Origin of the sequence: Mycolicibacterium sediminis, from assembly GCF_010731735.1 — a bacterium.
In the GTDB taxonomy this organism is placed as follows: Bacteria; Actinomycetota; Actinomycetes; order Mycobacteriales; family Mycobacteriaceae; genus Mycobacterium; species Mycobacterium sediminis.
This window is the reverse complement of the sequence record NZ_AP022588.1, coordinates 907,322-1,358,269: the sequence shown is the minus strand read 5'-3', so window position 1 is coordinate 1,358,269 and position 450,948 is coordinate 907,322. Positions and strand designations below refer to the sequence as shown.

Here is a 450,948-nt window from a genome sequence, read left to right as displayed (position 1 = left end):
CGGCCGGGTGGCGTCATCGGCCGCACCGCCGAGATGGCGCCCGCGACGCGCCGCAAGTTCATCGAGATCGCCGCGGCGCTCTCCGAGTACTTCCCCACCAGCGACGATCGGGACCGCGGCCGCGACCGCTTCTGACCCTCAGCGCCAGTCGAGTTGGGCCACGAGGGACTCGACGAGTTCGGCGTCGTCGGGGCCCACCGGCTGCTCCGCCTCGGCGGCCAGCACCGCATCCTCGGCCACTCCCGCAGCCCGCGCGGTCTCCGCGATGGTGAGGTTGGCGTTGCGACGCGCCGCATAGAGCCGCTGGCCCAGCGTGGCCGTCGGTGCGGACGACCCGAGCAGTGTCAGCTCGTCGATCTGGCGACGGACCGCGCTCAGCGACCGCAGCAGCTGCGGCGTCACCCGGCCGATCCGTGCGGCGCGCGAGGCGACGGCCTCGAGTTGACGCAGGTCGGCCAGGATCGCGGTCACCCGCGGGGTGAAGTCGGGGTGGTCGTTCGGGGGAAGGGATGCGACCGTCCCACCGAGGGTGTGGACGGCAGCGTCGACCGCCTGGGCGATCAGTGACCCCTCGTCGAGGTCCGCGACCGATGGCCGCGTGGAGTGTTCGGGTACGACGGGTTCGAGGGGCGCGGGGTCGGCGCTCGCGACGCCCTGGCGTAGCCGCGAGATCGTCCCCGGCGACCAGCGCAGGACCTCTTCGAGCTTGGCGCGTGTCTTCTCACGCGGCCAGCTCCGGCCCTTCTCGAAGGAGATCAGGGCGCCGGCGTTGATGATGCCGTCGGCGGCCAGGCTGCGCTGGCTGATGTCGAGTTCGCGGCGTCGGGCGGCGGCCGCGGCGCCTGCGCGGGCCATGCCGGGATCGACGTCGATGGTCTCGTCGGGGGCGGCGTCCGGTTCCGCGTGCTCCGGTTCGACACTCGCCACCGACGCACCTCCTCCCATACCGCTGCACTGCTACGACTCCGGTCCAGCTTAGTCGGTGGCACCGTCGAGCGGAACCGTCGCACTGAGTGGATTACAAGCGTGTCATTGCAGCGGTTCGCCAAACCGTCTTGTCCCGCCGCCTCCGAGCTGCGTCGTGCAGAACGCCCGCTACCAGCGACTATTTCGAACGGGGCTGACGAAGCGATGCATCTCAACTAAAACTGTTGCATCGCTACGGTTATTGCTATAGGTTCGCTTCATCGCGCTACGGAACCTCGAGCGCTCGACCCAAGGAGTTACGAATGAACGCAGTGGGACTGGACGGACTTCCCGTCGGCAAGTGCACGCAGGATCCGGACCGTTGGCTCTCGACCGCCGACGAGGACGCAAAGACCATCTGCCGCCTGTGCCCGCGCCGCTGGGCCTGCGCCCGCGAAGCCGTCGAGCTCCCGCGCGCCGAGGGCCTCTGGGCCGGCATCGTCATCCCCGAGGGCGGTCGCGGACGCACGTTCGCCCTGCGCCAGCTGCGTTCGCTCGCCGAGCAGAACGGCTACGCCGTCCGCGCCCGCCGCCTGTTCCTCGAATCCGCCTGACGCGCGCCCCGCTGTCGATTCGAGGGGACGGCAGCGGGGTCGCAAAATTCGTGACCGCAGTAGGAACAATCTTCGGCGCGAGGCCGTTAAGCTATTCGTACGGCCCCGGACAATGCCCCGGGTACCACCCCTTAAGTCGCCGAGAGCGACCACTTGCCGAGAGGCGCATAGGCGGGGCCGTACTTGGAAGCCGTCGACGTTCACGCGTCGGCGGCTCTCCTCGTTTCAGGGCCCTCGCAACCGCGTCCGCACTGGCTGTGGATGAATTCGCCACTGTGGATCAACCGCCGGATCTGTCGCCCTGCGCTCCTAGCGTGGCGGCATGACGTACTGGATCAACACGGTCAGCCGAGGACACGTCCTGCGCGGGGTGGCCGGCGGCTTCACACAGGCCAACCACGGCAAGCCGCACATGCTGCGCAAGATGGCAAAGGACGATTGGATCGTCTTCTACTCGCCGAAGACCGACTACCCCGACGGCGCGCCCCTGCAGGCGTTCACCGCCCTCGGCCAGGTCACCGACGACGAGGTCTATCAGGCCGATCTCGACCCGGAGTTCCAACCGTGGCGGCGCGGGATGCGCTTCGAGCCGTGCGTCGAGACGCCGATCCGGCCGCTGCTCGACGACCTCGACTTCATCGTCGACACGTCGCGCTGGGGCTACCGGTTCAGGGCGGGCGCATTCGCGATCGAGGAGCACGACTTCGGGGTCATCCGAAGCGCCATGACGCCGGTGGTACCCACCCGACGGAGCTAGGGTGGGCCGGTGAGCAACACCGACGCGCGGCCCGACGAAGTCGCCTGCGGTGCATCGACATTCGCAGACGTGTCGACCGGGGTCCTGCACCCGCGCGACGTCCCCCTGGGCGGCCCCCGAGCCATCCGGGTGCGCCGCACGCTGCCGCAACGGGAGCGCTCGATGATCGGCGCCTGGTGCTTCGCCGACCACTACGGTCCGCACCGCGTCGCATCCGGCACCGGGATGGACGTGCCGCCGCACCCGCACACCGGGCTGCAGACGGTGAGCTGGCTGTTCGAGGGCGAGATCGAGCACCGCGACAGTGCGGGCGTGCACGCGATGGTGCGCCCCGGCGAACTCAACCTGATGACGGCGGGGTCGGGCATCTGCCATTCGGAGGTGTCCACGGCGACCACCGACACGCTGCACGGGGCGCAACTGTGGGTCGCGCTACCGGACGCCGATCGCGACACCGACCGCGACTTCGCCTACCACGCGCCGGTCGCCCGCACCGTCGGCGACGCGACCGTGCGCGTGTTCCTCGGCGAACTGGCAGGCGACCACTCCCCCGTGCAAACCTTCACGCCGCTGCTCGGAGCGCAGGTCGATCTCGCGCCGCGCGGCACCGTGGCGTTCGACGTGGACCGCGACTTCGAACACGGCGTCCTGCTCGACCGCGGCGACGTCGACGCCCGCGGCGACGCTCTCGGGGTCGGCGACCTGTGGTTTCAGTCCGTCGGCTGCGACCGGCTCGAACTCGTAAACCGTGGCGAGACGCCGGCGCGGGTGCTGGTGCTGGGTGGCCCACCGTTCACCGAGGAACTGGTCATGTGGTGGAACTTCGTCGGTCGGACCCACGACGAGATCGTCGAGTTCCGCGAGGAGTGGCACCATCGAGGGGAGCGGTTCGGCGAGGTGTCCGGCTACCCGGGCGGCCGCCTGCCCGCGCCGCCCCTGCCCAACGGCAGGTTGCGACCCCGTCACAATCCCGGCCACTGAGGGAGCCCCATGGATTCCGAGACCACGACCGACAAGACCGGCGCGACGGCGACCGTCACCGAGGAACCCGGCCGTTTCACCATCGCCGTCGAGGGCCGCACCGTCGGCCTTGCCGACTATCACGACCGCGACGGCCGTCGCATCTTCCCGCACACGGAGGTCGACACCGCCTACGAAGGACGCGGCCTGGGCACGATCCTCGTCGCAGAGGCGCTGAAGGCGACCAAGGCGGAGGGACTGCGCATCGTGCCGAGCTGCTCGATGGTCGCGCACTACATCGAGAAGCACCCGGAGTACGCGGACGTCACCGACGCCGGTTAGCCGTCCGCGCCTCCGCCCGATCCGGCCCGCATGATCGCCGCCGGCCCGGGTACGTGCCGCGCATGACCGTCCCCACGACCACCGCATCCCGCACGCTCGCAACTTCGCTCGGCGTCACCAGCGTCGGCCTAGGCCTATCCGAACTCGTCGCCCCCGACGGCGTCGCCCGGATGGCCGGCGTCGTACCCACCGACCGGGCCCGGAAGGTGCTCCGACTCCTGGGCGTACGCGAATGCGGGCACGGACTGGCGATCCTGCTCGGCTCGCGAAGGCTGGTGTGGACCCGGGTGGTCGGCGACGTGCTCGACGTGGCGCTGCTCGCGGCGGCGCTCACCGGACCCGGCGCCGACCGCAGACGCGGCGCAGTGGCCATGGGCGTCCTGTCGGTCATCGGCGCCGCAGACGTATGGGCGGCGAAGCAGGCGCTGAACGGCGACCTCTGAACGGGCGCCGGCGACGCTAACCGCCCTCGGTCGAGAACACCACCGTGCGACGGCCGTCGGCCTTGGCCGCGTACATCGCGCGGTCGGCGACGCGCAGCAGCGTCTCACCGTCGCGGTCGTCGTCGGGACCCGTCTCGACTACCCCCATGCTGGCGCCCATCTGTACCGCGACCCCGGCGAGGACCACCGGTTCGGACAACAGGTCGCGGATCCGCGCCGTCATGGAGCGCAGTCCCTCGCCGCCGTCGACGCGGCCGACCAGCAGCACCACGAATTCGTCACCCGCGAACCGGCACACCACGTCGTCGGCACGGACGGACGTCCGCAGCCGTTGCGCCGCCGTCTTGATCATCAGGTCGCCGGCGTCGTGGCCGAGTGAGTCGTTCACGCCCTTGAGGTCGTCGAGATCGATGAACAGGACGGCGGCGAGGCGCCCCTCCTCGCGCAGCTGAGCGACGCTGTCGACCAGGTGGGTCCGGTTGGGGAGTCCCGTCAGCGGATCGTGCAGGGCCTGCTGGGCCAGCCGCTGCCGCGCGAGCCGCTCGGAACTCACGTCGCGGAACGAGATCAGCACGGCGCTCTTGCGGCCCTCTTCGGGATTGAGTCGCCGCGTGCTGATGGACAGCCAATGGGCCTCGTCGCCCTCGGACACCGTCTTGCGAGCCTCCCCGTGGAACGACGTGCCGTACAGCAGTGTGTCGATGACCGGCGGGTCGTCCGGCGGCCGGATCTGATTGCCGTCGACGTCGAACACCGAGTACTCCCAGTTCTCGGCCCAGTGCCGGGTGAGTTCGCGATAGCCCACCACCAATTCGTCGCCGGCCATCCCCAGCAGCCGTCGCACCGCCGGGTTCACCGACAGGACCCGTCCGGTGTGGTCGAGCACCAGCACGCCCTCGTCGAGCGAGCTGACCACGTTCTCGAAGTGCTGCTCGGCCCGCCGCAGCGCGGTCTTGTCGGTGCACAGCAGCACGTACCCGTCGTCCATCGCGGCAGCCGACACCCGCACCGTGCGCGGCGTCCCGTCGGCGGCGTAGTGAGTGTCGGTGACGACTCCGCTCTCGAGGAGGATCTTCTGCGGATTCAGTTCGGCGCCAACGGCTTCGGTCACGGGACGGCCCAGCACCTCGGCGGCGGTCCGACCGTAGACGCTCTCCGCGGCCGGATTCCAGCTGGTGACGTCGCCGGTGGCCGTCGTCGCGATGATCGCGTCGGACGCGTGGTGCACCAGCGCCGCCTGATAGCTGAGCGACGCCTGCGCCGCCTTCTGGGCGGACAGGTCGCGGAAGATGACCTGGTAGGCGGGCTCACCACCCCAGACCGTGAGGACGCTGACCGCCTCGACGTCGAGCCGCGTGCCGTCGAGCCTCGACATCATCGCCTCGGACGACTCGGAGATGTCCCCCTGCCGGCGGAGTCCGGAGATCCGGTCCAGCATCGCCGGAATCGACTGCGGGTCGACGAAGGTCGTGATGAAGCTGCCCACCAACTGATCGGCGGACTCGGCCCGCATCCACCGGATGCCCGCCCTGTTGACGTAGACGACGCGACCCGCCTGGTGCACGCAGATCGCGTCCGGACTGTGTTCGAGCAGCCGCCGGTACCGCTCGTCGGCGGACTCCCTGTTGGCCTCGGACAGCTCCGCTGGGGAGTCGTCGGTCTGGCTGACGTCCGCCGCGGCCCTGTCCCCCTCAGCCCCCAGTGTCACACGGTCCTCAGCGAGTCGGTTCGGCGTTCAAGCCATCAAGATACACCGAATTGCCTGGTCATCGAGGCGGTCGATCAGCGTTACCGCTCGATATGACGACGCCGCGGTTGAACAATGGTGGTGGAGTCCGATCCGGGCTCGACCACGCGAAGGTAGGACAAGACATGGGTGCACCAGTCAATGCGCACGACTCGACCAACATCGTCGGCATCGGTGCCGTTACCGGGTACGGGTGGGGTGTCGCTCCGCTCTGGGACGGACTGTTGAGCAGCAAGCCCGCCGCCGAACTGGTGTCCGGGTACGGAGCGGACGGCGACGCCGCCTGGCTGGCGCGGGTGCCGGCGGGTGGCGACCCGCGCGACGGCGCCAGCAGATCGGCGCAGGCCATGCGCTTCGCCGCACGCGAGGCCCTCACCGACGCCATGGGCCGCGGCTGGACGCCCGGCCGCCGCGTCGGCCTGCTGCACGCCGTCGTCATCCCCGAGATCGAGGGGTGGCGCGAGTTCTACCTGGCCGACGGCGGCAGCCGCAACGTCCGCGGCTACCTCGGCCTCATGCCCTCGACACCGGTGTCGATGCTGATGCAGGAGTACGGCTTTCACGGACCCGCGATGAACGTGTCGGCGATGTGCGCCTCCGGCAACGCCGGTCTAATCACGGCCAAGTCGTGGCTCGACACCGGCATGGTCGACGACGTGGTGTTCGTCGCGACGGACCTCTCCCTGACCCCGGAGAACGTGGAGCACTTCGTGGCGCTCGGGGTGGCCGTCGTCGACACCGAACCGCTCGACGCGTGCCGGCCCTTCCAGGACGGCAGCCGCGGCTTCGCCGTCGGGGAGGCCTCGGTGAGCTTCGTGCTGTCCGCAGGAGGCGACGTCCCCTACGCCTCGCTGCTCGGCGGCGCGATGACGCACGACGCCTTCCACGTGACGTCCGTCGACCCGGCTCGCACCCACGTCGACGACTGCGTCCGGGAGGCGCTGCGCATGTCCGGCGTCCACCCCGGGGACGTTCGGTACCTCAACGCCCACGGTCCCGGCACCCGGCAGTGCGACACCGCCGAGGCCGGGGTGCTCGACGAGATCTTCGACGCGCGTCCGCAGATCTTCTCGGTCAAGCCGCTGGCCGGCCACTGCCAGGGAGCAGCGGCGGCGGTCGAGGTCGCCGCGTCCGCGCTGGGATACGAACACGGGGTCATCCCCGCGCCGCCGACCGTGGCACCGGGCCACCCGCGCCTGCTGGACGGGCCGACTCCGATCACCGGCGGGGTGACGCTGAAGACGTCGCTCGGCATGGGTGGTCAGAACTCGGCGGTGGTGCTGGCACCGCCGGGGACGCGCGCGGCGTAGTGACGGGCCGGCGTTATCGTCGGATGCGATGACGACACCTCCCGCCCAGGCGTACTTCGTTCCCGACGGCGCAGGCTTCGTGCCGACCGCGATGGCGAAGGGGCCGTGGGGATCGTCGATCAGCGGCAACTTCGTCGGCGGCATGCTCGGCCGTGCCGCCGAACGCGCCGCCGACCCGCAGCTGCACCCCGCCCGACTGACCGTCGACCTACTGCGGCCCGTGGCCATGGCGCCGATCATTTTGCGTACGAACGTCGTTCGGCAGGGCCGCAGGCTCGCGCTGCTCGACGTCGCGCTCCTGCAGGACGACGTGCTGGTCGCCCGCGCGAGTGCGCTGTTCCTGCGTGGAGGCGAACGCCCGCCCGGTGACGTGTGGACCGGCCCGCTCGCGACGCCACCCCTCCCGCCCGAGACCGTCGAGGCACCGGCCGGGACGTCGATGCTGGTGTGGGCGTACGGCAGGGACCCCGCCGCCGCCGGACGGAGCTTCGACCTGACGCAGTGGCAGCACGACGGCCCGAAGTCGGTGTGGCTGCGCGATCTCGGTCCGCTGGTCGAGGGCGAGCCGACGACGCCGTTCGTGCGCGCGGCCATGGCGGGGGACGTCGCGAGTTCCCTGACCCACTACGGCACCGACGGGCTGCACTACATCAATGCCGACTACACCCTGACGCTCAGCCGGCTGCCGCGGGGATCCGACGTCTGCCTCGTCGCGCTCTCCCACGCCGGCCACGCAGGCGTAGGCACCGGGACGGCGGCGATGTTCGACCGCGAGGGGCTCATCGGCTCGGCGACGGCCACGGCACTGGCGAACCCCGGCTTCACACCGAGGACCGCGGGCTAGCCCAGGTACTGCGCGGTGGTGCCGCCGACGGGCATCTCGGGCATGCCCAGCTTGCGGTGGTCCCAGCTGCGCAGCCGGGACGGCACCACGCGAACGGCGATGCGGTTGTGCATCATCTGGTCGACGAACGGCTTCATCTCGTCGGTGTAGGGGCCGGTGTAGCGCTCCCACACGCTAACGCCGACACGGTGCAGCAGATCCGGGTCGTCGTCGACGATCTCGGCGGTGCCGTCGATCGAGACGCCGCGGAGCGTGTCGTAGGTCAGGCCGTCCTCGATCATCACGGTGACCGTCGGATCGCGTCGGAGGTTCACCGCCTTCTGCGACTTCGCCTTCGTCTCGAACCAGACCTCGCCGTCGAGGACGGCGTACCACATGGCGACCAGGTGCGGCCGCCCTCCGGGCGACACCGTCGCCATGGTCGCGGTGCGGCTGTGATCGATGAACTCGACGATCTCGTCGTCGGACATGACGATCTTCGAGCGTTCGTTTCTACCCACGGTCCATCCTTACCAGGCCGACGCGGCGACGACCGTCACCGGGATGCCGTTGAGCGCACCGTTGCCCGAGGGCTCGTCCAGGAAGTCCGGCGGCGACAGGACATTGGTGTTCACCCCCGGCGAGGCGTTGGCGACGCCGAGCCGGGTGCCCGGCTTGCCGTGGCCCCAGCCGTGCGGCATCGAGACGACGCCCCGCTTGATGGCGTCGGTGACCTTGACCGGCACGTCGATGCGACCGCCCGTCGACGTGACGCTGACCAGGTCGCCGTCCGACAGTCCCCGACGGCGGGCGTCGTCGGCGTGCATCAGCAGCGTGCAGCGGTCGCGGCCCTTCATCAGCGGGCCGACGTTGTGCAGCCAGGAGTTGTTGGAGCGCAGGTGCCGTCGGCTGACCAGCACCAGGTCGTCGGGTTCCCGGGTGAGCCGCCCGGCGAGACGCGGGACGTCGGCGAGCAGGTACGGCGGCGCCAGCCGGATCTTCTGGTCGGCGGTGCCCAGCACCTCGGGGACGCGCGGCACCATGGGACCGAAGTCGATGCCGTCGGGTTCGCCCTTGAGCGTGGCCAGCGTCAGCCCGTCCGGCTTCTCGCCGTACCGGTCGCCGAACGGGCCGGTGCGCAACGTCAGGTCGAGCATGCGTTCGGGGCCGCCGTGGTCGTAGTGCGCACGTACGGCGGCGCCGTCGAGACCCTGGGTGAAGCACATGTAGTCGAAGAAGCCGTCGTCGATGGCGGCGACGTCGACGTCCTCGGCGGGCGTCCCGGTGAGCAGACCGGTGAGCCGGATCAGGATCTCCCACTCGTCGGGCGCATCCGGGTCGGCCTTGGCGAAGACGGGCGCCGAGTAGTTGGCGAAGCTGTGGACCGCGAAGTTGAGGATGAGGTCGTCGTGGTGCGGCTGCTCCAGCGGCGACGACCCGGGCAGGATGACGTCGGCGTGGCGCGTGGTCTCGTTGAGCCACAGGTCGATCGAGATCATCGCGTCGAGGCCGGGCAGCGCCTCGTCGAGGGCGTGGCCCGCCGGCGTGGACAGCACGGGGTTGCCGGCCACGGTGATGAGCGCCTTCAGCTGCCCCTCCCCCGGCGTCGCGATCTCCTCGGCCATGCACGACACCGGCACCTGGCCGAGCACCTCCTTCGCACCGCGCACGCGCGTGCGGTACCGGCCGAACTCGGGGGCACCGTCCTCGAGGCCGGGGATGGGTTGCACGGTCACCGACCACGCGGCGGGCGTCGGGAACATACTGCCGCCGGGAACGTCGAAGTGGCCGGTGAGGATGTTGACCACGTCGACGAGCCAGCTCGCCAGACTGCCGAACTCCTGGTTGCACGTTCCGATCCGGCCGTAGACGACCGCGCGCGGCGTGGCGGCGAGTTCCCGTGCGAGGGAACGGATCCGATCGGCGGTGATCCCGGTGGCGTCCGCGACGCGATCCGGGGACCACTCGGCGGCGACGTCGTGCACGGCGTCCACGCCGTCGAGGTGGGGCGCCATGGCGCCGAGATTCACCAGGTCCTCGTCGAACAGCACGTGCACGATCGCCAGCAGCAGCGCGGCATCCGTGCCCGGCGTGATGGGCAGCCACTCGTCGGCGCGGTCGGCGGTGGCGGTGCGCACGGGGTCGATGACGATGACCTTGCCTCGCCTGCGAATCGCGCCGAGGATGCCCATCACGTCCGGTGCGGCGAGCAGCGAACCCTGCGACGCCGCCGGGTTCGCCCCCATCACCACCAGCAGATCGGTGCGTTCGATGTCGGGCACCGGGAAGCTCCACCAGCCGCCGTACATCAGGTGCGACGACAGGTTCTTGGGCCACTGGTCGACGGTGCCGGGGCTGTAGGTGATGGGCATCCCCGACATCCCCAGCAGGATGCCCGCGTACCGGGCGAGTGAGAACGAATGTGCCAGAGGGTTTCCCGTGTACGCAGTGACCGCGCCGATGCCGTACTGCTCGATGACGGGGGTCAGCAGCTCGGTGCAGCGGCGAAACGCGGTCGGCCAGTCGACCTCCTGCCACTGGCCGTCGACCTTGATCATCGGCGTCCGGATGCGGTCGGGATCCTCGTGCAGGGCACCGAGCGATGCACCCTTGGGACAGATGTGCCCGCGGCTCCAGACGTCCGACCGGTTGGGCCGGACGCCGGCGACGTGGCCGTCCGCCACCTGAATCTCCAACCCGCACATGGCTTCACACAGCGGGCAGGTGTACAGGTGCAGGCCGTCCTCGCCGACGGCGGCCAGAGTTCGCGTGGGTACGTTCGTCATGGGAGTACCTCCTCGACCGTGTCGTCGTGACAGACTGTATCGACAACGCGCGGCGGGAGGAGGACGAATGGCCGAGGTCGATGCACCGTCCCGACACCGCAGGAAGGGCTCGCGCCGGGATCCCGCGATCGACGAGGCCGTGCTGGCCACCACCCGTGAGCTGCTCGTGACCCGCGGCTACGCGGCGACCACCATCGACCTCGTCGCTACGACGGCCGGCGTGAGCAGGCCGGCGATCTACCGCCGGTGGGCCTCCAAGGCGCAACTCGTCCACGAGGCGGCGTTCCCCGACCTCGGCTCCGAACCCGCGGAGGACGACCTGGCCGCCGAGATCGTCCGGCTGTGCCGGGGGGCGATTCGCATGTACCGCGATCCGGTCGTGCGCGAGGCCATTCCCGGCGTACTGGTCGACCTCCGGGCCGACCCGCGGATGCGTCGCCTCCTCGGCGACCGCCTCGAATCCGCCGCACGCAAGGATCTGGCACGTCGGGTGAACGACGCGGTCGCGGGCGGCACGGCACGGGCGATCGACGCGAACGCACTGATGGACGTCATCGCCGGGGGCGCCTGGTACGCGGTATGCGTGCGACGGGTCAAGAACGCCGACGGAGCGGCGCGCGATCTGGCCGAGCTGATTCTGCGCGGGGTGTTGGCGAGCTAGGCGATGCGGCCGAGCAGCGGCAGCAGCACGCGCTGCCGGGCGCAGGACACGTCCGCGAAGTAGCGCAGCGCCTCGGGGACCGACCGCGCGACGGCGCAGGCGCCGTCGTCCACGTTCAGGGCATCGGCGACCTCGTCGGTGGCCACCAGGGCGAACTCGACGCCGACCGCCTCGCATGCCGTCCGCACCTCGTCGACGAGGGCGCCGCACCGGGTGTCCAGGCCGTCGATGCCGCCGAGGTCGAGGACCACGCTGTCGTCCAATACGTGCCGGAGCACCCGGGCGGTCACCCTGTCGAGGTTGTCGACGGTGACCGAACCACCGATGGTGACGACGGTCGCCAGTCGACGGCTGTAGGCGCGGATGAGCGCGCCGTCGAACTCCTGGGCGAGGTTGCCGTCGCGGAAGGAGCGGATCGTCGTCACGGTCTGAGTGGTCGTGTCGGCCATCTCGGTTCCCTCCGTCGTACGTGGCTGTTGCCACCAACGTATGGCGCAAATCTAAGGCGACGGAGGCGAGGCTCTAATGGATTGTTGAGAAACGGTTTTCGCCCGATCTCGATCTCGCGGGCAATGTGCGGCGCGATGTTTGCGCTTCGTCGGGCTGGGTATAGATCTCGGCTCCCTCACGCGGGTGTGGAACCGTTTCCCCACGTCGGGCCCCTCGATCGTCGTCGGCCGGGGATATTCTCTGCTCAGTCTCACTTCCGACTCACCGAAACGCCAGGACATGATTCGACTTCGCAGAGTGGTTGCCACGTGTTCCGTCTTGCTGATCGCGGGATGCTCGTCGATCACCGAGGGACGCGCGGTGTCCACCCTGTACGACCCGTTCCGCGCCGGCGGCCTCCCCGCCCAGGACGGTCCCAGCGGCATCCGCGACGACTCCCCCGCACCCACCGGCGAGGTCGAGGACAGCGACGGCGGAGACGTCGACAAGCTCGCGCTGCTGTCCATCAACGACATCACCGACTTCTGGCAGCAGTACTACTCGGAGACCTTCGACGGCGACTTCGTGCCCGTCGAGACCCTGCGCTCCTACGACTCCGATGATCCGTCGAGCCCCACCGTGTGCGGCGCCAGCACCTACGACGAACCCAACGCCTTCTACTGCCCGCGCCGCAACACCATGGCGTGGGACCGCGGCGTCCTGGTGCCGAACGGGCGCGAGTTCTTCGGCGACGTGTCCATCGCGGCGCTCATGGCGCACGAGTACGGGCACGCCATCCAGCACATGGCGGGACTGGCCGACGACGACACTCCGGTACTCGTCATGGAGCAGCAGGCCGACTGCCTGGCGGGCACCTACATCCGCTGGGTCGCCGAGGGCAACTCGCCGCGCTTCGACCTCAGCACCGGTGATGGATTGAATCACGTTCTGGCAGCAGGGATCACGCTACGTGACCCGCTCCTCGGTCCGGACGACGACGAGATGCTCGAGGAAGGGCACGGCACCGCGCTCGACCGGGTCAGCGCCTTTCAGATCGGCTTCGTGTCGGGGGCGTCGGAGTGCGCGAAGATCGACCTCGACGAGATCGAGCAGCGCCGCGGCGACCTTCCGATGACGCTGCCGGTCGACGAGTACGGCGACGTCGGCGTCGGCGAGGTGCCGCTCGACGAGGACACCCTGAGCCTGCTCATGGACGTCCTCGGCGAGGTCTATCAGCCCGAGGAGGCACCGACGCTCTCCTTCGACCAGACCGCCTGTCCCGACGCTCAACCCAGCCCACCCGCGTCGTACTGCCCGTCAAGCAACACCATCTCCGTCGACCTCGGCTCGATGCAGCAGCTGGGCGAACCCGCCGACGAATCCAGCTACGTGCTGCTGCAGGGCGACAACACGGCGCTGTCGGTGCTGACCTCCCGCTACGCCCTCGCCGTGCAGCACGAGAACGGCGACGCCCTCGACACACCCGTCGCCGCGCTGCGGACCGCCTGCCTCACCGGTGTCGCACAGGCCGCCATGGCCGACTCCGTCACCGCCCCCGGCGGAGGGAGCCTCACCCTGACGGCGGGCGACCTCGACGAGGCCGTCGCCGGTCTGCTCACCAACGGATTGGCGGCGAGCAACGTCGACGGGCAGACCGTCCCCGCGGGGTTCACCCGCACCGTGGCGTACCGCTCGGGCCTCTCGGGTGACCGGGATCTCTGCTACGCCCGCTTCAAGTAGTCCATTACTGCCACCCGCCGCTCAATCACTGCCACCGGAAATTCTTTCGCTGACCTGCCGGTTATGCCCATCAGAACGCTCAGGAAGAGTGATTGAAGGGAAGAGGAAGATCATGAATAAGCTCGGATTCGCCGGCACCATCGCCGCAGGTTTCGCCGCCGCCACGTTCGCTCTGGCAGCCCCGGCCTCCGCCGGCATCGACCACCACACCTGGGTGCACGACATCCAGCAGCAGGCCAGCGTCGGCTCGTCGCAGTCAACGGTGGGCAACGGCCGCTAGGTCTCGACTCCGGAGGGGCATCCGCTACGGCGGGTGCCCCTTCTTCGTGTGTGGGGGTTGTCGCGCCAGCTCCGTCGAAAGAGCATCCATGGCTGCTACGGGATGCCCTTGGCGACAGTCAGCGCTATCTCGGCGGGCGCCGGCCACGCGTCGACGAGAGTCGCATTTCGTAGACGTCCACTCGCACTTTCCCGCCATTACGCAACGCTCGCGCGCGGGCACGCCGTCGAAACTGCGCCTAGGGCTGCGATCCGGCACCCGGCACGACCATCGGCGCAGTCTCGACGCCGCGCTCGCACGTCAATCCCATCGATTCCGCGACGGAAGCGCCGCCCGTACGGCAGCGTTGACCCCGAAAGTGCCGGTCCCAGTACGCGGACCGGACGCAGTGGAGCGGCGCGGCTTCACGCGCCGCGGACCCCAACGAGTCCCGCAGCGCGTCGCCGTGGGACGAGGGGGTGGTTGCCGATGTCGGGCATCGGGGCGGAAGACGCACCTCAGTGGTTCCTGCGGCGCGGCATGCCGACCGCCGTCCCGTGGCGGCTGCGGTGGCACCACCTGCTCGCGCGGTCGGCGCCCGCGCTGGTCGGGTGGGCGGTGCTGATGTGTCTGAGCCTGCTCGTCGTCGTGGCGTCCGGCGACCAGGACATCGACCTCGCCGCGGATGCGACCCCGCTGCAGTGGATCACGTTGGCCATCTTCTTCCTGATCCCGCCCGCGATGCTGCTGTCGGGCTGGGCGATCACCCGGGTGCGCACGAAACGCGTGCGGACGGGTGTCGCCATCGCCGCGATCGCCGTCGGCGTCGTCTCCGACTGGTACGGCGACGAGACCTCGGATGCAGTGCGAGACACGACGATCGACCTCGTCGTCGTCGCAGTCATCCTGATCGGTACCGGACTCGGCGTCGGCGCCGTCCTGGGATGGGCGCTCAGGACGTCGTCGACCCACCTGCGTGCCGCCGGTCGACTGTTCGCCCGCGCGCTGCCGGTGGTCCTGCTCACGGTGCTGGTGTTCTTCAACGCCTCGGTGTGGAGCATCGCCACCAATCTCGACAGCGGGCGGGTCTGGCTGCTGCTCGGGTTCATGGCGTCCATCGCCGTCGCATTCCTGATCGCCGGACTGCTCGACGTGCTCGACTTCCAGACGCTCGTCATCGACCCGGAACGACTGGCGGACACCCCGTTCGGCGGCATTCCGGATCCGGTGGATCCGGCGCCGTTGCGGCTCTCGGAGCGACTCAACCTGGTCGTCATCGCGGTGACGACGCAGACCGTGCAGATCGCGATCATCGCCACGACCGCCGGCGTCCTCTTCTTCGTGCTCGGGATGATCGTGTTGACGCCGACCAATCTCGGCAAGCTGACCGGCGGAGCCACGCCGCAGAGCGTCTGGTTCGACGTGGTGCTGCCGGTCTCCACGGCGCAGGTGCACATGACGGCGGTCCTGACCGGCTTGACCTTCATGTACCTGAGCGCCCGCGCCTTCGCCGACGACGGCCATCGCCGCGACTACATCGATCCGCTGCTCGCCGACCTCGGGACGACGATCACCGCGCGCAACCGCTATCGCGGCTGACTCCCCCGGGCCCGCGAATTACCGCCCGGAAGGCCTCCGCGCGCGTGCGAGGATTGAGACGCAGACGCGAGGGGGGCGGACTTGTCGGTGACCGTGTCGACGGTGGAGGCGTCGCGACCCGATCGACTGGTCGCCGCCGCCTCTGACCTCGGGGGCAAGATCTCCGCTTTGGACGCCGAGATCGCCTCGCAGCGTCAGGCCCTCGCGGCGCTGCGGGCGTCGTGGCAGGGCCAGGCCGCCACCGCCGCGATCGCCAAGGCCGAGCAGACCCTCAACCAGCAGGAGGACCTGCGCGCCCGCCTCTCGGCACTCCAGCAGGTGCTCCGGTCCGGCGGCACCCAGATGTCGGAGACGCGGACGGCACTCCTCGTCGTCGTCGAGATGCTGCGCCACACCGGATGGCAGGTCGCCGACGACGGCACCGCCACCCCGCCGCCCTTCCCCGCACTGCTCCGGTTGATGGCTCCCGCATGGACGGCGCTGGTCAAGAAACTGCTCGCCGTCTTCGCCGCGATCGACGGCCAGACGGCAGGAGCGATAACGGCGGCGCTGGGCGGGCCCGTGCCCGCGACGCCACCCGGCACCCTCGGCGATCCCCGTCAGCTGCCGCCTGCCGGCACCAAGCCCGAAGACGTCAAGAAGTGGTGGGACTCGCTCAGCCAGGACGAGAAGAACCAGCTGACCGCGGAGCATCCCCCAGAACTCGGCAACCTCAACGGGATTCCCGCCGAGGTGCGCGATGACGTGAATCAGGCCGTCATGCAGGACGATCTGGCCCGCGTCCGTGACGCGGCCGCCCAGCACGGGGTGTCGACGGACGAGGTGCTGGCCCACCCCGACGCCTACGGGCTGACGTCGGCGGACGCCACCCGCTACGGCAACGCGGTGCAGACCCAGAAGGGCCTGGAGAAGATGGCCGCCGAGGGGACGAAGGACCGCCCGGTGATGCTGTGGGCCTACGACCCGCTGGCGTTCAACGGTCAGGGCAAGGCGGCCGTGGCGATCGGCAACCCCGACAAGGCCCAGAACACCGCCGTCGTGGTGCCCGGCACCGGCAGCAGCGTCGAACAGGGCTGGCTCGAGGGCGAGAACGCCACCAACCTCTACGACCAGATGCGCCGCGGTGACCCCGACGAGTCGACGTCGGTGATCGCGTGGATGGGCTACGACGCACCCGACAGTCCGACCGACCCGCGCATCGCCACCCCGTGGCTCGCCCGCGAGGGCGGCGACATGCTGGCCGCGGACGTCAACGGACTGAGTGCGACGCACGAGGGGGTGCCCTCCGAACTGACCGTCATCGGGCACTCATACGGCGCGACTACGGTGGCCGACGCGTTTGCCGGCAGTGGCATGCACGCCGACAACGCCGTGCTGATCGGCAGTCCCGGAACCGATCTGGCCCGCAACGCCGGTGACTTCCACCTGCCCGAGGGTGGCCAGGTCTACGTCGGCGCCGCGTCCAGCGACCCGGTGTCCTGGCTGGGGCAGGCCGGCGCGGTTCCCGACATCATCAACCGCGGGTTGAACAGTCCACTCGGCCTGGAGGCAGGGCTCGGCAACGACCCCGCCGGCGACAGTTTCGGCTCGACGCGCTTCGACGCCGAGGTTCCCGGCCGCAGCGGGCTGCCCGACTTCGGCGATCACTCGCGCTACTACGACGTGGGCAGCGAGTCGCTCCGGGCCATGACCGACATCGCCAATGGCAACGGCGACACGTTGGACGACAACGGCCTGACCGCCGAAGGACGCAAACAGCTGCACATCGGGCTGCCCGACAAGGTCAACGTCCCGTTCCTGGGCGAGGTCGACCTACCGAACTGGGATACTCGGATCCCTGGCACCCCCGCCATCAACGACCCGGAAGGCGACCGTGGCACCGTCACGAAGGATCACCAGTACTGACCGCGCACGCCGCGGCAGCGTGCTGGGCACTGCCGCCGTCACCGTCGCGCTGCTGCTAGGAGGATGCGGAATGTTTTCCGACGATTCGGCCGACCTGGACGGGCCGGAGATGAGCGACGCGCAGACCCGCGCCCAGGTGGTGGAGCCGGCTCAGCGGCTCGTCCAATCGGTCGGGCTGCAGTTGCGCGGCGCGACATTCCGCTTCTCGGCGTGCACCGACCAGGGCGTGGCTCCGTTCCGCGGACTCGTCGAGATGGGCTTCACCTTCCCGCCCGGAACCGTGAAGGAGGCCTACGTCGACGAAATCGTTAAGGCGATGGCCGACGACGGCTGGAGCGACGGAGCGCCCGCCGGAAAGAAGCCGTACGGCCGCGCGATGCACCAGGGCGAGGTGATGGCCCTCGTGTCGCCGAACCCCGACCACCCCGATCGCGGCATCGTCGAGATCTACGGCGAGTGCCGCAACGCCGCCGACCACAGCGGCGACAACGAGGACATCCGCTCCGAACTCACCGGGTGATACTCAACGACCCTCTGGCCCAACGGCTTTGATGGCGGACGACGCGGCCTGATCCTGCGCCTCGTACCTACCCGCGGCGACGCCGAGGTTGCCGCCAAGGGTGGTCACCGCGTCGGCTGCGGACGTGGTCGCCGACGCGATCGCCGACTGCGCGGCGTGACAGGCGCCGGCGGTGGCCAACTGCGGGACTCCCGCGGCGGCGTCGGCCAGCGGTCCGTCGGCACCGAGGCCCGCCAAAGCCGAGCCCGACTGTTGGAAGGCAACGCCTGCGGTCGTCAACGCACCAGGGTCGACTCTCAACGTCTCACCGCCACTCACCCCTCGATCCTAAGCCGAGCGTCGCGGACGCTCGCGCACCAAATGGGTGGCGGTACGCACCGGTGATCGCGATACGGTCGCCGAGTGACGTACTCCTCGCCGCGCCGCCGTCGCCGGTGGCCCCTCGCGGTGGGCGCCGGGGTGTTGGCGGTCATCGCGATCGGTGCGGCCATCGCCGTGTCCACCGATCTGCTCGATGACGTCGAGTCCGGTCGTGCCGTGGGCTCGGCCGATGGCGGGGTGTCCGGTGACCGCGAAGCGTGGACGGCAGCCGTCTGCGCCCCCGATACCGACCTGGCGACCAGTGCGAACTTCCTCTACACGGACGCTGAGAACATCGCGTACTGCGGCACCAGGACGACGGGCTCGTCTCGGCCGCAGTCCATCGTGATCGGTGAGTGGCCCCGTGGTGCCGATCTCGAGAAGGACCTGGCGCGGCTGCCGTCGGTCACGTGGTTCGCCACGGCCACCACCGGGGACCGGATGACCGTGTTCGTCCTCCAGGACAGTCCGGACCGGGCACTCCTCGAACCGTTGACACCGTTCGGTTTCACCATCGAATCGCTTGGTTGACAGGCGCTTTGCGGTGGTCTCGGCGCGGATGTCGGACGTCAGACCACCGGGGTGATCAGCTCACCGAGTCCGCTGATCGCGATCGTCACCGTGCGCCCGGGTCGAAGCACTGCTCCTGATTCGTCGCCGGACGGCAGGTAGTCCGGCGTGCCGAGGAGGAAGACGTCTCCGGGATGAAGCGTGAACTGCTGGGACGCCCACAGGACGAGATCCTCCGGACCGACGTATGCCGAAGACACCAGTTCCCGTTGAACGAGCCGGGTGTCGACGTGCGTCGTGATCACCACCTCGTCCCACGGGGGCATGTCCTCAGGTGCGACCAACTCGGTGCTCAGCGGACAGAACCCATCCAGCCCCTTGGCCCGGGACCAGTGGTCGTCGGTCTCCTGCAGATCGCGCGCAGTGACGTCGTTGGCGATGCAGTACCCCGCAATGTGCGCGCGCGCCTGCTCCGTTGTCTCCAAGGCTCGGCACCTCCGTCCGACGACGATCGCCAGTTCGCCTTCGGCGACCACGCGCTGCGCGACGCTTCCCGTCAGCTCGAGGGGTTCGCCCGGGCCGATCACGGCGTGGGTGTTCTTGACGAAGAGTTGGGGCGTGCGCGGAGGGTCGTCGACCCCCACCGGGAAGTTCCTGGCCGTACCCCAGATGGTCCGCACGTCGTAGTGCCGGTTCACGCATCCTCCAGCCGTAGGTCGCAGTATTCACGAGCTGGTTACACCCAGGGGTTGTGGTCCTCGTCCAGCCATCTTAGTTTGTTTGGAATACCAATTCGGTATACCAAGCATAGGAGCATCTGATGTCCAACACCCGTTGGCGCATGTTCGCCCTGCTACTCCTCCTGGTGACGGTCAACTACGTTGACCGCGGATCCCTGTCCGTGGCACTGCCCGCGATCAAAGAGGAATTCCACATCAGCGCCGAGGTCACCGGCCTGCTGCTGTCGGCGTTCTTCTGGGCGTATGCGGCGATGCAGATCCCGGCGGGTTGGCTGATCGACCGCTTCGGCCCACGCAAGCTCATCACCGCGGCGTGCACCGGATGGGGAGCGGCGACCGCCGTATCCGGTCTGGCCCCCAACATCGCCACGCTGGCCATCGCGCGGGGGGCCATCGGGATCACCGAGGCACCCATCATGCCCGCCGGCGGAAAGCTCAACGCGGTCTTCCTCACCGAGAAGGAACGCGGCCGCGGTGCCACCATCCTCGACGCCGGAGCCCCGCTGGGTTCCGCGGTGGGCGGCATCGCCATCGCCACCCTGATCGCCTCGACCGGAAGTTGGCGGTGGGCGTTCATCGTCGCCGGCGCAGTCACCATGCTCTTGGGCATCTGGGCGTGGCGGGCGATCCGCGACACCCCAGAAGAACACCCGAAGGTCAACGAGGCCGAGCGGGAGTACCTGATGAGCGCGCAGCGCGAGGAGAACGCCCGTCATCAGTCGACCGGGAAGCGCGCCGGACTCGTCTACTACATGAAGTACCGCAGCTTTTGGGCGATGTGCTTCGGCTGGCTGGGATTCAACGGGGTGTTCTATGGCCTACTCACCTGGGGTCCGCTGTTCCTCTCGGAAAGCAAGGGCTTCAACCTCAACGCCATCGGCTGGTCCACGTTCGCGATATTCGGCGCCGGCTTCGTCGGTGAGATCATCGGCGGCCAGCTGGCCGACCGCCTCAAGGAACGGGGCCACGACACCAACCTGGTGATGCGCTCGCTGCTGGGTTTCGCGGGCACCTGCGTGGTCGCGGGACTCGTCGGCGTGGTGCTCGTGCCGAACCCGCTCGTCGCGATCCTGCTGTTGTCCACCGTGCTGTTCTTTCTCCGCTGGGTCGGCCTGTTCTGGTCGGTGCCCTCCATCCTGGGCGGACGCGAAGATGCCGGTGTACTCGGCGGGGCGATGAACCTGGCCGGCAACATCTCCGGCTTCGTCACCCCCGTGGCCGTCGGCTTCATCGTCGGCGCAACGGGTGCCTACACCTGGGCCCTGCTCTACTTCGTGGGCGCGGGAGTGATCATGACTGTCGCCGTTCTCGTTCTGGACTACTCGAAACGTCTGGCTCCCAAGGCCGCACCCGTCACTGCTTCTGAGGAGACTTCGGTATGACCCGCATCGGCATGATCGTTCCCTCGTCGAACACGGCGCTCGAGCCTGCGACGATGCGGCTGATCGCGGACCGTCCGGACATCACGGTCCACTTCACTCGAATCCCGGTGCGTGCGATCACGCTGACGGCCGGCGGGGCCGCATTCGACGTCGAGACCATGCTCGCCGCCGCTCGGCTCCTCGCCGACGCCAACGTGGACTGCATCGCATGGAACGGCACTGCGGGATCATGGCTCGGCGTCGAGTACGACCGTCAAGTCTGCGCCGCCATCACCCAGGAGACCGGTATCGCGGCCACCACCTCGACGTTCGCAATCCTGCAGGCCTGTCACGACTTCGGCGTCGAGGCTCTCGCCTGTGCGACGCCGTACACGGGTGACGTCGTCGAGGCGATCAGCCAGGAGTATGCGCACCACGGCCTCGACTTCGTCGGGCACACCGAATGGGAACTCACCGACAATGCCAGCTTCGCCGCGCAGCCGGACAGCGCGATCGCCGACCTCTTGGTGAGCGCGGTGGAGAGTGGGTCCGGCTCCAGCGCGGCGCAGGCGGTGGCACTCATCTGCACCAACGTCGACGGCACCACGGTCCTCAACGAGGTCGAGGACAGGCTCGGCATTCCCGTGATCGACAGCATCGCGGCCACGCTGTGGTGGGCGCTGGAACTCACCGGCACCGATGCGCGCATTCCCGGCGCAGGCCTGCTGCTGGAGCAGGGTCCCCTGCGCCACCGCGCCAAGGCCCTCGTGACCGAGCTACGGGAGCGAACGGGATGCGATCGGACGACCGTGCGGATCGACGAGCCGACTCTCGGCCTGCGCGTGGATCTGTGCGCCGCCGAATCCCGTGCTCAGGGGGTGCGATCGATCCAGCACGACCCCTCGCTCGATCAACGTGCCCTCGAGACGGTGCGCTGGCTGGAGGAGCATCGGCAGACGCTGGTGCAGCCGACGTTCGCCGAACCACCGCACCCGCCGCAGGCCTTGCGTGACGTGTACGGAGTGAGCGCCCAGGTCCTCGGCCCGGTCGAACGGGACGGTGAACTGACCGCGTGGTTCTCCGCCCACAGCATCGCCGAACGCCCCTGGACGGATGACGATGTCGCGGCCATGACTCATGCGCAGCAGGCGATGACCGCGCTGCTGAAAGACCAGTGAGGAAGGACGTTTTCGTGACGAAGAAGCTTCAGATCAGCGTCGGCATCGACGTCGACTCCTGCGCGGGGTGGCTTGGATCCTACGGCGGGCAGGATTCGCCCAACGACATGCAGCGCGGCGTCTTCGCCGGAGAAGTCGGGGTACCCCGCATGTTGAAGTTGCTCGAGCGACGCAACATCGTCTCGACCTGGTTCTGGCCCGGCCACTCGATCGAGACGTTCCCGCGACAAGCCCAGATGTGTGTCGACGCCGGACACGAGATCGGCGCGCACGGCTACAGCCACGAGAATCCTCGCTCGCTGACCCAGGAGCAGGAGCGCGACGTGATGGCCAAGAGCGTCGAGCTGGTCGAGCAGCTCACCGGCGCGCGACCGAAGGGCTATGTCGCACCATGGTGGGAGATGAGCGAACACACCGCGACGATTCTCAAGGAGTACGAGTTCTCCTACGACCACTCGCAGAACTACAACGACTTCGTCCCGTTCTATGCGCGGGTCGGTGACGAGTGGACGCCCATCGACACCACGAAGCCGGCCGCCCACTGGATGAAGCCGCTCGAGCACGGCGAAGAGATCGATCTCGTCGAGTTCTGCGGCAACTGGTACGTCGACGACCTGCCACCCATGATGTTCATCAAGGGCCATCCGAACTCGCATGGCTTCGTCAACCCGCGCGACATCGAGCAGATGTGGAATGACCAATTCGACTGGGTTTACCGGGAACTCGACTATGCCGTCATTCCGATGACACTGCACCCCGATGTGTCTGGGCGCCCCCAGGTGCTGCTCATGCTCGAACGCCTGCTCGACCGGTGGGCGAGCTTCGACGGCGTCGAGTTCGTCACCATGGCCGACGCCGCCGACGAGTTCCGTGCGCGCTACCCGTTCGGGCAACCGACGCGCCCGGATTGCGTGGGACGCTGACGCTCGCACCGACGTCGGAGCGCTCTCGGCATTGGCTACGCTAGGGACACCATGCCCTCGACGCCTTCCGATGAAGACACCGCGGCCAGCAACGTCCTGCTGCGCGGTCGACTCGTCGACGCTTTGCGCTCCGACGTCATCCGGGGGCGGTATCCGGCCGGGTACCGGCTGGTGGAGAGAGACGTCGCCGAAACATACGGCGTGTCACGGCTTCCCGCCCGCGAGGCCCTGCAGGCACTCAAGTCCGAGGGCTTCCTCGAGGTGCGCAAGACCCGCGGACTGGTCGTGCGCGAGTGGACCGAGCGCGACGTCGTCGAAGTCTTCGGCATCCGCGAGTCGCTCGAAGCACTGGCCTGCCGCGAGGCCGCCGAGAATCGGACCGACGACGACATCGCTGCACTGCGTAGCGCGGCCGATGCGGCCGATCGAGCCGTCGACCAGGGTGACCCGTCCGCCGCACACGATGCGAACGCCCTGTTCCACCAGCTGCTCGTGACCGCATCGCACAACCGGACCCTGGGTGAGATCATGGCGCCGATCCTCTACCGGGTGCAGTGGCTGGTGCGGCAGATCCCCGATCCGCACGCCGTCTCCCACGATCACCACCTGTTGGTGGACGCGATCGCCGCGCGGGATGCGCGCGGGGCCGAGAAGCTCGCCAGGGACCACGCCGAGCGCAACCGCACGACGACGCTGCGGACGCTGTTCGGCGACACGCCCCGCTGGTCACGGCTGGGCTGAGCCACGCGGTGCGCTGCCCACGCCCGGCCTAACTCGACTGAGCCGCTGCGAGCACCCGCGCCGCCTCACGCACCGCGGCCACGTTGGCCTTGCCCTGCCGAGAACCCGCCAGCTTGGCGGCGATGTGCGTACCGACGGTGATCGGTTCATACGCCATCCCGGCGTCGGCATCCAGATAGCCGGGAGCAGTGGAGATCACCGCATCGACGTTGCCGTCATGGAAGAACGCGGCCGATCGCCGCCGCTTGATGGTGCCGTCGACGATCGGCGGTTTCACCCGGTGCAGCGTCGACATCCACTGGTCGTTGGTGATCCGTGCCGTGAGATCGCCCAGGTTCACCAGCAGCGCGCCGTCGACGGGCGCCACGTCGTGCCAGTGCCCATCGGTGTCCAGCACCTGGAGGCCCGCCACCTGGTCGGCCCACAGGACGGTGACGATGCCGAAGTCGGTGTGCTCACCCATCCCGGTGAGGTCGCCGTCGAGGGTGACGGTGCCCTCGGGAAGGGCGTAGTTGTTCATCCGAAGCACGTCGACGGAATGATCGGTGATGCGTTCGAAGTACCCGGGTTCCAGACCCAGTGCGACGCAGAAGATCTGCGTCAGGGTCCGGGCGACCCGCCCCGCGTCGGCGAAGTATTCGAGGACGGCCGGCTGGAAGGACGGCACCTGGTCGGGCCAGACGTTGATGCCGTAGTCGGCCTCGTCGAGAGCGAGACCCGTGTAGGACCGCGCTTCGACGCCGACGTTGAACGCCTCGAAGAAGTCGTTCATCCGGGTGGCGGACTCGACGCCGAGCGACAGGCTCAACGATTCGCTCTTCGGCGGGCTGTACCCCCGGTTGGCGGGCACCCGGTACTCGTTCTTGGTCTCGGCACTCAACCCGAAGAACTGGTCCATGGCCGTCGCAAGGCCGTCGAGCGTCCGTGCGGGAATGCCGTGGCCGAGGATCTGCATGAAACCGACCCTGCGGCAGGCGTCGTCCACGGCCGTGGCCACCGCGTATTTGGCGGAATCGTCACCGCCGACGACCCACGGGGTGATGTCGATCGCCGGTACGTCGAACGAGGTCATCGCGTCATCTCCATCCACGGTCGGTCCAGGATGCCAGCCGTGTCCGATCCGTTTCCAGATCGAGAGCAAGCCGCGTCGGGGAGGGCTCTTCCGCACCGCCGCGTCCGAGGACCACTGCTGCAGTGATTGCTTCCATTGTTGCGTCTGGCGATGTGGCGTGTGCGGTCACGAGAATTGTTCCATCCCCTGGGCTAGGGGCTGACCCTGGTGATCGGTTAGCGGTGGAGACCGCGATTCGTTCAAGGGGTGGAATGAGACACGGCATGACCAGCGTGGTGACGTCGCCGCCAGCAGCTGATCGGACGGTGGCTGGTTGGTTGACCCCACGAACGTCGAGCGCCAAGTCGTTGCCCAATGCGTGGCTCACCACCGAGCGGGATGTTGGCCGGCCCAGCAAGCAGCCTGGACCACGCCAAGCGATTTGCACGCGAGGGTCTTTCGTCGCGTTGAGCCGGGCGAGCTGAAGCTTCGCGATGTGGCGGCTGCCATGTTCGTCGCCGTCTAGAGTCGGAACGCCTTGGTCACATCTGCGTCGAGAGCACGTTATCGACGAATCCGTGCACCTTGCGCCGCAGCTCGTGGATCTGCTGTTCGCGGATGCGTTCAAGGTCGGTGTCCTCGTGATAGGCGGGCGGCAGGCGCCGGACATTGCGGGAGCATCCGAAGCTGGCGCAGATCATGGTGCCGATGGTGTCTCCCTTGCGGCCTGCGGCGCCGGCCCGGCGAACGGTGTACAGCACCGCTTCGTCGGTGAGGTTCACGTCGTTGCACCACGTGCACATGGCTCGTCCCCGCGGCTTGACCGCGGCCCGATTGAGCAGCAGCGCTACCGGTCCGTCAGGCCTGTCGACCAGCAGATAGGCCCGGCGCGGGATCTTGGTGTCGGCCCAGCCGTAGTAATCCAGTTTGCCGAACTCGACGGCGTCGAAGTCGGCGGCGAAGGTCACTCTTTTGACCTCGCTGCGGGTGGCGCCCCGGAAGGCGCCGAGAATTTGGTCACGGGTGAAGACGTCCATTGGTGAAACCATCCTGAAGAGGGCCGCGCACGTATGCGCGCGCCAGTGAGGTGAGGGCATGACTGCATCGCCGACCTAGACGGGTCGGCGACAGGGCGCGGTCATCTGATGTCGGCGCGAGCGCCGACGACCTCCTCGACACGGATGTTCACGTAACAGACGATACCGAGCGGCGCCATTCTCGGCCAGGCAATTTCACGTTGCGCTAACGTCGGGTTGACTGACGATCTCGTTCATTGGGAAGTCAGGCCTGGTTGGCCGTCGATCTGGCGATCAACAACGTCGTCGCGTCAGAGGGTGCACCCGGACGAGCCTGCCGCCCGAAAGAATCCAGGACAACTTCGTACGTTAGGCAGCACGGCCGGGTCTTCGCGCCATGAACGGCCGTGTCCTGTCTCATTCCTGGAGAAACGAGACAGGCCTCGGCGCGCCACTTCCCTGTCTTATATCCGCTGGTCGAGCTGTCTGATTTCCTGTCTCACACGGCGCGTCTCTCAGATCCTCGTTGTCGAAGGCCAATGAGACGGTAGCGATGTGACAACGATTCTCAGGTACGTCCGCGTGAGCACCGCGGGGCGGGACCTCCATGCGCAGCTTGCCGCACTCGCTGGAGGGCGTCGGACCGGATGCAGTCTGTCCGGACGGACTCTCGCGAGCTGAGCACGACCCGCCTGCGTTGACGGCAAGGCTGCAATACACCCGCGAGGATGGCACCTTAGTGGTCACCGCCATCGATCGACTCGGCCGCTCCGTCGCGGAAGTGACACGCACATCACCGACCTTGGCGAGCGACGAATTTTGTTGCGCGCCTTCAGTGAAGGCGAAGACACGGAACGCTTACCCGAGGCCCACAGGCCGACGGGAGTTCTCGCACGGGATAGCGTCGAGCTGATGGCTTGCGCACCACCAACCCGGTCGCTTGGCCCAGATCACACACAGCCAATCCATTTCCAGATCGTGAGCAAGCCGCGTCGAGCGGACCCTTCCTCACCCACGCGGCCGAGGACCCCTGCTGATGTCAACCACGACGCGAGCCGTCCACGCCACCGACGACTCCCGATCGATGGGCGACGAAGGAGTTAAAGCGCTCGTGAAACCCCGTGGTGCAGCGATCGTGAGATAGCCCGCACACGCCGTAGTCAGCGAGGCACGTCAGTGCAATGTCGCGCTTCACAATCTCGCGGTCGACTTGAGCTGGAGTCGGTCGGCGCGGTGTCGCTCAACGAGCAGTGGAGTGTGTTTCCTGCTTCGGTTTGCGCCAGGTGATGGCGTATCGCCATAGCGGGAGCCGACGCCATGCCATCCCGGGCAGCACCGTCGTTGCGATCTGTTTGACCTCGGTGTAGGTGTGCGGAAACTGCATCCTCACGGGGGCGTTGTGCTGCCAGTAGCCGCGGGTGCGTGACAGGACCTGGTGCTCCACGACCCCCACGGCATCGCAGGTGTAATCGGGCAGAGTTGAACTTCGGGCACAGCCGATCACCACCAGTGCGCCGCCGGGGGCAGTGAGGTCAGCGAGGCGCTGTAAGCCGGCCACGAGATCGGGGAAGTGATGGACCGTGGCTACTGCGGCAACCAGGTCGTGGTGCGCCTCGGGCAAGGCGAAGGTGAGGGCGTCACCGGTGATCCAGGTGACGCTATCCGAGGTGCTCGATCGAGCGAGGTTGATGACGTCGGCGTCGGAGTCAATGCCGGTGACCTCGGGGATCTCCTCGCCAGACGGACGGCCAGCAGGCCGTCACCGGTACCGACGTCAAGAGCGGTCCGCGCAGCTGACGGGGCGGCATCGAGCACGATGTCGTAGTAGTGGGTGTTGTGGTTCCACCGATGTCGTTCGTCGCTCACCACACCTCCGTCAGGCCGGTTGTCCGTAGGAGACCAGGGCCAGCAGCACGCGGTCGATGAAATCGCCGGCCTTGTCTGAACGCTGGTCTGGCGCTTCGGTCGATTGCAGCGTCCAGTCCCTCTTGCCGCTGAAGGTAAACGTGGCGCGGCGCGTCCACTGCGTCACCCGACGCGACTCCTCGTCGTAGCGCTGATCTTCGATGGCAATGTCGATCTTCTTAAGCTCCGACAGTGGTATCACCGCACCGCTGATGCTGACATCGGAGTCGTCGTTGCTTCCCTCGCAGCTCAGCAATCCAAATTGAGACCCGTAGAGCCAGGCGATGTGATGGATCCCATGGTCGGGATGAGATGCGCCGATCACGAAGGCGCTCGGGTGAACGTGGCGTCGAGCGACGTGCAGAAAGACGCGGGGGATGACAGCCGTGCTGTCGTCGAATATCTTGCGCTTCCATTCACGCAGGGTTTGGTCAGGATCGTTGTCAGCCATGTGGTGCATCGCCTTCCGATTGTCGGTGTCATGTGTCAACATAGACGATAGACATCACGCACGATTAGGACAAGGGATTCGGATGACGACCCAGGCGACGCTGGCGGATCTGCTGCGCAAAGCCATCGACGACCGCACCGGAGCCCCGCTACGCGACATCCAGGCACTCGTCGAGGCAGAGGAAGCGGCGCGGCCACGGGGCATGTCCCTGAACCGCAGCACCGCATCACAGATTTTGCGCGGCGCTTACCGCGGCACCCCTTCGCCGGCTACCGTCCGCGCGATTGGCTGGCTCGCCGGCGTTACCGACGAGGTGGCGTTCGCGGCAGCCGGCCAACCGACACCCGGACGCCCTTTAGCGGACGAACTTCCCGCCGCCACGGACACACTCAACGACCGCGAGCGAGCCGTCGTGATCGACGTCGTCCGAGCGCTGCTCGCACAGCGCCAAAGCATCGACGGGTGGAAAGCCACGACCGCCGAAGCTCTCGATCACATCGTCAGCGACCTGTTACGTATAAAGCAGACCCTCGACGACGTCGCTGGCGGGAACGACGCAACCGAAATCATCAGTGCTGCAGCCAATGATCTGACGGACGTCATCACTCGAACACGCCGCCTCACTGAACAAAGCGCGACCGAGGACGCGTAAGCCAACGCCACCACTTGAGCGGTCGCGGCATTGCCCCGAGGCCTATGTCGTTTGTAGAGATCTGATTTCGGTTACATCCGGCCTCACGCAAGACATGTTTCGCGGAATTTCAGCGGGTCGTAGGAGTGCTCCATGATGCGTGGGCGGCGGCCTCGCGGGCAGCCGAGTCGATGCGCTCATACGTCCGAGGCCAGAAGTCAGGATCGTTTGCGTCCGGCGGTTGTAGGCCGCCCGGTGTTACTCCGGTTGTGTTGTCGATTAGTTCGCGCAGGATGTCAGCGTGTCCGGCGTGACGTGTGGTCTCCGCGAGCATGTGAACCAGAACGTCGTGCAGAGTTACTGACCGGCGGTGCTCTGGCCAGGCCGGAATCTGCCCGCGGTCGTCGAGGCTGAGAGCCTCGATGGTGTGATCGGAGTGCTGGCAGGCACGTCCGTAGAGGACGACGATGTCGCTGCGGCTCTCGTCGGCGGTTGCCCACATGTCTCTGATGGGGTCGGGCTTGCTGTCGGTAGTGGTCAGCCAGGCCGGCGGGTCGGCGAAGGGGCGATCGAAGACAAGCCCGAAGTAGCCAATTTCGCGGCCGGATAAGTGTTTCACCAGTCCGAGCAAATTGGTCCCATGGGGTGTTAGTGGCCGCCGAATGTCGTACTCGGAGAAGCCCTCAAGCTTCCACAGCATCGCTTGTCGCGCATCGGCGAGATAGCGGTGCAACGCAGCTTTGTAGTCACTGGACATAACGGAAAGGTACTTGGCGACGGTCACAGACGAATCGGACGAGGATCCCGGAGATACGGCCTCAGACCAACGACGGATCAGCCCTTGGCACCAGTTTCGTTGCGGATCGTTGTCTACGGCCGATTCCAAACCAACGATGGGTTTGTACTTGCCGCGATTGCCAATCATTCGACTTCCGAGCCGGACTCGTGCACCTCGCCGGGACATCACACCACTGCCTGAACTTCGGCGATAGGTTGACCGGGACACCGCTCGGCCGTGGGGGGTCAGGTCGGGTTAGGTGCGTAGAACTCTGTGGTGGCCTCGACCGCGGCCGCGACCTGCTCCGGTTCGCCACCTGCGGCCAGGTGAGCCTCGCCCCAGGCCGCGGCGCTGCGCCGACTGAATTCGAGCCCTTCGGGCGAGGTCTTGAACTCCTCGTGATCAAGGGTCTCGCCATCCGCCAAGAACCCGGCCAGGGCGAGGAGATGCAGATCCCAACCGACGCCGCCGGCACCGGGGCCATAGATCGGGAACATGGGCTCTCCCACGGCCGCTGCGTGGACCAGCTCGAACTCGGTGCCCCCGGTCGGGCCGGGTGCCAGGCGGACTTCCACCTCACTCGTGCCGGGCCAGGCGTCGGCGTCCGGACCGAAGAGCCAGGACACCCTCAGCAGACGCGGCGGCTCGCATCGGAGGATCTCGCCGTGCTCGCCACCGTCGAGTTCGAACATCCCGCCGAGCCGCAGATCCCGCTGACCGGCTTCAACCAGCGACTCAGCCGCTCAGGGCTGGTGATGGCGTCCCAGACGTCGTCGACGTGCGCGTCGTAGCGACGTCGGAGCTCGACGGTATATGCATCGCCCGCGGGCAGCCTGCCTGTGCCCATCGCCCGGCGCGCGGCCGCAAGCTCGTCCAGTACGTCCTTCATGTCATTTTTCCCTTCGTAGTCGATCGGTTCTTCCCGAATCGGTGCCGGCCCCGGCGCGGAAGGTCGGCTCCTCGTCGCCCGAGGTTCGGGATGCGTGCCTTCCGCGGGCCAGCTCAGTTCCCAGAGCATCGAGCCGCTGATCCCAGAACCCGCGAAACCGGTCCAACCACACGTCAATCTCGCTCAGCGGCGTTGGGGCGACGGCGTAGTACCTTCGAGCACCGTCTGCCCGCACCAGCGCGAAACCGTTCTCACGCAGAACGCGCAGATGCTGGGAGACAGCCGGTTGGGAAAGCGCGAACTCGGCTCGGATCACGTCCGTGATTGCGCCAGAACTCTGCTCTCCGTCGACAAGCAGCTCAATAATCCGCCGGCGCACCGGGTCACCGAGGATGGCGAACGCGTGCACGTAGCGGATCGTACCAGCCGAGACTTATATAAGTCATAGCTGATATTCAGTTCTCGCCGCGGCGTTGACGCTTCGAGGACCGGCGGCCTGCGTGTTGCTCATGCCATGAGAATGCGGGCGGCTCAGTTCCCGACTCGGGTCGGTGGCGCCTATCGGGCGGCGGGATTGGCACCTCAATAGGGGTTGTTCCTGACGTCGCGTGAGGTCCTAGCGTGGGTGCGGTGAGTGCATTCAAGTCAGCCGACCGAAACGAAGTCGTTTGGAAGGTCGGTGAGTTGGCCAGGCTGACCGGGTTGACGGTGCGGGCGTTGCATCATTACGACGAGATCGGTCTGCTGGTGCCGGCGCGGCGATCCTCGTCCGGGCACCGGCTCTACGACGGTGCTGATGCGGCACGGCTGTATCGAATCTGTGCGCTGCGGCGGCTGGGATTTCCACTTGATCGCATCGCCGAGGTACTCGACCAGCCGCAGTGGCAACTCCAAGACGTGGTGAGTAGCCATCTCGTCGATACCCGTCGCACCGCGGCCGTCGCATCACGACTGGCCAGCCGACTGAGCGCACTCGAAACGGCTCTCGATGACGTCGACAAGCTATCTGCTGAACAGTTGTTTTCCACGATTGAGGAGATGAACATGCTGGATTCGCCCTTGCGCACCACCACATCGATGCTGGTCTACAACGATGTGGCCGCCGCGCGAGACTATTTAGTGAGGGTCCTGGGGTTGACCGCCGGGCCGCTGCACACCGACGATGCCGGGACCGCCCTGCACGGGGAGGTCAGCGCCGGGCACCACACGATCTGGCTGCACCCGGCGGCGGAGGGCTATCAGTCCCCCGCCCAACTGGGGGCAGCCACGGGGATGACGGTGATCGTCGTCGATGACCTCGACGAGCATTTCCGCCGCGCCACCGCCGCGGGCGCCCAGGTCATCGAAGAACCCATTGATCAGCCCTACGGGGTCAGAGAGTGGGGTGCCCGCGACTGCGAAGGCCAGCTCTGGTACTTCCATTCACCCCAACAGTGAGCACGATGAACAGGGCGCGGGCCATCGCGCTGGGACTGCCCGAGGCGACCGAGGCTGACCATCACGGCATCGCGTCGTTCCGCGTCCGGGGAAAGATCTTCGCCACCGTCCCCGATGATCGCCACTTACGGATCATGCTCGACGAGAACGGGATTCGATCAGTGACAGCGGAGTTTCCGTCGGTGTGTCACGAGTACTACTGGGGCGAGAAGCTGGCCTGTGTGGTGGTGGCGATCGAGGCCGCCTCCACCGGCCTGCTTCGCGAGTTGCTCGAAGACGCCTACCGACGCAAAGCGCCAGTCTCCCTGGCACGGCAGATCAATATCGCCGAACACGAACACTGAGGTACGTCTGGTTCCTCACGCTGTGAGTGTGATCAGTTCTGGTCGCCGCTTTAGGCGGGGCCAGTGAGCGCTGTTGTCTCGTGCCTAGAGAACTGGGATGGTTCACATCCTGTCTCGCATGCGATGTGTTGACGTCGCCAGTTAGGGCACTACGCGTCAAATGCGTTGTGCAAGATGACCTTTTCCCGGTCCGTCGAGTTGTCGAAGTGCGTGGGGTCGGCCGGCCAATGCCATCAGTAGCGCTTCGCCGGGAGCCTGGACTGTCAGTCCTTTTCCGTGTGACCATTCCAGGTCAGTGGCGACAAGCCGAACTCCACGCGCACGCCCGGCTCCACGGATAAGCGGTACGTTAGGAGCGAAGTTGAGCACAGCATCGAGGCGCTCGGCCGGAATGGTGCGCGGCAGGTTCAACGGTCGACGAATGTCTTGCCGGTGAACCATGCCGTCGACCTGAGCGATCATGCCGCCGAATCCCGCCGTCACACCACGCGGATGAATGTGATCGCGGACCAGTCGAATCAGGTCTTCGGGCGCACGGGCAGCCAGATCGCCCGTTCCGATCGCGTTGCTGCGATTGACTACGAACGCACCGCGTACGAACCGGGCAGCCAGATCGGCGGTGCTCAGCTGGTCGTACCCGATGACATGAGCGACGACATCGCGCACCCGCCATTGGCTGCATGAGTTGTTTTCATCCCACTGCTCCGGGGCCAAGCCCGCGAGGAAATCCGCGAACTCCTGGCGCTCATCACACGCCATCTCCATGGTCGTTGCCAAGGCGCCTCCCGCTCCAACGGAACCGACGCTACCTCCAAGCCCGGTAAGCGACGTTGATGGCGCCGTTTGCACGCCCGCATGTTCCCTCTCGCGGCCCGCATCGCTCCTAGAAAAGTTGGACGGCTCAGCTCTTGTCTCGCGTAGACGACAACCGGTGCGGAGACGACCGGTACGAAGTGAGTGCTTACTGGGAAACGGTTACTGGCGCAGTTCAGTCGAGCACCTCGCGGAGCCTGCGCGCGAAGGCCTCTGGCTGGCCGGCATATCCGAACTCGCCACCACTGAACCCACCGTGGTGGCTCGGGAACACCGTGGCCCGCTGGCCGAGCAGCTCGGCGGTGGCCACCGCGGTCCGCCCGGTGAACGTTTCGGCAGACTCCTCGCCGACGGCGATCACGACCCGGGTCGGCGCCGCGGCCAGTGCATCGACGTCGGGATGGTAGGAGAGGAATGTGACGGACCGGTCGGAGAGCAGCGGATCGTCCCGAGAGCCGTCGTCCTCGTCGGGCATGCCGAACGCGCCGGGATCAGGTGCGGGCTGGTCGAAGTACGCATCGGTGAACTCGCCTTGCCACGACGTCATCGCGATGAAGGTCGCCATGCCGGCGCCCCAGCCCTTGTCCAAGTAGGTGTCTCGGAAACCGTTCCTGGCGCGCCATGCGGCCTCGGCGTCGGGGAGCACGTCTATGAGGGGCGGTTCGTGGGCCACCAGGGTCACCAGATCCCCGGGATAACCGATGACGAGCGCGAGACCGGTGATCGCGCCGCCACTGCTCGCAAACATGTCGACCGGACCTCCGCCGAGAGCTTCGATCAGCGCGTGGAGGTCGGATGCCTGGACCTCAGGCCTGTTCTCCACCTGGCCGTCCTTGCGAGTGCTGCGCCCGAGACCGCGCGGGTCGTAAGTGATTGTCGTGCGGTCAGGAAAGAGTGGCACCAACGCGCTGAAGCCGCTGGCGTCCATGGGTTGGCCGATCATCAATAGAGGCGGACGTCCGCCAGCGGTCGGCAGCGGTCCGTGTACGTCGTAGGCAAGGCCCACTTCGGGAAGCTCGAGAATGTGCGTCATCACGGTGGTACCGACCGCCTCTAGATCTCGAACTCATCGCAGAGCCTTCGCGCGCAAAGCCTCCAACCATCCACTCTGTCTCGCGTGTAGAGAAACAAGACAGGTCCCGCTTGTGAGCCTCTGACACGACAGCCCTAGGTCGCTGTGTCTCGGACCTTGTCTCAGATCACGTGCTTCAGATCTATCAGGTCGATGGCCAATGAGACGGTGTTGGCATGACCGCTGTCTTCGGCAACGCACGTGTAGGCACCAGCGGCCAAGATATGGACGCACAGCTCACCCGCCATCTGCAGCCGGCGTCGCTGCGGACCGCAGTATTCACCGACAACCAACTGGCCGAGCGGTGGCCACCATGATGGCTACCTCGCCGAGCTCGAACTTGAGCTTGGGCGGGTCGTCGTTTTGGGGCCCAGCACCACCGGAGGACCGATAACCTCTCGTCTAGACCGACACGAGGCGGGCTGGCGCACTTCGGCACCTCCATGGCCACCGCGGTGCTCCACTGCAGAGTGGTCGTAAGAGAGAGATCTCGGGCCTTCCTCATCAACGCGGCGACGGTCGGTGACCGCTTCGGCACTTTAAGAACAGCCCGCCGCCGAGAAGCGCTAGACCGCCTACCGATACCGCCGTTACTGCAGATAGCAGACCGCTGATCAGCCCGAGCGAAGGCGGGACCAGACGACGGAAGTCCCCGGACCTGTCGAAACGGGATCTCCCGATGACCGACCCCACCAAGCACTAAGGTCACGACCTCTTTCGAGATCGTGACCTAAGCGCCTGGAGTTCGTTGAACTCCTCATTGTGGGCGAAGGGGGACTTGAACCCCCACGTCCCGAAGGACACTGGCACCTGAAGCCAGCGCGTCTGCCATTCCGCCACTCGCCCCAACAACCGGGAAAGGCTATCACGCACCGGCGCTCCCGCCCCAACCGCGCCGATCAGCCCGAGCGCAAGCCGCTGACCAGGCGCGATCGGATTCTCAGAGTTCCGGTGGTCACGCCGGGGCCGGGTCGGCCGATACCATGCCCTGAAGGGATCTGCTCCGCGACACGCGGGGCGGGTCGAACGACGGCGACGACGGATCGAGGTGTGCACGGCCATGGGTCTGGTGGACCGCTTCGAACGCAAGCTGGAGTCGAGCGTCGGCGACGCCTTCGCCCGCGTCTTCGGGGGCTCGATCGTCCCTCAGGAGGTCGAGGTGATGCTTCAGCGCGAAGCCGACGCCAAGACCCGTGAACTCGGCGGCGGCTACATTTTGGCCCCGAACGACTACGTCATTACCCTCAGTGTGCCCGACCATCAGAAGGTGAGCGCCGACCCCGACCTCACGTCGACCAGTTTTGCCAGACACCTGGAGGGATACATCCATGACCAAGGGTGGCAAACGTATGGTGAGGTGGTCGTCAGATTCGAACCATCACCGACCCTGCACACAGGCCAGTTTCGCGTCCGCGGAGCGGTCAACCCCGATACTCGTTCTGACTCGGCGGGCGCACCCGCCCCTGCCACACCAGACCGCGAGCACACCGCAGAACCAGGAGTTGCATCGATGACCGACAACCCGACGTACCGCGGCGGCGGCCAGGGCCAGGGCGGCCAGGGTCCGCAGCCCGGCGACGAGTACTACGACTACAACCGGCCCGGCGAGGATCCCCGTCGCCCGCAGCCGCCGGAAGGCGGCTACCCGCCTCCTCCCCCCGGCGCGCCCGGCTACCCGCCGGCGCAGGGCGGCTACGACCGCGGCGGCTACGGCGACCAGGGCGGCTACCAGGATCAGGGCGGCTACTCCGACGGTGGCTACGCGCCGCCGTCGTACGAGCAGCGTCCCCCGGCCGGCGGCTACGACCAGCCCCAGGGCGGCTACCCCGGCGGTCAGGGCTACCCGGCCGCGCAGGGCGGCTACAACCAGGGCGGCTACGCGCCTCCGAGCGCCCCTCCCGGCCCTCCCGCCGGTGACTACGACTACGGCCGCCAGGGCGCCCAGCCCCGGCACGAGGACTACGGCCGCCCCTCCTACCCGGATCAGGGCGGCGGCTACCCCGAGCAGGGTGGGTACGGCGATCAGGGTGGCTACGCGGACCAGGGCGGCTACGGCGACCAGGGTGGCTACAACCCCGGCGGCCAGAACTACGGCGGCCAGCAGGGCGGCTACGGCGCTCCCGCTGGATACGACTACGGCCAGCCCCCCGCCCAGCAGGGCTACGGCGACCAGGGCTACGGCTCGCAGGGTGGTTACGGCGACGCCGGCTACGGCCAGCAGGCCGGGTACGGCGGCGGCTACGGCGCCGGCGCCGGCGTGGCGGGTGCGAACGTCACGCTGCAGCTCGACGACGGCAGCGGCCGCACCTACCAGCTGCGCGAGGGTGCCAACGTGATCGGACGCGGCCAGGACGCCCAGTTCCGGCTGCCCGACACCGGTGTCTCCCGTCGTCACCTCGAGATCCGCTGGGATGGTCAGGTGGCTCTGCTGTCCGACCTGAACTCCACCAACGGCACCACGGTGAACAACGCCCCGGTGCAGGAGTGGCAGCTGGCCGACGGCGACGTGATCCGACTCGGCCACTCCGAGATCATCGTTCGCGTCCACTAGGCAGCCGAGGACGTCGAGGGCAACGCAGGACTCGAACGGATCACGGCACCGGCGAAGCTCCTCGCTTCCTCGTCACGCCGAACGACGTCCAAGTATCGTGACGTTGCCGGCGGGTTGGCCGGCGGGTCGAGGGCTACATCGGGACGGTGACGGAGAGGACGTCGGATGCAGGGGTTGGTTCTGCAGCTGACGCGTGTCGGTTTCCTGTTGCTCCTGTGGCTGTTCATCTGGTCGGTTCTGCGCGTGCTGCGCACCGACATCTACGCGCCGACCGGCGCGGTGATGGTCAAGCGGGGTCTCGCGCTGCGGGGGACGCTCCTGCCGAACCGGCAGCGCAACGTCGTCCGCCAGCTGGTCGTCACCGAGGGCGCGCTGGTGGGCACGCGCATCACCCTCGGTACCCAGCCGGTGCTGATCGGCCGCGCGGACGACTCGACGCTGGTGCTCACCGACGACTACGCCTCGACACGGCACGCCAGGCTGTCTCAGCGGGGGTCGGAATGGTACGTGGAGGACCTAGGATCGACCAACGGCACATACCTTGACAGGGCGAAGGTGACTACGGCGGTAAGGGTTCCGATGGGGACGCCGGTACGAGTCGGCAAGACGGTAATCGAGCTGCGCCCGTGACACTCGTTCTCCGCTACGCGGCGCGCAGCGACCGCGGTCTGGTGCGCGCCAACAACGAGGACTCCGTGTATGCGGGGGCCCGGCTGCTGGCGCTCGCCGACGGCATGGGTGGCCACGCCGCGGGCGAGGTCGCCTCGCAGTTGGTGATCGCCGCGCTCGCCCACCTCGACGACGACGAGCCCGGCGGCGACCTGCTGAGCAAGCTCAACGACGCGGTGCACGAGGGCAACTCGGCGATCGCCGCGCACGTGGAGTCCGACCCCGAACTCGAGGGCATGGGCACCACGCTGACCGCGATCCTGTTCGCGGGCAACAGGCTTGGGCTGTGCCACATCGGTGACTCGCGGGGCTACCTGCTCCGCGACGGCGAACTGAACCAGATCACCAAGGACGACACGTTCGTCCAGACCCTGGTGGACGAGGGCCGGATCACCGCCGAGGAGGCGCACAGTCATCCGCAGCGCTCGCTCATCATGCGCGCGCTCACCGGCCACGAGGTCGAGCCGACCCTGACGGTGCGCGAGGCCAAGCCCGGCGACCGCTACCTGCTGTGCTCGGACGGCCTGTCCGATCCGGTCAGCAAGGACACCATCGCCGAGGCGCTCCAGATGGAGGACGTCGCCGAAAGCGCGGACCGGCTCATCGAATTGGCGCTGCGCGGCGGCGGGCCCGACAACGTGACCGTGGTCGTCGCCGACGTCGTCGACTACGACTACGGCCAGACCCAGCCGATCCTCGCGGGCGCGGTCTCCGGTGACGACGACCAGACCGCCCCGCCCAACACCGCGGCGGGACGCGCGTCGGCGTTCAACCCCAAGCGCGCGGCACCGGCGAAGCGGCCGGCGATCGAACCGGAGCCGGCGCCCAAGAAGCGGTCCCGCCGGATGATCGTCATCGCGATCGTCGTCCTGCTCCTGCTGATCGGCGCGGGACTTGCCTTGGGCCGCACACTCATTCGCAACAACTACTACGTCGCCGAACACGACGGCGCCGTGTACGTCATGCGCGGCGTGCAGGGGTCGCTGCTGGGCATGCCGCTACAGGAGACGTTCCTGGTGGGCTGCCTCGACAACCGCGACGACCTGAAGATCATCGGCGCGGGCGACGACCGCAGCGAGTGCCAGACCCTCAAGATCGGCGACCTGCGCGAGTCCGAACGTGCGCAGGTGAGTGCCGGACTGCCCACCGGCTCCGTCGACGACGCGATCCGCCAGCTGCGCGACCTCGGATCGGATTCACTGCTTCCGATTTGCGCGGCCGCGGCGCCGGTCACCACGACCTCGCCGGCGCCGCCCCCGAGCGGGACCCCGACGACGACTCCCTCGCGCGGCCCGCTGCCCGGACCGGCACCCGAGTCGCCGACGACCCTCACCTCGCCCTCCCCCGCGCCCAACCCCTCCGAGTCCCCCGAACCGTCCTCGCCCGCACCGTCGCCCACCGTGACGGCCCTGCCTCCACCACCGCAGGAGCCGGGCACCACCTGCCGGGCTGCGTCATGACGACCGCACCGCAGTCCGCCGTCACCGTCGCTCCGCCCATGCCCACCCGGCGCAACGCCGAACTGCTGCTGCTCGGCTTCGCCGGCGTCATCACGATGCTGGCGCTGCTGATCGTCGAGGCCAACCAGGAGCAGGGCCTCAGCTGGGACCTGCTTCAGTACCTGGGCGGCTACGTCGCGCTCTTCGCGGGCGCGCACCTGGCGGTCCGGCGGTTCGCGCCGTACGCCGATCCGCTGCTGCTGCCCGTCGTCGCACTGCTCAACGGGCTCGGCCTGGTGATGATCCACCGCCTCGACCTCGCGGTCGCCCCCGGCGCCGACCGCGGCCCGAGCGCCAACCAGCAGATGCTGTGGACGCTCGTCGGCGTCATCGCCTTCTCGCTCGTCGTCGCCTTCCTCAGCGACCACCGGATGCTCACCCGCTACGGCTACGTCTGCGGGCTGACGGGCCTGGTCCTGCTGATCATCCCCGCGGTCCTGCCGAGGTCGATGTCCGAGCAGAACGGCGCCAAGATCTGGATTCGGTTGCCGGGCTTCTCGATTCAGCCCGCCGAGTTCTCCAAGATCCTGCTGCTGATCTTCTTCGCGTCCGTGCTGGTGTCCAAGCGCAGCCTGTTCACCAGCGCGGGCAAGCACGTCCTGGGCATGAACCTTCCCCGCCCCCGCGACCTCGCACCGCTGCTGGTCGCGTGGATCGCCTCGGTCGGGGTGATGGTCTTCGAGAAGGACCTCGGCACGTCGCTCCTGCTCTACGCCTCTTTCCTGGTGCTGGTGTACATCGCCACCGAGAAGATCAGCTGGGTGCTGCTGGGGCTCGCGCTGTTCGCGGCGGGCAGCGTCGTCGCCTACCACCTGTTCGGTCACGTGCAGGTGCGCGTGCAGAACTGGCTCGACCCGTTCGCCGATCCCGACGGCGCGGGCTACCAGATGGTGCAGTCGCTGTTCAGCTTCGCCACCGGCGGCATCTTCGGCACGGGCCTGGGCAACGGCCAGCCCGGCACGGTGCCTGCCGCCTCGACGGACTTCATCATCGCCGCGATCGGCGAGGAACTCGGCCTCGTCGGGTTCGCCGGCGTCCTGATGCTCTACACGATCATCGTCATCCGCGGCCTGCGCACCGCGATCGCCGTGCGGGACAGCTTCGGCAAGCTGCTGGCCGCGGGCCTCGCCTCGACGCTGGCGATCCAGCTCTTCATCGTCGTCGGCGGTGTCACGAAGTTGATCCCGCTGACCGGTCTCACCACCCCGTGGATGTCGTACGGCGGGTCGTCGCTACTGGCCAACTACGTGCTGCTGGCGATCCTGATGCGGATCTCGCACTCCGCGCGGCGACCGATCGACACCAAGGCTGCCGCCGCGACGCCCATCGCGTCCGCGGGCACGGAGGTGATCTCGAAGGTATGAACACCTCCCTGCGACGCGTCTCCGTCACGATCATGGTGCTGATCGTGCTGCTGCTCGGCAACGCCACCCTCACCCAGGTGTTCACCGCCGACGGCCTGCGCTCCGACCCGCGCAACCAGCGCGTGCTGCTCGACGAGTACTCCCGGCAGCGCGGCCAGATCACCGCGGGCGGCCAACTGCTCGCCTACTCGGTCGCCACCGACGGCCGGCTCCGCTTCCTCCGCGTCTACCCGAACCCGTTCGCCTACGCGCCGGTCACCGGCTTCTACTCGCTGCAGTACTCGAGCACCGGCCTCGAGCGCGCCGAGGGCAGCGTGCTCAACGGCTCCGACGAGCGGCTGTTCGGCCGCCGGCTCGCCGACTTCTTCACCGGCCGCGACCCGCGGGGCGGCAACGTGGGGACCACGCTGGTCCCCGAGGTACAGGAAGCCGCGTGGGACGCCATGGCCCAGGGCTGCAACGGCCCGTGCAAGGGTTCGGTGGTGGCGCTCGAACCGTCGACCGGCAAGATCCTCGCGATGGTCTCGGCACCGTCGTACGACCCCAACCTCCTGGCGAGCCACGACGGCGACGAGCAGTCCGCGGCGTGGGAGCGCCTCCGCGACGATCCCGACCAGCCCCTGGTCAACCGCGCGATCTCCGAGACCTACCCGCCCGGATCGACGTTCAAGGTGATCACCACCGCCGCGGCGCTGCAGGCCGGCGCCAACCCGAACACCCAGCTGACCGCGGCGTCGCGAATCCCGTTGCCGGACAGCACCGCAACGCTGGAGAACTACGGCGGCACGTCGTGCGGCAGCGGTCCCACCACGACCCTGCGCGAGGCGTTCGCCCGGTCCTGCAACACGTCGTTCGTCCAGCTGGGCATCGACACCGGCGCCGATCAGCTACGGGAGACCGCCAAGTCATTCGGGATCGACTCGGCACCCGAGCCGATCCCGCTCCAGGTGGTGCCGTCGACCGTCGGCGCCATAAGCGACGGCGCCGCTCTGGGCATGTCCAGCATCGGGCAGAAGGACGTCGCACTCACTCCGCTGCAGAACGCGATGGTGGCCGCCACCATCGCCAACGGCGGCGTCGAGATGAACCCCCATCTGGTAGCTGATCTCAAGGGCCCCGACCTGGCCAACATCAGCACCACCGCCCCGAGCGAGGCACGCCGAGCCGTGTCTGCGCAGGTCGCTACTACACTTACGGGACTGATGATCGACGCCGAACAGGTGACTCAGCAGAAGGGAGCCATCCCCGGCGTGCAGATCGCTTCCAAGACGGGCACCGCGGAACACGGCTCCGATCCGCGAAACACACCGCCGCATGCCTGGTACATCGCGTTTGCGCCCGCCAAGTCGCCGAAGGTGGCCGTGGCCGTCCTCGTGGAGAATGGTGGCGACCGACTGTCCGCCACCGGCGGGTCGCTGGCCGCTCCGATCGGCCGGGCGACCATAGCCGCCGCTTTGCGGGAGGCCTCGTGAGTGCACGCGTCGGAGTGACGCTGTCCGACCGCTACAGGTTGCAGCGACTCATCGCCACCGGCGGCATGGGCCAGGTGTGGGAGGGGCTCGACAGCCGTCTCGGCCGCCAGGTCGCCATCAAGGTGCTCAAGGCCGAGTACTCGACCGACCCCGAGTTCGTCGAGCGCTTCCGCGCCGAGGCCCGGACCGTCGCCATGCTCAACCACCCCGGCATCGCCAGCGTGTACGACTACGGCGAGACCGAACTCGACGGCGACGGGCGCACGGCCTACCTGGTGATGGAGCTCGTCAACGGCGAGCCGCTCAACGCCGTGATCAAGCGTGCGGGCCGGCTCTCGCTGCGCCACTCGCTGGACATGCTGGAGCAGACCGGGCGCGCACTACAGGTCGCGCACACCGCGGGTCTGGTGCACCGCGACGTCAAGCCCGGCAACATCCTGATCACCCCGACCGGCCAGGTGAAGCTCACCGACTTCGGCATCGCTAAGGCCGTCGACGCCGCGCCGGTCACCCAGACCGGCATGGTGATGGGCACCGCCCAGTACATCGCACCGGAGCAGGCGCTCGGCCACGACGCGACCGCGGCGAGTGACGTCTACTCGCTGGGAGTCGTTGGCTACGAATCGGTTTCGGGCCGGAGGCCGTTCACCGGCGACGGTGCGCTGACGGTCGCGATGAAGCACATCAAGGAGCAGCCGGCACCGCTGCCCGCCGACCTGCCGCCCAACGTCCGCGAGCTCATCGAGATCACGCTGGCCAAGGAACCCGGGCTGCGGTACCGCACCGGTGGTGCGTTCGCCGACGCCGTCGCCGCCGTCCGTGCCGGCCGCCGGCCACCCCGTCCCAACCAGGCGCCGGTGATCGGTCGGGCCGCCCCGGCCGCCATCCCGTCGGTGACCCAGGCACGGTCGGCCGCGGACTTCGCGAGCCGGCCCGTCACCCAGGCCCGGCCCCGCCCCGCGGTCGGCAGCCACCGGCCGCCGGTCGCCCCCCGCCGAACGTTCTCGTCGGGTCAGCGGGCCCTGCTGTGGGCCGCCGGCGTGCTCGGCGCGCTCGCGATCGTCATCGCGATCCTGATCGTGCTCAACGCCCAGGACCGCAAGGACACGCAGCTGCCGCCGCCCACGATCACCAACACGACGATCGTGACGCCCCCGCCGTCGCCGTCCGCGATGCCCGGGCCGGTGGGCCTGGATCCGGGCGAGCCGGGTGAGGTGGGCGGCGTCGGGGTAGTGGACACGGTGTCCTACACCGGCGACCCACGCGAGCAGACGTACCGATGACCACGCCCCAGCACCTGTCCGACCGCTACGAACTCGGTGAGATCCTCGGGTTCGGCGGCATGTCGGAGGTCCACATCGCCCGCGACGTCCGTCTGCACCGGGACGTCGCGGTCAAGGTGCTGCGCGCCGACCTCGCCCGAGACCCGAGCTTCTACCTCCGGTTCCGCCGGGAGGCGCAGAACGCGGCGGCGCTGAACCATCCCGCGATCGTCGCGGTGTACGACACGGGGGAGGCGGAGACCTCGACCGGCCCGCTGCCCTACATCGTGATGGAGTACGTCGACGGCGTGACGCTGCGCGACATCGTGCACGCCGACGGCCCCATGGAGCCGCGTCGGGCGATCGAGATCATCGCCGATGCCTGCCAGGCGCTGAACTTCAGCCACCAGCACGGCATCGTCCACCGCGACGTGAAGCCCGCCAACATCATGATCAGCAAGACCGGCGCGGTGAAGGTCATGGACTTCGGCATCGCCCGCGCGCTCGCCGACGCCGGCAACAGCGTCACGCAGACCGCGGCCGTCATCGGCACCGCCCAGTACCTGTCACCCGAGCAGGCCCGCGGCGAGAAGGTCGACGCCCGGTCGGACGTCTACTCGCTGGGCTGCGTCCTCTACGAACTCTTGACCGGCGAACCGCCCTTCATCGGCGACTCCCCGGTGGCGGTGGCCTACCAGCACGTCCGCGAGGATCCGATCGCGCCGTCGCAGCGGCATGCGGGCATCAGCCCCGAACTCGACGCCGTCGTCCTCAAGGCACTGACCAAGAACCCCGACAACCGCTACCAGACCGCCGCCGAGATGCGGGCGGACCTGATCCGCGTGCACAGCGGCGAGGCGCCCGAGGCTCCGAAGGTCTTCACCGACGCCGAGCGCACCTCACTGCTGTCGGCCGGCCCGCCCAACGGCCGCAACGCGGTCACCGAGCACATCCCCGCCCACCGGCCCAGCTACCGCGACTCCGAGCGCAAGAAGTCGGTCCGTCGCTGGCTCGCGGCCGTCGCCGTGCTGGCCGTCCTCACCGTGGTGGTGACCGTCGCGATCAACATGGTCGGTGGCAGCCCGCGCGACCAGCAGGTGCCGGACGTGAAGGGGCAGTCCGCCGAGGACGCCACGGCCGCACTGCAGAACCGCGGCTTCGAGACGCGCGTGGAGAACAACGCCGACTCCCAGGTGCCGCCGAACCGCGTCATCGACACCGCGCCCGAGGCCGGCACCGCCGTCGCCGCGGGCGACCTCATCACGATCAACGTGTCGTCCGGACCGCGCCAGCAGCAGGTCCCCGACGTCACCACCATGACGCCGCAACAGGCGGTCGAGGCCCTGCGCGCGGCCGGTTTCGACAAGGTCCGCCAGTCCAGTTCGGCGTCGCTGCCGGAGCAGAAGGACCGCGTAATCCTGACCAACCCGCCGGCCAACTCGACATCGGCGATCACCAACGAGATCACCGTCGTGGTCGGCACCGGACCGGGCACCAAGCTCGTACCCGATTGCGCCGCACTGGCATTCGAGGACTGCGACGGCCTGATCAAGCAGACCGGCTTCGCGCAGACCTTCCGGGTCGACGTCGACAGCACCCGGCCGGTGAACCAGGTTCTGGGCACCAATCCGCCCGCCGGCCAGGACATCCCGCTGGACACGCTGATCCAGATCCAGGTGTCGCGCGGCAACCAGTTCGTGATGCCGAACCTGCGCGGTCAGTTCTGGGTCGACGCCGAACCGCTGCTGCGCGGTTCGTTCAACTGGACCGGTGAGCTGATCAAGTTGCCCAACGCGCAGAACAGCGGCGTGCCGAGCAACGGCATCGTCGATCAGTCACCGACGGCCGGGACCCCGCTCAAGTACGGCGACCCGATCACGCTGAGCTTCGCGCAGTAGCCGCCCGGACGGTGTCCGCGACCTCCTGCTCGAGCTGAGCCACCAGCGCCTCCGCCGGCGGCTGCCCGCACATCGTCAGCCAGTTCGCCAGCATCCGATGCCCGCCCTCGGTGAGGATCGACTCGGGGTGGAACTGCACGCCGTGAATCGGCAGCGACTCGTGCTGGACGCCCATGATGACGCCGCCGTCGGTGCGCGCCGTGACCACCAGGTCGCCGGGCAACGTCTCCGGAAGGATCGTCAGTGAGTGATAGCGCGTCGCGGTGAACGGATCGGGCAGACCGTGCAGCACGCCGACGTCGTCGTGGTGCACCGTGCTGGTCTTGCCGTGTAGCAACTCCGGCGCTCGGTCGACCGTGCCTCCGAAGGCGACTCCGATCGCCTGGTGGCCGAGGCAGACGCCCAGCAGCGGTGTCGACGTCGCCGCGCAGGCCTGGACGAGTCCGATCGACGCGCCCGCCCGCTCCGGGGTGCCCGGGCCGGGGCTCAGCAGGATGCCGTCGAAGCCCGCCGCGATCGCGTCCGCGTCACCGAGGCGCTCGTCGTCGTTGCGCCACACCTCGGCGTCCACCCCGAGTTGCCCGAGGTACTGGACGAGGTTGAACACGAAGCTGTCGTAATTGTCGACGACGAGAACCTGCATCAGCCCAGGTTACCGACTCTCGCGCGGTCAGTATCCGAGCGGACCCGCCGGCTTCGCGAAGCGCAGACGCACCGGCGGCTCGTACCCGACGACGTCGACCTCGTCGCGCACCTCCTCGGTGTAGCCCAGGCCGAACCGCGCCACGTAACGCCGGTACAGCGTCACCAGGGGAGCGGCCGCGAGCGCGGACTGCATCGCGGAGACGTCGCCGACGGCGGTGATGACGTAGGGCGGGCTGTAGGTCCGCCCGTTGAGCAGCAGCGTGTTCCCCACGCACCGGGGTGCCGACGTACCGATGATCCGTTGATCCTGCATCTGGATGCCCTCGGCACCGGCACTCCACAACGCGTTGAGGACGGCCTGGACGTCCTGCTGGTGGACGACGAGGTCGTCGGGGGAGGCGTCGCGGGGGAAGCGTCCGTCGGAGTCGCGCTGCGCGTCGTTGAGGGTGATGACGAGCCCCGGCCCCTTCAGCGGCGCGACGCCGGCGTCCACCGCGAGCGCGTCGGCCCGCTCGGTCAGCGCCGTCAGCGCTGCGTCGGCGCCGGGGGAGCCGCCGCCGTGGTGGTTGTCCACGTCCGTGGCCAGCGCATCGCGCTGCGCGGCCAGCCGGTCCACGGACTGCTGCGACTCCCGCACCAGGTCGACCAGCCGGGGTGCGTCGCTGCGGCGGATCTCGTCACCGCCGGACACGGTGTGGGTGGTGGCCAGCAGGAGGCCCGCGCACAGGCAGACGACGGGGACGCCGAAGCGCCAGGGCGACCGGCGCGGCGGGTGGCTGACCGACGCCGACGAGGACCGTGCCATCGGTTCCTCCTCCCGGCGGTCGTCCCGCGACGGTGCGCTGCTGAGCTAGGCTGCTCTGAATGCGTCGATTCCATCGTCGCACCACATTGTCGTGCAGTCAGACCCAACCGCCCGAAGGTTCGCATGCCCAAGTCGAAGGTCCGCAAGAAGAACGACTTCACCGCCAACCCGGTGAGCCGTACCCCGGTGAAGGTGAAGGCCGGTCCGTCACCCATGTGGTTCGTCGCGCTCTTCATCGGCCTCATGCTGATCGGACTGCTGTGGCTGCTCGTCTTCCAGCTCGCCGCCACCAACCCGGTGGACGCGCCCAGCTTCCTCACCTGGATGGCGAATCTCGCGCAGTGGAACTACGCGATCGCCTTCGCATTCATGATCACCGGTCTGTTGCTCACCATGCGGTGGCGGTGACCGCACCCGGCACATAGATGAATTCATCTTGGCCTCGCTGCGTTACCCCGCTGGCAACCCTCGCGACACCCAATCACATCGATGTGATTCATCCCCATTGTGCATAGCGCTTGTGGATAACCCGATCGGCCATGCATAGAGGGTGTGAATAGTCAATGCAGCAAACTCAGTGGGCTCCGTCGTCCGGAGGCATCGCGGCGTGCGGGATCGCCGGTCTCGCGATGGGTTTGGCCGCTGTGACCGTAGTCACAGACGTTCCCGGACGGTTCCTTGCCGGCGTTGCGGGCGTCGGCTTGTTGCTGTTCGCCATCATGTCGTGGCGGGCCAGGCCGAAACTGGCAATCACCGACGAGGGCCTCGTCGTCCGCGGGTGGTGGCACACCCACGTCGTCCAGCCCGACGACGTCGCCGCCATCCGCATCACCGAGTTCCGGCGCATCGGGCGCAAGGTCAAACTGCTGGAGATCGACACCAAGGCCGACGACCGCCTCCTGGTGTTCACCCGGTGGGATCTGGGCACAGACCCACTCGACGTGCTCGACGCCCTCACCGGCGCCGGCTACGTCCCCTGACACGACACTGCGCGCCCACCGTCGAGGGTGAGCGCGCAGGTCAGTGCGTTCAGTCGGCTCTGATCAGGAGATGGTGATCGACTCGATGACCACGGGGTCGTTCGGACGATCGCTGCGGTCGACCGGGGTGCCGGCGATCGCGTCGACGACCTTGATCGACTCGGGGTCGACGACCTCGCCGAAGATGGTGTGCTTGCGGTTCAGGTGCGGCGTCTTGCCGACGGTGATGAAGAACTGCGACCCGTTGGTGCCGGGTCCCGCGTTGGCCATGGCCAGCAGGTAGGGCTTGTCGAACTGCAGTTCCGGGTGGAACTCGTCGTCGAACTGGTATCCCGGGCCACCGCGGCCGGTGCCCGTGGGGTCACCGCCCTGGATCATGAAGCCCGAGATGATGCGGTGGAAGACGGCTCCGTCGTAGAAGGGGCCGGAGGCGCCGCCGGTGGCGTTCTCGGTGCTGTAGTCCTTGGTGCCCTGAGCCAGGCCGACGAAGTTTCCGACGGTCTTCGGGGCGTGGTTGCCGAAGAGTGCGATCTTGATGTCGCCGCGGTTCGTGTGAAGCGTCGCGGTCGCGGTCTGAATTGGGCTCGTCACGGAAAGCCAGTCTGCCATTCTCGGATCCGCGGCAGTCGCCGCCCCCGCACCAATAGGGTCGGGGCAGGAAGCGTCACCCGTCCGAAGAGGAGTTCCACCATGAGTGTCCTGTCCACCGCCGACCGGTTGACCTCCCGCGAGCGGCTGGCCCGAGGGCTGAAGTACTCGGCCGTCGGCCCGGTCGACGTCACCAGGGGAGCGGTCGGCGTCGGCGTGCACTCGGTGGGGTCGTCCGCCGGCTGGCTGCGCGACCAGTACCGCAGCGGGCGGCTGCGCCGGGAGCTGCACGCTGCCCAGGACGCGATCGCGCGGGAACTCGCCGACGCCCAGGAGGTGGTGGCCGCGCTGCCGCAGACGTTCGGACGCGCGCGGCGCCGTCCCCGTCCGCTGGTGCTCGCGGGCGCGGGTCTCGTGGTGCTTGCACTGGGCGCGGTGTCGTTCTCGATCATCCGGCGGTCCACGCAGCCCGATCCGTCGCCGCTGCCGCCGAGCGTGGACGTGACGCCCAAGCCGTAAGGGATCCGGGCGACGCTGGTGCAGATCTCGCGCGTCGTGCGCCGACATCTGCGCCAGCGTCGTGCTGTGCGGGGGACGACGACGCTCGTGCGGATCTCGCGGCCGACACGGCGGCGCTTGGGAGAAGTGTGGAGCCTAGGAGATTCGAACTCCTGACATCTGCCTTGCAAAGGCAGCGCTCTACCAACTGAGCTAAGGCCCCTCGGGACGGATCAGGCGGGCTGGTCCGCGGCGACGTGCCAGACCTCGACACGGGTGCGCGCTCGGTACACCACCACGGCCGCGGCCGCCACGGTCACCGCTACGAGCAGTCTCACGTCACACCTTCCTCGAAAGGAACACCGTGGGCCTAGGAGGACTCGAACCTCCGACCTCTTCGTTATCAGCGAAGCGCTCTAACCACCTGAGCTATAGGCCCGTAATCGCATGCGACCGAGCGCCGAGATTACCCCAACGGCGGCCATGCTCCCAAACCGCGCACCCGCGGACGGTCAGTCCCGGTCGGCGAGCGTGACCTCGATGCCACCCACGAGGTCGGTGGTGAGGTTGTAGATGAACGCCCCGCAGGTCGCCATCGCGGTCAGCAGGATGATGTTCATCAGCCCGACCAGTGCCGCGCCGCCGAAGATCGTCCCGCTGGACACCAGCTCGCCGCCGCTGCCGCTGGCGCTCGTCAACAGGTCGCCGACGTTGCTGTTCAGCTTGGTCCAGACGCCCATCCCGCCGAGGACGAGGTACAGGAACGCCACGGCGATCATCCACACGAAGAACAGCGCCACGGAGAGCACCAGCGAGACCTTCAGCACGCTCCACGGGTCGAACCGCCGGATCTGCATGCTCGCCCGCACCGGGCCCTGCGGCCGGTTGGCCATGTGCACCCGGGTCGCGGGCCGGGCCGCCTGGTCGGAACTCGGCGGCTTGCGGGGGCCCGACCGCGGTGCGCCACCGGACAGGTCGGGCAGCTCGCTCGCGTAGCTCTCCGAGCGCGTCTGCTCCGGCCGGGCCGTGTCGGGACGCGGCTGGTCCGTACGAGCCTGGTCCGTGCGGGCCTGATCGGGACGCGCCGTTTCGGGCCGCGGCTGGTCGGTGCGGTCACCTCGTGACGCGTCGCCCTCCCGCGGGGGTGTCACCTCGCGGGTCGTGGCGGCGTCCCGGCCCGACGGCGGGGGAGTCGCCGGACCGCCGGAGACGAAGCGGTTGAGACGGGCGTCGACGCCGGGCGCATGCCCTGCGGCCGACCCGACCCGGCCACCCTCGGGCTGAGGTCCCTCGGCGGTGCGCTGACCCTGCCGGGACCGCACCCCACCGCGCTGCCACGGTGGGACTTCGCCGCCGCCCTCGCCGGACGGGCCGCTGCGCGCGGGTCCGCCCGTCGAGCCGCCGTCCGACGAGCCGTTGCCGTTGGCTGGCCCGTCACCCGCACGCGGATAACCCGGGTCATTCGGTGAGCTCACGCTCGGCTCCTCATCTCAGGCCGGCCGCCGGTACGAGCGGCGTGGCGTCTACTCGGGCGCCTCGTCCTCAACGACGTCCTCCGCTGCATCTTCGTCGGCATTGCGTGCAACGGCAATCAGTGTGTCGCCCTCGCCGAGGTTCATCAAGCGGACGCCCTTGGTTTGCCGTCCGGCCTTACGGACCTGTCGGGCCCTCGTCCGGATGACGCCGCCACCCGAGGTGATGGCGTACAACTCGGTGTCGTCGTCCACGATCAACGCCCCGACCAGAGTGCCACGCTTGGGGTCGTACTGGATCGTGAGGATCCCCTTGCCGCCGCGACCCTGCGCCGAGTACTCCTCGATCGCCGTGCGCTTGGCGTAGCCACCGGACGTCGCGACCAGCAGATACGTGCCCTCGCGGACCACGTTCAGCGACAGCAGCTGGTCCTCCTCGTTGAACCGCATGCCCTGCACACCCGAGGTCGCGCGGCCCATCGGACGCAACGCCTCGTCGGTCGCCGAGAAGCGGATCGACTGACCCTTCGCCGACACCAGCAGCAGGTCCTCGGTGGCCGAGCACAGCACGGCGCCGACCAGTTCGTCGTCGTCGCGCAGGTTGACCGCGACGATGCCGCCCGAGCGGTTCGAGTCGAAGTCGGTCAGCTTGGACTTCTTGACCAGACCCTTGCGCGTCGCCAGCACCAGGTACGGCGCGTCCTCGTAGGACTTGAGCTGGATGACCTGGGCGATGCGCTCCTCCGGCTGGAACGCCAGCAGGTTCGCGACGTGCTGACCGCGTGCGGTCCGCGACGCCTCGGGGAGCTCGTAGGCCTTCGCGCGGTACACCCGGCCCTGCGTGGTGAAGAACAAGATCCAGTCGTGGGTGGAGCAGACGAAGAAGTGGTTGACGATGTCGTCCTGCTTCAGCCCCGCACCCTGCACGCCCTTGCCGCCGCGCTTCTGGCTGCGGTAGAGGTCGGACTTGGTGCGCTTGGCGTAGCCGGTCTCGGTGATCGTGACGACCACCTCCTCGCGCGCGATCAGATCCTCGTCGGCGACGTCGCCGTCGGCGGGGATGATCCGCGTGCGGCGGTCGTCGCCGTACTTCTCGACCAGTTCGGCGAGCTCGTCGTGCACGATCGCGCGCTGACGCTCGGGCTTGGCGAGGATGTCCTCGAGGTCGGCGATCTCCGCCTCGATCTTCGCGAGGTCGTCGACGATGCGCTGACGCTCCAGTGCGGCGAGGCGCCGCAACTGCATGTCGAGGATCGCCTGCGCCTGGATCTCGTCGACGTCGAGCAGCTCGATCAGGCCGGCCCGCGCGACGTCCACGTTCGCCGACGCACGGATGAGCGCGATGACCTCGTCGAGGGCGTCGAGCGCCTTGACCAGACCGCGCAGGATGTGGGCCCGCTCATTGGCCTTGCGCAGCCGGTACCGGGTGCGCCGGACGATGACCTCGAGCTGATGGACCACGTACAGGCGGATCAGCTGGTCGAGGCGCAGCGTGCGCGGGACGCCGTCGACGATCGACAGCATGTTGGCGCCGAAGCTGGTCTGCAGCTGGGTGTGCTTGTAGAGGTTGTTCAGCACCACCTTCGCGACGGCGTCGCGCTTGACCTCGACGACGATGCGCAGGCCGACGCGGTCGCTGCTCTGGTCCTCGATGTTCGAGATGCCGGCGAGCTTGCCGTCGCGCACCTGGTCGGCGATCGAGGTGATGAAGTTGTCGTGGTTCACCTGATAGGGCAGTTCGGTGATGACGAGCAGCGTGCGCCCGCGACTGTCCTCCTCGACCTCCACGACGCCGCGCATGCGGATCGAGCCGCGACCGGTCGTGTACGCGTCGTGGATGCCCTGGGACCCGACGATCAGGCCGTAGGTCGGGAAGTCCGGGCCCTTGACCCGCTCGGTGACCGCCGCGAGCGTGGTCTCCTCGTCGGCCTCGTAGTTGTCGAGGCACCAGAACACCGCCTCGGAGAGTTCGCGGAGGTTGTGCGGCGGCATGTTCGTCGCCATGCCGACCGCGATGCCGCCGGACCCGTTGGCCAGCAGGTTCGGGAACCGGCTCGGCAGAACCGTCGGCTCCTGCACTCGGCCGTCGTAGTTCGGGATGAAATCGACTGTCTCCTCGTCGATCTCACGAAGCATCTCCATCGCCAACGGCGTCAGACGAGCCTCTGTGTAGCGCATCGCAGCCGGGGGATCGTTGCCCGGCGAGCCGAAGTTCCCCTGGCCGTCGACCAGCGGGTAGCGCAGCGACCACGGCTGCGCCATGCGGACGAGGGTGTCGTAGATCGACGAGTCACCGTGCGGGTGGTAGTTGCCCATCGTCTCGGCAACGGAGCGTGCGGATTTCGCGTGTCCGCGGTCGGGCCGGAAGCCGGAGTCGTACATGGCGTACAGCACGCGGCGGTGCACGGGCTTGAGGCCGTCACGGACCTCGGGCAGCGCGCGCCCGACGATGACGCTCATCGCGTAGTCGATGTAGCTGCGCTGCATCTCCTGCTGGATGTCGACCGGTTCGATCCGGTCGGTCGTCGCGCCGTCGTCGCCCGGGGGCAGGGTGGTGTCTGTCATGTGCTCCTCGCTCGTCTATGAGCAGCTCGAAAGGTGGTGGGGGACCTAGACGTCCAGGAAGCGGACGTCTCTCGCGTTGCGGGTGATGAAGCTGCGGCGCGCCTCGACGTCCTCGCCCATCAGAATCGAGAACAGTTCGTCGGCCGCCGCGGCGTCGTCGAGCGTGATCCGGCGCAGCACGCGGGCGCTCGGGTCCATGGTGGTCTCCCACAGTTCCTTGGCGTCCATCTCGCCGAGGCCCTTGTACCGCTGGATGCCGTCCTCGGTGTTGATTCGCCGGCCCGCAGCGCGACCCGCCTCGAGCAGCCCGTCGCGCTCGCGGTCGGAGTACGCGAACTCGGGCTCGCTGCGCTGCCACTTCAACTTGTACAGCGGCGGCTGCGCGAGGAAGACGTGCCCATTCTCGATGAGCGGCTTCATGAATCGGAACAGCAGCGTCAGCAGCAGCGTCGAGATGTGCTGGCCGTCGACGTCGGCGTCGGCCATCAGGACGATCTTGTGATAGCGCAGCTTCGTGATGTCGAACTCGTCGTGGATGCCGGTGCCCAGCGCGGTGATGATCGCCTGGACTTCGGTGTTCTTCAGGACGCGGTCGATGCGTGCCTTCTCGACGTTGATGATCTTTCCGCGCAGCGGCAGGATCGCCTGGTACATCGAGTCGCGGCCGCTCTTCGCGGAGCCGCCGGCCGAGTCACCCTCCACCACATAGACTTCCGACAGCGTCGGATCGGTCGAGCGGCAGTCGGCGAGCTTGCCGGGCAGGCCGCCGATGTCGGTGGCACTCTTGCGGCGCACCAACTCTCGCGCCTTGCGAGCGGCCAGCCGGGCCTGTGCGGACTGCACGGCCTTGTTGAGCACGGTCTTGGCTTCCGCCGGGTTGGACTCGAACCAGTGGCTGAGCTGCTCGTTGCAGATCTTCTGCACGAACGACTTCACCTCGGTGTTGCCGAGCTTGGTCTTCGTCTGACCCTCGAACTGCGGATCGCTGACCTTGACCGAGATGACGGCGGCCAGACCCTCGCGGATGTCGTCGCCGGTGAGGTTCGGGTCCTTGTCCTTGAGCAGCTTCTTGTCCCTGGCCCACTTGTTGACCACGGTCGTCAGCGCGCTGCGGAAGCCCTCTTCGTGGGTGCCACCCTCATGGGTGTTGATGGTGTTGGCGAAGGTGTGCACCGACTCCGAGTAGCCGGCGTTCCACTGCATCGCGATCTCGACCTCGTGGCCGGGTCCCTTGCCCTCGAAGTCGATGATGCTCTGCTGGATCGCGGTCTTGGTGCGGTTGATGTGCTTGACGTAGTCGACCAGTCCGCCGGGGTAGTGGAACGTGCGGTGCTTGACCTTGCCGACGCCCTTGGCCTCGGTTTCCTTCTCCGCCGCCTCCTCGTCGGCGGACTTCGGCGCCTCGGCGGTGTCACTGACCACCTCGTCGACGACGTCCTCGGCGCTGACCCGCTCGTCGGTCAGCTCGATGGTGAGCCCCTTGTTGAGGAAGGCCATCTCCTGCAGGCGGCGGGCCACGGTCTCGAAGTCGTAGACGGTGGTCTCGAAGATGTCGGGATCCGCCCAGAAGCGGATGGTGGTGCCGGTCTCGTTCGACGGACCGCCCTGGGCGAGGGTGCCGGGCACCGACCGGTCGTAGTACTGGAACCACTCGTGTCCGTCGCGGCGGATCGTCGCCTCCAATCGCGTGGACAGCGCGTTGACCACGGAGACGCCGACGCCGTGCAGACCGCCGGAGACGTTGTAACCGCTGTTCTCGCCGCCGAACTTGCCGCCGGCGTGGAGCTGGGTCATCACGACGTCGACGGTGGGTGCACCGCTGGCGTGCATCTCGACGGGGATGCCGCGGCCGTCGTCGGTGACCTGAACGCTGCCATCGGCGCAGATCGTGACGTCGACACGGCTCGCGTACCCGGCCATGGCCTCGTCGATCGCGTTGTCGACGACCTCCCACACGAGGTGGTGCAGGCCGCGCTCACCGGTCGAGCCGATGTACATGCCCGGACGTTTGCGAACGGCCTCCAAACCCTCCAGAATCGTGATGGCGGACGCGCCATATTCCTTCGGTTCGGTCTTCTTCTGGGCAGCCACGTGGAACGCGTCTCCTTGGTCTTTTCGGGGGATCGGCGACTAAGGGGTTGAAGCCCCTCGCGGATCTCCCCGCCAGTCTACCGTCAACAGCCGTCAGGACTGACTCTCAGGCGACGTTTTCCGATACCTATTCACGCCCTGCGCGGAATTTCTCGACCAGATTCGCGTCCCGACGCCCGAGGGGCCGTCTTTCGAGGATCTCGCGGCGCTGAGGCGCTGACCGCCGAGGCGCTCTACCCGTACGTGTCGCGGGGTCCGCGGCCGGCGATGTGGTACTTCCCGTGTCGCCAGGAGGGGGCGGTCGGGCCGACGATCTTCAACGTCGTCACCACGCCGTCGCCGACGGCCGCCGCGATCTTCGCGAGCAGCTGGGACTGCACCATGCGCAGCTGGGTCGCCCACGCCGTCGACTCCGCCTCCACGACCAGGACCCCGTCCTGCAGGGACTTCGGTGCGGCATGTGCGGCGATCTGGTCACCGACCACCGACGGCCACTGACCCAGCACGGACCCCTCAGCCACCCGGGTGGTCCAACCGCGCCGGCGCGCGAGGTCCGACGTCGCCGAACCGAGGGTCTGCGGATCGCGGCTGTCCGGACCCGGTCCCGACCACGACCGGCGCCCACCGCGACCGGCCACCCGGCGCGGGGAAGCACTGCGTCCGACACCGCCGCGACCGACGTCCTTGCCCTGGCTCTTCGCCGCGCCGCGCGCCTCCTCCAGGGTGCGACGCACCAGGTCCATCCCGGACAGGTGCGCGAGATGGGCCGGCGGCCCCGACCGATCCTCGGCCGCGTCCTCGTCGGTCATGACGTCACCGCCGACATCCGGCCCTCCTCGTCGTCCCGCATCCCGATCTGGATGCGGCGGGCATCCCAGTCCGCCGGGATGTCGTCGTGCACCGCAGCGGTGACGAGCACCTGTTCTGCGGACGACGCGACACCGACCAGCGCGCGGCGCCTCGCCTCGTCGAGTTCGGCGAACACGTCGTCGAGCAGTAGCACCGGATCACTTCCCTCGTTGCGCAGCAGTTCGTAGGCGGCCAGCCGCAGCGACAGTGCCATCGACCACGACTCCCCATGGCTCGCGAAGCCCTTCGCCGGCTGGTCGCCGAGCCGCAACTCCAGATCATCGCGGTGTGGTCCGACGAGGCACACCCCGCGCTCCAATTCCGCAGAGCGCCTTCGGGACAACTCCGCGAGCAGGGCAGCCTCGTAGAGGTCGACGTCGACGGTGCCCGCGGCCGCCTCGGCCTCGACCATCTCCACGCCGCTGCGATAGCGCACCGACGCCGGCCGTGACGCCGGCGCCAGGAGCTGGTACGCCTTGGCCACCTCGGGTCCGAGCTGGGTCACCAGGTTGACCCGCGCGGCGATCAGTTGTGCGCCGTAGACGGCGAGGTGACCGTCCCACACGTCAAGGGTCTCCAACGCGCTGGTGTCACCGCGGTAGCGCGCGCCCGACGACGACTTCAACAGCGCCGTGCGCTGCCGGACCACCTTGTCGTAGTCCGCGCGGACCCCCGCGATCGACGGGCGTCGCGTGGTCGCGAGTTCGTCGAGGTAGCGCCGTCTCTCGCTCGGATCGCCACGCACGAGCGCGAGGTCCTCGGGGGCGAACAGCACGGCGCGCAGCGCCCCGAGGATCTCCCGGGCGCTGCGCACGGGGGAGCGGTTCAGCCGCGCCTTGTTCGCACGACCCGCGGTGATCTCCAGGTCGATCGCGAGCTCGCGACCCTCGTTGACGACGATCGTCGACACGACGGCGCGCTCGGCGCCCTCGCGGATCAGCGGTGCGTCGGATCCCACCCGGTGGGAACCCAGGGTGGCCGAATACCACAGCGCCTCAACGATGTTGGTCTTGCCGAACCCGTTCGGCCCGACGAACACGGTCCGACCCGGCTCGAGATCCAAATCGACCCGCTGCCAGGACCTGAAGTCGTTCAAGACGACGCGCCGGACGTACAACTAGTACCGAACCCACGGACGTCGCGCTGCGGGCGTGCAGGTCACCCCGACTCGCTGATCCTCTTGACGGCGTGTCCACCGAACTGATTACGAAGAGCCGCAACGGCTTTCATCGTCGGCGAATCGTCCTGACGCGACAGGAAGCGCGCGAAGAGCGAGGCGGCGATGCTCGGCACCGGCACCTTGAGCCGGATGGCCTCCTCGACGGTCCAGCGGCCCTCGCCGGAGTCGTCGGTGTAGCCGCTGATCTCGGCCAGCTTCGGATCCTCCTTGAGCGCCTTGGCCAGCAGCTGCTGCAGCCACGAGCGGACGACCGTGCCGTTGGTCCACGCCTGGTACACCTGCTGGGGACTCTTCACCAGCGGCTCGGCGGAGAGCATCTCGTAGCCCTCGGCATAGGCCGTCATCAACGCGTACTCGACGCCGTTGTGCACCATCTTCGTGAAGTGCCCCGCACCCACCTCGCCGGCGTGGACGAAGCCGTCCTCCTTCGGACCGGGCGGCCGCAAGGTGTCGAAGATGGGCATCGCGCGCTCGATGTTCTCGTCCGAGCCGCCCACCATCAGGCCGTACCCCTCGGCGAGGCCCCAGATGCCACCGGACACACCGGCATCGATGAAGCCGATCCCCTTCTCGTCCAACAACTTCGCGTGCGGACCGTCCTCGGTGTAGCGCGAGTTCCCGCCGTCGATCACCAGATCGCCGGGGGACAGGACCTCCGACAGCGAGACGATCGTGGTGCGCGTGATCTCGCCCGACGGCACCATGACCCACACGATGCGTGGTGCCTCGAGAGCCTCGGCGAGGGCGTCCAGCGTCGGGACGTCGGTGACCTCCGGACGTGGGTCGAAGCCGATCACCTCGTGCCCGCCCTCGCGCAGGCGCTCGCGCATGTTGAAGCCCATCTTGCCGAGCCCGACCAACCCCAGTTGCATATGCGCTCTCCTGAACTCCGGCCGGTCAGCCTGGTAGGCGCACCGGCATCAACAGATAGACGTAATCGGTCTGGCCAGCGGGGAACGGTCCGCTGGAGCCCGCGTGCCCTCCATCATCTCCCGCGGGCCGCAATACCGCGGGGCGACTGGGTGTCGTGAAGCCGAACGTCACCTTCTCCGAATGCAACGACCCCAGTCCATCGGTGAGGTAGGTCGGGTTGAAGGCGATGGTCAGCGGGTCGCCGGAGAACTCGACGGGCAGATCCTCCTCGGCGCGACCGACGTCCTCCGCACCGGCCGACAGACGCAGCACGTCGCTGTCGAACTCCATGCGCACCTGGGCACCACGGTCGGCGACCAGCGCGACGCGCTTGATGGCCTCGGTGAGTTCGGCGACGGCGATGGTCGCGATCGCGGTGTGCTCGGACGGCAGCAGCTGGCGGAACTTGGGGAACTCCGCGTCGAGCAGGCGACTGGTGGTCCGCTTGCCGTTGCTGCGGATGCCGAGCAGTCCCTCCTTGCCGACGGACTCGCCGGATCCCAGGGACAGCCGCACGTCGGCGCCGTCGGAACCGGCCTTCGCCGCCTCCGACAGTGTCTTCGCCGGCACCAGGACGGCCGCCTCGATGTCGGCGGACGGCGTCGACCAGGTCAGTTCGCGGACGGCGAGGCGGAATCGGTCCGTGGCGGCCAAAACGACCTTGTCACCGGAGATCTCGACCCGGATGCCGGTCAACATCGGCAGCGTGTCGTCGCGGCCGGCGGCGATCGCGACCTGGCTGATGGCCTGGGAGAACACGTCGGACGGGACGACGCCGGTCTCCTCGGGCAGCGACGGCAGCGTCGGGTAGTCCTCCACGGCCATCGTCGGCAGCGAGAAGCGGGCACTGCCGCAGCTCAACGCCACCCGGGTGCCTTCGACGCTGACGTCGACCGGCTTGGCCGGCAGCGACCGGGTGATGTCGGACAGCAGGCGCCCGGACACCAGAACGCTCCCGGGAGAGGCGATCTCGGCGGCGACGCGCACCTCGGCGGACACCTCGTAGTCGTACCCGGAGATGGTCAGACCCTCGTCGGTTCCGGTCAGCAGCACGCCGGACAGCACCGGGACCGTCGGCCGCGTCGGCAGGATCCGTGCGACCCACGCCACGGCATCGGCGAAGTCCTCGCGCACCAGGCGGAACTTCAAGTCCGTTAGACCCGCAGTCGTCGTCGCCACGTCCATAGCGTCCCTTCGCTGAAACCCACACAACAAGCGCTGAGCAGCGAATTCGGCGATGCTCTCGCGATCCATCCTGACGCTGCGGTGTGTTGAGCCTACCGACCGTCGAAGACTCACCGTAGAGGCTTCCACCCGAACTTGAAAGCCAATCCGCGCGGTCGGTCGGACCCCCGGATCGGGGGGTGCGTGGGGCGGTGTGAACGCGATGTCCCCAAGCCCTTTGTTCTAGAAGAGAACTAGGAAGATAAATGAGTAACAGTAATAGGGCCTGTGCACTCTGTGGATGACGCCGCCTATCGGCAGGTCGGACGCGGTGCGTGGGTGTGCACTGCTCGTGCAGGGATTTCGGGCGGTGTCGAGTGGTTTGTGGATGACGGGCGCTGGGTACACCGCGCCGACGTTCGGGGGGTGGGTTACCCCACGGCTGTGCACAGGTCGGTCCACGAGGTCGACCTGTGACGGCTGGTGCCGACGGTGCGGAAGTTGTTCTACGCGTGACGGCGCCACGTCGCGAATGATGGCGTGTCGCCGAAACGACACGCCGACGGTGGATCCCGCCGAGTGGCCAGTCGTGGCATGGGTTTCAGCCTGGTGGCGCGCACGGGTCGACAATTGGGACGACGACCGGTGCTCGAGGCGGGCGCGACGAAGTCCGGACGGTGGTTCTGGGGACGGTCAGCGCTTGGAGCGCTGGCGGATCCGCGTGGTCAGCTCCGAGACGTGGTCGAACACCTCACGACGCTCGGCCATCTCACCGCGAATCTTCTTCTCGGCGTACATGACAGTGGTGTGGTCGCGTCCGAACGCCTGCCCGATCTTCGGCAGGGACAGGTCGGTGAGCTCGCGGCAGAGGTACATCGCGATCTGGCGGGACTGCGCCAGGGCGCGGGTCTTGCCGGGGCCGCGGAGCTCCTCGACCGTGATCTGGAAGTAGTCCGCAGTGGTCGCCATGATCGTCGCGGTACTGATCTGCATGGTGCTGGAGTCGGAGATCAGATCACGCAGGACGATCTCGGCGAGCGACTTGTCGATCGTGGTCTTGTTGAGCGACGCGAAGGCGGTGACGCGGATCAGGGCGCCCTCGAGTTCGCGGATGTTGCGCTCGATGCTGCTGGCGATGAGCTCCAGCACGTCGCCCGGCACGTCAAGGCGGTCCATCTGCGCCTTCTTGCGCAGGATCGCGATACGGGTCTCGAGTTCGGGAGGCTGCACGTCGGTGATAAGGCCCCACTCGAAGCGGGTCCGCAGTCGGTCCTCCAGGGTCGCCAGCTGCTTCGGCGGCCGGTCGGACGAGATCACGATCTGCTTGTTCGCGTTGTGCAGTGTGTTGAAGGTGTGGAAGAACTCCTCCTGGATGCCTTCCTTGCCTTCGATGAACTGGATGTCGTCGACCAGCAGGACGTCGATGTCGCGGTAACTCCGCTTGAACGACGCCTTCCGGTCGTCACGCAGCGAGTTGATGAAGTCGTTGGTGAACTCCTCGGTGCTCACGTACTTCACCCGCATGCCGGGGAACAGCCGCTGGGCGTAGTTGCCCGCCGCGTGGAGGAGGTGGGTCTTCCCCAGTCCGGACTCGCCCCAGATGAACAGCGGGTTGTACGCGCGCGCCGGCGCCTCGGCGATCGCGAGCGTGGCGGCGTGGGCGAAGCGATTGGATGCGCCGATAACGAACGTCTCGAAGGTGTAGCGCCGGTTGAGGCTCACGTCGGCGCTGGGGTCGGCCGGCTTGCGGTTGAAGTAGCTCGGCCAACTGGCTTCGGCGCTGGCCAACGCCTCGCCGTCCTCGTCGACCTCGTCGGAGTCGGGTGCCGGCATCGACGGGTGATCGTCGGAGTCGGACTCGGAGATCGGCTCCGGATCGGCGATGCGCACGCCGAGTTCCACCCGCTGACCCAGCCGGCGACTCAGGCTCGTGACGATGTGCTCGCGGAGGTGCCGTTCGATCTCGTTCTGCACGAAGGGGGTGGGAACGGACAGCAGGGCAAATCCCTCGGTGATGACCAGGGGCTTGACCATCTTGAGCCAGGCTCTTTGCTGGGGGGTGAGCACCGACAGTGCGGCCACCCCGTTGCCGGTGTCTCCCGGGGAGGCGTCACCGTTCAGCTCGGCGACGACCTCGTCCCAGACGGCGACGAACGGTGGATCGGGGTCCGTGGTCAACGAGACGTTCCCCCTCGGGGCCAGTCAGCGCACCTGGCCGAATATGACGATGCCAAAACTGTCCACAATGTTATCCACAGTCTGTGGAGAACTGACAGCGGTGTCGTGTCGATGTCTATCTGGTGGGACGGACGTGGTCTGCGAGCTCGTCACAGTGGTCGACGGGCCGTGGGCTCGCGGGTGGTGGGCCATCCTCGGGTCGTACTTTCAGTGTCCTTCGCCGATCGTCTCCGAAACGGCACTGCCAGAAGCTAACAGTTTTCCTCGCGGGTGCCAACCGTTCTGCAACATTGTCCGAGGCATTCTGCGGCACCTCCGGAAGGGGGTGAAGCAGGGGTGAACAATGTGACTCACGAGGTGCCGCGCACACCGGACGACAGTGGTTTGACCTAGGGAAATCTCGTCAGTACCCTCGAACAGTCGCCCGAACGCGGCGACACGGCTGCGACCCGGAACCTCGGGGTTTCACGCGCCGGGGCTAGCAAGCGGTCCGTACCAGCAAGGGTATGGCTCCGTAACACGTATTGAGGAGTGACAGCCGTGGCCAAGGGCAAGCGGACGTTCCAGCCGAACAACCGGCGTCGTGCACGCGTGCACGGCTTCCGGCTGCGGATGCGCACCCGTGCCGGCCGGGCCATCGTGTCCGCGCGGCGCGGCAAGGGTCGTCGTTCCCTCACTGCGTGATCTGACGCAGGTCTACACGCGGTGCTTCCGGCTCAGTTCCGGATGACGCGGTCCGTGGACTTCGGGACGACCGTCAGTCGTGGCGTCCGCGCCGCGCAGTCCACCCTCGTGGTGCACGACCTTCGAATCCACGACGACGTCTCCACGTCGCCCAAGATCGGTCTGGTCGTGTCCAAGTCCGTCGGCAACGCCGTCGTGAGGCACCGGGTGTCCCGGCGACTCCGCCACGTCGCCCGCGACGTCATCCCGGATCTCGAGCCCGGGGAGCAGCTCGTCATTCGTGCCCTGCCCAGGAGCGCGTCCGCGCCCTCGGCGCAGCTCGGCACTGAACTCAAGAACGCGCTGCGGAAAGCCCGGCGATGAGTCGTCCGTCCGGGGCGCCGGCCCGAGCGGTGATCTACGCCATCGAGCTGTACCGCAACATGATCTCGCCGTACCGCCCGCCGTCCTGCCGATTCACCCCGACCTGCAGCGCCTACGCGGTAGACGCCCTGCGCGGCCACGGTCTGATGCGCGGAACCTGGTTGGCGATCGTCCGCCTGGCGAAGTGCGGCCCGTGGCATCGGGGAGGATGGGATCCGATACCCGAACCGCGGCACCATCACGGCATACCCGCGGCTGATGGAGCCGCGACGTTGAGGAGCGATTCACGTGTTTAACTGGGCCAGCCTGGACTACATCTACTACCCGGTCTCGGCGATCATGTGGCTCTGGTACAAGTTGTTCGCCTTCGTACTGGGGCCCGCCAACTTCTTCGCCTGGGCGCTGTCGGTCGTGTTCCTGGTCTTCACCCTGCGCGCGATTCTCTACAAGCCGTTCGTCCGGCAGATCGAGACGACCCGGCAGATGCAGGAACTGCAGCCCCAGATCAAGGCGCTGCAGAAGAAGTACGGCAAGGACCGCCAGCGGATGGCGCTCGAGATGCAGAAGCTCCAGAAGGACCACGGGTTCAACCCGATCCTCGGCTGCCTCCCGATGCTCGCCCAGGTGCCGGTGTTCCTCGGCCTCTACCACGTGCTGATGTCCTTCAACCGGACGCAGACCGGCTTCGGCCGACTGGGGTTGAGCGTCGAGGAGAACAGCTCGATCGGCAACTACGTCTTCAGCGCGACCGACGTCGGGCACTTCCTGGACGCCAACCTGTTCGGGGCCCCGCTGGGTGCGTCGATGATCCAGACCGTGGGGCTCGGCGCGTTCACGGAGTTCGACCGTGTGGCGGTCATCATCGTCGGCGTCCCGCTGATGATCCTCGCCGGCATCGCCACCTACTTCAACAGCCGTGCATCGGTCGCCCGCCAGAGTCCCGAGGCGTCGGCCAACCCGCAGACCGCGATGATGAACAAGCTCGCGCTGTACGTCTTCCCGCTCGGCGTGGTCGTCGGCGGACCGTTCCTGCCGATCGCGATCATCCTTTACTGGGTGTCCAACAACGTGTGGACCTTCGGCCAGCAGCACTACGTCTTCGGCAAGATCGAGAAGCGCGAGGAGGCCGCGAAGCTCGAGGCCAAGGAGCGCGCCGCCTCCAACGCACCCACGCCCGGTGCGCGCCCGAAGCGCAAGGCGAAGCCGGCTCCCGGCGCCAAGCCCGTCGTCGGCGCCAAGCCGCAGCCGAACGGCGACGACGCCACCGTCGACGGTGACGCCGAGTCGACGGCCGTGTTCGAGGACCAGGCGACGCCCGACGGAGACGCTGCGGAGACGGCCTCGCCGCCACCCACCAAGTCGGTACCGGCCAAGGGCACGCGCAACGGAACCGCGAAGAAGGCTGGGGCCAAGCAGACCCAGCCGAACCGAAACCCCAACCGGCCGCGCAAGCGCCGGCCCTGATCGACCTTCCCGTGGGCAGACACCCACGGGTGGGCCGGTGAACGAGGAAGGACGACAACATGACAGATGCAGAGACGACCGAGCGTCCCGCGGAAGCCGACGCCGGCACGGCCGAGGCCAAGACCGGGAACCTGGAGGACCAGCTCGTCGCGGAGGGTGAGATCGCCGGGGACTACCTGGAGGAGCTGCTCGACCTCCTCGACTTCGACGGCGACATCGATCTGGACGTCGAGGGTGACCGTGCGGTGGTGAGCATCGACGGCGGGGGAGACCTCAACAAGCTCGTCGGCCGCAAGGGTGAGGTGCTCGACGCGCTGCAGGAGTTGACCCGCCTCGCCGTTCACCAGAAGACCGGCGAGCGCAGCCGCCTGATGCTGGACATCGCCCGGTGGCGCCGTCGCCGTCGTGACGAGCTCGCGGCCCTCGGTGACAAGATCGCCCACCGGGTCCTAGAGAGCGGACAGCGCGAGGAACTCGAGCCGATGACTCCGTTCGAGCGCAAGATCGTCCACGACGCGGTGTCGGCGGTCGACGGGGTGCGCAGCGAGAGCGAGGGCGCCGAGCCGTCGCGTCGTGTGGTCGTCCTGCCCGGCTGAGTCGCATCCCGCGGGACACGCACCAGAGTTACATCCCTGTAGTTCCCTCGAGTCGGTGGCGGAGGAATGTTTCACGTGAAACATGGCGAAGCGCCACAGGCACCGCCAGAGGCGGCTGAGGTGTTCGGCGCACGGCTCGAGGACGCGGAGAAGTATGTCCGCGTCCTCGCCGGCGCCGGTATCGAGCGTGGCCTGATAGGCCCCAAGGAGATCGACCGGCTGTGGGAACGGCACGTGCTCAACAGCGCGGCGGTCGCCGAACTGATCGAGGACGACGAGACGGTCGTCGACGTCGGTAGCGGCGCCGGCCTCCCCGGAATCCCGATGGCGCTGGCGAAGCCCGCCGCCCGCATCGTTCTCGTCGAGCCGCTACTCCGCCGCGCAGAATTCCTGACCGAGGTTGTCGGGGAGCTGGGCCTCGACGTCACCGTGGTCCGCGGCCGCGCGGAGGAGAAGTCCGTCCGTCAACAGATCGGCGAGATCGACGCGGTCACCTCCCGTGCAGTCGCGTCGCTCGACAAGCTGGCCCGCTGGTGCCTGCCGATGGTTCGAGACGGCGGACGGATGCTGGCGATGAAGGGCGAGCGCGCAGAAGAAGAAGTAGTCGAGCACCGCCGGGTCCTGAACTCGTTGGGTGTCGTCGACCTAAGGGTGGTGAAATGTGGCGTGAACTATTTGACTCCACCCGCAACCGTGGTCGTGGCGCGACGCGGAACGCGGTCATCGCGGACGAGCCGATCGGCGCGCCCGAACAGGAGCGAACAATGACACGCAGTGACCGTCCCGCGGGACGGCGCCCCGCGGCGGACCGACCCGGCAATGCCGCCAATGTTTCACGTGAAACATGGTTGCCGCCCATCGAGCCCGATTGGCAGGATCCCTCCATCGGAACTCCGATCGGAGAGGAAGCCGAACGCGCGGTCAAGATTCTGCATCGGGCCAAGGGCCAGGGACTCCCGCGACCGAAACGGCAGCGGGTCTTCACGATCGCCAACCAGAAGGGTGGCGTCGGCAAGACGACGACCGCCGTGAACGTCGCCGCGGCACTTGCGCTGCAAGGTCTCAACACGCTGGTGATCGATCTCGACCCGCAGGGCAACGCGAGCACCGCGCTGGGCATCGAGCACCGGCCGGGCACACCCTCGTCGTACGAGGTCCTCATCGGGGAGATCACCCTCGAGGAGGCGCTGCATCAGAGTCCGCACAACGAGCGGCTCTACTGCGTGCCGGCGACCATCGACCTCGCCGGCGCCGAGATCGAGTTGGTCAGCATGGTCGCCCGCGAGACCCGACTGCGGAACGCACTGGCCAGCCTCAAGCAACACGACTTCGACTACGTGTTCATCGACTGCCCGCCATCCCTCGGCCTCCTGACGATCAACGCCCTCGTCGCCGCACCCGAGGTCCTGATCCCGATCCAGTGCGAGTACTACGCACTGGAGGGCGTGGGCCAGCTGCTGCGCAACATCGAGATGGTCAAGGCGCACCTCAATCAGAGCCTCGAGGTCACCACGGTGATCCTGACGATGTACGACGGACGGACCCGGCTGGCCGATCAGGTCGCAGAGGACGTCCGCGCCCACTTCGGCGCCAAGGTCCTGCGCACCGTCATCCCGCGCAGCGTGAAGGTGTCCGAGGCACCGGGATACGGAATGACGATCCTCGACTACGATCCCGGTTCGCGTGGTGCGATGAGCTACCTGGATGCCAGTCGCGAGATCGCGGAGCGCAGCGACTCGCACACGACCACGGAGGAGCGCCAATGACACAGCCGCAGCGCAAGCGGAGCGGACTCGGCCGCGGCCTGGCATCGCTCATCCCGACGGGTCCGGCCGACGGGTCCGAGGGTGATCTGCGCATGGGCTCCGCGGCAGCCGACGTGGTGATCGGCGGCGCACCCGGCGCCCCGGTCGTCGACCCCGGCAAGGACGTCGGCGCCGTCTACCGGGAGATCGATCCGGCCGCGATCGAACCGAACCCCAAGCAGCCGCGCACCGTGTTCGACGGCGAGGCGCTCGCCGAACTGGTGCACTCCATCCGCGAGTTCGGCCTCATGCAGCCCGTCGTCGTCCGATCCATCGAGTCGTCCGGTGGCTCACCGCGCTACCAGTTGGTGATGGGGGAGCGGCGGTGGCGGGCTGCCCAGGAGGCGGGGCTCGCCACGCTGCCGGCGATCGTCCGTGAGACCGCCGACGACAACATGCTGCGCGACGCGCTGCTCGAGAACATCCACCGCGCGCAGCTGAACCCGCTGGAGGAGGCGGCGGCCTATCAGCAGCTGCTCGACGAGTTCGGCGTCACCCACGAGGAACTGGCGGCACGGATCGGCCGATCGCGGCCGGTGATCAGCAACATGATCCGGCTCATGCGTCTCCCGGTCGCGGTGCAGCGACGGGTGGCGGCGGGAGTCCTGTCCGCAGGCCACGCCCGCGCCCTGCTGTCGCTCGACGCCGGTGCCGAGAAGCAGGAGGAGCTGGCAGCCCGCATCGTCGCCGAGGGTCTGTCGGTCCGCGCCACCGAGGAAGCGGTCACGCTTGCCAATCGGGACGACGACAAGGCACCGGCGAATCCGCGCCGCAAGCCCATCCAGATGCCCGGCCTGCAAGAGGTTGCTGAACGGCTGTCGTCGGCCTTCGATACCCGGGTCACGGTGAGCCTCGGCAAACGCAAGGGCAAGATCGTGGTCGAGTTCGGGTCGGTCGACGACCTACAGCGAATAGTGGACCTGATGAACGATGCGAAGGCATGACCAACCACACGGCCTAATTACGTCACTGTGACACTCGCGCGGCGCGAACCGCCGCTCGGAACCCGTTGTAGGAGGAAACCCCTTGTCCGCCAGAAGGATTGGTCTGTGGACGGTGTCGCGATGACCTCGGTATCACGCACCGGTCCGCACGCGCCGACGTCACCCGCCGTCCGCGGGTACCGGCGGCCGTCATCCGAGCCCAGGGTTGCCTAATGGCCGCGCGCATCACCCAGTTGCGGTTGCAAGGATTCGAACAACTCCCGAAGCATGCCCGACGGTGCGTCTTCTGGGAGGTCGACCCGTCTACGCTGCCCGGCGACGACCACCTCGCGGACCCCGAGTTCGAGAAGGAGGCATGGCTGTCGATGGTCATGCTCGAGTGGGGGTCGTGCGGACAGGTGGCGATACCGTGCGGACCCGAGAAGGACGCCGACCCCGACACGGAGGCGCCGTGCCTGGGGTACGCGTTCTACGCGCCGCCGCGAGCGGTCCCGCGAGCCGGCTTGTTCCCGACCGGACCGGTCAGTGCGGACGCCGTTCTGCTGACCACCATCGGTGTCGAGTCCGGTGACGACACCGAGACGCTGCCCCGCGGACTGGTCGCGGCAGTCGTCGCCGACCTGGTCCGCCGTGGAGTGCGCGCGCTCGAGGCGTTCGGGCGCACCGCCGAGGCAGCCCAACTCACCGACCCCCGGCACGTCACCCCCGAATTGCGGGCGGTGGTCCGGGCATTGGGGGATTGCTCGGCCGAGCAGTGCATCGTCGACGCCGACTTCCTTACCGACGTGGGGTTCGTCGTGGTCGCCGACCACCCGTACTTCCCGCGCCTGCGGCTGGAACTCGAGCAGGGTCTGGGCTGGAAGGCCGGCGTTGAGGCCGCACTCGAACGACTCTTGGAGACAGCGCAATTGCGGGAGCCGGTGGGCGCCGGCGCGAGCCCCTGCTCCTGACGGAGCAGCCCGTGCTGCTGACGGAGCAGCTCAGCCGTTGGCGGCTTGCTGCTCCACGGACAGTTCGTGGGCCAGCAGCTCGGCGAAGGTGAACGTGCCCGTGGGCCGGTCGTTCTTGCCCAGTAGGTAGAGCCGCTTCACCGAGGCGAGGATGCCCTCGGCGATCGAGTCGCGGACCTCCGGCGAGGCCAGACGGTCCCGGTCGTGCGCATTGCTGATGTACCCGACGTCGACCTGGACGGTGGGCATCCGCGTCAGCCGCAGCAGATCCCAGGTCCGGCCGTGGGTCCGGCAGTCGCGCAATCCGGTGCGCGCCACCACTTCCCGCTGGACGAAGTCGGCGAGGTTGCGCCCGATGGTCGACACCGACCCGTGCGCGTTGCCGAAGTAGAAGGACGCGACGCCGTTGGCCGCCGAGCCGGGGAGCGTGGCGCAGCGCAGGCTGATCATCAGGTCGGCACCCACCGTGTTGGCGGTGTTGGCGCGCTCCGCGTCGAGCGGACTGCGAGCCACCGGACGCGACAGGAACGTCTCCATGCCGATGGCGGTCATCCGGCCCTCGAGGCGGCTGCCGAGGTCCCACAGGATGTCCGCTTCGCTGATCGGGCCCGACGGTCCGTTGATGATCAGTCCGTGGTCGTCGCCGCCGCGGCCCGGATCGATGATGACCCGCTTGCCGGACAGCCGGGGGCCGGACCGTCGCACCAGCTCCTCCTCGCGGATGGCGTGCGGCGAGCCGCCCGTCACCCGGGAGCCCAGGAAGTACAGGGAACGCAGTGTCTCGGGCCCGCAGATGCCGTCGGGGTACAGGCCGTACTCCCGCTGGTAGGACATCAGGCTGTTGTGCGTCTGCAGACCGAAGTGGCCGTCGACCAGGTTGGTGTAGAAGCCGAGGTCCTGCAGCCGCGCCTGCAGCGTGGCGACGTCGTCGCCGTACATCGGGGCACCGAACTGGTGGGCGAGGGTGCGCGCGCCGAGGCGGTAGGACGCCTCCCGCAGCGCGCGGTACGTGGCCTCACCGACGACGCCGTCGACCAGCAGCCCGCGGTGCTGCTGGAAGGCGCGGACCGCCTGGTCGAGGTCGTCGTCGAACACGTCGAGCGCGACGTGCTTGCCGGTGGTGAGGTCGGCGTCGGGGCTGTCGACCAGGCCGAGTGCCGAGAGTGCGGCCCGGATGTCGGTGACCGCGCCTCCTCGGTCGCCGCGGCGCAGATTCGACATAAACCAGGCCCTTCGGTCTCGGATGGCGAACGAAGCCACGCCGGTTGGCGCAGATCAGCTAGCCAGCATTGTCGCAGACGCTCGCGAGGATTCGGAAACCAAGAGGCCGGCCCAAGTGCGTGGCGGCCGCGACACCGGCCTAGTCGGCGAGTTCGCGCAGCAGCGCGGCCTTGCCCTTGGCGCCGACGATGCGCTTCACCGGCTGACCGTCCTTGAACAGGATCATCGTCGGGATCGACACCACCTGGAAGTCCCGTGCCGTGGCGGGGTTGGCGTCCACGTCGATCTTCGCGACCGTGAGTTCGCCCACCTTCTCGTTGGCGATCTCCTCGAGGACGGGGGCGACCATCTTGCACGGCCCGCACCAGGACGCCCAGAAGTCCACCAGTACCGGGGTGCTGCTGGACAGCACGTCGGTCGAGAAGGAATCGTCGGTCACCTTCACCGTATTGGTGTTGTCACTCATGGGATCTCCTTTGTTAGACGGGGGCGGACGTTTCTTGGTCGGTGGCGATGACCTCGTGGTCGGCGAGCCACCGCTCGGTGTCGATCGCGGCCGAACACCCGCTGCCCGCGGCGGTGATCGCCTGGCGGTAGGTGTGATCGACGAGGTCACCGCAGGCGAAGACGCCGTCGAGCGACGTGGCCGTGGTGCGGCCCTGGACGCTGACGTAGCCTTCGTCGTCCAGCTCGACCTGACCGCGGACGAGGTCCGAACGGGGGTCGTGGCCGATCGCCACGAACACGCCCGTCACGGCGAGCTTGGACTCCTCACCGGTGACGGTGTCCTGCAGCCGCAGGCCGGTGACCTTGGGCTCACCCTCGACCTGGGTGACCGCGGTGTTGGTCAGCACGGTGATCTTCTCGTTCGCGCGGACGCGGTCGAGCATGATCCGGCTGGCGCGGAACTCGTCGCGGCGGTGGATCAGCGTCACGTGGTTGGCGAACCGGGTCAGGAAGAGGGCCTCCTCCATCGCGGAGTCGCCGCCGCCGACCACGGCGATGTCCTGGTCGCGGAAGAAGAAGCCGTCACACGTCGCACAGGTGCTCACGCCGGTGCCGATGCGCTCCTGCTCGCCGGGGATGCCGAGGTGCCGGGCCGCCGCGCCCATCGCCAGGATCACCGAGTGCGCCGAGAACGTCTCGTCGCCGACGGTGACGGTCTTGATCGGGCCGTCAAGGGAGACCTCGTCGACGTCCTCCATGCGGAGGTCCGCGCCGAAGCGCTCGGCCTGCTCGCGCATCTGCGCCATCAGTTCGGGGCCGGTGATGCCGTCCTTGAAGCCGGGGAAGTTCTCCACCTCGGTGGTGGTCATGAGTGCGCCGCCGAACTGCACGCCCTCGAATACGAGGGGCTTGAGCTGGGCGCGCGCCGCGTACACCGCTGCGGTGTAGCCGGCGGGTCCGGAGCCGATGATGATCACGTCGTGGACCGTGGAAGCTGAAGTCATAACCGTCCTCGTCATAGCTGGCCGTCACGTGTTACCGGGATCGGCACGCGTATAACACCAGCGTAGGGTGCGGTGTTCCCCGCCCGCAGGCGGCGTGGGCGTGTCGGCTAGCCCGTGCCGGCGCTGCGACGCACACCGTTGGTGCGCCCTCGGGCCGCCACCGTCGCGATGGACGCCCCTACGACGAGCGCCGCCAGCCCCAGCACCCGTCGTCCCCGCGATGGGCGGGTCGGGCGCGGGGCGGAGATCAGGGCCGCGGCGATGCGGTCCGTGACGTGCGGCGGCACCTCGGAGGCGGTGTCCGGGTCGTCCAGGCGCGCCAGTTCACGGCGCACGCGGTAGACGGCGCTGTGGTCGGTCAACGGGTCCTCCTGAACGTCGACTGTGCGTCAGCCGGGAGAAATCCGTGGAAATCGGAATCCTTGGCCCTCGGCAGGCGTTCACTGAAGAGTAGGCGGGCCAGCGTGGGCCGCCGGGAGAGGTCGTCACCGTCATGTTGAGCCGCAGGATCGCCACGATCGGTTCGGCGGGTCTGATGGGGATCGGGGCCCTCGTCGCATCGGTGGGGGTCGCGACGTCGCCCGTCGCCACCGCCGCTCCGTGCGCTCAGTTCATCCAGCCACTGAACCCGTTCCTGCAGACCTGCGGCATCCCGAACGATCCGCCCAAGGTGCGCGGCGCCTCGCCCGGTGCCGGCGCCATCATCGCCTGCCGCAACGAGCCGGGTTGCCTGTCGTACGTCGTGAACGGGCCGTAGTCCCGGTCATCGCCCCACCGGTGCCTCGCGACTCAGCGAGGCCAGCGAGTCCGCCAGCTTCGTCCGGGCCCGCGCGCAGCGGCTCTTGACCGTCCCCTCGGGGACCCCGAGCAGCCGTGCGGTCTCGGCGATGGAGTAGCCGCGCATGTCGACCGCGACGATCGCCGCGCGCTGCTCGACGGGTAGCCGGAGCAGTGCGCGCTCGATCTCGAGTGCGGTGTCGACCACCGACGTGGGGTCCACCGCCGGATGGTTGTCGTCGAGCAGGGGCACGGTCGAGTGAGTCTTGTTGCGACGCAGCCGGTCCAGGCAGGCGTTCACGACGATGCGGTACAGCCAGCTGCTCACGGAGGCGTCGTGCCGGAACGTCGGTGCGCTCCGATGTGCCTTCAGCAGCGCGTCCTGCAGTGCGTCGGCGGCGTCGTCGTGGTTGCGGCTGGTGAGGTGTGCGAGCCGGTACAGCTGACGCCGGTGGCGATGGAACAGCGCCGCGAAGGCGTGGCGGTCACCCGCGACGTGCGCGGCCAGCAGCTCGGCGTCCGACCGCTCACCGTCGGCAAGATCTTCGAAGCTGCTCACAGCCAAACCCTAAGCAGCCCGGACGGCCACTCCAGACACTTCTTTCGCCGGACCGCCCCGAGGTGCCGTGACCAGGCCGGATGGGGGTTGCCCCCTGGGGATGACGGTCAGGACGTCGACTTGAGCGTGATGTCCGACAGCGCGGTCTCGCTCTTGCCGTTCACCGATCCCAGCGTCGTGATCCACACCAGCACGTTCGACGTCGGCGACGCATTGCTGATCTCGATGGTGTTGGACCCGGTCTTCATCGGCGTCGGCGGAGTGAGTTCCGTCGTGTCCTCCAGCGTCGCCGGGGTGGCGGTCTGCGCCGAACGGATCTGGATGGAGGTGCCGGTGCTGTTGAGCGTCAGGGACACCGAGGCGAGCGTCGTGGGCTGCGGCAGCTGCAGCAGCAGGCCGACGCCGTTCTTGAACGACGGGAAGGGCGCCGAGTCGCTGTAGGTGTCGGTCGGCCAGGCGGTCGCGGGGTTGCCGTCGATCGCCAGGCTGGCGTCGGCGGGGTTGTCGGCTTCGCCGCCGGGTGAGAACACCGTCGCGCGAACGGGTTTCACGACACCGGTGTTGGCCGGCGCGGTCTCGCTGCCCGGTGCGTTCAGGCCGAGCTCCTGACGGTCGAGGGGGCCGCCGACGTCGTCGAACAGGCCGCGCAGGCCCATGGCGAGCCCGGCCAGCACCAGGACGACGATCACTGCGCCGACGCTGATCCCGATCACCAGGCCCTTGCGCCGCCGGTCCACGGCCGTCGGCTCACCGTCGGGCCGGCGCGACCCGCCGCCGCCGTCGGCCTCGGGCGCGTCGACGGGCGCGATCAGGTCGGTGCGGTCGGCCACGGCCGTCGCCTGCTGCAGCAGGTTGAGCAGCGTGCCGGCGGTCCGGATGCCACCGTTCTCCTGGACCGCGCGTGCCGCCGCGGCAGAGATCTGGAACGGGATGTCGCGGTCCACCGACCGCGGCTCCACCGGGAAGCCGGCCGAATCCTGTTCTGCTGAAGCCATTCCGCTCTTGACGCCCGTTTCGGGCAGCGGCCAGCGGTCGACGAGCAGCGCGTACAGCGCGGCCCCGATGCCGCGGATGTCGTCCTCGGGGGTCGCGTCGGGCATGGTGGCCGGGAAGGCCAGCGCGACGTCGCCGTCGATGCTCACCCGCACCCGGCCGGGATGGTCGATCGACAGCGCGACGCCCTCGCGATGTGCGGCCTCGGCCGCCGCGGCCAGGGACTGGATCGCCCGCGCGCCACCGATCGCCGACGGCGCGGTCTCGGCGACCTCGGCCAGTGAGCCACCGCGAATCCACTCGGCGACCACCAGCCCGCCCGAGCCGGTGTGTACGACGTCGAGAACCCGTGCGACGCCGGGCATCTCGAGGCGACTCAGCTTGAGCGTGCGGGCCAGGATCTCCTGGAGCTCCGCGTCGGGGAGGGTGGCCTCCGGGTCGACGAACGTCAGGGCGACCTGGCGGTCCAGCGCGGTGTCCAGCGCGTGCCAGAACTGGAGGTGGGGCGGTCCGCCGTGGAAGACCAGCAGCCGGTAGCGGCCCGAGGCGATGGTGGCGCCGGGGATCAGGTGCACTTCCTCGTCGTCGGTCGCGGCCTCGATCGGCGGCTCGTTGAGCATGCCGAAGGACAGCGCCTCGCGGGTGGGATCGCCGCCGTAGTCGGCCGGTGGCCGTCCGGACGAGGGCGGGCCCAACTCGCTGGGGACGTCGGGTTCGAAGTCGTCGGCGGACGGGCGCGGAATGCGGGTGGTCGCGCCGGCCTCGGCGTCGGCCGCGGAACCACGGCCGGATTCGTCGGTCACCGCTGGTCCTTTCCGGTGTCCCTCCCAGGGCCTGCCTGCGGCAACCCCCACCGGAGGTAAGCCTCGCGGCACCGGCCCGGGTGGGCGCGGAGGTGAACTTCTGTGCTCAGAGTACGTGACGGGGGCGTCGAATCGCGGTCGGACGGCCTGTTGCTGGGGGCTCGCGGGCCGGGCCGCGGGCACCGTTCCCCGGCCGAGGCGACGTCGCACGAACGCCACTGCGGATTGCGCCTCGGGCACCTTCGCCGCGAGCAGCACGGCCGCGATGATCGGGAGCATGATCAGTCCCAGCACCAGGAGTCGCAGCAGTGAGCCTGCGCCGCCGTGCTCCTCCGTCAGCGACTCCAACCCGAACACCTGATCGACGACGTGCGCGATCAGGCCGGCACCCATCGACGAGGCGATCGTGACCAGGATGGTGCGGATCACCGGCAGCCCGATGAGGCGGCCGTCCGCCGGGTTGAGCTTGTTGCGCAGCAGTACGTGCCCGACCGTGGCACCGGCGATGAAGCCCAGGCCGTTGGCCAGGCCCAGGTATCCGGCGACGAGGTCGGGATCGTCGGTCAGGTGCGGGGCGGCCACCGACGCCGCGACCTTCACCGACGTGATGACGAGGATGAGGATGATCGGCGTCCACGCCTGCTCGCGGGCGTAGAACACCCGCAGCTGCAGCAGCACCAGCGAGTAGGGGATCAGCGTGAAGGCCGACAGCGTGATCGCCATGCCGAGGTAGCCGGCGTCGGCGGATCCGAAGTTGCCGTACGAGAACAGCGCGCTGCCGATCGCCGGCCCGCCGACCGTCATGAGGGCGACCACCGGGATCATCGTCACCATCGTCAGACGCGTGGCCAGCGCCAGGTCGGCGAGCACGGCCGGGGTGTCGTCCGCGGCGGCGTTGCGGGACAGTCGCGGCATGACGACGGTGAGCACCGTGACGCCGATCATGCCGAAGGGCAGCATCAGGACGAGCCAGGTGTAGTTGTAGATGGCGGGGCCGGATGCCGCTGCCTCCGCGGCGATCTGGTTCCCGACGATCAGGCCGATCTGGCTGATCAGGACGTAGAGCACCATCGCCGACGCCATCGTCCCGAACTGCTTGAGCCGGTCGTCGACGCCCCAGAGCGGGCGCAGGCTGATCCGCTCCTTGCGAATGGCGACGAGCAGGACCGCCGTCTGTGCGAACACTCCGAGCGTGGTGCCGACGCCCAGCACCAGTAGCTTCGCGTTGCCCATCTCGACCGGGTTCAGCGAGAGTTCGCCGGGCACGATGACGTAGAGGCCGAGCGTGGCGATCGCAACGAGGTTGTTGACGACCGGGGCCCACGCCGGTGGCCCGAACACGTTGCGGGTGTTGAGGATCGCCATGAAGACCGACGACAGGCCGTAGAAGATCACCTGCGGCAGAAGCAGATACGCGAACGCCGTGGTGAGCGACCGGTTGACCAGCGGGTCGTCGCCCAGCATCAACCGGACGAGCACGGGCGCGGCCACCACCGAGATCAGGGTGGCGATCAGTAGCAGCGCGGTGGCGAGGGTGACGAGTCGGCGCACGAACGACGTCCCGCCGTCGGCGTCGTCGCGTTCGGCGCGCGCCAGCACGGGCACGAAGATCGCGGTGAAGGTCGCCTCCAGCACCAGGGCGGCGATCATGTTCGGCAACTGGTTGGCGATGGTGAACGAACTCGACAGCGCCGCACCGAGTATCGCTGCGAGTAGGACGATCCGGATGAACCCCGTGATGCGGCTGACGAGCGTGGCGACCGCCATGCCCCACGACCGCGACACCACCGCGGAGTCGGAGAGCTCCTCGCGCACGGTCGTCGGCGACTCCCGTCCCGCACGTCTGCGCGGAGCGGGGCCGCGCGGGATCCGTTGGCGGGGCGGCGAGGGTGGTTGCCGCGGAGGTGGACTCACTCGTCGTCCGGGGCGTGCGCGATCGCCACGTCGAGCGGATCGGATCGGGCGCCCGCGGGCGTGAAGTCGGGATCGGCGTCCCTGCGCTTGGGCCGGTCGAGATCGGCGTTGTCGGGCTCGCCACGGAACCGGTGCCAGAGGCGACGTCCGACCAGCAGGAACAGGACCGCTCCCGCCGACAGCGTGATGACGAACAGGACCTTGCCGTAGGCGTTGGAGTGCACCGACAGGCGGACCGGCTCGCCGAGCTGCAGCCCGTCGACCGTGCGCAGCGCGACGTCCACGGCGACGCGCTGGGTGAAGTGCACCTCGATGGGCACCCGCAGCGGCAGGTAGCCGGGTGGCAGTTCGATCTGACCCATGTCGGTCACGGTCATCCCGGGTGGCGCGTCGACGTCGAGCCGGACGCGGATGGGGACGGGCAGGTCGTTGCGCAGCGCCAGCGGCAGCGGGCTGCGTTCGGTCGCCAGGGTGTAGGACCCGCCGGGGTTGACGATGCTGACCGCACCGAACAGGTCGTCGATGGTGGTGGCCGCTCGGCGGACGCGCTGCTCGCCGAGCCCGTTGCGGGCATCGGGCGGCACCGACTGGCTCAGTGCCCGCAGCATGTCCTCGCGCAGCGGAGCGGTGTACTGCGTGCCGGTCAGCCCCGTCCGCTCGTCGGTGGTCAGGGCCGACGTCAGGCCCCACAGCCGGGAGTTCGCCGACGCGATGTCCCCGGTGACCGCGCCGCTGATCTGGGCACGCGGGTTGCCGAGCGCGTCCGGGGGGAGCGGATCGTCGACGGCCGGGGCGGTGGCGAGGCTCTCGGCGATCACCGCGGTGAGCGGGCGCGGCGCGGTGAGGCCCGCGCGGATCGACGTGCCGAGCGCGGACAGCAGGGCCGCGGCGTCGTCGGGCTGCAGGTCCCACGTCACCGGCGGCATCAGGATCTCGGTCCGCGGCTCCGACGCCGGGCGCAGGCCCCGCCAGAGCATCGCGGCGAGCGCGTCCTGACGACGGGCCACCTGCGAGTCGTGCTGAAGCGGCACCTCCAGGGAGGAGTCGAGGTACGACGGCGAGGCCGGCTTGGGTCCGAGGCCCGCGAGCGCCGCGCCGACCGTCGGGTCGAACGGCGCGGTGACCACCTGGGGGCCGTACCGTCGCGGCGCCAGGTCGGCGTCCGGTTGGTCGTCGGCCGTCGAGTCCTGCGCGACGTACTGCGGCGCGGCCACCGCGACCGTCGGCTCCCGCTGGGAGAGAAGCCGGACGGCGGGACCGGTCAGCGGGCCGTCGCCGAGCAGCGTGGCCCCGCGCACCGACGCGACGCCCAGGATCTGGTCGACGACGTCGGCGGTCTCGGTGGTGGCGATCGAGGCGAGGCCGGGATCGCCGACCCGCTGCAGCGCGGTCAGGTCGGCCTGGGCGTACACCGTCGGCGTCACGCACATCCGCTGCGCCAGGGTCTTCAGCCGGCCCAGCCAGTTGACCGCGGCCTCCTGCCCGGTGCCGGGGACCGTGGCGCCGGCGAGACCGGCGTCGGGGGCGTCGACCACGACGTAGCCGGTGGTCATCGCGTTGACGGTGATCAGGAGGTCGGGGTCGACGGCCAGGCACGTCGCGGCGCGCACCCGCCCGTCCGGGTCGACCGGGGGACTGGTCGCGAAGTCGGCGGCCGAGAGCAGGGTGTCGAGCCGCCCGCCGGGCGCGAGCGACGTCGCGAGTTCGTCGTCGACGAGGCGGACGGGGGTGGTTCCGCCGGGCACGCCCGCGGCCAGCCGCGGTCTGTCGGCCAGCGGCCACAGCATCGTCACCTGCACGGGCCGCGACGTGTCGGGCGGCACGACGGCGGACACCGGGTCGGTGGGTTCCACGGACGGGTCGGGGGGCACGCCGAGCACCGGCAGCAGGAAGCGGGCGTCGTCCAGACGGGCCGGCGCACCGTAGTCGGGGGTGCCGTTGACGTTGACGAGCAGGGGGTACACGCCCGGCTCGGCGATGCGCAGCGACGGTCCGGCGTTCGAGCGCAGCGGGTAGGCGAGCGTGAACGGCACGCTCTCGCCCTGGTTGAGTTCCGGTGCGACGGTGATGAAGTCGGCCACCGGCTGGTACTGGTCGCCCGCGCCCGCGAGGCTGGTGCGCAGGCCCGCCGACGCCGCCACGGCGTCGGCGTGCTCGAGCCGGACGACGACGTCGCGCACCGAACGGTCACCGACGTTGGCCACCCGGCCGGTCACCGTGACGAGCGGGCCGCCGGCCGTGTCGACGATCTCAGGCGTGACGCCGTCGATGCTGATCTTCAGGAACTGGGTGGTGCCCGGTTCGCCCGCGGCGGCCCGCGGCAGCAGCGCGGGCGCGCCGACGAGGGTCAGGAGGATCAGCGCGGCCACGAGGCGGGCGGCGACGTCGCGTACCGCGCGGGCCGTCGTGGTCGCCGCCCGGGACGCCGGGAACGCCGGCGTCATGGCCCCTGGCCGCAACCGTTCGCGCGCCGGCCCGGCCGGACCTCGCCCCGGTCGCTGCGCTCCGCACCCCGGGACGTCTCACCGCGGTCGGTGCGTTCCGCGCCCCGGGACGGTTGCGCGGTGTCGTCCGAACGACGGCGGGTGTGGGAGTGGGTCTGCGGCCGGCGGCGCGGTGCGGTGCGCGGCAGCGGCGGCAGGGACTCCGGCCCGTCGGTGTGCAGCTTGTCGATGAGTTCGCCCGCCACCTTGGCGAGCTTGCGTTCGTCGGCGTAGGCGAGGCGCGAGGGCAGGTCCCGCAGCGGCACCCACGCGACCTCGGTGACCTCGACGTCCTCGTCGGACAGCTCGCCGCCGAGGAACCGCATCAGGTAGTGGTGCACCGTCTTGTGCACCCGGCGGCCCTCGGTGACGAACCAGTAGTCGATGCTGCCGAGTGCGGCGAGCACGCTGCCCTCGATGCCCGTCTCCTCCGCGACCTCGCGGATCGCGGTCTGCTCGGCGGTCTCACCCATCTCGATGTGGCCCTTCGGCAGCGACCACAGCATCCGGCCGCGGCGGTCGATGCGACCGATCAGAGCGGCGACCTGCCGGTCCTTGGGGCCGTCGATGCCGTCGATGACGAGGCCGCCCGCAGACGTCTCGTGCACGGTGCGGAGCCGTTCGACCGGGCGACGGGCGGCGGCGTTGCGGTGGCCGTTCGGCGACGGGATCGGCGTCGGCACCGACGCGGGAGTGGGGGAGGGTGCGGCGCGGATGGGTTCGTGAGGTGCGGGCGCCTGGGCCGTGGGGGCGGCGTCGGCGGCGGTGGCTGCCTCGGGCGGGCCTGCCGAGCGTCGGCCGCGGCGCCTCCCCCGGCGCCGTCGCGGTTTGGCCCGTTCGCCGTCCGACACCCAAGCGATAGTAGTTGCCACCCGTCCTACACCCGGCCGCCACTCACCGTTGGTGCCGTGCTGATGCCCAGTCGTTACGCTGCGCGCGCATTCGGATGGCCGCTCACGAGGCATTAAGCTCACCGCACGTGCCGAACGACACCACCGCCGATGCCGCGCTGCTGGCCGCCGCGATGCGCGCGTTGGCGCCCCACGCCTCCCTGCTCGCCGAGCTGGGTGCGCTGTTCGCCGAGGCGGGCCACGAGCTGTACCTGGTGGGCGGCAGCGTCCGTGACGCCGTGCTGGACCGGTTCGGAACACCGGACCTCGACTTCACCACCAGCGCCCGCCCGGCGGACATCCAGCGGATCGTCCGGCGCTGGTCCGACGGGCTCTGGGACACCGGCATCGACTTCGGCACGATCGGCGCCACCAAGGGCGACCACCGTCTCGAGATCACGACGTTCCGCGCGGACAGCTACGACCAGGTGTCGCGCAATCCGACGGTCGAGTTCGGCGACAGCCTCGACGACGACCTGGTCCGCCGGGACTTCACGGTCAACGCGATGGCGATCGAGATCACCGCGGCGGGCATCGGCGCCTTCCACGATCCGCTGAACGGCCTCGCCGCGGCGCGCGACCGGGTGCTCGACACGCCTTCGGCACCCGAGGTGTCGTTCGGCGACGACCCGCTGCGCATGTTGCGGGCGGCCCGCTTCGTCTCCCAACTCGAGTTCACCGTCGCGCCGCGGGTGCGCGATGCGATGGAGCGGATGGCCGATCAACTCGGCCGGATCACCGCCGAGCGGGTGGCGGCGGAACTCGACAAGCTGCTGCTCGGCAAGGACCCGATCGCCGGGCTCGACCTGATGGTGGAGACCGGCCTCGGTGCGGTCGTGCTGCCCGAGGTCGGGGACATGCGGATGGCGATCGACGAGCACCACCAGCACAAGGACGTCTACCAGCACTCGTTGACGGTGCTGCGCCAGGCCATCGACCTCGAGGGGCCGACGGGCGCGCCGGACCTCGTCCTGCGCTGGGCCGCACTGCTGCACGACATCGGCAAGCCCGGCACCCGGCGGCACGAGCCCGACGGCGGGGTCAGCTTCCACCACCACGAGGTCGTCGGCGCCAAGATGGCGCGCAAGCGGATGCGGGCGCTCAAGTACAGCAAGCAGATGGTCGACGACGTCTCGCAGCTGGTCTACCTGCACCTGCGGTTCCACGGCTACGCCGACGCCGGCGGGTCGGGCAAGTGGACCGACTCGGCGGTGCGCCGCTACGTCACCGACGCCGGTCCGCTGCTCGACCGGCTGCACAAGCTGGTCCGCGCCGACTGCACCACCCGCAACCGGCGCCGGGCGGCACGGCTGCAGGCCAACTACGACGACCTGGAACGCCGCATCGCCGACCTCGCCGAACGAGAGGACCTGGCCAGGGTGCGTCCCGACCTGGACGGCAACGAGATCATGCGGATCCTCGACATCCCGGCGGGCCCGCTGGTCGGTCAGGCGTGGAACTTCCTCAAGGAGCTGCGGCTGGACCGTGGGCCCCTCGACCACGACGACGCGGTGGCCGAACTGCACGAGTGGTGGAACGCCAGAAGCTGACGGCACGTCCTACTCAATGTGGACTACTGCCTGGGTGACGGGGACGGATCGGCGACGACGTGGACGGCGGAGCCCGGCCTCGACCTCGACGGGGACGGTGCCGAGGACGCGTTCGGCCTCGACTTCGACGGTGACGGCCTGCTCGACGACGCCCTGGCGGACCTCGACGGCGACGGCGTGGTGGATCACGCGGTGCTCGACGTCGGCGGTGACACCGAGCAGCGCTTCACCGACGACGGGTCGGGGACCTGGTCGGTGAGCGTCGACCGGGGTGCGCAGCTGCGCTGGTTCGGGCTCGACGGCGCGGAGTCGGTCGGTGGTCCGCTGGTCGACTTCGACGGCGACGGGGAGGCCGACGATCGCGTGCTCGACGCCGATCGCGACGGGCTGGCCGACCGCGCGCTGGCCGGCACGAACACCTACGTGGACACCGACCGCGACGGCGCGTGGGACGTCTGGCTGTCGGACTCCGACTCCGACGGCGCGGCGGACTCGGCGGGCGTGCCCTAGCCCCGCCCAGGTCCCGGCGGTCCCGCGAACGCCTGCGCGATGGTCAGCCACCGCGCGGCGTCGTCCCCGACCGCGGTCACGTCGAGGTCGGCCGGCGGACGGCGCTGGGTGACCAGCATGCAGAAGTCCTCGGCCGATCCCGTCACCCGCTGAGATGCGTCGGCGGGACCCCACGTCCAGGCGTCGCCGTCGGGCGCGTTCAGTTCCACGTGAAACGGTTCCGCCGGCGGGGTCAGTCCGTGCACGGTGAACGCGAAGTCGCGGGTGCGAACGCCGATGTGTGCGATCGACCTCAGCCGCGCGGTCGCCGGCCGCCGGACGTGCAGCGCGTCGGCGACGTCGAGACCGTGGGCCCACGTCTCCATAAGCCGTGCCGTCGCCATCGACGTCGCGCTCATCGGCGGCCCGAACCAGGGCAGCTTGCGACCGCCCTCGACGAGTGGCAGCGCGTCGTACAGCCGGGTGCGCGTCGCGCGCCAGTCGGCGAGGAGGTCGGCGGGCGGTAGCGCCGCCAGTTCCTCGGCGCCCGCGTCGACGAAGCCGGTCGGGTTCTGGGCGGCCTCGGTCAGCAGGTCGGTGAAACCCGCCTCGTCGGTCACGGAGACCACCGCGACGCGATCGGTCCACAGCAGGTGGGCGATCTGATGGGCGACGGTCCAGCCCGGCGCGGGAGTCGGTGTGCGCCAGCCGTCGTCGGGGAGTCCGGCCACGATCGCGTCGAGTTCGTCGCTCTCCGCGCGCAGGTCGGCAACGGTGCTCGTCAGCGCATCGGCGGCCATGGCGTCACCCTAGACGGGCGGTGTCGCGGGACGCGCACGCCTGCCGATGGTCACGTGGCCGGCGAGCCCGAGCAGGTAGACGACCGACCCGGCGACGGCCAGCCCGGTCGAGTGCCCGTCGTCGGGGATCACGCTGGCCGCGGCGCTGATGGCGCCGATGAAGGACACCCAGAACAGGGAGTCCTGCACGGTGAACACGTGCCCGCGCAGGGCGTCGTCGACGTCCATCTGCATCGCGGTGTCCGCGCACAGCTTGACCACCTGGCCGAGCGCGCCGAGCAGGAAGCCGCAGACGGTCATCACCGGCAGGTGCAGGCCGGCACCGCACAGCTGGACCACGGCGGCCAGCCCGAGCGCCCAGCTCGCCGTCGCGTACCGCCCCCAGCGCAGCACGACGGCCGGCGTCACCAGCGTCGCCAGGAACGAACCGAGGCCGGTCGCCGCAACGAAGAGCACGACGGTGCCGAACCCGCCGACGTCGGTCGTGCCGCTGTGCCGCACCAGGATCAGGACCAGCAGGGTGTTGATGCCGAAGACCACCCGGTGCGACGCGAGGCCGGTCAGGGTGGCGGCCACGGTCGGCACCGAGGCGACCGTCCGCAACCCGTAGCCCCAGCCCGTCGCGACGACGTAGGCCACCGACCCGTGTACCGCGCGGCGGCTGTCGTCGGGTCCCAGCGCGCGCGGCTTGAACCGGATCGAGAACCACAGCGCCAGGATCACCGGGACGGCGGCGCTGAAGATGATGACCGAGGCTCCGGTGTCACCCGACCCGAACAGCCACCGCGGCAGCAGCATGAAGTTGGCGCCGGCGAACGTGGCCACCGCGCCGGCGGCGGTCGCGACCGAGTTCATCGTCACCACCTGCTCGCGCGGCACGACGTGCGGCAGCGCGGCGGACAGGCCCGACGACACGAACCGGGTGAAGCCGTTGACGATCAGCGCGCCGCACAGGATCGCGAGGTCGCCCGCGCCGAACGCCAGCAGCGTGGCGACCACCAGCATCAGCAGCAGCCGCACCGAGTTGGCGCCCACCATGACGAGCCGTCGATCCCACCGGTCGAGCAGCGCGCCGGCGAACGGGCCGAGCAGCGAGTACGGCAGGAACAGGACCGCGAAGGCACCGGCGATGGCCCATGCGCTCGCCGCACGCTCGGGGTTGAACAGCAGCGCCCCGGCCAGTGCGGCCTGGAAGAGGCCGTCGCCGAACTGGCTCACCACGCGGAGTTCGAGGAGACGCTTGAACTCCGGGAGGCCGCGGAGGGCCCGCAGGAGGGCCACTCGCCTCCTCTGCATTCCTGACACTTCCGGTTCCGATCCATGGGACGCGACTGTTTCGACCTGGCGATCGGCGACTCGATCCACCCTACAAACGTCGGAGACACTCGGTGACGAGGCCGCGGTTGTTCTTCTCGCCTGACGGCCCCTGATGACATGATGGGCGGGTGGCGCAGTCAGACGACCCGGAGGACCACCTCGCGCCTGCGGCGCATCGGGTTCGGGCGGGGACGTTGTTGCTGGCCAACACCGACCTGCTCGAGCCGACGTTCCGCCGCAGCGTCATCTACATCGTGGAGCACAACGACGGCGGCACCCTCGGCGTGGTCCTGAACCGGCCGAGTGAGACGCCGGTGTACAACGTGCTGCCGCAGTGGACGAAGCTCGCGTCCAAGCCGAAGACGATGTTCGTCGGCGGCCCGGTCAAGCGCGATGCCGCGCTCTGCCTGGCGACGTTGCGCGTCGGCATGGACGCCGCCACGGTGCCCGGCCTGCGGCCCGTGCAGGGTCGCATCGCGATGGTCGACCTGGACGTCGATCCGGACTCGATCGCCCCGGTGGTCGAAGGATTGCGCATCTACGCCGGCTACTCGGGGTGGACCATCGGCCAACTGGACGGAGAGATCGAGCGCGACGACTGGATCGTGTTGTCGGCCCTGCCCACCGACGTGCAGGTCGAGCCGCGCGTCGACCTGTGGTCGCGGGTGCTGCGCCGTCAGCCCCTCCCGCTGTCGATGCTGGCGACCCACCCGATCGACGTCAGCAGGAACTAGAGCGTCACTTGCAGGACAGCGTGCACGACGCGCACGCGGTGCCGCAGCCGCCGACCGCGGACTCGGCGGCCTCGCGGCGGGCGACCGACTTGGCCGCCTGGTAGCAGCCCGCACCGACCGTCCCGATGGCACCGACCACGCAAACCACCAGCAGCAGCGGCGAGGCCCCGGCGAGCCCGGCGGCACCGCCCGCGGCGAGCATGACCGCTCCGGCCAACTGCGTCGGCGCGACCGCGCGCAACACCTGGAAGACCTGATCACCCGGACGCGGGCGGGCCAGCAGATACAGGCCGAGTCCGGCGACGACGACGGCGGCGCACAGGCACAGCACCGCGGCGATCAGCATGGAACCGAGGATACGAGCCTCCCCGGCCGATCGTCACATCCGGGCCGCCCGAGAGCGCCTAGCTCGGTACCGCCGCCACGGCGGGCAGGGCCGGCAGACCGGGTGCGGCCACCGGTGCCGCGGGCGCCGGCGGCGGTGCGGCCGGCGCGTCGGGCGAGGTGACGCGGAAGCCGTTGACGATGGCGTCCGTCGCATTGCCCGCGGCCACCGAGACCTGCGCACTGGTCGTCACCGCGAGCGACACCAGGAAGCGGTCGGGCCCGGACTGGGCGATGACGTTGCGGCGCGACGTGTTCAGCGTCATGTTGTTCTGCCGGTACGTGCCCTCGATGACCGACGACGGCATCCCGCCGAAGTCCGCCATCGACCCGTCGGTGGACCGCCAGGCGGGCAGCTGCTGGTTGTCGATGAAACCGTGGCTGATCGCTTCCTTGGGGTCGAAGTCGCCGACCAGCTTGTAGACGGTCAGCGCGGCGTTCGAGGTGTACAGGCCGTCGCCGCCGAGGCGGTCGGCGATCACGGCGAAGGCGTCCGGCACGTTGGGGTCGGGTACGTGGCTCCAGCCCTGCGGCAGCGGCAGCACGATGTTGAGCGCGGTGAAGCCGTTGCTCACCTGCGGCTCCATGGCCACGTTCTTCGACCGGAGGAAGTCGGCGACCGTGCCCGACGTGGCGGGGGTGATCGTCGGCACCGGCGGGACGACGGGTGCACCCGGGAGAGCGCCGGCGAGGCCCGTCGCTGCGGGACCCTGCGCGGCCCCGACGGGGGTGATGCCCGCGGTGGCGGGAGCGGCGGGCACACCCGCCTGCACGGTGACGGTCTGGGTGATGGTGGCGGGTGCGGGTTGCGGCGGGATCGGGAGGCTGGGCTCGGCCGAGGCGGTGGTGCCTGCGAAGCCGAGCACGCCGGCGACGCCGACGGCCACGCCTCCCGTGACGAGGCCCCATCGGCGGGCAGTGGAGAACATCTCCTGGCGTTCCTTCCAAATCACGTGCGGTGCGTCGACCTCGCTGGTCGCGTGCGGTCTGATGCAGGTCAGGCGCCGACCATAACCGCGGCCGGGCACCCCGCTCTACGACCGGAACCGACCTGCAACCGACCTCTCACCGGTCTGCAACGGAACCGATACCAAGCCGGGCGCGCCGGTGCCCCGGACCGGACCGTGCGGGGTACTCGTGGGCCCTCGGCGGCCGGCGATGACTACCCTGTTCACGTGACTGACCTGCCCGTCGACGCCTCCGACACCCCCAAGCACCGCTACAACGCGGACCTCGCCGGGGTGATCGAGCAGCAGTGGCAGGAGGCGTGGGCCCAGCGCGGCACGTTCCACGTGCCCAACCCGGTCGGCTCGCTGGCGCCGACCGACGGCACGCCCGTGCCCGCCGACAAGATGTTCGTGCAGGACATGTTCCCGTACCCGTCGGGCGAGGGCCTGCACGTCGGCCACCCGCTGGGCTACATCGCCACCGACGTCTACGCCCGCTACTTCCGGATGACCGGTCGCAACGTGCTGCACGCGCTGGGCTTCGACGCGTTCGGCCTGCCCGCCGAGCAGTACGCCGTGCAGACGGGCACGCACCCCCGCACGCGTACCGAGGCGAACATCGTCAACTTCCGCCGCCAGCTCGGACGGCTCGGGCTCGGCCACGATGCCCGTCGCAGCTTCTCGACCACCGACGTCGACTTCTACGAGTGGACGCAGTGGATCTTCCTGCAGATCTTCAACGCGTGGTTCGACCCGGTGGTCGACAAGGCCCGTCCGATCGGCGAGCTGATCGCCGAGTTCGACTCCGGCGCACGGTCGCTGGACGACCGCCGGTCCTGGGCCGAGCTGTCCGAGGGCGAGCGCCGCGACGTCGTCGACTCCTACCGCCTCGTGTACCGCGCCGACTCGATGGTCAACTGGTGCCCCGGACTGGGCACCGTGCTCGCCAACGAGGAGGTCACCTCCGAGGGGCGCAGCGACCGCGGCAACTTCCCGGTGTTCCGGAAGCGCCTGCGGCAGTGGATGATGCGGATCACCGCCTACTCCGACCGGCTGCTCGAGGACCTCGACGTGCTGGACTGGCCGGACAAGGTCAAGGCCATGCAGCGCAACTGGATCGGTCGGTCCACGGGTGCCGAGGTCCGCTTCGCCACCGACGCCGGCGACGTCGAGGTGTTCACCACCCGCCCCGACACGCTGTTCGGTGCGACGTACATGGTGCTGGCGCCGGAACACGAACTGGTCGACGCGCTGGTGGGAAGTCAATGGCCCGACGGCACCGACGAGCGATGGACCTTCGGCGCGGCGACGCCCGCGGAAGCGGTGTCGACCTACCGGGCGGCGATCGCGGCCAAGTCCGACCTCGAGCGCCAGGAGAACAAGTCGAAGACCGGTGCGTTCACCGGCGCGTATGCCACCAATCCGGTGAACGGACAACGAGTTCCGGTGTTCATCGCCGACTACGTGCTGGCAGGCTACGGGACCGGCGCGATCATGGCGGTGCCGGGGCACGACCAGCGGGACTGGGAGTTCGCGCGCGAGTTCGGCCTGCCCGTGGTCGAGGTCATCGCCGGTGGCGACGTCACCGAGGCGGCCTACGGCGGTGACGGGACCATGGTCAACTCTGGCGACCTCGACGGGCTGAGCATCGCGTCGGCCAAGGAGGCCGTCATCAACCGCCTGGAGGCGGAGGGCCGCGCCCGCGCCCGCGTCGAGTACAAGCTGCGGGACTGGCTGTTCGCGCGCCAGCGGTACTGGGGTGAGCCGTTCCCGATCGTCTACGACGCCGACGGCCGGGCCCACCCGCTACCGGATTCGGCGCTGCCGGTGCAGCTTCCGGACATCCCCGACTACGCGCCCGTACAGTTCGATCCGGACGACGCAGACAGCGAGCCGTCGCCGCCGCTGGGCAAGGCGACCGACTGGGTGAACGTCGAACTCGACCTGGGTGACGGCTTGCAGCCCTACACCCGCGACACCAACGTGATGCCGCAGTGGGCGGGGAGTTCCTGGTACGAGCTGCGTTACGCCGATCCGCACAACTCGGAGACGTTCTGCGACAAGGAGAACGAGGCCTACTGGATGGGCCCGCGGCCCGCCGAGCACGGCGCTTCCGATCCCGGCGGCGTCGACCTGTACGTCGGCGGCGTCGAGCACGCGGTGCTGCACCTGCTGTACTCCCGGTTCTGGCACAAGGTGCTCCACGACCTCGGTCACGTCAGTTCCCGCGAGCCGTACCGCCGCCTGGTCAACCAGGGCTACATCCAGGCGTTCGCCTACACCGACTCGCGGGGCTCGTACGTCGAGGCGTCGAAGGTCGTCGAACGCGACGGGAAGTTCTACTACCCGGCCGACGAAGGCGAGATCGAGGTCGCGCAGGAGTTCGGCAAGATCGGCAAGAGCCTGAAGAACTCGGTGTCGCCCGACGAGATCTGCGACGACTACGGCGCGGACACCCTGCGCGTGTACGAGATGTCGATGGGACCGCTCGAGGCGTCCCGGCCGTGGGCCACCAAGGACGTCGTCGGCGCGTACCGCTTCCTCCAGCGCGTGTGGCGCGTCGTGGTGGACGAGGAGACCGGGGTCGAGAAGGTCGCCGACCACGAGGCCGTCGACGACGAGACCCTGCGACTGCTGCACCGCACCATCACCGGCGTCGCGGAAGACTATGCGGCCCTGCGCAACAACACCGCGGCCGCCAAGCTGATCGAATACACCAACCACCTGACCAAGGCGGGGGTGACGGCGCGGGCCGCCGTGGAGCCGCTCGTGCTGATGGTCGCGCCGCTGGCGCCACACCTGGCCGAGGAGCTGTGGCAGCGCCTGGGTCACGACACGTCGCTGGCGCACGGGCCGTTCCCCGTCGCCGATCCGGCCTACCTGGTCGACGACACCGTCGAGTACCCGGTGCAGGTCAACGGCAAGGTGCGCGGCCGCATCACGGTGGCCGCCGACGCCGACGCCGACGCGGTGGAGGCCGCCGCGCTCGCCGACGAGAAGGTGTCGGCGTTCCTCGCGGGCGCCACGCCGAAGAAGCTGATCGTCGTCGCCGGCCGACTGGTCAACATCGTCGTCTGACTTGCGATTTGTGCACCCGCAGCCGCGCTCACCGCGGTCGCGCGTGCACGAATCGCTACAGCGGAGGGGTGCGCGGCGGGGGAGTGCGGCGCGCACCGAGCGCCTCGAACGCCGCGGCGTAGCCGAGCAGGGCGACGTCGTCGTACGCGCGGCCCGCGAACGTCAACCCGACGGGCATCCCGATGTCGGCCATCGTGCCCATCGGCACGGTCACCGTCGGGATGCCGAGGTGCCGGATCGCGAGGTTGCCGTTCGCCACCCACACGCCGTTGCGCCAGCCGAGGTCGGCCGACGCCGGGTTCACGTCCATGTCGGCCGGACCGACGTCCGCAACCGCGGGAAACATGACGGCGTCCAATCCCGTTGCGGCCAGCCACTCCTCGAGATCGATCCGGCGGGTCTCCTCCAGTCCGCGGAGTCCGTCGGCGAGACCGGGGATGGCCGGGAACGAGTCGATCGGGTGCTCGCGCAGGAACGCGGGGTACTCGTTGATGTCGTCGTCGAAGCCGGTGTACCGGTCGGGCAGTGCGCCGTCCGGGTGCGGGAAGATGCGGCTGCCGTCGACGTCGGCGAGGCGGGACAGCGCGGGATCGCCGTTGGCGCGCAGGAAGTCGTCCCACGCCCAGGCCGACAGGTCCCAGATCTCGTGCCGGAGGAACTCGGGTTCGACCAGTCCGCGGGTGGTGAGCGTCGGGGCGCCCGCACGGTCACCCTCGTAGTTGGTGACGACCGGGAAGTCGACCTCGACCACGGTCGCACCGGCCGCCTCGAGGTCGCGGCGGGCCGCGTCGAACAGCTCCAGAATCGTTGGGCGCGTGTCGATCCGCTGGCCCGTGGGACCACCGATGCCCGTCGCTTCCACCCCGGCGTCGGGATCGGCGTTGACGTACATCCGCGGGACGCCGAATCGCAGGCTGCGCAGATCCCGTGCGGGGAGGTCGCGGAAGGAGGACGGCCGGACGTCCTCGACACGCGGGATCGGCACCCACGGCTGGGCGCGCCAGAAGTCGCCGCGGGTGTCGGGGTCGTGGGCGACGACGACGTCGAGCACCTCGAGGAGGTCGGCCATCGACCGGGTCTGCGGCACCACGACGTCCATGGTGGGCACCAGCGGCCAGCCGCCGCGGGTCGAGATCATGCCACGCGACGGGGTGTAGGCGCACAGTGCGTTGTTCGACGCGGGGCCGCGGCCCGACGACCACGTCTCCTCGCCGATACCGAACGCGCACATCGACGCCGCGGTCGCGGTACCCGACCCGTTCGAGGAGCCGGATCCGAAGGGTGCGGTCAGATAATCGACGCTGTAGGGACTCTCGGCCCGTCCGTATAGTCCGCGCTGCATTCCGCCGTTCGCCATCGGCGGCATGTTCGTCAGCCCGATCAGCACCGCGCCGGCGGACCGGAGCCGTTCAATCACGAACGAATCCTGCTGCGCGACGAGGTCGGCGAACGCCGGACTGCCCGCGGCCACCGTCAGCCCGCTCGCGAGGTAGCTGTCCTTGGCCGTGTACGGGATGCCGTCGAGCGGACCGAGCGTGCGGCCTGCGGCGCGGCGGGCGTCGGAGGCCGCTGCGGCGGTGCGGGCACCGGGGTCGCGCACCACCACCGCATTCAGGTCGTAGGCGTCGATGCGCGCGAGGTAGGCGTCGAGCAGCCCGACCGCGGTGACCCGGCCGGTGTCCAGCGCGTCGCGCAGGTCGGCGATCGATGCCTCGTGGACGTCCATGGCTATCGCGGCCGGATGATGACTTCGTGGACGTGCGCGTCCGGCGGCGTCGCGATCGCCTGCGCGACCGACAGCGCGACGGTCTCGGCGGCGAGGAACTGCTCGGGCACGTAGTCGCGCTCCTCGTAGGCGATCAGGTCGCGCTGCATGTCGGTGTCGATGCGGCCCGGGTGGATCGAGGTCACCCGCAGATCCTTCTCGTCGGCGCGCAGCGAGTCGGCGAAGGACCGCAGCGCGAACTTGCTCGCCGAGTACGACGCGAGGCCGGGGGAGGCGTTGATGCCCGACCCGGAGTTGATGAAGACGACGTGCCCGCGGGCGGCGCGCAGCGCGGGCAGCAGCGCCAGCGTCAGCGCGACGGGTCCGACGACGTTGACCTCCATGGTCGCCCGCCACTGCTCGGGGATGGTCTCGGCCACTCGGCCCGGATAGGCGACGCCCGCGTTGTGGACCAGCACGTCGAGTTCGGTGATCGCCTCGACGACCGTCTCGACGTCCTCGGTGTCGGCGAGGTCCACCGGCCACGTGGTGGCGCCGTACAGCTCGGCGACCTCGTCGAGGCGCCGTGACGGGCGACCGGCCATGAATAGCGTGTGGGTGGGCGCCAGGGCTGCGGCGATGGCCCTGCCAAGGCCCGCCGAGGCGCCGGTGATCATCGCCGATGGAGTCTGTTCTTCGCGCAAGCGCTCATCCGAAGGCACGCCCAAGAGGTTACCGACCTGCGAAGCGGGCGGCTTCGTCGCATGATTGACCCGATGCCACCCGACCCGACCTTCGCGTCCACCCAGCTCGCAGCCCGCGCCGCGTACCTGCTGCGGGGCAACGACCTGGGCACGATGACCACCGCCGCACCCCTGCTGTACCCGCACATGTGGAGCTGGGACGCCGCGTTCGTGTCGATCGGGCTGGCCCCGCTGAGCGTCGAACGGGCGGTCGTGGAGCTCGACACGCTGCTGTCGGCGCAGTGGCGCAACGGGATGATCCCGCACATCGTGTTCGCCAACGGCGTCGACGGCTACTTCCCCGGCCCCGCCCGCTGGGCGTGCTCTGCGCTGACCCCCAACGCGCCGGCAGGCCGCCACACGTCGGGCATCACGCAGCCGCCGGTGCACGCGATCGCCGTGCAGCGCATCCTCGACAACGCCCGCACCCGCGGCCGGTCGACCCGGGCCGTCGCCGAGGCGTTCCTGGACCGCCGGTGGCCGGATCTGGTGCGCTGGCACCGCTGGCTGGCCGAGGCCCGCGACCCACACTCCCGCGGCCGGGTCACGCTGTACCACGGCTGGGAGTCCGGCATGGACAACTCACCGCGCTGGGATGGTGCGTACGCCAACGTGATTCCGGGTGAGGTGCCTCCGTATCAGCGCGAGGACAACAAGATCAACACCGATGCAAGCCAGCGCCCGTCCGACCTCGAGTACGACCGCTACCTGTGGCTGGTCGAGGAGATGAAGTCCGCCCGGTACGACGACGAGCTGCTGCAGAAGGTGATGAGCTTCGCCGTCGAGGACGTCTTCGTCTCGGCGATCCTGTCGGTGGCGTGCACGGTGCTGGCCGAGATCGGCGAGGACTACAAGCGGCCGCTCGCCGACGTGCGTGACCTCTACGCCTGGGCCGACCGGTTCCGCGGCGGAGTGGTCGAGGCCGCCGATGAACGAACCGGTGCGGCAAGGGATTACGACACCCGCACGGAGAGCTGGATCTCGACCGAGACCGTCGCGCAGTTTGCCCCGCTGCTGTGCGGCGGACTCCCGCACGAGCGGGAGCGGGCAGTGCTGCGGCTGCTGGAGGGTCCGCGGTTCTGCGGCCATCCCGACCTGAAGTACAGCGTCATCCCGTCGACGTCACCGGTGTCGCGGGACTTCCGCGCCCGTGAATACTGGCGCGGTCCGGTGTGGCCGGTGATGACGTGGCTGTTCTCGTGGTGCTTCGCTCGGCGGGGGTGGGCCGAGCGGTCGGCGATGCTGCGCCGAGAAGGGTTGCGCCAAGCCAGCGACGGGACGTTCGCGGAGTACTACGAACCGTTCACGGGCGAGCCGCTGGGCAGCATGCAGCAGTCGTGGACCGCTGCGGCCGTGCTGGATTGGCTGGGCTGACACGCCGAGTAGGGATGGAACCACCCCCGCGTGTCGCGCTCCTGAGGTTGCCCGGATCGTGGACACGGGCTGACGACACCAGCTCCGCAGCGCGACGCGCCCGCACGGCCGGCCGGCCAGAAACCGGCAGTCGTCAACCGGTGATTTCACGCCCGAGGATCTGGCGGGCGATCACCCATCGTTGGATTTCATTGGTGCCCTCGTAGATTTCGCCGATCTTGCTATCTCGGTAGATCGCCTCGACTGGGCCTGCAGCACCGTCGCCGCCGCGCTCGATCGTGAAGCCGAACCCACCGAAGGCCTGCACGGCGTCGCGGGCGATGTCCACGGCGAGACGTGACCCGACCATCTTGGCCATCGCCGCCTCGGGCTCGGGGAACCGAACGCCGGCGTCGAGGCGAAGCGCCGCCTTGAGGTAGAGGGACCGCGCCATCTCTAGTTCAGTGGCGCGTTCCGCCATCAGGAATTGCCAATGCTGCATCGAACCGAGCCGCCGACCGAAGGCTTCCCGCGTGGTGAGGTGGTGAGCCATGTGATCGAAGGCGGCCTGAGCCATCCCGACACCCGCCGCAGCGATGCCGATGCGACCGTACGTCAAGGTTTGCAGGGCGATCTTGAGGCCGTTCCCCACCTCGCCGAGCACGTGATCGTCGGAGAGTTCGACATCGTCGAGAATGACGTCGGACGTGATCTGGCCGCGATTTCCGAGCTTGCGGTCCGCCGGCCCGATCGTCACCCCTTCGGCACGGGTGGGGACGATGAAAGTGGTGAGACGGTCAGCCGTGCTGGCCAGGACAATGATCACGCCTGCGGCAACGGCGTTCGTGATCCATCGCTTTCGCCCCCTCAGCTTCCAGCCCGTTGCGGTGCGTACGGCAGTGGTCTGGACCGCCGCCGGCGTCAGATCGCTGGACGCCGCCGGCTCGCTGGTCGCGAACGCCGCGACGACGTCGCCCGAGATTACCGGCAACAGCCAGTCGTCCTGCTGAGCGGTCGACCCCTGTGCGAGCGCGTTGCCGGCCAGAATGCAGTGCACGTCGAACATAGCGGCGATCGAGTTCGAGTGATAGGCAAGCTCTTCGACCGCTACGGCCGTGCACGCTGCTGGGTGGTCACGCCCGTCGCCGCCCACCGCAGTCGGGAACGGCACGCGGTACAGTCCGCGCTCGGCCAAGGCCCCGAACACGTCGCGCGCGAATCCGTCGATCCGCTCGTCTCCGTTGGCGATACGTGCCGCCACGGGCGCCACCACGTCGCGAGCCATGGACCTGACCAACTCGCGGACCTCGAGCACATCCGTCGGGCTGTCGTCGTGATATAGCCGGTCGGCAATGCGTTCGGGAGTGGGAACGGATGTGGCTTCGGGCGTCTCTCGCATCATGGTCATGCGATGGTGAGTTCCTGCACTCGGTCGTAGTACCGGGCGACGTTCTTGAGCTTGACTTCTTCGTAACCTCGGATGAGGTCCGGCGCCTCGGCGAGCGCCACCGCGCGGTCGTAGGAACGCGCCGAGAGGCACGCGACGCTGTTGCGAAGTTGGCCCCGGTATTCTGCGACCAGGGTGCGCTCTAGGCGCCTTACCTTGGCCGAACCGAACGGATCGAGCGGCGTCCCGCGCAGGAAGCGCCCGCGGGCGAGCAGCCTGAGAATAGGGCGAGTCCACGGCCTCAACGAGATCTTCCGGTGCATTCCGAGCGCGCGCAGGATGGGCGGATGGAGCTGAAAACTCAACCGACCGCTGGGGACCACGGACTGGGCCTCGGTGAGGAACTCCGGGTCGGTCAGCAACCGGGCGACCTCGTATTCGTCCTTGTATGCCATCAGCTTGTAGAGGTAGCGGGCGGCGGCCTCACTGAGTCCCGTCGACGACCCGAGTGCGCGTTCGGCATGCCAGACGGCCCGGAGGTCGTCGACGTAGGTGAGCGCTAAGCGCTCGCTCTGGTAGCCGACCAAGTTCTGGGCGCGGATCTTCGCCAACCGCAACGTCGCTCCGGCGAAGCCGGCCTTCATGACAGCGGCTTCCACCCGCTGGTTCACCTGGCGCAGTGTGGGCTGTCGAATCGGCACGCAGTCGGGATCGACGGCGATCGCACGTCCCCACCGGAAGGCGGCGATGTTCGCCTGCACGGCAACGCCGTTGGCGCGCATGGCGTTCTCCAGATGCACCTCTGGGATAGGTAGACTCCCGTTCTGATACGCCATGCCGACCAGTAGCAGGTTGGCCGCGGTGGTAGACCCCAGCACCTCCTTGGCCACCGCCAGGGCATCGATTGTGCAGACCTGTCTTGAGCGGCTGCGCATCCGCTCGATCAGCATCCGATCGTCGGGATAGGCCGTGCTGCCGTCGAAGACCATGTCGCCGGTCGGCGTCTTGCTGGTGGACGCGATCGTCGTCGTACGCTCGGGGTCTGCGTATCCCGCGGATTTGGCGTCCGCGGCAACGAGGAGATCGAAGGCAAGGAGGAGGTCGGCTCCGCCTTCTCCCACTCGGTTGGTGGCCGCCACCTCATCGGATGTAATCCGCAGATGGGACACCACGGGGCCGGCCTTCTGACTTAGACCCGTCTGATCCAGACCCGAGGCGCGATAGCCGGCATCGGCGGCCGCTGCGGCGAGGATCCGGTTCACGGTGAGAATGCCCGTGCCCCCGATTCCCGCGAGGAAGATGTCGGTGTTGCGCATGCGGGGCGGCACGACGTCGGCGACCACCGGCGGTACGGGTCGGCTCGGCGGTGCCGCCGATCGCCTGATGTCCTCATCAGGACTGACCTCGATGGTGACGAAGCTCGGGCAGTCGCCCTCCAGGCACGAGTAGTCCGTATTGCAGGAAGACTGGTCGATCCGGGTCTTCCGACCGAACTCCGTCTCGACGGGCTGCACCGAAAGGCAGTTGCTCTTGACGCCGCAATCGCCGCAGCCTTCGCACACCGCCTCGTTGATCACGACGCGAGTGGTGCGGGCAGGCAGCTTGCCGCGCTTGCGCAACCTTCTGGCGTTGGCCGCGCACTGCTGGTCGTAGATGAGAACGGTTACTCCGGTGACCTCGCGGAGCAGTCGCTGCGCCTCGTCGAGGCGCTCGCGTGGCCATAGCGTCGTGCCCTTCGCCAATTTGACGCGTCGGTAGCGTTCGGGTTCGTCGGCGCAGACGATGATCCGCCTGACGCCCTCGGCCATCAGCTTTCTCGTCAGTGCCGGAACGGCCATACCGCCTTGCGGACTCTGGGCTCCGGTCATGGCGACCGCGCTGTTGTAGAGCACCTTGTAGGTCACGTTCACCCCCGCTGCGATCGCCGCCTGAAGGGCTAGTTGTCCCGAGTGGAAGTACGTTCCGTCGCCGACGTTTTGGAAGATGTGCTGGACGTCGGTGAACGCCGCCTGGCCGATCCACTGGGCACCTTCACCACCCATCTGAGTCCAACCGGTGATGGCGGCGTCCTCCCGCGCAGATACCGAGGCCAGGGTGTGACAGCCGATCCCGCCCGCCGCCAGTGAGCCGTCGGGGACCGCCGTTGAGCGGTTGTGCGGGCATCCGGAGCAGAAGTACGGAGTCCGCTGCGTCGGCAGAAGGGGTAGCGCTAGCCGCGTCGACGGAGCGCGTCGAATGTGTACGTATGGTGTGAGAACTCGGCGCAGCGGGCCGTGCAGTCGATTCGCGACGAGTTCGCCATCCGGCGGCACCAGTACTTGGCCGTTCTCATCGCGTTTACCCACCACGGTGGGCCGTCGATCAGCATGGTAGAGAATATCTTTGACCTGTGATTCGAGGAGAGAGGACTTCTCCTCGACGACCACGACGACGTCCAGGCCGGTCGCGAAGTCGAGCACCCGTGGAGCGCTCAGCGGGTAGGGCGCCGCGACCAGCATCGTACGAATGCCGTCCTCGGCGAGCTGGCCGTCGTCGAACCCAAGGTCTTGGAGAGCCTGACGCGTCGCGTCATAGGGTGCGCCCGCGGCGATGATGCCCACTCGCGCCGACTCCAAGTCCCCGCCGACGGAGTCGACGTCGTTGGCGTTGACCATCGCCTCGACCATCTTCCAGCGGGGTCCGACCAAGTCCGCTTCAGCCAAGACGCTGTCGGCGGGGGTCGCGATCCGACGTTGGACGTAGGTCCACGGTCGACCATCCCAGTTGATCTCTGGGCGGGTGATTTCGAGACCGGCCACGTCTCGCTCAAGCATCCAGAGGCCGTCCGCGACGTCTGCCACGATCTTGACCGCGACCCAGCATCCGGAAGCCCGCGACAGCTCGACTGCCCGCACCGTGTGCTCGACGATCTCGTCCGCGTTGCGGGGGTAGAAGAAGGGAATCTTGAGTGCTGCCAGTGTCGCATCGCTCACGAACGGCAGCGTCGAGGACTTGCAGGCGGGATCGTCCCCGACGTAGGCGACGACCCCGCCTCGGGGGTCCGTTCCGTAGAGGTTGGCGTGGCGGATGGCGTCGGAAGCTCGGTCGAGGCCGGGACCCTTGCCGTACCACACCCCGAGGACGCCGTCGACGCGCCGCGCGCCGCTCGGTAGCGTCTGCTGGCTGCCCCAGACGGCTGTCGCGGCGAGCTCTTCGTTGACACCCTGGGATAGCTTGATTGAATGCTGCTCGTCGAGCCCAGCGGTGTCGGCGAGGAGCGTGTCAAGGCCCCCCAGTGGCGAGCCCTGATAGCCGGACACGAACGTCGCAGAGTTGATTCCATTGCGACGATCGCGGGCACGCTGGGCGATGAGTGCGTGCACGATGGTCTGCACGCCGGTGTGAACACCAGTCTCGACCATCCCGTTTTCGGTGGCTTCGCCAGCGGATCGCTTGCTGGTTACATCGAGGGCGAGCGGCGTTGCGGAGGTGGTGAGAGTATTCATGATTCCTCAAAAAGACTGGGCGAATTATCGTCGGCTACGTTCCTGAAGCGTCCGATCAATTGACTCGTGCGCCGGCAGCTTCCCGGCCCGGTTCGTCGTCCGGTGCGCCGAACACTTCGTGCGGAGACCGCTTGCTCGCCGGCCACGTCTCGCGTGTGGACATCGCCGAGACGAGTCCGATAAGTCCCACCACCGCCATCAGTCCCGCCACTCCGACCCACCCCACGCTGGCGGCCAGAGCGGAGGCGATCAGCGGGATGAAGCCGCTGATGGACGCCGAGAGTTGGTACCCCAGCGATGCGCCTGATTGGCGAGTGCGGGTGTTGAACAACTCTGAGAAGTACGCGCCTTGGACGCCGGCCAGGCAATCGTGGGCAATGGCCTGAGCGAGAACGACTCCGAGGACGATCAGCCAGACGGATCCGGAGTTGACCATCCAGAACAGGGGAAATGCGATCGCGGTGGTGACGAGACATCCGGCGATGTAGACCGGCCGACGGCCAAAACGGTCGGACAGAGCGCCGAAGAACGGGGTCGTGAACAGGCCGATCGCGGAGGCCACGATGATAGCGGTCAAGCCAACACGTTTGTCCGCCACACCGCTCTGGGCAAGGTAGCTCAACAAGAAGGTCACCGTGATATAGAAAGCGCATGTCTCGGCCATCCGGAGCCCGATGACGCGGAGCACGGTGGCGGAGTCATGACGGAGGACGTGTAGCACCGGGAATCGGATCGTTTCCGAGTTTTCGGTCACGTCTTCGAACTCAGGGGATTCCGACAGCCGCAACCGGATGAAGATCCCGATGCCGACGAGGATGGCGCTGAGCATGAACGGGATACGCCAGGCGAGTGAGCTCTCGACGTTCGCGGTGGCGAAGAACGCGAGGTTGGCCAACAGAAGACCTAGCGGCACTCCCGCTTGCGGGATGGCCGCAAACACACCCTTCCTTCGACGGGGGGCGTGCTCGAATGCCATCAGGATCGCGCCTCCCCACTCGGCGCCAAGCGCAATGCCTTGGACCAAGCGAACCGCCACGAGCAGAATGGGAGCGAGGATTCCCACCTGATCGAAGGTTGGCAGAAATCCGATCGCGACGGTCGCCAGCCCCATGACGAGAAGCGAGACGACGAGCACGGGTTTACGACCAACTCGATCCCCGAAGTGGCCACCGATGATGCCGCCTACGGGGCGCATGACGAACCCGACTGCCAATGTCGCAAAGGCGAGCAGGGTGCCAGTCAGTGGGTGGTCCGACGGAAAGAACGCGGGACCGAGGTATAGCGCCGCGGCGGTTCCGAAGATGAGAAAGTCGTAGTTCTCGACCGTCGCGCCGATACTGCTGGCGATGGTGACCCGAACGCGGTCGGGTGATCCGCTCTCGACTTCCTGCGGGCTGCGTGAAGCGTCCGTCCTGGACATGGGGGCTCCTTTGCTCGGTGCCGGGGGAGTGATAGAGGATCAGTTGAGGAAGTCGGGCTGCTCTTTGGCGATGGATTCGTAGATCGGTTGAAAGTTCAACCAGCCCATGTACGGCGATCCGATGTGACGACGGGTATGTCGCGCCGCTTCCGGGGACACCGGCCTCGGCGGGTTGCCCGATGCTTCGACGAGCAGCTGCACCCGGCATGCGTGCTCGAGTGCGATGAACCACCAGGCGGCCTCGTCGATGCTGTGTGTTCCGGCCGAGAACAGGCCGTGATTCTGATGGATGACCGCCTTGTTGGCACCAAACTGGGCACCCACCTTCTTGCCCGCGTCGACCTCGACCACGACGGCGCCGGCTTCCTCGCTGATCACGGCGTGATGCTCGTAGAAGATGCACACGTCTTGTGAATTGGGCGGGAGAGGGCGGCCCATGGCTGCCCAGGCGGCTCCGTGGACGGTGTGGGCGTGGCAGGACGCGATGATGTCCGGATTCGCTTCGTGAATGGCGGAATGCAGGACGAAGCCTGCACGGTTGACTGCGTACTCGCCTTCGACCACGTTGCCCGCATGGTCTGCGAGGACGAGGGAAGAGACTGTGACCTGTGAGAATGCGACCGCGAACGGGTTCGTCCAGTAAAGAGAGGGATTCTCGGGGTCTCGGACGGTGAGATGGCCGCCAACGCCGTAATTGAAGCCGAACTTCCCGAAAGCGCGGCATGCGGCTGCCAGTCGTTCCTTGCGATGCTGGCGTTCCTTCGCAACCGTCTCCAAGGGCGGTGTCGACGGGAACTTAAGGCCTTGCTGCTCCGGCTGGTAGATCGACTGGCGATTGAGCGTGTCCGTCATGCGGTGGGTTCCTTTGCCTATCCGGGTGACTGTTTGGGGTACTCAACCCATGGTTTCCGGATGTGACTCGCACCACAACCGCACCTTGTCTCAAGTCGGTGCGGGCACTTTGCACGGTTTGTAGGAAGCCTCAGGACGCGGTCGGCGCGGACCCACGTGTCCGGTATGCGTCGACCAGTTCCATCGTTTGAAGCCCGAGGTGGATGCGCTGGCGTGCCTCGCCGTCGCGGAGCTTCATCTCCAGCTTGTCCTCAATCTGGTTCAGCCGGTAGTAGAGCGAAGTCCGATGCAACGACATCTGATTGGCCGTCTCGGGAATCGACCCGGCCTTGCTCAGATAGCAGGCCAGGGTAGGGATGAGTATGCCGTGTGTGTCGTGATCCACAAGTCGATGCAGCCCGGTTGGGACCAGATCGTGGAGCCGCTCGAAGGGGATCTGAAGAAGCGCGGCGAACGCGCCGAGGTCGGCGAACGCCGTCACTGGCGGAAAACGTGGCAAGAGCCACGCCGCACGCGCAGCCAGCGACGACTGGTGACGGCGCCGAGCCATTTCGGCCGGAGGCGCCGAGTCCGCGGGCAGCCCCAGCACGCAGGACGCGTCGGGGCCGAGTAGGGCGGCCACTGATCCCAGGACCGTTCGACCCATTGACGAAACCTGCGTGTCGGTGATCGACGGTTCACTGATCAGCGCGACCGTCGCCGCGCGACCGTCGTACGAATGCAGCAAGCCCATGCCAATTCTCGACTCGGCAGTCGCGAGACCCGCGTCGATGGTCGACGCGACGTCGTCGGTGGAGGCGTCCTCGGAGTCGATCAGCATTGTCATGACGAGGACACCAGGTATCGGACCGTTCATGACCTGCGGTGCGGTGGCAACTGCCGCAAGGCGGACGTTCTCGTCGTCGCTCAGCAGGTCTACCAGGAGGGCGGCACGCGAAGCGCGGCGCTCTTGATCGTCATGCCGCCCGGGATCTAGGACGCTGGCGAGCGATCGCGCCGTCTCCAGCGTCGAGTGCATGTGGTCATCGGCGAGGCCCTCCCCAGACTCGTCGATGATCATGAGCAACGCGAGCAGGTTGGACCCGCGGCGTACGGGGATGATCAAGCGCTCCTTGAAGCCCAGCGACGGCTCGGCCGGTATCCTGCCCGGGGCGGTCCATCCTCGAAGGCCAAACGAGTGCATGTAGCGGTACACCTCGGGAACGGCCGCGCGCGCGAGGATTGCGCGAATGCGGGCTTGGTCCTCGTCGCTGTAGTGCGAGCTGATCGCGCGCATTCTCAGTTCGGGGTCTGTGACGGTGATCGACCGTTGCAGTTGCGTCGCGAGCCGGTCTACGAGCTCCTGCACACCAAGACTCGACAAACCCGTGGACTCCTCGACCTGCCGCGACTGCGGTACTCCCTTTCGACAACGTAGTCTCGCCAACGCCTGGGTGTTCTCGAGTTGGGCGAAATACTCGGGCCGGCATGTGGTGGACGGCCCGATACGCACGGCGGTGGCAGCGCTTGTGCGGCCGTCCCGCCGATGTCGACCTCGCCGGCACGTCGATCAGCCCAATCTCGCTCGCCACAAACTAAATCGGACTGAATTCGGGTTGCGCGGCTGAGAACTCAGGTCACGGCTTGTTCGGTGAGCCGGGTCAGCGGGGCCAGTGCGGCGGCGAGCGCGTCACGCTCCTCGGGGGTGAGCTTGGTCAGCATCGCCGCCAGCGCCGCCCGCCGGGTCGCGAGCGCCTCGCGGTGCTGCACGAGACCGCGCGGGGTGACGTCGACGAGGACGGCGCGCAGGTCCGACGGATCCCGCGACCGCTTCACCAGACCGAGCTTCTCCAGCCGGCGGATCGCGACGGTGGTGGTCGGCGTGCGGACGCGTTCGTGGGCGGCGAGCTCCGTCATGCGGATCGGCCCGAGGTCGAGCAGCGTCAACAGGATCGACAATTGCGCGAGCGTGAGGTCCGCACCGGGTTGGTCGTCGTTCCTATGGGTGTCGCCGGTGCGCCGGAGCACGGAGAACAGCTTGGAGAGCACCTGCTGCAGCTCCCCGGCCAGTTCAGTGACCTGCGGTTCGGTTTCCACCATAATTCGCTAGTCTAACCTGTCAGCTGCTGTCAGCAGCCGAAGATGCCGCTTTACAGCACCTGGGACAGGAACTGGCGCAACCTGTCGGTTTCCGCGGACTCGAACAACTGCTCCGGCGGCCCGGTCTCGACGACCCGGCCGTGGTCCATGAACACCAGCGAGTCGGCCGTCGACCGGGCGAACCCCATCTCGTGCGTCACCACGACCATGGTCATGCCGTCGCCCGCGAGGTCGGCGATGAGCGCGAGGATCCCCTTGACCAATTCCGGGTCGAGCGCCGAGGTGGCCTCGTCGAAGAACATCACCTGCGGTGACATGGCGAGTGCCCGCGCTATCGCGACCCGCTGCTGCTGGCCGCCCGACAGCGTGCCCGGCCGCACCTCGGCCTTGTGCCGCAGGCCAACTCGCTCGAGGTGCTCCATCCCGAGATCGCGCGCAGCGTCGGCGCCGAGCTTCTTGAGCTTGCGCGGACCCAGGGTCACGTTGTCGATGACGGTGCGGTGCGGGAACAGGTTGAACTGCTGGAACACCATGCCGATCCGCTGCCGCAGCTGATCCGGGTTGTCGCCCAGCACGGACTTGCCGTCGAGCAGGATGTCTCCTCTGTCCGGTTCGTAGAGCCGGTTCAGTGTGCGCAACAGCGTCGACTTGCCCGAGCCGGAGGGGCCGATCACCGCGGCGGTGGTGCCCGCGGGGACGTCCACGTCCACGCCGCGGAGGACGGCATTCGGACCGAAGGCGAGGTGAATATCGGTGGCGGACAACGACACCGGCTCGAAGGCCGTCGTCTTGGTAGTGGGGGTACTCACACCATCTCCTGGGTCCGGATCGGATCCGCCGGGCCGAGCGGGTCGTCCGGTTCGGTCTGGGCGCGGCCGCTGCGCAACCGGTTGTCGATGAAGTTGACGAGGTGCGTCAGCGGGATGGTCAGGGCGAGGTAGAAGATGCCCGCGGCGACCAGTGGCGAGAGGTTGCCGGTCTGCGCGTTGAGGTCACGGCCCACCTGGAACAGTTCGCGCTGGCTGGCGATGAGGCCGAGGAAGTACACCAGCGACGACGCCTTCAGCAGCGAGATGAACTGATTGACCAACGCGGGCAACACCCGTCGGATACCTTGCGGGATCACGACCAGCTGCATCGAACTCGAGTAGCTGAAACCCAGTGCGCGCGAGGCCTCCAGCTGGCCGGCCTCCACGCTCTGGATGCCGGAGCGGAAGATCTCGCCGATGTACGCTCCGGCCATCAGGCCGAGTGCGGCGATGCCGAGCGGGTAGGGGTTGTTGCCCGTGAGCCCGCCGACGATCGGCCCGATGCCGAGTCCGATCAGCAAAATGATGACGACCTCGGGCAGGCCGCGGAAGATGTCGGTGTAGATCCGGGCGGGCCACCTCAGCCAGCGGGACCGCGAGATTCCGGCGACGGCGAGTCCCATGCCGAGCACCAGCCCGATGATGCTGGCGCAGAACGTCAGGATGAGCGTGTTCGGCAGGCCGGTCTTGAACAGGTCGGGGATGGCCTGCCGGTAGAGATCCCAGTCGAGGAACGTGTCCTTGAGTTGCGCGAGTGTCGACTTCGGCGCCGGTGGTGCCGCCCGCGGGCCCGCCTCGGCGGCGCCGGCGGCCGCGATCGCGGTGAAGTCGGGCAGCTGCGGTACCGGCGCGGCCTTGGATCCGGGCTTCCATCCGTTCGGCAGCGCGCGGGGCACCCAGTCGGTGTAGAGCCGCGCCCAGGTGCCGTCGGCGATCACGGCGTCCAGACCCGAGTTGAGCGCGTCGATGAGCGGCTGGTTCTCCTTGGCAACCGCGTAGGCGACGAAGTTGTCCAGGCTGAACGTGTTCTCGATGATCTCGGTCGGATCGCCCGCCTGGATGGTGCCCTGCGCCTGCTGCGACGGGGCCACCCACGCGTCGATCTGCCGCGTCTTGAGGCTGGCGTACAGGGTGTTGTAGTCCGGGAACTTCACGGGGTCCAGGCCGAGGGTGTCGACGACGTAGGCCTCCTGCACCGTGCCCTGCACGACGCCGATCCGCTGCCCGGCCGCCAGGTCGCCGAACCCCTTGATCGGAGAGCCGCCCGGCACCACCAGGGAGAAGTAGCCGAAGTCGTAGCCGTTGGTGAATCCGACGGTCTGCCGACGGGCGTCGGTGGTGGTGATCGACGACGACCCCACGTCGAAGCGCCGCGACGCCACCTGCGCGAGCAGGCCGGAGAAGTCGGTACCGACGAAGTTGACCCGCAACCCCAGCTTCTCGGCGACGGCGCGCAGTAGCTCGTTGTCGAAGCCGGTGAACTGGCCGCTCGAATCGATGCAGATGCTCGGCGGTGCATCCGACAGGGTTCCCACGGTGAGGACGCCCGGGGTGCCGAGGCCCAGCCGGTTGACGTCGATGCTCGCGAGCGGTTCGACGGTGGGGGTCGTGTACTTGTCCGCGCCCGGTCCCTGCGCGGCCTCCGCGAGGTTGGTCGGCAGCGCGCTCGCGCTCTGCTCGCCCGGCGGCGCGCACTGGTCGGCACGTGCGCTCGGCGCCGCCATGCCCAGGCCGAACATCGTCGCGAGGACGAGGAACAGGACGGTGGTCTTGAGCAACCCGTCGCGCGTCATCAGGAGAACGTAACGGTCGCCGCCCGATGGCCGCCCACTTACCCGCGTTCAGAATGAAACGGTCGGGAAGTGCGACGGCGGGATGACGCGCCGCCGAACCAGTTCGGCCACCATGGTCTGGCCCATGATGGCGGCACGCCGCACGCAGGCGGCGCGGGCGGCCTCGGGGGCGTGTCCCGAGATCGCGGCCAGCTCCGCCTCGTAGAGGTCCACCAGCTCGCCGTGACCGTCGAAGTAGACCGGCCAGAACGTGCTCGGCATCAGCGTCGTGGCGGCGATGATGGCGGCCTGCAGGCGGGGCCCGGCGTAGCGGTCGACGACGGCGCGCCGGAACCGGACGGCGCCCTCCTGCAGGCCCTTCGGCTCCGGACCGCTGCGTAGCCCGTCGAGCACGCCGCCGAGTTCGTCGGTCAGCTCGGCGGTCGGGTGCTCGGCCGCGCGCGCCGACGCGATGCCGTTGAGTACGCCGTACAGCTCGTGGTGCTCGCGCACGGCGTTCTCGTCGAAGCGTTCGACGAAGGCGCCGCGGTGGTAGCGGGTGGACACCACGCCGTCGCGCTCGAGCTGAACGAGCGCCTCCTGCACGGGAACTCGGCTCAGCCCCAGCTCGTCGGCGATCTCGGTGCGGTCCAGCCGGTCACCGGAGCGCAGCTTGCCCGTCAGGATCAGGTTCACGACGTGCGTGACCACCAGATCCTTCTCTTTGACCCCGTACTTCTTGGGCATGGCGTGGTGAAGTGTCTCACGCTGCCACGCCCGGGGGAATGGCCTCGGCGCTACCCCTTGGCGCGGTCGTCGCGCCAGCGGACCAGAGCCTCGGCGGGCGCGAGGTCGTAGTCCGGTCCGTTGACGCCCATGGTCAGCAGGGTGACGCCCAGGCCGACGAGCGACTCTGCGCCGGCGATCATCGTGTCGACGTCCTTCTCCGGCACGCCCGAGGACCGCTCGATGGCCGCCGGGTCGCGGCCGACGTCGGCGCAGTGCCGGTCGAGCACCTCGGCCTTGGCGGGGTAGGTGCTGGCGTCGGTGAAGCCGTGCCAGATGTGCGCGTACTCGGCGACCATCCGCAGCGTCTTCTTCTCGCCCTGGCCGCCGATCAGGATCGGGATCTCGCGAACGGGCTGCGGGTTGAGCTTGCCCAGCCGCGAGACGATGCGGGGGAACGCACCGGCGAGGTCGTCGAGACGGCTCCCCGCGGTGCCGAACTCGTAGCCGTACTCGTCGTAGTCCTTCTCCTTCCAGCCCGAGCCGATGCCGAGGATCAGCCTGCCGTCGGAGATGTTGTCGACGGTGCGGGCCATGTCGGCGAGCAGCTCGGGGTTGCGGTAGGAGTTGCACGTCACCAGGGCGCCGATCTCGATGCGCGACGTCTGCTCCGCCCACGCGCCGAGCATGGTCCAGCACTCGTAGTGGGCACCGTCGGGATCGCCGTACAGCGGGAAGAAGTGGTCCCAGTTGAAGGCGACGTCCACGCCGATGTCCTCGGCGCGCTTCACGGCGTCGCGCATGAGGCCGTAATTCGAGGAGTGCTGGGGCTGCAGTTGGACCGCGACGCGGACGGGAAGCTCGGGAGAAGTCATGTCTCTACCCATACCCCTTCTCCCGCGAGCAGACGCGGACTCCCCTCATCCGGGCACATTCAGGGGAGTTCACGACTGCTCGCCGGGGTGGCTCGCCGGAAGAACTAGACCCCGATGTTCCCGCCGTTGCGCCACACCGCGACCACCGACGGACGCGCCGTGCCGTTGCCGCCCTCGGGCCAGCGGGACAACGGGTCGTCGATGCTGTTGTCGTCGTTCTCGCCCGGGTGCTGCACGGACACGGTGACGAAGTCGTCGGTGATGACCGGACCGCAGGTCTCCGCACCCAGTGGGACGGTGAGGAACTGCTTGGTCTCGCCCCGGTTGGGCCCGTCGAGCGCGACCGCGAACAGGCCGTCGTTGGAGTCCAGCGCGTTGCCGTCGGTGGAGATCCAGAGGTTGCCGTGGCTGTCGAAGGCGAGGTTGTCGGGGCAGGAGATCGGGCTGACCTTGGTCTTGTCGAAGCCGGCGAAGTAGGTGTCGGCTGCGGCCGGGTCGCCGCAGACCAGCAGCAGGTCCCAGGTGAACTCGGTGCCGGTGTGGTCGTCGGTGATCTCGAGGACCTGTCCGCTCTTGTTGTCGTTGCGGGGGTTGACCGCGTCGACGGCTGCCTCACCGGGAGCGCCACGTTCGTCGTTGTTGGTCAGTGCGACGTACACCTTGCCGGTCTTCGGATTGGCCTCGAAGTCCTCCGGGCGGTCCATCTTGGTGGCGCCCGCCTTGTCGGCGGCCAGGCGGGTGAACACCGCGACCTCCTGCGGGCTCATGCCGGGCACCAGCGACTCGGCCTGCCCGCCTGCACCGGACCTGAGCAGCGGCAGCCACGTGCCGCTGCCGGCGAACGAGCCCTTGGCGGGCAGCGTGCCCGAGCCGTCGATCTCGGACGCGGGGATGTCGCTGGTCAGCTTCGCGACGTACAGCGTGCCCTCGTCGAGGATGGCCATGTTGTTGGCCATCGCGGCGGCATCGCGTCCGGGCTGGATCTTCCTGGCCGAGACGAACTTGTACATGTAGTCGAAGCGCTCGTCGTCGCCGGTGTAGGCGACCACGCTGCCGTCGCCGGTGACGTAGACATTGGCGCCCTCGTGCTTGAGGCGGCCCATCGCGGAGTGCTTGACCGGCGTCGAGTTGGGGTCCCACGGGTTGACCTCGACGACGTAGCCGAAGCGGTTCATCTCGTTCGGTGACTTCGCTGCGTCGAAGCGAGGATCGAATGTCTCCCAGAGTAATTCGGAGGGTTCGAGCTTGACGCCGTAGCGGTCGTGTCGTTCCGTGTCCACGGGGTTCACCGGGGGTGCGCCCTCGGCCGCGCCGAAGTAGGTGTGGAAGTTCTCCTCGCCGGACAGGACGGTGCCCCACGGGGTGACCCCGCCGGAGCAGTTGGCGAAGGTGCCCGCGACGGTGCGGCCGGTAGGGTCGGCGGCGGTCTTGACGAAGTCCGCACCCGCGGCGGGGCCGGTCAGCGTGAACGGGGTGTCTGCGGTGATGCGCCGGTTGTAGCGGCCCATCACGGGGCGCAGGCCACCCTGGGGTGTGCGCTCGACCTCCACGACGCCCATGCCGACTGCAGCGATCTCGATGTCGAACTGCTCGCGCGTCGGAGCGTCGGCCTGGTAGCCGGGGAACATGAATTGCGGCGTGACGTACTCGAAGTTGGTCACGAGCAGGAACCGGCCGGCTTGTCCCTCGATCGGCAGCATGGCTGCGAAGTCGTTGTTGAACCCGAATTGCTGACGCTGCCCGGCGGCGGTCTGCTTGGCGACGTCGAACCCCGGTGCGCCGGGGAGAACGGGGTCGCCCCAGCTGATGACGACGCCCTGCTGGTATCCGCTGGGGATGACGACGGCGTCCGAGCTGTTGGGCGCAATGGCGTCGAACTTCATGCCGGGCAGCGTTTGAGGCACTGCGGGCGCTGCGGACGACGTTGCGGGCGTGCTGGATTCACCCGGCGAGCACGCGGCCAGCACTGAGCCTGCGCCGACGGCGAGCACGGCGACGCCACTGGCCTGCAGCACCGACCGTCGAGACAACGCCTTGACGATGTCCCCGAAGTACTCGTTTTCGCTGGTGTTGGGGACGGGCTTCGAGCACGCGTCACCGCACTTGTACCGGCAGAGGATGTGCTGCCGCTTCGACTTCCCGTCGTGCGACACGAGCAGATTGAGTGGGACGAGCGCCATCGCCGATGGTCCTTTCGCAAAGCGACGCGGTCAGGGCTGTGACCGCGTCGCTCGCGAACCTATCGACGCCAGGAGGCCAGGTGTGAACGAACGGGTGAACGCCCGGGGCGAGCGGAGCGACGGGTGATGAACGCAGTCTTACGCGGGCGCGGGTTCCGTGTCCGGCGCGGGCTCGGGCGGGTCGACCGGGACGAGGCGCTCGGGCGTCTCCTCCGGGGTGAGGCGCTCCGGGGTCTCGGCGGGCGTCAACGGCTCTACGGGTTCTGCTGGTGCAGTCATTCCGGAGGGCTACCCGAATCGCCGAGCAGTCAAGCGCTCACCGGCCCAGCACGCCGCGCAGGATGTCGACCAGCGCGCGCGGTTGGTCGCCCTGCACGGAGTGACCGGAATCGGCGACGACGTGGGTCGTGCGGAAGCCGGGCGCGCCGGCGGCGAACGACTCGGCGTCCTCGTCGTTGACGAAGAACGAATTCGCGCCGCGGACCAGGGTCGTGGGCATCGTGATCGCGGGGACGTCGTCCCAAAGCCCCTCGAAGCCGTCGCCCTTGCGGAAGGAGTCGTACCGCCACGTCCAGGTGCCGTCGTCGAGGTGCTTGCTGTTGTGGAACACGCCGCGCCGCAGAGACTTCCGATCCCGGTGCGGGGAGGCGGCCACGGTGACGTCGAGCATCGCCTCGAAGCTGGGGAACTCGCGGTCGCCGCGCACCAGGGCCACGGCGCCGAGCTGGGCCTTGGTCATCTCCTCGTGACGTTCGGGAGCCGAGGGCGTGACGTCGACGAGGACGAGTTCGGGAACCAGGTCGGGGGCTGTCGCGGCGATCCGGAGCGCGGTCAGCCCGCCCAGGGACATGCCGACCACCAGTCGCGGCGACGGCGCCCACTCCCGCAGCATGGGGATGAGCGTCTCGGCGTTGAGTCGTGGCCCGTAGTCGCCGTCCTCGCGCCACGCGGAACGGCCGTGTCCGGGGAGGTCGATCGCGAGCGCGGGCACGCCCAGGCCGAGGATGACGGTGTCCCAGGTGTGCGCGTTCTGCCCGCCGCCGTGCAGGAACACGACGTCCGGTGCCGCGTCTCCCCACGACAGCCCACTGATCGGGCCGGACTCGACGCGCGTGACGGCGGGAATCGAATCAACGCCGATCTGTTCGGCGTTCTCGGGCAGGAGCGCGAACTCGTCGAGGCCCAGCAGTTCGTCGTCCGAAATCTCCGCCATCGCTCGACACTACAAACCGGGCGAAAATGAGGTGCGACCGCGGGTGCGCTGTGCCACCGTCGGAGCAATGTCTTCCACAGCGGGCCTCGCCATTCGCAGCGCCGAGGACGGCGACTGGACCGCCATGTCGCTTCTGGCCGCCACCTGTTTCGGGTCGTTCCGGCCGACCGAGGCCAACGACATGTGGCGGACGCTGATTCCCGCCGACGGCGCGGTCGTGGCCTGCGACGGCGGCGACGTCGTCGGGATGGCGTTCTACCTCGACCTCCGGCTGACGGTGCCGGGCGGCGCGGTGCTGCCGATGGCCGGGGTGTCCTGGGTCTGTGTGTCCCCGACGCACCGCAGGCGCGGGGTGCTGCGGACCCTGCTGGCCGAACTCCACGAGCGGATGGGGTCGTACCCGATCGCCGGACTGCAGGCGTCCGAGGCCGGCATCTACGACAGGTTCGGCTACGGCTCCGCGACCATCGACGAGTCGTTGAGCGTGGACAGCCGTTCGGCCGACTTCCGCGCCAACGCAGTGGATCCGGGCGGCGTCAGGATCGTCCGGCCGCTCGACGAGCGCGCCCGGCTCGAGGAGATCTACGAACGGTGGCGGCTGCGAACGCCGGGCGGATTGTCGACGCCGCCGCAGCTGTGGGACGAGGTGTTCAGCGACCGCGAGGTGTCGCGGCACGGTGGCAGCTCGTTCTTCGTCCTGCTGCACGACGACGGCTTCGTCTTCTACCGCGTGCACGGCGAGGGCGAGCGGAAGTCGTTGGGCGTCACCAAGTTCGCGGCCGTGACCGTCGACGCTCGTGTCGCGCTCTGGCGGACGCTGCTCGGCATGGACCTGTTCGACGAGGTCACCGTCACGGCGCCGCCGGGCGAGCTGCTGCCGTACCTGCTGACCGACCCGCGGCTGGTGCGCATCACCGGTCGTGAGGACGGACTGTGGCTCCGGATCGTCGACGTCCCGACGGTGCTGGAGGCGCGCACGTACCTCGCCGACGTGTCGATGGTCCTCGACGTGTCCGGTGGTGGCCGGTTCGCCCTCGACGTCCGCGACGGCCGGGCGCGGTGCGCGGTCACCGATGCCGAGCCGGACGTGTCGATGGACCTCGCGGTGCTGGGCAGCCTGTATCTGGGTGCGCACCGTGCGTCCACGTTCGCCGCGGCGAATCGGCTGCGCTGCGACGATCCCGCGGTCGTCGCGAGGCTCGATGCCGCCTTCGCCTGCGAGGTACCCGCGCAGCTCGGCTTCGGCTTCTAGAACCGCGAGACCCCTCGAACGCCGAAACCGCGGGGAGATCACGCTTTCGGGTGAAAGTGCGATCTCCCCGCAGCCTCGGTGACGGGAAGCGGAGACCTACTCGTCGGCGATGAAGTTCTCGAGCTGCACGCGGGCGACGTCGTCGGCCAGCTGCTTGGGCGGGCTCTTCATGAGGTACGCCGAGGCGGCCTCGATGGGTCCGCCGATGCCGCGGTCCAGGGCGATCTTCGCCGCACGCACGGCGTCGATGATGATGCCCGCAGAGTTGGGCGAGTCCCAGACCTCGAGCTTGTACTCGAGGTTCAGCGGCACGTCGCCGAAGGCGCGACCCTCGAGGCGGACGTAGGCCCACTTGCGGTCGTCGAGCCACGCGACGTGGTCGGACGGGCCGATGTGGACGTTGCGGTCCTCGATCTTGTCGGCCAGCGAGCCGGTGAGGTTGGACGTCACGGCCTGGGTCTTGGAGACCTTCTTGGACTGCAGGCGCTCGCGCTCGAGCATGTTCTTGAAGTCCATGTTGCCGCCGACGTTGAGCTGGTAGGTGCGGTCGAGCGTGACGCCGCGGTCCTCGAACAGCTTCGCCATCACGCGGTGGGTGATGGTGGCGCCGACCTGGCTCTTGATGTCGTCGCCGACGATCGGGACGCCGGCGTCGGCGAACTTCTTGGCCCACTCGGGGTCCGAGGCGATGAAGACGGGCAGCGCGTTGACGAACGCGACCTTGGCGTCGATGGCGCACTGCGCGTAGAACTTGTCGGCCTCGTCGGAACCGACGGGCAGGTAGGACACCAGCACGTCGACCTTCGCGTCCTTGAGGACCTTGACGACGTCGACGGCGCTGGCGTCGGAGATCTCGATGGTCTCGGCGTAGTACTTGCCGATGCCGTCGAGGGTCGGGCCGCGCTGCACCGTCACGTCGGTCGGCGGCACGTCCGCGATCTTGATCGTGTTGTTCTCGGAGGCGAAGATGGCCTCGGACAGGTCGAAGCCGACCTTCTTGGCGTCCACGTCGAACGCGGCGACGAACTTCACGTCGCGCACGTGGTACTGCCCGAGCTTGACGTGCATCAAGCCTGGGACGGTGGCGTTCTCGTCTGCGTCCTGGTAGTACTGCACACCTTGGACCAGCGAGGACGCGCAGTTTCCGACGCCGACAATTGCGACGCGAACCTCGTTCGACATGGACTTCTCCTTCTTCCTACGGACCTTCGGTTCCGATTCGGGCTATTGCTCAGGGACTGGTGTCGGGGCGCTGTGCCCCGCGTTCTGCGGCGATCAGGTCGTTGAGCCACTTCACCTCGCGCTCGCTGGACTCGAGGCCCAGCTGGTGGAGCTGCTTGGTGTAGCGGTCGAACGAGCTGCTCGCCCGCGCGATGGCTTCACGCAGACTTTCGCGGCGCTCCTCGACCTGTCTGCGGCGGCCTTCGAGGATGCGCATGCGGGCTTCGGCGGGCGTTCGGTTGAAGAACGCCAGGTGCACGCCGAAACCGTCATCGGTGTAGTTCTGCGGGCCGGTGTCGGCGACCAGCTCGGCGAATCGCGCCTTGCCCGTTTCGGACAGCTGGTAGACCCGGCGTGCCCGGCGGACCTTCACGGTCCCGACGGGTGCGACGTCCTCGACGATCAGCCCGTCGGCCTGCATGCGGCGCAGGGCGGGGTAGAGCGAGCCGTAGGAGAACGCGCGGAACGCCCCGAGGAGGCCGGTGAGCCGCTTGCGCAGCTCGTATCCGTGCATCGGTGATTCGAGCAGCAGCCCGAGAATGGCCAGTTCGAGCACCCGAATCACCTCCTCCGTCGACGGCGGCGCTGTCGCTACAGCGGCTCAACACCTCGGCCAACTGTATCGCGCCGATATATGCGTGGCTATAGCGGGAGCCGCATGGGGTTCAGATCGGGTTCACCCGGTGGTCATCTCGCGGGCATTCGAGCCCATCCCGGCCAGCCCATCTCGCCGAGCCCATCTCGCCGAGCCCATCCCGCCGAGCGTGAACCGGCTGTCGTGGAGAACCCGCGTTCGCGACAGGGAATGCCGTTTCGGCGCAAAGGAGGGCGCAGGGATCAGTCGGTCGCGGGATCGATCCGCTTGATGGTGCCGTCGCCGGCGAGGGTGATGTAGCCGCTGCCGAAGTCGCTGTTGACGCCGATGCGCAGCGTGATCTCGCCGGGCGCCAGGGGGTCGCGGGTCGGGTCGATGCTGAGGTTGACGTCGCCGGGCTCGACGTCCTTGGCGTTGAGCCCGACGGTCTCTGGCGCCCCGCGCAGCAGCGCGACGACGGCCTTGACGTCGAACGCGCCGAGGTCCACCAGCACGTCGTCGTCGGACTTGGTGTTCGCGTTCGGGTCGTCGAACCCGCCCTTGTAGTAGTAGCTGAGGTAGCGGCGGTCGTCGGTCGGGTCGGGCCGGTCCAGCACCGCGTAGTCGGGGTAGATGGTCAGCCCGTAGCCCATGGTGTCGCCGAACCGCTGCCGCATCTGCTCGAGCAGGCCGTTCAGTCCGCCGAGCGACTGCAACTGCGTGGGCGGGGTGATCACCTTCGCCGGGATGCCGTCGGACTTCGCGCCCGGGTCGGAGGTGAAGCTCAGCGGTGAGGTGGTGTTGCCGTAGAGCCCCCAGCCGATCGCGATGCCCAGCACCACGAGGACACCGGCGACGGCGACGCGCAGCCCGATGCCGGGTCCCGGCCCACCGGCCTTGAACGGCGACGGCTTCTTCAGCTCCGCCATCTGGACGGGCGCGTTGGCCAGTTGGAGGTCCGACAGCAGCGACTGCAGGTCACCGAGCGTCTCGGCCGTGGTGGCCAGCGCGACGCGGGTCCGGTGCTCCTCCATGGACAGCTGACCGTCGGCCAGCGCGCTGTCGAGGATCTGGCACGCGTCGTTGCGGTCCGAGTCCTTCGCTCGGGTTCCTGCCGTCTGCCGGGTCGCCACGCGATGATCGTAGGAGGTGGGGGTGTCGTTCGTTCGGTTTAGCCGCCGAAACGGGTCACGTCGCCGACGGAGTCGCCCCTCGGGGTTTCGGAGGCCGACGTACTCTGGTCCTCGTGCGATTGCAGCGACAGGTGGTGGACTACGCGCTCAAGCGACGGTCCCTGCTGGCAGAGGTCTACTCGGGGCGCACCGGCGTCACCGAGGTCTGTGATGCCAATCCGTACCTGCTGAGGGCCGCGAAGTATCACGGCAAGCAGAGTTCGGTGTCCTGCCCGATCTGCCGCAAGGAACAGTTGACGTTGGTGTCCTGGGTCTTCGGCGACCATCTCGGAGCCGTATCCGGTTCCGCCCGCACCACCGAGGAGTTGGTTCTACTTGCCGCGCGGTTCGACGAGTTCGCCGTCCACGTCGTCGAGGTCTGCCGCACGTGCAGCTGGAACCACCTGGTGAAGTCCTACGTACTCGGTGCGCCGAAGTCTCCCAAGGCGGCGCCCAAGAGCAGGGGAACCCGGACCAGGACGGCGCGCTCGTCGAGCGCGCACGGCCAGTGACCGGCGAAGGGCGCCACGAGAGGTCAGCCGACGACGTGCCGAAGAGGCCCGCGGCTGACGGTGGCGGCGCGCCTCCTCGACGACCCGGCGGTCCGCCGCGCAACCCGGCCCCCGCCGCGCAGTCGGGCAAGGGTGGTCCGCCCACCCCGGACGACCGACGCACGATGATCCTGCCGCCGGTGCGCGACGCCAACGACCCACGACTGCGTGATCAGGTCGACGTCGTCAAGGCGGCGCTCGACGGCAAGAAGCCGCCGCGACAGGCCTCGTTCGGCCAGCCGCCCCCCGGCGGTCGCGGCCCCGGCCCGGGCGGACCGCGGGGTCCCGAGGGACCGCGCGATCCCGGCAAGGGATCGGGCGACAAGCGCCAGGTCAACTGGAAGTGGGTCCGGCGCGGGCTGATCGTCGCTGCGATCGCGGCAGTGCTGCTGCCGATCGTCACGTTCGCGATGGCGTACCTGATCGTCGAGGTGCCCAAGCCCGGCGACATCCGCACCGCGCAGGTGTCGACGATCCTCGCGGCCGACGGCAGTGAACTCGCGCGGATCGTGCCGCCCGAGGGCAACCGGGTCGACGTCGACATCGACAAGATCCCGGTACACGTCCGCGATGCGGCGATGGCCGCCGAGGATCGCGACTTCTACACCAACCCTGGCTTCTCGTTCACCGGCTTCCTGCGGGCGTTCAAGAACAACATCTTCGGCGGCGACCTGCAGGGCGGGTCGACGATCACCCAGCAGTACGTGAAGAACGCCCTCGTCGGCGACGCGCGGTCCGGCGTCGGCGGCCTGGTCCGCAAGGCGAAGGAACTCGTCATCTCGACGAAGATGTCGAAGGAGTGGTCTAAGGACGCCGTGCTGCAGTCCTACCTCAACATCATCTACTTCGGCCGCGGCTCGTACGGCGTCGCCGCCGCGGCGCAGGCGTACTTCGGCAAGCCGGTCGAGCAGCTGTCCGTGTCCGAGGGCGCCCTGCTGGCCGCGCTGATCCAGCGGCCGTCGACGCTCGACCCTGCCGTCGACCCCGAGGGTGCGCTCGAGCGCTGGAACTGGGTGCTCGACGGCATGGTCACCATGGGCGCGCTCTCCGAGAGCGACCGCGCCGCGCAGGTCTTCCCGGTGACGGTCCCCCCGGAGCAGGCCCGCCAGGAGGGGCAGACGACGGGCCCGAACGGCCTCATCGAGCGTCAGGTCTCCAAGGAACTGCTCGACCTCTTCGACATCGACGAGCAGACCCTCAACACCGAGGGCCTGCAGATCACGACGACCATCGATCCGAAGGCACAGACCGCGGCCCAGGACGCGGTGACCGAGACCCTCGACGGCCAGGAGCCGGACATGCGGTCGGCGGTCGTGTCGATCGACCCGAAGACGGGCGGGGTGAAGGCCTACTTCGGCGGCACCGACGCCAACGGCTTCGACTTCGCCCAGGCCGGCCTGCCGACGGGTTCGTCGTTCAAGGTGTTCGCACTCGTCGCCGCGCTGCAGCAGGGCATCGGCCTCGGCTCGCAGATCGACAGCTCGCCGGTGACCGTGAACGGCATCACCATCAACAACGTCGAGGGTGGCGGCTGCGGCACCTGCAGCATCGCCGAGGCGCTCAAGCGGTCGCTGAACACCAGCTACTACCGGCTGATGCTCAAGCTGAAGAACGGCCCGCAGGACGTGGCCGACGCCGCGCACGCCGCCGGCGTCGCCGAGAGCATCCCCGGCATCGAGCACACGCTGAGCGAGGACGGCCAGGGCGGCCCGCCCAACAACGGCGTCGTCCTGGGCCAGTACCAGTCACGCGTCATCGACATGGCGTCCGCCTACGCGACCATCGCGAACTCCGGTGTCTACCACCGGCCGCACTTCGTCCAAAAGGTGGTGAACTCCGACGGCAAGGTGCTGTTCGACGCCGCCGATCAGGCCGACCCCGGCGAGCAGCGCATCGACAAGGCGGTCGCCGACAACGTGACCGCGGCGATGCAGCCGATCGCCGGCTACTCCAACGGCCACAACCTCGCGGGCGGACGGCCGTCGGCGGCGAAGACGGGCACCAATCAGCTAGGCGACACCGGCGCCAACCGCGACGCCTGGATGGTCGGCTTCACGCCGTCGCTGTCCACCGCGGTGTGGGTCGGCACCACCGACGGCACGCAGCCCCTGGTCAACTCCTACGGGTCGCCGGTCTACGGCTCGGGTCTGCCGTCGGACATCTGGAAGGAGACGATGGACGGCGCCCTCGAGGGCACCGATCAGGAGTCCTTCCCCAAGCCCACCGAGATCGGCGGGTACGCGGGTGTGCCGCAGGCCCCGCCGCCTCCGCCGTCGACCACGGTGGCGCCGCCCCCGCCGTCCGAGACGGTCATCCAGCCGACGCTGGAGATCGCGCCGGGTATCACGATCCCGTTCGGGCCGCCGACGACGGTGCCCGCGGCGCCGCCGCCCCCGCCGCCCGGTGGTGACCCGAACGCACCGCTCGTCCCTGCCGGCGTGACGCCGACCGCGACAGCCCCGCCCCCGCCGCCGTGACCGAGGCGGACGAGTCGACGTCGTCCGCTCGGCCGCCGGCGGACACCGTCTCACCCGCGCCGCTCGCCGATGACCTGAGGGCGGCCGACGACCGCGACCTGCCCGCTCGCACCGACGTGACGGTCCGCGCGCTGTCCTCGCTCGTCGGCGGTCCGATCGGCAGGCACGCGCTCGTCGGCCGGACGCGCTTCCTGACGCCGCTGCGCGTGATGATCGCGATCGCGTTGCTGTTCCTCGCCTTCGGCTACTCGACCAAGGCGGCGTGCCTGCAGTCGACCGGGACCGGCTCGGCCGACCAGCGCGTCGCCGTGTGGGAGAACCAGCGCGCCTACTACGAACTCTGCTACTCCGACACCGTGCCGCTGTACACGGCGGAGTTGTTGAACCAGGGCAAGTTTCCCTACAAGTCCAGCTGGATCGAGAAGGACGCGCAGGGCCAGCCGCGGACGCAGTACGACGGGTCGCCCGCCATCCGGTACATGGAGTATCCGGTCCTGACCGGGCTGTACCAGTACGTGACGATGACCCTGGCCAAGACCTACACCGCGGTGACGAAGCTGGTGTCGCTGCCGGTCACCGCCGAAGTCGTGATGTTCTTCAACATTTCGGCGTTCGGGCTCGCGCTGGCGTGGCTCGCCACCGTGTGGGCGACGTCGCTGCTCGCGGGCCGACGGGTGTGGGACGCGGCGGTCGTGGCGGCGTCCCCGCTGCTGATCTTCCAGATCTTCACCAACTTCGACGCGCTCGCCACCGCTGCGGCGATGGCCGCGCTGCTGGCGTGGTCGCGGCGAAGACCGGTGCTGGCGGGCGTGCTGATCGGCGTGGGCGTGGCGCTGAAGCTCTATCCGCTGCTGCTCCTGCTGCCGCTGCTGCTGCTCGGCGTGCGCACCGGACGGCTGAAGGAGTTCGGCAGGACGGCTCTCGCGACGGTCGTGACGTGGGTGGTGGTCAACCTCCCGATCCTGGTGATGTTCCCCCGCGGATGGTCGGAGTTCTTCCGGCTCAACACCCGTCGCGGCGACGACATGGACTCGATCTACAACGTCGTCAAGGTGTTCACGGGGTGGCGTGGGTTCGATCGGAACCTCGGCTTCTGGGAGCCGCCTACCGTGCTGAACGGCGTGACGGCGGTGCTGTTCGTGCTGTGCTGCGTCGGCATCGCCTACGTCGCGCTCACCGCGAAGCAGCGTCCGCGGCTGGCCCAGCTGGCGTTCCTGGTTGTGGCGGCGTTCCTGCTGACCAACAAGGTGTGGAGTCCGCAGTACTCGCTGTGGCTGGTGCCGCTGGCCGCCCTGGCGTTGCCGCATCGACGAATCCTGTTGACCTGGATGACCATCGACGCGCTGGTGTGGATTCCGCGGATGCTCTTTTTGTTCGGCGTGCAGAACATGGGGCTGCCGCAGGAGGTGTTCACCACCACGGTGCTGCTGCGCGACATCGCGGTGGCAGGCCTGTGCGTGCTGGTGATCCGGCAGATCTACCGCCCCGACACCGACCTGGTGCGCTGGCACGGCCGAGTCGACGACCCGGCCGGCGGCGTCTTCGACCGGGCGCCGGACGCGTTCCCGTCGTGGTGGCCGCCGCGCCTACAGCCCGGCGGGGCGAGGCCCTGGCGGCGGCCCGTGCGCGACGACGTTCCGGCTCCGGAGCCCGCGTCCGTCGGCGGCCCGCACCCCTGACCGCACCCCCATGCCGCGAGCAGTCCACTTCGTGGCTCCAGCGAACTCCCCTCATTGCCCGCGAAGCAGGGAAGTTCACGTCTGCTCGCGGCGAAAGCGAGCGCACCGATTTGGCTGGTCAGCGCCGCTGCCGGTAGTCTGGGCCGGTTGCCGACGCAGGCGACCCTCCTGCCACGGACTGTCCGTGGCCGCACACGACCATAGGAGGTGATGGGTTACTCATGCGTCCATACGAAATCATGATCATCCTCGATCCCACGCTCGACGAGCGGACTGTTTCCCCGTCGTTGGAGACGTTCTTGAACGTCATCCGTAAGGACGGCGGCTCGGTCGACAAGGTCGACATCTGGGGCCGCCGCCGGCTGGCCTACGAGATCCGCAAGCACGCCGAGGGCATCTACGCCATCGTCGACGTGAAGGCCGAACCGGCCACGGTGTCCGAGTTGGACCGTCAGCTCAACCTCAACGAGTCCGTTCTGCGGACCAAGGTGATGCGGACCGACAAGCACTGAGAACTTCGACGGCCTGTGCGCGTCGGGGCACTTCCGTAGGCTCACCCGAGACTGCTTCCCCCACCGCACGTACGCCGGCGACGAGCGCTCCGTGCGACTAGCCGACAAGACATCTTCAGGAGGACATCGTGGCTGGTGACACCGTCATCACGGTCATCGGAAACCTGACCGCCGATCCCGAACTGCGGTTCACGCCGTCGGGCGCGGCCGTCGCGAACTTCACGGTCGCATCGACCCCGCGGACGTTCGATCGCCAGACGAGCGAGTGGAAGGACGGCGAAGCGCTGTTCCTCCGCTGCAACATCTGGCGTGAGGCGGCCGAGAACGTGGCCGAGAGCCTCACCCGCGGATCGCGCGTGATCGTCAGCGGCCGGCTCAAGCAGCGGTCGTTCGAGACCCGCGAGGGTGAGAAGCGCACCGTCGTGGAACTCGAGGTCGACGAGATCGGTCCGTCCCTGAAGTACGCCACCGCGAAGGTCAACAAGGCCAGTCGCGGAGGCGGTGGTGGCGGCGGCGGCTTCGGTTCGGGTTCCGGCGGGGGCGGCGGCAATTCGCGCCCGTCCGAGCCGCCCAAGGACGATCCGTGGGGCAGCGCGCCTGCCTCGGGTTCGTTCAACGGTGCGGACGACGAACCGCCCTTCTGATCAATTCCCGGCGTCTGACGACGCCTACTGAGTACGACGAAAGAGAACGAGATGGCCAAGACGACGAGCAAGCGTCGGCCGGCTCCTGAGAAGCCGGTCAAGACTCGCAAGTGCGTGTTCTGCAGCAAGAAGGGCAAGCTGCAGAACATCGATTACAAGGACACGGCACTGCTGAGGACCTACATCAGCGAGCGCGGCAAGATCCGTGCCCGCCGTGTCACCGGCAACTGCGTGCAGCACCAGCGTGACATCGCCATCGCGGTGAAGAACTCGCGCGAGGTTGCGTTGCTGCCGTTCAGTTCTGCGACGCGATAGGGAGGCATGCGATGAAACTCATTCTCACCGCAGAGGTCGACCATCTGGGTACGGCGGGCGACACCGTCGAGGTGAAGGACGGCTACGGCCGGAACTTCCTGCTGCCCCGCGGGCTCGCGATCCTGGCGTCGCGTGGCGCCGAGCGCCAGGCCGCCGAGATCCGCCGTGCCCGCGAGACCAAGACGGTCCGCGACCACGAGCACGCCGCCGAGTTGAAGACCGCCATCGAGGCGCTCGAGTCGGTGTCGCTCCCGGTGCGGACGTCGGGCAAGGGCGACAAGCTGTTCGGTTCGGTCACCAACACCGACGTCGTCGGTGCGATCAAGAAGGCCGGCGGCCCGAACCTGGACAAGCGCACCGTCCAGCTGCCCAAGGCGCACATCAAGTCGACCGGGTCCTACCCGATCACGGTCCGTCTGCACCCCGAGGTTAACGCGACGCTGTCGCTCAGCGTCGTCGCCGAGTAATAACACCAGCGTCAATACGCCCGGGTGGAGATTTGATTGATCTTCACCCGGGCGTTGCTGTGTTTGTGGCGAACTACGGCGTCCGAACCGGCGTCAGCGAAGCAATCTGCTGTTAACCTCGACGGCTCGTCCCGGCAACGCAACACGCCCGGCATCGCTACCTGAGGGCGACACGCCGACGACTTTGCATCCACAGTTGTACTGACCTCTCGCACAGCCCTGAACTGCGATGACTCCGCGACCCGCGTGAGTTGTGCACAGGTTCTCCCCAATGCCCCAACATGGCTGTCCTCGTCTATCCACACGCCATCCCCAGGTCCATCCACAGGGCTGCCTTGCGGTGGGTTCAGCAACGTCTAACGTTGTGCCCCGGCGCCGCCTCGGTGGCGTCGGTGGGGGCCCTCGGGGTCGGCCATCCTCCGATCGCGACGACGCGGTTGTCGGTGGGTCGTCCTATCGTCGCGGGCGAGTGACGTCGAATGCGTGTTCGATGCCGGCAGTGTTCGACTTTGGCAAGGGGAGGTGGGACGCCTAGTGGCCGTCGTTGATGACCTGGGTCGTTCGAATGCCGATGCACCGCCGACGGGGGAGGACTACGGGCGGCAGCCGCCCCAGGACATGGCCGCCGAGCAGTCCGTCCTCGGCGGCATGCTGCTGTCGAAGGACGCGATCGCCGACGTGCTGGAGAAGCTCCGGCCCGGCGACTTCTACCGCCCCGCCCACCAGAACGTCTACGACGTCATCCTCGACCTCTACAGCCGGGGCGAGCCCGCCGACGCGGTCACCGTCGCCGCCGAACTCGAGCGGCGCAGTCTGCTCAAGCGGATCGGCGGATACCCCTACCTGCACACGCTGATCTCGACCGTGCCGACCGCGGCCAACGCCGGGTTCTATGCGGGCATCGTCGCGGAGAAGTCACTGCTGCGGCGCCTCGTGGAGGCCGGCACGCGCGTGGTGCAGTACGGCTACGCGGGCGCTGACGGCGCGGACGTGGCCGACGTGGTCGACCGGGCCCAGTCCGAGATCTACAACGTCACCGAGGGACGTACGTCCGAGGACTTCGTGCCGCTCGAGGCGATGCTGCAGCCGACGATGGACGAGATCGACGCGATCGCCTCGCAGGGCGGCGTCGCCCGTGGTGTGCCGACGGGATTCACCGATCTCGACGAGTGCACGAACGGTCTGCAGCCCGGACAGATGATCGTCATCGCCGCGCGTCCCGGCATGGGCAAGGCACTCGAACTCGGCACGCCGCTGCCGACGCCCACGGGCTGGACCACGATGGGCGAGGTCCGGGTCGACGACTACGTGGTCGGCGCGGACGGCCAGCCCACGCGGGTGGTCGCGGCGACCGAGGTCATGTACGGGCGGCCCTGCTACGAGGTCGAGTTCTCCGACGGCACGTTCATCGTCGCCGACGCGGAGCACCAGTGGCCCACCGAGTCGGGGATCAGGACGACGGTCGAGCTGCGTGGCGGTGCCGACCGGATGATCCCGGCGACGCCGCCCGGCGGGTCCGGTCGTCGGACGGCGCTGCTGGCGCCCCCGGTGTACGTCGCGTGGGTGCGGCAGGTCGACAGCGTGCCGGTGCGGTGCATCCAGGTCGACAACGAGTCGCACCTGTACCTCGCCGGCGAGGGCATGATCCCGACGCACAACTCGACGCTGGGCCTGGACTTCCTGCGGTCGTGCTCGATCAAGAACCGGCAGACGAGCATCCTGTTCTCGCTCGAGATGAGCAAGACCGAGATCGTCATGCGCCTGCTCTCGGCGGAGGCGAAGATCAAGCTGGCCGACATGCGGTCGGGCCGGATGAGCGACGACGACTGGACCAAGCTCGCGCGCCGCATGAGTGAGATCAGCGAGGCGCCGCTCTACATCGACGATTCGCCGAACCTGACGATGATGGAGATCCGCGCGAAGGCGCGCCGGCTGGCGCAGAAGACCGACCTACGGCTCGTCGTCATCGACTACCTGCAGCTGATGACGTCGGGCAAGAAGGTCGAGTCCCGCCAGCAGGAAGTGTCCGAGTTCTCCAGGCAGATCAAGCTTTTGGCCAAGGAACTCGAGGTCCCGGTGATCGCGATGAGCCAGCTGAACCGTGGTCCCGAGCAGCGCACCGACAAGAAGCCGATGCTCGCCGACCTCCGCGAGTCGGGATCGATCGAGCAGGACTCGGACATGGTGATCCTGCTGCACCGCCCCGACGCGTTCGAGCGCGACGACCCGCGTGGCGGCGAGGCCGACCTCATCATCGCGAAACACCGTGCGGGGCCGACGAAGACGATCACCGTCGCTCACCAGCTGCACCTGTCGCGGTTCACGAACATGGCGCACGGCGGGTAATTGATGTGGCTTCTCAAACTTTATGTCCAATTCTCATTCCAAATGTCCACACGATGTCCAATTGGACATTGAAGTGGGAATCCACCGCTTTGCAGGGTGGCCTCTAGTGCGCCAACACGACCTTTTGGCCGAGAGAGCAAGTACAGATGACAGGACAGCTGAGCTGTTCGCTTGACCCGTCAGCGGGGTGACGAGCCTCGTCACCAGCGCGCGTTCGAGCAACTGGCCGTGACGATCGCGGTCTCGTTTGGCTAGTTAGAGAGTCGAACCCCGGGCAATGACCATGGATGGACCCCGCGAGCAAGCGGTTCTTGATTCCGGACAACCTGATCACTGTCGCCAGTATCAGACGGCTCTGCTGCTCTGTGCGATATGAACGCGACCTATTCGCATAGCTTCTAGAATTTCTCATTCGGCGTTCGACGAATTGTCATCAGTAGCACCGCCGTGGCTACGTCATAACGTGGATCCGCACACATCAGAGGGCGAAGGAGAATCCGCCGTTTACTGGCAGGGTTTGCCCGGTGATCCACGAACCGTGCTCGCTCGCCAGCAAGACGGCGAGATGGGTTACGTCGTCTGCGATTCCGGGGCGCCGGATGGCGTAGTTGCGCAGAATTGCTTTCGCTTGTGGGGCATCCGGCTGACTCCACAACGGCTCGGTCAGCGGTGTCCGCATCGTTCCGAGGGCGATGTTGTTGGCCGTGATGCCATAACGCCCCATCTCCACCGCGATCGAGCGCGTGAATCCGGCGGCTCCGGCCTTGGCCGTCGCGTACGCAGCCGAGTTCGGATCTCCGGTGCGGCCCGCATCCGAGACGATCGTGATGATGCGCCCCCAGCCCCGATCGACCATCGCGGGAAGTGCGGCACGGGAGCAGTGGAGGACGCCATACAGATTCACGCGGAGGAAGGGCTCCCAATCGACCGGTTCGGTTGCAGCGAATCTGCGCCCAGTGAGGAAGCCATCGGCGCCTGCGTTTCCGGCATTATTGACCAGAACATCCACGGTGCCGGCCGTGGCGAAAGCATCAGTGACGGCCTGGTAGTCCGTAACGTCGAACGGCAGCGCGCTCGCCGTTCCTCCCGCCGCCAGTACCTCCTCGACGACACTGTCTGCACGCTCGCCCCGCAGATCGTTGATCAGAACCTCGGCACCCGCCGCGGCAAAAGCGAGGGCAAGGCCGCGCCCGACGCCCTGCCCGGCGCCGGTGATCGCGACGCGACGTCCGGAAACGTTCAGTTGCAGTGTCACCGGATCTTCCCGCTGGCTTTCGAGGCGGGCTGAACCTCGCTGAGCGACCTAGAGGTCATCGCATTCCCTTCGATCTACACCCCGCGTCGACACTACGAAAGTAGTGTAAGGGTCCGTGGCGGTGTTCAGTAGTCTCTGCGTTTTCTGCGATCGCTTTCGAATGGCCGTCCCACCCCTGGAATGCGCGGCAACTCCCAGCCATACGTGCTGACAGCACTAGACTTCGGACACCAATGCGACGAAAACCCGATCCGGAACAGCGTCGACTCGAACTATGCGACGCAGCAATAACGCTGTTGGCCGAAGACGGCATCAAGGGGCTCAGTCATCGGAAGGTCGATCGGGCAGCGGGAGTGCCCGACGGCACCACATCCTTCAACTTCCGCACCCTCGCGGCTCTGGTCCACGCCGTCGCAGCGCGAGTCGCGGCACTCGACCTGGAGGAACTCACCATCGCCACGGCCGCTTCTCCTGCCGCTGGCGATGGCGAGACGTCGGGGGTGTCCGGACTCGCAAGGCTCATCATGCGTTCCTCGACAGGACCGCCGCTGATCAGGAGTAGGGCCCGATTGGAACTCGTGCTGCAGTCACATCGCGATGTCACCCTCGCGGAGGCGTTCCGTCACAGCGGCGAGTTGTTCCTCGCGCTGCATCGTGACGTCGTGCTCCGACTGCAACCTTCCGGAGCGGAGATCGAACCCGCCCACATCGACGAGCAGGCATACGTCCTGCAAACCTTCATTGGAGGACTCATGACCGCGATCGCTCATGGAGACAACACCATTGAGAGTGCTGAGCAGCTGGATGGCATCATGTCGGCTATTGTCAGCGGCCTTTCCGCCCGCCGGTGATCGACCCGCGATACAGGCGTGGAGATCGGGCAGCCGCCACAACACGGTGAAGAGGCGAAAATTCGAACCTTCCCGTCGCGACACTACGATAGTAGTGTGCAGAGGGCGCACTTCGTTGGGGTTTGTCGGCGGCCCATGACGGACTACACAGCGCCGCGCGAAGAAGGGGTTTCCAGTGACGAACGTGCAGACTGGCGCGGGGGTGCTGGCCGGTGACGAGCGGATGCTCATCGATGGCGAACTTCGACACACCGCCAGCGGAGCCAAATTCGACGTAATTGATCCGGCCAATGAGCAAGTGGCCGGGCAGGCCACCGACGGCACGGTCGACGACATGGCGCGGGCAGTTGGCGCAGCGCGGCGCGCGTTCGATGAGTCGGACTGGTCGCGTGACCTGGAATTCCGCTATCACTGCCTGACGCAACTGCACGACGCGCTGGAGCGCAACCAGGATCGACTGCGGCGGGTGCTCGTCACCGAGGTGGGCTGTCCGGTCTCGGTGTCGGGCAGCCAGATCGACAGCCCGATCGATGAGGTAAAGCATTGGGCCGAGCACGGTAAGGCCTTCGAGTACCTCGTCGACACCGGGATGCACGACACTCCGATGGGGCCGGCACGGCGCAAGATTCACTACGAGCCCGTCGGTGTCGTTGGCGCGATCACGCCCTGGAACGTGCCGTTTTACCTGAATATCGCCGAAACGGTGCCCGCGTTGATGGCAGGCAACACGGTCGTGCTGAAGCCCGCGCAGCTGACGCCGTGGTCGGGCAGCGAATACGGCCGCATCGTGGCCGAGGAGACCGACATCCCTCCGGGGGTGTTCAACGTCGTGGTGTCCAGTGCCAACGAAGTAGGCGGCGCGCTGTCGGCAGACCCTCGGGTGGACATGATCACCTTCACCGGATCCACGGCCACGGGGCGGGCCATCCTGGCGGCCGGCGCGGCGACCGTCAAGAAGACGCTCCTGGAGCTTGGCGGCAAGTCCGCGCACATCGTCCTCGACGACGCCGATTTCAACTCCGCCCTGCCGCTGGCCGCGATGATGGCGTGCGTCATGTCCGGCCAGTCCTGCATCCTGCCCAGCCGGATCCTGCTGCCCCGCAGAAGATATGACGAGGGCATCGAGATCCTCAAGACCAGCATGGAGAACTTTCCCTACGGCGACCCGTGGGATCCGGGAAACATGCAGGGCCCGCAGATCAGCGACGGGCAGCGGCGGAAGGTGTTGGGGCTCATCGCCTCGGGCATCGAGTCCGGCGCGCGGCTGGTCACCGGCGGCGGCATCCCCGAGCACCTGCCGGTCGGGTACTACGTGCAGCCGACCCTGCTCGCCGACGTCGACCCCGATTCGCGGGTGGCGCAGGAGGAAATCTTTGGTCCAGTGCTGACGGTCACGGCGTACGACTCGGACGACGAGGCCGTCGCAATCGCCAACAACTCCATTTACGGGTTGTCTGGGGAGGTCAGCGGCGAGGACGTCGAACGCGCGTTCGCGGTGGCAACCCGCATGCGTACCGGCAACGTCAGCATCAACGGCAAGAGCCACTTCGGCATCACCAGCCCGTTCGGCGGTACCAAGCAGAGCGGGTTGGGTCGCCGCAACGGCGCCGAGGGTTACCAGGAGTACCTGGAAGGCAAGACGATCGGCATGCCGGCGTGAGCCAGCTTGCCCGCCACCCGTGGACAATGAGCGGCCCTACAACCGCGGTGAGCCTCATCCCGATCCTGCAAGCCACGAGCCGTCGGCGATGAAACTCGGATTTGCCCTGCCGCACATGCTCCGGCTGCCGGCGATGACGATGCCGTGGGAGGCCGCGGTGACAGGCGCCGACCAGACGCGCCTTGCACAATATGCTGATGATCTCGGCTTCGCGATGATCGCAGTCCCCGAGCACCAAGTCATACCGCGTTCTCACGTCGACCTTTCCGGCCCGCACTACTTCAACGCCTTTAGTGCCATGGCCTATCTCGCCGGTGCGACACAATCGATCAGGGTGAACAGCTGCGTCGCCATGCTGCCCGTCCAGAACCCCATCATCACCGCCAAGGCACTCTCGACGATGGACTGGCTGTCCAGTGGCAGGGTGACCGTCACCTTCGGTGTCGGCTGGCTCAAGGAGGAATTCGACCTCTTGGGCGTGCCGTTCACCGACAGAGGAGTTATGGCAGAGGAATACACGCAAGCGATCATCGAACTCTGGACCAGCGACAACCCCGAGTTCGACGGCAGGTACGTCTCCTTCCGCGAGGTAGCCTTCGAACCGAAATGCGTGCAGCGACCACACCTTCCGATCTGGTTCGGTGGTGACGCCGACGCCGTCCTCAGGCGCACCGCGCGGTACGGCACCGGATGGTGGCCCTTCCTGACAAAGCCGCACGAGATTCCCGCCCGCATCGACTTCATCAAGTCACAACCTGACTACAACGGCACTCTGACGGACGTCTTCTACGGCCTGTCCACTGGCCGGGTCGGTGAGGGCCACGTCGCCGTCGACGATCCCAATGTGCAGCCTGGCCGGAGCCGAGAGCAGATCATCGACAACCTGGGGCAACTCAACGAGCTTGGCGTGACGATGAGCGCGGTGTCCATTCCGCCGCTCAACCATGTCGATGAGTACTTCGACTACACGCAGTGGATCGCCGAGGAAATCATGCCAGTCGTCGCCTAGCAGCAACCTCGTCAGCGAACAGCATTGGGAAGAAGACCGATTCGACACCCGATGGACTTGTCCGGAGCGCCACGTTTCCACGCGCGACTGTGGGCTTGCCGAGGACGACCAAGACGCCGTCATCGCTTCGAGCCGGCGCCAGAGGCACACCACGGCGTGGACTGCCGTGGTGTCAGGCGGCCGGTCCACCCACCGTCACCACCAGTCAACTGAACTGGGGGCAGTCCCGTCGGCTCGCTCGCCCGACTGGGCCGGTTCAGCACCGTCAATCACACCTGGCACGACCCATGCGCAAACTTTGCCGGAACGACGAACGCGCCCAGTCCCACACGCCTCCAGCAGTACTCGGTCATCAGTTCCTGACGTGGCTGGGTGAAATCCTCGCCGCTGGCGAGCGCGGAGTCGACACAGGCGTGGAACTCGCTTGTGTCGCGCGTCGTGACATACCGGGGCCGCAACGACAATTCTGCATCCGCAGAACTACTTGAGCATGCTGCCGGCGTCAACGGTCATGGGGAGCCCGGTGATGTAACGCGACTCGTCGGAAGCCAGGAACAACACGGCATTACTGACATCAACGGGTTCGACCCAACCGATCGGCAACACGTGCATGAACTGAGCGGCCACGGCAAGATCCTCCGGACCGGGGCTCTCCAGGTCGGGACGGAACAGCTTCATCGTGCCTTCGTTCATGAACAGGGGCGTGTTCACGTTGGTGGGACATACCGCGTTGACTCGGATCGAATGTTGGCCCAGCTCCACCGCGAAGGTCCTCATCAGTCCAATCACACCGTGTTTGGCGGCGATGTAGTGGCCGGTATGGGCGTAGGGCTTCAGGCCGCCCACCGAGCTGGTGAGGATGATGGAACCGCCGTTGCCGCCGGAAAGCATGTGCGGGACGGCCGCCTTCACCGTCTTCCAGACACCCGAGAGGTTGACGGCGATCATGTCGTCCCAGTCGGTCTCACTGGTCTTGTCCAAAGTCTGACCGCCGTTGCCGATTCCGGCGTTGGCCACGATGACGTCCAAGCGTCCGAGTTGCTCCACACCGCTGTCGACGGCGGCTTTCAGCACGTCGTAGTCGCGGACATCCACCTCGGCGGTCACGATGCGGCGGTTGAGACCCTTCACCAGATCGGCGGTCTCGGCCAGGTCCTCGGGCGAAGCCGACGAGATCTGGCTCTCCGAACTGATCTGCTTGCACACGTCGACGGCAATGATGTCGGCGCCTTCCTCAGCCAGGCGCACCGCGTGGCTGCGGCCCTGACCTCGCGCCGCGCCGGTAATGAACGCCACTTTGCCTTCGAGTCGCCCGCCCATGTCTACACCTCGTTGTCTCTGGCGCTCGGACGGTCATTCCCGGCCGGCGCCGCCGCGTGGCTAATACTTATCGATCGATCAGGAATGCTTGCACTGATGACGATCACTGTCAACCACGTGGCGGTGTCGGAAGCGGACGCCCCGGATCACGCCGGCGGCTGAGCACGGCCGACGACTACGGCTGCGGTGTCGCAGATGGGGTTGACGAAACGGCGTCCACCAGCAGGCTTATCTGGCGCTCCACTAGGCCGCGCAGTTCGTCGTGGCCGAGTGTGACGCCGACCGCGCTCTCGTTGCACAAGCTGCGGGCGGTCTGAGCGATCAGCATGGAAATCGCCACTGCGGGATACGCGTCGAGGTCGACTCCACGGCCGCGCAGCGCCACCGCGACGGCGGCTGTCTCGATGTCGCGGACCCGCTCGGCGTAGACCTTGAGTTCAGCTCCAATTGCCTTGCGATGGTTCGCCAACGCCATGAATTCGGTATTCAGGCCGGTCAGTCGAAGGTCGCTGTTGATCAACCACAACGCGCGTATCGGGTCGGCGTCGGTGAGCGAGGCGCGCATGTTGTGCAGCGAGGCTTCGGCTCCGGTGCGCAAGACCTCGACGAACAGATCGTCCATCGTCGGAAAGTAGTAGTAGACCAGTGCCTGCTTGACGCCCGCCGACGCTGCAACGCGTCGTGAGGTCGCCGCCGCGTAGCCCTCGTCGCGCATGATCTTGGCTGTCGCCTCGATCAGACGCTGCCGGGCCCCGGCGTCGGCGGGCTTCGCCTTACGTGCCGTCGCCATCAGCTCAGCCCGACGTGACACATGCTTGACCACCTCGCGCGCGTTCTGGTAAGCATGGCGCATTCTAACAGCTGATCGATCGACCAGAACGCGGCCCTTCCTGCCAGGCCGACCCGAATGCAACTGGAGGCATGGCCGGTGTGGAGAACTCGATCAAACCCACTCACTTCCTCGCCTCGTCCGAACCAAGGACGATGACGGTCCGCCGCAAGGTGCTGGTTGACCCGCACATGTGCGAGGGCCACGCACTCTGTGTCCACTCCGCACCCGACGTGTTCGACGTGACCGACGGCGACGTCGCCACCTGTTCGGAACGGCCGTCCGAGAAGCTCTGGGATCAAGTCGCGGCCGCCGTGGACGCGTGCCCGCGCGGGGCGATCACCGTGGTCGAAGACCAGTAACCATCCTCACCGATCACATCAGCCGATCTCTTGACCGAAAGGCCAGCCCTCCATGACGGACCTCGCAGCAGTCGATTTCTTCTCCGATCCGGCAGTCAGTCAGAGCCCATACGAGTATTGGGATTATCTGCGTGAGCAGGGCCCGGTCGTCAGGGAACCGCACCACGACGTCGTGGCGGTGACGGGTTACCAGGAAGTCATGGCGGCGTTCAAAGACCACGACTCGTTCTCGGCGGTCAACGCCATCGGCGGACCATTCCCGCCACTGCCGTTCGTGCCCGAGGGCGACGACATCACCAATCAGATCGAGGCACACCGCCACCTGTTCCCGATTTACGAGCACATGGTCGTCATGGACCCGCCGGCCCACGAGAAGGCGCGGTCGTTGCTCAGTAAGTTGCTCACGCCTCGACGCCTCAAGGAGAACGAGGAGTACATGTGGCGGCTGGTCGATCGTCAGATCGACCAGTTCATCGAACGCGGCCGTTGCGAATTCTTGAGCGAGTACGCAAAACCATTCGCCACCTCGGCCATCATCGACCTGCTGGGCGTTCCCGAGGCCGACCGTCCCGAGTTCCTGGCGGCGCTGGGAGCTGAGCGTCCGGATGGCAACCGCGTCGGTGCCCTCGACGGGGAGCCGGTGGGTCTGGACCCGCTGAAGTACCTGGACGACAGGTTCGTGGGTTACCTCGCGGAACGACGCCGCGAACCGCAGGACGATGTCCTTTCCGGGATGGCCGCTGCGGTCTATCCCGATGGCTCGACACCGGAGTTGATCGAAGTCGCCAAACCGGCCACGTTTCTGTTCGCGGCGGGGCAGGAGACGGTCACGAAGCTCCTCAGTGCCGCGGTACAGACCTTGGGTGACCGGCCTGAGTATCAGCAGATGTTGCGCGAGAAGCCGGATCGAATTCCGACCTTCATCGAGGAAGCCTTGCGGATGCACTCGCCGACGAAGATCGACTTTCGGCTGGTCCGCAAGACCACCACGCTCGGGGGCATGCACCTCGCCGCCGGTACCATCGTCATGCTGTGCCTGGGTGCTGCGAACCGCGATCCGCGCAAGTTCGAGAACCCTCACGAGTTCCGGCCGGATCGCAAGAACGTCCGCGAGCACATTGCCTTTGGCCGTGGTATCCATACGTGCGCCGGTGCGCCGTTGGCTCGGGTGGAAGGCCAGATCACCGTTCGCCGACTTCTGGATCGCATGCGCGACATCAGGATCGACGAGACGAACCACGGTCCTGCAGACGACCGTCGCTATGCCTACGAGCCGACGTTCCTGCTGCGCGGTCTCACCGAACTGCACATCGAGTTCGAGCCCTCGGCGTAGCTGCACGCCATGCTCTGAATCTGCTGCGACACTGCTCGGGGAGAACCGCGCCGGCTGACGTCACGAAGCATCGCTCCGTAGGAGACCGTGATCGAAGTGAGAACGAGATGGCGCGGTCCGGGCTAAGGCCGGCCGTCATCGCAACAGTAAATCGGCCAGCTCGTCGAGCATCGCCATCACATTCGTCGGGGATGCATCATCACCGAGCGCATCGGAGAGAACTTCGGACAGCGGCGGTGTCCGACTCTGGGAGGCGGTCACGAGCATCGTGCTGGGTTCGATAACGGTGCGCCGTCGGTCTTTGGGGTCTACCCCGGTGGTCAGAAGGCCCTGCGCGGACAGAGCGGCCACACATTTCGACACATAGCCTTGAGTAAAGCCGGTGCGGGTGACAACGTCCGTCACCGCGCTCCCCGGATAGAGCATGACGTCGCCCAAGATGAGTTCTTCTGCGGGACTGGGTGTGACGTCCTGTGGCTCGAGGTGAACCTGTCGCGAGAGTTCGACCAGGCGGCGACCGAGTCGGTGCATCCGCTGCCGGTCCATGTGTACAGGTTACATCACTGCTAATGTATTCCTAGGAATTTAAATGATGGTTCGGTGGCCGAGGGAAGGTGTTCCACTGGTGAGGCTGGTGAAGTGTTGTCGCGCATTCGCGCTCGGCACCGTGTTGCTGGTGGCTGCCTGCGCCGGCCCTGCCCCAGTGCCCGCCGGCGACTCCCCGTCGCCGTCAACCAATCCGGCTGCTGCCGAGAACGTTTCGATCAGCCGACTCCCGCTGCCCCCGACGGCGCCAAACCTCCGCGCGGGTTCCTGTAAGAACAGGACCGGCTGTCTGGATCCGGGGACCGCCGGTCTGGCAGAAGGGCCCGGCTACATGAAGGACGGGGCACACGTGTTGCTGCCGGTCCGATTCGCGGGCGCCCCGGATGCGCCCAATCCGGCGCACGTGTACTCCGGTGACCAGGTCATCGTTATCAAGACCGACGCCACGTCGTTCTCTAACGGGGACGCGTGGAAGTGCATCACCTGCGGAGTGCCGGATACATTCGGCGCCAACAGAAATGCTGAAGCACCGCAGGACGCGGGCGGTCTCATCGTTGATCATCCGCAAGCGTTCCGGGATGGTAAACGCGTTCTGCTCGGTACGAACGTCCTCGACTGTGGACCACACAGGATCGTCGACGACGCCTGCACTGCAGGGACAGCCAAGATCTATCCCATTGCGGCGTATCGCGCTGGCGGGCCGATGCGCGAGCTACGACTGCACCCTGACGACGCTCACCTGGGCTTCAGTGAACCCGTGATGGCCGGTGACGTCTACCTGGACCAATTGCCCGTCTTCTGCCGCATGCGCTTCGACGCCGCGGGCGACCGATACGTCCTAGAAGAAGTTCGCTACCTCGTCGACACCGACCCGCGGAAGCAGATGCTCAGCGTCGACCCGGAGAATTCGACGGAACTGCTACGCAACGAACCCACCGCGGTGATCGGCGAACTCCGCGGTTTCACCGATGATGGCAACTCCGCCCTGGGCATCGGGACCATGGATTCGGGCAACTTCGACCTCTTCACCACAGATCTGGCGAGCGCCGCGTCGCACCGATGGACACAGAACCCGGCCTATACCGACCCCGCCGACATGTCCCCTGACGGCAGATGGGTGGTCTACATGGACGGTCGGGTCAATGACCGAATGAACTTCGCCGGCGCACTCCCCGGAATTCCGCCGTTGATCGACATCGTGAACGTCGGCGCGGTGCAATTTCTGTACAACAACGGCAACCGGCGCTTCTTTCAGCCCTACCTCGCGAATAACGGTGGCGCCAGTGCCGTTGCGGACCGGCAACTGAATGCGTGCGACGACCCCACCCCGGGCAGCGGCAGCATCTGCGATCCGCTGTGGAATGGGCGCGCCGACCCGACGTGGTCTCCAGACGGCACGCGCATCGTGTACTGGCAGGCGATGGTGGAACCGCCAGCGTGCGGTCGTGGACAGCGAACAGCGTCCACATGCCCGCAATCGACGGAACCGGGCGGCCGCAAGACGCGATTGATGATGGCCGAACTGACCGACCGCCGACCGCAGGTGCATCAGGGGCCGACTTCATTCCGAAGTGAGATTCCGTGGGCGGTCCGCTACGAACCCGGCTTGCCGTTACCGACGCGGCCGAGCGTGCGGCCGGGTGCCTACACCTTGAAGGGAAGAATGTCTGGCGCCGCCCGAGTCGTGCTCGCCGAATCCGCCGACGGCAGGAGCATCGCGCAGATCGACGTCACGTATACCAACTTCAGCGACGATGGTGTCAACGTCATCGATGGCACCGAATCGGCGACGTCGGCCCCCTACATTCGGCACGCCGACCTGAGACTTTCAGGGCGGCACTCCGGGTTCAGGAAGAGCAGCGAGCCGTCAGGCTTCGTCATCACCCCGCCGTCGTCCCGAGGTGGCAGGGCGACGGTCACCGGCACACTCACCACGGTCCTCGACGGCGCGACCTACACCTCGCCGGGAACAGGCGAATGACAAGCAGGGTCAACGGCTGGCAAGCGCGCGATGCAGGAATTCCCGCTGACTTCGCAGAAAGTCAGCCGTTACAGCTGTTTTGGGTGCGACCGCGTCGAAGCCATGGAAGCCACCTGACACAACCTCCAGTTCGCAGTTCACCTCGGCGGCTCGCAAGCGGTGCGCGTAGGCCATGGATTCTGCGTAGAGCACGTCGAGCGTCCCCACGCCGACCCACGTTGCTGGCAGCCCACGCAAGTCGACCCTCCGGGCCGGCACAGCAGTACTCGGATCGGCGCCACCGAGGTACGCACTCCAGCCCAGCCGGTTACTCGAGTTGTTCCACAGCCGCCGGTGCGCGGCATCGGCGTCGTGTCGGTCGGCGGTGCGGTCGTCGAGCATTGGATACACCAGAACCTGTGCCGCCAAGACTATTTCGCCTCGATCACGGGCCAGCAACGCCAGCGCGGCAGCCAAGCCGCCGCCTGCACTGGCTCCGGCGACCGCGATTCGCGCCGAGTCGATGGCCGGCTGGGTGGCGGTCCAGCGCAATGCGTCGTAACAGTCATCAAGAGGTGCCGGGAAGGGGTGCGAAGGGGCCAATCTATAGTCCACGGCCACCACGGTCGTCTCGAGTTCGCGGGTCAGCCGACGACACCAACCGTCGTCCATGGCCGCGTTTCCGAGTACATAGCCGCCGCCGTGCACCCACAACAAGCCGCTGCCGTCACCACCCTGGGGTGGGCGGTGCACCCGGAGACTGATGCCCGACGGCAGCGTCACGATCTCAACGTCCCGCGACGGACGTCGTCGTCGCGCGGGGACGGCGCGGAACGCTCGTACCGTCAGGGGGGTGACCAAAGTTCGTGGCAGAAGCCGGGCGTGACGGCGAAGCTCGGGGTGAAACACCGAGGTGCCTCCGCGCCTGATCACAAGGCCCTCACTGAGGTTGGCGCCTCGGCTCCGAAGGTGGGATGCCAGCTTGGGCGGGCACCGGGGCTGTTCGGGCGGTAGGGACTACCTCGACGGCCGCGATGGCTTCGACGGGCTGACCCACCGCGGCCAGTGCCCGTGCCTTGTAGGCCCGCGCCGCGCCGCTGAGCCGATACTCGACGGTCTCTACTTGCTCGATCGAATCGGGCTCCGCGGCCCAACTACGGTCCGCCGTCGTGACGTCGTTGCGCCCGCAGTCCATTGCGACTCGCAGTTCTTCCTCAACGCGGGTCCCTCGACGCAGACGATCGACTGCTATTGCCAGCGCACCCGGGCTGCAGCGGTACCACTCCCGCTGATCCGCGGCTTCGAGAGCGACGACCTCACCACCGAGAATGCGGATGGGCAGTGGGTCTTCTCCCTTGCCCGTCAGCAGCACGGTCACCTCCCATCCGGCCATCGCACGATCGCACAGCCAGCCGCCCACGGATTCGACGACGTTCACGACGTGCGGAGTAATGACGTGGACTACGTATCTTCGGCCGTAAGGCAACGAAAGTTCTCCCGCGACCACCCGGACAGGCGAAGCAGCGGACCGGGCAGTCATGACATCCTTGGTGTGGTTGTGCGGAGCATCAGGCAAGTCAAGGGTCAGCGCATGCCGATGCGAATGTTCTTGACTTGCTGAAATTCATGCAGTCCGTCGATGCCGCCGGTTCTGCCGAAGCCGCTCTGCTTGTATCCGCCATACGGGCCTTGGGGTGAGATCCGGCTGTTCTGATTGATCCACACCGAGCCGGCATCGAGCTGCCGCGCCACCCGGTGGGCCTGGGTGAGATCGTTCGTGTGCATGAAGGCATTCAGACCGTACGGTGTGTCGTTGGCGATGCGCACCGCGTCGTCGTCCGCGCTGAAGCGCATGAGGGACACGACCGGACCGAATGTCTCGGTCTGCGCCAGTTCTGAGTTGTTGTCGACGTCGCCGAACACCGTGGGCTCGACGTAGTAGCCCTTCGTCAGCTCGCCTCCCATCCTGGAGCCGCCGGTGAGTAGTTCGCCGGCGCCGTCCCTGGTGGCCTTCTCGACCACGGCGACGATCCTGGTTGCGGATGCTTCGCTGATCACCGGGCCGACACTCACCATCGGATCGAAGGGGTCGCCGACCTTGGCGCCGCCGATCGCCTCGAGGAACTTGTCGACGAATTCGTCGTACACCGATTCGTGAATCAGCAGGCGGCTGGCGCACGCGCAGCTCTGGCCGGCTTGCATCAACGGGCCCTGGTGAGCCGAAAGCGCGGCAGCAGAACCGATATCGGCATCGGCGAAGACGATGTTGGCCGACTTGCCACCGAGTTCGGCCACGACCGGGGTGAGGTTCGTAGCTGCGGCTTGGATCACTGCGCGTGCGGTCTGTCCGCCGCCGGTGAACCAAATCTTCCCGATACCCGGGTGGCGCACCAAGGCGTCTCCGCCTTCAGCGGCCGCGGGAACTACGTTGACCAAGCCAGCGGGTAGTCCGGCCTGGATGCAGAGTTCACCGAAGCGCAGCGCCGCTAGCGGGGCCAGCTCAGACGGCTTGAGGATCACGGCGTTTCCCGCCGCCAACGCCGGTGCCACACAGGAGGCCGTTACGGCCAGCGACCCGTTCCACGGCGCCAGGACGGCGACCACGCCGTACGGTTCGCGCTCGACGAAGTTGAGATCGAACGATCCGCTGACGGGGGTGCTCGATCCGTGCGGCTTGTCCGCATATCCGGCGAAGTGGCGCAGGAACTGCTCGAGCATCACCGCGGTGCCGGCGTAGGAGACCGGGACTGCATAGTCATGGACGTTGAGTTCGGCAAGTTGGCCGAGGTGTTCGTGAACGGAGTCGGCCAGGTCGATCAGGAGGTCGCGCCGGCGATCGGCGGTCAAGGAGCGCCATTCTCGCTGCGCTTGGCGCGCCGATTCGACGGCGAGGTCGACGTCGGCGCCCCCGGCGAGGGCAATGGTCGCGTTGGGAAGACCGGTTGCGGGAAAGATGTGCCGGTGGTGCCCACCCGAGGTCGACGTAATGCGATCGCCGCCGACCAGCAGACCCACCGGATTGTCTGAGGTCGCGGGCATGAGCGCTGCGGAGGCGGTCACGATGGTGCACCCGCCTCCGCTGACCACTCTTGCGATACGCGCAGTTTCTGTTCGCCGATCACCTGGTTCAAGTGTGACGCTTTGGGCCATCCGTAATAGGCCGCGAAATGCAACGCCAGTTCGTCCATTTCGTCGAAGGAGACGTCGCGACTCTTGAGCGCGGCATAGACGTGGCTCAGGATCGGATAGGGGGCGTCCTGGAAGGCGACACATGCCACGGTGACCAGTCGGCGTTCCTTCATGCCGAGACCTGGACGGAGCCACATCTCGCCGAAGACGAAGTTCAGGATTCCGGCACCCTGAAAGGGATTGTCGCGTAGCGGGGCGTACGGCAGGCAGTTGATGTCCTTGAACGATTGCTCACCCACCGCCAGTCGCGCTTCGGGATCGCTGGGTGTGGGCAACGGCAGTAACGCCGGGGCGGGGGGCGGGGCTACTCCTCGCTCTCGGTGGATCCGTTCCCACTGTTCATCGACCACCATGTTGAACCGTGACGCCTTTGGCCAGCCGGCATACACCGCGAAATGCAGGACCGTCTCTTGCATTTCGACGATGGTCACGTCTTCGCTGTGCAGTGCAGCATAAACGTGGTCACGCAACGGACCTTCGGCGTCGGCGGCGGCCACACAAGGGAGCGTGATGAACCGGCGCGCGCGACGGCTCAGCATGGGTCGCTGCCACACCTCGGCGAAGACGAAGTCCAGCATGTTGATGGTGGCTGGCGTCGAATCCTCCGGCGCAGCGAAGGTCATCACGTCTTCGAACGCGCGTCTGCCGCGCTCGAGTCGGTCGATGTCGACGGTGGTCATAGCGCTTCCTTCTGCTGGGCCGTGCTCACCGCAGGGTCACCCCGGCGTCGACTTTGAACTCCAGACCGGTCACGTGACGGGCCTCGTCGGAGACGAGGAACAGCACCGCGTTGCTGATGTCGATCGCTTCGGTCATGACGATCGGCAGGGCATTCCCGAAGAGCGGTGCCAGATCTGGCCTCACCTCGGCGAGCAGGGTGTGCAGCGAGTCCGGCCGCATCCCGGTTGCAACTCCCGTCGGATGCACGGTGTTCACTCGGACGTTCTGCGCAGCGAGTTCATTGGCTAGTGCGCGACTGAGTCCCACCACGCCGTGTTTGGAGGCCGTGTAGGGCGTGTGGAGCGGTGTGCCCTTCAGGCCCGCTGCCGAACTGATGTTGACCAGGCTGCCCCCGCGCTCCACCAAATGGGGCAGCGCCGCGGCGCAGGTGTTCCAGGTCCCAATCAGATTGACGTCCACTACCGTCCGCCATTGCTCGGATGTGGTGGTGTCCCACGTCCCCGCGGTCAGTACACCGGCGTTGGCGACGGATGCATCCAAGCCACCCAACTGTGCGACTCCGTCGTCGACGGCCGCGGCCAGGGCGGCAGCGTCGCGCACGTCGACGGCGTAAGCGACTGCCCGGCGCCCATGCTCGACCACCAAACGCGCAGTCTCGTCGAGATCGTCGCGTGTCGACAGGGGGTACTCGATCTCGGCCATAGACTCGCAAATGTCGATCAAGATCAGGTCTGCGCCCTCCTGAGCCAGCCGCAAGGCGTGGCTGCGGCCCATTCCCCGCCCGGCACCCGTTATGAGGACGCGCTTGCCGGCGACGCGCCCGTGGCCGGCGCTCATAGCTTGTTGCAGAAGCCGGCGTCAACCGGGAAGGCGACCCCGGTAACGTACTTCGCGGCGTCAGAGACCAGGTACAACACGGCTGCGCTGATGTCCTCGGGCTCCAGAAGCCCGACCGGCATGGGATTCTGCAAGTGCGGCCCGCCGTCGGGATACGCTTCCAGGAAGGCAGTCATCGAGGGGTTGGTCGCCATCATCGTGTTGACCGCCGTCGGATGCACCGTGTTGACGCGAATACTGTGCGGGGCAAGAGCGTTCGACAACGTACGCATCAGTCCGACGATGCCGTGCTTGGAAGCCGCATAGCCGAGTCCACCACCCTGCATTCCACCGAAACCCACCAGACCCGCGGTTGAACTGGTGAACACGATGGATCCGCCGTGTTCCCCGGCGATCAGGTGCGGCATCGCCGCCTTGGCTGTATGGAACGCACCATTCAGATTGACCGCCACCACGTCGGTCCACATCTCGAGCTCTTCGTCGATCGTCAACGGGCGGAAACCCATCGCGGCGATCCCGGCGTTGGCCAATACGATGTCGAGTCGGCCGAAGTGTTCCACCCCCGCATCCAATGCCGCCCTCACGGCGTGGAAGTCGCGAACGTCTGCTACCGAACCGAGCATCTTGCCGCCCTGCGCTTCGACAAGGGCAATCGTCTCGTCGAGTTCGTCGAGCGAGGCCATCGGGTAGCCGTTCGAGGCGATGTCGGCGCAGATGTCGATGCCGATGATGTCAGCACCTTCGGCGGCAAGCCGCACGGCATGGCTGCGGCCTTGCCCCCGGGCAACGCCCGTGATGAAGGCGACTTTGCCGTCCAATGAACCCATTAGTCCTCGCTTCGTTGCGCTCGCCACAGTGTGATTGCGGTGTGACCTGCATAACCTCGTTACTCGCGGTAGGGTAACCCTGTTACAGCAGATCGGCAAGGGGGCCACCCGGTGGACAAGGTCGACCAGGCGCGAGTCGACATGGGTCGCGGAGACAGTCGGATACTCGGCATCGTCATAGACATACTCGAGACAGACGGGTACGACGCAGTACAACTGCGCGCAGTCGCTCGCCAAGCACGCATGTCGCTTGCGACCATCTACAAGCACTACCCGAACCGGGATGAACTCATCTTGGCGGCGTTGCAGACGTGGATGGTTGAACGCCGATACTCCGGTCTGGTCCGGACAGCGCGAGCGCCCGAAGAATCGTTGTACGTGGCCATGATGCGCTTGCTGCGTTCGATCTTCGAGCCCTGGGAGCAACATCCGGCGATGCTGACCGCGTTCTATCGCGCACGGTCATCGCCGAACGGTCACATACTGTTCCGTAAAGGACTGGACATCGTCGTGCCCGCCGGGTTGGACGTACTCGCCGGCGTCGACGAAGCCTTCATCCGCGACCTCGACACGGTCCTGTCCAGCGTGATCTACGGGCTGTTGGGCCGGTTTACCCTCGGCGAGATCGCCATCACCGACATCGTCCCTGCCTTGGACCGCACCGTGTACTGGCTGACGACGGGATATGACGCCGCCAAGGTGTCGCCGCTTGCCGCGGAAGGGTCGGCAACAGCAGGGAGTTCCAGTGGGTGAGATGCGAGCCTCGACGAGACGGGGCTCCGAACGCACGGACCGTCTTGAACGCCGGAATTGGGTCACTCGACGCTCGCCGACATGACTGAGTTCTCGGGAATTGGGCTTGAAGCCGTCGAGGAGAGATCGAAGACGGTGCCGCTGTCGAACGCGGATGCCGCGGAACCACGGTCGCCGTCGCGCTGCCTCCGAGGTTTGGTCCGCATCCGACGTTGGCGACTACCTTGCCACGAGTCGGACCACGACCGACGGCGCGCGAGGGCCTTGGGCCTCGGTGATTTGTTCAGTCGATCAGTATCGAACGTGAACTGACCGTATCGCGATCGATGTGCCATGGAGACTTCCAACGGAGATCTAGGCAACCCGATCCATTGGCTCTCCCGGTGTGCCTTCACCGGACCGTGCAACGCTAGGTCTTAGAAGCGTTGGAGGGCGAAAGCGTAAGTGTCGGTGCTCCCAGGCATCCCGTAGCAGCCCGACTGGTAGGACGAGGCGACGGACCCTACCAGCGACGCCGCATCCCAGTTGTAGACGTCGTGTGAGGGCAGGTTGTATCCGACGCAGCGCACTCCGTCGGGCACGTCGACGATCAAGGTGTACCGGCCGTCGGCGTAGAACGCTGATTGTTGGAAAGCCTGGCTCTTCAGGGGCCGGGGAATGGCGCGCACGTTCAGCGTGTCGGTGGCCGGCGCAATCACTGGGTCCTCCATGTAGGTACCGCAGTCCGGGGCGCCGCATGAATGCATCACCGACCAGATGAAAGAGTGGTCATTCCATCGGTCGGTCATGACCTCGTAGTTTCCGATGCGCATCGGGGCGGCGCCGGCCTGTGGAGCCAGCGCTGTCGCTGTGAGGCCGAACACGGTTCCAGCTAGCGCGATTACGGTGCGGATCGATCTCGTCATGTCATGTTCTCCTCGTCGGGGGTTGGAAGTTCCAAGGCGTACAGGTATTGAGAGCCGCCGCAGCGCCCGGTGACGTTCAGCGTGCTGCCGGGGCATGCCGCTCGCCCGACTGGAGACGCCAGTTCAAGTTCGACGGAGACTCAATCGTTCACCGTTCGCAACGGTCATGGACCACACGCCACACTGCTACCGGCGTGTAAGTCGGTGAGCCCAGTCGGAAGGACGTCGCCGCGTCGGCATGGGTTCGCTGATGGGCAGGCCAGTCGGTTCATTCGCTGATGGCCGGATCGCGCGTACAGTCCATTGGCCGGCGTGCGGCGAGACGCCCCTCTACAAAGACCATTGGCGTGCTGCGGCGCAGCTGCCACGGATTGCCCTGAGCAGTGCCGTGTTTGGAGTTCGACAGCGCGTCGCAGGTGTCCCCGTGGTTCCGGTGCGTCAGTCCACGATCAGTCTGCCTCGGTTTCCGAAGGTGTTGCGATGACGGCACGGCCCACCTCTCGTAATTGATCGATCGATCAGAACTGGCGTGCTGGTATGGATACCAGGTCGAGTTTGCGTGGTCAAGAATGTTTAGGAGCCAATCGCATACGTTTGCAGCCCGGAGCAACGATGGCGTGCTCGACGGCTAGGGTTCTCGGGTGTCCACCTCGGTGGGCATGCTCACGGGGTGGGTTGCGCTACCGGTCGGCGCTCGCGGGCACTCGCTCGTTCGTGCGCTCCCAGCCGCGGGTTACGGCGCGTGAAGGTATCCGGCTGAACCGGGGGCGCGGCTCGGCGGACTGTTTCAAGCACTACCGCATCTGTCGTTCACGTAATCGAAGGATGCTGGTGTCGTCGGTCCGCGTCTCGGCCTCAACGGCCATGTCGATAGAGGTGAGACGTCGACACCGAGACGGAGGCGGCCGACCTCGTCGTCGAGATCCTCGCCCCAAGCGTCGCGGCGCGATAAACGCGAATCTGAAACCCAAGCAAACGCAACCGATCGAGGGCACCCGGTGCACTACGAAGCGCGTCCGTCACGGTGACGATATGCAATGAGTCCAGTAGATCCGATGCAGTCCGGCGGATTGGGGCTGCTGATGAGCGAGAAGATGATGCCGACACGTGTGGACATGAAAGTGAGAATTCACGGGGTGGACATCTTGTGAGAATGCTTCGATCGCGGCACTTCAGGGCGCCGACTGTGGACACGTAACGTGAGAAGCCACAATTGATCTTGGTGCGCCTTAATCCAGCAGGCGCCACAATGGGTACGCTTCCCGCAGCGCAGGGTGGTTGCGTGTGCCCGTGGGCAACTTCTGAGCAGTAGGCGAGCTTGCGTTGGCCAAGGTTCTCGGAATCCCCCTGGGTGGCAACCTGATCTCGTACCGAATAGCCACACACCAACTCGGGGCTGAAATTCCCGGCCGACGCTACTTCGCCTAAAACAGGGGTCGGCAAGGCGGCTACGTCCGACGTGAACGCCCACCAGTGACGCTGACAGCTCTCGCGCGGATGCGATTACACGCGCCCCGCGGTAGTAGCTGGCGGATACCGTAGGTGCGTGACTAATCTGCTACCACCAGACCCTTGGCCGGGCGGTGAAAATCGACCACCAGCCCGTCCGCAGCCTGCCAAGAGTAACGGGCGACGAGCTTTATGGGTGGTCATCGCGTTAGCTGTCGTCATGGTGATCGTTGCCGTGCTCGTCGGATTGTTGGGAAGTCGCACGGTTCGTGGTGCTGGTGAACGGGCTAAGAGTCCCGTCTCGGGTGATCGCACAGCGTGGACGTCCGTGGTGTGTTCGGATTACTCGGTTGTGGCGCCCAGCACAGCCTTTCCCTTGGTTAAACACGCCACCAACGTCAATTACTGCATGACACCCCCGTCGGCAAACAGCGGCCCCCAGTCTGTCGTTATCGGCGAATGGCCCGTCGCTGCTGCCGTCGTCGACGATCTGGCGAAGCTTCCCCGGGTTCGGTGGTACGCCACTGCCGATCTCAGTGACCGCACGACCGCGTTCATCCTACAAAACAGCGCCGACCGATCGCTGCTCGAACCGTTGGCACGATTTGGGTTTGTGATTGCCTCGCGGTAGTCACCCGCCGGCGCGCAGACACCTTGTGTCCGACGGTGCGCCGAGATTTCGCGCCTGCGCCTATGTTGATGGTGCAGGCCAGAGCCTTCGGGTGTCGGCGGCGGCGGTGAGCGCGTCGGTCGAGACGGTAATGCCGGCGGGCGTGCTTCTGTACGGCACCAAGATGTCGATCGAGGGTCCCTCTTGATGTTCTAACCGGACGTTGATGGCGTCGCCAGCGAAGGGCTCCCGGACGCTTACGTCTAGGACGGTAGCGCGGGCGCGCAAGTCTTCTGAGTCGCGATCGCCTTGGAGTGCCGCAATGGCAGAGTCCACCGCGGCGTTCGGCAGCCGAGCCGCCAGGCTGCGGACTGCCCGCTCGCCCGAGTGGGTGATGACCAGCATGAAGGGAACCAAACTCTGGTCCCCTAACCCCTGCACGGCAACTTGTATGCTGTCCTTCAAGAGGTCATCAAGGTCGGCTTGGGCTGTTTGACTCGTCGTCGTGCGCCAGTCCATGGCTGCCTCGGTTTCGTGGAGGGTGTGTTGGCAGACAACAGCTTACGGGTCGACCCCGTCGCGTTGACAGACGGCGCGCAGCAGTTCCGCCAGACGCATGAGGCACTGCACGCTTTGTTGGCGCGCCTTCCTGGTGCCGAGGATGCGCTGCGTGGCAAGTGGACTGGAAGTGCTGCCACGCGGGGAACGGCTATGTGGTCGGATTTGCACGACGTCTTCAGTGCCCATATCGACCAGCTCGCTGGAGACGCTGACACACTGCAGACAGCTGCGAGAATCTATCGCAACCGCGATGAGCAGCAACGAGCCGACATCGATCGGCAGGTGTAGCCGCGATGCCTACATTCCGCTACGACATCGCCGAGATGAGCGATTTCGTCGACATGATCGACCAATCGCTCGCTGAGGCCACGACCCATCTCGAATCAGCCCAGGACACGGCATCGACGGTACTTGAGCACTATTCGGGGATAGCCGCGACCGCGTTCACCGAGTCGCACCAGCGCTGGCAGGAACAAGCCGAACAGCACCTCACGGCACTGCGCGAGTATCGGACATACGTGGCGACCGCCCGCGACAACTATGCGGACGCCCTGCGCGCCAACCTCGAAATGTTCGGATAGTTTCGCGATGGTCAACGTGACGCCCGAGGATTTCTACAAGGTGGCCACCACGCTGTGCGAGGCGTCGAAAACGATCGAGTCCAAGCTTCGCGATCTCGACAACACGCTCGACGTCAGCCGGTCCGCTGGCGCTTACACCACCGGGGGACCTGTGTGGGCGACGAGCTTCGATCAGTCAGCCTCCGACGTATTCGAACTCGGCTCGACGACGTCGATGTCAGCACGCGAACTGGGATACCAGGTGCATCAGGCAGGCTTGAACTGGGCGCATGCCGAGAACGAGTCCGGTGGTGGCGATCAGCCCACACCGGCAGCGCCGCAAGGTTCGACTCTGAGTACCAACCTGCACCCCGCCGACCACGCTGTTGGCGGTACGCATGAGAAGCCTGACCACTGGGACTTGATCGCCGATCATGTCACAAAGGAATGGGCCGACTGCAAGGAAGGCCAGATAGGCACGGCAGGTACAAGTTTCACCTCCTTCGGCGGCGCGCGAAAGACCGACGCGGTCAGCCTCTGGACCGATGTCACGACGGTATTCACGCAGGCTGCACAGGATCAAAGCCCCGAGGTCAGCGGGATCATCGATGAAGTGGGTCACGTATGCCGTGCGCTGGATGCCACAGGCGACGGGGCAAACGCCCTTGGGGCAGCCTGCGCGGAGGTGCATCGCGTCGCCGACGCGGACAAGAGCACCGGCCGCACGTCGTTGACAATCCTCAACGCGATCCTCATCTCCTACGAGATCGACAAAGTCGCCACCTACGGGATACCCATCTACGGGGGTCTGCTGCGGGCTGGCATCGACAAGATGATCGAACTCAACAAAGTGCTATACGCCCAAGCCATGGACAGTCTGATGGAAGGCATCAGCGGCGCTGTCGACATGGCCGCCAAATCCAACACCGCCATTTACACGCTTGCCACAACGAGCGCTGAACCACTGTCCTCGATCCTGGACCGCACACCACGGCAGACCAACCCCGTGCGAAATCGCGACGAGACACAGAACAAGCAAGCTGGCGACGAAGGCGAACGCCGGGCGGGGATACCCGAAGGCGCGCCCAAGCAGGAGGTGGAAGTCAAGCTCGACGGCAAGCCCGTGGCTGTCGTCCCCGACTTGATCGACACCGAGAATCAGAATGTCGTTGAAGTAAAGAACACCAACGAGATTCGTCCGTATACGCAGCAGATCCGCGCTGAGGCCGAGTATGCCCAGCAGCAGGGCTATACGATGACGCTAGTGGTCGACCACCGGACGCAGATCAACGATCCACAGATCCAACAGATGATCGACTCGGGCCAGATTCAGTTGGTACGCAAAGAACTTGACGATAACAATGACCTTTAGCAGCGATGCCGGAACGTATGTCGACGATGAGTGATCAGCAGCCCCTAACCGGCGCCGAGCGCCTCGCGCAGCTGCGTCAGGCGATAGGTGCGATCGAATCGGCTAGCGCCGACCTCGTGCGTCAGCCGCGCCCGCCCGCAGAAGACTACGGGGGCGCGCAGGCTTCAAGATCCGACACGCCAGAATCAATCACCTACGTCGGGATGCCCGAGGGCGACGATTGGATGCGGCGGATTCCGGCCCGGTACCACGACGGCCAGGATGGTTTCGACCGGCGCATCATGGAAGAACTGGCCGCGGTCGGCGCGCCCTGCTACACGCTCAATGACCTGACCAAGGCGCGTACTGTGCCGCAAGGTATTCCGATTTTCGTCGACTGGCTGAATCATCTAGAGGAGCGCATCCCCGGGCCGGAGGACCACCACCGACAAGCGATTCGGTCCAACCTGATCCGAAACCTCAATGACCCTGCCGCGCGGGGAAACCGCGACGCCATCGACGCCCTCATCAACCAACTTGAGCGTCGGCCGCCACTTCCCGGAGGTGCCACCGGGTTCGCCGGGTTCGCACTCAAGCGGATCGCAACCAAGAGGGACTTCCCCCGCGTCGCGCAACTGATTGAGGATTTGCCGCCCGAGATGTCGAAAGGGCCTTTGATCGAATACCTGGGCAAGGTGAAGACGCCCGAAGCGCTCGATATCGCCTTGCGGTACCTCGACACCGAGTGGACGTACTACTCGCTCAAGGCATTGATCGCCATGAAACCAGCCGGTATCCGGTCCCGCGTTGAACCCCATCTGCAGGACCCGAACGCAATGATCCGGCGGCTTGCTAGGCGAGCGCTAGAGAAGCTTCCCGAATGACCGACGACGCCTTCATTGACTTGGAAACCGTCCAAGGTCAGGCAGCGTTGATGGCGCAGACGCGCGAGGCCATCGAAGCCATCGGCTCGGTTGCGGCGTCCTCGCCTGACGATCTCGTCCGTGTGTGGGTCTCTGTTTCTGGCAGCGTCGTCGACATCGAACTCGATGAAGTTACCCATCGGCTCGACCGGGACGAACTGGCCCGCCTCATCACCGCGACCGCGCAGCGAGCTGCCCAGAACGCTGCCATGCAGGTGGCCGGCGTCCTCGCCGAGGTCGAACACCGCAGGGATCTATTGCTTGAGCAGCTGACCGATATCGATCCCGATACTGCTGCGGCGCTTCGGCAGGCTGCCAAAGCGACCCGGTCACCAGCGCCGCCTCCGGGGGACCCCTTCAGCTCCTATCATCCGCTGAATGATAGTAATGCGAGCGATGATTGGTGACGACATTCGTCGGATTTAAGTCGCCGTCTGCCACATCTGGGGCGGGGTTTGAAATCGGATGGTGCCGACGAGTGTCAACAACTTCCCAAAGTTGACCCCGTAATATTTTCTGAACTTTGACCCCTGTGGGGTGACGATGCTGGCTGTCGATGCGGGTTGACCCCGAATTCGTACTACGTGTCGATCCGCCGCGGTGGTCGAGCGGCCCGATATTCAGAGCGCAGTCGGTTGCCATGCTTGTTGGGCGACTCGATGGAAGTTTTGCCATGTGACGGCCTGTATCTCGGCCTCAGTCCAACCCCGGTTGCCGAGGTGTTCGCCCACGGCGAGGAGGTTCTCCAGGGGCATCCATTGGATAGGCCCTCAGCGGGTGTAGCTCTCGTCGAACAGGTGTGGGCTGCGGGTGAGTTCGTCGAGGAAGTCGGCGTAGTCGAAGGAGAAGTCACTGCTGAGGCCGACGTGGTCGATGCCGATCAGTTCGACTGCGTACTCAAGGTGGCGAGTGAGCGCCGACCGCGGGTGATGTGCTGGTCAGTCGGCGTAGAGAATCGGTCATGGGTCCCTATTGTCGAGACTCAACAGCATGGAACCGATGACTCCGCGGCCCCCGGACCTATGCCTGCGGCAAGGCAATCGATGCACGAACCGAACATGACTCGTGTGGAACAGGAGTTCGGTGGACCTTGTCGAAGTAGCTGCCAAGTATGGGAGACAGATCCATAGGTTCAAGGCAGCATCCGCCCAGCACGACTCCAACGCTGGCAACGAATGCTGATAAAACACCTGCCCAAGATGACAGTTGCTTGTCTAGTGGGAGCGTGGGTAAAAGCACTCCGGCAATTCTCGATCACTCTTATTGGACGTGCGGTCAGGAGTCACGTCGCCACTCAGTGATCTTGCGGCCCACCGCGTCCACGGCACTGGTCGCGGCCTGTCCGACCCCGTCGACGATGCCACCGAGACCGTCCCGGATGCCCTTGATCAGTGGATCGTCGGATTGGTCGAAGCCGTCGCGGTAATGACCGGCCGCGGCGCTCACATCATCGACGAAGCGGGTGGAGTCCTCGCCTCGCGTGGGATAGTCACCGCGCATGACGGCGCCGTACCCGCCGGAATCCACCCACGAGGTCAATGCCGCCGCGCGCAGCACCGAGAACGGATGGGTACGCATCTCCAGGTTCAGCAGCTTGAGCACACCGTCGCGCATGTCGCCGGTCCGTTCGTACTCGCGGGCCTGGGCCAGGAACGCCTGAGAATCCAGCTTGTCCAGATGCTTGCCGCCGGCCAGTTTCATCTCCACGCGGATCGCCGTGTCGAGATCCTGAGCGCAGAGCAACCCGGCGCGGTCACCGGACAGCTCGGACTTGCGCTGCCACTCCATCAGTGCCGCGACGATCGCGCGCAACGCCCACCCACCCAACGGGATGAATCCGAACGAATCCGCCAGCCGCAGAAGGTGCATAAGCATGGTGCGGTACACGGCGTGCCCGCTGAGCGCATGCCCGAGTTCGTGGCCGATGACGAACCTCAGCTCGTCGTGATCCATCAGTTCGTACATGGCGGAAGTGATGACGATGAACGGGGTATCCATGCCGATGCAGAACGCATTGACTTCTGGGGACTGGTACACGAACAGATCTGGGCGATCGGGGACGTTGAGCACGTCACTGCACTGGTCCAGCAGCGCGTCGAGGTCGCCGAACTGCCGCGGCCCTACCTTCGCGCCGCTGGCCAAGTACAACAGCCGGTGCTGGCGCTCGCGCAACATCGCCGATAGCACCTTGAGGACCTGGTCGAAGCCCTTGAGACGACGCAGCGCGCTGAGTGCGACACGGTCGGAGGGGTGCTCCCAGGCGCGTGAACTGATGCCGGGAAGGGTGATCCGCGTGCTAGCGGGCTGGGTCATCGCGGTTGCTCCTTGGCCACCTACCCGAGCCTAGGGGGCATTGCGGGCATCGGCGTGCACCAGTTCGCCCGCACGTCAGCCCGCGAGGCGTGCCCCCTTGATGCCGCGCGGCTCATCGAGCACCCCGCAGGAGTGCGATTCGTTGCTTGTCTACGTCCTCGGATGAAATGTCATCTGATGTCCCATTGGACATCTGGACGAGATTCCACCCATCGAGCCAGCGGTAGCACTGGTGGCCGGCCGCTGGTCATCGCCCGGGGACCACTCCCGCGGAAGCTGCGACCGGGCTTTCGGACCCCCGACGATCTGAGTGGCCGCCGACGACACCGACCGAGCGATCCACCGCAGCAGGGTGCGCCTATGCCTCATCCAAACTCGGCCGGTAGTCCGCCACTTCGGCCTCAGCAGCGAGCAACGCAGCCAACTCGCCCTCCTGCTGGGCGACGAATACACCGATGACCTGCCGACACACCTCCGGCACGCTGACCCCGCGCATATCAGCAATACGTCTCAACCCGAACAGCATTGACGTCGACACGTGAAACTGCACGGCGAACTGACCGCAAGAACCATCCTCGGGAGGTAACCCCGGACCAACGACCGCCGGATGATCCGATCCGAATACGTCGACATCAGCACGGCGAACCCTCTCAACGGCCCCACCATTAGCGCCGCCAGCAACGCCCTTGTCCGGGTCGCGGAACTCCTCGTGGCTGAACAAACCCATTGTGCCCACGCTAGACCTTGCCGAATGCCGAAGCCGCCGACTGCGTGGCCGACGCGGCGCGCGTGGCGCGATGGTCGGGCACGGTCGGCGGCGTTCTCCCGGCGATCACCCTGTCGGTGTCTCCGATCTGGTCCTACCCGGGAACCCAGACCGCGGGGACCGACGTGGCGATGTGGGCTCTCACCCATCACGATCGCCTAGTGGTGACCGAGGTACCCGATACCGTAGGCGTCACGGTGTGGTTCGTCCTCTGCGCCGCAGTGTGGACGTACCTCCATGATCGACTTCCCGCCAGATCAATGGTGCCGACCTGCTTCGTCGCCGGCTTCGTCGGTTGCGTGACACTGCTGCTCGGCGGGTTCACGGCGTTCGATCTTCTGCTCTATCGAACCCACGCTGCCGACCGCACTGAGTGGACACATCTGAGCGTCGATGAAGTGGGGGTGTCAGACACCCCGCCGCTGCCCACCCGTCTCATGAGTACTGGGGAACTCGATGAAGCCGTCGACCTCGGCACGCGGAATGCCGGTGCCGAGATCACCGTGCGCCTGATGAGGTTCCAACGAATGCGTCGATCGCCCAACCGCCGGCAATCCACCATCGGCCCGAGCAGCCGTGCAGGAATGTGGCCGCGTCTTGCGGCGTGCGGCCCTTCCACGGACTCTAGAGCCGCACCACCTCGGCAGGGTCCAGCACGGTTGCAGTATGCGTGCGCCGACATCGTCGATTTCCTCGGGGGCCAAAATCGTGATAATCCAGCGCCGATTCTATTGCGCCAAGCGGGATTTTATGGCTTCTGCGGCACGCCAATAGCGTCATAGTCATGGAGCGGAGCCTTCAGTCAGCCGTAGAACTCATGGCCGCATTGCGTGCTGGCGAGGTGTCGTCGGTGGAACTGATCGAGGAGGCCATCACTCGTATCGAGCGTGATGACAAGGTGATCAACGCGATCTGTGTCCGTGATTTCGATGGTGCGCGAGTTGCCGCGTGCGCTGCCGACCGGGCCCGCGCCCGCGGCGAAGACCTGCCACTGCTCGGGATTCCGGTGACGGTCAAAGAGTCGTACAACGTCGTCGGGCTACCGACGACCTGGGGCATGTCGCAGTACAGGAACTACCTGCCAACCGAGGACGCCGTTAAGGTGACTCGACTAAGGGCCGCTGGTGCGGTGGTTCTCGGTAAGACAAATGTGCCCTTCATGCTGCAAGACCTGCAGAGTTTCAATGAGATCTACGGCGCCACCAACAACCCGTGGGATCACGGCCGTACTGCAGGTGGATCCTCGGGCGGATCAGCAGCTGCTCTCGCGTGCGGTTTCGGGGCACTGTCGATCGGCTCGGACATCGCCGGTTCTCTGCGTACCCCCGCACATTTCTGCGGTGTGTACGCTCACAAGCCGACATTTGGGCTGCTGCCCAACCGTGGCCACCTTCCCCCGCCCATGCCGGCGCTACCCGTCGATGGTGACCTCGCCGTCGTTGGGCCGATGGCCCGCACTGCCGGTGACCTCACCTTGCTGTTAGACGTGATGGCCGGACCCGACCCATGCACATCGGGCGTTGCTTACGACCTGGACTTGCCGCCTGCCCGCCATCAACGGCTCCGCGACTACCGTGTCCTCATCCTTGACGAGCATCCACTCATCGCGACCGGGTCTGCTGTGCGAGCCGGTCTGAACCGCGTCGCCGACGCGCTCGGCACGGCCGGCGTCCGTGTCGAATGGCATAGTCCCCTGCTGCCTGATTTGATCGCTGCGGCAACGCTTTACGTTGAACTGCTCACCTCCCATGCGGCCGCCGGTTACCCCGTCCAGAGGTACGAGCAGCTCCAAATCGACGCCGCGAGTATGAATGCCGACGAGCGTGGTTACGCCACTGCGTGGTTGCGCGGCCCTGTGTTCAGCCACCGCGACTGGGTCGGGGCAAACAACCGTCGTGAACTGCACCGCCACCTCTGGCGCCAGTTCTTCGCGCGGTTCGACGCGATCGTGTGCCCGATCACGCCCACTCCTGCGTTCCCGCACGATCACCAAACCACTTTGATGAAACGGCGCATCGACATCGACGGCCGCGAGTACGAGTTCACCGACCAACTCGTCTGGGCTGGCCTCGCGACCATGCCCGGCTTGCCCGCCACCGCAATACCTGCGGGCCGCTCCCTCGAAGGGCTACCGGTAGGAGTGCAGCTCATCGGCCCGATGTTTGAGGACCGCACCGTACTGCGCCTGGCCGAACTACTCGAACAGACCATCGGCGGCTTTCACGCGGTCGGCGCGACCAAGTGCGCCAAGGGCGACAGCAACGATCGATAGGAGCATGACCTCACCCGCCGGCTGTCTCGTTTCTCAAGATGCGAGACGGGCGCGGGCGTTGTCGGAATCTGGCAAGTCAACCCCAGGGAGGTGCCCTGTCGCCCGGGGTTGTGCGTTCGGCCCATGCATTCACGATACTGTTCGGCTATTCCCGGAAGATGTCGGCATCCACCCTTCATTTCCTCGGCGTAGGTGACGAACGAGGAACCGGGCTGACGAACGACCCAATGACTCAACCTATTTGAATGCGCGGCATCCTGCAGGGCGCGCCGCGCCTGCATCAGTCATCCGACACGGCGATGATCGGGTTGAAGGCCGAATCGATGGACCAACTTCATCCCAGCCCTCCCAAGCTCGACGAGTCGCATGATCTGGTCGAGGCCACCAACGTCGACTGTCGTGCTGAGGTGAAGTTGCGGGTTCTCGCTCGCGCTCACTCTCGACTGGTATCGAAGAGTCTCAGCGGCCGAAGCCGACCGACTCAGCCACCGCGCGCTGATTTTCCAAGGCAACCAAACGGCCAGTCAGTGCCGCGTGTACGGCGTCGTAGGAGTCGTCGCCAAGGGTCAGCCGCAGCGGCGGATGGGTCTGACGGGTGGTCTGGAAGACCACGGCGGCGATCTTGTCCGGGTCACCGGTCATCGCGCTCGCGTCGGCGTCCTGAAGCTGGCGTCTGACCTGATCCACCGGAGTACCGCGATAAGCGGCCAACTCCGAAGCGAACGTCAGATTGTCCTTGAAACCCGTTCGTGTGCCGCCAGGTTCGACCAACGTCACGTGAACGTCGAATCCGGACACCTCCTGATTGACGCTCTCGCTGAACCCCTCCAGGCCCCACTTCGCGGCGTGGTAGGAGCTGTGCGTGGGAATGGCGACCTGACCGCCCATGCTGGAGATCTGAATGATCCGGCCGCCACCTTGCTCGCGCATCGGCGCCAGAAGGGCGCGTGTGATGAGCAGCGGCGCCATCAGCATGACGTCCAGCTGCCCACGGATCTGCTCCACGGTCATCTCCTCCGCAGCGCCGACTACCGCAAAACCCGCGTTGTTGACCGCCACGTCCACCGGGTCCGTCGCGACCAGCCGGTGGATCACCTCGTCGACGTCGTCGAGCCGGGCGAGATCGAGAACCTGCTCGCTGAGGCGACCGCCGTACTCCTCGGTCAGGTCGCTTAGCGCGCCGGCGCGACGCACGGTCGCGGTGACCCGATCTCCTTGCTGTAACACGTGTTCGACGAGACGGCGGCCGAGGCCACCGGACCCTCCAGTGATCAGCCAGTGGCGGACGGCCTTGTCGGCGATTCCCGGCATCGATACTCCTCGGATTTCGTTCAAACAGTGTGTGGCGGGTGAAGCGTCAGAAGAGCGCCACCTTCTCGCCGTCGACCAGGGTGTCCAGCGCCGTGAAGTCTTCCAGTCGTCACTTCATGCTGACACAGCGGAAGCTATCGAAGATGGTCGTTGCGAGCGGGGTGGTTCGGCGTTGTGTCATTGCGGTCGGGACGCCATGGTCACGGCGATGACGCTGTTGATGACGATCGCGGTCATCGTGCGCGTCACTGCCTCACGGGCCGCCGCTGGGCCGAAGTCGCCGCGTCCGAGTTTCTCCGCACGGGCGATGACGGTGGAGTTCCAGGGAATCTCCGGATGAAATTGCGTCAGTGCCCCACTTGCCCAGAGCAGGGCGGCAAGCGCGGCAACACGCGGTGTGGGCGTGGCATCTTCGACGAGAACGGCACGGACATCCTTCACGAGTTCGGCGCGTCGCTTGGTTCTGCCGCCGATCAGGGTGGTGATCGTGAACAGGCCCAGTGCCTTGCGCTTCTCCTCGCGGACATCGCCGCGAGCGATCAGACGCTCCAATACCGGTCGCCGCAGCGTCGGACCGACCGCGGCAAGGACTGCCTGAACTGCGCGCGGTCGTTCGGACACGTACCCCCAGGCCGAGTGGAACAGTTCGTCTGACGGCCGGTCCCCCCGTACCGCCGCCACGGCTACGGTGCCATGGCGTTCCGTCGTGGCCGCGATGTGATCGCCGAGTGCCATCTCCGCAAGCACCGCTGCGCCGAGTACGTAGTAGAGGGTGGTCTCCCCGGCGATGGTTCCCGACTCCGGCTGGAACAGTAGGAGAAGTAGGTCCTCGGCCAGAGTCGGCGGGGGCAATTGCGCGGTGTCGGTCACGAGCCCGGCACTCCTTTCGGCGCTCAACGTGTCAGAACTGAGTGGTGCCACCGTCGACGTAGACCTCGGACCCGGTCATGTAGGAACTTCCGTCGGAGGCCAGGAAGGCGATCACACTGCCGATCTCCTCGGCGCGCGCCCGGCGTTTCATGGGCACGGTGGAGGTCATGTCGGCTAGCGCGGCGTCGGCCCCGGCGAAGAGGTCGGCCAGGCCCGGTGTCTCGGTGAGACCCGGAGCGACGACGTTGACGCGGATCTTGCGGTCGACGAGTTCTGCGGCCCAGCTGCGCGCCAGGGACCGGATCGCAGCCTTTGACGCGGCATACACACTCGCGCCGGGTAACGCCTTGACGTCGCCGTTGGAGCCGCACAGGATGATGGACGCGCCCTCGCGCAGCAGCGGAAGGGCGGCCTGCACCGCGAAGGTCACCCCGCCGACGTTGGTGTCGAAGATCTTTCTGTGGTGCTCCCATGTGAGACCGCCCAACGTTGCAAATTCGTTGATTCCCGCATTGGCGAAGACGATGTCAAGCCGGCGTCCGGTGGCTTCGATGGTGGCCGCGACACGGTCGAGATCGACCTGCTCGGTCACGTCGGCGCGAATGGCCTGCGCCTGAGCAGCGCCGATACTGGAAGCGGCGTCGTCGAGGGCGTCTTGGCGACGTCCGACCAGGAAGACGTAGGCCCCTTGCTTCGCCAGCGCCCGTGCTGCGGCGAGGCCAATCCCGGACGTGGCTCCAGTGACGAGTGCGTTCTTTCCGGTCAGGTCCGACATGAGGTCCTCCAGTTTTGTACCAATCGGTTGCAGTGTGAACATACCAGTTTTGTACCGTTCGGTAGAAGTAGCCGACGTGCGGGGATAGACTGATCCGCATGAGCGCAGAGCAACGGCACGCGGGAGGCCGACCACGCTCGTTCGACGAGGGCCAGGCGCTCGACGGGGCCATCGACGTCTTCTGGCGTCTCGGTTACGAAGGCGCGTCCCTGGCCGAACTCACCGAGGCGATGGGCATCAACAAGCCGAGCATGTATGCCGTGTTCGGCAGTAAAAAGGAACTCTTCGTTTATGCCCTGGAGCGTTACGGCCAGCGCTACCACGAACATCTGCGTCAGGTGCTGTCGGAACCCCGCGCCTACGACATCCTCGAGTCGTATTTGCGTGACACCGCCAAGGCCGTGCGTGCCGGGAACTCGCTGGGGTGTCTGTCGATTCAGGGTGGCATTTCCTGCGGGCCGAGCAACGCGCGCATACCGCAGCTGCTCGCCGAGTATCGCCACGGGATCCAAGAAGCCATCGCCAAAGCCCTTGCGGCGGCTGACGATGCGCCGTACACCGACACTGAGGCTCTGGCGGGATTCGCGGTGACGATCGGACAGGGCCTTGCGGTCCAGGCCGCCGCAGGAGTGCCGCAGGCCAGGCTCGACACCGTCGTCGACGTGGCCCTTGCCGGCCTGGCGATGCAACTGGTCGCAGCTCTGCGAACCGACGACGCGGACGGTCGCTCACGCCGACGAACTGCGACCACGTCATGAACACGCCCACAGCGGTGGCATCGTGCCCGACGTGGAGTTTCTGCGGTGTCCTGCGCCGGTAACTCGGTTCCCGTTGTGCCACAGCGACTCACTTCTACCGTCTAGCTCCCGTAGTCGGGCAGCCCGCCGATAGACACCGCGTTCTCGGTGACCGGCCGCGGTGGTGCGAGACGGGCTGGGGTGCGCCTTGGCACCATCACCATCGACATCAGGAACAAGCCGACGAGAACAACGGCCGTCGCGCGATCGCCGACCCGCTGAGTGGTCGATCAGGTCCGCAGGGAGGCGAACCCCGCGAACTCCGGCTGCCACAGCCGTGGTTGGTGGGTGAACGCCTGTGTCGTGCCCGAGTTACCAGCCGCACCACGAGGCGCTGCGTTAGCGTGGGGCGCGTGAGCGTCGCGAAACCGCCCATCGTCACCGCGAGCGAGTGGGAGGACCGTCTGGCCGACCTCGGCCGACGCGAGGAAGCGGTGGCCGCCGAGATCGACAAGCTCGTCGCGGCGCGTAAGCGGATGCCGATGGTGCGCGTCGAGCGCGACTACCGCTTCGATGGGCCCGACGGGGTGGTCTCCCTCCTGGAGTTGTTCGAGGGCCGCAGCCAACTGATCCTCTACCGTTTCTTCTTCGAGGAGGGAGTCAGCGGCTGGCCCGATGCGGGCTGTGTCGGATGCTCGTCCTGGGCCGACGGTGTCGCGGATTTGCGCCTCCTGCACGCTCGCGACATCACCTTCTCGATGGTCTCGCCCGCGCCGCAGCCGAACCTGCAGGCGTATGCCGAGCGGATGGGCTGGACCGACCTGCCCTGGTACACGATCGGGTCGGACTCCTTCACTTCCGACTTCGGTGCGACGGAGTGGTTCGCGCTCAACGTGTTCCTGCGCGACGGCGACGACGTCTACCGCACCTACTTCCTCCAGCACGGCACGATGGTGAGCCACATCGGCAGCGTGACCAGCCTGGCCTCGCTCACGCCCTACGGTGGTCAGATTGAGGGAGAGGAGGTGCCGGAGGGTTGGCCCCAGGCGCCGATGTCTTTCTGGATGCGCCGCCACGACGAGTTCGACGAACCGGCGCCGTCGGCCCGCCGCTGACAGCACTCCGAAGAAGGTTGCGTCGAGACAGCGGATCGTGGGGATTTGGCACGTGCCAGCTCATTGCGTCGGAAATCCGTTGCACGGTTTGGCGCCGCCCGATTACCGTCGCCGTCGACTCCGCCCAAGTCGTATCTACCCGGTAAGGGTGCGACCTACCGCGCACGGTGAGGGTGGCTGCCCGTTCGAGCCGGGCCGGAGCCGGAGGACTCACCGCGGCGCGGAGCGATCGGGGTCCTCACCCACAGCCGCGCCCGGAGCGAATGTCGCTGGCCCCGGCGCAGCCGCTTTCGCATCGCCTTCGTGGACCAATCTTGCAGTGCTACATCGAGGCCGACCTCTCCTCGCCCTGCTCGCTACCATGCGACGCATGCCCATCAAGCTAGAGAATGTCGGCATCGCGGTTCGCGACCTCGACGCAGCGATCGCATTCTTCACCGACCTCGGTCTCACCGTCATCGGCCGTGACACCGTCTCGGGTGAGTGGACCGAGACCGCCGTCGGACTGGATGGCAACCACGCCAACATCGCAATGCTTCAGACACCAGATGGCCACGGCCGTCTCGAACTCTTCGAGTACATCCATCCTTCCGCGATCGAGACGACGCCCACCGCTCCCAACGAGATTGGCATGCACCGCGTCGCCTTCTCGGTCGATGACATCGACTCAGCACTGGAGACGGCCGCGAGGCACGGCTGCCATCCGCTCCGCGGCGTCGCGACCTACGGGGACGCGTACAAGCTCACCTACGTGCGCGGTCCCAGCGGAATCATCGTGATGCTCGCCGAGGAATTGACGAAGAACTGACCTCGGCCCGGCGACGAGGTTGACGCGCCGTAGCGGGTGTTCAGCGCCAGCGCAGCTCGGTCACGTCCGTGATGTAGAGCATCAAGAAGGGATCCGTGGCCCGAAGCAGCAGTGGCGCGGACACTGCCGTGTGCACGGAGTAGCCCTCGACGTGATGCCAGTCGACGACGTCGCCGTCCTTGGCCGCTTCCAGCAGTCTCATGCAGTCAGCAGGCGTCGCCTCCGCGTGACCAGCCAGCAGCGCCGAGAGGTCGAGGCCGATCATCGCGCCGTCCGCATATCCGAAAAGCGAAACCAAGGCTGGGTTGGCGTATGCCACCACCGCATCGGGGGCGATCCCCATCACCGCACCGGGCATGCGATCGAGCAGCACCCGCGCTGGGAGGTGATCGAGCAGTCCTTCGAGGTCGGTGGGTTGGTCCAGTTGGCGGCGATCGTGCACGTGCCCCACCCCAGCTTCCTCGATCGTTGCTTCGTGCGAGTGATGCGACGGTTATCGAGCCATTCGTTAATTGGCTATGTTCACCGTACCGCGCTTACTGGTTTACCGGGATGGTCGGAGACCCTCCGGGCCGTGCAGGCAACGGGCGGCGAGGCACCCTGCGCGAGCGCGCCGCGTTCGTATCTCTGGCATCTGCGGAGTGCGGAGAGAAGCGGCGGCTTCCGTGGAGGCGACCCGCTCGACAGTCGATGCCCGCGGAGCGACCATCGTGGAGCTGACACCTGCGTGACGTCCCGACCGGCTTCGGCCAAGGGTTGGGCGACGTGAAAGAGGCGAACATTCGTGCGCAGTGGCCGAGGAAGGCGTGGGTGCCCTACGACCGAGCGCTGGTGCTCGAGTGAGCCGTACGCCGCAGATCGACCCGAGGGCACGCAGGGGGGCGCTGCAGTCAACGCACTTCCGCTGTCCTGCAATGCCATAGGCTGCACCGGTGGCGATTCGGGACTGGTCGAGGGCGAAGATCACGTTTCTCATCGGACTGCCCGTGTTTCTTGTCATCGCCGTCCCGATGGTCGTATTGGCGTACCGCAGCGAGCCGCCACGGGTCAGCGGAGACTGCGTACACGTCGACCAGGCGTTGCGGCACTGGATGGCTGTGCTGCCTCGTATACAGCTCGGCATGGCCGAGGCAGGTGACACCAACCTGCTTCCCGACGTCGTCGCCGCGGCCCGATCAGTCCGAGGCGAAGCGGAGGCAATCCAGGACCCGGCATTGCGGTCGACGGTCACGACACTCGCAGATGACCTCGATCGAGTCAGCAGCGGAAGCTCTAGCAGTCCACCGAAGAGCTTCCCGGACCAAGACTTCGTCGGTGGGTTGCAGAACTCGATGTCGACAGGCCACGCCTTGAAGCTTGCGTGCCCGGCTGCCGTCAACGACCCGTTGCCCACGCAGTAGCACCGATCAGGCGCACGACAGTCACGGCCTCGGCTGGCTGCCTTCAACCCCGTTGATGCCCAGTTTGTCGACGAATCGGGGCCTGCTTCGGGACAGCTCGCCACGATATGTGTCGGCCCAGTCGCCGAACGGGTGATGGGCCAGATGCTCGTTGCGCGGCCACTACTCGAGTCAGGTCGTCGTCGGCGCACCGATGAACTCGACACCGGCAGTGATCGCGGGTCGGTGGCGGAGGATCCGATAGTGAGCCAACCGCCCGAGTCCCTTCGTCGTCAGCAGTCGCGCGCCCGGCCACGCCGCTGCGAGTCGCTGGCTGGCCGCGTACGGCGCATCGGGGTCGTCCGGATCGTGAATGACGAGCAGCGGCGGGTAGCCGGCGAGGCGGCCGACGTGCTCCATGTTCGTCTCGTGGAGCGGCATACCGATCCGCTTCTCGAGGCGGCGCTGCAGCCCGGCCCGAATACGGCGTCCGAAGCCGTGCCGCGCCGCGAACAAGTCCAGATATAGCGGGAAGTCGCCCATCGGCGAGAGCAGAACCAATCGGCCGACAGCGGCGCCTTCGGCCGCCGCGCACACCGTGGCATTTCCGCCGAGCGAATGGGCCACCACCGCATGGGCCGACCCGTGTGCCTCGATGACGGCTGTGATCGCCGCAGCGCACTCGACCGACGTGGTCCGCCCCGGCGCGAGCGCGCCGTGGTCGGATTCGTTGTGGCTGGGCAGGTCGAACGCGATTACGCGGTACCCGGCTGCGACCAGTGGCTTGATGAACATCGCAAGATGCGGACGCCGGCCGCCCCAGCCGTGGACCAGGTAGACCGGCGGTCCCTCGCCCCATTCCTCGCCGACGACCCGGTGCCCATCCCAGTACGCCTCGAGCGGCTTCCCCGGCGCGACACCTGGCGGCAGCCGCAGAGCCGATTCCATGACGGGCGGTGTGCACCACAACTCCACCGCCCATCGAGAGCCGACGCTGGGTGCGAGCCGTTCGAGAATGCGGAAACGCCTGCGGACGTCGTCGGCGACCGGAGGAAGGATCTCGGAGCCGACGACATCGAGTGGGGGTATCGCCCCCACCGGGGCCGACTCCGAGGCTCGGTCAGGCTTTCGTTCTGTCATGGCCGACGATCAGGTCAAGTGGCACGCGGCGACCCTAGCAGCGTGCAGCGGGCTCCTGATCACGTGGGAACGCGCGGATGGCTACTGCCGAAGCAGCGGAGCACTGCGGTAGCTCCACATGCCTATCGAGCTGAACGCGTCGCGGTAGATCGAGAGAAGCTCGTCGGGAGCTGCGGTGGCGAGTTCGGCGAGCGGCTTGTCTGCACTTCCGGTGCCGGCGAACACGAAATCCCTACCCAGCGTTTCTGCGGCGGCGAGTTGGAACACCGTCAACGCGCGACGGATGTGACTGGCCGAACTGATGATCAGCGCGTGTGTCGCTCGCACTCTGGCCAGGACTTCGACACCGTAGGCGGCGTTCTCGACCGTGGAGCGCGCGAAGTTCTCGTCGAGAATGCGATCGGCCGCGACGCCATTGTCGATGAGCCATTCCTTCATCGATTCACCTTCGGTTCGCCCCGATTGCTCGACGCCGCCGGTGACGACGATGGGTGCGTCCGGCCAGCGTTGTGCCGCAGCCTTCGTCAGCTGGAGGCGATCGATCAGGATGTCGTCCATCGACCCGTCTTCCCGCAGCGCGTAGCCCAGCGTGACGATGGCGAGCCCCGGCTCCGGTAGCGCCGGCAGGGCGTCGGTCAATGGGGTCGAGACCTTCTGATCGATCGTCGCGAACATGGCGTTCAACTCCTGGGCGCGTGCAGGGTCCAGCGTGCGGAGCCGATCGATGTAATTGGCGGCGTCGGCTTGGCGACCGAGATGGCGGGACCAGCCGGCCAGATACGATTGAGCGTCAACGTCATTGGGTGCCGTGGTGAGCGCGCTCTTGTAGAGCTCGACTGCGGCGCCGACGTCCTTGCGGGCGATCTGCGCGGACGCGGCACTGAAGAGGAGGTCGTTCCGGTAGGGAGCAAGCTCGTGTGCCTGCATCAAGCGGTCGGCGACGACCTGCATGTTGTCGGCCGTCTTGTCGGTGTTGCCGGCCGACGACGCTCTTGCCGGCGATTCGAACGCCTCCTCCGCCTCGTCCAGCAGTTTCTCGACCCGTTCGTACGTGCTCCCACCGCCCGCCGACATCGTCTCCGACGTCGAGGATGTCGGGGGGTCGGTGCGATCGTTGGCGCAGGCCCCACCGCCGAGAGCGAGGGCGATGGCGACGGGAATGGTGAGCGCGCGGCGCGTGCGTGAGTGGCTCATGAAGCGACGTCTCCCTGGCGATCGGCTGTGAGAACCACCGTACTGCCCGCACCTCAATCGACGACATAGGCCATGTCTTCACGCGACGCCGTTCAGGGCCCGCCTCGGCCAGGATGATCAGGTCGGGAAATCCGAGCTACGAGAGAGTGTTTCATTCCCTCGGATGTCGGCAAGAGATTGCTCCAGCGTATCGATGACGGCGTCGTAGCCTCCATTGCCCAGAACCAGCCGGCGTGGGGCCGGATCCTGGGCCATCGCCGCGATCACCGCACGGGCACCACGGTGCGGATCGCCGGGTTGCACGCCGTCCATCTCGACGAAGGCAGCGCGGACCTGCTCCAGCATGCCGTGATACTCCGAGATCGGCTCCTCGATGGGCTCGTTGGCGAAGCCGGCGTAGGCGTTCGTGCGGAACGCTCCTGGTTCGACCGTCATGACGGAGATGCCCTGTGCTGCGACCTCGTCGCGCAACGCATCGGTGATGGCTTCGATGGCGAACTTCGTCGCACTGTAGTAGCCGAAGCCGGGCGCTGATACGAGCCCGGCGACCGAGGACACATTGACGATCCACCCGTTCCCGCGGGCGCGCATCCCCGGCAGCACGGCACGCGTCACTGACAGCACTGAGAAGAAGTTCAGCTCGAACATCCCCCGCAACGAGGACTCGTCCATTCCTTCGATCGATCCGTACCAACCGCGGCCGGCGTTGTTGACCAGAACGTCGATACCGCCGAAGTGCTCCTCGGCGGCATGCACCGCACGCTGCACCTGCGCCGCGTCGGTGAGTTCCAGCTGCACGACGAGAACGCGGTCGCCGTACTGGTCGGCCCACGTCGCCAGCTCCTGCGGACGCCGGGACGTGAGTACCACCCGGTCGCCGGCCTCGAGTGCCGCCTCGGCGAACGCCATCCCGAAGTTGCCGGGGGTGCCTCCGGTGATGAACCACCTCTTGCTCATGGTTCGATCACCACCCGGCTGATCAGAGCGCCGTTCAGTGTGAAGCGGTAGTGCAGGTCGGCGACCCCGCCCGGGAAGTCGCCCTCGAGGTGCTGTCGAACGTCGACAGTCGTACCGGTCTGTCGTTCGAGCACCGTCGCACCGGTGAACTCGGCGGTGTAGGTGAACTCGGCGGCCGCGGTGGCCACCCAGGACCCGATCTCGTCGTGTCCCGTGAAGTCGTGGCCTTCATCGGTCACCACCGCGTCGGTGCTGAGTGTGGCCAGCGCCCGATCCGCCTCATGGGCATCTATAGCAGTCATGAACGTTCTTACGGTCTGTGGGAGTGCATCCCAGTCAGTGGTGTTGGTCATGACCCAACGTTGGATCTTCCCCCAAGGGGAAGGTCAACCCCCGGTCCGACTCCGTCATGATGTTGACCCTCCCCCAGGGGGAGGCTTGAGAATGACCGTGTTCCATCACGTCGGCGACGCACACGCAGAGGAGGACGCCATGGGCGCACAGGTCTCGATCGGAGACTTCGCAGTGATGACCAGTCTGAGTAGGAAGGCGCTACGCCACTACCACGACATCGGCATTCTCGAACCCGCCCACATCGATCCGTACACCGGCTACCGCTTCTACGACACCAGCCAGGTCGATCACGCCCACTTCATTCGCCGGTTCCGATCGCTGGGCATGTCCATTCCCGACATCAAGGCGCTACTGAGCACCGACGACGCCGGAGCCCGCACCGACATCATCACCACTCATCTCGAACAGATGGAGGCTCAGCTGCAGCAGACCCGTGACACCGTGGGTGCGCTGCGCGAACTGCTCTCGCCGGTGCGTAGTCCCACCGACGTCACGCCGCGCCACGAACCGGCGCTCGCCGTGTGGTCCGTCAGCGCCACCATCGACACCTCGGGGATCGACGACTGGTTTGCGGCATCACTGCGGACACTGCACGGGGCCGTCGCCAGGGCAGCGGGGGAGCCGACGGCGGTGGTGCCGGGCGGACTCTACGACCGCGCGCTGTTCCTCGAACAACGCGGCAGCGCAACGATGTTCGTCGAAGCACCACCTTCCGCAGATCCCCCCGAGGGTGTCCACGCCGAGGTCTTACCCCGGGCCGAATTCGCGGTGCTCACCCACCCGGGCGGTCACGACGGCATCGACCGCAGTTACGCGGCCCTCGGCATCTACGTGAACGAGCACCTGATCAGCAGCCAGGGGCCCATCCGGGAGCACTACCTCGGCGGCACTCCCACAGATCCGGCCCGGTTCACCGCAACGGAGATCTGCTGGCCGATCTTCAGCACGACCGCGCCGACCCGATAGACGACCCCACGCGAGAAGAGTTGGGTGTCGGGCATCGGCCCGCAGTGGTCGATACGGTCTCCATGGACTGCGGTGACAAAGGCTACCTGCGGCGACCGGCGGACGAGAGCCAGTCCGGAATCGCCAAACCGTGGATGATCCGCTGCGTCCGGAACAACTGGCGCGGAAGCGAAGCCGAGTTGTATGGCAGGTCGAACTTCTCGCACAGTTCCCGCACGCGGACGCTGATCTGCGGAAGGCGGATGCTGGGCAGATCAGGGAACAGGTGGTGCTCGATCTGGTAGCACAGGTGACCGCCTGACCTCGCGAGCAGCGGGCTGACTTCGAAGTTGGCCGTTCCCAACATCTGCCGGAGATACCACTCGCCCGGGGTCTCATCCTGGACCACCGCCGGATCGAACGTCTCGGCGCCGCCGGGGACGTGTCCACAGATGATGTTCACGTACACCCACAGGTTCCGTAACGTATTCGCCGCCACGTTGGCCGCCAAGGTCCGCCGCCACCGACTCGTGCTCAGCGCGGGCAAGACCACGTAGTCCTTGGCCAACTGACGAGTGGCCTTGCCGAAGAACTTCCGCTTCTCGACCGCAACAGAGTTCGACGAGTCCAACCGAAGACGCTCCGAGTGAAGCCCGTGCAGGGCAATGCCCCATTCGAACGTCGCTGCCAGCAGCAGGTTTCGCAGCGGAGTCACCAGGTACCACGGGCGCCACGGCTGGTCGGGGGTTACCCGCAGTAAGCGGTAACCGATGTCCTCGTCCATGCCGAGCACATTGCTGAAGACGTGATGCCGGTAATTGTGCGAGTAACGCCACTGCGCGGAATGCCCGACCATGTCCCACTCCCAGGTGCTGGAGTGAATCTCGGGGTCGTTCATCCAGTCCCACTGGCCGTGGGAGATGTTGTGACCGAGTTCCATGTTCTCGATGGACTTCGAGTACGCCAGTGCGCACGTGCCGAGGAGCCAACCCTTCTTCGACCGGCTACCGGCGATCATCAACCGCGCGGCGACGTCGAGCGCGCGCTGGAAATGGATGACCCGCCGGATGTACGCCGCGTCCTTCGTCCCGAGCGAGTCCTCGACGTCTTGGCGAATCGCGTTGAGTTCGTCAGCGATCTCGTCGACGTCCGCGGTGCTCAGATGCAGGTAGGTGGGGACATCGGCAATCGCGATCGGAGTTTCCTCTGGTGAGTGCGGGATGAAAAGCTGCGCAATCCACCATGAACGTCAGGTCGAGCGTAGAGGCTGAGTCTGAACGGCGAGTGATCGAGGCTCTTCGGGCAAGCGAGATGGCGAGGGCCGACGCGCCTTGCTGGTCCTCGAGCTGGACTCAAAGTCGGCAACGACCAGCATCAACACCGGTCGGTCACCCGGAGCTGCCGCCCTCGGGACATGCTGAGAAGTCGTTCAGAATCAGGCGCCACGGCCCGTGCTGGTTACGGACTACTCACGTCGACTGGTGCACGTCGGCAACGCTGCCACCTGGACACTGCAGCACTGCGTCGCCTCCGATCAGGCACGCCAGATTCGGTTGAGGGCACTTGCGGTCAGTGAGCATCACGACCTCTTCTCGGAGCCCTCCACTTCGTTACGGCCGAGGGTCTCGACGAACCGTGGCCCAACCTCCTGCATCTCGTCGCGGTAGCCATCGGCCCACTCGCCGAACGGGTGGTGGGCCAAGTACTCGTTGCGGAAGCGGTCATCCTCGGACACCTCGGTGGCGCAGAAGTCGGGAATGGTGAGATCGACCACCGGGGAATTGCGCTCGACCTCGGCCAGTAGCAGCGGCGCATTGCGGCCCAGGAACCTATCGACGATCCAGCCGTCCTCACCCAGCCACGCCGAGTACCTGATCTTGACGACGACATGCTCGGCGCGGGAGACGATCTGGCCGGCAACCATCGGGTCGAGTTCACGTTCGGCTTCGTAGCGTGTGCCGCCGACGGCGGGCCCCTTGGCGGTCATGGTGCCAATCGCGTCGCCGTCCACCCGGCCCAGTGCGTCGACGAGATCCGCTAGTGCAGCATCGAGTTCGAGGGGAGCGGGTCCCTGCAAGCGGACGCGAACCGCATAGCCGTCTGCGGCGAACAGATAGGCCTGCACGATCAGCGCGGGCCGCGGATCGAGCGCGGTGACGGCGGGCATCTCGCGGACGTAGAACTTTCGCTCGAACTCGAAATCACCGGAGTTGGACTCAGACACCTTTCGACGTTAGCCCCCGTATACATCAATGGCCGGCAGGTCGAGCGGTTTGCGCCGTCATGACGGCAAACAGCGGCGGCGAACCCGGTCCTGGCTCAACAGGTCGAACGCCACGCCTTCGCGGGAGAACGTGGCAGGTCATCGGCCGAGGCCAACGCCCCGATGCCCCACCGATTACAGTCATCGACCTCGCGGGGCCGGGTTCACCTCGAGCTGGCCGATGGTCAAGTGATGGTCGAGGAGTATGGCGAGTTGTGATTCGACGTCGTCCAGTGGGGTGAGGGACTTTCGGGCGATGCACACGAGGACGGCTCCCTCGACGGCGGCGAGCACCATGTTCGCGAGCACCGGCGCTACCGCGTCGTCGGCGCCATGGCGCCGTAGCGAGTCGGCGAGTGTGTGCTGCCACTGAGCGAAGGCGTCTCCGGCGACATCGGCAACCGCCGGTTCCGTGCTGCGCGACAACCCCGCCGCGGCGATGGGACAGCCTGCGGCGTAGTCGCTGTCGCCGACGACCTTCTTCCACTCGACGACGAATGCCGCGAGCGCTTCTCGGGCCGTGGGGAGGGCGACGAACGATGCGATCTGGTGGTCGATGAAACTGCCCGCCACGTGCGTAGCCTCCGCCATCAACTGCGCCTTGCCGCCGGGAAAGTTCAGGTACAGCGAGCGGCGTGCGGTGTGTCCGCGCTCGACGATCTCCGCCACCCCCGTTCCCGCCACGCCCTGGCGCCGTAACAGCTCTATTGCCGTGCCCAACAGCCTGTCTCGCGCGCCCACCGAACACTCCCTTGCCTACGCCGACCACGTCGGTCCAGACCGCCCTTGCGACTAGACCAATTGGGATAGTACCGTGGCCGCATCGTTAGATCGATCGGTCTAGTCGACGTCGTGCATGCACTCACCGAACGTGGAGGAACGTCAATGGACGCACGGAAGACATGGGACGCGATCGTCATCGGCTCCGGCCTCGGCGGACTGGCCGCCGCGGCCTACCTTGCCGCCGCGGGTCGCAGCGTCCTGCTTCTGGAGAGGTACACGACGCTCGGCGGCTCGTCGCACGTCTTCGCACGTCGCGGGCAATGGGGGTTCGACTGCGGGGTGCACTACGTCGGCGACTGCGGACCCGATGGCATCGTCACCGCGATGATGCACGGGGTCGGTATCGACGACCGGATCACCTGGCTGCCCATGGATCACGACGGTTTCGACCGCATCATCGGCCCCGGACTCGAACTCGCGACTCCGTTCGGGTGGGACGCCTATCTCGCCAATCTGCTCGAGACCTTTGCCGACGAGAAGCGGGCAGTGCGCCGGTTCCACGGCATCATGCGCCGCATCGGTGAAGCACACGACCGCACGGACATGGACACAGCCCTTGGCATGGCGCGGTGGGCCGCGCGGGCGGGCAGGGCGGCACCCTTCATGGCGTTGCCGTACGCGGCAACCCTGGCGGCATGCGGACTCTCGGCGCGGGCGGCGTACGTCCTCTCTGCGCAGACCGGCGCGCTGGCGTGCAGTCCCATGGTCCTGCCCACCGCCGCCATGGGCGCGTTCTTCCAGGACTACGTGGGGCGGGGCTCCTACTACCCGAAGGGTGGCGGACAGATGCTGGCAGCCGGGTTCGCCGCGGTGGTGACCGCTCACGGCGGGTCCATCCGCACCAACGCCGAGGTGCTGAAGATCGTCCTCGAGGACGGCAAGGTGACGGGAGTGCTATTGGCCGACGGTGAGACTCTGACCTCGAGCACGGTGGTCTCCGACGCTGACATCATCAAGACCTATACCGAACTCGTTGGGCTGCAGCATCTTCCGAAATGCTTCCAGAAGCGCGTGCAGAAGTGGACGATGTCCCAACCGCTCATCAACGGCTTCTTCGGCGTCGAGATCGACCTCGCCGATCGGCCGAACAGCAACTACTTCGCCATCCCCGACTGGAGCGCCGCGCATTCCTACCGCTCGTTGGCGGGCTTCGGCAAGACGGTGATGGGCGGCAGCGGGTACGACTCCGGTGAGGCGTGGGCGCGCGAGATGGCCCAACGACAGCCCATGTTCGTGCAGTCGTCCTCGCGGCGCGACCCGTCCAATCATCGTGCGGCCCCGGCAGGACACGCCACGATCGAGGTTCAGACCATCACCCCGGCCGATCCGCGGCTGTGGGGGTTCGAGGGCTATGACGTCGCCTCGGGCGAGTACAGCGGCGACCAGCGCTACCGGGACGTCAAGAAGATCATCGTCGACGGCATGCTCGAGCGGATGGAACAGGCGTTCCCCGGGTCGTCGTCCAAGGTCAAGCTCGGTGAATTGGGCACGCCTGCAACACAAACCCGTTTCGTCAACAACACCGGAGGCGCTCCGTTCGGGCTTCAGACCAAGCTGTCGCAGAGCGGACCCCGACGGCCGGGCGACACGACTCCGATACCCGGGCTGTTCACCGTCGGCACCAGTACCGCATGGGGTCCCGGCACGGTCGGATCGATGATCAGCGGTGTGCATGCGGCCGGCACGATCGTGGGACGCGACCTGCTCGCCGAGATCCGAGGCGGTCGGCAGATCGCGGACGGTTCGGCGCTTCCCATCTGGGACGCCGACTTCGATCCGTTCAGCACTACGCGGGCGCTGCACGACGTCTGATGCAGGGCTGTGTCGCTCACCTACTGGGCATGCACGGCGGCACCGTGGTGCCCGCGCACCATGGCGATCAACTCGTGAAGCCGCTCGGCCTCGGGATGAACCGGATAGAACCGGGCCCATTCGTCGAGACGCGTGCGCACGTCGATGGTCATGGCAGCGCCCGACTCGACGGCTGCAGTAAGGAGGAGTTCAAGGACCGTGGGATAGTCCCGGTTGACGAGCGTGATCGACACACGATGCATGGTCGTGGCGTCGATGCCCGTTCGCACGACGTCGAGCAGATCCCACGCCAAGTCGTCCTGATCGGGAACCTTCACCGAACCATCCTCCGGCGCATCCGCTGTGCTCGGAAGTGACGGTCGTCGGCGCCGGCGGTGACGCAGACTCGTTCATCCGTCATCGGCACGTCTCAGAACGGAAGGTCGACGTGCCCGTTGGTGGTGTTGGTCTCGTCCTGATTGTCGACGTGAATGCCAATCGAGGTGGGCACCTGCGGATCGGGACCGTAGGGCAGCAGCGGATCGGGGCTCGCGCCGGCGATGGGTGCGAATGCGACGGCTCCGGCGAGTGCTGCGGCAGCGGCCAGTGGGGCGAGGATCTTGACTGACATCATGGGGGGCTCCTTGAAACGGTCCGCCTCGGTTGGGGCGTAACAAGAGTCTTGCGAGCCGACGCTTCGAAGTCGTCAGTGTTGCCACCCACATCCTGATGCCTGCTAGCCGGTATCAGCCCTGCGCGATCATCGGATGGCGCCATCGCAGTCGCATGGGTTCAGAGGCGTGGCGTGCTCAGCAGAGCGCGTGCTCGCCGCTCGACGAGTAGGGGCACGAAGTCACGGATCGGTCTGCCGTCGAACGCCGCTCGCGCGTCGTGCACCGCGTCCTCGACAGTGCTGCGCGGCAACGCGGCATAGATACTCACCAGGCGTTCTTCCACCTGCGCCAGTGCCGTCTGTTCGCTCAAATCAGCCATGAAGACCACCTTCCGCTTGAAACGTTCAAACGGCAACTGAGCGGTGCGTCCGCGGTGGTCGAATCTGCAGGTGGATGGCGATCATTGGGCTTTGGTGAGGCCATTCCCACATGGCCGACGACTCCGGCGTACTCTAGGCGCGCGTTCTCCTGGAAGCCCTTCACGAGCAAGTCGACACCATCAGCCACAAGCTCGAACTCTTCGAGCGGCGCTACCCGCGGGCGTCCACGCACGGCCAGACCCGGGACCAGAGGAACGTGTCAGGTCTGCGCCGCGAACTGTATGAAGTGCACCGCCTGATCGACGGCATTCATCGACGCTTCCCCGAGACCCTGCCCGAGCGTCGCCCAGCGCGAAGCGGCTGCTGAGTCGCCGGCACCACCGAGGGTGTGCCGCCGGCGTTCGGCGGCCAGGTGTGGGGACCGGTCTTCGCAACCGCGCGGACGAGTCGGTGATCTTCACCAATCGTTCACGGTCAGGCCGGCGACGCGTCGTGGTTCGCACACGCCGGGCGACTCTGATTTCCAGATGCGGGTCGTTCAGGTCGCCAACTTCTACGGCCCACGGTCCGGTGGCTTGCGTACCGCGGTCGACAGGCTCGGTGCGGAGTATTGCGCGGCCGGGCACGAGGTGTTCCTGATCGTCCCCGGACGAACCGCCACGCGCCGGCGCCTCGAGTCCGGTGTCGTGCGTATGACGACCCCGGCGCTCGCCATCCCGCTGACGGGCGGCTATCGGCTCGCCCGGCCGAAGCCGGTGGTCGCCCTCCTCGACGACCTCGCCCCCGACGCACTGGAGGTCTCCGACCGGTTGACGTTGCGGTCGCTGGGGACGTGGGGGAGAGAGCGCGGGGTCGCCACCGTGATGATCTCCCACGAGCGCCTCGACCGACTGATCGGACAGGTGCTTCCACGGCCGCTGGCCCGGGCGGTCGCCGATGTCGCCAACCGCCGCACCGCATCTCAATACGACGCCGTGGTGTGCACTACGGCATTCGCGCGCCGGGAGTTCGACCGGATCGGTGCAGAGAACGCGGTGACGGTGCCACTGGGCGTCGACCTCGAGATGTTCCATCCCGGTCGACGCTCGGCGTCGATGCGGCGGCGGTGGGCTCAACCCGGCCAGACCTTGCTGGTGCACTGCGGTCGACTCTCGGTCGAGAAGTCTCCCGAGCGCAGCGTCGCCGCGGTGGCCGAGTTACATCACGCTGGTCGAGACGTCCGCTTGGTGATCGTCGGAGACGGACCCTTGCGGGCACGGCTCCAGCGGCAGGCCGCGCGCCTGCCGGTCGACTTCACCGGCTTCATCGGCGACCGCGTCACCGTGGCGGCCATCCTCGCCTCGGCCGATGTGGCACTCGCCCCGGGGCCTCACGAAACCTTCGGTCTGGCTGCCTTGGAGGCGTTGGCTTGCGGGACCCCCGCGGTAGTGTCTCGCACCTCGGCCTTGCGAGAGATCCTCACCACGGACAGCGGACTGAGCACCGACAACGACCCAGTGGCCGTCGCCGCTGCCGTCGACGCCATCGTCTCTCGCCCCGAACGTCAACGTCGCCGCGACGCCCGCGATCGGGCAGAGCAATTCACCTGGCCGCGATCGGCCGACGGGATGCTGGCCGCCCTCGGCGCCACGTGATGAGGACGACGACCGCGACCCGGCGAGCCTTGAGACGGCCTTCGGCGGGGTTGCCAGAGTCTTCGCGATGACCACGATGACGTCCGGTCGGGGCACGACGGGTGAGGTCAGCGACGGCACACCGGAATCCCGCACTTCGAGAGCAAGCGTCGAGTCGAGGAGTGCATCGAAATCCTACTAATGTCAGTCACTTTCGTACGTCCGTCGTTCTTCTACGACGACCTGCGCGCGATGTTCACGTGGTTGGCCTCCCCACCCTGGAGGCCGACCGAATCGACGCCTATTCGCTAGAGGCAGCAGGCCACCGTCAGTCGTCGCCTGCCGTCTCCACGAAGTCCTGGATCGTGACGTCGAGCGCATCGAGACGGGCTGGCGAGTTGGGTCCCAGCAGTGTGGCCAGGTGTGCGGCGAAGCCGTTGCACGCGGACGTCAGTGGCGTTGCGAGCCGACGCAGTGCGTCCTCGGTCAATCTGTCGTCGGGTCCGGCGACGGCGATTGACCCGAGCGGGTAGCCGTCGTCAGGATCGAGCAGCGCGGCACCAATCCCGTTGAACTGCGGATGGTTCTCGCTGAACGAGAACGCGTAACCGTCGATGCGAATCGCTTCGAGTTCGCGCTCGAGCGCCGCGCGCATCCCGCCGCGGGTATGGCTGGCGAGCACCTTGGCGGCGTCTCGAGCCGGGAGGTGAGCCAGGATGGCGCGGCCGCTGCACCCGGACGTGAGGGGTGCCCGTTCGCCGACGTGGACGCGACGCCGTTGCGGCTCGAGATTCTGCTCGGCGCCAAGCACGAGTACCCGATGCTCGCCGCTACGCAGATGCAACGTCGCGGTTGCCTGAGCGGCGACGGCCAGTCTGGTCAGCACCGGTCGCGCGCGTTGCAGCAGTGCGGGACGCGGGCCGATCATCGAGGCAAGCGCGATGGACCGGCTGCCGACGCGGTATCCGCGACGACCGGCATGGTCGACGTAACCCTCGTCCTGGAGACTGCGCAGCACCCGGTACGCGCTGGCCTTGGACAGGCCGACAGCCGTCGCCACCGCGAGGAGGCTCGCCGGCTGCTGCATACCGGCCAGCGCCTCGAGCACCCGCAGCGGCCGGTGCAGAAGACCCGGCTGGGGGCGCTCTTCTGCCTGTCGAGAGCCAGTCACCACACCCCCGTCGCCGCGTTCGACAAGTTTCACCGTGCGCAACCAACCTTGCGCCGTCCGATGGGCCCTGTCCACTGTGGACGTCGACACAGCGAGCGGACGAGCGGAACCAATGAGCAGACACGACATCCCCGGCGATGCCGATCACATCTATCGCACCGTGGCGGCCGGCGGCGCTGTCATCATGCCGGCCGACATCGGCTACGGAGTCATCGCCAGCTCTCCCGACGCGCTGACGCGACTATTCCGGGCCAAGCGACGAGCACCGCACAAGCGGCATGCAATGGCGGGAAACTACGAGTTGCACCGCGAGGTCCACCGACTCGGGCGGCGCGAGCGGGACATGGTCGACGCGGTGGTGCTCGACGCCCGTCTGCCGCTGGCCGTCGTCGGGCCCTTCGACCGGTCCCACCCGGTCGTGGCGGCCATCGAGCCCGAGACGCTAGCGGCCAGTACCGTCGGCGACACCATGGCGATGCTGGTCAACGGCGGTGGGCTTCAGGACGCGGTGGTCCGCATCGCACATCGCAACGGTGTGCCGCTCCTCGGCTCGTCAGCCAATCTGAGCGGGACCGGCACCAAGTTCCGCGTGCAGGACATCGAGCAGCCCATCATCGACGCGGTCGACGCGGTGGTCGACTACGGCCTGCGCAAGTACCACCTGTACCGGCGCTCGTCGACGATGATCGACTTCTCGAGGATGGAGGTCGTCCGCATCGGCGCTTGCTACGAGTTGATCGTCGACGTCTTCGCCGGCCAGTTCGGCATCACCCTGCCTGCCGATCCCGGCCGCGACGTCCTGCCATCCGGTCACCTCCGCGAGGCAAGGGAACTGACATGACCACGGCGCGCGATGCCGCTGTCCACCACGGCCGGGCCTGGGTCGACCCGGATGAGACGGTGCGAATCGGCTACACGGTCGTCACTCCACCTGAACCCACCATGACCGTCGTGCTCCTCCATGGCGCTCCCCAAACGCGATACGAGTGGCGCAAGGTCATGATGCCGCTGGCTGCCGCCGGCTATCGGGTGATCATGCCCGACTATCGCGGCGCCGGCGCGTCCGACAAACCTCGCGACGGGTACGACAAGTGGACCATGGCCGGTGACGTCCACAGCCTGGTGCGCGAGACCTTGGGCGTGGCGGAGCCCGTCTCGCTCGTCGGCCACGATCTCGGGTCGACACTGGCCCTGAGTTTCGCGCTGCGGTACCCCGACGACGTCACGAGCGCCACCTTCATGGAGGCTCCGCTGCCGGGCACCGCCTACTACGAATGGCGCGTGGCGCAGAAGTCAGCGTGGCAGTTCTCCTTTCACGCCAACCCGGACATCGCGGTGTACCTCGTGCACGGACGTGAACGGTGGTACGTCAACCGATTCTTCGACGACTTGACCTACCAGCCGGATGCGATCTCCCATGACGACCTCGACGTCTACGCCCGCGCGTACGAGGCCCCAGGAGCCATCCGCGCGATGTGCGAGGTCTACCGGGAACTCGACCGCGACGCCGACGACAATCGCGCCGCGCTTCGACAGCACGGCAGGCTCACCATTCCGGTGTTGGCGTCGGGAGGTGCTTCCGGACCGCTCGCCAGGAACTTCCGGGCGATGTGCGAAGAGGTCGCCGAATCGGTGACGGAACACCTCGTCCCGGACTGCGGTCACTGGGTGGCCGAGGAGCAGCCAGAGTATTTCACCAGGATGTTCTGTGAATTCGACGCGGCCGTCCGCGCGTGACAACGCAGCGGTAACTGATCGCTCGCCGTAAGGCGGCCCGTCCTCGAACCGGGTGAAGTCACTGCCCGTAAGCCCACCGGGCGCCCACTGAACGTGGTCGCGGTGGCACGAGTCGGCCCGATGAGAAGGGCCACGACCACATTGGAAACGCAGAGAAGTGGAGGTAAACGACATGGTGAACGTGGAGCCGCAGACGATCGGAATTGCGGGCAAGACGGTGTCGCGGTTGGGTTTCGGATCGATGAGATTCACGGGCCGCGGGATCTGGGGTGAGCCCGACGACCGAGACGAATGCATCGCCGTGGCCCGTCGAGCCGTCGACCTCGGCGTGCAGTTCATCGACACCGCCGACTCCTACGGCCCACACGTCGCGGAACAGATCCTGTACGAGGCGCTGCATCCCTACCCCGACGACGTCGTCATCGCGACGAAGGCGGGCTTGACCCGAAACGGGCCCGACGTGATCGACACCGACTCCGGACCGCAACGCCTCGGCCCGGCAGCGTGGCCACCGGTCGGCCGACCCGAATACCTGCGGCAGCAGGTACTGATGAGCATGCGCCGCTTGGGGGTCGATCAGATCGACTTACTGCAACTGCACCGGGTGGATCCCAAGGTGCCGTTGGCAGACCAGATCGGTGAGCTCAAGGCGCTGCAGGACGAAGGCAAGATTCGCGCGATCGGAATGTCGCAATGCACGGTGGCGCAGCTCGACGAGGCGCGGCAGATCGCCGACATCGTCAGTGTCCAAAGTCGGTTCAACGTCATCGACCGGGGCTCCAATGACATGTTGGAGGTGTGCGAACGCGATGGCCTCGCGTTCATTCCGTGGGCACCGGTGGCGCAGGGCGGGCTCGCCGCGGCCCACCAAGCGCTTGCCGACGTCGCCCACGCGCACCAGTGCACCGTGGGCCAGGTGGCGATCGCGTGGTTGTTGCATCTCTCACCGGCGATGCTTCCCATCCCCGGCACATCGCGTCGCACGCATCTGGAGGAGAACATGACCGCCGCTGACGTGCAGTTGACGGCGGAGCAGATCGACGAGCTGAGCGCGGCTACCGGTTAGTCGACGACGGACTTCGTCAGAGTCATGGCACGACATCGCCGGTTGCGGGATTCTCCAGCACGTAGGTGCCCAGGCTCCCCAGGAACCCGGCGCAGTGTTCGACCAGTTCGTCGGTCGTGAAGACCAGTTCACCGTCAAGCCAGCGGCGGAAGACTTCGAAGAGTCCGCCGACGCCCATCGTTGCGGCGAGGAGTCCCACTCGAGATGCCGCCTCAGGGATCTTTAGGTGGAGCCGGCTCAGCTGCGTGGTGAGGTCGGCGAGACTGACCATGAATTCGCCGCGTAGCAGTCGCAGCGTCGGTTCAGTCCCGGATTCGATGAAGAGTATGCGAGCCAGTCGACGGTCGTCGTTGATCATCGCCACCAACGCCCGCACCGGCGCCTTCGCCAATTCATCTGGCGTCGCGAAGGTCTTGGGAACGGCCGCCACCAACGTGTCCCGCATGGTCGCTTCGAGTTTCTCGAATACCGCGCGCAGCAGACCATCGCGATCGGAGAAGTATTGATAGAAGTATCGCGTCGTCACTCTGGACTTCGCACACACCGCGGTGACCGTGGTGTTCGAGGCACCTCGCTCACCCATGAGTTCGATCGCGGCGTCGATGAGCCGGGTGCGTCGGTCCTGGTGGCGCTGCTCAGCAGTCATCCCGCTGTAGACACGCTCTTTCCCCACGCCGAAGAGTGTGTCACCATCATCTGACAAGGCATGAAGTCAGATGATGGGATGTGAGCATGACCGTTTCCTCCACCGAACAACCAGGATCGCCGTCGCCGCTCAAGGCTCGGCGAATACGCTTCTCGTATCCCGATGGCGCCCAGCGCCAGCACTTCGCCGACGGACAACTGGTCGCAAGCCACATGTTCGCCGTGCTGTCGGGGCTGTTCCCCGAAGGTGAGGACTTCTTCATCCGTTCCGTGCGCGCCCATCGCGGCGAGATCACGGACCCGGCAATGATGCAGGCCGTCAAGGGATTCATCGCCCAGGAAGCCACACACCGCCAGCAACACAAGATCCTCAACGAGCGCTTGCAGGAGATGGGGTATCCCACCGCCCGCCTGGATCGCCACCTCAAGCATCTGTTCGGTCTTTGGGAGAAGGTGCTTCCAGAGAAGATGTGCTTGGCAGCCACGGCGGCGGCCGAGCACTACACGGGCATGCTCGCCGAGATCGTGCTCAACAGCGACGAGATGCAGGACATGTTGGGGGACTCCGACATCCGTTCGCTTCTGCTGTGGCACGCGTTTGAGGAGTGCGAGCACAAGGCCGTCGCTTTCGACGTGTTCCGAGCGATCGGAGGCACCGAGCGAATGCGGAAGGCCGGCATGGTGCTCATCCAGGCAACATTCCTGCCCGAGGTCATAATCCAGACTGCGCGGTCGCTGGCATTCGACCGCGCGGCGTACAACCCGGTTAGGCTGGTGCGCAGCGTGAGGGCACTGCGCCGGTCGCCGCTGTTCGACCGCGCCGCCATGTACCGCTATGGCTCTTACTACCGCAACGACTTCCACCCCGACGACTGGGACACCACTGACCTCCTCGCCGAATGGAGCAAGAAACTCTTCGACGCCGACGGTGCGCAACGCGCCTGACCGTCGGGCAAGGAAAAGTTCGAGCATTGCTTCAAGCCGCAAAGTGGTGGACTCGGCGAGGAGGGAAAGTGGCCGCCGCCCGGATCACCCCTCATTGCCGCTGGGCGTCGGGCGACCTAGTTATCGGCGAGGGCGAGGGCGTCACCGGTAGTAGATCTCGAGTGACTCGAACAGGTTGCCCTTGACGATGAAGACATCCACTGCGTGGCGTATCTCGCCCGTAGGACTGACTGCCTTGAACTGGACGATGACCGCGTTGCCGTCGACGAATTGTCTTTCGACCTCGTGGGCCGAGGGACCGGGCAGCCACAGTTCTCGGTAGAAGTCTGCGATTTGATCGGTGCCTTCGTAGAGCCGACCCTTCTGTGACAGCGTCGCCGTCGGTTCGAACAAGGCGATGAGGCCGGCGAGGTCGGCATTGTTCACTGCGTCGATGTACTTCTCCGTGAGAGTTTCCATGCCGCCATCCAACATCGCCCGCCGCTCTCGTGGGTCGCGTATCGCTGAGTGAGATCGCGGCCGTCGTGCCGTGGTCCCTACAATCGAGCTGCTCCCGCAGCGAGAGGATTGCCGGTGAAGATGCGTGGATGTCTACTCGTCGTGATCATGTGCGTGGGCGCGCTGCTGAGTCCGGCCACCGCTACGGCACAGAGCGTGACGACCCTGAGCGTGCTGCGCGGGTTGACGCCCGTCGCCACGCTGATCGACACCGACGCGGGCCGGGCCGCACTCGCGGCCAACTTCAGGGTCACGGGGTCGATTCAGAACGGGACGGCGGGTCAGCCGACCCTGCTGCCGTTCGCCGATCAGCAGCAGCAGGCGCTGCGCGACGCCTTCATCACCGACGGCAACGCCTACCAGCTCGCCGACGGCCTGGGAACGAAGCTCGGCGGCGCGTACCAGAGCTTGACGTCCTACACCCGCGACGCCGACGGCAACGAGGACTTCACCAACGTCTCGCCGGCCGTCGCCGACCTGATCGCCTTCGCGTCGAACACCACCGAGGCCGACTCCAATGCGGGGAAGTACTTCTTCGCCAACGCGACGACCGATGGAAAGCAGCCGGTTTCGGCCGAGGCGCTGGCGATCCTGCAGAACGCGGGCGGAGTCACCGACGTCTTCGGCAAGGCCTACGACCTCCCGGCGGGCAGTGAGGGCGCTGACGCCTACGGCGACTCCCGCCCGTTCCAGACCGAACCGAACCTGCTGACCTACGGCGGTACCGACTTCTTCGGGGTCCCATCCGACAGTTCGTCGTGGTTGCGGGGGCCGGAGCAGAACCTCGTCAACAGCCCGTCCTACCCCAGCGGCCACACGACGTACGGGTACACCGAGTCACTGGTGCTTGCCCTCCTGGTCCCCGACCGCTACCCGGAGATGGTGGCCCGCGCCGCCGAATACGGCAACAATCGCGTCATCATCGGCGCGCACTACGCCATGGACGTGCTCGGCGGACGGACGCTGGCCACCTACGACATCGCGCATCTGCTGGCGAACACGCCGGAATACGTCGGCGTCGAACGGGAGGGGGTGCGCATCGACGACTTCCGCCAGGCGCTGACTGCGGCGCGGACCGAGCTGACCGGCGCGCTCGCCAGTGCGTGCGGGAGCACCGTGGCGGTGTGCGCCAGGGACGATCAGAGCCGTTTCGCGCGGCCCGCAGACAATGCCCGGTTCTACGACAGCACCCAAACCTACGGCCTGCCAACAGTATTCGGCGGTGCGGCAACCGCCGCCGTGGACGTCGGCAAGGTGGCGCCCGAGGCCGGATACCTGCTCACCTCCGCCTATCCCTACCTCTCGCTCGACCAGGCCAACGCCATCCTGACGGCGACCCTGGGCCCGGGCGGCGGCTTCCTCGACGACGGCAGCGCCTTCGGCGTGTACTCACGCCTCGACCTCCATCGCGCGGCGCAAGAAGCCATCGCGGCGGCGCCGAGGTAGGTGGCAGCGCCGTCCGCCTCGGTGGAGGCTCGTGTGTGATCCGGTCAGGCGTCGGCGATGGAGCGTTCGCGGACCGCCTCGATGTGCGCTCGCATCGCAGCCTCGGCGGCCGGCGGATCGCCGGCTTCGATCGCGGCGAGCACCCGGGCGTGCTCGGCGACTGCCAATTCCGTGTCGAGCGGACCGCGTCGCACGTTTTGTCGCATCCGTTGCACCGATGCTCCGAGCCCGCCGACCATCCTGCGCAGATATCCGTTGCCGCAGTGGTCGAGGATCGTCTGGTGAAAGCCCCAGTCCGCGTTGAAGTAGGGCATCAGCGTGACGGGCAGCTGGTTGCGGTCCCGCGTCACGCCGTCCCATTCGCGTACGGCCCAGGCCGCGTCTTCATGGGTGCGGTGCGCTGCGCGCAGCTGGGGAAGCAGGTCCGGTTCCTTCAGCCGCGCCGCCCACCTGGCCGCAACGGTCTCGACGATGAGGCGGGCATCGGCCAGCTCGGCGGCCTGCTGGGCGTTCATCGGCGGTGCCACCTGGTAGCCGCGGCGCGCCACTCGCTGCACCAGCCCGGTCGCTTCGATCTCGACCAAGGCCTCCCGAACTGGCGTTTGCGACACATTGAGATCGCGGGCGAGCTGGTCGATGCTGACCGATGTCCCGGCGGCGAGCCGCCCGTCCATGAGCATGGCGAGTACCGCGTCACGCACGTCGTCGCGCATGGCGCGGCGCAGGGCGCCGGTCGTCGGACTCAAGGGCACCTCCATGTGTCGAATCCTCGCATGCGGCCGGGCAACTCGTTGGTGCCGCGTCGCGGTTGTCTTCAGACATCGAGCAGCGCATGGGCGGTGAGTTCATCGAGCACCAGATCCGTGACGGCTCCGGCACGAAGCGCCGCCGCAACGGCAATGCTCTTGGTCCGGCCGCTGACGACCAGCATGCGGGTGCGTATGCGGCGAAACTCCGCCAGGGGCATTCCGGTGCTTCGCTCGTTGACCGCCAGGCCGTCGGAACTCCCGTCTTCGCGCATGAACACCGTGCCGATGTCACCGACCACGCCCTGCCTGCGCAGCTCTTGCAGGTCTACCGCGTCGAGGTAGCCGGTCCGGTACAGGTGGCCGGGAGCCTCGCCGTCCAGCGCTCCCACCGAGAACACCGCCACGTCGGCGCTACGACGTAGGGCCAGAACGCGCTGGATGGACCGCTCCTCCCACATGGCCTCGCGGGTGGCCGCCGAATCGAACAGGGCGGGAGCCGGGAAGTGATGGGTCGATGCCGAGAACGCTTGCGCGAACCTGTCGAGCAGCTGACTGGCGTTGAGGACGCCGGATGCGACGGTGTTTCCCGAACCGTTGAGTTGCACGACGCGGGCACCGCGGACCGGGCTGACGAGCAGGTGCCTGGATACGGCCTCGACCGTGCTGCCCCACGCCACCGCCACCGTCGTATCGGTGCCGACCACGGCGATGAGCCGCTGCGCCGCCTGTCGGGCAACCAGATCGAGTCGGGCTGCATCCCGACCGTCGTCGTCGTCGGGGACGTCGGCCACCACGGCGCGAACCCCAAAACGCTGACCGAGTCGGGCCGCCAGTAGTGACGACCGGTCCGCGCTGCGATGCATGACGAATTCGACGACGCCATGCTGGCGCGCCTTGGCGAGCATCCGCGACACCGTCGATCGGGAGAGGTGCAGTCGCTTGCCGACGTCCTCCACTTTCAAGCCCCGTAGGTAGTAGAGCTCAGCTGCGTCTGCCACTCGCAGTCGGTCGTCGTCGGCCAACCCGTTCTGGTCTTCGGCATCCTCGTCAGTGACCGAACCGGCATGTTCGTCGTGAAGCATATTCCCAAATTAGACCTACAAGACCGTTCAAACGAGCCATTTACGAGAAAAAACATCGCTCAAACGGCCTTGACGTGCACGTGGGATATAGCAATAGAGTCGACGTGAGTTGTTACCCAGGTCACTATCAGAGAGACGTCGAGCGCAATGGGGGGAGTTGTCGAAGCCCTGTCGACGCTTCACTCGGCCGCATCGAGACCCTCTAGGGGAAGGAACCACACATGACATCGCACGCCTTTCCACCTGAACGCACTGCCGTAGTCACCGGTGCCGGCTCGGCCCGTGGCATCGGCCGGACCACGGTGCGCCGACTGGCGGCGGCCGGCTGGCACGTCGCTGCGCTCGACGTCGACGAAGCAGCGGTCGTCGACTTCGCACGGGAGGTCGACGGGGAGTCGCGGACAACGGTCACCGGCTACGGCGTCGACATCGTGGACCCCGAGTCGGTGGACCGCGCGTTCACCGCGATCGAGGCCGAACTGCCACCGGTCGTCGGGCTGGCCCACGGCGCAGGCGTGGCCTCACCCACTCCGTTCCTCGAGCTGACCCTCGACGAGTGGAACCGGGTGCTCGACATCAACAGCACCGGCACCTTCGTGGTCAACCAGCGTGCGATTCGCGGCATGGTGGCGCGCGGAGTGGGGCGGGTGGTCAACCTGTCATCGGCCTCGGCCCAACTCGGCGGCGGCACGTACAGCAAGGTGCCGTATTCGGCGTCCAAGGCCTCGGTAATCGGCTTCAGTCGTGCCGTGGCGCGCGAGGTGGGCGTGTTCGGCGTCACCGTGAACGTCGTGAGCCCCGGCCCGATCGACACCGACATCATGGGCGGCGCACTCACCGACGAGCGGAAGGCCGAGATGGTCAAGGGGCTGCTCGTCGACCGCGTGGGCCGCACCGAGGACATCGCCGCAACGATCGAGTTCCTGCTGTCCGAGGACGCCGGCTTCATCACGGCGGCCGTCTACAACGTCAACGGCGGCCTCGTCGTCAACTGACCACCGTCAACCATCTGCGTTCTCGCACAAAGGAGTGTCATGGTTCCACAACCCCAGGCGCGCAGTGAAACTCGCCGCGAGCACGACGGCAAGAAGGTAAAGAACCTGCGGTACTGGATGCTCGGCTGGCTGTTGCTGGCCGGCATCCTCAACTACATGGACCGCTCGTCGGTCTCGATTGCCGCCCCCCACATGATTGCGGAACTCGGCCTGACGAAGACCGACATCGGGCTGATGGGCGCGGTCTTCTCGTGGACCTACGCGGTCTGCCAGCTGCCCGCCGGCTACCTCATCGACAAGCTGGGCGCGCGCAGGATGTACTTCGCGGCGGTCGGCATCTGGTCGCTCGCCACGGCGCTGATGTCCATCGGTCACACGATGACGCACTTCCTCCTCTTCCGGTTCCTGCTCGGCGTCGGTGAGTCGCCCAACTCGCCGAACTGCAGCAAGATCACCACCGCTTGGTTTCCGCGTGAGGAGCGGGGCCAGGCCGCGGGCATCTGGGACTCGGGATCCAAGTGGGGTTCGGCGATCGCGCCGCCCGTTCTCACGGTGCTGACCCTGGCACTGGGATGGCGCGCGATGTTCCTGATCATCGGACTCGTGGGACTCATTCTGGCCGTGGCATTCTGGGCCTGGTACCGGGCTCCGGAGGACTCCAAACGGCTGAGCGACGAGGAATATCGGCACATCGTGGCGGGACGCGATGACACCACCCAGCCCAAGGCGCACCTGCCGTGGATCAAGTTCTTCTCCTACACCCAGACCTGGGGCATGATGCTCGGGTTCTTCACCTCGATCTGGATCTGGAACATCTTCATCACCTTCCTGCCACTGTTCCTGCAGGACACCCTCGGTGTCTCGATCGCCAAGACCGGCTGGGTCGCGGCGATCCCGTACCTGGCCGCGGCGATAACGGGCATCTACGCGGGTCGGCTCACCGTCACGCTGGTGCGCCGACGGGGGATGACCGCATTCGGATCGAAGAAGGCGATCCTGATCGGTGGGTCCATCGGCGTCGGGATCCTGGTGTGCATCGTGCCTTTCGTGCACAACCTCGCGTGGGCGATCGTGGTGCTCTGTGCCGCACTGGGTCTCATCGCCGCGGTGCAGGCCCAATCCTGGGCGCTCACCAGCGACATCGTGCCCGACACCCACGCCGCCCAGTTCGGCGGCATCATGAACTTCGGCGGGTACTTCGGTGGTGCACTCGCACCGGTGCTGACCGGCGTGATCGTCGACCGGACCGGGTCGTACACGCCGTCGTTCCTGCTGGCCGGGGGGATCGCCATCCTCGGCGCCTGCTTCTACGGGTTCATGGTGCGTCGTCCCCTGTCCGTGCCGACCGCAGCCGACGCCTGACCCGCCGACTTCGCCAGAGGAGCGCCACATGCGCAGTGACAGCAGCAACGAGTACGTCGTCGGGCTCACCGCCGACGGCGCCGACGCCACCGGTGCCACGATGTTCGGTGACATCGGCCTGCACCGGCTCGAGGAGGCGGGCATCTCATGGGTCCTGCTCCCCGACATCCCCGGACACGGACCGGCGGATCCGGCCGCGCTGGCCGGTGTCGACGCGGTGATCTCGTTCGGCCACATCCCCTTCGACGCCGAACTGGTGCGGGCGGCGCCTCGGCTGCGACACGTGGCGAGGTTCGGCGCAGGTTACGACGGAATCGACCCGGTCGCTCTGGCCCGTGAGGGCGTGGTCCTCACCAATACCCCTGCAGCGGTGCGCAAGCCGCTCGCACTGTCGGGCCTGACGTTGCTCCTGGCGTGCGCGCACCGGTTGATCGCGAACCACCGCGTCACGGTCGGCGGACGGTGGGCCTCCGAACGTGGCGCCCACCGGGGCATCGGTGTCGACGGGCGGACAGTGGGTATCCTCGGCTTCGGCTCCGTCGGGTCCGAACTCGCGCAGATGCTGGCACCGTTGGGTGTCACGGTGATCGCCAACACCCGCTCGGGCCGCTCTGCACGGGCGGCGGAACTCGGCATCGAGGTCGTCGACCGCCACACGCTGGCTGCGCGGTCGGACTTCGTCGTGGTGGCCGCCGCGCTCACCCCCGAGAACCGCGGCATGCTCGACGAAGCGTTCTTCGCCGCGATGAAACCGAGCGCCTACTTCATCAACATCGCCCGTGGCGGACTGGTGAACCAGCCCGCGCTCGCCGCGGCGCTGGACGCGGGCGTCATCGCGGGCGCGGCGCTCGACGTCTACGAGCCGGAACCGCCTGCGCCGGACGACCCATTGTTCGCGATGGACAACGTGATCTGCACGCCACATGCGCTCTGCTGGACGGCAGACTTCACCAGGGACGTCTCCGCCTCGGTGATCGACGCAGTCATCACCGTGTCGCGCAATCAGATTCCCGCAACCGCACTCGGTCGCGAGGCCCTCGATGAGTCCACGTGGCGGGGCGCCGGGGGACCTGGCGGCGACTGACTGCGGTTGTGGCGACGTTTCCCGGCGGAACGTGCCGGCTCAGAGCAGCGTGTCCGCGGCGATGACTGAGGCGGAGATCGCCGCGGGGAACCCCGCGTAGAAGGCGAGGTGCGTTATCAAAGCGGATATCTCGTCGGTGGTGAGTCCGTTGTCGATCCCGCGCCGCAGGTGCGCCCGTAGTTCGTCGGGTCGGTAGAGCGCGATCAGTGCACTCAGTGTGGCGATGCTGCGGTCGCGGGCGCTGAGTCGTTCGTCGGACCAGATCTTGTCGTACAGGGGGGAATCGACGAGATCGGCCAGCTCTGGCGTGAATCGTCGTGCGGCGCCGCGCGGTGATGAGCCGATGTCGGTCACGAGTGCTCCTTCGATGACGTTGTGCGCGTACGGATACGGACCCGAGCGAATCGGCGGCGGCGGCGCGGGTCGATCAGTCGCCACCTTCGGCGTGGTGGATCTGGGCTGAGACGTCGTCGCCGACGAGATCGGCCTGCAGGAACGCCCCGGACGTCGGCAGGCGCAGATGTAGCTCGGAGGCGGTGCTGATCGCGATCTGCCCGGAGTCCAGGGTGAAGTCGAGGACGTGACCGCCACTGGTGCGTGCGGCGTCGAGGAAGTGCAGGTGGTAGCCGGCCACCGAGATGCCCTGTTCGAACTCCGGTGTGCGGAAACCGACGAGAACACCGTCGACGTGGTCGAACGTCTTCTCGGCCTGCCCGTCGCTGGCCTCGGTCAGCGGCGGATAGGGCGGTGTCTGGGCTGTGACGGTGCGGGTGCGGACGGCCGAGAGCGCACCGGTGACCCGAATCGCGTGAATCAGGTTGTGACTCTCGACCGTTCGATCGATCAGCGCGAGCACGTCAGCCCGGCTGGTGGGGACGTCGACGGAAAGGGTTGTGCTGGGAGTGAAGTGGGTGACCGCCGCGAACGGCGAGCGGTCGGTACCGTTCGCCACGGTGGCGCTGCCGTCGGCGCGCAGGTGGTAGCACACGCCGTCGAGGACGACCATCTCGCCGTCGAGGCGGTTGAAGGTGCCCAGGCCGAAGTCGCCGTGGCTCAACAATTCCTCGATGGTGATGTTGCCGTCGTACACGCCGTCCAGCAGCGCACTCATGGTCGAGGACTGGAACACCTCGGCGCTGCGCGGGTCGTCGGCGACCGTCGCGCCGTGGTGGGCGAGCATCTTGTGCGCCCACGTGGCGAACTGGTCGAGGGTGCCGTGTCGTGACGTCATGGGGTGGCCGTCACTCGAAGCTGTCGTCGTGCAGGTGCGCGGCGAGGTCGGTGTTCCTGCTGTAGTCGACGGGGACGTCGATCACCGACGGTCCGTCTTCGCCGAGGGCCTGCGCCAGCGTGGAGGTGAACTCCTCGAGGGAGTCGACGCGGTATCCGCGAGCACCGAAAGCTGCCGCGTAGTGGGTGATGTCGTAGTCGCCCAGTTGCACGCCCGACTTGCGGCCGTACTTGAGGACCTCCTGGAATCCGACCATGTCGTAGGTGTTGTCGCGCAGGATGACGTGCGTGAGGTTGAGTCCCAGTCGTGCCGCGGTCTCGAGTTCTTGCGCGGAGAAGAGGAACCCGCCGTCTCCGGAGATCGACACGATGTGCGTGCCGGGTCGCACCATCGCGGCAGCCATGGCCCAGGGCAGCGCGACGCCGAGGGTCTGCTGGCCGTTGGAGAACAGCAGCCGCCGGGGTTCGTAGACCCGGAAGTGCCGGGCCATGTAGATGTACACCGAGCCGACGTCGCAGGCGATGGTGGCGTCGTCGTCGAGGTGTTCCCGCAGCGCCAGCACGACGGCGGTGGGGTTGAGTCCCGTTGCGGTGACGGGGATCGCACGTTCGGTGGTGTCGATGTCGGCAAGCGCCTGGCGCTGGCGGGCGATGTCGTCGACGTAGGTGTCGGCGAGTTCGATCCCGGACAGCAGCCGGGTGAGTTCGACCAGCGTGTCGGCGATGTTGCCGCGCAGTTCGCTGACGGGCTGGTAGTGGTTGTCGATGCCGGCAGGCAGGGAGTCGATGTGGACGACGGTGCGGGTCGGATCGTCGTTCCACAGGCCCGGGTCGTACTCGACGGCGTCATAGCCGACCGTGATCAGGACGTCGGCCTGGGCGACGAGGACGTCACCGGGTTGATTGCGGAACAACCCGACGCGTCCCAGGTAGTGCGACTCGAGGTCCCGCGAGATGACGCCGGCGCCCTGGAACGTCTCGACGACGGGAAGTTCGGTGGCGGACACCAGGTCGCGCAACGCCTTGCAGCTGTCGGGTGCCGCACCTCGGACGCCGACCAGGAGGACGGGCCGCTTCGCCGCCGTGATGACGTCCGCCGCCGCGCGGATGGCAGCGACGGGCGCACCCGCCAATGCGGGTACCGGGTGTCGCGTGGTGATGGCCGCCGCAGTGGGGGCACTGAGCACGTCCGCGGGGAGCACCAGCGCGGCGGCGCCCTGCGGTTCGGTGAGCGCGGCGCGGAAGGCACCGACGGTGGCTTCGGCGGCGTTGTCGGCGTCGTTGACCTCGCCGGTGTGCTTGGTGACCGTCGTGAGGAACGCGGCGGCATCCATCGACTGGTGGGTGCGCTTGAGGCGGTCCGCCCGACCCACGGCACCGCACAGGGCGACGACGGGGTCTTGCTCGGTGTTGGCGGTGAGCAGCCCGGTGGCCAGGTTGGTGGTGCCAGGACCGGAGGTGACCAGCACGACACCGGGTGTACCGGTCAGTCGGCCGATGGCACCGGCCATGAACGCGGCGTTCTGTTCGTGGCGGCAGACGATCAGTTCAGGGCCGCCGTCCACCAGGGCGTCGTAGACGGCGTCGATCTTGGCACCCGGCACGCCGAACACGTAGGGCACCTCGTAGGCGGTGAGCACGTCGACGATGCGCTGGGCGCTGCGGGTGGAGCCGTCGCTGGTCATGTGTGGCCCTTCGGCGTGTGAGTTCGAGGTGTCGGATGGAGTCGGGACGTGGAGCGCGCGCTGTCACCGGACATGTCGGGTAGCCAACCCCCACAGCCTCGCGCAGGGGGTGTCGGTGGGTCCAATTGGTTCTTGGCGACGGCTCCATAGGTGCGGCCTATGAACCGTGAATACATTGCGGTGCAACGTGATCTACCATTCACCGTTCGACGGCGTGGCCGCATCAGCTGAGTGTGAGGTCTGCTGATAGTGCCTCGTCGACGTTCATCGCGGCGTTCCAGAGTGCGAGGAACGCGCGCAGTGGCGCTGACGCGGGGATGTCGTTGCGCCAGATCAGCATCTTCTCGAAGTCGATTTGGGGGGTGATCTGCCGGATGGTGAGGCCGGATCCGATGAGCGCGGGATCGCAGCGAGCACTCAGAGCCACTCCGAGTCCTTGCTGGGCGAAGCTGACCTGCAGGCGCACGTCGTTGGCCGCGCAACTGACCAGGACTTCGGTGTCCGCCGCCGATGCGACACGGTCGATACTGGCCCGCAACGCGCTGGTGCGCGGGTAGGTGATGATCGGGTGTTGGGCCAGCTGACACAGTTCGAGTGGGTCGGTGTCGCCGAGCGGATACGCGGTCGGATCGAAAGCCGCGACGATCTGGTCGACGAACAGCCGTGAGGTGCTGATGGACGCCGGCAACGGATCCGGGGGCCGGGCGATCACCGCCGCATGCAGTTGGTTCTGCAGAACCATGTCCAGCAGCGGCTTGCTGGGTGCTTCGGAGACGACGACGTCGATGCCAGGATGCTTCTGCCGAAGCTCACCGAGCAACACCGGGGTCGTGGTGTGTTCGACCCCGCCGCCGGTCCCGATCCGGAACTCGCCGCGCAGCAGGCCGGCACGTGCGGAGAACTCTGCCTTGGCGTCGTCGGCGGCCTGGATGCATCGTCGGGCGTAGGGCAGCAGGACCTGGCCGGCGTCGGTGAGCGCGGTGGTGCGCTGGGTGCGGTCGAACAGTGCTTCGCCGAGCTCGCGCTCGAGCCCCTGAATCTGCGCGCTGATCGAGGGTTGAGTGATGAAGCACCTCTGGGCGGCTCGGGTGAACGAGCCCTCGTCGGCCACCGCGACGAAGTACTCCAGGGTTCTCAACTCCATGACCGACACGATGCCCGATGTTCATGGCTAGCGGCTACTCATACGGCAAACATTCCTGGTCGTCGCCCACGCGCGATGCGTCGCGCGGTTTGCCGAGGCGTCAGCCGAGGGCGCCGACGACCTCGCGGATCACATCGACGACCACGGCAGGCTGAGACAGCATCACCAGATTGGAGGAGTCGACTTCGCGGATCGCGGCACCGGCACGCTCGTAGCCGAAGCGCTGAACCTGCGGGAGGATTCCGCGGTCGGCGGTGCACAGGACCGCCCAGGTCGGGCGAGCCCGCCAGGCCGCCGTCGTGGCCGGCTCGGCGAACGCAGCGGCGGCCACGGGCCGCTGTGACACGGCGAGCACCGATGCAACCCCGGGATCGACGTCGGCGGCCAGCACCGAGGCGAACTCCGAGGGATCCACCGACACATCCATCCCGCCGGCGGAGTGCTCGGTGGCCGGGAAGGGTGTCTGGATCAGTGCGTCGGGAAGGTCGGAGTCCGGGAACCGGCCTTGGAGCTGCGCGATGCTTTCGCCCTCGGCCAACGCGTACCCGGCGAGGTAGAGCAGCGCCACGACGTTGGGCGCGGTGCCGGCTTCGGTGATGACCGCTCCACCATATGAATGGCCGACCAACAACACCGATCCCGCGATCGTCTCCACGAAGGCACGAACCAACGCAGCGTCTCCGATCAGGCTGCGGTTCGGTACGGCGACGGCTACCACGGGGATGCCCGAGTCCAGAAGCCCCTTCGTGACCGGCTGGTAGGACGAGGCATCGGTGAAGGCTCCGTGCACGAGAACCACGGTCGGGGTGGGCATCACGGGCACGCTCCGATGAACGACGAGTGAACGCTCACAGCGTGACGGGCCAATTCGTCAGCGTCCAATCGTGTTTGGCGATGCGGTCATAGGTACAGCCGATCCAGGTCCTCATCGGCGGAGCCGATGGGAGCCGGTGACGATTCCTATTGGACGCCGATCTGGGTGAGACGTGAGACTGCGATGAATCCACCGAGCTGCCGCCGCTCGGTGGTCCGCCTGCAGCCACGCGCGCGCAGCGTCCGAGATGACTCGACGGTGGACGAGAGAAGGAAGAGTCAGATGAGCGTCACCGTGATCGAATACATCCTCGGCAGGCTCCACGACGTGGGTGTCAACGACGTCTTCGGAGTGCCAGGGGATTACGCGTTCCCCCTGCACGACGCCATCGTCGCGCATCACGACATCAGCTGGATCGGCTGCTGCAACGAACTCAACGCCGGCTATGCCGCTGACGGGTACGCCCGTGTGAAGGGCGTGGGTGCAGTCACCACCACCTACGGGGTAGGGGAACTCAGTGCGATCAGCGCGGTCGCCGGCTCCTACGCCGAGAACTTGCCGGTCTTCCACCTCGTCGGCATGCCCACCCGGGCCACCCAAGCCAACCGGTCGCTGGTGCATCACACCCTCGGCAACGGACAATTCGACCTGTTCCGGTCGATGGCCGACACCGTCACCGGCGCCAGCGCGATCATCACCCCGGCCAACGCCGTCGCCGAGACCGAACGCCTGATCGCCGAAGCCCTCTACAACCGTCGCCCCGTGTACATGGCCCTGCCCTCCGACGTCGTCGACGCCCCGATTGTCGCGCAGTCGGACCCCTTGCCCTTGCCCGTCAGTGACTCGACCGCGCTGGCAGCCGCGACCGACGCCGTGGTCGGCGCGTTGGAGGCCGCGTCGACGGCGTGCGTCCTGCCCGGAATCCTGTTGGACAGATTGGGTCTGCGCGAGGTGGCTCAGCAGTTCGTCGAGGCGGCGGATCTTCCGTTCGCGACCATGTTCGCCGACAAGTCCGTTCTCGAAGAGGACCACCCCAACTACGTCGGCATGTACGACGGCCGACTCATGGACCCGGCGGTCCGCGAGTTCGTCGAGACGTGCGACGTCGTCGTGGCGTTCGGCACCATGGCGACCGACTTCAACACCGGCGCCTTCACCTCCAAACTCGACCCCGACAAGATCGTCAAGATCGACCTCCACAGCACGCGGGTGGGGTCGACGGTTTACCAGGGCGTCGAGATGGCCGACCTCCTCCGCGCGCTCGCCGGGCGGTCGTGGAGCACCCGTCAACGAGGCGGTCCCCGGCCAGAGCAACTCGGTCCGGTATCCGGGTCCGGTGCCGATCCGATCACCGCGGAAGCGCTGTACCCGCGATGGGCTGACTTCTTGCGGCCCGACGACATCGTCATCGCCGAAACCGGCACGTGCTCCATGGGATTGGCGTTCGCGCGGCTCCCGCGCGGTGCACGGTTCCACAACCAGACCCTGTGGGGCGCCATCGGATGGGCCACCCCGGCAGCACTTGGGGCGGCCGTCGCCGCGCCGAACCGGCGGCTCGTGTTGTTCACCGGCGAAGGCTCCCACCAGCTGACGGCACAAGAGATCGGCCAGTTCCACCGCCGCGGCTTGAAGCCGATCATCTTCGTACTGAACAACAACGGGTACCTCATCGAGCGGATGCTGTGCACCGACCCCGACATCGCGTACAACGACGTCGCGCCGTGGAACTACACCGAACTTCCGCACGCACTGGGATGCGACGACTGGTTCACCCCGCGGGTGAACACGTGCGCCGAACTCGACGCCGCCCTCGCCACCGCCGCCGAGGGCACCCGCGCCGCCTACATCGAGGTGATGACGGGAACCTACGAAGTACCTCCGCTCGTCCAGAAACTGCACGAGAACCTCAAGACGCTCTACAACACGGGCTAACGCGACGCGTGTCGAGTGGAAGCCCCGGGGGCCGGTGGATCCCGTGACCTCCGACCGTCACTACCCGCTAGCCGGAAGGTACGACTGCCGCCACCGGGCTGTCGACCGGTGCGCGACCGTAGTTGGCTCTAGTCATGACGTTCGGCCCGCACAACCGAGAGGGATCGACATGACCACCCGCGTGATCGTAGGAGTAACCGGGGCCAGCGGCACGGCGTACGGCGTACGCCTTTTGGACGTGCTGCGTGACGAGCCAGATGTGGAAACGCATCTGGTGATGTCCCAATCCGCGCGTAGAACACTGCATTTCGAACTCGACATGACTGCCCGCGAGATCGAAGAACGCGCCGACGTCGTACACAAGCCGAACGACATCGGCGCCTCGATCGCATCTGGATCATTTCGCGCCCACGCCATGGTCGTCGCCCCCTGCTCGATGAAGACCGCAGCGGGCATAGCGACCTCCTACTCCGACAATCTGCTGCTGCGCGCCGCCGACGTCATGCTCAAGGAGCGACGCCGGCTGGTTCTGCTGGTCCGCGAAACACCGCTGCACCTCGGACACCTGCGCATCCTCACCCAGCTCGCCGAGATCGGCGCGATCATCATGCCCGCGGCACCGGCCTTCTATCAGCGGCCGGAGACGATCGACGACCTGATCGACCAGACCGTCAACCGCGTCCTGGACCTCGCCGACGTCGAACTGCGGCGGGACCTCTTCACCCGCTGGACCGGCGGACAGCCGGCACCCGATCCGCACCACGAGCCCGAACTCGTCCGTCCCGTCCGCTGACCGCCGACCCCACCCACGAGGAGCACACACCAATGTCTGCACACGTCGACCGCAACAAGATCCCCCGCAGCTACCGCGAGTACCTCGCCCTGATGAAGGACATGGGCGAACTCGTCGAGATCGACGACGAAGTCGACTGGAACCTGGAGATGGGGGCGATCTTCCGCCACGCCGCCGAAACCTGTGCTCCCATGCCGGTGTTCAACCACGTCAAGGACGCCGCGCCGGGTTTCCGTGCCGCCGACTGGGGCATGGGCAAGAGTGGTCACCCCACCCAACCGTGGCGCCGGCTGTCCGCCATGCTCGGACTGCCCCCCGAGACACCCCTGATGGAGATCCAAGCCGCCTACATCGAGGCCAAGGAGAACGGTCGCTCGTACCCGCCCAACGTCGTCGACGCCTCTGCGGCACCCTGCAAGCAGAACAAGTGGACCGGCGACCAGATCGACCTCAACAAGATCCCCGCGCCACTGGCCCACGACGGCGACGGCGGCCGGTACCTGCAGACCGCGGGCCTCAACATCGCCCAGACCCCCGACGGAAAGTGGACCAACTGGTCCACCAACCGCGCGATGATCCTCGACGCCCAGACCATGACGGGCCAATGGTGGCCCAAGCAGCACAACGGGATGATCTGGAAGATGTGGCGCGACGAGGGCAAGGACATGCCCTGGGCGTGCGCACTCGGTGTCAGCCCGGTCGCCTCGACACAGGCCGCGTCCCGCATCCCGGCGTGGGTCGACGAATACGACATGGCCAGTGCACTTCTGGGTGCACCGCTGGACATGGTGAAGTGCGAGACCAATGACATCCTCGTCCCCGCGGACGCCGAGATCATCATCGAGGGCGTCATCGAATACGGCACGCAGGAACCCGAGGGCCCCTTCGGCGAATACCCCGGCTACCTACCCGACGAGACCACGATCTTCCCCCGCCAGAAGGTCACGTGCGTGACGTTCCGCGACCAGCCGATACTGCCGATGTCCATCCCAGGGGTGCCGATCGACAACTGCCACGTCACCATGGGGTTCTTCATCTCCTCGGACTCGGTGATCACCCTGCAGAAGGCCGGACTGCCGATCATCGACGGCATGTACCTGTTCGAGGCCGCCATCCTGTGGTTCGTCATCCGCGTCCCCAAGGACTGGCACGACCGGACCGGCTGGACGCTCGACGACTTCATGAACCGTCTGGGCAACACGTTCTGGACCGACCACGTCGGCGACACCGTCACGAAGATCCTCGTCGTCGACGAAGACATCGACCCCTCCGACGTGAAGGAGGTGGTGTGGGCGTTCGCCTCGCGCAACCACCCAACGTTCACCACCTACCTGTTTCCCGAGTTGCGGGCCTTCGGTGACGGTATCGAGTCCTACCACACCACCCGCGAGCTGTCCGAGGACAAGGGGACCTCACTGGTCATCTACGCCTGCCTGGAGAACGCCGATCGGGTCGGACGGCCCGAGAAGCGGGTCATGTCCTTCACCGAGAACTACCCCGAACCCGTCAAGCAGAAGGTCCTCGACAACTGGGAGCGCTGGGGCTTCGGCGATGGTGCCGCTAGCCGGTAGAGCACGTGTCACGCCACCAACCATCGGAGATGGCGGCCGGCACTGCCGACAGACGTCCCGTGCTCGGCAAGAGTAAGAGTCACCCGCAGAACGCATCACCCGAAGACCAGGAGAATCGCTCATGACAACGTCCCCCGCACGCAGCCTGCACACCGCCTCCCTGCTCGACGGGGAGATCGTCGAGGAGTCCGACCTCGGCTCGATGCGCCGCGTCACCGCCGACAACCTGCCGATCCTCAACCGCCTGTCCATCAAACGCGTCCTGCTCAACCCCGGCGCCATGCGCACACCCCACTGGCACGCCAACGCCAACGAACTCACCTACTGCGTCTCGGGCACCGCACTGGTCTCCATCCTCGACAGCGGCAGCAAGTTCTCCACCTTCATCGTCACCGCCGGCCAGATGTTCCACGCCGAATCCGGCTCCCTGCACCACATCGAGAACATCGGCGACGACGTCGCCGAATTCATCATCGCCTTCCGCAACGAACGCCCCGAGGACTTCGGCTTCGGCGCCACCCTCGGCGCCTTCTCCGACGCCGTCCTGGGCAACACCTACGACCTCCCCTCGGCCGACTTCGCCAAGATTCGTCGTAGCACCCGCGACCACAAGCTCGCCGCCCGCATCGGCGACCCCGTCGTGCCCGCCGCCGCGCACTTCAACGACCCGCACAAGTTCGACGTCGAAGCCCAATCCCGGGACTGAACTACGTGTCCGGTAACGCCCGCTTCGCCCGCGACCAGTTCTGGCCCATCCTCAAGGACATCTCCATGTACTCGCTGCGGGTCACCGAGAACGGCATGCGCGAACCGCACTGGCATCCCGTCACCGCCGAGATGGGCTACGTCAACCACGGCGACGCCCGCATGACCATCATGAACCCCGACGGCACCCTCGACACCTGGAACCTCACCACCGGCGACATGTACTTCATCCCCCGCGCCTACCCCCACCACATCGAGAACACCGGCACCGACCCCTGGCACTTCCTCATCTTCTTCGACCAGCCCTTCCCCGCCGACATCGGCTACCGCGCATCCGCCAGCGCCTACTCCCGCGAAGTCCTCGCCGCCACCTTCGGCACCCACATCGACGACCTACCCCAATTCCCCTTCACCCCCGCCGATCCACTGATCGTCACCCGCACCAACCCGGTCGATGCCGACGGCGTCGGACACGTCGGATAGCACCGTGAGGCACGACACCGGGTCGGCGGCGACGTCGGTTGTGGCCGTGCGCCGCGGCGGGGTACGGGACGTCTTCGGTGTACCGAACTACCGGCGGTTCGTATCGGGACAGTCGCTCAGCCTGATCGGATCCTGGGCCGAGACCATCGCCCTGGCACTGCTGGTCCTGCAGTTGACGCGCTCGCCGCTGGTCCTCGGGCTCGTCATGAGCACGCGGTACCTGCCCGTGCTGTTGGCGACACCGTACGCGGGCCTGATCGTCGACCGCAGCGACAAGCGGCGTGTCCTGACGGTGACCAACGCAGTGCTCGGTCTGACGTCGCTCGGGATGGGGTTGTCGGTCCTGGCGGGCACCATCGCACTGTGGCAGATCTTCGTCGCAGCAGCGGTATTTGGCGTCATGACCGCGCTGGACAACCCGGCGCGAATGGCGCTGATCCCGGAACTCGTTGACCCGCAGCTTCTTCGGTCGGCCATCACCATCAACAGCATGATGGCCAACGTAGGACGGGCCCTGGGCCCCGCCGTCGCGGCGGGGCTGATCCGCTGGCACGGCCTCGGGTGGTGTTACCTGTTCAACGCGCTGACCTTCGCGTTGGTGGTGGTCGCACTCGCCGCTCTCGACGGTCGTCAGATGCACAGGACGGCGCCCGCCGGCCGCGGCAAGCGGCAGCTGCGCGAGGGACTCGCCGTCGCCCGGTCGAACCGCGACATCGCAGGACCGCTCGTCATGATGGCCTTCGTCGGCACGCTGACCTATGAGTTCGAGACCAGCCTGCCGGTGTTCGCGGAGCAGACACTCAAAGCGGGCGTTGACGGATATGCCTGGCTGACGACGGCATTCGGCGTGGGCTCCGTGTTGACGGGCCTGCTGATCGCACGTTGGCCCATCACGGGTCTGGCCCCGATGATTCGCGTGACCGTCCTCTACGGCGCGACGATGCTTTTGTTGACCGTCAGTTCCGGGCTGCCGGTGGCGCTGGTGTCCGCGGGGCTCGTCGGCGGTGCGAGCATTGCCTTCCTCACGACGGGCAACAGCACCATCCAGCTCGCGGCGCCCCCGCAGATGCGCGGTCGCGTCACCGGGCTGTGGACGACGGCGTTCATCGGGTCCACTCCGTTGGGCGCCGTGATCATCGGTGCGGTGGCACATCGTTTCGGCGGACATGCCGGCCTCGCCGCGGGAGTGATCGGATGTGCGCTGGCGGTGATCCTCGGGACCGTCATCCATCGCCGCGGTAGCCGGCGGGATGCCGACCAGATCACGTGAATCGCGGTCACCAGGAGTCGATCGTCCCGTCTTGACCCCTCGGACGGACCCGGATCACACTGCAGAGCATGAGCATCGCCCTGCTGCGTGACATGTTCGACCAGATGGTGGTGCGCAAGGACGCCACCGTAATCGAACGGTTCTACGATCCGTCCTTCGAGATGCACTCCAACGGCATCGTCCAGGATTACTCGGCCTTCGCCGAGAGTCACCGCGGCGTGTACGCCACCGACATCTCCTACTCCGTGGAGTACGACGAAGACGCCTGGGTGGAGACGGCGGACAAGGTCGCGGGCCGGGTGTGGATCACCACGAGCAGGCCCGACGAGGAGCCGACGCGCATCGAAGTCGTGCTCATCGCCGTGTTCACGCACGGTCGAATCGGTCGGCTATGGGAGACGACGTGGCCCAGCTGGAACGCCCTGCCGGCCTTCGAGGATTACTGAACTTCGGGGCACCCCGCCGGTCACTGCAATGGTTCGGGCGCGAAGGTCACGTCGACCCCGCCAACGGTCATCGTCACCTGATCCTCCATCACCATCACCTGCGCCGCGACCCGTCGGTCGACGCTCTGAGCCAGCTGCTCGACCGGCTCGTGCGGTATCCGGACCACGGACAGGTTCGGCAGCCCCGCCACCTTGGGGGCCACGGTGCGCCACCAGGTCGCCACGCCGGAGGCGAATGGGAACAGCACCACCTGGTCGGCCTGCCCGGCCGCCTTGGCCAGGGCACGCCCGTCGGGCTGACCGACGGTGATCCACTCCAGAATCCGGCCCGTGTAGTCGGCCAGCCGCAGGTCCGGTACGCCAGGGGTAGACAGGCCCGCCCCGAACGCCAACTCGCCGTCGACGTCACCGAGCCGGTGTGCGCGCAAGCCAAAGGCCAACAGTCGCACCACCATCCGCTCATCAGTCTCACTGGGGTGACGGGCGACGGTCAACGTGTGATCGGCGTAATAACCGTGATCGACGTCGGAGACGCCGAGTTCGACCTTGAACACTGTTGCGGAAAGAGCCACGTCATAGTGTCCACCCTGGTGGTGCTTCCGGAGTAATCCGGTCGTGGTGACGTGTCAGGCCGTCCGTGGCGGCGGTGCGAGCCTCTTTGTCGGCGTCGGCTGCCAGCGGAGGGTCCCGTCGTCGGATGTCAATACCTGACCGAAGGCCTGATCGCCGAAATGGATTGCGAATCCACAGGTGTCGGCGTCGAGTAGCTCGGCGATGATCCTGCGACGTGCGCCTGGCACGGCAGTGGGGTCTGCGTCCGGCCCGGAGCCCCACTCGGGATTGCGGAGCTGAGCAGGGACGTGGAAGGCGTCGCCGAATGCGATGAGGCGGCGCCCCGACTCGGAAGCCACGACGTAGGAGGTGTGCCCGCTGCTGTGCCCCGGGGTGATCAGGGTGGTGATCGCGGAGGCGATCTCCTGGGCGTCTCCGACCAGCGTCAACCGCGGGTGGTGACTCAGCGGTTCGATGACGGCCCGGCGGTCGGGCATCCCCGCCGGCGTCTGGCCGTCGGCGTACGGCGCCCATTCGGATTCGGCCACGACGTAGACCGCGTTGGGGAACGTCGGTGCGTACCCGCCGTCAGCGGTCGGGGTGAAGAGCCACCCGGTGTGGTCGACATGGAGATGGGTCAGGGCCACCACGTCGACGTCGGCCGCGGCGACTCCGACGCTCTCCAATGACGTCAGCAGAGCCCCGCAGTCGACTCGGCCGAACGGCGAGTTGGTATTCACCGGCCCGAATCCGGCGTCGATCAGCACGCACTCGTCGTCGCGTTGGACGAGCAAGCCGCCAGTCGACATCGCCACGGTGTCGTGAGCGTCGAGTTCATCGGGATGGCCGTGCCAGTAGGCGGCGGGGATGGCGGGTAGGAAGGCGCTGGGGACGAGCGACATCGCGCCGTCGACGACGTAGGTGAACGTCACGTCGTCCATCACCCATCGCCGTACCGACGATTGCGCGCCGATCACGCCGATCTCATCTGACATCGGATTCCTCTCACGGGTGTGCGGGGCCGGCGGTGGCGACCCACCGCGCCATCCCAGAATGCCGCAGGCTCGGTACGCAACTGCCGGGAGAATGAACGGTGGGTTCTCGCGCCGGGCCTCGCGACCTCGCGGTCGAGCTTCTCGACACGAGCGCCGGTCCCGGCTGATCTTCGACGCCCGGCCACGGTTCCGCTCTTGCTACCGTCGGTCATGCCACGAAAAATGACCGACGAAGAAGTCGAGGCGTTCCTCGACAGCCGCCCGGGCTGGGCGATGCTGAGCACCATCGACCAGGACGGATTCCCGCACACGGTCCCCCTGGGGTACTTCCGCTTCGGCCACGACGTCGTCATGGGCGTGCGGGACGGGACGCACAAAGTCGCCAACGTCGAGGGCAACCCGAAGGTGAGCGTCATGCTCGAGGACGGCTCGACCATGGCAGACATCCGTGGGGTGATGATCCAAGGCCACGCCCGCATCGTTCGCGAACACGAGGAAGCACTTCAGCTCGCGAGGGAGGGTGCCCGCGCACGGGGTGTGCCGGAGTCCGACTGGCCCACAGAACCCCGGCCGGGCGCCGCCTACATCCGCGTGGCACCGGTCAAGACACGGTCGTGGGACTACTCGAGCCCCGATCACTCGTAGCGTCGCCGTCGGCCCGCACGGAACCTGCCAAGGTCCGGCTTTGGAAAGGTTGAAAGCGGCTATCGGGAGTGACGGGCGGGACGAGAGCAGATCGGCATCGTCCGAACAGGAGGTACCCACATGGCATCGACGATGCAGATGGCACGTGATGAGCGCCGCGAGTTCGCGGACTTCCTCGCCGAGCTATCACCTGATCAGTGGGATGCGCCCAGCCTGTGCCGCCAGTGGCGCGTGCGCGATGTGGTTGCTCACGTCATCGGCTACGACGAACTCACTGCCACCGGCCTGGCGCTCCAGTTCGTGCGGGGTGCGCTCATCGTCAATCGGATCAACGCTTTAGGAGTGCATCAGCTGGCCACTCGCGCTCCGGAGGAACTCGTCCAGCTCGTCCGCAACCACATTCAGCCACGCGGATTGACGGCCAGCTTCGGCGGCATGATCGCCTTGGTCGACGGCATGGTTCACCAGCAAGACATTCGGCGGCCGTTGGCGATGCCTCGCGTCATACCGACCGATCGCCTGCGCGCGGTGCTCGGGTACGCGTTGTACGTGCCGCTGATCCGCGGAGCGTGGCGAGCGCGTGGCGTCCGACTCGTTGCCACCGATCTCGAGTGGACGCACGGACGAGGCCCCGAGGTTACCGGCCCCGGGGAAGCGCTTCTCATGGCCATGGCCGGCCGCCCCGATGCGCTGCTGCAACTCGACGGCCCCGGCCAGCACGTGCTGCGCCGACACCTGTGATGTCGCCTGTCGGCCCCTGTCGGCAGACGCCGAGGCAGCCCAAGTGGAGGTCGCGCGCGAACTGACGGAGGGCCTGATCGACGGAGACCTCAGCGACTAGGGGATGGCGGCGGGCTCGAAGCGATTACCGCTCGATCGCCCGTGCGTGGGATCTTCGAGGACCAAGCACGTCGTCTTGCGATGGACCGTGAGAAGCCAGTGGCCATTGCAGCGCCGGAGCAGTGCCGAGGCAGAAAGCGTTGACACAACGCCGATCTCGCGTTCCCGGGTAGAACCACACGCCGCTCTCAGGACGGGTGATCCACTCCGCTGGCCCACCGCAGACAGCGCAGGGCATGGGTGCCAAGTGCAAGACAGTTACCCGTCTCCGACCCCTCACTCGACCAAGAGCAAGGGAGCGATCGTGTACTCGGAGCAGCGCCCGTGGCGGGGCGGATCAACGGGTTGGAGCTAGGGCGCTACTCACGTCTTCCGGGAAGGCGAGGGCTGCACCTGTCCCGCCACGAGGTTACCCCCTTCTCCGTTACTCGCGGAAGGACCTCGGACGCATGAATGTCGCTCGTGAACCCACCCGGGCTCTCCTCCTCGATCGAGGCCGTCGCGGAAGTAGGCCCGCGACAATGCAATTCCAACACCTGCGGCGATCACCGTGCCTCCGATGAACATCGGGCCGGCTGGGGACTATGTGGTTCGGTGCGCTGATTCGGCCGTCCGAAACGTTGCCAAGGTCTCTCGCGCGAGGCGGGCGAGTTCCCTCGTCGCGGGGGACAGCATCGACGACTCCTTCTTGATGAGAGCGACGGTGTCGTAAAGCGGATCCTCCAACGGCAGATACCTGACGCCGGGCGGTGCGATCGAAGAATCGGCGACCGCGCGGGACACGAAGGTCTCGCCCGCTCCCGCTGCGACGAGTTCGAGGGCGGTGTCGACTTGCTCGACCTCGATCAAGGGTCGCAGCGTCAAACCCTTGAGCAGTGCCCGTTCGGCCAGTTGTCGGCGGGTGGGATCTCGCCATCCTGCGTGGGCGTCGTACAGGATGAGCTTCGCGGCGGCCATGTCCTCGACCGAAACCGGCCCGGTACGCCATGGGTACGCCGTCGCGTAGACCACCTCGTCCTTGAGCAGGGGCGTGACCGACAGCTCGCGGGTGTCCACGGGCAGCACCACCAGACCCGCTTCGAGGGTGCCCTCGCGAACGAGGTCCGCGACGTCTGCCGAATTCACGCCGACGACGCGAAGGCGGACGTTCGGGTAGCGGGAATGAAACGACGTGAGCAGGTCCGTCGTGGCGTAGTACTTCGCGTTGCGCAGCAGTCCGATCGATGCGACGCCCGACTGCAGCCCGGTGACTGACTTCAGGGCCCGATCCGCACCGTCCGCGGATGCCAAGGTCTGTTCGGCCAACGGCATCAACTCCTCGCCAGGAGTGGTCAGAGTCAGCTTTCGTGCTCCTCGGACGAACAGCGGTGTGCCGTATTGCTCCTCGATTCGTCTGATGGTCTCGGAGACGGTGGGTTGCGACATGTGCAACTCCTTGGCCGCTGCGGTAAAGGAGCCGCACTGTGCTGACGCAACGAAGACACGCAGCTGTATCAACGACAGAGCCATAGTGAAACACGATAACAGCAGTCGCATTTCACAAGGTTGTCCTCTTGCAGATGCATTCGTATGGTCGATTTACGAGCTAGTGACCTGCGGCACAGGAGGAATCGGAATGGACAGCACGGAGGAGGACCGTCAACTCGGCGAGCTGGGATACACCCAGAAACTCAGTCGATCCGTGGGAGGTGTCTCGTCGTTCTTTCTCGGTTTCTCGGTGATCAGTGCCACCACGGCGGTGTTCTCGGGATTCGGATTCGGCCTCAGCACGGCTGGCCCGGCCTTCGTGTGGACCTTCCCACTCGCGGTCGCCATCTTCTTCGTCTGGGCGCTCATCGCCGCCGACTTGGTGGGCAAGCTCCCGCTCGCCGGCTACGCGTATCAATGGACGAGCCGGCTCGTCCATCCGAGTTTGGGTTGGTTCACCGGGTTCGCCGGTGCAGTCGGATTCATCAGCGGATTCACCGGCGTCGCCTTCGTGATGGCGGGGTACATCGGCAGTCTCCTGAACCTCGAGATGACCACACCGTTGCAGATCTCCATCGCCATCGCGGTGGTCCTGGTCTGTGTCCTCATCAACGTCTACGGCGTGAAACTGGCGACCTTGCTCAATAACATCGGTGTGGCCTTGGAACTGGTGGTGACGATCGGAGCAACTGCATTCATCGCCGTCGTCGCCTTCTTCGTGTCCGACGAGCACCAGGGAATCGAGTTCTTGTTCTCCTCCGGCGCCGCCGACGACTCGACGTCCCCGTACGTCGTGGTGTGGTTGACCGCGAGCCTCGGCTGCATCTTCGGACTGCTCGGAGTGGAAGCGGCGGCCGATGTCGCAGAGGAGACGGTGGACGCCCGCCGCACGATTCCCCGCACGATGTTCTTGGCGCTCGGAGTGGCATCGACCATCGAATTCTTCATGTACGTCGTCTTCCTCCTCGTGATCAAGGATCCTGCGACGCTCTCGGATAGCTCGTCTCCGATCACGGACCTGTTTGCCCAGCAGATATCCCCATGGTTCTCCAAATTGGTCATCGCACTTGCGTTGACGAACATCCTCGTCTGCGTACTGGCCAGCATGCTCGTCGCCACGCGTCTCGTATATGCCCTCGGCCGAGACAACATGCTCCCCGGGTCGCAACTGCTCCGACGGGTCTCGGAAGCGCACAAGGTGCCGACCCTTGCAGTGTGGGCGACCGGACTGGTCTCACTCGCGCTTCTGCTCTCGGCTCTCGCGAACGAGCAGACGTTCTCCTACATCATCGGAATGTCGGCCCTCGGCTTCTTCGGCGTCTACTTACTCACCACGGCGGGGCTTCTGGTCGCTGCGGCACGCCACCGCATCCCTCGAGGTGTCGCGGGAATCTTCGACCTGGGCCGACTGCGCGTGCCGATCTACGTCGTGGGCGTGGTCGTATTCGGATCGGTGATGTCGGCGCTGATGTTCCTGCCGGACTTCCGGGCCAATGCGATCGTCTTCGTGGTGACCATGGCCATCGCGGGCGTCTGGTGGCTCGCGGTTCTGAGGGGCCGCATCGCGCGGTCGGAAGCCGGGCCGAAGTACGCGCTGGCGGCCGGTGAGCGCACCGCTGCTTCGAATGACGTTGTCGCTGAGTCCATTCACGGCGACGTCCGGCCGTCGTGAGGGCGTGGCAGTAGGGCGCTGACCTCGTGTCGTCCCGAGGTCGTTTCGTGGAGAAGACGGGCCGCAAGGCGTGCCACGTGCTCTGAGCCTCCGGCGCCGGTGATCGCAGATCCGGACACGGCGAATGAGGAAGTGTCGGGCGGCATCCTCGTCGACGTGGACTGATCGATCGGATGCATCCCACCGGGTGCGTGTTCTCGTGCAGACCAACTCGGGTCGGTCACGACTCGTCCAGACGCGCGGGCGTTCCCTGGAGCGACTGGGTTCACCATCGCATAGCGAGACCCTATGGAAGATGCCGAGAATCACTGTCTAGTGCTTCACGACGGATGTCCTTACGGTGAGTTCATGCGTTACTCGACAGCTCTCCTCGAACGGGTGCACGGCAGATGTCAGCACCTCAAGCGACCCCTCGTCGACGCCCCTGCCGCCCAGCGGGACCCTGCGGTCATCGAGACCGTCAGCACGATGCTGCGCGAGATCGAGACCAGGGGGCTCGATGCGGTTCGCGATTACAGCCGTGCACTCGACAATGACGATCGCCGCGACTTCGAACTCTCCTTCGACGACGTCGCGACGAGCGGTCGCCGTCTGCCGCGAGATCTGCGTGAGGCGATCGAGCTGGGTGCCGACCGCACACAGGCCTTCGCGCGCGAACAACGTTCCCATCTCTTTGGATTCGAGACCGAGTTGAGTCCCGGGCTGGTTACGGGGACCCGCTATGTGCCGGTGGCCCGAGTGGGGGCGTATCTACCCGCGGGCCGATTTCCGCTGACCGCATCCGCCTTCATGACGGTGGGCGTGGCGAAGACGGCGGGGGTGTCCACAGTCGTTGCATGCACGCCGCCCCAGCCGCACGGCGGCGCGAACGACGCCGTCCTGTACGCGGCGCACCTCTCGGGTGTCGACCGCGTCTTCGTGCTCGGGGGAGTGCAAGCACTTGCCGCCATGGCGTTCGGGCTGCTGGGGGAGTTGCCCGTCGACATGCTCGTCGGAGCGGGTAACGCCTACGTCGCGGAGGCGAAGCGTCAACTGTTCGGCGCCGTGGCCATCGACCTGCTCGCCGGCCCCTCGGAAGTGGCCGTACTCTCCGACGAGACCGCCGACCCCGAGATCGTCGCCGCCGACCTCCTCGGCCAAGCCGAGCACGGCACGAATTCTCCGGCCGCGTTGGTCACCACCTCCGAAGAGCACGGGCACGCCGTCATCGCTGCGGTGGATCGTCAGCTACAGAGTCTGGCGACCGAGCCGATCGCCGGCCCGGCCTGGAGAGACTACGGCGTGGTGACGATCGCAGACGACCGAGAGGTCGCCGCTCTGCTCGTGGACGATCTCGCGCCGGAACACCTCGAGATCATCACCGCGGATGATGACTGGTACCACGGCCGGCTGCAGAACTACGGGTCGGTGTTCCTCGGTCCCTGGAGCACTGTCGCGTACTCCGACAAGGGCATGGCGGGCACCAATCACGTGCTTCCCACCGCCGGGGGTGCCAAGCACAGCGCAGGTCTGTCCGTGTCGCGGTATCTCAAGCCGCTTACCTATCAGCGCATCAGTCGGGAGGCCACGCCGGCCTTGGCGCACGCCGTCCAGGTGATCTCCGACTCCGAGGGGATGGCGGCGCACAGTGCGACCGCCACGCGCAGGCTAGCCCTCTATGCCGCGGAGGACGCAGTCGTCGAGTGACGCTTCGAGTCGTCGAGTCCAATGATCGAGAGGTAGCAGATGAGTGATCCGAAGCAGACGAAAGTGGTTGGGGCGGTCCAAATGGCGCCCGTCTTCCTGGACCGCGAGGCGACGTTGGCCAAGGTCGAGGGATACGTCGACGAAGCGGGCGCCAACGGGTGCGAACTGGTCGTCTTCGGTGAGACCGTCGTGCCGGGCTATCCGTTCTGGTTGGGCCGTACGGACGGAGCGAAGTTCAACTCCGATCTTCAACGGGACATCCATGCCGATTATCTGCAGGAAGCCGTCGACATCGAGGCCGGCCACCTGGATGGTGTGCGCGACGCCGCTCGACGGAACGGCGTCTCCCTCGTGCTCGGTGTTGCCGAACGGCCAGGAGATCGCGGCGGCCACAGCATCTACTGCTCTGCCATCACCGTCGACTCGCGCGGCGAAGTCGCGTCCGTGCACCGGAAGTTGATACCCACGTACGAAGAGCGCCTGAGTTGGGCCAACGGCGACGGGCACGGGCTGGTCACGCACGAGCTGGGTCCGTTCACCTTCGGCACACTCAATTGCTGGGAGAACTGGATGCCACTGTCACGAACGGCGCTGTATGCGCAAGGCGAAGATCTACACATAGCGCTGTGGCCCGGCGACGTCTCCGACACCGCGGACATCACGCGTTTCATAGCCCTCGAGTCGCGTTCCTACGTGATCTCGGTGTCAGGCGTGTACCGCCGAGACGACATTCCCGACGGGATGCCGGGTGCGGACATCATGAGGAATGCCAGCGACGAGCAAATCAGCACTGGTGGAACGTGTATCGCCGCTCCCGACGGAACGTGGGTCGTCGAACCGATCGATTCCCGGGAGGGCCTCACGGTCGCCACGCTCGATCACGGTCGGGTTCGTCGTGAGCGTCAGAACTTCGACCCCGCTGGTCACTACGGGCGACCCGACGTGACGAGTCTGGTCGTCGACCGCCGCCGGCAGACCCTCGCGACCTTCACCGACTGAGGTCCGTCTTCCCTGGCCCTTGCCGTTCCGGACGCGGCCCTGCTCAGCGATCCGATCGGAGTCAGCGGTGCATCCTCACCCCTCGCGCCCAAACCGACGCACGCCCATCGTCTCCCCGGCTCAGCAGTGCTACGGCTTCGCAACGGCCCGACGCCGGCGCCGCACAACGGTGACGATCGCGTAGTGGAGCGGTACGCATACCCACACGATCACGAGTGAGATCCCCAGGCCGAGTGGGTAGTCGCGGTCGAGGGTGGTGGGATTGTCGGCCTTGGCGCCCGGTGCGTCGAAGACCGGGAGGGCCAGGAGTATCAGCGTCGCCGAGCACACGGCGGCAATGGCGACGGGTGGCCACCATCCGCCCGTGATCAACCGGCGTGACGTATACCCAAGGGCTGCCGTCAACGGCGCGAACACGAAGTCGTGCACGATCAAACCCACCGCCGCCCATACCGCGATGCGGATGAGGACGTCGGCCGGGAACTCCCACAGCAACCAGACGCCGTAGGCGCCGACGAGCACCCCGACAGCGGCGACAGCCATGCGGATGGCGGCACGTCCGCCGGCTGGTGTGTCCAGCGCCGCGGCGTCACGGTGGCCGCCATCGTCAAGCATCTCCGTCGTGTCGGACCCGTCGGTCATCCGCCAACCACCTCGATGCGCGTCAACCACTTCGTCTGCAATACACCGGGTCTCGTTGGCGCTATCAGCCGGCAGGGGTACCCGTGGTCGAGGTCGAGTTCTGCACCGTTGAGCCGCAGAGCTATCAGCGTCGCAGAATCGCGGGCATGCCTGGCGGGAAGCGTCGTCCGCGAGTACGGGCCCGGCGGCTCCAGGGACGTCATCCGGACATCGGAGTCCGGCGAGCCGCCCTCTGCCGCCACGAGGTCGGCGAGCACGATGCCGGTCCACTGCGCGTTGGCGCTCCATCCCTCGACGCAGGCGATCGGAAGGTCCCGCGTGGACTGAGGCATCGCCTGCAGCTCGGCCAACGTGAACGTGCGACGTGCGCCCGCTCCGACAACCGTCAGCGATAGTCGGGTGACTTTGCGGCACGCGACACCCCCGCGGCAAGTGCCGTTCGGTTCACCGGAACACCCTGGGGTCCGTCGCCGGAACGTGGTGCCAGTGCCGATATCCGTTTGAGCCACGGCACCGTCTGGCCTGCGGTCGCGAGGGTCGCTACCGCGGTGGCGACGCCCGCTCCCATCAGTACGGTTCGCCGGCTCGGGCCGACGGCGCCACCCCCTTCGACGGCACTCCGATCGATCGATTCGCCGAGTGCACGACGGATTACGGGGAGCTTGACGGCGACGTGGACGATGACGGCACCGACCGCTACCCATGCCATCGCGTAGTGCACTGGAGGAAAGAAGAAGTCGAACGCGTACCACTGCGCGATGTTGAGCAGCCCGGTGCTCAGCTGAAATATCATCGCTCCGACCAGCACGAGTATCGACAGTCGCTCGAGTTGGCGGGTTAGGCCCCCGATCACGGGACGCGCGAACAGCTTCGGCCACACCGACCACAGTTTCACCACGAGCAAGGGGATCGCCGCGATCCCACTCGTCACGTGTAGTCCCTGGGTGACGCGGTAGAGCCACACGGGCCGCGTCGGCCACCAGAACCACGGTTGGGGATGCTGAATGAAATGACTGACGAGTCCCGTTACCATGCAGACCGCTACGGCGACACCAAGCCACGATCCGACTCGAGCGGTCACGGCCGTGCTCCGGTTCTCGGAGAAGCGTCGTCCATGGGACGGGGTCTCCGAGGCGACGTCGTCGCCGGATGTGTCCGAGCGCCCCACCGACTCAGGACCGGCGTTCGACCACATGATTCCTCGATTCCACGTTGACGGTGCCACAGGGGGGTGACCGGCCGGTAGGAGCGTTTCCACCGCGCTCTGTACTGTTCGATACAGTTGGTGTACTTTCTAGTACAGACCAAACTGCTTGGCAAGGGATGGGGGCTGACGTGAAGGTGAACCCGACGACCGACCGCGGGCGCGCCACCGTTGGACGTGTGCTGGATGCGGCGTGTGACCTCTTTGCCGCGCAGGGCATTCAGTCGACATCACTCGACGACATCGGTGCTGCCGCCGGCGTGGGGCGCGGGCAGCTCTACCACTTCTTCGTGGACAAGTCAGACATCGTTGCCGAGGTGGTGGCCTACCAGGTCGAGCGCGTGATCGCCTCGCTGAGACCGACTCTGGATGCCATGTCGACCGCCGACGACGTGCGGGCCTGGTGCGACGAAGTCGTCGCATTCTATGAAGGTTCGTCGGAGGCAATCCGTTGCCCCATCGGGTCGTTGATCTACCAGCTCGGTCAGAACGACGATGCAGCGCGTAAAGCGCTGCGTAACGGGTTCGCTCATTGGGAAGACCTGTTGGAAGCGGGACTCCAAAGGGTGGCCGACAGCGGTGGTATGACGACGGCCGCCGACGCCCGCTCCTTGGCGGCAGCCTTGCTCGCGGTGTACGAGGGCGGCGTCTTGCTCGCCAGTCTGAGCGGAGACGTCGGCCCACTACGGCGTGCCCTCCATGGGGCTACCCGTGGCGCGTTGACGAGCACCCCGGAGTCAGGTGAATCGGATCGCGTCAGGACTGCCTGACGATCGCGACACTCATGTCGCATGCACAACCGACTGGCTTTGAACAGCCCAACAGATAACGCCTTTCGGCGTCTCGAAGGAGAAACGTGAGTAGTTCAGAACACTTCGATACGGTGGTCATCGGCGGCGGTCCGGGCGGCGTGACGGCGGCACTTCGCCTCGCCGGCAGGGGTCTGACGGTGGCCGTGATCGAAGACCGCCTCGTAGGCGGCGAGTGTCACTACTGGGCGTGCAATCCGACGAAGACGCTAATCCGACCGATCGAGGTCCTCGAACTCGCCCGAGCCGTTCCCGGGGTCCGGGAGGTCGTCGGAAGCGACAGGGTCGACGTCAAGGCGGTCTTCGCCAAGAGGGACGTCATCATCGATCACCTCGACGACCACGACATCGTCGCCGGCATGACCGAGGCCGGTATCGACGTCGTTCACGGTCGAGGTCGACTCGATGGAGAACGAACGGTGGTGGTCGTCGAACCTGGGGGAGGTGAGCGCCGGTTGCATGCCGAGCGCGCAGTGATACTCGCGACCGGGACGCGCCCACTTCTTCCCGACGTCGAGGGACTTGAATCGGCATCCCCCTGGACCAACCGGGATCTGGCGACCATGAAGAGGGTCCCCGGCAGGACCATCGTCGTCGGCGGCGGAGTCGTCGGTGTGGAGTGCGCGACCATTCTGTCCGGGCTTGGCAGCACGGTGACTCTGCTGGTACGGGGATCCTCGCTGCTACGTGGATCCGAGCCCTTTGCGGGCACGCGGGTGGCGGCCGCGCTTGGAGATCGCGGCGTGGACGTCCGTTTCGGAACTCACGTCACGTCGGTCGAGCGCGACGCGCGCGGCGGAATCACCGCGTCCACCGGTGACATCCGACTCGAAGCCGACGAAATCGTCGTCGCCACAGGCCGTTCAGTCAACACCAATGGGCTGGGACTGGAAACGGTCGGTCTACCCGGCGGAGAGTACGTGACCGTCGACGACCACCTCACGGCCAAGGGCGTCGAAGGTGAATGGCTGTATGCGATCGGCGACACGACGGGACGCGCTCTGTTGTCGCATGTTTCGCAATACCACGCCGGCATCGTGGCGGACGTCGTCGCCGCCCGCGCCGAGGGCACTCTGCGCGACGGTGCGGAACTCATGGCACGGGACGCAGGCCGCCTGGCGCAGATCATCTTCACCAGCCCTCAGGTCGTCGAAGTCGGCTACACGGAAGCGGCGGCTCGTCAGGCTGGGTTCACGGTGACGACCCGAACTGCACGGTATCCAGGGGGCCTCGGAGAACTGTTGATCCTGCGCGACGGATTCGACGCAGAAGCGAAGCTGGTCGTCGATGCAGACCGTGACACGCTGCTAGGCGCGACGTTCGTCGGACCGGACGTAGCCGATCTGGTTCAGGCGGCCACCGTGGCCGTGGTGGGTGAAGTGCCGTTGTCGGTGCTGCGTCACGTCATCGCGCCGCACCCGTCACTCAGCCAGGTCTGGAACCCCTTGACTGCCGCTCGGTAGGCGCGACACCCACCACATCCGCAGACTCCGCGAGGAAGTTCAGTCGGCTAGTTCGAACGTCTTGCGCAGCTGCTTGTCGAAGATCCGGGCGGGCACGATGCGCCGCATGGCGCTCAACTGGCGCGCCTTGGCGCCCGCGGGATAGCGCAGCCGCGGGTTCGCGTCCGTTGCCGCGGCGACGATGGCCTTGGCCACGGTCACGGGATCCTCACCGCCGTTGACCTGTTCGGCCACCACCCGATTGGCGCGGCCGCGCTGTTGCGCGTACGCCTCCAGCGGGTTGTCGGGTGCCGTGGTGTTGTCGTCGAAACCCGTCCTGGTGCCGCCCGGCTCGACGAGTACCACCCTGATGCCGTGGCTGCGGACCTCGTGGTCGACGGACTCGGAGTATCCCTCGACGGCGTACTTCGTCGCGCTGTAGGCGGCCATGTACGGGGCGGGCATGAAGCCGAAGATCGAGGAGATGTTGACGATCCGTCCGCGCCGTCGAACCCGCATGTGCGGCAGGACGGCGTTGGTCATCCGGATGACGCCGAAGACGTTGATGTCGAACAGCTTCTGCTGCTGAGCGATCGAGTTCTCCTCGATGGCGCCGGCGAGTCCCATGCCGGCATTGTTGACCAGGACGTCGATGCGCCCGAAGCCCGTGACGACGCCCTCGACCAATGCGGCGACGGACTCGTCGCTGGTGACGTCGAGGTCGCGGAGCGTCACTCCCGAAGGGGGATTCAGTCCCGTGGTGTCGCGGCTGGTGCCGACGACGTGGAAACCGGCCTCCACGAGACCGAGCGCGGCGAACCTGCCCAGGCCGGCGTTGGCACCGGTGATGAGTGCGACGGGTTGCGATGATGGCATGCGTTGATTCCTGACGTCGTGTGCGGTGTCGTGGTCACGCTGTCTTCAGCGGTGTCTCGTGCTGCGATTCTCGAGAACATCTGTGTCTCAGTGCCGTCCGGTACTCGACGGCGGTCAAGACGAGCCCGACGAGGGCGCTGGTCGCTCCGGCCGCGGCCAGGAGCGCCCACCCGGAGCGGATGGCGGCGAACTTCGTGGGAGTGCTCGCGATGTGCGTCCCGACCACGGTGACGATCAGCGCGATGCCCAGTACGGAGCCGACCTGTCGAGCCGTGTTGATCAGTGACGAACCCGAACCCCAGCGCGGTCCCGGCAGCGCAGATCCCACGACCGAGGACAACGTGGGCAGTATCAGCCCGACCCCCAGCCCGGTCAGGAGTTGGCCGGGCAGCAGACCGGCCAGATAGTTCTCCGACGGCCCGAGCCGCCACAGCCACCAGAGCGCGCCGGCCATGAAGCTCGTGGCCCCCAGGGTGGCGACGGTTCCGATTCCCAGCCGTGCCGCGACACGATTGGCCAGCCGGGCGACGACGACCACGACGACAGGGCCGGCGGCGAGGCCGAGACCGGCCGCCTGAGCCGACCAGCCCCAGGTGGAGGTGAGGTAGAGGACGTTGACCAGGAGCATGCCGGCGAAGCCGCACGAGAACGCCAGCATCATGACGATGGCCAGGGCGAACTCGGGGACGCGCAGCACCGCCAGATCCAGGGCGGGCACCGGATGGCGGCGCGAGCGGATGACGACCGCGGTCAGGCCCGACACGGATACGGCCAGTGAGACCAGCACTACCGCTGCGTCCCATCCGCGTTCGGGAACCTCGACCAGCGCGTAGGCCAGCGCACCGACTCCGAGGACCAGGAAGCCGGCGCCGAGCAGGTCGGGCCGCCCGATCGGCGTGATGTCGGATTCGCGGAGGATGCGTACCGCCGCCACCATGGTGACGATCCCGAGGGGGACGTTGACCAGGAACACCCACTGCCATCCCGCGGCGACGAGCAGACCGCCCAGCGGCGGTCCGAGTGCGGCTGCGACCGCTCCGACCGACGCCCAGGTGCCCACGGCCTTGGCGCGCCGTTCAGCCGGCCAGGCGTTCAGGAGCAACGACAGGGACGTCGGTGTAATCAGCGCGGCGCCGACGCCTTGCACGGTCCGGGCGGCCACCAGCGCCCACAGGCTCGGGGCCAGTGCGCACACCGCAGAAGCGGCGGTGAAGACCGCCAGCCCCACGAGGAAGACCCGTCGGTGGCCGTAGCGGTCGGCGAGGCGGCCTGCCAGAGCGAGTACCGCCGCGAAGACGACGGTGTAACTGTTGAGGATCCAGGACATCTGGCCGAAGTCGGCATCCGCGAAGTCGGCACTGATGGCGGGGAAGGCGATGTTGACGATGAAGAGATCCAGCGTCGCCAGGAAGGCCGCCGACGACGTGACGACGAGGACCGCGCCTGGTCGAGTGGCGGTGTCACCTTGTCGTTGGGGCGTTCCAGCGGTCACGCGTTCCCCTCGGTTTCATGGCACGCGACATGGCTGTGCTTTTCATCTGGCCAGAGCATAGGACGCTGAGTCTACTGAAGGCAACTCAGCTAGTGCCGCGGGCACGCTTGACCGCCATCACGCCCACGGCCGACCGCGCGTCGTGAATTCAGCACGAAACGCGCTCCCTGACCCGATTGCCCGGCCGATCCATGGGTAGACCCCGGAAGAACCTGGTGGTCGAGCAGGAGGTGAGTGATGAGTGGTCACGCGGACGTGGATCAGGAGCTGTGGGACGAGTTCCATCGCATCGTGAACATGACCTCGCGCGAGCTGTCGGAGTGGTTGCGCACCCGATCGGCGGGGGAGCACGCCGAGGAGTTTCCCGATGAGTCCGGCAGCCAGACCGGTCAGCACGTGCTGCACATCCTGTCCAAACGCCGGACCGACCTCACCGAGGACGACGAACGCGTGATGCGCAACGTGGTCGACCGTATCCACGCCGAGCGCGGCGTGGACCTCGAGCCGACCGCAGGTCAGAGCAACTGGCGGCATCGCCTGATGACACTGGGACACGATCCACTGAAGGAGGCACGCTGATGGAACGCGGAAGCTCCAAGCACAGCCAACGCGAAGACGACGCGCTGAAGGACGAACTCAGCGGCATGCTGCAGGGCAACCGGCCGACCCGCGCAGAGGAGTGGCGCGATCCGGAGCCGCCCGCCGACGACGATCCCGACGTGCCCTTCGCGGACCCGTCCGACCGCTGAAGGGCGATCTTCAGACCGTCGTGGCGCCGCCGTCGACGGTCAGGATCGCACCGTGGATGTTGCCCGCCTGGGGGCCCGCGAGGAACACCACGGCCGCGGACACCTCGTCAACGGTGCTCATCCGGTGCGATGGCACTCTGGCCAGGATCGGAGCGATGCCATCGGCGAACTCCTGGTTCCGCTCGGTCGCGATCGGGCCGGGTGCCACGGCGTTGACCCGGACGCCGTCTGGCCCGTACTCCGCCGCCCATGCCTTGGTGAGCATGTGGACGCTCGCCTTGGTAGCTCCGTAGAGCGCGGAACCTGCGGCACCGATGATTCCGCTGATGGAGCCGATGTTCACGATGGCGCCCTCACCGCGTCGTGCCATCTCCGGTGCCAGGAGTCCGGTCAACAGAAACGGTGCTGTGACGCTGACGGCGAATGCGGCAGCGATTCGTTCGGCCGTGACATCGGCAGTGGCAGTTGGTTGCAGCAGCGTGGCGACGTTGTTGACCAGGATGTCGACGTGGCCGCCCGACGCCTTGGACGCCGAAGCCGCCAGATCTCCGATGGCATCGGGTCCAGCCGCGAAGTCCACCGGAATGTACACGGCGTGGCCGCCTTTCGACTCGATCGCAGCGACGACCGCTTCTCCACGTGTCCGAGTGCGTCCCGTCACCACGACATGGGCGCCCGCTTCCGCCAGAGCGACGGCGATGCCGGCGCCGAGCCCGGAGGTCGAGCCGGTGACCAGGGCGGTGCGTCCTGCCAATCCTGACGTGGTGGTACTCATCGGTGTCCTTTCGTGGTGGCGATGTCGATGACGGCAGTCGCGAATTGTCGAGGGGCTTCCTGGGGGACGTTGTGACCGATGCCCTCGAGAACGCGGTGTTGGTAGGGGCCGGTATAGCGCGAGCGGTAGGCGCCGCCGTCCTTGGCGGCACCGTCGAAGTCACTCCCGATGGTGATGGTGGGAACACCGATGGTGGGTCTGACGGCAAGGCGTTGTTCCGCTGCGTCGTAACGGGTTTCGCCAGGAGCGAGGCCGAGGCGCCAGCGGTAGTTGTGAATGACGACGTCTGCGTGGTCGGGGTTCTCGAACGCCGTCGCGGTCAGGTCGTACGTGGTGTCCTCGAAGTGCCACAGCGGAGAGGCCTTGGTCCAGATCAGACGGTTGAAGTCCTTGGTGTTGCGGCGGTATCCCAGCGCGCCGCGCGGGGTGGCGAAGTAGTACTGGTACCACCAGCCGTACTCGGCCTGGGGAGGCAGGGGTTCGCGATTGGCGGCCAGATCGACCACGATGTAACCGCTGACGGCAACCAGACCGCTGCATCGCTGCGGCCACAGTGCGGCGACGACGTTCGCGGTACGTCCGCCCCAGTCGTACCCGCCGAGGATGGCGCTCGGAATCCGTAACGCGTCCATCAGTTCGACGACGTCCTGCGCCAACGCGGCCTGTTGGCCGTTGCGCACGGTGTCGTTCGAGAGGAAGCGGGTGGAACCAAATCCGCGTAGGTACGGCACGATGACACGGAAGCCCTGTGCGACAAGGCTTGCGGTGACGTCGGCGTAACTGACGATGTCGTAGGGCCAGCCGTGCAGCAGGATCACGGGCCGGCCGTCGGTGGGGCCGGCGTCGACGTATCCGACGGTGAGGTCTCCGGCGTCGATCTGCTTCACCGGGCCCAGCTCGTGCCGAGGCGCGGCCGGCGGGGTGGCGCCGTCGCCCGAAACCGAGTCGTGCCGTCTCGGAACAAGATTGGCGGGTGCGCATGACGCCAGAGCCAGGCCGCCCGCTGCAGCCGCCGTGGTTTGAACGAAACCCCTTCTGCTGATGGCAGTCACCGCTGTCGCCTCCCTCGTCACGTGGATGAGCATCGTGTCGATCACTCATCACCGACAATTTGACCCGACCACGGACATCGTGTCCAACGATCAAATCGGATACATTTCATCTATTTGAACGATGACACCCGTGCACGCAAGATCAGTCCGTCCCCCCGCGGAGCCGATGTCGCTCCGCGCAGGTGCATCGATGCTGGCGATCAAGGACACCGTTCGCGATCGCGACGGCTGATAGCTTCGTCAAGATGGAGCTGAGGCAACTCGAGTACTTCATGGCCGTCGCAGACGACATGAGTTTCACTCGAGCAGCGCAGCGGGTCCACGTCGTGCAGTCGGCGCTATCGACGTCGATCAAGAAGCTCGAGGACGAGCTGGCCGTTCAGCTGTTCGACCGGTCCCGCCAGCAGATCCGGCTGACCCCTGCAGGCGACGAGTTCCGCAGGCACGCTCGCCAGCTGCTGAACGCGGCTCGGCTGGCCAAGGACGCACTCAACGACTACCGCGGTCAGCTCACCGGCACCGTCGAGTTCGGATCCCTGGTGACGTTCGGCGCGTTGGATGTCCCCAAGGTCCTGGGTGACTTCCACGCTGCCCACCCGTTCGTCCGAATTCGTCTGCGGCTCAGTCAGAGTGGATCGTCCTCCTATCTGGCGTCGATTGCCGACGGGTCTCTGGACCTCGCGCTCGTGTCAGCGCCCGACCGATATCCCGCCGGCATCGATCTCCACTTGCTCGCCCAGGAGCAGATGGTGTTCACCTGTCGTGCCGATCACCCGCTGGCGAAGCGGAAGCGGGTTGGCATCGAGCAACTCGCAGACGAGAATCTCGTCGGCTTCCCCGAAGGTTTCGGCATCAGGCGGCTGATCGATGACGCGTTCGCCGCGGCGGCACTGATCCCGCGCATCCTCTACGAGGTTCCTGCCGACTTCACCGTCTCCGCCGCGTTGATCCGCAACGGCTTGGGGACCGCCTTCATGCCGGAGAGCGAGGTCGGCCGGTTCGGCGATCTGGTGGGCATCCCCCTCGCCGCGCCCATCGACTGGCGCATCTACCTGGCGCGCTCACAGCGCGAGCATGTCAGCCCCGCCGCCGTCCGGCTGGCAGACATGCTCGCCGCGGCCGCCGAAGTCGCACGACGACCATCCAGTTCCTGACGGTCATCGGAACATCTCGTGTCCGCTTCGAGTTCTGCCGCGGATTGAGCCGGGAAACAACCCCCTTAGGCGTTGCCCGGGGCGTTACTGATTGAGACCGCCGCCCGGGTCGCCATTCTTTCCGGTTCCATTGGGTGAGCCGCCCTTTCCGATGCCACCTGCACCGGGCGTGACACCGCCGGCACCACCGTCCCCGCCGGTACCCACACCACCTTGGCCGCCGGCATCGGCGTCGCCACCGGTGCCGTCGCCGCCTCTGCCACCGATGTAGCCGGGTCCGCCGACTCCGCCGGTACCGGCACCGCCCTGCGTGGTCCCGTTCCCGCCGATACCGTTGCCGCCCCTGCCGCCGTTCCCGAGATTCCCATTACTGCCCAGGGTGCCGCCGGCACCGCCGGCCCCGCCGATGCCGACGCCATTGGCATTGCCCGTTCCAGCGCCCCCCGTGCCGGTACCACCGGCGCCACCGTTGCCGCCTAGGAATCCGCTTCCGCCGTTGCCGCCGGTGCCACCCCTCCCTTGGCCGCCGGAGACACCGGAGCCTCCGGCACCGTTGCCGCCGTTGCCACCCGTGCCGCCGACCCCGCTCGATACTCCGCCGGCCAGACTGTTGCCGCCGCTGCCGCCGTTCCCGCCCAGGCCGTTGCCGCCGGCACCGTCCGACGCCGTGCCGTTGCCGCCGTTGCCGCCACCGCCGCCAACGCCCGACTGGCCTGAGAAGCCCCTGATTCCCGCTCCGGCTCCCCCCGGGGTTGCAGCGGCACCACCTTGTCCGCCGGCACCGCCGCGTCCGGAATCGCCACCCGCACCGCCGTTTCCGGCCGACACCGGGTTGCGCGCGTCGGCTCCGTTGCCGCCCGCGCCTCCGTTACCGCCCGTGCCGCCTACACCGCCGCGTCCGCCGATGCCGTCGGCGCCGCGTTGGCCGCCGCTACCCGGCGTGGTGCCTGCCGCCCCGCCTGCGCCGGCTTGACCGCCGTCCCCGCCGAGCCCGCCGTCGCCACCCGTCCCGCCGGGAGCCCCGTCCCGACGAACTGCAGGGGAGGTGCCGCCTGAGTCGACTCCTCGGCCGCCGTTACCGCCGGTGGCCCCTCTGCCGCCCTCACCGCCGTTGCCGCCGACACCTCCGATGCCGTTGATGCCGTTCGACCCGACGTTGGTGCCGGGCCCGCCGAGACCGGCATTGCCGCCCACGCCGCCCTTCCCGCCGGTACCACCTGCCTGACCGTTTCCGCCGGTGCGGCCACCGGACGCGGGACCGCTCGGAAGTGTCTCGCCGTCGGACCCAGTCGCCGTGCTGTTCGATCCCTGGGCGCCGAGGCCACCGGTACCACCCTCACCGCCATTGCCCCCGCGACCGCCGTCGCCACGAACGCCAACTGAGCCAGGCGCTCCGGTCATCCCACCGGCGCCGACGGTGGTACCGGCGCTTCCACCCCGGCCCGCGCTGCCCGCGAGGCCGCCGCCGCCGCCGTTGCCACCGTTGCCACCGGCTTCACCGTCGCCACCAGCGACGGCGACGCTCCTGCTAGGAGCGCCGTCGGTACCCGGTGTGCCGTCGACGCCGACACCGCCGGTGCCGCCCTTGCCCGCAGCCCCTCCGACGCCGCCGTTGCCGTTCCTGCCCGTGGCGCCGGACACCGCGCCCGTACCGCCTCGTCCGGCGCTGCCGCCGGTGCCGCCGTCTCCACCGCTGCCACCGGTCAACCCGTCGAACCCGTCGGGGCGAGCGAGGGTGCCTGTGGCTCCGGTGATGCCCGTGCCACCGGCTCCGCCCGTGCCCCCGGTGCCGCCGTCGCCACCCGCACCGCCGGCGCCCCGAATCCCCGCAGCCCCGTCGGCTCCGGCCACGCCGCCACCGCCGACGGTGGTTCCCGCGGCACCGCCCCGGCCTGCCTGGCCCGCCGCGCCGCCGTTGCCGCCGTTGCCGCCGTCGGTACCCGCGAAGCCCTTCGTGCCATCGCCACCGTTCGTGCCGCTGGTGCCGGGGTTGCCATCGAGGCCTCGGATGCCGTTGCCACCATCGCCGCCGTCACCCGCGGCCCCTCCGACGCCGCCGCTGCCGTTCCTGCCCGTGAGGCCGGGGCCGAGCAGCCCGCCCGAGCCGCCTCGTCCGGCGCTGCCACCTGCGCCGCCGCCTCCACCGTCAGTGCCGGTCGACCCGTCGGACCCGTCGCGTCCGCCGGGGGTGCCGTCGGCTCCCGTGACGCCCTTCCTGCCGGCCCCACCCGTCCCACCGGTGCCGCCGGACCCGCCCGCGCCGCCGGCCCCCAGCAGTCCTCCGGCGCCGCCGTCGCCTCCGTCGCCACCGCGGTTCCCGGTCATGCCGGGCAGTCCGGCGGTGCCGGCCGCCCCCGTGCCACCGGCGCCGCCGTTGCCGATGAACACCCCGCCGCGCCCGCCGGTGCCCCCGGTCCCGGACGATCCGGCCGCACCACCGGCGCCACCGTTTCCGAACAGTCCGGCGCGGCCGCCGTTGCCGCCGTTGGCGCCACGACCGCCCGACCCGAGGAACAGGCCGCCGTTTCCGCCGTTGCAGGTGCTGCCGACACAGTCCGCGGCGGCATCGATGCCGTTGCCGATGAACAGTCGAATGACGGACGACACCTGATCGACACCGATGGTGGGGGGTACCGCGGCGATGAGAGCCACTCGATCGCGCATGGATGCGGAGTCGTTCACCGGCGCCGACGTCGCCCCGACCACGAGGACACATGCCGAATCCAAGCAGTCAGGGGTTGTCGTCGGCGCCGCAAAACCTGCCTCGAGACCGCGTGACCCGTTCGACGCACCCGAGTCACCGGTATCCGCCGACGCCGCCCAGGGAGCGACGATCATCGCGCCTGCGCCCAGAGCAACGGCCAACGCCCCGACTCGCCCGACATGCCGAACACCACTCATGCAACGATCCCTCCGCACCCGTGCGGCGGGCGATCGCCAGCGCATCACCACGAGTATCGGCCGGATCACTACTGCGCCGTGGGCGATCGGCTACTGCACTTTCGGCGATCATGACCCGTCGACCACTGCATCGCCGATGTCGGTCCCGCCTCGCCTCCCGGTGACGTCGGCAGTTCGGCTGACGTTCATGGCCAAGTCGGCCGTTCGGATTGCGGCCGGCGACGTCATCCGGATCGGTTCCAGGGACGAGGCATGGTCGGCATCGGGCGTGCCAAGATGCTCGACATTGACCACGGAGGAGAACGATGTCGACACCGCGGGACGCCGCTGCGCTCGAACCGCTGGACACACACGGGCCGACACGCGCATGGGCCGCCGTCGCCGTACTCGCCCTCGTCGGCACCCTCAACTACGTCGACCGCTTCCTCCCGGGTGTCCTGGCCGAGCCGATCAAGCAGGAACTGGCGCTGTCCGACACGGCAATCGGCGTCATCAACGGCTTCGGGTTCCTCATCGTGTACGCCGTGCTGGGCATCGTGATCGCGCGCGTCGCCGACCGCGGCATCTTCGGCGCCGTCATCGCCGGCAGCCTGACGCTCTGGGGTTCGATGACCATGCTCGGCGGCGCGGTGCAATCGGGCCTGCAGCTCGCACTGACACGCGTGGGGGTCGCCGTCGGCGAGGCGGGCAGCACGCCGGCCGCGCACGCCTACGTGGCGCGTAACTTCGTCCCCGAGAAGCGCTCGGCGCCGCTGGCGGTCATCACCATGTCCATCCCGCTGGCCAGTGCGGCCAGCCTGCTCGGAGGCGGTCTGCTCGCCGAGAGCATGGGATGGCGAGCGGCTTTCGTCGTGATGGGCGCAATCAGCGTGCTGCTGGCGCCCCTAGTGCTGTGGGTGCTGGGTAGGCGCCAGAGCCTGCCCACCCCGCCGCCACGGGAACGCTCCGCCGCACTGAACTGGTGGGATCTGTTGCGCAAGCCCAGCTTCCTCGCAATGGTGGCCGGCACCGCGTTGGTGTCGGCGGCCGGCTACTCGCTGACCACCTTCGCGCCCGCGTTCCTCATGCGCACCCGAGGTATGTCGCTCGGCGAGGTCGGCATCGAGTACGGCCTGGCGACCGGTCTGCTCGGAGTCCTCGGGCTCCTCGTCGTCGGACGAATCGCCGACCGGTTGGCCACCCGCGACCCGCGCTGGTTGCTGTGGATCGTGGTCATCCTGATCGCCGCGCTGCTGCCGGCGTCCGCGCTGGCCTTCGTCGTCGAGAACCGCTCGATGTGCGTATGGCTGTTGGCGCTGGCCTACGTCATCGGCACCGCCTACCTGGCACCGTCCATCGCGGCGATCCAGCGCCTGGTGCTCCCCGAGCAGCGCGCGACGGCGTCGGCCATCTTCCTGTTCTTCAACGCGACGCTCGGCTCGGTGGGACCGTTCCTGACCGGCGTGATCAGCGACTCACTGACCGAGGAGCTGGGCCCGCAGGCTCTGGGCCGCGCACTGCTGATCCTGGTGCCGACCATGCAGCTGGTAGCGATCGGCTGCTATGCGCTTGCCGCGCAGCGCTATCGGCGTGACATCGTCGAGGAGCGCTGAGCATCGAGAGGAAGGGCAGCGCCCTACCTCACCTGCCCCGACTACTGGTGAAAGGCAGCGTGCCGCATCGTGGGTAGCTCATCGCCCCGCCGTCAGCTGTGCGACTCCCGCCAGAAGTCGTCCCAGGCGGACTTGGTCCGATAGTCACTGACGAGGTCGGCGCTGGGGAACGGCGCCATCTGGTCCAGGAAGTCCTTCACGCGCGAGGGATCGTCCGGTGCGGGGATCTGCGAGTTGGCGGCGGCTTGCCGTCAGCGCGCTGTATGGCGAAGCCCTCCTCGGTCAACATGTAGTGGATGTAGAGCTTCGCGGCGTTGGGGCTGTCCGTCTTGGCCGCGTACGCAATCGCCGACGGGAATGACTGCAGCGCCCACGGTTTCATGCCGTCGCAGAGCGCCAGGTGATAGCCCTCCTTGGCGATGTTGCGGAACTTCGCCATGGAGATGGGGCCGAAGCTCGGTTCCTTCTGGCCGGGTGCGCCGACGGCTTCGGAGACCTCCTCGTCGTTGCGGGTCAGCTTGGGACCGTTCTGCGCGAAGCGCTTCACCCACTCGTGGGCGGCGTCGGGTTGGTCCGTGGTGAGTTCCGATCCGAATTGCTCCTCATAGGCGCTCCGAAGTGCGGCGTCGTCGTTGAGGGCCATCGTGTTGAACCAGTACGGGTACTTGGCATTGCTCAAGGGGTCGGCGATGGCGACGCGTCCCCTGAACTCGGCGTCGGTGAGCTGCCAGATGTTGGACACCGGGCAGCTCGAGTAGGTCTGGTCGTTGTAGGCCCAGCCCATCGGGCCGTAGTGCACGATCAGCGGGTATTGGTCCTCGGGCTTGATGGAGCCCTTCACGTCCCCGGGCACCCAGTTGACCAGGACGCCCTGATCCAGTAACTCGACGGCGTAGGTGGGAAGGTCCTCGTTGATGACGACGTCACCGATGACGTTGCCGGACTGGTTCTCCTTCAGCACCTTGTCGATGGCCCCGAGTTCGACCTTCACTCCGGTGGCCTCGAGCCCGTACTTCGCGGCGAAGGCCTCGGCGGTGTCGACGACCTTGCTGGTCTGGTCGTAGACCGTGATGCCGGGCTCGGTGCGGGCAGCGGCGATCAGCGCGTCGAGATCGAAGCCCGCCGGATCCTCGTCGGACTGGGTCGACTTCTGCACCAGCGGGGGCGGCGTGGCATCGGTGGCGGTGGGGTCGGGCGGTGCGCACGCCGTCATCAGGAGCGCGAGAACCGCCCCGACGCATGCGAGGCGTCGGACGCCTGAACCGTTGTCGTGCATGACTTCTCCTTCGTTGATGGGCTTCGACGGATGGATCGGGCCAAGTGCGACGAGGATTCCGCGCGCATGGGTCGACCGACGAGGGGGACGGTTTGCGTCGACCGGTGCGGCTCTGGCCTCACCCGACGACGACACGGTCGCCTGCCGTGTCGAACACGTGGACGTCCTCGGGAGCGACCCGCATCGTGATCTCGTCGCCCGGCCGACACGTCGGTGTCACGGACGTCGTCGCGAAGAGGTGGCGGTCGTCGGCGACGACTTCGATGGTCCAGCTGCCGCCGGTCGCGAGGATGGCGAAGACGGTGCCGTCGATCATCAGTCCGTCGCCGGCACTGGGTTCACCGCGACCGTCGATCCGCATCGACTCCGGGCGGAATCCCACGGAGCCCGAGACGATTTGGGTGCCCCGTGTCCTCGCGTGGGCGAACGCGGACGCCGCTGCCACGTGGGGTGCGGGCGCGGCATCGCCCAGCCCGATGACGTTGATGGGAGGGTTGCCGAGGAACTCGGCGACGAAGCGATTGCGGGGGCGGTCGTAGATGTCGGTCGGAGACCCGATTTGCTGGAGTCGGCCCTCGAACATCACCGCGATCCGCGTGGCCAGTGTCATTGCCTCCCACTGATCGTGGGTCACGAAGACGATGGTGGAGGAGAAGTCGTGGTGGATCCGCTTGAGTTCTGCCCGCATCTCGAGCCGCAGCCGGGCGTCGAGGTTCGAGAGCGGCTCGTCGAGGAGCATGACGCCGGGATTGACGGCCAGCATCCGCGCCAATGCCACCCGCTGCTGTTGACCGCCCGACAGTTGGGAGGGGTAGCGGTCTGCGTAGCGGTCGATGTCCATCACCGCCATCACCTCGTCGGCGCGCCGCCCACGTTCGGCTCGCGCGACCCGGCGGAGGCGCAGACCGTACTCGATGTTCCGACGAGTCGTCATGTGCGGCCACAGCGCATAGCTCTGAAAGACCAAGCCCATGTCGCGGCGCTCCGGTGGCACGAACACGCCCTGATCGACCGAGTCCACTACACGGTCGTCGACGGAGATCGAACCGCTGGTCGACTGTTCGAGACCGGCGATCATCCGCAGCGTCGTGGTCTTGCCGCAGCCGGAGGGGCCGAGCACGCACATGAACTCGCCGTCGTCGATCGTCAGGTCGAGATCGTCGACCGCGCTGGTAGTCGCTGCTGGATAGCGCTTGGTGACGCGGCCGAGTGTTATCGTGGGCATCGGTCATCCACCCAATCCCCGACCGAGGTCGGTCTTCGTGGTCTTCTGGATGGCGTAGGTGCCGGCGAATGCAATGGCCGAGATGATGAGGACGACGCCGTTGGCCGCTTGGGTGTGCCCGTACTCGACGAGCTTTATCGCAAAGGTCGTCAGGACGTCCATGCCCGGTACGGCCAGGATCACGACGAGGCTCAGGCTACGGACGCCGGCGATGAACGACAGGAGGACACCGGTTGTGAGCGAACGCCTCTGGATGGGCAGGACGATCTCCACCATGCGGCGCCACCAACCGGCACCCGCGACCTGCGCCGCCTCTTCGGGGTCGGGGCCGAGCTGCATCATCGACGAGATCCCGGCGCGAGACGTGAACGGCATCTGCTCGGCCATGTAGATGAGCACCAAGATGGCGGCCGTTCCGTAGAGCGCCGGAACGGGTCCGCGCGGCACGGCGAACAATGCGAGGTAGGCCACCGCGAAGGCGATGCCCGGTACGAGGTACGGGAGGAACGTGATCTGACGCAACCCCGTTGCGAGCAGGCGATTGGGGGATCGGACTACGACGTAGCCGACGAGTTGGCCGAGAATTCCCGCGAGCACCGCAGCGACGCCGACGATCCAGAGCGTGTTCCATGCCGCCGACCACACGCCGCTGCTCACCAGGATTCCATCGGTGAACCCAGGAGTGTCAAGGTCGTGGCCGACCCAGTAGGACAGGGTGAAGTTGTCCGGCGAGAAGTCGGCAGGTCGCCGGACGAGAGTCGAGAGCAGCAGTACTCCCATGGGCACGACGACACTGAGCAGGAAGGCGAACCCGCAGAGCGCGGTCGCCGGGAGCCGCAGCCGGCCGAGCAGTCGTGTTCGGTCCATCGATCCCTTGCCCCCGATGGTGACGAAACGCCGCGCCTCCCTGAGAAAGTGCACGTCCACCCAGAGGGACAGCAGCCCGATCGCGATGATGGCGCCGGCGATGACCGCCGCGGTGCCGCTCTCCCGGGTCGTGATGTTCCGGTACAGCGAGGTCGCCAATACGTTGAAGTCGGCGGGCAGTCCGAGGATGTAGGTCACCCCGAACTCGCCGAGGACCTTCGCCAGGATCAAGGTGCCGGCCGAGATGATCGCCGGCCGCATCAGCGGCAACAGGATGGTGCGGACGACGGTCCAGTGCCCGGCGCCGAGTAGTCGTGCCGAGTCCTCCAATTGAGAGTCGAAGCGGGACAACGCGTTGCCGAGCAGCAGGATCACGAGGGGCGAGAAGTACAGCGTGAAGATGATGATGATCGGAACGGCGCCGTACGCGAGCCAGTCGGGCGGCGTGATCCCGATGGACTCGAGCCAGCCAGGTTGACCACCTGCCGTGCGGTTCTTGAAGATCGTGCTCCAGGCCAGTGCGAACGCCCACGTCGGCAGCATGTAGGGGACGATCAAGGCCGTGGTGAACCAGCGGCGGCCGACCATGTCGGTGCGGGTCAACAGCCACGCGAGCACCCCGCCGACCACGAGCGACAAGACGACGGAGCAAACGCTGACGATCACGGTGTGGAGCAGAGGTCGCCAGAACAGGTCGGCGGCGACCGGTGAGAGGAAGACCCGCCAGAGGTAGTAGGACGTCGGCGAGCCCGCGGGCTGCTGGACGATGACCGTGTCCTTCGGACTGACGGTTGCAGCCTGAACCAACATCGTCACGATCGGCACCACGATCAGGTAGCCGAACAGCACCAGCCCGAACAGTCCGAGGACAGTCGTGGGACGCCGCATGCCGACCGTGGTCCGGTAGCGGAGCGTCATGCGGCGAGGTGTCGGAACGCCTTCGGATGCGGGCGCGTCGTCGTCGACCATGGGATGGTCCGGCGCCGCTGCCCACCTCTGCACCTGGTGTCCTCGGATTGGCTACCGCTTACCGGACATACCGTTCGATATGTCCGGGACAGTACCCAGCCCGGTCCGGCATGTCAGGCATTACCGCAGATGCGGGTCGCGGTCAGGCCTCGCTCGTGCCTCAGCCCGTGGCGTCGATCGCGCCGACGGTGATCTCGAACGGACCCTCCTGCTCGTCCAGAACGTAGACCGACACCTGGTCGATGGTCGACGGGTCCATGGTCTGCGGCGCGTCGGGTTCCGGATCGAGTCGCATGCCGACCGGCCGAAAGCCATCGACGGGTAAGTCGTAGGACCGTTGGACGGCGGCCTCGGTCTGGAAACGCTGGACGTACGACCATGCCTGCCCGGCCACGCCCGCCTTCACCAGGTAGGTCTTGCCATCGCCGACGGCGCGCACGCGCAGCGACGCCGCACCCGTTGCCTTGCGCCCGATCTCGGGGTCCTCCGGGCTGCGGGCCGAGGCGAATCCGCCGTTGTTCTCGAGCGAGACGTTCCCGGAGAAGACGAGACCTGGATCGGCGAAGGCGATCGCCGCGGTGGACTTGCCTCCCATGACGGGGTCGTTGACCGTCGTCCAGGCGGCCACCGATCCGGCGTCGGCGAGATCGACCAGGGCTACTCCGGACGCGTCCGGCACGGCCGTCGTCTCGTCGGCCCGTGCGGATCGCTCGGCGCTTCCGCACGACACGGCCAGAAGCGCCGTACTCGAGATCACCACGGCGAGCAGACCGCGCCGTAGCCGATGGTTCCCGAGGCGCCGGCGACTTCCGATGGCGTCGACGTCGCCGAGAATCAACACGCGCCGGCACCCGTCTCGCGGCTCCTCATGGGCATGCCATCGATCACGGCATAGATCCTTCGAAGATCCGGAACCTCGTCGACGCGCCACTTCTCGCCGCCGTCCTTCCCGATCAGCACGCCGCCGAAGGCATCCTCGCCGATCGCGAACCGACTCCTGAGCCGTTGAGACTCGTCGGCGTCGAGTGTTTGACCGTCGAGCGTGCCGGTGCCCGCCGTCACGACCCCGAGCACCATGTCGCGACCGTCGAAGTCACACCGGGTGGCCTCGATTCGGCTCAGCGTCTCGACGAGGCGGGGGTCACTCTCCGTGGGCGCGAACAGCAGCAGTGGCCGGCTCTGCCAGCGATAGTCGCCGAGTTCGGCAGCGCCTGCGGTACCCGATCCGAAGGCCGGGATCATCGCCACGGCAACCAGCACGACCGCCAGCCGCCGAATGCTTCGCATCGTCATCATGGTGATCCCGACTCTACCGACGGACGCTTCATGCCCCCGGCCCGTTGGACGTCACCGGGCCTTGTGCGTCCAGCGGAGCGGGTCGTCCTCGAGAGCCTGCCGGTCCCAATCCATGAGATCGGCGGCCGCGGCATAGGTGAACTCGAGGAAGTCCAGCACCGCACGGTCGGGGTCCGCCGCTTGGCGTGCCGCCTCGTACGGCAACAGGTACTGGCGCAATCCGGTGTCGTACACGGCACCGTCGGGAAGGCCCGCCACGTCACCGAAGCCGGCCGGTTCGGGATAGGCGTACGAGTAGAACGCGCCCTCGTCCCCGCCGCCAGGCCAGAATCCGCAGCTGCTCAGCTCGTGGGAGTACCCCTCCTCCATCACCCAGTCGCCGCAGTTCGGCGCGCCCCCGGGATGCCGGGGCGCGGTGCGACCGGAGAAGCGCGTGCACGCAAGGTCGAACGATCCCCAGAAGAAGTGCACGGGGCTGACCTTCCCGACGAAGTGGGCACGGAACGCGTTGATGACCCGATCGGCCTGCACCAGCTGGCGCCAGAAGGCGTTGGCCGCGTCGGGATCGTAGGCGCGGTGGGTGTCCTGCGCGAACGGGATGGCGGGCTCTACCTCGTTGGGCCCGTTGGAGATACGCGCCTCGATGCCAAGGCTGCCGAGCGTGTCGAACACGGCGTCGTGGAACTGGCTCACCGAGACGTCCCGCAGGTCGATGGTGGCGCGGCCGCCGTCACTCACCCGGACCGCGAGCACGTGGTCGACGAAGTCGAACTCCATGTCGAACGACTCGGTGCCCGCGGGCATCGCCGACGTCGTCAACCCGCGTGGTGACACGTAGAGCGCTACCTGCCACCAGTGGTTCAGCAGCGGCGCACGAGCCAGTCGCACCTTGCCCACGATCTGACTCCACATGTGCAGTGACCGTCGCGTCGGTTCCCAGTCGTCGACCCGTAGCGCCGGCCAGCCCTTGCCCGTGTGGACATCGCTCATTCGAACCTCTTCGTCGTCGGGACACCGCATCGGCGGACCCGGTGTGTCCGCGCCGCCGCGCTCTGCACGGGCAATTATCCGGGGTGCGGCGCGCGTCCGGTGGGGTTGACGCGGAATCGGCGCGCCTGGCGTCCGCCTCTCGCACGTTTGGTGCACGCCGGTCCGCGCGGCACGACTTAGGATCGATCCGCGTGATACGGAGGCCGTGATGGACGGCCGTTACTAGGGGGCTCGGGTCGATGACGCACGACGACGTCGAGGAACCGGTCGAGCTGTTCGGGTTCGACGGCACGCGCATTCGGCGTCGCGCGGGAGCGGAGCGTCTGACACTCGATCGTCGTGGGTTGCGCATGACGCGGCGCGGGCGAACGGTGGAGACCACCTGGGAGGGCATCGACCGAATCGAGCGGTATGCGATGTCGCTGCGCTACTCGACGGCCAAGGCGTGGGCCATCATCGGCCGCGACGGCACGATCATCTTCCCGCACGAGTTCGACGAGCAGTGGACGGCCGGGCCGATCGGCGATCGGTTGCGGCACCACAGGCCCGACCTCGACCTACCCGACCCCGAGACGCTGAAGGTGCTGCGGTTCGGCATCCCGAACCATCAGGTGCCCTTCGTGTTCCTGCCCGCCGTGGTGGTCGGCGTCGTCGTGTTGACGGTCGTCGTCGGGGCGTCGGTCCTCAAGGCGCTGTCGCTGGTGGCGGTGATCGTCGGTGGAGTGCTGCTGTGGGTGGCGTCGCCCAAGTGGCAGCGCGTTCCGCGCTATGCGATCTACGTCGTGTCGGGCATCTCGGTGAGCTTCGCCCTCGGCGCGTGGCTGTGGGACCTGGCGAGTTGACGGTCCAGCACGCGACTCTCTGGCTGGGTCGCGATCCCCGTGCGACCACGGTGGCAGCGCAGCGCTGAGTGATTGACGCAATTGAAAATTCTGCGTCGAAGGTCACGACCGTCCTCTATTGTCCCGTAGCACCAGCCACTGAAGATCGGAACGGCCATGACGGCAGAGGACGTGGCTAACTCGGCCGCTCCGGACGACGAAGGTACGAACAGCGGCTCCGAGCCGGAACTGAAGCGAACCCTCGGCGGCTTCCAGATCTTCGCGGTCTCCTTCGCGTTCATCTCGGTGGCAGTCGGCATCTTCGCGACCTACGACGACGTCCTCAGGAACTCCGGGCCGGTCGGCATCTGGCTGTGGATCTTCGCCGCAGTCGGGCAAGCCCTGGTGGCCCTGGTGGTGGCACAGTTCGCGGCCCGCATCGCGCTCAGCGGGTCCTCCTATCAGTGGGCGTCGCGGTTGGCCAACCCGAAGATCGGTTGGCTGTTCGGCTGGCTGACGTTCTGGTACCTGGCGATCGCGGTGGTCGCGCTGGACAACGCGCTGGCCAGCCAGGCGTTCATGCCGCTGGTGGGAATGGCGGAGAACGAGGACACCGCGCGCATCCTCACGGTGGTGATACTGATCGTCCAGTCGATTCTGGTCATCGCCTCGACGAAGCTGCTGGGCATGATCACGTCCAGTGCGGTGGGCATCGAGTTGGCGATCATCGTGGTGTTGGTGCTCGGCCTCGCGGTCGTGATGGCATTCACCGGGAGCGGCGATCTGTCCAACCTCACCTCGCGTGGGGTCACGGCCGACTCGCCGAACTACTTCGCCATCGGCGGCGGGCTGATGGCCGGCATGATCATCGGCCTGACCACACTGGTCGGCTTCGACTCCGCGGCGAACCTGGCCGAGGAAGCCAAGGATCCGTTCAAGAGCGTCCCCCGAGCGATCGTGGCCTCGGTGGTCGCAGCCGGAGCGCTGGGGTTCCTGTTCCTGATCGTCCTCACCATCGCCATCAAGGACATCCCCGGGGTGACGTCCAGCGGATCGCCGGTGGCCGAGATCATCCGCAGCCAGTTCGGGGTGGTCGCCGAACGGTTCCTGTTGGCAGCCCTCGCGTTCGCGATGTTCGGTGCAGGCATGGTGATCATCGCCGCGTGTGCACGGCAGGTGTTCGCGATGGCCCGTGACAAGCGGTTCCCGGCGCACGAACTGATGAAGAAGGTCAATCCCAAGACACGAACACCAGTCCCCGCCACGCTGCTGATCCTCGCAGTCGGCGTCGTCCTCATGGTCGGGCTCCCCGGTGAGGCACTGATCCCGCTGATCGTCGGATCCACGATTCTGCCCGCGCTGATCTACACCGGCATCGTCATCCTCTACCTGGCGGTGCGAAAACGCCTGGAACACAAGGAAGGTGGCTTCAGCCTCGGGCGTTTCGAGATGCCGGTCGCGGTGGCCGCGCTGATCTGGGAGGCGTTGGTCCTGTTCGTGCTCGTCACGCCCGGAGGCAACACCATTCCGGTCCTGATCGTCGTGGCCCTCATCCTCGCCGGCGGCGTCTACTTCGGGTACATGTACTTCTTCCACCGTGAAACCCTCGACACGGAACCGGCCATGGACGACGCCGTCGTGCCCGCACCGAAGGCGACCTCGTGAACCGAGTTGGGTGCCTTGCCGTCTCGGTAGTCGTGGCCAGCCTGGTCGTCCCGCTCGCGGCACCTGGCGCAGCGACGGCAGAGCCCCTGCCCAGTTGCTCCGCGCAGGACTGGCTCGGTGTGTGGGCGGCCGCTCCGTCGGATGCCTCCGGCGGTACGGACGACATGGATCGCTACGACCTGTCGATGAACCCGAAGTCGGTCGTCCGGGACGAGACCATCCGGGCCATCCTCACCCCGACGTTCGGCGGTACGACGGCCCGAGTCCGGCTGTCCAACCGCTTCGGCACCGTCCCGGTCACGTTCACGCAGGCCACCGTCGCGCGCCGCGCAGCCGGCCCTGCCCTGGTGCCGGACACGTTGGCGCCACTGACCTTCGGCGGCAACCGCAGCGTCACCGTGGCCCCCGGACAGGACGTCGTGAGCGACCCCGTCGACGTCGTCGTCCAGGCCTTCGAGCCGCTGGCCGTGAGCCTGCACGTCGCCGGTGACATCGGGAAGCCGACCGAGCACGCCGTCGCGCGGCAGACGTCCTACCTCACGCCCGAGGGCGCCGGTGACCACACCGGGGACGTCGACGGCGACGCGTTCACCCAGCGCACCACCAGCCGTCCGTTCGTCAGCGGCGTCGAGGTGCTGGCCCCGCAGTCCGACGGCGCGGTGGTGGCGCTCGGTGACTCGATCACCGACGGTTACCAGGCGGTGCCGGCGGGGGCGCCGGAGACGGTGGAGGGCATCGATGCCGACGGGCGCTGGCCCGACGACCTCGCCCGCCGGCTGGCCGCCGCCGACCGTCCGCTGTCGGTACTCAACCTCGGCATCGCCGGTAACCGCGTGCTGCAGGACTCGGCCGTCGGTGGCCAGCCGGATGTCCAGGGCGCCGCGGTGATCCGGCGGCTCGACGCCGACCTGCTGACCCAGTCGGGCGTCACGACGGTGATCTGGATCGAAGGCATCAATGACCTGTTCATGACCCCGACCGCCACCGTCGAGGAGCTGACCGGTGGGTACCGCGACGTGATCGGCCGCCTGCACTCTCGGGGACTGCGGGTGCTGCTCGGCACGATCACCCCGGCCGGCGGTAATTCCTCAGCACCTCCCGGCAGCGAGGAGGTGCGCCAGGCCGTCAACGCCTGGATCCGTGAGGAGAGCCCGGCGGACGGGGTGGTCGACTTCGATGCTGCGGTCCGCGATCCCGCCGATCCGTCGCGGATCAACCCGGCCTACGACGGTTCGGACCACCTGCACTTCAACCTCGCCGGTTACCAGGCGATGGCCGACGCCGTTCCGCTGGAGCTGATCGCCGACCGCGCCTGCTCCTAAACCGGGTGCTACCCCGTCGGTTGGTTGGCCAGCTCGACGGCGCGCGTCAGCGTGGCCCGGTCGACGACGTCTCCGGCGTTCATCGGCTGGGTGAGCACGCCCGACTCGGTCGCGATGTCGATCATGAACTGCACGCTGCCGTCGGTGAGGCCGCCGTCATCGGTCCAGAACGGGTACCTCTGGATGAGCGCGAACAGCTCCCGCAGTGACTCCTCCGACGGCGGATCCGCGACGTACTCGTTCACCGCGGACTGGAACAGGGCGAAGTCGCCCCGCAGTTCGCGCATCGCGCGCAACGTGGTGGCGCAGTACCTGGCGGCGAGTTCGCGGTTCTCGACGAGCCAGTCCGCCCGGGCCGCCTGAGCCACCTTGATGAATCCGGGCGCATTGTCGTAGAGCGTCGCGATCTGCACCGGCCGGTTCACCGACGCCTGCGCACCGTCGTACTGCGTGTCGTGGATGACCGTGGCGTCCAGGCCGCCGGCGGCCCACTCCGACGTTCGAGCGCTCGAACTGTCGATGATCCGTGGATTCGGGATCTCGTCGACGTCGCGAGGCTCGCCGATGCCGCTCAGCAGGGCGTTGAGGACGATGGCTCCGGCGCCACCGGGACTATCGATGCCGACTCGGGTCGACGGCTCGAACAGCTGACCGGCCGTCGTCACTCCGTTGGCGCCGGCCAGGACGAAGTCGTCCATGCTGACGTACGGGCAGAACATCTTGACGTCCTCGCCCTGCTCGCGCGCATCGAGGATCGCGGAGAACGACGTCGCCAGGATCTGCGCGTCGCCGCCGAGGAACGACTGCACGGCGGTGGTGTGCGAATCCTGCGTCGTGACGTTCTGCTGCACGTTGATCGCCAGCCCGAAGTCGCCTCCGTTGCGGTTGACGCCGTAGAGCAGGGGGATCTGCGACGCCTGCGGCTGCGTACCGAGTGCGATGCGCAACGTCTCCCCGTTGCTCAGTTCGGCCGCCATCGCCGAGCCGGAGCCGAGGGTGACCGCGGTGACGGTGCCGATCGACAGGAGGACCGTTGCGCTTCGTCGACGCCTGCTGGGCATGGGGCCCTCATTCCTGGTCGGTATCGGGCCGGATCCGCTGGCTCGGTGAGGTGACCGTACTGCGCCGTGAGCAGGTCAAACACCGAAATCGCCGCATTGCCCGGCCGATGTCGTTGTCGCGGAACTTCCGCGTAGCGCTGTGATTCGGCCGCCGATCGCGACGGTGGCTTCCGGCTCGGCGCGTGTGGCTGACACTCTCGGCGAAAGCGCGCCCATGGCTGCTACCCGGCCCGCGTAGCGACCGCCAGCGCTATGTCGGCGGGAACGCCACCGAGGAGCGGGGGTCAGTGGCTGACGTGTTGTTCGTTGGTGCCCTTGTGGCCCTGGCCGTTGTGCTCGCTGTGGGGGGCGGGGGTGTAGGGGAAGAGGACGTGCTGAGTGGTGGTGGCGCTGCCGGGGGTGGGGACGGCGGCGACGTTGGGGCCGCGGGTGGCGGCTTCGAGTTCGTCGGTGATCCTGCCGGCGTCCTCGACGGCCGGTCCGGCGGTGCCGGTCATCGGGGTGCCGTCGACGTGGGTGACGGTCACGGTGTCGGCGTGGGCCGGTGCGGCCAGGGCCACCACCGTGCCGCCGATGCCGGCGAGGCCGAAGGAGAGGATGGCCGCCGCGGTGGCGATTCGGGTGGTGATCATCTTTGTTCTCCTCGTCCGAGCCACTCCGTGTGGCTGCTTGGGGAGAAGAATGCGGCGGCGTCCTCAACGGAACCTCAACGCCGACGAACGGCTCTGGCCGGCTAAGGGGTGGGTGGCTCGGCCGGTGCGACTTCGAACGTGAACCGGTAGCCGGCGATGGTGATGACGTCGCCGTCCGAGAGCGTCGCGCTGCCGCGGATGCGCTCGCCCGCCACCTGCACTCCGTTGACCGACCGGAGGTCGTTGATGACGAAGCTGGCGCCGGTGTCGATCACGGTGGCGTGGTGCCGGCTCACCCTGGGGTCGTCGAGCACGATGGCGTTGTCGTCGCGGCGACCGATCCCCGTGGCCACCGTCTCCAGCGGATAGCAGCGGCCCGCGGCGTCACGGAGCTGCGCCCGGTGCGCCGTGGCGGGGTCGACGGTGGACGTGTGGAACTCGAGCATCGTGAAGACGTCCGATGCGTCGTTCTGCGCGACCCGCTGGACGTCCAACGGCTCCTGCCGCAGTATCTGCTGATGCAGGGCCTGAAGCGTCGGGCCGGGGTCGATGCCGAGTTCGTCGGACAGCGTCGATCTCAGTCGGCGGTAGGCGTCGAGGGCGTCGGTCTGTCGCTCCGCCACGTAGTAGGCCGTGATCAGCTGCGCCCACAGCGGCTCGCGATAGGGGTGCTCGCCGACGAGGCCCTCGAGTTCGCCGATCACCGAAGCGCCTCGACCGCAGGCTATCTCGGCCTCTGCACGCAGGACCTGAGCCCCCACCCTGTCCTCGACGAGCGCGGTGGCGAACGTCTCGGCGAACCGGAACTCGCGCACGTCGTCGAGGACGGAGCCGCGCCACTGTGCGAGCGCGTTCGCGAGTCGGTCACTGGCCTGCGCGAACCGGCCTGCCGCTGCGGCCTGGGCGCCCGCCGCTTTCTCCGTGGCGAATCGGCCGATGTCACATGACGATTCGGGGACGTCCAGCCGGTAGCCCGGCCGTGCGCTGACCAGGACGGTGCGTGGGTCGACCCCGGCGGAGCCGAAGATCTTGCGCAGGTTGGCGACGTAGACGTGCAGATTGTGGGTCGCGTCGGCCTGCGCCGTGTCCGCCCAGATCGCGTCGATGATCGCGTCCCTCGGCACCGGGCGGTTGCGGTTGATCAGGAGGAGCGCGAGCACGGCGCGCTGCTTCGGGGTGCCCAACGGCACCGGTCGACCACCCACGCTGACCTGAAGCGGACCCAGCACCCCGAAGTCGAGACTCATTCGTCGACGGTCAGTTTCACCACGGGATTGGGCCCCGCATCGGTCACGTAGACGTTGCCCGCCCCGTCGACCGCCACACCCTGCGGGTCGTTGAGGCCGGTGAAGGGCAAGGGGATCGCCGCCGCCGCGCCCGGCCGGAGTTCGACGACTCCCGCATTGCCGCGGTCGGTGACGTAGACGTTGCCCTTCGTGTCGATGGCCACGCCGTGGGGGTCGTTCAGACCGGTGAACGGCAGCGCGGTCGCCTCGGCAGCGCCGGCCGCCAAGCGCATCACCCGGTTGTTGCCCCAGTCGGTGACGACGATGCCACCCGCCCCGTCCACGGCCACGCCTCGAGGATCGCCGAGGCCGATGAACGGCAGCGTGATCGCCGCCGTCGAGCCCGCCGGCAGGAACAGCACCCGATCGTTGCCACGATCGACGACGTAGACGTCGCCCCCCGGACTGGAGATGATGCCGCGGGGGTCGTTCAAGCCGCTGAAGGGCAGCGGGATCGCTGCGCGCGCTCCCGCGGGAAGCCACATCACGCGGTCGTTGCTCGAGTCGGTGACGTAGACGTCGCCCTTCGCGTCGACCGCGACGTCACGCGGGTTCTTGAGCCCGCTGAACGGCAGCTCGGTGGCGTCGGAGGCGCCGACCTCGAGTCGCATCACCCGGTCCGTGCCGATGCCGGTGACATACGTCGTCCCGGCATCGTCGACCGCGACCCCGGCAGCGACGGGAATCCCCGTGAACGGCAGCACGGTCTGCGAGGAATAGCCCTGACCGACCGGGACGGCGAGCGTGCCGCCGCCATCCTCCGATGGGGTGGCGACCTCGGATGACGGCCTCGTGACGATGACGACCGCGGCCACCACGATCGCCACCACCGCTGCGGCCGCGATCGCAATGATCTTGCGCGACCTCGCTTTCCGCGGCGCTGGCGGCACGACGGGCGGGTCCTCGGTAGCGCCCGTCGCCGCACGGGCCGCGGTGGCGAGGTCGCGAACGGTCGCGTAGCGCTGGTCGGGATCCTTGGCCATCCCCTTCGCGACGACGGCGTCGAGAGAGGCGGGTACGTCGGGCACGATGACACTGGGTCGTGGCGGCGGGGTGTGCAGGTGGTGGGCGATCATGCCCTGGATGCCCATGTCACTCGAGAACGGCGGCTTGCCCGTCAGGCACTCGTGCAGAACGCACGCCAGCGCGTACACGTCGACGCGCGCATGGGTCTTCACTGCGGCGCCGATGGCCTCCGGCGCCATGTACGCCGCGGTGCCGATGGTCTCGCCGGCCCTCGTCAGCGTGTGGTCCCCGGACGCGTGGGCGATTCCGAAGTCGATGAGGTAGGCGAAGTCGTTGTCGGACACCAGGATGTTGGACGGTTTGACGTCGCGGTGCACCAGCCCGACGTCGTGGGCTGCCTGAAGCGCGCCGGCCACCTGGGTGACGATCGCCACCGCACGCGTGTGCGTGAGCGCGCCTTCCCGTTTGATCAGCGTGCGCAGGTCGGTGCCGTCGACCAGTCGCATGTTGAGGAAGAGCCGGCCATCCATGTCGCCGAAGTCGTGGATCGGGATGACGTGCGGCTCGGTCAGCTGCGCCACCGCCTCACACTCGCGTCGGAAGCGTTCGCGCGGCTCCTCGTCCTCGGCGGAGTGCTCCGGTAACACCTTGAGCGCGACGACCCGATTGGTCTGCCTGTCGCGTGCGCGCCAGACCTGGCCCATGCCGCCCGCGCCCACCAGTGACAGCAGCTCGTAGCGGCCGAAGGTGCGGACCGGCTCGGCGCCCTCGGTGGCGTCCCCCTCCGAGGCCGCGGCCCGGGTGGAGTCCCCGTCGCTCGGCGAACCCCTGGGGGGCTCTCCGCCGTCTGCGACCGTGTCATCCATGGTGCTTCGAACTCCCGTGAACGGCCGACCCGTAGGCGTCCATTGAACCAGCCGACGCGTCAATTCGACGGCTAATGGAGTGACGGGCGCTTGCCGGTCCGACGTTGCTCCGGTCGGCGTTGAGGTTCCGTTGAGGACGCCGCCGCATTCTTCTCCTCAAGCAGCCACACCGAGTGGCTCGGACGAGGAGAACTCACATGATCGCCACCCGAATCGCCACCGCAGCGGCCATCCTCTCCTTCGGCCTCGCCGGCATCGGCGGCACCGTGGTGGCCCTGGCCGCACCGGCTCACGCCGACACCGTGACCGTCACCCACGTCGACGGCACCCCGATGACCGGCACCGCCGGACCGGCCGTCGAAGACGCCGGCCAGATCACCGACGAACTCGAAGCCGCCACCCGCGGCCCCAACGTCGCCGCGATCCCCGCACCCGGCGGCGCCTCCGACGAGCAGCACGTCCTGTTCCCGATCAACCCCGCCCCCCACGGCGACCACGCCGGCCAGGGCCACAAGGGCACCAACGAGAACCACGGCCACTGATCGCGGTCAGCGGTCGGGATGACGCGCGTACGGTGACCACGAGCCCCTGCTAGACGCCTCGTGGGGTAGGAATGCGGAGGGTGCGTGCCATGGACCACGGCGGCGTCGGTCACCCGCTGATCGGCTCGGATGCCTTCGTCACCGACGGCGGCATCGAGACCGACCTGATGCTGCGGCGCGGGGTCGACCTGCCCCACTTCGCCGCCTTCCCGCTGGTGGAGACGGCTGCCGGCCGGTCGACGCTGCGCGAGTACTACTCCGGCTACGCCGCCATCGCTGCCGCGACCGGACGTCCGTTGATGCTGGAGAGTCCCACCTGGCGGGCCAACCCGGACTGGGGCCTGCTGCTCGGCTACGCCGTCGACGACCTGGCCCGGGTGAATTCGAGGGCGATCGAGTTCATGACGGACCTCCGCCGCGAGCATGCCGACTCGATCGGCCGGATCCGCGTCAGCGGGACCGTCGGCCCGCGCCATGACGGCTACTCCGCGGAGCAGGCGCCGACGTCGGACGACGCCTTCGACTATCACCGGCCCCAGCTCGCCGCGTTCGCCGCCGGCCACGCGGACCTGGCGACCGCTTACACGATCACCCACGTCGAGGAAGCCGTCGGCATCGTGCGTGCCGCGCGGGCCGAGCACCTCGCCGTCGCGGTGTCGTTCACGGTCGACTCCGACGGTCGCCTGCTCAGCGGCCGAAGCCTCGCCGACGCCATCGGTGAGGTCGACGAACTCGCGGCGCCGGATCACTTCCTGGTCAACTGCGCGCACCCCAGACACATCCGCGCCGCGATCGGCGCAGAGCCCGGTGCCTGGACCCGCCGGATCGCGGGCACCCGGGCGAACGCGGCGGACGCCGGCCACGCCGACTTGGACGAGGCCGTGGAGCGCGGCGACGGCACACCGGAGTCGTTCGCCTCCGCTCAGGCAGAACTCCTCGCCGACCTGCCGCACCTGTCGATACTCGGGGGCTGCTGCGGCACCGACGAGCGACACGTCGCCGCCATGATGAGGACGATCGAGACATGACCACCGCACGCGCTGACATTCACATCGACGACGCCGGCATCCGCGTCACCACGTGGTCCTTCGACGAGGCCGGCGCCGCCACCGGCCAGCACGTGCACGAGTACGACTACGTCGTCATCCCCGTCACCGGTGGAACGTTCACGGTGACCGAGGCCGACGGAACCACGCGCGAGATGACTCAGCGCGTGGGGTCGCCGTACCGCGGCAGTGCCGGCACCGACCACGACGTCCGGAGTACCTCCGTCGCGAGCTTCGTCGAGGTGGAACTCAAGACCTGACGGTGGCGGCTACCGGGGTGAGTAACCGACGACGTGAATACCATCGTCGCCGCCGCGGACCATCAGCGTGGCACCGGGGACCGGCACGATGTCGGTGATCTCCGTGGCGTCCGACACGGGCGGTGCCGCGACCGAGCGGCAGTCGCGGTCCAAGACCGCCAGAGACGACTCGGGGTCGACCACGCTGCCGCGGTTGACGACACTGATGATCTGATCGGTCAACCACGCGGTCACTCCGAACCCGTCGTAGCTCGGCGCCACGTCCGGAGCGAAGGCGCACCGCTGCGTACCTGCCACGTCGTGCAGTGCCACCGTGCTGCTGCGGTCGAGCCTTGTGCTGACGAGGAGGTCGCCCCGTGGGTCGCCGCCGGTGACCGACGCATCGCCCAGTGGCACGATGGCGCGCGACGTGGTGTCGAGGTAGATCACCTGGCTTGAGTTCTGCCTGTTCTGACTGCTGCGGATGCCGAACGCCAACGCGACGCCACCGCCGCTCGAGACGACGCGACTGCTGGGGTAACTGGCACCCGGGACCGTCGCCACGATGTCGACACCTGCTGAGCCAGTGGCCGCGTCGACCACCGTCACTCCCGCGCCACCGTCGAACCCGTTGAGACACAACAGTTGCCGGGGTGTGTAGGCAGTACTGGAACATCCCCGCGATTGTCGCCACTTCTCGTCGCCGGTCCGCGGATCGAACGCCATCATCACCGTCCCCGTCGACTGTGCGAGCTGCCGTGCGAGCGCGGGCGCGGGGTCTTCTTCCTGGGAGTTCTGGTAACCGGCGAATGCGCCGCGCACATCCTTGCTCTGCGACGTCCACAGCTGTATGCCCGTGTTCGCGTCGAAGGCGACGAGGTTGTCCGACAGTGCCGCGATGAGCACCGTCCCGTCGTCGTAGGCGTGCACGTCGGTGACCGCGGTGTCGGCGGGGCGGTAGTGCCACCGCTCCACGCCGTCGGCGCCGTACGCCGTGAGGCCGCCATCGACCGCGACGGCGAATCCGGGTCCGCCGGCCAGGACGTGCGCCGTCGCGTCCGAACGATCGGAGACCAACAGGTCGAACCGCTCGTCACCGAGAATGGCGGGAACCGCGGGCACCTCGGTCGGTTCGGACGTGGTGGCGTCGACGTCGGATTCGTCGGAACCGGAGGTGAATACGACCACGCCGATCACGACCGCGGCGGTCACCGCGATGGCCAGTGCGATCTTGCTTCGCCTCGTCAGAACGCGGGGTGACATGACGCGAATTCTCGCATCGTCCTTCCGGGGCCCGTACGGCACACGGTCTCGAGTCAGCGCGCCTTCGGCATCGAAATGCCCTCGCTCGTCGCGAAGTTCGCGTCCTCCCGGGTGGACAGCCCGATCGAGACCACCTGGCGATCGAACACCGCTTCGGTGAGGTACGCCAGCGACACCGCCCACCGGTTCACGGACCGCGGGATCGCGTACAGGTGGTAGGCGCGCGTGACCACCTTCGCGGGCCACCCCGACAGGTGCACGTTGAGCGGGTTGGCCACCGCGTAGTGCGGTCCGAGGTCGACCACCAGTCCCATGTCGTGGTGCTTGTACTTCTTGCTCGACCCATAGCCGAGGCTTGCTGCGACGTTGCGCGCCAACACCTTTGCCTGACGCGTCGCGTGCTGCGCGGTAGGCGGGGTGATGGTGCCCGGCTTGGTGAGGTCCGGCACCGCAGCGGCGTCCCCCGCGGCGAACACGTGGGGATGGCCCGGCACCGTGAGTCTGGTGTCGACCTTCAGCCGTCCCCGCTCGGTGTCGAGCCCGAGATCCGCGATGAGCGGGGCACCGGTCACGCCGGCCACCCATGCGACGGTGCGGGCGTCGACCCGGGAGCCGTCGCTCAGCACGACGTGGTCGTCGTGCACCTCCTGGAGGGTGGTGCCGAGGCGGACCTCGATGCCGCGCTCCCGCAGTACCCGCATCGCGCTCGCGCCGAGTTTCTCGCCCACCTCGGGCATGACCTGATCGGCCATGTCGAGCAGCAGGAACCGCACCGATGCCGGATCGAATCCCATCTGGTGCGCAGCCCGGTCGGCGAGCGCACGCAACTGCGCGGCGAGTTCGGTGCCGGAGTACGAGGCGCCGACGATCACGACGGTTCGACGGGCCTCGATGCGCTGGGCGTCGTCGTCGATGTTCGCCAGTTCCAGCTGCTCCAGTAGGTGGTCGCGCAGGTACAGCGCCTCCGCCGGGGACTTCAACCCGCGGCCGTACTCGGCGAGGCCAGGGATGTCGAAGAGGCGCGTCACCGAACCCGGCGTCAGTACGAGGCGGTCCCACGACAGCTCGCGCGAGCGGTTCTCCGGGTCCGTGTAGCGCAGCGACTTCCCGTCGAAGTCGACGGCCTCCACCCTGCCCCGCACCATCCGAACGTTCGGCAGTCCGTTCGCGAGCGGGATCGTCACGAACCGGGGATCGACGACGCCGCCGGCGACGTCGGGGAGCAACGGCGTGTAGAGCATGTAGTCGACCGGCGACACGATCGTCACGTCGACGTCGGCGTCGTGCCTGCGCAGTATCCGTTCGAGTCGGCGCGCGCACGTAAAGCCGGTGAAGCCGCTGCCTACGATGACGACTGACGTCATGGGAACCATCCTCGGTGTCGTTGCCTCCGCGGTTCAGTGCCCGCTGCGGCGGGGGACAAACCGGGTCCGGAGTCCGGTGAGGATCGTCGGCGGTGCATCAGGGCTCGGCGTTCTGCGAGGATCGTCGGATGGCCGAGGACTGGCGCGCACTGAACCTCGCGAACTGGGAGGCCCGGGTCCCGCTGCACACGAGTCCGGGCGGGTACGACCTCGCCGGTTTCGACGACCCCGGGTATCTCTCGAGCGCGGTGCGGTACGACCTGCCGCGACTCGGTGACGTCGCGGGCCTGGACGTCGTGCATCTGCAGTGCCACGTGGGCACGGATACGGTGTCGCTCGCCCGGCTCGGGCCCACATCGGTGACCGGGCTCGATTTCTCGCCCGCCGCGATCACGGCCGCCCGGTCCCTGGCCTCCCGCGCGGGTGCGGACGTGCGTTGCGTCGAGTCCGACACCTACGACGCGGTCGACGCCCTCGGCGCGGGATGCTGCGACCTCGTCTACACGGGCATCGGCGCACTGTGCTGGCTGCCCGACGTCCGACGGTGGGCCACGGTGGTGGCCGGGCTGCTGCGTCCCGGCGGTCGGCTGTTCATGCGCGAGGGGCACCCGATGCTCGACACGCTCAGCGACACCCGAACCGACGACCTGCTGGTCGTGCACTACCCCTACTTCGAGACGGCGGGAGTTCGGTTCACCGAGACGAGCACGTACGGCGGCGAGGGAGTGGTGTCCGCGCCGGAGGGCGTGTCGTTCGGTCACGGCCTCGGCGAGGTCTTCACCGCGCTCACCGACGCCGGACTGACGGTCACCGCCCTCGAGGAGCATCGGGAAGTGCCGTGGCTTGCGCTGGGCGAGGCGATGATCGAGAGCTCCGAGTTCGACGGCGAGTACGTGCTCGCTCGGGACCCGGAGCGACTCCCGCTGACCTACACGATCCAGGCGCGCAAGCCCTGACCGCGGCGGAGGTGTCGCCGACCGCACGCTTGATGAACGCATCGCCCGAGAGGGGTGGTCGACAAGCGTGCGCTCGGCGCGCCGTGCCGCTCGACCCGAGCACGAGGACGGCGGGGTGGACATCGACGGTGTCAGTTCGTAGCCTGGCCCGGGACGTCGACAGCAGGGCCGGCCTCGGTCCACTAAACGAAGGATCGTGACAAGCCGAATGAGCCGGGTGCGCCGTTCACTCCGGCGCGCGGCGTACGGTTCGGCGGCTGTGGCCCTCGCATTCACGATCTCGATCGGCGGCGTCCACGCGGACCCGGCCGCAGACGCGATGGCCAAGCTCGACGAGCTGTCCCAGCAGGCGGTGCAGAGCCGAGAGGCCGTCACGGCAGCGCAGCGCGACGCCGACGCCAAACTCGCCGAGCAGCAAGCCGCCGACGACCGTCACCGCGCCGACCTCGCGACTCTGGAGGCCGCGAACTCCGCGCTGGCACCGCATCAGGCCGCGGTCGACCGGCTGGCCGCGATGAACTACGCAAGCGGGCGCGACGGCCAGTTCGCCGCGGTGCTGACCGCGACGTCGCCGCAGCAGCTGATCGATCAACTGTCGCTGAACCGGACGATGTCCGCCGTGGCCGCCGATCAATTGAAGTCATTCCGCTCGGCGCGCGAGAGCGCGGCCGCCGCAGCCCAGGCGTCGCAGAAGTCGGCCGCCGACGCCGGCGCCGCCGCCGAGTCGGCCGCTCGACTGCGCACGGAACTCCAGGCGAAGTGGCGCGACCTGCTGCGGCAGATCACTGCGGCGGAGGCCCAGTACGCGGCCCTGACACCGCAGCAGCAGGCGGTCGTCGACAGGGCCGTTCCCCCGCCGATCGCGGCGGTACCCGGGCTGCCTCCCGGCGACGTCGCGCCGCCGCCCGCCATGACGGACATCCCCGAGGCGCTGCCCGTCGGCGTCGCGTCCGAGGCGGGACTGCAGCCCAACACCGTCCTGGCGGCCCGCGCGGTCAGTGCGCAGTTCCCTCAGATCGCCGAGATCGACGGCGTCCGTCCGGACTCGAAGCCGTGGCATCCGAGCGGTCTCGCGATCGACATCATGATCCCCAACCCCGAGAGTCCCGAGGGCATCGCGCTGGGCGATCAGATCAAGGCGTTCGCGCTGAGCAACGCGGGTCGCTTCGGGCTGCAGGACGTGATCTGGCGGGGCACCTATTACACGCCGGCCGGACCGCAGGCCTCGGGTTACGGACACTTCGACCACGTGCACATCACCACGACTCCGAGCCGGTGACGAGTCGGGTCAGGGGTGCAGGCTCCACTGACCGACGTCCGGGGCCAGCACGTCGTTGACGTCGACCCGGATGCCGCCCACCACCGGGCCCGGGTTCGACGCGGTGTCGATGATGCGCTGGTAGAGCACCGCGGCGGGGTAGATCTGACCGCCGGACCACGACCGGGTCTGCCAGGCCCACACGCGGCCGGGTGAACTCGACCTCCCGATCACGCCGTCGGCCGCGGCCCACTGGCAGGCCTTGATGCCGCCGTAGATGCCGGTGCGCAGCTCGCCGATCACCGAGTTGATCCCGCGGAACCACGGCAGCACCACGCTGTTCCAGGTCTCGCGGTCGACGTCGTCGTCGACGCTGAAGTAGACGGGGGCGCTCTGGCCGCCGCCCGCCGCGCTGTGCAACTGCCAGGCGGTGCGCGCGTCGGCGACGCCGCCGGCGAATCCGCGGGTGAAGTCCGACGGTGCCGTCCCACCCGGTTTGCCGTACTGGAAGTTGCTGACGATCGCCAGGCCCGCCGCGGCCAGCGTCCGCGCGTACGGCAGCGTGATCGGTTTCGCCCCGAAGGACGAGCCGGGTCGCGAGGTCGAGACGTAGTTGATGACGCCGGCGTGCCCGGCGGCGCGGATGTCCTGGGCCGGGATCTGGACCATGGCGTAGTCGATCAGCGTGGATCCGGCGGCCGCGGCCGTGGGCATCGAGGCACCCGTCGCCGCGCCGAGTCCGGCGAGCGCGGACGCGGCGGTCGCGTAGCGCAGTGCGTCACGCCGGGAGATCGGCACGGCGAGATGTTAACAACGTGACGCATGTGGTCGAACGATCTGCGTCGGGCGAGTCGCCGGTCCGATGCCGCATCGTGACCCGGCGGTGCGATGGCGGGGGCCTCGCCTGCGGGACGGCGTAGTGGCTCGGTGCATGGCCGGGGCTGCCGCCACGGTCGGGACTCGGCTATGTTGCAGACGACCACGTCGGGCGGGACGAAGGAGATCCGGTGCACGGTTTGCCAGCGGGACGATGCAGGGCGGCGGGGCGCGCGGCTGCCGTCGCGGGATTCGTCGGAATCGCCGCACTGGGCGGAATCGCCACGGCGAGCGCACAGCCCAGCGACCCGGGCTGCGACGCCTTCGGGTGGCGCCATCCCATGTGTGCCGGCGGAGCATGGTCCAACGAGACGGCATCGCAGGAGTGGGGACCGGCGAACATTCCGAACCCGGTGACGCCGGGCGGCGACCTGTCGATGACGTTCCCCGGTTCGCCAAATACTCCGTAGGACGTCGCCGTGACCACGCCGTCGCGATTCGCCGATCGCTACGAACTGCGTGAGGTCGTGGGCATCGGCGGGATGTCCGAGGTGCACCTGGCGCGCGACCTGCGCCTCGACCGCGACGTCGCGGTCAAGGTGATGCGCGCCGACCTGGCCACGGACTCGAGCCTCAACGCGCGGTTCCGGCGGGAAGCGCAGAAGCTGGCCGGTCTGAACCACCCCGCGATCGTGGCGGTCTACGACACCGGCGAGGCGCAGACGGCCGCCGGACGGGTCCTGTACATCGTGATGGAGTACGTCGACGGACTCACGGTTCGGGACGTGCTCAGGACGCGCGGACCCATGACGCCGCGACGGGCCGTCGCGGTGGCCGCGGAGGTCTGCCAGGCGCTCGAGTTCAGTCACCGGCGGGGAATCGTCCACCGCGACGTCAAGCCGGCGAACATCCTCATCGGTGACGACGGCGCCGTGAAGGTGGTGGACTTCGGCATCTCCCGCGTCCTCGCCGACGGCGCGGGCAGCGACACCCAGACGGGCGCGGTCATGGGCACCGCGCACTACCTCTCACCGGAGCAGGCGCGCGGCGGCAACGTCGACGCCCGCTCCGACGTCTACTCCATCGGCTGCGTCCTGCACGAGATGGTTACGGGTGAACCACCATTCGTGGGCGACTCGCCCGTCGCGATCGCGTACCAACACGTGCGCGAGGATCCCCCGGCGCCCTCGAGTCGCAACGCCGAACTCACGCCGGAGTTCGACGCCGTCGTCCTCAAGGCGATGGCCAAGGACCCCGCCGACCGCTACCAGACCGCCGCGCAGATGCGGGTCGACCTGATCCGCCTGCAGAACGGCGACGCACCGTACGCCGCGACGGCGTCCGCCGCGGAACGCACGTCGCCGCTTCCCCCGGTGCCCTCGGCTTCGCCGAAGGAGCCGACGCGGGATCGAGCATCGACGAGACGCACGGTCGTCACGGCCGTCGCTGCGATCGCGGCGATCGCCGTGGTGGTTGCGGTCGCACTGCACCTCACCGGCAGCGGCTCGGACGGCACGGACGTCCCCGACGTCCGCGGCCGGGCACTGACCGAGGCGGTCGCGGCCCTCCAGGACAGCGGGCTGACGGCCCGGGTCCGTGAGCAGGCCCACGCCACGGTGCCCGCCGATCGCGTCATCGACACGACGCCTGCGGCGAAGGCGGTCGTCGACGCCGGCAGCGTGGTGACCCTCGACGTGTCGACCGGGCCGGTGCGAGAGGGCCCGGCCGCGAACCTCGTCGTCGTACCCGACGTCTCGTCACTGACCTACGCCGAGGCGGTCCGCGCACTGATGGCTGCGGGCTTCGTCCGATTCCAACAGGCGCCGCTTCCGTCGACGCCCGAGATGGCGGACCGCGTCCTCGCCACCAACCCCGCGGCGGACCGCACCGTCGAGACCACCGCAGCGATCACGGTGCTGGTCGGCACGGGTCCGGCGCCCGCGGGATCCTGACGCCCCCGCGATCGAGGGACGTCGTCAGTTCGACGTCGCAGCGTCGACGGCACGCGGCGGAAGCCGCAGGGCGGCGGGCGCATCGTCCGGGACGGCACGCCGGTTCGGACTGACCGGATCGACCCGGACGTACGGCGCGCCCAGTGGCGGACGCTGGTCCGGCTCGCCCTTGTTCGGCCACAGCGCGGTCGCGCGTTCGGCCAGCGCCGTGATGGTGAGCGACGGGTTCACCCCGAGATTCGCGGTGATGGTCGAGCCGTCGATCACGTGCAGCCCGGGGTGGCCGTGCATGCGGTGGTAGGGGTCCACCACGCCGTCGTCCGCGGTCTCGCCGATCACGCAGCCGCCGATGAAGTGACCGGTCATCGGGATGTCCGCGAGGTCCGCCCATGCGCCGCCGGCGATGCCGTCCATGTAATCGGCTGCGCGACGGGCGACTTCGTGGCCGGCCGGGATCCACGTCGGGTTCGGATCGCCGACGCCCTGCCGTGACACCATCCGCCGTCCGAACAGCCAGCGGCGCGTGAACGTGGTGATCGAGTTGTCATGGGTCTGCATGACGAGCAGCGGGATCGTCTGCTCCGACCAGTTCTTGGGGTTGAGCAGCCGCCTGAGGTCCCGGCGCTGGCTCACCAGCTCCTTCATGCCGGTCCGCCAGCGTCGCCGGCCGTCCAGACCGTCGACCAGGATCGTGCCGAGCAGTCCCATCAGATTGGAGTCGTGGCCGTACCGGCATGGCTCGACGTGCGTGTGCTCGTCCGGATGTATCGACGACGTGATGGCGACGCCCTCCGAGTAGTCCACGTCGTCGCCACGCGCCCGCACGGCGAGGATCGACTCGGAGTTGGTGCGCGACAACTCGCCGAGCCGAGGAGAGACCCGGGGCAGGCTGCCGCGGTCGCGCAGCCGATGCAGGAGCCGTTGGGTGCCGAGGGCGGCTGCCGAGAACACCACCTCTCGCGCGGTGAACGTGTGGCGGGCCCGACGGAGCTTGGCTCCGGTTCTGCGCGTGACGACGTCGTACCCGCCATCTGCGCGGGGCACGACGTCGACGACCGTCGTCGACGGGTGGACGTCCGCGCCGAGTTCCTCGGCGAGGTAGAGGTAGTTCTTAACCAGGGTGTTCTTAGCGTTGTGGCGGCAGCCCGTCATGCATTCGCCACAGTGCCTGCATGCGTTGCGGTCTGGGCCGGCTCCACCGAAGTAGGGGTCGCCGACCGGTGCGCCCGGAGCGGCGGCGTTGCAGTCGGCGTCGGCGAAGCACACCCCGACCGGGGTGGCGTGGAACGAGTCCGCGATGCCGAGGTCGGTGGCCACCTGCAGCATCACCTTGTCCGACGGCGTCGTGCGCGGATAGGTTGCGACGCCAAGCATCCGCTTGGCCTGGTCGTACCAGGGCACGAGTTCGGACTTCCAATCGGTGATCCCGCTCCAGCGGGGATCGTCGAAGAAGGGATCGCCGGGCTCGTAGAGGGTGTTCGCGTAGACCAGCGAACCGCCGCCCACGCCGGCACCGCTCAGCACGACCGCATCCGACAGCACGTCGATGCGCTGGATGCCGTAGCAGCCGACGGACGGCTTGAACAGGTAGTCCCGGACGTGCCAGCTGTTGGTGGCGAAGTCCTCGTCGCGGAACCGTCGGCCCGCCTCGAGAACGCCGACGCGATAACCCTTCTCGCTCAGGCGGAGTGCGGTCACGCTTCCGCCGAAGCCGGATCCGATCACCAGGACGTCGTAGTCGAATGTCTCGGTCATGCGCTCAGCTCCTCTGTTGCGGTCACCGGTAGGACTTCCCGGTAGCTCGTGAGATCGACGTGCCGCGTGCGGCGTTGATACTCGCGGACCAGTCCCGGCCAGTTGGTGGTCACCCGGCCGGAGTCGGTTCGGTACCAGGATTGGCAGGTGGTCCAGACGCCGTCGTCGAGGCGGGCCTGGATCTCGGAGTCGTAGGCCTCCTCCACCGCGCGGCGGACCTCGAGTGCGCGGGTGGCGTCTCGACGGGCGAGTTCCTCGACGACCTGGCGGATGTACCCGGCCTGCTGCTCCATCATCAGGATGGTCGAGCTGCTGCCGAGGTTGGTGTTGGGGCCGTAGATCATGAACATGTTGGGAAAGCCCGGGACGGCCATGCCCAGATGGGCGCGGGCCCCCGAGGACCACTCGGTGTGCAGGTCGCGGCCCTCCCGACCGGAGATCGTCATCGGCGCCAGGAACTCGGTGGCCTTGAACCCCGTGCCGTAGATGATGACGTCGACCTCGTGCAGCCGGCCGTCGGCGGTGCGAACTCCGGTCGGGGTGACCTCCGTGACCGCGTCGGTCTCGACGTCGACGTCGTCGGTGGAGAGCGCCGGGTACCACTCGCTGCTGAACAGCACGCGCTTGCACCCGATCGGATAGTCGGGCGTCAGCTTCGCACGCAACTCGGGGTCCTTGACCTGGCGCTTCAGATTCACCATTGCGGCGGCTCGAATCGGCCGTGCGAGTCCAGGCATCCGTGTCAGTGCGAGACCGAGGAACTCTGTGATCTGCCAGACCACCTGGCGCATGGCGGCGGCGAACCCGGGAACCTTCCCGAAGGCGGCGTGGTGTGCGTCGGTGTAGCCGCGGTCCGGCTTCGGCAGGACGTACGGCGCAGACCGCTGAAAGACCGTGACGTGGGCCGCGGCACGGCGGATCCGCGGGACGAACTGGATGGCCGAGGCGCCGGTGCCGAGGACGGCGACGCGCTTGCCGGTGAGGTCGACGTCGTGGCGCCACCCGGCCGAGTGGAAGGACGGGCCGGCGAAGGTGCCGATGCCGGGGATGGCCGGGACCGCCGGGCGGGACAGCTGCCCCACCGCGGGCACCAGCACGTCGGCCTCGAGCACCTCACCGGACGACGTCCCTACGCGCCAGGTGGCGCGGGTGTCGTCGTAGCTCGCGGAGGTGACCTCCACTCCGGTCCGTACCTTGTCGCGCAGACCGAAGCGTTCGGCGGTGTCGCGGATGTAGCCGAGGATGTCGGACTGCTCGGCGTACCGGCGCCCCCAGTCGGTCTTGCGGGCGAAGGAGTAGGAGTACAGGTGCGACGGCACGTCGCAGGCCGCCCCCGGGTAGGTGTTGTCTCGCCACACCCCGCCGACGTCTCCGGCCTTCTCCAGCACCGTCACGTCGGCGAGCCCGTCCCTGGACAGCTCGCGGGCGGCGCCGAGGCCGCCGAATCCGGCTCCGATGACGATGACGCTGGGGCGGCGAAGGGCGGAGGTCATGTAGGCAACGCTAGGGGTGCCGAGGTCGCCGCGGCCAGAGCATTGCGGACGCGAAATCCATGATTCCGGCCAACGAGGACGACCGGCGCCTCGTTCACACGCTGAGGACGCGGGCGCGCGGCGCGACCGAGCGCTGATGGCGGGCGGGGGTCGTGCCCGTCCAGCGCTTGAATGCGGCGATGAAACTCGTCGCCTCGGCGTAGCCGAGCCGCAGCGCGATGTCCTCCACCGAGAGGGCGCCCGTCGCGAGCAGCTCTTCGGCCAACATCCGGTGGACCTCGTCGGTCAGGTCCCGGAAGGTCGTGTCCTCCTCGGCCAGGCGCCGCCGCAACGTCCGCTCGCTCATCGCCAACCGGCGGGCGACCTTCGCGATCGTGTGCGGTGCGCCCTCGATCGACGCCAGCTGCTCGCGAACGCGCAGGGCGACGCCGGTCCGCTGTCGACGGCGTTCGAGCAGTGCGTTGCACTGCTGCCGGCACATCTCCACGCTGATGTCACTGGCCTGCGGTTGCGGTTGTGTCAGCAGCTCCGCGGGCCACGACGCCACGGTGACCGGCGATCCGTGGCTCGGCGTCACCCCGAACGCCGCTTGGGCCTCGGCGTCGCCCGACTCGGGCATCGGCCCGGCGAACTCGACCGCGGTGAACGGCACGGGACCGCCCACGGCCTCCGCCATGACCTGGGCGATCGCCGACAGGTCCCGCCGGACGAGGAACTCGGCGATCGGGCCGGTGAGGTCGGGCAGGTCGAGGCGCAACGCCGCGACGGGTCCGTCGACCGTCACCGTCGGCAGGCAGAACCCGTAGCTCAGTTCGTAGTACCGGGCGGCGAACCGCACGGTGTCGCCGAGCGTCGAACTCGTCAGGCAGGCGAAGCCGAAGATGCCGAACGACCCCACGTGGTAGCCGGCGCCGACGCGGACTCCTAGGTCGGCCGCTCCGGTCGGGGTGCCCAGCCGGTTCACCAGGTTCGTCGCGATGGCCAGCTCTTGTCGTCCGAGGATCATCCGGTCGTGGTCGGTCAGGTCGGCCTCGGACAGGCCCGAGCCGTCGAGCAGCTCGGCGATGGTGAGTCCGTTGTCGGTTCCGAACCGTGCCATCAGCGCGGCGCTGGCGGTGTTGCGCGGAAAGTCCCAGTGCGACAACTGCGATCCGGCGAACACCTGCACGAGTTCCAGTATGGCCCTCCGGCGGCGCGTGCTGCCGCGCCGATCACAGATTGTGGACGAGAACGGGCTCGATCTGCTCGGCGTCGGGAAGCGTGAACCCGAATACCTGTGCATAGAAGGACAACTCGGAGTCCAGCGCCCGGCGGATGTTGGCCGCCTGGCGGAACCCGTGCTGCTCACCCTCGAAGGCCACGTAGGCCACCGGCACTCCCTTGGCGCGGAGCGCGTCGACGATCATCTCGGCCTGGTTGGGTGGCACGACCTCGTCCTCGAGACCCTGTAGGACGATCAGCGGACGGTCGAAGCCCTCAACGTGGTGGATCGGCGAGCGCTCGACGTAGAGATCGCGACGCCCGGGGTACGGGCCGATCAGGCCGTCGAGGTAGCGGCTCTCGAACTTGTGGGTCTCGGTGGCCAGCGCCTCCAGGTCGGCGACGCCGTAGTGGCTGGCGCCGGCGGCGAACGTGTCCCGGAAGGCGAGTACTGCCAGCGTCGTGTACCCGCCCGCCGAGCCGCCCCGGATGCACAGCCGGGCCGGATCGACGCGTCCCTGCTCGCCGAGCCACCGGGCCGCCGCCTCGCAGTCGTCGAGGTCGACGACGCCCCACTGGCCGCGCAGCTGATTGCGATAGGCCCGGCCGTACCCGGTGGACCCGCCGTAGTTGACGTCCACCACGGCGAAGCCCCGGCTGGTCCAGTACTGCGTGCCCAGTTGCAGCATCGGTCGGGCCGCGCTGGTGGGGCCGCCGTGGATCAGGACGAGCAGCGGCGGCAGCTCGCCGGGATCGGGGACGGCATCGGGGTTGGTCGGCGGGTAGAACAGGGCATGGGCGGTACGGCCGCCGCTGCTCGGGAACGAGATCGATTCCGGGGTGGAGAACCACTCCTCGTCGAGCCCGAGATCACGTGGTGGCCGAAGTATCTCGGTCGACGCGACCGCTCCTGAGTCGTCGACCGTCACCGACACCACGGCCGGTTCGGTGGTGGCAGATGCGCCGACGAAGACGATGCGGTCGCCGTCGGCCCGGATCGAGCCGAACGACGTGTAGGGCACGTCGACGTCGACGATTCGCCCGTCGGCGAGACGGATCGCCAGGTACCCGAGCCCGTTGCGCGACGACGCGAAGGTGACCCGACCGTCCGACAGGAAGGCGTAGCTGGACTGCCCGAAAACCCATTGCGGACCGCCTATTTCGGCGTCAGTGGTGACCATCGCCTCGACGCGGTCCTCCCCGGGCACCCACCGGTACAGGTTCCACCAGTCCGACCGATCCGAGACGAACCACAGGGAGCCGTCGTCGGCCCAGCGGGGTTCGCTCACCGATTCGCCGGCGCCCGTACCGCCGGGGCCCGAGTCGGGCCGGCCAGCGACCACGGTGGAGTGGCCGAACACCGGACCGATATCGCCGGCCCGAAGATCCGCGACGCACAGCTCCGTGCCGTCCCACGGCATGTCCGGATGTGACCACTGCAGCCAGCAGAGTCGTTCGCCGTCCGGCGAGATCCTCGGATCGGAGACGAAGTCGGGGCCCGAGACCAGCACCCGCGGGGCGAGACGACCGGCGACGTCGAGCACCACGATCTCGTTGACGACGTCGGCCGGCCCACCGCCGACGGGATGGTGCTCCCGGACGACGAGCGCCCAGCGTCCATCGGCGGTGACACAGCCGTCGGCCCAGCGGTCACCGCGAGGCACCTCGGGTTCGGGGGTCATCGGCACCGGTGGCCCGGACCCCGTGATGGTGTAGAGACGCTGGTCCGCCCAGTCCGCGAACCACAGCGTGTCGCCCGCGACCCACCACGCACCTCCGCCGTACTCGTGGGCGGCCGTGCGGGCGTTGGCCCCGGCGGGCAACAGGTCGACCGCCGGCCCCTCGTCGGTCAGTCGGACGAGTTGGGTGCGGCCGCCCGCCTCGGGGCGTTGCTCGGCCCAGATCACCGTGCGGCCGTGCACGCTGGTGCCGCCGAGTCCTGCCGCGGCGCGCACGACGAGTTCGGAGGTGATCGGGGTGGTCCACGAGCCGAAGTTCGCCATGGCGTCCGAGCCTAATCGTGGATTCGGGACCCTCGTGTCGGCCCGATCCGTCTCTCAGTAGGGTGGCGCCGTGCCGACGGGCAACGCCGCCGCTCAGCCGTGCACCGCCCAGGAAAGGACCGCAACGGTGAGCCCACCCGCCGGCGAACGCGCAGCGCCCATCTCCCACTGGTCGCACATCCACGGCTGGTTCGGGTGGCGCGACCTGCAGGAGGAGGCGGTCGCGACCTTTCCCGACGGCAGCACGTTCGTGGAGGTCGGTTCCTATCTCGGGCGCAGCCTGTGTTCGCTCGCCGAGGTGGTGAGCGAGTCCGGCCGCAACGTCACCGTGGTCGGCGTCGACTACTGCCGCGGCAGCGGGCGCGAGGGCACCGCCGACAAGGACTCCCACGCCGCCGCGGTCGCCGATGGCGGCGGGACCTTCGCCGGGCAGCTGCACCGCAACGTCATCGCGTGCGGCGTCGCCGATCAAGTGCACCTGGTGGTCAGTCCCTCACCGGCGGCCGCCGCGCTCTTCGCCGACGGCTCTCTGACCTGGGTACACCTCGACGCCCGTCACGAATACGACAGCGTGGTCGCCGACATCGACGGCTGGTTGCCGAAGGTGGCACCGGGCGGCTGGCTGACCGGTGACGACTACGACGAACAGTGGTGGCCGGGAGTGGTTGCGGCAGTACGGGATCGGGTGCCCGACGCCCAGGAGTGCTCGACGCGGCAGTGGCGCTGGGTCAAGCCGGTCGGCTAGTCCGGACTCGCGAGGGGTCGCCGCCGACGGAATGGGGTACATCGTCTCGATGACTGTCAACGCATATCCCTACGCCGGCAAGACGGTCCTGGTCACCGGTGGCGGTACCGGCATCGGCCGGGCCATCGCCGAGGCGTTCCTGGACAACGGCGCCAACGTGGCGATCAGTGGACGGCGGCGCGACAAACTCGACGACGTCCTCACGGGGCACCCCGAGGAGCGAACGCTGGCGGTCGAGGCGGACGTCACCGACGACGAGTCGGCGACGTCGATGGTCGCGGCGGTGGTCGAGCGGTTCGGAGCCCTCGACGTCCTGGTCAACAATGCCGCGGCGTACGTCAGCGGACCCTTCGACGACCTGACGCTCGACGCGTGGGAATCGATCCGGAGCACCAACATCGACGGCTTCGTGCACGTCGTCCGGCACTCCCTGCCGGAACTCGAGAAGTCCGGCGGAAACGTCGTGGTGGTCGGTTCGGTGTCCGGGATGCGAGGCGATTGGGCCCAGGCCGCCTACAACGCGACCAAGGCCGCGATCATGAACTTCGTGCAGTCGCTCGCTCTCGACTACGGGCCCCGCGGCATTCGTTTCAACGCGGTGGCGCCTGCGCTGACCATCACCGATCTCACCCGGTCGATCGAGGACGACGAGGCGGCACTCGAGGCCGCGGTCAACCGGATAGCGCTCGGCCGTCCGGGTCGGCCCGCCGACATTGCGCCTGCGGTGCTGTTCCTCGCCAGCCCGGATGCGGGGTACATCACCGGTGCGTGGCTCCCCGTCGACGGCGGCACGTCGGCCAGCACGGGGCAGGCGCACTAGCCGCACCGCACTAGTTGTCGGTGGTTGGTGGTGGTTCGAAGGGTGTGTACCACCACCATTGGGCTCGTTCGCCGAGCGGTCCCGGACACGGTGGGACGTCTGGTGGTGGCGTGGTGGGTGGTCGGGCCAGCGATGCGCCGGTGAGTTCGCGGCCGTCGGCGTCGGTGACGACGAGGTGCTCGGCGGGTCCGGTGAGGGTGATGCCGCCGCGGTGGTGCAGCCGGTGGTGAAACGGGCATAGCAGCACCAGGTTCGATGGTTCGGTGGGTCCGCCGTCCTCCCAGTGGACGAGGTGGTGGGCGTGCAGGCCGCGGGTGGCGCCGCAGCCGGGGACCACGCAGCACCGGTCGCGGTGCTCCAGCACGCGGCGTAGCCGTCGGCTGACGGTGCGGGTAGTCCGTCCGGCGCCGATGGTCTGGCCGTGGCGCTGGAACCAGACTTCGCAAGTGGCGTCGCAGAGCAGTTCGCGGCGTTCGTCGTCGGACAGCAGTGGACCCAGGTGCAGTGCGGCGGCGGGTTTGTCGGCGTCGACGTGCACGACGACGGTGGTGCGTTGTCCGTGGGGTCGGCGTGCGACGTCGGTGTCCCAGCCCGCCTCGACGAGGGACATGAAGGCGTCGATGGTGGTCGGCATCGGTGGAGCCTGATCGCCCGTTCGGGGGTTGTTCTCGCGGTCGCGCTTCCAGTCGGTGATCAAAGCATCGAGGTGGGACTGGTGGGCCGCCTCGAACGTGGCGGCGTCGGCGCGGGGCAGTCGGATCTTCCAGGTGACGTGGTCCTCGCCGGGGATGTCGGTCTTGACGAACGCCGGCGGTGGTGGTTCGGGTTTCGGTGCGTGGTCGGGTCGGGGTTCGAGCTTCACCGCGGTGCGCAGTTGGGTGACGGTGGCGACGGCGGCGAGGTCGGCGTAGTGGTCGTCGGAGCCGTCGGCGGCGTGTTCGGCGATGACGCCGACCTGGTCGAGGGACAGCCGGCCCTCCCGCAGTCCGGCGACGCAGCGGGGGAACTCGTCGACGCGGTGGGCGATGGCGACGACGGTGTCGGCGTTGCGGGGGGCGATGCCGGTCTTCCAGGCGACGAGGGCGGAGATGGAGCGGCAGCCGGTGGCGTAGCAGAGGTGGTCGCCGTCGATCTCGGCGATGATGTCGACGATGCGTCCGTCGATGGCGTTGCGCTGTCCGGTCAGTTCGGCGAGTTCGTCGAACAACTCGTCCCGACGCTCGGCCGGTGTGGCCGTCGGAGCCAAAGGCGTTGCCGTGCTGGACATGACACCATTATCGCAGAGGGGTCCGACACGTCGGGTGCGAGCGATTCAGGGAACCATGACGGCCTGCACCGCCAAACCGTGGTCGCGCTCGACGGCATCGATGACGGCGTCGACCGCGTCCCGCACCCGCAATCCCGAATAGAACAACCAGACGTCGACCTCGACGTCACCGACTCGGCGGAGCAGTGCAGCGAGCGTCGCCAATGCGGTGATGGTCGTATCCCGTCCGGAGTACTCGACCACCAGGCAGGGCGTCGAGTCGATACCCCGGAACGATGCGAGGCCCTCCAGCAGGTGATCACCGTCCAGCTCGGCGGCGCCCACGCGCATCGGCAGCAGGTGTCGTCGGGACGGGGCGGCCGAATCGGCCGGTGCGGGCACGGAGTCGGCGGTTCCGAACGAGCCGATGCGGGCGAACAGGTCCGCTCGCGAACCCACGTTCCTCAGCACGATGGGGGTGATGGACAGGCGTGGCGGATCGGTCGGGGATGCGACGCGTCGACGGTGACCGGCGACCAGGTCGGCCGTCGTCGCCGGATCGACCTCGGTCACCGAGTCCTCGCGGCGGGTCAACGGCCGGTAGTGGGCGCGGTACTCCGCGGGGGTCTGCTTGAACCACTCGGCGAAGGACCGGGTGAAGTACTTGACGTCGGAGAATCCGCACTGCGTCGAGACGTCGCGCATCGTGTCGTCGGTGAGTAGGAGCAGCCGCTCCGCGTGCATGACGCGCGTGGCCGTCAGCATGCTGCTGAAGCTGAATGCCGCCGTGTTCTTCACGAAGTGGGACACGTAGGACTTCGAATAGTGGTGGGCGGTCGCAACGTCCTCGAGGACGTCACGGCTGGCCAGGTTCGTCCGCATCGAGGCGACGATGCCGTGCAGCTTGGCCCGCTGTGCCGAACTCGGCTCGCGGTCTCGTTGGTAGTAGTCCTCGATCGAGTATCCGGTGCAGAGCAGTTGGACGAGTTCTTCTGCTCGCGCGTCGAGTCGGGACGCGGACGGCGCGAGCACGGCGAGGTCGACGACGTCGAGCAGGAGCCCCCGCAGCAGGGCCTCCTGTCCTCGATACCGGGGGAGGTCGAACGACTCGCAGGCGAACATGATCTGATCGGCGAAGGGGTCGACGTCGGGGAATGCCTCGAGATCGAGATGCATTACCGCCGTGACGTTTTCCTCATCACCCTCGAGCAGGTGCGGGTCGAGTCGGTTGATCGCGACGTAGTCGCCGGCCTCGAGGTCGAAGTCCTCGCTGCTGACCCGTACGTGCAGCCGTCCCGACAGCACGTACACGATCTCCAGCGCGTTGGGGTGAGCGTGCAGCGACGTGCGCCGGACGGCCTGGACGCGCGCGAGCATGCGGGCACCGGTCGCGTAGTCGATGACCGAGTCCAGCACCCGTCAAACGTAGCCCGATCTCCCGTTCGTCGGAACGTCGGTCAGCTCACCGCCTCGGCAGTGGACGGTGTCGTATCGGGCTCCTCGGACATGTCGAGTTCGGCCGGCGTCCGACGAAAACCTTTGGTGGAGACGGCGAGATAGACGACGCCGAGGGCCAGCCATACGCCGCCCAGGATCTTCGCCGACACGTCGACGTTCACCAGCAGTGCCGCGCAGACGATCATGCCCAGCCCCGGGAGGACGAGGTAGCGGACCGCGTCGAGGCCCGATCGGCGTCGGCCGCGGATGAAGAAGTGGCTGATGACGGAGTAGTTGACCAGGACGAACCCGCACAGTGCACCGAAGGCGACGAGCGACGCGGCGGCCATCAGGTTGTCCGCGTAGAAGACCGCCGTCAAGGCGATCGCGGTCATGAGGAGGATGTTGTTGACCGGTGTCTGGAAGCGCTCGTTGAGGACGCCGAAGAAGCGCTTCGGGAGGACACCGTCGCGCCCCATGCCGTAGAGGATGCGCGACGCCGCGGCCAAACCGGCGATGGCACACACCATGCTCGCGAGGTTGTCGGTCACCAGGAAGGCCGTCGACAGCGTGTTGCCGCCGAGTCGGCCGAGGAGTTCGAAGATGCCCGCGTCCGGGTCCTGGATCTCGTTGGCGGCGTTCGGCCATGCGAGCTGCATGAAGTAGGAGATGACGGAGAACCCGATGCCCGCGGCGATCGGCACCAGCAGGACGGCACGTGGCACCGTCTTGGCCGGATCGACGGTGTCCTCGGCCATGGTCGAGACCGCATCGAAGCCGAGGAAGGATGCGGCCAGGATGGACGCGGCCCACAGCACGTTGGAGCCGTCGAAGGTGGCGCCGTCGAACAGCGCCGCTCCGTCGAACAGCGTGCCCGCGCCCTGACCGCCCGTGACGTAGACCGCGATGATGACGACCAGCACCACCGAGAACACGATCTGGGCGGCGATCACGACGAAGTTGACGCGGCCGGCGATCTTGACCCCGAAGACGTTCGTCACCGCACCGATCGCGGCGGCCAGCACGATCCAGGCCCACACCGGCACGCCGGGAACGAATTCGTTCATGTAGATGGCGACCAGGAGGTAGCACACCATCGGCAGCAGCAGGTAGTCCAGCAGCATCACCCAGCCGGTCAGGAATCCCAGATGGGGGTGAACGGCCCTGCGCACGTACGTGTATGCCGAGCCGGCGACCGGGAACGCCCGGACCATGGTCGCGTAGCTGTAGGCGGTGAAGAACATGACCACCGTGGTCGCCGCGTAGGCCAGGGCCATCATGCCGCCGGTCAGCGTCGTCACGATCCCGAAGTAGTTGAACACCACCGTGGGCGCGAGGTACGCGAGGCCGAACACCACCAGGTGCCGCAGCGTCAGGACCCGCTTGAGTTCGGTCATCCGGCAAATGTAGGGAGCGACGGCGAGTTGCGACAGCACGATCCGGCTCAGTCGACATGACGATCGCGCTCAACCGATCGAGCGGAGTCGGCGCACCGGGGTGCGCTGGGTAGCTTTCCCGCTGACGAGGTGAGGAGAGACGACATGGGAATGGTGCTGACCAACGCACGCGTGCACACCGCGGACGAGGAGAGGCCGCTCGCGGGCACCGTCGTGATCGAGGACGGGCTGATCACCCACGTCGGCGACCACGGAACGTCGCCGGACGTCGCGGGGCTGCCGGTGTACGACCTCGGTGGGCGCACGGTGATCCCGGGGCTGATCGATGCGCACACCCACCCCTCGATGGTGTCGCAGAGTTCGTGGCACGTGCGCCTGCCGTGGACGACCGACGTCGACGAGATCCTACGGTTCATCGCGGACTACGCCGCCGCGCACCCGGTCGAGGAGGCGCCCTACCTGTACTTCGAGTACTACCCCAGCACGACGTTCCGCGACGGCGGACCCACGAGGGAACTGCTCGACGGCGCGGTGTCGGACCGTCCGGTGCTGTGTCAGGACTTCAGTGAGCACGAGCACTGGGTGAACAGCAAGATGCTCGAGCTGATGGGAGTCACCAGGGACACCCCGGACCCCGTGCCCGGTCTGGAGATGTTCGTGCGCGACGAGGCCGGGGAGCCAACGGGTTTGCTCCGGGAGTTCGTGCACCGGCACTTCGTCGACGCGATGTACGAGCGCATCGGGTGGACACCGCCGCAGGAACTCACGCCCGAGCGGATCAAGCCGTTCTTCGACTTCATGACCGACCACGGGGTGACGGCGCTCTTCGAGGCGCTGATCGTCGACGATCGGATCCTCGCGTCTCTGGCCGAACTCGACGAGCGGGGTGAACTGAACGCGTACTACTCCGGGGCGCTTCAGTTCCAGAACGCGGCCGATCTGCCCACGGTGCTGGATCGGCTCGCCGAGCTACGTACCAGGCACGGCAGCGAGCACATCGACGTGAGCACGGTGAAGCTGTTCCTCGACGGTACGAACGAGAGTGGCAACTCCGCGGTGATCGGGCCGCTGTGCAGCCACGCCGAGGCTCACCTCGGCGAGATCGGCATGGAGGTCGACGAACTCGAGCAGTGCCTTCTGCTCTGCAACGCCGCGACCGTCGACGTGCACGTCCACCTGGTGGGCGACCGCGCCTTCCGGGTCGCGTGCGATGCGGTCGAGGCTGCGCGGGACAGACTCGCGGACGAGGGCGACGCGTGGCGGATTCAGGTGACGCTGGCGCACTGCGAGTTGGTGGATCCCGCGGACATGATCCGACCCGCCGAGTTGGGCATCTTCGTCAACTGGACCACGCACTGGTCGGGTGGGTACTTCGGCGAAGGAGCCAAGGAGCATCTCGGTGAAGAACGCTGGAACCGGATGTACCGCTTCAACGAAATGGTCGCCGGCGGTGCCGTCGTGACGTTCGGTAGCGACGTGGTGACCGCGTACGAGCTACACCGAGCCGACCCGATGTTCGGGATGCAGGTGGCCGCGACCCGCGTCGACCCCGAGTACCCCCTCGATCCCAGCGCCTACCCGAACAGCGTCCGGCCCGCGGCGGATGCTCGGCTGTCGAGCGACCTGCTGCTTCAGGGGTACACCATCAACGGTGCGAAACAGCTCCGCCTGTCGGACAGGTTGGGCTCGATCACGGTCGGCAAGGTCGCGAACCTAGTCGTGTTGAACGGCTCGCCCACCGACGCCGCTCCGGAGTCCCTCGGCGACATCAAGTGCGATGCCGTCGTGTTCGAGGGGCGGGTGGTCTCGGGCTCCCTGTGACCGCGCCGGCCGTCAGGCCACCGGGAGTGGCGCCGGGCGCAGCTGCGAACGGTCGCCGTCGAAGCCGTTGCGCAACGCCGCTGCGACGTCATCGTGGGGAGTGCCCATCTCGACGGTGCTGACGTGGTCGAGGCGATCGAAATGGGCGTCTTCGTAATCGGTTTCGAACGCTGCCAGGTACTGCCGAAGGTGGTCGAGCGATCGCGGTCCCAGGACGGGGATCACGGCCGTGGCGGCCAGCGCGGCCCTGTGGCGGAGCCAGGCCAGAGCCACCTGCACCGCGGTGGTGCCGGTCTCGGTGGCTGTCGCCAGCACCTCGTCGACCACCGCGGTCTGGTGCGCGGTCTCCTCGGCGCGATCGCCGGCCGCGCTCAGTCGTCCCGTCTGGCCCTGCCGGTACTTGCCGGTGAGCAGCCCTCCGGCCAGGGGCGAGTAGGCCAGCACGCCCAGCCCGTGGGCCTCCGCCATCGGCAGCAGCTCACGGTCGGCGGTGCGGTCCGCGAGGCTGTACTCGGTCTCGATGCCGATCGGAACCGACAGACCGCTCGAGTCGGCGTGCACGACGGCGCCCGCGACGCGCCACGCCGGGAAGTTGGACAGTCCGCCGTGGAGGACCTTGCCGGACCTGATCAGGTGGTCGAGTCCCTCGAGGATCTCCTCGATGGGGGTGACGCCGTCGGCAAAGTGCGGCATGAAGAGGTCGACGTGGTCGGTACGCAGACGGGTCAGGCAGTCCTCCAGGGAGCGGATCATCGTCTTGCGGCCGTTGCCGGTGGTCCCGGGGCGGGGTGCGTCCTGCCGGGTGCCGCCGTACTTGGTGATCACCACGAAGTCGTCACGATCGCTGCCGAGGAGTTCGCCAAGCGTGCTCTCCGCCCGGCCGTCCTGGTAGACGTTGAACGCGTCGAAGGTCGTTCCGCCGGCGGCGACGAAGGCGTCGAACAGCGCGCGAGCGACGTCTGGATCGGCACCGGCCGCACCGAAGGCTCCCGTGCCCAGGGCGTATTCGGAGACCCGAAGTCCGGTGCGGCGTCCAAGGGTGCGGTACTTCATGGAGAGGCTCCTCGGGGCTCGGTGGTCGCGGTAGGCTGCCGACGGTACACAAAAAAAGCGAGGAGTCGCTCTCTTTATGCCAAAGGTCGCACAGTCTCATCTCGACGCGCGCCGTCAACAGATCCTGGATGCCGCGCGGACGCGGTTCGCCACCCATGGCTTCGCGCGAACGTCCCTGGCGGACATCGTGGCCGAGTCCGGGCTGTCCAACGGGGCGATCTACAGGTACTTCACCAGCAAGGACGAGATCATCGTCGCGATCTGCGACCAGGCGACGAGTCAGTGGTTCCCGGACGAACTGACTGCCGGGGCAGTCCGCGACTTCCTCGACGGCATCCGGGCGCGGGCACGCGACGACGGCCACGCGCGGTTGGTGGCCCAGGTCTACGCCGAAGCGGCCATCTCACCAGCGGTCGCGGAGATCGTCCAGCAGCGGCTCGCAAGGCTGCGGGACGACGTGGCCGCCCTCCTGCCGTCGCGTGACCGGGCGGACGCGGCACGCATCGCCGAGGCCTTCGTCGCGATGTGCGTGGGATTCAATCAGCTGCTCGCCGTGCGTGGCGACGTCGACTCGGCACCCTTCGTCGACGCGCTGATGGCCATCGTCGACGGGCCGAAGGTCACCTAGCAGGGATCGCCAGGGGGCGTGTAGTACGGCACGCCCTCCACCGTGTAGCAGGGGAGTTCGCCAGGGAACGTGGGGTATTCGGCCGAGCGGATCGCCGCGCCGGCGACCGTGGCGTCGGCCACGTCGTTGACGACGTTGGTGCAGCCACCCACCGCGTAGTGCCGGCCGTCTGCCCCCGCGCAGATGTCGGCATTGCCCGTGGGGGCCAGGGTCACCGACGCCATGGCGGCTGCGGTGGCAGCCAGCAACGTCCCCGCCAGTTTCTTCATCGCTACTCCTCGTGCGAGCCCCCGAAGCCTCGTTCGAGAACCCCGGTGTGTCATGTCGATCCGTGCTGCATCTCGCACAGTAACGCCGAGCGGTGCACGGTCGTGGCAAACGACGATTCTGGGTCGGACGCCGCTCTGGCCGCGCGAGAAGGCCCTCCCCGAGGCGATCGAGGAGGGCCCGTCTCGGCCAGGCCGGTTGCTAGACCGACGCCGTCGGTGAAACCGTTGCGGCGCGGCTCTTCTGGGCGAGGGCGACGTCGTCGGCGAGCAGGTCGATGCCGCGGGTCTCCTTCACCGTCAGCATCGTCCCGAGTCCGAGGAGCCCGACCAGGATGAGGTAGAACGCCGGCATCATCTGATTGCCGGTGTGGGCGATGAGCCACGTCAGCACGTAGGGCACGGTCCCGGCGAAGATCGCCGCGGTGACGGCGTAGACGATCGACAGGCTGGTCTGCCGGGTGCGGGTGGGGAACAGCTCGGCGACCGTTACGGCGTGCACCCCCAGGATGATCGCGAGGATGAGGCCGAGCCCGACGGTGCTCACCAGACCGGCCCAGGAGGTTCCGGAGTGCATGACGAGGAACAGGGGGTAGGAGAACACGATCAGCAGGACCGAGGCCACGATCAGCGGCAGCCTGCGTCCGACCCGGTCCGACAGCGCGCCGAACAGTGGAACGGTGATCAACGCGGCGACGGATGCGGCCGTGGAGAAGAGCGCCGCGTCCGACGTCGAGATCCCGAGTTCGATCTCCTGGTAGGTCAGCAGGTACACCAGCACGATGTAGAAGGTCACGTTCATCATGATCTCGATGCCGCTGGTCTGGAGCATCTGCCGCCAGCCGCGCGTGAACGATTCCTTGATGGGGCTCTGCGGGACCGCGTCCAGCTCGGTCAGTTCCCGGAACTCCGGGGTGTCCTCGATCTTGTTGCGGATGTAGAACCCGATCAGACCCAGGGGGGTGGCCAGCAGGAAGGGGATGCGCCATCCCCAGGAGTTCACGTCGTCCGCCGTGAGGAACGTGTTGAGCACGAGGACCGCGAGAGACGCACCCAGGAAACCGAGCAGCGACCCGACCTCGAGGAAGCTCACGCCGAAGCCGCGGCGCTTCGTCGGGGAGTACTCGGCGAGGAACGCTGCGGCGCTGCCAAATTCGCCGCCGGCGGCGAGTCCCTGGATGATGCGGGCGACGAGGAGCAGGATCGGCGCCCAGATCCCGATGCTGGCGTAGGAGGGCAGTAGACCCAGCAGCATCGTCGAGGCGGCCATCGCGAGAATGACGTAGGTCAGCGTCTTCTTCCGGCCGATGCGGTCGCCCAGCGCGCCGAAGACGAGCGCCCCGATGGGTCGGGCGCCGAACGAGATGGCGAACACGCCGAAGACCGCGAGCAGTCCGGCCGTCCTGTCCTGGTCGGGGAAGAACACGATCGACAGGGTCGACGCGAGGTAGGCGTAGATCGCCCAGTCGAACCAGTGCACGAAGACGCCGACGGATCCGGCGACGACGCTCTTGCGAATGCTCTTCTGATCTACGAAGTTCTCCGGAGCCAGCGGCCCGGGCGTCGTGTCCGTCATGTCGGTGCTCTCCGTGCTCTCATCGCGGTGACCCCTTGCCCGATGGCGCGGCGGTCGTGTGATGCCCAACACTGCGCCGTATCGTCGATCCTGTACAGCCGGTCTTTCCGAACTTTTAGATCGGTTTTGACGATGCGAGGTGGTGCGATGTCCGACTACACACTCCGACAGCTGGAGTACTTCGTCGCCGTGGCCGAGACCGGCAGCGTCACCAGGGCGGCCGCCTCGGTCCATCTCTCGCAGTCGGCGATGTCGGCGGCACTGGCCGACCTGGAGACCGCCCTGTCGGTGCAGTTGTTCGTGCGGCATCACGCCCGCGGCGTGACTTTGACGCCGGCCGGCCGCGAACTCCTCGTCGCGAGCCGTCAGCTGCTCACGTCGGCGTCGGACCTCCGCGCGGTGGCCCAGGGGCTGGGCACCTCGCTGGGCGGCACGCTGTCGGTCGGCTGTTACGCCGTCGCCGCGCCCTACCTGCTGCCCGAGCTGCTGTCGGCCGCCGCCGAGAAGCTGCCACGGCTGCACCTGCAGACGACCGAGGTCGACCTCGCCGACCTGACCGAGGGCGTCGCCAACGGCACGTTCGAACTCGGCATCGGCTACGACCTGGTCGACGAGACCAAGTTGAAGCGGTGGCCCCTGTTCACGCTGTCGCCATACGCGCTGGTGTCCGGCTCGCACCGCCTGGCGCAGCGCGACCAGCTCGACCTCGCCGAACTCGCGGACGAGCCCATGGCGCTGCTCGACCTGCCGCACAGCCGCGACTACTTCCGGCGCGTGTTCGAGGCCTCGGGCGTCGTTCCCGAGATCCGCTTCCGCTCCACGACGGTCGAGACGTGCCGGGCGCTCGTGGGGCGCGGCCTGGCGTACACGGTGCTCAACCTGCGCGCGGCGGTTCCGATGGCGCTCGACGGCCACGCCGTCGCGGCAGTCCCGATCGGTGGCGATCCGCCCGGCATCACCGTTGTCCTCTTCACCTCCGCCGCGGCGCGGCCCACCCGCCGGGCGAGCGTCGTCGCCGAGCTGTGCCGTGACCTGTTCGGTGGCTCGAGCGACCGGGCGCTGGGTCGAACGCCGACCTGACGACACGTCAGCGCGTCGATGAGCTGCGTAGATCGGTTCAACCGATGTCAGTCATCGACTTAATGCGCTGTACAGATGCACGGGGCGGCCGAATCATGGACAGCAGAGTTCACCCGCCAGCAGGAGGTCGAATTGTCCATCCAAGAGACCGAGGTGCTCGTCGTGGGCGCCGGCCAGGCCGGCATCGCGATGAGCGAGCATTTGGGCGCCCACGGCGTGCCGCACCTCGTCGTCGAACGTGACCGCATCGCCGAACGGTGGCGGTCCTGGCGCTGGGACTCGCTGGTGGCCAACGGTCCCGCCTGGCACGACCGGTTCCCCGGTCTCGACTTCGACGTCGACCCGGACGGGTTCGCCGGCAAGGAGGAGGTCGCCGACTACCTCGTCGCGTACGCCGAGAAGGTCGACGCACCGATCCGCACCGGGGTCGAGGTGCAGTCGGTGCAGAAGCTCCCCGGACGCCTCGGCTTCCGCGTCGAGACCTCGGACGGGGTCATCGACGCGCGGTACGTCGTCGCGGCGACGGGCGCGTTCCAGAAGCCGGTGATCCCCGACCTCGTCCCCACCGACGCGGGGCTGCACCAGATCCACTCCAGCGGCTACCGCAACCCGAACCAGCTGCCCGAGGGCGCGGTCCTCGTCGTCGGAGCGGGCTCGTCCGGGGTTCAGATCGCCGACGAGCTGCGTCGGTCCGGTAGGCGCACCTACCTCGCCGTCGGCCCGCACGATCGGCCGCCGCGCAGCTACCGCGGCCGCGACTTCTGCTGGTGGCTCGGGGTTCTCGGCAAGTGGGACGCCGCAGCACCCCCGCGTGGCGCCGAGCACGTCACCATCGCCGTCAGCGGAGCCCACGGCGGGCACACCGTCGACTTCCGCGACCTCGCAGCCGACGGCATCACCCTGCTGGGACGGGCGGAGTCGTTCGGCGACGGCGTACTGCACTTCGCCGACGACCTGCGCACCAACGTCGAGAACGGGGACGCCAACTACCTGTCGATGCTCGACGAGGCCGACGCCTACGTCACCCGCAACGGCCTCGACCTCCCCGAGGAGCCCGAGGCCCGCATCATCGGGCACGACCCCGAGTGCATGACCCATCCCATCCGCGAACTCGACCTCGCCGCAGCGGGAATCACGTCGGTCATCTGGGCCGTCGGCTTCTCGTTCGACTACGGCTGGTTGAAGGTCGACGCGTTCGACGAGACGGGCAAGCCCCGGCATCAGCGGGGAGTGTCCACCGAACCGGGCATCTACTTCCTCGGGCTGCCGTGGCAGTCCCGCCGCGGATCCAGCTTCATCTGGGGCGTGTGGCACGACGCGAAGTTCATCGCCGACCAGATCGCCATCCAGCGCAGCTATCTCGCGCACCACGCCCCGGCCCTCGCGTCCCACTGACCCGCCCCGCCCGAAAGGAGTTCGGCCCCAATGATCGACGCCACGCCGCCACAGGCCACGCATCGACGGATCCGTCCGTTCAACACCAAGGACACCTACCCCGAGCAGAGCCTCGACAACGACCTCTGCCAGGCGGTGGTCGCCGGGGGAGTGGTCTACCTGCGCGGGCAGATCGGACAGGACCTCGACACGCGGGAGTCGGTCGGCATCGGAGACGTCGAAGCCCAGGCCGAGAAGGCGATGAGCAACATCGCCATGCTCCTCGACGAGGCGGGCAGCAGCCTCAAGGACATCGTCAAGGTGACCGTCTACCTCGTCGACGTCCGGTACCGCGAACCGGTCTACCGCGTCATGGGCCGGTGGCTCAAGGGCGTCTACCCGGTCTCGACAGGGCTCGTCGTCGACGCCCTGGCCCGGCCGGAGTGGCTGGTCGAGATCGACGCCACCGCCGTGCTCAGCGGAGCCACCTTGTGACGATGTCCCTGGTCGTCCGCGACGGCACCGCGTTCGGGATGATCGTCGCGTCGTCGAGTCCGGCCGTCGCCTCGCGGTGCGTGCACCTGCGCGCCGGCGTCGGCGCGGTCGCCAGCCAGAACGTGACCAATCCCCACCTCGGCGTCGTCGCCCTCGACGCGCTCGCGGGTGGTGCCGACGCCCGGGCGGCCCTCGACGCCGCCACCGCGGCCGACGGCCACCCCGACCACCGGCAGCTGATCGTCGTCGACCGCACGGGCAGCGCCGCCGTCCACACCGGTCGTCACGCGCTGGGCACACACCACCACCGCACGGCCGAGAACGGCGCTGCCGCAGGCAACATGCTCCATGAGGCCGCGGTCGTCGACGCGCTGCTCGACGGATACACCGGGTCGGACTCGCCGTTCCTGGAACAGCGGCTGCTCGACGGCCTGGCCGCGGCGATCGCCGCCGGCGGGGAGGCGGGCCCGATTCGATCGGCGGGCATGCAGGTCACCGAGGACGTCCCCTGGCCCGTCACCGACCTGCGCGTCGACTGGCACGACGACCCGGTCGACGAACTCCGGCGACTGTGGTCGGTGTGGGCGCCGCAGAAGGGCGACTACCGCACCCGCGGCCTCGACCCGACCGCCGCGCCCTCCTACGGAGTACCGGGAGACCTATGAGCACCACACTCGCCGACGGCGTCCGCGATGCCGCCGGCCGCGCCACCGACACGATCCTGCGGCTGTCACACGACCTGCACGCACACCCCGAGATCGCGTGGGAGGAGGTCCGGTCCTGCGCCCGGGTCGCCGGCGACCTCGCCGACGCCGGGTTCGCGATCGAGGAGAACTACGCGGGACTGCCGACGGCCTTCGCCGCGCGCCGCGGATCCGGCCCGCTACACCTGGCGGTGTGCGCCGAGTACGACGCGCTGCCCGGCCTCGGGCACGCCTGCGGACACAACGTCATCGCCGCCATCTCGACGGGCGCGGCACTCGCGTTGGCGCCGTACGTCGACGATCTCGGCATCACCCTCTCGGTGCTGGGCACTCCGGCCGAGGAGGGTGGCGGCGGCAAGATCGAGATGCTGGACCGCGGCGGGTTCGGTGGGGTGCACGCGGCCGCCATGGTGCACCCCGGTCCGGTCGACGTGGCCCGCGCCGAGCCGTACGCCGTGTCGCACAGCCACATCCGTTACGACGGCAAGGCCGCACACGCGGCGGCGTATCCGGACAGGGGCGTCAACGCCGCCGACGCGTTCACCGTCGCTCAGGTCGCGATCGGCCTGCTGCGGCAACAGCTTCCGCACGGTGTCCGGGTGCACGGGATCATGACCAGCGGCGGCGAGGCGCCCAACGCCATCCCGCAGCGCACCGAGGGGCGCTGGTACGTGCGCGCGGGTTCCCTGGCGGAGCTGGACGGGCTGGAGCAGCGGGTCAACCGGTGCTTCGAAGCCGGCGCCTGGGCGACCGGATGCGAGTTGACGATCACCCCGGAGAGCAAGCCGTACGCGGAGTTCCGCAACGACGACGCCCTGCTCGACCTCTACGTCCGCCGTGCCGAGGAGCGGGGCCGCCGGTTCAGCACGGGGGCGGACTCCCTCATGAACCGGGCGTCGACCGACATGGGGAACGTGTCACAGCGGATCGCCGCGATCCACCCGTACATCGGCATCGACTCGCTGCCCGCCGTGAACCATCAACCGGAGTTCGCGGCCGCCGCCGTCACCGCGGCCGCCGACCGCGCGGTGGTGGACGGCGCGGCCGCACTGGCGCTGACGCTGCTGGACGCCGCGACGGACACCGGCACACGCCGCCGTCTGATCGACCCCGAAGGTGGCCCGTCATGACGTCGATCGCGATGCGCCTCGAGCACGACCTCCTCGGCGACCGCGAGGTCCCCGACTCCGTCTACTACGGGGTGCACACCGCGCGTGCCCTGGAGAACTTCCCGATCACCGGGATCCCGATCTCGCGGTATCCAGAGCTGGTCGTCGCGCTGGCCTGCGTCAAACTCGCTGCGGCGCGGGCAAACCGACGGCTAGGCCTGCTCGACGCCGAGCGTGCCGACGCCATCGTCGCGGCATGCGAGGAGATCAAGTCCGGCCGTCTGCACGACCAGTTCGTCGTGGACGTCATCCAGGGCGGCGCCGGCACCTCGACCAACATGAACGCCAACGAGGTGATCGCCAACCGCGCCCTCGAACTGCTCGGCCGCGGGCGGGGTGACTACGCGCACCTGCATCCGCTCGAACACGTCAACCTCGGACAGAGCACCAACGACGTGTATCCCACGGCCCTCAAGGTGGCGCTCCAGTTCGCGGTGCACCGACTCCAGGCCGCGATGACCGAACTGGTCGCGGCGTTCGCCGCCAAGGCCGTCGAGTTCGGCGCGCACCTGAAGATGGGGCGGACGCAGCTGCAGGACGCGGTGCCGATGACCCTCGGCCAGGAGTTCGGCAGCTACGCGGTCATGGTGGGCGAGGACGCCGACCGCCTCGGTGAGGCGGCGCTGCTGATCGCGGAGATCAACCTCGGCGGCACGGCCATCGGCACCGGTCTCAACGCGCACCACGGGTACGCCGAGGCCGCCTGCGAGGAACTGCGTGCCATCACCGAACTGCCGCTGGTGACGGCCTCCAACCTCGTCGAGGCGACCCAGGACGTCGGCTCCTTCGTCCAACTGTCGGGGGTACTCAAGCGCACCGCGGTCAAGCTGTCGAAGATCTGCAACGACCTGCGGTTGCTGTCCTCGGGGCCGCGTGCCGGTTTCGGTGAGATCAACCTGCCGCCAGTGCAGGCCGGCTCGAGCATCATGCCCGGCAAGGTCAACCCCGTGATCCCCGAGGTCGTGAACCAGGTGGCGTTCGAGGTCATCGGCAACGACATCACGATCACCATGGCGGCCGAGGCGGGACAGTTGCAACTCAACGCCTTCGAGCCGATCATCGCGCACAGCCTGTTCGAGTCCCTGGCGCACCTGACCGCGGCGTGCGACACGCTGCGCAGCCGGTGCGTCGTCGGGATCACCGCGAACGTGGCCCGCATGCAGGCCACCGTGGACCACTCGATCGGTCTGGTCACGGCGCTCAATCCGTACATCGGATACGACGCGGCGACGAAGCTCGCAGCCGACGCGCTGGACTCCGGGGCCGACATCGCGTCGCTCGTCCTCGGCCGCGGGCTGCTGACCGCCTCAGAACTCGAGACCATCCTTCAGCCCGACAATCTGACGCGGCCGCGGCACGCATCCCTCGACGCCTGAGGCACCGCCGGGTCGGTAGCGTGAGCGCCGTGGTCGACGACGGTTCGGCCGACGCCTGGCCGGGGCCACGCGCCGGTCTGAAGGATCACCTGGCGACCGCGGTGGTCCTGGGGATCGGCGTCCTGTCGATCGTCGTCGGCGGGCTCCTCGCCACCGGGGGCAACACGGCGGCATTGGTCTACTGCCTGCTGTTCGCGACGGCGATGGCGCTCGCGGCGGCCTTCGGGGTGGTGATCCGCCGTGATCGCCGCGAGCTGTCGTCGGCCGTGCGCACGGTTGCCGAGGGCACCGAGGTGCGTTGCGCTGCTGCGCCATTCGCGATCCTCGTCGCATTGACGAGCTGCTTCGGAATTCTCGGCGTGGGCGCCGCCATCCAGATCGGGGTCAGCGGCCTTTCCGCCCTACTGGGAGCCGTGGGCCTCTTCTTCGCGTCGTTCGGTGTGGCCGCGGCCATGCGGCGACTCCAGCGTGGTGGCATCACGCTGTCGGAGTCGGGAATCTCTCAGCGCGGGTGGAGCTTCGAGTCGCGGCTGGACTGGTCCGCGGTCGCCGGAATCGAGCGGGGATTCCACGGCCACCCGGTCATCATGGTGTTCGGATACGCGAACGCAGACTGGGACCGCCGCCACACAACCGTGCTGTGGCGGATCGACCGCCTGCCGCCCGCGCCCATGATCGAGGTGGACTGCCGCAGGTTCGACGTGAATCCATCCGGACTCCTGAGCTTCCTGCGGACCTATGTGGACGAACCGGATACGCGCGTCGAACTCGGGACCGAACTCGCCCTCGCCCGCGCCCGCGCCCGCCGGCGGACCGACGGCGAGTCCACGCCGGGCTGACCACCGGAGCCTCGTCCCCTTCCTGGCGTCCGACGGGAGCAGCTTCATGACCGGCGCCGAGCTGCTCGTCGACGGCGGGCAGGTCCAGATCTGATCGGGGCCGACGCCGTCAGCTGGCGACGACGTAGACCACCGATGCCAGCGCGAAGGACATGAAGCCGATGGCCGTCGCGACGACCGTCCAGGTCTTCAGCGTGGTCACGGTGTCGAAGCCGCAGAACCGGCCGATCAGCCAGAAGCCGGAGTCGTTGACGTGCGAGAACGTGATGGAGCCGGCGCAGATGCCGACGACGACCGCGGCGAGGGCGATCGCGCCGAGGTTCATCGACGTCACGGCGGGGGCCATGATCGAGCCTGCGGTCGTCGCCGCGACGGTGGCCGAACCCTGGGCGACGCGGAAGATGATCGCGATCAGGAAGCCGGAGAGCATGATTGGCAGCCCCATCGCGTCCAGACCGTCCGCCAGCGTCTGACCGATCCCGGTCTCGGTGAGGATCTTGCCGAAGGCGCCGCCCGCGCCGGTGATCAGGATGATCGAGCAGACCGGCGCCAGCGCGTCGTCGACCAGGTCCTCCAGCAGGCCGCCGACCGACTCGCCGCGTCGGCGCCGCGGCACGACGTAGAACAACAGCATCGCCAGGAGGACGGTGATGAGCAGGGCCATCGAGGTCGTGCCGATCAGACGGGACAACTGATAGGCGATGTTGTCGTCGGTCACGGCGCCGTCCGCCTCGAGCGTCGAGAACACCGTGTTGAAGAAGATCAGACCCAACGGCAACAGCAGGACGCACATGATGGTCCAGAAGCCCGGTCGCTCGTCCTCGGGATAGTCCTTCGGCTCGCCGAGCAGGTTGGGTACCGGCATGTTCGGATAGCGCTTGGCGATGAGCAAGCCCAGCCGGTAGCCGGCGAGGTACCACGTCGGTAGACCCACCAGCAGCGCCACGATGACGACCATCCCGATGTCGGCGCCCATCACCGTGGCCGCCGCGGTGGGGCCAGGATGCGGAGGGGTTAGCGCGTGCATCATCAGGAACGCGCCGATCGACGGCAGCACGTACAGCATGAACGAGCCGCCCAGGCGCCGAGCCACGGTGTAGATGATGGGCAGCATGACGATGAAGCCGGCGTCCAGGAAGATCGGGAACGCGTAGAACAGCGAGGCGACGGCGAGTGCGAGCGGCGCCCGTTTCTCTCCGAATCGCTCCAGCATCTTGTCGGCCAGTGTCTGTGCGCCGCCGGTCATCTCGACGAGACGGCCAAGTACGGCGCCGAAGCCGACGAGCAACGCCACGGTGCCGACGGTGGTGCTGAAGCCGTCGATGACCACGCTGACGACGTCGCCCATGCCGATCCCCGCCGCGAGGCCTGTCAGCACGCTGACGACGATCAGCGAGAAGAAGGCATGCAACCTGACCTTGACGATCAGGAAGAGCAGCACCGCGATCGCTACCAGTGCGATGGCGATGAGCACGGCGGTGGGCCGCTCAGCTAGGACTACGTCGTCCATGGGATTTCCCTCCGAGTTGACTGGCGTTCGAGACGGTCGGTCAGGATCCCTTCGGTGCGGGTCCGAGTTCACGCAAGAGGTCGCCCATGCGGGAGTAGGCCTTGTTCCGGTAGGCGATGACGGCGGCCTTGGTCTCGTCGTCGAAGTCGCCCGTCCACCCCTTGCCGTTCTTGGTGCCGTGACGGCCCGCGTCGACGTTGTCCACCAGGAGCTTGGGCGTGGCCATGCGCTCACCGAACTCGTTCTCCAGAGTGCGGAATCCCTTGACGTACACGTCGAGTCCGGCTTGATCGGCGATGGCGAACGGACCGAAGAAGCCGAGCCGGAAGCCGAAGGTGGTGCGCACGATGGTGTCGACGTCCTCCTTCGTGGCCACACCCTGTTCGACGATCAGCGTCGCCTCCTTCAGAAGTGCGTACTGCAGGCGGTTCAGCGCCATGCCGGGTGTGTCGGCAACTTGCGCGCCCTCACAGCCCGCCCGCACGAGGAGGTCCTTGACCGAATCGATGACGTCCTGCGTGGTGGCCTCTCCCGCGACCAGCTCCACGCCAGGGATGAAGGGCGCAGGGTTGGAGAAGTGGACGGTGAGGAACCGCTCGGGGTTCGTGACCGCATCGACCAGGACCTTGACCGGGATGGTGGAGGTGTTGGTGCCGATGATCGCGTCGGGACGAGCGCTCGCGCAGATCCGTGCCAGGACTTCCTTCTTGACGTCGGGATCCTCGAAGACGGCCTCCATCACGAAGTCGACGTCGGAGACGGCGGCGTCGAGGCTCTCGCCGGCGGTGAGGTTCCCCATGATGGTGTCCGCGCTGCCCTCGCCGAACAGGCCCTGGTCCTCGAACTCCCTGGCCTCCCGCTCGAGCCGGGTGAGGGCCTCGCGGGTGGCCTCGACGCTGACGTCGGCGATCTGGACCCGAAACCCGTTGAGGGCGAGGACCTGCGCGATGCCGCCGCCCATGTAGCCGGCGCCGACGACGGTGACGGTGTTGATCTGCTTCATGGCGATGCCCTTCGGGTTGACGGTCAGGCGAGTGCGGAGGTGAGGACCTGCTGGATGTACTCACGGTTCTCGGCGCACACGCCGAGGGAGTCGGAGCCGTAGTGCTCGCAGCAGAACGGACCGGTGAAGCCCAGATCCAGTGCCAGCCGGATCATCTGGCGGTAGTTGACGTAGCCGTACTTCAACGGCATCGGAGCGGAACTGTAGGCCCCAGTCGCCGGATCGAAGTCGCGCGAGTAGTTCTTGATGTGCCAGAAGTTCGAGTGGGGGAGCACCTCGGCGTACATCTCGCTGAAGTGCGGCACCGGCCGGTGTAGTCGAACCAGGTTGCCCAGGTCGGGGTTGAGGCCCACCGCGTCGTGATCGACGTCGCGGATGAAGCGGACCGCCTCGGCGGGGGTCCCGATGTAGGTGTCCTCGTACATCTCGAGACTCAGTTCGATCCCGTTGGTCCGGGCGTGGTCCCCCAGCTCGCGAATGCGCTCGACCGCCAGGTCACGCAGCGCCGGGTCGTCGACGTGGCCGTCGACCAACCAGAACCAGATCTGCTCGCTCTGTGCGGGAGTGATCGCCTGCATGAAGCCGGTGTTGACGATGGTCGCGCCGAAGGACGGTGCGAGGTCGATGAGGCGGTGCGCGTCGGCGAGGTTCTGCGGACCGTTGTCGACGTCGACGACCGAGTTGCGCGTCATCGAGATGGAGGAGATCGCCAATCCCTCACCGCTCAGGACGGAGCGGAACTCCTCGACGCGATCGTCGGACAGGGCGGCCAGGGGGACCCAGGCATCGGTGGGGTCGATGAAGTCGAAGCCCAACTCGCGTACCTGGCGCAGTTGCCCGGCCCACACCGTGGACGGCGCGTCCTTGATGTGGCCGCCGTCAGGTGCCCGGTTGCCGAACCCGAGCATGTTGGCCGCTATCGGCCAAGTGTGAGCCGAGTGCATGCCGCACCTCCATCGTGGTCTACGTCACATCAACATCACATAGGATATAGGCCGCACCATGAGTGGTGTCAATGCCGGGTAAGCTCTGCCCCTGATCAGCGCGTCTGTGCCGCGGCGGTGTGGCCGAGGGTCCGGCGCGTCCGTCGGGCGGCGTCGTCGCCGGATGCGGAAAGGCCGCCATGGAAGCCCACGAGGACGCGGTGCTGGTGCGCAGCACGCTCGTCGACCAGGTCTACGAGCGCCTGATGGAGTTGCTGCTGGACGGCACCCTGCAGTCCGGTGACCCGGTCAGCATCGACGGCACGGCCCGCTACCTGGGTGTCTCACCGACCCCGGTGCGCGAGGCACTCGCGCGTCTGGAGTCCACAGGCAACGTCGTCCGGACGGCCATGCGTGGCTACCGGGTTCCGGAGATGCCGGATGCCAAGGAGATCGCGGACGTCATGGATGCACGGCTGCTGATCGAGTCCCGCCTGGCAGAACTCGCATGTGCGCAGGTGGACGATCGCCTGCTGGACGCGTTGGAGAAGGCGATCGAGGAGCAGGAGGAGGCGCCGCACACCTCCGATGCGGCGGCGATCAGGAAGTACCACCGCGCGGACGAACGGTTCCACCGGCTGATCGCCGAGCACGCCGGCAATGCCGCCCTGCTCCGGGCGTACGAGGCGCTGGGTGGCCACGGCCAGCGGTTCCGCCTCTTCATCGGCGTGGGCGTGCAGGACTCCGGGCCTGCGGTCGCCGAGCACCGCGAACTCCTGGCCTCGCTACGCCGTGGTTACGGCCCCGAGGCGTACCGCATCATGCACGCGCACATCGCCGGCGTGAAGGAGCGGGCACTCGCCGAGTACGCGGAGGCCGCAGGCGGCCGACCCGCCTCGGGTGCCGCTTCGGAGCGGCTCGGTTCGCCGGTCCAAAACGGCCAATGACGGCTCGAAATCCTATAGGATCGGACGGTTCATGCAGGTGTCGATGGCGGCTCCCGTCGAGCCGTCCCTGACCGCGGCAACCATTCGAGTACGACCGAGCAGCCCTAGGACGGAACGATGACGTACCTCCTCAACTCCCCGGACGACTTCGCCGACGAGGCGGTTCGCGGCCTCGTCGCCTCGCATCCCGATCTCCTCGTCCGGGTGCCCGGCGGCGTCGCTCGCTCGACCGAGACCCCTCCCGGCCAACCCGCCCTCGTGATCGGCGGAGGGTCCGGGCACTACCCGGCCTTCGCCGGGTGGGTCGGTCCCGGCATGGGCCACGGTGCGCCGTGCGGCAACGTGTTCTCCTCGCCGTCCGCCTCCGAGGTGTACTCGGTGGTGCGCAACGCCGAGAACGGCGGTGGCGTCATCCTGGGTTTCGGCAACTACGCCGGGGACGTGCTGCACTTCGGTCTGGCTGCCGAGAAGTTGCGTCACGAGGGAATCGACGTCCGCATCGTCACCGTCAGCGACGACATCGCGTCGAACGGGCCGGAGAACCATCGGGACCGCCGCGGCGTCGCCGGTGACCTCCCGGTGTTCAAGATCGCAGGCGCGGCCATAGAGGCCGGCGCAGACCTCGACGAGGCCGAGCGCCTGGCATGGAAGGCGAACGACGCCACCCGCTCGTTCGGTGTGGCGTTCGACGGGTGCACCCTGCCCGGCGCGGAGGCGCCACTCTTCCACGTCGAGAAGGGCCGCATGGGCGTCGGTCTCGGCATCCACGGCGAGCCGGGCGTCCGGGACGACGACATCGGCAGCGCCGCCGACATCGCCGATCTGCTGCTCGATGAACTCCTCACCGAGGAGCCGCCCCGCGGCGAGAACGGGTACGAGGGGCGCGTCGCCGTGGTCCTGAACGGCCTCGGCACGGTCAAGTACGAAGAACTCTTCGTCGTCTACGGGCGCATCGACGAACGTCTGAAGGCAAACGGGCTCACCGCCGTTCGTCCCGAGGTCGGCGAATTCGTCACCAGCCTGGACATGGCGGGCCTGTCGCTGACCCTGGTGTTCCTCGACGACGAACTCGAGCGGCTGTGGCTGGCGCCGGTGGAGACACCGGCATACCGGCGCGGCGCGATGCCTGCGGTGGACCGTGCCCCGAGGACCCGCACGTGGGACGCGGCCGAGGCGGAGATCCCCCAGTCGAGCGAGGAATCGCGACACTGCGCGGACAACGTCGTCGCGGTGCTCGACACCTTCGAGAACGTATGCGTCGAGAACGAGGCCGAACTCGGACGCCTCGACGCGGTCGCCGGCGACGGCGATCACGGACAGGGCATGACGTTCGGGTCACGTGGCGCAGCGCGTGCGGCCCGCGCCGCGGTGGATCGGGGCGCGGGCGCGCGGACCACCCTGCTGCTGGCGGGTCAGGCGTGGGCCGACGCGGCCGGAGGCACGTCGGGTGCGCTGTGGGGGGCGGCTCTGACGAGCGCGGGCGGAGTCTTCTCCGACACCGATCCGGCCGGCGACCAGCACGTGGTGGACGCGATCAGCGCCGGGATCGACGCCGTCATCCGTCTCGGTGGTGCCCAGCCCGGTGACAAGACGATGGTCGACGCCGCCGTTCCGTTCCGCGACGCGCTGCACGAGGCCTTTGATGGGACGGCGGGTCCCGCGATCACGACCGCAGCCCGCGTGGCCCGCGCCGCCGCCGACGAGACCGCGGACATCGCGGCACGTTTGGGCCGATCGCGGGTACTCGGTGAGAAGAGCGTCGGCACACCCGATCCCGGCGCACTGTCGTTCTCGCTGCTGATGGCAGCGCTCGGCGAGCACGTGACCACCTGACGAGAACCCACCCGAAGGAGCTAGGCATGACACTGAGGATCGTGGTCGGCGGCGACAACGCCGGATTCAACTACAAGGAGGCCCTGCGGAAGGACCTCGAAGCCGACGAGCGAGTGGAGGTCGTGGCGGACGTCGGCGTCCAGGACCCGCAGGACCAGACGTACTACCCGAACGTCGCCGTCGCCGCCGCCGAGAAGGTCGCCAGGGGTGAAGCGGACCGGGCACTGCTGATCTGCGGCACCGGCCTCGGGGTGGCCATCGCCGCGAACAAGGTCAAGGGGATACGCGCGGTCACCGCGCACGACTCGTACTCCGTCCAGCGCTCCGTGCTGTCGAACAACGCGCAGGTGCTGTGCATGGGCGAGAGGGTCGTGGGCCTGGAACTGGCGCGGGTGTTGGTCAAGGAGTGGCTCGGGGTGCAGTTCGACCCGCAGTCCTCCTCCGCGGCCAAGGTAGACGCCATCTGCGCGTACGAAAGTGACTGACCAGGGGCAGGCCAGTGGGGGCCCGTTGTGGATCGGCACCAGCTGGAAGATGACCAAGGGGATCGCCGAGGCACGAGCTTTCGCCCGCGGCCTGTCCGACCACGTCCGGCGCCACGGCACCGCACGCGTGCGTCCCTTCGTCATCCCGTCGTTCACCGCGCTGGCCGCCACCCGCGAGGAATTGGGCCCCGATTCGCCGGTCCTGCTGGGTGTGCAGAACGCGCACTGGGAGGACGAGGGCGCCTGGACCGGTGAGGTATCGGTGCCGCAGGCCAAGGACGCCGGCGCCCAGCTCGTCGAGATCGGGCACTCCGAGCGTCGCGAACACTTCAACGAGACCACCGAGACGACCCGCCTCAAGGTCGCCGCGGTGCTGGCCCATGGACTCGTCCCGCTGCTGTGCATCGGGGAGAGCGCGGAGGTCAAACGCTCCGGTGACTCCTCGCGGTTCATCCTGGAGCAGGCGGCCGGTGCGCTCGACGGGCTCACCGTGGAGCAGGTGACGCGCGTCCTCATCGCCTACGAACCCATCTGGGCCATCGGCGACAAGGGACGCCCCGCGACGGTCGACGAACTGCGGGAGCCGTTCGCCGACCTGGGACGCGAATACGGCGCTCGGACAGGCGGTTTGCTGTACGGCGGTTCGGTCGGCCCCGACAACGCCGAGGACCTGCTCGGCATCGAGCAGGTCACCGGGTTGTTCATCGGACGGGCGGCGTGGCAGCTGCCGGGCTATCTGCGGATCCTCGAGATGACCGCGGCGCATCCCAAGGCCCGCGGGGTCGGGTCTCGCTGACGCGGTCGGTCCCGATCGGCTAGCGACGAAGACCGTCGTGTGTCCGCGTGATCCGATCGACGACGTCGAGCAATCCCTCGTCGGCCTCCTCCGACAGCGGGTGGCCACCCGCGGCGCGGTTCAGGGCGTTGTAGTAGAGGCCGTCACCCATCAGCTTCACCGCGCGCGCCACGTCGATGTCCCCCAGGGCCTCGTGCAGGATCCCCAGCCACGTGTCCGATGCGACCTCGATGGCGTCGCGCGCCCGGACGTCCCCGGACTGGCGCAACCTCGAGGTCGCCACCAGGGCGCGGTCCAGGGGTGTGTCCGCGTACTGCGACGAGCGGACGTAGTAGCGCGCAGGCCCCTCCGTCGCGGTGCGCATCGCCTGCGCGTCCTCGGCGGCCAGGGCCGTCAGGCGCTCGCAGAGCCCGGCGGCCAACCGATCCTTCGACGGGAAGTGGTACAGCAGTCCGCCCTTGGACACGTCCGCACGGGCCGCCACCGCATCCAACGTGGCCTGCCGCTCCCCCTCGGTGATGAGGAGGTCCGCGTACGCGTCGAGGATGCGGTCGCGCGATGAGGTCACGGGGCCACCCTAGTCAGCTCGGCCAGCCGATGTGTACCGTCTGGACGGTCTAGCTCGTCGTGACGGGCGACGCCGCGTGGAGGAGGACGATGGGCACCTACCGGGACCTGCTGCGGGTACCCGGTGTGCTGAACGTGACGGCGTCACAACTCTGCGCGCGTCTGCCGCTGGGCATCCTGTCGCTGGCGATCCTGCTGCACGTGCAGGGCACGTCGAACTCCTACGCGCTGGCCGGCACGGTGGTCGCGAGTGTCGGCGTGGGTGAGGCCGTCGCGATGCCGGTGACGGCGCGCCTCGCCGCGCGCGTGGGCGTCGCGCGGACGCTGACGGCCGCAGCCGTCGTGCACGCGACGGGAACGGTGGCGCTGATCTTCGCGGGGTCGTCCGCGGTGCTGCTGATGGGCCTGGGACTGGTCACCGGCGCATCCATGCCGCCGCTCATGCCGATCGTCCGTGCGCTGTACCCGCGGATGGTGGCCGACGACGAGGTGCGCACCCTGTTCGCCCTCGACACCACCGCGCAGGAGTTGATCTGGGTCGTCGGCCCCGTCGCGGCCACCGTCCTCGCGTCGGCCGTGTCCACGGCGGCTCCCCTCGTCCTCTGTGCGGCGGTCACGCTCGTGGGCACGTCGTGGTTCCTGGTCGGCTCACGACGCCTGCACGCCGCGAAGACCCCCAACCGGACGAGGTTCGGCCGCGTCCTGCTGCACCGGGCGGTGGTGCTCGCGATGGTGGCGAGCCTGGCGCTCGTCGCATCCTTCACGGCACTGGAGGTCGGGATCATCGCGGCGCTCGGCGGCAACGGCGTGCTCGCAGGTGCTGCCATCGCCGCGGCGAGCGTCGGTTCCCTCGTCGGCGGACTGCTGCTCGGGCACCGCCGGCTTGGGCTCACCGGTGTCGTCGCGTCGCTCGCCGCGGTCGCCGTGGGCGTCGCGCTGTACGGCGCTCTGGACAGCCTCCCGCTCCAGTTCGCGGCGCTGCTGGTCTCGGGGTTGGGCTTCGCGCCGGCGATGTCGGCGCTGCACCTGATGGTCTCCCGCGAGATCGCCCCACACGTCGCCACTGAGGCGTTCGGCTGGCTCAGCAGCGCCGCGATCGTCGGAGGTGCCGTCGGGACCGCTCTCGCGGGCGTCGCGACCGACGCGTACGGGCCGCACGGCGCCGTCCTCGTCTCGATCGCGATGTCGCTGCTCGCCGCGGTGAGCCCGGTCGCCGCCCGGGCGTTCGGTCCGCTGCCGGGGCTCGCCCGGGTCCATCGTCCGCTCCCCGTGGGGTGACGGCGCGCCGGTCGGCTGTCGGTCACCTGTGCGTCTGCGCCGGTGTGTTTCAGGTAACACCGATGCGGTAATCCGCTGGCGCAGGGCGGGCATGGAACCGTCGCGGTCGGAGCCGGAGGAGGGCGCAGGGTGGCGGAACGCGGTGCGGAGCCCCGAGTCCCTCGGGGGCGTCGACTGTTCCTTCGTGCGGTGCGCGGGCTGTTCAAGCCACTTCAGCCCGACGACTACCTCGAGATGATCAACCCGCTGTGGACCACCAAGGAGCTGCGCGGCACCGTCGAACGCGTCGAGCCCCAGGGGTCCGAGGCGGTCAGCGTCCTGATCCGCCCCAGCTACGAGTGGGAGGGCCACGAACCGGGCCAGTACGTGCGGCTCGGATTGGTGATCGACGGGCGGTTCCATTGGCGGGCGTACTCTCTGACGTCCGATCCTCGGCCCGAGGACGGCCTGATCAGCGTCACGCCCAAGCGCGTGGACAGCGGCGTGGTCTCGCCGTACTTGGTCGGGGAGATCCAGCCCGGCGAGGTGGTGCGTCTCGGCGACATCGAGGGCGTGTTCACACTGCCCGACCCGCTGCCGGAGAAGATGCTGTTCATCAGTGCCGGCAGCGGCATCACGCCGATCATCAGCATGCTGCGGAGCCTCGACCATCGAGACGCGCTGGACGACGTCGTCATCGTCCACTCCGCGCGCACCAGGGAGCAGACCATGTTCCTGACCGACCTCGAGGACATCGAGAGCCGCCACGAGGGCGTGCGCCTCGATCTCCGCCTGACCGCCGACCGCGGCCGCATGTCGGCCGAGGACCTGGACGAGGTGTGCCCGGACTGGCGCGACCGGGAGGCGTTCTGTTCTGGCCCAGGCGATCTGCTCGACTCGATGATCGACCGGTGGGAGGCCGACGGTGACCCCGACCGGCTGCACTTCGAGCGGTTCCAGCCCAAGATCGGCGGTGACGCGGGGGAGGGCGAGGGCGGCTCCGTCGAGTTCCTCGACAGTGATGCCACCGTGGAGTGCGACGGCGGCACGCCGATCCTGGACGCGGGCGAGGAAGCAGGGCTGGAACTCGCCTTCGGCTGCCGGATCGGCATCTGCCACACCTGCGTCGGCACGCTGAAGTCCGGCCGGGTACGCGACCTCCGTTCTGGCGACGTCACCGAGCCGATCGACCAGGACGTCCGTATCTGCATCCACGCCGCAGAGGGCGACGTGAAGATCGAATTGTGAAGGAGGGGAACCCATGACAGCCACCGTGGAGAGCCCGCTCGCGCGGCTGAGCGAGCAGGACCTGGAGAAGCTGGCGAAGGAATTCGACGCCATCCACGACGAGGTGTTCGCCGAACTCGGCGACCGCGATCGGCACTACATCAAGACGGTGATCTCGGTGCAGCGCCAGATCATCGTCGCCGGCCGGGTGCTGCTGCTCGCGTCGCGGTCGAGGACGGCCTGGGGTCTGGGGACGGCCTGCCTCAGCATGGCCAAGATCCTCGAGAACATGGAGCTGGGCCACAACATCCTGCACGGCCAATGGGATTGGATGAACGACCCCGACGTGCACTCCTCGGTGTGGGACTGGGACACGGCGTCGACCGCCAAGTCGTGGAAGCACTCGCATAACTTCGTCCACCACACGTACACCAACATCCGCGGCAAGGACCGCGATCTCGGCTACGAGATCATGCGCATCGACCCCAACCAGCCGTGGCACCCGGTCTGGCTGGCGCAACCGCTCTTCAACTTCCTGCTGACGCTGCTCTTCGAGTGGGGTGTCGCGGTGCACGACATCGACTTTCGCGCCGCTCAGCGCGGTGAGAAGCCGTGGTCGGAGGTGCGCAAGGAGTTCAAGGGGATCACCGGCAAGGCACGTCAGCAGATCAAGAAGGACTACCTCGGCTGGCCGGCCGTCAGCGCAGGCGCGTTCGCGCTGGCTCAGCTCGCGCTGCGCGGTCGGCTCGACGAGCCAACGGGCTCGCGGCTGGGACGTCGGCTGCGAAAGGTGTCCGCGGGCGGTCGGGTCGGGGCGGCGGCGAACTTCGCCGACCGCTTCCTGCCGGGGGTCGAATCGACCTTCCTGCGCACCCTGGCCGCCGACGCGGTGGCCAACGTCATCCGCAACGTGTGGGCGCACGCCATCATCTTCTGCGGGCACTTCCCGGATCAGACCTACACCTTCAGCGAGGCGGACGTCGAGGACGAGACCCGCGGCGGCTGGTACGTCCGGCAGCTCGTCGGCGCGGCGAACATCGAGGGCAGCCCGCTGTTCCACGTGATCAGCGGCAACCTCGGTTACCAGGTGGAGCACCACCTGTACCCCGACATGCCCAGCAGCCGCTACTCGGAGATCGCGCCGAAGATCAAGGACATCTGCGAGCGCTACGAGCTGCCCTACAACTCGGGCAGGTTCGGCAAGCAGTGGTTCACCGTGCACCGCACCATCTTTCGGCTGGCCTTCCCCGGCGGGACGCCGCGGCCGAAGCCCGGCCCCTACCGCAGCCCGGCCCGCAACCCCGGCCCCGAGGGGACCAGCGAGGCCAGCCGGTTCCGCGAGCGGGTTCCCGCCGAGCACCCCGACGCCGGCCCGGAGCACGGGTCCGGTGGCGTGGAGGTCCAGCCGCCGCCGCGGGGTAGGGACTGAGCCGGCTGTGATCCCGCCAGTACCGGGCGTGATCGCGGGGTTCGCGAGACAGAGGCGTATCTCTCGTTGAGGCTTGTCGGATGACCTCCACGCAATACACCGCTCTCGTGCGAATCTTCGCGGCACTGCGATTCGCCACTGGCGCCGCAGCATGGTTGGCCCCCCGCAGGACGGGACGGCTGATGGGCCTGAGTACGGGGCGGGATCAACCGATGACCACTCAGCTGTTCGGATCCCGTGAGTTGACCCTGGCAGTGGCCATCACCGAGACGACCTCGCCGCGCCTGCGTACCCGGGCGCTGCAGCTCGGCCTGCTCACGGACGTCCTCGACGTGATGGCGGCGGTACGCGGCAGGCGCGCGCAGACGCTGTCCGCCACGGGCGCGATCGTCGCGGGGGGCGGTGCAGCCTTGTTCGCCGGCCTCGGCGTCGCGGCATTGACCGCGCGGGACGACTCGACCATCGAGCCAGGGTGAGCCGCTGCGGAACCACGCGCGCACGCCGATGCCATGATCTAGTGGCGGAGGAGGCGGGGGGACTGACATGTCATCTGAGCGAGTAGCGACCGTCGGACGACCGTCGCCTGGTCACGTCGCGGCCTGCGTCACGGCAGCGGCGGGCCTCGGGGTCATGGGCTACACACTGGCGTTCGCCGTGACCACCGCCTCGGCGCTGTCGCCGCTCGAGGTGATCGGCGTGTCGGCGTCCCTGCTCGCGTTCTGGGCGCCGGCGACGTGTTGGTCGTGGTGGGGCTTCGCCCCCGGGGTGCTCGTCGTCGGTGTGCTGGTGGCGATCCTCACCCACCGCCATCCGCTACCCGACCGAGGTCCGCGATGGCGACGAGTGGGCACGATCTGCTCGATCGTCGTGCTCGTCTACGGCGGGTGGACGCTGATCGTCGGGATCCTGATCCTGGTGGGGTCGATCACGTCGGCGACGTGACACGACTGCGCGGCGCACAATGGCGTCGTGCCCGGTCGCATCTGGCAGACGACGCCGCAGCGCAGCGTCGAACGAGAGTGCCAAGGTCGTGGCCGCATCCCGTTCGCCGAGGCCTGCTGCCGGATGCTCGATGGCGACGACTCAGATCCCGGCTTGATCGTCGCTCTCGGCGGTCCACCGGGGCAGGCGCTCATCGACCGCGGCCTGCCACCGCATCTCCGGTACTGGTTGCGCGTGTGGGCGGCTCGCGGGTTGTTCTGGGCGTGGGACGACCTCGCACTTCCTCAGCTGATCGAGGCCGGGGAGGACGAGCACTGGCGGGTGCGGGAATGGGTCGGCAAGATCGCCGGCAGGTATGCGCTCCCTCGTACGCGCGAGGTACTCGAACGGTTGGTCCATGACGACGTACCGCGTGTACGAACAGCCGCCGTCCGGGCACTGGGCGTGCTTGGGGACGATTGACCGGTAGGCGCCACGACGGCGGCCCTACGCGAAGATGCGCGTCACGGTCGTCGAATCGCGCCGGTGCCCACGATTCACCGCCACGAGGCGCAGATCCCGATAGGGCTCAAGCGGCCACCCAGCCCGCCCCACGAGACTGCGACGAGGGTCGTGATCCGTCACCGGGTACAGCCCTGGGCGCAGTCTCACCGCGAAATGACCGATTTGCGAAAGCGCATGCGCAAGCGCTTTCGCTCGTCCTAGGGTCCTCGGAGGTACGTGGCGCGCCCGGCGCCGCATCGGGACAAGGGAGTCCACATGTTCGCAAGGCGCAGCGCAAGCACGCGCGTGGTCGGGACGGTTCTCGTGGCCGGCTCGCTGGTCCTCGGCATGACCGCCTGCGGCGGCTCGGGATCGGACGGCATCAAGGTCGGATTGATCACGAAGACCGACTCGAACCCCTTCTTCGTGAAGATCCGCGAAGCCGCCAAGGCGCAAGCCGACAAGGACGGCGCCGAGCTGATCGCCCTGGCCGGCGCGTTCGACGGTGACAACGAGGGGCAGGTCTCGGCCATCGAGAACATGGTCGGCCAGGGCGTGAAGGGCATCCTCATCACCCCGAACTCCTCCACCGGCGTTCTCGACGCCATCAAGAAGGCGCGCGACGCGGGCGTGATCGTCATCGCCCTCGACACCGCGACCGATCCCGAGGACGCCGTCGACGCCACGTACGCCACCGACAACAAGGCCGCGGGCGTCGCGCAGGGCAAGTGGGTCAGGGCCGCGCTCGCCGGCAAGGCACCCCAGGTCGTCATGCTGGACGGCACCCCCGGCGGCACGGTCGACACGTTCCGTCACGACGGGTTCCTCGAGGGCTTCGGCATCACCAACTCCTCGCCGGAGATCGTCGGCCAGGAGAACACCAACGGCGACCAGACCAAGGCGCAGACCGCGATGGAGAACATCCTGCAGCGCGCGCCGGGCATCAACGCGCTCTACACGATCAACGAGCCGGCGGCCGCAGGCGCGTACCAGGCGATCCAGTCCGCCAACCGCGTCCCGCAGATCACCATCGGGTCGATCGACGGCAGCTGCACCGGGATCGCGGACGTGAAGGCCGGGAAGATCGGTGCGACGGTGCTGCAGTTCCCGGCGAAGATGGCCGAGCAGGGCGTGCAGGCCGTGGTCAAGTTCGCCAAGGACGGCACCAAGCCCAGCGGCTTCAACGACACCGGCTCGCAGCTCGTTACCGACAAGCCGGTGCCCGGAGTCGAGTCGAAGGACACCGCCTGGGGTGAGCAGAACTGCTGGGGCACAGCCGGTTCATGACCACTGACCCGCCATCGACGGCCCCATCTACGGCCAAGCCGTCGGTATCGAGCCGATTCAACGTGGGGCACCTCCTGCGTGAACCGTTGCTCGGTCCGCTGGTGGCGCTGGTCATCGCCATCGTCATCTTCAGCTCGGTCTCGAACTCGTTCCTCAACCCGCAGAACGTCTCGCTGATCCTGCAGCAGTCCGTGGTCGTCGGCATCCTCGCGGTGGGCCAGACGCTGATCATCCTGACGTCGGGCATCGATCTCTCCATCGGCGCGGTCGCCGTGTTCGGCACGATCGTGATGGCGCAGACCGCCGGTGCCAACGGTCCGTTCATGGCGCTCGGAGCGACGCTGCTGGTGTGCGTCGTGTTCGGGGCGATCAACGGCGGCCTCGTCACGGCGCTGCGGCTGCCGCCGTTCATCGTCACGCTGGGGACGTTCACCGCCATCCAGGCGGCGACGCGTCTGCTCGCGGGGTCGGAGACGTACCGCGTCGAGCCGGGGGTGCTCACCTTCCTCGGCACGTCGTTCCGCGTCGGGTCGTTCTCGACCACGTACGGGGTGGTCGCGATGCTCCTGGTCTATCTGGGAACCTGGTACGCGCTGTCTCAAACCGCTTGGGGCAGACACGTGTACGCGGTCGGCGGGAACCCGCAGGCATCCGACCTGTCGGGCATCAAGTCGCAGCGGGTACTGCTGTCGGTCTACGTCACGACGGGCGTGATCGCCGCCATCGCCGCGTGGGCAGCTCTCGGTCGCATTCCGAACGCCGACCCGAACGCCTATCAGAACGCGAACCTGGAGTCGATCACCGCGGTGGTCATCGGCGGGACGAGTCTCTTCGGCGGGCGCGGCGGCGTCGGTGGAACCCTCGTCGGCACGCTGATCGTCGGTGTGCTGCGCAACGGCCTCACCCAGGCCGGCGTCGACAACCTCTACCAGAACATCGCCACCGGAGTCCTCGTGATCGTCGCGGTGGCGGTGGATCAGTTCGCACGCAGGAGATCACAGTGACGACCCCGACGAGCGGCGCACCCGTGCTCGAGGCCCGCGGGCTGGTCAAGAAGTACGGCAACGTGACGGCGATCAACGGAGCCGACTTCGAACTCCGTGAAGCCGAGGTGCTGGCGGTCATCGGCGACAACGGCGCCGGCAAGACCAGCCTCATCAAGGCCCTGGCCGGCGCGGTGGTACCGGACTCGGGCGAGATCCTGATGAACGGCACCCCGGTGTCGTTCAAGAACACCCGCGACGCCCGGGCGGCCGGCATCGAGACGGTCTATCAGGACCTCGCGGTCGTACCTGCCCTCGACATCGCGTCGAACCTGTACCTCGGACGCGAGATACGACGGAAGGGACTGTCGGGCAGCCTGTTCCGCCGCCTCGACATGCCGCGGATGCGCGAGGAGGCCTCCCAGCACCTCGCGGACCTGAAGATCGGCATCAAGTCCGTGAACCAGGCCGTCGAGACGCTGTCCGGCGGCCAGCGCCAGGGCGTCGCGGTGGCGCGGGCGGCGGCGTTCGGTCGCGGCGTCATCATCATGGACGAGCCGACCGCCGCCCTGGGCGTGCGCGAGTCCGGTCAGGTCATCGACCTCATCCGGTCGATCCGCGACCGCGGCATCCCCGTCGTGCTCATCAGCCACGACATGCCGCACGTGTTCGAGGTGGCCGACCGGATCCACATCCACCGACTCGGTCAGCGTGCCGGCGTCGTCGATCCGACCACGCGCTCGATGTCCGAGGTGGTGGCGCTCATGACCGGTGCGGAGGAGCCGACCGATGAGGAACGCGCCGGTCTCTGAGAAGGCTCCGGTCGGGGTCTTCGTGGGGCTGGCCACTCTCGACGTGATCCATCGCGTCGCCGAGCCGCCCGGCGTCAACGAGAAGGTCACGGCCACGGAGCAGTTCGTCGCGGCGGGCGGACCTGCGGCCAATGCCGCCGTCACCTTCGCCGCACTGGGCGGCGATGCGATGCTCGTGACCGCGCTCGGCGACGGCCCGGTCGCGGACCTGATCCGCGCCGACCTCGCCGAGTACGGCGTCCGCGTCGTCGACGCGGCGACGGGCACCACCAGGGCGGTACCCGTCTCCGCGGTGTCGGTCGTCGAGGCGACGGGTGATCGATCGGTCGTCTCGCTGGACGCCGTGAACTCCGACGCCGAACCGCCCGCGGACCTCGACGACCTGCTGGCAGGGGCCGGCGTCGTCCTCGTCGACGGACATCACCCGAAGATCGCCGGCGCCGCCGCCCGGCTGGCCGCAGCGCGGCACACCACACTCGTCGTCGACGCCGGCCGATGGAAGCCGGCGATGGGGGACGTCATCCCCCACGCGACCGACGTGGTGTGCTCCAACGACTTCCGCACACCCGGTGCGGACGATTCGCGGTCCACCGCCGCGGCGCTGGCCCGCGGCGGCGTCCGTACCGTCGTCACCACGCACGGCCCCGATCCGGTCGAGTGGTGGTCGGGTGGGCAGTCCGGCTCCCTACCGGTTCCACCCGTCGTCGCCGTCGACACCCTCGGCGCAGGCGATGCGTTCCACGGTGCCTATGCCTACTTCTCGACGCAGACCGGCACCGCGCTCGCCGAGCGCATCGAGGGCTCCGCCCGCGTGGCCGCACACCGGTGTTCGGTCGTCGGGCCGCGGGCGTGGTTGTCCGGACTGCCGAACGATTCGTGGAGGCGAGCACCGTGAGCATCGAGCAGCACGTTCAGGTTGCGTCACTGACGGAACTGGTCGAGTGGGCGATGGCGCTCGTCGTCCCCGGCGAGCGTCGGATCCTCGGTCTGACCGGCGCGCCGGGAGCCGGAAAGTCCACCGTCGCCGAGCAACTCGTCACCGCGCTGGGCCCGGACACGGCGGTGCTCGTTCCCATGGATGGCTTCCACCTCGCCAACGAGGTCCTGATCGACCTGGGGCGCCGGGACCGCAAGGGCGCTCACGACACGTTCGACGACGGCGGGTACGCGCGTCTCATCGAGACGTTGCGCGCGCAGCAGGCCGGCGATCCCGTCGTCTACGCGCCGCGGTTCCGGCGCGAGATCGAGGAGTCCATCGGGTCGTCCATCCCCGTCTCGCCCACGGTGCCGCTCGTGGTCACCGAAGGCAACTACCTCCTCCTGGACGTCGACGCCTGGCCCGCCGCGCGGTCACACGTCGACGAGGTGTGGTTCCTGGCGCCGGACACCGACATCCGTCACACGCGGCTGCTGCGACGGCACGAGGCCTATGGGAAGTCGCCGGAGGACGCAGCGTCCTGGGCGCTCGGCCCGGACGAACGCAACGCCCAGATGATCGAGTCGACCGCTGGTCGCGCCGACCGCATCGTGCGTCTCCGGTGACCACGATGGGCGAGGTCGCCCGCCTCGCCGGCGTCTCGGCGTCCACCGTGTCGCACGTCCTCAACGGCACGCGCAAGGTCAACATCGCCACGCGCCTGCGCGTCGAGGCGGCCATCGAGGAGACCGGGTACCGCCGCAACGGCGTCGCACGGTCACTGGCGGCCGGGCGCACGCACACGGTCGGACTCTCGATCTCGGCGTTGACGAACCCGTACTTCGGCGGCCTGGTGCACGCCGTCGAACGGGCGCTGTCGGATGCCGGTTACGTGCTCATCGTCGGCGACTCCCACGACGACGTCGACTCCGAGAGGCGCGTCGTCGACTCGCTCCTCGACCGTCAGGTCGACGGGATGATCGTGGCTCCCGCGGCCGGGTCGGAGCGGACCACCCTGCCGAAGATCACCTGTACGGGAACACCGCTGGTGCTCATCGACCGAGGCGTCGACGTCGGGAGCGATCAGGTCGGTCCCGAGAACTTCTCGTCGGCGCGGTCGCTGACCGAGCACCTGCTAGACCTCGGGCACCGGCGGATCGCCGTCGTCCGCGGTCTGGCCGGGATCTCCTCCACCACCGAGCGGTTCGACGGTTACTCGGCGGCGCTGGCCGACCGCGGCATCGCGATCGACGCCGACCTCGTCCTCGACGGCGACTCCAGCACGGACGTCGCGGAGCGCGAGGTGCACGCACTGATGTCGGGTGCCGACCGGCCCACGGCGCTGGTGTCGCTGAACAACTCCATGACCATCGGGACGCTCAAGGCGCTTCGCGGTCTGAACCTCTCGATACCGGGTGACGTGGCGTTCCTGTGCTACGACGACTTCGAGTGGTCCGATCTGTTCGAGCCCAAGCTCACGGCCGCGGCACAGGACGTCGAGACCATCGGCGTCACCGCGGTGGAACTGCTGCTGCGTCGCATTCGGGGTCTCGACGATGCGCCGCAACGCATTCGCGTGCCGACGACGTTCCACCATCGCAACTCGTGCGGCTGCACCTGACCCTCCACCGATAGGACCCCGACCGTGCCGATCGCAACCCCCGACCAGTACGTCGCCATGCTCGACCGCGCGAAGAACGGCGGATTCGCGTACCCGGCGATCAACGTGACGAGTTCGCAGACCCTCAACGCTGCGCTGCAGGGCTTCGCCGAGGCGGAGAGCGACGGCATCATCCAGGTGTCGCTGGGAACGGCGCTGTACCTGTCGGGGAACGCGGTCCAGAACCGCTTCGCCGGATCGAAGGCACTCGCGCTCTACGCCGGGGAGGTCGCCGCGCACTACCCGGTGACCGTGGCCCTGCACACCGATCACTGCCCGGCCGAGCACCTCGACGACTGGGTCCGGCCGCTGATCGCCGACGCGATCGACCGTCGCGCCCGTGGTCTCGACCCGCTGTACCAGTCACACATGTGGGACGGGTCCGCCGTCCCACTCGACGAGAACCTGCGCATCGCAGGCGAACTGCTGGAGTCGTCGGTGGAGGCGAACACGATCCTCGAGATCGAGGTCGGCGTGATCGGTGGCGAGGAGGACGGCATCTCCCACGAGATCAACGAACAGCTCTACTCCACCGTCGACGACGCACGCGCCACCGTCGCGGCACTCGGCACCGGCGAGCGCGGCCGATACCTGACGGCGCTGACCTTCGGCAACGTGCACGGCGTCTACCACCCGGACTCCGTCCACCTGCGTCCGGAGATCCTCGAGGAGATCCAGACCGCCATCGGACGAGAGACCGGCAGGGACATGCCCTTCGACCTCGTCTTCCACGGCGGCTCCGGATCGAGCGCCGAAGACGTCGCATCGGCCGTCGCCAGCGGTGTCGTCAAGATGAACGTCGACACCGACACCCAGTACGCCTTCACCCGCTCCATCGCGGGCCACATGCTCGCCAGATACGACCGGGTGCTCAAGGTCGACGGTGGCTACGGCGACAAGAAGGCCTACGACCCGCGGTCGTGGGGCAAGCCGGCCGAGAGCGCGATGGCGGCACGGGTGGTCGAGGCCGCCGTGACGTTGGGGTCCGCCGGACGGGCGATGCGCTAGCCGAGCCGTGGAATAGCGCCCATCGGACCGATGTTGTCCCCCAAGGACCGCACCACCTACGGAGGTAGCGCATGAAGATCGGAATCATCGGAGCGGGTCTCATCGGCGGGACGCTGGCACGCCGCCTGCGCGAACTCGGCCACGACGTGGCCGTCGCGAACTCGCGAGACCCCGAGACTCTCGCGGAACTCGCCACCGAGACGGGCGCGACGGCGGTATGGGCCAAGGACGCCGCCGCCGACGCCGACCTCGTGATCGTGAGCATTCCGCAGAAGAACGTGCCGGACCTCGCTGCCGGGATCGTCGACGCGCGCAAGCCCGGCGCGCCGGTGATCGAGACCAACAACTACTACCCGCAGCAGCGTGACGGCGAGATCGCGGCGATCGAGGACGGCCAGGTCGAGAGCGACTGGGTGGCCGAGCAGATCGGTGCACCGGTGTACAAGGTGTTCAACGGGATCTGGTGGAAGCACCTGCTCGAGAGCGGCAAGCCCAGTGGCACGCCCGACCGGATAGCGCTGCCCATCGCCGGCGAGGACGGACCGAACCGCGACGTGGTCCACGACGTCGTCGACAGCCTGGGCTTCGACCCGGTCAGCGCAGGCCCGATCTCCGAGTCGTGGCGCCAGCAGCCGGGAACGCCCGTGTACGGCAAAGACTTCGATGCCGTGAACACCGTGAAGGCGCTCGCCGAGGCGACGCCGGAGCGGACGGCCGAATGGACCGCGCGTACGGCGTGAGCCCCGGTACGCGCGCTAACCCAGCATCCGCTTGAACGCCGTGCCGAACGGGTGACGCGCAGTCACCGACCCGAAGCGCACCCGCCCCTTCACGACGACGTGTAGTCGGTTCGACGGCGGGTTCGTCGTCACCTTGACGTCGATGGACGAGCCGACGTTGGTGATCCCGTTCAGGTCGGCGCTGGCGCCGTCCGGCAGGATCAACTCGGTCGAACTGAGGTGGTCGTCGACGTCGATGTGCACGACGGGCCGCGCCACGACCGCGGAGGTGAAGTCGAGCCGGGTGGAGCACATCCGCGTGATCAGCCGAAGGTGCGGCGGCACCTGCCACGGCCCCTTGCGGGAGACGCTCGACATCCAGCTCTTCACCACCTCCGGCTCCGTCGTCGCGATCTGATCGTGGCGGACGTGCGGAATGTCGGCGATCACCGCGTCCAGGGCGCGTCGGGTGCGTGCGCGGAGCACGACGTCGACGCGCTCGGCGTACTCGTCGAGCGACAGCATCCCCTGCCCGACGGCGTGTTCGAGGATCTTGGTCACCGCCGCACGGTCCGCGTCCGACGCCCTGAAGTCGGCGTGTTCAGAATTCATGTCGCCTCAGGATAGTCGCGGACGTCCAGCCATCAAGCGTCGTTCGTGGCCACCGCGGGAAGCATCGCCGACGTGACGAGGTGGCGGCGCAGCCGACCGCCGGAGGTCCGGAAGAGGCAGTTCATCGCCGCGACGATCCCGCCGACGTCGTCGCGTGCGGTGAGGTAGGTCCATCGGTGCGGGTCGGGGAGGTCGAAGAACTGCTCGAAGAAGCCCGGCACGTCTGCCGGAGGCATCCGCAGCATCGACTCGAGACCGATCCGCCGGACCTGGTGAACCACCCGCGCCTCGAACGGCCACACGGTCTTCTGCGCCGCTGCCAGCGCGCGGCTCGGGCCGTCCTCGATGTGTTCGGCGACCGCGGCCGCCACCCGGGGCGCCAGCCGTAGTGACGCGGCGAGGCTGAAGCCGGTCGCCGGGTGGATCAGCGGCGCGGCCGCGCCGAACCCGAGGACGCCCGAACCGCGGTGTCGCGGGTGGTCCACCCGGAAGGACACCTTCTCGCTGCGCGCATCCGTCGGCGGTGTGATGCCGTGCCGGGCCATCCGCGCGTGCAGCCTGCGCCGCAGCGTCGACAGGGGCAGCCCCGGCCTGCGCGCCAGCGAGGTCTCCTCAATCAGCACCCGACCGCCGCCGAGTGGGATGACGTAGACGAACGTCGGCCACCCGCCCTCCCCGTGGTCGGGACGCCAGTCCATGAACAGTGCGTCGCCGGGATCGACGAACGGCGCGGCGGCGTCCTCGTCGACCACCAGCCCGTACGCCGTCTGGGCGGCCGGCGCTCGGCGCGACGCGGACCTGTCCAGCGGACGTGCGCCACCGCCTGCGTCGACGACGACCGAGGCGCGCAGTGACGACCCGTCGGCCAGGGCCACCACGCCGGGCTCCGGAGAACTCACCGCCCGCGCGGCGTGGATGCGCACGCCGGTCAGCTCGTCCGAGAGGTGCGCGCGAAGCGCGGGTACGTCGAGTACGGCGTACTCCCAACCCAGTTGGTGCTCGGTCACCGCGATCGCGCGACCGGCGGCACGGGCCGCGACGACGGACTCGGGCAGACCGGTCGGCAGCTCTTGGCTCCACATCCCGTAGGTCGCCGTCCACGGCCGCTCCGGGGCCGGGTCCACCAACCCGGTCGTCAGCCCGAGCCGCCCGCATGCACCGGCCAGCGCCAGCCCCGCGGGTCCACCTCCGACCACCAGAACGTCCATTGCTCCCATGGTGTCATCGCGGGGTCACCGGACCGTGGTCGGCTCAGCTCAGCCGCTCGTCGACCCGCGCGTCATCGTGGTCCAGCCCGAGCTGATCAGCGTGGTCAGGTCATCCACCCACGCATCGTCGAGCGGTGCGTCGTGCCGCACGATGATGCGGAAGATGGCACTGCCCACGACGACTTCGGCGAGGAGCGGAAGGTCGCCGTCGTCGTCGGGGGAGCCGGGCTGAGCGCCGATCCTGGTGCGGAAGGTGGCGAGGCTCTCCGCGAAGCGCGAGGTCATCCTGCTGTGCACGTCGGGATCGGCGACGGTGTCGGCGATCAGCGCGGGTAGCGCCATCCGGACCTCCGGTCTGTCGAACATGATCCGCGTCGCCTCCACCAGTGCCCGGACGTCCTCGACGACGTCACCGGACGCACTCGGCATCGCCATGACCTCGGCGGGCAGGATCGCCTCGTGGACGAGTTGTGCCTTGCCCGACCAGCGCCGGTAGATGGCAGCCGTGGTGGTGCCGGCGCGGGCGGCGATGGCGGACAGCGACAGCGCGGAGTAGCCGGTCTCGAGGAGTAGGTCGCGGGTGGCCTGAACGATCGCCGCGTCGATCTTGCCGTCGCGCGGCCGCCCGGCGGATGACCGGGCGGGTCCCTTGTCATCTTCCGGGCGATCTGTTTCCATCATTCCAATATAACCCGCATCGTATCGTTATCCGGAGGACGCGTGATCCTGAGTCCGCTCGACGAGTACCCGATCCACCAGGCGCCGGTGCCCGTCAGCGCCCCCGCCACCTCCGATCGCAACTTCTACGATCGGTCGTACTTCAACGTCCTCGAGCGCGACGGCAGATTCATGGCTCTCACGGGGATCGGCTACTACCCGCGGCTCGGCGTCAAGGACGCCTACCTGCTGATCCGACGCGGCGACGTGCAGACCGCCGTCCGGTTCAGCGACGCGATCGACGACGACCGTCTGAACCAGAACGTCAACGGGTACCGACTCGACGTCGTCGAGCCACTGCGGGAGCTGCACCTCACCGTCGCCGAGACCGACGGGGTCTCCGCGGACCTCCGGTGGCGCGGACTGTTCCCCGCCGCGCTGGAGCACCCGCACGAGATGCACTCCGAACGGCGAGTCACGTTGCAGGCGTGCCGTTTCGCCCAGCTCGGCACCTGGGAGGGGTGGATCGACGTCGACGGTGACCGCCTCGAGGTCGACGGTGCGAACTCGGTCGGCAGCCGCGACCGGTCCTGGGGCATCCGTCCCATCGGCGAGGCCGAGCCGTCCGGCCGCCCGGACACCGCGTTCCGTGGAATGTGGTGGCTGTACCTGCCGCTCGCGTTCGACGACTACCAGATCTTCCTGATCATCCAGGAGGATCCGGACGGCCATCGCAGCCTCTACGACTGCAGCCGGCGTTGGCCGGACGGCACGGTCGAGCAGCTCGACGGAGTCCGAGTGACGATCCACTACACGCCAGGCACCCGCATCCCGCACGGTGCGCACGTGGAGATGATGACCCGGTCCGGAGGCCGGCTCCAGCTCGACGTCGAGTCGAAGCTGTTCGCTCCCATCGCCTTCGGGTCGGGATACGGCGGCGACTCCTCCTGGGCGCACGGTACCTGGATGGGCGGCCCCTCGGCCGAGCGCGTCTCCTACGACATGACGGACCCCGAGGTGCTCGCCCGCGCGCCGTTCAGCCTGATCGATCACGTCGGCCGGGCCGTCTGCACCGAACCCGACGGCAGCACCACGGTGGGTGCGGGACTGTTCGAGCACGCCGTGATCGGGCCGCACCGCCCGTCGGGATTCTCGGACTGGACCGACGTCCTCGCGGAGGCCACGTCGTGAAGGTCATGACCGCGCTGTTCAGCCCCACCGATGCCGTCGAGCGCTCGGCCCTGCTCCGCGAGGCCGGTGCGTCCGGGGTGTTCACGTTCGAGGGTCCCCGGGAGGTCTTCACCCCACTCGTCCTGGCGTCGACCGTCCCCGGACTCGACCTGATGACCAACGTCGCGATCGCGTTGCCACGCAACCCGATTCAACTAGCTCATCAGGCTCACGACCTCCAGGAGATCTCCGAGGGCAGGTTCATCCTCGGTCTCGGGACGCAGGTCCGCGCCCAGGTCGAGAAGCGCTACGGCGCCGAGTTCGAGCACCCGGTCGCCCGGATCAAGGAGATGGTCGGCGCACTGCGCGCGATCTTCGCCGCGTGGAACGACGGCGAGCGGCTCGACTTCCGCGGCGAGTACTTCCGGCACACGCTGATGACGCCGACGTTCAACCCGGGGCCGAACCCGTTCGGTCCCCCGCCGATCTACCTCGGTGCACTGGGACCGCGCATGACCCGTGCGACGGCAGAGGTGGCCGACGGCCTGCTGGTGATGCCGTTCGGGTCCAAGCGATTCCTGCACGAGTTGACGATGCCCGCCGTCCGCGAGGGACTGGCCGCCGCCGGTCGGAACGCCGACGACCTCGCGGTGGTGCCCGAGATCATCGTGTCCGTCGGTGAGGACCACACGTCTACGCGGATGCTCCTGGCCTTCTATGGATCGACGCCCGCCTACCGGCCGGTGCTGGACGCGCACGGCTGGGGCGACCTGCAACCCGAACTCAACGCGATGTCCAAGCAGGGGAGGTGGCAGGAGATGGCCACGCTGATCGACGACGAGGTGCTGCACACCATCGCCGCGTGCGGCACCCCCACCGAGGTGGCCGCGCACATCCGGGACCGGGTGGACGGCATCTCGGACCGGATCTGCCTCTATCAGCCCGGGCCCATCGCCGTCGAGGCGCTCGCCGAGATCATCGACGCGCTGGGCTGAGGAGATGCACACCACCACAGTCGAGTTCGCCGACGTCGTCGACGACCGGTTCGGGGGCAAAGCGCTCGGGCTCGCGGAGCTGACCCGCCTGGGACTGCCCGTCCCGCCCGGCTTCGTGATCGCCGGTGCCGCATCGGGACCGCTCGTCGACGACGTCGCCGACCGCTTCGCCCGGATGCAGGCTGCGGGCGAGTCACCCGTGGCCGTCCGGTCCTCCGCCACCGGTGAGGACGGAGCCGAGCAGTCCTTCGCCGGGCAGTACGACACCGTGCTGGGCGTGCAGTCCCTGGAGGACTTCGCCGATGCCGTGCGCCGGTGCGTCGCCTCCGTCGGTTCCGAGCGGGCGACGTCCTACGTCGGCGACGGTGGGGACGCGGCCGCGGTCACGATGCACGTCGTCGTCCAGAGGATGGTCGACGCGCGCGCCGCCGGTGTCGTCTTCACCGCGGATCCCACCTCCGGCCGCAGGGACCTCGTGGTGATCGACGCCGTCAGGGGACTGGGTGAGGCGCTCGTCGACGGATCCGCCAGTTCCGACCACCTCGTGGTGACGGCCGACGGTGCCCAGGCGGTCCGCGAGGTCGGCGACGTCCCCGTGCTCTCCGACGACGAGGTGACTCGCATCCGCGCGGGTGCCATGCACGCCGCCGAGCACTGGGGCCGACCCATGGACCTGGAGTGGGCGATCGACGGCGCAGGACGGCTGTGGTGGCTGCAGGCCCGCCCGATCACCACGCTGCCCGGCGATCTCAACGAGATGGACGTCCCCATCGCCGCGTCCGACCACGTCTACACCCGGTGCAACATCGGCGAGATGATGCCCGGTGCGTTCTGCCCCCTCACGGCGTCGGTCTCGGGGCACGCCATCGACTACGCGATGCAGATGACCCAGGTGGTGGCGCGGGCCCAGGAGCGCTACGACCCGACGTGGCGCCAGGTCGGCTACTTCTACGGCCACATGTTCCTCGACATGACCGAGGGGACGGCGCTGAGTTCGGGCATCCTCGGCAACTCGCTGGAACAGTTCTCGACGTCGATCTGCGGGCGCGTGGTCGACGAACTCGAGGCCAAGCCGCCCAAGCCGTTCGTTCAGAAGTTCGTCAACACGATCCGGCTGACCAGCCACGCACTGTCCGCCGGACCCGCGATCCGCCGCCTCGGCGACCGGATCACCGCGTTCCCGATCCCAACCGAGCGGGATGCGAGAAGCGTTCTAAGACAGTTGGAGTCGGGAGTCGAGCTGTACTGCCACGTCACCCTCGTCCACGTCAGGTCCTCGTCGCGCGCCGCCGTCGGTGCGAACGTGCTGGAGAGCTCCCTGATGCGCAGCGCCGTCAAGGAGGGCCGGGACGAGAGCGAGGGTCAAGCCGAGGCGGCCCGGCTCATGGCGGGCGCCACGGACGTCGAGAGCGCGGTCATGGTCGACGAACTCCACGGCGTGGTGCGCGAGATCGCCTCCGACGACACCACTGCCGACCGGTTCCTCGCATCGGCACCGGCCGACGCCCTCACCGCGCTGCGAACCTCGAAGGAATCCGCGGGTGATGCGTTGCGCCGGTTCCTGGCCCGCCACGGCCACCGCGGATACCGCGAACTCTGCATGCGTGACCCGGCGTGGGCCGAGGACGCCGAGGGGCTCGGATCGATGATGCAGGTCATGCTGACCGCACACCGTGAATCGGTTGGGGTGGAACAGGTTCGCCGAACGGTCGACGTGCCGGAGTCGAGGATGGTCAGGCTGCTGGCGCGGCTGGCTCGCGGCGGCGCGCGCGGGCGGGAGGAGACGAAGTCGAAGATGGCGCTGATGGCACACCGGCTCAAGCTCGGGTACCGCCATCTGGGCGAGGTGCTGGCCGACGCGGGCCGTCTCCCCGATGCCGACCTCGTCTTCTTCTTCGACCGGTCGGAGCTGCCCCTGGTGGTGGGCGACGGCGATATCCGGGACCTGGTGGCACGGGCGTGTAAGCGCCGCGAGGCCCTGGCGTTCCAGCAGTCCCTGGAGTTCGACGACGTGTCCGTCGGTCGACCGGAACCGATCCTCACCCGTCCGCGCGGCGACGTCGCCGACGGACGGATCGTCGGCAGGCCGGCGAGCCGGGGCACGGTGGAGGGCACCGTGCGCGTGGCGAAGTCGATCCACGAGGCGCGTGCGGTTCAGCGCGGCGAGATCCTCGTCGCGCCGGTCACGGACGTGGGCTGGACGCCGTACTTCACCGTGATCGCGGCACTCGTCACCGACATCGGCAGCTCGGTGTCCCACGGCGCGGTGGTGGCGCGGGAGTACGGATTGCCCTGCGTCGTCAACACGTTGGTGGCTACCCAGGTCCTGAACACCGGCGACCGGGTGCGGGTCGACGGCGACACGGGGTTGGTCACGCGGCTATGACGGCCGCGCCGGGCTGATCACCGCCCGGATCGCCAGCCATGCCGCAGCCCTGTCGTCGGGGCTCGACATGGACAGCCCGGTGAGTTCCTCGATGCGCCGGATCCGCGCGGTGAGCGTCTGCCGGTGCACCCCCAGGCGGGTGGCCGTCGACCCCCACGCACCGTGTTCGGCGAGGTACACCTCGAGCGTCCGGGCCAGGTCACCGTGACGTCCGTCCTCGTCTCGGAGCGGGTCGAGGACGGCCGCAATCCGCGTCGTCGCGCTGTCGTCGAGGTGGTCCAGCACGTAGGACACCGTCGCCAGCGTGCGGTACCAGACCACGGGACGCGCATCGACGACCGCGATGTCCAAAGCCTGCTTGGCCTCCGCCGCCGACCGGGCCAACGCCTCCGGCCGCGCCGACGAGCCCAGCCCGAGCCGGAGCGGCATGCCGGCATCGGAGGTCAATCGTTCCACCATGGTGGCGAGTTGGTCCGCGTGGTGATCGCCGACGAACCCGAGCACGTGCCCACGGTCGGTCGACATCACGTGCGTCGCGCCGAGCTGGTCGAGCCACCGAATCGTCTGGCGCTCGGGATCTATCGAACGGGATCGGGAGGCGACCGCGAACGCGGTCATGGAACGCTCGTGCACGCCCCACCGCCGCAGCAGGGTGGCGGCTTCGGCGCCGCCGCGGAGCAGCGTCGACAACATGACCTCGCGCCCGAGCCGCTCGGTGGCGGGGTGATCGGTGGTGTGCAGCAGCAGATCCAGCAGCGCGGCCACCTGCGAGGCGAGGTCACGGCTGCGGCTGGTCGGTCCGCGTGCGCCGACGACGAGATGGGCGCTGACCTCCTCGCCCTGTCCGACGGGATGCACCTGCAGTCCGGGGTGCCTGATGCGCACCTGCCGACCGAACGCCACCGACACGGCGTCGCGCACGTGCAGACTGCCCGCACCCGCGGTGGTGATGACCTCCCCGTGGGCGTCGAGGAGGACCGCCCATCCGTCGATGCGGTGGGCGAGTTCCGCCACCACGGCGACGACCCCGCCGCGTCGGGCGACCTGGGTGAGCACCTTGGTACCCGTCGTCACCCGGCGGTCCTCGGCGGCCTGGTCCCCGGCGATCAGCGCCGCCAACCGCGGATGCACGACCTCGGCGGGGAGGCCGGGAACCAGCACCGCGGTGACCTCGCGGTTCACGAGCGCGGCGCGTAGTTCGAGATCGGTTGCGCCGCCGGCGACGACCGCGACGCAGCCGGTCAGTGGTCCGTGCCGGCCGGCCGTCGCCATCGCGTCGGCCCACTCGCGTGGGTTCGCGACGACAAGGGTGGCGTACCCGGGGGTGCCCGCGACGATCAGCTGGCTCAGCAGGATCGTGTCCGCCACCGGCGTCGACGCGTGGACCTGGCCGTCGGCGAGTTCGGCGCCGAGGTACTCCGACATCGCCCGCACGTCGTACGCCATGTCCGCAGTGTACGAAATGGTGATCGCGAGCCCCGTGTCCACAAACATTGCGACTGCCGTGACGGCACTGCAATTCCTACGATTCACGGGAGTCCACGCATCAAAGGAGCCCCGTGAAAGCCGTCGTCTTCCGAGAACCCGCCCAACCCATCGAGTTCGTCGACGTCGACCTCGCGGGCCCCAAGCACGGCGAGGTCCGGGTGAAGATCGCCGCCGCCGGCGTCTGCCACTCCGACCTCCACGTCATACGCGGTGAGTGGGACGCGCCCGCGCCGATGGTCATGGGCCACGAGGGCTCCGGCGTCGTGACGGAGCTGGGGGAGGGGGTGACCACCCTCGCCGTCGGCGATCACGTGGTGCTGTCGTGGGTTCCGCCGTGCGGCGAATGCCGCTACTGCCGGTCGGGCCACGAGGCGCGCTGCCAGAAGGTCGCGACGGTCGTCGCCCCGCTGGGCACTCTCTTCGACGGCACGTCACGGCTGTCGTCGAAGGGCGAGTCACTCCACCACTACCTCGGTGTCTCGTCGTTCGCCGAGGAGGTCGTCGTGCCGGCTTCCGGCGCGGTCAAGGTCAGGGAGGACGCGCCGCTGGACGTCATCGCGGTGGTCGGTTGTGCCGTGGCGACCGGGGTTGGCGCGGTGCTGAACACCGCGGCCGTCGAGCCCGGCGCGACGGTCTGCGTGATCGGCTGCGGCGGTGTGGGTCTCAACGTGATCCAGGGCGCGAAGCTCGCCGGAGCGGCGCGCATCGTCGCAATCGACGTGCGCGACGACAAGACGCACATGGCTAACCAATTCGGTGCCACCGACCGCATCAACGCCACGCACGGCGACGCCGAGGAGCAACTCCGGGAACTCATCCCCGACGGCGTGGACTACGCGTTCGACGCCTTCGGTCACACCGGCACGACCGAGCAGGCCATCCGGATGCTCGGCCTCGGCGGCGCCGCCGTGGTCGTGGGGCTGCCACCGACCGGCGCCAAGGCCTCCTTCGAACCGCTGGTGCTCGCGGAGGCCGATCAGCGGATCCTCGGATCCAACTACGGCTCGGTCCGGCCGTCGATCGACATCCCCGCGCTGGTCGACCGCTACATGGACGGGCAACTCCAACTCGACGCGCTGATCTGGGCGCGCCGTCCGCTCGGCGAGGCCGCGGCCGCGTTCGAGGACCTCGAATCCGGAGAAGCCCTCCGCACCCTGCTGATCCCCTGATCGCGATGACACGCAACGACTCTCGACCCGGAGGAATCCCCATGACCGCCACCGACGACCGACGCGACGCGGGGCTGCGACGCGGCGTGATGTCCGGCCCGGAACTGGCCGCCCAGGCGATCGCCAACATCGCCCCGAGCGCCGTCATCGCGTTCACCGCGGCCGCGATCTTCCTGACGGCGGGCAAGGGGACGATCGTCTCGTTCGTCCTGGCGACCGTGATCATCCTGTCGGTGGGCTACTGCGTCGTCGTGTTCGCGCGGCGCAACGCATCGGCGGGATCGCTGTACACCTACGTCTCCAAGGGGCTGGGTCCGTTCGGCGCGTACCTCGCCGGGATCGCACTGGTGATCGGCTGCTGGGGGATCACCACCGGCTCGCTCGGCGGCGCCGTCTCCTACACGAGCGACTTCCTGGTCTCCCTGGGGATACCGGCGGGCGGCATGGCGTGGCAGATCGGGCTCGCCGTGGTCCTCGGCGGACTGGCGACGCTGTTCACCATCCGCGGCATCCGGTTGTCCGCGCGGGTGTCGCTGACGCTTGAACTCGTCTCGGTGACCATCATCATCGTCCTGCTGGTTCTCGCACTGGTGTGGGCGGGGCCTGCCGCCTGGGATCCGTCGCAGTTCTCGCTGGCGGACGTCCCACTGCAGGGCGTCGCGACCGGAATGGTGCTCGGCATACTGGGTTTCGTCGGGTTCTCGTCGGCCGACGCCTTGGGCCGCGAGGCCCGCAACCCCTACACCGCGATCCCACGGGCGATCATGTGGAGCGCCCTGGTGGTCGGCGTCCTCTACGTCTTCGCCGCCTACACCCAGATCGCCGTGCTGCAGCAGGGGCTGGGAGAGAGCGCGAATCCGCTGCAGGACATCGCCGAACTGATCGGCATGCCATCGTGGTTCACGCCGATCCTGCTCTTCGGCGTGGGAGCGTCGTTCTTCGCCGTGGTCGTCGCGCCGCTCAACGTGGTCGGCCGCATCGTGTACGTGATGGGTAAGGAGGGCGTCGTCGCCGACAGGTTCGGCCGCACCCACGAGAGTCACCTCACCCCGCACCGGGTCCTGCTGATCGCAGGTCCGCTGGCGATCGTCCTGGACGTCGTGCTGCTCGCCCTCGGCGTGCACCCGATGAACATCGTGGTGTGGGTCGACACCTACGGCACCTACGGCTACATGGTCGCCTACTCGCTGGTCGCCGCCGCCTGCGTCATCTACACCCGGCGCGACGGGCAGCCCAACGCGCTGGTCTGGGTGGCGGCCGTCGTCGCCATCCTCGCGATGGCGTACACCTTCTTCGCCAACGTCTATCCCGTTCCAGCGTTCCCGCTCAACGTGATCCCGTACCTGTTCCTCGCCACCGTCGTCATCGCCCTGGCGTGGTACCTGAACCTGGCCCGCCGCCGCCCGGACGTGATAGCGCGCATCGGCCAGACCGAGACCGACACGCTCGAGGGAATCGGGTGATTCGCCGCTAGGGGATGGCCACGTCCGAGCCGACCCGCCAGTCGATTCCGGCGGCGAACTCCTCGAACGAGCGCGGCGCGACACCCGTCAGCCGGAGCACGGAGTCGGTCACCCGGTCCTCCGCGCCGTCGGCGATCAACGCGTCCAGACCGGCAAGCATGCCGGCGTAGTCGGGCGGCATGCCGTCGGCGGTGTAGATCCGTCGTATCTGGTCGACGTCGATGGCGACGTGGGCCACGGGGTGGCCGGACGCGTGAGCGATGACCTTCGCGACGTCGTCGTAGCTCAACGCCGCGGGTCCCGTCAGGATCGGATCGGAGTTGAGCGCCACGTCGGACGTCAGGGCATGCGCGGCCACCCGAGCGATGTCGCGGGCGTCGATGAAGCCGACGCTGCCGCCGCCGGTCGCGGTGGTGAGGACACCGGAACTGCGGATCGACTCGGCGTGCGGGTGGCGGCCGGAGAAGTTCTGCATGAACCAACTCGGCCGCAGCACCGCCCATTCGGGGAACGTCTCCGCGACCGCCGCATGGACGACGCCGAGGGTGGGACCGCCCGATTCGATCAGCGAACTGCTCTGCAGCACGGCGCGCGTCACGCCCGACGCGAGGGCCAGGTCCAGGAACGGCCGCATCACCGTCTCGGGTGCCGGGTCGTTCGACGGCGCGACGAGGTAGACGGCGGTCACCCCGTCGAGGGCCGGGCCCCACGACTCGCGGTCGTACCAGTCGAAGCGGGTCGCGGCACTCCTGGCGGCCGCCACCACCACCGCGCCGGTCTCCGTCAGTTCGCCGCAGACAAGGCTGCCGACGGTGCCCGTGGCACCGGTGACGAGGATCCTCGGGGGCGCGCCGGTCACGATGCCGTGGTCGCGTCGAGGACGGTCAACGGGTTCCAGTAGTCGCGATACACCGCGATCTTCCCGTCGACGAGCACGAGGACGACGACGTAGGCCATCTCGTACGGGGCACCGGTGGCCTTCACCCGCCCGCTGGCGGACCACTCGATGATCGCCCTGTTGGGATCGACCGTCTGATGCACCTCGAGATTCGTCACGCGCTCGAAGTCGATCTGCGAGGGGATCGCGCGAAGGTAGTCTCCGGCAGCGTCCCTACCCTCGATCCGGCGTGGCCGTCCCTCTGGCGCATAGGGGAATTCGAGGACGACGTCGTCGCGGCACCTCGCCAGCCAGCCGTCGACGTCACCGGCCCGGATCGCCTCGGTGGCCTCGGCGAACACGTCACCGGGCAGGGATGTGGTCATGGCGCTCTCCTCATCGGCTAGGATTCGGACCGTCGGTCCGCTTCGTTATTAACCATACGGACTGCTGGTCCGCTTTGTCGAGGAGGGTTCGTGGTCGAACGCGCCGATGCCGCACGAAACCGACAGGCGGTGCTCGCCGCAGCCGGACGCCTGTTCGACGACGCCACCGACGTCGAGGCCGTGTCGATGGACGACGTGGCGCGCGCAGCCGGCGTCGGCAAGGGAACGCTGTTCCGCCGCTTCGGCGATCGCGCGCACCTCCTACGCGCGGTGTACGACGCTCGGCTGGTCGACCTGCGCACGGCGATCGACTCGGGCCCGCCGCCGCTGGGGCCGGGCGGGGACGCCCGCGCACGCATCTCCGCGGTGCTGGCCGCACTGATCGACTTCAAGCTGGACAACCGCCGACTGGCGCTCGCCATCGAGCAGGACCAGACGGGAGGTACTCCCACGCTGTACACGTCGCCGGGTTACGTCGCCACGCACGAGTTGCTGTCGCGGTTGATCGCCGACGTGGGCAACCCGGGCGACGCTCGGTGGTTCGCCTACGTCCTGCTGGCGGCCACCCGGATCGACCTCGTCGACCACCTCGTCGGCACCGAGGCCGTCTCCCGTCGCCGGCTGCACGCCGACGTCGACGTGCTGAGCACTCGCCTGCTGGGCTGACTCAGCGTGCGGCGTCGACTGCCGCCTGGTCGATCCGAAATCCCATGACCTCCAACTGAACCCGCATCAGCTTGCGCTGATGGGCAGCCGGCAGTCGCTTGGGGAACAGCTCGGCGTGCACCGACAGCCCGTCGATCACGGCGATGAGCAGCTCGGCCACGTCGGCGTCGGTGAGGTCGCTGTCGAGCCGTCCTGCCGCGCGGACGTCGGCGATGAGCGCCCGGATCCGCTTCAGCAGATCGTTGGCGGCGTCGCGTTGGAACTCCCGCGACGCCGGGTTCGACACCGCGCGGGGCCAGAAGGTCATCTCCATCAGGGTTTCGACGCGCCGCTCGCGGTCGAGGGGGAGGTTCTGCAGCAGCATGGCCCACAGCCGGCCGAACTCGTCCTTGCCGCGCATGCTGTCCTCGACCCTTGCCATGAACTCGCGGTGGGTCTTCACCAGGATCGACTGCAGGATGTCGTCCTTGTCCTGAAAGTAGTGGCTCAGCACGCCATTGGAGTAGCCGGATTCGAGCGCGATCGCGCGGGTGGTGGTGTTGTCCAGGCCGACGCTGTCGATCACCCGGATCGCAGCCCGAAGGATCTCCTCGCGGCGCTCGTCGTGATCGACGATCTTCGGCATCAGGTCCCCTCGGCTATCCGGCTGAGAACGAGTGTAGGACTCGAGCGCAGCCGGATCACCGACCGTAGGACAGCCGCCTGCTCTGGTCGGCCACGGCCTCGAGGTCCTCGTCGGTCAGCACCGCGGGTGTGCCGAGGGTGCGAGCCGCCAGATAGACGTCGCACACCCACTCGGTGAGGCAGGCGTGTTCGACGGCCTCGGCCAGCGACCGCGCGCTGCTGACGGCGCCGTGGTTGCGCATCAGCACGGTGCCGTGCCCCCGGCCGACGGCGTCGCCCACCGCCTCGGCCAGTGCGTCGGAGCCGAACAGCAGGTAGGGGATGGTCGGGATGCGGCCGCCCAGCCGGAGCAGGTTGTAGTGCACCAGCGGTATCTCGTCGCACACCAGGCCGACGGCCACCGAGCTGCGACCGTGGGTGTGGACGACGGCCGTGGCCGCAGAGCGGCGGTAGATCCCGAGGTGGAGTCCCGTCTCCGACGACGGCCTGGCACCGTCGATGACGTCGCCCCCGAGGTCGACGACGGTGACGTCACCAGGCTCGGCGGTCTCGAAGCGCATCCCGGCACGGGTGATCAGGACGTGGTCGTCCGATCGAACGCTGACGTTGCCGGCGCCTGCCAAAGCCACGCCGTGGCCTGCCAATTCGCGACACCGTGCCGCCACGTCGGCGCGCAGCGACCGAAGGTCGGTCACGAGTTCAGATACCGGACCCGAAGTGCGCTGAATGCGCCGTCGAGACCGGTGAGCGCCATGTCCAGGTCGCCGTCCGTCATCGCCGCGGAGACGAACCAGTTGTGCTTCGGGTGGACGTAGACCCCTCGCGCCTGCGCCTCGGCGCTGAACGCGACGGACATCTCGTAGTCGGTGTCGTTGGCGAACAACAGGTTCGGCATCTGTGAGGGCCCGGTGTAGTGCACGTCGAAGCCCCACTTGGATGCGCTTTCGACGACGCCGTCGCGGAGCCGGACGCCGAGGTCGCGCATGCGGGACACGGAGTCACGTCTGCCGAGTTCGCTGATGGTCGCCAGGCCGGCGGCCATGTCGACGGCGCCCATCCAGAACGACCCGGTGACGAAGATGCCGCCCGCCGCGTCGCGGTAGCGGTCGGTGCCGGTGACCGCGGCCAACGCGTATCCGTTCGCGATCGACTTGCTCCACGGCGTCAGATCGACCGGAACCCCAAGGGGTTCCCAGCTGCCGCCGTGATGAATGCGGAAGCCCGCGCGCACGTCGTCGAGGATGAGTGCCGCGCCGATCTCGTCGCAGTAGGCCCGGACGTCATGGGCGAAGGTCGGGTCGACGAGTTCCTGGTCGAACCCGGCATCGTGCCGGAACGGGCTGACGATGATCGCGGCTATGTCGTCGGCGTGCTCGCCGACGGCCGCGCGGACGGATCCGATGTCGTTGAACCGGAACTGCAGCAGGTTCGCGCGGTCCGCGGCGGTGACGCCCGCGGGGAACGGAGTACACCAGGGGGCGGCGCCGTGGTACGCGCCCTCGGCGACCAGGATCATCTTGCGGCCGGTCGCGGCGCGCGCGATCGTGCAGCACATCGTGGTGGCATCGGTACCGTTCTTGGCGAACATCGCCCAGTCGGCATCGGCGACGGTGTCGACCATGGCCTCGGCCAGCTCCACCATGACGGGGGCCGGACCGTTGAGGCAATCACCCTGTCGGCGCTGCCGTTCGGCCGCTTCCTCGACCACCGGATCACAGTGGCCGAGGATGACCGGACCCCAGCTGCACATGAGGTCGACGTACTCGTTGCCGTCGGCGTCCCACAGGCGCGCTCCCCGCGACCGGCTGATGAACTGCGGTATGGCCGGGAAGGCGTTCATGTTCTGGTGGCCGTACATGCCGTTGGGCACGACGGCCTTCGCGCGGCGGCGCAGCTCGGTGTCGGCACTGCGCTGACGCCGATCCGACGCGACGTCGATGTTCGTGGTCACGGTGTTTCCCCTCTGCAGCAGTGAATCTGGATCATGCGTCGACCGCGGTGTTCAGGTGGCCGCCGATCCGGCGGCCGGCCTCGGGATGGGCGTCGGCGATCAGCGCCAGGACGCCACCGAGGTCCTCGATGCCCGCGTCCGATCCGAGGCCGGAGGCCACCAGGGCGCCACAGGCGGAACCCAGGAGGGCGGCGTCCTCCGGGGTGCATCCGGACAGCAGGCCGGCGATCATGCCGGCGTTGAACGAGTCACCGCAGCCGGTGGTGTCGACGACGGTGGTCGGCAGTGCGGGTACCGCGACGGGTTCGGCGTCGCGGCGCACCAGCAGCGCGCCGTCTTCGCCCACGGTGACCGCGACGGCTCCGACGCCGCGGTCGAGCAGCGCGTGGGCGGCGCCGACGACGTCGTCGATGCCGGTGAGCCCGCGCAGCTGCTGATCGTTGGGCATGAACCAGTCGATCAGTGGCAACAACGGCGTGAGCAGGTCGAGGGTCTCGGGTCGGCCCGGGTAGAGCAGGTCGACGAAGATCGGGATGCGTGCCGCACGGACCGCGCCGAGGAGTGCGATGCCGTCCGAATCCAGCAGCAGCGGAGTAGTTTCCGGCCCTCCGAAGAGCACCGCGTCGGCGGCGAGCAGAGCCGTGCCGTCCACGTCGGCGGGCAGCAGCGACGCCATAGCCCCCGGAACGTGGAGTGCGGGCCGTTCCCCGTTGGGCCGGATGGGCAGGATCGTCGACGCCGTCTTCTGGCCGGGGCGAGTCACCAGTCCCGCGGTGTCGACGCCGTACTCCCGGAGTTGCGTGACGAGCAGCCGCCCGAGGACGTCGTCGCCGATGGCCGCGAACGACGACACCGTGACGCCCAGCTTCGCGAGGTCGACGGCCGCCCCGCCGCCGGTGCCGGCGACCGTCACTCGGATCTCGTCGAGGACGACGCTGCCCTGGCCCGCCGGAATCTCCGTCACCGGGCGCCCGAGGACGTCGATCAGGTGCGGGCCGATGACCGCCACGGCACTCACGGCTCGGCTCGTTCCTCGGCGGTGGGCGCCGGCGCGGAGTCGAAGTCGACGACGAGGTCGCGGCGGAAGTGGTGCACGACGAGACCGATGACGAAGGCCAGCGGAATGCACCAGGGCAGCAGATTCGGGAGCGTGTCCTCGGTGCCCGTCAGGACGGAGTAGTTGGCGATGATGAGCCCGGTGGCCGTCAGCAGCCCGAGTGCACCGATCGACGGAGCCAGCAGCGTCTTCCACAGTCGCCGGTCCTTCCGTTTGCGGAAGAACACCACCACGGTGACGGCGACCGCGCCCTGCATCGCGACGATGCCGACGGTGAACAGTCCTCCCAGGCTGGTGTAGACGCCGAGGTAGGGGTCGGCGCCGAGGAGCACGAAGGCGGCGACCAGCACGGCCGTCAGGACGGACAGGGCCTCGCTGGCGCGGGCCGGTCCCCGGTAGCGAGGGTGCAGTATGCCCAGGAACCGCGGCATCGTTCCCTGGGCGCCCATGGTCTGCAGGTAGCGCGTCGTCGCGTTGTGCAGCGCCACCAGCGACGCAAGGACGCTGGTGAGGAAGAAGATCTGCATGAGCGTCGTCAGCAGGGGTCCGCCCTGCTCACCCGAGAGGGTGAACAGTAGGTCGCCCTGCGCCTCGTTGGCCACGGGCACGATCTGGCCGACGCCGACCGAGCCGACGATGAGCCACACCGTGAGGAAGTAGAACACCGAGATGACGCCGACGCACAGGTAGATGGCTCGCGGCACCGTCTTGCCGGGGTTGCGGGCCTCGTTGGCGTAGATGACCGCGGATTCGATGCCGATGAACGAGGTGAACGCGATCATGAGCGCCGGTCCGACGCTGCCGGAGAACACCTGCTTCGGGGAGAACACCTCGAGCGGAAACGCCGAGAGTCCGCTGTGCGAGAGGATCAGGACGTCGAGCACGATCAGCATCGCGAACTCCGCGACGATCATGACCAGCAGGACCTTCGCGCTCAGGTCGGCGGCGTAGCGACCGATCGTGCCGACGATGACCATGGCGACGATCGAATACAGCCACCAGGGCAGGTCCAGGCCGTGCGGTTGCGCGATGACGTCGGCGAAGTAGCCGGCCGCGGCCGTGATGGCGATCGTCCCCGAGCCGTACGCCACGGTGGTGGCGTAGGCCGCGCCGAGCCCCGCGCCAGGTCCGAAGCCTGCGTGCACATAGCGCGCGAAGCCGCCGCCCCCGGGAACCGCACGGTTGATGGCGACATAGCCGGCCGCGAAGCACGCGAGGACCAGTCCCGCCACCAGGAAGATGATGGGAAGACCTGCGCCGTTGCCGAGGGTGAAGCCGATCGGCGTGTTGCCGATGACCGATCCCAGGGGCGCCGCGCAGGCGATGACGAGGAGCGCGACCCGGCCGGTGCCGAGATTGGCCTTGAACTGCGTGGTACCGGTCGGGGTGTGGGCGTCCGTGGACGCTACGGGCGCGGCGTCCGGTGCGTGTGCTGACATTCGTCTTCTCCCAGGCGGTCTCGCGGGGTTGTCGTGCCGGATGGCGGGCTGCGCTCCGGCTCGTCGGTGACCTGGATCGCACGCTCTAGGGAACAGTAGACGGACGTCCGAAATAGAACAAGGCTCAGCGGGCGTGTTAACCGGATGGAAACTCGGGGCCGAGCCGAGCGCCGTCGGAGATGGTTGTCGGCGCCTCGAACGTCGCCGTAGATGTCGGACCCCTCTGCGATAATTGGTTCATGTCCAGCACGGCAACGCCTTTGGTCTCGACGGCCAACCCGGCCGAGCATTTGGACGCATTGTTCGGCGAGTTGTCCGAGCTGACCGGGCAGCGCAACGCCATCGACGGACGCATCGTCGACATCGTCGCCGAGATCGACGGCGACCACCTCTGGGGCGCCACCGGCTGCCGCTCCATCTCCGCCCTGGTCGCCTGGAAGACCGGCATCGCCCCCCGCAACGCCGACACCGTCGTCGCCATCGCCCAGCGTGTCGACGAGTTCCCCCGCTGCGTCGCCGGGCTGCGGGAGGGCCGGCTGTCCCTCGACCAGGTCGGCGTCATCGCCGAACGCGCCGCCGACGGCTCCGACGACCACTACGCCGACCTTGCCGCCGTCGCCACCGTCACCCAACTGCGCACCGCGGTGAAGCTCGAACCGCGACCCGACCCGGGACCGAAACCCGAACCACCGCCGGCGTTCGTCAAGACCGACATCCCCGGCGAAGACCACGTCACCTGGAAGATCCGACTGCCCCGCCTCGACGCCGCAAAATTCGAGGCGGCCCACCAGTCCCACCTCGATGCCCTGATCTCCGACTGGAAGCGCGACCGCGAGAACAACCCCCGGGCGGGTGATCAGGCTCCACCGATGCCGACCACCATCGACGCCTTCATGTCCCTGATCGAGGCAGGCTGGGACACCGACGTCGCACGCCGACCCCACGGACAACGCACCACCGTCGTCGTGCACGTCGACGTCGACACACCCGCCGCCGCACTGCACCTCGGCCCGCTACTGTCCGACGACGAACGCCGTGAACTACTCTGCGACGCCACCTGCGAAGTCTGGTTCCAACGCCACGGCCAGCCCATCGGCGCCGGACGGACCACCCGCACCGTCAGCCGACGGCTACGCCGCGTTCTCGAGCACCGCGACCGGGGCTGCGTGGTCCCCGGCTGCGGCGCCACCCGCGGCCTGCACGCCCACCACCTCGTCCACTGGGAGGACGGCGGCCCCACCGAACCATCGAACCTGGTACTACTGTGCCCCTTCCACCACCGGCTGCACCACAGCGGCGGCATCACCCTCACCGGCCCCGCCGAGCACCTCGTCGTCGCCGACGCCGACGGCCGCGAACTCACCGGGGCATCGCTGGCCCGACCACCCACCACGCCACCACCGGACGTCCCACCGTGTCCGGGACCGCTCGGCGAACGCGCCCAATGGTGGTGGTACACACCCTTCGAACCACCACCGACCAGCGACAACTAGTCCGAGCGTCGGGTCAGGCTCCGGGGCGCTCGAGCAGCGGGTTGCGGTCGCTCGCCACGACGTGACCCGGTTCGGCGCCGGGGATGAACTTGCGCCAGTCCCCGCTGACCATGGTCGGGCTGGGGACCACCTTGGTGCCATCGGCGAAGTACGTCGTCGCCAGCACGACGCGGGCGGCGGTGGTCAGGTTGGCGCCGGCGGTGTGGAAGCAGCTGGCGGCGTGGAAGCTCACCTCGCCCGCCTCGAACGGCCCGTCCTCGACCTGAACGGCTTGCGCCCGAAGCACTTCGGATACGCCGCGGTCGTACGAGGTGCCGTGCTTGTCGAACTCGAGGTCCTCGACGAGGTCGGCGACGTCGGCACCGCGGGCGAAGGCCAACGGCCCCATCTCGCGCGGCGTGGGTTGCAGCGGGATCCACGCCGTCAACACGTCGGGCGAGTCCAGCGGGAAGTGGTGGGCGTCGTAGTGCCACGGGGTGCGCCCGGCTCCGGGCTCCTTGGACAGCGCATTGTCGTGGTAGAGCCGAACCTGACCGGTGCCGAGCAGGGCCGCGCCGATGCCACCGATGCGCGGCGAGAGGACCGCGGCCCGGACGAGGTCGTCCTCCAGCCACATCATCTCCCGGCTCTGGAAACCCACTGCAGGATCGACGGATTCGTCGAGCATCTCGCGCAGCCGGATCCGTAGGCGCTCCACCGTGCCGGGTGTCAGCACACCCGGCAGCTTGATGAACGCGTCCGTCTGGAACTGCCGGAACTGCGCAGCGGTGACCGGGTAGGGCTCGGCGAGTTCGGCGAGGATCTCGTCGTCGGACGGCAGGGGGCCGGGATCGTGCGGCGGCGGGTCGACGAACGGGCCGTCGGGGACGGGACCGTCGGCGAGCGACATGTACCAGTCCCACCACTGGTCGTTGCCGCGGTCCCACTCGACGGCGACGTCGGATGCCGTTCCCGCCGCGGTGGTCTCGGACAGGTGCGGGTTGCGGATCACGGTTGCGTCCAGGTGATGAGGTGGGCTTCGTGCTCGAATTCGTACGTGCCGTCCGACGCGCGGCAGCCGGCCAGGTAGGCGCCGAGCTCGTCGCCGGCCTCCATCTGGTCGAGCGACACCGAGTCGTCGAAGGCGCAGCGCTGCAGGAATCCCTCGGCGACGGCGCGGTCGGACGTTCCCGTTCGGTAGTGCAGCACCTCGACCTCGACCGGCGCTCCCGCCGCGCGAAGTGCTTCCGCGACGCCCTCGGCGTCGGTGTAGGGCGTGGCGTCCGGGGAGAACGAGGAGCGGTAGGCGTCGTAGAACGTCAGGTAGTGCGACCGCGACGACGCCTGCGCGACGGCCCCGAACCCACCCGGGCGGAGGGCGCCGACCATCCGGGCCACACCGGCTGCCAGTTCCGCGGGAGGTAGCGCGTACAGCGCGTGGGTGGCCCAGGCGACGTCATAGCCGGTGCCGGTGAAGTCCTGCAGGAACACCTCGTGCTCGGCCGCGGCGACGAACGGCGGTGCGAGGACCGCCTTCGCCTCGGCGATGCTGAAGGCCGACGGATCCAGCAGGTCGACCTCGACGACGGGCTCGGTGGGGAGGCCGGCCGCCAGCAGCGCCGAGGGGAACTTCCCGCTTCCGCAGGCGACGTCGAGCAGCCGCACCCGGCCGTCCACCGCATGGGCGTTCAGGTCGGCGGCCCAGTCGCGGGCGCCGACGAGCTGCCGGTAATCCTCGGTCGCCAGGGCGTAGAAGGCCTGCATCTCGGTCCGGCCGGCTTCGCTCCAGTGGTCCAGACTCCGCTGGGCGGTATCGGGTCGGTTCATCGCTCCAGCCAACCACGGATCCGCGGGGCGGTTTCTTACGCAACGGTGTCGAAGTGGTGCTTTGGTCTGGCAAAGCCGATTTTCAGTGAACACTGGCGGTGGTGACAGTGATGGGGCCGCCCCTGCCCCTCGATGGACTACGGGCCCGAATCCTCGATCGACCGGCGCTACCGGCGCTGTCGCCGGAGCGATACGCACACACCCACGCGCTGTACGAGGCCGCCAGTGATCAACGGTCGCGGCTGCAATCGTGGCTGGCCACCGCCCTGCCGCCGATGCTCGGTGACTGCGATCCGGTGCGGGTCGTCGGCGTGGGCGTCGGTGACGGCAGCGTGGATGCGCCGCTGGCCGAGGCCCTGTCCGCGGGTGGCCGCCGGGTCCGCTACACCGGCGTCGAGCCGCATCCGCCGTCGGCGGCACGATTCGCCTCACGGCTGAACGCGCTCGAGGTCGACACTCTCACCCCGACCGTCGTCATCGGTGACTTCGCCGACCACGACGCCGGCCACCCCGCCGACCTCGTCCACTTCGTCCATTCGCTGTATTACGTCGCGGACCTCTCGGTGGCGCTGGACCACGCAATCGGCATGGTCCGTCCCGGAGGCCTGCTCGTGACCGCGATCGCGCCGTTGCAGCCGTTGTGTTCCCTGACCGAGATGCTCTGCCCATGGGCCGGGCTGAAGCCGTGGTTCGCCGAGGACGTCCAGGCGGAACTGGAGTCGCGCGGGCTGACGACCCGCACCGAGACCATCGTCGGACACCTCGACGCCCGCGACGTGCTTGACGACTCGCTCGGACGGGGCGAGGCCGTGCTGGACTTCCTCATCGGAGCCCGTTCGCGCGCACTCGCACCCGCCGCCCGCGAGCAGCTGCTCGACTACCTTCGCGAGATCTCGCTGCCCGGCCGGCCCGGCGTGCTGCCGCATCCCGTCGACGTCCTGCTCACCCGGGTGCCCTGACGTCGGACGCCTCGCTTACTTGACACGGCGTCGACTTCGAGCTGACACTGTGTCGAGTACGCCGAAGTGGCGTGCTGCACATGCATCGGAGGCAGCCATGACGACGTTCTTCATCACGGGAGTGAGCAGCGGCCTGGGCCGCGCCTTCGCGGCGGGGGCCCTCGAGGCCGGGCATCGCGTGGTCGGAACGGTGCGCAGGCCCGAGGACGTCGAGACGTTCGAGGCGCTGTCGTCCGACCGGGCCCACGCCCGCGTCCTCGACGTGACCGACGACGACGCCGTGGTCCGGACGGTGGACGAGGTCGAGTCGAACGTCGGCCCCATCGACGTCGTGATCGCCAATGCCGGCTACGGCGTGGAGGGGACCTTCGAGGAGACGCCGCTGTCCGACCTGCGAGCGCAGTTCGCGACGAACGTGTTCGGCGTGGCGGCGACCCTGCAGGCCGCCCTGCCCCACATGCGCCGGCGCCGCGCCGGCCACCTGATGGCGGTCACGTCGATGGGGGGACTGATGGCCGTCCCCGGGATGTCCGCCTACTGCGCCAGCAAGTTCGCCGTCGAAGGTCTGCTGGAGAGCCTCCGCAAGGAGGTCGCGTCGTTCGGGATCGCCGTCACCGCGATCGAGCCGGGCTCGTTCCGCACGGACTGGGCGGGCCGGTCGATGACCCGTGCCGAACGGACCATCGAGGATTACGACGCACTGTTCGACCCGATCCGTGCCGCTCGCGTGGAGGCCAGCGGCAACCAACTGGGCAATCCCGCAAAGGCAGCCGAGGCGGTACTCGCGATACTGGGCGAGTCGGAGCCGCCCGCACACCTCGTGCTCGGCTCGGATGCCCTGCGGCTGATCGGTGCCGCGCGCGTCGCAGTCGACGAGGACATCCGACGGTGGGAAAGTCTCTCGCGCAGCACCGATTTCGGCGACGGCGCCCAACTGGCCGCCTCGTGACGGCGATCGCGTCGGGCGCGCGCCGGTGACCAAGTCCTGGCCCTCGCGCCGCACGGCACCCGCCGTGCGCAAGGGTGACCTGCGTGAGCGGCAGATCCTCGACGCCGCCGAGACGCTGCTCGTCACGCGCGGCTATGCGGACATGACGGTGAGCGACATCGCCGCCGCCGCAGGACTCACCCGTGGGGCGCTGTACTTCTACTTCGCCTCCAAGCAGGACGTGCTGATCGCCCTCGTGGCGCGGACCGTTCAGGCCCTGCAGGAGAAGTCGGCCGCTGCGTCGACCGCCACCGGCCCGGTGGAGGAGGTCGTGTCCACCACGCTGGAACGCACCGCTGCGCTGTGGCGGGAACACGGTCCGGTGATGCGCGCGGCGGTGGATCTCAGCTCCACCGTGCCCGACATCGACGAGCTGTGGACGGGGACGGCCGACGTCTTCGCCGAGGCCATCGCCGCTGTCCTGCAACGCGCGGGGACACCGCCCGGGGACGGGCCCGGCGATGCGGCCGCCCTCGGCCACGCCCTGTGCTGGATGATCGAGCGCACGTTCTACCAGGCCACCAGGACCTCGGACGACGGCCTGGACGATGCCACCCAGACCTGCAGGACGGTGTGGCTACACGTGATGAACACGGGCTCGGCGGGCTGAGCAATCACGACCATCGAGCGTCGGTGGCGTGAACAAAACGAGCACAAGCTGGCGTCTTCGTCACCAGCCCCCGACGATGGAGTGACATCGCCAAGCGAAGGGCTCCACGAGTGACGGTTTCACCGCAGTTGACGGAACGACTCCGTAAGCCGCATTGGTCACTGGCCAGAACGTGGCTGCTGCAGCCGGGCATCCCGGACGGCGAGGCGGCCTACGACGCCGCTGTCGCCGGTGCCGCGGACGCGGTCGTCCTCGACATCGAAGATGGCCTGCCCGACGCGCAGAAGGCGGCCGGTCGGCAGTCGGTCGCCGGGTGGCTGGATGGCGGGAACTCGGCGTGGGTGCGGATCAACGGCGTCGGTACGCCCGGCTGGTCGGCCGATCTCGCGGCCCTTAGCGACGTTTCGGGACTCACCGGCGTCATGCTGGCCAAGGCCGAATCCCCCGACGACGTCGCCTCGACGGCCGCCCGGCTGCCCGCCGGCACGCCGGTGGTGGCGCTGGTCGAGTCGGCGCTGGGCATGGAGGCGGTCTCGGAGATCGCGCGGACGCCCGGGTGCTCACGAATTGCGTTCGGCGTGGGCGACTTCCGACGCGACACCGGCATGAGCAGCGACCCCACGGTGCTGGCCTATGCGCGGTCCCGGCTCGTCATCGCCAGCCGCGCCGCAGGATTGCCTGCCCCGATCGACGGACCGACCCTGCGCGATCAGACGCGTCACCTCGCCCGCGAGACCGCGGTCGCCAAGGCCGCGGGCATGACCGGACGGCTCTGCCTGGTCCTCGACCACGCCGAGACCATCAACAGCCTGCTGAGCCCCTCACCGCTCGAGATCGACGAGGCCCGCGCCACCCTCGCTCGCCTCGATGCCCCCACCGGGCCCTACGACGGCAGCGTCGGTCCTACCCGTGCCCGTGCCGAAGCCGTGCTCGACCTCGCCGAGAAGCTCGGTCTCGGCTGAGCCATCGCATTGTGCTGAGCACAACGTGAACTCCCACTAACATCTCCCGGGCGTGCAGCGCCGCTGCGCCGTTCGAACCACCATTCGACGTGGGAGATGGTCATGGCGAAGCTGGACGACGTCGAGGCTGCGGCCCCGTCGATTCGCGAACTCACCGTCCGGGGCGTGGTGCTCGGCGGGCTCATCACGCTGGTCTTCACGGCGGCCAACGTCTACCTCGGCCTCAAGGTAGGGCTGACGTTCGCGACCGCCATCCCGGCTGCCGTCATCTCGATGGCGATCCTGCGGTACTTCCGCGGGCACACCATCCTCGAGAACAACATCGTGCAGACGATCGCCTCGGCGGCGGGCACTCTCGCCGCGATCATCTTCGTCCTGCCCGGCCTGATCATGATCGGCTGGTGGTCGGGTTTCCCGTACTGGACCACCGTGGCGGTGTGCATCGTGGGCGGCGTCCTCGGCGTCATGTATTCGGTGCCGCTCCGGCGTGCCCTGGTCACCGGCTCTGACCTGCCGTACCCGGAGGGCGTCGCCGCAGCCGAGGTGCTCAAGGTGGGCGAGGCCGCCGAGGACGACGGCGAGGGCAACCGGCGCAGCCTGCGCGCGATCCTCGTCGGGTCGCTCGTCGCCGCCGGCTTCTCCCTCCTGGCCGCGACCAAGGCGATCCTGAGCGACGTCTCCACCTACTTCCGTCTCGGTGCCGGTGGCTCCACTGTGGGTGCCAGCCTGTCCCTCGCACTCATCGGCGTCGGGCACCTCGTCGGCGTGACGGTCGGCTTCGCGATGATCGTCGGGCTGGTCATCTCCTACTTCATCCTGCTGCCCACGTTGACGTGGGACGCCATCCCCAGCGGCGCGGACGTCACCGACATCGTGTCCAGCACGTTCTCCAGCGACGTGCGCTTCGTCGGTGCGGGCGCCATCGCCATCGCGGCGGTGTGGACGCTGCTCAAGATCCTCGGCCCGATCGTCCGGGGCATCCGCGCGGCCGCCGCCTCGACCAAGGCGCGCCGCGGCGGAGAACGCGTCGAACTGGTCGAACGCGACCTCCCGATATGGATCGTCGGCGGCACCATCGCGCTGTCCCTGATCCCCATCGGATTGCTGCTGTGGTCGTTCCTCGCCAGCACCGACATCACGGACAACCGCGCGCTCATCATCGTGGTGACCCTGGTGTTCGTCGTGTTGATCGGTGCCGTGCTCGCGTCCGTCGCGGGGTACATGGCCGGCCTGATCGGTTCGTCGAACAGCCCGATCTCAGGACTCGGCATCCTCGTCGTCGTCATCGCGTCGCTGGTGCTGGTGCTCGTGCACGGGCGCAGCGACGATCCCTCGCAGACCCTCGGTCTGGTGGCCTACGCGCTGTTCGCCACCGCAATCGTGTTCGGCATCGCCACCATCTCGAACGACAACCTGCAGGACCTCAAGACCGGCCAGCTGGTCGGCGCCACGCCGTGGCGTCAGCAGGTCGCACTGGTCATCGGCGTCATCTTCGGCGGCCTGGTGATCCCGCCGGTCCTCGGCCTGCTCAACACGGCGTTCGGGTTCGTGGGTGCGCCTGGCGCCGGCGAGAACGCGCTCGCCGCACCGCAGGCGGCCCTGATCTCGTCGCTGGCCAAGGGCGTGTTCGGCGGCGATCTCGACTGGGGTCTGCTGGGACTGGGCGCCGCCATCGGCGCGGCCGTCATCCTCGTCGACGAGGTCCTGCGGCGGACGACCAAGTTCGCGCTGCCGCCGCTGGCGGTCGGCATGGGCATGTACCTACCGATGTCGCTGACCCTGATCATCCCGTTCGGCGCGCTGCTCGGCCGGTACTACGACAGGTGGTCCGAACGACGCGGCGGTGACGTCGAACTGAAGAAACGGCTCGGCGTGCTGATGGCGACCGGCCTCATCGTCGGGGAGAGCCTCTTCGGCGTGGTCTTCGCCGGCATCGTCGCCGCCTCGGGGAGCGACGCGCCGCTCGCCCTCGTCGGCGAGGGCTTCGCGAGCTGGGCCGAGATCCTCGGCGTGGTGCTGTTCGTGGCCGTGGTCGCGGGCCTCTACCGGTGGACCCGAAGCTACGCGGGTGCGGCCGACCAGCCGCGGAACCTCCAGGCCTGAGAGCGGAGGTCAGGCAGATTCGACGCGGAACACCGGGCACAGCCCCGCAACGGCGGCGAGCGAATCCGGCGTGACGTCGGGTATGACACCCGCATCACGCATGATCGCCACGCCGTCGGGAGTGACCTCTGGCCACGCGCGGAGGATGGGTTCCGCCGAGGCGGCGTCGAGTTCGACGAGACGGATGCGCTCCTCGGTGCCTGCGACGGAGAGTTCCGCGGTCTCGGCCGCCCGAACGTTGCGGACCCAGTCCGCGCCGGGGAAGCCTCCGACGAGGTAGCGCGAGCCTTCGGTCTCGTACAGCGTGACGGGCGTACGCCGCGGCGTCCCGCTCCGTCGGCCGACGACGGTGAGCACCGCCGCAGATGACTCGGGGTCGGACATGATCTGCGCGTTGACGTCCTTCAGCCACTCCGGCGGGCGGATGGAGAGTCGGGGATCGGTCACGGGCGTCCTCCTCGATCGGCTGTTCCCAGCATGGTCCTACGCCGGCGACAACTCCCTGGAGTACAACGAAGTTCCGGACGCGCTACCTACGCCACCCCCGCATAGGGTCTGAGGGAGTGTGTCCATCACCGTGAGATTCGGAGCGTCGAGATGACCGCAGCGCCCACCGATCGCATCGTGCTCGCGACCTGGCCGACGCCGTTGGAATCCGCGCCGCGACTGGCGGAGGCGATCGGCCTGCGCGCCACCGACCTCTGGATCAAGCGCGACGACCTGACCGGCCTGGCCGGCGGGGGCAACAAGATCCGGAAGCTGGAGTGGACCCTGGCCGCCGCCGTGGCCGAGGGCGCCGACACCGTGATCACCACCGGCGCGCCGCAGTCCAACCACGCGCGTCTCACCGCGGCCGCCGCCGCTCGGCTCGGACTGCATGCCGTGCTCGTCTTCCCCGGCCGCCCCCCGAGTCGACCGGAGGGCAACCTGATCCTCGACGGATTGCTCGGCGCCACCGTGGTGTGGGCGGGCGACGACCCCGATGGGGACACCTCCCCGGAGGACGTCGCCGATCGGCTCCGAGAGGAGGGTCGGCGTCCCTCGATCGTTCCCTTCGGGGGCTCGAATGCCGTCGGCGCACATGGCTATCGGCTCGCGGGGCACGAGATCCTCGACCAGAGGGCCACGGTCGACCACGTGGTGTGCGCGGTCGGTTCCGGCGGAACCATGGCCGGACTCGTCGCCGCGCTCGGGGCGCCGCGGGTGCTCGGAGTGGACACCGGCGCCGTGGCCGACCCGTACGGGCAGGTCGGCGGTCTGCTCGCAGACATGGGCGAGGACGCGCCGGCCACGGCGCTGCGCATCCGCACCGATCAGGTGGGGGAGGGCTACGGCACCCTGACGGCCGGCGCCCGCGCCGCGCTGTCCGTCGCAGCGCGAACGGACGGACTGGTGCTCGACCCGACCTACACGGCGCGGGCGCTGGCCGGGCTGATCCGCGAGGTCGACGACGGCATCATCACGCCCGGGCAGACGGTCGTGTTCCTCGCCAGTGGTGGTCTTCCGGGCCTGTTCGGGCATCCCGACGCGGCCAGCCTGGCCGGCGACCCGCCGGTCGGGTCCGAGGACCGGGAGCAGTGACCGGGCGGGTCCGGCAGGACGGGCGGCGCGAGCTGCTCGCCGGCCTCGACGTCGGCACCACGTCGGTCAAGGCGGTGCTGATGACACCGGACGGAGTCGAGGTCGCCCACGGGCGTGCGCCCACCGTGTGGAGCACGACCGAGCACGGTGTCGAGGCCGACCCGTACGCCATCGCCGATGCTGCGGAGCAGGCGCTCTCCGAAGTGCTTGCCGGCGAGTCCGATTCGACCGTGACGGGGCTCGGCGTCGCCAGCATGGCCGAGGCGGGAATCTTGGTGGGCGCGGACGACACGCCCCTCGCCCCGGTCATCGCCTGGCACGACAGCCGCGACACCGAACAGTTGGCCGACCTCCAGGCCGCCCTGGGTGGGCCGCGGTTCTCGCTGCGTACCGGTCTGCCGCTCTGGACGCAGTGGAGCCTGACGAAACACCGCTGGCTGTACGACCATTCGCCGGAGACCCGCGCCGCCGTGCGCCGCTACAACGTCGCCGAATGGGTCGTGCGGCAGTTGGGTGGCCGGCCCGCGACCGAACTCTCGCTGGCGTCGCGCACCGGGTGGCTCGACCTAGCGACCGGCAGCCCGTGGGACGAGGCCCTCGAGTGGTCACGCGCGTCGAGGAGCATGCTCGGCGAACTCGTCCCGGCGGGAACGTCATTCGGCCGGGTGGCCGCCGATCACGCACTGCGGCAGCTTCGCGGCGCCACCCTCACCGTCGCCGGCCACGACCACCAGGCCGCCGTCATCGGCGCGGGTGCCTACGGCGACAACGACGAACTCGACTCCTGCGGGACGGCCGAGGCGCTGCTCAGGACGATCCCTCCCGCCCTGCCCGACGCCGACGTCGCGATCCTGACCGACGCGGGCATCACCATCGGATGGCACGCCGTACGCGACAGGTGGTGCGTCCTGGGTGCCACGCAGGGTGGCCTGATCCTCCAGCAGGTCATGACCCATCTGGGCGCCGGTCCCGGCGATCTCGCCGAGTTGGACGCCGCCGCGCGCCCATCGGCGCCCGAGGCAGCCACCGTCGACGTCGCCGCCGACGGCGACCCGCCCACCTACGGCGGATCGGACTCCCCGGGCGACGTGTGGCGCGCCGCCACCGACCTGGTGACCCGCCAGGCCCGCGAGCTGAGCGAGGTGATCAGCGGTGCGACCGGCCCGCGTGGTGACCTGGTGGTCACGGGCGGGTGGTCGCACAGCTCGGCGCTGATGGCCGCGAAGGCCACCGCCCTCGGTCCGCTGTGGCGGAGCAGTGCCACCGAGGCGGGTGCACGGGGCGCCGCGTTGGTTGCGGGACTCGCGACCGAGACCTACGCCTCCTACGCCGACATGCCCCGAGCCCCGCGAACCAAGTTCGACGCCGAAAAGCCCAATCATGATGGGACCTGAGACATGACGCTCGTCACCACCGCGCAGCTCGTCGATGCGGCACGGCGAGACGGCCGCGGGATCGCGGCCTTCAACGTGATCACACTCGAGCACGCGGAGGCCATCGCCGCGGGAGCTGAGCGCGCCGGCGCGCCGGCCATCCTGCAGATCAGCGAGAACGCGGTCCGGTACCACCGACGGCTGGAACCGGTGGCGGCCGCCGTCATCGCCGTCGCGACGGCGTCCTCGGCGTCCCTGGCGGTGCACCTCGACCACGTCGAGGACGAGGATCTGCTTCGTCGCGCCGCCGACAGCGGGATCGGCTCGGTGATGTTCGACGCGTCGAAGCTCGACTATCGCGACAACGTCGCCGCGACCCGCGACGCCGCGAGGTGGGCGCACCAGCGGGGGATGTGGCTGGAGGCCGAACTCGGAGAGGTCGGCGGCAAGGACGGGGCACACGCACCCGGCGTCCGCACCGACCCGGACGAGGCCGTACGGTTCGTCGCCGACACCGACGTGGACGCGCTCGCCGTCGCCGTGGGGAGTTCGCATGCGATGGTCGATCGAACTGCGGCGCTGGACATCCCACTGATCACGACCCTGGCGGAGAAGCTGTCCGTCCCGCTGGTTCTGCACGGTTCGTCGGGAGTGCCCGACGCGACCCTCGCCGCGGCCGTCCGGGCCGGGATGGTGAAGGTCAACATCGGGACCATTCTGAACGTCGCGTTCACGACCGCCGTTCGGCACGCCCTGGCGGGCGACGAGGGGATGGTGGACCCGCGTAGGTACCTGGCGCCTGCACGAGACGCCGTCGCCGACGAGGTCACCCGACTCCTCGCGGTGCTGGCGACGTGATCGTCACGGTGACGCCGAATCCCGCGCTGGACCTCACCTACTCGCTGGCCGGCGCGGCGAGCGGCGACGTGGACGTCAACCGCGCCCTCGGGTCGACGCTGGAGGCCAGCGGCAAGGGCGTCAACGTGTCTCGGGCACTCGCCAACGCTGGATTGGACACGTGCGCAGTACTTCCCGCCGGTGGTCCGGCAGGCCGCGCACTGGTCGAACTGCTCGACGACGACGGGGTGGCGCACCTCGTCACACGGCAGGCCGGAGAGACCCGGATCAACACCACCGCCGTGTGGGCCGGCGGGGCCACGCTCAAGCTCAACGGGCCCGGCGCTGCGCTGACCGACGCCGAACGGCGGGACCTGCTCGACCAGACGGCGCGCGCGCTCGACGACGCCCGATCGACGACCGAGGGGACGGTGTGGCTCGCGGTGTGCGGATCCCTGCCGCCCGCCGTCGGTCCCGAACTGATCGCCGAGTTCGTCGACGTGGCGCGTCGGTACGGTGCCAGGTGTGCGGTCGACGCGTCCGGAGCAGCGCTGTCCGCGGCGCTCGACGCCGGGGCGGACCTATTGGCGCCCAACCGATCCGAGCTGGCGGACGTCACGTCGTCCATCCCGCCGAGTGGTTCGATCGGAGAACTCGCCGGCGCCGCGTCGGCCCTGTCCCGACGGACCGGGTCCGCGCTGCTGATCAGTCTGGGACCGCGGGGAGCGCTTCACGCCGACGGCGGACGGGTCCTCCACGGTGAGGGCCCACCCCTGACGCCGGTGAACACCGCCGGTGCCGGAGATGCGCTGCTGGCGGGCTGGTTGGCCGGGGACGGCGACCCCGACGCGCGACTCTCCCGGGCGATCACGTGGAGCCGGTCGGCTTGTCTGCGCGACACCACCGTCGATTCGGCGCCGGGCCGAGGCGACACGGCGGCGATCGCCGTCGTGGACCTCTCGCCGTGACGCCTAGACCTAGGAGCTGACCTCGATCACGACCTTGCCCCTGGCGTGGCCGATCTCGACCGCCGCCACTGCTTCGGCCGCCTCCTCGAAGGGGCGGACGTCCTCGACGTGCGGGTCGAGCTTGCCGTCGGCGACCATCGCGCCCACGATCTCGAGCACTCGGCTGGTCCGGTCCCGCTCCACCATGTGACCGCCGAGTTCGGCGGCGGTCCCGGGATCGCCTGCGGTGATGAGCTTCTCGCGGTCGGTCACGAGGTCGGCCACCGCGCGCAGGCCGTCACCGCCGGCCAGATCGAAGATGGCGTCGACGCCGTCGGGCATCAGCTGCCGTACCCGGTCGCTCACGCCGTCGCCGTAGACGACGAGGGTGGCACCGAGGGTCTCGACGAGGGTGCGCTTGTCCTCGCTCGCCGTACCGATCACGTTGATGCCGAGGTCGCGGGCGATTTGGGCGGCGGCGACGCCGACGCCACCACCGATGCCGTTGATGAGGAGGGTCTGGCCCTCGCTCAGCGCGAGCTGCGTGACGGCGTCGTAGGCGGTCGCGGCGGCGATGCCGAGCGTCGCAGCATCCGTGAACGACACCTGCGGGGGCTTCTTGGCCGCGGCGTCCGCGGGCAGGACCGTGTACTCGGCGTATCCGCCGGAACCGGGGGCGACGGTCCCGAACACCTCGTCGTTGACCGAGAAGCCGTCGACGTCCTTGCCGACCTCGCGCACCACGCCCGAGACCTCGTGGCCCATCGCGATGGACGTGCCGCCGTCCAGGGGATCGCCGAACCCTCCTGAGCGGACCTTCCAATCCACCGGGTTGACGCCCGCGGCGCGGACCTCCACCAGCAGCTCTCCGGCCAGTGGCGTCGGCATGTCCAGGTCGAAGTAGTCCTGCACGTCGGCGCCGCCGTTGCTGCTGTATCCATAAGCCTTGACCATCCGCGGCGCATACCCCGGTCGCGGTCGCCGGTAAACCGGACGGTGCATTCACTCGGCGCGTGGCTCCCGGTGCGGCGGCCCTAATACGATCGGGGCCGATGAACGGGACGATGGCGGGAGACCAGGACGATGGCCGGCATGAGTAGCGATCTGGCGGAGGCGCTCGGCGCGGAGCCGCCGACCGCAGTGGCCGCGCTACCCCCGGAGGTGGTGGCCCGACTGGCCGCCCAGATCGAGGACGCGCGCCGCCGGCAGGCGGAGGCGATGGAGTCCGGGGTGAAGGCGGCCCTGAAGGGTGTGCCGCTGCCGCTGCGTGGCGTGGTCCGCAAGGCGCTGCTCGGATGAGCGGCGCGCCGAATGCACGGCTGGAGGCGATCGCCCGACTGCTGGGGATCGACGTCGGCGACCTGTACGGGCTGGAGTCGGTGCCGGACGACGACCTGAGCCTGCTGCACACCCAGATCGGCGAGCGACTGACCGCCGACAAGCGGCACCGCTTCGCCCGGGTGGCCGGCCTGGCTCAGACGATCCCCGGCCCGATCGCCGGACGGTTGGCGGAGAAGTTCCTGCCTGCGAAGGGAGCCGCCCTCGCCGCCGAACTGTTGGAGCCAGCCAAGGCTCGTGATCTCGTCGGCCGCGTCTCGCTGAAGTACCTCGGTGACCTGGCCGTTGCCCTGGACCCGGTGCGTGCGCAGGACGTGATTCGCGCGATCCCACCGGCCCGGGTGGCCGAGGTGGCGCGAGAGTTGTTCGATCGCAAGCAGTATCGCGCCATGGCGCGGTTCACCGACTCCGTCGAGGTGGATGCGTTGTTCGCCACGCTCGGAGTCGCGAGCCCGCACGACCTGCTGGCGGTGGTGCCGCTGCTGACGTGGAACGACAACCTCGACCGCGTCATCGCCGAGTTGCCCGAGGAGCAGACCCGGCAGATCGCCGAGGATCTGGATGCCGGCGAGTTGGCGGACCTGGCGTTGGCGCTCGATCCACACAGGTTCGGACCGATCGTGGCCGCGGTACCGGTCGACACCGTCGCCGACATCGCGGCGGCCCTGCTCGAACGCGGCGAGTTCGCGGCGATGGCAGGGTTTGCCGGCGTCATCACGCCCGAGATGCTGAACGCCGCCGTCGATCGTGCCTCCGACGGTCAGCTCGTCGATCTGCTGGCGACGATGGCGTCCGGTGAGATGTGGGTCGAGTTCGACCACGTCGCCGACGTCGTCACCGATCAGGGTCGACGCCGGCTCGCGGTCGCGCTCGACGCGATGCCCGCCGCGGCGTCGTCCCGCCTCGACGATGCCGCGCGGGCCGGTCGGATCGGTTCTGCCGCCATGAACTTGACGAAGCGCACCGGCTAGGTCATCCGGGGAAGGCGCGGACCTGGTTGCGGCCCGCGTCCTTCGCCTCGAACATCGCAACGTCGGCACGGCGGAGACCGTCCTTGAGGGCGTCGACGGGGTCGCGGTGACCCGTCTCCGTCGTGGCGAGCGCGGAGACTCCGGCGCTGACGGTGACCGGTATGTCGTCGTCTTCGTCGTGGAGGGCGACACGCACCGCGTGGGCGACCCGGGTGCAGTGGTCGAGGTCCGCCGCCAGGACGAGGGCGAATTCCTCGCCGCCCGTCCGGGCGATGGTCGCGTCGTCGCCGAGCGTGTTGCGCAACCGCGACGCCACCAGGACGAGCACCCGGTCGCCCGCCTCGTGGCCGTACTCGTCGTTGATCGACTTGAAGTTGTCGAGGTCGAGGATCACGAAGCCGACGGGCCGCATGGCGGGGTCGAGGGCACGTTCGGCCCAGGAGTCCAGTCCCCGACGGTTCAGCAGCCCGGTCAGCGGGTCGTGGGTGGCGTCCTCGAACTGCGCGTCGAGCGCATCCTGCACGCGGCTGGTGAAGTTCCGCAGGATCCCCAGCGCGCAGTTCGCGCTCAGCATCGACACCATCCAGCGCGCCAGGACCCCCGCCGCGTCGTGCTGGCCCTGCCGCCACGTCAGCCACGCCATCACGGTGATGAAGACGCTGGTGCCCACCACGTGAGCCGTCACGTAGCGGCGCGGGGCGAAGTATCCGGCGTACACCCCGACGACGGCGAACAGCGCCGTCCCGTACAGCGCGCCTTCGCGGTCGGCGAAGGTGAGGAGGACCGCACCGATGCCCACGTCGGCGTAGACGACGAAGGCGACCGTGAACAGTTGGCCGCGTCGCGAGAGTTGGCGTCGCCATCGGAGATGCAGCGGTGTCCACGCGACGAAGAGGCCGACCGGGATCGTGCTGGCGCAGACGGCGGTGACGACCACTCGTTGCCAGCCGGGGTGCGGCCCCTCCGCGGTGAAGGTGGTGACGAGCCCGATCGCGCCGATGCACAGGACCAGCAACGCGGTCGTGCGGCGGATGAAGCGTTCGGGGACCTCGACCAGGGTCATGGCGTCGACGGACCTGTGGCGTCGTGGCCAGCGCGTACCGGTCACGGCGGCGTCGACCGCTCGCCGTCCACCATCGGGTCACCTCGGATCCGACCGGCTACTCCCGCGGGGTTCGAGGCCGCGACCGGTACTCCGGCAATCTACGGCCAACCGTTCCTCGTGGGCCGGTGAACGGCAATCCCGCGTCCCGCCACGGGCCTACAGGGCCGGGGTGGTGGGCTGGAGGACGGCGGTCGCGACCGCCTCGGCACGCAGGTGCTCGAACGCCTGATAGTCGGGGTCGTTGACCATGTCGAGGAAGTTCTGTCGGCTGGGGTAGCCGACCAGCGCCACCATGTCCCAGTCGCCTCCCGCGTCCGCCGCGAGCGATGCGTGGCCCCTGCCGCCGTAGACGATGGTCACGCCGTACCGCTCGTTGACTCCCGAGCTGCTGAAGCGCTCGATGTACTCCAGGTACTTGGCCTCACCTCCGGGGGCGAACCTCAGCAGATTCAGCATCACCACTGGTCCCGAGGGGTCGGCGGCGACGAAGTTCTGGAGGTCTGCTGCATTCAAGCCGGGCATGTCGTCTCCAATTCGTTGTTACTTGCTATACGACACGCAACTTACAGCCTGACTCCGACACGCGCCGTGGCGAGGGACAATGACCGCCATGGACGACACGGGGCTGGCTCGGCGCACCCAGGCCGAACGGCGTGCCGAGACCAGGCGCCGCGTCCTCGACGCCGCAACGTCCCTGGTCGCCGCGCACGGCTCGAAGGCCGTCTCACTGGCTGCCGTGGGCGAGGCGGCCGGGTACAGCCGCGGCATCGTCAACCACCACTTCGGCAGCAAGACGCGGCTGCTGGAGGAACTGATCCTGCACACCCAGCAGTTCGACGTACCGGCCGACTCCGAGACGGGGCTCGGGTGCCTCACCCAGTTCGTCGAGGCGTACCTGGGCGGGATGCACGACCGCTCGCCGCGCTCGGAGGCGTTCTTGAAGATGTGGACGGAGTCGGCGAACCTCGAACCGTCCCTCGCGTCGCTGTTCGCCGAGCGCGACGCCTGGTTCCGGAGCCACCTCGCGCAGCAGATCCGAGCGGGCATGGACGACGGGTCGATCGACCCCGACGTCGATCCCGACCTCGCCGCCGTCGCGATCATCGGACTCCTGCGGGGCACCGCGATGATGGCGTTCTCCACCGCCCGTGACGTCCCCGCGTCCGACCTCGCCGCCGAAGTTGCGCGACGAGTCGGACGGAGTCTCGCCGCGCGCTGACCGTCCGCCGCCGGCGCCCGTGTGAACTCCGACACCGGGGCGTAGGGATTCCGTCAAGGACCATCGACGCCCGACGTGCGGTGCGCTGCAATCGAGTGATGTCTTCGAGTTCGTTCGCCAATCTACTGCCGCTACTGGTGCTGTTCGGCCCGGTGACGGCGGTGCTGCTGGCGTGCCGGTTCCTCAATCGACGTGACGAGCGTCGGCTAGCGCAGCCTGCGGGGGTCGCCCAGTTCGGCGGCGAACGCCTCGCCGACCGCATTGGGGACGGGATGGGGCTCCGCGTCGTCCAGGCCGGTCGCCGCTCGCAGGAACGGCCCGAACAGGTGCCAGCCCAGCTGTAGCGCCAGTGCGTCGGCGGTGCTGACGCGCGCCGTGTAGTCGTCGCCATGGTGCGCGCGCGCCACCTCGACGAGCTGCTCCACGTTGCTGAATCGCCGTTGGAGACGCCCGACGTCGAAGCCGTCGAGCAGGGCCCGCGCGATCACCTTCCAGCTGCGCTCGGCGCGCGCCTCGACGACGTCACGGGACATGCCGGATTCGCGTGCGGTCGTCAGCTCCCGTTCGAGGTGGTCCAGCACTGCGACCACGACCGCGTCCTTGTTGCCGACGTGCCGGAAGATCAACCCGGCGTTGACTCCCGAGCGTTCGGCGATGTCGCGCAACGACGTTGCCGCGGGCCCTCTCTCGGCGAAGAGGTCCGCCGCATGGGACAGCACCAGCGGCCGGATGCGATCGCCCGCACTTGCTGTAGTCATATGACTACAGTAACGTGTAGTCGACCGACTACACGCTGCGCGATCAGCCTCGGTCGACGAGTCGACCCGCAATGCCCGACGGACGACACCCATCCCCATCGAGGAGACCACCGTGTCCGAACCGACGCTCGACGAACGCACGTCCACGGGTGCGCAGCACTGGCTGCGCGCCTACTACGCACTGCGAGGGGCGGTTTCGCTCGCCTGGGTCGCCGCCGCGCTGACCGTGGGAACGGTCTCGCCGTGGGCCTCGGGGGTACTCCTCGTCGTCTACCCGGCCTGGGACGCCATGGCGAACGTCCTCGACGCGCGACGCAACGGTGGCCTGCGCGAGAATCCCACCCAGGCGTTCAACACGGCCGTCAGCAGCCTGACCACGATCGCCGTGGCGGTCGGCCTCACCGTGGGCATGCACGCGGTGATCGGCGTCTTCGGAGTATGGGCCGCACTGTCGGGCCTGCTGCAACTGGCGACGGCCGTGCGCCGGTGGAGAACCGTTGGCGCGCAATGGTTGATGATCCTCAGCGGTGCCCAGTCCGCTGCCGCCGGCGCCATGTTCCTGGTCGCGGCCCGAGCGCCCGAGACGCCGAGCGTCGTCGACGTCGCGCCCTACGCGGCGTTCGGCGCCTTCTACTTCCTCGCGTCCGCCGTGTGGCTGGTCGTGTCGATGGCGCGTTCCCGGCGACGTCGATACGCCGACATGGGCGGGTGATCCTGGGTTACCTTCGGCCTGCCCGGTCGTCCGACTCAAACGTGAAGGTGTGCCATGCCGCTGATCGCCCTCGAGGAGCACTTCGCCTGGGACCCGGCCAGTGTCGGCAATCCCGTTGCCACCTGGCTGAAGTCGAACGACCCACTGGCCCTCGAGAGGCTGTACGACCGCGGCCCGTTGCGTCTGGAACAGATGGACGCCGCCGGCATCGACTTCCAGATCATGTCGCTGTTCGACCCGGGCGTCCAGGAGTCGGTCGACGTCGCAGCCGCCGTCGACCTCGCGCGACGGGCCAACGACGACCTGGCCGAGACGGTGCGTGCGAATCCCGACCGATTCGGAGGGTTCGCGACGCTCGCGACCCAGGACCCGGATGCCGCGGCGGACGAATTGGAGCGATCGGTCACCGATCTCGGCCTCGTCGGCGCCCTGATCAACGGTCACTGTCGTGGCCGATACCTCGACGACCCGGCGTACGAGGGACTCTTCGAACGCGCGGAAGCGCTTGGCGCGCCGATCTACCTGCACCCCACCACTCCGCACCCGGCGGTGATGGACGCCTGGTTCGCGCCCTACGTCGGCCAGGGACTGCACCTGGCGTCATGGGGGTTCGCCGCGGAGGCGGGCACGCACGTCCTGCGGCTCATCTACTCGGGTCTGTTCGACAAGTTCCCACGGCTACGGATGATCATCGGGCACCTCGGCGAGATGCTGCCCTTCGCGGCGTACCGGATCGATCGGTACTACGGCCTCGGCGGTACGCCGGAGAACCCGCTCGCACGGCTGCCCTCGGAGTACCTGCTCGACAACTTCTACGTCACGACGAGTGGCAACTTCTGTCCACCGGCGTTCTCCTGCACTCTCGACGTGATGGGTGCCGATCGTGTGATGTTCTCGGTGGACTATCCGATGGACGACAACCAGGACGGCGCGACGTTCCTGTCGTCGTTTCCGATGGACGACGGCGATCGTCGAAAGGTCTCCTCCGAGAACGCGGTTCGTCTCTTCGGTGACCGGTTGCCCGCCTACCTGAACGCCGAGGATCAGAACGCGAAGACCTGACCGTCGCGCGCGACCGTCACCTTGCCGGAGTAATTCTTGCCGATCGCGGCCTGCCATTCGGCGTCGGGCAGGTTGGTCGGGTCGTAATGGCTGAGGACGACGTGGCGGGCGTTGGCCGCTGCGGCGACCTCGCCGACCTGCTCGGCCGAGGTATGAGAGTTCACCAGGTAGTCCGGCGGGAACCTGTTGCCGTAGTAGGAGTCGTCGAGGCTGAACTCTGCCTCGTGCACCAGGATGTCGGTGTCACGGGCGAGCCGGATCACGTTGTCCGACTTCGTCGTATCACCCGAGAACGTCACGGAGAACCCGAGCCTCGCGATGTCGAACCGGAAGGCGAAGGCGGGATAGACGTCGTAGTGGGACACCAGGGTCGCCGTCACCGTCACGTTGTCGTCGGACATCACGGTGAAGGGCTCCATCACCGGCGAGCGGTTCAGGTAGTCCGAGCCGGGCGGCACCGCGATCTCCACGACGTCGGCCAGGGCCTGGATGTCGTCGGTGCCCATGTCACGGATGAAGATGTTGTTGGTGTACGCGAACGCCTGCTGCAGTGCCGCCGTGGTCGCGGCGAGCCCCGGCGTCGGATTCTGCGGGTCGATCGTGGCGGGGGCCGCGTTGCCGACCCGGCTCGGCGGCAGCCCTCCGGCCGGCCCGGGTCCGTAGACGGTCACGGGCGCCTTGCCCTTCGACGCCGTGTATCCGCCGGAGAGGAAGAAGCTGAAGTAGTCGACGATGTGGTCGGTGTGCAGGTGGGTGATGAACATGCTCTTCAGAGCGTCGAAGCGTAGGCCGGCGTTGGTGAAGGCGTTGAGTGACCCGAGGCCGCAGTCGATTTGGTAGACGTCGTCGCCGATCTTCAGGGCCGACGAGATCCCGGTCATGTTCGGCACCGGTGGTGGCCCGGCCTGCACGCCGAGCGTGATCAGCGCGTTGGCGGGCAGTGAGGGCGACGGATCCGCCGACGCTCGGGGAGTGCCCGCAGTGGAGACGAGGGCGCCGGCGGTGACGGCGGACATCGACGCCGCCAGCATGGTTCGCCGCGAGATCGAATGCCCGGCGCTGCACTGGCATGCATCCGAGTCCGACATGCCGGTGAGCCTAGGCGAGCCACGGCGGCGGGGAGGGGGATCGGGCAGGGCCGTGCGCGCGTGGAATTGGGATCGGTAGCCGGACCGCGGACGTGTGCTGTCACCACAACACGAACCGAGAGGCCACACCATGACGTCGTTCTTCACGCGGTTGACAGCCGCCGCCCTACTCGCCGGCGCTGCCGCGCTGACGAGCCTGGCGTTGACACCGGCGACTGCGCAGGCGGATCCGGACGCGCGGGCCACCGGACCCTTCACCTGGTGCCCCGGCCAGTACGAGGGCTTCGCCTCGGGGTCGGAACGCCCCAACTGGGACTGGAACACCTGCCACACCTACTGGTGGAGCTACGGCATTCCGGGCAACGTGTCGCCCAGTGTCTGGGAGGGCGCGTTGCCGCCCGCCGGGGTCCCGCTGGAGAACCTGAGCAGGCCACCGGTCAACTGCGGACTGTTCTACTGCCAGGACCCGGGCGGCCGGTACACGGTCGACCCGCGTTTTCCCGCACCGTAGTTCGGAGGGGTCACGGCAGCGGGTACCGCAGTATCGCCCCCAGCCCGTCGTCGGGTGCGATCCGTTCGTCGGTGCGGATCAGCGCGGCTCCGATCGAGACGGCGACGAACGGCAGCGCCTCGTCTGCCCGCAGCGTCTGGGTCGGCGCGGTCCCGAGTTCGGACAGCACATTCGGATTCGGCGCGACGGTCGACAGATCGTCGCCGGCGACCACGGTGGAGTCGCCCACGTCGCCGATGATCAGCGTCTCCACCGCGCCCGCACGCAGCGCGGCGCACACGCCGTGGAGACCCTGGGTGGCCAGGCCGGAGCCCTGGCCGACGGCGAGTGAGAAGCTCTGTGCCGCAGCGTCGAGTTCCGTCACCCGTCGCCGGAGCAGCTCCTCGTCGATGGCGCGCCGCACCGCGGCGTCGTCCACGCCGCTGTTCCGAGCGCCGACGTCCAGTTCCACGACGAGGTCGGCGACTCGCTGCTCGAGGATGGGCGTCAGGTCGGCACGCGACTGAACCTCGCCCACGACGAAGACGACGTCCGGGGACTCGGAGTCCACGAGGTGCGTGAGCCGGTCGGCCACGGCCCGCAGGTTCTTGCGGCCGGCCTCCATCGTGCGGCGCTGGGGATCGCCGTAACCGGGGGTTTCGGCGCTGTCGGCCTTGTGGATCGGGTAGCCGCCGCCGTCGACGGTCTCCGATCGCACCCTTCCGTCGTGATGCAGGGTGACGTCGCCGCCCGCATGGTCGACGGTGGCCACGAAGTACGTCGCATGCGGCGGCGCGTGCGTCACCAGCGGGACGAGGTAGGGCAGCGTCGACACCCGCGTCTCGGGCGTCTCCAGCGGTCGAATCAGGTGCTCGTTGAGCAGCACCCCGTCCTCGCCTGCCACGACACCCCGGCCGCTGCGACCGACCGGCGGCTTCGACTCCACGATGGCGCGCTGCAGTGCGTCGACGAGGCCGGGAGACGCGCCCTGGCGCTCGAGGTCCTCGCGGATGGCGCGCCACTTCAACTCGCGCTGCGCAGCGGCGTCCTCCGTGTCGTGAGAATCGTCCCAGTAGACCGACGCGTACGGGCCCTTGGACTCCAGCAGCGACGTGAAACGATCGGCTTCCATGATTCCTCCGTCCTGATCCGTCCGGTGCGACCCGACGTGGGTGCCCAGGCATCAGGAGGACAAACGCGCGGACTACACGTTGGCGAGTCGCTCCGCGACGGGCTGGTTGAGCGCCGCACGGACCGCCACGGTCATGTCGTCGGCCAGCACCTCGTCGTCGCCGGACTCGATGCCGTCGAGGACGCGGCGCACGATCTCGGCGGGGTCGGACTTCGGGCTGTCGGGGAACGTCTGACCCATGTCGGTGTCCACGAGGCCGACGTAGACGCCCACCACCTGGACGCCGCGAGGGCCGAGTTCGAGGCGCATCGAGTCGGTCGCGCTCCACAGTGCGGCCTTGGTGACGCCGTAGCTGGCACCGACGGGGAGCCACGCCAGCACCGATGCGACGTTGACGATGGCGCCAGACCGCTCGGCGATCCGGTCGGCGAACGTCGACGCCAACGCCAGCGGTCCGAAGAGGTTGGTCTCCAACTCCTCCCGCAGTTGCGCGGCGTCCCGTGTCAGGACGGAGGCGCCGCGCACGATGCCCGCATTGTTGATCAACACCGTGACGTCGGAGGCGACCCGACCCGCCTCCGCCACCGAGGCGGCGTCGGTGACTTCGAGCACGAGCGGGACGATCCGCGGGTCGGTGACGGTGATCTGAGAGGTGTCGCGTGCCGCGGCGTACACCGTCGACACTCCCCGTTCGAGGAGTTGCGTCACGTAGTGCCGGCCCATGCCGCGGTTGGCGCCGGTGACGAGGACGGTCTGGCCGTTCAGTGAGGTCATTTCTGCTCCTTGCGATTTCAGTGCGTTACGAGTTACGAAGGCGTCGTTCTCACGCCACGAGGAGTGGGACGACGACCGTCTCACCCACGGTGGCCGCGACGATGGCGGGATGCGGTCATGCGTTCGCTCCCTCGGTCTTCGTCGGCGTCAAGTACACCGCCCGGTGTACCAGTGACGACCGTACACGGTGGTGGCCCGAAGGTAAACTCATCGGTACACTTCAGCCATGGGTGAAACTTCCGGGAACGTGGCGACTGCCTCGCGGGGCGGTCGCGGCGCTCGCAAGCGCATCGTCGCGGCGGCCATCGACCTGTTCTATCGGGACGGCATCAACGCCACCGGGGTCGAGAAGCTCGCGTCGGAGGCGTCCGTGTCCAAACGGACCCTCTATCAACACTTCCCGAGCAAGACGGCCGTCGTCGAGGAGTACCTCCGCGAGATTCGTCAGCACGTCGGCGATCCCATCAACCCGAGCGCCGACGACGTCAAGCGGTCGCCGCGCGCCCGCATCCTGGCGTTGTTCGAGACCCCGCCGTCCGGCGGGGCGATGCGGGGCTGTCCCTTCCACAACGCCGCCGTCGAGGCTGCCGAGGACATGCCCGAGATCCAGGCGGTCGTCCACGAGCACAAGCGGCAGTACATCGCGGGGATCGCCACGCTGGCGAAGGCAGCCGGTGCCGACAATCCGCGGCTGCTGGCGAACCAACTCGCCGTGCTCTTCGAAGGGGCTGCGGCGCTGTCCACGTCGTTGGACGATCCGGCGCCGTGGACCCACGCGCGGAAGGCCGCGCAGACGCTCGTCGACGCCGCGACCGTCAGCCGATAAGCGCCGTTGCCGGTACCGGAGTCGGGTGTGTTTATCGACGAAGCCGTTGGATACCTAGAGATCGTCAGTTTTGGTCACGAACTCAGATAGGAGTCGCCCAGCATGATGCTTCGCAAGGTCCTTGCCGGCGCCGCCCTCGTGGGTGGCCTCACCTCGGGCGCGATGGGACTCGGCGCCGCCAGCGCGATCGCCGAACCCGCACCGCCTCCTGCTCCCGGTCAGCCGGCACCGCCGCCCCCGCCGCCACCCGGCCAGATGTGGCATCCCGGCCCGCCGCCGCCCGCGGCGCCGCCCGCCGAACCGAACGTGGGCCAGCCGCCGGCGTGGGCACCGCCCAAGCCGGTCGATCCGTCGTGGGCCAATGGTCAACCGCAGGTCTGGGACCAGGGGTGGAACCACTGGGGCGTCTGGCAGAACGGCGTCTTCATCCCGACGTACTAGCGATCGGGTCACGGTCCACCGCGGCGTTCGTCGTCGCGGTGGACCGTCGCACGCAATCAGCCTGACGCGTCCATGGCCGCGGCCAGGGAACGGTGCGTCGCCTCACGGTCGGCGCCCATGCCGACCAGCGCGTCCACGACGAGTGGGCCGAGGACCTGGGTCAGCCCGTGGCCCTCGTGGCCGAAGAAGCCCGCCAGTTCGAGCATGACGGCGCCGTGGACGAGGCTCCACAGTCGACCGGCCACGTTGAGTTCGCCGTCGTCGCGTATCCGGCCCGCGGCGATCATCCGGCGTACGGCGTTGCGGAGCGCCTCGAACGACTCCGCCCATTCGGCTCGGTCGGTCACGCTGCCGGTGCTCGTGACGTCGGTGCGGTACCCCGCGACCGACGCCGGCGAGGTGGCGCCGAAGATCAGCTGATAGCGCTGCGGATTCGCGAGCGCGAATCCCCGATAGGCGCCGCCCATCACGAGGAAGTCCGCGACGGGGTCATCGGTCTGGTCCGCGTCGGTCAGGGCATCGGTGAAGCGGGTGAATGCTGCACTCGCCACGGCGTCGATGACCCCGGTCATGCCGCCGAAGTGGGTGTAGACGGCCATCGTCGACGTGCCGACCTCGGCCGCCAGGTTGCGGACGCTGAGCGATTGCAGTCCGTCGCGCTCCAACAGCCGGATCCCGCCGTCGATCAACCGCTCCCGAACGTCGCTCACCGTTGCGATCTTGCCATAACGCTGTTATAACTGGGTAACCGATAACACCGTTATGGAAGGCTCCGCATGAGCAACCGCTATCTGCACGACGAGTTCGCACCGGTCGCCGAGGAGTTCACGCTGACCGACCTCGCCGTGACCGGCACCATCCCCGACTACCTCGACGGCCGCTACCTCCGCAACGGCCCGAACCCCATCGGCGAGATCGATCCCGAGCTGTACCACTGGTTCGTCGGCGACGGCATGGTGCACGGGATGCGGATCCGCGACGGCAAGGCCGAGTGGTACCGCAACCGGTGGGTGCGCAGCCCGCATGCGACGCGGATGCTGGGCGAGCCGCGACGGACCGGGCACACCGGCCTCTCGGCGCTGGGCGCCAACACCAACGTGATCGGTCACGCGGGTAGGACGCTGGCGTTGGTCGAGGGCGGGGTCGCCAACTACGAGATGACCGATGAACTCGACACCGTCGGACCGTGCGACTTCGACGGGACGATCTCGGGTGGCTACACCGCCCATCCCAAGCGGGACCCCGACACCGGCGAACTCCACGCGGTGTCGTACGACATGTTCCGCGGGAACACCGTGCAGTACTCGGTCATCGGCGTCGACGGCCGTGCTCGCCGCACCGTCGACATCGAGGTCACCGGCAGTCCGATGATGCACGACTTCTCGCTGACCGAGAAGTACGTCGTCTTCTACGACCTCCCGGTCACGTTCGACAGCCGGCAGGCCGCGGAGATGACGGTACCGCGCGGACTGCGCCTGCCCGCCCGACTCCTGTTGTCCGCCTTGATCGGACGCGTCCGCATCCCCGATCCGATCAGCGCCAGGTCGTCGTCCGGGGGTATGGGCGCCGACCGCCGCTTCCCGTACTCGTGGAACCCGCGATACCCGGCGCGGGTCGGGGTGATGCCGCGTGACGGTGGAAGCGCGGACGTGCGGTGGTTCGACGTCGAGCCCTGCTACGTCTTCCACCCGATGAATGCCTACGACGACGGGGACACGGTGGTCCTCGACGTCGTCCGCCACCCGAAGATGTTCGACACCGACCACCTCGGACCCAACGACGGCCCGCCCACGCTCGACCGCTGGACGGTGGACCTGGCCGACGGCAAGGTTCGGGAGTCGCGGATCGACGACCGGGCGCAGGAGTTCCCCCGCGTCGACGAGCGTCGCGTCGGCAAGCGGCACCGCTACGGCTACGCGCCCGCGGTCGGGGAGGGTACGGGCGGCACCGGCACGCTGCTCAAGCACGACCTCGTCGGCGGCGGCAGTCAGGCGCGGCACTTCGGAGCGGACAAGTCGCTGGGCGAGTTCGTCTTCCACCCCTCGGCGCCGGACGCCGACGAGGACGACGGCGTGCTGATGGGCTACGTCTACGACCGGCCGAGTGACCGCAGCGAACTGGCGATCGTGGACGCCCGCACCCTGGAGTCGATCGCGGCCATCGCTCTGCCGCACCGAGTTCCGGCGGGTTTCCACGGGAACTGGGTGCCGACGGCGGGCTAGCGCCTGGCGTGCTGGCCGAGTGTGGGCCTCGTGTACGGGATTCGAGTGGAAACCGTACACAGGACCCACACTCGGCGGGGGTGGGCCGCCGGCGACGAAGCACGCGGGACGTGACCGCTGCGAATTCGGTTGCCGTCGGCACCCTCCGTGCGGTGCCATGAATCCCATGACCTCGGCAATCTGGCCCCTGTTCGGCCTACGCGTGTCGACCCCGCGGGTGACGCTGGCCTACGTGACCGACGACCACGCGGAACGACTCGCGGACCTCGCCGCCGAGGGCATTCACGATCCCGCCACCATGCCCTTCTCCGAGCCATGGACCGACGTCGCGCCGCCGGAGCAGCAGCGCAACACCCTGCGGTACCTCTGGCGGTGCAGGGCGGAGACGACGACGGCGAAGTGGGCGCTGAACCTGGCCGTCGAGGACGGGGACGGGCGCCTCGTCGGCCTGTGCACGCTCGACGCCGAGGACTTCACGACCACCCGCAGTGCGAGCACCGGCTCGTGGCTCGGACGTCGGCACCAGGGCCGGGGGCTGGGACGCGAGATGCGGCAGGCCGCGCTGCACCTGCTCTTCGCGGGCCTTGGCGGTGCGACGGCGACGACGCGGGCGTGGCACGACAACACCGCATCCCTCGGTGTCACCGGATCACTCCCGTACACCGAACGCGAGCCCGTCGTGATGCAGCGCAGAGGGCACCCGGACACCATGCGGGACTTCGCCATGACGCGCCAGCAGTGGTCGGCGGTGCGCCGTGACGACGTCCGGTTGGACGGCGTCGAACCCGTCCGCGAGTTCCTCGGCATCGCGGCCGCGGGCTAGCCCGCCCTACACTTCGGCCATGACCAGGGCGGGACAGGTGGTGGCGCTCGTCGTGTGCCTCGTGCTGGCCGGATGCACCCGCGTCATCGACGACGCTCGGCCACGCGCCGACGTGCCCGTCGGGCCCATTCCGGTGACGCAGGTCGACGACCTCGTCAGCCCCGAGGGTAAGACGCGGACGGATTCGGACGGCAACCTCTTCGTCGCCGTGGACCCCGAGCGGTGCGCCGGGCTGTCCCGAGAGGTGGAGCCGCCCTTCATCGTCGCCGGCCGGCCCGCAGCGCAGTCAGGTGCGGTGTGGGACGCCCCGGAGGAGGTCGGTGGCGCCGGCATCGTCGAACTCCTCGGCGTCTATCCGACGACCTTCGATGCGGCCGCCGCGATCGCCACGGTTCGGCGCACGATCGACTCCTGCCGCGGAACGGTGCTGTCGGTCCGGGGTACCGACGGGTCCCACTTCGACTTCGACGTCCTGCCACCCGTCGACTCCGGATCAGCCGACATCGTGCTGTGGTCGGTCAACGACCCCAGCGGATGGGCCTGCGACAACGCCTTCACCGCGGCGTACAACGCGGCCATCGAGATCACGTCCTGCAACGTCACCAACGGCTTCGACGTCCTGGCGATGGCGAAGGCCGCACGCGAGCGGATCGAGGCGCTCGCCAACACGACCGCGTAGCACCGCCGACTGTGGGCCTCGTGTACGCGTTTGGAGCGAAAGCCGTACACGAGCCCCACACTCGGCGGGCGCGGCGCTACGGCGACTCGTCCACGAGTTCCCGACTACGGCGGAGCACGTCGAGCTGCGCCTCGTTGTACAGCTCGGTGATCGCCTCGGCGATGGTCTCGGCCGCGTACCGCTCTCCTCGCGGGGCGTCCGTCCGGGTCTCCCGCAGGCCGGGATGCGCGTCGTACAGCGCGCGGATGTACGGGGCCATCCGCTCGGCGAGTTCGCGACGAGTGGTCTCGTCGGCGTCGGCAGGCAGCTCGTCGAATGCCGAGGCCGTCGGCTCGGGGGGTGCGTTGTTCAGTACGTCGGCGTAGACACGCAGGCCCTCCGGTCCCAGCACCCGGGTCATGACGACGACGAGTGAGCGGTCGGCGTCTGATAGGGAGGCGACGGCGTCCGCCGGGACGAACTCCATCGGCAGGTCCGTGGGCGTGGAGGTCGCCAGCAGCCGGCCCACCTCGGCGCGGGCACCCTGCAACCGTTCGATGGTGTCCGCGAGTTCGGCGTCCAGGGCGAGCAGCGCCTCGCGCGGATGATCGTCGGAGTCGTCGAGTTCGGCGATCTGCGGCAGGGACAGGCCGAGATCCGTCAGACGCCTGATCCGCACCAGCCGGACGAGGTGGGGCACGCCGTACTGCTTGTAGCCGTTGGAGCGGCGCTCGGGCTCGGCCAGCAGACCGACCTGGTGGTAGTGCCGGACGGCCCGCACGCTGGTGCCGGCCAGCTCGGCGATCTCACGGGTGCTCCACGCCACGGTGCCATTCTGGTTCATCGCCGGATTTGACCGTGCCGCAGCGTCCGGGTGTGTGCTCGCGGCATGACCGAGAAAACGCTTTACCCAGCTCGCGACGAGCCGCTGACGCTCCTGGACCGCATGGGCGGTGTGTCGGGGCTGGTGGCGGGCGCCGTGCCGACCATCGCGTACGTGATCACGAACGCGGTCGCCGGACTTGATGCGGCGGTGGTCGTCGCCGTCTGCGCGAGCATCGGGTTGATCGTGCTGCGACGGGTGCGGAGGCAGTCGATCCAACCGGCCGTGTCGGGACTGCTCGGGGTCGGCGTCGCGGCGCTGATCGCCTTCTACACCGGCTCGGCCGAGGGCTACTTCCTGCCGGGCATCTGGGTGAGCCTGGTGATGGCCGTCGTCTGCGCGGTGTCCATCCTGGTTCGACGGCCGCTGGTGGGTGTGGTGTGGAACCTGTTGACGAGCACGGGGCCACGGCAGTCGTGGCGCTCGGACCGGATCACGATGCGGGCCTTCGACGTCGCGACGGTGGCGTTCACCGCGGTGTTCGCCGCGAGATTCCTCGTCCAGGACTGGCTCTACGACGCCGGGTCCACGGGGTGGCTGGCCTTCGCCCGCATCGCGATGGGCTATCCGCTGGTCGGGCTGGCACTGCTCGTGACGTACTGGGCGGTCCGGCGGGCGCGACGGCGCAGCAGTGCCGCCGCAGAGGTGGAGGCTCCCGCATCCACGTGAAGCCCCGCCGAGTGTGGGGCCTAGAGACGCATTCCGGGCGAATCGCGTACATCAGCCCCACGCTCGGCGAAGGGCTTGGCGCCTACTGGTGCAGCGAGCTGCCCTTCTGCCACTCCTGCCAGGGCAGCGTCCAGTCGCCGTTCTGGTCGAGGCGCAGCGGTGCGCCACCGGTGTTGCGCACCTCGACGACGTCACCGGGCTGCGAGAAGCCGTAGAACCACTCGGCGTTGTCGCTGTTGAGGTTCAGGCAGCCGTGGCTGGTGTCCGTGTTGCCCTGCGCCCACACCGTCGAGTTCAGCTGGTGCAGGTAGATGCCATCACTGCTGATCTGAGTGGCCCACGGGATGGTCTCGCGGTATCCGAGCCGACTGTTGACGGGCAGGCCGAACGTCGAGGAATCCATGATCACCGGGTTGGCCTTGCCGATGACGGTGTAGGTGCCGGGCGGTGTCCAGAAGCTCAGGGTCGTGCCGCCGATCGTCTCGGTGCCGCCCATGCCCATCGACGTCGGCATCGTGCGCACCAGCTTGCCGCCGTCGAACACGCTGACCTGCTTGGTGGTGTCGTCGGCGATGGAGACGTGCGAGTCGCCGATGGTGAACGAGACCTGTTCGTCCTGCTCGCCGTAGAGGCCGTCGCCCAGCTGGGTGCCGTAGAGGTCGGCCTGCACCCGCACCTTCGTGCCCGGCGCGTAGTAATTCTGCGGCCGCCAGTGGGCGGTCTGCGGGTCCACCCAGTACCAGCTGCCCGTCACCTTCGGCGACGTGGTGACCCGCAGGTTCTTCTCCGCGGCGGCCCGATCGGTGATCGGCTCGTCGAAGTGCGCGACGACGACCATGCCGATGCCGTAGGTACCGCCGTCCTGAATCGGCGTGTAGCCGACGGTGTTGAGGTACACCCGCGTCTGGTCACTCGGTGTCAGCGTCGTGAAGCTCGAGGTCTGCCGCGTGGGCATGCCGCCGGGGCCGCGCCCCGCGACGGTGAGGGTGTAGGTGCGCCCGTAGCCGAGCTGAACGGTCGGCTTCCACGCCGTGCCGTCGGGGGTGAGTACGCCGGGGATCTCCTTGCCGGCGTCGTTCACCATCTCGACGCTCTGCACGGCACCTCGGCTTGCCGAGACCAACACGCGTCCGTCGGGGTTGACGTCGACTGCGCCCGGGGCGGGGATCAGGTTCAACGCGGCGGGCTCGGTGGGGGACGGCGGCGCCGGAGCCTCCTCGAGCAGCGCGACCGACGCCGACGCCGGGCACGACGTGGTGCACTCGGGTGCGCTCGCGACCACGAACGTGCCGACGAGGACGAGCACGGCCAGCAGGCCGGCCAGGCAGGCGCCACGGACATGGCGGATGGGCGTCAAGTGTTCTCCAGTGGGTCGGCGAAGGCCAGGGCAATCGGAGTCCCGATCGGATGTCCACATCCTAGGGGACGAAAGCCCTCTCCGATGACCGGCGGTCGGGCTCGGGCATCTACGGCGACCGCTGCGTAAAGTCCCTGCACGTGAGCAGGTTTCGGGTGGTACCGGCGGCGTCCGCCGGGGTCCTGCTCGTCGCGGGCGTGGCGCTCGCCACGGCGGCGCCGGCGAGCGCAGGGTGCGAGACCCGCGGCACCGTGCAGTACTGCGACATGCCCGTCAGGCCGGACGGGACCTGGGACCGGTGCCGGATCGCGTTCGGCTACGGCATCAGCGGCGTGGGCGACTCCGAGCCCACCAGGGTCCGCTGCTCGGCCGTCGACCCGAACCGGCTCTGGTGGGTCGGCGAACCGCCGTACCACGTCGACCCCTGACCCTCGGGACCCCTACCACCCCCACCGCGGTGACGCCAGAGGCCGAACCTCCGAAGTTGCTGTGAATGGCCAGGATTGGTGCGACGACGACTGAGGGCAGATGTTGTGGAGAACGGTCCGGTGTCGTACCGTCAACCTCGTTGATTAGCCACCCTAGGGGAATCTCCTTGACATTCGCTGCCGGTATCCGGTGAAAGAGTCACGCGCGCAGCGTGTCTCGATCGGACGACGACTCGCCCGGCGCTGGATGCCGTTGGTCGCGGTGGTGGTGCTCGTCGTCGCCGGATTCGCCGTCTTCCGGCTGCACGGCATCTTCGCCTCCGAGGACGTCACGTCGACGCCGAGCGGGGCCGACAGCGACATCGTGCCGTTCAACCCCAAGCACGTGGTCCTGGAGGTCTACGGCCCACCCGGCACGGTCGCGACCATCACCTACCTTGACGTGAACGCTCAGCCGCAGCGAGCCGACGACGCGGCGCTGCCCTGGGCGTACGACGCCACCACGACCCAGCCTGCGGTGTTCGTCAACGTCTCGGCTCAGGGTGACGGCGACTCGATCGGGTGCCGCATCAAGATCGACGACGTCGTCAAGGACGAGAGATCGGTGAACACCCTGAACGCCTTCACCTTCTGCCTGGACAAGTCCGGATGAGCGCCCACCGCGTCCCGGACGTCATCCGGCGGTTCTCGGTCCTCATCGCGCTGTTCTGGCTCGCGCTGGCCGTGCTGACCAATGTCTTCGTGCCACAGCTGGAGACCGTCGCCGAGGCGCACAACGTCTCGCTCAGCCCGCAGGACGCCCCGTCGCTGCAGGCCAGCAAGCAGATCGGCAAGGTGTTCGACGAGTTCGACTCCGACAGCTCGGCGATGATCGTGCTGGAGGGCGATCAACCGCTCGGCGCCGACGCACACCGGTACTACGACGGTCTGGTCCAGAAGCTCGAGCAGGACACCACGCACGTCGAGCACGTCCAGGACTTCTGGGGCGACCCGCTGACCGCGGCCGGTTCGCAGAGCTCCGACGGCAAGGCGGCGCTGGTGCAGCTGTACCTCGCCGGAAATCAGGGTGAGTCGCTCGCCAACGAGTCGGTGAACTCGGTGCGCTCGATCGTCGACGAGACACCACCGCCGCCGGGCCTGAAGGCGTACGTCACCGGCGCCGCACCGCTCGTCACCGACCAGTTCGAGGTCGGTAGGCACGGCACGCTGAAGACCACCCTGATCACACTGGGCGTGATCGCGGTGATGCTGTTCTTCATCTACCGGCGTCTCACGACGGTGTTCCTCGTCATCTTCACGGTGATGATCGAACTCACCGCGTCGCGCGGCGTCGTCGCCGTCCTGGCCAACGCCGGCATCATCGAACTGTCGACCTACTCGACGAACCTGTTGACGCTGCTCGTCATCGCCGCCGGGACGGACTACGCGATCTTCCTGCTCGGCCGCTTCCACGAGGCGCGCTGGACGGGGGAGGACCGCGTCACGGCGTTCAACTCGATGTACCACGGCACGGCCCACATCATCCTCGGCTCGGGCCTGACCATCGCCGGCGCGGTGCTGTGCCTGAGCTTCACGAGGCTGCCGTACTTCCAAAGCCTGGGCGTCCCTGCGGGAATCGGCGTCCTCGTCGCGGTGGTGGCGGCGCTGACCCTGGCGCCGGCCCTGCTGATCATCGGTCGCCACTTCGGTCTGTTCGAGCCCAGCCGGCCCATGCGCACCCGGGGATGGCGCCGCATCGGGACGGCCATCGTCCGGTGGCCCGGGCCGATCCTGGTCGCGACCATCGGCATCGCGCTGATCGGGCTGCTCGCCCTGCCGGGCTACCAGACCAGCTACGACGCCCGGCCCTACCTGCCGTCGACGGCACCGGCCAACGTCGGCTACACCGCCGCCGAACGGCACTTCTCGCAGGCACGGCTCAATCCCGAGCTCCTGGTGGTGAAGGCCGATCACGACCTGCGAAACCCCACCGACATGATCCTGCTGGAGCGCGTCGCGAAGGCGGTCTTCCACACCGACGGGATCGCGCAGGTGCAGTCGATCACGCGGCCGCTCGGCACACCTCTGGACCACACGTCGATCCCGTTCCAGATCAGCGCGAGCAGCGCGCAGCAGATCAACAACCTGCCGTTCCAGCAGGCGCGCGGTGCTGATCTGCTCAAGCAGGTGGACGTCATCAACGACTCGATCGAGACGCTGCGGCAACAGTATGCGCTGCAACAGCAGTCGAGCGCGGCGACCGACGAGCAGACCAGGGCGTTCCAGCAGACCGTCGCGACCGCCGAGGATCTCCGCGACAAGATCGCGAACTTCGACGACTTCTTCCGGCCGATCCGCAGCTACTTCTACTTCGAGCCGCACTGCTTCGACATCCCGGCCTGCGCGGCGATCAGGTCGTTGTTCGACGCGCTCGACGGCATCGACGCGCTGACCGACCAGCTGAAGAACGTGTCGGGCAGCATCGCGAATCTCGATGCGCTGCAACCGAAGCTGCTGGCGCTCATCCCCCCGCAGATCACCAATCAGCAGACCAACCGCGACCTGACGCTCACGAACTATGCGACGACGTCCGGCATCAACGACCAGACTCAGGCGGCCCTGCAGAACTCGACGGCGCTGGGCCAGGCGTACGACGCCTCGAAGACCGACGACTCGTTCTATCTTCCGCCGGAGGCGTTCAGCAACCCCGAGTTCCAGCGCGGACTCAAGCTGTTCCTGTCACCAGACGGCACGGCCGCCCGGATGATCATCACCCACGAGGGCGATCCCGCGACGCCCGAGGGGATCTCGCACATCGAGTCCATCCGCCACGCGGCGCAGGAAGCGGTCAAGGGCACACCGCTCGGCGGGTCGAAGATCCTCATCGCCGGAACCGCCGCAACGTACAAGGACATTCAGGACGGCGCGAAGTACGACCTGATCATCGCCGCGATCGCCGCGATGAGCCTGATCCTGCTCGTCATGATGTTCATCACCCGCAGCATCGTCGCCGCGTTCGTCATCGTGGGCACGGTCGCGCTGTCGCTGGGGGCGTCGTTCGGGTTGTCGGTGCTGATCTGGCAGGACCTACTCGGCATCGACCTGTACTGGATCGTGTTGGCGCTGGCCATCATTCTGCTGCTGGCCGTGGGATCGGACTACAACCTGCTGCTGATCTCCCGGTTCAAGGAGGAGATCGGTGCGGGCCTCAACACCGGCATCATCAGGGCGATGGCGGGCTCGGGTGCGGTGGTAACGGCGGCCGGCCTGGTGTTCGCGGCGACGATGGCGTCGTTCGTCTTCGCCGATCTGCGGATCCTCGGCCAGATCGGCACGACGATCGCCCTCGGTCTGCTCTTCGACACGCTGATCGTGCGGTCCTTCATGACCCCGGCGGTGGCGGCGATCCTCGGCCGGTGGTTCTGGTGGCCGCTCAAGGTGCGGCAGCGTCCCGTCCCGCAACCGTTCCGCAGGGGCGACGACCAGCGGCAGCTCACCCTGTGGGACGACGACGAGGGCCCGTCGGTCGGAGCACACAGGCGCTGAGCACGCTAGGCCGTGGCCAGCTCCCGGTCGTCAACCACCTGGGCGTCGCGCAACCGCTTGCCGAGCCCCGCCACCTTGCGCAGCTGCACCGCCATGTTGATGGAGGTGAACATCGGGATGCCGCCGATGAACGTCCGGAACGACGGGTTGCCGCCGTGGACGTGCAGCACGTACAGGCAGCCCACCACGTAGAAGAAGCCGAGGGTGAACAGTGCGGCGGGGATCGCGTAGGCCAGTGGCGAGCGGGCGTCGGCGACGAGTTCGGCGGCGTAGTCGTGCTCGTCGCGGGTCAGCGGTTCGCGCTTGCGGATCTTGGCGAGCACCGCCTTGTGGGCGCCGATTTGATCACCCAGCGGGTGCGACGTGCGGCGCTCCAGCCGGCTGATGTAGACGAAGACGCCGGTGGCGAACACCGCTTCCATCACTCCGGCGAGGATGGTGAGGTCGCCCCACGGACCGAGGTTCATGCCTGAAAACGTTACCTTCTCTAAGTACCCATGTCGGATACTCACAGGAACGTGACAGGTGGCTGCGGGCGCGGCCGCGAACGTGACGCCAGTGCGAGGAATCAGCCGCGACGTCGCCGTGGCGTCACGCTCGTCGGCGGACGCTCAGCTGAAGCGGACGTGCAGCGTCGCGAGCCCGAAGATCTTGCGGCCGCCGGACTTCGCGGCCACGATGACGACGCCGGTGCGGGTCTCGGGGTCCAGCGACTTGATCCGGCCGCTGTACTCGATGTCGGCGCCCTCGGCGGCCGAGACGATCGCGGGCTGCGACAGGCGCACCGCGTAGCGGGTGATGGCACCGGGGTCGCCCAGCCACGACGCCGCGTACCCGGCGCCCAGGCCCATGGTGAGCATCCCGTGCGCGATCACGTCGGGCTGGCCCGCCAGCTTGGCGATCGACTCGTCCCAGTGCAGTGGGTTGGCGTCACCGGCCACGCCGGCGTAGTTCACCAGGTCGCCGCGGGACAGCCGGCCGTGGTGCACGGGCAGTTCGTCGCCGACGTTGACGTCCTCGAACGACGGCGAGCCGGGAGTGCGGGTCATGCCGCCGTCGGCGATCGGGACGACGGCCTCGGGGCGTGCGGCCTTCTTGAAGTCGGAGTGCGACTCGTCGCGTCCGAGCATGTTGACGTCGTGCATCATCACGCCCGCAACGGCCGCTCGGATCGCCGGATCCACGTCCTCGGGGGTAACGCCGACGACCGTGGTGTGCAGGGTGTGCACCCGCTCGCCCGCGGCGTCGGTGAAGGTGTTGGTGACCGTGATCAGGTCCCGGCCCGCCATGCGCCGCACCGAGGCCAGCTCGACGTCGGTGTGCAGCAGGTCGCCGGCCACGATCGGGCGGTGCTGCTCGAAGACCTCTTCGGTCTGCAGGTACATGTCGTAACCGATGACCACCGATTCGAACATTCGCTGGTTGCAGACCATCGCGGGCGCCGACGTGAAGGTCAGCGGTGCAACCAGGCCCGAGTAGCCGAGCTTCTCCGCGGCGGGGAGGTCCCAGTGCGCGGGATGGTAGTTCTGCACCGCGCGGGCGAACTCGCGGACGCGCTCGTGCCCTACGAGGTAGGTGTCGTCTGCCTGGTAGTAGTGGCCGACCCGGGATTCGAGTTCCGACGCCTCTGCTGCTGTGGTCACGGGATCGTCCTCATCGAAGGTGCTCAAAACTTTCCGATCGGCTCGTGCGCTGATGCCGACCCCAGCACATTAACGCGCGACGAGCCCGGCGCTAAACGCCGATGCGCGTGCGTCCGGGCGGGCGAGCCTCACCAGGAGCCGCCGCCACCGCCGCCGCCACCGTCACCCCCGCCACCGCCGAACCCCCCGCCGCTGCCGCCGTACGACCCACCGTCGCCGCCGCCGCCGCCCGACTCGATCGAGGCCACGGGCGAATAGGAGCCGATGCTGGCCGCCACCGCGTACTGCAGACCGGTGACCCCCGCAGCACCGCCTGCGGAGTCGAGCCGGGACCACGGCGGCTCCGGTGCCGGCGTGCCCGTGACCTTTTCGAACGTGGCCGCCCAGCGGGCTGCAATGCCCGCGACCACGGCATACGGCACATAAGAGGTGTAGATGCCCGAGCGACCGGAGAAGTCGAAGCGCGCCTCGGACGATCCCGTGGCGAGCAGGCGGTGGAAGCCCCGGGCCTTGGACGTCAGGTGGAGACCCGCCTCCGTGCGACGGAGGTCGGCGTTCACCCGCCACGCCGGGACCGACGCCAGTAGGGCGACGGCGAACGGCAGACCCCACAGGGTCGGGATGCCGGACCACGGGCTGACCAAAGCGACCGCGACCAGCGCGGCCACCACCCCGGCGCTGCGCAGGCCGATGACGTCGAGGCGGCGACCGGCGACCACGAGACGTTCGCGCTCGGCCCACTTCCGGACCGCGCCGTCGAGGTCATCACGCGCCCGGGCCAGCTGCCGTCCCGCGGTGGCCGTCCCGTTGGCGTTGAGCACCTCCCCGGCTCGGGCGAGCCCGAGCAGGGCGCCGGTGCGCCGGCTGACGGAGTCGACGCGGTCCCAGGCGTCCTGGTCGGCGATGCCCTCCACCGTCCACCGGGTTTCATTGACCTCGGTGAGGGTGATCAGCTTCTCGTCCGCGAGGTGCAGCAGTGTCGCGGTGAGCGCGTCGGGACTCACCGTCAGCGTGCGGACGAAGTCCCACTGTGCGGGCCCCAACCCATCGGGCGGCGCGTTCTGCACGGGTGCGGCGGTGAACCCGTCGCGGATGCTCCTCAGCCAGAGCCGCACGCCGATGGCCGCGACCACGGCGAGCACGGTGGGCCAGACGAGACCGCCGAGGTGACGATCGAAGACGGCGTCGAAGCGTGGGCTCCAGGGGATGAACGTCTGGTCCGGGGTGGCGACGTCGGTGCCGGCGCGCACGGTGATGGGGGTTCGGGACGCCAGGTCGTTCGCCCGGATTCGCACGGTGTCGCCCTCGACGTCGAAGCCGACGCAGGGCCGTTCCCGGTCGCCGATCCCGACCGTGCAGCCGCCGCCGGCCACCGGTTCGGGCAGCGTCACCGACACGGTGGCATGGTCGATCCGGTTGTTCCACGCGGGCACCACCTGCCAGAGGAGCACCGATGCCGTGTCGCGGGGTTCGCCTGTAGTGGAGGCGAAGTCGACGTCGGCGCCGGTGCTGCCGGGATCGAGGACGGCGTCCACGCGATAGCTGATGGTGACGACGTGCGATCCCTCCTGGAGCACGCGATGGGGATCCCCGATCCGCGCGAGGTAGGTGGTCGGGTCCTGCCACGACGTGGCGACGTCGGTCGGGCGGCCGTCTATCTCGGCGGTGACGTCCGTCGGCAGTCGCCGGGTGTGGGGCGCGTAGGCGTTCGCGTCGCTGAAGGCTCGCACGAGCCCGTGCTTGGCGGCGGGGAAGAGTCCGGTGATGGTCTCGACGGCCGACATCCGCCCGTCGGCGTCCACGGTGAAGTCGGCGCGGTAGTCGGTGAAGCGGACGGGATCGCCGACGGCGGAGTCGTCACCGAGGCCGAAGACGATCGCCGGCCAGAGGACGCCGACGGCGACGACGGCGATGGCTGCGGCCCAGGCGATGATGCGGCGAACGTTCACGCGCACCCCCGAGACCGTCGCTGCCGATGACCTATCGACCGTATCCCGGTTCGGAACCGGGCGGCCGCACCAAAGCCGGGGGCCTACAGGTCGTCGGAGAAGTCGGCGGTCATCCAGCGATCGGGGCGCACGGTGAACATCACGTTGCCGACATCGCGCATCGACTCCATGAAGGCGTGCCCACCTTCCTCGCCCAGGTAGCGGACCGCGATCGCCAGGCCGATGTCCTTCGGCGTGGGCGTCGTCGTGTCGACGACGGTGCCCTCGACGACCACGTACTGATACGGCGGTTCCTCGCGCTGGACCACCAGGGTGACGGCGCCCGCGTCCCGGATCAGTCGCGCCTTGCGCGAGGAGGCTCCGGTGCTGATCCGGATGAGACCGTCCGCGTAGTCGTACCAGATGGGGACGCTGGCGGGCGGGCGCCCGTTGTCCGCTGCCACCGACAGCACGGCGACGCGGACGTCCTGGAGGAACTGCTGCCGGTCCTGCTCTGAGAAGGCCTTCACGACTCGGGCAACGCGAGTGCTCGGCGGGGCTATTCCCCGGTCCGATCAGACGGTGAATCCGCCGTCGACGTTCCAGTTGGCGCCCGTCACGAAGCCGGACTCGCGGCCGGCCAGGAATCCGACGATCGCGGCGACGTCCGTCGTGTGGCCGTAGCGGCCCAGCGGCATGATCTTCTTGAGGCTCTCGGGGAAGTCCCCGCCGTCGTCGGGGTTGGCGTCGGTGTCGATGGGGCCGGGCTGCACGTTGTTGACGGTGATGCCGCGGGGGCCGAGTTCGCGGGCCAGGCCACGGGTGAACGACGACACCGCGCCCTTGGTGAGCGCGTACACCGACAGTCCCGGCCCGGGCACCCGGTCGGCGTTGATGCTGCCGATGTTGATGATCCGCCCGCCGTCGGTCAGGTGCGGCACCGCGGCCTGAGTCGTCCAGAAGACGCTGCCCACGTTGACGGCGATCATCCGGTCGTACTGGTCGGCGGTGTAGTCCTCGACGGCCGCGATGGCCACGACCGCGGCGTTGTTCACGACGACGTCCAGGCCGCCCAGCTCGCGGACCGTCTGCTCGACCGCGGCGACGTTCTGGGCGGGATCGCCGGCGTCCGACCGGATCGCGAGGGCGGTGCCACCCGAGGCGGCGACGTCGGCGACGAGCTTCTCGGCGTCGGCGGCCGAGGAGGCGTAGGTGAAGGCGACGGCGGCGCCGCCCGCGGTCAGCCGCCGGACGATCTCGGCGCCGATGCCGCGCGAACCTCCGGTTACCAGCGCCCGCTTGCCGGCCAGGGGTGTGGTGCTCATCGTGAACGACCTCTCGGTGAATTACGAACCGTAGTGTTACTTATTACGCTGGGTGAAGCCGGGCGGCAGTGAAAGTCATTCCTGGTGTGACCGGCATCACATGAAGGAGGTCAGCAGTGGCAGTCGGCCGGCCGCGCGAGTTCGATCCCGACGACGTCGAGGAGCAGGCGATGACGCTGTTCTGGGAGCGCGGGTTCGACGCCGTCTCGATCTCCGACGTCACTGCCGCGACCGGCGTGAACCGCCGCAGCGTGTACGCCGAGTTCGGCTCGAAGGAGCAGCTGTTCGCACGCGCGATGCGGCGTTACCTCGCCGGTCCCGGCGGCTACACGACGATGGCGCTGGCCATGCCCACCGCGCGCGACGTCGCCCACGCGATGGTGCACGGTGCAGTCGAGGCGGTCAGTGGCGAGACGCGGGGGTGCCTCACCGTCGGGCGGGCGCCCGGGCTCGCCGACCTACGGGAGGCCGGCGTGCGCGAACTCGCCGCGCGCTTCGACGTCGCGGCGGAGCGTGGCGAGCCGGTGGGCGACGACACGCTGACCCTCGCCCGGTGGATCTCGGCCGTGTGCCAGGGAATCTCGATACAGGCCACGGGCGGAGCCGGCCGGGACGAGCTGCACGCCGTCGCGGACCGGGCGATGGCCGGCTGGCCGGAGACGTGACCGTCCGGCCGGCACGGGAACCGGCAGCCGTCGCGCTCGCCGTGGTCCTCGCGGTGCTCGGCAGCATCGCGATCCAGGTCCTCGAGGACGTCACGATCCGGGTGGCCATCGGCGTCGCGGTGACCGTGGCGCTGCTGGGGTTCGGAGTCCTGCTGCGCCGGCGAGCGGGATGCGAGGGTCCGGCCGACACCGTGCTCGCCCTCGGCGCCGTCTCGGTCTTCGGCTGGGCCTCCGCCATCATCACCGCGAACGGGTCGGTGGCGCACTGGATCTCGACCGCGTCGCTCCCGGCCGTGTTCCTCGTGGTGAACTCCACGAAGCTGATCTCGGTGGCCGTCCTGCTCGCCATCGCCGTCGGCTATCGCTGGTCGCCGCGGCGGCTCCTCGTCACCAGGGGCAGGCTCGACGCACCGACCGGCGTTCCGGGACTGCGGTGGTCGGTGGCCGGCCCGCTGGTGATCGTCGTGGTCTCCGTCTTCTTCCTCACCGATCCCGCCGTGCTGGACCGGGCGTCCGGCGCCAGTGGTCTCGTCGGCGTCCTGGTGGGCGCGCTGCCACTGCTGGTCGTCGGGCCCGGCGTCGCGCTCGTCGTGTCCGCGGCCGTCTTCGGCGTCGGCCACGTCACGGGCAGTCCGGGAGGCGTCACCGGCGTGCTCTTCACCTTCGTCTTCGGTCTCGTCACGGGGTTGGCGATGCTGCAGAACCGGGGCACCGCCTGGAACACGACCATCCACTTCTTCGCGGACCTCGCTGCGATCACCAGCATCGTCATCCTCGGTACGACGTAGTCGCGTCGCCGGTCGAACCGGAGTCGGACAGTAAGCTCGCGACGTGACCGGCGAGCCCCGCCCCGAACTCCAACGAGACGCCGAGCGCACCCGCGCCGACCTCCTCGCCGTCGCCACCGAGGTGTTCGCGGAGTCGGGTTACTCGGGAGCCCGGGTCGACGAGATCGCCGAGCGCACCCGCACCACCAAGCGGATGATCTACTACTACTTCGGTGGCAAGGAAGGCCTCTACATGGCCGTGCTGGAGAGCGCCTACCGCGGCATCCGCGAGGCCGAGCAGCGCCTGCAGGTCGACCACGTCGACCCGGTGGTGGCCATCCGCAACCTCGCCGAACTGACCTTCGACCACCATCTCGACCACCAGGCATTCATCCGTCTCGTGGCGATCGAGAACATCCACCGTGGCGAGTACATCGGTCGGATCGACTCCCTGCGCACACTCGGCCAGCCCGCGACCTCGCTGCTGGACGAGATCCTGGCCCGCGGACACGAGCAGGGGGTGTTCCGGGCCGACGTCGACGCGCTCGACGTGCACCTCCTCATCAGCTCGTACTGCGTGTTCCAGGTGGCGAACCGCTACACCTTCGGGTTCCTGTTCGACGTGGACTTCACCGAGACCACTCGGCGCGCCCACCTGCGTCGCATGATCGGCGACGTCGTCGTCGGCTGGCTCACCACGCACTGACGAGCGATCCGCCTCACACGATGTCCTTGACGAGACGTGGGCCACAGTGCTCTACTTTTACGAACGTACTAGTTCGTACATTAGTTGGGACGGTGACGCAGTGGCTCGCAGCCCGTATCTGGTCGGCCTGGTCGGACAGGGCGTCGGCCCGTCGCTGACCCCGGCCATGCACATGGCCGAGGGTCGGGCCCACGGCCTCGACTACGTCTACCGCACGATCGATCTCACCTCCGCGGGCCTCGCCGCCGATCAGATCGGGGACGTCCTCACGTGGGCGCGCGCCCTCGGCTTCGACGCACTCAACGTCACCCACCCCTGCAAGCAGTCGGTGATCCCGCACCTCGACGACCTCGACGACGGGGCCAGAGCGCTCGGTGCGGTGAACACGGTGGTGTTCCAGGCGCACGGCACCATCGGCCACAACACCGACGCGCCCGGCTTCGGCACGGGGTTCGCCGAGGGCCTGCCCGGTGCCGCGACGTCGAACGTCGTCCTGCTGGGCGCCGGCGGTGCGGGTGCCGCGGTCGGGCATGCACTCCTGGACCTCGGCGCCGAGCACCTCACCGTCGTCGACCTCGACGTCGAGCGGGCCACGGCGCTCGCCGGCGACCTCGGCGCGCGGCACCGCGACGCCCGCGTCGACGCATCGGCATTCGACAAGCTCTCGATCCTGTTGCCGCACAGCGACGGTGTCGTGCACTGCACCCCCACCGGCATGGCCGACCACCCGGGCATGCCGTTCGACGCCGGCCTGCTGCACCCCGAACTGTGGGTGGCCGACATCGTCTACCGGCCGCTCGACACGGCGCTGCTGACCGCTGCCCGTCGCGCCGGGTGCCGGACCCTCGACGGCGGACACATGGCCGTCCACCAGGCGGCCATCGCCTTCGAACTGATCACCGGCATCGCCCCGGATGCCGACCGGATGTCACGCCACTTCCGCACGCTCGCCCAGTAGTCACCGCCAAGTTCACCGAGGAACGTAGGAGGAACCGATGAGCATCACCGACAGCACCCCACCCGACGGCGTCCCCGCCGCCGCACCGGAACGGACGCCGAAGAAGGCCGCCCTGGCCAGCTTCATGGGCAGCGCCGTCGAGTATTACGACTTCTTCGTGTTCGGTTTCGTTGCGGCTCTGGTGTTCCCGAAGATCTTCTTCCCCGAGGGCAACGAGACCGTGGCCCTGGCGCAGTCCTTCGCGACCCTGGGCGTCGCCTACCTGGCCCGGCCGATCGGTGCGTTCGTGATCGGCCACTTCGGCGACCGGATCGGGCGCCGCAACGTCCTGATGTTCACGCTCGTCCTCATGGGCGCATCGACCTTCGCCATCGGCTGCCTCCCGACGTACGGTGCGGTCGGGGTGCTCGCGCCCATCCTGCTGGTGACGTGCAGGCTGCTGCAGGGCTTCTCGGCCGCGGGGGAGCAGGCCGGCGCCAGTTCGCTGACCCTCGAGCACTCGCCCGACCACCAGCGCGCGTTCTTCACGTCCTGGACGCTGACCGGAACCCAGGGCGGTCTGATCCTCGCCTCGCTCGTCGTCATTCCCGTCGTCGCCCTCCCCGACGAGGACCTGTACTCCTGGGGCTGGCGAGTTCCGTTCTGGCTGAGCGCATTCGTGGTCGTGGTCGCCTACTTCATCCGGCGCCGACTGCACGAGACGCCCGAGTTCGAGGACGCCAAGGCCAGCGGCACGATCGCCAAGATGCCGCTGGCGCCGCTGATGCGCAATCACTGGCGCGACGTCCTGCGGGTGATCTTCTGCGCGATGATCGCCGCCGTGTCGACGGTGTTCGCCAACCTGGCCATCGCCTACGGCAAGAAGATGGGCCTCAACGCCGACGAGACCCTGTGGCTGGTCGTCGTCGCGAACATCGTGGCGCTGGGCACCCAGCCGCTGTTCGGCAAGCTCGCCGACAAGATCGGACGCAAGCCGGTGTTCATCTACGGCGCACTGTCGTCGGCGATCCTGATGCCCTTCTACCTGCTGTCGATGAGCGGCGGCAACGACCTGCTGATGTTCGCCCTGGCGATCGCGACGTTCTCGTTCGGCTACGCCGCCGCCAACGCCGTGTGGCCGTCGTTCTACGGTGAGATGTTCTCCACGCGTGTTCGGTTCTCCGGCTTGGCGATCGGCACCCAGCTGGGCTTCCTGGTCGCCGGTTTCGCCCCGGCCATCGTCACCGCGCTGGGCGGCGTGGAGGAGGGTGGCTGGGTGGTCATCAGCATCTTCACCGCCGTCGTCTGCCTGATCGCCACCGCCGCCGCGCTGACGGCGCGGGAGACCAAGGACGTCACGACCGCGGAGTTGGGTGGCACGGAGCCCGCCGCGGCGCGCAAGCTCGTCGACCACTAGGAAGGGACCGTGCAGAACACGACGACGGTGGCCACCGACTCCGACAGCGCGGTCGCCGACCAGCAGGCGATCAGCGCGGAGATCGCGACGATCGCGGCCGACTACGAGCGCGCCGGGGCCGAGGAGACGCAGCCCCGGCTCGACTACGGGCCCTACCGCAGCAGCCTGCTGCGGCACCCCACCAAGGACCTGCACCACGCCGACCCGGAGGGCGTCGAACTCTGGACGCCGTGCTTCTCCGAGCGCGACGTCAACCCGCTCGAGGCGGACCTCACCATCCAGCACGGGGGTGAGCCGATCGGCGAGCGGATGGTGGTGACCGGCCGGGTGGTCGACGGCGACGGCAGGCCGGTGCGGCGTCAGCTCGTCGAGATCTGGCAGGCCAACGCGGGCGGGCGCTACATCCACAAGCGGGACCAGCATCCCGCGGCGATCGACCCGAACTTCACCGGCGTCGGCCGCTGCCTGACCGACGACGACGGCACCTACCGGTTCACCACCATCAAGCCGGGACCGTACCCGTGGAAGAACCACCGCAACGCCTGGCGGCCGGCACACATCCACTTCTCGCTGTTCGGAACGGAATTCACGCAGCGGATGATCACCCAGATGTACTTCCCGAACGACCCGCTGTTCCCGCTCGACCCGATCTACCAGGCCATCACCGACCCCGAGGCGCGCGACCGCCTCGTCGCCGCCTACGACCACGACGTCACCACCCACGAGTGGGCCACCGGATACCGCTGGGACATCGTGCTGAGCGGTGCCTCGCGGACGCCCGTGGAGGAAGACCGATGAGCACCCCGATGACCGCCACGCCGGGACAGACCGTCGGACCCTTCTTCGGTTACGCCCTGCCGTTCGACCGGTGCCACGAACTCGTGCCGCCGGGATCGCCGAACGCCGTCCACGTGTCCGGCATCGTCACCGATGGCGCCGACCGCCCCGTGCCCGACGCGCTGCTGGAGATCTGGCAGGCCGACGCCGACGGCGCGGTGCCCCGGTCCGCCGGGTCGCTGCGCAGGGACGGGTTCACCTTCACCGGCTGGGGGCGGGCGAGCACCGGCGACGACGGCCGGTACTCCTTCTCCACCGTCGTCCCCGGCCCGTCCCAGCCGGGAGCGGCGCCGTTCATCCTGGTCACCGTCTTCGCCCGAGGGCTGCTCAACCGGCTGTTCACCCGCGCCTACGTGCCCGGCGACCACCTCGCGGACGACCCGCTGCTGGCGTCGCTGCCGCCCGACCGCCGGGACACGCTCATCGCCTCCCGCGACGCCGGCGGGCTGCGCTTCGACGTCCGCCTGCAGGGTCCCCGCGAGACGGTCTTCCTGCGCTACCCCGGGCACCAGCGGTGACGGACCTGTTCTGGCCGGGCGACCACCTCGCCGGCGACCTGATGAGCGACGAGGCCTTCCTCGCCGCGATGGTCGCGGTGGAGCAGGCGTGGCTGGGCTGCCTCGTCGACGCAGGCATCGCCCCGCCGGACGCCCGGGCCGAGCTGTCCACGTCGGAGGGCGATGCGGAGGCGATCGCGCGCCGCGCCGACGTCGACGGCAACCCCGTCAGCGCACTGGTCGCGATCCTGCGGGACCGGTCGGAGCCTGCGACGGCACGCTGGCTGCACCGCGGTCTGACGAGCCAGGACGTTCTCGACACGGCGATCGTGGTCTGCGTGCGCGACGTGCTGATCAGGGTCGGCGTCGAATGCGCAGCCCAGGTGCGTGCGCTCGCCGATCTCGCCGAACGCCACCGCGGCACCGAGGCTTTGGCTCGCACGCTCACCCAGGCGGCGCTACCCAGCACCCTGGGCGCGAAGGTCGCCCGCTGGCTCGACGGCGTACTGGACGCCGCGGAACCGCTGGCCGCACTGCGGACGTCACTGCCCGTCCAGATCGGCGGCGCGGTGGGAACACTGGCCGCCACCACCGAACTGGCCGGGTCGGTCGACGGCGCGCTCGCCCTGAGCGACGCGTTGGCCGACGAACTGGTCCTGGCGCCCACCCTGCCGTGGCACACCACGCGCTCACCGATCACCCGGATCGGGGACGCGCTGGTGACGTGCTGCGACGCGTGGGGACACATCGCCGCCGACGTGGCGACGGGCAGTCGCCCCGAACTCGGTGAACTGGCCGAGGGAAGCGGCGGCGGGTCGTCGACCATGCCGCACAAGAACAACCCGGTGCGGTCGGTGCTGATCCGACGCGCCGCGCTCACCGCGGGCCCGCTCGGTGCCACCCTGCACGCCGCGTCGGCGGGCAGCGTCGACGAACGCTCCGACGGCGCGTGGCACGCGGAGTGGGCCACGCTGCGGACGCTCGCGCGGCGCACCGTCGTCGCCGCCGCGCACACCTCCGAACTCGTCACCGGGCTGCGGATCGACGAGTCCCGTGTCGCGGCCAACCTCGCCGCCGCAGACGGCCTGCTCTCCGAGCAGCGGGCGATGGCCGAATTGACCGGTCGTCCACCACTTTCCGACTACGCGGGGGCGGCCGACCGCTTCGTCGAGGCAACGCTGAGCCGCGCCCGCCGCTTCCTCGAGGAGTCCTCGTGACCGTTCCCGAACTCGCCGCCGTCGACTTCGGCGGACCCGCCGACGGTCCGGTGATCCTGCTCGGCCCGTCGCTGGGCACCTCGGCGGCCACGCTGTGGGGCGACGTCGCCGACGCACTCGTCTCGCGTGCCCGCATCGTCGGCTGGGACCTCCCCGGCCACGGTCGCAGCGCCCCCGCCGAGGCGTTCACCATCGCCGACCTCGCCGTCGCCGTCCTCGCGCTCGCGGACCGGATCGGCGCCGAGACCTTCCACTACGCAGGCGATTCGATCGGTGGCGCCGTCGGTCTCCAGGTGGCCCTGGACGCGCCGGACCGGGTGAGCACCGCGACGCTGATGTGCACCGGCGCGGCGATCGGCACTCCGGACGGCTGGCGCGAACGTGCCGCGACCGTGCGCGCCGAGGGCATCGCCCCCATGGTCGCCTCGTCGCCGCAGCGCTGGTTCGCACCGGGATTCGTCGAGCGGCACCCCGGTGTCGCGGCAGCGCTCCTCGACGGGTTGAGCCACACCGATCCGGAGTCCTACGCGCAAGCGTGCGAGGCGCTGGCCGACTTCGACGTCGCACCGCGACTGCGCGAGATCACCGCACCCGTCCTCGCGATCGCGGGCCGAGACGACGTGCCGACTCCGCCGGAGTCGTTGCAGCGCATCGCCACCGGAGTGCCGAACGGCGAGTTCGTCGTCCTCGACGGCGTTGGCCACCTCGCACCGGCCGAGGCGCCGGACCGGGTCGCCGCGCTCATCGCGGAGAACGTCGGGCTGCCCCCGACGCCGTCCTCGAACACCCTCGACGACGTGTACCGCGACGGCATGGCCGTCCGACGCGAGGTGCTCGGTGATGCGCACGTCGACCGGGCGGTGTCCGCCACCACCGACCTGACGGCGGACTTCCAGCGCATGATCACCGAGTACGCCTGGGGTGGCATCTGGACGCGACCCGGGCTGGACCGACGCAGCCGCTCGATGATCACGCTGACCGCCCTGATCGCGCGCGGCCACCACGAGGAGTTCGCGATGCACGTGCGCGCCGCGCGCCGCAACGGGCTGAGCAACGACGAGATCAAGGAGCTGATCATGCAGACCGCGATCTACTGCGGTGTGCCGGACGCCAACTCCGCGTTCCGCATCGCCGCCGACGTGCTGTCCGACTACGACAACGGGGGCGGTGCCGGATGACGCCGACCGCCCCGGTCCCGAAGCCGCACGTCAAGACGATCGCCACCGTGTGCCTGTCCGGCACGCTCGACGACAAGCTCGTCGCCGCCGCGCACGCGGGGTTCGACGGGATAGAACTGTTCGAGCCGGACCTCGTCGCCTCGACGTCGAGTCCGGCGGAGATCCGCAGGCGCTGCCAGGATCTCGGGCTGGAAATCGTCCTCTACCAACCGTTCCGCGATCTCGACAGCACCGACCCCGATCAGTTCGCGCGCAACCTGATCCGGCTCGACCGCAAGTTCGACGTCATGGCGGAACTCGGCGTCGACCTGATCCTGGTCTGTTCCAACGCATCGGCCGACGCGGTCGCGGACGTGGATCAGCTCGCCGCCCAACTTCGCGAGGCGGGCGACCTCGCGAGCCGTCGAGGCACCCGGATCGCGTACGAGGCGCTGGCGTGGGGCCGCGAGGTCGACCTGTGGCAGCAGTCCTGGGACGCGGTCCGACGGGCCGACCATCCTGCGGTCGGCCTGTGCCTGGACAGCTTTCACATCCTGTCGCGGTCGTCGACCATCGACGAACTGGCCGAGGTCCCGGGCGACAAGATCTTCTTCCTCCAGCTCGCCGACGCGCCGCACAAGGACATGGACGTGCTGCAGTGGAGCAGGCACTACCGGCTCTTCCCGGGGGAGGGGGCGTTCGACCTCGTCGACTTCACCGCGTCGGTACTGCGTGCCGGGTACCGCGGTCCGCTGTCGCTGGAGGTGTTCAACGACGTCTTCCGGCAGTCCTCGCCGGTGCGCACCGCCATCGACGCCGTCCGCTCACTGGGAGCGCTCGAGGCGGGCCTCGACGACGCGCTGCCGCGGCAGCGATTCGACGCGGCCTTCGTCGAACTGAGCGTCACGCCGACCAACCTCGCCGTCGCCGAGAGTGCCCTGTCCGCGCTGGGTTTCACGCCGTCGGCGACGCACCGGTCGAAGCGCGTGACCGCCTGGACGCAGTCCGCGGCCACCATCCTGGTCACGGTCACCACCGACGCGCCCGAGGACGATTCCTCGGCGATCGCCGCCATCGCCTTCGACGCGGAGGACCCGACGGGTTTCGCCGCGTCCGCCGAGGGGCTCAACGTCTCGGCCCTGCCGCGCGTGGTGCGCCCGGGTGAGGCCGACCTGCCCGCGGTCGCGGCACCCGACGGCGTGTCGGTGTTCTTCGTCTCCACCACGAGCGGCGGCCTCGACTGGCGACGCGACTTCGACCCCGTACCGGGGGCCGACGGCGAGACCGGCGCGGGCATCACCGGGATCGACCACGTCTCGGTCACCGCGCCCTTCGACCGCTACGACGAGAGCGTCCTGTTCTACCGCTCGGTGCTGGGCATGCGCACCGACGAGGTGGCGGAGTATCCCGGACCCTACGGGTTGGTGCGCAGCCATCTGCTCCGCGCGGATCCATCCGGATTCGGCGTGGCGCTGGACGGTCCGCTGCTGCGGCGAGGGAAGTGGACGCCGGGCGTGCAGACCCCGCAGCACGTCGCGTTCGTCACCGACGACGTCATCGCCACCCTGAACGCACTGCCCCCCGACGCCCCGATCCTGCGCATCCCCGCCAACTACTACGTGGATCTTCGGGCCAGGCTGGACCTCACCGACGAGTTCGTGGAGTCGCTCCGCGAGGCGAACGTGCTGTACGACCGGAACGCGCACGGGGAGTACCTGCACGCCTACACCACGGTGATCGGGTCGCAGGTCTACTTCGAGATCATCGAGCGCCGCGGTGACTACCGCGGCCGCCCGCTCGCCGACGCACCGATCCGGATGGCCGCCCACGTCGCCGCCCGCCGTGGGAAGGCGACGACGAGCGGGTGACGCGTTCGCCCTGAGCGCAATCCTTCTCGGCCTATGCCGATCTTGTTCTCAGTCCCGTCTCAGTGACGACCCGCACGGTGGAGTGATGACGACCCCGCCGCCCCCCATGGGCCCACCACCACCGCACCACATGGCGTGGAACTACCCGCCGCCCGTGCAGGTCGCCCCGCCGCCACCCGCGGCGCCGCACCCCAAGCCCCGTCGCACCGCACTGATCGTCGGCGCCGCCGCGGCCATCGCCGTCGTCAGCGGAGGCATCGGCGCCACGACGGCGGTCGCCGTCGACCGCACCCACGACGTCCCCTCCGTCGGTCAGACCACGGTGGCGTCGAGGCCCGCGTCCCAGTCCCCGGCCACGCAGCCGGCCGGCTCCGTCGAGGACGTCGCCAAGAAGGTCATGCCCAGCGTCGTGAAGATCTCGCTGGAGATGGGCGATCAGGGGTCCGAGGGTTCGGGCATCGTGCTGAGCCCCGACGGCCTGATCCTGACGAACAATCACGTCGTGGCACCGGCAGCGGGCGACGCGCCCGGCGCCCGGCCCGCCGCCATGAACGGCGACGACGGCGGAATCACCAAGAAGGTCACGTTCTCCGACGGCCGCAGCGTCTCGTTCTCGGTCGTCGGCACCGACCCCACCGGAGACCTCGCGGTCATTCGCGCAGAGGGAGTTTCGGGTCTCGCGCCGATCGCGATCGGATCGTCCAAGGACGTGCAGGTCGGTGAACGGGTCGTCGCGATCGGCTCACCGCTCGGCCTGCAGGGCACGGTGACCACCGGCATTGTCAGCGCGTTGAACCGGCCCGTGGCGGCCGGCGAGGGCGGGCAGGGTGGTGCCGTGTCGGTGCTCGAGGCCCTGCAGACCGATGCGGCGATCAACCCGGGCAACTCCGGTGGCGCCCTGGTGAACATGAACGGCGAACTGATCGGCGTGAACTCGGCCATCGCCAGCATGGGTGGCGGCGGCGGTCCCGGATCCGATGGCGGACAGGCCGGTTCCATCGGCCTCGGCTTCGCGATCCCGTCCGATCAGGCCAAGCGCATCGCCGACGAGCTGGTGTCCACCGGAACCGCGACGCACGGATCCCTCGGCGTCCAGCTGACCGGCAACCCGGACGCCGGGGGCGGCGTCGCCATCGCCGGTGTCTCTGCGGACGGCCCGGCTGCCGCCGCCGGAGTGCCCGGTGGCTCGGTCATCACGAAGATCGACGACCAGGTCATCGACGGACCCGAGGCGCTGGTGGCCGCGGTCCGCTCCAGGGCACCCGGCGACACCGTCTCGGTGACCTACGTCGTCGGTGGTGCGCCCGCCACCGCGCAGGTGACGCTCGGCAAGGCCTGACCTCAGTCCTTGCGCCGGGGAGCCGGGCGTCGCTTCGACGTCTTCGACTCCCCGGATGCGGCATTCGGGTCGGCCGACAGACCCGTGATGCGCCCGATGGTGCCGACCCCCGGGATGTTCTGCACGGCACGGACGGCCTGATCGCCGCGTGCGACGACTGCCTCCAGCTGCGGTATCAACCGGTCGATGGCCTCGAACGTTGGGTCGGCGAGCGCCAGGTACCTCTCGAGCCTGTCGAGGTTCTTGTTCAGCCGTTCGGTCGCAGCGGCCAGGTTCTCGATGAGGCCGGGTAGTTGCGCCACGATCTGCGCGGACGCGGTGGGAACCCGGAACGCTCCGCTCGCGAGGTCCTGCGCAGCCTGGGCGGCGGCCTGCGCCGCGGCGCGGAGGTCCCCGGGCGGCGGCTTTCCCTTGTCGGTCATGCCCTCAACTGTGGCGCAGCGCCGCGCGCAGCGAGGTGGTTTGACCGGAGTCGCCGGCTACGCGTCGGGCACGAAGTGGGTGTCGGCGCCCGTCGTGAACACCACGTAGGCCCGCTTCCACGGCTCGTCGTTCACCAACCGCCACTCGTGGCCCGTCCCGGTGTGGTCGATCGCCAGCAGGACGTCGCCGGGGTGGATCGTGAACGTCTCGCCGCCGACGGTCGAGAACTCCAGGACGCCCGACAGCGTGATGACGTACTGCGGGATCGGATCGTTGTGCCAGTCGAACGACGAGTGCGCCGCGGTCTCCTTGAACTCGATGGACTCGGCACCCACGAGCGCTCCGGCGGCGATGCTGCCGCGTTCGACGTGGGAGTTGCCATCGGGGCCGGTGTAGAGGCGGAATGCTCGGATCATCGTCGTCCTTCTGTCGGTGGGCGGTACGCGGTCAACTCTGCCCGGTCGGGACGCTCCCGTGATCCCGGCTGTCGGGAGACCCGGGTGGCCGCTAGCTGGAACCGCGGCATACGCCTGCGGGTGGCAGGCTGGCAGCACCGGACAGACGACGTAGGGGAGATCCATGACGCAGGGACCGTTCGCAGTGTTGGGCGCCACCGGTGCGCAGGGAGGTGCCGTGGTGACCGCTCTGCTCGAGCGTGGCGCCGCCGTGCGCGGCATCACCCGCCGCACGGACTCGCCGGCGGCGGTCCGGTTGCGCGAGGCGGGCGTCGAGGTGGTGTCGGCCGACCTCTCCGACGAGGCGTCGGTGGCGGCGGTGTTCGACGGAACGAGCGGTGCCTACGCGCTGACGACGCCATTCGAGGAGGGGCCGTCGGCGGAGATCGCGCAGGGCCAGACCATCCTCGCCGCAGCGACATCCGCGCGCGTGCCCCATCTCGTGTTCAGTTCGGTGGCGGACGCCGATCAGCGCACCGGCATCCCGCACTTCGACAGCAAGGCCGTCGTCGAGCAGTCGCTCGCGGCGTCCGGGCTGTCCTACACCATCGTTGGGCCGACCTATTTCTACGACAACCTGCTCAGCGGCGTCGACGACATCAAGGCCGGTGTCCTCGAACTCGCCGTGCCCGCGGACAAGGGACTGCAGCAACTGTCCCGCCGCGACCTCGGGCGCTTCGTCGCCGCCATCCTCCTCGACCCCGAGCCGCACCGCGGGGCGCGCATCGACATCGCCTCGGACGAGCCGACACCGCGCCAGATGGCGGAGGTGCTCGCGGGTGCGGTCGGTCGACCGGTCGACCTGGTCACCGACGATCCCGCCGACATCGAATCCGAGGACATGCGGGCCATGTTCGGCTTCCTGTCCCGCGGCGGATACACGGTGGACATCGCCGACCTGCACGCGCGGTTTCCCGGCATCGGCTGGCAGTCGTTCGGCGACTGGGTGAGCACCGACTTGGCGGCCGCGCTGTGACGGGCTCTCAGCGCGAGCGGTGAAGCAGGCTGTCGCGCAGGCGCATCGGGACCACCAGTCCGATCGCCATCGCGGCGGTCACCGTGACGGCGACCGCTCCGTCGGAGGCGGTGGCGGTGAGCACCTGCGCCGACGAGTTCCCCGGCAGCTGCATGACGCCGCTGAGCATCCGGAACACGAACATGCCCGGGACGAGTGACACGACGGCGGCGAAACCGATAGCCGCGAACGGCATTCGCAGGAAGTGCGACAGCGGCACCAGCAGGACACCGACCACCAGGCAGGCCAGCAGCGCGGCCGTGGCGAGGCTCGTCCCCACCACGCTCAGCGCCCACCAGTGCACGCCGTGGGCGGCCATCCCGGCGAGCACGGGCCATCCGATCATGCGGTACGGCATCGAGAAGTAGACCGAGTACGACGCGGCGGCCACCGCCGCGGCCAGCACGTCGAGGTACAGGGGCACCGCGGCGGTGACCCCGGTGACCGGCAACGCCTGGCCTCCCGCGTGCAGACCGACGACCAGGCCCAGGGCGATCGACACGAGAACCATTGCGGCGAACGTGATCCGGGCCGCGCCGAGCGACGTCCGCAGCGACAGCAGGTCGAGTGCGCCGTTGAGGATGTGCGGTCCGGGGACCAGGATCATGGCGGGGCACAGCGCGACGATGCCTGCGGCGGCGCCCAGGTTCAGGTGCACCGCCGCCGCGCCGACGAGCCCGGCCACCACCGCTGCGACGAAGGCCTGGATCAGGACGCCGACGCCGAACCGCCCCAGCGCCCGACGCAGCGCGCCACCGACGGCGGCACTGGCGGCGGCCAGCAGGACGGCACGGACGTCGTCGGCGCCGAAGATCACCGCGAGGGCACCCGAGCCGGTCGCGCAGGCGAGCACGAAGACGCCGGCGTGCGACGGCCGCAGCGTCGCGGCGGCCGAGAGTCCGGCCGCGACGTCCGCCAGGTCGAGGGGACCGTCCTCCGCACGGTCGATCACCCGCATCGCGGCGGCGACGCGTCGCATGTTGATCGACGTCGGCGTCACGGCCGCCACGCGCGGTCGGTCGCCGACCAGGATCAGCGACGCCCACGACGGGATCAGCCGGCTACGGACGCCGAGCCCCGAGTTCAGCCGGTCGACGGCGAGCAGCGTCGTGCTGGTGGACTGACCGTTGTCCTGCAGGAGGACGGCGGCGTCGAGCACGGTGTCGAGCGGGTCCGCGGGGCGCTGCTCACTCACTGGTGACTCCTAGAACGGTCCGACCATGTCGGCCGGTACGACGATGCGGTCGAAGTCCTCGGCGCTGATCTTCCCCGATGCGAGCGCGGCCTCACGCAGGGTGCCACCGGTGCGGTCGGCGTCGTGGGCGATCGCCGACGCGGCGTCGTAGCCGATCACCGGCGACAGCGCCGTCACCAGCATCAGGGAGCGGTCGACGAAGTCGGTGATCCGATCGCGGTTGACGTCGATGCCCTCGATGCAGAACTCACGGAACTTCTCGCAGGCGTCGCCGAGAATGCGCGCGGAGTGCAGGAAGTCGTTGATGATGATCGGGCGCATGGCGTTGAGCTGGAAATTGCCCTGCGAGCCCGCGATCGCCAGCCCCGAGTCGTCGGCGATGACCTGGATGCAGACCATGACCATCGCCTCGCACTGGGTGGGGTTGACCTTGCCCGGCATGATCGAACTGCCGGGCTCGTTGGCGGGCAGGCGGAGTTCGGCGAGGCCCGCGCGCGGTCCCGACGCGAGCCAGCGGATGTCGTTGGCGATCTTCATCAGCGTGACGGCGAGCCCGCGCAGCGCGGCGCCCGCCGCGACGATCGCGTCCAGCCCGCCGAGCGCCTCGAACTTGTTCGGAGCGGTGGCGAACGGCCTGCCGGTCAGCTCGGCGATCTCGGCGGCGATGTCCGGTCCGAAGTCGTGCGGCGCGTTCAGCCCGGTGCCGACGGCCGTGCCGCCCGCGGCCAGCCGGTACAGCTCGCCCTGCGACGCCTCGACCCGGTCGATGGCCGTCCGGAGCTGCGCGGCCCAGCCGGACCACTCCTGGCCGACGGTCAGCGGGACGGCGTCCTCGAGGTGGGTGCGGCCGATCTTCACCAGGTCGTTCCACGTCCCGCCGGTCGTGGCGATCGCCTGCTGGAGGTCGTTCGCCCGGGGCAGGAGCCTGTCCTGGATCTCGAGGATGGCGGCGATGTGCATCGCCGTCGGGAAGGTGTCGTTGGAGGACTGGCCCATGTTGACGTCGTCGTTCGGGTGGATGGGCGTCTTGGATCCCAGGTCGCCGCCGACGAGTTGGACCGCGCGGTTGCCGATGACCTCGTTGACGTTCATGTTCGACTGCGTGCCGGATCCGGTCTGGAAGACGTAGAGCGGGAAGTTCTCGTCCAGTTCCTTGCCGATCACCTCGTCGCAGACCTGGCTGATGACGTCGGCCTTCCACTGCGGCAGTCGGCCGGCGCGAGCGTTGACGCGCGCCGCGGCCTTCTTCACGTAGCCGTAAGCGTGATAGACCTCCTTCGGCATCTTGTCGTTGCCGATGGAGAAGTGGATGAGGGACCGCTGGGTCTGCGCACCCCAGTACCTGTCGGCCGGGACGTCGATGGTGCCCATGGAGTCCGATTCAGCGCGCGTGCCGGTGGCGTCGATGCCGATGGGGACGTCGAGGATCGTCGGCGGCGAGGTCTCGTGCGATGTCATGCCTCAAGCCTTGCCGAGACGGGGAGCGGAGTCGTCGACGCTAGCGGGGAGCGGCGTGTTGCCGCGAGCCCGACCCAGCACTGGGGGCTAGCGGGGTGGCGGGCGGTGCTGGTTGCGTCGAGGCAGCGCTGGTGGCTGCTATCGCTCGCACGTCGCGACCGTCAGCGCTGTCTCGGTGCGAGCGACGAGCTACCAGCCCGCGTTGCGTGCAAGGTCGATGGCGTACTGGTTGACGAAGGTGCCCGCCGACGCCTCGCCCTGGCCGCACGAACCGTCCGACTCGCCGGGACGCTTCACCCACAGGAAGGCGTCGACGTTGCCGTTGCCGGTGTTCGCGGTCGGGGCGACGCCGAGGGCACGGCCGCTCGGGTTGCACCAGTAGTACTCGCCCTCGGCCGGGCCTGCGCCGTTGCGCGAGGTGTCGATGACGTACGGCTTGCCGCCCGTCATGCCGGAGATCGCGTCGCCGTAGCCGATCTCCTCCTCGGTGGTGAAGAAGTTGGCGGTGTTGAGGCTGAAGCCCCGCGCCTTGGCGACGCCGACCTGGTTCAGCCGGTTGGCCATCTCGTCGGCGGCGGTCCACCGGGAGTGGCCGGCGTCGACGTACACGGCGGTGCCCGGGTTGCGGGTAAGCGTGTCGACGGCGTAGCTCATGAGGTCGAAGCGCTCCTGGCGCTGGTCGCCCGACAGGCAGTCGGCCATGGCGAGTGCGTCGGGTTCGAGGATGACGGCGGCCGGGCCGCCGCCGATGGCGCCCGCGACGCCGTCGATCCACCCCTTGTACGCGCCGGCGGAACCGAACCCGCCCGCGGCGAAGCTGCCGCAGTCGCGGTGCGGGAGCGCGTAGAGCGCCAGCACGGGCATGGTGCCCGCGGCCTGAGCCGTGGCGATGTACTTGGCGTCGACGGCGGGGGTGGACCGGTTGTCCATCCAGTACGCCGTCGGGGTGTTGGCGATGGCGTCGAGCTGGGGGCTCCCGGCGCCGGCGGCGGCGCGCCGCGCCTTGGAGTCCGGGTTGACGTAGAAGGGCATCCCCGCCAGCGGGTTGCCGTCGGCGGCCAAGCGGACCGCGGGGGTGGGCGCGGAGGGCGCCGGTTCGGCGACCACGCCGACGGCGGCCACGGCCGCGACGGCCAGGAAGGGGGAGATCCACCGCGCAACAGCTGAGAACGTCACGCCAAAAACATAGGGTGGCGGCCAACCGAGCGCCAAACCGGAGGGGGTCCCGTGGCGGAAGAGTCGCGACGACCGCGTTCGCGCGGGCTGGGCAGGCGCGCGTCGCTGGTGACGTGGTCCATCCGGCTGGTCCTGTGGACGCTGGGCTTCACGCGCATCATCCGCACCAGGATCGTCAACGCCGACGTCGTCCCGAAGGACGGCGCGGTCCTGCTGGCCGCCAACCACACGTCGATGATCGACGTGCTGTTCCTCCTCGCGGCGCTGCGCCGGCAGGCCATCGCGATGGCGATGGCGGAACTGTGGAAGTCGCCGCTGACCCGCTGGCTCGTCGAGGTCCTCGGGCAGATCCCCGTGGTGCGCGGCGACCCGGAGTCCGGCCGCCAGGCGATGGAGAGTGCGACCCGTGCGCTGGAGGACGGTGCGCTGGTCGGCATCTTCCCCGAGCAGCGGTGCGTACGCCCGGGCGAGGTGGCGCCGTACCGGCCCGGCGTCGCGGTACTGGCCAAGCGGACGGGCGTGCCGATCATCCCGGTCCGCCTCGTCGACGCCAACCTGGTGCTGCCGCTCGACCGGAGCTTCCCGTCCTTCGGGCACACCGTGCACGTCCTGTTCGGCGAGCCCATCGATCCCGACGACTTCGAGTCGGTCGAGGACCTGCTCACCGAGGTGGAGCGACGCATCACCACCCTCGAGGTGCCCGCGCGCTGATCGGGTCGCCCCTCAGCGGCGCTCCGGACCGAACAGCCGTCGGCGGACCGAGCGGTTCGGGTCGGCGCGTTGCTCGTAAAGCAGGAACTCGATGCCGCGCTCGATCGCCGTCTTCGTCAGATCCCGGACCTGCGCGACGGCGCGGTCATCGGTGCTGCCGATGGCGCTGACGTCGATGGCCTCGCCGAACCAGTAGTACTGCCGTTCCGGCCGGGGGATCGGCGTCGGGCCGATGCCCCGCACGATCGGGAACAGATCGGGGCTGCCGGAGACCTTCTCGAAGTACCGCACGGCAGGCGCCATCCACGGGTGGTCGGTGTCGACGACGACGTCGAGCGAGTCCTCCGCGCCGACCGAGGCGAAGGGGACGATCGGGTAGCCGTACTTCACCGCCAGGCGCGCGAAGCCCATCCGGTTCTCCCAGATCAGCCGATACTTCTCGCCCTTGCGCTTGGCCACCTCGCGCCCGCCGCCGGGGAAGACAAGGATCGTCTCGCCGCGGCGCATCAGCTCCTCCGCCATGGCCGGGGTGCCGGGCACGACGCCGACCGCGGACAGCAGGTCCCGCCACCGCGGCAGCTTGAAGTGCGCGTGATTGCCGAGGATTCGCGGCCGGACGCCGCGATCCCACAGTTCCGCGAGGAGCAGTGGGGAGTCGAGCAGCCCGAGCAGCGTGTGGTTGCCGACGAGCAGCGCGCCGCGCTCGGGCAGGTTCTGCGCGCCGTAGACCTTGGGGTTGATCAGGCGACGGGCCGGCCGCAGCAACCGCGAGACGCGGGCCAGCGTGTGCGCCGTCGGCGGCTCCGGGGGGTCGGCGATCTCGACGTCGGTCACCTGAATCGCTATTGCCTGGCACGGGTGCGGTAAACCCCGGCCGTATTGGCGACGGCCGGGAGCGGGTAGTGCAGACGCCGACCACGACCGGAAGGCCTGCCATGTCAGACGATGGACTCGAGACCGCGGACGGACGTCTGCCCGGCTACGTCGCCGTGCCATCATCCGGCGCCGGGCCCTGGCCCGCGGTGGTGGTCCTGCACGAGGTGTTCGGGCTGAACGACGACATCCGGCGCATCGCGAACCGGTTCGCCGACGCCGGCTACCTGGCGTTCGCTCCGGCACTCTTCGCGCGTGGCTTCAAGCCCGCGTGCATCGTCAGCGTGTTCCGCTCGCTCGCGACGGGGACGGGGTCGGCGGTCGACGACGTCATCGCGGCCGCCGAGGCGCTACGCGCGGACGACAGGACGACGGGAAAGGTGGGGTCGGCCGGATTCTGCCTGGGCGGCGGATTCTGCTTCCTGCTGGCGGACCGCGGGGTGTTCGACGCGACGGCACCCAACTACGGTCCGTTCCCGCCCGCGACCGGAGTGCCGACGCGGTCGTGTCCGATGGTCGCGAGCTTCGGAGCCGACGACCGGTTGCTTCCGGGTGCGGCGGACAAGCTGGAGGAGAGTCTGGCACCCAGTGGGGTCGACCGGGACATCAAGGAGTACGCGGGCGTCGGCCACAGCTTCATGAACGAGTGGGGCACTCCGCCGCCGGTCCGGGTGATCGAACGCATTGCCGGACTGCATCATTCGGCCGCACAGGCCGACGACGCGTGGGACCGGATCCTGGCGTTCTTCGGGCGTCACCTGGTCTGACGAGATTGCCGCTCGACTCTCCCTCTGCGGGCATGACGTCGCGAGCGCGGCACGTCGGATACCGTATTTTGCATGCCGGTTCCCGACGAGCAGGGAAAGCACAAGCGGTCGCTCCTGAGGGAACAGGCCTACGTGTCCCTGCGCGACGCGATCATCAGCGGGACGCTGGCCCCCGGAGAGAAGCTGCGCGACCCCGAACTCGAGAACTGGCTCGGGGTCAGCCGCACACCGATCCGGGAGGCACTGGCCCGACTGGAGGCGGCCGGTCTGGTGCACACCCTGCCCGGTCGTTCGACCGTCGTGTCGACCATCGAACGCAAGACGGTATTCGACGCGCAGGCCGTCGCCGCGACCATGCATGCCCTGGCCGTCCGCATCGCCGTCCCGCTGATGGGCAAGGGTGAGATCGCCGCGATGGTGGAGGCCAACAGGGACTTCGCCGCGGCGTTCGCCGCAGAGGACGCCGCCGCGGCGATGCACGCCGACGACGCGTTCCACGGTGTGGCGGTGGTGGCGAGTCGCAACGAGGTCATACCCGGGGTGTTGGAGCAGGTGACCCCGGTGCTGCGGCGGCTCGAGTTCCGGCGGTTCTCCTCGCTGACCGGTCGCCAGTCCATCGCTCAGCACAAGCGGATCGTCAGCCTGTGCCGTCGCGGTGACGCCGACGGCGCAGCCCAGGCGACTCGACAGAACTGGGAGACCCTGTCACTGCTGATCGACGTCGAGGACCTCTAGCCGCGGGTCTCAGAAGACGCCGCTGTAGGCGTTGAGCGCCGGCTGACCACCCAGGTGCGCGAAGAGGACCGTCGATCCGCGGTCGATCTGGCCGGAGCCGACGAGGTCGACGAGGGCGGCCATCGACTTGCCCTCGTACACCGGGTCGAGGATGACGCCCTCCAATCCGGCGGTGAGCCTGATGGCGTCGATGGTGGAGGCGACCGGGATGCCGTACGACTCACCCGCCCACCCCTCGAGCACCGTGATCTCGTCGTCGCGTAGATCCCGGCCGAGCCCGATGAGTTCGGCGGTGTTGCGGGCGATGCGCTCGACCTGGGTGCGCGTCGCCTCGATCGTCGCGGAGGCGTCGATGCCGAGCACTCGCCGCGGCCGCGCTTGACCGGCGAAGCCCGCGATCATGCCGGCGTGGGTGGATCCGGTGACGCTGCAGACGACGATCGTGTCGAAGAAGACGCCGAGTTCCTCCTCCTGGCGCTGCAGCTCGTACGCCCAGTTCGCGAAGCCGAGACCGCCGAGTCGGTGATCGGATGCGCCGGCCGGGATGGCGTAGGGCGTCCCACCCGCACGCTCGACGTCGGCGATCGCCTCGTGCCAGCTGTCCTTGAACTCGATGCCGAAGCCCGCAGGGTTCAAGCGGACGTCGGCTCCCATGATCCGCGACAGCAGGATGTTGCCGACCTTGTCCGCGACCGGATCCGGCCAGTCCACCCACTTCTCCTGCACCAGGACGGCGCGCATGCCGAGCGTGGCGGCGACCGCCGCGACCTGACGGGTGTGGTTGGACTGCAGGCCGCCGATCGACACCAGGGTGTCGGCGCCGTGGGCGAGCGCGTCGGGGACGAGGTACTCGAGCTTGCGGGTCTTGTTGCCGCCGAACGCGAGTCCGGAGTTGACGTCCTCGCGCTTGGCCCAGATCTGGGCTCCGCCGAGGTGCCGGCTCAACCGTGGGAGCGGGTGGACGGGGCTCGGTCCGAAGGTGAGGGGATACCGCTCGAAGTCGTGGATGGACATGCGCGGGGAGTCTCCTGACGTCGGCGGGACCGGCCAGGCCTGGTGACCCGAGCGATCAATGAATATGCAACATATCGCACATCGAGTCCGGACGCGAGAGCGAAGCGCCGGAATTGATATGCAATATATTGCGTTGTCGGTACGGACGCGGCCATCGGGGCCGCCAACCACAGGAGGTACCCATGTCGTACGTCAGACCGGCCGCGACGACGACGGCCGACCACTACGACTACGTCGTCATCGGCGCCGGATCCGCAGGCTGCGTCGTCGCCGCCCGCCTCTCCGAGGACCCGGCGGTCCGCGTGCTGCTCCTCGAATCGGGCCCGCCCGACACGATGGCCGAACTGGCCGCGCCACCCGCATGGCCGTCGCTGTGGGGCACCGAGGTCGACTACTCCTACTCGACGGTCCCGCAGGAGGGCACCGACGGGCTGTCCCACGACTGGCCGCGTGGCCACACACTGGGCGGGTCCAGCAGCATCAACGCGATGGTGTACCTCCGCGGGCACGCAGGTGACTTCGATCGCTGGGCCGACGCCGGTTGCGCCGGTTGGGGTTACGCGGACGTGCTGCCCTACTTCCGTCGCATGGAGACGGTCCCTGGAGCGGATCCGCGCTACCGCGGCGTCGACGGTCCGATGCGCCCTGCCCAGGTCTCGAAGGCGGAGGCGAACCCACTGTCCCAGGTGTTCCTCGACGGCGCGGGCGCGGCGGGGTTCCCACTGACCGACGACTTCAACGGAGCCTTCCCCGAGGGCGCCGGCTGGCACGACCTGTCCGTCACCGGTGGATCGAGGCAGAGCGCCGCCGCCGCCTACCTGCATCCGAGTGGCAGACCGAACCTGGTGGTCTCGCCGGATTCCCGTGCGCGGCGGCTCCGGTTCGACGGAAACCGCTGCGTCGGAGTCGACTTCCGCCGCGACGGTGCGGACGTCACCGCGTACGCCGGGGCCGAGGTGATCCTCAGCGCGGGTGCGGTCGACTCGCCGCGGCTGCTGCTCGGCTCCGGCGTCGGTCCGGCGGCCGAACTCGAGGCCGTCGGCGTCACCGTGCACCACGACCTACCGGGCGTTGGGCGCAACCTGCACGACCACCCGCTGTGCGGCGTCGTCTACGAGGCATCGCGCCCGATCCCCGCCGGTCGGACCAATCACGCCGAGGTGTCGCTGTCGTGGCGGACGGACCCATCGCTGACCGGTCCCGACATGCAGCTGATGTTCATCCACGTGCCGTTCCACCCCGCGCACCTGACGGCACCGGCGAACAGCTTCACCGTCGGCGTCGCGCTGGTCCCCGAGGCACGAGGGTCGATCCGGCTCACGGGGCCCGATCCAGCGGCGCCGCCGTCCATCGACCCCAACTACCTGGGATCGGAGTCCGACGTGCGGCGGATGCTGCTCGGGGTGGACCTCGCGCGGCAGATCGTCGCCACCGAGCCGTTCGCCCCATGGCGCGCCCGCGAGGTGCTCCCCGGTCCCGACGTCGTGGACGAGGACGCGCTGCGGCGCTTCGTCTCTCGCAGCACCAGCACCTACTACCACCCGGTGGGCAGCTGCGCGATGGGTGTCGGCGCCGACGCGGTGGTGGACCCGCAGCTGAGGGTCCGCGGCCTCGACGGCCTGCGCGTGGTCGACGCCTCGGTGATGCCGACGATCGTGTCGGTCAACACCAACGCCGCAACGATCATGATCGGCGAGAAGGCCGCCGACCTGATCCGACGGCCGGCCGGCTAGGGAACGGTCCGCACCTACCCTGAAACCATGTTGCTCTTCTTCGGCTACGGCACCAAGCAGAAGCACCTGGGCACCGGGGAGGTGCGGACCTGCCCACGCTGCCACAACACGACGCAGTGGTCGCGCGTGCGGGAGTTCAAGCAGTTCTCGCTGTTCTTCGTCCCGATCGCGCGGTGGAAGCGCCGCGAGTTCGAGACGTGCGGGATCTGCGGGGCCGCCGTTGCGGTCTGATCAGCGTCGCGCATCCGTCGGGTCGTGAACCGCCGCGGGGCGCCCCGACGGCATCCGTAGCCACGGTCGATGCAACTCCTGCTCCCGGCGAGCCTGCTCGGACGCGACGATGAGCGTGATCCGCTCGGTGAGCTGCTCCCGGGTCATCCCGAACTCGAGCATCACCTCGTCGGAGGGCGGGCCACCGTAGGGCGCCCAGCTGCGGACGAAGTCCATCAGTTGCCGATCGAAGCGGTCCATCGGCTCAGGACCCGCCCTTCTTCTTGTTGTAGACGTCGAAGCCCACGGCGGCGAGTAGGACGAGTCCCTTGATCACCTGCTGGACGTCGCTTCCTATGCCGATCAGCGACATGCCGTTGTTCAACACCCCCAGCACGAAACCACCGATGATGGCGCCGAACACCGTCCCGACCCCACCGTTGGCGGAGGCGCCGCCGATGAATGCGGCCGCGATCGCCTCCAGCTCCATCCCGATGCCCGCCTGCGGGGTCGCGGAGTTCAGTCGCGCGGCGAAGAGCAGACCGGCCAGCGCCGACAGCAGACCCATGTTGACGAACACCAGGAACGTGACGCGTTTGGTCTTGACCCCCGACAGCCGGGCCGCCGCCACGTTGCCGCCGACGGCGTAGACCTGACGTCCGAAGACGGTGCTGCGCATGACGAACGCGTACGCGATGAAGGCCACCGCGAGGATGATGCCGACGACGGGCACGCCCCGGTAGCTGGCGAGCAGCAGCGTGAATGCGGCCAGGGCGGCGACGATTCCGGCGCACTTGGTGACGAACCAGGCCACCGGCAGCACGTCGAACCCGTAGCGCGTCTGTGCCCGTCGTTGACGAACCTGTTGCCACACGGCCGCGAACATGACGACGACGCCGAGGATCACGGTGGGCCAGTGGTACAGGCTGCTGCCCCCGATCTCCGGGAGGAATCCGCTGCTGACCTGACTGAAGCTGCGCGGGAAGGGGGCGATCGACTGCCCCTCCAGCAGGTACTGCGTGGCGCCGCGGAACACCAGCATGCCGGCGAGGGTGACGATGAAGGACGGGATGCCGACGTAGGCGATCCAAAAGCCCTGCCACGCACCGATCAACGCGCCCAGCAGCAGGCACACGACGACCGCGACGGGCCACGGCATGTCGTGCCGGATCATGAGCACGGCGGACGTCGCACCGATGAAGCCCGCGATGGACCCGACCGAGAGGTCGATGTGGCCGGAGATGATGACGACGACCATCCCGATCGCGAGGATCAGGATGTACCCGTTCTGCTGGACGATGTTCGTGACGTTGAGCGGCTTCAGCAGGATCCCGCTGGTCCAGACCTGGAACAGGATCACGATCAGCGCCAGTGCGACGACCATGCCGTACTGGCGGAAGTTGCCACGCAGTGCCGTCGCCAGGCGCGAGGTCGGCGAGTCGGGTGGCGGTGGCGGCGGGGTGCTGGACGCCGGTTCCACCGTCGAACTGGTGGTCATGTGCTCGGTCCCTTCATCATGTAGTGCATCAACGTCTCCTGCGCTGCGTCCGCGCGCGCCACCTCGCCGGTGAGGCGACCCTCGTTGAGGGTGTAGATGCGATCGCACAACCCGATGAGTTCGGGTAGCTCCGAGGAGATGACGATCACCGACTTACCCTGGGCGGCGAGATCGTTGATGATGGCGTAGATCTCGTACTTGGCGCCGACGTCGATGCCGCGGGTCGGCTCGTCGAGGATGAGGAGGTCGGGGTCGGCGAAGATCCACTTGCTCAGCACGACCTTCTGCTGATTTCCCCCGGACAGGTTGCCGGTGGTCGCCTTCACCGACTGAGCCTTGATCCGCATGTCCTTGCGGAAGCGCTCGGCGACCACGGTTTCCTCGTGCTCGTTGATGATCGACGCGCGGCTCACCTTGCCCAGCGACGCGAGCGTCACGCTGCGGGCGATGTCGTCCATCAGGTTGAGCCCGTAGTGCTTGCGATCCTCCGTCGCGTAGGCGATTCCGTGGCCGATGGCCTCCGACACGGTGCGCGTCCGGATCTCCCTGCCGTCCTTGTAGACCGTGCCGCCGCCCTTCTTGCCGTAGCTGCGGCCGAAGACGCTCATCGCGAGTTCGGTGCGGCCGGCACCCATGAGTCCGGCCAGCCCCACGACCTCGCCGCGGCGGACGCTGATGGAGACACCGTCGACGACCTTGCGCTGCTGGTCGAGCGGATGGAAGACGGTCCAGTCCTCGACGGCGAAGGTGACGTCCCCGATCGGGTGGTCGGCCCGCGCCGGGAAGCGGTCCACCATGTCACGGCCGACCATCCCGCGGATCACGTGTTCCTCGGTGAGTTCCCGGTCGACGGGCCGCGTTTCGATGGTGCGGCCGTCACGCAGGATCGTGATGGTGTCGGCGACCTGCATGACCTCGTTGAGCTTGTGGGAGATGATGATGCACGTCAGGCCCTGGTCCCGCAGCTCCACGATCAGGTCGAGCAGATGCCTGCTGTCCTCGTCGTTCAACGCCGCCGTCGGCTCGTCCAGGATGAGCAGTTTGACCTTCTTGGACAGTGCCTTCGCGATCTCGACGAGCTGCTGCTTGCCGACCCCGATGTCGGAGATCCGCGTGCGCGCACTCTCCCTGAGGCCTACGCGGTCGAGCAACTGCTGCGCATGGCTGGTCGTCTCGTGCCAGCTGATCACCCCGGCCGAGGCGTGTTCGTTGCCGAGGAAGATGTTCTCGGCGATGGACAGGACCGGAACCAGCGCCAGTTCCTGGTGAATGATGCCGATCCCACGTCGTTCACTGGAGCGGATGTCCTTGAAGTCGCCTGGCGCGCCGTCGAAGACGATCTCACCGTCGTAGCTGCCGTGCGGATGGATACCGCTGAGGACCTTCATCAGCGTCGACTTGCCTGCGCCGTTCTCCCCGCAGATGGCGTGGATCTCGCCGGGCAGCACCACGAGGTTGACGTCGCTCAGCGCGGTCACGTTGCCGAACCGCTTCGTGATGTCACGCATCTCGAGCAGCGGTGTGGCCGACGCGGAACTCACGCGAGTTGGGCGGACGTGTAGTAGCCGGAGTCGACCAGCACCTTCTGATAGTTGGTGTCGTCCACGCTGACGGGATCGAGCAGGAACGCCGGCACGACCTTCACGCCGTTGTCATAGGTGGTGGTGTCGTTGACTTCCGGCGTTCCGCCGGTGAGCAGCGAATCGGTCATCTGCACGGCGGCCTTCGCCAATTCGCGGGTGTCCTTGAACACGGTCTGGGTCTGCTCGCCGGCGATGATCGACTTCACCGATGCGAGTTCGGCGTCCTGCCCGGTGACGATGGGCAGTGGGTTGGCCGGCGTGCCGTACCCCGCGCTCTTCAGGGCGGAGATGATGCCGAGGGACATGCCGTCGTAGGGCGACAGGACGGCGTCGACCCGGCCGCTGGTGTAGGCCTTGCTCAAGAGGTTGTCCATGCGGGACTGGGCCAGGCCACCGTCCCAGCGCAGCGTGGCGACCTGGTCGAACGACGTCTGGCCGCTCTTGACGACGAGCTTGCCGCTGTCGATGTAGGGCTGCAGGATGCTCATCGCGCCGTTGAAGAAGAAGGTGGCGTTGTTGTCATCTGGGGATCCCGCGAAGAGTTCGATGTTGAAGGGGCCCTTGCCCTGAGCGAGTCCGAGCCGGTCGACGACGTAGGTCGCCTGCAGGACGCCCACCTTGAAGTTGTCGAACGTCGCGTAGTAGTCGACGTTGGCGGTGCCGCGGATCAGCCGGTCGTAGCTGACCACGGGGATCTTCGCGTCGGCGGCCCGCTGCAGGATGTCGGTCAGCGACGAACTGTCGATCGGCGCGACGACGAGTGCCTTCACGCCCTTGGTGATCATGTTCTCGATCTGGGAGACCTGGTTCTGCACCACGTCGTCGCCGTACTGCAGATCGGTGTCGTACCCGAGCGTCTTGAACTGCTCGGCCATGTTGTTCCCGTCGGCGACCCACCGCTCGGATGACTTGGTCGGCATCGAGATGCCCACGGTGCCCGAGCGGTCGGAACCGCCACCGCCGCCGGTCGCCTCGGTGGTCGTCGAGCGACCGCAGCCGGCGCTCAGTAGCGCGGCGGCTACGGCGAGTGCGCCCGCGACACGAACGATGCTCTTGCGCATGTGGTCCTCCGGTTGTCCCTGCCGCTCCATTGCCTGCGCGAGGCGCGGCGAACGCTCCGATGTGAGCGTTAACAACGACGATGATGTGACGCGGCTCACGGCTTTGTCAAGGCTCGGCGCGGATCGATGTGAGCGTTCACATCGCCGTTGACACCGCGGCGATGTGAGCGTTAACATTCGCCTCAGTGTAATGCCGGTCACAGTGGCCGACAGCGCGTCGAGGTCGGCGCGCTCACCATCACCGGATCCCTGACCAGGGCGAACACATCAAAACGAGGAGTCGACGTGATCGGAATACTCAAGGCGGCAGCGGCGATCGCGTCGGTGGGCCTGTTGGCGGCCTGTGGCAGCGGGCCCGCGCCGGGCGGTGGTTCCGGGGGCGGCGACGGTGGCCAGCTCACCATGGGCTTCTCGCAGGTGGGCGCCGAGAGTGGTTGGCGAACGGCGAACACCAAGTCGATCCAGGATGCCGCGGCGGCGGCGGGCGTGAACCTCAAGTTCTCCGACGCAGGAGGCGAGCAGGAGAACCAGATCTCCGCCATTCGTTCGTTCGTGCAGCAGCGGGTCAACGTGATCGCGTTCAGTCCGGTGGTCCGCACGGGATGGGACGCGGTCCTGCTCGAGGCCAAGAACGCCGGCATCCCGGTCATCCTCACCGACCGTGCCGTCGACACCCAGGAGAAGGACGTCTACAAGACGTTCCTCGGCGCCGACTTCGTCGAGGAGGGCCGGCGGGCCGGCGACTGGGTGGTCAAGCAGTACGCGTCCGCGCCGGGGCCCGTCAACATCGTCCAGCTCGAGGGCACCACGGGTGCCGACCCAGCCATCGAGCGGAAGACCGGTTTCGCCGACGCGATCGCCGCCAACCCCAACCTTCGCGTGATCGCCTCCCAGAGCGGTGATTTCACCCGTTCGGGCGGCAAGCAGGTCATGGAGGCGTTCCTCAAGGCCAACCCCAAGATCGATCTGGTGTTCGCCCAGAACGACGACATGGGGTTGGGCGCCATGGAGGCCATCGAGGCGGCGGGACTGACACCGGGCAAGGACGTCCAGATCGTCGCGGTCGACGCCACCCACGACGGGATGCAGGCGTTGGCCGACGGCAAGTTCAACTACATCGTCGAATGCAATCCGCTACTCGGGCCGCAACTGATGGATCTCGCGAAGAAGGTCGTGGCGGGCGAACCGGTGCCGCCGCGCGTCGTCACCCCCGACGAGGCGTTCGACCAGCAGCAGGCCGCCGCCGTTCTCCCGGACCGCAAGTACTGACGCCCCGGGTATCGAGGAATCTCCCATGACCGCAGCCGTTTCCAGGTCGGTGGCCGACCCGGTGGTCGACATGCGTGACGTCACGATCGACTTCCCCGGCGTACGAGCGCTCGACGGCGTCGACTTCCGACTGCTGCCCGGCGAGGTGCACGCGCTGATGGGGGAGAACGGGGCGGGGAAGTCGACGTTGATCAAGGCGCTGACGGGCGTCTACGACATCGACTCGGGCACGATCGTCGTCGAGGGCACCGAGCAGCGGTTCAGCGGACCACGGCAGGCGCAGGACGCGGGCATCAGCACGGTGTACCAAGAGGTCAACCTGTGCGCCAATCTGACCGTCGCAGAGAACATCCTGCTCGGCCGGGAGCCCCGCCGGTTCGGGGGAATCGACTACCGGGCCATGAACCGACGGGCCGCAGAACTCCTCGACGGGCTCGACCTGTCCATCGACCCCCGCTCCACGCTCGGCGACCACCCCATCGGCGTTCGGCAGCTCGTGGCGATCGCACGGGCGACGGCGGTGTCGGCACGGGTACTGATCCTCGACGAACCGACGTCGAGCCTCGACGCCGACGAAGTCGACGAACTGTTCCGCGTGATGCGCCGCCTTCGCGATGGCGGCACGGCGGTCCTGTTCGTCTCGCACTTCCTCGATCAGGTGTACGAGATCGCCGATCGCATGACGGTGCTGCGCAACGGCCGGCTGGTCGGTGAGTACCCGACGACCACACTCGACCGGGTGCACCTCATCGCTGCCATGCTGGGGCACGACCTCGAGCTGCTGGACGAGATCGAGCACCCCGCCGCTGCCGTCGAATCGACTGCCGACGAACTGGTGCTCAGCGCGAAGGGCATCGGCCGACCGCCTGGTCTGCACCCGATGGACGTCGACGTCCGCCGCGGAGAGGTCGTCGGGTTGGCCGGCCTCCTGGGATCCGGCCGAACGGAGTTGGCGCGCCTGCTCTTCGGCGCCGACCGCGCCACGAGCGGCCAGGTGTCGATCGACGGTGCTCCCGTAGCGGTCCGGTCGCCGCGGGCCGCCATCGCCCGGGGTGTCGCCTTCTCCTCGGAGGATCGCAAGGGCGAGGGGATCGTCGGGGAACTGACCGTGAGCGACAACCTGGTGTTGGCGCTGCAGGCCCGCCGAGGTTTCGCACGACCGCTGTCGAAGCGCGCCAAGGACGACCTGGTGAACCGATACATGGAGGCGCTGGACATCCGCCCCCGCAACCCGTGGGCACTGGTGAAGAACCTCAGCGGCGGCAACCAGCAGAAGGTGCTGCTGGCGAGATGGCTGATCACCGAACCGCGGTTGTTCATCCTCGACGAGCCCACCCGTGGCATCGACGTGGGCGCCAAGGCGCAGATTCAGAAGCTCGTCGCGGATCTCGCCGCGGACGGCATGGGCGTGGTGTTCATCTCGGCCGAACTCGACGAGGTCGCACGGATCAGTGACCAGATCGTGGTGCTGCGCGAAGGGCGGTGCATCGCCCGTGTCGGATCGGAGTGCACGGTCCAGGAACTCACCACGCTCATTGCCGGCGGCGCGGACCGATGAGCAGGACGCCGGCGACATCGTCGCTCCTGTGGCCCGCCCTCGCGCTGGTGGCGCTGCTCGTCGCCAACGTCGTCATCACCCCGAGCTTCCTGAGTATCCGGATCCAGGACGGCCACCTGTTCGGCAGCACGATCGACATCCTGCGCAACGGTGCTCCCACCATGTTGGTCGCGCTCGGCATGACGCTGGTGATCGCATCGCGCGGCATCGACCTGTCCGTCGGCGCGGTCGTCGCCGTCAGCGGTGCGCTGGCGTGTGCGCACATCGCGTCTGCCGCCGACCCGGCCGCCCCGGGCACCGTCGTCACCGCGGCGGGCATCGCGCTCGGCGTCGCCGTCGCCCTGGGGTTGTGGAACGGAGCGCTCGTCTCGGTCTTCGGAGTGCAACCGATCATCGCGACCCTGGTGCTGATGACGGCCGGGCGAGGGATCGCCCTGCTGATCACCGACGGTCAGATCGTCACCGTCACCAGCGCGCCGTGCAAGGTGCTGGGCGCCGGTTACGCACTCGGGCTGCCCGTCGCGATCCTGGTGAGCCTCTCGGTATTCGGTCTGATCGGCCTGCTGACGCGTCGCACCGCGCTCGGAATGCTCCTCGAATCCGTCGGCGTGAACCCGGAGGCCAGCCGCCTCGCCGGGGTTCGGCACCGTTCCATCGTGTTCGCGGTGTACGTGTTCTCCGCGCTGTGCGCCGGTGTCGCCGGCCTGATGATCGCCTCCAACATCGCCGCCGCGGACGCGAACAACGCGGGGCTGTGGATCGAGATGGACGCCATCCTGGCGGTCGTCATCGGCGGTACGTCGCTGCTCGGCGGACGGTTCAGCCTCACCGGAACCATCCTGGGCGCACTGATCATCCAGACGCTGACGACGACCGTGTACACCGCAGGCATCACGCCGGAGACCACCCTGGTGTTCAAGGCGCTGGTCGTCATCGCCGTCTGCCTGCTGCAGGCGCCGAAGTTCCGGGCGGTGACGTCACGACGTCGCCCGGGCCGTCGGCCGGCCGCGAAACCGCCGACGGCGCAGGATGTTAGGCCCGCGCAGCCGGTGACGGCCGTCTCCGGGATGGCGGCGAAGTGAGCACCACGAGCACGCGTGTCGAGACCGGCCCCGGTCCGGTCGCCCGGCAGCTCGCACGGCGAATCCGGGGCCGCTACCTGTCGCCGCTCGTCTCCCTGGCCCTGTTCGTCGTCCTGTTCGGCGCGCTCGTCAGCCGGTACGACTTCGCGAGCCCGACGCAGGTGTTCCTCAACCTGCTCGTCGACAACGCCTACCTGGTGGTCCTGGCCGTCGGCATGACGTTCGTGATCCTCACGGGTGGAATCGATCTCAGTGTCGGCTCGGTCGTCGCCCTGTCCACCGTCATCGTCGCCACCACGCTCCGGGCCGGCTGGCCGCTGCCGCTGGCGGTGGCAGCCGTGCTGCTGGTCGGGCCGCTCCTCGGGTTGGTGATGGGCCTGATCATCGAATACTTCGACGTTCAGCCGTTCATCGTCACCCTTGCGGGCATGTTCCTGGCACGCGGACTCTGCTACGTGATCAGTGTCGACACGCTGCCCATCAAGGATCCGGTGCTGCGCGCCATCGGACTGAACTACGTCTACCTGTACGAGGGCGAGTTCATCCGATGGACGGTCTTGATCGCCGCCGTCGTCGTGGCGGTGGCCGCCTACGTGCTGCACCAGACCCGCTTCGGCCGAACGGTGTACGCCGTCGGCGGCAACCGGCAGTCGACGCAGCTGATGGGCCTCGACGCCTCCAGGGTGCGGGTGTCCGTCTACGCGATCAGCGGCCTCTGTGCGTCGCTGGCCGGGTTGCTGCTCGCAGTGCAGAAGCTCTCCGGCTACAGCCTCAACGGCGTCGGCCTCGAACTCGACGCCATCGCCGCGGCGGTCGTCGGAGGAGTCCTGCTCTCTGGTGGCGTCGGCTTCGTCCTCGGCTCGGTGATCGGCGTCCTCGTGCTCGGCACCATCCAGACCTTCGTCACCGCGGAGAACCTCGACTCGTACTGGACCCGGATCATGACCGGCGTCCTCCTGCTGGTATTCGTCCTGGTGCAACGCCTAGCGATGAGGAAGCCACGATGACCGGCCAGCCGATGCCACCCACCCCGCCCAAACCGGTCATGGCGGACGTCGCCCGCCTCGCGGGCGTGAGTCACCAGACCGTCTCCCGAGTCATCAACGGGTCGAGCAGCATTCGGCCCGAGACCAAGGCGCGCGTCGAGCAGGCCATCGAGGAACTCGGCTACCGGCCCAACACCGCTGCGCGAGCGCTGGTGACCCGCCGATCCGGGATCATCGGGATCGTCGGTAGCAACAGCGCGCAGTTCGGGCCGTCGAGCATTCAGAGGTCCGTGCAGGAGGCCGCGCGTGCGGCGGGCTACTTCTCCAGCCTCGTGCCGTTGCCCGAGATAACGCTCGCCGAACTCCGCGGTGCGCTCGACCATCTCGCACGCCAGTCGGTCGAGGCGATCGTGATCATCGCCGCGCAGGAGGAGGCGCTCGACGCCGTACATTCCGCGCACACCGGTCTACCGCTCATCGTCGTCGAGGGCGACCTCTCCGGGCGCGGACTCACCGTCGGCGTCGACCAGATCGGCGGTGCGCGCCAAGCCACGCAGCACCTGATCGATCTGGGCCACCGGCGGATCGTCCACGTCTCGGGCCCGATGACCTGGCCCGAGGCGAAGGGGCGCCGCGCCGGATACGAGGCAGCGCTGTGCGATGCCGGGCTGGCGGTGCCGGACACGCACTGGGAGGGCGACTGGACCCCGGCGCGCGGTTACGAGATCGGTTGCGAGCTGGCCCGCGCGGGCGACACGTCTGCGGTCTTCGTGGCCAACGATCAGATGGCCATCGGCGTGCTGCACGCGTTCGCCCGGTCGGGCGTCGCGGTTCCCGAGGACGTCAGCGTCGTCGGATTCGACGACATCCCCGAGGCGGGATACCTCAATCCCGCGCTCACGACCGTCCGCCAGGACTTCCAGGCCATCGGCCGACGCGCGATAGACCTCGCCACCGCGACGCTGGACGGCTCGACCACCGACGTCGCCCTCCTCACCCCCGAACTCATCGTCCGCGACAGCACCGCACCACCCAAGGAGAGCCAGTGACCGATCACGAGTACACGGTGGGTGTCGACTTCGGGACGCTCTCCGGCCGGGCGCTGGTGGTCCGCGTCGCCGACGGCCACGAGATGGCCAGCGCCGAGCACGCCTATCCGCACGGCGTCGTGACGGAGACGCTGCCGGGGCGCACCGATCGTCTGCCGTCGCAGTGGGCGCTCCAGGTTCCCTCGGACTACGTCGACGTGCTCCGGAACGCCGTGCCCGAGGCGGTGCGCAGGGCCGGCATCGATCCGGCCGACGTGATCGGCATCGGGACCGACTTCACCGCGTGCACGATGGTGCCGGTACTGGCCGACGGGACACCGCTGTGCGACGTCCCGGACTACCGCGACCGGCCGCATGCCTACGCGAAGCTCTGGCGGCACCATTCACCGCAACCCCAGGCCGACCGCATCAATGCCGTTGCGGCGCAACGCGGCGAGGCCTGGTTGCCCCGCTACGGAGGGCTCATCTCGAGCGAGTGGGAATTCGCCAAGGCCCTCGAGATCTTCGACGAGGACCCCCAGCTGTACGGGGTGATGGACTTCTTCGTCGAGGGCGCCGACTGGATCGTCTGGCAGCTGTGCGGTGAGTACGTCCGCAACGCCTGCACCGCCGGGTACAAGGGGATCCGGCAGGACGGCCGGTATCCGTCGCAGGAGTTCCTGGCCGAGGTCCGGCCGGGGTTCGCCGACTTCGTGGCCGACAAACTGGAGCACCCGATCGGGCGACTGGGTGACCGGGCAGGCTCGCTCACCGCGCAGGCGGCGGCATGGACCGGCCTGCCGGAGGGAATCCCCGTGGCGGTGGGCAACGTCGACGCGCACGTCACCGTCGCCGCCGCGAACGCGCTCGACCCGGGGCACCTCGTGGCGATCATGGGCACCTCGACCTGCCACGTGATGAACTCCGACGTCCTGCGGGACGTGCCGGGCATGTGCGGGGTGGTGGACGGCGGCATCTGCGAAGGCAGCTGGGGTTACGAGGCGGGACAGTCGGGTGTGGGCGACATCTTCGGATGGTTCGTCGACAACTGCGTCCCCGAGGCCTATCAGGTGGAGGCACGCCGCCGCGGGCTGACCGTCCACGAACACCTCACCGATCTGGCCGGCCGGCAGCGCGTGGGGCAGCACGGGTTAGTCGCACTGGACTGGCACAGCGGGAATCGCTCGGTGCTCGTCGACCACGAACTGTCCGGCGTCATGATCGGCCAGACGCTCGAGACCACCTGCGTCGACATGTATCGGGCGCTGCTGGAGGCCACGGCCTTCGGCACCCGGATGATCGTGGAGACATTCGTCGCGAGCGGCGTCCCGGTCACCGAACTCGTGGTCGCAGGCGGTCTGCTGAAGAACGAACTCCTGATGCAGATCTATGCCGATGCGGTCGGACTGCCGCTGTCGATCGTCCCCTCCGCGCAGGCACCGGCCCTGGGATCTGCCATCCACGCCGCTGCCGCCGCCGGTGCGCACGCCGACGTGCGCAGTGCGGCAACGGCGATGGGCAAGCGCATCGATGCCGCCTACCGCCCGATCCCCGAGAACGCGGTCGCCTACGACCGGCTCTACCGCGAGTACGTCGCCGCCTACGAGTGGTTCGGTCGCGGCAACGACATGATGCGCCGGCTGCGTCGCATCGACACCCGCGAAGCAGTGGGGGCCATCTCGTGACCATCACCTCCGACATCGATCGCGTGGTGGCCGACCTGCGACGGCAGGTCTGTGACCTGCACGCCCAGCTGACCCGGTACGAGCTCGTCATCTGGACGGCGGGCAACGTGTCGGCACGGGTCCCCGGCCGCGACCTGATCGTGATCAAGCCGTCGGGAGCCGACTACGGCACCATGACCGCCGAGGACATGGTGGTCTGCGACCTGCACGGGAACCTCGTCGACGGCGCCATGAGCCCGTCGTCGGACACCGCGGCGCACGCCTACGTGTACCGGCACATGCCCGACGTCGGCGGCGTCGTCCACACCCACTCCACGTACGCGACCGCGTGGGCCGCGCGCGGTGAACCCATCCCGTGCGTCCTCACCATGATCGCCGACGAGTTCGGTGGCGACGTCCCGGTGGGTCCCTTCGCGCTCATCGGCGACGACTCCATCGGACGGGGGATCGTGGAGACGTTGCGGAACAGCAACTCTCCGGCCGTCCTGATGCGCAACCACGGCCCCTTCACCATCGGCCGCACCGCGCGCGACGCGGTGAAGGCCGCCGTCATGGTGGAGGACGTCGCCCGCACCGTGCACGTCAGCCGTCAACTCGGGGACGCGGTGCCCATCCACGCCGACGACGTGGCCGCCCTGTTCGAGCGGTACCAGAACGTGTACGGCCAGGCCGGCCGACGATCCGACCCACAGCAGGAGGACCAGCGATGATCGCGTCCCGACTCGTCACCAGCCAGATCTGGTTCCTCACCGGCAGCCAGTCGCTGTACGGACAGGACATCCTCGACCAGGTCGCCGACCAGTCGCGCAGGCTCGCCGACCGTCTCGACGGCAGCGCCGAGATCCCGGTCGAGGTGCGCTGGATGCCGATCGTCACCGACTCCGACCAGATCGCACGGATCATGAACGACGCCAACACCTCCGACGAGTGCATCGGCGTGGTTGCGTGGATGCACACGTTCTCACCGGCGAAGATGTGGATCAGGGGCCTCAAGGCGCTCCGCAAGCCCCTGCTGCACCTGCACACGCAGTTCGACGTCGAGTTGCCCTGGCACAGCATCGACATGGACTTCATGAACCTCAACCAGGCCGCGCACGGCGATCGCGAGTTCGGCTACGTCCAATCGCGGTTGTCCCGCGCGCGCAAGACGATCGCCGGTCACGTCGACGACCCGCGCACCCGTGAGCGAATCGGTGCGTGGACGCGCGCGGCACTCGGCCACGCCGAACTGTCGACGATGAAGGTCGCACGCTTCGGCGACAACATGCGCGGTGTCGCCGTCACCGAGGGCGACAAGGTGGAGGCCGAGGCGCACTTCGGGGTGTCGGTCGACGCCTACGGCGTCAACGACCTGGTCGCCGTCGTCGACGCCGTCCGGCCCGCCGACGTCGACAAGCTGGTGCGGGAGTATGCGGACACCTACCGGGTCTCGACCGAGTTGCTGCCCGGCGGTGAGCGCCACGATTCGCTTCGGCACGGCGCGCAGATCGAGGTCGGGTTGCGAAGGTTCCTCCAGGATGGCGGCTTTCACGCCTTCACCACCAACTTCGAGGATCTCGGTGGGCTGCGTCAGCTTCCGGGACTGGCCGTGCAGAGGTTGATGGCAGACGGCTACGGGTTCGGCGGCGAAGGGGATTGGAAGACCGCGCTGCTGCTGCGCACCGTCAAGTCGATGAGTGAGGGGCTGCCCGGTGGCACGTCGTTCATGGAGGACTACACCTACGACCTGACGCCCGGTCGGGAACGCATTCTGGGCGCGCACATGCTCGAGGTGTGTCCGAGCATCGCCGGGGCGACACCGACCCTCGAGGTCCACCCGCTGGCCATCGGCGACCGTGACGACCCGGTGCGGCTGCGCTTCACCGCGGCCGCGGCCGATGCGGTGGTCGTCGGAATCTGCGACATGGGATCGCGTTTCCGGTTGGTGGCGAACGAGGTTCGCGTCATAGAGCCGCCCGCCGACCTACCCAACCTGCCGGTGGCGTGCGCGGTGTGGGAACCGCGGCCGTCGTGGTCCACCTCGGCCGAGGCGTGGCTCATGGCCGGCGCGCCGCACCACACGGTGATGTCGACGGCGGTCGGCACGGACGTGATCGAGGACTTCGCGGCCATGACCGACACCGAGCTGCTCGTCATCGACGCCGACACCACCGTGCGCGGCTTCGCGCACGAGCTGAAGTGGAACGACGTCTATCACCATGTTGCCGTCGGGCTCTGAGGCGGACGCGAACCGGATGCTCGCCGCGCGACTGCACGCAGTCGGTGACGTGCGAGTCGTCGTCGAGCGCGGACCCGACGATCCGCGGCCCGGATGGTCGCTGCTCGCGGTGACGTCGGTCGGGATCTGCGGATCGGACCTGCACTGGTTCACCGACGGTGGCATCGGCGAGAACCGGATCGACCGTCCCGTCGTGCCCGGACACGAGTTCGCGGCGGTGGCCGTCACCGGTCCCTACGCGGGTCGACGAGTCGCGGTCGATCCGGCGATCCCGTGTGACCACTGCGAGTCGTGCGGTGCGGGCTACCACAACCTCTGCCCGACCGTGGAGTTCGCGGGTCACGGCACCGTCGACGGTGGGTTGCGTGAACGCCTCGTGTGGCCGGACCACCTGCTGCATCCACTTCCCGACGATCTCAGCGACGATGCCGGCGCGCTGCTGGAGCCCCTCGGCGTCGCCATCCACGCAGTCGGTGTCGCGCACCTGAGGGCGGGTGCTGACGTCCTGGTGGTGGGCGCCGGTCCGATCGGTGCGCTCGCCGTGCAGGTGGCTCGACGTTCGGGGGCGCGCCGCGTGTTCGTCGTGGAACCGCTGGCCCACCGTCGAGCCACGGCGCTGCGGTGTGGGGCGGACGCCGCGTGGTCCGCCGACGACGGGGCCGCCGCGGTGCTGGACGCCACCGGTGGACGCGGTGTCGACGTCGCCGTCGAACTCGCGGGCACCGACCCGGCCATCGCCACGGCGGTCGGCGCCGTTCGGCCGGGCGGTCGCATCGCACTGGGCGGCATCCCGTCGGAGGACGCCTCGTCCTTCCCGGCAGCGGCGGCGCGCCGGAAGGGCCTGACGTTCGCGATGGTGCGTCGGATGAACGACACCTACCCGCGGGCGATCGAGATGGCGACGAGCGGGGTGGACCTCGATGCGCTCGTCACCGAGCGGCATCCGCTCTCCGACGCCGCGAAGGCGTTCGCGTCGGCAGCCGAGCGCCGTGGCGACAAGGTCGTGGTCGCCGTGTCGGAGGGCTGACCGGTCCGGAGCCGTCGTCAGCCGGCCGGTGGTGCGACGATGGACACCATGACCGCAACGCTCGTCGCGAAGGACGTGGCCGGTGGGTTCGCCCACCGCACCCTGTTCGAGGGCGTCGACCTGACGGTCGCGCCGGGCGACGTGGTCGGGGTGGTGGGCGCCAACGGCGCGGGCAAGAGCACGCTGCTGCGCATCCTCGCCGGTGACCTGCCGCCGCTCGACGGCGTGGTCAGCCTGGCGCCGGCCGACGCCTTCGTGGGCTGGCTGCCGCAGGAACACGAGCGCGTGCCCGGCGAGTCGGTGGCCGGCTACGTCGCGCGGCGCACCGGCTGCGCCGCGGCGACCGCCGCCATGGACGCGGCGGCCGCCACGCTGGGCGACCCGGACGGCGCGGCACCGGGTGTCGATCCGGCGGCGGTCTACTCCGCGGCGCTGGACCACTGGCTCGCGACCGGTGCGGCGGACCTCGACGAGCGCCTGCCCGCGGTGCTGGCCGACCTCGGCCTCGACACCCAGCTGCTGCGGCCGGACACCACACCGATGACGGCCCTGTCGGGCGGGCAGGCGGCGCGGGTCGGGCTGGCGGCGCTGGTGCTGTCGCGCTTCGACGTGGTCCTGCTCGACGAGCCGACCAACGACCTCGACCTCGACGGACTCGCCCGGCTGGAGCAGTTCGTCCGCGAGCTGCGCGGCGGGGTGGTGCTGGTGAGCCACGACCGAGAGTTCCTGGCGCGCTGCGTGACTCGTGTTCTCGAGTTGGACCTCGCGCAGAACACCACCACCGTGTTCGGCGGCGGCTACGAGAGCTACCTGGAGGAGCGGGACGTCGCGCGCCGGCACCGGCGGGAACAGTACGACGAGTTCGCCGACAAGAAGGCCGACCTCGTCGCGCGCGCGCGGACGCAACGCGAGTGGTCGAGCCAGGGCGTCCGCAACGCCATGCGCAAGGCTCCGGACAACGACAAGAACCGGCGCCGGGCCGCGACCGAGTCGAGTGAGAAGCAGGCACAGAAGGTGCGGCAGATGGAGAGCCGGATCGCGCGGATGGAGGAGGTCGTCGAGCCGCGCAAGGAGTGGACGCTCGAGTTCACCATCGGCGCCGCGCCACGGTCGAGTGCGGTCGTCGCGACACTCGACGACGCGGTCGTACGACAGGGCGACTTCGTCCTCGGGCCGGTGTCGCTCCAAGTCGATGCCGGCGAGCGGATCGGGATCACCGGACCCAACGGCGCAGGCAAGTCGACGCTACTGCGGCTGCTCCTGGGCCGGCAGCGTCCTGACGAGGGCCGCGCCAGTCTCGGCGCCAACGTCGCGATCGGCGAGATCGACCAGGCGCGTGCGGATTTCACCGGTGCTGCTCCCCTCGTCGACCGCTTCGAGGGGTACGTGCCGACGTGGACGACCGCCGACGTGCGGACCCTGCTCGCCAAGTTCGGATTGCGGGCCGACCACGTCGAGCGCACGGTCGACGAACTCTCACCCGGCGAGCGGACGCGCGCCGGACTGGCGCTGCTGCAGGCCCGCGGCACCAACGTGCTGGTCCTCGACGAGCCGACCAACCACCTCGACCTCCCCGCGATCGAGCAACTCGAACAGGCACTCGACACCTATGACGGCGCCCTGCTGCTGGTGACCCACGACCGGCGCATGCTGCAGAACGTCCGGCTGGACCGCACGTGGACGGTGGCCAACGGGAAGGTACGCGAATCGTGACGGATCCCGATCGGGCCGAGGACTCCACCGACACCGTGGCGGAACCCCCGTCCGACGACCGCGGATACGGTTTCCCCGTCGCGCTGTGGCGGGGCCTGGACCGGCACCGCCCGCCGGGGGTCACCCGGATCCAGCGGTGGCGCAGCCCGCTGCGAGGTCTCTGGCTGACGTCGGTGTTCGGGTCCGTCCTCCTGGTGACGCTGCCGATCGTCATCGTCACCGGGCTGCTGTCGTACATCGCGTACGGCCCACAGTTCGGTCAGGCCATACCCGGGGACGTCGGCTTCCTCAAACTGCCGACGTTCGACTGGCCCACCGATCCGTCGTGGCTGTACCGGCTCAACCAGGGCCTGCACGTCGGCCTCGGCCTCATCCTCATCCCGCTGGTCCTGGCCAAGCTCTGGTCGGTGATCCCGCGGCTGTTCGCGTGGCCGCCGTCGCGTTCCATCGCCCAGGTGATCGAGCGCGTGTCGCTGCTGATGCTGGTCGGCGGAATCCTGTTCGAGATCGTCACCGGCGTACTGAACATCCAGTACGACTACATCTTCGGGTTCAGCTTCTACACGGCGCACTACTTCGGGGCGTGGGTCTTCATCGCGGGATTCGTCGTCCACGTCGCGATCAAGCTGCCGCGGATGTGGCAGGGCCTGCGGTCGCGCTCCATGCGGGAAGTCATGCGCACCAGCGTCGCCGACACCCGACCCGACCCCTACGAGCCCGACGGCCTGGTGAGCGAGGACCCGGCGCCTGCCACGGTCAGCAGGCGCGGCGCCCTCGCCCTGGTCGGCGGCGGCACGGTGCTGATCGCGGTGCTGACCGCCGGGCAGACCCTCGGCGGGTGGACCCGCCACTCCGCACTCCTGTTGCCGCGCGGTCGAACTCGCGGTGACGGACCCAACGACTTCCAGGTGAATCGCACGGCCTTCGCGGCACGCATCGACCCGAAGACCACCGGCGACGCCTGGCGACTGACGCTTGGCGGCGGGCCCACGCCGGTGGTGCTGGACCGCGCCGCGCTGAGCGCCATGCCGCAGCACACCGCCGTGCTACCGATCGCGTGCGTCGAGGGGTGGTCGACCACCGAGACGTGGACCGGCGTCCCGCTGCGCGAACTCGCCCGACTCGCCGGCGTGCCGAACCCGCTGTCGGCGCGGGTGTCGTCGCTGGAACGCGGTGGCGCGTTCAGCCGGGCGACGCTGCAGGCCAACCAGGTCGCCCATCCGGACGCGCTGCTGGCGTTGCGGGTCAACGGGGTCGACCTGTCGCCCGACCACGGGTTTCCCGCCCGCATCATCGTTCCGGCGCTACCCGGGGTGCACAACACCAAGTGGGTCGCCGCCATCGCCTTCGAGGCGGGCACGACGTGAGCACCGCGGCCGCTCGCTTCCGAACGATCTACGGGTCACACCCGCTGCACCTGCTCGTCCTGATCGCGGGTATCGCGCTGTTCTGCTCGGTGATCGCCACGATCGGAGTGACGGCGCTGTGGAACCCGAAGGTGTGGTGGCAGTCGATCGCGGTCTGGTTCGCGGCGGCCATCATCCTCCACGACCTGGTGCTGTTCCCGGTGTACGCGGTGGTCGATCGGCTGCTGGTGGGCGTCACGCGCTCTCGCCGCGAGACTGGTGCCGGTCCGCGGGTGCCGCTCCTGAACTACGTCCGGGCGCCCGCGCTGGGTGCGGGTTTGACGCTGCTGGTGTTCCTCCCCGGCATCATCGAGCAGGGCGCCCCCGCCTACGTCACCGCCACCGGTCAGACGCAGGAGCCGTTCCTCGGGCGGTGGCTGTGGCTCACCGCGGCCATGTTCCTGGCCAGCGCGGTCGTCTACGCCGTCCGACTCCTGCGGGCGCGCCGCCGCTGACGCCGAGCGCACGCTTGTTGACGACCCCTCTCGGGCGATGCGTTCAACAAGCGTGCAGTCGGCGGGTGGCCGGCTACGCGGAGATGCGCGTCATGGTCGCGGTCAGACCGCTGATTCGTCCGAACGACGACCCTCAGCCGCACGATCACGTAGGAGGAACGAGACGGTCGCGTGCGGGATCGCCGAATGGCGTTGCGCGGCAACGGCGATTGGAGTTCGACCCACACGGTCGACCTAGCGGCGTGATCCACGTCACTGCCGGCTGAAATCTGCGGCCTTCTCACAACATGATCGGGGGCGGCGCATGATGTCGTGAGCACTGGTGGTGGGCGAGCCCGTTGTCGTCGTCCTGCGGTGTGGGCCGGGATCGAATGATGACTCGCGAAACGGATTGCAGGGCCGTGCATCTGCGACGAGCGAACGTCGAGTCGTCAGTGCGGACGCGTCGTCGTCCTCGTTCCACCCGTACGGTCCTCGCCGCGCCGAGGCTTCAAGGCAACGAATTCCGTGGCGCCCGTCCGCTGAAGCGAGCGTTAATATCGAGGTAACGCGGGAAGTCGAGTCTCATCGGTTCTGCCGCAACATCGTTGACAGCTATCGCCATCGGGGGTCCCGCTCGTGTCCGCAACTCATCATATGTTCGACCGCCGACGCGTCGTCAGCAAAATCGGCGTCACGCTCGGTGCCATCGCGCTCGGCACGGCGGCCTCGCTGGCGCAGGCGGCGCCTGCTGCGGCGGACAACGAGCAGTTCCTGCACGGTCTCGAGGAGCGGTACGCGTTCATGACGCCGCAGCAACTGCTGGCCGCTGGGCACAAGGCTTGCGCGGTCGTGAACACCGGCGTGCCGGCCGCCGATGCCAGCGACGTCATCGATCACCAATGGGGCCTGAGCCCCTCGGTGGCCATGGACATCGTCACCAGCGCCATCACCAACCTCGACTGCTGACACCACGGCGGAGATTCGCACTCCGCACCCGGTTTGACATGCCGCTTTGCGGTGAATCCCCCGGCATGGCTGACATCATCGACCTCGTCTACGCCGACCACGACTGGCTGCGTCGTCAGTTCTTCCGCCTGGACGACGCGAAGACGACCGACGAGTTGACGGCGATCTGGAACGCGCTGAGCGATCGGCTCGACGCGCATGCACAGGCCGAGGAGACGGTGTTCTACCCGGCGCTGCTGAAGCACGGCGGCAGCGACGATCCCGGAAATCCCGAGGGCGATCCGGAGGACGAGACCGAGGACGCCATCACCGACCACAACGCGATCCGCGACGCGGTGCGTGAGTCGCGCAAGCACGAACCCGGCAGCGAAGAGTGGTTCAAGGCGGTCTTCGCGGCGCGCAAGGAGAACGGCGAGCACCTCGACGAAGAGGAGCGCGAAGCCATGCCGGACTTCATCAAGAGCGCATCGCTGGAACTCCGGCACGAACTGGGCATGAAGTGGCTGCAGTTCAACGCCGCCCACGAGACCACCATGGGCATCGACAACCGCGACAGGGACGCCGACGCCTACATCGAACGGAACTCCTGAACGGGCCCGGCGCTAGGCGTCAGATGCCCGATCCGTCGCCTGTAGTCCGATCGAGAATGCCGTCAGGTCAGCGTGATTCAGCGGATCCCTGCCGGTTATCTCGGTGATCCGCCCGAGCCGGTGGCGCACCGTGTTCGTGTGGAGGTAGAGGTTCCGCGACGTCTCGCTCAGTGACCCGTTGGCGGCGAGGAACGCCCGCAGGGTCAGCACGTGCTGAGTGCCGCGGCGCCGATCCACCTCCGTGAGCGGGTCGATCAGTTGCTGGCGGAACGGCGCCAGCTGGGCGAGCGGAAGTTGCTCGAGCAGGCTGTCGAGAGTGCTGAGGTGCTCGGGCCCGACACGTCGGCCGCGGCGCCGGGCCAGGTCCAGCGCGATGCGCGCCTGACCGATCGCGGAGCCGATCTCGGTCAGCGGCACCGACGCGGAATGTCCTGACGGCAAGGACAACTCGTCGCTCGCGTCGAGCGGATCGGTCGTCAGCATCAGGCACAGGTCCGGTGCGTCACCGACGAGCGCTGCGGGGATCGCCATCGACAGCAGCGCACCCGCACCCGCCGGCCACGCCGAACACGTCAGCGTCCCGGCCGCGAAACCCGGCCAGTCCAACAGCTGGCTCAGCGCGTCCGGCAGCAGCATGCGCCGCTCCACCAGCGAGAGCAGCTGGCCGACGCGTTCCCGGGCGAGCGCCGCCTCGACGTCCTGCTGCGCCTGGGTGGCGCGGACGAAACGGGCGATCAGGTCGAGCAGCGGCGGCTCCGGCTGATCGCCGCTGCCCACCCACCCCAGGGTCCCGACGCCGGGCACGTCGACGGACACCGCCGATTCGTCGACGTCCGTGGTGCCGAGCAGGAAGTAGCAGTTGAGCAACCGGCCCGCGGTGTCGAGGAGTTCGCGCGCGGACGCGTGCCGCCGCAGCGCCGAGAGCAGTTCCGGCACCAGGGCATTGGTGGCCCGGGCAACCGCGATCTCCGCCCCCAGCTCGTACTCGGCGACGAAGCGGCTCACCCGCGCGAATGGCACGCTCGGCGACGCGATCAGCACCGGCAGGTCGAGCCGGCCGCACCGCTCGAGCAGGGCGGGCGGCACCGCGTCGTGCCCGTCACCGATGCCGAAGCACACCCCCGCCGCGCCCGCCGCGGCCAGCGCGTCGGCGAACGTCCGGCAGTCCTGCGGCGTCTGCAGGCTGATGCCCACCGTGCACACCACCTCGCCGCCCCGCAGGTACCGCGACGGGTCGCGCATCTCGGTGATGTGGGCCCAGCTGACAGACCGGTCGAGGTTCGCGGCGGCGCCGTCGGGAACGGTGAGCCCCACCTGCAGGAGGTCGCGCAGCGTGGGTGCCGCCGACACGTCCGCTGTCATTGGACGAGCGTAACGCCGTCGTCACACGACCGGGCTTCGGCGTTGTGCGATCCTCCAACGTCAGCGTGCCGGCCGGTGCGATGTCTGCGTGTTCGACGGATCATCTGGCGCACGGGCTGACCTGGGGGGATCGTTCCCTTGACACGGCACCTACGAGTGGGAGCAGCACATGGCGTCATCCACGGGCCCCGCAGACCAGTCACACCTGCTGCGGCGGGAGTTCTCGCTGTGGTCGGCGTTCGCGTTCGCCTTCGCGTTCATCTCACCGATCGTCGCGCTGTACGGCATCTTCGGCCTGGCCCTGACCGCGGCGGGACCCAGCTTCTGGTGGGGCTTCCTGCTGGTGTTCGCCGGTCAGTTTCTGGTGGCACTGGTGTTCGCGACGCTGGTGTCGCGCTGGCCGCTCGAGGGATCGATCTACCAGTGGTCGCGTCGCCTGCTCGGCACCACCTACGGCTGGTTCGCCGGGTGGGGGTACATGTGGACGCTGGTGATCGCGATGGCGACCGTCGCCCTCGGCGCAGCGGGCTTCATGGCCAACATCGTGGGGATCGAGGACGCGTCGGGTGGCACGCTGGCGCTGATCGCGGTCGTGATCCTGCTGGCGGGCACCGGGGTCAACCTCGTCGGCCGCGGCGCGCTCAAGGTCTTCATGGTCGGCAGCATCATCGCCGAGGTGATCGGATCGATCGTGCTCGGCACCTGGCTGCTGCTGTTCCACCGGCAGAATTCGCTGTCGGTCCTGTTCGAGGGCGGCGGCGCCGACACCGACACGCTCGCCTACCTGACCGGGCCCTTCATGCTGGCCGTCGCGTTCATCGGCTGGTCGTTCGTGGGCTTCGAGTCCGCGGGGTCCATCGCCGAGGAGGTCCACGAGCCGCGCCGCGACCTGCCCAAGGCGGTGCTGTTCTCGATCAGCTTCATCTTCGTGGTGGTCGCCTACTCCGCGCTGGCGATCATCCTCGCCATCCCCGATCTCGGCGCGGTGGCCGACGGCACGGTGTCCGACCCGGTCTACGACACCCTCACCACCGCACTCGGCGCCGGCATCGCCAAGCCCGTCGAGCTGCTCTTCGTCATCGGCTTCCTGGCGAGCTTCCTCGCGCTGCAGACCTCCGCGTCGCGCGTCATCTGGGCGTACGCCCGCGACGGCGCCCTACCCGCGTCGGCCACGCTGGTCCGTCTGCGCGGCAAGGCGCGCATCCCGGTGACGGCCATCCTGGTGACCACGGTGATCGGGGCGGGCCTGTTCCTGCTGAGCATCGTCGCCGGCGACGTCTACTCGCTGATGGTCAACTTCACCGCGGGCGGCTTCTACCTGGCATTCCTGTTCCCGCTCATCGGGTTCCTGGTGGTGCTGCTGCGCCGCGGGTGGACGCCCGGCCGGTTCACACTCGGCCGTGCCACGGTGCCCGTCGCGGTGATCGCCGTGGTGTGGGCGGCGCTGCAGTTCCTCAACATCGCCTGGCCGCGTGTCGCCTTCGACCAGCGCTACCTGGACTGGTCGGTGTGGATCGGCGTCGCCGTGCTGGGCGTGCTCGGGGCGATCGTCCTGGCGAGCGTGCGCTCGAAGATCGTCGGCACGTCCGTCGTCGACGACATGGAGGCGCGCGACGAGCTGGCCGACGACCGGGCCCACGCCGGTGAGTGACCGTCCGGTCGCGCTCGTCACCGGCGGCGCCAGCGGCATCGGCGCCGCCGTGGTGGACGCGCTGACCGCCCGCGGGTTCGCCGTCGGCTGCCTGGACCTCCGCGGCTCGGCGCCGGCCGCCGAACACACCGTGGCCGTGGATGTCTCGGACGCGGCCGCCGTCGCCGACGGGGTGGCCGAGGTGCGGGACGCGCTCGGGCCGATCGCCGCGGTCGTGACGTCGGCGGGCTACTACGAGATGGCGCCGGTGTCGGACATCGGCGTCGACGCGTGGCGCCGGATGCTGCGGGTCCACCTCGGCGGGCTGGTGAACGTCGCCCGTGCGACGTTGCCCGACCTGACGGCGACGCGTGGTGCACTCGTCGCCGTGGCCAGCGAACTGGCGATCGGCGGGGGAGGGGACGACGTGCACTACGCCGCGGCGAAGGGCGCGATCCTCGGCCTGGTGCGCAGCCTCGCCGCGGAGGTCGCCGGCGACGGCGTGCGGGTCAACTGCGTGGCACCCGGACCGACGGACACCCCGCTGCTGGCCGCCGACTCACCCTGGCGCGCAACGGACTACCTCTCCACGCTGCCCCTGCGCCGGCTGACCACCCCGCAGGAGGTGGCGCGGTGCGTCGAATACCTGGTGTGCGACGCGACGTTCAGCGTCGGCGACGTCGTCAACGTCAACTCCGGAGCCGTCATATGAGCACGAACCTGACCGGCCGGGTGGCACTGGTCACCGGGGCCGCACGGGGCATGGGTGCCGCGCACGCCCGACGGCTGGCCGCCGCCGGAGCGACGGTGGCGGTCAACGACGTTCGGGACGGCCCGGAACTCACCGCACTCGCCGAGGAGATCGGCGGGCTGACCGCCGCGGGCGACGTCTCCGATCCCGCCGCGTGCCGCCGCATCGCCGACGACGTCGCGCGCGCCGCGGGCCGCCTCGACGTCCTGGTGGCGAACCACGCTTACATGACCATGGCCACGCTGGCCGAGCACGACGACGCGGACTGGTGGAAGGTGGTCGACACCAACCTCGGTGGCACGTTCTTCCTCGTGCAGGCGGTGCTGCCGCACATGCGCGCTGTCGGGGCGGGCCGCATCGTGGTGATCTCCAGCGAGTGGGGTGTCACCGGGTGGCCCGGTGCGACGGCCTATACCGCCTCGAAGGCCGGACTGATCTCACTGGTGAAGACGCTGGGCCGCGAACTGGCGCACGAACACGTGATCGTCAACGCGGTGGCGCCCGGCGTCACCGACACCCCGCAGCTCCAGGTGGACGCCGATGCCGCGGGCGTCGACCTGGCCGATATGCACCGCAGCTACGCGTCGTCGATTCCGTTGGGCCGCATAGGCATCGCAGACGAGGTCTCGGCGGCGGTCGAACTGCTCGCCGACTTCGAGATGGAGGCCGTCGTCGGCCAGGTGATCTCGTGCAACGGCGGGTCCACGCGGACGAGGGCATGAGGAAGGGATCAGACGTGCATCAGCCGTACGTTCGGAGCGAGACCGGCATCGTGGGTCAGGTGGACGCCCGCGCGGTGCCGCGGTATGCGGGCATCGGGACGTTCGCGCGGCTCCCGCTGCGCCACGAGGTCGACGACTACGACATCGCCGTCGCGGGCGTGCCGTTCGACAGCGGGGTGACCTACCGGCCGGGTGCACGCTTCGGGCCGTCGGCGATCCGGCAGGCGTCGCGACTGCTGAAGCCGTACCACCCGGCGCTGGACGTGGCGCCGTTCGCGACGAAGCAGGTCGTCGACGCGGGGGACATCGCCGCCAACCCGTTCGACATCGACGCCGCCGTGGACGAGATCCGCGCGGGCGTTCTGGGACTGCTGACCCGACCCGAGCAGCGCGTCGTGCTGCTGGGCGGCGACCACACCATCGCACTGCCTGCGCTGCAGGCGATCAACGCCGTGCACGGGCCGGTGGCGCTGGTGCACTTCGACGCTCACCTCGACACGTGGGACACCTACTTCGGCGCCCCCTGCACGCACGGCACGCCGTTCCGGCGGGCGTCGGAGCAGAACCTCCTGGTGAAGGACCGTTCGGCGCACGTCGGCATCCGCGGCTCGCTGTACGACCGGGCCGACCTCCTCGAGGACGCCGAACTCGGGTTCACCGTGGTGCACTGCCGCGACATCGACCGCATCGGCGTCGACGGCGTGATCGAGCGCGTGCTGGAGCGGGTCGGCGACCATCCGGTGTACGTGTCCATCGACATCGACGTCCTGGACCCGGCGTTCGCGCCGGGGACGGGGACACCCGAGATCGGCGGCATGACGAGCCGCGAACTGGTGGCGGTGCTGCGCGCGATGCGCGAGCTGACCATCGTCGGCGCGGACGTCGTCGAGGTCGCACCGGCCTACGACCAGGCCGAGGTCACCGCCGTCGCCGGGGCCAACATCGCCTACGAACTCATCACCCTGATGGCCGACTCGTGACCGAATTGCGTTGGCCCGAGGGCAAGACCGCCGCCGCGGCGTTCACGTTCGACGTCGACGCGGAGTCCGCGGTGCTGTGGGGCCCGTCGGGCACGCTGGAGACCGTCGGTGCGCGCATGAGCGTGATGAGCCACCAGGCGTACGGGCCGCTCGTCGGGATCCCGCGCATCCTGGACCTGCTGGAACGACACCAGATCGCGTCGACCTTCTTCGTGCCCGGCCACACCGCCGACCGCTACCCCGAGGCGATCCGCAGCATCGTCGCCGCCGGCCACGAGATCGCCCACCACGGATACCTGCACGAGCAGCCGACCGCATTGACCCTCGAGCAGGAGATCGACGCGCTCGACCGCGGTCTGGCCGCGCTGGCCGACGTGGCCGGGGTGCGGCCGGTGGGTTACCGGGCGCCGATGTGGGACCTGTCGTGGCGCACGCCGGCGCTGCTGGCCGAGCGCGACTTCCTGTACGACTCCAGCCTGATGGACGCCGACCATCCCTACGAGCTGGCGATCACGCCGGGCGCGGACCGCTCGATCGTCGAGATCCCGATCCAGTGGGCGCTCGACGATTGGGAGCAGTACTGCTTCCTGCCCGACGTGTCCGGCAGCGGACTCATCGAAAGTCCGCGCAAGGCACGCGAACTGTGGCAGCTGGAGTTCGACGGGCTGCGCCGCGTCGGTGGCTGCTGGGTGCTGACCAACCACCCGTTTCTGACCGGCCGGCCCTCGCGCGCCGCCGAACTCGACGACCTGATGCGCTACGTCCTCGACCACGACGACGTCTGGGTGACCAACCTGGGCGCGATCGCCGAGCACGTGCGGACGCTGGGCCTGCCGCCGCGAAGCATCACCCCGCCGGACGTGCCGCGCTGAGCCTCGCCCACGAGAGTTGCGCTGTGGCGGGAAAGTGCGAGTAGGCGTCTCCGAAAGGGGAGTTTCGTCGAGTGCCCGGAAGCGGTGTGCCGCAGATCACCCCGCCCGGGCGTGCGGATCTGCAGGCGGCGCTCGTCTACCCAATCAGAACATCCGCACTCCGAGAGGAACCATCATGAGCTTCATCGACAAGGCCAAGAACGCAGCCGAGGACGTCGTCGGCAAGGCCAAGGAGGTCATCGGTGACGTCACCGACAACAAGGATCTCGAAGCCGAAGGCAAGAAGGACCAGGGCGTCTCCGGCGTGAAGAAGGTCGGCGAGAACATCAAGGACACCTTCAAGTAACTCGGCCACCGGCCACCAACCTCCGCACCTCGACAGCCCGTCGATCCCGCGGGATCGACGGGTTTGTCGCGCCAGAAAGTAGGACACATCTCGTGAGCAAGGACCGAGGCATCGCCAGCCGTCTCTTCGAGGGACTCGGCAGATTCACCTGGGGCTACGGCAAGCGCAAGCTCCGCGAGCGTCGCGCCCAGAAGCAGCAGAGCAAGCGCTGACCGCGCACACCCCATTCATCGAACGACCGTCAAGGAGAACGACATGACCACTCCCACCGTGGATCGCACACCCACCCGTCGCAGCGGTGGCTTCGCCACCAAGCTCGGCCTGATCGTCGCGCTCGTGCTCGTCATCGCACTGGCGATCTTCGCGCTGCAGAACACCGTGCACACCACCATCAACTTCATCGGCTGGAACTTCGATCTGGCGCAGGGCGTTTCGCTGCTCGGCGCGGCCGTCGTCGGCGCCGTCATCGCCCTGATCGTCAGCGCCGCCATCCGCGTGCGCCGCGCGATCCGCTGACCCTCGGCATCCTTTGAATGGGGCGTGTACCCGGCACCGGGTACGCGCCCCATTCGTCGTACCTCAGATGATCGGTGCCTCCCGGGGGCTGAGCACCCGCAGCCACCGGTAGCCGTACGGCTCGAGGTCGAGTTCGACGCTCGGACCGATCTCCGTCTCCGTCAGACCATCGAGCAGGTCGACGAGCGTCGACCCCGACTCGACGTCGCCGAGGCTCACGGTGACCCGCGCCGCTTCGGCGCCGAAGTTGTGCAGCGCCAGCATCTTCCAGCCCGACTCCTCGCGGCAGACGTGCGCCAGCACCGCCCGGTTCGGCTGTTTGAGGATCTCGATCTCTGACCAGCCGATCTCCGGCTGACTGCGATAGGTGTAGACGAGATCGCGCATGAACCACCAGAACGACGAGTGGTCGCGCCGCTGATCGGCGGCGTTGACCCGCTCGGGGCCGTACAGGCCGTCGGTGAGCGGGCGGGTGAGCCGCCGCTTGGCCGCCGTCGAGAAGCCGCCGTTCGTGCCCCCGGTCCACTGCATCGGTGAGCGGACCGCGAGTCTGCCCGGAATGTCCGGGTTCTCGGCCATCCCGATCTCCTCGCCGTAGAACAGGACCGGCGTGCCCGGCAGCGAGAAGGCCAGCGAATAGGCCATCTTCAACCGTCGCTCGTCGCCACCGAGCATCGAGGGCAGCCGCCGGCGCAGCCCCCTGCCATAGAGTTGCATGTCGGGTTCGGGACCGAAGGCGTCGAAGACCTCCTGGCGTTCGGCGTCGGTGAGCTTGTCGAGGGTCAGTTCGTCGTGGTTTCGCAGGAAGTTGGCCCACTGGCTGGTGATGTCGAGTGTCGGCCGCTGCCGCAGCGCCTTGGCGATCGGCCGGGCGTCGCCGCGGGCCATCGACAGGTAGATCTGCTGCATCCCGATGAAGTCGAACTGCATGTTGAGTCCGTCCCCGTCGGGGCCGCCGAAGAACGCCTTCTGGTCCTTGTAGGGAACGTTCACCTCGCCGAGCAGGACGGCGTCCCCGGTGCGGCGGTTGACGAAGTTCCGCACGTCGCAGAGGTATTCGAACGGGTCGAACCCGGGGTTGCCGGGCACCGGATCCTTGGCGAACAGGAACGGTACGGCGTCGACGCGGAACCCGGACACGCCAAGCTCCAGCCAGAAGCCGAGTGTCCGCGAGATCTCCTCGCGCACCTGTGGATTGGCGATGTTGAGGTCGGGCTGGTGCTTGTAGAAGTGGTGCAGGTACCACTCGTTCGTCTTCGGATCGAGTTCCCAGATGCGGTCCTCCTGGTCGGGGAAGACGACGTCCGAGGGGCTCGACGGCGGCTCGGTGGGACTCCACACGTAGTAGTCACGGTAGGGGTCGTCGACGCTGCGGCGCGCCGACTTGAACCAGGGGTGTGCGTCGGAGGTGTGGTTCATGACGAAGTCGACGATGACGCGGATGCCGTTGGACCGTGCCGTGCGCACCAGCTCGACGAAGTCGCCGAGCGTCCCGAGGCGGGGGTCGACGCCGAAGAAGTCGGTGATGTCATAGCCGTCGTCCTTGCGGGCCGTCGGGTAGAACGGCATCAGCCAGAGGCAGGTCACCCCGAGGTCACCGAGGTACTCGATGCGGTCGGTCATGCCCCGGATGTCCCCGGTGCCATCGCCGTTCGAGTCGCAGAACGTCTCGATGTCCGCGCAGTAGAAGACGGCGTTCTTCCACCAGAGGTCACCGGTGTCGGCGCGCCTCACGCGGTCACCAGCTCGGGTGCGGTGACCGACAGCTGCGGCAGGACGTGCTCGCCGAACGCGTCGATGAACGCGGCCTGCTCCTGACCGACGAAGTGCAGGTACAGCTCGTCCCACCCCTGCTCGACGTACTCGGCCAGCCATGCCGCGTGCCGGCCGAGGTCGCTCGAGACGTTCACCGACTTCCTGACCTGGTCGACCGTCACGTCCTGGCCGATCGCGTCGAACGCCTCGACGGACTCGGTGTCCCAGCAGACCGGGGGCGGGAAGACGTTCCCACGCCACTGATCGTGGGCGATGGCCTCCGCGGTGTCCTCGTCGGGCGCCCAGCTGAGGTGCACCTGGAGCCGGGCGGGTCCGCGGCCGCCCGCGTCGCGGTAGGTATCGAGCACGCTCCGCAGCACGTCCGGGGCCTGATTGACGGTGATCAGGCCGTCGGCCCAGGTCGCATGCCGGCCGGCTGTGGCCGGCGTGACGGCCGGGCCCACCAGGTCGGGCACCGCGTCGGGCAGCGTCCACAGCTTGGCGCGGTTGACCTGTACCAGGCCGTCGTGGTTCACCTCCTCGCCGTGGAGCAGCCGCCGGATCACGTCGACGCACTCGACGAGACGCTGGTCGCGCACCTCCTTGCGGGGCCACACCTCGCCGGTGACGCGCTCGTTGGAGGCCTCGCCCGATCCGAGGGCCGCCCAGATGCGGCCGGGGAACATCTGCGCCAGCGTGGCGATCGCCTGCGCGATGATCGCCGGGTGGTAGCGCTGCCCCGGGGCGTTGACGACGCCGAACGGCAGCGACGTCGTGGCGAGCGCCGCGCCCAGGAAGGCCCACGCGAAGCCCGACTCGCCCTGGCGGACGCTCCACGGGCTGAAGTGGTCGGATGACATGCCTGCCGTGAAGCCCGCGCGTTCGGCGTGCTGGACGTCGCGGAGCAGTTGGGCCGGGGTGATCTGTTCGTGCGAACAGTGGAAGCCGATGACCGTCATAGTCTTCGACTACCCGTTTTTCCGGCGCGTCAATTGGGCGCCGTCCGTCAGTCGAGGTGCCTCGCCACCGCGCCGACTTCTCGGACGACGGCTAGGGCGATGTCCTCGAACGACCGCTCCTCGCCATCGGCGATCCACTGGGCGAACGCGATGCCGAAGGCCATCACGGCGATCTGGGCCGCCACCTCGGCCGCCATGCCGTCGACACCGCGATCGCGGAGCGCATCGCCGAGCGCTCGCCCCAGGCCGACGAGCTTGAGGGCCTCGCGCTCGCGGAGTGCGGGGTTGTCGTCGATGACGGACTGGCGCAGCCGGGAGTGCGAGCGACGCGCGTCGTCGAAGAAGGCCGACGACGACCGCAGCGCGCTGACCGCGAACTCGATCGGCGCGGCGTCGGGAGGGGCGTCGTCCAGGCCGGCCAGGAAGGCGTCGGTCAACGTCTGCTGGCCGTGGAAGAGCACCTCGCGCTTGTCGCTGAAGTGCCGGAAGAACGTGCGCTCGGTGAGGCCGACGGCCGCGGCGATCTCGGTGGCGGTCGTCTGTTCGTAGCCGCGGGCGGCGAACAGTTCGAGCGCGGCGTCTTGCAGCCGCTCTGGCGTTCCCGGTACCCACCTGACCACGAGTCGAAGTCTAGTGATGACAGTGACTGACTTCGCGTGTACGGTCGTGATGTCAGCAACTGACATCGCTGTGGAAGGACCACCATGCACGTCTTCATCACCGGAGCCTCCGGTTGGATCGGCAGCGCCGTCGTCGACGACCTCCTGGCCTCGGGCCACGCCGTCACCGGTCTCGCCCGTTCCGACGCATCCGCCGCCGCCCTCGACGCCAAGGGAGCCGCAGTCCGCCGCGGCGACCTCGACGACCTGGATGCCCTCCGCGCCGGCGCCGAGGAGGCCGACGGCGTCATTCACCTCGCGAACAAGCACGACTGGGCGGACATGGCGGGCACCAACGCCACCGAACGCGCGGCGGCACAGGCCATCGGGGACGCGCTCGTCGACACCGGCAAGCCGTTCCTGCTGGCGTCGGGGCTTGCCGGCCTGACCGACGGACGTGCGGCGACCGAGGACGACGCCTCACCGTTCCGCGGGCCTGACTCGCCGCGCGGCGGCACCGAGAACCTGCTGCTCGACTTCGCCGACCGTGGCGTCGGATCGGTGGCGCTGCGCTTCTCGCCGACGACGCACGGCACGGGTGACTACGGCTTCGTCGCCACCCTGTGCCAGATCGCCCGCGACCGGGGCGTGTCGGGCTACCCCGGCGATGGTCGGAACCGCTGGGCGGCGGTGCACGTCGCCGATGCCGCGCGCATGGTCGTGCTCGGTCTCGAGAAGGCGCCGGCCGGTACCCGGCTGCACGCCGTCGCCGAGGAGGGCGTCCCCAGCCGGGTGATCGCCGAGGCCATCGGTCGGGCGTTCGATCTGCCCGTCGCGGCCATCCCCGCCGACCGCGTCGGCGAACACTTCGGCTGGATCGGCGGGTTCTTCGCGATGGACATGGCCGCGAGTAATGCGGCGACTCGGGAACTCCTGGGCTGGACGCCGACTGGCCCCACGCTGATCGAGGACATCGACGGTGGCGCGTACGGAGACGGTCAGTAGGCGTACCGACTCACCGTGTCCGGGTGGATGACCAGCCGCACTTGATCCTCGGCGAGGATCGCGCCGAGGTCGTCGGCCCGGGCCGGATCGTCGAGGTCCCAGTACCGGGCGGCGAGGCGGGCAGCCAGCTCGCGTCCGCCGTCGGGCTCGACCGTGACGTGCCCGGCCACCGACACCCACCGCTCGCGCTCGCCCACCGGAGCGGCGACGACCAGGGACGCACGGGGGTCCCGCCGGGCGCGGCGGATCTTGAGAGTGTCCGGGGCGGTGAACAATTGGACGGTGCCGGAGTCGGTCGCCTCGAACCACACCGGCCGCGGTTGCGCGGGCGTCGGCCCGGCGGCCATGGTGAGGAAGCCGTGCAGGGGACGGCGCAGGAAGTCGAGGTCGTGCTCGAGCGCACTCATCGGTCCCACACCCCGGTGGCCGCGGTGCGCAGGACGTAGTCCTCGAAGGTCCGGGGCGCCCGCCCGAGCACGGTGTCGACGCCGTCGGTCGTCCCGGCGATGCTCCCGCGCTCCATCAGCGCGTACATGTCGGCGAGGTGGTGGGCATCGTCCTCGGGCATGCCGTCCGCGACCAGTGCCGTCACGTACTCCTCGGTGGAGATCCGAGTGAACGCGATGGCCCGTCCGGTCGCGCGTGCGATCAGGTCGACCGCCTCGGCGAAGGGAATCCCGCGCGGGCCGGACATCTCGTAGGTGCGGCCCGCGTGTATGCCCGGTTCGGCGAGGACCGCGGCAGCCACGTCGGCGACGTCCTCGACGTCGATGAACGGCTCCGGGACGTCACCCGCCGGCAGCCTCAGGTCACCGGCGACGACGGGGGCGTGGAACAGTTCCTCGCTGAAGTTCTGATCGAAGTTGTTGGGCCGCAGCACTGTCCAATCCAACGGCGAGGCGCGGACGGCGTCCTCGGCGTCGCGCATGTCCAATCCGAACGTGGAGTCGCCCCACGTGTCCGCGCCGCGGCCGGAGAGCAGCACCAGCCGCCGAACACCCGCAGCCTCGGCGCGGGCGACGAAGTCGTGCACCGGCCCGGACCACCCCGGTGAGACGACGTAGGCGGCGTCGGCCCCGCGCAGGGCGGCGTCCCAGGTGTCGGGTTCGGTCCAGTCGAACGGCGTCGCACTCTTTCGGGATGCGGCCCGGACCGGTGTGCCGCGCAGGCGCAGGCGGGCGGCGACGCGGCGGCCCGTCTTTCCGGTGGCGCCGAGGACGAGGACGGTGTTCTGGTTGGTGTCGTCGGTCATGAGGTCCAGTCAACCGCGCCGCATCGGACGCTTCCATGGGTGAGAACCCGGAATACCTGTCCAATCGTCTAGCCTCGGTGGGATGGACGTGTTCGCAGACCTGTTCCGTGGGGTGCGGGCGCACGGGTCGCTGTTCGGCAGCTCGTCCCTGTCCGCGCCGTGGGCCCTGCGCTTCGTCGACGGGGCGCCGCTGACGTTGTGCACCGTGACCGGCGGGGAAGGCTGGATCGTGCCGGAAGACGGTCCGCCGGAGCGGTTGCGCGCGTACGAGACCGTCGTCGTGCGCGGGCCGCGCAGCTTCACCTTCGTCGATGCTCTCGACACCCGCGCCGAGCCGGTCGAGTGCGGCGAGTTCTGCGCGACGCCCGAGCTGGGCGGTACGCGCCACAGGTTGGGGTGGAGTGACGTCGGGCCGGGCGAGACGACGCTGATCGTGGGTGCCTACCCCGTCCGGGGCGAGATCAGCAGGCGGCTGCTCGACGCGCTGCCGGTCGTCCTGCGCGTGGAGGCCGGCGGTACGGGTGACGCGGTGGTCGACCACCTCGCGGCGGAGGTCGCCGTCGACGCGCCCGGCCAGCAGCTGGTGCTCGACCGGCTGCTCGACTGGATGCTGGTGTGCACGCTGCGCGAATGGTTCGACCGCCCGGGCGGCGAGCCGCCGGCGTGGTGGTCGGCGCAACGCGACCCGGTCGCCGGCGACGCGCTGCGGCTGTTGCACGCCGAGCCCGCGGCGCCGTGGACGGTGGCCTCGCTGGCCGATCGCATCGGGGTCTCCCGGTCCACGCTGGCGAAGCGATTCACCGACCTGGTCGGGGAGCCGCCGCTGACGTATCTGACCCGGTGGCGGATGACGCTTGCGGCGGATCGCCTGGTCGACCAGCAGTCGACCAGCATCGCGGACGTCGCACGCGCCGTGGGGTATTCGGATCCCTTCGGGTTCAGCGCGGCATTCAAACGGATCCGCGGCGTCAACCCGAGCGAGTACCGCCGGACCGCCGCACGTGCGGTCTGAGCGGGTGAGTCACCGCCGGGCGTACCTTGTCCGATACGAGTCGGATGGCTGGAGGAATGCAGATGGACGCTGACGTCATCGTGGTCGGAGCAGGCCTGGCCGGGCTGGTCGCCGCCCACGAACTGACCCGTCGCGGGAAGAAGGTGGCCATCCTCGACCAGGAGAACGCCGCCAATCTCGGCGGTCAGGCGTTCTGGTCGTTCGGCGGGATCTTCCTGATCGACAGCCCCGAGCAGCGCCGCATGGGAATCAAGGACTCCTTCGAGCTGGCGTGGAACGACTGGCAGGGCAGCGCGGCCTTCGACCGGCTCGGCGACGAGGACGTCTGGGCCGCACGTTGGGCCCGTGCCTACGTCGAATTCGCCGCGGGGGAGAAGCGCGGATACCTGGCAGACCACGGCATCAGCTTCCTGCCGACGGTCGGCTGGGCCGAGCGCGGTGACCTCTCCGCCAGCGGCCACGGGAACTCCGTGCCCCGCTTCCACGTCAGCTGGGGGACCGGCACCGGCGTCGTGGAACCGTTCGTCGCGTCGGCGCTGGAGGCCGCCGATCGCGGGCTCGTGACCTTCCACTACCGCCACCGCGTCGACGAGTTCGTGTACACCGACGGCGCCGTGACCGGCGTGCGTGGCGCGGTGCTCGCCCCCGATGACGCCCCGCGTGGCGCACCGTCGAACCGCGAGGTCGCAGGCGAGTTCGAGCTGTCCGCGCGGGCCGTCGTCGTCACCACCGGCGGCATCGGCGCGAACCACGACATCGTGCGCCGGTACTGGCCGGAGCGGATGGGTACGCCTCCGGCGGAGATGATCACGGGCGTACCGGCCTACGTCGACGGGCGGATGCTCGACATCGCCGCGGACTCCGGGGTGCGGCTGGTCAACCGAGATCGCATGTGGCACTACACCGAAGGCATCGTCAACTGGAATCCGATCTGGCCGAAGCATGCGATCCGCATCCTGCCGGGCCCGTCGTCGATGTGGTTCGACGCGCTCGGCCGGCGTCTTCCCGAGCCGTTCCTCCCCGGCTACGACACACTCGGCACGCTGCGCCATCTGCGCACGACGCCCGACATCGCGAAGTACGACCACTCCTGGTTCATCCTCACGCAGAAGATCATCGAGAAGGAGTTCGCGCTGTCGGGCTCCGAGCAGAACCCCGACATCACGTCGAAGAGCAAGAAGGCATTCCTCAAGGAGCGGCTGTTCAACAAGGACGCCCCCGGTCCGATCGAGGCGTTCAAGGAGCGCGGCGCGGACTTCGTCGTCGCCCACCATCTCGAGGAATTGGTCGGTCGGATGAACGCGCTCACCGACGAGCCGCTGCTCGACCCGGTGGGCATACGCCGTCAGATCGAGGCACGCGACATGCAGCTGGCGAACCCGTTCAGCAAGGACGCCCAGATCCAGGGCATCCGGAACTCGCGGAGGTCACTGGGCGACCGCATCGGCCGGACCGCCGCGCCGCACCGGATCCTCGATCCCGACGCCGGTCCGCTGATCGGGGTCAAGCTGCACGTGCTGACCCGAAAGACGCTGGGCGGCATCCAAACCGACCTGGCGTCGCGCGCACTGGGCCTCGACGGTCAGCCCATCCCCGGCCTCTACGCCGCGGGCGAGGTGGCGGGCTTCGGGGGCGGTGGCGTGCACGGGTACAACGCGCTCGAGGGCACGTTCCTCGGCAGCTGCATCTTCTCCGGTCGCGCCGCCGGGCAGGCGCTCGCCGACACGCTGTGAGTGGTCAGGCGGTCATCACGAAGTCGGCGCCGCCGACGAAGATCATGCCCGACGGGTGCGGCGCGTTGATGGCACCGACGACGGCGGTGGCGATGGACCCGTCGATCATGTCGCCGGAGACGACCGTGAACCGGACGCCAGCTCGCTCGAACGTGGAACGCATTGCGTACAGCGCGGTTTCGCCGGCGCGCTTGCTGGCGGCGACCGGTCCGTAGCCCACTGGGACGCCCTTGTTCGGGAAGAAGTGCGCCTGGTGGCTGGTGACGTAGACGATGCGGCCGTTGACCGGCATCACCGGAACGGCCAGCTGCGCGAGGCGGCGCTGGCCGTCGCGGTTGAGGCGCATCGCGTAGCGGGGATCGGCGCCCAGTTGCAGGCCGCTCGACGCGGTGAGGACGAGGGCGTCCAAGCGGCCGAAGCGCCAGGCGATGGTGTCGACCATGGCGACGGCAGCCGCCTCGTCGGAGATGTCGGCGGCCAGCGTGGATGCGTGCCCGCCCGCTGCCCGGATGGCCGCGACGAGGGCGTCCGCACGGTCCGCCCGCTGGCGGTAGTTGACGATGACGTGGGTGTCCGCGTCGGCGAGCTGACGGGTGACGTCGGCGCCGATGCCTCGCGATCCGCCGGTGACCAGGACGATCCGTGAGGGTTCGTGCGCCATGTGGGGTTCCTTCCGTCGCTGCCGACGACGTTGTCGGCCGAAGCCCTACCGTACACCGATCTTAAGAAAAATAAGGCCTACGTAAGGTCACGGTAAGGCTGCGAGACGACGGTCAGTGGGAGACGCGCTCCCGCGCCGAGCGCACGCTCGTTGTCGCGCCTACTCGGGCGATGCGTTCAACAAGCGTGCGCTCGGCGGGACCTACAGCAGCTTCTCGATCGTGATCGGCAGGTCGGTGACGCGCTTGCCGGTCGCGTTGAAGACGGCGTTGGCGATCGCGCCGGGAACCCCGACCATCACGACCTCACCCAGACCCTTGACCCCGATCGGGTCGGCGACGTCGTCGCGGGCATCGAGGTAGACGGCGTCGAGCGCGGGCACGTCGGCGTTGACCGGCACGAGGTAGTCGGACAGATTCGCGTTCACGATGCGGCCGTCGCGGTAGTCGATCTCGGCGGCCTCCAGCATCGCCATGCCGATGCCCTGCGTCATGCCGCCCAGCGCCTGGCTGTGGGCGAGCTTGGGGTTGACGATCCGTCCGGCGTCGTACACCGCGTAGAGACGCCGGATGCGGACCGTCGCGAGGAGCGGGTCGACGGCCACCTCGGCGAACACGGCACCATAGGCGTGCATCGAGAACCGCTTGTTCGCGTCGTCGGGGGTGTAGGTCCCGTCGGCGTCGAGGCTCGGCAGGCCGCGCCGGCGCAGCACGTCCTGATACGACTCACCGCGGCTTGGGTCCGAGCGCAGCTGCATCCGGCCGTCGGTGACGGTCACGTCGTCCGGTCGTGCCCCGTTCAGGGGCGATCCGGGGTCGAGGATCGACGTGCGAATCATCCGGTCGCGCAGCGTGTTCGAGGTGACGAACACGCTGGAGCCGCCGCTGGCCATCAGCTGCGAACCGTACTGGCCAGCGGCCTCGGGGAAGCGGCTGTCGCCGAGGTTGACGCGGATCTTGTTCTGTGGCAGGCCCAGCGCATCTGCGGCCACCTGGCCCAGCGACGTGTACGTCCCGGGGCCGATGTCGCTGGCGGCGGTGAACACGTCGGCCGTGCCGTCGGCGTTGATCCGCGCCGACGCCGAGGACTCCGAGCGCGCCGTGTGATACAGCGCGGCGGCGGTCCCCATCCCGATCGCCAGGTCGCCCTCGCGCACCGCGCCGGGGGTGGGGTTGCGCCGCGACCAGCCGAACTCCCGGGCGCCCCGTTCGAAGCACTCGGTGAGCCTGCGGGTCGAGAACGGCAGGCCCTTGCTCTGGTCGACCCGGGGCTCGTTGCGCAGCCGCAGTTCGATCGGATCCATCCGAAGGCGTTCCGCGAGTTCGTCGATCGCGCACTCCAGCGCGAACGCACCCGTCACCGCGCCGGGCCCCCGCATGTACGTGGGCTCGCTGATGTCGAGTGGAACCACCTCGGCGGACGCGCGAAAGGCGGGGGAGGAGTACAGCAGCCTCGTCCCCTCGGTGGGGGAGTCCTCGTAGCTGCCGTACCGCGACACCTCCACCCGGCTCTCGTGGACGGTCGCGGTGATGCGGCCGGTGGGGTCGGCGCCGATGGCGAGCCGCTGCCAGCTCTCCGGGCGGAACCCGATGGCGGCGTACATCTGCTCGCGGGTGAGCGACAGCTTGACCGGTCGACGCACCTGCCGGGCCGCGTGCGCGGCGAGCAGTTGGTGTGGCCACGTCGACCCGGCGCTGCCGAACGCGCCACCGACGAAAGGTGATACGACGTGCACCGCATCGGCGGCGACGCCGAAAGCCTTGGCGTAGGACTCCTGACTCCGGGAGACCGCCTGGACCTTGTCCCACACCGTCAACCGGTCCCCGTCCCAGGCGGCGATGGTCGCGGGGATCTCCATGGGGTTGTGGTAGTTCCGGGCGATCGAGTACGTACGGTCGACCACCACCGGCGCGGCACGCAGCGCGGCGTCGGCGTCACCGCGCCGGTACTCCGGCGACTTCCTACTGGGTTCCCGTGCAGCGTCCTCGAAGTCGGTGTGCTGCGGCTCGTTCGCGTAGCGCACCGTCACCAGGTCCGCGCCGTGGGCGGCCGCCTCCGCGGTAGTGGCGACGACGATCGCCAGCGGCTGGCCGAAGAAGGAGACCCGGCCTGCGTCGAAGGGCAGCGTGACGCCGCCGAAGTCGGTGATCACGCGCACCACCTCGGCATGGTCGGTCGCCGGCTTCGCGTCGATGCCCCCGATCGTGCCGCGGGACACGGTACTGCACACCAGGGCGGCGTACAGGTGATCGGGCACGGGATTGTCGGCGGCGTACCTGGCGGCGCCGGTGACCTTGAGCCGCCCGTCGACGCGGGAGACTGACTGGCCGGAGACCGAGGTGGGCGTCGCGAGGGGCCGCGTCACGCCAGACCCGCCACGGTCGCGAGTTGCCGTTGCACGGCGCGCTTGACCAGCTCGACCTTGAAGCCATTCTCCGACAGCGGTTTCGCACCGTCCGCTGCGACCGCGGCGGCATCCACCCACAGCTGCGGGCCGGGTTTCCGTCCGGCGAGCCGCGCCTCGACGGCGGGCAGCCGCCACGGCACGGTGCCGACACCTCCGACCGCGACGCGTGCCGAGCGGATCACGCCGCCGGAGAGGTCCATCGCGACGGCGGCGGAGGTGAGGGCGAACTCGTAGGACTGCCGGTCACGCACCTTCAGATAGCCGGAGCGGCGGGTGTCGGGCCGGACCGGGACCTCGATCGCGGTGATCAACGCCGCTGCGCCCAGATTGTTCTCGCGATCGGGGGTGTCTCCCGGGAGGCGGAAGAAGTCGGCGATCGGGATGGTGCGTTCCCCGTCGGCGTCACGCGTGACGATCGACGCGTCGAGGGCGGTCAGCGCCACGGCCAGGTCGGAGGGGTGGGTGGCGACGCACGCCGTGCTGGTGCCGAGGATGGCGTGCGTGCGGTTGCGGCCGCCGATCGCGGCGCAGCCCGAGCCGGGGTTGCGCCGGTTGCAGGCGGCACCGACGTCGCGGAAGTACAGGCACCGTGGGCGCTGCAGCAGGTTGCCTCCGATCGACGCCATGTTCCTAAGCTGTGCGGAGGCACTGAGTTCCAGTGCCTGCGCGATCACGGGGAACTGTTCGCGGACGCCGGCGTCGGACGCGAGGGCCGTCATCCGGACCAGCGCACCGACCCGCAACCGCGCAGGCGACAGGTCGATGTCGTCGTAGGGCAGCGCGTTGATGTCGACGACGCGGTCGGGGCGCTCGACGGTCTGGCGCATCAGGTCGATCAGCGTGGTGCCACCGGCCAGGTAGCGGGCACCGTCGGCAGCTGCCGCCAGGGCCGCGGCCTCGTCACCGGCGGTGTCGTAGCGGAACGGAAACATGGCTCAGGCACCGCCCTGCGCCGCGACGCGCGAGATGGCGGCGACGATGTTCGTGTACGCGCCGCAGCGACAGATGTTGCCGCTCATGGACTCCCGGATCTCCTCGGGCGAGCCGGCGCGGCCCTCCCGGATGCACCCGATGCCGGACAGGATCTGACCGGCGGTGCAGTAGCCGCACTGGAAGCCGTCGTCGTCGATGAACGCCTGCTGCAGGGGGTGCAGCCGGCCGTCCTCCTCCAGGCCCTCGATGGTGGTGACCTCGGTGCCGTCGGCCTGGACGGCTAGCGTCAGACAGGAGACGACGCGCTCACCGTCGAGCAGCACCGTGCAGGCGCCGCAGGCACCCTGATCGCAGCCTTTCTTGGTGCCCGTCAGCTCCGTGTGCTCGCGCAGCATGTCGAGCAGCGAGGTGCGGTTGTCCACGGTGAGTTCGCGCTTGTCGCCGTTGAGCGTGACGCGCACCGTGCTCGACGTCGAGGTGTCCTCGTCGGGCTCCGTCGCACAGCCGTCGAGCAGACCCATCGCCGCGACGGCCCCGCCGACGGCCACCGACGCGCCCACGAAGGTCCGTCGCCTGATCGGCCACGCCGCGTGGAGTTCGGGTGCGGACGTGCTGTCGTCCTCGTTCATTTCGACCACCTCAGGAAGTACGGACCCCGTGCCCCTCCAGAGTGCCAGCGAGGCAGACGGGGAGGCAGTCACCGCGGAGCGGTGTACCGGGAGGGTGTCCCAGTTTCGGGTTCCGGGGCCGGGGTAATCGCCCGTCAACGGACGAACCGGCCAGCGATGGCCAGGACTGGAGACACGTGAGCTTTCTCGAGAACGCCAAGGACAAGATCAGTGACGCCGCCGACAAGGTGAAGGACGAGACCTGGGCGCAGGAGGAGAAGGCGGAGGACGACACCGAAGCTGATTCGGCCGTCGCCGGTTCTCGCGCCAAGCGCGACGACGAGGACGGCACCTACGTCGGCCGCACCAACCCACAGTTCGATTCCGAGACCCAGGAGAGCGGCGCCGAGGCGCGCGCGGAGGCGGACGGCCAGTAGCGGTCAGGGCTTCACGAACACCTTGAGGCTCCGCCGGTCCGCCATGTCGCGGTATCCGCCCGGGACGTCGTCGATCCCGACCGTGGAGTCGAACACCCGGCCCGGATCGATGGTGCCGTCGAGCACGTCGGGCAGCAGTTCCTCGACGTAGGCCCGCGCTGGCGCGGGCCCACCCGCCAGGCGGACGTTGCGACCGAACAGGCTCGCGAACCCTATTCCGGCGTCCTCGTATTGCGGGACGCCGACACGGCTGATGACGCCGCCCGCGCGGACGACGCCGACGGCCTGCTCGTAGGCGGGCATGTGACCGACGGCCTCCAGAACGACGTGGACGCCGTCGCCGCCGGTGAGGTCCCGGACCGCGGCGATGCCCTCGTCGCCTCGGGCGGACACGACGTCGGTGGCGCCGTAGTCGCGTCCGAGGTCGGTGCGCTGCGCGTGGCGGCCCATGAGGATGATCTGCTCGGCCCCCAACCGCTTGGCCGACAGAACCGCCATCAAGCCCACCGCGCCGTCGCCGATCACCGCGACGCGGGTGCGTGGGCCGACGCCACCCATCTTCGCGGCGTGGTGGCCGGTGCCGAGGACGTCGGACAGCGTGAGCAGTGACGGCACGAGTGCGGAGTCTTCGGAACGCGGATGGCCTCCGCCTGCGCGCCCTGGTCGGGGATGTTGTCCCAGAACGTGGCGGCCGGATCAGCGCACGACGTGTGCAGGCCCTCGCGGCAGAACTGACAGGTGTTGTCCGACACCGAGAACGGCGAGACGACGAGGTCGCCCTTCGCCACGGTCGTCACGTCGGCCCCGACGTCCTCGACGACGCCGATGAACTCGTGGCCCATCCGCGCGGGGCCGCTGCCGGCACCCATCGACGAGTAGGGGTGCAGGTCGCTGCCGCAGATGCAGGACGCGGTGATGTGGACCAGCGCATCGGTCGGGTGCTCGATCCGGGGATCTGCGACGTTCTCGACGCGGACGTCGCCGGCGCCGTACATGAGTGTTGCGCGCATGGTGTGGTGCTCCTTCGGGGGTGAATTCAGCGGTTGTCGACGACGTCCTTGAAGACCGGCAGAGCCGAGAACACGGTCGGCCAGCCCGCGTAGAACGCCAGTTGGGTCAGGGTCTCCGACGCCTGGTCCCGGGTGAGGCCGTTGTCCATGGCCTTGCCGAGGTGGAAGGTCACCTGACCCACCTGTCCGGCGGCTACGAGCGCACTGACGGTCACCAGGCTGCGGTCGCGGGGCGCGAGGCCCGGCCGCAACCACAGGTCGGTGAACAGGACGTCGGTGGTGTACCCGACGACGCCGGGTGCGACGGCGCCGTAGTCCCGGTCGACGCCGGTGCGCCGCCGGTCCTCGGCGGCCTGGTCGATCGGCAGTGGCGGGTCGTCGGCGGAGGGCAGATCCGCGGCCTGGACACCGCGCTCGTCGAACACGGGTGTGGCGGCGGCGACGGCCGCGAGCGCGTTGGGCCAGCCCGCGTAGAAGGCGAGATGGGTGATGATCTCCGACAGTTCGGCGGGGGTGACGCCGTTGTCCAGCGCACGCCCGAACTGTGCCGGCATGTCGATCGTCTGGTTGCGGGCGATCAACGCGGCGACCGTGACGACGCTGCGGTCGCGCGCCGACAGGCCGGGCCGGTCCCACAGCTCGCCTTCGATGATGCGGTCGCGGTAGTCGGCCAGCGCGGGGGATACCGCCGCGACGTCACCGGTGGGCGTTGCCGCACCCGACCGGTCGGACTGCGCGCAGCCGCTCATCCACACCGACGCCGACGTGACCGTGGCGGCCAACAGCGTCCACCTGCCGACCCTCACCGGCGGTACTCCTCGTCGCTCACGTGCTCCAGCCAGTTCACCCCGGTGCCGTCGACGTGGGTCTGGATCGCGAGGTGAGTCAGCGTCGCGTCCTCGGTGGCGCCGTGCCAGTGCTTCACGCCCGGCGGGGTCCACACCACGTCGCCGGGATTCAGCTGCTGCTTGGCCCCGCCCCACTCCTGCACCCAGCCCGTGCCGGTCGTGACGACGAGCGTCTGGCCGGCGGGATGGGTGTGCCACGCACTTCGTGCGCAGGGACTGAACGTGACCTCCGCCGAACTGAAGTCCCGCGCGTCGTTGACGTCGAAGAGCGGCGTGACGCGAACCTCGCCGGTGAACGTCTCCGCCGGGCCGGTCGACGACGGGCGGGTCTCCGAGCGGGACACCTCCATCCGTTCGCCGTCGGCTCCCGCCGGCGTGGCCTTGAACGTGCCCATCGACAGGGCCGCCGCCGCCAGTGCCGCGGTCGTGAACAGTCGTCTCATCATCGTCGTGCTCCTTCGCTCGTTCGGTGGTGTGGCCGGGGTCAGCCGAGGTTGGTCGTGAAGAACTGGTCGAGCGCGTCGAACGGGATCATCTCGACGCGGTCGTAGAGGTCGACGTGTCCGGCGCCCGGCACGATGACGAGCTCCTTCGGCTCGGCCGCGAGTCGGTAGGCGTCCTCGCTGAAGTAGCGCGAGTGGGCGTTCTCGCCGGCAACGAACAGCAGCGGCCGGGGCGAGATCGCGTCGATCTGCGCGAACGGGTAGTAGGCGTTCATCGCGGCGGTGCTGGTCTGGGTGAACGCCGTGGTGGAGCGCGGGTGTTCGCCGCGCGGGGTGCGGTAGTAGTCGTAGAACTCGCGGTCGACCGCGGTGGACTCCGCGGTCAGCTCGACCGGGGTTCCCGGCACCATCGTGCGGTCGGCGCCGTCGATTTCGGACCAACGCTGATCGGCGGCGGCCCGAAGGTTCTGGCGGCGTTGGTCCTCGGGCACGGCATCGTTCAGGCCCTGCCGGTTGGCGCGTCCCATGTCGTACATGCTGACGGTGGCCAGCGCGCTGATGCGCGGGTCGACCGCGGCGGCGCTGAGCGAGAAGCTGCCGCTGCCACAGACGCCGATCACGCCGATCCGGTTCCGGTCGACCAGGTCGTTGCCGCCGAGGTAGTCGACCGCTGCGCTGAAGTCCTCGGTGAAGGCCTCGGGCGACGCGATGTTGCGCGGAGATCCGCCGCTCTCGCCACCGTAGGAGGCGTCGAAAGCCAGCGCGACGAAGCCGCGTTCGGCCATCTGCTGGGCATAGAGGCCGGAGGACTGCTCCTTCACGCCGCCGTAGGGGTGACCCACGATGATGGCGGGGTGGCGGCGAGTGGTGTCGACGTCGGCGGGCACGTAGAGGTCGCCGACGAGGTCGATGCCCAGCCTGTTGTCGAACCGCACCTTCTCGACGTCCACCCGGTCGCTCTGGGGGAACGTCTTGTCCCACTCCGCGCTCGCCGCGGCGGGAGCGTCGGGTTGACCCGAGGACGACGCGCAACTGGTGAGCGCCAGTGCGCCGATGGCGACAAGGGCGGCACCGATTAGCGGGCGCGCGCCGCGGCGCTTCCGGGCGGGGGCGGTGGTGACTTCAATCATGTCGGTTCCTTCTGAGTGGGGTGAATCGGGATTGGATCGAGGTCAGCGAGCGGTGTAGCCGCCGTCGACGGGTAGGGCGACACCTACGACGAAGCTCGCGCCGGGACTGCACAGCCAGAGCACCGCGGCCGCGATCTCCTCGGGTTCACCGAGCCGGTCGATGGGTTGGTCGGCGACCGCTGCGGCGAGGTCCAATTCGCCCGAGTCGATCATGTTCGTCACCATCGGGGTGGCGATGGTGCCGGGGCACACCGCGTTGATCCGGATGCCTCGCGGCGCATACTCGAGCGCCGCGCTGCTGGTCAGTCCGATGACGCCGTGCTTTGAGGCGTGGTAGGCCGCTCGGCCGGGGATTCCGACCAGACCACCGAGCGACGAACAGTTGACGATCGCGCCGTTGCCCTGGATCCGCATCTGTGCCAGTTCGTGTTTCATGCAGGCCCACACACCGCGCAGGTTGACGGCGTTGACCCGATCGAAGATCTCCGCCGGTTCGTCGGCGGCGTCGCACGGTGGAACCTGGATGCCCGCGTTGTTGAACGCCATGTCGAGCCGCCCGAAGGCGTCCACACTCGATCGGACGGCCGCCGCCGCCTCGTCGGTGACGTCGCACTCGACGCCCAACACCCGTCGTCCGTCCGCTTCCATTGCGCCGGCTATCTTCTGCAGCGCGGTGATGTCGCGGTCGGCAAGTATCACGGCGGCACCGGCATCGGCGAACGCCCGGGCGGTGCTCAGTCCCATGCCGGAGGCGGCGCCGGTCACCAGGGCTACCTGGCCGGTGAAGTCGTACGTCGGGTTCATGACGTCGACTCAACGCCCATCCGGGCCGACGTGGGAGTCACCGTCGAGACGTGTACCGACAGTGCATCCCTCCCGGTCGCCGATGGTCGTACCGTCTTCAGACGTGGACAACCGACACGAGGTGCGTGACTTCCTGACGTCGCGGCGCGCCAAGATCACGCCCGCTCAGGTGGGCATGCCCGACTTCGGGCACCGGAGGGTGCCGGGTCTACGACGGGCCGAGGTCGCCGCCTTGGCGGGTGTGAGCGTCGAGTACTACGCGAAGCTGGAACGCGGTTCCCTCGGCGGGGTGTCGGCGTCGGTCCTCGACGCACTGGCACGTGCTCTGCGACTCGACGACGCCGAGCGAGCGCACCTGTTCCATCTCGCGCACGCCGCGGACGGGACCAGTGCCGGCATGCGCCCGCGTCGACGGCCGAGCGCCAAGTGGACGCCGCGGCCCGCGCTGCAGTGGATGCTGGCCGGCATCCAGCCGCCTGCGCTCATCCGCAACGGCCGGATGGACCTGCTGGCGACCAACCACCTCGGGCACGCGATGCACACCTCGGTGTACGACAGCCAGCCCGGGGAGACCCCGAACTTCGCCCGCTACACGTTCCTCGACGACGACGCGCAGCGGTTCTACCCGGACTGGGACACCGCGGCCGACACCTGCGTGACCATCCTGCGGACCGAAGCCGGCCGCGATCCCCACGACAAGGCCCTGCACGACCTCGTCGGCGAGTTGTCCACGCGCAGTGAGCCGTTCCGCAAGCGCTGGAGCGCGCACGACGTGAGCCTGCACGGCGCGGGCACCAAGCGGTTCCACCACACCGTCGTCGGCAACCTCGACCTGGCCTACGAGAGTGTCGACATGATCGCCGATGCGGGGCTGTCCATGACCATCTACGTCGCGGAGCCCGGCTCGCCGACCGCCCACGCCCTGGACCTGCTGGCGTCCTGGGCCGGTACTCCAGCGGACGCGGACGCACCGTGACGGCCCTGCGTCCCTGGGTGCTGCTGGTGGCCGTCGGCCTCGCCGCCTGTTCGGCCGAGCCTGGCCGGTCGAGTGCGCACCCCGAGACGCCCGGTCTCTCCGCGAGCGCCCCCGTCGGGGACCTCCGGCTGACCGTCGACGGCCGCGACGTCGGTGCCGGGCTGGCGGACAACCCGGCCGCGCGCGACCTCGCTGGACTGCTCCCGCTGCGGCTGAGCTTTCGGGACCTGAACGGCGTCGAGAAGATCGCCCGGCTCCCGCGCCCGTTGACCACCGACGGCGTGCCCGGCGGCTCCGACCCGGAGGTCGCCGACATCGGCTACTACGCGCCCACGAGCGACCTCGTCCTCTACTACGGGGACGTCGGCTTCTACGACGGCATCGTCAACGTCGGCCGATTCGACGCGGAGGCGGTCGAGTGGATCGGTAGCCGGCCCGACGGGGCCGCGGTCACCATCGAACGTGGCTGAGCCACCCGTCGAGACTGCGTCGCGGGTCGTGATTCTCCGACGATCACAGCCCTGGGTGCAGTCTCGACGATGCGGCTGGACCTGCTCACCTCGACGCGGCGGGGTTACACATCGGCGGTCAGGGGTAAAGCTCGACGACAGATCCGTTCGAGCAGTCGAGGAGACGCCATGACGTCGCAGGAACCCACGCAACCGTCCGACGACGAGGTCGCCGAGGAGGTGCTCGCTCCGGCCACGCCGGGTGCCGAGGCGCTCGGTACGGACGCCCCCGAGGAGTCCGACGAGGCGTCCGGCCCGTAGCGAGGGCGGGGCCGCGCCCGATAGGTTCTCTGGCGTGGCCCTGTCCCCAGACATCGTCGGCATGACGTACTCCTATCCCGACCACTACGAGGTCGGGCGCGAGAAGATCCGCGAGTACGCCGAGGCCGTTCACAACGACGACGCGGCCTATGCCGACGAGGACGCCGCTCGCGAACTGGGCCACGACGCCCTGCTCGCCCCCCTGACGTTCATCTCGATCTTCGGCCTCCAGGCGCAGATGGCGTTCTTCGAGCACGCGAACATCCCGATCACCGACGAGAAGATCGTGCAGGTCGAGCAGGGTCTGACGTTCCTGCGGCCCATCAAGGCCGGCGACAAGCTGTACTGCCACATCCGGCTGGAGTCGCTCCGGCAGGCCTTCGGCGCCGACGTGCTGACCATCCGCAGCCGGATCACCAACCAGCACGGAGAGACGGTCCAGGAGGACTACACGACCATGGCGGGGCGCAGCGAAACGGACTGATTGGGCCCGTGGGGTCGATCACAACGCGTCTAGCCCTGCCCGAAACGGGCATATTGCATACAGTGGCAAGTGTTGTGCTTGCAAAAGTAAGCAAGTGTGCTGTCAAGAATGGGCACGCACGCCTAGGCATGGAGGCGTAAATGGCGATTCTTGAGGTTGGTGCCCACATCGGTGGCATCGGCGACGAGGTGGTCAACCGGATGCGTCCGGCGACGAATCTGCTGATCGACGCGGCGCGCGCGAGTTCCTCGTACGTCGACCGTCTGCTGCATTCGGACGACGAGGAGGACGAGACCGCGCCGAAGCGCCGTCCCGTGCGGCTGCACGCGGTGCGGACGCCGCGCGACGACGTGGGTCGTCGTCCCGGCGACGTCATCGTGCCGAGGTTCGTCACCCGCTGCTGACACCCGCGGGGTAGCGTACGAGAGGGTTTCGTCCGAGGCGCTACAAAACGCGCCCCCCTCGAAGGAGCCGCCGGTGCCCGATGCGATCGAGACGTTGATGTTCGACAACCTGCTCGCGGTGTTCAACGAGCGTGACGACGACAAGCGCAGGGCCGCCATCGAGCGGACCTACGCGTCCGACGTGCGCTGGACCGACGATGAGGGCGTGAGCACCGGACGGGCCGCGCTCGACGCCAAGTGCGTTGCCCTGCAGGCCAACCTCGGCGACCAGCAGTTCGCGGCCGACGGGCCCGTGCGGAGCCTCGAGGGCTTCGGTTACCTCGGCTGGCACCTGCTCGATCCCGCGACCGGACAACCGGTCCTCTCCGGGTTCGACACCGCGCTGATCGCCGACGGGGTAATCACGGATCTGTGGACCGTGCTGATTCCGCCGCAGTAGCCGCGGAATAAGCGCGGGCCCGTTGGGCATTCGACTCAGGGACAGCCGACGAGCACGGGAGACAATCATGAAGTTCGGCATCGCGACCTTCGTCACCGACGACGGCATCGACCCGGTCTCACTCGGGCGCGCCATCGAGGAGCGCGGCTTCGCGTCCCTGGTGATCGCGGAGCACACCCACATCCCGGCCAGCCGGGAGTCGGCGTATCCCGGCGGTGGGGAACTGCCCGACCCGTACTACCGCACCCTGGATCCCTTCGTCACGCTCGCCGCCGCCGCGGCGGTCACGACCGAGATCGAGCTGTTCACCGGCATCGCGCTGCTCATCCAGCGCGACCCGATCACGACGGCCAAGGAAGCGGCCAGCGTCGACCTGATCTCGAACGGCCGCTTCGTGTTCGGCGTGGGCGCCGGGTGGAACCTCGAGGAACTCCGGCACCACGGCACCGATCCGAAGACGCGGGGTGCTTTGCTCGACGAACGCATCGACGCGATCAAGGCGCTCTGGACCGACGAGCCCGCCGAGTTCCACGGTAAGTACGTCGACTTCGACGCGTCGTACCTGCGGCCCAAGCCCGTACGGAAGCCCCACCCGCCGATCTTCATCGGCGGCAACTCCGACGCCACCGTCAAGCGGGTGATCCGCCACGACGCCGGGTGGATTTCCAATCCGCTGCCCACCGAGCAGCTCGCGAAGCGCATCGGTCAGATGCGCGACGGCGCCGGGCACGACGTCCCGCTCGCCATGTTCGGCACGCCGATCGACCCCGACTACTGGCGGGCGACCGACGATCTCGGTTTCGGGCAGGTCGCGCTGATGCTGCCGACCGTGCCTCGCGACGAGACCCTGACGCTGCTCGACGAGTATGCGGCCAAGGTGGAGCAGTACCGGGCCTGACACCTGGGGGAGGTCTCCCGGACCGACGCCGCGACGCCTACGGTCGAGCGATGGAGTTCGAGGAGTACCGGTCATACGACGCCGTAGGCCTGGCGGGTCTGGTCGCCGACGGGCAGGTGTCGGCAGCCGAACTGCTGACCGTGGCCCGCGACCGAGCCGCGGAGGTCAACCCGCGGATCAACGCGATCGTGCGGGAGGTGCCCGCCACCCCCGCCGCCGCGCCGAGCGGTCCGTTCGGCGGTGTGCCGTTCCTGATCAAGGACCTCGCGCAGGACTATGCGGGCCTGCCCACATCGGCGGGCTCCCGGGCGTTGCGCACGGCGAAGGCACCCGCGCACGCCACCATCGTCCGGCGTTGGCTCGACGCCGGCCTGCTGATCTTCGGCAAGACCAACACCCCGGAGTTCGGCGCCAAGGGCATCACCGAGCCGGAGCTGTGGGGCCCCGCCCGCAACCCGTGGGACCTGACGCGGACGCCCGGCGGGTCCTCGGGCGGGTCGGCTGCCGCCGTCGCCGCCGGGATCGTGCCCGCGGCCGGGGCCAACGACGGCGGTGGGTCCATCCGCATCCCCGCCGCATGCTGCGGTCTGGTCGGGCTCAAGCCAGGGCGAGGCCTCACCCCGTCGGGCCCGGCAACCGGCGAGTCCATGCACGGTGCCGCCGTCCAGGGCGTCGTGTCCCGGACCGTCCGCGACACCGCCGCGATGCTCGACGTGATCAGCGGTGGTGAGCCGTTCGGCCCGTACGCACCCGCGATGCCCTCGTCGTCGTTCGCCTCGTGCCTCGGCCAGGACCCCGGCCGGCTGAGGATCGGGGTGCGCGTGCCCTCGGCGATCAACCCGACGCCGGACCGCGAGGCGTACGCCGCGGTCGACGGCGCCGTCCGGGCGCTCACCGAACTCGGCCACCACGTCGAGGAACTCCCGACGGCACCGTTCGACGACGCCGCACTGGCCCGCGACTTCCTACTCACCTGGTTCGTCTACACCGCATGGGAATTCGACGAGGCCAAGCGGCTGACGGGCGCGGGCGACGACTCCTTCGAGCGCGACACCCTGATCCTCGCCGCCATTGGCCGCGCCACACCCAGCGTCGACTACGTGGACGCCGTGCAGCGACGACACGAGCACACCCGTCGACTGAGCACCTTCTTCGAGTCCTTCGACCTCCTGCTGACCCCCACCCTGGCGACACCGCCACCCAGGATCGGCGAGTTCGACCTGCCGGTCGCATTGCAGCGCGCGTCCGACGTGCTGATCAAGACGCGAACCGCCGGCCTCCTGCGGTACACGAAGATCGTCGACGACATGGTGGACAAGAACCTGAACTGGGTGCCCTACACCCAGCTCGCGAACCTCACCGGTCGTCCCGCGATCACGCTGCCGCTGCACTGGACCGCCGATGGGCTTCCCCTGGGCGTGCAGTTCGTCGCGCCGCTGGAGGGCGAGTCACTGCTGGTCCGGCTGGCCGCGCAACTCGAGGTCGCGCTGCCGTGGGCCGATCGGTTCGCCCCCGTCTGACGTCGCGGTGTTTAGGCGACCACTCCGGTGGTAGTCGTCAGCGCGGTCCGTCGAGCCGGCGTGCCGCCGACGAAAAGGAGCGACGCCCAGTGACGCAACGTCCCGACCCCGCCGAGGAGCTGGTGGGGATGTTCGCACGGATGTCGGGGATGCTCCTGACCGAGACGACGGTGGCCACGGCGCTCTCGACCGTCACGGCGCTCGCCGCCGAAACCATCGCCGGCAGTGCGGGGTCCGGCATCAGCCTGCTGGATCGCGATGGCAGGCGCATCACGTCGGCCGCCACCGACGCGCTGGTCGAGCAACTCGACGACGCCCAGTACGAACTCGACGAGGGACCGTGCCTCACCGCGTGGCGGGAAGGCATCGTCGTGCGTTCGGACGGGTCGGGCGACGCGCGTCGCTGGCCCACGTGGATCGCACGCGCCCACGAGTTGGGCATGCGTTCGTTTCTCAGCGCTCCGCTCACCAACGGCGACGACCACCTCGGTGCCATCAAGGTCTACTCGACCACCGTGGAGGCCTACGACGATCACGCCGAGGAACTCCTCCGTCGCTTCGCCGCCCGGGCCTCCATCTTCGTCGGCAACGTCAAGACCTTGCAGGCGTCCGAGCGCCTCAGCGACCAGTTGAAGGAGACGCTGCGATCGCGCGACCAGATCGCCATGGCACGCGGAATCCTCATGGCGCGCAACGGGATCGGCGCTGCCGAGGCGTTCCGGGAGCTGACGGCGGAGTCGCACCGCAGCCGGAGGCTGGTTGGCGACGTCGCCGCGCGCATCGTCGCGTCGGTGGCGGACGCGTGAGCCGGTGATGGCCGACCACGACGAGCTGAACGAGCGGTTCCACCTCGCCCTGGAGGCGGCCGACATCACCGCCGACCAACTGTGGCTGCGGTACTTCAGTCTCGGTGGCGACGCCGACCGGTTCGCGCTCGACGCGTACCTCAACGGAGCCATCGCGCTGCCACCGGACCAGCACGACATGCTGGCGCACGCGATCAATGAGCGCCTCGACGAGATCGCTCCGCCGAGAGCACCCTACAGCGACGAATTCAGTTATGCCGACGGAGGATCGGAGTCCGGTCCGACCGACGCGGATGGTCGGTCCTAGGTCGGTCAGCGCCCCCGCGTATCGATCACGCGCTGCACGACGTCGACCAGTTTCGCGTTGCCCTCCTGGGACAGCTGACGGAGCATGTCGAACGCCTGGATGTCGTCGATGCCGAAGCGCTCCATGATGATGCCCTTGGCCTGTCCGATGCGGTCGCGGCTCATCAGGGCGGATTGCAGCTGCTCGCCCTGCTGGCTGGACAGGATCGCGGCCGCGGCGTGGGCGGCGAGCACGGTGCCGATCGTCTGCCGGTCCGCATCCCACTCCGTCGGCTGGAAACCGAAGAGGTTGAGCGCGCCGGCCGTCCGGTCCTTGGTGTAGAGCCTGAACGACAGCCCGCTGAAGACTCCGAATTCCTGGACGGCCGCCGAGTACGAGGGCCACCGCGTCTCCCGCCGGAAGTCGTCGGTGCGGACCACGACCTCGGCCAGGGCCGCATCCATGCACGGACCTTCCTGGAAGCGGTGCTGCAGTTCGTCGAGCCGATGCGGCAGGTCGGTGGTGCCCGCGTGCGACTCGAACTTCCCGCCCTTCCTGATGAGCAGGATCCCGGCGGCATCGGCGCCCGGAATCAGCTCCACCGCGGCCTTGGTCACCTCCGCGAAGATGTCCTCGGTCGTCCGCGGAACCGCGACGGAACGCGCCAACTCGGCCATCTTGTGCGCGAGGTCCTGCGGGCGTGGCTGGGACACGAGGGGGAGCTTGCCCGCTCGCGTCCCACGCAAACCTCGAGGTCGGACATCCCGCCCGGCCGAGGCGTCATCAGTTCGTCAGAACCCCCCTGACGTCCGTCGACGCATGCGGAAACGGGTGTTCGAGCGGCCGTCCGGCGAAGACGACCCCGCCATCCAGCAACCCCACAGCCAGCCGCCGTAGCGTCCCGCCGACGGCAGACACCCGCAGTGGTCGGCCCCCGGACCAGGAGGAAGACATTGGGCGCAGCCCAGAATCGGACCGTGGTACTCGACGTGGTGATGCGCCTGCCCCATGGCGTGCGCACCCGGTCCGTCGATTGCAGCAACGCGCTGGCCGCGCTCATCGACCGCCGCGGCGGGGACGCGTGCTTCCGCCTCGGCGAGGAGTTCCCGGGAGTGCCCGGCAGCGTCTGCGAACCGCACGTCTCGCTATTCATGCTGGCAGTCGACGAGGACGACGTCGAAGCGGTCCGAACGGCCCTCGGCGACGCGGCGCGGGAGGTGGCGTCCGTTCGGGCCGAGGCCACCGAGTACCGGTTCAACCACGAAGGGGCGCCGGAGGTCTTCTACGCGCGCACCGACGACTGGCGGCGGGTCCAACGCGCGGTGGTCGCCGCGGTCGAGCCGCTCCGCCGCGGCCGGCTCCGCGAACGCGGCCCCGGAGGCGAGAACCTGGCCGACCTGCTGGCTGCGGCCGATCCACGGGATCCGGCGCAGGTCCGACAGCTTCGGGAGTACGGGTACGACGCGGTCTCCGACGACCGGGACGACCGCTTCGATCCGCACGTCACCCTCACCTGGCCACGTGACGAGAGTGTCCGCGTCGACCTCTCGGGGCTGCCCGAACCGTCGGCGTTCGACGGGCACCTCGACGAGATCGGACTCTACGAGATGGGGCCGAACGGGACCTGCACGAAGTGCCGTGGCATCTGGGCACTCGCGGCCACGAGACCCGCCGACGCGGTATGACGTCGCCTCCCGCCGACGGTCCCGAACTCAAGCGCTCCCTCCGGGCGCTGAACGGCGTCAACTTCTTCATCGCCGACGTGCAGTCGGGCCTCGGTCCGTTCCTCGGGGTGTACCTGATTAACCAGCACGGCTGGAATCCCGCGAGCATCGGCGTGGTCCTCACCCTCGGCGGGGCGATCGGCCTCTTCCTCAACGCCCCCGCCGGCGCGCTGATCGACTCCTCGCGGCACAAGCGCGCACTGCTGGCGGGTGCCGCCGCGCTGACGTCGATCGGAACCCTCATCGTCACGCTGACGCCGACCATCGGGGTCGTCACCGCGGCGCAGTTGATCACCGGCGTCGGAGGCGTCGTGGTGGGACCGGTCATCGCGGCGATAGCACTGGGCCTCGTCGGCCCGCAGCGCTACGCCGAACAGACCGGCCGCATGACGGCGTTCAACCATGCGGGCAACGTCGTCGGGTCGACCATCGCCGGACTGGCGGGCTATCTGGTCAGCCTGCGCCTGGGCTTCTGGATCGCCAGCCTGTTCGGGATCTTCGTCGTCATCGCGACCCTCGCGATCAAGGCGTCCCTCATCGACGACGGGCTCGCACGCGGACTGCAGTCGACCACCGACGGCGGTGACGCACCGTCGGGCTTCCGGATGCTGCTGCGCAACCGCCCGCTGCTGATCCTGGCCGCGGTCGTGGGGCTGTGGCAGCTCGGCAACGGGGCGATGCTGCCCATCGCGGGCGAGCGACTGGCCGTCGGCGACTCCCACGCCGGGGCGCTCTACCAGGCGGCACTGATCGTGGTGGCCCAGCTGGTGATGATCCCGATGGCGCTGCTGACGGGCCGGTCCGAACGGTGGGGACGAAAACCCCTGCTGCTGATCGCCTTCGCGGTCCTGCCGGTGCGCGGTCTGCTGTTCGCCATCACCGCGAGCCCGGGCCTGGTCATCGCGATCCAAGCGCTCGACGGCGTCGCGGCGGGCCTGCAGGGGCCGCTGTTCGCCGTCATGGTGGCCGATCTGACCAGGGGCAGCGGCCGCTACAACGTGGCCCTCGGTGCCGCGACGATGGTGCAGGGCATCGGCGGCGCGCTCAGCCCCACCCTCGCCGGCGCCGTCTTCGCGGCGTCCGGCTATCAGGCCGCGATGCTGACCCTCACGGCCATCTCGGTCGTGGCGCTCGGCATCCTGTACTTCGGCGTCCCCGAGACACGGCGGTCCTCGGACGCCGAACCGGTCCCCGCGCGGTGACGGCTCCCTGGCCGGAAGTCGTGTCCCTGGCCCTGCTCGCGGCCGTCCTGATCTTCGCCATGGTGCAGCCTCGCGGTCTCCCCGAGGCCGCGCTGGCGGTGCCCGCCGCAGCCGTCGTGCTGCTCCTCGGGATCATCTCGCCGCACGACGCCGAACACCAGGTGCTGTTGCTGGCTCCCACCGTGGGGTTCCTCGCTGCGATCCTGGTGCTGGCGCGTCTCGCCGACGTGCTCGGCGTATTCCATTGGCTTGGAACGGTTCTGGGGAGATCGTCGCAGGACAGGCCTCACCGCCTGCTGACGCTGGTCTTCGTCGCGGCCTCGGTGACCACCGCCGTGCTCAGCCTCGACGCCACGGTGGTGCTGTTGACTCCGGTGGTCATCGGCTCGGCGCGACTGGCGGGGGTCCGGTCGGGCCCGCACGTCTACGCCTGCACGCACCTGTCCAACACGGCGTCGACGCTGCTGCCGGTGTCGAATCTGACCAACCTGCTGGCATTCTCGGCCTGCGGGCTGTCCTTCGCGTCGTTCGCCTCGGTGATGGCGCTGCCGTGGCTGGTCTCGATCCTCCTCGAGTACGCCGTGTTCCGGTGGTTCTTCCGTCGCGACCTGACGGTGTCGGAACCGTCCGTCGAGACGGGTGACACGGCCGCCGTGCCCGACGCTCCCGTGTTCGCCTTCGCCGTCCTCGGCGCCACCCTGCTCGGGTTCGGGGTGTCGGGATGGCTGAGCATCGAACCGGTGTGGATCGCCGTGGCCGGAGCGGCGGTGCTCGCCGTTCCGGCGTTGTCCGCCAAGCTGATCACGCCGGGGGCGATCGTCGCCTCCGCGTCGCCGCTGTTCTGCGTGTTCGTGCTCGCCCTCAGCATCGTGGTGGCCGCGGTGAGTTCGAACGGGCTCGGCGAGGCGATCGAGACCCTCGTCCCGTCGTCGACGTCGCTGTGGGGGCTGGTGGCCATGGCGGCTCTGGCCGCGGTACTGGCCAACGTCGTGAACAACCTGCCCGCGACGCTGATCCTGCTCGCAGCGCTCGGCACGACCGCTCCCCCCGGCCTGATCCTCGCCATGCTGGTGGGCGTCAACATCGGTCCCAACCTGACCTACGTCGGCTCGCTCGCGACACTGCTGTGGCGCAGGGTCCTCGACGCCGCGGGCCAGCCGCCGCGTCTGGCCCGCTTCACCGCGCTGGGTGCCGCGACGGTGCCGATCTGTCTGCTCGGGGCCGTCGGCGCGCTGTGGCTCGGCTTGCGAGTGGGGCTGGGCCAGAGCTGATCCGGGCCCAGCCGCCCGCTAGGAGCCGGCCAGTCGCTTGTTGACCAGCCGCGTCATCCACGCGGGGGAGAAGCGGGCACCCACGGCGAGGGCCTTGGCCTGCCGCCCGACCGGGAAGTGCACCTGGTGGACCAGCCGCCGCGGCCGGGACGGGTCGACGGCCTTGACGATGTCGTCGGCGATGTCCTGGGCGGTGAGCCGGATGCCGAGCGAGTCCGTCGTCCCCGTCTTGACGTCGGTCGTCATCGCGGTCTGCACGTACAGCGGCCACATCGCCACCACCCGGATGCCGTAGCGGGCCCATTCCAGGTCGAGCGCCTCGGTGACGGCGCGGACGAAGAACTTCGTCGCGCTGTAGTTGGCGAGTTCGGCCTGACCGTAGATCGCCGACGCCGAGGCCATGTTCACGACCGCGGAGTTGGGCGTCGACTTCAGGTAGGGGAATGCGGCGTGCAGGCCGTTGACGACGCCCTTGGTGTTGATGTCGATCTCCCGGTGATGCCTCGCGACCGGGATCTCCTCGAAGCGTCCGGCGATCAGGATGCCCGCGTTGTTGATCATGACGTCGAGCCGTCCGCCCGTGGTCGCCACGAACGCGGCGACCGAGGAGGCCATCTCGTCGGCGTCGGTGACGTCGAGCTTTCCCGTCACGATCGTGGCGCCGAGCGCCTCGACCTCGTCGGTCAGGGACTTCAAGCCCACCTCGTCGAGGTCGTAGGCCCCGATGACGTAGCCGCGCTTGGCGAAGGACAGTGCGGTGGCGCGGCCGATCCCGGCGGCTGCGCCGGTGATGAAGACCGATTTTCCGTGAGTCATGAACCCATCTTGTCGCACGTCCGCGACGGTCAGTCGGCCACGCTCTCGGAGGCGCCCGGAGTGCGGGTGTCGACGACCCGCTGGGCGAGTTCGGCGAGGGGGAGGCGCGCCTCCTGTGAGAGCCGCCGCAGGATCTCGAACGCGCGGACGTCGTCCACCCCGTAGCGCTCCATCAGGATGCCCTTGGCCTGCCCGATGCGGTCGCGCAGGCTCAGCGTCGAATGCACCGTCGCACCCCACCGGCTTGCGGTGATGGCGGCCGCCGCATGCGCGGCGAGGATCTCCCCGATCGTCTCGGCCTCCTCGTCCCAGACGTCGGGTTCGTGGCCGAAGACGTTCATCGTCGCCGCGATCCGTCCCTCGCCGTACAGTCTGTACGACAGGCAGCTGCGCATCCCGAGTTCCGCTGCGGCAGGAGCATATTCGCGCCAGCGCGTCTCGGTGCGGAAGTCGTCCGCGCGCACCGTGGTGGCCGTGAAGGCGGCGTCGGCGCACGGCCCCTCTCCGAACCTGCGCTGCAGTTCGTCGAGCCGGACCGACAGGTCGGACGTCGCACCGACCGAGACGACGTGATCGTCGCGGATCAGCATGACGTCCGCGTGGCTCGCGCCGTCGATCAGTTCGACGGCCGACGCGCAGACGTCGGCGAACACGTCCTCGATGGGCTCCCGCGCGGGAGCGGCCTCGGCCAGGTGCGCCAGCCTGTTCACCAGCCGGGGTCCGGTCAGGTCGTCGATCGTCATGGTCGAGTCGTCTCCCTTCGCGACGGGGCGGGGTGTCGTGGTCGCGGCGATGCACCGGTTCGAGCCGTCGAGGACGAGCCACCCGTCGTCGGCGAGACGCCTGCTGACGCGGTCGCAGTCGTCGCTCGACGCGGCGTCTCGAATCAGCGTGGTGATGGCGGCACGGACGTCGGCCTGCGTCACCGGCGGGCCGGCCTTGGTCAGCACGCTCGTCAGGAACCGGACGTCGTCGTCGCACAGACGACGGGGACACAGGGCGAACAGCGAGACGTGACCGGTGCGCGGCGCGACGTCGGGGTAGCCGGCACGGACGAAGCCGACGAGCCGCGACAACACCGAGGTACTCGACACGATGACGGGCTGTTCCCGAGAAGCGGGTGGTCAAACAACGTCGCGTCCCTCCCGGATCCGCATCGCCTGCGGGGCAATCCGATGATGCTGTCGGTCCCGGGGTAGGCCTCGGCTCGACGGCGCCGAGTGTGAATCCGACGACGTTCCCGGGCCAGGAACGTCGTCACGTTCACACTCGAGGCCTGCCTGCTATCGCCGCGGTGGGCGCGGCCCGGGACGCGACGGCGGGGGCAGCGTCGCACGGGGGCGGAACGGGCGGGTGGGCGGTTCGGCCTGGGCCACCGGCGCCTGGGCACGCAGCCGTGTCGTGCTCGGTTCGGTGACCGGAGGAGGCGGTGCGCCGAGCTTCATCGGCCGGGTCTCGTTGTTGGTGGTGCTCTGCTCGAGGAGCACGCCGCGGGCGATCCGGTCGAGGGCACCCTGAACCTGCATCCGGTCCGGCCGACCGTTGAACTCGTCGGACTGGGCGAGCGTTTCGGTGATCCAGCTGGAGATGACGTCGCGGGCGGTGTTGACCTCGCCGGCGCCGGCCGGGGTGAGGGTGAACAGGTTGCCGAGCCGGGTCGCGTAGCCGGTGGACACCAGGCGGTCGAAGGTCGGCTCGAGGATCTGGCGCGGAACGCGTCGTTCCTCGGCGATGGCCAGGAGGTTCGCGTTGCCCGCCACCGCGCCGTGGCGGTAGACCTGGATGAGCGCCCACAGTCGTGCCGTGTCCAAGCGGCTGCGCGACGAGTGCGACACCGATTCCAGATCGATGCCGTTGGTGCGCTGCAGCAGCCGGCCGATGGAGACCTCGAGCAGCTTCTCGGGCGACTCGGTGGTGGGCATGCCGAAGCCCTCACCCAGATCCATGCTGCCGCTCGCCGCGGCGTCGCGCAGGGGCACCTGCTTCAGGAACAGGGCGAGGACGAAGCCGACGACGGCGATCGGCGCCGCGAACAGGAACACCTGGCTCAGCGAATCGGCGTACGCGCCCACGATCGGTGCGGCGATCTGCTCGGGCAGGCGGTGCAGCGCCTGCGGCGACGTCGCCGCCTCCGGTGGCGCCCCGCTGCCGGCCATCGCCGCGGGCAACCGGTCCTCGAGGAAGTTCGAGAACAGCGAGCCGAAGATCGCGGCGCCGAACGAACTGCCGATGGTCCGGAAGAACGTGACGCCGGACGTCGCGACGCCGAGGTCGGTGAAGTCGACGGTGTTCTGCACCACCAGGATCAGCACCTGCATGCTCAACCCGATGCCCGCGCCCAGGACCAGCAGGTAGAGCGACTGCACCAGCAGCGACGTCCCGGGCCCCATAGTCGACAGCAGGACGAACCCCACCGCCATGATCGCCGTGCCCGCGACGGGGAAGATCTTGTACCGCCCGGTGCGGCCGACGATCACGCCGCTGCCCAGCGAGGTGACGAGCAGGCCGAGGACCATCGGCAGCGTGCGCAGCCCCGAGGCGGTCGCGGAGACGCCGTCGACGAACTGCATGTAGGTCGGCAGGAAGGTCAGCGCGCCCAGCATTGCGAAGCCGACGACGAACGACAGGACGCAGCACACCGTGAAGACGGGGTTGCCGAACAGTCGCATCGGCAGGATGGGTTCGGTGGCGCGGCGTTCTGCGACGACGAACGCGACCAGCGCGGCCGTGGAGCCGACGAACAGCGCGATGATGGTCGCCGACCCCCACGCATAGGTGGTGCCGCCCCAGCTGGTGGCCAGCGTGAGGCCCGCAGCCCCGAGTCCGATCAGGACGATGCCCGCGTAGTCGAGGACGGGCCGGGCGGTGCTGGCGAGCTTGGGCATCGCGGCGCCGACGATCGCGAGCACGATCAGACCGATGGGCACGTTGATCCAGAACGCCCAGCGCCAGGTCAGGTGGTCGGTGAACAGTCCGCCGAGCAGCGGTCCGATGACGGTGGTGACGCCGAACACCGCGCCCAGGGCGCCCTGGTAGCGCCCGCGTTCGCGCAGCGGGATGACCTCACCGATCACCGCGACCGCGGTGACCGTGATCGCGCCGCCGCCGAGACCCTGCAGCGCGCGAGCCGCCACCAGCACGCCCATCGACCCGGCGAGGGCGCACAGCACCGAGCCGCCGAGGAACAGCACGATCGCGACCTGGAAGATGCGCTTGCGGCCGAAGATGTCGCCGAGCTTGCCCACCACCGCCGTCACGATCGTCGACGCGAGGAGGTAGCTAGTGACCACCCACGCCTGGTGGCCGGCACCGCCGAGGTCGGCGACGACCGTGGGGAGCGCGGTGGCGACGATCGTCTGGTCGAGTGCGGCCAGCAGCATGGCCAGCACGACCGCCAGGAAGATGAAGTTGCGCTGCCGTATGTCGAGCGAATCGGGCACCGACGCCGGATCCGCCGGCTCGGCCGCTGCTCGAGGTGGACCCGTCATCGACACCGCGAGGGCTTACCCACGCGAACCCGCTCTGACACGGGGACGTCGCATTCGTCACCTCATCGTGTCGAGTCCGTGGTGGTCGGGCTGAGCGTTTCGCGGCCCATGAACGGCGAACTCCGGCCCGCCAGCGCGACGACGTCGACGAGCCGGCGCATCGTCTCGGATCGGTCGGCTGCGCGGTAGAGCCACGAGGCGAGCATGCCGAGGAGTGCGACGGCGAGGACTCCAATGAAAAGTGCCATGACTCCAGCGTCCCGCCGGGCGGCCCCGGTCACCACGTGCGGGACGGACAGGCGTGCACGAGATGCCGCCAGCCGACAGAACCCTAGATGTGCTAAACATTCAAGACTGCTCTACCCTGGGAGGTCTGACGGGCCAATTCCGTTCTCACACCGCATGACTGGGGGTGCCGACGAGCGAGGAGCGACGATGACGCAGCGACGTGCCGTGTCTCCTGACACCGTGGTGATCGCCCTGCTGGTGGGGTCTGCGTTCGTCATGATCCTGAACGAGACGATCATGAGCGTCGCGCTGCCCGCCCTGATCGTCGACCTTGACGTCACGGCCGCGACGGCACAGTGGTTGACCAGCGGTTTCCTGCTGACGATGGCCGTGGTCATCCCGATGACGGGAGCGCTGCTGCAACGCTTCCCGGCGCGCGGGGTCTACCTCGGATCGATGGCGACGTTCTGCCTGGGGACGCTGCTCGCCGCCCTCGCCCCCGGTTTCCCGGTGCTGCTCGCGGCGCGTGTGGTGCAGGCCTGTGGAACGGCCGTGATGGTGCCGCTGCTGATGACGACGATCATGACCCTCGTCCCCGTGGAGAAGCGCGGACAGACGATGGGCACGATCTCGATCGTCATCGCCGTCGCGCCTGCCGTGGGGCCCACGCTGTCGGGTCTGATCCTCGGCTCGCTCGGGTGGCGGTGGATGTTCTGGATCGTGCTCCCGATCGCCCTCGCCGCGCTCGCGGCCGGAGCTCGGTGGCTGCGCATCACCCTCGAGCAGCGCCGGACGACGCCCGTCGACGTGGTGTCCGTGCCGCTGTCGGCTCTGGCGTTCGCCGGTCTGGTCTTCGGCCTGTCGCTGTTCGGTCAGTCCGCGACGGGGCATCCGGGCATCCCCGCCTGGGTGCCGATCTCCGTCGGCGCCGTCGCGATGGTGCTGTTCGTGCTGCGCCAGATCCGGCTGCAGCGCGACGACGGCGCCCTGCTGGATCTCCGACCGTTCACCTACGGCAGGTTCACCGTGTCGCTGACGCTCGTCGTCCTCGGGTTCATGGCGCTGTTCGGGGCGATCATCATGCTGCCCCTGTACGTGCAGGACGTGCTCGGGCGCAGCGCGTTGATCGCGGGCCTCATCGGCCTGCCGGGAGGCCTGCTCATGGGAGTGGCGGGCCCGTTCGTCGGACGCGCGTACGACCGCCACGGCGCCCGAACCCTCGTCATCCCCGGGTCGCTGCTGCTGTGCGCGGCCCTGTGGGGTTTCGCGACGCTGGCCGCTGACTCGCCCATCTGGGAGGTCATCGGTCTGCAGACCGTGATGATGGTCGGCCTGTCGATGATGTTCACGCCGCTGATGACCGACGCCCTCGGCGCGCTGCCCGAGTCGCTGTACTCGCACGGCAGCGCGATCCTGACGACGTTGCAGCAGGTGGCGGGGGCAGCGGGCACCGCGTTGTTCATCATGGTGATGACGACGAACTCGCGCTCGGGTGGAGCACCGGACCTACCCGGCGTGCGGGCGGCCTTCACGGTCGCCGCGGTGGTGGCGGTCGTGGCCGTCGGTGCGGCGTTCTTCACCGGCAGGCGGCCGGCGCCTGCCGACGTGGCACCGGTGCACTGAGCGGGTCAGTACGAGACGGCGGTGCGCGGGTGAGCGCAGCTGACCAGGGCGGGCTGCGAGGTCTTCTTCGGGGCGCGCCGCTTCTGCGGGCGGGTCGCGCGGGCGATGCGGCGCTCGAGGGTCCGCTCGTCGCGCTTGGTCAGTGATTGGTTCTTGCGGGCCAGGAGGTCGAGCTGCTCCCAGCTCAGGCCGTCGAGGTCGCCGTCCGCGTCGTGCGTGGCGACGACGACCGCTCCGTGGAGCAGCGGCACGGTGCCCGCGGTGAACGGCGTCGTGGCGAGCAGCAGTTCGGTGGCGCTCTGGTTGACGCGTCGCTGGCAGCCCGGGGTGACGGGGCTGAACCAGAAGTCGAACTGCCGGTCAGCGCTGGTCAGGCACTCAAGACCCTGATCGGTGACGAGCTGGTCGATGTCCGCCTTGGTGAAGGCGTGGGTCTCATAGATGGCGCCGTTGGCGCTGCAGTAAAGAACGGTGTTCATGTCGATGGTCCATTCACTTCTTTCTCGGAGGGCGTTCGACCGGGCCTCGGGCCGGGCTGTTACTAGAGTTACCCATGTGATATTTGGGACAAACTTTGATAACGGGATTGGAACGAAAAAATTCCCGGGCACGCGCGAATTGGGCGTGGGTGTCGTGCCGCGGGCGCGCTGACGACCGCCGGGAATGGGGCGCGCGGCGGCGCCGAGCGTGCGGTGGTGGCGGTGAATCGGCCGCTGCGCCGCCGTACTCGCACGTACGGCGGCGGCCGGGAGCTAGTCGGTCGCCCGGAAGGCGGCCGTGATCTCGGCGACGCGCGGGTCGGCGCGCAACTGCTCGAGGGTCATCGGCAGGGGGAGCCGCCAGTTCGGATATTCGTCGACGGTGCCGGGCAGATTGGGCTGACGAGGTTCGGCGATGACGTCGTAAGGCGAGATCAGCTTCAGCTGGCTGGGACTCGACGCGAGGAATCGGTGCATGGCCGCGATGACGGCGGCCTCGTCGGCATCGTCGTCGGCGAGCATGCCCTCCGACCGCAGCAGCGCCAGCCACTCGTCGCGCTCCCGGGCGGCATTGGCCTCCTCGCCGGGGACGTCGTCGAGCAGGCCGAGGTCGGCGCGGGCCCGTACGTGCTCACCGCGCAGGAAGCCCGCGGCAGTCGGCAGGTCGTGCGTGGACAGGCTGGCGACGGCCCGCGACGGCCACTTCCCGGAGGCGAGCAGCGGCTCGTCGGGATCGGACTGGTCGCGGGTGAACCAGGACACCGCGCAGCCCAGCATCCCGTTGTCCGCCAGCGCCTCGGTGACCTCCGGTTCCACCGTGCCGAGGTCCTCGCCCACGACCGTGGCGCCCGCGCGGTGCGCCTCGAGGGCCAGCACCGCGAGCATCACCTCGGCGTCGTAGTAGACGTAGGTGCCGCGGTCGGGCCCGTCGCCCGGCGGGATCCACCACAGCCGCCACAATCCCGCGACGTGGTCGATGCGCAGTCCGTCCGCGTGCGCGAGCACGGCGCGCAGCATGTCCCGGAGTGCGGCGTACCCGGTCGCGGCCAACCGATCGGGTCGCCATGGGGGCAGCCCCCAGTCCTGCCCGCGCGGGGTGAAGTTGTCGGGCGGCGCCCCGATGCTCACACCGGTGGCCAGCACGTCGGCCAGCGCCCACGAGTCGGCCCCGTCCGCGTCGACCCCGACCGCGAGATCGTGCAGGACGCCGAGTGACATCCCCGCCCGGTGTGCAGCCTCCCGCACGCCCACCAGCTGCCGGGCGCACTGCTCCTGCACCCATGCGTGGAACGCCACCCGCGGCGCGAGTTCCGAGCGGGCCGCCGCCACCGCCGGTCCGGCGACGTCGCGCAGCTCCTCCGGCCAGGTGGACCAGCGGCCACCGTGCCGCTCGGCCAGCGCGCAGTAGGTGGCCCAGTCCCGCAGCCCGTCGGACGCGTCACCCAGTGGGTCCGGGCGTCCCTCGGAGCGCCAAAGCAGTTCCAGCGCATCGCGTTTGGCGGCCCAAACGAGGTCGTGGTCGATGCGCTCCGTGGTCGCCGACACCCGCAGCGCGTCCACCTCGGCACGGATGTCCGCGTCGGCGCGACCGTAGGCGTCGACGTCCTCGATGCGCAGCGCCAGCGGATTGGCGAACCGTCGGCTGGACGGCGTGTACGGCGACGGCTGCACCGGATGCGTCGGGCCCGGAGCGTGCAGCGGGTTCAGCAGGACCGCGCCGGCACCGTGGGCGTCGGCGGTCCAGTCGACGAACTCCCGGAGGTCGCCGAGGTCGCCGATGCCCCACGACCGCTCCGACCGCAGCGCGTACAACTGCAACATCCAGCCCCACGTCGCCGGAGCTGACGGCACCTGCGGCGGAGCCGCCACCACTGTCGACGTGCTGCCGTCCTCGGTGTGCAACCGGTACCAGCCGGGCTCCAGGTCGCCGGGCAGTTCTCCCGCCACGTCGACCCGCGAGCCGTCCTCGGACTCCAGCGAGACGCCGCCGGGGACCGGTCGGGGCCGACCGTCCAGGCGGACCGCGATGGTCGGCGGGAGCACCCCCGCCCGGTCCAGTTCCTCGAGACGGGCCAGTTCGCGGCGACGGTCGTCCTCGGTGCCGGCCGCCACGTCCATCAACCCCAGCACGCGGATCACCACGTCGGCGTCCACCTCGACTGGTTCACGGCGCTCGTTGTTGTACGAGGTGGCCACGCCGTGCGCAGCGGCCAACCGGCGCAGATCCTCGGGTACCGGGGTCGGGTTCGTCACCGCCGCGCCATACCCGCGGGGGCCGACCTTGAACCATGCCGAGAACGCCGCGGCGGCTCCGTCGACACCAGGCCCACAACGCACACGACGCGCCCCGTCCGGATGGACGGAGCGCGTCGCGTGGATCGCTAGGGACTATCCGGCACCGACGCACACGCCGCCGACGCATGCTCCTGCACCGCCGGGACCTGCGCCCGCGCCTGCTCCGGGCACGCCCGCGGTGGCTCCACCGGGGCCTGCGCCCGCACCCGCGCCGGGAACGTTGGCGGATGCGCCGCCGGGGCCTGCGCCCGCACCCGCACCGGGAACCTCGGCGGATGCCCCACCGGGTCCTGCACCTGCGCCTGCGCCGGGAACCTGAGCGGTCGCGCCGCCCTCACCTGCGCCTGCGCCGGGAGCACCACCTGCGCCGGGCTGGCCACTGGGTGCGCCACCCGCACCGGGCCCGGGGGCGGTCGTGGTCATCGCGGGCGACGACGTCGTGGGGGCCATCGTCGTCTCACTCGTGGAACTCGTGGAGGACGTACTCGACTCCTCGGAGCCACTGTCCGATCCGCCGCACGCCACGGTCATGGTGCTCACGGCGAACGCGGCGGCAATCGCAGCGGTGACGGAAAGTCGACGGGAAATCCGGGTCTGTGTCATGTTCAGCGCTCGTCTTCTGTGCGTAGTTTCCGTGCAAGGGGGGTGTCCCCCGAACGGAGTTACCCACGCCGCGCCGGTTCTATGCCTCGTAAGCCGACGAGGTTTGCCGAAGCGCGGAGTGGTCAATATCACCGCGCATGGCAGCCTTCGGTGACGTGCTCGAGTGGACGAAGCACCAGGTCACGTCACGGGTACCGAAGGCCGACCTGGACCAACGCGACGCCGACTACATCCGCGAGCAGCTGCCGGGGCTGTGGCTGCTGGCTTCCCTGTACTTCCGCGCCGACGTCAAGGGTCTGGACCGCATCCCGAAGGACGGCCCGGTCCTGCTGGTGGGCAACCACAGTGGTGGCAACCTCCCGCCCGACACCTTCGTCTTCACGCTGGCCTTCTGCTCGTACTTCGGCGTGGAGCGGCCGTTCTACCAGCTCGCGCACAACCTGGTCGTGTCGATGCCCGGCCTCGGCTCGCTGCGCAAGTTCGGCACCGTCGCCGCGAACCACGACAACGCCGTGCTGGCGCTGAAGTCGAACGGCGCGCTGCTGGTCTACCCGGGTGGCGACTACGAGGTGTTCCGGCCGTCGTGGAAGCGGCACGAGGTCGACTTCGGCGGCCGCAAGGGCTACGTGAAGCTGGCCCGCGAGGCGGGCGTCCCCATCGTCCCGATCGCGAGCGTCGGCGGCCAGGAGGCGGCGCTGTTCCTCGACCGTGGGCAGTGGCTGGCCAAGCTCCTCCGGGTCGACAAGATGGCGCGGCTCAAGAGCGTGCCGATCCTGCTGGCCCCGCCGTGGGGGCTCGCGGTCAGCGACATGGTGCCCCGGCTGCCGCTGCCGACGAAGATCTCGATCGAGGTGCAGGAACCGATCGCGGTCGACGACGTGCAGGCCGGCGACGACGACGCGATCAACGACCGCGTGCTCGCCAGCCTGCAATCCGCCGTGGACCGGATGGCAGCGCGTCGACGATTCCCGATACTCGGTTAGGGGTCACGATGAGGCTCGACCGGCGCGTGATCGTCGACGTCCCCCCGCACGCGGTGTGGAAGCACGTCAGCGACTCCCACTGCTACCCCGAGTTCATGGCGCGACTCGAGCGCTGGGAGACGGTGACGGACGGGCCGATGGGCGTCGGTTCCCGCTTCACCGTGCACTGGCTCGTCGGTTCCGTGCCGATCGGCGGGGTCATCGAGGTCACCGAGTTCGACGAGGCCCGCGATCTCGCCTGGATCGGAATCACCGGCGTGACCCTGCGCGGCAGATTCCGGCTTCGCGACCACGACGACGGCCGGACGAAGGTGACGTTCCGGCTCGCCTACGAGGCGCCCGGCGGGGTGCTCGGGCTGCTCGCCGACTGGGTCGCCGCACGGCAGGTCGGACGCATCATGGACCAGACCCTCAAGCAGCTCAAGGTCCTCGTCGAATCCTGACCGCTCATCGGCGGGGTATCGTTTGATCGCGTGAGAATCGGCTACTGCCAGCCTGTTTCACCGGGTGTCGGCACATGCCGCTCCGCCGACTGCGATGCCGAGGGGCGCCGATGACGACCACCGATCCCGAGCCGCGCGAGACCACCGTGGCGGGTCGTTACCGCTTGGTCGCGCCGCACGGGACCGCGCCGCACCTCCAGTTCTGGCAGGGCGTCGACACCCGGTCGGGTCAGCCGGTCGCCGTCACGCTGATCGACCCCGACGGCGGCCTGCCCGCGGACCTCGTGGACGCGATCCTCGCCCGCAGCTCCCGGCTCCGCGGTCTCGACGTGGTCGGCATCGCGCGGATCGTCGACGTCGTGCGCACCGGCGCCGTCGGCGCGGTGGTGTGCGAGTGGGTCCGCGGCGGGTCGCTGCGCGAGGTGGTGGACACCTCCCCGGCGCCGATCGCGGCGGCCGCGGCGATCGAGTCGCTGATCGTGGCCGCCGACTGCGCGCATTCGGCCGGGTTCGTGCTCGGCGTCGACCACCCCGACCGCATCCGCGTCAGCACCGATGGTGACGTCGTGCTGGCCTTCCCGGCGCCGATGCCGGACACGACGCCGGAGGACGACCTCCACGGCATCGGCAGCACCCTGTACGCGCTGCTGGTCGACCGCTGGGCACCGCACGACCCGATGCCCGACGGGTGGCGAGCGGCAGACCTCATTTCTGCCGGGTGGCCGGTCGAGCCCGCCGAGGTGGACAAGCGCATCCCGTTCCTGATCTCGAGTGCCACCGCCGGGCTCCTGCGCGCGGACGGTGGCATCGGTTCGGCGGGCACCGTGCTCGGTCTGCTGCGCCAGGCGCGCGCCGTGACGGACGTCGAGCCGCCGGTCGCGGTGCCGGCCCCGCCGGTTCCGCCCATCGCCGGCCCCGCCCCTCGACCGCGGGACCCGCGTCTCCGGATGGCGGTGATCGGCGCCGTGGCGGCGGCACTCGTCGCGATCGTGGCCGTGCCGAGCGTGGCCCTGGTGCGGACGTTCGGTGACGGCGGCTCCGTGGGCCTGGACGCCGCCCGGCTCGGCCTGGCCCCGACGGATGCCCCGTCGGAACCGGCGGTCACACGTCAGGCCGCGGCGGCGCCGGTCCGGCCGGCGGCGGCGACGGTCTTCTCACCCGACGGGTCTCCCGACAACCCCGGCTCGGCGGGCCTGGCCGTCGACGGCGACCGCAGCACGTCATGGAGCACCGACCGCTACTACGACGATTCGCCCTTCCCCGGCTTCAAGCAGGGCGTGGGTCTGCTGCTGACGATGCCGCGCCCGGCGACCCTGAGCGCGGTCACGCTCGACGTCGCGAGCAGTGGGACGGCGGTGGAGATCCGCACCTCGGGCGCGGACCCGACGGCGCTGTCGGACACGACGCGGTTGACCGGTCCGGTGACGCTTCGACCGGGGCCCAACCGGATCCCGGTCACGTCGACGGCCCCGACCTCCCGGGTGCTGGTGTGGATCACGACCCTCGGCAGCACCGACGGGGCCAGTCGCGCCGCGATCAAAGAGGTCGAGACCTTCACGACCGCGCCTGCCTGACCGGCCGGCGGGGGAACGCGGTGCGGCGTGCGGCCAGCGCCACGCAGAAGGCGACGAGGGCGAGCACGATCATGACGGCGGGCAGTCCGAGTCCGTGGTCGACGGTGATAAGCACCGCACCTGCGACTCCGCCACCGAAGATGGCGACGTTGAACGCGACGCCGACGAGTGAGTTGGCGACGTCGGCGTTCTCGCCGCTCGACTCGGCCATCGCCGTCTGCAACTGGGTGGCCGCCCCACCGAACGCCACGCCCCACAGCACGATCGCGACGACGACGGCCGCGAGGGAGTCGTGCGCCACGGCGAAGACGACACCGGCCGCGACGAAGGCCGCGACGCTGCTCAGGACGAGCAGCCGCAGGGCCCGGTCGATCAGCAGCCCGGTGACCCACACGCCGACGACCGCTGCGAGACCGAAGACGACCAGGGCGACCTGCGTGCTGAGGCCGACGTCGGCGAACCGCAGGTAGTAGGCGATGTAGGTGTAGAAGGTGTTGTGCGCCAGCATCCAGGCGAAGATGACCACCAGGATGAGCGCCACCCCGGGCAGAGCGAACACCTTGATCACCGGCATCCGCGACGCGGCGCGCTGACCGGGCGCGTCCGGCACGACGAGCACCGTCAGCACGATGGTCGCGAGCGCCAGCACCGACAGCGTGGCGAACGAGTACCGCCAGCCCCAGGTCGATCCGATCCACGAGCCGAGCGGGGTGCCGAACGCCAGACCGGCGGGGACGCCGATCGACGCGATGGCCAGCGCACGTCCGGCGAGGTCGGGTGGGCTGATCCGCCGGGCGTAGCCCGCGAGGATGCCCCACAGCAGACCGGAGCACGCGCCGGCGAACAGTCGCACGCCGAGCGACACCGCGATGTCGGGGGACACCGCGGTGACCACGTTCGCGACGAGGATGCCGAGCATGCCGACGACGGCGAGCGGTTTGCGCCGCAGTCCCCGGGTCGCGGCGGTGGCCGGGATGGCCGCGAGCACGGTGCCCAGCGCGTACGCGCTCACCAGCTGTCCCGCCGTCGCCTCGCCGACGTCCATGCCGTCGGCGATCTGAGGCAGCAACCCGGCGGGCATGGTCTCCGAGGCGATCAGGACGAAGCCCATCAGCGCCATGATCAGCAGGGCGGCGGTGGGCAACCCGTCGCGGTCCGCGATGGGCGCATCGGTTGTGGTCTCGTGTAAGTCAGTCACTGGTCCTCGAGAATTCGTCGTGCGGAGTCGTCGTCGATCCCAGTGAACTCGACTCGGTCGTGGGGTGGGAGTGCCCACTCGTGCACGTACCGGCAGTGCACCCATGCGAAGTACGCCCCGGTCGGACCTGATCGTTATACGGTCTAAGTATGAATCGAGTCTCGGTGATCACCGGCGGTGCGGGAGGTATGGGCGTGGCCACGGCCAAGATCGTGGGCCGCGACCACGACGTGGTGCTCTGCGACGTCCGGGGCGATCGGCTCGACGCCGTGACGGTCGAACTCGAGGGCCTCGGCATCACCGCCACGGCCGTGGTGTGCGACGTCACCGACCGCGCTGCCGTGGAGAGCCTGTTCACCACGGCGACCGGGATCGGCCCCATCGCCTCGGTGATCCACACGGCCGGGGTGAGCCCGAGCATGGGCGACGCGGGGTACGTCGCCAGGACCAACGCGCTCGGCACCGTCCACGTCGGCGAGGCGTTCTTCGCGACGGCGCCCACGGGTGCCGCGATCGTCAACGTCGCGTCGATGGCCTCGCACATGCTGCCCGACGAGGTCGTCCCGAGTGGAGCCTTCCCGTCCGCGCTGGAGGACCCGGAGCGCTTCATGGCCGACGTGACGGCGGCGTTCGAGATCGCACCCGCCGAGGCGCGATCGGGCCTCGCGTACGCGATCAGCAAGACCTTCGTCAGGTGGTACAGCACGTCGCAGGCCGAACGGTTCAACGCCCGGGGGCTGCGCATCGTCTCGGTGTCACCGGGGTCGGTGGACACCGAGATGGGCAGGCTCGAGGAGCAGGCGGGCGCCGGTGCGATGGTGGCCGACTTCGCGGTGCCGCGCTGGGGCACCGCCGAGGAGATGGCGGAGCTGTTCGCGTTCTGCGCCAGCAGCAAGGCGGGATACCTCACGGGCACGGACATTCTCAACGACGGCGGCGTGATCGCGTCGATGCGGGAGCGGGCGCGGGTCGCCGCCACGGCCTGACACCAACCAGCCGAAAATAACATCAATAGTGTTGAATGTGTGATGTTCCCTGTGATAATTTCGGCCGATGGCAGCGCAGCCGCGGCGGAATGGTAGTCACGCTCACCGGCGCTCGGAGATCGTCGAGTTCGTGAAGGCGCGGGGGTGGGCCCGCATCGACGAGCTGGCGGGGCAGTTCAGCGTCAGCACCATGACGATCCACCGCGACCTCGATCGACTGCACGCCCAAGGGATGTTGCGCAAGGTGCGCTCCGGCGCCGAGGCCCCGCCCAGCGAGGCGTTCGAGCGCAACGTCGACCTTCGCAAGGCGCTCAACCTGGCCGAGAAGCAGGCCGTCGCAAGGGCCGGATTCGACTGGGCGACAGCACAGATGGACCTGCAGGCGATCGCGCTCGACGACAGCACCACGGCGCTGCACGTGCTGCCGCACCTCGCCGACCACCTGCCGCTGACGGTGGTCACCAACTTCCTGCCCGCGATCGACGAGCTGGCCGCCGACCCCGGGGTGCGGCTCAACGCCATCGGCGGCGACTACGTGCCGGAGTTCTCGTCGTTCGTCGGGTCGCAGTCGGTCCGGGCGCTGCGCGACATGCACTACGACGTCCTGTTCATGTCGGTGCCTGCGGTCTCGCGCGGCATGTGCTTCCACCCGTCGAGTGCGGCGGCCGAACTCAAGCGCGCCTTCATGGACAGCGCCGAACGCCGCGTGCTGCTGATCGACCACACCAAGTTCACCCGCCGGGCCATCCACCGGATCGGCTCACTGGAGGACTTCGACGCCGTGGTGGTCGACGACGGGCTGGCCGAACAGGACCTCGAGCAGCTCGGGGCGTGCGGGGTCAACGTCGTCGTGGCGTCGACGGCACCAGCCTCGGACGAAGCGGTCGAGGCGTGACCGCGACCCCGCTGGTGGTCGCCGTCGACTGCTCGACCACCGCCGCCAAGGCCATCGTCGTCGACCCGTCGGGTCAGGTGGTCGGCACCGGGGCGCACCCCTTGGAGACGCGCAGTCCCGCCACGCACTGGTTCGAGCAGCAGGCGGAGCAGTGGTGGACCGCCACCGACCTCGCCGTCCGGCAGGCACTCGAGGACGTCCCCGACCGCGCCGCGGTGGCCGCGATCTGCGTGACCCATCAGCGGGAGAGCTTCGTGTGCCTGGACTCCGACGACAGGCCGCTGCGTCCGGCGATCCTGTGGATGGACGGCCGCGCCGACGTCGAGGCCAGGCACTACGGCACCGACCGCGTCGAGCTGCTGTCGGGCAAGCCCGCGGACATCACGCCCGGTCTGTACAAGCTGCTGTGGCTGCGTGACCGCGAGCCCGAGACGATGGCGCGCTGCCACCGCGTCGCCGACGTGCACACCTTCCTGGTGCACGCGATGACGGGACGGTGGGCGTCGAGCAATTCGTCGGTGGATCCGCTGGCGCTCATCGACCAGGCCACCGGCGACTACGCCGACGAACTGCTCGAGCTGGCGGGACTTCGCCGTGAGCAGCTCCCGGACCTGGTGCCCACCGGGACCTCGCTCGGCCCGCTGCGGACGGAGGTGTCCCGATCGTGGGGACTCGACGACGACGTCGTGGTCGTGGCCGGTCTCGGCGATGGCCAGGCAGCGGGCGTCGGGCTGGACGTCACGCACCCGGGCGCGGCCTACCTCGTGCTGGGTACGGCCGTGGTGATCGGCAGCGAGACGACGTCCTATCTTCCCGCGCGGGCGTACCGGTCGATGATCTCGGCGACACCCGGGCAGACGACGGTCGAGACGTTCAGCTCCTCGGGCACCTACCTCTCGACCTGGTTCCGCAGCGAATTCGGCGATCCCCAGCTCGCCGGTGCGCCCGACCCCCAACTCGAACGCGACGCCGCGGCGGTGCCCGCCGGCAGCGAACGGCTGTTGACGCTGCCGTACTGGAACGGCGCGCAGACCCCCCACTGGGACAGCCAGGCGTCGGGCGTCACGCTCGGCTGGCGCGGCTGCCACACCCGGGCGCACTTCTACCGGTCGTTACTGGAGGGCATCACGTTCGAATTGCGGATGCAGCTCGACGGGCTCGAGGAGGCGCGCGGCGAGCGCGTCGAGGTGCTGCGCGCGATGGGCGGCGGTGCGCGAAGCCCACTGTGGACCCAGATCCTGGCCGACGTCTTCGACCGCCCCATCGAGGTGTGTGCGTCCGGCGAGGTCAGTGCACTCGGGGCTGCCGCCGTCGCCTTCACCTCGATCGGCCGGTATGGCTCGCTCGACGAGGCCGCGGCCGCCGTCGCGCGGACCGACGCCGTGGTCGATCCCCGGCCCGAGGTCGCCGCCGAGTACGAGCAGCTGCGCGACGTCTACCGATCGGTCTTCGCGGAGACGCGGGACCTCCTACACCGACTGCACGCGCACGACGACACGCGAGGAGAACGACCATGAGAGCGGCCATGTTCTACGGGCCCGGCGACCTGCGGCTGGAAGACGTCCCCGCCGGTGAGCCCGCGCCGGGCGAGGTGCTGGTCGACGTCAAGGCCGCCGCAACCTGCGGCACCGACCTCAAGTCCTACCGTCGCGGCCACCCGAAGCTGTTCCCCACGCTGCCCTCGCGATTCGGCCACGAATTCGCCGGCGTGGTCTCGGCCGTGGGCGACGGGGTCGAAGGATTCGCCGTCGGCGACCGGGTGGTCGCCGCCAACACCGCGCCGTGCGGGCACTGCTGGGCGTGCACGCGGGGGCGCCAGAGCCTGTGCGAGAACCTCGAATTCCTCAATGGCGCGTTCGCCGAGCAGGTCATCATCCCGCCGTCGATCGTGCAGCGGAACACCTACCTGCTGCCCGACGACCTGGACTTCGCGTCGGCCGCGCCGCTGGAGCCGCTGGCCACCGTCGTGCACGGCATGGCCGAGACGGGCATCGAACTCGGCGACACCGTCGTCGTGCACGGCGCCGGTCCCATCGGCCTGATGTTCGTCCGGCTCGCGACGTTGCGCGGGGCGAACGTCATCTCGGTGGACCAGTCACCGTGGCGGCTCCGGCAGGCGCTCGTCGCGGGTGCGGTGGAGACCATCGACCTGACCGACACCCCGGACGCCGACGACCGGGTGGCGCTGATCAAGCGGCACACCCCCCACGGCCGCGGCGCCGACGTCGGCATCGAGGCGGTCGGGCTCCCGGGAGTGTGGGAACAGACGGTGCGGACGCTGCGTCCCGGCGCGACGGCGGTGCTGTTCGGCGGGACGCCGAAGGGTGCGCCGTTCTCCGTCGACTCCAGCGCGATGCACTACGAGGAGTACACCCTCAAGGGCGTGTTCCATCACACGCCGAACTACGTGCGGACCGCGGTGGAACTGTTGACCAGCAAGAAGGTCGACGGATCGATGCTCATCACCGAGCACCGGCCGCTCGACGCACTGCTGCCCAGCCTGGAGGACATGGCTGCCGGCCGCGGGTCGAAGTACGTGCTCGTCCCGTGAGCGGCTCCGACGGTGACCTCCGCCTAGCTCCGGAACGACAGCAGGTCGTCGACGCCTGCCGCCACCTCAGCCGCTCCGGCCTGGTCGTCGGGACGGCGGGCAACGTGTCCATTCGGGTCGGTGACCTCGTGGTGATCTCACCGAGCGGAGTGGACTACGACGCGATGACGGCGCGCGACGTCGGCATCCACGATCTCGACGGCAACGCCGTCGACGCGGTCCTGGAGCCGTCGAGCGAGTTGGCGCTGCACCTGGCGGTGTACGCGACGACGTCGCACACCGCCGTGGTGCACACCCACGGGCCGGCGTCGACCGCGATGTCGACGGTGACCGACGAGGTACCGGCGTCGCACTACTACGCCGCGCTGTTCGGCGGCGCGGTGCGGGTGGCGCCGTACGCCACGTTCGGCACGAAGCAGTTGGCGGACAACGTGACCGCCGCCCTCGTCGACCGCACCGCCGCACTGATGGGCAACCACGGGGCGGTCCTCGTGGGCGCGGCGCTACCCAAGGTGCTGAGCATGGTGCCCTACCTCGAGTACCTCTGCGACGTCCAGCTGCGTGCCATGGCCAGCGGCGCGCCGGTGCGTGTGCTCGACGAGGCCGAGATCACCGAGGTCGGCCGCCGGCTCGCCGGCTACGGCCAGCAGTCGACGGCGACGTCGCAGGAGGCCTGAGCAGCACCGCTGGCGCCGACCCGGCCATGCCGCTACTCTCGGCATGGCTCGCATCGAGGCCGTCGACAGTGCTGTCGCGTGCGTCAATCACGTTGTGATGCAAGACCGTTCGAAAACCCGGGTCGGGGGCTCGAACCGCGAAGGATGTTCCACTTGGCACGCGAGTGCACGAAGATCGTCGACCGTCGAACCGCCGTCAAGCTCCCCCTGCTCCTCGCTGGAGGAGCTGCCGTGTCCCGCATGCCGCGAGCGTCGGCGGCGACCGGTCGTTGGTCCGCGGACCGGGCCAACCGCTGGTACGCGGCGCAGCACTGGCTCGTCGGCGCGAACTACGTCACCTCCAACGCCGTCAACCAGCTCGAGATGTTCCAGGCGGACACCTACGACTCGCGACGCATCGACGGCGAACTCCGCATGGCCCGGGCGATCGGGATCAACGCCGTCCGGGTCTTCCTGCACGACCAGCTGTGGACCCAGGACCGGGCGGGTCTTCGGCGGCGGCTGGCGCAGTTCGTGGCGATCGCCGCGCGGCACCGCATCAAGCCGCTGTTCGTCTTCTTCGACTCCTGCTGGGATCCGCACCCGCGGATGGGCAGGCAGCGTGCGCCCCGGCCCGGCATCCACAACTCGGGGTGGGTGCAGAGCCCCGGCGCCGACCGCCTCTCCGACCGCGCCTACACCCGCGTCCTGCACGACTACGTCGTCGGCGTCATGAACCAGTTCCGGCACGATCAGCGGGTTCTCGGCTGGGACCTGTGGAACGAACCGGACAACCCCGCCCCGCAGTACGCGAGCGTCGAGCGCAGGGACAAGGAGGAGCTGGTCGCGACGCTGCTACCGCAGGTGTTCGAGTGGGCACGCTCGGTGAACGCGATTCAGCCCCTGACCAGTGGCGTGTGGGACGGCTTCTGGGGTGACCCCGGCCGGCGCAGCCGGATGGCTGGTCTGCAGCTCGAGCTGTCCGACGTCATCACGTTCCACAGCTACGCCATGCCGGTCGAGTTCGCCTCGCGGATCGACGAACTCGCGTCCTGGGGACGGCCGATGCTGTGCACCGAGTACATGGCGCGCACGTTGGGGAGCACGGTCGAGGGCATCCTCCCCATCGCGCGGAGGCACCGGGTCGGCGCGTTCACGTGGGGACTCGTGGCGGGCAAGACGCAGACGTTCCTGCCGTGGGACTCCTGGGAGCGGCCGTACCTCATCCCGCCGGCCGAATGGTTCCACGACCTGCTGCACGCCGATGGCCGGCCCTACCGTGCCGACGACGCGGCCACGATGAAGCGGTTGACCGGCAGGCCGCACCCGAAGTAGTCGCCTAGCGCGGCGGCGACGACAGCCCGGCGCGGACGGTGCGGGTCAGCTCGTCACCGAGGATCTCCGGTTCGCCGGCGAACAGCCCGTCGAGTGCGAGCTTGGCGACGACGCCCGGGTCGGTCTTCTGGTCGGCGGGGACGTAGGTGACCATGTCGGTGTCCATGTATCCGACGTGTAGGGCGGCGACGTGAATGCCCTTCGGGGCCAGCTCCGTTCGCACGGCGTCGGTGAGCGCCCATCCCGCGGCCTTGGCGGCCGCATAGGCGCCGCTGGTCGGGGGGTGGGTCCACGACAGCACGGACAGCACGTTCAGGATCGCCCCGCCGTCGGCCTCGGCGAGGTTGCGTTCGATGACGGGCACGAAGGCTCGGGTCACCTGCAGCGTGCCGAAGTAGTGGGTCTCCATCTCGAGGCGGATGTCGTCGAGTGAGCCGTCGAGCAGCGTCGCGCGAGTGGAGACGCCCGCGTTGTTGACCAGGACGTTGACGTCGCCGGCCTCGGCCGCGGCGCGCCGGATGGACTCCGGGTCGGTGATGTCGAGCTGGATGGGTATGACGCCGGGGACGTCGATGGTCTCGGGGTTGCGGGCCGCGGCGTAGACCTTCGCGCCGCGTCCGACGAGTTCTTCTGCGAACCGGCGACCGAGCCCGCGGTTGGCCCCGGTGACCAGTGCGGTGACGTGTTCTGTATTCATGGCGTGTCCTCCTGCGTCCGTGCCCGTGATGGGGCTGCCAGGAGGAACGCCGGACTGTGCCCGTCGTCGTCCCGGTCGGGCGAAGAGTAGGGCTAGCCGGAAACGCCGCGGGCCGCGTCACCCGGTGGGGGGTGACGCGGCCCGGTACTCGGCGGCGCGGACTAGTTGAGCTTGTCCTTGATGTTCTCGCCGACCTTCTTGACGCCGGAGACGCCCTGGTCCTTCTTGCCTTCGGCTTCGAGGTCCTTGTTGTCGGTGACGTCACCGATGACTTCCTTGGCCTTGCCGATGGCGTCTTCCGCTGCGTTCTTGGCCTTGTCGACGATTCCCATGTTCATTCCCTTCTTCGTGGTGGTCGGCACCCGGCTGGGGACCGACGGTTCTCCGTGACGGGGACGGGCCCCGGCACGGTCAGGACGTGATGGCCTTGAGGAGTCCGGCCTTGGCGCCCGCCTTCGCGCCGGCCTTGGCCTTGTTCTTCGCGATGCGCGTGGGCTTGCCGCTGCCGCCGTGACGCTTCGAGCGGCGACGGACCAGCGCGATCGTGATGGTTGCGCCCGCGATCGCCAGAACCACCAGCAGTCGGTTGTCGTCGAGGTTGGCGTTCTTCGCGGTGTCGGCGACGTCGGCGCGGATCTCGGACACCTTCGCCGAGACCTGCTCCGCCTTGTCCTCGACGACCTGCTTGGCCTCGTCGGCCTTTTCCTGCACGGTCTCGGCGACGTCCTCGGCCTTGTCGACGGCGGCGTCGGCCGCCTGCTTCACCTGGGCCTTGGTCTCGTCGACGGCACCTTCGGCGCGGAGGTCCTCGTTGCCGGTGAGGTCGCCCGCGGCCTGCTTGGCGCGGCCGGCCAGTTCATCTGTCTTGTTCGAGATGTCGCCCATGGTGGCGGTCCTCCTTGGTTGGTTGCTTGTCTTGGTAGACGCGACGGGCGGACGAATCCGCACGCCGGATCGGCGTGACGTGCGCCACGGTCCTCATGCCACGTCGACGTGAACGGTCACCTGGGCGGTCGACACCGGATGGCCGAGCAGATCGCTCATGGTGTCGGCAGCGACGAGCGTGATGCGGTCGGACACCGCGCCCGTGGCGGCACCGTGCCTCGCGGCGACGGTGAGGCGGGCGCCGATGCAGCGGTGCCCGTCGACCACGATCTCGACGTGGAGGAGGACGACCTCGCCCGAGCGGTTGACGGCGCGGCGCACCGCGGTCCGCACGACGCGGTCGCTGATCCGCAGGCGGTCGCCGGGCCGCGATCGCGCATCGGCGGGGAAGACGGCGTCGATGGGCCACGTCCGGCGGGCGGCGCGACTGATCCGCGACACGATGGCCGAGCTGATGTCGATCCAGGTGGGGTCCACCGGTCGGCGGTGGAGTTCGCGCGCGGCCCGCCGGACCACGGGGTCGTCGGAGCGCTCCGGCGACGTCACCGCCACCCCGCCAGACGGATGCTCAGTGCGGTGCGGGCTCGCACGACGTGTCCGCGCGCCGCGCCGTCGGACAACCCGGTCACGACGGCGATCTCGGGATAGGACAGGTCTTCGACCTCGCGCAGCAGCCAGCACTCGCGCTGCCGGTCGGGCAGTTCGGCCAGCGCCAGGCGGAGGTCCGCCATGAAGCCGTTCGCCGATGCCGCCGCGAAGGGGTCGGAGCGGCCGCCGTCGGACCAGTCGAGCGCCGGATCGTCCACGGTGGCCAGACTGCGGCGACGGCGGTGATCGCAGATCTTCCGCGACAGGATCGCGAACAACCACGTCCGCAGGGATGCGTCGCCGCGGTACTCGTGCAGATGCTGCCAGGCCGCGACGAGGGCGTCCTGGACGACCTCGTCGGCCGCGCCCGGGTCTCTCAGGGTGGCACGGGCGTACCTGTGCAGTTGAGGTCCGTAGTGCCCGACGAGGTCGGCGAACGCGTCGGCATCACCATCGGCCGCGGCGCCGACGACGGCGCGCTCGGGCAGCAAGGTATCGAGGACCATCGGAGGGCTCCAACTTCATGGCGGTGCAGCCCAACGGCGGCAGTGAACGTTGTCGATCCTGTTCCCACTGCAGCGAACCGGCCAATCGCTCTGTGACATAGCTCACAGACGAATGGTATGAATTCTCAGCAAACGCACGGCGGACACCGTGGAGTCCGCTGACCGGGCGATCGCGCCCCGTCGCGCCCGGCGTGTGGCTTAGCCGGTGGCGGCCTGCCGGGTCCTGCCCGAGGGACCGGAGGCGGCGTTGATCTTGTCTGCGGCGAAGGCTGCGGCCTGATCGGTGAGCCCGTCGGCGACGTAGGCGTTGTGCGACCCCGGGCCCCCGCCCGTGGAGCAGACCGGGTCGCCCGGGATGCAGAGGTCGGTCGTCTTCGCCGTGTACCGCGAGCCGACGTTGATGGGAGGGGCGCCGCTGTAGATCATCTGCATGAACCCGCTCGACGGCTTGCCGAACAACGCCACGGCCGCGACGTGGTCGGCGACGGAGGCGGGCATCGGTTCGGTGATGCCCGGGGGTAGGTCGAAGCCCTGCGGGATGGAGTCCTCGGTGATGTAGGCCGCGACCGCGGCACCCTGCGAGTAGCCGCCGATGACGATCTTCGTGTCAGGGCACCGCGCGGCGACGTCGCGGACCCGGTTGCTCGCGTCGATGACGCCGTCGGCGGCGGCGCCGAAATCGAGGGACGCCGGGTAGTTGACCGCGTACACGTCGACGGACTTGCCCTCGGTCTTGGCACGCAGTGAGTCGACGAACGACTGGCCGGTACCGCCGACCCCGGCGGGCTCGAACGTGCCGCGAGCGAAGACGACCTCGACGTCCGCACACGGCTCCGGCTCCGCCTGGACGGGGGCGGCGACGAGGGCCGATCCCGCCAGCGCCAACACGACTGGCGTCGCCACGGCGAACAACCGACCCACACTCTTCATCCCGACCGCCCCATCTCGTAGTTCCCGTAGCCCCAGGGGATTCGTCGCCGAAACCCAGGTTTTTCGCAGTGATTAGCCTAGCTCCGCACCGATGGCGACGCATGTCCGCAGGACACAGGGGTCACGGGCGGCGCAACACCAGCAGCTCGCCCGAGACGTGCCCCTCGCTCACTAGCGTGCCCATGCGGCGGCTCTGGTCCTCGGCGACCTGCCAGGCCCGTTCGTCCCCGTAGCACTCCTCGAGGCGCTCGGTCACCGTCTGTTCGCGGTCCTGCCACTCGCGTGACGGCGGGTCCAGACCCGTTGCGCCCTGCCAGGTTTCGATGTCCAGTCCCGTCGTCCCGGCGAGATCGGTCAGCAGCCCCGCCGTGGGGAACTGGTTGCCGTCGGGGGTATCGGCGGGCAGGACGTCCGTGGCCACGAAGACCAACAGCCCGATGGCACCCGCTGGCCGGACGACCCGTCGCAGTTCGCTCAACAGCGCACCCTTGTCCGGTGTGGTGCACAACACGCCCAGACACCACGCCGCGTCGACCGATTCGTCGGGGAACGGCAGTCGAGATCCACTCGCCTGGACCACGGGATGGTCGAACAACCGCTGCGCCGCTCGACAGGCGCCCGCCTCCGGTTCGACGAGCAGCGGCAGCACCGACCGTCGCTGCGCCGCATGGTCGGCCGGTCCGCCCACGCCGGCCCCGGAGTCGAGCAGGGACTGGCCGGGGGAGAGGTCCATCCGGTCGATCAGCCAGTCGAGCGCCGCCGGACTACCGCTGCCCCGGCACCCCGCCGGGACGTAGTAGTCGGGACCGAGGTCGATCGCCACCTCAGCCGTCCACTCGGCCACGGTGTCGAACTCCGCGTCCATCGCCTCGGTCACCTGACCACCTCCGCTCGAATGCGTGCACCGACCTCGGCCTTGATCCGTGCGCCGACATGACCGCCCGCACCGCTGGCGAGTCCCGACACGTTGACGCCCACGACGCCGTCGATCGCCAGCAGGGCGCGGGCCTCGTCGACGGCGGCGTCGATGCCCG

The 450,948-nt window shown here is 68.5% G+C and carries 440 protein-coding genes, 3 tRNA genes and 7 pseudogenes (2 of these 450 only partly in view); 239 read left to right on the top strand and 211 right to left on the bottom strand.

All coding sequences use genetic code 11. The features are described 5' to 3' along the window. Positions 1–135: the 3' end of a MinD/ParA family ATP-binding protein gene (locus G6N64_RS06675; protein WP_163796163.1), read on the top strand. 1,353 nt of this gene lie to the left of the window's left edge; only the last 135 of its 1,488 coding nucleotides appear in the window; the start codon falls outside the window, past its left edge; its stop codon occupies positions 133–135. A 3-nt stretch (positions 136–138) separates the two neighbouring features. Here the strand turns inward: G6N64_RS06675 and G6N64_RS06670 are convergent, their stop codons facing one another. After that, the gene (locus G6N64_RS06670; RefSeq protein ID WP_163801485.1) at positions 139–855 is read right to left on the bottom strand and encodes a transcriptional regulator; all 717 of its coding nucleotides are present in this window, start codon (positions 853–855) and stop codon (positions 139–141) included. A 374-nt stretch (positions 856–1,229) separates the two neighbouring features. Between G6N64_RS06670 and G6N64_RS06665 the strand changes: the two genes are divergently transcribed. From G6N64_RS06665 to G6N64_RS06645, 5 genes are all read left to right on the top strand, one after another. Beyond that, a complete protein-coding gene (locus G6N64_RS06665; RefSeq protein ID WP_163796162.1) occupies positions 1,230–1,520 on the top strand; it encodes a WhiB family transcriptional regulator in 291 nt (96 codons plus the stop codon). 322 nt (positions 1,521–1,842) lie between these two features. Beyond that, positions 1,843–2,277: an EVE domain-containing protein gene (locus G6N64_RS06660; protein WP_163796161.1), complete on the top strand. Its 435-nt coding sequence runs from the start codon at positions 1,843–1,845 to the stop codon at positions 2,275–2,277. 9 nt (positions 2,278–2,286) lie between these two features. Then, entirely contained in the window at positions 2,287–3,258 is a 972-nt protein-coding gene (locus G6N64_RS06655; RefSeq protein ID WP_163796160.1) for a pirin family protein, read from the top strand. 9 nt (positions 3,259–3,267) lie between these two features. Then, positions 3,268–3,579: a GNAT family N-acetyltransferase gene (locus tag G6N64_RS06650; protein ID WP_163796159.1), complete on the top strand. Its 312-nt coding sequence runs from the start codon at positions 3,268–3,270 to the stop codon at positions 3,577–3,579. 62 nt (positions 3,580–3,641) lie between these two features. Beyond that, positions 3,642–4,022 (top strand): malate dehydrogenase, encoded by a 381-nt coding sequence (locus G6N64_RS06645; protein WP_163796158.1) that lies wholly within the window; start codon positions 3,642–3,644, stop codon positions 4,020–4,022. Positions 4,023–4,038: 16 nt separating this feature from the next. Here G6N64_RS06645 and G6N64_RS06640 read toward each other — a convergent pair whose 3' ends face one another. Beyond that, positions 4,039–5,730 carry a sensor domain-containing protein gene (locus G6N64_RS06640; RefSeq protein WP_246230987.1) on the bottom strand — a complete coding sequence of 564 codons (1,692 nt, stop codon included), beginning with the start codon at positions 5,728–5,730 and terminating at the stop codon, positions 4,039–4,041. Between the two features lie 164 nt (positions 5,731–5,894). Here G6N64_RS06640 and G6N64_RS06635 point away from each other — a divergent pair, with 164 nt between their 5' ends. Together G6N64_RS06635 and G6N64_RS06630 are read left to right on the top strand one after the other, a co-directional pair. Further along, the gene (locus tag G6N64_RS06635) at positions 5,895–7,079 is read left to right on the top strand and encodes a beta-ketoacyl synthase N-terminal-like domain-containing protein (protein WP_163796157.1); all 1,185 of its coding nucleotides are present in this window, start codon (positions 5,895–5,897) and stop codon (positions 7,077–7,079) included. A 28-nt stretch (positions 7,080–7,107) separates the two neighbouring features. Continuing rightward, complete coding sequence (locus G6N64_RS06630; protein ID WP_163796156.1) at positions 7,108–7,923, top strand: thioesterase family protein; 816 nt, start codon at positions 7,108–7,110, stop codon at positions 7,921–7,923. On the opposite strand, the gene G6N64_RS06625 is transcribed toward G6N64_RS06630, so the two are convergent. Together G6N64_RS06625 and G6N64_RS06620 are read right to left on the bottom strand one after the other, a co-directional pair. Continuing rightward, positions 7,920–8,423 (bottom strand): pyridoxamine 5'-phosphate oxidase family protein, encoded by a 504-nt coding sequence (locus tag G6N64_RS06625; RefSeq protein WP_163796155.1) that lies wholly within the window; start codon positions 8,421–8,423, stop codon positions 7,920–7,922. The two genes, G6N64_RS06630 and G6N64_RS06625, sit on opposite strands and share 4 nt — an antisense overlap. Positions 8,424–8,432: 9 nt before the next feature. After that, positions 8,433–10,688 carry a molybdopterin-dependent oxidoreductase gene (locus G6N64_RS06620; protein WP_163796154.1) on the bottom strand — a complete coding sequence of 752 codons (2,256 nt, stop codon included), beginning with the start codon at positions 10,686–10,688 and terminating at the stop codon, positions 8,433–8,435. A gap of 67 nt (positions 10,689–10,755) precedes the next feature. On the opposite strand from G6N64_RS06620, the gene G6N64_RS06615 reads away from it, so the two are divergent. After that, entirely contained in the window at positions 10,756–11,349 is a 594-nt protein-coding gene (locus G6N64_RS06615) for a TetR/AcrR family transcriptional regulator (protein ID WP_163796153.1), read from the top strand. Here the strand turns inward: G6N64_RS06615 and G6N64_RS06610 are convergent. Then, a complete protein-coding gene (locus G6N64_RS06610; RefSeq protein WP_163796152.1) occupies positions 11,346–11,798 on the bottom strand; it encodes an STAS domain-containing protein in 453 nt (150 codons plus the stop codon). The two genes, G6N64_RS06615 and G6N64_RS06610, sit on opposite strands and share 4 nt — an antisense overlap. Positions 11,799–12,078: 280 nt before the next feature. Between G6N64_RS06610 and G6N64_RS06605 the strand changes: the two genes are divergently transcribed. The 5 genes from G6N64_RS06605 (at position 12,079) to G6N64_RS06590 (ending at position 17,801) form a co-directional block, all read left to right on the top strand. Beyond that, on the top strand, positions 12,079–13,518 hold the full coding sequence (locus G6N64_RS06605; RefSeq protein ID WP_163796151.1) for a neutral zinc metallopeptidase: 1,440 nt from the start codon (positions 12,079–12,081) through the stop codon (positions 13,516–13,518). Positions 13,519–13,630: 112 nt separating this feature from the next. Beyond that, a complete protein-coding gene (locus G6N64_RS29895; protein ID WP_174266767.1) occupies positions 13,631–13,798 on the top strand; it encodes a hypothetical protein in 168 nt (55 codons plus the stop codon). A 468-nt stretch (positions 13,799–14,266) separates the two neighbouring features. Then, positions 14,267–15,376: a hypothetical protein gene (locus tag G6N64_RS06600; protein ID WP_163796150.1), complete on the top strand. Its 1,110-nt coding sequence runs from the start codon at positions 14,267–14,269 to the stop codon at positions 15,374–15,376. Between the two features lie 81 nt (positions 15,377–15,457). Next, positions 15,458–17,281: an alpha/beta hydrolase gene (locus tag G6N64_RS06595; RefSeq protein ID WP_163796149.1), complete on the top strand. Its 1,824-nt coding sequence runs from the start codon at positions 15,458–15,460 to the stop codon at positions 17,279–17,281. A 70-nt stretch (positions 17,282–17,351) separates the two neighbouring features. After that, positions 17,352–17,801 (top strand): lipoprotein LppJ family protein, encoded by a 450-nt coding sequence (locus G6N64_RS06590; protein ID WP_163796148.1) that lies wholly within the window; start codon positions 17,352–17,354, stop codon positions 17,799–17,801. A gap of 3 nt (positions 17,802–17,804) precedes the next feature. Here the strand turns inward: G6N64_RS06590 and G6N64_RS06585 are convergent, their stop codons facing one another. Continuing rightward, positions 17,805–18,080 carry a type VII secretion target gene (locus tag G6N64_RS06585; RefSeq protein WP_246230985.1) on the bottom strand — a complete coding sequence of 92 codons (276 nt, stop codon included), beginning with the start codon at positions 18,078–18,080 and terminating at the stop codon, positions 17,805–17,807. Between the two features lie 123 nt (positions 18,081–18,203). Here G6N64_RS06585 and G6N64_RS06580 point away from each other — a divergent pair, with 123 nt between their 5' ends. Further along, positions 18,204–18,692: a hypothetical protein gene (locus G6N64_RS06580; protein ID WP_163796146.1), complete on the top strand. Its 489-nt coding sequence runs from the start codon at positions 18,204–18,206 to the stop codon at positions 18,690–18,692. A 38-nt stretch (positions 18,693–18,730) separates the two neighbouring features. Here the strand turns inward: G6N64_RS06580 and G6N64_RS06575 are convergent, their stop codons facing one another. Next, positions 18,731–19,369 carry a fumarylacetoacetate hydrolase family protein gene (locus G6N64_RS06575; RefSeq protein WP_246230983.1) on the bottom strand — a complete coding sequence of 213 codons (639 nt, stop codon included), beginning with the start codon at positions 19,367–19,369 and terminating at the stop codon, positions 18,731–18,733. A gap of 122 nt (positions 19,370–19,491) precedes the next feature. On the opposite strand from G6N64_RS06575, the gene G6N64_RS06570 reads away from it, so the two are divergent. Genes G6N64_RS06570 through G6N64_RS06555 form a run of 4 tightly spaced genes read left to right on the top strand, consistent with a single transcriptional unit; the run spans position 19,492 to position 23,614 of the window. Continuing rightward, on the top strand, positions 19,492–20,793 hold the full coding sequence (locus tag G6N64_RS06570) for an MFS transporter (RefSeq protein WP_163796145.1): 1,302 nt from the start codon (positions 19,492–19,494) through the stop codon (positions 20,791–20,793). Continuing rightward, entirely contained in the window at positions 20,790–21,950 is a 1,161-nt protein-coding gene (locus G6N64_RS06565) for a maleate cis-trans isomerase family protein (RefSeq protein ID WP_163796144.1), read from the top strand. The genes G6N64_RS06570 and G6N64_RS06565 overlap by 4 nt, the downstream gene beginning before the upstream one ends. Positions 21,951–21,964: 14 nt before the next feature. Then, a complete protein-coding gene (locus G6N64_RS06560; protein ID WP_163796143.1) occupies positions 21,965–22,873 on the top strand; it encodes a polysaccharide deacetylase family protein in 909 nt (302 codons plus the stop codon). Positions 22,874–22,924: 51 nt separating this feature from the next. Beyond that, entirely contained in the window at positions 22,925–23,614 is a 690-nt protein-coding gene (locus G6N64_RS06555; protein ID WP_163796142.1) for a GntR family transcriptional regulator, read from the top strand. Positions 23,615–23,642: 28 nt separating this feature from the next. Here the strand turns inward: G6N64_RS06555 and G6N64_RS06550 are convergent, their stop codons facing one another. The 4 genes from G6N64_RS06550 to G6N64_RS06535 all read right to left on the bottom strand — a co-directional run bounded on the left by G6N64_RS06550 (position 23,643) and on the right by G6N64_RS06535 (position 28,037). Continuing rightward, on the bottom strand, positions 23,643–24,686 hold the full coding sequence (locus tag G6N64_RS06550; RefSeq protein ID WP_163796141.1) for an isopenicillin N synthase family dioxygenase: 1,044 nt from the start codon (positions 24,684–24,686) through the stop codon (positions 23,643–23,645). Positions 24,687–25,207: 521 nt separating this feature from the next. Further along, on the bottom strand, positions 25,208–25,702 hold the full coding sequence (locus G6N64_RS06545) for an FBP domain-containing protein (protein WP_163796140.1): 495 nt from the start codon (positions 25,700–25,702) through the stop codon (positions 25,208–25,210). Between the two features lie 1,219 nt (positions 25,703–26,921). Next, positions 26,922–27,371 carry a class I SAM-dependent methyltransferase gene (locus tag G6N64_RS06540; RefSeq protein WP_246231203.1) on the bottom strand — a complete coding sequence of 150 codons (450 nt, stop codon included), beginning with the start codon at positions 27,369–27,371 and terminating at the stop codon, positions 26,922–26,924. Between the two features lie 186 nt (positions 27,372–27,557). After that, positions 27,558–28,037 (bottom strand): hypothetical protein, encoded by a 480-nt coding sequence (locus tag G6N64_RS06535; RefSeq protein ID WP_163796139.1) that lies wholly within the window; start codon positions 28,035–28,037, stop codon positions 27,558–27,560. Between the two features lie 82 nt (positions 28,038–28,119). Here G6N64_RS06535 and G6N64_RS06530 point away from each other — a divergent pair, with 82 nt between their 5' ends. Then, positions 28,120–28,689, top strand: coding sequence for a hypothetical protein (locus G6N64_RS06530; RefSeq protein ID WP_163796138.1), 570 nt, complete (start codon positions 28,120–28,122; stop codon positions 28,687–28,689). Between the two features lie 109 nt (positions 28,690–28,798). On the opposite strand, the gene G6N64_RS06525 is transcribed toward G6N64_RS06530, so the two are convergent. The 4 genes from G6N64_RS06525 to G6N64_RS06515 all read right to left on the bottom strand — a co-directional run bounded on the left by G6N64_RS06525 (position 28,799) and on the right by G6N64_RS06515 (position 30,744). Further along, positions 28,799–29,425 (bottom strand): DinB family protein, encoded by a 627-nt coding sequence (locus G6N64_RS06525; RefSeq protein WP_163801482.1) that lies wholly within the window; start codon positions 29,423–29,425, stop codon positions 28,799–28,801. A 266-nt stretch (positions 29,426–29,691) separates the two neighbouring features. Beyond that, positions 29,692–30,138 carry an SRPBCC family protein gene (locus tag G6N64_RS06520; RefSeq protein ID WP_197748333.1) on the bottom strand — a complete coding sequence of 149 codons (447 nt, stop codon included), beginning with the start codon at positions 30,136–30,138 and terminating at the stop codon, positions 29,692–29,694. Then, positions 30,075–30,335, bottom strand: a complete 261-nt coding sequence (locus G6N64_RS30025) for an SRPBCC family protein (protein ID WP_197748332.1) — start codon at positions 30,333–30,335, stop codon at positions 30,075–30,077. The genes G6N64_RS06520 and G6N64_RS30025 overlap by 64 nt, the downstream gene beginning before the upstream one ends. Position 30,336: 1 nt before the next feature. Continuing rightward, on the bottom strand, positions 30,337–30,744 hold the full coding sequence (locus G6N64_RS06515) for an ArsR/SmtB family transcription factor (RefSeq protein ID WP_163796137.1): 408 nt from the start codon (positions 30,742–30,744) through the stop codon (positions 30,337–30,339). Positions 30,745–30,965: 221 nt separating this feature from the next. Between G6N64_RS06515 and G6N64_RS06510 the strand changes: the two genes are divergently transcribed. Together G6N64_RS06510 and G6N64_RS06505 are read left to right on the top strand one after the other, a co-directional pair. Then, positions 30,966–31,772, top strand: coding sequence for a MerR family transcriptional regulator (locus G6N64_RS06510; RefSeq protein ID WP_174266766.1), 807 nt, complete (start codon positions 30,966–30,968; stop codon positions 31,770–31,772). Positions 31,773–31,777: 5 nt separating this feature from the next. After that, the gene (locus G6N64_RS06505) at positions 31,778–32,116 is read left to right on the top strand and encodes an MmcQ/YjbR family DNA-binding protein (RefSeq protein WP_163796135.1); all 339 of its coding nucleotides are present in this window, start codon (positions 31,778–31,780) and stop codon (positions 32,114–32,116) included. A gap of 156 nt (positions 32,117–32,272) precedes the next feature. On the opposite strand, the gene G6N64_RS06500 is transcribed toward G6N64_RS06505, so the two are convergent. Together G6N64_RS06500 and G6N64_RS06495 are read right to left on the bottom strand one after the other, a co-directional pair. Then, positions 32,273–32,881 (bottom strand): maleylpyruvate isomerase family mycothiol-dependent enzyme, encoded by a 609-nt coding sequence (locus tag G6N64_RS06500; protein ID WP_163801481.1) that lies wholly within the window; start codon positions 32,879–32,881, stop codon positions 32,273–32,275. Positions 32,882–33,104: 223 nt separating this feature from the next. After that, positions 33,105–33,857: an alpha/beta fold hydrolase gene (locus G6N64_RS06495; RefSeq protein ID WP_343044057.1), complete on the bottom strand. Its 753-nt coding sequence runs from the start codon at positions 33,855–33,857 to the stop codon at positions 33,105–33,107. A 320-nt stretch (positions 33,858–34,177) separates the two neighbouring features. Between G6N64_RS06495 and G6N64_RS06490 the strand changes: the two genes are divergently transcribed. Beyond that, the gene (locus G6N64_RS06490) at positions 34,178–34,318 is read left to right on the top strand and encodes a hypothetical protein (protein ID WP_163796133.1); all 141 of its coding nucleotides are present in this window, start codon (positions 34,178–34,180) and stop codon (positions 34,316–34,318) included. Between the two features lie 446 nt (positions 34,319–34,764). On the opposite strand, the gene G6N64_RS06485 is transcribed toward G6N64_RS06490, so the two are convergent. After that, a tRNA-Leu gene (locus tag G6N64_RS06485) sits at positions 34,765–34,847 on the bottom strand. Positions 34,848–35,061: 214 nt separating this feature from the next. On the opposite strand from G6N64_RS06485, the gene G6N64_RS06480 reads away from it, so the two are divergent. From G6N64_RS06480 to pknB (G6N64_RS06450), 7 genes are all read left to right on the top strand, one after another. Next, positions 35,062–36,552, top strand: coding sequence for an FHA domain-containing protein (locus tag G6N64_RS06480; RefSeq protein ID WP_163796132.1), 1,491 nt, complete (start codon positions 35,062–35,064; stop codon positions 36,550–36,552). Between the two features lie 165 nt (positions 36,553–36,717). Then, positions 36,718–37,182 (top strand): FHA domain-containing protein FhaB/FipA, encoded by a 465-nt coding sequence (locus G6N64_RS06475; protein ID WP_163796131.1) that lies wholly within the window; start codon positions 36,718–36,720, stop codon positions 37,180–37,182. Then, a complete protein-coding gene (locus G6N64_RS06470) occupies positions 37,179–38,681 on the top strand; it encodes a PP2C family protein-serine/threonine phosphatase (RefSeq protein WP_163796130.1) in 1,503 nt (500 codons plus the stop codon). Before G6N64_RS06475 ends, G6N64_RS06470 begins: the two co-directional genes overlap by 4 nt. After that, entirely contained in the window at positions 38,678–40,084 is a 1,407-nt protein-coding gene (locus tag G6N64_RS06465) for a peptidoglycan glycosyltransferase RodA (RefSeq protein ID WP_163796129.1), read from the top strand. The genes G6N64_RS06470 and G6N64_RS06465 overlap by 4 nt, the downstream gene beginning before the upstream one ends. Beyond that, positions 40,081–41,556, top strand: coding sequence for a D,D-transpeptidase PbpA (gene pbpA, locus G6N64_RS06460; protein WP_163796128.1), 1,476 nt, complete (start codon positions 40,081–40,083; stop codon positions 41,554–41,556). Before G6N64_RS06465 ends, pbpA begins: the two co-directional genes overlap by 4 nt. Next, positions 41,553–42,839, top strand: coding sequence for a protein kinase domain-containing protein (locus G6N64_RS06455; RefSeq protein ID WP_163796127.1), 1,287 nt, complete (start codon positions 41,553–41,555; stop codon positions 42,837–42,839). Before pbpA ends, G6N64_RS06455 begins: the two co-directional genes overlap by 4 nt. Next, on the top strand, positions 42,836–44,716 hold the full coding sequence (gene pknB, locus G6N64_RS06450) for a Stk1 family PASTA domain-containing Ser/Thr kinase (protein ID WP_163796126.1): 1,881 nt from the start codon (positions 42,836–42,838) through the stop codon (positions 44,714–44,716). The genes G6N64_RS06455 and pknB (G6N64_RS06450) overlap by 4 nt, the downstream gene beginning before the upstream one ends. Here pknB (G6N64_RS06450) and G6N64_RS06445 read toward each other — a convergent pair. Together G6N64_RS06445 and G6N64_RS06440 are read right to left on the bottom strand one after the other, a co-directional pair. After that, a complete protein-coding gene (locus G6N64_RS06445; protein ID WP_163796125.1) occupies positions 44,694–45,359 on the bottom strand; it encodes an aminodeoxychorismate/anthranilate synthase component II in 666 nt (221 codons plus the stop codon). The genes pknB (G6N64_RS06450) and G6N64_RS06445 overlap by 23 nt on opposite strands. A 27-nt stretch (positions 45,360–45,386) precedes the next feature. Then, a complete protein-coding gene (locus G6N64_RS06440; protein WP_163796124.1) occupies positions 45,387–46,166 on the bottom strand; it encodes a DUF881 domain-containing protein in 780 nt (259 codons plus the stop codon). Positions 46,167–46,289: 123 nt separating this feature from the next. On the opposite strand from G6N64_RS06440, the gene crgA reads away from it, so the two are divergent. Both crgA and G6N64_RS06430 read left to right on the top strand, forming a co-directional pair. After that, positions 46,290–46,574 carry a cell division protein CrgA gene (crgA, locus tag G6N64_RS06435; RefSeq protein ID WP_163796123.1) on the top strand — a complete coding sequence of 95 codons (285 nt, stop codon included), beginning with the start codon at positions 46,290–46,292 and terminating at the stop codon, positions 46,572–46,574. Positions 46,575–46,729: 155 nt separating this feature from the next. Next, positions 46,730–47,146 carry a PH domain-containing protein gene (locus G6N64_RS06430; protein WP_163796122.1) on the top strand — a complete coding sequence of 139 codons (417 nt, stop codon included), beginning with the start codon at positions 46,730–46,732 and terminating at the stop codon, positions 47,144–47,146. Positions 47,147–47,209: 63 nt separating this feature from the next. Here G6N64_RS06430 and G6N64_RS06425 read toward each other — a convergent pair whose 3' ends face one another. Further along, entirely contained in the window at positions 47,210–47,755 is a 546-nt protein-coding gene (locus tag G6N64_RS06425; RefSeq protein WP_163796121.1) for a peptidylprolyl isomerase, read from the bottom strand. A gap of 81 nt (positions 47,756–47,836) precedes the next feature. On the opposite strand from G6N64_RS06425, the gene cwsA reads away from it, so the two are divergent. Further along, positions 47,837–48,253 (top strand): cell wall synthesis protein CwsA, encoded by a 417-nt coding sequence (gene cwsA, locus G6N64_RS06420; protein ID WP_163796120.1) that lies wholly within the window; start codon positions 47,837–47,839, stop codon positions 48,251–48,253. A 129-nt stretch (positions 48,254–48,382) separates the two neighbouring features. Here the strand turns inward: cwsA and G6N64_RS06415 are convergent. From G6N64_RS06415 to dnaA, 10 genes and pseudogenes are all read right to left on the bottom strand, one after another. After that, a tRNA-Ala gene (locus G6N64_RS06415) sits at positions 48,383–48,455 on the bottom strand. Between the two features lie 142 nt (positions 48,456–48,597). Further along, positions 48,598–48,671 (bottom strand) — tRNA-Ile (locus G6N64_RS06410). A gap of 73 nt (positions 48,672–48,744) precedes the next feature. Beyond that, positions 48,745–49,707: a DUF3566 domain-containing protein gene (locus G6N64_RS06405; protein ID WP_163796119.1), complete on the bottom strand. Its 963-nt coding sequence runs from the start codon at positions 49,705–49,707 to the stop codon at positions 48,745–48,747. 48 nt (positions 49,708–49,755) lie between these two features. Further along, on the bottom strand, positions 49,756–52,269 hold the full coding sequence (gene gyrA / locus G6N64_RS06400) for a DNA gyrase subunit A (RefSeq protein ID WP_163796118.1): 2,514 nt from the start codon (positions 52,267–52,269) through the stop codon (positions 49,756–49,758). Positions 52,270–52,314: 45 nt separating this feature from the next. Then, positions 52,315–54,360, bottom strand: coding sequence for a DNA topoisomerase (ATP-hydrolyzing) subunit B (gyrB, locus tag G6N64_RS06395; protein ID WP_163796117.1), 2,046 nt, complete (start codon positions 54,358–54,360; stop codon positions 52,315–52,317). A gap of 233 nt (positions 54,361–54,593) precedes the next feature. After that, positions 54,594–55,169 (bottom strand): DUF721 family protein, encoded by a 576-nt coding sequence (locus G6N64_RS06390; RefSeq protein ID WP_163796116.1) that lies wholly within the window; start codon positions 55,167–55,169, stop codon positions 54,594–54,596. Further along, on the bottom strand, positions 55,166–56,326 hold the full coding sequence (gene recF / locus G6N64_RS06385; RefSeq protein WP_163796115.1) for a DNA replication/repair protein RecF: 1,161 nt from the start codon (positions 56,324–56,326) through the stop codon (positions 55,166–55,168). Before recF ends, G6N64_RS06390 begins: the two co-directional genes overlap by 4 nt. Before the next feature lie 41 nt (positions 56,327–56,367). Further along, positions 56,368–57,264: pseudogene (gene gnd, locus G6N64_RS06380) on the bottom strand (phosphogluconate dehydrogenase (NAD(+)-dependent, decarboxylating)); the annotation flags it as partial. Between the two features lie 22 nt (positions 57,265–57,286). Beyond that, the gene (gene dnaN / locus G6N64_RS06375) at positions 57,287–58,480 is read right to left on the bottom strand and encodes a DNA polymerase III subunit beta (RefSeq protein ID WP_174266764.1); all 1,194 of its coding nucleotides are present in this window, start codon (positions 58,478–58,480) and stop codon (positions 57,287–57,289) included. 678 nt (positions 58,481–59,158) lie between these two features. Further along, a complete protein-coding gene (dnaA, locus tag G6N64_RS06370; protein ID WP_163796112.1) occupies positions 59,159–60,643 on the bottom strand; it encodes a chromosomal replication initiator protein DnaA in 1,485 nt (494 codons plus the stop codon). A gap of 540 nt (positions 60,644–61,183) precedes the next feature. Here dnaA and rpmH point away from each other — a divergent pair. The 9 genes from rpmH to G6N64_RS06325 all read left to right on the top strand — a co-directional run bounded on the left by rpmH (position 61,184) and on the right by G6N64_RS06325 (position 67,449). Further along, a complete protein-coding gene (rpmH, locus tag G6N64_RS06365; protein ID WP_073695092.1) occupies positions 61,184–61,327 on the top strand; it encodes a 50S ribosomal protein L34 in 144 nt (47 codons plus the stop codon). 21 nt (positions 61,328–61,348) lie between these two features. Then, complete coding sequence (gene rnpA / locus G6N64_RS06360) at positions 61,349–61,690, top strand: ribonuclease P protein component (RefSeq protein ID WP_163796111.1); 342 nt, start codon at positions 61,349–61,351, stop codon at positions 61,688–61,690. After that, the gene (yidD, locus tag G6N64_RS06355; protein ID WP_163796110.1) at positions 61,687–61,986 is read left to right on the top strand and encodes a membrane protein insertion efficiency factor YidD; all 300 of its coding nucleotides are present in this window, start codon (positions 61,687–61,689) and stop codon (positions 61,984–61,986) included. The genes rnpA and yidD overlap by 4 nt, the downstream gene beginning before the upstream one ends. Beyond that, the gene (yidC, locus tag G6N64_RS06350; protein ID WP_163796109.1) at positions 61,979–63,154 is read left to right on the top strand and encodes a membrane protein insertase YidC; all 1,176 of its coding nucleotides are present in this window, start codon (positions 61,979–61,981) and stop codon (positions 63,152–63,154) included. The genes yidD and yidC overlap by 8 nt, the downstream gene beginning before the upstream one ends. Before the next feature lie 59 nt (positions 63,155–63,213). Beyond that, entirely contained in the window at positions 63,214–63,750 is a 537-nt protein-coding gene (locus tag G6N64_RS06345; protein ID WP_163796108.1) for a Jag family protein, read from the top strand. Positions 63,751–63,816: 66 nt separating this feature from the next. Further along, positions 63,817–64,518, top strand: coding sequence for a 16S rRNA (guanine(527)-N(7))-methyltransferase RsmG (gene rsmG / locus G6N64_RS06340; RefSeq protein ID WP_163796107.1), 702 nt, complete (start codon positions 63,817–63,819; stop codon positions 64,516–64,518). Further along, on the top strand, positions 64,515–65,516 hold the full coding sequence (locus tag G6N64_RS06335) for a ParA family protein (protein WP_163796106.1): 1,002 nt from the start codon (positions 64,515–64,517) through the stop codon (positions 65,514–65,516). The genes rsmG and G6N64_RS06335 overlap by 4 nt, the downstream gene beginning before the upstream one ends. Further along, entirely contained in the window at positions 65,513–66,499 is a 987-nt protein-coding gene (locus G6N64_RS06330; protein WP_163796105.1) for a ParB/RepB/Spo0J family partition protein, read from the top strand. Before G6N64_RS06335 ends, G6N64_RS06330 begins: the two co-directional genes overlap by 4 nt. Before the next feature lie 212 nt (positions 66,500–66,711). After that, positions 66,712–67,449: an acetyltransferase gene (locus G6N64_RS06325; RefSeq protein ID WP_163796104.1), complete on the top strand. Its 738-nt coding sequence runs from the start codon at positions 66,712–66,714 to the stop codon at positions 67,447–67,449. 30 nt (positions 67,450–67,479) lie between these two features. Here G6N64_RS06325 and G6N64_RS06320 read toward each other — a convergent pair whose 3' ends face one another. From G6N64_RS06320 to G6N64_RS06305, 4 genes are all read right to left on the bottom strand, one after another. After that, the gene (locus tag G6N64_RS06320; protein WP_163796103.1) at positions 67,480–68,670 is read right to left on the bottom strand and encodes an N-acetylmuramoyl-L-alanine amidase; all 1,191 of its coding nucleotides are present in this window, start codon (positions 68,668–68,670) and stop codon (positions 67,480–67,482) included. 139 nt (positions 68,671–68,809) lie between these two features. Further along, the gene (trxA, locus tag G6N64_RS06315) at positions 68,810–69,136 is read right to left on the bottom strand and encodes a thioredoxin (protein WP_163796102.1); all 327 of its coding nucleotides are present in this window, start codon (positions 69,134–69,136) and stop codon (positions 68,810–68,812) included. A 13-nt stretch (positions 69,137–69,149) separates the two neighbouring features. Continuing rightward, entirely contained in the window at positions 69,150–70,121 is a 972-nt protein-coding gene (gene trxB / locus G6N64_RS06310) for a thioredoxin-disulfide reductase (RefSeq protein ID WP_163796101.1), read from the bottom strand. Between the two features lie 107 nt (positions 70,122–70,228). After that, on the bottom strand, positions 70,229–70,483 hold the full coding sequence (locus G6N64_RS06305; protein WP_163796100.1) for a hypothetical protein: 255 nt from the start codon (positions 70,481–70,483) through the stop codon (positions 70,229–70,231). Between the two features lie 131 nt (positions 70,484–70,614). Between G6N64_RS06305 and G6N64_RS06300 the strand changes: the two genes are divergently transcribed. Beyond that, positions 70,615–70,878: a hypothetical protein gene (locus G6N64_RS06300; RefSeq protein ID WP_163794979.1), complete on the top strand. Its 264-nt coding sequence runs from the start codon at positions 70,615–70,617 to the stop codon at positions 70,876–70,878. Positions 70,879–70,884: 6 nt separating this feature from the next. Here G6N64_RS06300 and sigM read toward each other — a convergent pair whose 3' ends face one another. The 4 genes from sigM to G6N64_RS06280 all read right to left on the bottom strand — a co-directional run bounded on the left by sigM (position 70,885) and on the right by G6N64_RS06280 (position 78,501). Continuing rightward, on the bottom strand, positions 70,885–71,457 hold the full coding sequence (gene sigM, locus G6N64_RS06295) for an RNA polymerase sigma factor SigM (RefSeq protein ID WP_163796099.1): 573 nt from the start codon (positions 71,455–71,457) through the stop codon (positions 70,885–70,887). A 107-nt stretch (positions 71,458–71,564) separates the two neighbouring features. After that, positions 71,565–75,167 (bottom strand): murein biosynthesis integral membrane protein MurJ, encoded by a 3,603-nt coding sequence (gene murJ / locus G6N64_RS06290; RefSeq protein WP_163796098.1) that lies wholly within the window; start codon positions 75,165–75,167, stop codon positions 71,565–71,567. Continuing rightward, positions 75,164–77,611, bottom strand: coding sequence for a DUF6049 family protein (locus tag G6N64_RS06285; RefSeq protein WP_246230981.1), 2,448 nt, complete (start codon positions 77,609–77,611; stop codon positions 75,164–75,166). Before G6N64_RS06285 ends, murJ begins: the two co-directional genes overlap by 4 nt. Beyond that, a complete protein-coding gene (locus G6N64_RS06280; protein ID WP_174266763.1) occupies positions 77,608–78,501 on the bottom strand; it encodes an NUDIX hydrolase in 894 nt (297 codons plus the stop codon). Before G6N64_RS06280 ends, G6N64_RS06285 begins: the two co-directional genes overlap by 4 nt. A gap of 95 nt (positions 78,502–78,596) precedes the next feature. On the opposite strand from G6N64_RS06280, the gene G6N64_RS06275 reads away from it, so the two are divergent. Beyond that, positions 78,597–80,090 (top strand): CCA tRNA nucleotidyltransferase, encoded by a 1,494-nt coding sequence (locus tag G6N64_RS06275; protein WP_163796096.1) that lies wholly within the window; start codon positions 78,597–78,599, stop codon positions 80,088–80,090. 18 nt (positions 80,091–80,108) lie between these two features. Then, on the top strand, positions 80,109–80,600 hold the full coding sequence (locus G6N64_RS06270; RefSeq protein WP_163796095.1) for a pullulanase: 492 nt from the start codon (positions 80,109–80,111) through the stop codon (positions 80,598–80,600). Here the strand turns inward: G6N64_RS06270 and G6N64_RS06265 are convergent. Both G6N64_RS06265 and G6N64_RS06260 read right to left on the bottom strand, forming a co-directional pair. Further along, a complete protein-coding gene (locus tag G6N64_RS06265; RefSeq protein ID WP_163796094.1) occupies positions 80,597–81,379 on the bottom strand; it encodes a TIGR03084 family metal-binding protein in 783 nt (260 codons plus the stop codon). The two genes, G6N64_RS06270 and G6N64_RS06265, sit on opposite strands and share 4 nt — an antisense overlap. A gap of 9 nt (positions 81,380–81,388) precedes the next feature. Then, positions 81,389–82,675: an MFS transporter gene (locus tag G6N64_RS06260; protein ID WP_163796093.1), complete on the bottom strand. Its 1,287-nt coding sequence runs from the start codon at positions 82,673–82,675 to the stop codon at positions 81,389–81,391. A gap of 149 nt (positions 82,676–82,824) precedes the next feature. Between G6N64_RS06260 and G6N64_RS06255 the strand changes: the two genes are divergently transcribed. Beyond that, positions 82,825–83,430 carry a YqgE/AlgH family protein gene (locus G6N64_RS06255; protein WP_163796092.1) on the top strand — a complete coding sequence of 202 codons (606 nt, stop codon included), beginning with the start codon at positions 82,825–82,827 and terminating at the stop codon, positions 83,428–83,430. 4 nt (positions 83,431–83,434) lie between these two features. Here G6N64_RS06255 and G6N64_RS06250 read toward each other — a convergent pair whose 3' ends face one another. After that, a complete protein-coding gene (locus tag G6N64_RS06250) occupies positions 83,435–83,776 on the bottom strand; it encodes a hypothetical protein (protein ID WP_163796091.1) in 342 nt (113 codons plus the stop codon). A 58-nt stretch (positions 83,777–83,834) separates the two neighbouring features. Beyond that, positions 83,835–84,743: an LpqN/LpqT family lipoprotein gene (locus G6N64_RS06245; protein WP_163796090.1), complete on the bottom strand. Its 909-nt coding sequence runs from the start codon at positions 84,741–84,743 to the stop codon at positions 83,835–83,837. Positions 84,744–84,989: 246 nt separating this feature from the next. Between G6N64_RS06245 and leuS the strand changes: the two genes are divergently transcribed. After that, positions 84,990–87,839 carry a leucine--tRNA ligase gene (gene leuS / locus G6N64_RS06240; RefSeq protein WP_163796089.1) on the top strand — a complete coding sequence of 950 codons (2,850 nt, stop codon included), beginning with the start codon at positions 84,990–84,992 and terminating at the stop codon, positions 87,837–87,839. Positions 87,840–87,894: 55 nt separating this feature from the next. Here leuS and G6N64_RS06235 read toward each other — a convergent pair whose 3' ends face one another. Continuing rightward, positions 87,895–89,565 (bottom strand): amidase, encoded by a 1,671-nt coding sequence (locus G6N64_RS06235; RefSeq protein ID WP_163796088.1) that lies wholly within the window; start codon positions 89,563–89,565, stop codon positions 87,895–87,897. Positions 89,566–89,567: 2 nt separating this feature from the next. Then, complete coding sequence (locus tag G6N64_RS06230) at positions 89,568–90,221, bottom strand: SDR family oxidoreductase (protein WP_163801479.1); 654 nt, start codon at positions 90,219–90,221, stop codon at positions 89,568–89,570. Positions 90,222–90,320: 99 nt separating this feature from the next. On the opposite strand from G6N64_RS06230, the gene ggh reads away from it, so the two are divergent. Further along, positions 90,321–91,661: a glucosylglycerate hydrolase gene (ggh, locus tag G6N64_RS06225; protein ID WP_163796087.1), complete on the top strand. Its 1,341-nt coding sequence runs from the start codon at positions 90,321–90,323 to the stop codon at positions 91,659–91,661. A 133-nt stretch (positions 91,662–91,794) separates the two neighbouring features. Here the strand turns inward: ggh and G6N64_RS06220 are convergent, their stop codons facing one another. From G6N64_RS06220 to G6N64_RS06165, 13 genes are all read right to left on the bottom strand, one after another. Then, positions 91,795–93,048, bottom strand: coding sequence for an acyl-CoA dehydrogenase family protein (locus G6N64_RS06220; RefSeq protein ID WP_163796086.1), 1,254 nt, complete (start codon positions 93,046–93,048; stop codon positions 91,795–91,797). Further along, on the bottom strand, positions 93,045–96,512 hold the full coding sequence (locus G6N64_RS06215) for an indolepyruvate ferredoxin oxidoreductase family protein (protein ID WP_163796085.1): 3,468 nt from the start codon (positions 96,510–96,512) through the stop codon (positions 93,045–93,047). The genes G6N64_RS06220 and G6N64_RS06215 overlap by 4 nt, the downstream gene beginning before the upstream one ends. A gap of 55 nt (positions 96,513–96,567) precedes the next feature. Continuing rightward, entirely contained in the window at positions 96,568–97,932 is a 1,365-nt protein-coding gene (locus tag G6N64_RS06210) for an MFS transporter (protein ID WP_163796084.1), read from the bottom strand. Positions 97,933–97,971: 39 nt separating this feature from the next. Next, entirely contained in the window at positions 97,972–98,784 is an 813-nt protein-coding gene (locus G6N64_RS06205) for a class II aldolase/adducin family protein (protein WP_163796083.1), read from the bottom strand. 130 nt (positions 98,785–98,914) lie between these two features. Next, positions 98,915–100,132, bottom strand: coding sequence for a PucR family transcriptional regulator (locus tag G6N64_RS06200; protein ID WP_163796082.1), 1,218 nt, complete (start codon positions 100,130–100,132; stop codon positions 98,915–98,917). A 263-nt stretch (positions 100,133–100,395) separates the two neighbouring features. After that, positions 100,396–100,863, bottom strand: a complete 468-nt coding sequence (locus tag G6N64_RS06195; protein ID WP_163796081.1) for a MarR family transcriptional regulator — start codon at positions 100,861–100,863, stop codon at positions 100,396–100,398. 50 nt (positions 100,864–100,913) lie between these two features. After that, a complete protein-coding gene (locus tag G6N64_RS06190) occupies positions 100,914–101,672 on the bottom strand; it encodes an amino acid ABC transporter ATP-binding protein (RefSeq protein WP_163796080.1) in 759 nt (252 codons plus the stop codon). Next, complete coding sequence (locus G6N64_RS06185) at positions 101,669–103,411, bottom strand: ABC transporter substrate-binding protein/permease (protein WP_409370757.1); 1,743 nt, start codon at positions 103,409–103,411, stop codon at positions 101,669–101,671. The genes G6N64_RS06190 and G6N64_RS06185 overlap by 4 nt, the downstream gene beginning before the upstream one ends. Before the next feature lie 102 nt (positions 103,412–103,513). Then, on the bottom strand, positions 103,514–104,191 hold the full coding sequence (locus G6N64_RS06180; RefSeq protein WP_163796078.1) for a GntR family transcriptional regulator: 678 nt from the start codon (positions 104,189–104,191) through the stop codon (positions 103,514–103,516). A gap of 50 nt (positions 104,192–104,241) precedes the next feature. Then, complete coding sequence (locus G6N64_RS06175) at positions 104,242–105,045, bottom strand: LLM class F420-dependent oxidoreductase (protein WP_163796077.1); 804 nt, start codon at positions 105,043–105,045, stop codon at positions 104,242–104,244. Between the two features lie 104 nt (positions 105,046–105,149). Then, positions 105,150–107,225: a PhoX family protein gene (locus G6N64_RS06170; protein WP_163796076.1), complete on the bottom strand. Its 2,076-nt coding sequence runs from the start codon at positions 107,223–107,225 to the stop codon at positions 105,150–105,152. 138 nt (positions 107,226–107,363) lie between these two features. Beyond that, on the bottom strand, positions 107,364–107,504 hold the full coding sequence (locus tag G6N64_RS29890) for a hypothetical protein (RefSeq protein ID WP_174266762.1): 141 nt from the start codon (positions 107,502–107,504) through the stop codon (positions 107,364–107,366). Positions 107,505–107,541: 37 nt separating this feature from the next. Beyond that, the gene (locus G6N64_RS06165) at positions 107,542–108,438 is read right to left on the bottom strand and encodes an Rv0045c family esterase (protein ID WP_163796075.1); all 897 of its coding nucleotides are present in this window, start codon (positions 108,436–108,438) and stop codon (positions 107,542–107,544) included. A gap of 67 nt (positions 108,439–108,505) precedes the next feature. On the opposite strand from G6N64_RS06165, the gene G6N64_RS06160 reads away from it, so the two are divergent. Then, positions 108,506–109,690, top strand: coding sequence for an enhanced intracellular survival protein Eis (locus G6N64_RS06160; RefSeq protein ID WP_163796074.1), 1,185 nt, complete (start codon positions 108,506–108,508; stop codon positions 109,688–109,690). Positions 109,691–109,786: 96 nt separating this feature from the next. Here the strand turns inward: G6N64_RS06160 and G6N64_RS06155 are convergent, their stop codons facing one another. The 3 genes from G6N64_RS06155 to G6N64_RS06145 all read right to left on the bottom strand — a co-directional run bounded on the left by G6N64_RS06155 (position 109,787) and on the right by G6N64_RS06145 (position 112,618). Then, on the bottom strand, positions 109,787–110,872 hold the full coding sequence (locus tag G6N64_RS06155) for an inositol-3-phosphate synthase (protein WP_163796073.1): 1,086 nt from the start codon (positions 110,870–110,872) through the stop codon (positions 109,787–109,789). A gap of 49 nt (positions 110,873–110,921) precedes the next feature. Then, a complete protein-coding gene (locus G6N64_RS06150) occupies positions 110,922–111,467 on the bottom strand; it encodes a PadR family transcriptional regulator (protein WP_163796072.1) in 546 nt (181 codons plus the stop codon). Between the two features lie 281 nt (positions 111,468–111,748). After that, the gene (locus tag G6N64_RS06145) at positions 111,749–112,618 is read right to left on the bottom strand and encodes a DUF1707 SHOCT-like domain-containing protein (protein WP_163796071.1); all 870 of its coding nucleotides are present in this window, start codon (positions 112,616–112,618) and stop codon (positions 111,749–111,751) included. Between the two features lie 113 nt (positions 112,619–112,731). On the opposite strand from G6N64_RS06145, the pseudogene G6N64_RS06140 reads away from it, so the two are divergent. The 8 genes and pseudogenes from G6N64_RS06140 to dnaB all read left to right on the top strand — a co-directional run bounded on the left by G6N64_RS06140 (position 112,732) and on the right by dnaB (position 121,648). Beyond that, positions 112,732–113,227 (top strand): annotated as a pseudogene (locus G6N64_RS06140) (DUF5318 family protein). Next, a complete protein-coding gene (locus G6N64_RS06135; RefSeq protein ID WP_174266761.1) occupies positions 113,166–115,685 on the top strand; it encodes a transglycosylase domain-containing protein in 2,520 nt (839 codons plus the stop codon). Before G6N64_RS06140 ends, G6N64_RS06135 begins: the two are co-directional and overlap by 62 nt. Beyond that, positions 115,682–117,364: a glycosyltransferase family 87 protein gene (locus tag G6N64_RS06130; RefSeq protein ID WP_163796069.1), complete on the top strand. Its 1,683-nt coding sequence runs from the start codon at positions 115,682–115,684 to the stop codon at positions 117,362–117,364. The genes G6N64_RS06135 and G6N64_RS06130 overlap by 4 nt, the downstream gene beginning before the upstream one ends. Positions 117,365–117,585: 221 nt before the next feature. Beyond that, positions 117,586–117,876: a 30S ribosomal protein S6 gene (rpsF, locus tag G6N64_RS06125; RefSeq protein ID WP_163796068.1), complete on the top strand. Its 291-nt coding sequence runs from the start codon at positions 117,586–117,588 to the stop codon at positions 117,874–117,876. A gap of 128 nt (positions 117,877–118,004) precedes the next feature. Beyond that, positions 118,005–118,520 (top strand): single-stranded DNA-binding protein, encoded by a 516-nt coding sequence (locus G6N64_RS06120; RefSeq protein WP_163796067.1) that lies wholly within the window; start codon positions 118,005–118,007, stop codon positions 118,518–118,520. Positions 118,521–118,571: 51 nt separating this feature from the next. Beyond that, positions 118,572–118,835: a 30S ribosomal protein S18 gene (rpsR, locus tag G6N64_RS06115; protein ID WP_163796066.1), complete on the top strand. Its 264-nt coding sequence runs from the start codon at positions 118,572–118,574 to the stop codon at positions 118,833–118,835. Positions 118,836–118,846: 11 nt separating this feature from the next. Beyond that, a complete protein-coding gene (gene rplI / locus G6N64_RS06110; RefSeq protein ID WP_163796065.1) occupies positions 118,847–119,302 on the top strand; it encodes a 50S ribosomal protein L9 in 456 nt (151 codons plus the stop codon). Positions 119,303–119,836: 534 nt separating this feature from the next. Next, a complete protein-coding gene (dnaB, locus tag G6N64_RS06105) occupies positions 119,837–121,648 on the top strand; it encodes a replicative DNA helicase (RefSeq protein ID WP_163796064.1) in 1,812 nt (603 codons plus the stop codon). A 478-nt stretch (positions 121,649–122,126) separates the two neighbouring features. Here the strand turns inward: dnaB and G6N64_RS06100 are convergent, their stop codons facing one another. After that, positions 122,127–122,903, bottom strand: coding sequence for an SDR family NAD(P)-dependent oxidoreductase (locus G6N64_RS06100; RefSeq protein ID WP_163796063.1), 777 nt, complete (start codon positions 122,901–122,903; stop codon positions 122,127–122,129). Between the two features lie 296 nt (positions 122,904–123,199). Here G6N64_RS06100 and G6N64_RS06095 point away from each other — a divergent pair, with 296 nt between their 5' ends. From G6N64_RS06095 to G6N64_RS06085, 3 genes are all read left to right on the top strand, one after another. Continuing rightward, positions 123,200–123,754, top strand: coding sequence for a TetR/AcrR family transcriptional regulator (locus G6N64_RS06095; protein ID WP_246230980.1), 555 nt, complete (start codon positions 123,200–123,202; stop codon positions 123,752–123,754). Positions 123,755–123,929: 175 nt separating this feature from the next. Beyond that, positions 123,930–125,414, top strand: a complete 1,485-nt coding sequence (locus G6N64_RS06090; RefSeq protein WP_163796061.1) for an aldehyde dehydrogenase family protein — start codon at positions 123,930–123,932, stop codon at positions 125,412–125,414. A gap of 88 nt (positions 125,415–125,502) precedes the next feature. Then, complete coding sequence (locus G6N64_RS06085; RefSeq protein WP_163801477.1) at positions 125,503–126,423, top strand: TIGR03619 family F420-dependent LLM class oxidoreductase; 921 nt, start codon at positions 125,503–125,505, stop codon at positions 126,421–126,423. Positions 126,424–126,903: 480 nt separating this feature from the next. Here the strand turns inward: G6N64_RS06085 and G6N64_RS06080 are convergent, their stop codons facing one another. Together G6N64_RS06080 and G6N64_RS06075 are read right to left on the bottom strand one after the other, a co-directional pair. Next, positions 126,904–127,743 carry a mycofactocin-coupled SDR family oxidoreductase gene (locus G6N64_RS06080; protein ID WP_163796060.1) on the bottom strand — a complete coding sequence of 280 codons (840 nt, stop codon included), beginning with the start codon at positions 127,741–127,743 and terminating at the stop codon, positions 126,904–126,906. A 175-nt stretch (positions 127,744–127,918) separates the two neighbouring features. Beyond that, positions 127,919–128,533: a TetR/AcrR family transcriptional regulator gene (locus G6N64_RS06075; protein ID WP_163801476.1), complete on the bottom strand. Its 615-nt coding sequence runs from the start codon at positions 128,531–128,533 to the stop codon at positions 127,919–127,921. A 131-nt stretch (positions 128,534–128,664) separates the two neighbouring features. Here G6N64_RS06075 and G6N64_RS06070 point away from each other — a divergent pair, with 131 nt between their 5' ends. Both G6N64_RS06070 and G6N64_RS06065 read left to right on the top strand, forming a co-directional pair. Continuing rightward, positions 128,665–128,934, top strand: coding sequence for a ferredoxin (locus tag G6N64_RS06070; RefSeq protein ID WP_409370744.1), 270 nt, complete (start codon positions 128,665–128,667; stop codon positions 128,932–128,934). A gap of 52 nt (positions 128,935–128,986) precedes the next feature. Continuing rightward, positions 128,987–130,267: a cytochrome P450 gene (locus G6N64_RS06065; protein WP_163796059.1), complete on the top strand. Its 1,281-nt coding sequence runs from the start codon at positions 128,987–128,989 to the stop codon at positions 130,265–130,267. A gap of 135 nt (positions 130,268–130,402) precedes the next feature. Here the strand turns inward: G6N64_RS06065 and G6N64_RS06060 are convergent, their stop codons facing one another. Then, the gene (locus tag G6N64_RS06060; RefSeq protein ID WP_163796058.1) at positions 130,403–130,813 is read right to left on the bottom strand and encodes a MarR family transcriptional regulator; all 411 of its coding nucleotides are present in this window, start codon (positions 130,811–130,813) and stop codon (positions 130,403–130,405) included. 79 nt (positions 130,814–130,892) lie between these two features. Between G6N64_RS06060 and G6N64_RS06055 the strand changes: the two genes are divergently transcribed. Further along, positions 130,893–132,794, top strand: a complete 1,902-nt coding sequence (locus tag G6N64_RS06055) for a TolB family protein (protein ID WP_163796057.1) — start codon at positions 130,893–130,895, stop codon at positions 132,792–132,794. Positions 132,795–132,803: 9 nt separating this feature from the next. Here G6N64_RS06055 and G6N64_RS06050 read toward each other — a convergent pair whose 3' ends face one another. The 6 genes from G6N64_RS06050 to G6N64_RS06025 all read right to left on the bottom strand — a co-directional run bounded on the left by G6N64_RS06050 (position 132,804) and on the right by G6N64_RS06025 (position 138,307). Beyond that, positions 132,804–133,703, bottom strand: a complete 900-nt coding sequence (locus G6N64_RS06050; protein ID WP_163801474.1) for an alpha/beta hydrolase — start codon at positions 133,701–133,703, stop codon at positions 132,804–132,806. A gap of 10 nt (positions 133,704–133,713) precedes the next feature. Further along, complete coding sequence (locus G6N64_RS06045; RefSeq protein WP_163796056.1) at positions 133,714–134,211, bottom strand: hypothetical protein; 498 nt, start codon at positions 134,209–134,211, stop codon at positions 133,714–133,716. A 146-nt stretch (positions 134,212–134,357) separates the two neighbouring features. After that, the gene (locus G6N64_RS06040; protein WP_163801473.1) at positions 134,358–135,812 is read right to left on the bottom strand and encodes an aldehyde dehydrogenase family protein; all 1,455 of its coding nucleotides are present in this window, start codon (positions 135,810–135,812) and stop codon (positions 134,358–134,360) included. 17 nt (positions 135,813–135,829) lie between these two features. Then, entirely contained in the window at positions 135,830–136,642 is an 813-nt protein-coding gene (locus G6N64_RS06035) for a carboxymuconolactone decarboxylase family protein (protein ID WP_163796055.1), read from the bottom strand. A gap of 25 nt (positions 136,643–136,667) precedes the next feature. Further along, entirely contained in the window at positions 136,668–137,480 is an 813-nt protein-coding gene (locus G6N64_RS06030) for a mycofactocin-coupled SDR family oxidoreductase (protein WP_163796054.1), read from the bottom strand. Then, on the bottom strand, positions 137,477–138,307 hold the full coding sequence (locus G6N64_RS06025; RefSeq protein WP_163796053.1) for a mycofactocin-coupled SDR family oxidoreductase: 831 nt from the start codon (positions 138,305–138,307) through the stop codon (positions 137,477–137,479). The genes G6N64_RS06030 and G6N64_RS06025 overlap by 4 nt, the downstream gene beginning before the upstream one ends. Positions 138,308–138,448: 141 nt before the next feature. On the opposite strand from G6N64_RS06025, the gene G6N64_RS06020 reads away from it, so the two are divergent. Beyond that, the gene (locus G6N64_RS06020; RefSeq protein ID WP_163801472.1) at positions 138,449–139,060 is read left to right on the top strand and encodes a TetR/AcrR family transcriptional regulator; all 612 of its coding nucleotides are present in this window, start codon (positions 138,449–138,451) and stop codon (positions 139,058–139,060) included. Positions 139,061–139,476: 416 nt separating this feature from the next. On the opposite strand, the gene G6N64_RS06015 is transcribed toward G6N64_RS06020, so the two are convergent. Continuing rightward, entirely contained in the window at positions 139,477–139,965 is a 489-nt protein-coding gene (locus tag G6N64_RS06015) for a hypothetical protein (protein WP_163796052.1), read from the bottom strand. Between the two features lie 1,546 nt (positions 139,966–141,511). Between G6N64_RS06015 and G6N64_RS06010 the strand changes: the two genes are divergently transcribed. After that, complete coding sequence (locus G6N64_RS06010; protein WP_163796051.1) at positions 141,512–142,045, top strand: hypothetical protein; 534 nt, start codon at positions 141,512–141,514, stop codon at positions 142,043–142,045. A 60-nt stretch (positions 142,046–142,105) separates the two neighbouring features. On the opposite strand, the gene G6N64_RS06005 is transcribed toward G6N64_RS06010, so the two are convergent. Further along, complete coding sequence (locus G6N64_RS06005) at positions 142,106–142,543, bottom strand: hypothetical protein (RefSeq protein WP_163796050.1); 438 nt, start codon at positions 142,541–142,543, stop codon at positions 142,106–142,108. Positions 142,544–142,570: 27 nt separating this feature from the next. On the opposite strand from G6N64_RS06005, the gene G6N64_RS06000 reads away from it, so the two are divergent. The 5 genes from G6N64_RS06000 to G6N64_RS05980 are packed head-to-tail and all read left to right on the top strand — an operon-like array spanning position 142,571 to position 145,826. Next, on the top strand, positions 142,571–142,873 hold the full coding sequence (locus G6N64_RS06000) for a WXG100 family type VII secretion target (protein ID WP_163796049.1): 303 nt from the start codon (positions 142,571–142,573) through the stop codon (positions 142,871–142,873). Between the two features lie 5 nt (positions 142,874–142,878). Beyond that, positions 142,879–143,166: a WXG100 family type VII secretion target gene (locus G6N64_RS05995; RefSeq protein WP_163796048.1), complete on the top strand. Its 288-nt coding sequence runs from the start codon at positions 142,879–142,881 to the stop codon at positions 143,164–143,166. 7 nt (positions 143,167–143,173) lie between these two features. Beyond that, positions 143,174–144,517, top strand: a complete 1,344-nt coding sequence (locus G6N64_RS05990) for a putative toxin (RefSeq protein ID WP_163796047.1) — start codon at positions 143,174–143,176, stop codon at positions 144,515–144,517. Positions 144,518–144,543: 26 nt separating this feature from the next. After that, positions 144,544–145,380, top strand: coding sequence for a HEAT repeat domain-containing protein (locus G6N64_RS05985; protein WP_246230978.1), 837 nt, complete (start codon positions 144,544–144,546; stop codon positions 145,378–145,380). Beyond that, positions 145,377–145,826, top strand: a complete 450-nt coding sequence (locus tag G6N64_RS05980) for a YbaB/EbfC family nucleoid-associated protein (protein WP_163796046.1) — start codon at positions 145,377–145,379, stop codon at positions 145,824–145,826. The genes G6N64_RS05985 and G6N64_RS05980 overlap by 4 nt, the downstream gene beginning before the upstream one ends. 213 nt (positions 145,827–146,039) lie before the next feature. Here the strand turns inward: G6N64_RS05980 and G6N64_RS05975 are convergent. The 3 genes and pseudogenes from G6N64_RS05975 to G6N64_RS05965 form a co-directional block, all read right to left on the bottom strand. After that, positions 146,040–146,336: pseudogene (locus G6N64_RS05975) on the bottom strand (membrane dipeptidase); the annotation flags it as partial. Positions 146,337–146,694: 358 nt separating this feature from the next. Next, positions 146,695–147,732, bottom strand: a complete 1,038-nt coding sequence (locus G6N64_RS05970; RefSeq protein WP_163796045.1) for a M48 family metallopeptidase — start codon at positions 147,730–147,732, stop codon at positions 146,695–146,697. A gap of 358 nt (positions 147,733–148,090) precedes the next feature. Further along, positions 148,091–148,459: a hypothetical protein gene (locus G6N64_RS05965; RefSeq protein ID WP_246230976.1), complete on the bottom strand. Its 369-nt coding sequence runs from the start codon at positions 148,457–148,459 to the stop codon at positions 148,091–148,093. Positions 148,460–148,476: 17 nt separating this feature from the next. Between G6N64_RS05965 and G6N64_RS05960 the strand changes: the two genes are divergently transcribed. Both G6N64_RS05960 and G6N64_RS05955 read left to right on the top strand, forming a co-directional pair. Then, positions 148,477–149,280: a hypothetical protein gene (locus G6N64_RS05960; protein ID WP_163796043.1), complete on the top strand. Its 804-nt coding sequence runs from the start codon at positions 148,477–148,479 to the stop codon at positions 149,278–149,280. Between the two features lie 2 nt (positions 149,281–149,282). Further along, positions 149,283–150,770: an amidase gene (locus G6N64_RS05955; protein ID WP_163796042.1), complete on the top strand. Its 1,488-nt coding sequence runs from the start codon at positions 149,283–149,285 to the stop codon at positions 150,768–150,770. Positions 150,771–151,229: 459 nt separating this feature from the next. Here the strand turns inward: G6N64_RS05955 and G6N64_RS05950 are convergent, their stop codons facing one another. From G6N64_RS05950 to G6N64_RS05940, 3 genes are all read right to left on the bottom strand, one after another. Further along, complete coding sequence (locus G6N64_RS05950; RefSeq protein WP_163796041.1) at positions 151,230–152,081, bottom strand: SDR family oxidoreductase; 852 nt, start codon at positions 152,079–152,081, stop codon at positions 151,230–151,232. Positions 152,082–152,258: 177 nt separating this feature from the next. Continuing rightward, entirely contained in the window at positions 152,259–152,951 is a 693-nt protein-coding gene (locus tag G6N64_RS05945) for a GOLPH3/VPS74 family protein (RefSeq protein WP_197748331.1), read from the bottom strand. 31 nt (positions 152,952–152,982) lie between these two features. Continuing rightward, entirely contained in the window at positions 152,983–153,726 is a 744-nt protein-coding gene (locus G6N64_RS05940; protein ID WP_163796040.1) for an SDR family NAD(P)-dependent oxidoreductase, read from the bottom strand. 98 nt (positions 153,727–153,824) lie between these two features. Here G6N64_RS05940 and G6N64_RS05935 point away from each other — a divergent pair, with 98 nt between their 5' ends. From G6N64_RS05935 to G6N64_RS05925, 3 genes are all read left to right on the top strand, one after another. Next, positions 153,825–154,484: a TetR/AcrR family transcriptional regulator gene (locus G6N64_RS05935; RefSeq protein ID WP_163796039.1), complete on the top strand. Its 660-nt coding sequence runs from the start codon at positions 153,825–153,827 to the stop codon at positions 154,482–154,484. Positions 154,485–154,876: 392 nt separating this feature from the next. Then, on the top strand, positions 154,877–155,578 hold the full coding sequence (locus G6N64_RS05930; protein WP_163796038.1) for a DUF899 family protein: 702 nt from the start codon (positions 154,877–154,879) through the stop codon (positions 155,576–155,578). A 370-nt stretch (positions 155,579–155,948) separates the two neighbouring features. Further along, positions 155,949–156,386, top strand: a complete 438-nt coding sequence (locus G6N64_RS05925; protein ID WP_163796037.1) for a VOC family protein — start codon at positions 155,949–155,951, stop codon at positions 156,384–156,386. A gap of 40 nt (positions 156,387–156,426) precedes the next feature. On the opposite strand, the gene G6N64_RS05920 is transcribed toward G6N64_RS05925, so the two are convergent. Continuing rightward, complete coding sequence (locus tag G6N64_RS05920) at positions 156,427–156,837, bottom strand: PAS domain-containing protein (protein WP_163796036.1); 411 nt, start codon at positions 156,835–156,837, stop codon at positions 156,427–156,429. 481 nt (positions 156,838–157,318) lie between these two features. Here G6N64_RS05920 and G6N64_RS05915 point away from each other — a divergent pair, with 481 nt between their 5' ends. After that, a complete protein-coding gene (locus tag G6N64_RS05915; RefSeq protein WP_163796035.1) occupies positions 157,319–157,786 on the top strand; it encodes a hypothetical protein in 468 nt (155 codons plus the stop codon). A 171-nt stretch (positions 157,787–157,957) separates the two neighbouring features. On the opposite strand, the gene G6N64_RS05910 is transcribed toward G6N64_RS05915, so the two are convergent. From G6N64_RS05910 to G6N64_RS05895, 4 genes are all read right to left on the bottom strand, one after another. After that, positions 157,958–158,905 carry an alpha/beta fold hydrolase gene (locus G6N64_RS05910; RefSeq protein ID WP_163796034.1) on the bottom strand — a complete coding sequence of 316 codons (948 nt, stop codon included), beginning with the start codon at positions 158,903–158,905 and terminating at the stop codon, positions 157,958–157,960. Positions 158,906–158,986: 81 nt separating this feature from the next. Further along, positions 158,987–159,979, bottom strand: coding sequence for a YdcF family protein (locus G6N64_RS05905; protein WP_163796033.1), 993 nt, complete (start codon positions 159,977–159,979; stop codon positions 158,987–158,989). A 237-nt stretch (positions 159,980–160,216) separates the two neighbouring features. Next, positions 160,217–161,056 (bottom strand): SDR family NAD(P)-dependent oxidoreductase, encoded by an 840-nt coding sequence (locus G6N64_RS05900; RefSeq protein ID WP_163796032.1) that lies wholly within the window; start codon positions 161,054–161,056, stop codon positions 160,217–160,219. Beyond that, a complete protein-coding gene (locus G6N64_RS05895) occupies positions 161,053–161,409 on the bottom strand; it encodes a nuclear transport factor 2 family protein (protein WP_246230974.1) in 357 nt (118 codons plus the stop codon). Before G6N64_RS05895 ends, G6N64_RS05900 begins: the two co-directional genes overlap by 4 nt. Positions 161,410–161,548: 139 nt before the next feature. On the opposite strand from G6N64_RS05895, the gene G6N64_RS05890 reads away from it, so the two are divergent. Continuing rightward, positions 161,549–162,376, top strand: coding sequence for a MerR family transcriptional regulator (locus tag G6N64_RS05890; RefSeq protein ID WP_163801468.1), 828 nt, complete (start codon positions 161,549–161,551; stop codon positions 162,374–162,376). 82 nt (positions 162,377–162,458) lie between these two features. On the opposite strand, the gene G6N64_RS05885 is transcribed toward G6N64_RS05890, so the two are convergent. The 3 genes from G6N64_RS05885 to G6N64_RS05875 all read right to left on the bottom strand — a co-directional run bounded on the left by G6N64_RS05885 (position 162,459) and on the right by G6N64_RS05875 (position 165,359). Continuing rightward, complete coding sequence (locus G6N64_RS05885; protein WP_163801467.1) at positions 162,459–163,550, bottom strand: fatty acid desaturase family protein; 1,092 nt, start codon at positions 163,548–163,550, stop codon at positions 162,459–162,461. A 384-nt stretch (positions 163,551–163,934) separates the two neighbouring features. After that, positions 163,935–164,579, bottom strand: a complete 645-nt coding sequence (locus G6N64_RS05880; RefSeq protein ID WP_163796031.1) for a CYTH domain-containing protein — start codon at positions 164,577–164,579, stop codon at positions 163,935–163,937. A gap of 180 nt (positions 164,580–164,759) precedes the next feature. Next, entirely contained in the window at positions 164,760–165,359 is a 600-nt protein-coding gene (locus G6N64_RS05875; protein WP_163796030.1) for a TetR/AcrR family transcriptional regulator, read from the bottom strand. A 144-nt stretch (positions 165,360–165,503) separates the two neighbouring features. On the opposite strand from G6N64_RS05875, the gene G6N64_RS05870 reads away from it, so the two are divergent. Next, on the top strand, positions 165,504–167,213 hold the full coding sequence (locus G6N64_RS05870) for a phytoene desaturase family protein (protein WP_163796029.1): 1,710 nt from the start codon (positions 165,504–165,506) through the stop codon (positions 167,211–167,213). Positions 167,214–167,233: 20 nt separating this feature from the next. On the opposite strand, the gene G6N64_RS05865 is transcribed toward G6N64_RS05870, so the two are convergent. The 3 genes from G6N64_RS05865 to G6N64_RS05855 form a co-directional block, all read right to left on the bottom strand. After that, entirely contained in the window at positions 167,234–167,530 is a 297-nt protein-coding gene (locus G6N64_RS05865) for a hypothetical protein (RefSeq protein WP_163796028.1), read from the bottom strand. 92 nt (positions 167,531–167,622) lie between these two features. Then, positions 167,623–167,826, bottom strand: a complete 204-nt coding sequence (locus G6N64_RS05860; protein ID WP_163796027.1) for a hypothetical protein — start codon at positions 167,824–167,826, stop codon at positions 167,623–167,625. A 158-nt stretch (positions 167,827–167,984) separates the two neighbouring features. Continuing rightward, the gene (locus tag G6N64_RS05855) at positions 167,985–168,185 is read right to left on the bottom strand and encodes a three-helix bundle dimerization domain-containing protein (protein ID WP_163796026.1); all 201 of its coding nucleotides are present in this window, start codon (positions 168,183–168,185) and stop codon (positions 167,985–167,987) included. A gap of 528 nt (positions 168,186–168,713) precedes the next feature. On the opposite strand from G6N64_RS05855, the gene G6N64_RS05850 reads away from it, so the two are divergent. Further along, a complete protein-coding gene (locus G6N64_RS05850) occupies positions 168,714–169,820 on the top strand; it encodes a glycosyltransferase (RefSeq protein ID WP_163796025.1) in 1,107 nt (368 codons plus the stop codon). A gap of 307 nt (positions 169,821–170,127) precedes the next feature. Here the strand turns inward: G6N64_RS05850 and G6N64_RS05845 are convergent, their stop codons facing one another. Further along, on the bottom strand, positions 170,128–170,970 hold the full coding sequence (locus tag G6N64_RS05845; RefSeq protein WP_246230972.1) for an IclR family transcriptional regulator: 843 nt from the start codon (positions 170,968–170,970) through the stop codon (positions 170,128–170,130). 112 nt (positions 170,971–171,082) lie between these two features. Between G6N64_RS05845 and G6N64_RS05840 the strand changes: the two genes are divergently transcribed. The 3 genes from G6N64_RS05840 (at position 171,083) to G6N64_RS05830 (ending at position 173,773) form a co-directional block, all read left to right on the top strand. Beyond that, positions 171,083–171,811, top strand: coding sequence for an L-threonylcarbamoyladenylate synthase (locus G6N64_RS05840; protein ID WP_163796024.1), 729 nt, complete (start codon positions 171,083–171,085; stop codon positions 171,809–171,811). After that, a complete protein-coding gene (locus G6N64_RS05835; RefSeq protein WP_163796023.1) occupies positions 171,808–172,707 on the top strand; it encodes an alpha/beta hydrolase in 900 nt (299 codons plus the stop codon). The genes G6N64_RS05840 and G6N64_RS05835 overlap by 4 nt, the downstream gene beginning before the upstream one ends. A gap of 172 nt (positions 172,708–172,879) precedes the next feature. Continuing rightward, on the top strand, positions 172,880–173,773 hold the full coding sequence (locus G6N64_RS05830; RefSeq protein ID WP_163796022.1) for an aldo/keto reductase: 894 nt from the start codon (positions 172,880–172,882) through the stop codon (positions 173,771–173,773). Between the two features lie 22 nt (positions 173,774–173,795). Here G6N64_RS05830 and G6N64_RS05825 read toward each other — a convergent pair whose 3' ends face one another. Next, positions 173,796–174,419, bottom strand: a complete 624-nt coding sequence (locus G6N64_RS05825) for a TetR/AcrR family transcriptional regulator (RefSeq protein WP_163801465.1) — start codon at positions 174,417–174,419, stop codon at positions 173,796–173,798. Positions 174,420–174,505: 86 nt separating this feature from the next. Between G6N64_RS05825 and G6N64_RS05820 the strand changes: the two genes are divergently transcribed. Beyond that, on the top strand, positions 174,506–175,363 hold the full coding sequence (locus G6N64_RS05820; protein ID WP_163796021.1) for a metal-dependent hydrolase: 858 nt from the start codon (positions 174,506–174,508) through the stop codon (positions 175,361–175,363). Positions 175,364–175,504: 141 nt separating this feature from the next. Here G6N64_RS05820 and G6N64_RS05815 read toward each other — a convergent pair whose 3' ends face one another. Then, on the bottom strand, positions 175,505–175,822 hold the full coding sequence (locus tag G6N64_RS05815) for a nuclear transport factor 2 family protein (protein ID WP_163796020.1): 318 nt from the start codon (positions 175,820–175,822) through the stop codon (positions 175,505–175,507). Between the two features lie 120 nt (positions 175,823–175,942). On the opposite strand from G6N64_RS05815, the gene G6N64_RS05810 reads away from it, so the two are divergent. Then, positions 175,943–177,307 (top strand): phosphatase PAP2 family protein, encoded by a 1,365-nt coding sequence (locus tag G6N64_RS05810; protein WP_163801464.1) that lies wholly within the window; start codon positions 175,943–175,945, stop codon positions 177,305–177,307. A gap of 44 nt (positions 177,308–177,351) precedes the next feature. On the opposite strand, the gene G6N64_RS05805 is transcribed toward G6N64_RS05810, so the two are convergent. Next, on the bottom strand, positions 177,352–178,065 hold the full coding sequence (locus G6N64_RS05805) for a GntR family transcriptional regulator (RefSeq protein ID WP_246230970.1): 714 nt from the start codon (positions 178,063–178,065) through the stop codon (positions 177,352–177,354). A 56-nt stretch (positions 178,066–178,121) separates the two neighbouring features. Continuing rightward, positions 178,122–179,138 (bottom strand): sugar-binding transcriptional regulator, encoded by a 1,017-nt coding sequence (locus G6N64_RS05800; RefSeq protein WP_163796019.1) that lies wholly within the window; start codon positions 179,136–179,138, stop codon positions 178,122–178,124. A gap of 221 nt (positions 179,139–179,359) precedes the next feature. Between G6N64_RS05800 and G6N64_RS05795 the strand changes: the two genes are divergently transcribed. Genes G6N64_RS05795 through G6N64_RS05785 form a run of 3 tightly spaced genes read left to right on the top strand, consistent with a single transcriptional unit; the run spans position 179,360 to position 182,579 of the window. Beyond that, on the top strand, positions 179,360–180,133 hold the full coding sequence (locus tag G6N64_RS05795) for an SDR family NAD(P)-dependent oxidoreductase (RefSeq protein WP_163796018.1): 774 nt from the start codon (positions 179,360–179,362) through the stop codon (positions 180,131–180,133). Positions 180,134–180,172: 39 nt separating this feature from the next. Then, positions 180,173–181,495: an MFS transporter gene (locus tag G6N64_RS05790; RefSeq protein ID WP_163796017.1), complete on the top strand. Its 1,323-nt coding sequence runs from the start codon at positions 180,173–180,175 to the stop codon at positions 181,493–181,495. A 28-nt stretch (positions 181,496–181,523) separates the two neighbouring features. Continuing rightward, complete coding sequence (locus G6N64_RS05785) at positions 181,524–182,579, top strand: NAD(P)-dependent oxidoreductase (RefSeq protein ID WP_163796016.1); 1,056 nt, start codon at positions 181,524–181,526, stop codon at positions 182,577–182,579. A gap of 39 nt (positions 182,580–182,618) precedes the next feature. On the opposite strand, the gene G6N64_RS05780 is transcribed toward G6N64_RS05785, so the two are convergent. The 5 genes from G6N64_RS05780 to G6N64_RS05760 form a co-directional block, all read right to left on the bottom strand. Then, positions 182,619–182,933, bottom strand: coding sequence for a carboxymuconolactone decarboxylase family protein (locus tag G6N64_RS05780; protein WP_163796015.1), 315 nt, complete (start codon positions 182,931–182,933; stop codon positions 182,619–182,621). 73 nt (positions 182,934–183,006) lie between these two features. Next, a complete protein-coding gene (gene budA, locus G6N64_RS05775; RefSeq protein WP_409370745.1) occupies positions 183,007–183,810 on the bottom strand; it encodes an acetolactate decarboxylase in 804 nt (267 codons plus the stop codon). Positions 183,811–183,820: 10 nt separating this feature from the next. Then, positions 183,821–185,494 (bottom strand): acetolactate synthase AlsS, encoded by a 1,674-nt coding sequence (gene alsS, locus G6N64_RS05770; protein WP_163796014.1) that lies wholly within the window; start codon positions 185,492–185,494, stop codon positions 183,821–183,823. Between the two features lie 223 nt (positions 185,495–185,717). Next, the gene (locus G6N64_RS05765) at positions 185,718–186,638 is read right to left on the bottom strand and encodes a LysR family transcriptional regulator (protein WP_163796013.1); all 921 of its coding nucleotides are present in this window, start codon (positions 186,636–186,638) and stop codon (positions 185,718–185,720) included. A gap of 100 nt (positions 186,639–186,738) precedes the next feature. Then, positions 186,739–187,452 (bottom strand): alpha/beta hydrolase, encoded by a 714-nt coding sequence (locus tag G6N64_RS05760; protein WP_163796012.1) that lies wholly within the window; start codon positions 187,450–187,452, stop codon positions 186,739–186,741. A gap of 282 nt (positions 187,453–187,734) precedes the next feature. Here G6N64_RS05760 and G6N64_RS05755 point away from each other — a divergent pair, with 282 nt between their 5' ends. From G6N64_RS05755 to G6N64_RS05730, 6 genes and pseudogenes are all read left to right on the top strand, one after another. Then, positions 187,735–189,384, top strand: coding sequence for an alpha-keto acid decarboxylase family protein (locus G6N64_RS05755; protein ID WP_163796011.1), 1,650 nt, complete (start codon positions 187,735–187,737; stop codon positions 189,382–189,384). Between the two features lie 169 nt (positions 189,385–189,553). Beyond that, on the top strand, positions 189,554–190,177 hold the full coding sequence (locus G6N64_RS05750) for a UbiX family flavin prenyltransferase (protein WP_163796010.1): 624 nt from the start codon (positions 189,554–189,556) through the stop codon (positions 190,175–190,177). A 32-nt stretch (positions 190,178–190,209) separates the two neighbouring features. Continuing rightward, complete coding sequence (locus tag G6N64_RS05745) at positions 190,210–191,748, top strand: UbiD family decarboxylase (RefSeq protein WP_163796009.1); 1,539 nt, start codon at positions 190,210–190,212, stop codon at positions 191,746–191,748. Positions 191,749–191,869: 121 nt separating this feature from the next. Next, positions 191,870–192,936, top strand: a pseudogene (locus G6N64_RS05740) (cupin domain-containing protein). Positions 192,937–192,940: 4 nt separating this feature from the next. Next, the gene (locus G6N64_RS05735; protein WP_163796008.1) at positions 192,941–194,206 is read left to right on the top strand and encodes an MFS transporter; all 1,266 of its coding nucleotides are present in this window, start codon (positions 192,941–192,943) and stop codon (positions 194,204–194,206) included. Between the two features lie 68 nt (positions 194,207–194,274). Continuing rightward, positions 194,275–194,652: a nuclear transport factor 2 family protein gene (locus G6N64_RS05730; protein ID WP_163796007.1), complete on the top strand. Its 378-nt coding sequence runs from the start codon at positions 194,275–194,277 to the stop codon at positions 194,650–194,652. Positions 194,653–194,672: 20 nt separating this feature from the next. Here G6N64_RS05730 and G6N64_RS05725 read toward each other — a convergent pair whose 3' ends face one another. Both G6N64_RS05725 and G6N64_RS05720 read right to left on the bottom strand, forming a co-directional pair. Further along, the gene (locus G6N64_RS05725; RefSeq protein WP_163796006.1) at positions 194,673–195,224 is read right to left on the bottom strand and encodes a YaeQ family protein; all 552 of its coding nucleotides are present in this window, start codon (positions 195,222–195,224) and stop codon (positions 194,673–194,675) included. Between the two features lie 54 nt (positions 195,225–195,278). Further along, positions 195,279–196,199: an MBL fold metallo-hydrolase gene (locus G6N64_RS05720; protein WP_163796005.1), complete on the bottom strand. Its 921-nt coding sequence runs from the start codon at positions 196,197–196,199 to the stop codon at positions 195,279–195,281. 222 nt (positions 196,200–196,421) lie between these two features. On the opposite strand from G6N64_RS05720, the gene G6N64_RS05715 reads away from it, so the two are divergent. Continuing rightward, the gene (locus G6N64_RS05715) at positions 196,422–196,844 is read left to right on the top strand and encodes a pyridoxamine 5'-phosphate oxidase family protein (RefSeq protein WP_163796004.1); all 423 of its coding nucleotides are present in this window, start codon (positions 196,422–196,424) and stop codon (positions 196,842–196,844) included. A 120-nt stretch (positions 196,845–196,964) separates the two neighbouring features. After that, a complete protein-coding gene (locus tag G6N64_RS05710) occupies positions 196,965–197,585 on the top strand; it encodes a maleylpyruvate isomerase family mycothiol-dependent enzyme (protein ID WP_246230968.1) in 621 nt (206 codons plus the stop codon). A gap of 681 nt (positions 197,586–198,266) precedes the next feature. Here the strand turns inward: G6N64_RS05710 and G6N64_RS05705 are convergent. Beyond that, positions 198,267–199,193: a LysR family transcriptional regulator gene (locus G6N64_RS05705; RefSeq protein WP_163796003.1), complete on the bottom strand. Its 927-nt coding sequence runs from the start codon at positions 199,191–199,193 to the stop codon at positions 198,267–198,269. Between G6N64_RS05705 and G6N64_RS05700 the strand changes: the two genes are divergently transcribed. From G6N64_RS05700 to G6N64_RS05690, 3 genes are all read left to right on the top strand, one after another. Then, entirely contained in the window at positions 199,108–200,823 is a 1,716-nt protein-coding gene (locus G6N64_RS05700) for an APC family permease (protein WP_246230967.1), read from the top strand. The genes G6N64_RS05705 and G6N64_RS05700 overlap by 86 nt on opposite strands. 348 nt (positions 200,824–201,171) lie before the next feature. Continuing rightward, positions 201,172–202,509 carry a histidinol dehydrogenase gene (gene hisD / locus G6N64_RS05695; RefSeq protein ID WP_163796002.1) on the top strand — a complete coding sequence of 446 codons (1,338 nt, stop codon included), beginning with the start codon at positions 201,172–201,174 and terminating at the stop codon, positions 202,507–202,509. A 39-nt stretch (positions 202,510–202,548) separates the two neighbouring features. After that, entirely contained in the window at positions 202,549–203,508 is a 960-nt protein-coding gene (locus tag G6N64_RS05690) for a carbon-nitrogen hydrolase family protein (protein ID WP_163796001.1), read from the top strand. A 129-nt stretch (positions 203,509–203,637) separates the two neighbouring features. On the opposite strand, the gene G6N64_RS05685 is transcribed toward G6N64_RS05690, so the two are convergent. Continuing rightward, positions 203,638–204,150: a hypothetical protein gene (locus G6N64_RS05685; protein ID WP_163796000.1), complete on the bottom strand. Its 513-nt coding sequence runs from the start codon at positions 204,148–204,150 to the stop codon at positions 203,638–203,640. Next, positions 204,147–205,231: pseudogene (locus G6N64_RS05680) on the bottom strand (molybdopterin-dependent oxidoreductase). The gene G6N64_RS05685 and the pseudogene G6N64_RS05680 overlap by 4 nt, the downstream one beginning before the upstream one ends. A 254-nt stretch (positions 205,232–205,485) precedes the next feature. Between G6N64_RS05680 and G6N64_RS05675 the strand changes: the two are divergent. Beyond that, entirely contained in the window at positions 205,486–206,124 is a 639-nt protein-coding gene (locus G6N64_RS05675; RefSeq protein ID WP_163795999.1) for a TetR/AcrR family transcriptional regulator, read from the top strand. A gap of 86 nt (positions 206,125–206,210) precedes the next feature. Next, a complete protein-coding gene (locus G6N64_RS05670; RefSeq protein ID WP_163795998.1) occupies positions 206,211–207,626 on the top strand; it encodes a dihydrolipoyl dehydrogenase family protein in 1,416 nt (471 codons plus the stop codon). A 39-nt stretch (positions 207,627–207,665) separates the two neighbouring features. On the opposite strand, the gene G6N64_RS05665 is transcribed toward G6N64_RS05670, so the two are convergent. Then, complete coding sequence (locus G6N64_RS05665) at positions 207,666–208,481, bottom strand: oxidoreductase (protein WP_163795997.1); 816 nt, start codon at positions 208,479–208,481, stop codon at positions 207,666–207,668. Between the two features lie 34 nt (positions 208,482–208,515). Continuing rightward, positions 208,516–209,973, bottom strand: coding sequence for a DHA2 family efflux MFS transporter permease subunit (locus G6N64_RS05660; protein ID WP_163795996.1), 1,458 nt, complete (start codon positions 209,971–209,973; stop codon positions 208,516–208,518). Between the two features lie 237 nt (positions 209,974–210,210). On the opposite strand from G6N64_RS05660, the gene G6N64_RS05655 reads away from it, so the two are divergent. Together G6N64_RS05655 and G6N64_RS29885 are read left to right on the top strand one after the other, a co-directional pair. Next, positions 210,211–210,552, top strand: a complete 342-nt coding sequence (locus G6N64_RS05655) for a DUF3140 domain-containing protein (protein ID WP_163795995.1) — start codon at positions 210,211–210,213, stop codon at positions 210,550–210,552. After that, positions 210,552–210,722, top strand: coding sequence for a hypothetical protein (locus G6N64_RS29885; RefSeq protein WP_174266760.1), 171 nt, complete (start codon positions 210,552–210,554; stop codon positions 210,720–210,722). Before G6N64_RS05655 ends, G6N64_RS29885 begins: the two co-directional genes overlap by 1 nt. Positions 210,723–210,732: 10 nt before the next feature. Here the strand turns inward: G6N64_RS29885 and G6N64_RS05650 are convergent, their stop codons facing one another. Both G6N64_RS05650 and G6N64_RS05645 read right to left on the bottom strand, forming a co-directional pair. Beyond that, positions 210,733–211,497, bottom strand: coding sequence for an SDR family NAD(P)-dependent oxidoreductase (locus G6N64_RS05650; RefSeq protein WP_163795994.1), 765 nt, complete (start codon positions 211,495–211,497; stop codon positions 210,733–210,735). Beyond that, a complete protein-coding gene (locus tag G6N64_RS05645; RefSeq protein WP_163801459.1) occupies positions 211,494–212,582 on the bottom strand; it encodes an alpha/beta fold hydrolase in 1,089 nt (362 codons plus the stop codon). The genes G6N64_RS05650 and G6N64_RS05645 overlap by 4 nt, the downstream gene beginning before the upstream one ends. A 212-nt stretch (positions 212,583–212,794) precedes the next feature. Here G6N64_RS05645 and G6N64_RS05640 point away from each other — a divergent pair, with 212 nt between their 5' ends. Then, a complete protein-coding gene (locus G6N64_RS05640) occupies positions 212,795–213,703 on the top strand; it encodes a LysR family transcriptional regulator (protein WP_163795993.1) in 909 nt (302 codons plus the stop codon). Positions 213,704–213,787: 84 nt separating this feature from the next. Here G6N64_RS05640 and G6N64_RS05635 read toward each other — a convergent pair whose 3' ends face one another. Together G6N64_RS05635 and G6N64_RS05630 are read right to left on the bottom strand one after the other, a co-directional pair. Further along, a complete protein-coding gene (locus tag G6N64_RS05635) occupies positions 213,788–216,367 on the bottom strand; it encodes a hypothetical protein (RefSeq protein WP_163795992.1) in 2,580 nt (859 codons plus the stop codon). Between the two features lie 345 nt (positions 216,368–216,712). After that, positions 216,713–216,898: a hypothetical protein gene (locus G6N64_RS05630; protein WP_163795991.1), complete on the bottom strand. Its 186-nt coding sequence runs from the start codon at positions 216,896–216,898 to the stop codon at positions 216,713–216,715. Between the two features lie 11 nt (positions 216,899–216,909). Here G6N64_RS05630 and G6N64_RS05625 point away from each other — a divergent pair, with 11 nt between their 5' ends. Continuing rightward, entirely contained in the window at positions 216,910–218,196 is a 1,287-nt protein-coding gene (locus G6N64_RS05625) for a spinster family MFS transporter (RefSeq protein WP_163795990.1), read from the top strand. 196 nt (positions 218,197–218,392) lie between these two features. On the opposite strand, the gene G6N64_RS05620 is transcribed toward G6N64_RS05625, so the two are convergent. From G6N64_RS05620 to G6N64_RS05595, 6 genes are all read right to left on the bottom strand, one after another. Then, the gene (locus tag G6N64_RS05620) at positions 218,393–219,472 is read right to left on the bottom strand and encodes an ABC transporter substrate-binding protein (RefSeq protein ID WP_246230966.1); all 1,080 of its coding nucleotides are present in this window, start codon (positions 219,470–219,472) and stop codon (positions 218,393–218,395) included. Positions 219,473–219,590: 118 nt separating this feature from the next. Further along, positions 219,591–220,697, bottom strand: coding sequence for an ABC transporter ATP-binding protein (locus G6N64_RS05615; protein ID WP_163795989.1), 1,107 nt, complete (start codon positions 220,695–220,697; stop codon positions 219,591–219,593). A gap of 3 nt (positions 220,698–220,700) precedes the next feature. Beyond that, on the bottom strand, positions 220,701–222,566 hold the full coding sequence (locus G6N64_RS05610) for an ABC transporter permease (protein ID WP_246230965.1): 1,866 nt from the start codon (positions 222,564–222,566) through the stop codon (positions 220,701–220,703). Between the two features lie 127 nt (positions 222,567–222,693). Continuing rightward, positions 222,694–223,374 carry a CIA30 family protein gene (locus tag G6N64_RS05605; protein WP_246230964.1) on the bottom strand — a complete coding sequence of 227 codons (681 nt, stop codon included), beginning with the start codon at positions 223,372–223,374 and terminating at the stop codon, positions 222,694–222,696. Beyond that, entirely contained in the window at positions 223,368–223,820 is a 453-nt protein-coding gene (locus tag G6N64_RS05600) for a DUF4174 domain-containing protein (protein WP_246230963.1), read from the bottom strand. The genes G6N64_RS05605 and G6N64_RS05600 overlap by 7 nt, the downstream gene beginning before the upstream one ends. Positions 223,821–223,880: 60 nt before the next feature. Next, positions 223,881–224,819: a DUF5996 family protein gene (locus G6N64_RS05595; RefSeq protein WP_163795987.1), complete on the bottom strand. Its 939-nt coding sequence runs from the start codon at positions 224,817–224,819 to the stop codon at positions 223,881–223,883. A gap of 239 nt (positions 224,820–225,058) precedes the next feature. Here G6N64_RS05595 and G6N64_RS05590 point away from each other — a divergent pair, with 239 nt between their 5' ends. From G6N64_RS05590 to G6N64_RS05580, 3 genes are all read left to right on the top strand, one after another. Continuing rightward, positions 225,059–225,661, top strand: coding sequence for a hypothetical protein (locus G6N64_RS05590; protein ID WP_163795986.1), 603 nt, complete (start codon positions 225,059–225,061; stop codon positions 225,659–225,661). Positions 225,662–225,817: 156 nt separating this feature from the next. Then, positions 225,818–227,305, top strand: coding sequence for an APC family permease (locus tag G6N64_RS05585; RefSeq protein ID WP_163795985.1), 1,488 nt, complete (start codon positions 225,818–225,820; stop codon positions 227,303–227,305). A 32-nt stretch (positions 227,306–227,337) separates the two neighbouring features. Continuing rightward, the gene (locus G6N64_RS05580) at positions 227,338–228,627 is read left to right on the top strand and encodes an SGNH/GDSL hydrolase family protein (protein WP_163795984.1); all 1,290 of its coding nucleotides are present in this window, start codon (positions 227,338–227,340) and stop codon (positions 228,625–228,627) included. An 8-nt stretch (positions 228,628–228,635) separates the two neighbouring features. Here the strand turns inward: G6N64_RS05580 and G6N64_RS30145 are convergent, their stop codons facing one another. The 4 genes from G6N64_RS30145 to G6N64_RS05560 all read right to left on the bottom strand — a co-directional run bounded on the left by G6N64_RS30145 (position 228,636) and on the right by G6N64_RS05560 (position 233,438). After that, a complete protein-coding gene (locus G6N64_RS30145) occupies positions 228,636–229,688 on the bottom strand; it encodes an ABC transporter substrate-binding protein (protein ID WP_246230962.1) in 1,053 nt (350 codons plus the stop codon). A 284-nt stretch (positions 229,689–229,972) separates the two neighbouring features. Continuing rightward, positions 229,973–230,320: a hypothetical protein gene (locus tag G6N64_RS05570; RefSeq protein WP_163795983.1), complete on the bottom strand. Its 348-nt coding sequence runs from the start codon at positions 230,318–230,320 to the stop codon at positions 229,973–229,975. Between the two features lie 101 nt (positions 230,321–230,421). Next, positions 230,422–231,567, bottom strand: a complete 1,146-nt coding sequence (locus G6N64_RS05565) for a BTAD domain-containing putative transcriptional regulator (RefSeq protein ID WP_163795982.1) — start codon at positions 231,565–231,567, stop codon at positions 230,422–230,424. Beyond that, on the bottom strand, positions 231,564–233,438 hold the full coding sequence (locus G6N64_RS05560) for a serine/threonine-protein kinase PknD (RefSeq protein ID WP_163795981.1): 1,875 nt from the start codon (positions 233,436–233,438) through the stop codon (positions 231,564–231,566). The genes G6N64_RS05565 and G6N64_RS05560 overlap by 4 nt, the downstream gene beginning before the upstream one ends. A gap of 197 nt (positions 233,439–233,635) precedes the next feature. Here G6N64_RS05560 and G6N64_RS05555 point away from each other — a divergent pair, with 197 nt between their 5' ends. The 3 genes from G6N64_RS05555 to G6N64_RS05545 all read left to right on the top strand — a co-directional run bounded on the left by G6N64_RS05555 (position 233,636) and on the right by G6N64_RS05545 (position 235,286). Then, positions 233,636–233,980 (top strand): hypothetical protein, encoded by a 345-nt coding sequence (locus G6N64_RS05555; protein WP_163795980.1) that lies wholly within the window; start codon positions 233,636–233,638, stop codon positions 233,978–233,980. Between the two features lie 89 nt (positions 233,981–234,069). Next, on the top strand, positions 234,070–235,008 hold the full coding sequence (locus tag G6N64_RS05550; RefSeq protein ID WP_163801456.1) for a homocysteine S-methyltransferase family protein: 939 nt from the start codon (positions 234,070–234,072) through the stop codon (positions 235,006–235,008). Next, on the top strand, positions 235,005–235,286 hold the full coding sequence (locus G6N64_RS05545; protein WP_163795979.1) for a cupin domain-containing protein: 282 nt from the start codon (positions 235,005–235,007) through the stop codon (positions 235,284–235,286). Before G6N64_RS05550 ends, G6N64_RS05545 begins: the two co-directional genes overlap by 4 nt. A gap of 9 nt (positions 235,287–235,295) precedes the next feature. On the opposite strand, the gene G6N64_RS05540 is transcribed toward G6N64_RS05545, so the two are convergent. Both G6N64_RS05540 and G6N64_RS05535 read right to left on the bottom strand, forming a co-directional pair. After that, positions 235,296–236,528, bottom strand: a complete 1,233-nt coding sequence (locus G6N64_RS05540; RefSeq protein WP_163795978.1) for a BamB-related PQQ repeat family beta-propellar protein — start codon at positions 236,526–236,528, stop codon at positions 235,296–235,298. Positions 236,529–236,581: 53 nt separating this feature from the next. Beyond that, positions 236,582–237,892 carry an NAD(P)/FAD-dependent oxidoreductase gene (locus tag G6N64_RS05535; RefSeq protein ID WP_163795977.1) on the bottom strand — a complete coding sequence of 437 codons (1,311 nt, stop codon included), beginning with the start codon at positions 237,890–237,892 and terminating at the stop codon, positions 236,582–236,584. 128 nt (positions 237,893–238,020) lie between these two features. Between G6N64_RS05535 and G6N64_RS05530 the strand changes: the two genes are divergently transcribed. Next, positions 238,021–238,848: a class I SAM-dependent methyltransferase gene (locus G6N64_RS05530; RefSeq protein ID WP_163795976.1), complete on the top strand. Its 828-nt coding sequence runs from the start codon at positions 238,021–238,023 to the stop codon at positions 238,846–238,848. Positions 238,849–239,056: 208 nt separating this feature from the next. Beyond that, positions 239,057–240,127, top strand: a complete 1,071-nt coding sequence (locus G6N64_RS05525) for a coiled-coil domain-containing protein (protein WP_163801455.1) — start codon at positions 239,057–239,059, stop codon at positions 240,125–240,127. Between the two features lie 9 nt (positions 240,128–240,136). Here G6N64_RS05525 and G6N64_RS05520 read toward each other — a convergent pair whose 3' ends face one another. After that, positions 240,137–240,904 carry a DUF1906 domain-containing protein gene (locus tag G6N64_RS05520; protein WP_163795975.1) on the bottom strand — a complete coding sequence of 256 codons (768 nt, stop codon included), beginning with the start codon at positions 240,902–240,904 and terminating at the stop codon, positions 240,137–240,139. A 209-nt stretch (positions 240,905–241,113) separates the two neighbouring features. Between G6N64_RS05520 and G6N64_RS05515 the strand changes: the two genes are divergently transcribed. Further along, positions 241,114–241,392, top strand: a complete 279-nt coding sequence (locus G6N64_RS05515) for a hypothetical protein (RefSeq protein WP_163795974.1) — start codon at positions 241,114–241,116, stop codon at positions 241,390–241,392. 9 nt (positions 241,393–241,401) lie between these two features. Next, positions 241,402–242,874, top strand: coding sequence for a Stk1 family PASTA domain-containing Ser/Thr kinase (gene pknB, locus G6N64_RS05510; RefSeq protein WP_163795973.1), 1,473 nt, complete (start codon positions 241,402–241,404; stop codon positions 242,872–242,874). A gap of 24 nt (positions 242,875–242,898) precedes the next feature. Here the strand turns inward: pknB (G6N64_RS05510) and G6N64_RS05505 are convergent, their stop codons facing one another. The 4 genes from G6N64_RS05505 to G6N64_RS05490 all read right to left on the bottom strand — a co-directional run bounded on the left by G6N64_RS05505 (position 242,899) and on the right by G6N64_RS05490 (position 249,325). Further along, positions 242,899–244,629 (bottom strand): GMC oxidoreductase, encoded by a 1,731-nt coding sequence (locus G6N64_RS05505; RefSeq protein ID WP_163795972.1) that lies wholly within the window; start codon positions 244,627–244,629, stop codon positions 242,899–242,901. Continuing rightward, positions 244,626–246,122 carry a flavin-containing monooxygenase gene (locus tag G6N64_RS05500; RefSeq protein ID WP_163795971.1) on the bottom strand — a complete coding sequence of 499 codons (1,497 nt, stop codon included), beginning with the start codon at positions 246,120–246,122 and terminating at the stop codon, positions 244,626–244,628. The genes G6N64_RS05505 and G6N64_RS05500 overlap by 4 nt, the downstream gene beginning before the upstream one ends. Before the next feature lie 94 nt (positions 246,123–246,216). Next, a complete protein-coding gene (locus G6N64_RS05495) occupies positions 246,217–247,290 on the bottom strand; it encodes an AraC family transcriptional regulator (protein ID WP_163795970.1) in 1,074 nt (357 codons plus the stop codon). A 43-nt stretch (positions 247,291–247,333) separates the two neighbouring features. Beyond that, on the bottom strand, positions 247,334–249,325 hold the full coding sequence (locus tag G6N64_RS05490; protein WP_163795969.1) for a dipeptidyl-peptidase 5: 1,992 nt from the start codon (positions 249,323–249,325) through the stop codon (positions 247,334–247,336). A gap of 127 nt (positions 249,326–249,452) precedes the next feature. On the opposite strand from G6N64_RS05490, the gene G6N64_RS05485 reads away from it, so the two are divergent. Both G6N64_RS05485 and budC read left to right on the top strand, forming a co-directional pair. Continuing rightward, complete coding sequence (locus G6N64_RS05485; RefSeq protein ID WP_163795968.1) at positions 249,453–250,070, top strand: class I SAM-dependent methyltransferase; 618 nt, start codon at positions 249,453–249,455, stop codon at positions 250,068–250,070. Between the two features lie 49 nt (positions 250,071–250,119). Continuing rightward, positions 250,120–250,890 (top strand): meso-2,3-butanediol dehydrogenase, encoded by a 771-nt coding sequence (gene budC, locus G6N64_RS05480; protein ID WP_163795967.1) that lies wholly within the window; start codon positions 250,120–250,122, stop codon positions 250,888–250,890. 10 nt (positions 250,891–250,900) lie between these two features. Here the strand turns inward: budC and G6N64_RS05475 are convergent, their stop codons facing one another. From G6N64_RS05475 to G6N64_RS05465, 3 genes are read right to left on the bottom strand one after another with little or no spacing between them, the layout of a single operon-like run. Continuing rightward, on the bottom strand, positions 250,901–252,157 hold the full coding sequence (locus tag G6N64_RS05475; protein ID WP_163795966.1) for an HNH endonuclease signature motif containing protein: 1,257 nt from the start codon (positions 252,155–252,157) through the stop codon (positions 250,901–250,903). Between the two features lie 45 nt (positions 252,158–252,202). Next, positions 252,203–253,552 (bottom strand): helix-turn-helix transcriptional regulator, encoded by a 1,350-nt coding sequence (locus G6N64_RS05470; protein WP_163795965.1) that lies wholly within the window; start codon positions 253,550–253,552, stop codon positions 252,203–252,205. 41 nt (positions 253,553–253,593) lie between these two features. Next, the gene (locus tag G6N64_RS05465) at positions 253,594–254,970 is read right to left on the bottom strand and encodes an APC family permease (RefSeq protein ID WP_163795964.1); all 1,377 of its coding nucleotides are present in this window, start codon (positions 254,968–254,970) and stop codon (positions 253,594–253,596) included. Between the two features lie 144 nt (positions 254,971–255,114). Here G6N64_RS05465 and G6N64_RS05460 point away from each other — a divergent pair, with 144 nt between their 5' ends. Next, entirely contained in the window at positions 255,115–256,791 is a 1,677-nt protein-coding gene (locus G6N64_RS05460; protein ID WP_163795963.1) for an amidohydrolase, read from the top strand. A gap of 12 nt (positions 256,792–256,803) precedes the next feature. Here G6N64_RS05460 and G6N64_RS05455 read toward each other — a convergent pair whose 3' ends face one another. Then, positions 256,804–257,844 (bottom strand): aldo/keto reductase, encoded by a 1,041-nt coding sequence (locus tag G6N64_RS05455; protein ID WP_163795962.1) that lies wholly within the window; start codon positions 257,842–257,844, stop codon positions 256,804–256,806. Positions 257,845–257,920: 76 nt separating this feature from the next. On the opposite strand from G6N64_RS05455, the gene G6N64_RS05450 reads away from it, so the two are divergent. Continuing rightward, positions 257,921–258,472 carry a TetR/AcrR family transcriptional regulator gene (locus G6N64_RS05450; RefSeq protein ID WP_163795961.1) on the top strand — a complete coding sequence of 184 codons (552 nt, stop codon included), beginning with the start codon at positions 257,921–257,923 and terminating at the stop codon, positions 258,470–258,472. Here the strand turns inward: G6N64_RS05450 and G6N64_RS05445 are convergent. After that, positions 258,469–258,741, bottom strand: a complete 273-nt coding sequence (locus tag G6N64_RS05445) for a hypothetical protein (protein ID WP_163795960.1) — start codon at positions 258,739–258,741, stop codon at positions 258,469–258,471. The genes G6N64_RS05450 and G6N64_RS05445 overlap by 4 nt on opposite strands. A 199-nt stretch (positions 258,742–258,940) precedes the next feature. Beyond that, positions 258,941–260,314, bottom strand: coding sequence for an MFS transporter (locus G6N64_RS05440; RefSeq protein WP_163795959.1), 1,374 nt, complete (start codon positions 260,312–260,314; stop codon positions 258,941–258,943). Between the two features lie 147 nt (positions 260,315–260,461). Between G6N64_RS05440 and G6N64_RS05435 the strand changes: the two genes are divergently transcribed. The 7 genes from G6N64_RS05435 (at position 260,462) to G6N64_RS05405 (ending at position 267,351) form a co-directional block, all read left to right on the top strand. Further along, positions 260,462–261,394 (top strand): LysR substrate-binding domain-containing protein, encoded by a 933-nt coding sequence (locus G6N64_RS05435; RefSeq protein WP_163795958.1) that lies wholly within the window; start codon positions 260,462–260,464, stop codon positions 261,392–261,394. Positions 261,395–261,526: 132 nt separating this feature from the next. Then, positions 261,527–262,789 carry a flavin-containing monooxygenase gene (locus G6N64_RS05430; RefSeq protein WP_163795957.1) on the top strand — a complete coding sequence of 421 codons (1,263 nt, stop codon included), beginning with the start codon at positions 261,527–261,529 and terminating at the stop codon, positions 262,787–262,789. A 30-nt stretch (positions 262,790–262,819) separates the two neighbouring features. Further along, entirely contained in the window at positions 262,820–263,263 is a 444-nt protein-coding gene (locus G6N64_RS05425; RefSeq protein WP_163795956.1) for a RidA family protein, read from the top strand. Continuing rightward, a complete protein-coding gene (locus tag G6N64_RS05420) occupies positions 263,260–263,928 on the top strand; it encodes a DUF1028 domain-containing protein (protein ID WP_163795955.1) in 669 nt (222 codons plus the stop codon). The genes G6N64_RS05425 and G6N64_RS05420 overlap by 4 nt, the downstream gene beginning before the upstream one ends. After that, entirely contained in the window at positions 263,925–265,097 is a 1,173-nt protein-coding gene (locus G6N64_RS05415) for a M20 family metallopeptidase (RefSeq protein WP_163795954.1), read from the top strand. The genes G6N64_RS05420 and G6N64_RS05415 overlap by 4 nt, the downstream gene beginning before the upstream one ends. Further along, a complete protein-coding gene (locus G6N64_RS05410) occupies positions 265,094–266,512 on the top strand; it encodes an aspartate ammonia-lyase (RefSeq protein ID WP_163795953.1) in 1,419 nt (472 codons plus the stop codon). The genes G6N64_RS05415 and G6N64_RS05410 overlap by 4 nt, the downstream gene beginning before the upstream one ends. 29 nt (positions 266,513–266,541) lie before the next feature. Continuing rightward, positions 266,542–267,351, top strand: coding sequence for a hypothetical protein (locus G6N64_RS05405; protein WP_163795952.1), 810 nt, complete (start codon positions 266,542–266,544; stop codon positions 267,349–267,351). Between the two features lie 109 nt (positions 267,352–267,460). Here G6N64_RS05405 and G6N64_RS05395 read toward each other — a convergent pair whose 3' ends face one another. Genes G6N64_RS05395 through G6N64_RS05385 form a run of 3 tightly spaced genes read right to left on the bottom strand, consistent with a single transcriptional unit; the run spans position 267,461 to position 270,808 of the window. After that, positions 267,461–268,861, bottom strand: a complete 1,401-nt coding sequence (locus G6N64_RS05395; protein WP_163795951.1) for a GntP family permease — start codon at positions 268,859–268,861, stop codon at positions 267,461–267,463. 40 nt (positions 268,862–268,901) lie between these two features. After that, positions 268,902–269,864 carry a 3-hydroxyacyl-CoA dehydrogenase family protein gene (locus G6N64_RS05390; protein WP_163795950.1) on the bottom strand — a complete coding sequence of 321 codons (963 nt, stop codon included), beginning with the start codon at positions 269,862–269,864 and terminating at the stop codon, positions 268,902–268,904. A 23-nt stretch (positions 269,865–269,887) separates the two neighbouring features. Continuing rightward, positions 269,888–270,808, bottom strand: a complete 921-nt coding sequence (locus tag G6N64_RS05385; RefSeq protein WP_163795949.1) for a sugar phosphate isomerase/epimerase family protein — start codon at positions 270,806–270,808, stop codon at positions 269,888–269,890. Positions 270,809–270,927: 119 nt separating this feature from the next. Between G6N64_RS05385 and G6N64_RS05380 the strand changes: the two genes are divergently transcribed. The 4 genes from G6N64_RS05380 to G6N64_RS05365 all read left to right on the top strand — a co-directional run bounded on the left by G6N64_RS05380 (position 270,928) and on the right by G6N64_RS05365 (position 274,848). Further along, the gene (locus tag G6N64_RS05380) at positions 270,928–271,734 is read left to right on the top strand and encodes a GntR family transcriptional regulator (RefSeq protein ID WP_246230961.1); all 807 of its coding nucleotides are present in this window, start codon (positions 270,928–270,930) and stop codon (positions 271,732–271,734) included. 117 nt (positions 271,735–271,851) lie between these two features. Further along, the gene (gene lerK / locus G6N64_RS05375) at positions 271,852–273,567 is read left to right on the top strand and encodes an L-erythrulose 1-kinase (RefSeq protein WP_163795948.1); all 1,716 of its coding nucleotides are present in this window, start codon (positions 271,852–271,854) and stop codon (positions 273,565–273,567) included. A 26-nt stretch (positions 273,568–273,593) separates the two neighbouring features. Next, a complete protein-coding gene (locus G6N64_RS05370; protein WP_163795947.1) occupies positions 273,594–274,052 on the top strand; it encodes a ribose-5-phosphate isomerase in 459 nt (152 codons plus the stop codon). Then, a complete protein-coding gene (locus tag G6N64_RS05365) occupies positions 274,045–274,848 on the top strand; it encodes a triose-phosphate isomerase (protein ID WP_264002179.1) in 804 nt (267 codons plus the stop codon). The genes G6N64_RS05370 and G6N64_RS05365 overlap by 8 nt, the downstream gene beginning before the upstream one ends. A gap of 19 nt (positions 274,849–274,867) precedes the next feature. On the opposite strand, the gene G6N64_RS05360 is transcribed toward G6N64_RS05365, so the two are convergent. Beyond that, positions 274,868–275,416, bottom strand: coding sequence for a TetR/AcrR family transcriptional regulator (locus G6N64_RS05360; protein ID WP_163795946.1), 549 nt, complete (start codon positions 275,414–275,416; stop codon positions 274,868–274,870). A gap of 59 nt (positions 275,417–275,475) precedes the next feature. Here G6N64_RS05360 and G6N64_RS05355 point away from each other — a divergent pair, with 59 nt between their 5' ends. The 14 genes from G6N64_RS05355 (at position 275,476) to G6N64_RS05290 (ending at position 288,159) form a co-directional block, all read left to right on the top strand. Continuing rightward, the gene (locus G6N64_RS05355; protein WP_264002178.1) at positions 275,476–276,693 is read left to right on the top strand and encodes an MFS transporter; all 1,218 of its coding nucleotides are present in this window, start codon (positions 275,476–275,478) and stop codon (positions 276,691–276,693) included. Between the two features lie 129 nt (positions 276,694–276,822). Further along, the gene (locus tag G6N64_RS05350; protein ID WP_163795944.1) at positions 276,823–277,920 is read left to right on the top strand and encodes a ferredoxin reductase; all 1,098 of its coding nucleotides are present in this window, start codon (positions 276,823–276,825) and stop codon (positions 277,918–277,920) included. 13 nt (positions 277,921–277,933) lie between these two features. Beyond that, entirely contained in the window at positions 277,934–279,328 is a 1,395-nt protein-coding gene (locus G6N64_RS05345) for a fatty acid desaturase family protein (protein ID WP_163795943.1), read from the top strand. Positions 279,329–279,540: 212 nt separating this feature from the next. Then, positions 279,541–279,804, top strand: coding sequence for a hypothetical protein (locus tag G6N64_RS05340; RefSeq protein ID WP_246230959.1), 264 nt, complete (start codon positions 279,541–279,543; stop codon positions 279,802–279,804). Between the two features lie 67 nt (positions 279,805–279,871). Then, the gene (locus G6N64_RS05335) at positions 279,872–280,270 is read left to right on the top strand and encodes a hypothetical protein (RefSeq protein WP_163795941.1); all 399 of its coding nucleotides are present in this window, start codon (positions 279,872–279,874) and stop codon (positions 280,268–280,270) included. Positions 280,271–280,297: 27 nt separating this feature from the next. Then, positions 280,298–280,732 carry a HEAT repeat domain-containing protein gene (locus tag G6N64_RS05330; protein ID WP_163795940.1) on the top strand — a complete coding sequence of 145 codons (435 nt, stop codon included), beginning with the start codon at positions 280,298–280,300 and terminating at the stop codon, positions 280,730–280,732. A gap of 297 nt (positions 280,733–281,029) precedes the next feature. Next, the gene (locus tag G6N64_RS05325; RefSeq protein ID WP_163795939.1) at positions 281,030–282,040 is read left to right on the top strand and encodes a substrate-binding domain-containing protein; all 1,011 of its coding nucleotides are present in this window, start codon (positions 281,030–281,032) and stop codon (positions 282,038–282,040) included. Continuing rightward, on the top strand, positions 282,037–283,044 hold the full coding sequence (locus tag G6N64_RS05320; protein ID WP_163795938.1) for an ABC transporter permease: 1,008 nt from the start codon (positions 282,037–282,039) through the stop codon (positions 283,042–283,044). Before G6N64_RS05325 ends, G6N64_RS05320 begins: the two co-directional genes overlap by 4 nt. Further along, positions 283,041–283,835, top strand: a complete 795-nt coding sequence (locus G6N64_RS05315; protein ID WP_163795937.1) for an ATP-binding cassette domain-containing protein — start codon at positions 283,041–283,043, stop codon at positions 283,833–283,835. The genes G6N64_RS05320 and G6N64_RS05315 overlap by 4 nt, the downstream gene beginning before the upstream one ends. After that, positions 283,813–284,730 (top strand): PfkB family carbohydrate kinase, encoded by a 918-nt coding sequence (locus G6N64_RS05310; RefSeq protein WP_163795936.1) that lies wholly within the window; start codon positions 283,813–283,815, stop codon positions 284,728–284,730. The genes G6N64_RS05315 and G6N64_RS05310 overlap by 23 nt, the downstream gene beginning before the upstream one ends. Continuing rightward, positions 284,727–285,377 (top strand): nucleoside/nucleotide kinase family protein, encoded by a 651-nt coding sequence (locus G6N64_RS05305; RefSeq protein WP_163795935.1) that lies wholly within the window; start codon positions 284,727–284,729, stop codon positions 285,375–285,377. The genes G6N64_RS05310 and G6N64_RS05305 overlap by 4 nt, the downstream gene beginning before the upstream one ends. A gap of 5 nt (positions 285,378–285,382) precedes the next feature. Next, positions 285,383–286,372, top strand: a complete 990-nt coding sequence (locus G6N64_RS05300; RefSeq protein ID WP_246231193.1) for a LacI family DNA-binding transcriptional regulator — start codon at positions 285,383–285,385, stop codon at positions 286,370–286,372. Positions 286,373–286,396: 24 nt separating this feature from the next. Then, positions 286,397–287,419 (top strand): class II fructose-bisphosphate aldolase, encoded by a 1,023-nt coding sequence (gene fbaA / locus G6N64_RS05295; protein ID WP_163795933.1) that lies wholly within the window; start codon positions 286,397–286,399, stop codon positions 287,417–287,419. Positions 287,420–287,490: 71 nt separating this feature from the next. Then, positions 287,491–288,159: an NADPH-dependent F420 reductase gene (locus tag G6N64_RS05290; RefSeq protein ID WP_163795932.1), complete on the top strand. Its 669-nt coding sequence runs from the start codon at positions 287,491–287,493 to the stop codon at positions 288,157–288,159. 15 nt (positions 288,160–288,174) lie between these two features. On the opposite strand, the gene G6N64_RS05285 is transcribed toward G6N64_RS05290, so the two are convergent. Genes G6N64_RS05285 through G6N64_RS05275 form a run of 3 tightly spaced genes read right to left on the bottom strand, consistent with a single transcriptional unit; the run spans position 288,175 to position 290,636 of the window. Further along, positions 288,175–288,750 carry a DUF1707 SHOCT-like domain-containing protein gene (locus G6N64_RS05285; protein ID WP_163795931.1) on the bottom strand — a complete coding sequence of 192 codons (576 nt, stop codon included), beginning with the start codon at positions 288,748–288,750 and terminating at the stop codon, positions 288,175–288,177. A gap of 32 nt (positions 288,751–288,782) precedes the next feature. Next, positions 288,783–289,958 (bottom strand): lycopene cyclase family protein, encoded by a 1,176-nt coding sequence (locus tag G6N64_RS05280; protein WP_246230957.1) that lies wholly within the window; start codon positions 289,956–289,958, stop codon positions 288,783–288,785. Positions 289,959–290,006: 48 nt separating this feature from the next. Continuing rightward, positions 290,007–290,636, bottom strand: coding sequence for a TetR-like C-terminal domain-containing protein (locus G6N64_RS05275; RefSeq protein ID WP_163795929.1), 630 nt, complete (start codon positions 290,634–290,636; stop codon positions 290,007–290,009). 42 nt (positions 290,637–290,678) lie between these two features. Between G6N64_RS05275 and G6N64_RS05270 the strand changes: the two genes are divergently transcribed. The 3 genes from G6N64_RS05270 to G6N64_RS05260 are packed head-to-tail and all read left to right on the top strand — an operon-like array spanning position 290,679 to position 295,166. Then, positions 290,679–291,806, top strand: coding sequence for an Rv3169 family protein (locus G6N64_RS05270; RefSeq protein ID WP_163795928.1), 1,128 nt, complete (start codon positions 290,679–290,681; stop codon positions 291,804–291,806). Further along, positions 291,803–292,780 (top strand): TIGR03617 family F420-dependent LLM class oxidoreductase, encoded by a 978-nt coding sequence (locus G6N64_RS05265; protein ID WP_163795927.1) that lies wholly within the window; start codon positions 291,803–291,805, stop codon positions 292,778–292,780. Before G6N64_RS05270 ends, G6N64_RS05265 begins: the two co-directional genes overlap by 4 nt. A gap of 4 nt (positions 292,781–292,784) precedes the next feature. Further along, positions 292,785–295,166, top strand: a complete 2,382-nt coding sequence (locus G6N64_RS05260; RefSeq protein ID WP_163795926.1) for a PEP/pyruvate-binding domain-containing protein — start codon at positions 292,785–292,787, stop codon at positions 295,164–295,166. On the opposite strand, the gene G6N64_RS05255 is transcribed toward G6N64_RS05260, so the two are convergent. Further along, on the bottom strand, positions 295,161–296,612 hold the full coding sequence (locus G6N64_RS05255) for a PucR family transcriptional regulator (protein WP_163795925.1): 1,452 nt from the start codon (positions 296,610–296,612) through the stop codon (positions 295,161–295,163). The genes G6N64_RS05260 and G6N64_RS05255 overlap by 6 nt on opposite strands. A 113-nt stretch (positions 296,613–296,725) precedes the next feature. Between G6N64_RS05255 and G6N64_RS05250 the strand changes: the two genes are divergently transcribed. Both G6N64_RS05250 and G6N64_RS05245 read left to right on the top strand, forming a co-directional pair. After that, on the top strand, positions 296,726–297,823 hold the full coding sequence (locus tag G6N64_RS05250; protein WP_163795924.1) for an alcohol dehydrogenase catalytic domain-containing protein: 1,098 nt from the start codon (positions 296,726–296,728) through the stop codon (positions 297,821–297,823). 41 nt (positions 297,824–297,864) lie between these two features. Beyond that, a complete protein-coding gene (locus tag G6N64_RS05245; protein WP_163795923.1) occupies positions 297,865–299,286 on the top strand; it encodes an APC family permease in 1,422 nt (473 codons plus the stop codon). Positions 299,287–299,293: 7 nt separating this feature from the next. On the opposite strand, the gene G6N64_RS05240 is transcribed toward G6N64_RS05245, so the two are convergent. Continuing rightward, entirely contained in the window at positions 299,294–300,145 is an 852-nt protein-coding gene (locus tag G6N64_RS05240; protein ID WP_163795922.1) for an NAD-dependent epimerase/dehydratase family protein, read from the bottom strand. Further along, entirely contained in the window at positions 300,142–300,549 is a 408-nt protein-coding gene (locus G6N64_RS05235) for a nuclear transport factor 2 family protein (RefSeq protein ID WP_163795921.1), read from the bottom strand. The genes G6N64_RS05240 and G6N64_RS05235 overlap by 4 nt, the downstream gene beginning before the upstream one ends. 90 nt (positions 300,550–300,639) lie before the next feature. Between G6N64_RS05235 and G6N64_RS05230 the strand changes: the two genes are divergently transcribed. Beyond that, entirely contained in the window at positions 300,640–301,215 is a 576-nt protein-coding gene (locus G6N64_RS05230) for a TetR/AcrR family transcriptional regulator (RefSeq protein WP_163795920.1), read from the top strand. A 1-nt stretch (position 301,216) separates the two neighbouring features. Here the strand turns inward: G6N64_RS05230 and G6N64_RS05225 are convergent, their stop codons facing one another. The 5 genes from G6N64_RS05225 to G6N64_RS05205 are packed head-to-tail and all read right to left on the bottom strand — an operon-like array spanning position 301,217 to position 306,286. Next, positions 301,217–301,840: a TetR/AcrR family transcriptional regulator gene (locus tag G6N64_RS05225; RefSeq protein ID WP_163795919.1), complete on the bottom strand. Its 624-nt coding sequence runs from the start codon at positions 301,838–301,840 to the stop codon at positions 301,217–301,219. 55 nt (positions 301,841–301,895) lie between these two features. Then, complete coding sequence (locus G6N64_RS05220; protein WP_163795918.1) at positions 301,896–302,534, bottom strand: class II aldolase/adducin family protein; 639 nt, start codon at positions 302,532–302,534, stop codon at positions 301,896–301,898. Further along, the gene (locus tag G6N64_RS05215; RefSeq protein WP_246230956.1) at positions 302,531–303,790 is read right to left on the bottom strand and encodes an aminotransferase class III-fold pyridoxal phosphate-dependent enzyme; all 1,260 of its coding nucleotides are present in this window, start codon (positions 303,788–303,790) and stop codon (positions 302,531–302,533) included. The genes G6N64_RS05220 and G6N64_RS05215 overlap by 4 nt, the downstream gene beginning before the upstream one ends. Positions 303,791–303,821: 31 nt before the next feature. Continuing rightward, on the bottom strand, positions 303,822–304,808 hold the full coding sequence (locus G6N64_RS05210) for a carbohydrate kinase family protein (RefSeq protein WP_197748326.1): 987 nt from the start codon (positions 304,806–304,808) through the stop codon (positions 303,822–303,824). Next, the gene (locus G6N64_RS05205) at positions 304,805–306,286 is read right to left on the bottom strand and encodes an APC family permease (RefSeq protein WP_163795917.1); all 1,482 of its coding nucleotides are present in this window, start codon (positions 306,284–306,286) and stop codon (positions 304,805–304,807) included. The genes G6N64_RS05210 and G6N64_RS05205 overlap by 4 nt, the downstream gene beginning before the upstream one ends. A gap of 239 nt (positions 306,287–306,525) precedes the next feature. Here G6N64_RS05205 and G6N64_RS05200 point away from each other — a divergent pair, with 239 nt between their 5' ends. Continuing rightward, on the top strand, positions 306,526–307,779 hold the full coding sequence (locus G6N64_RS05200) for an HNH endonuclease signature motif containing protein (protein ID WP_163795916.1): 1,254 nt from the start codon (positions 306,526–306,528) through the stop codon (positions 307,777–307,779). 13 nt (positions 307,780–307,792) lie between these two features. Here G6N64_RS05200 and G6N64_RS05195 read toward each other — a convergent pair whose 3' ends face one another. Together G6N64_RS05195 and G6N64_RS05190 are read right to left on the bottom strand one after the other, a co-directional pair. Beyond that, positions 307,793–308,770 (bottom strand): phytanoyl-CoA dioxygenase family protein, encoded by a 978-nt coding sequence (locus G6N64_RS05195; protein WP_197748325.1) that lies wholly within the window; start codon positions 308,768–308,770, stop codon positions 307,793–307,795. Further along, complete coding sequence (locus G6N64_RS05190) at positions 308,767–309,585, bottom strand: class I SAM-dependent methyltransferase (protein WP_163795915.1); 819 nt, start codon at positions 309,583–309,585, stop codon at positions 308,767–308,769. Before G6N64_RS05190 ends, G6N64_RS05195 begins: the two co-directional genes overlap by 4 nt. Positions 309,586–309,695: 110 nt before the next feature. On the opposite strand from G6N64_RS05190, the gene G6N64_RS05185 reads away from it, so the two are divergent. The 5 genes from G6N64_RS05185 to G6N64_RS05165 all read left to right on the top strand — a co-directional run bounded on the left by G6N64_RS05185 (position 309,696) and on the right by G6N64_RS05165 (position 315,207). Beyond that, positions 309,696–310,544 (top strand): class I SAM-dependent methyltransferase, encoded by an 849-nt coding sequence (locus G6N64_RS05185; protein WP_246231192.1) that lies wholly within the window; start codon positions 309,696–309,698, stop codon positions 310,542–310,544. A 97-nt stretch (positions 310,545–310,641) separates the two neighbouring features. Next, the gene (locus G6N64_RS05180; RefSeq protein ID WP_163795913.1) at positions 310,642–311,493 is read left to right on the top strand and encodes an oxidoreductase; all 852 of its coding nucleotides are present in this window, start codon (positions 310,642–310,644) and stop codon (positions 311,491–311,493) included. 25 nt (positions 311,494–311,518) lie between these two features. Continuing rightward, on the top strand, positions 311,519–312,142 hold the full coding sequence (locus tag G6N64_RS05175; RefSeq protein WP_163795912.1) for a TetR/AcrR family transcriptional regulator: 624 nt from the start codon (positions 311,519–311,521) through the stop codon (positions 312,140–312,142). Positions 312,143–312,252: 110 nt separating this feature from the next. After that, the gene (locus tag G6N64_RS05170; RefSeq protein ID WP_163795911.1) at positions 312,253–313,104 is read left to right on the top strand and encodes an HpcH/HpaI aldolase/citrate lyase family protein; all 852 of its coding nucleotides are present in this window, start codon (positions 312,253–312,255) and stop codon (positions 313,102–313,104) included. Positions 313,105–313,206: 102 nt separating this feature from the next. Further along, positions 313,207–315,207, top strand: coding sequence for an OPT family oligopeptide transporter (locus tag G6N64_RS05165; RefSeq protein ID WP_197748324.1), 2,001 nt, complete (start codon positions 313,207–313,209; stop codon positions 315,205–315,207). A 9-nt stretch (positions 315,208–315,216) separates the two neighbouring features. Here the strand turns inward: G6N64_RS05165 and G6N64_RS05160 are convergent, their stop codons facing one another. Continuing rightward, a complete protein-coding gene (locus tag G6N64_RS05160; protein WP_246230954.1) occupies positions 315,217–315,654 on the bottom strand; it encodes a nitroreductase family deazaflavin-dependent oxidoreductase in 438 nt (145 codons plus the stop codon). Positions 315,655–315,804: 150 nt separating this feature from the next. On the opposite strand from G6N64_RS05160, the gene G6N64_RS05155 reads away from it, so the two are divergent. Genes G6N64_RS05155 through G6N64_RS05140 form a run of 4 tightly spaced genes read left to right on the top strand, consistent with a single transcriptional unit; the run spans position 315,805 to position 319,966 of the window. After that, complete coding sequence (locus tag G6N64_RS05155; protein ID WP_163795909.1) at positions 315,805–316,788, top strand: pyridoxal-phosphate dependent enzyme; 984 nt, start codon at positions 315,805–315,807, stop codon at positions 316,786–316,788. Then, entirely contained in the window at positions 316,785–318,182 is a 1,398-nt protein-coding gene (locus G6N64_RS05150; RefSeq protein WP_246230952.1) for an FGGY-family carbohydrate kinase, read from the top strand. Before G6N64_RS05155 ends, G6N64_RS05150 begins: the two co-directional genes overlap by 4 nt. A 3-nt stretch (positions 318,183–318,185) precedes the next feature. Then, on the top strand, positions 318,186–319,019 hold the full coding sequence (locus tag G6N64_RS05145; protein ID WP_163795908.1) for a class II fructose-bisphosphate aldolase: 834 nt from the start codon (positions 318,186–318,188) through the stop codon (positions 319,017–319,019). Continuing rightward, positions 319,016–319,966: a 1-phosphofructokinase family hexose kinase gene (locus G6N64_RS05140; protein ID WP_163795907.1), complete on the top strand. Its 951-nt coding sequence runs from the start codon at positions 319,016–319,018 to the stop codon at positions 319,964–319,966. The genes G6N64_RS05145 and G6N64_RS05140 overlap by 4 nt, the downstream gene beginning before the upstream one ends. A 9-nt stretch (positions 319,967–319,975) precedes the next feature. On the opposite strand, the gene G6N64_RS05135 is transcribed toward G6N64_RS05140, so the two are convergent. Continuing rightward, a complete protein-coding gene (locus G6N64_RS05135; protein WP_163795906.1) occupies positions 319,976–320,899 on the bottom strand; it encodes an NADP-dependent oxidoreductase in 924 nt (307 codons plus the stop codon). Between the two features lie 138 nt (positions 320,900–321,037). On the opposite strand from G6N64_RS05135, the gene G6N64_RS05130 reads away from it, so the two are divergent. After that, positions 321,038–321,244: a hypothetical protein gene (locus tag G6N64_RS05130; protein WP_197748323.1), complete on the top strand. Its 207-nt coding sequence runs from the start codon at positions 321,038–321,040 to the stop codon at positions 321,242–321,244. Next, entirely contained in the window at positions 321,241–322,254 is a 1,014-nt protein-coding gene (locus tag G6N64_RS05125) for a hypothetical protein (RefSeq protein ID WP_163795904.1), read from the top strand. The genes G6N64_RS05130 and G6N64_RS05125 overlap by 4 nt, the downstream gene beginning before the upstream one ends. A 1-nt stretch (position 322,255) precedes the next feature. Here the strand turns inward: G6N64_RS05125 and G6N64_RS05120 are convergent, their stop codons facing one another. Together G6N64_RS05120 and G6N64_RS05115 are read right to left on the bottom strand one after the other, a co-directional pair. Next, positions 322,256–323,317: a GGDEF domain-containing protein gene (locus G6N64_RS05120; protein WP_163795903.1), complete on the bottom strand. Its 1,062-nt coding sequence runs from the start codon at positions 323,315–323,317 to the stop codon at positions 322,256–322,258. Between the two features lie 198 nt (positions 323,318–323,515). After that, a complete protein-coding gene (locus G6N64_RS05115; protein WP_163795902.1) occupies positions 323,516–323,881 on the bottom strand; it encodes a DUF1330 domain-containing protein in 366 nt (121 codons plus the stop codon). Positions 323,882–323,969: 88 nt separating this feature from the next. Here G6N64_RS05115 and G6N64_RS05110 point away from each other — a divergent pair, with 88 nt between their 5' ends. Continuing rightward, on the top strand, positions 323,970–324,578 hold the full coding sequence (locus G6N64_RS05110; protein ID WP_163795901.1) for a TetR/AcrR family transcriptional regulator: 609 nt from the start codon (positions 323,970–323,972) through the stop codon (positions 324,576–324,578). Positions 324,579–324,784: 206 nt separating this feature from the next. On the opposite strand, the gene G6N64_RS05105 is transcribed toward G6N64_RS05110, so the two are convergent. Continuing rightward, positions 324,785–325,336, bottom strand: coding sequence for a TetR/AcrR family transcriptional regulator (locus G6N64_RS05105; RefSeq protein ID WP_163795900.1), 552 nt, complete (start codon positions 325,334–325,336; stop codon positions 324,785–324,787). A 112-nt stretch (positions 325,337–325,448) separates the two neighbouring features. On the opposite strand from G6N64_RS05105, the gene G6N64_RS05100 reads away from it, so the two are divergent. Together G6N64_RS05100 and G6N64_RS05095 are read left to right on the top strand one after the other, a co-directional pair. Continuing rightward, positions 325,449–326,048 (top strand): DUF308 domain-containing protein, encoded by a 600-nt coding sequence (locus G6N64_RS05100; RefSeq protein ID WP_163795899.1) that lies wholly within the window; start codon positions 325,449–325,451, stop codon positions 326,046–326,048. Positions 326,049–326,102: 54 nt separating this feature from the next. Continuing rightward, the gene (locus G6N64_RS05095; RefSeq protein WP_163795898.1) at positions 326,103–327,110 is read left to right on the top strand and encodes an amidohydrolase family protein; all 1,008 of its coding nucleotides are present in this window, start codon (positions 326,103–326,105) and stop codon (positions 327,108–327,110) included. Here G6N64_RS05095 and G6N64_RS05090 read toward each other — a convergent pair. Beyond that, the gene (locus tag G6N64_RS05090) at positions 327,092–328,198 is read right to left on the bottom strand and encodes an MBL fold metallo-hydrolase (RefSeq protein WP_163795897.1); all 1,107 of its coding nucleotides are present in this window, start codon (positions 328,196–328,198) and stop codon (positions 327,092–327,094) included. The genes G6N64_RS05095 and G6N64_RS05090 overlap by 19 nt on opposite strands. Before the next feature lie 130 nt (positions 328,199–328,328). On the opposite strand from G6N64_RS05090, the gene G6N64_RS05085 reads away from it, so the two are divergent. Next, a complete protein-coding gene (locus G6N64_RS05085) occupies positions 328,329–328,709 on the top strand; it encodes a hypothetical protein (RefSeq protein ID WP_163795896.1) in 381 nt (126 codons plus the stop codon). A gap of 10 nt (positions 328,710–328,719) precedes the next feature. On the opposite strand, the gene G6N64_RS05080 is transcribed toward G6N64_RS05085, so the two are convergent. Together G6N64_RS05080 and G6N64_RS05075 are read right to left on the bottom strand one after the other, a co-directional pair. Further along, positions 328,720–329,820, bottom strand: a complete 1,101-nt coding sequence (locus tag G6N64_RS05080; protein ID WP_163795895.1) for an Rv2629 family ribosome hibernation factor — start codon at positions 329,818–329,820, stop codon at positions 328,720–328,722. 72 nt (positions 329,821–329,892) lie between these two features. Next, the gene (locus tag G6N64_RS05075; RefSeq protein ID WP_163795894.1) at positions 329,893–330,594 is read right to left on the bottom strand and encodes an SDR family oxidoreductase; all 702 of its coding nucleotides are present in this window, start codon (positions 330,592–330,594) and stop codon (positions 329,893–329,895) included. Positions 330,595–330,820: 226 nt separating this feature from the next. Here G6N64_RS05075 and G6N64_RS05070 point away from each other — a divergent pair, with 226 nt between their 5' ends. Together G6N64_RS05070 and G6N64_RS05065 are read left to right on the top strand one after the other, a co-directional pair. Continuing rightward, positions 330,821–331,420 carry a TetR/AcrR family transcriptional regulator gene (locus G6N64_RS05070; RefSeq protein WP_163795893.1) on the top strand — a complete coding sequence of 200 codons (600 nt, stop codon included), beginning with the start codon at positions 330,821–330,823 and terminating at the stop codon, positions 331,418–331,420. A 102-nt stretch (positions 331,421–331,522) separates the two neighbouring features. Beyond that, positions 331,523–331,861 carry a hypothetical protein gene (locus G6N64_RS05065; protein WP_163795892.1) on the top strand — a complete coding sequence of 113 codons (339 nt, stop codon included), beginning with the start codon at positions 331,523–331,525 and terminating at the stop codon, positions 331,859–331,861. A gap of 56 nt (positions 331,862–331,917) precedes the next feature. Here the strand turns inward: G6N64_RS05065 and G6N64_RS05060 are convergent, their stop codons facing one another. Continuing rightward, the gene (locus tag G6N64_RS05060; protein WP_163795891.1) at positions 331,918–332,571 is read right to left on the bottom strand and encodes a TetR/AcrR family transcriptional regulator; all 654 of its coding nucleotides are present in this window, start codon (positions 332,569–332,571) and stop codon (positions 331,918–331,920) included. 66 nt (positions 332,572–332,637) lie between these two features. Between G6N64_RS05060 and G6N64_RS05055 the strand changes: the two genes are divergently transcribed. From G6N64_RS05055 to G6N64_RS05045, 3 genes are all read left to right on the top strand, one after another. After that, entirely contained in the window at positions 332,638–334,083 is a 1,446-nt protein-coding gene (locus G6N64_RS05055) for a carotenoid oxygenase family protein (RefSeq protein ID WP_163795890.1), read from the top strand. 166 nt (positions 334,084–334,249) lie between these two features. Further along, positions 334,250–334,906 carry a GNAT family N-acetyltransferase gene (locus G6N64_RS05050; protein WP_163795889.1) on the top strand — a complete coding sequence of 219 codons (657 nt, stop codon included), beginning with the start codon at positions 334,250–334,252 and terminating at the stop codon, positions 334,904–334,906. A 19-nt stretch (positions 334,907–334,925) separates the two neighbouring features. Next, the gene (locus G6N64_RS05045) at positions 334,926–335,585 is read left to right on the top strand and encodes a sensor domain-containing protein (RefSeq protein ID WP_163795888.1); all 660 of its coding nucleotides are present in this window, start codon (positions 334,926–334,928) and stop codon (positions 335,583–335,585) included. 76 nt (positions 335,586–335,661) lie between these two features. Here G6N64_RS05045 and G6N64_RS05040 read toward each other — a convergent pair whose 3' ends face one another. Beyond that, the gene (locus G6N64_RS05040; RefSeq protein WP_174266759.1) at positions 335,662–336,408 is read right to left on the bottom strand and encodes a helix-turn-helix domain-containing protein; all 747 of its coding nucleotides are present in this window, start codon (positions 336,406–336,408) and stop codon (positions 335,662–335,664) included. A 45-nt stretch (positions 336,409–336,453) separates the two neighbouring features. Between G6N64_RS05040 and G6N64_RS05035 the strand changes: the two genes are divergently transcribed. Continuing rightward, the gene (locus G6N64_RS05035; protein ID WP_163795887.1) at positions 336,454–337,116 is read left to right on the top strand and encodes a DUF3159 domain-containing protein; all 663 of its coding nucleotides are present in this window, start codon (positions 336,454–336,456) and stop codon (positions 337,114–337,116) included. 82 nt (positions 337,117–337,198) lie between these two features. On the opposite strand, the gene G6N64_RS05030 is transcribed toward G6N64_RS05035, so the two are convergent. After that, a complete protein-coding gene (locus G6N64_RS05030; protein ID WP_246230951.1) occupies positions 337,199–338,473 on the bottom strand; it encodes a L,D-transpeptidase in 1,275 nt (424 codons plus the stop codon). Positions 338,474–338,613: 140 nt separating this feature from the next. On the opposite strand from G6N64_RS05030, the gene G6N64_RS05025 reads away from it, so the two are divergent. From G6N64_RS05025 to G6N64_RS05015, 3 genes are all read left to right on the top strand, one after another. Then, positions 338,614–338,901: a CDGP domain-containing protein gene (locus G6N64_RS05025; RefSeq protein WP_163795885.1), complete on the top strand. Its 288-nt coding sequence runs from the start codon at positions 338,614–338,616 to the stop codon at positions 338,899–338,901. A gap of 247 nt (positions 338,902–339,148) precedes the next feature. Further along, a complete protein-coding gene (locus tag G6N64_RS05020) occupies positions 339,149–339,553 on the top strand; it encodes an MmpS family transport accessory protein (RefSeq protein WP_163795884.1) in 405 nt (134 codons plus the stop codon). Then, a complete protein-coding gene (locus tag G6N64_RS05015) occupies positions 339,550–342,426 on the top strand; it encodes an MMPL/RND family transporter (RefSeq protein ID WP_163795883.1) in 2,877 nt (958 codons plus the stop codon). The genes G6N64_RS05020 and G6N64_RS05015 overlap by 4 nt, the downstream gene beginning before the upstream one ends. A 5-nt stretch (positions 342,427–342,431) precedes the next feature. Here G6N64_RS05015 and G6N64_RS05010 read toward each other — a convergent pair whose 3' ends face one another. The 5 genes from G6N64_RS05010 to G6N64_RS04990 all read right to left on the bottom strand — a co-directional run bounded on the left by G6N64_RS05010 (position 342,432) and on the right by G6N64_RS04990 (position 347,322). After that, positions 342,432–342,893, bottom strand: a complete 462-nt coding sequence (locus tag G6N64_RS05010; protein ID WP_163795882.1) for a hypothetical protein — start codon at positions 342,891–342,893, stop codon at positions 342,432–342,434. A gap of 144 nt (positions 342,894–343,037) precedes the next feature. Then, positions 343,038–344,069, bottom strand: coding sequence for a fused (3R)-hydroxyacyl-ACP dehydratase subunits HadA/HadB (locus tag G6N64_RS05005; RefSeq protein ID WP_163795881.1), 1,032 nt, complete (start codon positions 344,067–344,069; stop codon positions 343,038–343,040). A gap of 128 nt (positions 344,070–344,197) precedes the next feature. Further along, complete coding sequence (locus G6N64_RS05000; RefSeq protein WP_163795880.1) at positions 344,198–346,024, bottom strand: DUF2207 family protein; 1,827 nt, start codon at positions 346,022–346,024, stop codon at positions 344,198–344,200. A gap of 77 nt (positions 346,025–346,101) precedes the next feature. After that, positions 346,102–346,527 carry a pyridoxamine 5'-phosphate oxidase family protein gene (locus G6N64_RS04995; RefSeq protein ID WP_163795879.1) on the bottom strand — a complete coding sequence of 142 codons (426 nt, stop codon included), beginning with the start codon at positions 346,525–346,527 and terminating at the stop codon, positions 346,102–346,104. Between the two features lie 45 nt (positions 346,528–346,572). Continuing rightward, positions 346,573–347,322 carry an SDR family oxidoreductase gene (locus G6N64_RS04990; RefSeq protein ID WP_163795878.1) on the bottom strand — a complete coding sequence of 250 codons (750 nt, stop codon included), beginning with the start codon at positions 347,320–347,322 and terminating at the stop codon, positions 346,573–346,575. Between the two features lie 116 nt (positions 347,323–347,438). Here G6N64_RS04990 and G6N64_RS04985 point away from each other — a divergent pair, with 116 nt between their 5' ends. The 11 genes from G6N64_RS04985 to G6N64_RS04935 all read left to right on the top strand — a co-directional run bounded on the left by G6N64_RS04985 (position 347,439) and on the right by G6N64_RS04935 (position 358,729). Then, on the top strand, positions 347,439–347,987 hold the full coding sequence (locus G6N64_RS04985) for a TetR/AcrR family transcriptional regulator (protein ID WP_163795877.1): 549 nt from the start codon (positions 347,439–347,441) through the stop codon (positions 347,985–347,987). Then, positions 347,984–348,775, top strand: a complete 792-nt coding sequence (locus G6N64_RS04980; RefSeq protein WP_163795876.1) for a CPBP family glutamic-type intramembrane protease — start codon at positions 347,984–347,986, stop codon at positions 348,773–348,775. The genes G6N64_RS04985 and G6N64_RS04980 overlap by 4 nt, the downstream gene beginning before the upstream one ends. A 43-nt stretch (positions 348,776–348,818) precedes the next feature. After that, a complete protein-coding gene (locus G6N64_RS04975; RefSeq protein WP_163795875.1) occupies positions 348,819–349,460 on the top strand; it encodes a TetR/AcrR family transcriptional regulator in 642 nt (213 codons plus the stop codon). A gap of 100 nt (positions 349,461–349,560) precedes the next feature. Further along, positions 349,561–350,418: a shikimate dehydrogenase gene (locus G6N64_RS04970; RefSeq protein ID WP_163795874.1), complete on the top strand. Its 858-nt coding sequence runs from the start codon at positions 349,561–349,563 to the stop codon at positions 350,416–350,418. Between the two features lie 37 nt (positions 350,419–350,455). Beyond that, positions 350,456–351,814, top strand: coding sequence for an MFS transporter (locus G6N64_RS04965; protein ID WP_163795873.1), 1,359 nt, complete (start codon positions 350,456–350,458; stop codon positions 351,812–351,814). A gap of 9 nt (positions 351,815–351,823) precedes the next feature. Then, positions 351,824–352,612: a protocatechuate 3,4-dioxygenase subunit beta gene (pcaH, locus tag G6N64_RS04960; protein ID WP_163795872.1), complete on the top strand. Its 789-nt coding sequence runs from the start codon at positions 351,824–351,826 to the stop codon at positions 352,610–352,612. Beyond that, on the top strand, positions 352,609–353,169 hold the full coding sequence (gene pcaG, locus G6N64_RS04955) for a protocatechuate 3,4-dioxygenase subunit alpha (RefSeq protein WP_163795871.1): 561 nt from the start codon (positions 352,609–352,611) through the stop codon (positions 353,167–353,169). The genes pcaH and pcaG overlap by 4 nt, the downstream gene beginning before the upstream one ends. Continuing rightward, positions 353,166–354,365 carry a lyase family protein gene (locus G6N64_RS04950; RefSeq protein ID WP_163795870.1) on the top strand — a complete coding sequence of 400 codons (1,200 nt, stop codon included), beginning with the start codon at positions 353,166–353,168 and terminating at the stop codon, positions 354,363–354,365. Before pcaG ends, G6N64_RS04950 begins: the two co-directional genes overlap by 4 nt. Continuing rightward, positions 354,362–355,543, top strand: a complete 1,182-nt coding sequence (gene pcaDC, locus G6N64_RS04945; protein WP_163795869.1) for a bifunctional 3-oxoadipate enol-lactonase/4-carboxymuconolactone decarboxylase PcaDC — start codon at positions 354,362–354,364, stop codon at positions 355,541–355,543. Before G6N64_RS04950 ends, pcaDC begins: the two co-directional genes overlap by 4 nt. Further along, entirely contained in the window at positions 355,540–357,390 is a 1,851-nt protein-coding gene (locus tag G6N64_RS04940; RefSeq protein WP_163795868.1) for a sugar phosphate isomerase/epimerase and 4-hydroxyphenylpyruvate domain-containing protein, read from the top strand. The genes pcaDC and G6N64_RS04940 overlap by 4 nt, the downstream gene beginning before the upstream one ends. A gap of 85 nt (positions 357,391–357,475) precedes the next feature. Then, the gene (locus tag G6N64_RS04935; RefSeq protein WP_163795867.1) at positions 357,476–358,729 is read left to right on the top strand and encodes a S1C family serine protease; all 1,254 of its coding nucleotides are present in this window, start codon (positions 357,476–357,478) and stop codon (positions 358,727–358,729) included. 2 nt (positions 358,730–358,731) lie between these two features. Here G6N64_RS04935 and G6N64_RS04930 read toward each other — a convergent pair whose 3' ends face one another. Together G6N64_RS04930 and G6N64_RS04925 are read right to left on the bottom strand one after the other, a co-directional pair. Further along, a complete protein-coding gene (locus G6N64_RS04930; RefSeq protein WP_163795866.1) occupies positions 358,732–359,151 on the bottom strand; it encodes a hypothetical protein in 420 nt (139 codons plus the stop codon). Positions 359,152–359,208: 57 nt separating this feature from the next. After that, a complete protein-coding gene (locus G6N64_RS04925) occupies positions 359,209–359,568 on the bottom strand; it encodes a cupin domain-containing protein (protein ID WP_163795865.1) in 360 nt (119 codons plus the stop codon). A gap of 163 nt (positions 359,569–359,731) precedes the next feature. Between G6N64_RS04925 and G6N64_RS04920 the strand changes: the two genes are divergently transcribed. Then, entirely contained in the window at positions 359,732–360,583 is an 852-nt protein-coding gene (locus G6N64_RS04920; protein ID WP_163795864.1) for an NmrA/HSCARG family protein, read from the top strand. 7 nt (positions 360,584–360,590) lie between these two features. On the opposite strand, the gene G6N64_RS04915 is transcribed toward G6N64_RS04920, so the two are convergent. The 3 genes from G6N64_RS04915 to G6N64_RS04905 form a co-directional block, all read right to left on the bottom strand. Further along, positions 360,591–361,817, bottom strand: a complete 1,227-nt coding sequence (locus G6N64_RS04915) for a threonine/serine exporter family protein (RefSeq protein WP_163795863.1) — start codon at positions 361,815–361,817, stop codon at positions 360,591–360,593. Positions 361,818–361,826: 9 nt separating this feature from the next. Then, positions 361,827–363,275, bottom strand: coding sequence for a class II fumarate hydratase (fumC, locus tag G6N64_RS04910; protein WP_163795862.1), 1,449 nt, complete (start codon positions 363,273–363,275; stop codon positions 361,827–361,829). Positions 363,276–363,464: 189 nt separating this feature from the next. Continuing rightward, positions 363,465–364,451: a glycoside hydrolase family 6 protein gene (locus G6N64_RS04905; protein ID WP_197748322.1), complete on the bottom strand. Its 987-nt coding sequence runs from the start codon at positions 364,449–364,451 to the stop codon at positions 363,465–363,467. A 51-nt stretch (positions 364,452–364,502) separates the two neighbouring features. Between G6N64_RS04905 and G6N64_RS04900 the strand changes: the two genes are divergently transcribed. Beyond that, positions 364,503–365,162 carry a lysophospholipid acyltransferase family protein gene (locus G6N64_RS04900; protein ID WP_163795861.1) on the top strand — a complete coding sequence of 220 codons (660 nt, stop codon included), beginning with the start codon at positions 364,503–364,505 and terminating at the stop codon, positions 365,160–365,162. Between the two features lie 12 nt (positions 365,163–365,174). Here the strand turns inward: G6N64_RS04900 and G6N64_RS04895 are convergent, their stop codons facing one another. Beyond that, on the bottom strand, positions 365,175–365,996 hold the full coding sequence (locus G6N64_RS04895; RefSeq protein WP_246230950.1) for a lysophospholipid acyltransferase family protein: 822 nt from the start codon (positions 365,994–365,996) through the stop codon (positions 365,175–365,177). Between the two features lie 101 nt (positions 365,997–366,097). On the opposite strand from G6N64_RS04895, the gene G6N64_RS04890 reads away from it, so the two are divergent. Together G6N64_RS04890 and G6N64_RS04885 are read left to right on the top strand one after the other, a co-directional pair. Next, positions 366,098–366,802, top strand: a complete 705-nt coding sequence (locus G6N64_RS04890) for a dienelactone hydrolase family protein (RefSeq protein ID WP_163795859.1) — start codon at positions 366,098–366,100, stop codon at positions 366,800–366,802. A gap of 72 nt (positions 366,803–366,874) precedes the next feature. Then, complete coding sequence (locus tag G6N64_RS04885; RefSeq protein ID WP_163795858.1) at positions 366,875–367,537, top strand: GntR family transcriptional regulator; 663 nt, start codon at positions 366,875–366,877, stop codon at positions 367,535–367,537. A 9-nt stretch (positions 367,538–367,546) separates the two neighbouring features. Here G6N64_RS04885 and G6N64_RS04880 read toward each other — a convergent pair whose 3' ends face one another. Beyond that, a complete protein-coding gene (locus G6N64_RS04880) occupies positions 367,547–368,551 on the bottom strand; it encodes a 1-aminocyclopropane-1-carboxylate deaminase (protein ID WP_163795857.1) in 1,005 nt (334 codons plus the stop codon). A gap of 182 nt (positions 368,552–368,733) precedes the next feature. Here G6N64_RS04880 and G6N64_RS04875 point away from each other — a divergent pair, with 182 nt between their 5' ends. Together G6N64_RS04875 and G6N64_RS04870 are read left to right on the top strand one after the other, a co-directional pair. After that, positions 368,734–370,284 carry a GMC family oxidoreductase gene (locus G6N64_RS04875; protein ID WP_163795856.1) on the top strand — a complete coding sequence of 517 codons (1,551 nt, stop codon included), beginning with the start codon at positions 368,734–368,736 and terminating at the stop codon, positions 370,282–370,284. 27 nt (positions 370,285–370,311) lie between these two features. After that, positions 370,312–370,515, top strand: coding sequence for a zinc-ribbon domain-containing protein (locus G6N64_RS04870; protein WP_163795855.1), 204 nt, complete (start codon positions 370,312–370,314; stop codon positions 370,513–370,515). On the opposite strand, the gene G6N64_RS04865 is transcribed toward G6N64_RS04870, so the two are convergent. The 4 genes from G6N64_RS04865 to chvE are packed head-to-tail and all read right to left on the bottom strand — an operon-like array spanning position 370,516 to position 374,636. Next, complete coding sequence (locus G6N64_RS04865; protein ID WP_163795854.1) at positions 370,516–370,755, bottom strand: hypothetical protein; 240 nt, start codon at positions 370,753–370,755, stop codon at positions 370,516–370,518. Between the two features lie 4 nt (positions 370,756–370,759). Then, the gene (gene mmsB / locus G6N64_RS04860; protein ID WP_163795853.1) at positions 370,760–371,992 is read right to left on the bottom strand and encodes a multiple monosaccharide ABC transporter permease; all 1,233 of its coding nucleotides are present in this window, start codon (positions 371,990–371,992) and stop codon (positions 370,760–370,762) included. Next, positions 371,989–373,500 (bottom strand): multiple monosaccharide ABC transporter ATP-binding protein, encoded by a 1,512-nt coding sequence (mmsA, locus tag G6N64_RS04855; protein WP_163801445.1) that lies wholly within the window; start codon positions 373,498–373,500, stop codon positions 371,989–371,991. The genes mmsB and mmsA overlap by 4 nt, the downstream gene beginning before the upstream one ends. Positions 373,501–373,529: 29 nt before the next feature. Then, positions 373,530–374,636 (bottom strand): multiple monosaccharide ABC transporter substrate-binding protein, encoded by a 1,107-nt coding sequence (chvE, locus tag G6N64_RS04850; protein ID WP_163795852.1) that lies wholly within the window; start codon positions 374,634–374,636, stop codon positions 373,530–373,532. Between the two features lie 285 nt (positions 374,637–374,921). On the opposite strand from chvE, the gene G6N64_RS04845 reads away from it, so the two are divergent. The 14 genes from G6N64_RS04845 (at position 374,922) to G6N64_RS04780 (ending at position 390,601) form a co-directional block, all read left to right on the top strand. Then, positions 374,922–375,905 carry an ABC transporter substrate-binding protein gene (locus G6N64_RS04845; protein WP_163795851.1) on the top strand — a complete coding sequence of 328 codons (984 nt, stop codon included), beginning with the start codon at positions 374,922–374,924 and terminating at the stop codon, positions 375,903–375,905. Positions 375,906–375,930: 25 nt separating this feature from the next. Beyond that, entirely contained in the window at positions 375,931–377,463 is a 1,533-nt protein-coding gene (locus G6N64_RS04840; RefSeq protein WP_163795850.1) for a sugar ABC transporter ATP-binding protein, read from the top strand. Further along, complete coding sequence (locus tag G6N64_RS04835) at positions 377,460–378,545, top strand: ABC transporter permease (RefSeq protein ID WP_163795849.1); 1,086 nt, start codon at positions 377,460–377,462, stop codon at positions 378,543–378,545. The genes G6N64_RS04840 and G6N64_RS04835 overlap by 4 nt, the downstream gene beginning before the upstream one ends. Next, positions 378,542–379,552: an ABC transporter permease subunit gene (locus G6N64_RS04830; RefSeq protein ID WP_163795848.1), complete on the top strand. Its 1,011-nt coding sequence runs from the start codon at positions 378,542–378,544 to the stop codon at positions 379,550–379,552. The genes G6N64_RS04835 and G6N64_RS04830 overlap by 4 nt, the downstream gene beginning before the upstream one ends. Further along, the gene (locus G6N64_RS04825) at positions 379,549–380,580 is read left to right on the top strand and encodes a LacI family DNA-binding transcriptional regulator (RefSeq protein ID WP_246230949.1); all 1,032 of its coding nucleotides are present in this window, start codon (positions 379,549–379,551) and stop codon (positions 380,578–380,580) included. Before G6N64_RS04830 ends, G6N64_RS04825 begins: the two co-directional genes overlap by 4 nt. Then, positions 380,577–382,244, top strand: coding sequence for a ribulokinase (gene araB / locus G6N64_RS04820; protein WP_163795847.1), 1,668 nt, complete (start codon positions 380,577–380,579; stop codon positions 382,242–382,244). Before G6N64_RS04825 ends, araB begins: the two co-directional genes overlap by 4 nt. Continuing rightward, entirely contained in the window at positions 382,241–382,954 is a 714-nt protein-coding gene (locus G6N64_RS04815; protein WP_163795846.1) for an L-ribulose-5-phosphate 4-epimerase, read from the top strand. Before araB ends, G6N64_RS04815 begins: the two co-directional genes overlap by 4 nt. Then, the gene (araA, locus tag G6N64_RS04810) at positions 382,951–384,462 is read left to right on the top strand and encodes an L-arabinose isomerase (RefSeq protein ID WP_163795845.1); all 1,512 of its coding nucleotides are present in this window, start codon (positions 382,951–382,953) and stop codon (positions 384,460–384,462) included. Before G6N64_RS04815 ends, araA begins: the two co-directional genes overlap by 4 nt. 16 nt (positions 384,463–384,478) lie before the next feature. Then, a complete protein-coding gene (locus tag G6N64_RS04805; protein ID WP_163795844.1) occupies positions 384,479–385,489 on the top strand; it encodes a zinc-dependent alcohol dehydrogenase in 1,011 nt (336 codons plus the stop codon). A gap of 48 nt (positions 385,490–385,537) precedes the next feature. Continuing rightward, on the top strand, positions 385,538–387,202 hold the full coding sequence (locus G6N64_RS04800) for an ABC-F family ATP-binding cassette domain-containing protein (protein WP_163795843.1): 1,665 nt from the start codon (positions 385,538–385,540) through the stop codon (positions 387,200–387,202). Continuing rightward, on the top strand, positions 387,199–388,569 hold the full coding sequence (locus G6N64_RS04795; RefSeq protein ID WP_409370715.1) for a molybdopterin-dependent oxidoreductase: 1,371 nt from the start codon (positions 387,199–387,201) through the stop codon (positions 388,567–388,569). The genes G6N64_RS04800 and G6N64_RS04795 overlap by 4 nt, the downstream gene beginning before the upstream one ends. Continuing rightward, a complete protein-coding gene (locus tag G6N64_RS04790) occupies positions 388,566–389,063 on the top strand; it encodes a hypothetical protein (RefSeq protein WP_163795842.1) in 498 nt (165 codons plus the stop codon). Before G6N64_RS04795 ends, G6N64_RS04790 begins: the two co-directional genes overlap by 4 nt. Before the next feature lie 636 nt (positions 389,064–389,699). Next, positions 389,700–390,011 (top strand): DUF732 domain-containing protein, encoded by a 312-nt coding sequence (locus tag G6N64_RS04785; protein ID WP_163795841.1) that lies wholly within the window; start codon positions 389,700–389,702, stop codon positions 390,009–390,011. A gap of 65 nt (positions 390,012–390,076) precedes the next feature. Next, complete coding sequence (locus G6N64_RS04780) at positions 390,077–390,601, top strand: hemerythrin domain-containing protein (protein ID WP_163795840.1); 525 nt, start codon at positions 390,077–390,079, stop codon at positions 390,599–390,601. A gap of 12 nt (positions 390,602–390,613) precedes the next feature. Here G6N64_RS04780 and G6N64_RS04775 read toward each other — a convergent pair whose 3' ends face one another. Continuing rightward, positions 390,614–391,963: a helix-turn-helix domain-containing protein gene (locus G6N64_RS04775; RefSeq protein ID WP_163795839.1), complete on the bottom strand. Its 1,350-nt coding sequence runs from the start codon at positions 391,961–391,963 to the stop codon at positions 390,614–390,616. A gap of 169 nt (positions 391,964–392,132) precedes the next feature. Here G6N64_RS04775 and G6N64_RS04770 point away from each other — a divergent pair, with 169 nt between their 5' ends. The 7 genes from G6N64_RS04770 (at position 392,133) to G6N64_RS04740 (ending at position 397,780) form a co-directional block, all read left to right on the top strand. After that, positions 392,133–393,614 carry an APC family permease gene (locus G6N64_RS04770; protein ID WP_163795838.1) on the top strand — a complete coding sequence of 494 codons (1,482 nt, stop codon included), beginning with the start codon at positions 392,133–392,135 and terminating at the stop codon, positions 393,612–393,614. Further along, the gene (locus G6N64_RS04765; RefSeq protein WP_163795837.1) at positions 393,607–394,305 is read left to right on the top strand and encodes an SDR family NAD(P)-dependent oxidoreductase; all 699 of its coding nucleotides are present in this window, start codon (positions 393,607–393,609) and stop codon (positions 394,303–394,305) included. Before G6N64_RS04770 ends, G6N64_RS04765 begins: the two co-directional genes overlap by 8 nt. Beyond that, on the top strand, positions 394,302–395,066 hold the full coding sequence (locus G6N64_RS04760; RefSeq protein WP_163795836.1) for an SDR family NAD(P)-dependent oxidoreductase: 765 nt from the start codon (positions 394,302–394,304) through the stop codon (positions 395,064–395,066). Before G6N64_RS04765 ends, G6N64_RS04760 begins: the two co-directional genes overlap by 4 nt. After that, complete coding sequence (gene speB, locus G6N64_RS04755) at positions 395,063–396,046, top strand: agmatinase (RefSeq protein WP_163795835.1); 984 nt, start codon at positions 395,063–395,065, stop codon at positions 396,044–396,046. Before G6N64_RS04760 ends, speB begins: the two co-directional genes overlap by 4 nt. After that, a complete protein-coding gene (locus tag G6N64_RS04750) occupies positions 396,043–396,918 on the top strand; it encodes a polysaccharide deacetylase family protein (protein WP_163795834.1) in 876 nt (291 codons plus the stop codon). Before speB ends, G6N64_RS04750 begins: the two co-directional genes overlap by 4 nt. A 175-nt stretch (positions 396,919–397,093) precedes the next feature. Further along, a complete protein-coding gene (locus tag G6N64_RS04745) occupies positions 397,094–397,264 on the top strand; it encodes a CsbD family protein (RefSeq protein WP_163795833.1) in 171 nt (56 codons plus the stop codon). Positions 397,265–397,519: 255 nt separating this feature from the next. Next, entirely contained in the window at positions 397,520–397,780 is a 261-nt protein-coding gene (locus tag G6N64_RS04740) for a LapA family protein (protein WP_163795832.1), read from the top strand. A 63-nt stretch (positions 397,781–397,843) separates the two neighbouring features. Here the strand turns inward: G6N64_RS04740 and G6N64_RS04735 are convergent, their stop codons facing one another. From G6N64_RS04735 to G6N64_RS04725, 3 genes are read right to left on the bottom strand one after another with little or no spacing between them, the layout of a single operon-like run. After that, positions 397,844–399,514 carry an alpha-amylase family protein gene (locus G6N64_RS04735; protein WP_163795831.1) on the bottom strand — a complete coding sequence of 557 codons (1,671 nt, stop codon included), beginning with the start codon at positions 399,512–399,514 and terminating at the stop codon, positions 397,844–397,846. Continuing rightward, positions 399,511–400,494, bottom strand: coding sequence for a TIGR03885 family FMN-dependent LLM class oxidoreductase (locus G6N64_RS04730; RefSeq protein WP_163795830.1), 984 nt, complete (start codon positions 400,492–400,494; stop codon positions 399,511–399,513). Before G6N64_RS04730 ends, G6N64_RS04735 begins: the two co-directional genes overlap by 4 nt. A gap of 47 nt (positions 400,495–400,541) precedes the next feature. After that, positions 400,542–401,114 carry a TetR/AcrR family transcriptional regulator gene (locus G6N64_RS04725; RefSeq protein WP_163795829.1) on the bottom strand — a complete coding sequence of 191 codons (573 nt, stop codon included), beginning with the start codon at positions 401,112–401,114 and terminating at the stop codon, positions 400,542–400,544. 84 nt (positions 401,115–401,198) lie between these two features. Between G6N64_RS04725 and G6N64_RS04720 the strand changes: the two genes are divergently transcribed. After that, positions 401,199–402,098, top strand: coding sequence for an SDR family oxidoreductase (locus tag G6N64_RS04720; protein ID WP_163795828.1), 900 nt, complete (start codon positions 401,199–401,201; stop codon positions 402,096–402,098). Here the strand turns inward: G6N64_RS04720 and G6N64_RS04715 are convergent. Both G6N64_RS04715 and G6N64_RS04710 read right to left on the bottom strand, forming a co-directional pair. After that, positions 402,092–402,505 carry a pyridoxamine 5'-phosphate oxidase family protein gene (locus G6N64_RS04715; RefSeq protein ID WP_163795827.1) on the bottom strand — a complete coding sequence of 138 codons (414 nt, stop codon included), beginning with the start codon at positions 402,503–402,505 and terminating at the stop codon, positions 402,092–402,094. The two genes, G6N64_RS04720 and G6N64_RS04715, sit on opposite strands and share 7 nt — an antisense overlap. Beyond that, positions 402,502–403,350, bottom strand: coding sequence for an NAD(P)H-binding protein (locus tag G6N64_RS04710; protein ID WP_163795826.1), 849 nt, complete (start codon positions 403,348–403,350; stop codon positions 402,502–402,504). The genes G6N64_RS04715 and G6N64_RS04710 overlap by 4 nt, the downstream gene beginning before the upstream one ends. Before the next feature lie 82 nt (positions 403,351–403,432). On the opposite strand from G6N64_RS04710, the gene G6N64_RS04705 reads away from it, so the two are divergent. After that, a complete protein-coding gene (locus G6N64_RS04705) occupies positions 403,433–404,362 on the top strand; it encodes an AraC family transcriptional regulator (protein WP_163795825.1) in 930 nt (309 codons plus the stop codon). Positions 404,363–404,424: 62 nt separating this feature from the next. After that, positions 404,425–406,095, top strand: coding sequence for an FAD-binding dehydrogenase (locus tag G6N64_RS04700; protein ID WP_163795824.1), 1,671 nt, complete (start codon positions 404,425–404,427; stop codon positions 406,093–406,095). A gap of 4 nt (positions 406,096–406,099) precedes the next feature. Here the strand turns inward: G6N64_RS04700 and G6N64_RS04695 are convergent, their stop codons facing one another. From G6N64_RS04695 to G6N64_RS04680, 4 genes are all read right to left on the bottom strand, one after another. After that, positions 406,100–406,756 carry an SDR family oxidoreductase gene (locus tag G6N64_RS04695; RefSeq protein ID WP_163795823.1) on the bottom strand — a complete coding sequence of 219 codons (657 nt, stop codon included), beginning with the start codon at positions 406,754–406,756 and terminating at the stop codon, positions 406,100–406,102. A 201-nt stretch (positions 406,757–406,957) separates the two neighbouring features. Continuing rightward, a complete protein-coding gene (locus tag G6N64_RS04690) occupies positions 406,958–409,120 on the bottom strand; it encodes a xanthine dehydrogenase family protein molybdopterin-binding subunit (RefSeq protein WP_163795822.1) in 2,163 nt (720 codons plus the stop codon). After that, positions 409,117–410,094, bottom strand: a complete 978-nt coding sequence (locus G6N64_RS04685) for an FAD binding domain-containing protein (RefSeq protein ID WP_163795821.1) — start codon at positions 410,092–410,094, stop codon at positions 409,117–409,119. Before G6N64_RS04685 ends, G6N64_RS04690 begins: the two co-directional genes overlap by 4 nt. Before the next feature lie 3 nt (positions 410,095–410,097). Next, entirely contained in the window at positions 410,098–410,724 is a 627-nt protein-coding gene (locus G6N64_RS04680; protein WP_163795820.1) for a (2Fe-2S)-binding protein, read from the bottom strand. A 176-nt stretch (positions 410,725–410,900) separates the two neighbouring features. On the opposite strand from G6N64_RS04680, the gene G6N64_RS04675 reads away from it, so the two are divergent. Further along, complete coding sequence (locus G6N64_RS04675) at positions 410,901–411,140, top strand: hypothetical protein (RefSeq protein WP_246230948.1); 240 nt, start codon at positions 410,901–410,903, stop codon at positions 411,138–411,140. Between the two features lie 3 nt (positions 411,141–411,143). Here G6N64_RS04675 and G6N64_RS04670 read toward each other — a convergent pair. The 5 genes and pseudogenes from G6N64_RS04670 to G6N64_RS04650 all read right to left on the bottom strand — a co-directional run bounded on the left by G6N64_RS04670 (position 411,144) and on the right by G6N64_RS04650 (position 415,375). After that, a pseudogene (locus tag G6N64_RS04670) lies at positions 411,144–412,150 on the bottom strand (zinc-binding dehydrogenase). A 26-nt stretch (positions 412,151–412,176) separates the two neighbouring features. Continuing rightward, positions 412,177–412,956: a carboxymuconolactone decarboxylase family protein gene (locus G6N64_RS04665; protein WP_246230947.1), complete on the bottom strand. Its 780-nt coding sequence runs from the start codon at positions 412,954–412,956 to the stop codon at positions 412,177–412,179. Beyond that, positions 412,953–413,444, bottom strand: a complete 492-nt coding sequence (locus tag G6N64_RS04660) for a (R)-mandelonitrile lyase (RefSeq protein WP_246230944.1) — start codon at positions 413,442–413,444, stop codon at positions 412,953–412,955. Before G6N64_RS04660 ends, G6N64_RS04665 begins: the two co-directional genes overlap by 4 nt. A gap of 38 nt (positions 413,445–413,482) precedes the next feature. After that, complete coding sequence (locus tag G6N64_RS04655; protein WP_163795819.1) at positions 413,483–414,571, bottom strand: alpha/beta hydrolase; 1,089 nt, start codon at positions 414,569–414,571, stop codon at positions 413,483–413,485. A gap of 42 nt (positions 414,572–414,613) precedes the next feature. Then, the gene (locus G6N64_RS04650) at positions 414,614–415,375 is read right to left on the bottom strand and encodes a glucose 1-dehydrogenase (RefSeq protein WP_163795818.1); all 762 of its coding nucleotides are present in this window, start codon (positions 415,373–415,375) and stop codon (positions 414,614–414,616) included. A gap of 103 nt (positions 415,376–415,478) precedes the next feature. On the opposite strand from G6N64_RS04650, the gene G6N64_RS04645 reads away from it, so the two are divergent. The 10 genes from G6N64_RS04645 to G6N64_RS04605 all read left to right on the top strand — a co-directional run bounded on the left by G6N64_RS04645 (position 415,479) and on the right by G6N64_RS04605 (position 421,979). Further along, entirely contained in the window at positions 415,479–416,351 is an 873-nt protein-coding gene (locus G6N64_RS04645; RefSeq protein ID WP_163795817.1) for a helix-turn-helix transcriptional regulator, read from the top strand. Beyond that, positions 416,348–416,821 carry a cyclophilin-like fold protein gene (locus tag G6N64_RS04640; RefSeq protein WP_163795816.1) on the top strand — a complete coding sequence of 158 codons (474 nt, stop codon included), beginning with the start codon at positions 416,348–416,350 and terminating at the stop codon, positions 416,819–416,821. The genes G6N64_RS04645 and G6N64_RS04640 overlap by 4 nt, the downstream gene beginning before the upstream one ends. 168 nt (positions 416,822–416,989) lie before the next feature. Further along, positions 416,990–417,121 carry a hypothetical protein gene (locus G6N64_RS30460; RefSeq protein WP_264002172.1) on the top strand — a complete coding sequence of 44 codons (132 nt, stop codon included), beginning with the start codon at positions 416,990–416,992 and terminating at the stop codon, positions 417,119–417,121. A gap of 34 nt (positions 417,122–417,155) precedes the next feature. Continuing rightward, the gene (gene hadA, locus G6N64_RS04635) at positions 417,156–417,605 is read left to right on the top strand and encodes a (3R)-hydroxyacyl-ACP dehydratase subunit HadA (RefSeq protein WP_163795815.1); all 450 of its coding nucleotides are present in this window, start codon (positions 417,156–417,158) and stop codon (positions 417,603–417,605) included. A gap of 140 nt (positions 417,606–417,745) precedes the next feature. Next, positions 417,746–418,009 carry a hypothetical protein gene (locus G6N64_RS04630; protein ID WP_163795814.1) on the top strand — a complete coding sequence of 88 codons (264 nt, stop codon included), beginning with the start codon at positions 417,746–417,748 and terminating at the stop codon, positions 418,007–418,009. Between the two features lie 73 nt (positions 418,010–418,082). Next, on the top strand, positions 418,083–418,448 hold the full coding sequence (locus tag G6N64_RS04625) for a nuclear transport factor 2 family protein (protein WP_163795813.1): 366 nt from the start codon (positions 418,083–418,085) through the stop codon (positions 418,446–418,448). A gap of 67 nt (positions 418,449–418,515) precedes the next feature. Further along, positions 418,516–419,346 (top strand): LLM class F420-dependent oxidoreductase, encoded by an 831-nt coding sequence (locus G6N64_RS04620; protein ID WP_163795812.1) that lies wholly within the window; start codon positions 418,516–418,518, stop codon positions 419,344–419,346. Positions 419,347–419,396: 50 nt separating this feature from the next. Then, entirely contained in the window at positions 419,397–420,866 is a 1,470-nt protein-coding gene (locus G6N64_RS04615; RefSeq protein ID WP_163795811.1) for an amidase, read from the top strand. An 89-nt stretch (positions 420,867–420,955) separates the two neighbouring features. Next, entirely contained in the window at positions 420,956–421,672 is a 717-nt protein-coding gene (locus tag G6N64_RS04610; RefSeq protein ID WP_163795810.1) for a GAF and ANTAR domain-containing protein, read from the top strand. Between the two features lie 7 nt (positions 421,673–421,679). Further along, on the top strand, positions 421,680–421,979 hold the full coding sequence (locus tag G6N64_RS04605) for a hypothetical protein (RefSeq protein ID WP_163795809.1): 300 nt from the start codon (positions 421,680–421,682) through the stop codon (positions 421,977–421,979). 5 nt (positions 421,980–421,984) lie between these two features. Here the strand turns inward: G6N64_RS04605 and G6N64_RS04600 are convergent, their stop codons facing one another. Then, positions 421,985–422,635 (bottom strand): GAF and ANTAR domain-containing protein, encoded by a 651-nt coding sequence (locus G6N64_RS04600; RefSeq protein ID WP_163801439.1) that lies wholly within the window; start codon positions 422,633–422,635, stop codon positions 421,985–421,987. A 300-nt stretch (positions 422,636–422,935) separates the two neighbouring features. Here G6N64_RS04600 and G6N64_RS04595 point away from each other — a divergent pair, with 300 nt between their 5' ends. Genes G6N64_RS04595 through G6N64_RS04585 form a run of 3 tightly spaced genes read left to right on the top strand, consistent with a single transcriptional unit; the run spans position 422,936 to position 426,155 of the window. Further along, positions 422,936–423,643 carry a hypothetical protein gene (locus tag G6N64_RS04595; RefSeq protein ID WP_163795808.1) on the top strand — a complete coding sequence of 236 codons (708 nt, stop codon included), beginning with the start codon at positions 422,936–422,938 and terminating at the stop codon, positions 423,641–423,643. Further along, entirely contained in the window at positions 423,640–424,884 is a 1,245-nt protein-coding gene (locus G6N64_RS04590; protein ID WP_163795807.1) for an MFS transporter, read from the top strand. Before G6N64_RS04595 ends, G6N64_RS04590 begins: the two co-directional genes overlap by 4 nt. Further along, entirely contained in the window at positions 424,881–426,155 is a 1,275-nt protein-coding gene (locus G6N64_RS04585) for an ArsB/NhaD family transporter (protein ID WP_264002171.1), read from the top strand. The genes G6N64_RS04590 and G6N64_RS04585 overlap by 4 nt, the downstream gene beginning before the upstream one ends. Before the next feature lie 18 nt (positions 426,156–426,173). Here the strand turns inward: G6N64_RS04585 and G6N64_RS04580 are convergent, their stop codons facing one another. The 5 genes and pseudogenes from G6N64_RS04580 to G6N64_RS04565 all read right to left on the bottom strand — a co-directional run bounded on the left by G6N64_RS04580 (position 426,174) and on the right by G6N64_RS04565 (position 430,707). Continuing rightward, positions 426,174–426,971, bottom strand: coding sequence for an SDR family oxidoreductase (locus G6N64_RS04580; protein WP_163795806.1), 798 nt, complete (start codon positions 426,969–426,971; stop codon positions 426,174–426,176). 29 nt (positions 426,972–427,000) lie between these two features. Then, positions 427,001–427,708, bottom strand: coding sequence for a GAF and ANTAR domain-containing protein (locus G6N64_RS04575; protein ID WP_409370716.1), 708 nt, complete (start codon positions 427,706–427,708; stop codon positions 427,001–427,003). Between the two features lie 90 nt (positions 427,709–427,798). Next, positions 427,799–428,050 (bottom strand): annotated as a pseudogene (locus tag G6N64_RS30680) (DUF3349 domain-containing protein); the annotation flags it as partial. Positions 428,051–428,254: 204 nt separating this feature from the next. Then, on the bottom strand, positions 428,255–430,459 hold the full coding sequence (locus tag G6N64_RS04570; protein ID WP_163801437.1) for an MDR family MFS transporter: 2,205 nt from the start codon (positions 430,457–430,459) through the stop codon (positions 428,255–428,257). A 62-nt stretch (positions 430,460–430,521) separates the two neighbouring features. Further along, on the bottom strand, positions 430,522–430,707 hold the full coding sequence (locus G6N64_RS04565) for a hypothetical protein (protein WP_163795804.1): 186 nt from the start codon (positions 430,705–430,707) through the stop codon (positions 430,522–430,524). Between the two features lie 187 nt (positions 430,708–430,894). On the opposite strand from G6N64_RS04565, the gene G6N64_RS04560 reads away from it, so the two are divergent. Next, positions 430,895–432,310 carry a DHA2 family efflux MFS transporter permease subunit gene (locus G6N64_RS04560; protein ID WP_163795803.1) on the top strand — a complete coding sequence of 472 codons (1,416 nt, stop codon included), beginning with the start codon at positions 430,895–430,897 and terminating at the stop codon, positions 432,308–432,310. Between the two features lie 5 nt (positions 432,311–432,315). Here the strand turns inward: G6N64_RS04560 and G6N64_RS04555 are convergent, their stop codons facing one another. From G6N64_RS04555 to G6N64_RS04545, 3 genes are all read right to left on the bottom strand, one after another. Then, the gene (locus G6N64_RS04555; RefSeq protein WP_163795802.1) at positions 432,316–432,789 is read right to left on the bottom strand and encodes a hypothetical protein; all 474 of its coding nucleotides are present in this window, start codon (positions 432,787–432,789) and stop codon (positions 432,316–432,318) included. 273 nt (positions 432,790–433,062) lie between these two features. After that, a complete protein-coding gene (gene malQ, locus G6N64_RS04550) occupies positions 433,063–435,042 on the bottom strand; it encodes a 4-alpha-glucanotransferase (RefSeq protein WP_163795801.1) in 1,980 nt (659 codons plus the stop codon). A 135-nt stretch (positions 435,043–435,177) separates the two neighbouring features. Next, positions 435,178–435,624, bottom strand: coding sequence for a hypothetical protein (locus tag G6N64_RS04545; protein WP_163794976.1), 447 nt, complete (start codon positions 435,622–435,624; stop codon positions 435,178–435,180). A 200-nt stretch (positions 435,625–435,824) separates the two neighbouring features. Here G6N64_RS04545 and G6N64_RS04540 point away from each other — a divergent pair, with 200 nt between their 5' ends. The 3 genes from G6N64_RS04540 (at position 435,825) to G6N64_RS04530 (ending at position 438,687) form a co-directional block, all read left to right on the top strand. Next, complete coding sequence (locus G6N64_RS04540; protein WP_163795800.1) at positions 435,825–436,670, top strand: lysophospholipid acyltransferase family protein; 846 nt, start codon at positions 435,825–435,827, stop codon at positions 436,668–436,670. 8 nt (positions 436,671–436,678) lie between these two features. Further along, entirely contained in the window at positions 436,679–437,113 is a 435-nt protein-coding gene (locus G6N64_RS04535; protein WP_163795799.1) for an SRPBCC family protein, read from the top strand. Positions 437,114–437,223: 110 nt separating this feature from the next. Next, on the top strand, positions 437,224–438,687 hold the full coding sequence (locus G6N64_RS04530) for a protein kinase family protein (RefSeq protein WP_163795798.1): 1,464 nt from the start codon (positions 437,224–437,226) through the stop codon (positions 438,685–438,687). Here G6N64_RS04530 and G6N64_RS04525 read toward each other — a convergent pair. After that, entirely contained in the window at positions 438,668–439,885 is a 1,218-nt protein-coding gene (locus G6N64_RS04525) for an MFS transporter (RefSeq protein WP_197748321.1), read from the bottom strand. The two genes, G6N64_RS04530 and G6N64_RS04525, sit on opposite strands and share 20 nt — an antisense overlap. A 149-nt stretch (positions 439,886–440,034) precedes the next feature. On the opposite strand from G6N64_RS04525, the gene G6N64_RS04520 reads away from it, so the two are divergent. The 6 genes from G6N64_RS04520 (at position 440,035) to G6N64_RS04495 (ending at position 446,308) form a co-directional block, all read left to right on the top strand. Continuing rightward, positions 440,035–440,871 (top strand): SDR family oxidoreductase, encoded by an 837-nt coding sequence (locus G6N64_RS04520; protein ID WP_163795797.1) that lies wholly within the window; start codon positions 440,035–440,037, stop codon positions 440,869–440,871. Positions 440,872–440,938: 67 nt separating this feature from the next. Next, entirely contained in the window at positions 440,939–441,766 is an 828-nt protein-coding gene (locus tag G6N64_RS04515; protein WP_264002169.1) for a DeoR/GlpR family DNA-binding transcription regulator, read from the top strand. Beyond that, the gene (locus G6N64_RS04510; RefSeq protein ID WP_163795795.1) at positions 441,763–443,283 is read left to right on the top strand and encodes a xylulokinase; all 1,521 of its coding nucleotides are present in this window, start codon (positions 441,763–441,765) and stop codon (positions 443,281–443,283) included. The genes G6N64_RS04515 and G6N64_RS04510 overlap by 4 nt, the downstream gene beginning before the upstream one ends. Then, positions 443,280–444,317 (top strand): zinc-dependent alcohol dehydrogenase, encoded by a 1,038-nt coding sequence (locus tag G6N64_RS04505; RefSeq protein WP_163795794.1) that lies wholly within the window; start codon positions 443,280–443,282, stop codon positions 444,315–444,317. The genes G6N64_RS04510 and G6N64_RS04505 overlap by 4 nt, the downstream gene beginning before the upstream one ends. Beyond that, positions 444,314–444,994, top strand: a complete 681-nt coding sequence (locus tag G6N64_RS04500) for a class II aldolase/adducin family protein (RefSeq protein ID WP_163795793.1) — start codon at positions 444,314–444,316, stop codon at positions 444,992–444,994. The genes G6N64_RS04505 and G6N64_RS04500 overlap by 4 nt, the downstream gene beginning before the upstream one ends. Positions 444,995–445,147: 153 nt before the next feature. Beyond that, positions 445,148–446,308: a glycoside hydrolase 5 family protein gene (locus tag G6N64_RS04495; protein WP_246230941.1), complete on the top strand. Its 1,161-nt coding sequence runs from the start codon at positions 445,148–445,150 to the stop codon at positions 446,306–446,308. 4 nt (positions 446,309–446,312) lie between these two features. On the opposite strand, the gene G6N64_RS04490 is transcribed toward G6N64_RS04495, so the two are convergent. From G6N64_RS04490 to G6N64_RS04455, 8 genes are all read right to left on the bottom strand, one after another. Next, complete coding sequence (locus tag G6N64_RS04490; RefSeq protein WP_163795791.1) at positions 446,313–447,005, bottom strand: SDR family oxidoreductase; 693 nt, start codon at positions 447,003–447,005, stop codon at positions 446,313–446,315. 161 nt (positions 447,006–447,166) lie between these two features. After that, positions 447,167–447,337 carry a CsbD family protein gene (locus tag G6N64_RS04485; RefSeq protein ID WP_163795790.1) on the bottom strand — a complete coding sequence of 57 codons (171 nt, stop codon included), beginning with the start codon at positions 447,335–447,337 and terminating at the stop codon, positions 447,167–447,169. 79 nt (positions 447,338–447,416) lie between these two features. Then, positions 447,417–447,890, bottom strand: coding sequence for a CsbD family protein (locus tag G6N64_RS04480; protein ID WP_163795789.1), 474 nt, complete (start codon positions 447,888–447,890; stop codon positions 447,417–447,419). A 93-nt stretch (positions 447,891–447,983) separates the two neighbouring features. Next, positions 447,984–448,436 carry a hypothetical protein gene (locus G6N64_RS04475; RefSeq protein ID WP_163795788.1) on the bottom strand — a complete coding sequence of 151 codons (453 nt, stop codon included), beginning with the start codon at positions 448,434–448,436 and terminating at the stop codon, positions 447,984–447,986. After that, positions 448,433–448,984, bottom strand: a complete 552-nt coding sequence (locus G6N64_RS04470) for an RNA polymerase sigma factor (RefSeq protein ID WP_163795787.1) — start codon at positions 448,982–448,984, stop codon at positions 448,433–448,435. Before G6N64_RS04470 ends, G6N64_RS04475 begins: the two co-directional genes overlap by 4 nt. 198 nt (positions 448,985–449,182) lie before the next feature. Next, entirely contained in the window at positions 449,183–449,914 is a 732-nt protein-coding gene (locus G6N64_RS04465) for a cutinase family protein (RefSeq protein ID WP_163795786.1), read from the bottom strand. 121 nt (positions 449,915–450,035) lie between these two features. Then, entirely contained in the window at positions 450,036–450,791 is a 756-nt protein-coding gene (locus G6N64_RS04460) for a class I SAM-dependent methyltransferase (RefSeq protein WP_174266758.1), read from the bottom strand. After that, positions 450,788–450,948, bottom strand: the 3' end of a protein-coding gene (locus tag G6N64_RS04455) for a methylenetetrahydrofolate reductase (protein ID WP_163795785.1). It continues 823 nt past the right edge of the window; 161 of the gene's 984 nt are visible here — the last part of the coding sequence; the start codon falls outside the window, past its right edge; the stop codon is at positions 450,788–450,790. The genes G6N64_RS04460 and G6N64_RS04455 overlap by 4 nt, the downstream gene beginning before the upstream one ends.

What these genes read in the sequence shown, in the direction of transcription:
- G6N64_RS04870 (WP_163795855.1), top strand. Translation starts at nt 370,312, where the DNA reads ATGTTGCTCTTCTTCGGCTACGGCACCAAGCAGAAGCACCTGGGCACC.
- G6N64_RS05245 (WP_163795923.1), top strand. Translation starts at nt 297,865, where the DNA reads ATGACCGCCACCGACGACCGACGCGACGCGGGGCTGCGACGCGGCGTG.
- G6N64_RS05095 (WP_163795898.1), top strand. Translation starts at nt 326,103, where the DNA reads ATGCCGCTGATCGCCCTCGAGGAGCACTTCGCCTGGGACCCGGCCAGT.
- G6N64_RS04555 (WP_163795802.1), bottom strand. Translation starts at nt 432,789, where the DNA reads ATGAACACCGTTCTTTACTGCAGCGCCAACGGCGCCATCTATGAGACC.
- G6N64_RS06440 (WP_163796124.1), bottom strand. Translation starts at nt 46,166, where the DNA reads ATGGCACGGTCCTCGTCGGCGTCGGTCAGCCACCCGCCGCGCCGGTCG.
- G6N64_RS05830 (WP_163796022.1), top strand. Translation starts at nt 172,880, where the DNA reads ATGGTGAACGTGGAGCCGCAGACGATCGGAATTGCGGGCAAGACGGTG.
- G6N64_RS05410 (WP_163795953.1), top strand. Translation starts at nt 265,094, where the DNA reads ATGACGTCGATCGCGATGCGCCTCGAGCACGACCTCCTCGGCGACCGC.
- budC (WP_163795967.1), top strand. Translation starts at nt 250,120, where the DNA reads ATGACTGTCAACGCATATCCCTACGCCGGCAAGACGGTCCTGGTCACC.
- G6N64_RS05425 (WP_163795956.1), top strand. Translation starts at nt 262,820, where the DNA reads ATGATCGACGCCACGCCGCCACAGGCCACGCATCGACGGATCCGTCCG.
- G6N64_RS05370 (WP_163795947.1), top strand. Translation starts at nt 273,594, where the DNA reads ATGACACTGAGGATCGTGGTCGGCGGCGACAACGCCGGATTCAACTAC.
- G6N64_RS05550 (WP_163801456.1), top strand. Translation starts at nt 234,070, where the DNA reads ATGGACCACGGCGGCGTCGGTCACCCGCTGATCGGCTCGGATGCCTTC.
- G6N64_RS05180 (WP_163795913.1), top strand. Translation starts at nt 310,642, where the DNA reads ATGACGACGTTCTTCATCACGGGAGTGAGCAGCGGCCTGGGCCGCGCC.
- G6N64_RS04465 (WP_163795786.1), bottom strand. Translation starts at nt 449,914, where the DNA reads ATGAAGAGTGTGGGTCGGTTGTTCGCCGTGGCGACGCCAGTCGTGTTG.
- G6N64_RS04965 (WP_163795873.1), top strand. Translation starts at nt 350,456, where the DNA reads ATGAGCATCACCGACAGCACCCCACCCGACGGCGTCCCCGCCGCCGCA.
- G6N64_RS06670 (WP_163801485.1), bottom strand. Translation starts at nt 855, where the DNA reads ATGGCCCGCGCAGGCGCCGCGGCCGCCGCCCGACGCCGCGAACTCGAC.
- G6N64_RS04880 (WP_163795857.1), bottom strand. Translation starts at nt 368,551, where the DNA reads ATGTCCATCCACGACTTCGAGCGGTATCCCCTCACCTTCGGACCGAGC.
- G6N64_RS06635 (WP_163796157.1), top strand. Translation starts at nt 5,895, where the DNA reads ATGGGTGCACCAGTCAATGCGCACGACTCGACCAACATCGTCGGCATC.
- G6N64_RS04865 (WP_163795854.1), bottom strand. Translation starts at nt 370,755, where the DNA reads ATGGACCGCTTCGATCGGCAACTGATGGACTTCGTCCGCAGCTGGGCG.
- G6N64_RS06185 (WP_409370757.1), bottom strand. Translation starts at nt 103,411, where the DNA reads ATGTTCGGCCTGGGCATGGCGGCGCCGAGCGCACGTGCCGACCAGTGC.
- G6N64_RS04685 (WP_163795821.1), bottom strand. Translation starts at nt 410,094, where the DNA reads ATGTTTCCGTTCCGCTACGACACCGCCGGTGACGAGGCCGCGGCCCTG.
- G6N64_RS06550 (WP_163796141.1), bottom strand. Translation starts at nt 24,686, where the DNA reads ATGACCTCGTTCGACGTACCGGCGATCGACATCACCCCGTGGGTCGTC.
- gyrA (WP_163796118.1), bottom strand. Translation starts at nt 52,269, where the DNA reads ATGACAGACACCACCCTGCCCCCGGGCGACGACGGCGCGACGACCGAC.
- G6N64_RS06075 (WP_163801476.1), bottom strand. Translation starts at nt 128,533, where the DNA reads ATGGCGACGGCACGTAAGGCGAAGCCCGCCGACGCCGGGGCCCGGCAG.
- mmsB (WP_163795853.1), bottom strand. Translation starts at nt 371,992, where the DNA reads ATGACCACCAGTTCGACGGTGGAACCGGCGTCCAGCACCCCGCCGCCA.
- pknB (WP_163796126.1), top strand. Translation starts at nt 42,836, where the DNA reads ATGACCACGCCCCAGCACCTGTCCGACCGCTACGAACTCGGTGAGATC.
- G6N64_RS06220 (WP_163796086.1), bottom strand. Translation starts at nt 93,048, where the DNA reads ATGACCATGATGCGAGAGACGCCCGAAGCCACATCCGTTCCCACTCCC.
- G6N64_RS06390 (WP_163796116.1), bottom strand. Translation starts at nt 55,169, where the DNA reads ATGACCGACGAGGACGCGGCCGAGGATCGGTCGGGGCCGCCGGCCCAT.
- G6N64_RS05840 (WP_163796024.1), top strand. Translation starts at nt 171,083, where the DNA reads ATGAGCAGACACGACATCCCCGGCGATGCCGATCACATCTATCGCACC.
- G6N64_RS05850 (WP_163796025.1), top strand. Translation starts at nt 168,714, where the DNA reads ATGCGGGTCGTTCAGGTCGCCAACTTCTACGGCCCACGGTCCGGTGGC.
- G6N64_RS06085 (WP_163801477.1), top strand. Translation starts at nt 125,503, where the DNA reads ATGAAACTCGGATTTGCCCTGCCGCACATGCTCCGGCTGCCGGCGATG.
- G6N64_RS05555 (WP_163795980.1), top strand. Translation starts at nt 233,636, where the DNA reads ATGATCGCCACCCGAATCGCCACCGCAGCGGCCATCCTCTCCTTCGGC.
- rplI (WP_163796065.1), top strand. Translation starts at nt 118,847, where the DNA reads ATGAAACTCATTCTCACCGCAGAGGTCGACCATCTGGGTACGGCGGGC.
- G6N64_RS05815 (WP_163796020.1), bottom strand. Translation starts at nt 175,822, where the DNA reads ATGGAAACTCTCACGGAGAAGTACATCGACGCAGTGAACAATGCCGAC.
- G6N64_RS05105 (WP_163795900.1), bottom strand. Translation starts at nt 325,336, where the DNA reads ATGACTACAGCAAGTGCGGGCGATCGCATCCGGCCGCTGGTGCTGTCC.
- G6N64_RS04655 (WP_163795819.1), bottom strand. Translation starts at nt 414,571, where the DNA reads ATGATTGAAGTCACCACCGCCCCCGCCCGGAAGCGCCGCGGCGCGCGC.
- G6N64_RS06500 (WP_163801481.1), bottom strand. Translation starts at nt 32,881, where the DNA reads ATGGAGATGGCGTGTGATGAGCGCCAGGAGTTCGCGGATTTCCTCGCG.
- G6N64_RS05285 (WP_163795931.1), bottom strand. Translation starts at nt 288,750, where the DNA reads ATGAATTCTGAACACGCCGACTTCAGGGCGTCGGACGCGGACCGTGCG.
- G6N64_RS05590 (WP_163795986.1), top strand. Translation starts at nt 225,059, where the DNA reads ATGACGCACGACGACGTCGAGGAACCGGTCGAGCTGTTCGGGTTCGAC.
- G6N64_RS04920 (WP_163795864.1), top strand. Translation starts at nt 359,732, where the DNA reads ATGACGCAGGGACCGTTCGCAGTGTTGGGCGCCACCGGTGCGCAGGGA.
- G6N64_RS05070 (WP_163795893.1), top strand. Translation starts at nt 330,821, where the DNA reads ATGGGTGAAACTTCCGGGAACGTGGCGACTGCCTCGCGGGGCGGTCGC.
- G6N64_RS29885 (WP_174266760.1), top strand. Translation starts at nt 210,552, where the DNA reads ATGGAACGCGGAAGCTCCAAGCACAGCCAACGCGAAGACGACGCGCTG.
- G6N64_RS05910 (WP_163796034.1), bottom strand. Translation starts at nt 158,905, where the DNA reads ATGACAGAACGAAAGCCTGACCGAGCCTCGGAGTCGGCCCCGGTGGGG.
- G6N64_RS05935 (WP_163796039.1), top strand. Translation starts at nt 153,825, where the DNA reads ATGAGCGCAGAGCAACGGCACGCGGGAGGCCGACCACGCTCGTTCGAC.
- G6N64_RS06015 (WP_163796052.1), bottom strand. Translation starts at nt 139,965, where the DNA reads ATGACGAGATCGATCCGCACCGTAATCGCGCTAGCTGGAACCGTGTTC.
- G6N64_RS04580 (WP_163795806.1), bottom strand. Translation starts at nt 426,971, where the DNA reads ATGACTCACGGAAAATCGGTCTTCATCACCGGCGCAGCCGCCGGGATC.
- G6N64_RS05035 (WP_163795887.1), top strand. Translation starts at nt 336,454, where the DNA reads ATGACCGAGAAAACGCTTTACCCAGCTCGCGACGAGCCGCTGACGCTC.
- G6N64_RS04840 (WP_163795850.1), top strand. Translation starts at nt 375,931, where the DNA reads ATGACCGCAGCCGTTTCCAGGTCGGTGGCCGACCCGGTGGTCGACATG.
- G6N64_RS05335 (WP_163795941.1), top strand. Translation starts at nt 279,872, where the DNA reads ATGTCATCTGAGCGAGTAGCGACCGTCGGACGACCGTCGCCTGGTCAC.
- G6N64_RS05970 (WP_163796045.1), bottom strand. Translation starts at nt 147,732, where the DNA reads ATGACCCAGCCCGCTAGCACGCGGATCACCCTTCCCGGCATCAGTTCA.
- G6N64_RS05600 (WP_246230963.1), bottom strand. Translation starts at nt 223,820, where the DNA reads ATGCGAAGCATTCGGCGGCTGGCGGTCGTGCTGGTTGCCGTGGCGATG.
- G6N64_RS05760 (WP_163796012.1), bottom strand. Translation starts at nt 187,452, where the DNA reads ATGCCCACCCCGACCGTGGTTCTCGTGCACGGAGCCTTCACCGATGCC.
- G6N64_RS06465 (WP_163796129.1), top strand. Translation starts at nt 38,678, where the DNA reads ATGACGACCGCACCGCAGTCCGCCGTCACCGTCGCTCCGCCCATGCCC.
- G6N64_RS05650 (WP_163795994.1), bottom strand. Translation starts at nt 211,497, where the DNA reads ATGAGTACCACCACGTCAGGATTGGCAGGACGCACCGCCCTGGTCACC.
- G6N64_RS05280 (WP_246230957.1), bottom strand. Translation starts at nt 289,958, where the DNA reads ATGGACGTTCTGGTGGTCGGAGGTGGACCCGCGGGGCTGGCGCTGGCC.
- G6N64_RS05450 (WP_163795961.1), top strand. Translation starts at nt 257,921, where the DNA reads ATGCCAAAGGTCGCACAGTCTCATCTCGACGCGCGCCGTCAACAGATC.
- G6N64_RS05870 (WP_163796029.1), top strand. Translation starts at nt 165,504, where the DNA reads ATGGACGCACGGAAGACATGGGACGCGATCGTCATCGGCTCCGGCCTC.
- G6N64_RS06535 (WP_163796139.1), bottom strand. Translation starts at nt 28,037, where the DNA reads ATGGCTGACAACGATCCTGACCAAACCCTGCGTGAATGGAAGCGCAAG.
- G6N64_RS05065 (WP_163795892.1), top strand. Translation starts at nt 331,523, where the DNA reads ATGATGCTTCGCAAGGTCCTTGCCGGCGCCGCCCTCGTGGGTGGCCTC.
- G6N64_RS04780 (WP_163795840.1), top strand. Translation starts at nt 390,077, where the DNA reads ATGGCTGACATCATCGACCTCGTCTACGCCGACCACGACTGGCTGCGT.
- rpsR (WP_163796066.1), top strand. Translation starts at nt 118,572, where the DNA reads ATGGCCAAGACGACGAGCAAGCGTCGGCCGGCTCCTGAGAAGCCGGTC.
- G6N64_RS06645 (WP_163796158.1), top strand. Translation starts at nt 3,642, where the DNA reads ATGACCGTCCCCACGACCACCGCATCCCGCACGCTCGCAACTTCGCTC.
- G6N64_RS06170 (WP_163796076.1), bottom strand. Translation starts at nt 107,225, where the DNA reads ATGGCGCTCGTCCCACTCAATCTGCTCGTGTCGCACGACGGGAAGTCG.
- G6N64_RS05385 (WP_163795949.1), bottom strand. Translation starts at nt 270,808, where the DNA reads ATGCACTCGGCTCACACTTGGCCGATAGCGGCCAACATGCTCGGGTTC.
- G6N64_RS06335 (WP_163796106.1), top strand. Translation starts at nt 64,515, where the DNA reads ATGACACGCAGTGACCGTCCCGCGGGACGGCGCCCCGCGGCGGACCGA.
- crgA (WP_163796123.1), top strand. Translation starts at nt 46,290, where the DNA reads ATGCCCAAGTCGAAGGTCCGCAAGAAGAACGACTTCACCGCCAACCCG.
- G6N64_RS05545 (WP_163795979.1), top strand. Translation starts at nt 235,005, where the DNA reads ATGACCACCGCACGCGCTGACATTCACATCGACGACGCCGGCATCCGC.
- G6N64_RS06260 (WP_163796093.1), bottom strand. Translation starts at nt 82,675, where the DNA reads ATGCAGAGGAGGCGAGTGGCCCTCCTGCGGGCCCTCCGCGGCCTCCCG.
- G6N64_RS06070 (WP_409370744.1), top strand. Translation starts at nt 128,665, where the DNA reads ATGGCCGGTGTGGAGAACTCGATCAAACCCACTCACTTCCTCGCCTCG.
- G6N64_RS06330 (WP_163796105.1), top strand. Translation starts at nt 65,513, where the DNA reads ATGACACAGCCGCAGCGCAAGCGGAGCGGACTCGGCCGCGGCCTGGCA.
- G6N64_RS04620 (WP_163795812.1), top strand. Translation starts at nt 418,516, where the DNA reads ATGAAGTTCGGCATCGCGACCTTCGTCACCGACGACGGCATCGACCCG.
- G6N64_RS05955 (WP_163796042.1), top strand. Translation starts at nt 149,283, where the DNA reads ATGGAGCGGAGCCTTCAGTCAGCCGTAGAACTCATGGCCGCATTGCGT.
- G6N64_RS05620 (WP_246230966.1), bottom strand. Translation starts at nt 219,472, where the DNA reads ATGCACGACAACGGTTCAGGCGTCCGACGCCTCGCATGCGTCGGGGCG.
- G6N64_RS05755 (WP_163796011.1), top strand. Translation starts at nt 187,735, where the DNA reads ATGAGCGTCACCGTGATCGAATACATCCTCGGCAGGCTCCACGACGTG.
- G6N64_RS06615 (WP_163796153.1), top strand. Translation starts at nt 10,756, where the DNA reads ATGGCCGAGGTCGATGCACCGTCCCGACACCGCAGGAAGGGCTCGCGC.
- G6N64_RS06035 (WP_163796055.1), bottom strand. Translation starts at nt 136,642, where the DNA reads ATGACCACCGTCGACATCGACCGACTCGAGCGCGGCAGACGCGCGTTC.
- G6N64_RS05225 (WP_163795919.1), bottom strand. Translation starts at nt 301,840, where the DNA reads ATGCCGAAGATCGTCGATCACGACGAGCGCCGCGAGGAGATCCTTCGG.
- G6N64_RS04480 (WP_163795789.1), bottom strand. Translation starts at nt 447,890, where the DNA reads ATGGGCGACATCTCGAACAAGACAGATGAACTGGCCGGCCGCGCCAAG.
- G6N64_RS04715 (WP_163795827.1), bottom strand. Translation starts at nt 402,505, where the DNA reads ATGAGTGCGCTCGAGCACGACCTCGACTTCCTGCGCCGTCCCCTGCAC.
- G6N64_RS06610 (WP_163796152.1), bottom strand. Translation starts at nt 11,798, where the DNA reads ATGGCCGACACGACCACTCAGACCGTGACGACGATCCGCTCCTTCCGC.
- G6N64_RS06565 (WP_163796144.1), top strand. Translation starts at nt 20,790, where the DNA reads ATGACCCGCATCGGCATGATCGTTCCCTCGTCGAACACGGCGCTCGAG.
- G6N64_RS04935 (WP_163795867.1), top strand. Translation starts at nt 357,476, where the DNA reads ATGACGACCCCGCCGCCCCCCATGGGCCCACCACCACCGCACCACATG.
- G6N64_RS05690 (WP_163796001.1), top strand. Translation starts at nt 202,549, where the DNA reads ATGAGTGATCCGAAGCAGACGAAAGTGGTTGGGGCGGTCCAAATGGCG.
- G6N64_RS05200 (WP_163795916.1), top strand. Translation starts at nt 306,526, where the DNA reads ATGTCCAGCACGGCAACGCCTTTGGTCTCGACGGCCAACCCGGCCGAG.
- G6N64_RS05995 (WP_163796048.1), top strand. Translation starts at nt 142,879, where the DNA reads ATGCCTACATTCCGCTACGACATCGCCGAGATGAGCGATTTCGTCGAC.
- G6N64_RS05700 (WP_246230967.1), top strand. Translation starts at nt 199,108, where the DNA reads ATGTGCAACTCCTTGGCCGCTGCGGTAAAGGAGCCGCACTGTGCTGAC.
- G6N64_RS05290 (WP_163795932.1), top strand. Translation starts at nt 287,491, where the DNA reads ATGAAGATCGGAATCATCGGAGCGGGTCTCATCGGCGGGACGCTGGCA.
- G6N64_RS05490 (WP_163795969.1), bottom strand. Translation starts at nt 249,325, where the DNA reads ATGGCGAACTTCGGCTCGTGGACCACCCCGATCACCTCCGAACTCGTC.
- G6N64_RS05165 (WP_197748324.1), top strand. Translation starts at nt 313,207, where the DNA reads ATGGCGAAGCTGGACGACGTCGAGGCTGCGGCCCCGTCGATTCGCGAA.
- G6N64_RS06235 (WP_163796088.1), bottom strand. Translation starts at nt 89,565, where the DNA reads ATGGACGTCCACGAGGCATCGATCGCCGACCTGCGCGACGCGCTGGAC.
- G6N64_RS06205 (WP_163796083.1), bottom strand. Translation starts at nt 98,784, where the DNA reads ATGACGGACACGCTCAATCGCCAGTCGATCTACCAGCCGGAGCAGCAA.
- G6N64_RS04630 (WP_163795814.1), top strand. Translation starts at nt 417,746, where the DNA reads ATGGCGATTCTTGAGGTTGGTGCCCACATCGGTGGCATCGGCGACGAG.
- G6N64_RS05800 (WP_163796019.1), bottom strand. Translation starts at nt 179,138, where the DNA reads ATGCTTCACGACGAACATGCCGGTTCGGTCACTGACGAGGATGCCGAA.
- G6N64_RS04875 (WP_163795856.1), top strand. Translation starts at nt 368,734, where the DNA reads ATGTCGTACGTCAGACCGGCCGCGACGACGACGGCCGACCACTACGAC.
- G6N64_RS05570 (WP_163795983.1), bottom strand. Translation starts at nt 230,320, where the DNA reads ATGATCACCACCCGAATCGCCACCGCGGCGGCCATCCTCTCCTTCGGC.
- G6N64_RS05645 (WP_163801459.1), bottom strand. Translation starts at nt 212,582, where the DNA reads ATGCTCATCCACGTGACGAGGGAGGCGACAGCGGTGACTGCCATCAGC.
- G6N64_RS06030 (WP_163796054.1), bottom strand. Translation starts at nt 137,480, where the DNA reads ATGAGCGCCGGCCACGGGCGCGTCGCCGGCAAGCGCGTCCTCATAACG.
- G6N64_RS04760 (WP_163795836.1), top strand. Translation starts at nt 394,302, where the DNA reads ATGAGCACGAACCTGACCGGCCGGGTGGCACTGGTCACCGGGGCCGCA.
- G6N64_RS04705 (WP_163795825.1), top strand. Translation starts at nt 403,433, where the DNA reads ATGGACGTGTTCGCAGACCTGTTCCGTGGGGTGCGGGCGCACGGGTCG.
- G6N64_RS06005 (WP_163796050.1), bottom strand. Translation starts at nt 142,543, where the DNA reads ATGGACTGGCGCACGACGACGAGTCAAACAGCCCAAGCCGACCTTGAT.
- G6N64_RS06630 (WP_163796156.1), top strand. Translation starts at nt 7,108, where the DNA reads ATGACGACACCTCCCGCCCAGGCGTACTTCGTTCCCGACGGCGCAGGC.
- alsS (WP_163796014.1), bottom strand. Translation starts at nt 185,494, where the DNA reads ATGACCAGCGACGGCTCCACCCGCAGCGCCCAGCGCATCGTCGACGTG.
- G6N64_RS04925 (WP_163795865.1), bottom strand. Translation starts at nt 359,568, where the DNA reads ATGATCCGAGCATTCCGCCTCTACACCGGCCCCGATGGCAACTCCCAC.
- araA (WP_163795845.1), top strand. Translation starts at nt 382,951, where the DNA reads ATGATCGCGTCCCGACTCGTCACCAGCCAGATCTGGTTCCTCACCGGC.
- G6N64_RS06230 (WP_163801479.1), bottom strand. Translation starts at nt 90,221, where the DNA reads ATGATCACCGGCGCCTCGGCGGGCCTTGGCAGGGCCATCGCCGCAGCC.
- mmsA (WP_163801445.1), bottom strand. Translation starts at nt 373,500, where the DNA reads ATGCGTGACATCACGAAGCGGTTCGGCAACGTGACCGCGCTGAGCGAC.
- G6N64_RS05205 (WP_163795917.1), bottom strand. Translation starts at nt 306,286, where the DNA reads ATGTCAGCACACGCACCGGACGCCGCGCCCGTAGCGTCCACGGACGCC.
- G6N64_RS05020 (WP_163795884.1), top strand. Translation starts at nt 339,149, where the DNA reads ATGCCGTTGGTCGCGGTGGTGGTGCTCGTCGTCGCCGGATTCGCCGTC.
- G6N64_RS04540 (WP_163795800.1), top strand. Translation starts at nt 435,825, where the DNA reads ATGGCAGCCTTCGGTGACGTGCTCGAGTGGACGAAGCACCAGGTCACG.
- G6N64_RS06605 (WP_163796151.1), top strand. Translation starts at nt 12,079, where the DNA reads ATGATTCGACTTCGCAGAGTGGTTGCCACGTGTTCCGTCTTGCTGATC.
- G6N64_RS05615 (WP_163795989.1), bottom strand. Translation starts at nt 220,697, where the DNA reads ATGCCCACGATAACACTCGGCCGCGTCACCAAGCGCTATCCAGCAGCG.
- G6N64_RS05710 (WP_246230968.1), top strand. Translation starts at nt 196,965, where the DNA reads ATGGCATCGACGATGCAGATGGCACGTGATGAGCGCCGCGAGTTCGCG.
- G6N64_RS05325 (WP_163795939.1), top strand. Translation starts at nt 281,030, where the DNA reads ATGTTCGCAAGGCGCAGCGCAAGCACGCGCGTGGTCGGGACGGTTCTC.
- G6N64_RS05585 (WP_163795985.1), top strand. Translation starts at nt 225,818, where the DNA reads ATGACGGCAGAGGACGTGGCTAACTCGGCCGCTCCGGACGACGAAGGT.
- G6N64_RS04720 (WP_163795828.1), top strand. Translation starts at nt 401,199, where the DNA reads ATGCACGTCTTCATCACCGGAGCCTCCGGTTGGATCGGCAGCGCCGTC.
- G6N64_RS06505 (WP_163796135.1), top strand. Translation starts at nt 31,778, where the DNA reads ATGAACAGGGCGCGGGCCATCGCGCTGGGACTGCCCGAGGCGACCGAG.
- G6N64_RS05500 (WP_163795971.1), bottom strand. Translation starts at nt 246,122, where the DNA reads ATGACCTCCGCCCTTCGCCGCCCCAGCGTCATCGTCATCGGAGCCGGA.
- G6N64_RS04775 (WP_163795839.1), bottom strand. Translation starts at nt 391,963, where the DNA reads ATGACAGCGGACGTGTCGGCGGCACCCACGCTGCGCGACCTCCTGCAG.
- G6N64_RS05785 (WP_163796016.1), top strand. Translation starts at nt 181,524, where the DNA reads ATGCGCAGTGACAGCAGCAACGAGTACGTCGTCGGGCTCACCGCCGAC.
- G6N64_RS05445 (WP_163795960.1), bottom strand. Translation starts at nt 258,741, where the DNA reads ATGAAGAAACTGGCGGGGACGTTGCTGGCTGCCACCGCAGCCGCCATG.
- G6N64_RS04695 (WP_163795823.1), bottom strand. Translation starts at nt 406,756, where the DNA reads ATGGCGCACGAACCCTCACGGATCGTCCTGGTCACCGGCGGATCGCGA.
- G6N64_RS04825 (WP_246230949.1), top strand. Translation starts at nt 379,549, where the DNA reads ATGACCGGCCAGCCGATGCCACCCACCCCGCCCAAACCGGTCATGGCG.
- G6N64_RS05825 (WP_163801465.1), bottom strand. Translation starts at nt 174,419, where the DNA reads ATGACTGCTGAGCAGCGCCACCAGGACCGACGCACCCGGCTCATCGAC.
- G6N64_RS05965 (WP_246230976.1), bottom strand. Translation starts at nt 148,459, where the DNA reads ATGGGTTTGTTCAGCCACGAGGAGTTCCGCGACCCGGACAAGGGCGTT.
- G6N64_RS06285 (WP_246230981.1), bottom strand. Translation starts at nt 77,611, where the DNA reads ATGACGCCGGCGTTCCCGGCGTCCCGGGCGGCGACCACGACGGCCCGC.
- G6N64_RS06155 (WP_163796073.1), bottom strand. Translation starts at nt 110,872, where the DNA reads ATGTCGAACGAGGTTCGCGTCGCAATTGTCGGCGTCGGAAACTGCGCG.
- G6N64_RS06495 (WP_343044057.1), bottom strand. Translation starts at nt 33,857, where the DNA reads ATGGACGCCAGCGGCTTCAGCGCGTTGGTGCCACTCTTTCCTGACCGC.
- G6N64_RS05050 (WP_163795889.1), top strand. Translation starts at nt 334,250, where the DNA reads ATGACCTCGGCAATCTGGCCCCTGTTCGGCCTACGCGTGTCGACCCCG.
- G6N64_RS30145 (WP_246230962.1), bottom strand. Translation starts at nt 229,688, where the DNA reads ATGCCCAGCAGGCGTCGACGAAGCGCAACGGTCCTCCTGTCGATCGGC.
- speB (WP_163795835.1), top strand. Translation starts at nt 395,063, where the DNA reads ATGAGGAAGGGATCAGACGTGCATCAGCCGTACGTTCGGAGCGAGACC.
- G6N64_RS04520 (WP_163795797.1), top strand. Translation starts at nt 440,035, where the DNA reads ATGAATCGAGTCTCGGTGATCACCGGCGGTGCGGGAGGTATGGGCGTG.
- G6N64_RS05565 (WP_163795982.1), bottom strand. Translation starts at nt 231,567, where the DNA reads ATGAGTCTCGACTTCGGGGTGCTGGGTCCGCTTCAGGTCAGCGTGGGT.
- G6N64_RS04605 (WP_163795809.1), top strand. Translation starts at nt 421,680, where the DNA reads ATGGCCGACCACGACGAGCTGAACGAGCGGTTCCACCTCGCCCTGGAG.
- G6N64_RS05900 (WP_163796032.1), bottom strand. Translation starts at nt 161,056, where the DNA reads ATGAGCAAGAGGTGGTTCATCACCGGAGGCACCCCCGGCAACTTCGGG.
- G6N64_RS05595 (WP_163795987.1), bottom strand. Translation starts at nt 224,819, where the DNA reads ATGAGCGATGTCCACACGGGCAAGGGCTGGCCGGCGCTACGGGTCGAC.
- G6N64_RS06250 (WP_163796091.1), bottom strand. Translation starts at nt 83,776, where the DNA reads ATGCTGATCGCCGCGGTGCTGTGCCTGTGCGCCGCCGTCGTCGTCGCC.
- budA (WP_409370745.1), bottom strand. Translation starts at nt 183,810, where the DNA reads ATGACGTCACGACACGGCACCCTCGACCAGTTCGCCACGTGGGCGCAC.
- G6N64_RS06265 (WP_163796094.1), bottom strand. Translation starts at nt 81,379, where the DNA reads ATGGCCGCCGATGCGCTGACGAGCACCGTTGCCGACCTGCGCGCGGAG.
- G6N64_RS05655 (WP_163795995.1), top strand. Translation starts at nt 210,211, where the DNA reads ATGAGTGGTCACGCGGACGTGGATCAGGAGCTGTGGGACGAGTTCCAT.
- G6N64_RS05720 (WP_163796005.1), bottom strand. Translation starts at nt 196,199, where the DNA reads ATGTCAGATGAGATCGGCGTGATCGGCGCGCAATCGTCGGTACGGCGA.
- G6N64_RS06665 (WP_163796162.1), top strand. Translation starts at nt 1,230, where the DNA reads ATGAACGCAGTGGGACTGGACGGACTTCCCGTCGGCAAGTGCACGCAG.
- G6N64_RS30025 (WP_197748332.1), bottom strand. Translation starts at nt 30,335, where the DNA reads ATGAAGGACGTACTGGACGAGCTTGCGGCCGCGCGCCGGGCGATGGGC.
- pcaG (WP_163795871.1), top strand. Translation starts at nt 352,609, where the DNA reads ATGAGCACCCCGATGACCGCCACGCCGGGACAGACCGTCGGACCCTTC.
- G6N64_RS05135 (WP_163795906.1), bottom strand. Translation starts at nt 320,899, where the DNA reads ATGGTCAAGGCTTATGGATACAGCAGCAACGGCGGCGCCGACGTGCAG.
- G6N64_RS04885 (WP_163795858.1), top strand. Translation starts at nt 366,875, where the DNA reads ATGCCGGTTCCCGACGAGCAGGGAAAGCACAAGCGGTCGCTCCTGAGG.
- G6N64_RS05665 (WP_163795997.1), bottom strand. Translation starts at nt 208,481, where the DNA reads ATGCCATCATCGCAACCCGTCGCACTCATCACCGGTGCCAACGCCGGC.
- G6N64_RS06210 (WP_163796084.1), bottom strand. Translation starts at nt 97,932, where the DNA reads ATGTCCAGGACGGACGCTTCACGCAGCCCGCAGGAAGTCGAGAGCGGA.
- G6N64_RS06175 (WP_163796077.1), bottom strand. Translation starts at nt 105,045, where the DNA reads ATGACTTCTCCCGAGCTTCCCGTCCGCGTCGCGGTCCAACTGCAGCCC.
- G6N64_RS05300 (WP_246231193.1), top strand. Translation starts at nt 285,383, where the DNA reads ATGGGCGAGGTCGCCCGCCTCGCCGGCGTCTCGGCGTCCACCGTGTCG.
- G6N64_RS05625 (WP_163795990.1), top strand. Translation starts at nt 216,910, where the DNA reads ATGTCGACACCGCGGGACGCCGCTGCGCTCGAACCGCTGGACACACAC.
- G6N64_RS04600 (WP_163801439.1), bottom strand. Translation starts at nt 422,635, where the DNA reads ATGGCCGAGTTGGCGCGTTCCGTCGCGGTTCCGCGGACGACCGAGGAC.
- G6N64_RS05855 (WP_163796026.1), bottom strand. Translation starts at nt 168,185, where the DNA reads ATGGCTGATTTGAGCGAACAGACGGCACTGGCGCAGGTGGAAGAACGC.
- G6N64_RS06590 (WP_163796148.1), top strand. Translation starts at nt 17,352, where the DNA reads ATGTTTTCCGACGATTCGGCCGACCTGGACGGGCCGGAGATGAGCGAC.
- G6N64_RS05950 (WP_163796041.1), bottom strand. Translation starts at nt 152,081, where the DNA reads ATGCCGGGAATCGCCGACAAGGCCGTCCGCCACTGGCTGATCACTGGA.
- G6N64_RS06020 (WP_163801472.1), top strand. Translation starts at nt 138,449, where the DNA reads ATGGGTCGCGGAGACAGTCGGATACTCGGCATCGTCATAGACATACTC.
- G6N64_RS04745 (WP_163795833.1), top strand. Translation starts at nt 397,094, where the DNA reads ATGAGCTTCATCGACAAGGCCAAGAACGCAGCCGAGGACGTCGTCGGC.
- G6N64_RS05260 (WP_163795926.1), top strand. Translation starts at nt 292,785, where the DNA reads ATGCACACCACCACAGTCGAGTTCGCCGACGTCGTCGACGACCGGTTC.
- G6N64_RS06555 (WP_163796142.1), top strand. Translation starts at nt 22,925, where the DNA reads ATGCCCTCGACGCCTTCCGATGAAGACACCGCGGCCAGCAACGTCCTG.
- G6N64_RS05810 (WP_163801464.1), top strand. Translation starts at nt 175,943, where the DNA reads ATGCGTGGATGTCTACTCGTCGTGATCATGTGCGTGGGCGCGCTGCTG.
- G6N64_RS05110 (WP_163795901.1), top strand. Translation starts at nt 323,970, where the DNA reads ATGGACGACACGGGGCTGGCTCGGCGCACCCAGGCCGAACGGCGTGCC.
- G6N64_RS05805 (WP_246230970.1), bottom strand. Translation starts at nt 178,065, where the DNA reads ATGGAGGTGCCCTTGAGTCCGACGACCGGCGCCCTGCGCCGCGCCATG.
- G6N64_RS05685 (WP_163796000.1), bottom strand. Translation starts at nt 204,150, where the DNA reads ATGACCGACGGGTCCGACACGACGGAGATGCTTGACGATGGCGGCCAC.
- G6N64_RS06320 (WP_163796103.1), bottom strand. Translation starts at nt 68,670, where the DNA reads ATGTCGAATCTGCGCCGCGGCGACCGAGGAGGCGCGGTCACCGACATC.
- G6N64_RS05820 (WP_163796021.1), top strand. Translation starts at nt 174,506, where the DNA reads ATGACCGTTTCCTCCACCGAACAACCAGGATCGCCGTCGCCGCTCAAG.
- G6N64_RS04565 (WP_163795804.1), bottom strand. Translation starts at nt 430,707, where the DNA reads ATGGCACTTTTCATTGGAGTCCTCGCCGTCGCACTCCTCGGCATGCTC.
- G6N64_RS05435 (WP_163795958.1), top strand. Translation starts at nt 260,462, where the DNA reads ATGTCCGACTACACACTCCGACAGCTGGAGTACTTCGTCGCCGTGGCC.
- G6N64_RS05540 (WP_163795978.1), bottom strand. Translation starts at nt 236,528, where the DNA reads ATGTCACCCCGCGTTCTGACGAGGCGAAGCAAGATCGCACTGGCCATC.
- G6N64_RS05075 (WP_163795894.1), bottom strand. Translation starts at nt 330,594, where the DNA reads ATGACCTCACTGAACGGCCAGACCGTCCTCGTCACCGGCGCCAACCGC.
- G6N64_RS05115 (WP_163795902.1), bottom strand. Translation starts at nt 323,881, where the DNA reads ATGCCCGGCTTGAATGCAGCAGACCTCCAGAACTTCGTCGCCGCCGAC.
- G6N64_RS04560 (WP_163795803.1), top strand. Translation starts at nt 430,895, where the DNA reads ATGACGCAGCGACGTGCCGTGTCTCCTGACACCGTGGTGATCGCCCTG.
- G6N64_RS06325 (WP_163796104.1), top strand. Translation starts at nt 66,712, where the DNA reads ATGGCCGCGCGCATCACCCAGTTGCGGTTGCAAGGATTCGAACAACTC.
- G6N64_RS05640 (WP_163795993.1), top strand. Translation starts at nt 212,795, where the DNA reads ATGGAGCTGAGGCAACTCGAGTACTTCATGGCCGTCGCAGACGACATG.
- G6N64_RS04490 (WP_163795791.1), bottom strand. Translation starts at nt 447,005, where the DNA reads ATGAATACAGAACACGTCACCGCACTGGTCACCGGGGCCAACCGCGGG.
- G6N64_RS05985 (WP_246230978.1), top strand. Translation starts at nt 144,544, where the DNA reads ATGAGTGATCAGCAGCCCCTAACCGGCGCCGAGCGCCTCGCGCAGCTG.
- G6N64_RS05255 (WP_163795925.1), bottom strand. Translation starts at nt 296,612, where the DNA reads ATGGCGTACGACGTGCGGGCGATGTCGGAGTACCTCGGCGCCGAACTC.
- G6N64_RS05440 (WP_163795959.1), bottom strand. Translation starts at nt 260,314, where the DNA reads ATGACGGACACGACGCCCGGGCCGCTGGCTCCGGAGAACTTCGTAGAT.
- G6N64_RS06160 (WP_163796074.1), top strand. Translation starts at nt 108,506, where the DNA reads ATGTCTTCCACAGCGGGCCTCGCCATTCGCAGCGCCGAGGACGGCGAC.
- G6N64_RS05390 (WP_163795950.1), bottom strand. Translation starts at nt 269,864, where the DNA reads ATGAAGCAGATCAACACCGTCACCGTCGTCGGCGCCGGCTACATGGGC.
- G6N64_RS04800 (WP_163795843.1), top strand. Translation starts at nt 385,538, where the DNA reads ATGACCGCAACGCTCGTCGCGAAGGACGTGGCCGGTGGGTTCGCCCAC.
- rsmG (WP_163796107.1), top strand. Translation starts at nt 63,817, where the DNA reads ATGTTTCACGTGAAACATGGCGAAGCGCCACAGGCACCGCCAGAGGCG.
- G6N64_RS04740 (WP_163795832.1), top strand. Translation starts at nt 397,520, where the DNA reads ATGACCACTCCCACCGTGGATCGCACACCCACCCGTCGCAGCGGTGGC.
- G6N64_RS05730 (WP_163796007.1), top strand. Translation starts at nt 194,275, where the DNA reads ATGAGCATCGCCCTGCTGCGTGACATGTTCGACCAGATGGTGGTGCGC.
- G6N64_RS05320 (WP_163795938.1), top strand. Translation starts at nt 282,037, where the DNA reads ATGACCACTGACCCGCCATCGACGGCCCCATCTACGGCCAAGCCGTCG.
- G6N64_RS05925 (WP_163796037.1), top strand. Translation starts at nt 155,949, where the DNA reads ATGCCCATCAAGCTAGAGAATGTCGGCATCGCGGTTCGCGACCTCGAC.
- G6N64_RS05235 (WP_163795921.1), bottom strand. Translation starts at nt 300,549, where the DNA reads ATGACCACATCCCTGCCCGGTGACGTGTTCGCCGAGGCCACCGAGGCG.
- G6N64_RS05340 (WP_246230959.1), top strand. Translation starts at nt 279,541, where the DNA reads ATGACCACTCAGCTGTTCGGATCCCGTGAGTTGACCCTGGCAGTGGCC.
- G6N64_RS05040 (WP_174266759.1), bottom strand. Translation starts at nt 336,408, where the DNA reads ATGAACCAGAATGGCACCGTGGCGTGGAGCACCCGTGAGATCGCCGAG.
- G6N64_RS04770 (WP_163795838.1), top strand. Translation starts at nt 392,133, where the DNA reads ATGGCGTCATCCACGGGCCCCGCAGACCAGTCACACCTGCTGCGGCGG.
- G6N64_RS05125 (WP_163795904.1), top strand. Translation starts at nt 321,241, where the DNA reads ATGAGCGGCGCGCCGAATGCACGGCTGGAGGCGATCGCCCGACTGCTG.
- G6N64_RS05715 (WP_163796004.1), top strand. Translation starts at nt 196,422, where the DNA reads ATGACCGACGAAGAAGTCGAGGCGTTCCTCGACAGCCGCCCGGGCTGG.
- G6N64_RS05460 (WP_163795963.1), top strand. Translation starts at nt 255,115, where the DNA reads ATGGGAATGGTGCTGACCAACGCACGCGTGCACACCGCGGACGAGGAG.
- G6N64_RS04590 (WP_163795807.1), top strand. Translation starts at nt 423,640, where the DNA reads ATGACGTCGCCTCCCGCCGACGGTCCCGAACTCAAGCGCTCCCTCCGG.
- G6N64_RS06600 (WP_163796150.1), top strand. Translation starts at nt 14,267, where the DNA reads ATGTCGGGCATCGGGGCGGAAGACGCACCTCAGTGGTTCCTGCGGCGC.
- hisD (WP_163796002.1), top strand. Translation starts at nt 201,172, where the DNA reads ATGCGTTACTCGACAGCTCTCCTCGAACGGGTGCACGGCAGATGTCAG.
- G6N64_RS06620 (WP_163796154.1), bottom strand. Translation starts at nt 10,688, where the DNA reads ATGACGAACGTACCCACGCGAACTCTGGCCGCCGTCGGCGAGGACGGC.
- G6N64_RS05185 (WP_246231192.1), top strand. Translation starts at nt 309,696, where the DNA reads ATGGGGCCGCCCCTGCCCCTCGATGGACTACGGGCCCGAATCCTCGAT.
- rpsF (WP_163796068.1), top strand. Translation starts at nt 117,586, where the DNA reads ATGCGTCCATACGAAATCATGATCATCCTCGATCCCACGCTCGACGAG.
- G6N64_RS05745 (WP_163796009.1), top strand. Translation starts at nt 190,210, where the DNA reads ATGTCTGCACACGTCGACCGCAACAAGATCCCCCGCAGCTACCGCGAG.
- G6N64_RS04835 (WP_163795849.1), top strand. Translation starts at nt 377,460, where the DNA reads ATGAGCAGGACGCCGGCGACATCGTCGCTCCTGTGGCCCGCCCTCGCG.
- G6N64_RS06530 (WP_163796138.1), top strand. Translation starts at nt 28,120, where the DNA reads ATGACGACCCAGGCGACGCTGGCGGATCTGCTGCGCAAAGCCATCGAC.
- G6N64_RS05765 (WP_163796013.1), bottom strand. Translation starts at nt 186,638, where the DNA reads ATGGAGTTGAGAACCCTGGAGTACTTCGTCGCGGTGGCCGACGAGGGC.
- G6N64_RS05560 (WP_163795981.1), bottom strand. Translation starts at nt 233,438, where the DNA reads ATGGATGACACGGTCGCAGACGGCGGAGAGCCCCCCAGGGGTTCGCCG.
- G6N64_RS05860 (WP_163796027.1), bottom strand. Translation starts at nt 167,826, where the DNA reads ATGATGTCAGTCAAGATCCTCGCCCCACTGGCCGCTGCCGCAGCACTC.
- G6N64_RS06245 (WP_163796090.1), bottom strand. Translation starts at nt 84,743, where the DNA reads ATGTTCTCCACTGCCCGCCGATGGGGCCTCGTCACGGGAGGCGTGGCC.
- G6N64_RS05475 (WP_163795966.1), bottom strand. Translation starts at nt 252,157, where the DNA reads ATGTCCAGCACGGCAACGCCTTTGGCTCCGACGGCCACACCGGCCGAG.
- G6N64_RS05890 (WP_163801468.1), top strand. Translation starts at nt 161,549, where the DNA reads ATGGGCGCACAGGTCTCGATCGGAGACTTCGCAGTGATGACCAGTCTG.
- G6N64_RS06345 (WP_163796108.1), top strand. Translation starts at nt 63,214, where the DNA reads ATGACAGATGCAGAGACGACCGAGCGTCCCGCGGAAGCCGACGCCGGC.
- G6N64_RS05705 (WP_163796003.1), bottom strand. Translation starts at nt 199,193, where the DNA reads ATGGCTCTGTCGTTGATACAGCTGCGTGTCTTCGTTGCGTCAGCACAG.
- G6N64_RS05535 (WP_163795977.1), bottom strand. Translation starts at nt 237,892, where the DNA reads ATGACGTCAGTCGTCATCGTAGGCAGCGGCTTCACCGGCTTTACGTGC.
- G6N64_RS05530 (WP_163795976.1), top strand. Translation starts at nt 238,021, where the DNA reads ATGGCCGAGGACTGGCGCGCACTGAACCTCGCGAACTGGGAGGCCCGG.
- G6N64_RS04470 (WP_163795787.1), bottom strand. Translation starts at nt 448,984, where the DNA reads ATGGTCCTCGATACCTTGCTGCCCGAGCGCGCCGTCGTCGGCGCCGCG.
- G6N64_RS06430 (WP_163796122.1), top strand. Translation starts at nt 46,730, where the DNA reads ATGCAGCAAACTCAGTGGGCTCCGTCGTCCGGAGGCATCGCGGCGTGC.
- G6N64_RS04515 (WP_264002169.1), top strand. Translation starts at nt 440,939, where the DNA reads ATGGCAGCGCAGCCGCGGCGGAATGGTAGTCACGCTCACCGGCGCTCG.
- G6N64_RS05130 (WP_197748323.1), top strand. Translation starts at nt 321,038, where the DNA reads ATGAGTAGCGATCTGGCGGAGGCGCTCGGCGCGGAGCCGCCGACCGCA.
- G6N64_RS05525 (WP_163801455.1), top strand. Translation starts at nt 239,057, where the DNA reads ATGAGCCGGGTGCGCCGTTCACTCCGGCGCGCGGCGTACGGTTCGGCG.
- G6N64_RS05835 (WP_163796023.1), top strand. Translation starts at nt 171,808, where the DNA reads ATGACCACGGCGCGCGATGCCGCTGTCCACCACGGCCGGGCCTGGGTC.
- G6N64_RS05940 (WP_163796040.1), bottom strand. Translation starts at nt 153,726, where the DNA reads ATGTCGGACCTGACCGGAAAGAACGCACTCGTCACTGGAGCCACGTCC.
- trxB (WP_163796101.1), bottom strand. Translation starts at nt 70,121, where the DNA reads ATGACTTCAGCTTCCACGGTCCACGACGTGATCATCATCGGCTCCGGA.
- pbpA (WP_163796128.1), top strand. Translation starts at nt 40,081, where the DNA reads ATGAACACCTCCCTGCGACGCGTCTCCGTCACGATCATGGTGCTGATC.
- G6N64_RS05345 (WP_163795943.1), top strand. Translation starts at nt 277,934, where the DNA reads ATGACAGCCACCGTGGAGAGCCCGCTCGCGCGGCTGAGCGAGCAGGAC.
- G6N64_RS05415 (WP_163795954.1), top strand. Translation starts at nt 263,925, where the DNA reads ATGAGCACCACACTCGCCGACGGCGTCCGCGATGCCGCCGGCCGCGCC.
- G6N64_RS04930 (WP_163795866.1), bottom strand. Translation starts at nt 359,151, where the DNA reads ATGACCGACAAGGGAAAGCCGCCGCCCGGGGACCTCCGCGCCGCGGCG.
- fumC (WP_163795862.1), bottom strand. Translation starts at nt 363,275, where the DNA reads ATGACATCGCACGAGACCTCGCCGCCGACGATCCTCGACGTCCCCATC.
- G6N64_RS06490 (WP_163796133.1), top strand. Translation starts at nt 34,178, where the DNA reads ATGACCGCTGTCTTCGGCAACGCACGTGTAGGCACCAGCGGCCAAGAT.
- G6N64_RS05895 (WP_246230974.1), bottom strand. Translation starts at nt 161,409, where the DNA reads ATGACCAACACCACTGACTGGGATGCACTCCCACAGACCGTAAGAACG.
- G6N64_RS30460 (WP_264002172.1), top strand. Translation starts at nt 416,990, where the DNA reads ATGACGTCGCAGGAACCCACGCAACCGTCCGACGACGAGGTCGCCGAG.
- G6N64_RS05155 (WP_163795909.1), top strand. Translation starts at nt 315,805, where the DNA reads ATGACCGCAGCGCCCACCGATCGCATCGTGCTCGCGACCTGGCCGACG.
- G6N64_RS05145 (WP_163795908.1), top strand. Translation starts at nt 318,186, where the DNA reads ATGACGCTCGTCACCACCGCGCAGCTCGTCGATGCGGCACGGCGAGAC.
- trxA (WP_163796102.1), bottom strand. Translation starts at nt 69,136, where the DNA reads ATGAGTGACAACACCAATACGGTGAAGGTGACCGACGATTCCTTCTCG.
- G6N64_RS05055 (WP_163795890.1), top strand. Translation starts at nt 332,638, where the DNA reads ATGAGCAACCGCTATCTGCACGACGAGTTCGCACCGGTCGCCGAGGAG.
- G6N64_RS06040 (WP_163801473.1), bottom strand. Translation starts at nt 135,812, where the DNA reads ATGCCCGCGACCTCAGACAATCCGGTGGGTCTGCTGGTCGGCGGCGAT.
- G6N64_RS06480 (WP_163796132.1), top strand. Translation starts at nt 35,062, where the DNA reads ATGGGTCTGGTGGACCGCTTCGAACGCAAGCTGGAGTCGAGCGTCGGC.
- G6N64_RS05190 (WP_163795915.1), bottom strand. Translation starts at nt 309,585, where the DNA reads ATGAACCGACCCGATACCGCCCAGCGGAGTCTGGACCACTGGAGCGAA.
- G6N64_RS05905 (WP_163796033.1), bottom strand. Translation starts at nt 159,979, where the DNA reads ATGTCGGCGGGCGGTGGGAGCACGTACGAACGGGTCGAGAAACTGCTG.
- G6N64_RS05045 (WP_163795888.1), top strand. Translation starts at nt 334,926, where the DNA reads ATGACCAGGGCGGGACAGGTGGTGGCGCTCGTCGTGTGCCTCGTGCTG.
- G6N64_RS05015 (WP_163795883.1), top strand. Translation starts at nt 339,550, where the DNA reads ATGAGCGCCCACCGCGTCCCGGACGTCATCCGGCGGTTCTCGGTCCTC.
- G6N64_RS06445 (WP_163796125.1), bottom strand. Translation starts at nt 45,359, where the DNA reads ATGCAGGTTCTCGTCGTCGACAATTACGACAGCTTCGTGTTCAACCTC.
- G6N64_RS05750 (WP_163796010.1), top strand. Translation starts at nt 189,554, where the DNA reads ATGACCACCCGCGTGATCGTAGGAGTAACCGGGGCCAGCGGCACGGCG.
- G6N64_RS04700 (WP_163795824.1), top strand. Translation starts at nt 404,425, where the DNA reads ATGGACGCTGACGTCATCGTGGTCGGAGCAGGCCTGGCCGGGCTGGTC.
- chvE (WP_163795852.1), bottom strand. Translation starts at nt 374,636, where the DNA reads ATGCGCAAGAGCATCGTTCGTGTCGCGGGCGCACTCGCCGTAGCCGCC.
- G6N64_RS29890 (WP_174266762.1), bottom strand. Translation starts at nt 107,504, where the DNA reads ATGACTGCACCAGCAGAACCCGTAGAGCCGTTGACGCCCGCCGAGACC.
- G6N64_RS05635 (WP_163795992.1), bottom strand. Translation starts at nt 216,367, where the DNA reads ATGCGCGATCGAGTGGCTCTCATCGCCGCGGTACCCCCCACCATCGGT.
- G6N64_RS05120 (WP_163795903.1), bottom strand. Translation starts at nt 323,317, where the DNA reads ATGACCCTGGTCGAGGTCCCCGAACGCTTCATCCGCCGCACGACCGCG.
- G6N64_RS04785 (WP_163795841.1), top strand. Translation starts at nt 389,700, where the DNA reads ATGTTCGACCGCCGACGCGTCGTCAGCAAAATCGGCGTCACGCTCGGT.
- G6N64_RS06065 (WP_163796059.1), top strand. Translation starts at nt 128,987, where the DNA reads ATGACGGACCTCGCAGCAGTCGATTTCTTCTCCGATCCGGCAGTCAGT.
- G6N64_RS06660 (WP_163796161.1), top strand. Translation starts at nt 1,843, where the DNA reads ATGACGTACTGGATCAACACGGTCAGCCGAGGACACGTCCTGCGCGGG.
- G6N64_RS06060 (WP_163796058.1), bottom strand. Translation starts at nt 130,813, where the DNA reads ATGGACCGGCAGCGGATGCACCGACTCGGTCGCCGCCTGGTCGAACTC.
- G6N64_RS04570 (WP_163801437.1), bottom strand. Translation starts at nt 430,459, where the DNA reads ATGACGGGTCCACCTCGAGCAGCGGCCGAGCCGGCGGATCCGGCGTCG.
- G6N64_RS04505 (WP_163795794.1), top strand. Translation starts at nt 443,280, where the DNA reads ATGAGAGCGGCCATGTTCTACGGGCCCGGCGACCTGCGGCTGGAAGAC.
- G6N64_RS05275 (WP_163795929.1), bottom strand. Translation starts at nt 290,636, where the DNA reads ATGGAAACAGATCGCCCGGAAGATGACAAGGGACCCGCCCGGTCATCC.
- G6N64_RS06475 (WP_163796131.1), top strand. Translation starts at nt 36,718, where the DNA reads ATGCAGGGGTTGGTTCTGCAGCTGACGCGTGTCGGTTTCCTGTTGCTC.
- G6N64_RS04710 (WP_163795826.1), bottom strand. Translation starts at nt 403,350, where the DNA reads ATGACCGACGACACCAACCAGAACACCGTCCTCGTCCTCGGCGCCACC.
- G6N64_RS05455 (WP_163795962.1), bottom strand. Translation starts at nt 257,844, where the DNA reads ATGAAGTACCGCACCCTTGGACGCCGCACCGGACTTCGGGTCTCCGAA.
- G6N64_RS29895 (WP_174266767.1), top strand. Translation starts at nt 13,631, where the DNA reads ATGAATAAGCTCGGATTCGCCGGCACCATCGCCGCAGGTTTCGCCGCC.
- G6N64_RS05085 (WP_163795896.1), top strand. Translation starts at nt 328,329, where the DNA reads ATGACGTCGTTCTTCACGCGGTTGACAGCCGCCGCCCTACTCGCCGGC.
- G6N64_RS06425 (WP_163796121.1), bottom strand. Translation starts at nt 47,755, where the DNA reads ATGGCAGACTGGCTTTCCGTGACGAGCCCAATTCAGACCGCGACCGCG.
- G6N64_RS04730 (WP_163795830.1), bottom strand. Translation starts at nt 400,494, where the DNA reads ATGACGGTCATCGGCTTCCACTGTTCGCACGAACAGATCACCCCGGCC.
- G6N64_RS05465 (WP_163795964.1), bottom strand. Translation starts at nt 254,970, where the DNA reads ATGACCGAACTCAAGCGGGTCCTGACGCTGCGGCACCTGGTGGTGTTC.
- G6N64_RS05310 (WP_163795936.1), top strand. Translation starts at nt 283,813, where the DNA reads ATGAGGAACGCGCCGGTCTCTGAGAAGGCTCCGGTCGGGGTCTTCGTG.
- G6N64_RS05080 (WP_163795895.1), bottom strand. Translation starts at nt 329,820, where the DNA reads ATGGAAGCCGATCGTTTCACGTCGCTGCTGGAGTCCAAGGGCCCGTAC.
- G6N64_RS04485 (WP_163795790.1), bottom strand. Translation starts at nt 447,337, where the DNA reads ATGGGAATCGTCGACAAGGCCAAGAACGCAGCGGAAGACGCCATCGGC.
- G6N64_RS04890 (WP_163795859.1), top strand. Translation starts at nt 366,098, where the DNA reads ATGTCAGACGATGGACTCGAGACCGCGGACGGACGTCTGCCCGGCTAC.
- lerK (WP_163795948.1), top strand. Translation starts at nt 271,852, where the DNA reads ATGACGTACCTCCTCAACTCCCCGGACGACTTCGCCGACGAGGCGGTT.
- G6N64_RS04535 (WP_163795799.1), top strand. Translation starts at nt 436,679, where the DNA reads ATGAGGCTCGACCGGCGCGTGATCGTCGACGTCCCCCCGCACGCGGTG.
- G6N64_RS04680 (WP_163795820.1), bottom strand. Translation starts at nt 410,724, where the DNA reads ATGAACGAGGACGACAGCACGTCCGCACCCGAACTCCACGCGGCGTGG.
- G6N64_RS04940 (WP_163795868.1), top strand. Translation starts at nt 355,540, where the DNA reads ATGACGCCGACCGCCCCGGTCCCGAAGCCGCACGTCAAGACGATCGCC.
- ggh (WP_163796087.1), top strand. Translation starts at nt 90,321, where the DNA reads ATGCCACCCGACCCGACCTTCGCGTCCACCCAGCTCGCAGCCCGCGCC.
- G6N64_RS04990 (WP_163795878.1), bottom strand. Translation starts at nt 347,322, where the DNA reads ATGAGCACCACACCCCTGGCCGGCAAGCGGGCGCTGGTAACCGGAGGT.
- G6N64_RS04650 (WP_163795818.1), bottom strand. Translation starts at nt 415,375, where the DNA reads ATGAACCCGACGTACGACTTCACCGGCCAGGTAGCCCTGGTGACCGGC.
- G6N64_RS06650 (WP_163796159.1), top strand. Translation starts at nt 3,268, where the DNA reads ATGGATTCCGAGACCACGACCGACAAGACCGGCGCGACGGCGACCGTC.
- cwsA (WP_163796120.1), top strand. Translation starts at nt 47,837, where the DNA reads ATGAGTGTCCTGTCCACCGCCGACCGGTTGACCTCCCGCGAGCGGCTG.
- G6N64_RS05395 (WP_163795951.1), bottom strand. Translation starts at nt 268,861, where the DNA reads ATGGACGACGTAGTCCTAGCTGAGCGGCCCACCGCCGTGCTCATCGCC.
- G6N64_RS04805 (WP_163795844.1), top strand. Translation starts at nt 384,479, where the DNA reads ATGCTCGCCGCGCGACTGCACGCAGTCGGTGACGTGCGAGTCGTCGTC.
- G6N64_RS05010 (WP_163795882.1), bottom strand. Translation starts at nt 342,893, where the DNA reads ATGAACCTCGGTCCGTGGGGCGACCTCACCATCCTCGCCGGAGTGATG.
- G6N64_RS06570 (WP_163796145.1), top strand. Translation starts at nt 19,492, where the DNA reads ATGTCCAACACCCGTTGGCGCATGTTCGCCCTGCTACTCCTCCTGGTG.
- G6N64_RS06165 (WP_163796075.1), bottom strand. Translation starts at nt 108,438, where the DNA reads ATGGCGGAGATTTCGGACGACGAACTGCTGGGCCTCGACGAGTTCGCG.
- G6N64_RS06300 (WP_163794979.1), top strand. Translation starts at nt 70,615, where the DNA reads ATGTTGAGCCGCAGGATCGCCACGATCGGTTCGGCGGGTCTGATGGGG.
- G6N64_RS05980 (WP_163796046.1), top strand. Translation starts at nt 145,377, where the DNA reads ATGACCGACGACGCCTTCATTGACTTGGAAACCGTCCAAGGTCAGGCA.
- G6N64_RS05790 (WP_163796017.1), top strand. Translation starts at nt 180,173, where the DNA reads ATGGTTCCACAACCCCAGGCGCGCAGTGAAACTCGCCGCGAGCACGAC.
- G6N64_RS04660 (WP_246230944.1), bottom strand. Translation starts at nt 413,444, where the DNA reads ATGATGAGACGACTGTTCACGACCGCGGCACTGGCGGCGGCGGCCCTG.
- G6N64_RS06180 (WP_163796078.1), bottom strand. Translation starts at nt 104,191, where the DNA reads ATGCCCAAGAAGTACGGGGTCAAAGAGAAGGATCTGGTGGTCACGCAC.
- G6N64_RS06525 (WP_163801482.1), bottom strand. Translation starts at nt 29,425, where the DNA reads ATGTCCAGTGACTACAAAGCTGCGTTGCACCGCTATCTCGCCGATGCG.
- G6N64_RS05795 (WP_163796018.1), top strand. Translation starts at nt 179,360, where the DNA reads ATGACATCGCACGCCTTTCCACCTGAACGCACTGCCGTAGTCACCGGT.
- G6N64_RS04530 (WP_163795798.1), top strand. Translation starts at nt 437,224, where the DNA reads ATGACGACCACCGATCCCGAGCCGCGCGAGACCACCGTGGCGGGTCGT.
- yidD (WP_163796110.1), top strand. Translation starts at nt 61,687, where the DNA reads ATGAGTCGTCCGTCCGGGGCGCCGGCCCGAGCGGTGATCTACGCCATC.
- G6N64_RS05090 (WP_163795897.1), bottom strand. Translation starts at nt 328,198, where the DNA reads ATGTCGGACTCGGATGCATGCCAGTGCAGCGCCGGGCATTCGATCTCG.
- G6N64_RS06025 (WP_163796053.1), bottom strand. Translation starts at nt 138,307, where the DNA reads ATGGGTTCATTGGACGGCAAAGTCGCCTTCATCACGGGCGTTGCCCGG.
- G6N64_RS06195 (WP_163796081.1), bottom strand. Translation starts at nt 100,863, where the DNA reads ATGGTGGAAACCGAACCGCAGGTCACTGAACTGGCCGGGGAGCTGCAG.
- G6N64_RS05505 (WP_163795972.1), bottom strand. Translation starts at nt 244,629, where the DNA reads ATGACCGAGACATTCGACTACGACGTCCTGGTGATCGGATCCGGCTTC.
- G6N64_RS06520 (WP_197748333.1), bottom strand. Translation starts at nt 30,138, where the DNA reads ATGTTCGAACTCGACGGTGGCGAGCACGGCGAGATCCTCCGATGCGAG.
- G6N64_RS06275 (WP_163796096.1), top strand. Translation starts at nt 78,597, where the DNA reads ATGGCCGCTCACGAGGCATTAAGCTCACCGCACGTGCCGAACGACACC.
- G6N64_RS05990 (WP_163796047.1), top strand. Translation starts at nt 143,174, where the DNA reads ATGGTCAACGTGACGCCCGAGGATTTCTACAAGGTGGCCACCACGCTG.
- G6N64_RS06215 (WP_163796085.1), bottom strand. Translation starts at nt 96,512, where the DNA reads ATGAATACTCTCACCACCTCCGCAACGCCGCTCGCCCTCGATGTAACC.
- G6N64_RS06080 (WP_163796060.1), bottom strand. Translation starts at nt 127,743, where the DNA reads ATGGGCGGGCGACTCGAAGGCAAAGTGGCGTTCATTACCGGCGCGGCG.
- G6N64_RS06545 (WP_163796140.1), bottom strand. Translation starts at nt 25,702, where the DNA reads ATGGACGTCTTCACCCGTGACCAAATTCTCGGCGCCTTCCGGGGCGCC.
- G6N64_RS04615 (WP_163795811.1), top strand. Translation starts at nt 419,397, where the DNA reads ATGGAGTTCGAGGAGTACCGGTCATACGACGCCGTAGGCCTGGCGGGT.